Consider the following 413,191-nt stretch of genomic DNA (forward strand, 5'->3'; position numbering starts at 1 on the left):
GCCGGCTACGTGCCGAACGACTACCAGGTCGGCCAGACCGGCAAGATCGTCGCGCCGCAGTTGTACATCGCCGTCGGCATCTCGGGTGCGATCCAGCATCTGGCCGGCATGAAGGATTCGAAGGTGATCGTCGCGATCAACAAGGATCCGGAAGCGCCGATCTTCAGCGTGGCCGACTACGGCCTCGTCGGCGATCTGTTCGAACGGGTTCCGGAGGTGGTCGATGCCGTCTGATGCCGCGATGCGCGCCGGCGGTGGCCGCGTGGCGCCGGCCCAGTCGTATCTGTTCGTGCCGGGGAGCAAGCCGGAGCGCTTCGACAAGGCGCTCGCAAGCGGCGCCGATGCGATCATCATCGACCTCGAGGATGCCGTCGAGCCGGAGGCGAAAGTGGCGGCGCGCGATGCGATAGCGGCGTGGGTTTCGCCCGAGCATCCGGTGCTCGTGCGGATCAACGCGCGGAACACGCGATGGTTCGAGGCCGATGCCGCGCTCGGCGCGTTGAAGGGCGTGGCCGGTATCGTGCTGCCGAAGGCCGAGCGTGCCGACGACGTGTGCGCTGCCGTTGCGCTCGCGCGTCGGCGTGTGCCGGTCTATCCGTTGATCGAAAGCGCACACGGCATGTGGAACGCGCTCGATGTCGCGAAAGCGCCGTACGTCGAGCGGTTGATGTTCGGCACGCTCGATTTCATCGCGGACATGGGCATGTCGGACGATGGCGTTTCGCTCAATCACTTCCGCTCGCAACTCGTGCTGATCTCGCGGGTGGCCGGGATCGAATCGCCGGTCGACGGCGTGACGCCGGATATCGATGACGGCGAGCGTATCGCGCGCGATGCATTCAACGGCATGCAGTTGGGATTCGGCGCGAAGCTGTGCATCCATCCGAAGCAGATCGGCTTCGTGCACCGATGCTTTCGACCGAGCGACGACGAAGCGCGCTGGGCCCGGCGGGTGCTCGATGCGATGCGCGATTCGAATGGCGGCGTGGTGACGGTCGACGGGAAGATGGTCGATCGGCCGGTGCTGTTGCGCGCCGAGCGGATCGCCGCGCTGGCTGCAGCCGTCAACGCCGGATCGAACGCCGCCGGCGAATGATCGGCGGCGTGAGTCGGGGTGGCCACGGCTGTCCGCTATCGTCGGATCAATGAACGGGTGCGTGCATGCCTCGGCGGCTTGCATCAGGCGGCGTTGCTTCTGTATTCGGTCGACCGAAGGAAGATGGTGGAGATGCAAAAGTCTGGGCGCCGGGAAGATGCTCGTCGACGACGGTGATCGGCGTGGTCTTCATCTGGTCGACTCGCCACGGCGAAAGCGTTTCGACGAACGAGGGCACGGCGGCATGGGGTGAGCCGCGATCACGGCGCGACAACGCACTTCGTCATCTGCCTCGTTGCGGTCGAAATAAGATGGACACCCGATCGACGATGCGCGTATGATGGTTTCGTTCGAGCCTCCGTTTGCTGTTCGACCGCTCGCCCTCCACCTGCCACCGTGTTGCGTCGCGCATTGCCTCGCGCGCAACGTTTGTCCCTTTCACCACGACCCGTCGCGCCATGCATCAGGCGATGCTGGCTGCCTACGCTCGTCCTTGCGAGTCGCCGAGAAGCGATCGTCAGGAGTTCATGATGAGCATGCATATCTACCGTGGATTCGAGATCTATCCACTGATTTACCCGCACGTGCCTGCGCTGGATGGCTTGCCGCACAACTACGAGGCCGGCTTCGATGCAGCGGTCAAGATTTGTCTTCGCGGCACCACCGACACGCTGACGCAGAGCCAGACTTTCAGGCTCGTCGGCGACGGCCCGTTCGACACGGCCGGTGACGCACGGCGTGCGTCGCTGCGCTATGCCGAGCGCGTCATTGACGACGATCGCGAAAAGCTGGCCTTCTTTTCGGACGCCCTCTGACACGACTCGCATGGCAGCGTGACTTGCCATCAATTTGGAGGGCGAAATGATCGTCGACGAGCTTCTCGATCTGGTCCAGCGGTGCAAGCTCACTCGGAGCGATGCTGTCCTGCCCGCTGGAATGACCCATTCTGCGCGGTGCCATCAACAAGAGCTGCAGATGTTCGCGGCGGTGCGCGCATTTTCGATCGGAGCCGGGTATTCGGAGTTCGAATCCGACGCGATAGCGAGCACCGTCATGACACGACTCGGCTAGTTTTATTCGAACGTTTTCCAACAGGCATTACATGACAACCATCACACTGAAGATCAACGAACCCATCGATGTCGCGCTGCGGCGCTTCCGGCGCGGTATCGAGAAGACCGGGCTGATTCGCGAGTTGCGCAGTCGCACCAGCTACGAAAAGCCCACGACGGAGCGCAAGCGGAAAAAAGCCAGTGCAGTTGCCCGGCAGCGCTTGCGGGCGAAGCGCATGTTGCCGCCCCGCAAGATGTACTAGAAGAACGGCGGGAACAGCGTGCCGGCCGAGGGGGGCTTACGTCGCCGTACCGATCCCCGGCATGCGGTACCGCGGCCGGACGACGCAGGCAGCATGCCGGTCGGCCGCCGCGCAGCGGCAGGAAGAAATGATCGGTACGCGCGTCGCGCCATGCAGCAACCAGGATGAAAATCATGATCGGAAGGCGGCAAACATGAGTTGGTACTGCGACGCGGAACGCGAGTTGGCCCATATCAGACGATCGGTCGGGCTGCTCGAGCAAGCGCAACACGCCTTCATCAACCGATCGTCCGTGAACGATCCCGCGTACTGGAGAGTCAAGCTCGACAAGCTCCGCACACGATCCGAGCGAAGCAAGGTCCTCGCACTGCAGGTGGACGAGCTTTTGGTCCGCCTCGAACGCATTCAGGATTCGCGCTGCCGAAAATAGGAAGCTGCTCCTTCGTTCTCGTCTTGTTCCGGGTGCACGCGCATGGCAGGGAGCAGCCCACGGGAGTCGCATTCGAATTTCGGAGCAACACATGATTGACGCTAACCCAGGCAACACGTTTCGACACCTTCCACTCTCGCCCGAGCAAGACGCGGAAATCCGGCACTATATAAAGAAGAAGGCGCAAAAGGGCGAACCATGGGACACCCCCGAGTTGGCCATGATGCTCGCAGACATGCTTTCCCCGCCGCCTGGCGACGACGAGCAGCCAGAGACTATCGTTGAAGAAGTGAAACTGGCCTGCGAATATGCATTGACTTCGATCGACGAAGCCATGGAATCCGTATCTGCGAGTGAAGAGCGGCTCGCCGCGATGGAAGCCGAGGAAATGAAGCATCCCAGGCGGTAACGCAGCCACGATGCCCGACGCTCGAGCCACAGCTGCGCCACCGCCTTCTTGCCTTCAGCCAAATTGAGCGGCCAGCCATCCCTGCGCCCATTGCGTCGCGTACGCAATCGCATCGTCGCGCGCATCGAAGCCGGCCAGATCGCCGCTGGAATGCACCTCTCTCTCACCTCCGTCCAGCAGCGTCGTGGTGATTCTCGCATGTGCGATGTACTCGCCATCGGCCCTGCGGGGCGTCGGATCGATCCGGAAGCGTGTCGTATTGAAGAGCATGGGCTCCTCCCTGTCTGGTTGTCGCGAGCGGGGCTGCCGTGCGGGGCCGCACGAGCAGAAGCGTCCGCCGTCAGGATGTGTCGCGATCCGGCCGGCTTCACCATCCGGCCGTGGCCGCGCACGCTTCGATCGGGTCGATAACTTCGTCTGCAATGCGAACCGTTGGACCTCGTCGCGATGAAAATGGAAGAAACAACTGTGCTCACGAGAATTGATCACCGTTCGGTACCCTGTTACCTGATCCTCCGCGGTGGCTGGTCGACCTGTGTGCTGAATGCGGACCGTGTCGTTCTGCGCCGTGAAGCCAGTCCGCTGTTGCGCGCCTTTGCACGAACCCGCGGAGAATGGGCAAGTATCGACGGCGTCGCATGGAACACCTTCTCCGATGCTGAAGGCCTTTCTGCGATCGAGCGACGGGAGACGCGATGTTATGCGCTGGTCAAGGGAACGGAAACCGAACACCAGTTGCGATTGTTGATGACCCTCTGACGTCAAGGTGCGGGCGAGTCTCGTGCGGTCCGACGCACGGGAAAGCTGAAGTTCGGTGGCGTGTGCGGGATGGTCGTCGCGGTCTCAAGTATGCTCGTCGACAGTCGGGCAAATTCGCCTATAAACACCACGTTTCCGGTCGATTCATGGGCAATTCGTACTCCGTGAGTACCTTTGACTTTTGCGACTGCCATCCCCGCGGCATCGACTTGACCGGAGCGTGATTTCGCCGCGCTTCGTGCCAAATCGGCAACGTGTCGATGCTTTGACATTCAAGCGAAGTTCGGCGCATGGTAGCCAGCAAGCGGCCTTCGACTCATGGCGCAATCCATGACGACGATGCCGCGTGCCGCACAGCATCGTTGCAGCACATCGCGATATGCTGACGGGCTGGCAAGCTGGGCTCGCGCCGCGCCGAGGGCAGTCCGATTCGGCCTGATGGGCGACGAAGTCAGCCTGCGAGGCCGCAGGAACGCGAATTGCACGGTGCTGGGCGTAGCCGAATTCGCGGCCGCGGATTCAAGCTGAAGCTGCGTCACTGGAGAAGTCGGTGAGCACCGAGAGAGAGCTTTTTGAACAATGGTGGTTCCGCGACACGCCGGTGGAATATCGCGCCGACCTGGCCTATCGCGTTCGGGACCAGGGCGGCTACGTCAGGGGAACACGTGCGGCGGCCGCCTGGGATGGATGGCAGGGGGCACGTCAGGGCCAGAACTGGATTCCGGCGGATCAGCACTGCCCGACGCGTCAGGATGCGGACTCGGCGTCTAATGTGTTGGCGTGGGATTCACGAGGATTTGCGGTCGTCGCTCGATTCGACGACGTCGCGCTGCTGCAGTCGGCGTACACGCACTGGATTCCTCTGCCGCCCGCGCCGAAGGATTAGCTGCGGCGTCACGACGCGAGGTCGCCGGTTACGGCGCAGCTTGCAGGCGCCCCATGTCGGCGGCCCGGCCAACCGCATGAGCAGCCTCATCGGTTTCCCGGCCACGGGCCATGCCCCCCGAGCCGATCCGCCGCGCCGCCCTCAGTCGAAATACGGTTCCAGCACCCGCTCGATCCAGTCCATGAACGCCCGAACGCGCGGCGACAGATTGCGCCGATGGGCCACGACGAGCCACGCGGCCAGCGGCTCCGGGCGCAGATCGGGCAGCACCTCCACCAGCGCGCCGCTTTCGATGTGAGTCGCGACCCCTGAATATCCGGCCTGGATCAAGCCGATGCCGGCCAGCCCGGCAGCGTGATAGGTCTGCACGCTGTTGACCTGCATCGCGCTCGGCAACGGCAGCGATGCATAGCCGGTGCCGTCCGGGTACTCCCATCCCGGATGACGCGCGCCGAGTGTCAGCGTGTAGTGGACCATCCGGTGTCCCTGGCCGAGCAGATCGTCGAGCGTATGCGGTACGCCGTATCGCGCCAGGTAGCCGGGGCTCGCCGCATTGATCATGCGCAGCCGGCCCAGCGGTCGCGCGATCAGCGTCTCGTCCACGATCGGGCCCAGACGGATCACGCAATCGAAGCCTTCCTGGACGAGATCGACACGCCGATCAGTGCTCGACAGCTCCAGTTCCAGCTCCGGATGCGCGGCCATCAGTTGCGGGAGTGCGGGAACCACGACACTGCGGGCCAGTTCGGTCGGCATGTCGACGCGCAATCTTCCCCGCAGTCGCGTGCCGTTGCCGGAGAACATCGACTGCAATTCCTGGACTTCGGCCAGCAGGTCCCGTGCGCGCGAATAGAACGCGCGTCCGTCCTCGGTCAGCTGCACGCTCCGCGTCGTCCGATGCAACAGTGCAACGCCCACGTCGCGCTCGAGTCGACGGATCACCATCGAGACACGTCCCTTCTGGATGCCCAGGCTTTCGGCCGCCCGCGTGAAGCTCGTCATTTCGGCGACACGGGCAAAGATCAACAGCGCATCGAGGTTTTGCATTGTTCACTCGGCGAGTAACAGAACGTTCAATCGGCCGTCATTTATAACTCAATTGCGACTCAGTAGAGTGCTTTCCGATGTCGTCTCCCGACGACCACCTGAACGAAAGGGCGCAACCATGACACAACACATCGCACCGGTTAAGACGGCCGTCGTCTACCACTCCGGCTATGGGCATACCCGGCGTATGGCAACGGCTGTCGCCGAGGGCGCGGGCGCCGTCCTCGTCGCAATCGACGCCGACGGAAACATCGCACCGGACGCGTGGGACACGCTCGCGGGCGCCGACGCCATCCTGTTCGGCTCGCCGACCTACATGGGCGGCCCCAGCTGGCAGTTCAAGAAGTTCGCCGACGCATCGTCGAAGGCCTGGTTCGACGGCCGGTGGCGCAACAAGATCTTCGGCGGCTTCACCAATAGCGCGAGCGTCAACGGCGACAAGCTCAATACGCTCGAATACTTCGTGCTACTCGCCGGGCAGCACGGCGGTGTCTGGGTGAGCATGGACATCAAGCCGGCGAACCTGAAGGCGTCGATGCGCGACGACCTGAATCGCATGGGCTCCTATCTCGCGCCGATGGCGCAGACGCCGGCCGACGCGTCGCCCGACGAGATGTCGCCAGGGGATCTCGAGACGGCACGCCGCTATGGCGCACGCGTCGCAACGATCGCCGGACAGTTTCGGGCAGGGCACGCGCGAATCAGCTGACATCCCGGCGTGCGGGGCGCCTGACCGGACGCCACCGCACGCTTTCCAGCCGACCATGAGGAAACGGCCATGAAATACAAGCAACTAGGCCGCACGGGCCTGTATGTCTCCGAGCTGTGTCTCGGCACGATGACGCTGGGCGGCAATGCCGATGCCGGCATGTGGGCGTCGATCGGCGCGGTCGGCCAGGACGACGCGACCCGGCTGATTTCCCGCGCACTGGCCGAGGGCATCAACTTCATCGATACCGCCGACATCTACTCGTTCGGTCAGTCGGAACGCCTCGTCGGACAGGCGCTCCGGGACCTCGGCGTGCCGCGCGGCGAGATCGTGCTGGCGACGAAGACGGCGGGCGTGATGGGCCCGAAGCCCAACGATCAGGGGGCGTCGCGCGGCCACATCATGGATTCCGTGCAGCGAAGCCTGGAACGGCTCCAGGTCGACCACATCGACCTCTACCAGATACACGCGAACGACCCCGTCACGCCGATCGAAGAGACGCTGCGGGCGCTCGACGATCTGACGCGGCAGGGGCTGGTTCGCCATGTCGGCGTCTCGAACTGGCGCGCCGGAAAGATCGGCAAGGCGCTCGGGCTCAGCCAGGCGCTCCATGCGACGCGCTTCGAGACGCTGCAGGCCTACTATTCGATCGCCGGACGGGACGTCGAGCACGAACTGGTACCGCTCGCGATCGACGAGCAGATGAGCCTGCTCGTCTGGTCGCCGCTCGCCGGGGGACTGCTTTCGGGGAAGTTCGGCCCCGGGGCGCCGGCCGAAGCAGGGTCGCGGCGCAGCCATTTCGATTTTCCGCCGGTCGATCTCGAGCGGGCCTGGCCGTGCGTTGCCGCGATGCGCGCCATCGCCGACGCGCGCGGTGTGTCGGTCGCGCGGATCGCGCTCGCGTGGTTGCTCGCCAAGCCGCATGTCACGAGCGTCATCATCGGCGCCAAACGGGTCGAACAGCTCGAAGACAATCTCGGCGCGGCCGAGGTCGCGCTGACCGCGGACGAACTCGCGCATCTTGATGCGGTCAGTGCGGTGCCTGCCGGTTATCCCGGCTGGATGATCGATCGCCAGGCGGCGGGCAGGCGGCCGCAGCCGTTCACGCGCGGCGCGTCGAAACAGGACCGGTGACGCCGCATCGCGCGGCGCGGCGTTCGGCCCGCGCGATGCGGTCGCCGCGGCGGTAACGGCTAGAATTGCGGTTTTAGCCCGGAACACGTCCATGTCTTTTGCCTCGCTTGGCCTGATCGATCCCTTGCTGCGTAATCTGCAGGACCTCAATTACCAGACACCGACGCCGGTGCAGGCCAAGGCGATTCCCGCGGTGCTCGGCGGCAAGGACGTCATGGCCGCGGCGCAGACCGGCACCGGCAAGACGGCGGGTTTCGCGCTGCCGCTGTTGCAGCGGCTGGTGCAACACGGGCCGGCGGTGTCCAGCAACCGTGCGCGTGTCCTGGTGCTGGTGCCCACGCGTGAGCTGGCCGAACAGGTGCTGCAGAGCTTCGTCGCATACGGCAAGGGTCTCGACCTGCGGTTCCTGGCCGCCTACGGCGGTGTGAGCATCAACCCGCAGATGATGAAGCTGCGCAAGGGCGTGGATGTGCTCGTTGCCACGCCGGGCCGTCTGCTGGACCTCAACCGGCAGAACGCGGTGCAGTTCGACCAGGTGCAGGCGCTGGTGCTGGACGAAGCCGACCGGATGCTCGATCTGGGTTTTGCGCGCGAACTCAACGCCGTCTTTGCTGCGTTGCCCGCCCGGCGCCAGACGCTGCTGTTCTCCGCCACGTTTACCGACGATATTCGCGCGATGGCGGCGACCATTCTGCACAGCCCGGTCGATATCAGCGTCAGCCCGCCCAACGTCACGGCCAGCAAGATCAAGCAGTGGGTGGTGCCGGTGGACAAGCGCAACAAGCCCGACCTCTTTATGCACCTGGTGGCCGAGAACAACTGGGACCACGCGCTGGTGTTCGTCAAGACCCGCAATGGCGTGGACTACCTGGCGGCGATGCTGGATGAAGCGGGCTATGCGGTCGACACCATCCACGGCGACAAGCCGCAGCCCGCGCGCCTGCGTGCGCTGGAGCGCTTCAAGACGCGCGAAGTGCAGATGCTGGTCGCGACCGATGTGGCGGCGCGCGGGCTGGATATCGACGACCTGCCGCTGGTGATCAACGTGGATCTGCCGATCGTCGCGCAAGACTATGTGCACCGTATCGGCCGTACCGGCCGCGCGGGCGCCAGCGGCGTGGCGGTGTCGCTGGTGTGTGCCGATGAAGCACCGCAGCTGGCCGCGATCGAAGCGCTGATCCGGCAGACGCTGCGCCGTGAAGAGGAGCCGGGTTTCGAAGCCGAACACCGCGTGCCGGAAACCAGCGCGACGGGGCAGATCATCAAGAAGCCCAAAAAGCCGAAGAAGCCCAAGGTGCCGCAAGGTGGGGCGGGGGCCATGCCGGCGACCGGCAAGAAGCCGAAGCCGCAAGGTGGGGACGGCAAGCGCAAGGCCGCGGGGCAGCGTGCCGGCGCCGCGGGCAAGAGCGCGAGCGTGTTGAGCGGCAGTCCGTTCAGCGTGCAAAAGCCGCGCGGCAAACCCGCCGGCAAGGCGGCTGCGGGTTCACGCAAGCCGGCCGGGAAACCCGCCGGTGGTCGCGGCAAACGTCAACCCTGATCGACGGGGATGAGGCGTGCCGGCCGCCGCCGCTCGGCCGGAGCTTCCCGATCGTCGTCACGCGTTCTGCAACCGTCGACGTTCAAGGCGGTTGCGCAACAGGCCCGCGATCAACGCGCCGATGATCAGGCACACGTAGAGGGTGACGAGATAGTGACGCCACGCGTCAAGGGCGAGCTGGTGTGAAACCAGTTTCGGATCGGGGGGCAGATACAGCGAGCCCTTCGCCTCGACGACGCGCATCATATGAACAAAGCCGCCTGCGGAGAGCAACGGCAGCAGGGCGACGAATGCCAGCAGCGCGGGTTTGGCGCGGCACGCCCGCGGATGATGGCGCAACCGGAACCACAGTCCGAGACATCCGTGTATCCAGCCGGGTGCGAGCAGGGCCAGTTGCAGGCCCTGCGTGCCGCTGGTGAGCAGCACGGTGACGACACGCTCGTAGTCCGGCTCGAAGCCGTAGAGCGAGGACGCGAGCCGGGTTGTCACCGCGTGGCGGATCAGCAGCAGCGGCAGGCTGAGGCCTGCCCAGAGGCGGAGCCATTCGGCGGGCGGCAGTGCCCAGTGGCGGCGCCCGTATATCGTGTGCAACGCCAACGCAAAATGAAGCGAAGCCGCACCGTACAGCACGAACGTCCCCGGTGCGCTGCGCCAGAGCCGCAAGGCCAGCATGAGACCGCGTCCGGCGAGTTCGAGTGACCAGATTCCGAGTGCATGATTGATCAGGTGCAGAAAGAGATAGGTCAGCAGCACCACGCCCGATCCGAGCTGGAGACCGCGCAGCACGGATTGCATCCGGACTTTCGATTCACGGTGCGGTGTGCGCACCGCGGGCGATTCCTGTTTGGTATCCGTTGCATGGGCCGTGTCGATGATGTCCATAGGGGTCACCCGGTTCGTGTTTCCTGCAATACCGTGAGCACACGACGGTTATTCCCGGATTCGACGGGACTGCCGGGAGAAGGCAATCCGAGGGGCGACCGCGCTCGACGCGCACGAGCACGTTGCAGCGGCGTTTGGTGAACGCTCAAACCGACGCATGAGCGGCGCTTTGCGAATGAGGCTCGACTTCCTCAGCCGCCATCGACGAATCTCGATCCGGCGGGATTTCTCGGCCTTGATCGAAAGGTATTCGCAAGGCATGGTTTTGATTTCGGTTAATCAGGGTATTTTTGATTTTTGACGTCCGCGATTTTTACTTCCTGCCAGTCGTCAAAAATATTCTTTCGGCCGATCGCGCGATCTGCTTCGATTTATTGCGGAACCATACCCTAAAAAATTCGGGCCATCCGATTTTGGTCATGTCGACCCGGTCGGTGTCTCCGCCGTCACTGCCGGTTTGACGCTCAGCCCCGCCAGACGGCGTAATGCGAAGGAAGAGACGGGAGATCTCTCGGCAAACCGCGCAGATTTTCAGGCACTGATCGGTGCATCAACGCCCGATGCCGTTGGCGTTTCGTCTGACAAAATCAATGCTCGACAATATCCCGAATGACCGAGAATTTCCCTATTCAACATATGAAAGTTTCGCAATATGCACTGCGAACTGCGACCCCTTTACTATTTACCGCTCAAATGTAAAAAGACGTGACCCGTCAATCAGTTCCGGAATCCAGGTCAGAACAATTCCGCATACTCCGTATCAGCAGAAATTGCGCCCGGTCCGACCCTTCTCTCGGCGCATTCAGCGCTCGTTACGTCCTTTGCATTTCGTAACAACTCGGGTTGATTCGTCAGGGCTCGCTGTTTTAAATTTTGCCCGTCGCCCAGCAGCATCCGGCAGTCGGGCGACCTTTCAATCTGCAAGTCACGCATGCCGGATACCCGGATGGCCAGCCATCCGACACTACAAGTCTGCACGCCGTGCGGGCTTGATCAAGTGGTCGAACTCGCGATGGGTGTCGGTTCGACTGCATTCAGCCCGTTGCGACCAGACGCACCGGAATGGGCTCACCACGTTGTTCATGTCATGCCGAACTGGAGCCAGCTTGATAGCGGAATCCATGATCGAATTTTGATGTTTGCGTCGCAATCCTAAATATGTATCGACGGAATTCGCCCAGATTCACGACGGTACAACTTAACTTTGCGCACCGCGCCGATAAAGGACAGAAAATGGAATTCGTACGAATGGGAATCGTCTATGTTCATCTCATTGCCTGCTGTGTCGCGATTGGTCTCGTGCTGACCAGCGACATTGCGATGGTCAGGCAACTGCTGGATACCGACGCGCCTACCGATCCTGCCCAGGTTCATCTGGCCAGCCTGCAGCGCACCGTCACGTTGGCGCTGACGATTCTCTGGATCACCGGCATCGCGATTATTGCGTTCGACATGCGGACCCAGGGTCTCCGGTATCTCGGCAATCCCAAGCTGCAGGCCAAGATCGGCATCGTCGCGTTGCTGACCTTCAACGGTATCGCGCTGCACTCCGCGGTCCTGCCGGCATTGCGGAAAGCGGGATCCTTGCTGAAGCTTTCGTTCGAACGGCGCATGGTTGCCATTTTCGCGGGCGTGATTTCCGCCGTCTCGTGGTTCTATGCGGCAATGCTTGGCGTCGGGCGCCCGTTGAGCTGGAAGTATTCCCTGGTCCAGATCCTGGCCGCTTACCCGGCACTGATCGCCGGTGGCATCGCCACCATGTTGTTCATCACGGCAGTGGCGAAATCCAGGACGTCCGTGGAACGACGCAATACCGAAAAGGTGGCGGCCTACTGATCGCCGCCCTCCGGGAGGATGCTCGCTGCTCGCGGCAGTGCGCATCCTCTCGTCACACATGTCTGCGTGCTGGCCAGCGTCCAATTCCAAACGTTCGGCTGCATGCGGGCACGCGCCAGGCGCGCGTTGTTCCCATCCCCCTCCTCGAGCAGAGTCGGATCGTACGTGATCCGAAGCGTTCGCCGCCGGAAGAACGAACCGGCGACGCGATCAATGAAAGAAGAGCGCCCGCATGCCGAACGTGTGATGCGCTTCGGCCGCCATCAGCACCATGAGCACCAGCAGGCACAGCGGCGGTATCAGGATCGCGTACACCAGCGCCAGACGCTCCCACATCATGTGCATGAAGATCGACACGATCAGCCCGGCCTTCGCGATCATGAGCACGACGATCAGCACCCAGCGCACCACGCCTTGCACCTTGAAGTAGTCGACCAGGTACGACAACGTGCTCAGGACGAACAGCAGGCCCCAGATTTTCAGGTAGATGCCGATCGGGTGCTGCTGGCCGTGCGCGGCGTCGGGTCGATCGGCGGGATCGGTGTGGTCCATGGCCTGCCTCACCACAAATAGAACAGCGCGAAGATGAACACCCACACCAGGTCGACGAAGTGCCAGTACAGGCCGGCGATCTCGACGATCTGGAAGTTGCCGTGCTCGGTGAACCCCGGCTGCAGGATCTTGCGTGCGATCAGCAGCAGGTAGATCACGCCGCAGGTCACGTGAAAGCCGTGGAACCCGGTGATCATGAAGAAGCATGCGCCGAACTGCGTGGCGCCCAGCGGGTTGCCCCACGGGCGGATGCCTTCATGGACGATCAGCTTGGTCCATTCGAAGGCCTGCATCGACACGAAGGTCACGCCGAGCAGCGCGGTCGCCAGCAACAACGCGGCGGCGCGCCGGGCATTGCGCCGATAGCCGAAATTCACGGCCATCGCCATGGTGCCGCTGCTGGTGATCAGCGTGAACGTCATGATCGCGATCAGCAGCAAGGGCACCTCGACGCCGGCCACGGTGAGCCCGAACACCTTGGACGGGTCGGGCCACGGCGCGGTGGTCGACATGCGCACCGACATGTAGCCGATCAGGAAGCTGCTGAACACGAAGGTGTCCGACAGCAGGAAGATCCACATCATCGCCTTGCCCCACGGCACCTTGAAGGCTTCGCGGTCGGCCGACCAGTCCGTGACGATGCCGCGCCAGCCGTCGGGCCCGGCGTCGGCGGGCGGGGTGGTGGCGGATTCGGGCGGGAGCGGGGGCGAGGTCATGGCGCGGCTCCATACAGCGGTCCGCAGATGGCGGCGACAACCGCGGGGGTGAGCCACCACATTGCCGCCAGCAACACGAGCCAGACCGCCAGCAGGAAATGCCAGTAGAGCGCGCACAGCGAAATGGCGCGCTGGGCGCGGAACGGATCCGCACGCCGGCGCTGCGCGATCGTCACGGCCCAGGCCGCCAGCCCGCCCAGCACGTGCAGTCCGTGCAGGCCGGTGAGCAGGTAGAGGAAGCTGTTGGAAGGATTGGCGACGACGGTTTGCCCGGCCGCCGACAGCATGCGCCAGGCGATCAGTTGCCCGATCACGAACACGGCGGCCAGCAGGCCGCCGCCCACCAGCCACGCCACGCGATGCCCGGTCAGCTGCCGGGCACGCTGCATGGCGACGCTGGCCAGCGCGAGCGCGCCGGTGTTCCACCACAGCAGCGCCGGATGCGGGATCGGCTGCCAGTCGGGCTCGCGCATGCGCATGCCGTAGGCGAGCAGCAGCAATGAAAACAAGGCCGTCGCCACGGCCATGAACACGATCAGGCCGACGCGGCTCGCATTCGGCAAGACGGGCGGCGGCGTATCGGGAACGAAGGGGCGCGGCAGCGTGGTCATTTGCGTGCCTCGCCGGGTTGAACCGTCGGGCGGGCCGGTTCCGGCTCCGGCGCTGTTGCAGGCGGCTGGTTTTGCGGGACGAAGTCTTCCGCTTGTCCTGGCGGGCTGTATTCGTACGCCCAACGGTAGACGACCGGCAGCGCGGCGCCCCAGTTGCCGTGCACCGGCGGCGTTTGCGGCGTCTGCCATTCCAGCGTGGTGGCCCGCCACGGATTGCCGTCGGCACGCTTGCCGCGTACGAGGCTCCACGCCAGGTTGTACAGGAACAGCAACTGTCCGACCCCCACGATCAGCGCGGCGACGGTGATGAACGTGTTGAGCGTCTGCGCCGAATGCGGAATGAAGCTGTAGCCCTCGTACGCGTAATACCGCCGCGGCATGCCGAGGATGCCGAGATAGTGCATCGGGAAGTAGATCGCGTACGTGCCGAGGAAGGTGATCCAGAAGTGCGCGCGCCCGAGCCTGTCGTCGAGCATGCGGCCCGTCACCTTCGGATACCAGTGGTAGAGGCCGCCGAACACCACCAGGATCGGCGACACGGCCATCACCATATGGAAGTGCGCGACCACGAAGTACGTGTTCGACAGCGGAATGTCCACGCTCACGTTGCCGAGGTAGAGCCCGGTCAGCCCGCCCAGCACGAAGGTGCTGATGAAGCCGATGGCAAACAGCATCGGCACGGTCAGGTGGATATCGCCGCGCCACAGCGTCAGCACCCAGTTGTAGACCTTGAGGGCGGTCGGGATGGCGATGATGAGCGTGGTGGTGGCAAAGAAGAAACCGAAGTACGGATCCATGCCGGCGACGAACATGTGGTGCGCCCAGACCACGAAGCTCAGTGCGCCGATGACGACGATGGCCCACACCATCATCCGGTAGCCGAAGATGCTCTTGCGCGCGTGGGTGCTGATGAGGTCCGACGCGATGCCGAAGGCCGGCAGTGCGACGATGTAGACCTCCGGATGCCCGAAGAACCAGAACAGGTGCTGGAACAGCAGCGGGCTGCCGCCGGCATGCTTGAGCGACTGCCCCATCGACACCACGGCCGGTATGAAGAAACTGGTGCCGAGCGTCCGGTCGAGCAGCATCATCACGGCCGACACGAACAGCGCCGGAAACGCCAGCAGCGCCATGATGGTCGCGATGAAGATGCCCCACACCGTGAGCGGCATGCGCATCAGCGTCATGCCGCGCGTGCGCGCCTGCAGCGTGGTGGTGACGTAGTTCAGGCCGCCCATGGTTGCCGCGACGATGAAGATCGCCAGCGACACGAGCATCAGCACGATGCCCCATTCGACGCCCGGCGTGCCGGGCAGGATGGCCTGGGGCGGATACAGCGTCCAGCCCGCGCCGGTCGGCCCGCCCGGCACGAAGAAGCTCGCCACCAGCACCAGCACGGCCAGCAGGTAGACCCAGTAGCTCAGCATGTTGAGAAACGGGAACACCATGTCGCGCGCGCCCACCATCAGCGGGATCAGGTAGTTGCCGAAGCCGCCGAGGAACAGCGCGGTCAGCAGGTAGATCACCATGATCATCCCGTGCATGGTGACGAACTGGTAGTAGTGGTTGGCGTCGATGAAGCTGAACTTGCCGGGAAAGCCGAGCTGCAACCGCATCAGGTCCGACAGGACGAGGCCGACCAGGCCGATGGCGATGGCCGTCAGCGCATACTGCACGGCGATGACCTTGTGGTCCTGGCTCCAGACGTAGCGCGTCCAGAAGCTTTTCGGGGCGTGGTCGAGGTGCGCGTAGGGCATTGCGTCTGCTCCGCTAGGGCTGGCGGTTGGCCGTGCTGCCGGCAGCCGGGCCGCCTTGCGATTCGATGTAGGTCACCAGCGCGGTCAGCTCCTGATCGCTCAGGTCGAAATGCGGCATGATGGGCGAATAGCCCTTCACGACGCGGGCCGCCGGATCGCGGATGAAGGCGCGCAGATAGGCGTCGTCAACTTTCGCGGTGCTGCCGTCGGCCATCGTTTCGGTCTTGCCGTACAGGCCCTTCCAGGTCGGACCCACGCGCGGGCTGCCGTCCACGGTATGGCAGGCGAAACAGCCCTTGGCCGCGGCGAGCGCCTTGCCCTGGTCGGCAAGCGCCTGCGCGCTGCCGCCTGGCGTTGCCGCCGCGGCCTGAACCTTGGCCTGCTGCCGCTGCGCGAAGGTGGTCTGCTGCGCGAGCCAGCGCGAGAACGCTGCATCGTCTTCCACCACCACCACGCCGCGCATGCCCGCGTGCCCGACACCGCAAAGCTGCGCGCACAGGATGTCGTAACGGCCTGCCTTGGTCGGCGTGAACCAGAAGGTCGTCACCATGCCGGGCACCATGTTCATGCGCGCACGAAACGGCGGGACATAGAAGTCGTGCAGCACGTCGAGCGACCGTGTCAGGACCTGGATCGGCCGGTTCAGCGGCAGATGGACCTCGGGCGTCTCGATCAGGTAGTTGTCGCGGCCGTTGGGGTCGGCGGGGTTCAGGCCGAAGGGATTGTCGCTGCCGATATAGCGCACGTCCGTCGTGCCCAGCTTGCCGCCGGGGCCGGCGAAGCGGAAGCGCCATTGCCATTGGCGGCCGAGCACCTCCATCTGCAGCACGTTGCGCGGCGGCCGGATGTAGTCCGCATAGACGAACAGACCGGGGGCCAGCAACGCCGCGACACCGACGGCGGTCAGGCCGATCAGCCACCATTCCAGCCGCCTGTTGTGCGGCTCGTAGGCCGCGCGATGCCCGCCGCGGTGGCGGTAGCGCATCAGCGCGATCGCGATGAACAGGTTGATGGCGATGAAGAACGCGCCGGTGATGACGAGCGTGATCGTCAGCATGTCGTCCATGCGCACCCAGTTCGACGCGATCGGCGTGATCCACCAGGGACTGGCAAAGTGAAACCCCACCGCCAACGCGATGATCACGATCAGGGCAATCGCAAGCACCATGGGCCGCCTCGCCGCGCGTCACTCGCCGGAGCCGCCAACCGGCGCTCCGGGCATCGTCGTGCCGCCTTGCCGAATTTCGTACGATTGTTTGCCGGCAATCCACCAGGACCGATTCGCCAGGCGGCGTCGGCGGCTCTAAAGAAAAAGGTAGTCTGCTGCCTTGCATCGCGCAAGGCAGCGCAAGAGGAAGGAGGGAAGCACCCCATACCCGCGTCGCACCACGGACGGCGTCACCTGCCGCGACAACATGCAAAACGGCCGCCTCCGGCGTGAGTTGTCGAGGCAGCCGTCCCGCGCGGCGCGAAGCAACGGCATGTCAGTGCATCGCGTTCTGCTTGCGCCGTTCGAGCATGCCGTAGACGACGGCGGTGACCACGCCGAACAGCAGGTTGGCCAGCAACGGTCCGGATCCCCGCTCCGAGATGAACCACGGGAACACGGCGGTCATCACGTAGAAGTTCCATACGTACGCGACGATCCCGAAAGCCAGCCCGATGACGGCTTCCATGCCGACGCTCGAATCGAAGCGGAACGGCGCCATGATCGCGGCGAGGATCATCCCCATGATGGCGCCGAGCACGTAGTGCAACAGCAGTGCCATTCCCACGATGCTGAAGCTGAACACCGACATCTGTTCGAGCGCGCCACGGCCCATCACCATCGCCGCGATCTTGTGGGTCGGCTGCCACGGACTTTCATCGAGCACCATGGTCGACCAGAAGAATTCGAGCACGATCACCAGGGCGCCCCCGGCAAGCCCGGCCACGGCCGCGGCGAGCCAGTCCGGCATGCGCCGTTGCCAATGGTGCGATTGAATGTGCAGTTCCATACGACCTCCTTGCTGACGGTTCGCGCGTCGAAAATACGTCGGCTATTCGATTCAGAATGGCAGATATGGGGGGCAACGCAAGGTGCAAAAACCCTGCGCGTCGCATGGCAGTACGATGTTCTGTTCAGGATCGGCGTGCGGCGGGCGTCGGCGGCGCGACACGGGAGCGGAGGCCGTGACGTTGCGCGGTCACGCGCATCTCACCGGATGCAACGCCAAAAGGGCAGGGGGCCGTCACGGAATCGTCCTCGTGCCGGCGTGCCGGGGTAAATTAAGTACTCCGACAAATCGTCTGCGTGGACGGATGCCGGTTTCACCCTTGCCTGCTGCCGACCCGCTCGATGCGGGGCGGCCCCAGGCGCCGTGCATGCCGGGTTCCGCGTGTCAGGGAAAAACCGGTGACGTAGGCTCGCCGCCCTCCAGATCCGCCTTCGGGAAATGCTGGGCGATCATCTGCTCGATTTCCTGCTCTCGCAATGCCGGCACGTCGGCCATGATCAGAATCTGGCCTTCCTTGATCGCCTCCCGAAATCGCTCGAGTCGCGCGTTCGGTTCGGCGATGCCGATCATCCCGGCCGTCCACGCCCCGAAGCCCGCACCCGCCACCGTCAATGCGACGACGGCGCCGCCCGCGATCACGAGCTCGGCAGGCGGGTAGACGAGCGCGACGAGGCCGATGAGCGCGCCCGTTGCGCCGCCGAGCGCGACGCCGCGCTCGAGCGCGTGCACGACATCGCTGCTTTGCAGCAAGGACGCTTCGGGTAACTCTTCGAGCGTGACACTGTGATCCGCGAGGACATGGATATGGCGCCAGATGATGCGAGCGCGCAGCAAGTCATCCACGATGGCCTTCGCCATCTGCGTGTCGGGTACGAGGAAATAGAGGCGCCTCATGTCGGCCCCCTTTTTTCAGTCCGGAATACGTTCTATTTTATGTCAGCTCCGGCCGCGCGGTAGGCGGGTACGTACCGGATGGAACCACCGGCAATGTCGAGCTTTAACCTCCATACCAAACGAAATCGCAGGTAGGACGGCCTTCAAAAAATCTCCAATGCAGTATCAGATTCAATAATTGTCGCTGCCGGACAATTTGTCCGAGCGTGCGGTTCTCTACACTTTTCATCGTCGAAAGCCAAGGCATTCGATGTCGGCGAGGAGCCGACTTTCCCCGGCCGCGTCATTGCGCAAGTCGGTTAAGGACCACGCATCGCTTGACGTGACGGAAATCTTTTATCGTTCATTCGGAGTCCGATGTGATAGACGAACGCGCTCGATCGAGCCAGTATGGAAAGATTGTCTGCAAGCTTCTGCTGATGATCTGGATCTTCACTGCACCTGCAATCGGCCATGCGCAAACTGCAGCGCCCGCCCCCGTGCCGCTTCCGCATGTTGCCGTGCTGGCCACGGGTGGCACCATCGCCGGCACCGGTCTCAGCGAGACGCAAAGCACGGGCTACAAGTCCGGTGTGCTCACGGCGGATGCGCTGCTGAAATCCGTACCTTCGCTCGGGAAAGTGGCGCAGGTTTTCGGAGAGCAGGTGTCGAATGTCGGGAGCGAGAACATCACCAACGAAGTCTTGCTCAAGCTCGCGAAGCGCGTGAACCAGCTTCTTGGACAGCCCGACATCGCAGGTGTCGTCATCACGCACGGCACGGACACGCTCGAGGAAACCGCCTATTTCCTCAACCTCGTCGTGAAAAGCGACAAGCCCGTCGTGATTACCGGTTCGATGCGCCCGTCGACCGCGCTCAGCGCCGACGGCCCCGGCAACATCCTTCAAGCGGTGACGGTCGCGGCGTCGCCGGCGGCGCGCGGACGAGGCGTCATGGTCGTGCTCAACGATCGCATCGGCTCCGCCCGATATACGACGAAGACCAATGCGAACACGCTCGATACATTCAAAAGTCCCGACGACGGCCATCTGGGCACGCTGATCGACAACGTACCGCATTTCGAAACCGCCGTGACCAAACTGCAGACCACGCAGACACCGTTCGACATAGCGAAGCTGGATTCACTTCCCGAGGTCGATATTGTCTACGGGCACCAGAATGATGGCGGTTACCTGTACGACGCAGCGGTCGCGCACGGCGCCCGCGGGATCGTCGTCGCGGGCGTCGGCGCCGGCAGCGAATCCTTGCTTGCGCTTCCGTCCATCAAGAAAGCCGTCGACAAGGGTGTGATCGTCGTCCGGTCATCGAGGACCGGAAGCGGTTACATCCCTGATGATCCGGCGTATATCGGTCTGCTCGGCGACAACCTCAATCCGCAGAAAGCCCGCATCCTCTTGATGCTCGCGCTTACGGTGACGCATAACCCCGAGCAGATTCAACAGATGTTTCAGCGGTTCTAGGCGGCGCCCGAACGCACGACGCGGCTTTGCTGGCCGGACGGCAACAGCCGTCCGGCCTTTGCTTTTCGAGCGCGCCCAAAAGCCTCGGTTTCAGCCCTGATAGAAAGCAGTATCAGAGTTCGTAATACTGTCATGTGACCTGCTGTTTTCCTGAAGTCGTCGCTCTACACTGGTTTTCAACGCGCATCGGCATGGGCGCCATACCAGAGACAGGAGACAGACGTGAGCAAACAGGTACTACTGGAAGACTTGCCGCTTCGCCCATTCCATGTGGGCGTGGCGTTCAGCGGGACGGGCGGCCAATTCAGCGATGGCTTCGTGCTGGGCATCATCGGCATCGCGGTGAGCATGGCAGCCGGTCCGATGCACCTCGATGCGCTTTGGATGGGACTGCTCGGCGCGGCATCGCTCGCAGGGCTTTTCTTCGGCAGCATGTTCGCCGGCCCGATCGCTGACAGGTATGGTCGCCGAACGATATTCGCATGGGACATGCTGCTTTTCGCGCTCGTCTCGGCCGCCCAGTATTTCGTGACGTCGCCCGCGCAATTGCTGGTGTTGCGTCTCGTGCTCGGACTCATCCTCGGCGCCGACTACGTCGTGAGCAAATCGCTCGTGACCGAATATTCGCCACGCCGATACCGTGGCCGGCTGCTCAGCGTGCTCGCAGCCGCCTGGGCGGCGGGTTATGTCGGCGCCTACCTCGCAGGCTTCGCGATGCGCGATACAGGCCCCGATGCGTGGCGAATCATGCTGGCGGCGAGCGGCGTTCCCGCGTTGCTGATTCTCCCGTTCCGCCTGCTCGTGCCCGAATCGCCGATGTGGCTCATGAAACGCGGACGGGGAGACGAAGCCCTTGCCATTGTCCGTCGCAGATTCGGCCCGGAAGTCACGCTTGCGATGACGAAGGCGGCCGTGCCACAGCAAACGACGAGAGCCTGGTCGCAACTGTTCTCGCCGCGCTGGCGCAAGAACACGCTGGTCGGATGCGTGTTCTACACCTGCCAGGTCATTCCTTATTTTGCGTTGGGCACGTTTGCGCCAAAGGTGCTCGAGGCGCTGCACGTCAAGGACAAGTTCGTGGGCGGCCTCGTCTACAACATTCTGCTCCTCGCGGGCGCCGTGATAGGCCTGCTGTTGATCGACCGGATTTCGCGTCGCACGTTCCTGATCGGAACCTTCTATCTTGCGGCGTTAGGCCTCGCGGTGCTGACTTATGCGAACTTCGGTCCCATCGGAACGATGCTCGTCTTCGGTCTCTTCGCGTGCATTCTTTCGGCCGCCGCGAACCTCGAGTTCGTCTATCCGCCCGAACTCTTTCCAACACATCTTCGCGCGTCGGGCGTAGGCCTTGCGGTTGCTTCAAGCCGATTCGGTTCGGCCATCAGCACCTTCCTGCTGCCGATCGCCGTGCAGCAGGCCGGCATTCATGCGGCATTGAGCGTGTGCGTCGCGGTACTGGTCTTCGGCGGCGTGTTCTGCCACTTCATGGCGCCTGAAACCGGCAGCGAGCATCTTGCCGACGTGAAGTCCGACGGCGCGCCGGAAGATCTTGCCCATGCCGCGGGACACCATGATGCGACGCTCGCGATATCCGCATCGAATGGACGCACGACGCGTCCTTGACCTTCGGCGTGTCGTCGATGACGGCCGCTACAGGACGCCCACATGAGGACTCGACATGCCGTCTCACAAACCCATTGACATGCACGCGGTGCAGGTCTTCGTCGCCGTCGCGGAAGAGGGAAGCATGTCCGCCGCGGCAGCGCGGATGGGCATATCGCAATCGGGCGTATCCCAGATCATCCGGCAACTGGAAGACGAACTGGGTGTCGTGCTGGTGAATCGGACCACGCGGCCGATGGCGCTGACGCCCTTCGGCATCGCGCTCAGAAATCGCGGTGCGGTACTGAGCGAGGAAATCGCGAATCTCAAGGCGCAAGTCGTCGAAGCGGGGCGCGGGATCAAACCCGACTTGCGCATCGGGCTGGTCGATTCGTTCGCATCTACTTGCGGCTCGGTCTTCACGAAGAAGTTGATCGGCAAGGTGTCGCAGTTGTCGATCCGCACGGGCCTGAGCCCTCAACAAGGCGAGGCGCTGCTGCGCCGGGATCTGGATCTGATCGTCACGAGCGATCCGCTGATCGATGCCAACGATGTCGTGCGATACCGCCTGTTCTCCGAGCGCTATTTCGTGATCACACCGAAAGGCCTCGGCATCGCCGTGAAGACGCTCGACGACCTGCGCACACTGAGCGACAGCATGCCCATCGTGCGATTCAACCGGACGTCTCAGGTGGGCCTGCAGATCGAGAGATATCTTCGGCGTATCGAGATTCGCGCGCCCGCGCGGCTCGAACTCGACAACGCCGATGCCTTGACCTCGATGGTTGCGGAAGGCATCGGCTGGGCCATTACATCGCCGATGTGCCTGCTTCAGGGCGTGACGCATGCGGGCAACGTTGCTGTTCACGTGGTCGAACAACTGGGCCTGGAGCGCTCGTTATACCTCGTGGCGCGCCGGGACGAATACAACGCTTTCTTCGACGATGCCTGCGATACGGCACGCGAAGTCATCGAAACATCGTTTCTGCCGAGGCTGGCCGCGCTCGGCGGGGACATCGAAAAACTCATTACCGTTGGCGGAAGGAATCTCCATGAATAAGCCTGCTCAAAGCGACGCTCGCATCGAACGCGACTACGTCGGCGAAGTCGCCATTCCCGGCGGCAAACTGTATGGCGTGAACACGGTTCGAGGGGTCGATAACCTCACGGTGTCGCCGTTGAACATCGCCCACTATCCGGCGTTTCGCGACGCGTTTGCACAGGTCAAGTGGGCGGCGGCATTGGCTAATCGCGATAACGAAGTCATCACCGGCGAGCAGTGCGATGCGATCGTCGCGGCGTGCAGGGAAGTGATCGAAGGGAAGCTCGATGCTTCGCTCGTGGTCGATCTGATGGAAGGCTCGGGCGGCACGTCGACCAACATGAACTTCAACGAAGTCATTGCGAACCGGGCTCAGCAAATCCTCGGCCACGCGGCCGGAAACTACGAGGTCATCCACCCGAATGATCACGTCAACCGCTCGCAATCGACCAACGATGCGTATCCCGCCGCATTGAAGATCGCCACATACGCGATGCTCGGTTCGCTCATCGGGGAAGTCACGAAACTCGCAGGCCTGTTCAACGACAAGGCGAGCGAATTTGCCGATATCCTGCACCTGGGCCGCACCTGTCTGCAGGATGCCCAGCCGATGCGGCTCGGCCAGCTCTTCGGAGGCTACGCTTCATTGACGGCTCGCCTGGCCGACGAGCTTGCCGTGGTGCGTGACAAGCTGCGCACGCTGCCGCTCGGCGGCACGGCAATCGGAACCGGCTTCGGCGCGCCGGCGGGTTATCGCGCGGCGGCGTACGCGCATCTTTGCAGCATCACCGGCGTCGCTTATGAAGCGCCGGTCAATCCGTTCGACGCGATGCAGAACATGGACGTGTTCTCGCGCGTCTCGGCGGAATTGCGTACCTGCGCGGCGTCGCTTGCGAAGATCGCATCCGATCTGACCGTGTTGTCATCGGGTCCGGCCGGCGGGCTCGGAGAATTGAAACTGCCGGAAGCGCAGGCGGGTTCGTCGATCATGCCGGGCAAGGTGAATCCGGTCTTGCCGATGGCGATGATCCAGTTGAGCTTTGCGGTTGTCGGCAACGATGTCGCGGTCGCGCAGGCGGTTCAGTACGGCGAACTGGAGATCAATCATTTCGAGCCGGTGGTGGCTTCGCGCGTGTTCGACAGCATCGCCTTGCTCACCAACGGGATTCGACGCTTCGGCGAGAAGTGCGTGCGCGGAATGGAAGCCGACGTCGCGCGCAACGAGCAGCATGTGCTGGAATCCATGGCTGTCGCCACCGCGCTCGTGCCGAAGATTGGCTATGCTCGCGTGAGCAAGCTCGCGCGCCAATCCGTGGCTGAAGGCCGCTCGCTGGTGACGATTCTGGATGAATCGGGACTGCTCTCGAAGGATGACACGATCGCTGCGATCCGAACGGCGTCGTACCCGGTCTTCGATGCCTGACACTGAATGAAAGAGGGGCGACGCTGAAATGGGCGCAGGGTCGGCCCTCTTATGAACGAACATGAACGACACCATGCTGGGAAAAGACGAAGTTCTGAGGCTTCTTGAAGAAATCGGTATTCCGTTCTCGTGCGAGAGACACGACCCGGTACGCAACATGTCCGAGTCCGACATGCTGACGCTGTCCGTGGCGGGCGCCCGCTGCAAGAACCTGCTGCTGCAGGACCGGAAGGGCCACTATTTCCTCGTCGTCACGACGGCCGCGAAGTCGCTCGATCTTGCTGAACTCGCCGCGGCGCTCGGCAGCAAGCGTCTGTCGTTTGCGTCCGCGGACAAGCTCTTCGAGTTGCTGGGTATTCGTCCGGGGTCCTTGAGCCCGCTCGCGCTCGTCAATGACGAAACCGGACGTGTGCGTCTGATCATCGATGTCGAACTGCGCGGCGAGGAGCGTTTTCTGTTTCATCCGCTGGAGAACGATGCGAGCGTATCGCTCTCCGGAACCGGTCTCGACACGTTTCCATATCGACCATCCTGCCGACTGGCTGCCCGTCTGCGCGCGGCAAGCGTTCGCCGCGGCCGGCCCGCCGGCAATCAGGCTTGCCTGACGCCGGAGTGGACCGCGGCGTCTTCCGCGTCCTGCATCCCCGGCGCGACCTCCTCCAGCGCCTGCCGTCCGGTTTCGACGCGCAGCAGCCCGATCGCGACACACAGCACGCCGAGCGTCGCGCTGACCATCGCGATCACGCCCGATACGCCGAACGCCTGGTAAAGCGCGAGCGCCAGCGCAGGCGTGCCGATCGACGACATCCGTCCGCACATTCCCGCGACACCGGTGCCGCGCAGCCGCACTTCGGTCGGGAACAGTTCGGGAATGTAGCCGAACAGCCCGAGCGTCGTGATCGTGTAGATCGCGCTGACGAGACAGAAGCCGACCACGATGATCGCGGTGGTATCGCGTAGCGACACATACAGCCAGCCGAGCGCGATGCTGAGAATCGACGCGATCACGATGCCCTTGGCCCGCCCGATCCGATCCGCGATCAGATAGCCGATCAACCCGCCGACCGGCGAGCCGATCGACATCAGGAACACGAACCCGAGCGACTTGACGACGGACAACCCTTCCGTGACGAAGAACGTCGGCAGCCACGCAATGAAGCCGTAGAGCCCGACGTTCACACCGATCGCGGTCAACGCCGCGACGATCGTCCGGCCACGCATCCCCTTCGAAAACAGCACGCCGAGCGGCACCTTGCCGACATGCAGGTCGACGGTGCGTCGCACGGGCGGCAGCGTGCCGACCTGCCGGCCGACCTCCTGCTCGATCGCGGCAAGCGTCGCCTCGGCCTCGTCGAGCCGCCCGACCGATTCGAGCCAGCGCGGCGACTCCGGCATCCGTTTGCGCATGAACCAGACGACCAGCGCGCCGGCGCCAGCCAGCGCGAACATGTACCGCCAGCCGAGATAAGGAATGATCCAGTACCCCGCGGCGAGCGCCGCGAAGAGCCCGCTGTTGGTGATGATCGCGAGCAGCGACACCCACTTGCCGCGCGTCTCGGGCGGCACGAACTCGGCGAGCGTCCCGGCCGCGACGACCAGTTCGGCGCCCAGCCCGATCCCCATGATGAAACGCAACACGATCAGCCACGCGATATCGGGCGCGAAACACGCGGCGATCGAAGCCAGCCCGAACACGGCCAGATTGAGCTGATACGAATAGCGCCGCCCGAGCCGATCGCCGACGTAACCCGCGACGAACGCCCCGATCATCATCCCGACGAACGTCGACGACACGAACATCGCGCCATGCCGCAGGTCGGTGAATCCCTCCTTGACCATCGCCGCGACCGAGCCGTTGGCGAGATAGATATCGAACGCGTCGAGGAACGCGCCGCCGGCGATCAGGCCGAGTATCTTCCAGTGAAACCTTGAAATCGGCAGCCGGTCGAGCCGGCCGGCGGCATTGACGGTGTTCGCCATGATGTCTCCAGTCATGTGGCGCTCTCGCGCCCGTGACCGGACGCGGAGACGCTTCGAAACATGGGTGAGGGGCGCGCTTCGATCAGCGCGGCAAGGCCCGGTCAGACGGCACCGGATGCGTGCAACGTGTGAATCTGTTCATCGGCATAGCCGAGCTCGCGCAGCACGGCATCGGTATGCTGGCCGAGCGCCGGCACCGGGTCCATGCGCGGATCGTCGCCCGGCGCGACGCCGGGCGGCAGCAGGGCAGGAATCTCGCCGGCGGGCGTGTCGACCCGCGTCCAGCGATGCCGCGCGGCGAGTTGCGCATGCGTCCAGACGCCGTGCATGTCGTTCATCCGCGCGTTCGCGATGCCAGCCTGCTCGAGCCGGTCGATCACGTCGGCGGACGTCAGCGTCGAGAATGCATCGACGATGATGGCCGCGAGCGCGTCGCGATTCGCGACGCGGCGGCTGTTCGACCCGAAGCGCTCGTCGGCCGCCAGCTCGGGCATGCCGATCACGGTCTCGCAAAAGCGCTTCCATTCGCGCTCATTCTGCAGGCCCAGCATCACGGTGTTGCCGTCGCCGGCCCTGAACGGGCCGTACGGAAAGATCGTCGCGTGCGACGCGCCGGCCTGCCGCGGCGGCGACTGGCCGTCGATCGCGTAGTAGAGCGGATAGCTCATCCACTCGACCATGCTTTCGAGCATCGACACGTCGATGTGCCGGCCGCGCCCGGTGCGCCCGCGCTCGATCAGCGCGGCGAGGATGTTCGTATACGCATACATGCCGGCGGCGATATCGGCGATCGAGCAGCCGGCCTTGGCCGGCTCGCCGTTCGATCCGGTAATGCTCAGGAATCCGGATTCACTTTGAATCAGCAGGTCGTACGCCTTCTTGTCGCGGAACGGACCGTCGAGCCCGTAGCCGGAAATGTCGCAGACGATCAGCCGCGGATAGCGCTCGCGCAGCGCATCGTAATCGAGCCCCAGGCGCTGGGTCGCGCCGGGTGCGAGGTTCTGCACGAACACGTCGGCATCCGCGAGCAGCTTGTGCACGACGTCGAGCGCCGCGGGCTGCTTGACGTCGAGCGTGAGGCTTTCCTTCGAGCGGTTGGTCCACACGAAGTGCGACGCGAGCCCCGCCACGCGTTCGTCGTAGCCGCGCGCGAAATCGCCGACGCCCGGCCGTTCGACCTTGATCACGCGCGCGCCGAGATCGGCGAGCTGGCGCGTGCAGAACGGCGCGGCGATCGCATGCTCGAACGTGACGACCTTGATGCCTTCCAGTGGGCGCATGCTCGTCACTCCCGTCAGAACGAACGCGGCAGGCCGAGGATGTGCTCGGCGACGTACGACAGGATCAGGTTCGTCGAGATCGGCGCGACCTGGTACAGGCGCGTTTCACGGAACTTGCGTTCGACGTCGTATTCGCATGCGAAGCCGAAGCCGCCGTGGAACTGCAGGCACGCGTTCGCGGCTTCCCACGACGCATCGGCCGCGAGCAGCTTCGCCATGTTCGCCTGCGCGCCGCACGGCTCGTGCGCGTCGAACCGGCGCGCGGCCTCGAAGCGCATCAGGCTCGCGGCCTCGACGTTGACGAACGAGCGGGCGATCGGAAACTGCACGCCCTGGTTCTGGCCGATCGGGCGGCCGAACACGACACGATCCTTCACGTACTGCGACACCTTGTCGACGAACCAGTAGCCGTCGCCGATGCATTCGGCCGCGATCAGCGTGCGCTCGGCGTTCAGCCCGTCGAGGATGTACCTGAAGCCGCGACCTTCTTCGCCGATCAGGTTCTCGGCGGGAATCTCGAGGTTGTCGAAGAACAGCTCGTTGGTCTCGTGATTCACCATGTTCGGGATCGGGCGCACCGTCATCCCGTTGCCGATCGCGTGATGCAGGTCGACGATGAAGATCGACATCCCTTCGGACTTCTTCTGCACGTCCGACAGCGGCGTGGTGCGCGCGAGCAGGATCATCAGGTCGGAGTGCTGCACGCGCGAGATCCACACTTTCTGGCCGTTGATCACGTAGCGATCGCCCTTGCGTACCGCCGTCGTCTTGATTTTGGTCGTGTCGGTGCCGGTGGTCGGCTCGGTCACGCCCATCGACTGCAGGCGCAGCTCGCCACTCGCGATCTTCGGCAGATAGCGCTGCTTCTGCTCGGCCGAGCCGTGGCGCAGCAGCGTGCCCATGTTGTACATCTGGCCGTGACACGCGCCGGAGTTGCCGCCCGCGCGATTGATCTCCTCCATGATCACCGACGCCTCGGTCAGGCCGAGGCCCGAGCCGCCGTATTCCTGCGGAATCAGCGCGGCGAGCCAGCCGGCTTTCGTCAGCGCGTCGACGAACGCTTCGGGATAGCCGCGTTCCTCGTCGATCTTGCGGAAATACTCGGCGGAAAATTCGCCGCACAGGTCGCGAACGGCTTCGCGAATGTCTTGGTACGCGTCGGTAGGATTCATGTTTCGTATCGGGGAATGCTCGAAATGCGTCAGGCGAGGGTCGCGGTTGCGGACATGGTCAGCCAGCCGTCGTGATCTTTTGCCCAGAGCTCGATGGTCTTGCCGTCGTCGGCGAGGAGGCCGCACACGCTGAAGCTGTTGCCGAGGAAGGTCGGCCGTACCGCGCGATACGCGTATTCGACGATCGTCGCGCCGGGCAGCGAGCGCGTCACGAGGTCGAGCAGCAGCGTCGAGATCAGCGGGCCGTGCACGACGAGGTCCGGATAGCCTTCGACGTCGCGCACGTAGGTGCGGTCGTAGTGAATGCGATGGCCGTTGAAGGTCAGCGCGGAATAGCGGAACAGCATGACTTCGTCGGGCGTGATGTCGCGCTGCCATTGCGCGGCGTCGGGCGCGGCCTTCGGCGGGGGCGTGGCGGCGCCGGGCGCGGCCGCGCCGCGATAGACGATGTCGTGTTCCTCGCGGATCGCGACTTCACCCGCGGATTCGATCACGTGCTCGACGGTCACGAAGCCGAGCGTGCCGGTGCGGCCTTCCTTGCGTTCGACGGACAGGATGCGCGACGTGCGCGTCGCGATCGCGCCGATCGTCAGCGGGCGTTCGAACGTCAGCCGGCCGCCGGCCCACATGCGCCGCGGCAGCCCGAGATCCGGCAGGAAGCCGCCCTTTCGCGGATGGCCGTCCGGGCCGAGCTCGGCCTGCTGCGCGATCGACCAGAAATACAGCCAGTGCCAGGCGGGCAGCAACGCGTCGCCCACGGCGGGAACGACCGGATGGTCGAGCGTGGCCGCGAAGGCGATCGCACGTTCGGCGCTGATCAGGTCGGTCGCGACCTGTTGGACATCGTCGCTGGCATGCGACCGGGGAGCGTTCACTGTCACCTCCATCGCCGGGCGGGCCGGCTGTTCTGACTTGGCATGAAGTGACTTTAGGTGAAGCGCAGGCGCGGCGGAAATACCGTTTGGATGTGCCGGTCATAGGGGTATCCTATGGCTTTCGCATCGAACGAACCGCCATGGACATCCGCCAGCTCCGTTACTTCGTCAGCATCGTGGAATACGGGAGCCTCGGGAAGGCGGCCGAAAAGCTGTTCGTCGCGCAGCCGTCGCTGAGCCAGCAGATCGCGAAGCTCGAGGGCGACATCGGCGTCACGCTGCTGGTGCGCAGCCCGCAGGGCGTGAAGCCGACCGCGGCCGGGCAGGCGCTGTACCGCCATGCGCGGCTCGTGCTCCGGCAGATGGAGCAGCTGCGCCAGGAGGTGCGGGAAGGCGCGGGCAGCGAGTCGGGCACGGTCGCGGTGGGTTTCCCGACCACGATGACGTCGATCCTCGCGGTGCCGCTGTTCGAGCGCGTGAGGGCGCGTTATCCGGGCATCCGGCTGCAGTACCTCGAGAGCATGAGCGGCTTCATCAACGAGCTGCTGGCGAACGGGCGGCTCGACCTCGCGATCCTGTTCCGCGAATCCAACACGACCGGCATCACCGCGATGCCGCTGTTCGACGAGGTGCTGTATCTGCTCGGCGAGCCGGGCGGCGCGGTGCCGTCGCGCGCGCGAACCTGCCCGCTCGCGTCGCTCGCCGGCGTGCCGCTCGTCGCGCCGGGCGTGCAGAACGGGCTGCGCCTGCTGCTCGAACGCACGTTCGCGCGCGAGGAGGTGCCGCTCAACATCATCGCGGATATCGATTCGCTGCCGACCATGATCTCGCTCGCGCAGTCGGGCCTCGCGTGCACGATCCTGCCGGCGTCCGCGCTGGCGTCGCGCGAGCCGTCCAGCCGGCCGAAGATGCGCCGGATCGTCGAGCCGGAGATCCGCCGGCCCGCGAGCCTGTGCTGGTCGAACACGTCTCCCGTCAATTCCGCCGCGCTCGCCGTGCGGCAGACGATCGTCGAGCTGATCGGCGAACTGGCCGCAAGCGGCGCGTGGACGGGCATCACGCTGCGCGAGGGCGAATCCGCGCCGTCGTGACGGGCGTGACGAGCGTGACGAGCGGATTGCGCGGGATGAGCGTGACGAGCGGGATGAGCGGGATGAGCGGGATGAGCGGGATGAGCGGGATGAGCGGGATGAGCGGGATGAGCGGGATGAGCGGGATGCGCGGGATGCGCGGGATGCGCGGGATGCGCGGGATGCGCGGGATGCGCGGGTGCGCGGGTGCGCGTGACGCGCGGGCTCAGCCCGCGAGCCGGTGCGCGGACGGCCCATCGCCGCGCTCGCCCCCCGCGCGCGACCGCCTCGACCGCCGCTCGCGAAGTCCCTGCGCGTGCCGCGTGAACGATACGCATTCTCCAATGCCGCGCCCGGCCATTCGTTCGTGATGCTGATTGCGGACGATTCGATGAACGTGCATGAAATGACACATTCGCCATTGCGCCCGGGCATGCCCGAGTCGATCGATCCGCCCGCGCACCGGCGGCCGGCCGGTCGCGCGCAAACATTGGCCGTCCTCAGGTTGTACGAATCTCCATATTGAAACTACACTGGTTATCGGCCGGCGCCGTGACACGCGGCTCTCCATTCAACACGCATCACAGTACTAATTAAACGCGTGCCAACAATCGCCATCGAGGATGGTTGTCTTGTTCCTCAACATCCAGCGGGGGGAAGTGGCGATGAACATCGGGGCTGCGCATCATCCGTCAACGGTTCGCTAGCCGGGCGGCGCGCGCATGAGCACGACCGGAGGCATTGGCGCGACGTCACTCGGGCTGCACGGCTCGAGCCCGGCGATGACCGACCTGCGCCGCTATCTGGCGAAGGTCGCGCGCACCGATACGACGGTGCTCGTGACCGGCGAAACCGGCACCGGCAAGGAGCGCGTCGCCAGCGCCGTCCATCGGCTCAGCACCCGGACCGACAAGCCGTTCATCGCGGTGAACTGCGCCGCGGTGCCCGACAGCCTGTTCGAATCCGAGATGTTCGGCCACGAGCGCGGCGCGTTCACCAGCGCCCAGCAAGCGTTTCCCGGCCGCTTCGTCGAGGCCGACGGCGGCACGCTGTTCCTCGACGAAGTCAGCGAGATGCCGCTCGCCGTCCAGGCTAAGCTGCTGCGCCTGCTCGAGGACCGCACGGTGATGCCGGTCGGCTCGCAGCGCCGGCGCCCGGTCGACGTCCGGATCGTGGCGGCGAGCAACGAACGACTGGAGGATCTGGTCGAGGAACGCCGTTTCCGTGCCGACCTGTTCTATCGCCTGAACGTCGCGCGCATCGAGATACCGCCGCTGCGCGAACGGCCGGAGGACATCGCGCCGATCGTCGATCACTTCGTCGCCGAACACAACCTGCAGCGGGCGATGCGGGTGGGGCGGCCCGATCCCGCCCTGCTCGAGTGCATGCGGCATTACCGGTGGCCGGGCAACGTGCGTGAGTTGCGCAACCTGGTCGAAGCACTGTTCATCGATGCGCCGGAAGGGCGCCCGTTCGGGCTGGGCGACCTGCCGCCGGCGTTTCGCCGGCTGTTCCTGCAGGACTTTTCGGCCGGCGAGCATGAGCGCGAGCGGCTCGTCTCGGTACTGCGCCAGACCAACTGGAACAAGATGGAAGCCGCGCGCCAGATGAACTGGTCGCGCATGACGCTCTACCGCAAGCTGGCCAAGTACAACCTGGACGCCGGCAACACTGCATCGGTGTGACAGCCGGGCTGTCACATGGTACAGCCCGGCAGCGTTCCCGAATCCCACTCCGGCCGGGAAATTCCACGGCAAATCATGCGCTTGCGCCGGCGCACCCGCGTTGGCCCGCTCCTTGCGAAGCAGAACGGACAGACCGCCCGTCGCCATGCAAGGAGGCCGTCGTGCACGTCATCGAGCCAAGCCAGGACGCCCCGCCGGAGCCGGCCCAGCCGGCCGGCCAGCCACGGCCGCTGCTCGCCAGTTATGCGAACTATTTCGAGGTCGGGCACAACGCGTTCGAGTTCCTGATCGATGCCGGGCAGGTCGAGCCGCAGTCCGGCAACGTCCAGTTGATGAGCCGCGTCGCGATCAGCCCGGTGCACGCGAAGCTGCTCGCCCAACTGCTGGCGCGCGCGATCGCCCAGTTCGAAGCGACGCATCACGAAATCCCCGACATCGGCGACCCGGAACCGGATCTGGAGATGCTTTCCCCGCAGGAATTCGAACGGCGCGCGATCGATGCGCGCAGCAAGCCGATGCTCGGCGGCCGTCACGACGAGCCCGATCAAAACCAGAGCTGAGGACACGACATGGCAGCGCAACTCCATCCCAACCGCATGGTCCTGACCGACCGTTTCCCGATGCTGGGCTTCACGATTCGCGTCGGCCACGCGCCGTGCGTCGCGGAACTGGTGATCGCCACCGATCCCGCGCTGTTCACGCGCAAGGACGGGCGCACGTCGTCGACGTTCTATACCAGCCGCGAGGACGGCCTGCTGGCGATCCCGCGCGGCGAAGCGGTGTTCATGGTGCCGCCTGCCGTGCTGGCGCGCTTCGCGGGCGCGAGCCGGCTGTGGTTCGGCCTCGCCACCGCGGCGTCGCCCGCTGCCGATGCGTGGACGGTCGACGTCCTGCCGAATGCCGACAGTCCGTACGTGTCGCTGTCGGGGCTCAGCGACCGGGGATTGCGCCGGGTTCGCGTGTTCCCGACGCGCGGCACCGCCGCCGTCAGGAGTCCGCTGTTGAACTGGGCGGGCGACGCCACGCGGCCGGGCGCGACCGCCGTGCCGGCGCCGAGCGCACCGGGCGCCGCTCCCACCGCGGCGCAGCCGGCCGTCGAGCCCGTTGCGCCGCACCACGACGTTCATTACGACGACGGCTTCGGTCCGCTTCCGCCGCTCAATGCCGCAACGCCGGGCGCCGCGACGCCCGCCGCGCCGGCGTCGGCGTCGGCCGCGCGACCGGCACCCGCCGTCGCACCGGCACCCGCCATCGCACCGGCACCCGCCATCGCACCGGCACCCACCATAGCATCAGCACCCGCCATCGCGCCGGCACCCGTGTCGCAGGGGATGAGCGACGATGCCGGGTTCCGCCTCGCGGGCGAACGCCGCGGCTTCACCTGGCCGCGGCCGCGCAAGCTCTCGACCGTCGAGCGGGCCGCGCTGCGCGCGATTCTGAGCGCGAATCCGGCCACCGCGTCGCTGATGCTGCTGCTGCCGGTCGCGATGCGCAACGGCCTGTCGGTCTCGATCGGCGCGGGTGCGGGCGCCGGCCTGGAATCCGGGGGCGCGGGCGCGGTCGGCCTCATCTTCGACGCCAATGGCGACGACATCGGCGTCTTCGTGTCGGGCGAGCTCGACTTCGGCTACATCGTGTCGGCGAGCCTCACCGGCCAGATCAGCCTGCTGCGCGGCCATATCGACGATTTCGCGGGCACCGGCACGACGGTCGGCGTGATGGTCGGCGAAGCCCCGGCCGGCGGCATCTCGGCGCTGTTCAACGCCCGCGGCGAATTCGTCGGCGTCACGCTGTCGGCCGGCGTCAGCGTCGGCAGCCCGGTGAGCGTGTTCGTCGGCGTCTCGCGCGCCGCGGCGGGCACGATCGCCACCTCGTCGTCGTCGTCGCTCGCGTGGTCGCGCGGCCTGAGCGCCGATCCGGAGGCCTACGGCATCGATACGCCGCCGTACAGCGACGACGATGCGGCCGCCGAGCCTTCCGCGACGGCCAGTGCGCTGGCGCTGGGCGCGCGCGAGAACAGTCTCGTCACGCGTACCGCGGCCAGCCCGAATTTCGACGAGGGGCGCGGCAGCAAGACGATCGACCGCATCATCATCCACATCGCCGACGTACCGACCGTCCAGCAGGTGGTGAATACCTTCACCAATGCGTCGTCGAAGGTGAGTTCGCATTACCTGGTCGGGCAGGAGGGCGAAGTCGTCCAGTTCGTCTCCGAGGCCGACACGGCGTGGCACTGCAAGGGCTCGAACCAGCGCAGCATCGGCATCGAACACATCGCGGTGAAGCGCGGCGGCGCCGACTACCCGCGTCGCAACGGCACCGTCCAGCATTTCGATGCGCTGGCGCCGACCCAGCTCCAGTACGAAACCTCGGCGGCGCTGGTCGCGTCGCTGTGCGACAAGTATCAGCTGCCGATCAATCGCACGACGATCATGGGCCATCGCGAGGCCGACACCTCGACCGGCCATACCGCGTGCCCCGACGGCAACTGGGACTGGGACTACTTCATGCGGCTGGTCACCAGCCGCACCTGCCAGCCGCAGGCGGCCGGCCAGGCGCTGGGCCTCGCCGCGCGCGGCCTCGGCGACGACATTCCGCTCGATCCCGGCGTCGGCGGCCTGTCGATCGGCACCGACGCGCTGGAGATCGGCGACATCATTCTCAGCACCACCGGCAATCCGGGCTCCGGCGTCATTCGTGCGGGCTCGGGTGCGGAGGTCAGTCACGCGATGCTCTATGTCGGCCAGGGCGGGCAGGTGATCGAGGCGATTCCCGGCGGGGTCCAGCTGCGCCCGCTCGCGGACGCACTGGCCGACGCGCGCCTCGCGGTCGCGTTCCGGGTGCCGGGCCTGACGGATACGCAGCGGCAGCAGGTTGCCGATGCCGCCGCGCGCTACCTCGATCGCGGTTTCAACTACGTCGGGCTGGTCCGCTGCGGCAGCTACCTGATCGACCGCCACGCGTGCGACCTGCTGTCGGGCGACGCGGCGGAGCGCTGCCGCCGCTTCGTCGGCCGCATCGAGCTCGGCGAAGGCGCCGACACCGACAACTTCTTCTGCTCGCAACTGGTCGCCCAATCCTTCCAGGACGCGGGCAGGCCGATCGTCAGCGTGCCGCCGCACTGGGTGCCGCCGGGCGATCTCGCCAGCCTGTCGACCGGCACGATGGCCCCCGGAACGCTCGCGTATGTCGGCCATCTGAAGGCGCCGATCCCGAGCCGCGGCTTCTTCGGCACGAGCCAGGCGCTGTCGGTCGCCGCGGGCGCCGCGCGCACGCTGGGCGCCGACGACTGGTCGGTGAACTGGGACGAGGTGCAACTGACCCCGCAGCCCACCGACATGGGCTGCTGGGCGACGGCCGCGTCGATGGTGATCGGCTGGCGCGACAACCAGAGCGTCGACCCGACGCTGCTCGCGCGCTGCATCAGCCTCGAGCGCCAGATGCGCGATGGCCTGGCGCCGGCCGAGGTGGCGGGGTTCGCCGGGGTGTCGACGCTCACGGTCGAACCCAATGCGTGCTTCGCGCCCGAAGGCTTTCGGCGGCTGCTGGAGGCGAACGGGCCGATCTGGGTCGCCGAAGTCGTGCGCGCGCCGGTCAACTTCTTCCATGCGGTGGTGGTGACGGGCATGTATCGCAGCGGCGACGCGTATTTCGTGCGGATCACCGATCCGCTGGACCGCGTGGTCGGCACGCCGGGCCATCCCGGCGCGCGGACCGTGCCGCCGACCCACTCGACCGGCAGCCGCTACATCATGACCTACGAGGATTTCGTGTCGGAATACGAGGCGGCGGCCGGCATCGGCGTGATCCAGCTGATGCATTCGGGCGGCACGTTCGGCCACACGATCAATCGCGGCAGCGCGGCGGGCGCGGGCTATGCGCTCGGCGTCGAGCCGCCGGCCGCGGGCGGCGAGTTCGGCTTCGGCGTGAGCCTGACCCGACGCACCGAGAGCCGCGACGGGCGCAGCTACGATCTTGCGCAGCTGGCCGGGCTGGTCCAGCCGGCCAATGCGCTGGCGGGCGGCGCGGGGCAGCCGCGCATGGCAGGCCAGCGCATCACCCTCGACGACTGGCCGTACATCGACGGGCCGAGCGGCCGCACGTCGGCCCCGGTGTCGATCGACTGGGCGTGGCAGGGCGGCGCGGTCGGCGACGTGACGATTGCCGCGGACCACGGCCAGATGCTCGACGGCTGGAGCGCGTTCGTGCGCGCGGATATCGGCCGCGGTTCCGGCACCCCCGAACGGGCGAGCGTCAAGCTGCGCATCACCACCACGTTCCGGCATGCCGGCGAGGAGGACCAGGTCGGCGTGACGGAGGTGACGCTGAACGGCGACGGCCGCTTCCAGACCGTGCACGGCGTCGACGGCGCGCCGCCGCTTCCGGCCAGCGGCACGCAGCCGGCGCCGCGCGAACTGCAACCCGCCTGACCCCGAGGGACACGCGCGATGGCCCGCCACATTCCCCCTCCGCCACCCCGCGGCGCGATCACGCCCGCGGTGGCCCTTGCTCGCGACGCGTTCGGCCGCGAGATCGTCGACGGGTCCGGATCGGGCGACCCGGGCAGGCAGGACGGCGCATTGCCGCAAGCAATGCCGGCCGGCGGCGCGGCGCCCGCGGCCCCGGGCGGGTCGGCGCCCGCCAAGGAGAAGGCGACGGACGCCATCGGCCGGCGTGCGGCGGCGCTCGCCGATGCGATCGACTTTCCGACCTTCGTCGCGAGCCTCGTGCATGGCACGTACGACGCGATCGTCGACAGCTCGATCAAGCAGGTCGAGAGTTTCGCCGACCTGGTCGGCGCGGTGGCCAAGCCGCTGGACCAGTTCACGCAGGAGAACGTGACCGACGGGCAGGCGCGCGCATGGCTGGTCGAGCAGTATCCGCACGACGTGACGCTGACGCAGGACGGCGGCGATTACCGCCTCGCGCCGGTGGCCCGGCCCGGCGACGACGATGCGGCTCCCGCGCCCGCATGGCTCGCCGATTTCGGTGCGGCCGACAGCGCGTTCGATACCCAGACGCTCGAATCGGTGGTGCTGCCCCGCGCCCGCGAGCGCGTCGCGCAGCACCGGTTGTCGACGCTGTCGACGATGGTGCTGCTGGGCATGCAGCGGGTCGTGGTCAAGGACGGGACGATCGCGGCGAGCCTCAATTTCCAGGCCAAGGCGCGCGACCGCGCCGCGGTGCAGTATGCGACGTCGAACGACCCGTCGTCGGGGCAGACGACCTGGGGCGGACGGGGAACGTCGGGCGATGTCGTCACCACGGTCTCGACCGTCGCGGTCAACGCGCAAACCGACACCGATCTCAAGGCGACGCTGACCGGGAAGGTGAGCATCAATTTCGCATCGGAGACGCTGCCGCTCGACCGTTTCGTCGACGAGGCGTCGCGCAATCTGCTGGAGCGGCACAGCCGGCCGGCGGCGCGGATCGCGCCGCCGGCGGCGACGGCCGCCCAGCCCGCGGCGCCGGTGGCGGCGCCCGTTCCCGCCGCGACGCAGGCGCCCGCCGCCGCGCCTGCGCTGCCGGCCGCGTCCGCCGCCCCGTCGGCCGCGTCGGCTTCGTCGGCTTCGTCGGCGCCGGCGGCACCCGCACCCGCACCCGCACGAGGAGAACCCACATGATCGCGCCGCGGCCGCTGGGCGAGACGCTGGGCGCGTTCGCCGACGCTGCCGGACAGCTGGCCGCGGGCGCGGCGCAAGGGCTGCGGGTGCGCTCGATGGCGATGGAACTGCCGCTCGACCTGCGCATTGCATGGGGCGCCGACGGCATCGAGCTGGTCGGCGACCTGCCGCAGTTCCTGACCCGCACGGCCTTCGATGCGGAGCCGGCGCGGCTCGCGATCGTCCTCGAAGCCGTGCCGGTCGAAGGAGCGGTGCGATGAACAGCAACGCCAGCCTGCGCCTCGAGGATTTCATCCAGGCCGTGCAGAGCCAGCTCGACAACGCGCAGGCGGCGATGGCGATCAAGGCGCGCAACCTCAACCTGCCGCTGACCTTCGCGATCAAGGACGTCAACCTCGATCTGCGTGCCCATGTCGAATTCGTCGAAAGCGAGGTGTGGATTCGTCCCGCCGGCCCGGGCGACACCGACAGCAGCACGTTCCATCTCGTCTTCACGACCATCACGCGGCCGGCGATCGAGGAGAACGCGATCGCGCTGTCCGAGGACAGCAAGGACCAGCCGCTCGACGCGCTGGGCGACGAGCTCTCGGCCGAGGACCGCAAGCGGCTGGAATGGGCCGGCGTGCGCACGGTCCGGCAATTTCGGCAGGCCGAGCAGCGCGACATGGTGCATGCGATCGGCCGCGTCACCAACCTGTCCGTGGACCGGCTGCGCCGGGCGCTCGACCGGGCGTCTGCGCCGAGCGTCGAGCGGATCGAACCGGTGGCGCCCGCTACCGACGCGCAGCCCGATGCGGCGCCGCTGCTGCGCGTGATCGGGCGCAATCTCGTCAACGGCACGCACGCGCCGCTGGTGCGGATCGGCAATCGCCCGGTCGCGGTGCTGCAATCGGCGGACGACGAGCTGCTGCTCGCGCCCGGCCGCGACCAGTGGGCCGGCGAACTCGCCGTCTCGCCGACGAGCCGCCACGCCGCCGCGCTGGCGTTCGACCTGAGCGCATTCGCGCCGCCGCCGGCGCCCGCGGCCAGGCCCATGACCCTGGCTGCCGTGCCCGGCCAGGAGGAGGCGCGGCCATGACGATCCATGCACTCGGCACGCCGTGGGCATCGCCCGGCGAGCGTCAGTTCAGCCTGCCGACCAGCCTGCTCGTCAAGCTGGCGCTCGGCGAAGCGCCCGAGCACGTGCCGTCGATCCGCGACGTGACGCGCGGCGCGCTGGCCGCCGCGCAATGCATCGACGGCGGCCCGGTCGACCGCATCGTGGTTGCGTTCGCCGGCCGCTTTCTCGCGGTGCGCCCGTTCAGCGCGGCGGCCGGGCGCTGGGTGCCCGGGCACGCGCACCTCGGCTACGACGCGATCGAACAGACGACCGGCATGGCCCGCACGCTGCTGCTGCGCGTGCCGGCGGGCACGCCGATCGGTGCGCTGTGCGACTCGCTCGCCCAGCTCGCGACCGTGGAAAGCGTGACGCCCAACTACGTGGCGACGGTCCCGATGGACGCGCCCGGCCGCCTCGCGCCGGTGCCGCCGGCCGCGCGGGTTACTCAGGATGCGCGCGCGCTGGTGCGCATGGCCGACGCGCACGCGATCGAGCCGGGCGACAGCGGCGTCACGGTCGGTCTGATCGATAGCGGCATCGCGCGCCAGCATCCCGAATTCGCGCATGCCTTCCGCGCGGGCGCCGATACGGTGCGGCTCGAGCCCGGCGACTTGTCGCCCGGCGTGCAGCTGCTGAGCGGTCACGGCCATCGCGGCGATTTTCCCGAGGACCGCTTCGTCGGTCACGGCATGGGCTGCGCGGGCATCATCGCCGCCGAAGGCGTGGCGATGCCGCGCGGGCTCGGCGGCGACTGCCGCATCCTGCCGATGCGCGCGCTGGCGGCCGCCCGCCTGCCGGGCAAGGCGCATGCGATCGGGCTCGGCGCGATCGCCGACCTCGATCGCGCGCTCAAGCTCGCGGTCGACCTCGGCGCGAAGGTGATAAACATGAGCTTCGGCACCGACGACGCGACGATCGCCGCCAACCGCCCGAAACCGCATGCCGACACGGTCGCGTATGCCGCCGCGCGCGGCTGCATCCTCGTGGCCGCGAGCGGCAACAACGGCGCCGTGACCCGCTACTGGCCCGCCGCCTATCCGCAGGTGATCGCGGTCGGCGCCGTCGGCGACGACGGCCGGCCGACCCCGTTCTCGACGCGCGGCCCGCACGTCGCGCTGTGCGCCCCGGGCGAACGGGTGCTGACGAGCGCGATCGAGGCCTATCAGCTCGCGACCGGCACCAGTTTCGCCGCGCCGTTCGTCGCGGGCGCCGCGGCGCTGCTCGTCGCGTACGCGCAGCGCCGCGCCTATCCGCTCGACGGCGCGACGGTACGCGAGCTGGTCGTCGCCACCGCGCGCCCGTTCGCGCCCGGCGCGGCCGACGGCTGCGGCGCCGGCATTCTCGACGCGGCGGCGGCGCTGCAGGCGCTGTCCGGCCGCATCGACGCGTACGAAGCGGCGGGCGACGACGGTTGCACGGGCAAGGACGGCCGGGCCGACGACGGCTGACTGGCGCACGGGATCCCGCTCACTCCCCCGAACCGACCGGATTTCAAGGAGAAGTTAAATGTTTCATGTCAACAATCAAGTCCGCTTCCTCGACCTCGTCGACCTCGAGACCCGGGCACGCGACGGGCTGGTCGATATCGTCAACCGGCTCGAGTCGCTGAAGCGGCCGCCGGTCGCCGCCGAGCGGGAGCAGCTCGCGCTGTGCAAGGCCATCCTCGCGGTTGTCTACGACACGAAGCCGTCCGACGGCGTGCCGCAGGTGTGCGATCCGCTGTTCGTCGCCACCCGCGAACTGCTCGCCAGCAAGTCGCTGGTGAATCCGCCGTTGCTGTCCGAGGTCAACGGCCAGCTCGTGTTCGACGCGGGCGACGTGAGCGGCGCCAATGGTGCCAATGGCGCCAATGGCGCGAACGGCTCGGACCCGGAGGCCGTGTCGATCACGCTCGTCGCGCTGGTGCTGGGCATCCTCGCGGTGGACGGGGCCACGCCGCCGCCTGTGAAGGTCGACGGCGGCAAGACCGTGCCGGACGGCGACAACGTGCTGATGAACGCCTTTACCCGCCAGTTCTTCGCGGCGGTGGGCGAAGCCAATTCGTACGGTGGGCTCGCGCAGCGGGTGCTGGCGCTGCTGTGCATCGAGGGCGATCCCGACGGCCGCGGCGGCGAGCAGCCGGGCGTGGTCACCACCGAATTCGCGCGCGTGATGCGCGGCCTGCAGGCCCGCAAGATCCAGGCCGACGAGCCGCAATTGCGCCGCCGCATCAACGAGGAGCTGAACACCGTCCAGAACATCGGCGGCGAGGACGCGATCGCCGATCTCGGCATCGACCTGCCGAACCTCGAGGATCTGGAAGACGCGAACATCGTCGCCGACAACGTGCGCGTGATGGGCCCGATGATCGTCGCCGCGATGTTCGACGAACTCAAGGTGTTCCAGGTGGTCGACCGCATCGTCGAGCAGTTCCAGCACGGCACGCTGCCGATCGGCCCGGGCAATGCCGGCAAGCTGCTCTATCGCTACTGGCGCGAAACGCCGAACCGCATCTCCGAGCAGGAGCGCAAGAACTTCGCGGCCATCACGCTCGGCGTGCCGGGCGGCGATCCGAACACGGCCGGCAATCGCGAGTTCAACGACCTGTGGATCCGCTTCGTGTCGTCGGTGTCGTCGTTCGTGCGCCAGACCGAAGTCGACTCGCTGCTGCGCGCGAGCGTGCCGAACCCGATCAACCACCAGCAGGTGCGCAAGGCCGCCCGCGATCTCGCCGGCAACCTGTCGCTGCACGGCTACGGCATGGCGCATTACGCCGCGCGCGAGATCCAGTCGCAGGTCAAGTTCATGATCGACCTGCTGCAGGACCCCGAGATCCGCGGCTGCTACGGCGCGAAGGACATGTGGCAGGTGATCGACCAGGTCGCGACCTACGACCTGGGCGGCGCGCGCACCAGCTCGCGCTATCGCACGCTCGCGACCTGCGGCACGATCATCACCGCGTGGCTGGCCAACAACGTCGATCGCGTCAACAAGGCGACCGGCCCGCTGCTCAGCATCGACCAGATCGCCAATCCGGACGTCTCGTCGAACCACAAGTCGACCGTCGACCCGACGGACTACGACCTGGTCAATGCGTGCGAGCTGTGGCTGGCCGATACCGCGACCACCGATACGCAGATCGAGCAGTTCTCGCAGCCGCGCGAGGCGCCGCAGATGACCTCGAAGCCGGTGCCGATCCCGGCGATGGCGCGCGAGATGCTGGACGGCGTCGGCGACATCGGCGCCGGCATCGGCCTCGGCGCGGGCGTGCCGGTGAAGGCGGGCTACGGTGTCGGCACGCACAACGGCGCGAGCTACTACTCGAACCGTCCGCACTGAAGCGGCGTCGCGTGCGCTGCGCCATTTTCGAACCCTGCCGGAGCCGAGCCATGCCCCTGACCTCAATCCGCGAACCGGTCGTCGCCCGGGTCGAACGCCGCCTGAAAAGCGCCGCGCGAAGCCTCGGCACCGCCGATCCATTCGCGCCGTCGCGCGACCTGTTCCTGCGCACCTTCGGCGACGGCGCCGACGATCTGCGGTTCCGCGACAACGCGCTGATGCCGATGGCGGTGCCGTTCGAGCCCAGCTTCTCGGAAAGCCAGCCGGGCAAGCTGCGCTTCACGATCGAGCCGTTGCCGCCGGAGGCGTCGGCGATCGACCGGCGCGACGAGTCGACCCGGGAAATGCGCAAGCTGATCCGCGACTTCATCGGCCGCGAGGCGCTGCACTGGTTCGACCAGGCGAGCGAGCCGTTCCGGGGCTTCGCGCGGCCGGGCGGCAACCTCGACTACGGCGCGTTCTTCGGCTCCAGCTACGACCGCGACGGGCTCTATGCGTCCAAGGTGTACTACGAGCTGCCCGGCGACGCCGGCACGATCGAGAACCTGCCCCGCGACCTGGCCGGCATCGTCCAGGCCGCGCTGCAGATGGTGCCGGGGCTCAAGCCGCTCTTCACCACGATGGCGGCCCAGCGCGATCTCGGCGGCCAGCGGCTCACGTTCGCGTGCACCCGCGCGCTGCGGCTCGCCGATCTGCAGCCGGTCATGGATGCGCTCGGCATCGGCCATCGGCTGCCCGGCATCATGCAGCTCCTGGGGCTGGTGCTCGGCGGGCGCTTCGACCTGCCGCCGCACGGCGCGCTGCTCGCGTTCGGGCTCGGCCCGGACGGGCCGGATTTCGAGCTCTACGTGCTGCTGTCGGCGATCCCCGACGTGCCGCCCGCGTTCCTCAGCCTGCTGACGATGGGGCTCGCCGAGCGTCCGCGCGGATTGCAGGCGCTCGAGCGCTGGATGGGGGCGTTTACGCCGGAGGACGCGCACTGGCCGGGCCGCTTCTCGATCATCAGCCTGCGCACGGACGCGGCCTGCCCGGCACGCGTGAGTCTCTACCTGCGCCCCATCGAGTTCGAACTGCCGGCGGACGCGCCCGCCCAGGCCAACTGAATCTGAACCGCTTCGTCACGCGTTTCCCGCGAGGTCGCCATGTTCCCGCAAGCTGCCCGTTCCACGCCGATCGCGCCGCCGCCGCCGCGCGCCGCGGCGGCCGCTCCGCGGCACACGCCGCCGGTGCCCGCCGACGAAGTGCGCCACGGCGTCGCGCAGATGTTGACCCGGTCGCAGGCGTTCAACGCGATGCCCGACGCCGATCGCCGCGACATCGCGCGCAACACCGCGTTGATCGCCGATTACCTCGCGCGGCCAGAAGGGTTCGCCGGCCACGAGATTCCGGGCGGGGTGGGCACCGCGCCGGCGCGCGCGCTCGACGACAACACGGATCATTCCGCGCACGAGGCGGATTTCTCGACGCACAACCAGGCCGTCGACAGCATCGGCAAGTCCAAATTCACCGCGGCGGCCGCGCACGAGGGCGCGGCGGTCGCGGGCGAGCTGCTGAACCAGGTCAAGTTCCCGACCTTCGTCGCGAGCCTGATCAGCGGCGTGTTCCAGTCGATCACGCACAGCTCGATCGAGCAGATGAAGGCGTATCAGGAAATGATCGCGCAGGTGGCGAAATCGCTCGGCCAGTTCGCCGACGAACATGTGACGGAGAACCAGGCGCGCGATCATATGGTCGGCCAGTTTCCCGACCTGTTCGAGATCGGCATGGACGACAGCGGCGACACGCCGAGCCCGCGCGTGCAGGTGCGCGACGGGGTCGACCCGGACGAAGCGTCGAAGACCGTGCGCGCGCGCCTGCAGATGGGCGACGGCGATACCTTCGACCTGTCGGACGAGGCCTCCGAGCTGGCGATCGTCAACCGTTTCAAGATGCAGCTCGCCAAGCAGCGCCAGCAGATGCTGGCGTCGATCGTGCTGATGGGCATCAACCGCATCGTCGTCACCGACGGCAAGATCTCCGCGAAGATCATCTACGACGTGCGCGCGCAGGACACGCTTTCGAAGCAGCGCAGCGCCACCGCGGTCGACCTCGCCCGCGACAAGGACGGCAACGTCCAGTCGACCTACGCCGGCAAGGGCACCTACGATCGCGGCGGCAAGTACGACTCCAGCAACGACAAGGACAATGGTCGCCAGTACAGCGCCGACTACTACGCGAAGGGCGACTACGAATACGAGAACAAGCCGATCATCACCGCGTCGACGGCCGCGTCGGAAACCAGCAACGCGGCGATGCAGACGAAGATCCAGCTGTCCGGCGCGGTCGACGTCAATTTCAAGAGCGACTACCTGCCGCTCGACAAGATGGCGACGCCGCAGATGATCGCCACCATCACCGGCAACGCGACGCCCGCCGATCCGAACGTGCTGCCGAGTCCGAAAACGCCGCCGGCCGCGTCCGCCCCCGCGGCGGCTTCGGCCCCGGCGGCGGCGCCGGCCGCCGCGCCGGCACCGGCTGCGGCCAGGGGAAACTGAGCCATGCGCCTGCCCGCTCCCCCCGACGCGCTCCACCCGGTGCGGCCGCCCACGAGCGCCGCCGCGTTCGACGCGACGCGGCCCGAGGTGCGCCGCCTGCTGACCGCGATTCCGTCGTTCCTCGACCTGCCCGACGACGAGCGCCGCCGCATCGCCGCCGATACGGTGCGGGTGCTCGCCTACCTGGCCGACCCGAACGGCGTGCACGCCGAGATCGCCGAGCGCGAGGCGAACGGCGAACTGCCGCCCACCGGCCTCGCGCACCCGCTCGCGCAGCCGGGTCCGGCGCCGGCCGCCGCGGCGCTGGCCGACGATCCCGTCACCGCGACCAAGCGCCAGCTCGCGCAGGATCCCGGCTTCGCCGGCAAGGACTTCCAGGCCGGCGCGGTGAAGCAGGGCGTCGAGCAGTTCGGCCAGATGGTGCAGAAGGTCGATTTCCCGAAATTCGTAGGAGGCCTGATCAAGAACGTGTTCCAGGCGATCGTCGAAAGCTCGATCGAGCAGATGCGCGCGTATGGCGAGCTGATCGCCAATGTCGCCAAGACCACCGCCCAGTTCATGAGCGACAACATCAGCGAGGGCGCCGGCCGCGACTATCTCGCCGATTCGTTCCCCGACGTGCTGTCGGTGCAGGCGCAGGACGGCGCCGACGCGTTCGACGCGGACAGCGCCGGCGCGGCCGCGGCGGCGGCCCCGACGCGGCTGGTGGCGCAGGGCGACAACGCGCAGCAGCGGCTGGCCGAGATCAGCCGGAACTACAACCTCGATCCGCCCGTGACCGACCTGTCCGACGACAAGTCGGAACTGCGCCTCGTCACCGCGGCGCGGCTGCAGATGGCGAAGCAGCGCCAGCAGCTGCTGTCGTCGATGGTCATGCTCGGCATCAACCGCATCGTCGTCACCGACGGGTCGATCAACGCCAAGGTGGTGTTCGACATGCGCGCCAGCGACACGGCGAAACGCACCTACACCGCGTCGATGCACGACCGCGAGAGCCAGAAATACAAGGAATCGCTCAACGCCCATTACGGCAGCTGGTACACGCCGTATTCGGCCGACGCCGCGTTCGAGGGGCAGCAGGAACACGTGGCCACCGTCGGGTCGGCGCTCGACGACACGAGCGAATCGAAGGCCGAGGTGAAGGCGAAGCTGTCGGGCGAGGTCCGCGTCAACTTCAAGAGCGACTACCTGCCGCTCGACAAGATGGCGACGCCCGAGATGATGTCGGTGATCCAGGGCAACTCGACGCCGTACAACCCCAACAAGCCGGCCCCTGCCGCCGGCGTGCCGGCCGGGCAGCACTGAATCATGGCGCGCACGCTCATCGTCCCGCCGGCGGATGCCGGGCTCGCGGCGGCCATCCGGTCGGGGGAGCGGCTCGTCGAGCGCGCGACCGCGCACGGCCTCGCGTTCGCGCTCGACGAGCTCGGCGACATCGCGATTCCCGATCCCGTTGCCGCGCGCGTCGACAAGGCGCAGCTGCGGGCGCTCGCGTCGCTCTATCTGGCGGCCGACCTCGAGCCCGCGGGCGTGATCCCCGCGGTCGAGGCGCTCGCCGGCCTGTCGGCGAGCGGCGCCGTCGGCGTCGATCTCGGCGGCGCGGAGCCGCTGGTCGCCAACTGGTGGCGTCACCGCGCCGAGAAGCTCGCGGCCGGCGAGCGCGCGGCGTTCTATGCACGGTTGTTCGGCACCGCGTACGGCCCGGCGGCCGCGGATGCCGAGCGCAACGTCCAGTTCGAGGAATGCATGCTGGTGCTTTGCGAGGCGCTCTACAAGCTCGACGAGACGCCCGGTGCCGACCCGGGCGGGGATCCCGGGCGCCAGGCGCGAGTCCGCAACGCCGCGCGCGCGCTCGCGCAGAATCTCGGCGCCGCCTGTACCGGCGTGACCGCATTCATGGCCGGCGAGATCGTCGGCATGCTCAGGGACGCGTTCGCGATCCTCGGCCATGCCGACCTGCGTCACGGCTTCGCCGCGCGCGACATCTGGGGCGTGGTGGCCGGTATCGGCCGGCTTTCGCGGCAGTCGCCGCGCCAGCCTGCCTCCTATGTCCGGCGCGGCAAAGCCGGGATGACCGTGATCGCATGGCTGGCGGACGTCGCGGATGCGCTGGACGGCGCGTCGCCGCTGCTGCGCACCGACAATCCGGTGATCGCCTCCGCCGCCGACTGGATCGAGGCGACGCTCAGCCTCGGCGAGAAACCCGACGGCCCGGTGTCTTCCGTCCCGGACGACGGCCGCGCCGTGCTGCCGGCCGCGCGCCCGGCCGCGCCGTCGAACCCGTGGGCGGCGCTCGGAAGCTGACATGGAACCGCGTCGCTCAGGCCGTCGCGAGACGGGCGGCAGAACCCGGGTGCCGACGGCGGCGGACGTGCCGTCGCCCGTCCGGCCGTGCTTCACGTGTTGCGGGACGCGGAATGCGCGATGCGCGGCGGAGCCGCCGAGATGACGGCAACCGCCCACCTCGCGCGTTCGCCGGTGCCGCGGCCCGACGTTCGCCACCGTCTCCGTGAACTGCTGTCGGCGCAGCAGGGCTTCGGCGCACTCGATCCGGCCATGCGCCGCGATCTCGCGTCCGGACTGGCACGGATCGGCTCGCTCGCGGTCGATCATGACGAGCTCGCGGCGCGTCCCGGCACCGCGCTGGCCGTCGCGCAGGACGCGGGCTCGGCGTATTCGGGCACCGCCATCGACCGGATGGCCGGCACCACCCGGGCCGTGCTCAACGCGGTGTCGTTCCCGCGCTTCGTGACCGAGCTGATCACGGGCGTCTTCAAGGCGATGAACGATTCGAACCAGCAGCAGTTGACCGCGTTCGTCGACCTGATCCGCAATGTCGCGCAGACCACCGAAGGCTTCGCGGACAGCAACGTCGGCATCGCCGGCGCGCGGCAGTGGCTGGCCGAGCATTTCCCCACCGCCTACGAGGTCACCGGCGACGACGAGGCCGCCGACGACGCCGACGAACTGGCGGGCCTGCCGCCGGACGAGCGCCGCCAGCGCCAGCAGGAACTGCAGGCCGAGCGCGACGCGTCGACCCGGCTGGCGTTGCGCGCGGGCGCGACCCCGCCGGCGGAAGCGGCGCTGCGCACCGCGCTGGGATTGGGGCCGGGCGACGCGGTGACGGCCGCCGATCCCGAGCGCCTGGTGCCGCTCGCCCAGCAGGTGCTGGCCCGCAACCGCCAGCAGTTGCTCGCGACGATGGTGCAGATGGGTTTGCAGCGCATCGTCATCGAGAGCGGGCGGCTCAATGCCGCGATGAATTTCCATATCGACGCGAGCAGCGTCGCCGCCAACGACCGCGGCTCGCAGTTCGACACGCGCAACACGGTGGGCGTGAGCGGGGGCGCGCGCTTCGGGCCCTGGGGTGCGGAGGCCAATGTGCAGAGCACGATCGGCTACGTGTCGACCGACCGGACCCAGACGACCGAAAGCTCGCACGCCGACCTCAACCTGAGCAGCGGCGTCGAACTGGTGTTTCGTACGGATTACGTGCCGTTGAACCGGCTGGCGGGTGTGGGCGACGTCGAACGCATCCGCGTCAACACGATCAATCCGGATGCAGAAGCGGCGCGCCTGTCCGCCGATCGCGCCGCCCAGCGTAGTGCCGAACAGGCCGACATGGCCGCTCGCAGGACCGCGCTGGACGGTGGGCTGCGTGCGCCGCCGGCTGTTGGGTCGGCGGGTTCGGGCGGGGCGGGTTCGGGGGCAGCGGGTTCGGGAGCGGCGGGTTCAGGGGCAGTGGGTTCGGGGTCGGCAGGTTCGGGGTCGGCGGCGTCGGGATCAGCGGGCTCAGGACCAGCAGCTTCTGGATCAGCGGCGTCAGGCTCGGCAGGGAGTGCCCACACGAGCCAACCCGCCTCGTCGCCGCCGAATCCAGCGCCTGCTTCCGCTTCCGCTTCCGCGCCGCAGCCGCCGACCGGGCCGGGCGCCGCGGCGTCCCGCTCGCCCGCGCACCCCGCGACGGCAGCGCCTCGATCGCCCGCCGGCGCAACAGCAGCGGGACATCGCGCCGCATCATGAACGTGCGCACCGGCAGTCGTTCGCAAAACACCGTGCCGCGCCGAATCCCGCCGATGACGACGTTCAGCCACGCGAGCGAAGTGTCGAGCGCCAGGTGGCGCCGGGTTGTCGACGGCCCGCGCCGACCTGGCACGACGGCGTCGTCGGAAACACTTGACGGGTGTGCGAATCAGGCCAGCGGTGCGACCGACGCCCCGACGATGCCATGCCGCCGCAGCGACTCCGCGACGAAGCCCGACGCCTTCATTGCCTCGACGAATGCGCCGAGCACCGTCGCGGCCGCTTCGCCGCGGCTCTTCGGCACGCCCATCGCCTGGCGGATCACCATGAAACGCTCGCCGAGCAGGCGCAGGCCCGGCGTCTTCGCCGCATCGGCCTCGAGCTGCTGCTTCACGCCGGCCGCGACTTCGAGCTGCTGCTCGACGAAGGTCGGCACGACGGCCTGCGACGTCGGCGCACGCACGATCTGCGCGGCCTTCAGCTCACGCGTGAGGAACAGGTCGTACGCGCTGCCCTTGCCGACCGCCACGCGGTTGTGCGGCTGGTCGACGTCTGCGTTGCCGCGGATCGGCGAAGCGTCGCGCACGAGATAGAAGCCTTCGATCAGCACATAGGGCTCGGTGAACGCGACCGTTTCGCCGCGCAGCGGATCGACCGCGAAGAAGCCGAAATCGGCGCGCTCGTCGGTCAGCGCCTGCACCGACTTGGCGGCCGTATCGAACACGACGAGTTCGAGCTCGGCCGACAGCCGCTCGGCGAACGCGCGCGCGAGGTCGATCGACACGCCGAACGGCTCGCCCGTCGCCGGGTCGCGGTTCGCGAGGATCGGGTTGCCGAGATTGATCGACGCGCGCAGCTTGCCGGTCGGCGTGAACGCGGAGAGGACGGAAGGGTCGACGGTCATGAAAGGGCTCGTTGGGAAGGCGGGTGCGCTGGCGCGGCGGACGGTCAGGGCGCCAACGCAGCGTCATCCGCGATGGATCGGTTGGCTCGTTGCGGCGGTTGCTTCACCGTGCTTACTTCACCGCAACTTCCGTATGCACGACTTGCGGCGGGCTCTTGAAGAACGGGCCCGCCAGCTGACGCCACGCCTGGAAGTCGTCCGACTGCCGGAAATGCACCATGTGGTCGTCGACGCTGTCCCACTTGACGACGAGCAGGTAGCCGCCGCTGCGCTCGATCACGCGATGCAGCTCGGCGCCGCCGCAGCCGCGCGCGCGGGCGAACAGCGGGAGGGCCTGGCGAACCGCCGCCTCGAATGGCTCGGCCTGCGACGGATCGATTTCGAGCGATGCCATTTCCAGAATCATGAATGCTCCTGTGGGGTGAATGAGGCGAACGGATCGCGATGCGACGGGGCGCCGCGATCGACGCGTCCCGCAACGATACCGGAAGTCGGCATCACGCGTTCCGGATGACCGGCTCGCGCGCTGCCGGTCGTGCGTCGCATGCCGCTTCGGTTCATACGAATCAGCGTTTTCCCCAATACGGAATACGCGGCACGCGCCGATGTCACAGAGGTGGTGAAGATAAACAATCCGAGGCCTGCCATGACGACATCCGCGACAAACGGAACGAACGTTACACCACCCGAATCGATCACCGACGCCGCATCCGACACCCCCGCCGCCGCCCCATCGATCCTGCTGGTCGATGACGAGCCGAGCGTGCTGTCCGCGCTGCGGCGCGTGCTGCGGCCCGCGCACTACGAGGTCCTGACCGCCGAAAGCGGCGAAGCCGCGCTCGAGATCCTTGCGTCGACCGAAGTCGACCTGATCGTGTCCGACATGCGCATGCCGACCATGAGCGGCGCGGCGTTTCTCGCCCGCGCCCGCGCGCTGTATCCGGACACGATGCGCATCCTGCTGACCGGTTATTCCGACATCGCATCGATCGTGGCGGCCGTCAACGAAGGCGGCGTGTATCGCTACCTGAACAAGCCGTGGGACGATCACGATCTGCTGATGACTCTCGAGCAGGCGCTCGAGCAGCGGCGCCTGCGCGGCGAAGCAGCGCGACTGGCAGCACTGACCGAAGCGCAGAACGAGGTGCTGCGCCGCTTCAACACGGAACTCGAAACGCAGGTGCGCGCGCGCACCGAGGAACTCGGCCAAACCGTGATGTTTCTCGAAGCCGCGCAGCACGACCTGAAAAGCAGTTTCACCGCGATGGTCCAGGTGTGCGCGAGCATGATCGAAATGCGCTGCGGATCGGCGAGCGGCCATGCGATGCGCGTGGGTGAGATCGCGCGCCGTCTCGCGCTGTCGGCCGGGATGAGCAGCCTGCACGCGCAGGACGTGTATTACGCGGGACTGCTGCACGGCATCGGCAAGCTGTCGCTGCCCGACGAACTGCTGCACAAGCCGCTCGTCAAGATGACGACCGACGAACACAGCCTGTTCCAGCAGCATCCGCTGCGCGCGCAGATGGTGCTCACGCCGGTCGCGCAGCTGCACAAGGTCGCGTCGATCGTGCTGCACCAGTACGAGCGCTTCAACGGCCGCGGCACGCCCGACGGGCTGGCGGGCGACGCGATCCCGCTCGGCTCGCGGATCGTCGCGATCGCGCGCGATTTCGAGGGGTTGCGAAACGGCGAGATCGGCTCGCCGCATTCGGTCGAACAGGCGATCGACGTGCTGCATTCGCAGGCCGGCGTGCGTTACGACCCGCTGCTCGTCGCGCGCTTCATCGAGCTGGTGCGGGATCCGGCGAGCCTGCGCATCGCCGCGTCCGTCGCGGAGATCCGGTCCGAACAACTGCGCGAAGGGATGCAGCTCGCCGACGATCTGCGCACGCATCGCGGCGTGCTGCTGATGACGAAGGGCAGCGTGATGTCGGCGCACCAGATCGAGCTCGTGCGGCGCTTCGAAGCACGCGAGGGCACGTCGTTCGACATTCTCGTGCAGACCGGCGCGGCCGCGTCGACGCAGGCGAGCGCCGCCGCGCCGCCCGCGTGACGCTGCACGGGGCCGCACCGCCGCAGCACCGCGTTCATTTCGACCGGGACGCCGATCATGCATGGCACCTATAATCTGCTGCTGGTCCTGCTGTCGCTCGTCATCGCGACGCTGGCCTCCTATACGGCGCTCGACCTGGCGGCGTTCATCTCGCTGCTCGACGACCCGCGGCTCAAGCGCGCGTGGCTGGCCGGCGGCGCGGCCGCGATGGGCACCGGGATCTGGTCGATGCACTTCGTCGGCATGCTGGCGCTGTCGCTGCCGATTCCGCTCGGTTATGCGCTGCCGGATACCGGCGCGTCGCTCGCGATCGCGGTGCTCGTGTCGTATTTCGCGCTGAACGTCGTCACGCGTGCGCGGCTGAGCCGCCGGCACCTGCTCGCGGGCGGCGCGCTGATGGGCGCCGGGATCGTCGGGATGCATTACACGGGCATGGCCGCGATGCGCATGGTGCCGGGCATTCGCTACGAACCCGCGCTGTTCGCGGCATCGATCGGCGTGGCCGTGATCGCATCGACCGCCGCGCTCTGGATGGCGCAGACGTTGCGCGCGCAACAGGCGCGCCATGCGACCGCGCAACGCATCGGCGCCGCGCTGATCATGGGCATCGCGATCACGGGCATGCACTACACGGCGATGGCGGCCGCGCATTTCGCGCCGGACGCGCGCTGCGGCGCCGCGAACGGCATCGACGGGCCGTGGCTTGCGACGACCATCGCGCTGTTCACGACGGCGACGCTGATCGTCACGCTGCTCGTCTGCCGCTTCGATGCGCGCACAACCTTTCTGCGCGGCATGACGGACACGCTCGAACGGCTGGTGCGATTGCGTACCGCCGAACTCGAAACGGCGTTGCGGCGCTACGAGCAGACGACGGCGATGCTGCAACGCACGCGCGAGAACATGGCGAGCGAGATCGACGAGCGCCGCGCGGCGCAGAGTCGGCTCGAACAGGAGAAGGACGAACAGCGGCGCCTACTGCGCGCGCTCGAGGAAACCCACGTGCAGTTGCTTCAATCGGAAAAACTCGCATCGATCGGCCAGCTCGCGGCCGGCGTCGCGCACGAGATCAACAATCCGATCGGCTTCATCAGCGCGAACCTCAATACGCTGAGGACGTGGGTGCGCAGCCTGCTGGACGTGATCGCCGCGCACGAAGCCGCGCTGCCGCAGCTCGAACCCGCGGCGCGCGACGCGCTGACGGCGCTGCGCGGCGCGGCCGATCTCGACTACGTGCGCGACGAGATCGTGACGCTGATCGACGAATCGATCGACGGCGCGGTGCGCGTGCGCCGGATCGTGCAGGACTTGCGCGATTTCTCGCGGCCGGGCAGCGGCGAGTGGAGCGTGGCCGATATCCACGCGGGCCTCGAGAGCACGCTCAACGTCGTCCACAACGAACTCAAGTACAAGGCCGACATCGTGCGCGAGTACGGCGACCTGCCGCTGGTCGAATGTCTTCCGTCGCAGCTGAACCAGGTGTTCATGAACCTGCTCGTCAACGCGGCACACGCGATGCCGACGCGCGGCGTGATCACGATCCGCACGTCGAGCGACGGCGAGCAGGTGTCGATCGCGATCAGCGATACCGGAACCGGCATGACGCCCGATATCGTCCGGCGGATCTTCGATCCGTTCTTCACGACGAAGCCGGTCGGGCAGGGAACGGGGCTCGGGTTGTCGGTGTCGCACGGGATCGTCGAGCGTCATCGCGGCACAATCGACGTGACGAGCGAGCCGGGGCGCGGCACGACGTTCCGCGTTCGACTGCCGATCCGGCGCGCGCAGGGCCACGCGGGCGCGGCGGCGGCAGTCGGGCAACGCGTGTGAATGACAGGTGACGCGTCGCTCCGCTACCGCTTGCGCCGCCGCCTTCGAAAGAAATTCCAGAACATCGCGGTCGCGTCCGGCCCGGTCGCGGAGTGGAATGCTTCGCGCGGATCGCCGCCGCTCCACGCGTGCGCCAGGCGGCGCACGATGCAGACCCGCACGACCAGCGTGCCGCCGCGCAGATAGTCGGTGTAATCCGCATCGTCGTGCGCGTACGTATGTTGCTCGCCGACGCGCAGCTCACCCTGTGCGTCGACGAGCCGATTGATCCGCGCGAACGCGACTCCCAGCTGCAGCGCATTCTGCTCGGCGACGACCGTATCGAGCCCGCCGTGCACGACGAGTGCCGGCATGCCCGGATAAGCGCGCCCGTCGACGCAGGCATCGACGACGCGTATCGGATCGTCGCGCAGACCGCGGCGCATCAGGCTCATCGCGGCCATCGTCGACAACGGCGGCGCGATGGCCGGCCCGGAGTGCAGGCCGACGGCCGCGAAGTGATCGGGAAAGTCGAGCGCCAGACGCGCGGCCAGCCCGGCGCCGGCCGAGATGCCGGCCAGATAGACACGGTCGCGATCGAACCCGCGCTCCCGCACGATCGCGTCGACGAGCGATGCGATCGCCGGGGCCTCCGACTGCGACGCATCGCCATGCCAGTTCCAGCAGCGATGAGCGTGGGCGGTCTTCGCCTGTTCGGGAAACAGCACGGCAAATCCGGCGCGCTCGGCGACACGGCAAATACGGGTGCCAGCGGCGAACGACTCGGCGGTCTGCTTGCAGCCGTGCAGCATGACGACGACGGGCAGGCCGTCGGTCGTCGCCGGTGCGGCGGGCAGGTACAGCGCGTACGCAAGATGGTTGACGAGCTGGCCGGCGGCGGGGCGCGCGGAATGAAACGAGCGCAGCCACGTGCCGGGTGCCTGGCGCGGCGATGTGCGGGCGGCGGGCGCCGGTGCGCGGGCGGGACGCGTGGTGCGTGCGGTGGCGGGGCGCTTCGCCGATGGCGCCGGCTTGGCGGTCTTCCTTTTGGGCCGCGCGCGCGTCGCGGCGGTCAACAGGTCGAAAGGCCGTAGCCAGAGGCTGGATTTTTTCCTGGGCATGGACGGATCTCGTGCCGGCGGCGCGCGCGACAGCATGCGGCGAAGCCGGCCGTCGGGTGGAAGGCGAATGATGGCGGCGCACGATGCGTGCCGCGGGAAGCGTCCGCGTCGACGTGCTCCGGCATGACCGATACGGAAGCGACGGCGCGACCCGCACCGCCGCGCGACATGTTGCCGGCAGCCTCGCGATTCGGACAGGCCACGCGCCATGCTAGCAGGCATCGCTCGTCTCGGGTGCGATGGTTCCGTGACGGATCGATGAATGCTTCGACCCTACCGCGGGCCGTCCCGAACGCGATGCTCGACATCGTCCATGCGCATCCGGCGACCGGCTTCGCGATGAAACCGGCCTGCTCCCCGACGACGCAATCCGATGCGGATGCGTTCGTCGCGATGCGTGGAATGGCTCGGCGATGCCACGACGGCATGCCGCCGGCCGCGCCGGCGGACCTTGTATCGATTGCTTGTATGCCATCGCCGGAATCGCATGTCGCGATGCCGGCGTGCCAAGGATTCACCGATAAGTCCACACCCGGTGCAGCACGAACATCGTCGGCGGGATCAGCAGCGCGATCGCGACGATGGCCCAGCCGCGCGGTACGTCGAGCAGTTCGGCGGCGCGCGCGAGCGCCATCGTTTCGGCGAAGCCGGCCAGCGCCACGGTCAGATAGCGCACCAGGTTGCGCGAGTGCACCGTCGACGAGAAGCTCCACAGCGTGTTCGCGAGATACGAGAACGCCGTCGCGCCGACGAACGCGACGGCGTTCGCGATCACTTGCGTCGCATCGAACAGCGCGTACAGCGCGGACGCGATCAGCACGTGCAGCGCGGTCGAGCAGAGCCCGGACAGGCCGAAGCGCGCCAGCCGCACGCGCTCGGCGTAGAGCAGTGCGAACATCGCCGGCTGCACCGATTCAGCGGGCGCCGACCCGCATGCGGGCCGGCTGGACGCGGCGGCGTGCGGCCGCGCGGCGCGTATCGCGCGCGACCGGCAGCTCGACCACCTTGCCTTGCGTCTGGTAGCGGCGGCGGATCAGATAGACGGGACGCTGCTTCGATTCGTCGTAGATGCGTCCGATATATTCGCCGACCACGCCGATGCCGATGAGCTCGATGCCGCCGATGAACAGCACGACCGACAGCAGCGACGCGTAGCCGTGCACCGGATTGCCGAACAGCAGCGTGCGCCCCACGATGAACGCGCCGTACAGGAACGCGAGCGCGGCGATGCCGACGCCGATATAGGTCCAGCTGCGCAGCGGCACGGTGCTGAAGCTCGTGATCCCTTCGATCGCGAAATTCCACAGCTTCCATCCGGAGAACTTCGAATGCCCGGCGCTGCGCGCGTCGCGCTGGTACTCGACGATCACGGTCCGGTAGCCGACCCATGCGAACAGCCCCTTCATGAAGCGATGGCGCTCGGGCAGGCTGCGCAGCGCGTTCACGACCTTGCGGTCCATCAGCCGGAAGTCGCCGACGTTCTCCGGCAGCTTCACGTCCGACAGCACGTTGTGCACGCGATAGTAGATCGCGGCGGCGGTGCGCTTCGCGAACGAATCGCACGCGCGGTTGCTGCGCTTCGCGGCGACGACTTCCGCGCCGTCGCGCCAGTGCTCGAGCATCACCGGAATCAGGCTCGGCGGATCCTGCAGGTCGGCGTCGAGCGGGATCACCGCGTCGCCGGCCGCTTCGTCGAGGCCGGCGGTCAGCGCCGCTTCCTTGCCGAAGTTGCGCGTGAGATCGATCACGCGCACGCGGCGGTCGCCCATGCTGACCCGGATCAGGCGCTCGAGCGTGTCGTCGCGGCTGCCGTCGTTCACGCAGACGATCTCGAAGCGGATCGCGTCGAGGCTGGCCATCAGCGGGATTACGACGTCGAAGAAGCGTTCGACGGCTTCGCCTTCGTTGTAGAACGGTACGACCAGCGAGACGAGCGGTGTGTAGAGCGGTTCGCGCATGATGGGTCCCCTGTGATGACGTGTCAGCGGCCGACGCCGAAGGTCGGGCGGCCGCTGCGGCGCAGTCCGTGCGCCGGGCGGTGGTGTGAGCGGACCGGATGCGGGAAGCCGGTCTCGGTCGAGTTGTCGCGTGCGTCGGGCATCGACGGCACGTCGTGCCTTTCTTGTGCAATCCGGCTGACGAGCAGTGCCAGCGAGGCCAGCGTGACCAGCGGCATGAACTGGAACGACAGATGCGGCACCAGCACGAGGCCGGCGAGTGGCATCACCCACATCAGCAGCAGCCATTCGCGATCGAAGCGCCGCCAGCCGTGCGTCCACGCATAGCGTGCGTACCATGCGATCACGAGCCCGTACCAGGTCAGGTCGTAGTCGTACAGATAGGGGCTGACGATCAGGCACGCGCAGGCGAGCGTCGCGGCACGCAGCGCGTACGAACACGCGCCGCGCCATGCGTACACCACGGCGATCGCGGCGGCCGCGGCCGACAGCAGCTGCAGGCCGCGCGCGACGTAGGCGGGCCAGCCGGCGAGGGTGGCGAGAGCGAAGACGGTCGGCATGCGCGCGAGCCGTGCGTGGCCGGCGCCGACGAGCTGCGCTGCGTCGTGAATTCCGTGTGCGAATGCGAACCACGCGCCGAGGCCGAACGCGAGCGTCGACAGCGCGAAGCCGCCGGCGATCGTTACCGCCCACGCTGCCAGCGCGCGCCATTGAGCGGCGCACAGCAGCGCGAGCGGGAACAGGATCGCCATTTGCGGCTTCATCGTCAGCAATCCGAAGCAGATGCCGGAGATGACGGGACGACGATTCAGCATCAGAAGCCCGCAACCGGCGAGCGTCGCGCTCAGGAGGCTTGTCTGCCCGACGATCACCGTGAGAAACGCGCCGGGGAAGGCGAGCGCGCAGAGCAGCGCCGCATCGCGCTGCACGGTCGCGCGGATCGTCACCGCGAACAGCGCGTAGGTGACGCCGATCCACAGCACGAGCGCGAACATGTACGGCAGCCAGCCGAGCGGCAGCACGAACAGCAGCATGGTGGGCGGGTAGAGCCACGGCAGCGAGCCGTCCGCGGCATTCATCGTCGGAATCGCGAGTTTCTCGATCGCGAAGAGCGACGGGAAATGCCACGCGTCGATCGCGTGGCCGTGCGCGGCGAGCCGTGCAGCGCTCCAGATCGGCGCGAGATCCTGCGCGAGCGGCCCGGGCACGGACGTATGCGACCCGTGCACGCGTGCGAGGTACACGCAGAGGAACAGCAACTCGGTCAGCAGTACCGCTGCCGCATAGAGGCGTACCCGATCGCGATTGAGCCAATGCGGGAACCGGCGCGGGCCGGCGATCGGCAGTTCCGGGTGTGCATCGAGCACCGAATCGACGTGCAGAAGGGAGCGCGGTGATCTCATCACGTATTCCCCGATGCAAGGGTCGAGCGCCGCACGACGACGAACAGGACGGCGAGCAGCACGACCGGGCCGATCTGCGGCAGCTTCGTGATCCGGTTGAATATCTCGAATATGGGCAGCAGCCACGCGAGCACGATCACGATCTGGTCTCCCGGCAGCCAGCCTTCGTCGAGCCCGTGGGCGAGCACGCAGAAGAACGCGATGCCGAGCCAGGCGAGTTCGTAATGCCACAGATAGGGGGTCGTCAACAGCGTGGCGATCACCAGCGCCGCGCCGCGCAGCCGAATGTCGGCCGTGCGACGCCAGACCTGGACGGCGGCGGCGATTGCGAGCAGCCCCACGGCGGCCTGGGCGGCGAGCGAGACCGGAATCGATGCGCCCGCGAGCCGCAGCGCCGCGAACGTCGTGGGCGAAACGAACCAGTAGGCGGGAAGGGTGAAATGCATGCCGCGCACGATCGACATCGCCTGAGCTAGGCCGTGCAGGGAGCTGGTGCCGGTCAGCGCAATGCCGGCCAGGGTGAACAGCACCGTGGTGATCGCTGCCGACGCGAAGGTGCGCCACGAGCGGGTCGCGACCAGCACGAACGGAAACACCACCGCAAGCTGCGGCTTGATGGCGAGCAGCCCGATCAGCACGCCGGCGACGATCGGGCGTCGGCCGAGGAAATGCAGCGCGAATGCGGCGATGCCGGCGGTCAGGATGCTGTTCTGCCCGTACAGGACGGACGCGAACACGCCCGAGTAGGCGAGCACGACGAGCGCGGCGGCGCGCGGAGCGGGCAGGTGCGCACGCAGACCCGACAGTCGCAGGACTGCGTACGCATAGCATAAAAGACTGCCCGCAAAAAAGAGGAAATACGCGGGCAGGAAAGGCACGAGGGCGACCGGCGCGATGAACAGCAGCATCGTCGGCGGATAAAGCCATGGCAGCGACTGGTGGCCAATGTAGGCACCGAATTGCGCGACCTCGGCATGTGAGAAGAGGACCGGATCGTAGATCGCGGCGGCATGGCCTTGCAGCACGAGCTGCGACGCGGTCCAGAAGACGGAGAAGTCGACACCCGGCCGTGCGGTGGTCTGTGACGTGAAGGCATCCGTCACGAAGCCCCATGTGATCAGGAATCCAACACACAGCATCAGCATGATGCAGCTGTACGGAATGATCCGGTCGGCTGTCAGCCATTGAGCACAGCGTTTGGCGCGATAGCGCACTCCACGATTGGCTGTGTACATGATGCCCCGTTTGCGGTGAAGGCTGCTTCTCTGCCGCAGCCTTTTTGTGTTGCTGTGTATCCGGATCGAATCGCGTTCGATGGCGCTGTCCGGTGAATGCATTGTTGGAGAAAAAATCGCGTGACGCAAACCGCGGGCTGAATCGCGAGATATCGATTCGGCAGCGACAGCGCGGAAAACCGGGTTTTCACGTCTGAGAAAACCGTAGCGGCGCAAATGATGTTTCTCGCTTGAAACATTCCGGGTTTTTCGCCGGTCCGGCGGTGTGCGGAATTCGTGTCCGGCGACGGGCTGCATGGATTCGGGAAAATCCCGAGAAAATTTTTGGGTGCCCTTGCACAGCACGGCGGCGCCCCGTCGGCATCCCGGGCCGGCCTGCGTGCGTATATCAAATCTGAAACATTTTGTGCAGCGCGCCGAAACACGACTGACGGGGGGATCGCCGGAACCCTTGCTGCGTCTGGATTTCCTTCTGGCTGGCCTGCTCTTTGCGTCAAGGTCCGCACGAAAGTCGACGACGTGATGAACGACCGGTTGAAGCAACAGGCTGACAAGACCGGACTCAATCACCTGCGGAAAGCAACGGATCGAGGGCGCTTCGGGGAATACGCCGCCCAGGCCGTGAAAACCGCCGGAAACGTCGACCGAGCGAATAGGCGACGGCATCGTCCGCGCAACAAGAATCACATGACAGCATTTGGGGAATAAAAATGAAAGACCAGAGCACGTCGCGGCTCGCATGCCGCGAAGCATATCCGCAGCAGCATCGACGCGCTTGCGTCATCCGTTCAATCCGTATCCATGCACGGGGCGGTCGTTGCGCCGTTCTCGCTCTGCTCGATCGCGCCATTCGCCAGATCGCAGCGCGCATGGATATCGCACGCATCAGCCCACCGACAATCGTTCGCCCGGCCAGGCTCGTACCCTGCCGTGTCCGTCGCTGAGCGCCGCATCCGAATCCATTTGTTGTGCCGTTGTGCCGTTGTGCCGTTGTGCCGTTGTGCCGTTGTGCCGTTGTGCCGGTAGTGCCAGCTCCCCGCGTCGATACCCGACAACGGGATTTCAATAGTAGTGCGAAAGGAGATTAGCCATGTCCACGTTCATCCAGAAAGTCCGCGGTTTCGTCCAAGACGAGCAAGGTGTGACGGCCATCGAATACGGCCTGATCGCCGCGCTGATCGCAGTCGGCCTCGTTGCAGCATTGACGCTGGTCGGAAACGATCTCAAGACCGTGTTCAACACGATCGCAGACGACCTCAACGCGGCCATCTGAATGGCGGGGCGGCGAACGGTGAGTCCGGCCCGTTCGTCGTCATCCCGTCGCTCGATCAGGGCCGGACACCCAACCAACGGATGTCGAATGAACCGAACGGCGGATGACTCGGCCGGTGCACTGCTCGAGTCTCCCCCGCTCTCTTGATCAACCGAATCGGAGGTCGTCATGCGGACCAGGGGATGTGCGGTAGCGGTATCGCGATGGATCGCCGACGAGCAGGGGGTGACGTCGATCGAATATGCGCTGATCGCGGCGGTATTCGCCACCATCGTGCTGGGAAGCGTGGTCGTACTGAAGGGTTCGCTTGAAGACATGTACAACGCGATCGCGTCGATCGTGACCGCGGCGGTCAATACCGCACTGGGTCAGTGATCCTGATCATTACATCCCGTCGAGGTTCGCCATGTTGCCTGCTGCGCTGCCTTACCCGGTCCCGTTGTGCGTGACGCTGCTCGTCGTCGTCGCGGCCAGCACGGACATCACGAGCCGACGCATCCCGAACCGGCTCGTCGTGATCGGGCTGGCCGGTGCGCTGATTGCCCAGTGCGCGCTGCACGGCGTCCAGGCGGGTGCGCTCGCATGGCTTGCCGGCGCCGCGACCGGCTTCGGCCTGCTGCTGCCGTTCTATCTGTTGCGCGGGATGGCTGCAGGCGACGTGAAGCTGATGCTCGCGATCGGCGCGTGGGTCGGCGCCCAGATGACGTTCTACATCGTGCTGGCCGCCTTTCTGGCCGGCGGGATCGGCGCGATCGGTTTCGCGCTGCTGCGCGGACGCGTGCGCGAGATGTGGGCGAACGTCGTGGCGCTGATCGCGCGTCGCGCGTCCGGGGCGCGTGCAGGGGCAACCGACGGCCCCGTGGAGTTCGCGTCGGTCGGTGCGTTGCCGTATGGCGTGGCGATTGCCGCCGGCACGCTGGGCATGCTGTTCGTATCGTGCGCGTAGCGCGCCGAACCTGCAACGAGGATGGACCGAACATGAACACGAACCCCACCGAACCGAGACGCGACGCGCAGGTTGCACACCTGCCGCTTCCGTCGCCCATGCGGGAGGCGCACGCGAAGCCGGGCGCGCAACTGCCGGCGGCGCCGCGCTCGCTCGAGGAAACCGGACTGAGCCAGGCGTTCATCGCAGGGCTCGTGCTGAAGTCGACGCTGGTGCTCGGCCGCCCGTCCTACGGCGACCTGATCGAGCGTCACTGTCTCCCGCTCGCCGTGCTCGACGACATCTTCGCGTTCCTGGTGCGCGAGCATCTGGTCGAACTGACCCATCGCGGCAAGACGGACCTCGACGTGACGTTCCGCCTGACCGAGGCAGGCCGCCTGGCCGCGCTCGAAGAGCGCGCGCGCAGCAGCTACAGCGGCCCTGCGCCGGTGACGCTCGACGCGTATCTCGACTGCGTGTCCACCCATTCGGTGCGCAAGCTGCGCGTGGCCCAGAACGACGTGTGGGCCGTCTTCGACGGCGTCGTCATGGATACGGCGATCCTCGATTCGGCGGCCGCCGCGCTGAACTCCGGCCGTCCGCTTCTGATCTACGGCCCGGCCGGCAGCGGCAAGACGTTCCTCGCGGAGCGGCTCGGCGCGCTGATGGGCGGCCACGTGCCGGTGCCGTACGCCATTTGCGCCGCCGGCGAAGTTATCCAGATCTACGACCCGCTCGTGCATGTCGATGCGGCAGCGCAAGCGGACGGCCAATCGGTCGATCGCCGCTGGCGCCTGTGCGAGCGGCCGGTCGTGATGTCCGGCGGCGAGCTGACGCTCGACGAGCTCGACCTGCGCCGCGATGACGCGGCGGGGTTTTACCAGGCGCCGCCCCACATGAAGGCGAACATGGGCATGTACATCGTCGACGATCTCGGCCGCCAGCGTGTCGAGCCGCGCGACCTGCTCAACCGCTGGCTGCGCCCGCTCGATCGCGGCGTCGATTTCCTGACGCTCGAGTCAGGCAACCGCTTCGTGCTGCCGTTCGACGTCTGGCCGGTGTTCTCGAGCAACCTGGCGCCGGAGCAGTTCGCCGACGACGCGTTCCTGCGCCGGCTCGGTTCCAAGCTTCACGTCGGCGCGTTGTCGATCGACCACTATCGCGCGGTGTTCGACGCCGCATGTGCGTCGCTCGGCCTGGTATCGACGCAGGACGCATTCGACTATCTGCTGCACCGGCTGCACCTGCCGACCGGCAAGGCCTATCTCGCATGCTTCCCGATGGATCTGCTGCGCCTCGTCGCCGCCGGCGCGCGGTATCGCGGCGATCCGCTCGAAGTGACGCACGACGCGCTGCACGACGCATGGGCCAGCTATTTCGGCACGGCGCCCGAGCGCGACGGCGTGTATCTGCCGCCTGCCGACCACGGCGGTCGCACGCACGTAACCGGTTGAGCCGTTTCTTTCACGATTCGTTGAGGAGCATTGCCATGAAAAACAGTCGAGCGCTCATGATGCTGATCGTCGCGATGGTCGCGGGGCTTGCCGCGGTCGTGTTCGCGTCCCGCTGGTTGATGAATACCTCCAGCAGCTCGATCACGTCGGTCGCGGTGGCGACCACCGACCTGAACCTGGGCGAGCCGCTCGGGCCGAACCAGATCCACATGGTGAGCTGGCCGTCGGGCAGCGTGCCGACCGGCGCGTTCACCGACACGAAGGAACTCGAAGGGCGCGTCGTGCGCACGAGCCTCGCCCGCGGCGAGCCGGTGATCGAGTCGAAGCTCGCGCCGGTCGGCACGAAGGGCGGGCTGTCCGCGGTGATCGCCGACGGCAGCCGCGCGATCACCGTGCGGGTGAACGATGTGGTCGGCGTCGCGGGCTTCGCGCTGCCGGGCAACTACGTCGACGTGATCGTCAACACGCAGGAACAGCAAGGCAAGACCGACGGGCAGAGCATCTCCAAGATCGTGCTCGAGCACATCCTCGTGCTGGCCGTCGCGCAGCAGGTCAGCCGCGACGACACCGCACCGAAGGTCGTCAACGCGGTGACGCTCGAAGTCACGCCCGACCAGGCCGAGCGCCTCGACCTCGCGCGTAGCGTCGGCACGCTGTCGCTCGTGCTGCGCAACCAGGTCGACCAGAAGACGCTGACCACCGACGGCGCGACCAAGCTCACGCTGCTCGGCAAGGCACCGGTACCCGAAGCGCCCGCACCCGCGCCGGTGAAGACCGTGCGCGTGCGTGTCGCATCCCATGCGGCACCGGGAGCACGCCGCGATTGCGTCGGCGTGCTGACCGGGGTACACGGCAGCGTCGAATGTTTCTGAATTCGTAGAACACGTGCAAATAACCACATTAACCAGATCGGCCGCCGTCAGGGCACGGCGGCCTTGAAAGTCGACAACCGGCGCCTCGCCGGTCACTCGGGGGATCAGACGAAATGAAGACCAATCCGCAACATTCAGGTACCGGCCCGGTGCGCACGCGTATCGCACGGGGCGCGATGATGGCCGCGATCCTCTGTGCCGGAACGCTGACCGTATACAGCGCACTGGCCCAGGAAGCCGCCGAATCGGCCGCGCTGATGAAGGGCGGTGCAGCCGCGCCGGCGGCGGCCGCCAAGGGGCCGATGCAGATGACGATCAGCATGACGCCGACTCCGGCCGCCGCGCCCGCCGCGGCGCCGGGGCCGCTGCGCGGGCCGAACTGCGTGGGCGCGGTACGCGAGTCGACCAGCGTCAGCGTGCCGCTCGGCAAGTCGCTGCTGGTGCCGATGCCGGAGCCGGTGCGCAACCGGACCATCGGCAACCCGGCCGTCGCGCAGGCGACGATGGTGTCGCCGCAGACGCTGTACATCCTCGGGCTGTCGGTCGGCACGACCAACATGATCGTGCAGGGGCGCAGCGGTGCGTGCCGCGTGATCGACGTGGCGGTCGGCGCGGACGCCGGCGGCCTGCAGGCGTCGCTGATGCAGCTGATGCCGAACGAACACGACATCCACGTATCGACCGCCGCCGGCACGATCGTGCTGGCAGGCAACGTATCGAACTCGCAGGCCGCGCAGCAGGCGGTGCAGATCGCCCGTGCATACAGCGACAGCGCCGGCGACGGCGGCGGCAAGGGCGCCGGCGTGCTGAACATGCTGGCCGTCACGTCGCCGCAGCAGGTGATGCTCGAGGTGAAGGTCGCCGAAGTGTCGAAGACGCTGATCAACCAGATGGGCAGCGCGTTCAACATCCAGGGCGGCTTCGGCTCGTGGAGCGGCGCGCTCGTCAGCAACCTGCTCGCGGGCGTCGCAAGCGGCGCGGTGTTCAACAAGGCGAACAACAGGCCGTTCAGCATCGCGGCCGATGTGCAGAACACCGACAACCTCGTCAAGATCCTCGCGGAACCGAATCTCGTGACGATCAGCGGCCAGGAGGCGACGTTCCTCGCCGGCGGCAGGATCTTCATCCCGGTGCCGCAAAGCAGCGGCAATGGCACGTCGTCGATCACGCTGCAGGAGGAGGAATTCGGCGTCGCGCTGAAGTTCACGCCGACGGTGCTCGGGAACGGCAGGATCAGCCTGAAGGTCGCGCCGGAAGTGTCCGAACTGTCGCAGACGGGCGTGACGCTGAGCGCGTCCAACATCGGCGGCACGTCGATCCTGCCTCTGATCACGACGCGGCGCGCGTCGACGACGGTCCAGATGGGCGACGGCGAGTCGTTCGCGATCGGCGGGCTGATCAAGGACAACGGGACCGGTGCGCTGAAGGCGATCCCGGGTGTCGGTGAAGTACCGGTGCTCGGCGCGTTGTTCCGCAGCACGTCGTTCCAGCAGGATCGCACCGAACTGATCTTCGTGATCACGCCGCACCTGGTGAGGCCGCTGCAGACCGCCGACGTGCCGCTGCCGACCGACAGCTTCTCGAAGCCGAACGAGGCCGACGTGTATGCGACCGGCAACATGGAAGGCCGCAAGGGTGTCCGCCGGGCGGGCGCACAACCGGCGAGCGGCGCGATGGATGCACCGCAGACGCCGGCTCCCGCACCTGCTCCGGCGCCGCAATCGGCTGAGCCGGCCGCACCGGCCGCCGCATTGCCCGCACCGCGTGCGCCGCAGCCCGCCGATGCACCGGCGCCGGTGCCGGCGGAGCCGCAGAAGGCCGCGGCTGCCGACGCGGCTGGGACGGTGAGCGCCGAACCGGCGCCGGCCGCGCAGCCGCAAGAGCAACCGCAGTCGCAGCCGCAACAGCAGTCGCAGCCGCAGGCCGATGCGGCCGCCGCGGCCACCGCGGCGCGGATCGCGCGCATCGAAGCGGCTGCCGCGCGTCTCGCGGCCGCTGGCTCCGCCGCGCCGGCAAAACCTGCGCCGCGTTCGACGCACAGCTTGCCGGCCGCCGCGCACGCGCAGATCGCGCGGGCGGGCACGGAACCCCAGTCCACCGATCGTTGAAGCCATTCAAGGGGAAGCTCATGAAATCCGCCTACCTCGTATTCGTGCGCCGCGCGGCGCTCGCCGTCCCGCTCGCGTTCGCGCTCGCCGGCTGCATGTCGTCGACGCCGGTGTGGGACACCCGCTTCGGCGATTCGGTCCGCGCCGTCACGCAAGCCCAGATCATCGATCCGCATGCCGCCGAACACGCGGCATCGAACCCGGGGGTCAACGGCAGCGCCGCCGCGTCCGCACTCGACAACTACGAAAAGTCGTTCAAGCAGCCCGAGCCGAAAGCCAATGCATTCGTGATCGGGATCGGCAAGTCGGCGCAGTAACACGCAGGCAAGCTCAGGGAGAACGCCATGTCCAGCGCAGCTCGTCATCCGAATCTCACGCGTCGCGGTATGCATCGCCAGCGAGGCGCCGTCGCGATCATCGTTGGTCTCGCACTGGCGGTGATGATCGGGTTCGTCGGTCTCGCGCTGGACCTCGGCAAGCTGTACGTCACGCGCAGCGAACTGCAGAACAGCGCCGACGCATGCGCGCTGTCCGCTGCGCGCGACCTTACATCGGCCATCAGCCTGCAGGTCTCGGAAGCGGACGGCATCGCAGCCGGCCACTCGAATTTCGCGTTCTTTCAGCAGAACGCGGTACAGATGCAGACGGATTCGAACGTCACGTTCAGCGATTCGCTGACCAATCCGTTCCTGACCAAGACGGCGGTTACCACGCCGGCGAACATCAAGTACGTGAAGTGCACCGCGCAGTTGAGCAACATCGCGCACTGGTTCATCGAGGTGCTCAACACGATTCCCGGCGTGCGGGTCGCGAACGCGGCCCAGGTCGCGGCGAGCGCGATCGCGACGGTCGGCGCCGGGCAGACGGCCTGCGCGATTCCGGTGTTCGTGTGCCGTGCGGCTGCCGCCGCGCCCTACAAGGTCGGCGACTGGATCTCGTCGCCGTCCGGCTCGTCGTCGACTTACGGGCCCGGCAACTTCGGCTGGGCGGCGCTCGACGGATCGACGAACGAGCCGACCATCGCCAGCGAACTGTCGGGCAACACCTGCAACATCACGTCGCCGCCCGACCTCGGATCGACGGGCCTGAAGTCCGCGTCGCTGCGTGCCTGGAACACCCGCTTCGGGATCTACACGAACGGCGCCAACGGCTCGAGCGGCCAGCCGGACTTCACCGGCTACGCGTACGTCGGCCCCAAGTACGGGCCGCCGGGAACCGCGGGCATCGTCGGCGACGCATACACGCAGTTCGTGCTCGACCGCGCCAGCTTCAAGTCCTACCAGGGCGACGGCGCACCGCCCACCGGCAGCGGCATCTCGACCAACGGGACGGCGACGGCGAGCAATTACCAGACGTTCGGCGGCGACCGCCGGCTCGCGCTCGCCCCCGAAGGCGACTGCTCGACGTTGTCGGGCAGCAGCAGCAAGCTTCACGTCACGCAGTGGGACTGCGTGCTGATGCTCGATCCGCTGCCGTTCAGCCCGGGCAGCGGCGGCGTGACGGCACACCTCGAATACCTCGGCACGACGGCATCCGGCACGACGCCCTGCGCGACGCACGGCTTGCCGGGTACCGGAAGTTCGGCCGGCATCAAGGTGCCGATGCTCGTTCAATAGTGGAGACGCGATCATGAAAAGGCTCCCGATTCGCCGGTCATGCATGCGCGGTGTCGCCGCGGTCGAATTCGCGCTCGTGCTGATGCCGATGATCGTGCTCGCGACCGGCGTGGCCGAGTTCGGCCGCGCGATCTACCAGTACGAGACCCTCACCAAGGCGACGCGCAACGCGGCGCGCTACCTGTCGGTCTTTCTGCCGACCGACAGCGCGTATCCGCTCGCGGAGGCGCAGTGCCTGGTCGTGTACGGCAGCACCACGTGCGGCTCCGCCGGCACCGAGCTGGTGCCGGGGCTCACGACGTCGATGGTGATCGTCTGCGACGCCGCGCATTCGACCGATTGCGCCGATGCGTCCGACCCGCCGCAGTTCGCGAACCTGCCGACGTACGACTCGACCAACAACGCGGCAAGCGGCACGGCCACCGGCAGCATCAACGTCGTCGAGGTGAAGGTGAAGGGCTACCAGTACCAGCCGATTCCGGCCTACCCGGGGCTGTCCTCGATCACCTTCGGCAACATCGTCACCGTGATGAGGCAAGTGTCATGAACGCGCGCCCCTTTCCGCTGTTGCGCCGGCGCACTCAACGCGGCGCGACGATCGTCGAGTTCGCGCTGATCGCATCGATCCTGATCATGCTGCTGATCGGCGTGTTCGAATTCGGGCGCGTGCTGTTCTACTGGAACACCGCGACCGAGGCGATCCGGCTCGGCGCACGCACGGCGATCGTTTGCGACGTGAACGCCGCCGGCGTCGTGAAGCGCGTGAAGTCGCTGATGCCGATGCTGTCGAACGCGAACGTGTCGGTGAGCTACACGCCGTCGGGCTGCGACGTGAGCTCCTGCTCGTTCGTGACGGTCAGCATCACCAACGTGACGGTCAGAACGATGATTCCGATCGCGAACGTCTCGATCACGATGCCGTCGTTCACCACGACGCTGTCGCGGGAAAGCCTGAATTCGTCGACGGGCGGCACGGCCTGTCAATAATCGAACCGACGAGGCACAGTCATGATCAATATCCTCGTAGCTGCCGACGATACCGCCCGGCTCACGCAGATCGCGCGCCTGGTCACCGAGAGCGGACACTATCGCGTGACGCGCGCGCACGGACGGCCGTCCCAGATCGAGCATCGAACCGACGGGCTCGATTCGTTCGACATCCTGCTGATCGACGGCGCGACGACAGACGCGGCCGAGCTGTCGGCGCTCGAGCGGATCTGCCGGCTGCACCCGGGCCTGACCGGTATCCTGGTGACCGCGGATGCGGCGCCGCACGTGCTGCTGGACGCGATGCGCGCCGGCGCGCGCGACGTACTGCAGTGGCCGATCGACCCCGCGGCGCTCGCCCGCGCGCTCGAACGCGCGGCCGCGCAAAGCACGCGGCGCGACAGCGACGACACGCGCTTCGTGTCGTTCATGTCGTGCAAGGGCGGCGCGGGCACGAGCTTCGCCGCGAGCAACGTCGCGTACGAGATCGCCGAAGGCCACAAGCGCCGCGTGCTGCTGGTCGATCTGAACCAGCAGTTCGCGGATGCCGCGTTCCTCGTCAGCGACGAGACGCCGCCGTCGACGCTGCCGCAGCTGTGCGCGCAGATCGAACGGCTCGACGGCGCGTTTCTCGACGCGAGCGTCGCGCACGTGACGTCGACGTTTCACGTGCTCGCCGGCGCGGGCGACCCGGTCAAGGCCGCGGAGATGCGCGAGGACGCGCTCGAATGGATCCTCGGCGTCGCGGCGCCGCGTTACGACTTCGTGATCTTCGACATCGGCGTCAGCATCAATCCGCTGTCGATGATCGCGCTGGATCGAAGCGACCAGATCCAGCTCGTGCTGCAGCCCACGATGCCGCACGTGCGCGCGGGCCGCCGGTTGCTGGAGATTCTCGTGTCGCTCGGCTACCCGACCGACCAGTTGCGGCTGGTGGTGAACCGGATGACGCGAGCGAGCGAGCGGTCTCGTGCCGCGCTCGAGGAAGTGCTCGGGCTGCACGCCAGCAGCACGATACCCGACGACGCCGACACCGTGCGCGAAGCGCTCGACCAGCGGCATCCGGCCTCGCGCGTCGCGCGCGGCGCGGCGGTCACGCGTGCGTTGCAGGCCTGTGCGAAGCAGATCGTCGAAGGGGACGTGCGCACCAGGCACGGCACGTCCAGCAGCGAACCGTTGATGTCCCGGCTGTTCGGCCGCAAGGCCACGCCGAAGCTCAAGTCCATGTGAATCTTGCGGGGAAACCATCATGTCATTGCGCGAACAGATGTCCTTGTACCGGACGCAGCCGCAGGCTGCGGGCACCGAACCGGCAGGTGCGATGCATTCGTCGGTACGCAACGCCTACCAGAAGCTGCGCCGCGAAATTCACCTGGCAGTGCTCGAACGCGTCGAGCTGGAGCGTCTGTCGCGCCTGCCGCAGGAACAGGTCCGGCAGGAAATCTCGGCGCTGATCTCGCGCATCCTCGACGAGGAGCGCCTGCTCGCGAACGACATCGAGCGGCGCCAGCTCGCGATCGACGTGTACGACGAGATGTTCGGTTTCGGCCCGCTCGAGGCGCTGCTGCGCGACCCCGGCATCTCCGACATCCTCGTGAACACGTACCGGCAGGTCTACGTCGAGCGTGCCGGCCAGCTCGAGCTGACCGACGTGACGTTCTACGACGACGCGCACCTGATGAAGGTGATCGAGAAGATCGTGTCGCGGGTCGGGCGCCGCATCGACGAATCGACTCCGATGGTCGATGCGCGTCTGCCGGACGGCTCGCGCGTGAACGCGATCATTCCGCCGTCGGCGATCGACGGGCCGCTGATGTCGATCCGGCGCTTCGCGGTCAACCCGCTGAAGATGGACGACCTCGTGAGTTACCAGAGCCTCACGCCGCCGATGGCGGAACTGCTCGATGCGCTGGCCCAGGCGAAAGTGAACGTGCTCGTGTCGGGCGGCACCGGCAGCGGCAAGACGACGCTGCTCAACATCCTGTCGGGCTTCATTCCGCGATCCGAACGGATCGTGACGATCGAGGACGCGGCCGAGCTGCAACTGCAGCAGCCGCACGTGCTGCGGCTCGAAACGCGGCCGCCGAACATCGAGGGCAAGGGCGAGATCACGCAACGCACGCTCGTGCGCAATGCGCTGCGGATGCGGCCGGACCGGATCATTCTCGGCGAAGTGCGCGGCGCGGAAGCGCTCGACATGCTCAATGCGATGAACACCGGCCACGAAGGCTCGCTCGCGACGATCCACGCCAACACGCCGCGCGATGCGCTCACGCGGCTCGAGAACATGATCAGCGTCGGCGGCCTGACGCTGCCGCCGAAGACGATGCGCCAGCAGATCGCGTCGGCGATCTCGGTGGTGGTTCAGGCCACCCGGCTCACCGACGGCAAGCGCAAGATCGTCAGCATCCAGGAGCTGACCGGGATGGAGGGCGACATCATCAACATGCAGGAGATCTTCACGTTCAAGCGCACCGGCATGGATCGCGACGGCACGGTGCGCGGACACTTCTGCGCGACCGGCGTGCGGCCGAAGTTCGCCGAGCGGCTGCAGGCGTTCGGCATCAACCTGCCGGATTCGCTGTACGACCCGGCGCAGCGTTACGAGACGAAGTGACGACGCGCGGTCGTCTGATTCCGGGGAGGCCTCATGGACTCGATCTTTTACGGTTTTGTGATTCTCACCTTCGTCGCGGTCGTGCTCGCGATCGAGGGCGTCTATCAATGGTGGAACACGCGCCACGGTGCCGCGGCGCGCCGGATCGAATCGCGCCTGCGCGCAATGTCGGCCGGCGGCAGCGTGCAGCAGGAGCGGCTGTCGATTCTCAAGAAGCGGATGCTCGACGAGTCGAAGCCGTTCGACCGGCTGTTGTTGCGCATGCCGCGCGTGCAGTCGCTGGACCTCCTGCTGCAGCAGTCCGGGCTCGACTGGACGGTCGCGAAACTGGTCACGCTCTGCGCCGCATTCCCGGTGGCGACGATGCTGGCCCTGACCCTGACCGTGTTGCCGCTGATCATCGTGGTGCCGATTGCGCTGCTGACCGCATGCATCCCGGCAATGTACGTGATGCGGCACCGCAACCGGCGGATGCTCAAGCTCGAGCGCCAGCTGCCGGATGTCTGCGACATGATCGCGCGCGCGCTACGCTCCGGCCACTCGTTCACGAGCGCGCTCGGGATGGTCGGCGAGGAGTTTCCCGATCCGATGGGCGGTGAATTCAGGATCACGTTCGACGAGATCAATTACGGCGTATCGCTGCACGATGCGCTGGTGAACCTCGCCACGCGCGTGCCGGCCCATGACCTGCGCTACTTCGTGATCGCGGTGCTGATCCAGCGCGAGACCGGCGGCAACCTGGCCGAACTGCTCGACAGCATCGCGTCGCTGGTGCGCGAACGCTTCAAGCTGTTCGACAAGGTCCGCGTGCTGTCCGCGGAAGGGCGGTTGTCGGCCTGGATCCTCGGCCTGCTGCCGTTCGGTACCGCGGGCATGATGGCGGTGTTGAACCGCGAGTTCCTGTCGGTGCTCTGGGAGGATCCGGCCGGCATCAAGATGGTTGGCGTGATGCTCGGGTCGATGGCATTCGGCCTGCTGTGGATTCGCCGCATCATCCGCATTCGCGTCTGACGCGTGTCCCGGGCTTCACGAACCGAATCGAGGCTGTCATGCAAAACCTGAGCGTAGTACATACCGTGATGCTGGCCGGCTTGTTCCTTTTCGTCGCCGGCGGCGTGCTGGTCGCGATGCTGCTGTTCGCGCCGCGCAACATGGAGCGCCGGATCCAGCAGGCGAGCGGAGCGAGCGTGGGCATCGGCACCGGTGCGAACGACGGCGGCGGGCAAACATCGCACTGGGTCGCGAAACTCGTCGAACTGTCGAAACCGATTTCCCGGCTGTCGCTGCCGCAGGAGGGCTGGGAGAACTCGCCGCTGCGGATCCGGCTGATGAATGCCGGCTGGCGCGATGCGAACGCGGGCGCGCTTTACTTCGCGGCGAAGACGGTACTCGCGCTGGCGCTGCCGGGCGCTGCGCTGCTGGCGCTCGCCACGACCCGCCTCGCGGGTCAACGCATGCTGCTGTCGTTCCTCCTCGTGGCGCTCGCCGGGATCGGCTACTACGTGCCGAACGTGATCCTCCGGCGCCGGATCGCGAAGCGTCAGCAGGTGATCTTCGAGGACTTCCCGGATGCGCTCGACTTGCTGACCGTATGCGTCGAAGCAGGGCTCGGGCTCGATGCGGCGCTGATGAGGGTGAGCGAGGAGCTGCGCTTTCGCAGCGAAGTGGTCGCGGGCGAACTCGACTTGCTGCTGCTCGAGATGCGTTCCGGGTTCACGAAGGATACCGCGCTGCGCAACCTGGCGCTGCGGACCGGCGTCGAGGACATCGAATCGTTCTGTGCGATGCTGATCCAGGCCGATCGCTTCGGCACGAGCATCGCGGAATCGCTGCGCGTGCTCTCGGACATGCTGCGCACGCGGCGGCGGATGCGCGCCGAGGAGCGGGCCGCGAAGATCGCGCTGAAGCTGCTGTTTCCGCTCATCTTCTTCATCTTCCCGGCGCTGATGTGCGTGTTGCTCGGGCCGGCGATGATTCACGTGTATCGCGTGCTGCTGCCGACCTTCACCAGCATCGGGCAGTAAGCGGCGGCGGGGGCCGCGCGAACCGGATGTGCGTGCCGGCCCGGCATCGCCGGCCGGCACGGTCACCGTCTTCATGGGAGGCTCCTTCTCCCCCCGGGCGGCGCCGCGAGACAGGTCGATCATAGCGGCGTCAACGCAACTCGGACCCATGGTCGGCCATGGACGCAGCCGTAGTCCACTGCCCGCGCGGGTGGCCCCCTACGGTTATCGATCGAATCCGGCCGCGCACGAACCCCGCGCGCGCTACCGGCCGGAGTCGCCGTCGGTAGAAAGCCGCTGCCGCTCGCCGCATGCATCGTCGCGACAAGCCACGTGCATGGCGACAGCCGGATGCGCCCGACGATAGTCGGTCGGCGTCGTTCCGAAGCGCCGTCGAAACAAGTGCGCGAGGTAATCGCCGCTTCCAAGCCCGCAGCGCCTCGCGATCGAATCGACCGGCAGCGCGGTGCGCTCCAGCATCGTGCATACCTGGGCGAGCCGTACCTCGGTCAGATAGGTGCTCGGCGCCATGCCGATCTCGCGCGTGAAGTGGCGCAGCAGCGATCGCTCGCTCATCGCGACGAGGTCCGCGGCTTGCCGCATCCGCACCGGGTTTGCGAAACGGGACGCGAGCCATTCGGCGACGTGGCGCATCTTGTCGGACATCGGCCACTCGTTCAATGGAATCCGGATCGTCGCGGATTCGATGTTGCCGCCAGCGCGCGTGGCGCCGTCGTTCGTCGCGTGAAGCTGCATCGTGGTGTGACACCGGACGGGTGCGTTCTCCCTGTCGTGTTTGCGTGGGCAGTTGCAGGCAAGGCACGGCGAGCGTGGAGCGTCCGGGATGAATGGCATCAAGAAGCGTGTCCTGTCGTTGTCGAGTGAAGATTGTCGATGCCGGTTCGGACATGCGGTGTCCGAATGTCGAAAACGGGTTGTGTTGTCCGCGGCATCGTCGTGATCGGACTGTTCGCATCGAGTCGCCCCGCGCAGACTTCGCGTCGACATGTCGAGCGCGTCGATGCCGGAACGGCGATCCGGTATCCGGCGATCAGTTCGCGCCCGGCGATGCGTCCATCGCATCGAGTCGCGCGGCGATCAGCGCAAGGAGGTCGTGCCGCACGACGAGCCGTCCGTCGGACAGGTGTGCGGCCGACGCTTGCAGCGAACGCGCAAGCGCGTGGAGCGCCGTGCGGGTATCCAGCGTCCCGGCGAGTGTCCAGAGGCCCGCATGACGGTGCGGCAATGCATGGGCGTCGCCGGCGAGCAACGCGACCTCGGTGCGCGCGCGATCGAGCGGCCGGGCCAGTGCGCCATTCGCGCCGATGCAGTTCCAGCAGAATCCGTCGGACGGACGTGCCGCCGGATTGACGACGTGCACGACGATGTCGGCACCGGCGGCCGCACGGTCGCGGGCGATCCGCCATGCCAGTTGCGGATGTTGCGATCGCAGGCCCGGAAGCCAGGCTTGTGCGTCGCGCTCGTCGATTCCCCACAACCGCAACGCAATGCGAAGCGCACGCCGGCCGCCGTGGGGGACGCGCGCATTCGATGCAAGGTCGCGATTCGGGTGATCGATGGGTTGGGTCATAGGATGCAGGCACGAGTGAAGGAGCGCCGATGGTCGGCTTTCATCGGGACAAAATGTGTCCGGTTTCGCGTCCGGATGCGAATTGCGTGTCGCGCCGATGTCGGGACACGGTTTGTCCCGATGCGCGGTTAAGGTGGCGGCACGCACGACCGACGATGCCGCGTGCCGACGTTCAACGCGCGGCGCCGGACGAGGTCGATGCCCGTACAACCTTTTTCAAGGAACCGATATGAACGGCTACCCGTCACCGCTCGAAAGTCTTGCAGCGTTTGCGATTGCGTTTGCCGCCGGCGTGTTGTCGACGGCCGTGCTCGCCCGATACGTCGACAAGGTGCATGCCGACGCACGGCGGACGGTCGCCGAAGCCGGTTGATCGCCCGACCGGCTGTTGGCGATCGGCGATCGCGGCGCCGCGCCGGCGTTTCCGTCCCGGCGTCACTGCCGAACCTGCTGCACGGGGCGCCGGATGCGCGGGTTCGACGATGAACGCGCAGGACGGCGGATTCAGCGAGCGTGATGTTCAAGAAATCGGGTCAGTTGCCGTTAACCCAAGACGTTCCTTCTTCACGCCCCGGATTCACGCCCATGCCAGACCTCGACCGCGACATCATGCGCTTGCTGCCCGACGCCGGCGCGCAGGCCGACTACGTGAGCACGCCGGACCTGTACGAGCGCATGCAGGAAACCGTGCCCGACGTTCCGTCGATCAAGACCGTGCTGCGCCGTCTTGCGGCCCTGGAAGAGCGCGGCCTCGTCGAGACCGACCGGCGCGGCACGGCCTCGGTGTGGCGTCGCAAGGACGGTGCGAGCGGCATGGCGGCGAAGGCCGGCTCGATCATGAGCTTCGACGAGGCGCTCGCATTGCAGACGTTGCGGCGCTTCTCGTCGCGGCAAATCCCGGGGCTCGTCGCCGACTCGATTTCCGCGCTGTTCAAGATCGCCGATGCGCGGCTCGAACGGCCCGTCAGCGAGTCGGAACGCAAGTACGCGCGCTGGACCGGCAAGGTCGCGGTCGAGAGCGGCGGCTTTTCGCTGCACTATCCGCCCATCGACCGGAAGATCTTCGCGGCGGTGTCGCGCGCGCTGTTCGAGGAGCGCAAATTGCGGATCGTCTACCGGCCGCGCCACAACGCGGACAACGAGACGCCGAAGATCCTGCTGCCGCTCGGCCTCGTCGAAGTCGGCGGGCTGGTGTACATGGTCGGCGTCTCCGAAGGCAAGCCGGATCCGGTGCTGTACCGGATGGACCGGCTCTCCCGCGCCGAAGCGATGCTCGAATCGTTCGACTATCCGGCTTCGTTCTCGCTGGAGGTCTACGTGAAGCAGCAGCGCCGCTTCGACTTCATGGTCGACAAGGAAGTGAAGCTGTCGCTCAGGTTCGTCAACCAGGCCGGTGACCATCTGCTCGAGGCGCCGCTGTCGCTCGACCAGACGACGCGCCGCAGCGGCGATGCGCTGTTCGTGCAGGGCACCACGATGCTGAGCCAGCGGTTGCGCTGGTGGCTCCGGTCGTTCGGGCCGAACGTCGAGGTGCTGGGGCCGGCGAGCCTGCGTGCCGAGCTGGCGGCCGAGGCGGCCGCGCTCGCGCGGATTTACGGCGGTTGACGGGAGTCGCATGGCACAGGTCTTTCCGAACGGCTGGGACGCGCTCGCCGTCAGCGGTGCGGCGCAACGCGAGATCGAGACGCTGGAGATGCTGCGGCGTGACTTGCCGGACAGCTACGCCGTCTATCACGGCGTGCACTGGACCCAGCTCCACAAGGGTTTCGCCATTTTCGGGGAAGCCGACTTCGTCGTGGTCGGGCCGTCCGGCCGCGTGCTCGTGATCGAGCAGAAATCCGGGCTGCTCGAGGAAACGCCCGACGGGCTCGCGAAGGCGTACGGGACGACGCGCAAGAGCGTGTCGGTCCAGCTGGCAAGGACGATTGCCGGGATGCACGGACGCTTCAAGACGGCGTTCGGGACGATGCGCTATCGGCTCGAGGAGCTGCTGTACTGCCCGGACTACCGCGTGAAGCAGCCGGAAATCGCCGGCGTGAATCCGGCGCGGATCGTCGACTCGGAACGCCGTGCCGCGCTGCCGTCGATCATCCAGGCGATCCTTCCGGCCGACGAGGCGCGGCTGGCGTGCGCGGACCGCATTCATGCGTTCCTGGGCGACGAGCTGTCGCTGACGCCGGATGTCGGCGCGACCATCGGCGAGGCCGCGCGCCTCGTGACGCGAATCTCGGGCGGCCTCGCGACATGGGCGCGTGCGATCGAATGCCGGCCGTTTCGCCTGCGCGTGATCGGCACGGCCGGCTCCGGCAAGACGCAGCTCGCGTTGCGGGTGCTCGAAGACGCGTCGAAGGCCGGCCAGCGCGCGCTCTATCTGTGCTTCAACCGGCCGCTCGCCGATCATCTGTGCCGGATTGCGCCGCCCGGTGCCACCGTGCTCACCTATCACAAGCTCTGTCAGCAGGCCGCGGCGCGCGACGGCGAAACGATCGACTTCGCCGGCGACGGCGTGTTCGAGAAGCTCGAGCGGGCGCTTGCCGACTGGCAGCCGGACGACGCCGAGCGCTTCGACACGATCGTCGTCGACGAAGGCCAGGACTTCCTGCAGGCCTGGGTCGCGCCGATCGGGCGGCTGCTTCGTGACGGCGGCAAGTGGTGGTGGCTCGAGGACCCGATGCAGAACCTGTATCTGCGCGACGGCGTCGACCTGCCGGGCTGGGTCGAAGTGCGGGCGACGTCGAACTATCGCAGCCCGCGGGACATCGTGCGTTTCGTCGGTGCGCTCGCCGGCGCGCCGATGGGATTCGAAGCCGCCAGCCCGTTCGACGGTTCGGACGTGGGTCTCATGACGTATGCCGGCGCGAATGCCGCGCACACGACACGGCAGGCGATCGACGCGGCGCTGGCTGCCGGCTTCGCGCTGTCCGACATTGCGCTGCTGAGTTTTCACGGTCGGGAGAAGTCGCTGTTTACGGTGCTGGACCGGCTGGGCAGACATGCGTTGCGCAGCTTCACCGGCGCATACGATGCGCACGGCGCACCGATATACCGGGACGGTGAACTGCGGTTCGATTCGGTGTTCCGGTTCAAGGGGCAAAGCGCGCCGTGCGTGATCCTGACGGAGGTGGATTTCGAGCACTTCGACGAGATTGCGCTGCGGCGGCTGTTCGTCGGCGCGACGCGGGCGACGGTCAAGCTGATCGTCGTGATGTCCGATCGCGCGGCGGGGATGTTGATGGAGCGGGTCGGGTAGGTGAACGGCGCTTGCGTGGCCCTTTTCGTCGAGCCGCTGGAGACGCACCGCGTTCGCGACGTCGAATGCGCTGCCATGCACATTGCGATCATCACCCGCAGGCTTCGGACATGAATTGTCCGAAGCCCGTCTTATCTTTCGCTCCATGCGCCTCACAGCCTCGCTACACCCCTAAAGATCGGCAGGCGGATGCCGTTAGATCCGTAGCGGCCGTCCGCTCCCCACGCCCTTGCGGCGCCCGGAGCGCACGATGCCGGCAGGCTCACTTCATCACGTCACTGGATTTACATGCAAAGCGCGCGGGCGGGACACGCTGAACTCGGCAAGCTGATCGATCGGATCCGGACCATCCTCTCGAGCGACGATGCGGTCGGCAACTACTTCGAAGACGAACACCGCTGGTTGAACGACCGGGAGCGCATCTGGCGGAACGATGCGTTCCGCATCGGCCTGATGGGCGTCACCAGTTCCGGCAAGTCGACGCTCGTCAACGCGCTGCTCGGTGCGGAGCTGCTGCCCCGCGCGGTGCGGCCGAGTTCCAACAGCCTGGTCGTGTGCGAATGGGGCGAGCAGCTCGAATGCACGATTCATTTCGATACGCCCGGCGCGAAGCCGAAGTCGCTGACCGGCAGCGCGATTGCGAAGCGGCTCAAATACTACGCGGACGAAGAGACCAATCCGGGCAACCGCGAAGGCGTTGCGGAGATCCGGCTGCGCTCGCCGGATTTCCGCTTCCGGCGCGGCGTGGCGCTGATCGATACGCCGGGGCTCGACGCGGCCGGCCACGACGACCACGAGCGGCTGACGCTGGAGGTGCTGCTGCCGACGGTGGACGTCGTCGTGTTCGTCACCACCTGCAAGGCCAATTCCGACGAGAAGATGCGCGATTACGTGTGCATGGCGGACGACCTGGGAAAGCCGATCGTCGTCGTGCAGAACATGATCGACAGCGTGGTCGCGAAGCTGGGACCGAACGGCGACGAACTGAAGAGCCGGACCGAGGTGCTCGCCGAGCATCGCCGGCGCGTCGAAGGCGTGCTCGCAAAGGCCGGCGTGCGGTCCGTGGCGCTCTGCCAGGTGTCGGCCCGGATGGCGCTCGAGCAGTGGGACGACCGCTGCGGGATGCCCGACTGCGTCGCGCTGATTCAGCAACGGCTCGATGCGCTGGCCCCCGCGATCGCGGACGGACGTCGCCAGCAGCTGGACGACTGGTTGAACAAGGTGATCAAGCGCGAGCTGGAGCCGGGCGATCAGGCGGCCGTGCTGCGGCGTCTGTGCAAGGAGGCGGAGCGGCTGGCGGCACTCGACAACGCGCTTGCGGCGCGCTATGCGTGGATGCGCGAGGAGGCCGAGCGCGTGCCGGTCGAGCGGTCGGGCGAAGCCGACACGCTGCGTCACGAAGCGGCAGCGCTGACCGCCACCGGCATCGATGCCGCCCATACGCTGAAGACTCGCGTCGAGAAATGGCAGAAGCGATCGGCGAACGTCCTCAGCGATCTGAACAAGCGCCTGAATGCGCAGATCGCGGACGATTGCGCGACGCTGAACCTGCGCACGGAGGACATCGACCTGGCCGCGAAGCTCGCGCGGCCCGCCAGCACGCTCAAGTTCGAAACCACCGAATGCACGCGGAAGATCCGCACCGAGCAATCGAGCGGTTGGGGCTGGTTGAAGCGCAAGGTCGACTTCTTCGATCAGAACTGGGGCTACGACGAACGGACCGAGAGCTGGACGGAGATCCGCGACATCGATGCGTTCCGCAAGGCCGTCGCACGCGCGGTGGACAAGGAACTCGACTTCGTCGGCGCGTTCGTCGAAGCGACCATCAAGCGCATCAAGCAGATCGGCCGGCAGTTCAAGGGTGAAGTCGCGGCGCAGGAGCAAGGCGTGCGCGCGAAGATGTCGGCCGCGAGCGCGATCGTGCAGCGCAAGGCGATCGCGCAGCAGCTCGGCGCGCTGGTCGTCGCGCCGCCGCAATCCACCCGCGCCGCGCATGCGGACGCAGGCGTCGCAGCGACGACGGCGCCCGCGGTCGAGCCGGAATGGCATGACATCGACGTGCCGTCGGCGGCCGTGTTGCTGGCACGACTTGCGAAACGGATCTCGCGCCGGCGCTTTCCCGATGTGCGGGACCAGGTGCTGGCCGGCGCGACCGCCCGGCGTTCGCGCGACGGCCGGCGCGTCCTGATGCTCGGCTACGACGCGGACAGCCTCGGCGACTTCGTGAACCGTTTCTGGTTCGACGCGCTGACGGTCGAGGCCGGCAGGGCTGCGGGCTTCACGTCACGCAGCTTCGACAGCGGCCGCTTCGACGAGATCGCGGTGGCGGTGCCGGAGGCCGGCACGCTCGACGCGGTGCGCGAGTTCCTGACGTCGCCGTGCGTGATCTTTCTGATGCTCGACATCCAGCAGATCGGCGCGACGAAGAGCGCGCTGGATCGCTCGGGCATTCGATTCGGTGCGCTCAAGCGTCCGATCGTCGCCGTCGTGCAATCGATCCGCGAGCTCGAGCGATCCGGCTCGATCGCCGAAGCGCTGCGCGAGCTGAAGCTGCTGTGCGACGAGCGCGGCTATCCGCTGGCGGGCGTGCTGGTCAACGACGAGAAGCACGTTTATTCGCAGCTCGCGAACCGCCTGCTCGTTCCGGACACCCCGTTCGAAACGATCGCGGAGGAAAAGGAGTTCATCGGCGGGCTTCCCGAATACCACCGACAAGATGCCGCCGCGATCATCCGCTCGTGGAAAGCGGTCGCGGCCTGATATCCGTTCCAAGGACAACCATGAACCATCACACGCGTATCACCGTCGACGACGAGACTCGGCGCGTACTCGACGAACTCAGCGGGCACCTCGCGCAGACGCCCTCGTGGGCCGGCGGGCTCACGAATGAAATTCGAGCGGAAATCCGCAATGCGACGCGCGACACGCTGGCTGCGCCGATCAAATCGATCGGGCAGCTCGACGCACAGTTCGCCGCGCTTCAGGTAAGGATGGCAGCGGCGACCGATACGCTCGCCGGACTGACGGCCGCGACGCAGGCCCTCGACGGCCGCGTCGCCGCGCAGGTGGAGGTGCTCGACCGGCAGGTGCGCGCGGTCGACGCGGCGGGCGAAGTGGCGGCCGGCCAGACGCGCGCGATCGTCGCGCTGCAGCAGCACGCGCAGGCGACGAACGACAAGGTGGACGCGTTGCGTGCGATCGCCGACGCGCATGAACGTCAGCTCGCGGTGCTGATCGACCACGCGCAGAAGCTGGGTGCGGCGACCGATGCGCTGCTCGGCACGCACGCGATGCTGCACGACCTGCAGACGGTCCAGGCCGCCCAGCGCGACGTCCTGCAAACCGTGCTGCGACGCGTCGATCATCTGTCGAAACCGTGGTGGAAGCGCCTGTTCGGCGCAGCGGGAGACGCACGATGACGAACCGCACCGCGATGTTCGATCTGCTGGGTGCGCCGCAATGGCCGACGCTCGGCGAACGCTACGATCCGCAGGAGCCGGACGACGCGCAGCCCGGCCTGGTCGAGCGCTTGCGCGCCTACCGCGGCCAGCTGTCGGCCGAGCGCTTCGTGTTGCCGATCGCCGGCATCCAGGGCAGCGGCAAGAGCACGTTGCTGAATGCGCTCGCGTTCGACGCGCCCGTGCTGCCGATCGATGCGGACGAAACCACCTGTGTGCCGGTGGAGATTGCGTGGGCAGCCGAACAGAGTCCGCACGCGCAGGTTCATTTCGCCGACGGCCGCGTCGACACGTTGCCGTGCACCGAGGACGCGCTGCGCTCGGTCGTCCACAACGAACAGAATCCCGGCAACGTCAAGCAGGTCACGCGCGTCGTGCTCACGTCGAACCGCGCGCTGTTCCGGCACGGACTGGTGCTCGTCGACCTGCCTGGCGTCGGCAGCCTGACGCAGGCCAACCGCGACACCACGCAGCGCTACCTCGCCGAAGCGGTCGGCGTGATCTTCATGCTGCGCACGGTGCCGCCGCTGACCCGTTCCGAAGCGGTTTTCGTCCGGCTCCAGTGGGCATCGCTGCGCACGGCGATCTTCGTGCAGAACCGCTGGAACGACGAATCCGACGACGAAGCGCAGGCCGGCCGCGAGCATAACGAGAAGGTGTTGCGGCAGATTGCGGAACAGGCCGGGATTCCGTTCGACGCGCCGCCCGCGATTCATGTCGTGAACGGGTTCGACGCGCTGCGCGGCGCGCTGAGCCGCAACGCCGGACTCGTCGATGCGTCGGGCCTGGCCGCGCTGGACGCCGAACTCGGCCGCTTCGGGGCGGACTGGACTGCGCGCGTGGCCGACGCCGTCGCGACGGCGCTGGACGCGGACCTCGCGCGCGTGGCCGCGGTCATCGACGGCCGCCTGGAGGAAACCCGGCTCGACCGCAGCGCGCACGCGGCCCGCATGGCCGACGACGCACGGCTGCATATCGAGCGCCTGCAGGCGCTCGACGAGCGCGGTGCGCGCATGCGTGACGATGCGGACGCATTTCGTCGAACCGTGCGCCAGCAGCTGCGGACCTGGGCCGACGACAAGGGCGCGGAACTGCGCAATCGCATGCGCACCAAGATGCGCGCGGGCATCGTCGACGGGCCGCGCCTGTCGCGCGCGCTGCGCGACGAGCAGTCGGAGGCCACCGACGACATCTTCAATCAGGTGCAGGAAGACGCGCTAGCGATGCAGGAGCGCCTGCGCATGGATCTCGACGGGCTCGACGCCTGGTCTGCCGACGTGCCGAACATCACGTTCACGGTCGACAAGGCCGAAGCGATGCGGTTCGAGAACCTGATCGCGCGGGCCGGCGCGGCCGCGGGCGGCGTGTGGGCTGCGGTGGAAGCCGGCGCACTGGTCGGCGGTCTGGGCGGTGGCCCGATCGGTGCGCTGGTCGGGGGCGCCGTCGGCGGCTTGTTGGGCGCGATGGCGGGCCAGTGGCTCGGCGGCAAGGCGAAGGAAGGCGTGACCGAGCTTCGCGCGCGGGCCGTGGAGCCCGAGGTGTTCGCCGCGATCGACCGGTACGTGGCGGAGACGGCAGCCGCGCTCAACGGGATCGCCGACACGTTCGTCGACCATCTCGACGCGGTGCTCGAACACTGGCGTGCGGCGAAATCGGCGGCATTCGAGCAGGAGCGGCAAGGTTCGCTATCGATGATGAACATGTCGGCCGACGAAAAGGCGCGCGCCGCGGACGTGCTGAGCGCCGATCGTGAGGCCGTCGATACGCTGCGCGGCAAACTGAAGGAGGCACGTGCATGACGATGCAATCGCACCACTGGATCGACGGGGCAGGCGAGCTCGTCGACCTGCTCGAACAAGGCGGCGATGACGCGCGGGCGAGCGTCGCGCGGCTGCTGCTGAGCCGCCTGACGCTGCCGCAGGCCTATGTGACCGTGGTCGGCGAGACCAGCACCGGCAAGTCGTCGCTGATCAACGCGCTGCTCGGGCAGGATGTGCTGCCTGCGAGCGCGTGCCCGACGACCGGCGTGGTCACGCATGTCGCGTGTCGCGACGAATCCGCGTCGCGCTACTTCGCGATCTATCGCGATGCAACGCAGGAGGCGATCGACTACGAACGCTTCCGCGCGCTGTGCGAGATGCCGGATGAAGACATGCTGCGTCTGCAGGTCCGCACGAGACCGAAGGCGGCCGGCAACGTCGGCTTGCACGTGTTCGACACGCCGGGCTACAACGCGGTGCTGAGCACGCACGAGGAAGTGCTGATGCGCTTCCTGCCGAACAGCGACGTGATCGTGTTCGTCGTCGGCTATCGCACCGGCTTCGGCCAGTCCGACCAGGACCTGCTCGAGGCGATCGCGGCTGCGACCGCGCACGACACCACGATTCCGCTGGTGCTGGCGATCAACCGCGTGCCGGAAGGCTGCGGCCTCGACGACAAGCGCGTGGCCGAGATCAGGCGGCTCGCCGCGGACGGGCTGCGGCGGCCGCTGACGCTGCAGCTCGTCGGGTCGGCGAACCGGCCGGCGAACGGCGCCCCGGTCGCGCAGGCGTCGCTCGCGGCCGACGCGTTGTGGGAAGAAGTGCGTCGCCATGCGTTCGATCCCGCGGTGCTCGAGACCGTGCACGAACGACTGCAGGCGAGCGTGCTCGCGGTGCTCGACGATGCCGACGCGGTGCTCGAGCGCGACGAGGCCGCGTTGTCTGCGAGTGCGGAGGAAGCCGACGCGATCGCGCGCGCACTCGACATCACGCGCGCCGCACGGGCCGAGTCGCTGCGTGAGATCGAGCGGACGATGGCCAGCCTCGCCACCGCGCTGCCGCATCTGCTGGATACCCTCGTTGCCGCGTCGATGCAGCAGATCGAGGCCGAAGTCATGGGCGCGGACAAATGGCTCGGTTATCCCGACTGCGCGGAATGGGTCGCGGGCCATTGTCTGCCGTTCGAGGTACGGCGCATCGGTCGGCAGCTCGAGGCGCACATGGAAGTCGAGATGGTCGCGCTGAACCGGCGGCTCGAGGAAATCGCGAACACCGCGATCGGCGAGCTCGACAAGACCGTGTCGTTGCGCCCCGACGATCCGGTGCGACGCTTCACGCTGAACGTGTCGCGCACGATCGCTCAGCGTCTCGCCGGCAATGCCGTGAACGCGATGCTGAGCGGGATCGGCGGCGTCGGCGGCGCGGCCGCGGGGGCCGGCAACCTCGCGAAGATGGCGGTCAAGCGGCTGGGCGAGCTGTTCGGCCAGCGCTTCGGACGCGAGGTGTACGACGCGATCGGCCGCATGTTCACGAAGCGCATGCTCGAGCGGCTGAACGTCGCGGTGACGGTGATCGTCGAGCTCGGTTCGTTCGTCTACGAGGCGCAGGTCTGGCAGCGCAAGCTGATCGAGCAAAGCCGCGACGCGGTCGGCAAGTGGCGCGCCGACATCGACACGGTGCTGCGCGACGAGCACCTGCCGTCGCTGCGCGCGTCCAACGAGGCGATCATCGACGCGCTGTACGGCGAATTCGAAAGCAGCCCGGTGCCGGCACCCGAGCGCGCGGCGCGCCTCGCCGCTGTGCAGCACACGCGCCGACTGCTCGCGGGCCTGCGCACGCGGCTGACGCAGACGGTCAATCCCTGAACACGAAAGGAACACATCATGAGCGATGATTCGATGGATCTGCCGGCCCGCCGGCCGGCAACGGTGCCTGCCGAACGTCCCGGCACGCCGCCGGCGCGCCGTGGCGGGCTGACGGAGCAACAGGTCGACGTGCTGATCGCCGGCGGCACGCAGGCGGCCGCCAACGTGGTCACGATCGTGGCCAACCTGTCCGAGATCGCGAAAATCCGCGCGAATTCGGAAGCGCAGGTCGAGCAGATCGAGGCGCGCACCCGTCAGGTACGTGAGGCGTTTCGAGCCGAGATCGAGCGTTTGTCGGTGATGCGCGACACGATCGTCACGCGCGGCGACACCGCGGTCAAGCTGATCCGCGAAGTGCTGGCCGGCATTCCGGAATCCGACCCGCAGTCGCGTCAGCAGGCGCTCGACATGCTGACGAAGATGGTCGAGGTGGTCGTCGCGGATCCCGGCGCAGCGTCCGTGCCGCGGCCGTGATTGCCGATTTTTCCGCGCTCGCCGTCGATCTCGTCGAGCTGATCCGCGCGCTGGAGCTCGAGCGCGCGGCGCAGCTCGCGCATGCGGCGCGGCGCGATGCGCAGCGCGCGCATTTCGAGGATCGCCAGCAGACCGTCCACGCGCTGACGCTGGCCATCGCGGCGGCGAAGATGCAGCGCACGAAGCTGTTCGACGCGGTGGCCGCGTTGCCGCCGGCCGAGCAGTCGCGTGCGCGTCACGCGGTCGACGACATCTGCCGCGTGCTGTTCGACGAACAGATCGCGTCGATGGTGACGCGCAAGCGGCAGTTGTCGCGGCCGGCGCGCTAGACGCGGGCGATGGCGACGTGGCGGCCGCTTCCCCTCAAGGCCGCCCCTCGCTCGGCACATCGGCCGCCTTGCTGAGCTCGCCCATGATGATCCGTGCGATCTCGTTGGCCGGTGCGCGTCCGTCCGGGCCGGACGCCGTGTTCGCCCACGTGACGATCGTCGTCTTCGTTGCCGGATCGTAGCCCGCGAACGTATTGAAACCCGGTATTTCCCCGGTGTGCCCGTAGAACGTGCCGAACTTCGCGAGCCCCATGCAGTAGCTCGCCGACGCCGGATTCGACGGATCGATCGGCGTGCAGCTCGCGAGGCGTTGCGCCTGCAGGTCCGCATTCAGGTAGCCGCCGCCGACCATCCGCTGCACGTACGCACCCAGTTCGGCCGCGGTCGAGATGCCGGAGCCGGCCGTCCATGCCCACGACGTATTGACCGTCGTCACGTCGGCCGGCTGCAGCGTGCCGTTCTTCGCGGCGGCCTGGCGCGTGGGAGACAGCGCGTCGCCGTCGATCGTCTCCACGTTGGTGCCCCATTGATAACCGCGCGGCGCCGGCGCGGGCAGCGCCGTGTTGTCCTGCGGCGGCGGCGATGTCTCGGTCAGCCCGAGCGGCGCGAACAGCCGCGTCCGGATCGCATCGGCGGCGCTCATGCCGGTGCGCTGCTCGATGATCAGGCCGAGCAGCACCGTATTCGTGTTCGAGTAGCGAAAATCCGCGCCCGGCGCGAAATAGACGGGCTGGTTCTCCGCGATACCCAGCAGTTCGTCGATGGTCCACACCCTGTCCGGCTGCGCGTCGAGCGACTGGTTGAACGCAAGGCTGGTCGAGTAGTTGTAGAGACCGCTGCGCATCGTCAGCAACTGCTCGATCGTGATCGTGTCGCCGTTCGGCACGTTCGCGACGTACTGGCTGACATGATCGGTCAGGCGCAGCCTGCCTTCCTGCACGAGTTGCAGGATCACGGTGCCCGTCCACGTCTTCGTCACGCTGCCGATGCGAAAGTGCGCGTTCGTCGGGATCGGCGAGTTCGTGCCGCGCACGGCCGTGCCGAACGACGCGAGCCAGTTGCCTTGCGGCGACTGCACGTAGACGACCGCGCCGGGCGTCATCGTGCTCGCGAGCAGCGCATTGATCTGCGGGCGCGCCTGGGTGGCGTAGGCAGGCTCGTCGCTGTTCAGCGAGCTGTCGCCGCCGCAGGCGGAAACGGCGATGCCGACGGCCAGCGCCGGTGCAACCGTCGCCAGGTGATGCACCAGCCGCTGCGCGGCGCGCGGGTGAAGCCGGGGAGGAGCAGAGGTCGCCATCGCGTGTTCCCTTCCTTGTCGTGTTTAAGTGGTCTCCTTGCATCCCCGAAACTATAGGACACGCATCCGCGCTCCGAAGGTGCGCGATGCATTCGTCATACGATATCGGCCGGCAGCGCCGGCCGGGTTTGCGCGTCACTGAAAATGATGCACGTACCGCAACACCATCCGCGAACCCTGCGGCCGATTGCGCGCAAGGACCTCGAAGTACGCGTTGAACATCAGGTGATCCTGCGGCGAGAAACTGACCATCGCGCCGGGCCCGATCGCGAGCACGGCTTCCCGTGTGCCGGTCACATCCTGCCCGTTCACTTTCATGTCGGTGGTCTGGCGCAGCCAGTAGCCGTTGAGCCCAAACCGCAGCCCGGGCCGCACTTCGTACTCGGTCGCGAAGTTCGCATGAACGGCCTGGCCGGCCTGCGTCGACGTCACGTCGGGGCCGAGCGCGGTCGCCGGCTCGTGATTGGTCGCATTCCACAGATAGTGCAGGCGCCACGACACGGTCCACTTCGGCGTGACCCAGAACGTCGCGGCCCAGTACGGATCGAACGACCAGAAATGGCTGCCCGGATTGATTGCCCGCGCCGGGTCGTATGCGCCGGTCGGCGCGATGAACTGGAATTCCACCCGCTGCGCGAAGCGCGGCCCTTGCGGGCCCATCACCGGATCGAACTGGATGAACGGGCCTATCAGCAGGTCGCCGAACCCGGCCCGCGAATTCAGCGCGACGTTGCCGATTCCGTCGTTCGTGTGCACCGACGCCACCCACGGCAGGATCACGTCGAGCCCCGGATGCATGCCGCCGAACGCCAGCGGCGACTGGTAGACGAGCTGACTCAGCCCCGCGAACAGGTCGATGTCCTGCTTCGGCAGCCCGACCTTGTTGCCGGCATTGTCGTTGACGCGTCCGGCCGTGTAGTACTCGAGATACTGCGTGCCGTACCAGCCGGCACCGGCCGGCGGCATCCCGTCGAGGAAGCTGGTCATCCCCAGGTTGACCGATGGCAGGTCGGTCGCATGCGCCGGCACGTGCCCGGTCAGGCCGAAGCACACGAGGCCTGCGATCGCAAGCAGGCGAGAGCCGCAATTCATCATCACCACCTCCTGAATATTTGTTTGTATAACTAATCAAGCGGCACGAGAAAGATCGGGGTGTGCCGAGATCGCGCGATACTGGCCCGCATGGAACACGAGCGGTGCATGGCCGAACGCATCGAATGCCTCGATCTGGCCGATGAACAGCAGGTGGTCGCCGCCTTCGTAATGGCCGACATGGCGGCACACGAAACGTGCGCTTGCGCCGTCGAGACAGGGCACACCGCCCGCATCGGCATCCACGTGCGGCACGCCGTCGAACTTGTCGGCGCTCGGCGTCGCGAAACGGCGCGACAGTTCGATCTGGTCGTGCGCGAGGATATTGATCGCGAAGTGCGTGGCCGCGACGAAATCCGGACGGCTCGGCGCGACCTTGCGCAGGCTCCACAGCACGAGCGGCGGGTCGAGCGACAGCGACGAGAACGAATTGGCGGTGAGGCCGACCTTGCGCCCGTCCGGCGCGCGCGTGGTGATCACGGTGACGCCGGTCGGAAACTGCCCGAATGCGGCGCGCAATTGCTGCGGGTCGAGGCCCGGATTGCCGGAAGCGGTGGCGTTCATGTCGCTTACTCCGAACGTGCGGCGTGTTCGCGGATCAGCGCGGCGCAGGCCGTCGGCTCGAACCACCACGGCGCGAACCGGCGCGGATCGTCGAAGCCGTCGACGATCGTCGCGGCGAGCGACGGCAGCTGGCCGGCGGCGCCGAGCAGCTCGAGGATGTGCGGCGGCGGCGGCGTGAGCAGCGAGTTGGTCCAGCGCACGACGTGCTGTGCGTAGGCCCAGTAGCGTTCGAACGTGTCGTGCATCCAGGCTTCGTCGAACGGCTCGGCTTCGCGTGCGAGGATCGCGTCGCCGTACACCTTCGCGCATTTCGCCGCATTGTTCGAACCCTGGCCGGTGATCGGATCGTTGACGACCACCGCATCGGCCATGCCGAACACGGTGCGGCCCGACGGCAGGCGGAAGAACGGCTTGCGCACGGTCGGCGTGAAGCGCCCGGACAGCGTGCCGTTCGGATCGGTCAGCGCAACGTCGCGGCAGCGCTCGAATTCCCACGGCACGTACTGCTGCAGGAACGACAGGCTGCGGTCGAGATGCTGCTCGGGCGTCTTCACGTCGGCCCAGCAGTCGAGCGGGCCGCCGGGGATCCCTTCGAACACCATGATTTCGCACGGGCCCGTCGTGGTCAGCGCCGGAAACACGAAGTATTCGCCGATCCCGGGCAGCAGGTTGAAGCGCACGCGCGAATACGGCTCGCTAGGCGTCATGCCCGTCACGTAGGTGAGGGCCAGCGCGCGTTGCGGGCGCTCGAACGCGCTGCGTGCGTCGTCGCGGCCGAGCAGGTTCACGATTTCGCCCTTGCCGGCCGCGAGCAGCACGAGATCGTGGCTGCGTGCGAGCGCCTCGAGCTCCGGCACGCCGACGTCGCAGATGCGCACGTCGGCACCGCGGCGCCGGATCACGTCGAGCCAGTCGGCCATCTTCACGCGCTGGTCGACCGATTGCGCGTAGCGGGTCAGCCGCGACGACCAGTCGATCGCCTTGCGACCGTTGCCTTGCGGATGCGGCACCGCGATGCCGATGCCGTCGATGGACGGGCACGCTTCTTCCCAGGCGTTCAGGCCGAGATCGCGTTCGATCTGCAGTGCGGTATGGAACATGCACTGGCTCGACATGACCTTGCCGGCGCGAATCTGTTGCGCGTCGCGATTGGTCGCGAGCGTGACGTGATAGCCGTGGTCGAGCAGCGTGAAGGCGAGTTGCAGGCCGGCCTGGCCGGCGCCGACGATAGCGATGCGTTTCATGATGCAATCCTTTGCATGACGAATTAAATGGAGTGGAATGTGGGCGGGAAGGAACGGCCGGCGGTTATTCGGCCAGCCGCGGAATCGCCGGCACCGCCTGCTCGGGGCCCATCGCGGAGTAGCCGCCGTCCACCGCGTAGTCGGCGCCCGTCACGAAGCTCGCCGCATCGCTGCACAGGAACGTGACGACCTGCGCGACTTCCGACGGATCGCCCACGCGCCCGAGCAGATGAAATGGCGCGGCCACGCGATCGGTTTTCGCGCGGTCGCCGTGCGTGAGCTCGTCCATCACGCGCGACCACGTCCATCCCGGCGACACCGAGTTGACGCGAATCCGGTCGGCGGCGAGATCCATCGCCATGCTGCGCGTGAGCTGGCGCATCGCGGCCTTGGATGTCGGATAGAGCCAGCGGCCGGTCTGCGCGCATTGCGCGGAGATCGAGCTGAAGTTCACGATCGCGCCGCCGCCGCGCCGGGTCAGGTAAGGGTGCACGGCCTTCACGAGCATCGCGGCCGAGACGACGTTGACGTCCATCGCCGCGAGCCAGTCGTTGCGCGTGGCCTGGATGCCGTTGTCGACGTAGCTGCACGCGAGGTTGATCAGCAGGTCGATCGAGCCGAAGCGTTCGGCGACGGCCGATACCGCGCGTTCGATCGCGCGGTCGTCGGTGATGTCGGTCGCGATGAACGTGCCGCGTTCGCCGAGCGTGTCGGCGACGCGCGCGCCGTTCTCCGCGTCGAGATCGAGGATCGCGACGCACGCGCCGGCGTGGCTCAGGTCCTGCGCGACGGCGGCGCCGATCAGCGTGGCGCCGCCGGTGACGATCGCGACTTTGCCAGCAAGGGCAGTCATGGGGAGTCTCCTGGAATGATTGAGCGCAGGCGGCGCGCGTTCGACGTGCCGCCCGGGTATCCGTCGATTACGCGCTGTCGCGCCAGCGCTGCATCAGGCCGTTGGACGGCAAGGTTTCGTCGAGCAGCTTGCGCGCCGTTTCGACACCGGCGACGGGCAGCCCGGCCGCGTCGAGCAGGCCGATCTGCACGAGCACGCTCGCCTGGTCCCAATAGATGTGCTCGTGATACAGCTTGTCACCGCGGAACTTGACGATCGCGACGAGCGGGATCTCGACGCGCTTGCCGGTCGGCGCGACGCCGGGCAGCATCCAGTCGATCTCGGTCGTGTGCGTGAAGCAGAACAGCAGTTCGTCGACGATCTGGCTCGCGCCGATCGTGCGCGAGATCGGCGTGATCGTGGTGTCCGGCGGGTTCGCATGCACGAAGTGATGCGTGTAGAAGCGCTTGAGTTCGTCGTAGCCGACGCCGCCCGTCAGTGTCGGAATATGGTTCACGTAAGGCTGCGCGACCATCGTGTCCATCGTCGCGTCGACGTTGCGCGTGTCGAATTCGTGCCGGAGATGTTCTTCCCACAGCGCGGACAGGTCGTAGCGCGGGCCGAGCGCCGCGCGGAACGCGGCGATCGCGCGCTGATGCGCCATCACCGCGGCCGCCTTGTCGAAATGATCGCCGCCGACGCGTGCAAACGCATGATCGACGTCCGGGTAGACATACACTTCCACGCCGTCGCGCCCCGCGAGCGCCGCGGCGATGCGTTGCTGCGCGTCGGGCGGACAGAAGCGGTCCTGCGCGGGAATCTGCAGCACGAGCCGGCCGCGCAGACGAGCGGCCTCGTCGAGCGCGTGTTCGATGCCCACGCCGTAATAGCTGACCGCGGCGGCCACCTCCGGCAGGCGGCACGCGGCGAGATACGCGAGCTTGCCGCCGAGGCAGTAGCCGAGCACGCCGGCCTGGCCCGTGCATTCCGGCCGTTGCGTGAGCACGGCCAGCGCGGCGGCGATGTCCTCGACGCCCTTGTTTTCGTCGTATTCGCGGTACAGCGCCATCGCACGCTCGAAGTCGGCGGCGGTGTAACCGAGTTCGATGCCGGGCGCCTGGCGCCAGAACAGGTCCGGCACGAGCACCGTGTAGCCTTCTTCGGCGTAGTAATCGGCCACGTCGCGCATCGTCGCGTTCGCGCCGAAGATCTCGTGGCACAGCACGATGCCCGGCCCCGTGCCGCCGGCCGGCGTGCTCAGGTACGCGCGAAACGCTCCGCCGTCCGGCGACGGGATCTCGATGTGTCGTCCTTGCATGTGTCTCTCCATTCTGTTCGTGACTGGCATGGGCCGAGTATTGGCGGACGAAACGCGCGCTTCTATCCGCTTTCTTCGACCGGTATCCGCGAATTCCGGAAACCTGCGGACCGGCCCGCCGCAGCGGGGCCGGGCACGGCGCTCTGCGGGTTTGTGCGGATGCGGAAGCGCCGCACAGTTTTCTACGATGCGCGAACGGTCCGCTTCTTGCATCGGGTGCGCAGGGCTTGCGTAGTGTAGCGAGGCGGACTGTCCGGATACTCCGGCCGCTATCCGGATCGTGCGACGGGATTCCCCGGAATCGGGAACGCGTGCACAGCGCAAGTGCGATCGAGCACGACGGGAGAACTTCGATGGGGCAATTTTCCGGAGCGGGCTGGCTGGGTGACGCCGCCTGTTTCAATCACGACACGCTGCTGCTGCAGTCGGATGACCTCGACGAGGTGCGCGCGCGGGTAGCGGACGTGTTCAAGCCGCATCGGCTCACGCTGACCGGCGATTCGCGCGCGCTGCACAGCCGCATGCACCATGCTCGCTGGGGCAACCTGTCGCTGAATCTGCTCGACTACGGTGGCGAGGTGTCCATCGAACCGGGGCCGCTCGAGCACTTCTATCTGTTGCAGATGCCGCTGCGCGGCGACGCCGAGATCGAGTGCGGCGCGACGCGCTTCGTGTCGTCGCCCGACACCGCGTCGCTGCTGTCGCCGACGCTGTCGCTCAGGATGCGGTGGGGCGAGGCGTGCCCGCAAGTGATCCTGCGGATCGAGCGCGAGGTGATGGAGCGGCATGCGCAGCGGCATTTCGGCGACGAGCGGCGCGCGCCGGTGGAGTTCGAGCCGGAATTCAGCCTGTCGTCGCAGCAGGGCGCGTGCCTCGCGCAGATGCTGCCGATGCTGGCCGACGCGATCGCGACGGACGGGCATCCGCTGCGCCATCCGCTCGCGTTCGAGCAACTCGAATCGACGCTGCTCAACCTGTTGCTGTACGGCCACCCGAACACCGCGCGCAACGGCACGCGCCACGCGCCGGCGCCGCTCGCGCCGTTCTACGTGCGGCGCGTCGAGGAATACATCCGCGCGCATCTCGACGAGCCGCTGACGATCGAACGGCTCGCCGAACTCGCGGGCGTCAGCCCGAGCACGCTGTTCGCCGGCTTCCGCAATCGCCACGGCATCACGCCGATGGCATTCGTGCGCCAGTTGCGGATGCAACGTGTGCGCGATGAACTGCTCGACGATGCGACGCCCGGGCTCGCGTCGGTGACGGACATCGCGCTGAAATGGGGCTTCGCGCACCTCGGACGGTTCGCGATCGACTACAAGCGCGCGTTCGGGGAATCGCCGTCGGCTACGCTCCGGATGCGGCGCGTGCGGTGCTGACGGGGCAGCCGCGACACAGGCTCGCGGTCGAAAGCCGAGTCGCGCGCCGGGCGACGGATCACGCAACGGTGATCGTTACCGGCTGGACGGAGGATGGGGTTCGGAGCATGCGTCGCGCCGGCCAAGCGACGTGGCTTGCCGGCGCACGCGCGCAACGGGCCGGTTGCGGCAACCGGCCTCCTCGCGTGTGGTTCAGAAATGCACGACGGTCCGGATGGACTTGCCTTCGTGCATCAGGTCGAACGCTTCGTTGATGCCGGTGAGCGGCTTCGTGTGCGTGACGAACGGTGCCAGCTGGATCGTGCCGGCCATCGCTTCCTCGACCATGCCCGGCAGTTCGGAGCGGCCCTTGACGCCGCCGAATGCCGTGCCCAGCCAGCGGCGACCGGTGACGAGCTGGAACGGGCGCGTCGAGATTTCCTGGCCGGCGCCGGCGACGCCGATGACCACCGACTGGCCCCAGCCGCGGTGCGCGCATTCGAGCGCGGCGCGCATCACGTTGACGTTGCCGATGCACTCGAAGCTGTGGTCGACGCCCCAGCCGGTCATTTCGACGATCACCTGCTGGATGGGCTTTTCGTGATCCTTCGGGTTCACGCAGTCGGTCGCGCCGAACACGCGCGCGAGGTCGAACTTGCCGGGGTTGGTGTCGATCGCGATGATGCGGCCGGCCTTCGCGAGCTTCGCGCCCTGGATCACCGCGAGGCCGATGCCGCCGAGGCCGAACACGGCCACGGTGTCGCCTTCCTGCACCTTCGCCGTGTTCTTCACCGCGCCGAGGCCCGTCGTGACGCCGCAGCCCAGCAGGCAGACCTGCTCGGGGTTCGCGTCCGGGTTGATCTTCGCGAGCGACACTTCGGCGACGACGGTGTATTCGCTGAACGTCGAGCAGCCCATGTAGTGATAGACCGGCTGGCCGTTGTAGCTGAACCGCGTGGTGCCGTCGGGCATCACGCCCTTGCCCTGGGTGGCGCGCACCGACACGCACAGGTTGGTCTTGCCGCTCTTGCAGAACAGGCACTCGCCGCATTCGGCGGTGTAGAGCGGAATGACGTGGTCGCCGGGTTTGACGCTGGTCACGCCTTCGCCGACTTCCACCACGATGCCGGCGCCTTCATGACCCAGCACGGCGGGGAAGAGGCCTTCGGGGTCGTCGCCCGACAGCGTGAACGCGTCGGTGTGACAGACACCGGTATGGGTGATCTTGACGAGCACTTCGCCCTTGCGGGGCGGTTCGACGTCGATTTCGACGATCTGGAGCGGCTTACCGGCTTCAAACGCAACTGCGGCACGTGATTTCATGACAATCCTGTTGAAAAAATCATCGAATGGAGCGGAGCGTCGACGATCCTGCGCCGGTCAACGCAGGTAGGACCGGACGAGGGTCACGATATCGTCGATCGATTCGGAAGCAGGCCGCGGGGCATCCGCGAGCTGGGTGAATTCCTCGCGCAGGTGGCTTTCGAGCACGCCGGCCATCACGCCGTTGATCGCGCCGCGGATCGCCGCCAGCTGCTGCAGTACCGGACCACAGTCGGCGCCTTCCTCGAGCGCCTGCTCGAGCGCATTCAGCTGCCCGCGGACACGGCGCACGCGGGTCAGGACGCGTTTTTTCTCTGCGGGGGAATGCGGCATGGGATCGTGGTTTCCGGATACTGGGGGGCAGTATAGAACAATGCGGTGCCGGAGGTATACCCGGTCGTGCCCGGATGTCGCAGGGCCTCCGCAGGCGGGGTTCCCGATGCCGGCGCGCGATCGGCGTCAGATCAACAGCGAGAGCGTGCGGAACAGCGCGAGATCGTCCTTGCGCGCCGAGCGCGCATGCCGCCGGATCACCTGCAGCAGGCAATCGATGAAGCAGCGCGCGGCATCGCTCAGCGTGCTGCTGCGGCGCGTGACGACGCCGAGTTCGCTCGGCTCGAAGGTCTCCTTCAGCGACAGCACGCGCATCCGCTCGCCGAATGGCGGCACCGCCGCGAGGATCGTCGGGCACCACGTGCACATGCCGGCCTGTTCGAGCATCGTCTGCAGCATCGCGACCGACTGCGCGCGCACGATGCGCCGCTCGTCGATCTGCGCGCCGTGCCGCGTGAACAGGTAGTCGACGAGCGCGGCCTGGCCGTCGGCCGACGAATTCAGCACCCAGTCGCAATCGAGCAGGTCGTGCACCGACGTCGCGCGTTCGCGCGGATGCCCGGCGCGCACCATCACCGACGTCTCGTAGCGCAGCAGCGGCTCGAACGCGAACTCCTGCGCGCCGCTGCCGGCCTGCACGTGGCCGAGCGCGAAATCCATGCTGCCGTCGCGCAGCAGCGGTTGCGCGACGGCCATCAGCGCTTCGTACAGTTCGAGGCGCACGTCGGGCATCCGCTCGCGAAACTGCAGCACGGTTTCCGCGAGGAAGGTCATCGTCAGCCACGGCGTGACGCCGACGCTCAGCCGCCCCTCGACGCGCCCGCGCATACGTTCGAGATCGCTTTGCGCGTGCTCGAGCTGCTTGAGCACGAGTTTCGCGTGCGTGAGCAGGGTCTTCCCGTATTCGGTGAAGCCGATGCCTTCCGGCGCGCGCACCAGCAGCGGCAGGCGCTCGCTGGCCTCCAGCTCGCGCAACGCACGCGTGACGGCCGCCTGCGACAGCCCGAGCGTGCGTGCCGCGCCGCGGATGCTCCCGGCCTCCGCGCTCGCGACGAGCGCCTGCAACTGATGCAGCTTGATCGTGCTCATGGTGTGAAAGGGTGCAAAAGGGTGTGATAGCCGACAACGAAAGGTTGTCATCATAACGAAACTGCGGCTGTTCGCCGGCTTTTTCGCTGCCTACGATCTCGCTCACGACCTGCCACTCCGGCAGTCGCCACGCGGCACCTGGAAAGGAGTAACGGGGTTGGATCGAGTACGCATTCCGCCTGAAATGACGGCCATCGAGACGGAGATGATCGCGCTGCGCCGCCGGCTGCATGCCCATCCGGAACTCGGTTTCGACGAACACGCGACGAGCGGGCTCGTCGCCGATTGCCTGACAACATGGGGTTATCGGGTCACGCGCGGCCTCGGCGGCACCGGCGTGGTCGGCACGCTCACGCGCGGCGCCGGGAAGCGGCTCGGGCTGCGTGCGGACATGGATGCGCTGCCGATCCGCGAGACGACCGGGCTGCCGCATGCGAGCCGGCACGACGGCGTGATGCACGCGTGCGGCCACGACGGCCATACGGCGATGCTGCTCGCCGCCGCCCGTTGCATCGCGCAGCGCGGGCGCTTCAGCGGCACGCTGAACCTGATTTTCCAGCCGGCGGAGGAAGGGCTGGGCGGCGCGAAGCGGATGCTCGACGACGGGCTGTTTACGCAGTTTCCGTGCGATGCCGTGTTCGCGATGCACAACGTGCCGGGCCTGCCGGCCGGCGTGCTCGGCTTCTGCGACGGCCCGGCGATGGCGTCGGCCGACGAGGTGCGCGTTCGCGTGACCGGGCGCGGCGGCCACGGCGCGGCGCCGCACACGACGATCGATCCGGTGGTCGTCTGCGCGTCGATCGTGATGGCGCTGCAGACGGTCGTGTCGCGCAACGTCAATCCGCAGGAACTGGCGATCGTCACGACCGGCTCAATCCACGCGGGCACCGCATCGAACGTGATTCCGCCGCATGCGGATCTCGAACTGAGCGTGCGGGCGCTGTCGCCGGACGTGCGCGCGCTGCTCGAACGGCGCATTCGCGCGATCGTGCACGGCCAGGCAGACAGCTATGGCGCGACGGCCGAGATCGACTATCGCCACGGTTATCCGGTGCTCGTGAATCACGCGGCGGAAACGGCGTTCGCGCGCGATGTCGCGCGCGAATGGGGCGGCGACGATGCGCTGATTCCGCATCTGCGGCCGATCGCGGCGAGCGAGGATTTCGCGTTCATGCTCGACGCGTGCCCGGGCAGCTACCTGTCGATCGGCAACGGCGACGGCGCGGCAGGCTGCGGGCTGCACAACCCCGGCTACGATTTCAACGACGCGTGCCTCGCGACGGGCGCGAGCTACTGGATCGCGCTCGCCGAGCGCTACCTCGCGTGACGCGCGGCCGGACCGATCCGATTTACCTTCAACGACGGCAACAAGGAGACTGGCAATGAAACAATGGATGGCGGCGCTCGCGGTGGCGCTGACGGCAACGACGGTGGCAGGCGCCGCGCATGCGGGCGACTGGACGGGCAAGGAGATCCGCCTCGCGGTCGATCCCACCTATCCGCCGCTCGAATACAAGCAGCCCGACGGCACGCTGACCGGCTTCGGGATCGACATCACGAACGCGTTGTGCGCGGAGCTGCGCGCGCGCTGCGTGTGGGTCGAGTCGAGTTTCGACGGGATGATTCCGGGGCTGCTCGCGCGCAAGTTCGACGTGATCGCGTCGTCGATGACGATCACGCCGAAGCGCATGCAGCAGATCGCGTTCACGAACCGGATCTCGAACGCGCCGGCGCGGCTGGTCGCGCGCAAGGGTTCGCCGCTGCTGCCGACGGCCGCGTCGCTGAAGGGCAAGCGGGTCGGCGTCGAGCAGGGTTCCGCGCAGGCCGACTATGCGATCGCGAACTGGCAGCCGGCCGGCGTGCAGATCGAGTCGTACCAGAACCAGGACCAGGTCTATGCCGATCTCGTGAGCGGGCGGCTCGACGCGGCGTTCCAGGCGTCGATCGCGGCCAGCGACGGCTTCCTGAAGAAGCCGCAGGGCAAGGATTTCATGTTCGTCGGCGCGGCGATCGACGATGCGAAGTACTTCGGACAGGGCGACGGCCTCGGGCTGCGCAAGCAGGACACCGAGCTGCGCGATGCATTCAACCGCGCGCTGGCGACGATTCTCGCGAACGGTACGTATCAGCGGATCAACCGCAAGTACTTCGACTTCGACATCTACGGCACGAAGTAAGCAGCGCCGACCCGTATCGCAAGGGTTGGGATAACGATATCAATAAGGAAAACGAATTAACTGGAGATTGTTTTTCGTCGCGATGCCGACACTGTGCGCGGCACCGGCGTTCGCGCAAAGCAGCGTCACGTTGTACGGGTTGATCGATGCGGGCATCGACTATACGAACAACGTCGGCGGCCACGGTGATTGGCAGATGGCGAGCGGCTTCGCGCAGGGCAGCCGCTGGGGGCTGAAGGGCACCGAGGATCTCGGCGGCGGCTACAACGCGCTGTTCCAGATCGAGAGCGGCTTCAACGTGAACAGCGGCACGCTCGCGCAGGGCGGCCGCATGTTCGGGCGGCAGGCTTACGTCGGGCTCGGCAGCACGCGCTTCGGCACGCTCACGCTCGGCCGGCAATACGACTCGGTCGTCGACTATCTCGCGCCGACGACCGCGAACGGCAGTTGGGGCACTTATCCGTTCTCGCATCCGCTCGACAACGACAACACCGGCAACACGTTCCGCGTGAACAACACGGTCAAGTACGCGAGCCCGGATTTTGCCGGCTTCTCGTTCGGCGGCACGTACAGCTTCAGCAACGACACCGGGTTCGCGAACAACCGGCAGTGGAGTGTCGGTGCGCAGTACGAGCAGGGCGGCCTGCTCGTCGGCGCGGCGTTCCTGAACGCGGACAACCCGGGCGCGACGGCCGGCGGTGCGATCGCGGGCTCGGGGTCGGTCGGCGCGGATGCGAACTTCGCGTCGGCGCGGCTGCGGATTTTCGGGGCGGGCGTCAATTACACGGCAGGGCCCGCGACGATCGGGTTCGCGTATACCAACAGCAACGTCACGCGGCCGACCGCGAACGTCGGCTACCTGTTCGGCGACGAGACGATCGAACCCGTCACCGGGCCGCTCGCGGGCGGCACGGTCACGGCGATCAAGTATCAGAACTTCGAAGTGAACGGTAAATACCAGTTCACGCCGGCGTTCTTCGTGGGCGCGCAGTATGTGTATACGACCGTGCGTTATGAAGCGACCACCGGCAGTGCGAAACCGAAGATCCATTCGATCGGGCTGATGGCCGACTACAACCTGTCGAAGCGCACCGACGTCTACCTGATGGGCGCGTACCAGCGGGTTGCCGGCGACGCGACGGGGTCGTCGCTCGACCAGGCGTATGTCCCGGGGGCGGCCGATCTTTCGTCGACGTCGAAGCAGTTGATGGTGCATGCGGGGATCCGGCATAAGTTCTGACCGGATCGGGGTCGAGGGATCGAAGGGCGGGGTGGGCGGCCGGCCTGGCGTCGCCCGCCCGCACAAGCGGCGCATTCCGGCAAGGACCCGCCGCAGGCACGTCAGCAGCATTTCCGAGTTGCCTGTAGTAGTTTGCGTCGGCTTCAGCGGGCGGAATGGAGCCGAGCGGCTCCATCAGCCGATGATGGTTGTACCAGGCCACCCATTCCAGCGTCGCCAGTTCAACGGATTCTCGCGTTTTCCATGGGGCGCGCCGATGAATCCGTTCCGTCTTGTACAAACCGCTGATCGTTTCGGCCAGCGCGTTATCGAAGCTGCCGCCACGCGCCAGCCAACGATGCGACGGGCGAGCACGTCGATCGCCAATGCCACGGTCGTTATTCACCGACCTTCGTTTCCGACTCGGCGCGTTTCGCTAGATGTTCGACCATTCTTTGTGCTGCGGGCTGGATAGTGTCAAAGGTCTTGAAACAGACGACGAAGCGGCGCCGGGCCCATGAATCGGTGAGGGGGATGACCCGTACGCCGAGCGACTGCCGGTAAGCGGCCGCAACTTCGACAGGGATGACGCTGATCCCCAAACCGGCGGCCACGACGCGAAAGGCTGCGTCGAAACTCGACACGATCACGCGATACGACACGGTCCGGCCCCGATCCGCGGCTGCTCGCCTGAGCATCGTGTGAACGGCCGTGGCGGGCGGCAGTCCGACGTGATCGAAGTCGAGCGTGTCGTCGAAACCGACCGATTGAAGCCCGGCAAGCGGATGCTCCGGGTGCACGGCGAGCGCCAGCCGATCATGCCGATATGAACGCGCCTGCAGTCCTTGCAAGTCGACGTTGTCCCAGCACACGCCGACCGCAGATGCTCCTTCGCGTACCTGCCGGACGAGGTCGCGCGACAGGCGCTCTTCGACGTCGACCGTGATGTTCCGGTTGGCGGGGTCGCGCATGAACGATGCGATGTCGTCCAGTAACACTTCCGCGATCGCGGACGCCGACGCGCAGATGCTCACGCGCCCCTGCAGCCCGTCGCCGATCGCGATGACGTCGGCCGCGATCCGGTCCATCGTGAACAGCATGCTGCGCGCATGCTCGAGCAGCGCGACGCCGGCCGGCGTGGGCGTAACGCCGCGTCGCGACCGTGTCAGCGCCGGCGCGCCGAGGTCGCTCTCGAGCTGCGCGATGCGCTTGCTGATCGCCGAAGGCTCGATATGCGCTTCCTTCGCGGCTCGCGCGATGTTGCCGTGATCACACACGGCCACGAACAGTCGTAGTGTCTTGAGGTCGAGGTCGCGCATCGGTGCTGTCTCCATGAGTCGATACGTTCCGGGTCGGAAGTTTTCTGCCCGTTTCGGCCGGTATCCGTGTTCTTCGGGAACGTCGGAAATTACCACGACGACGTCCCGCCGGCGCGCCGTGCGGGTTTTCTTCAGAAGATTTCGTGACGACGGCCGGCCCGTTCGCAACGCGGACGCGGCCACATTTCTGAGATTCCGTTTCGGAACGTTATAGCTTCCAGATCGATACTTTACGTCGCTTTTGGAATCTATAGAGTAAGGGCTATCGCCGGCGTGCAATGACCGGCCACAGATTGCGGAGACAGCAACCCCATGCCTTCTTTTCCCTCCCATGTCGTGATTCGCGAGGTCGGATTGCGTGACGGCCTGCAGAGCATCCAGACCGTTCTGCCGACCGAGCGCAAGATCGAATGGATTGCCGATGCGTACGCAGCCGGCCAGCGCGAGATCGAAGTCGGTTCCTTCGTGCCGGCACGGCTTCTGCCGCAACTTGCGGATACGGCCGAGCTCGTCGCCTACGCGAAAACGCTACCGGGCCTCACCGTGTCGGTGCTGGTGCCCAACCTGAAAGGCGCGCAGCGCGCCATCGAGACTTGCGCCGACTTGTTGCTCGTGCCGGTGTCCGCGAGCCGCGAACACAGCCTCGCGAACCTGCGCAAGACGCCCGACGAAGTGATCGCCGAGGTTGCGCATATCCGCGCCGAGCGCGACGCCGCCGGATCGACGACGCTGATCGAAGGCGGCATCGGCACGGCATTCGGCTGCACGATCAAAGGGCGCGTCGAACCGGACGAAGTCTTGCGTTGCATGCAGGCGCTGCTCGATGCGGGCGCGGATCGCGTCAGCATCGCCGATACGGTCGGCTATGCGGGGCCAGCGGCCGTTCGTGACCTGTTCGAGCGTGCGCGTCGCATTGCAGGCGAGCGCTTCTATTGCGGCCACTTTCATGACACGCGCGGCCTCGCGCTCGCCAACATCTATGCCGCGCTGGAAACCGGTGTCGCGCGTTTCGACGCGACGCTCGCAGGAATCGGCGGGTGTCCTCATGCACCGGGCGCAAGCGGCAATGCGTCGAGCGAGGACCTCGCGTTCATGCTGGACGAGATGGGCATCGACACCGGTATCGACCTGACGGCGCTGCTGGTGCTGCGCGCCAAGGTCGCGCGCTGGCTCGACGGCGAAACGCTGCATGGCGCGCTGTGGCGTGCCGGTCTGCCGAAAACGCATCTTGCATCGACAGCGCTCAATGCCTGAGGACCTCATGGAAACCAACGCAAGACTTCCGCTCGACGGTGTGCGCGTGATCGAGTTTACGCACATGGTCATGGGGCCGACGTGCGGGATGATCCTCGCGGATCTCGGCGCGGAGGTCATCAAGATCGAGCCGCCCGGCGGCGACAAGACGCGCAAGCTGCCGGGCCTCGGCATCGGCTTCTTCCGCACCTTCAACCGCAACAAGAAGAGCGTCGTTCTCGACATCAACACACCGGAGGGCAGGGACGCCGCGCTCGCGCTGATCGGCACGTGCGACGTGATGCTCGAGAACTTCCGCCCGGGCTTGATGACGAAGCTCGGTCTCGACTACGACACGCTTTCGAGTGCGTTTCCACGGCTCGTCTACGTGTCGCACAAGGGATTCCTGCCCGGCCCCTACGAGAAGCGTCTCGCGCTCGACGAAGTCGTGCAAATGATGGGTGGACTGTCGTACATGACGGGGCCGGTGGGCCGGCCGTTGCGTGCGGGAACATCGGTCAACGACATCATGGGTGGCATGTTCGGCGCGATCGGCGTGCTGGCCGCGTTGCGCGAACGGGATGTCACCGGACGCGGACAGGAGGTACAAAGCGCGCTCTTCGAAAACTGCGTGTTCCTCTCCGCGCAGCACATGCAGCAGTATGCAATGACGCATGAAGCGCCGCCGCCGATGCCCGCGCGCGTGTCCGCATGGAGCGTGTATGACGTGTTCACGCTTGCCGACGGCGAACAGCTGTTCATCGGCGCCGTTAGCGACAAGCAGTTCGTCACGCTGTGCGACGTCCTCGGCCGCCCGGATCTGCCGGCGGAGCCGCGCTTCGCGAGCAACGCATTGCGTGTGGCGGTTCGGCCCGAATTGCTCGAAGCGCTCGGCGCCGTGCTCAAGGACCATCGTGTCGACGAACTGATGCCGAAGCTCGAGGCCGCGGGCATTCCGTACGCGCCGATCGTGCGACCGGAGCAGCTGTTCGACGACCCGCATCTGAAGGCCAGCGGCGGACTCGTGCCGATGGAGACCGACGACGGCACGATGACCGATGTTGTCTTGTTGCCGCTGACGATGGGAGGTCGGCGGCCGGGCGTACGGCAGGCGCTCGCTCGGGTCGGCGAACACACGCACGAGATTCTTTCGCGACTGCGCGGACGAGCGAGCGCATGACCTTCCAGGCGCACTCGCGAAAGCGGTGAGGGAACCGACGGACGAACAGGTTGCGAACCTGCTCGAGGACAGATCCGCCGAGGTGTCGTAGGGAAACACAGTTGAACAACGCGCTCCACGCATGACGTGCGCGGAGCGCGATACACCGGCAGACGGACCACGATCCAACAACAAGGCCGTCGACATTTGCCGTATCCAGGAGACATACATGCATTCCACCGCAACCGCGGATTCCCGTCCGCACGATCAACTCGTCGTCAACGTCGACAACTCGCCGGGTGCCGCAATCGCCGCGCGTATGGATCGTCTTCCGATCACCCGCCATCTATGGATGCTGGTGCTGCTGATCTCATTGGGTGGCTTTTTCGAAGTCTACGACCTGATCTTCACCGGCTACATCGCGCCGGGCATGACGAAGAGCGGGGTGCTGCAAACGACCACGCACGCGTTTTTCGGCTTCACCGGGATCGCCGGCTTCATCGCCGCGACGTTCGCCGGCCTGTTCGTCGGGACGTTCGGACTGGGCTGGCTGCCCGATCGATACGGCCGGCGCTCGGTGTTCACGGTCTCGCTGCTCTGGTATTCGGTCGGTTCAGTGATCATGGCCTTCCAGACCACCCCGGAGGGGATGATTTTCTGGCGCTTCATCACCGGCATCGGCGTCGGGGTCGAAATCATCACGATTGACAGCTATGTGACGGAGGTTGTGCCACAACACATGCGAGGCCGCGCGATGGCGTTCAACCAGAGTGTGATGTTCGCGGCGGCTCCAGTCGCCGCGATCCTGTCGTACTGGCTCGTACCGACCACGGTGTTCGGTATCGAAGGGTGGCGCATCGTGGTGCTCGCAGGCGCGGCCGGCGCATTGCTGGTGTGGTTCATCCGGCGCGGTGTGCCTGAGAGCCCGCGGTGGCTCGCCATACGCGGAAAACTCGACGAGAGCGACGCGATCGTGCGGAACATCGAGGCGATCGTCGAGCGTCAGTCGGGGCGGTCGCTGCCGCCCCCGTCGCAGGTCGTGGTGCAGCCGAAGCATCGACGTGCATCGCTTGCGGAGTTGTGGCAGCAACCGTATCGATCACGCATGGTGATTCTGATTGTCTTCAACTTCTGCCAGGCGATCGGCTACTACGGTTTTGCGAGCTGGGTGCCGACGCTGTTGATCAGCCAGGGCATCACGGTCACGAAAAGCCTGCTCTATTCGTTCATCATCGCGTTCGCGTTGCCGATCGGGCCGCTGCTGGCGATGGCGGTCGCCGACAGGATCCAGCGCAAATACCTGATCGTTGGCGGTGCGTTGATCGTGATCGTATCCGGGATGGCGTTCGCACATGCCAGGACGATGGCACCGCTGATCATCCTCGGTGTGTTGATCAGCTTCGCCGGCCAGATCATCTCGGTCTGCTATCACGCGTACCAGGCAGAGTTGTTCCCGACAGCGATACGGGGCCGGGCCAACGGCATCGTGTATTCGGCCAGCCGGGTCGGTGCGATGATGTCGGGCTTTCTGATCGCATTCCTTCTCCGTGATTTCGGCGTGCCAGGGGTATTTGCCGGCATCACGGCATGCATGCTGATGGTCGCGGTGTCAATCGGCCTCTTTGGACCGAAGACCAATGGTGTGCGGCTCGAGGAACTGAACCACTGACCAGTCACGATTATCTCGACAACCGCGACGCGTACAAGGGCACGTTGCGGTTTGATGGATCGAAGATCGGTCCGGCATGGGGATCTTGCCATCGCCAGGCCGACGATGCCAAGGCCGTCAAGTGGCAGCCGGTGTTCGGCGACGATTGGCCGGCGAACCGATAGTTCCGGCGTCCGAATCGAACCCTCACCCCCGCGCCACCCCCGTCGACTCCCGCACGACGAGCTCCGGCGCCCCGATCGTATGCACGGCGGCAGCCGGTTCGATCCCGTCGATCATGTCGAGCGTCAGCGCGATCGCCCGCGCGGCGATCTGCGACGTCGGAAACCGCACCGTCGTCAGCGCGGGGCGGAACTGGTGCGCGAGCTGGATATCGGTCATGCCGATCACCGACAGATCGGCCGGCACGCGCAGGCCGAGATCGGCGGCCGCCTGCATCGCGCCGATCGCCATCAGGTCGTTGGTCGCGAACAGCGCGGTGAGGCCGGGCTGCGCCCTCAGTAACGCAGCAGCCGCTTCGTAGCCGCCTTCGATCGAATCGTGCGCCGACACGGTCGTCAACGCGTCCGCCGGATGGCCGTGTGCCGCGAGTTCGTCGGCGAAGCCGCGCAGCCGCACCGACTGCGGGCCGCCCGATCCCCTGCCGACGAGCGCGCCGAACGCGCGATGCCGCAGCCCGGACAGGTGCGTGGCCGCCAGCGCCCCCGCCGCCGCGAAATCGACTGTCACGCACGGCAGCGTGCGCGACGCATGCACGTGCTCCCACATGCACAGCACGATCGACGCACCGTGGCGTGCGATGTCGGCCAGCTCGGCTTCGGCGAGGTCGGTGTTCATCACGATCGCGCCGGCGGCGAGCGTCCCCGCGATCCGCTCGAGGTAGTTGCGCGTGATGGCCGGATCGTCGTCGGTATTCGACACCAGCAGGTAATGGCCGCGCTTGCGCGCCTCGCGCTCCGCGGCCAGCACGAACTCCGGATAGAACGGGTTCGTGATGTTCGACAGCATCAGCGCGAGCGTCGACGTGCGGCCCTCGGCCAGCGCGCGCGCGGTCAGGTTCGGCCGATAGCCGAGTTCGCGGATCGCGGCCATCACGCGTTCGACGGTCGCCGGCTTCACCTTCTGCGGATTGCGCAGCACGTTCGAGACGGTCGCAGCAGTGACGTTCGCGCGCTGCGCGACTTGCGCGAGCGTCACCATGCGCGGCCTGCAGGTGGTCGGGAGAAGAGGCGCGGCGGAAGCGAAGCGGGGGAGTGTCTGCTCATATTCTGGGAGTGCGTCCCACTAGTTGCACAAGGACAGGCGATACGCTAATTTCTCGGCACATCAGATCAAGGAGACGACATGGTACGGCGAACCGGGCGAATTGCACCACTGAAATTTAAGCGATTAAATTTCTCGATCCGTAGCGCCTGACCGGAAGAGGAGAGCGCGATGACCGCCATTTCATTGAAGGACGTCTCGAAGCGCTACGGCGACCATGCGCCGGTGCTGCGCGACGTGAACCTCGAGATCGCGTCGCACGAGTTCTGCGTGTTTCTCGGTCCGTCGGGGTGCGGCAAGTCCACGCTGTTGCGAATGATCGCCGGGCTCGAGGACGTGACCGAAGGCGAACTGCGGATCGGCGGTGCGCGCATGAACGACACGCCGCCCGCCGAGCGCGGTGTAGCGATGGTGTTCCAGAGCTATGCGCTGTTTCCGCACATGACCGTGTTCGACAACATCGGCTTCGGCCTGCGCATCGCCGGCACGCCGAAGGACGAGGTCCGCCGCCGCGTGACCGAAGCCGCGCGCGTGCTGCAGCTCGACGCGCTGCTCGATCGCAAGCCGAAGGCGTTGTCGGGCGGCCAGCGGCAGCGCGTCGCGATCGGCCGCGCGATCGTGCGCGAGCCGCGCGTGTTCCTGTTCGACGAGCCGCTGTCGAATCTCGACGCGACGCTGCGCGGCCAGACACGCGTCGAGATTGCCCGCCTGCACGCACGCTTCACGCAATCGAGTTCCGTCTACGTGACGCACGACCAGATCGAGGCGATGACGCTGGCCGACCGGATCGTGCTGCTGCACGCGGGCGACGACGTCGCGCGCTTCGGCAGCATCGCACAGGCCGGTGCGCCGCTCGAGCTGTATCACCGGCCGGCCAACCGCTTCGTCGCGGGCTTCATCGGCTCGCCGCGGATGAACTTCCTGCCGGCGGTCGTCGAAGCGGGCGATGCGCATGGCTGCCGGCTGCGCCTGGATGGAACCGGCGAAACGCTGACGCTGCACGATCGGCCGTTGCCGCGCCACGTCGGCAGCGGCGCGCGCGTGACGCTCGGGATTCGTCCCGAGCATCTGACGGTCGCCACGGCGGGCGATGCCGACCTGCCGGCGATCGTGCGTGACGTCGTACTCGTCGAGCAGCTCGGCGAAGCCGCGTACGTGCATCTGGACCAGCCCGGCGGCGTGCCGCTGCTCGCGAAACTGCCGGGCCAGGCCGCGTTGCGGCGCGGCGAACGGCATGCGTTCCGCGTGTCGCCATCGTGCTGCCACCTGTTCGACGAGGCCGGCATCGCGTTGCCGGCCGTCCACGCCGAAGCGGCGTTCGCGTAGCGGCGCACTGCCGACCCGCCGCGCGCGACGCGGCACCCATCACACCAATACCAGGAGACAACGATGAGACTTCGTGCGAGCCGATTGCTGCTTGCCTTGACGACTGCCGCCGCGCTTGCCGCGGGGGCGGCCGACGCGGGCACGCTGAAGGTGAACGTCGCCGCGCGCGGCAACCAGCGCGCGACGTGGCAAGCCGTGTTCGACCAGTTCCGCAAGGCGAATCCGGACATCGACCTGAAGGTCAGCTACGTGGGCGAGGAGGCGTACAAGGTGCAGATGTCCGGCTGGCTCGCGACCGATCCGCCCGACGTGCTGAGCTGGAACAACGGCGAACGGCTCGCGTACTTCGCGAAGCGCGGGCTGCTCGAGGACCTGAGTTCCGACTGGCAGAAGAACGGCTGGAACGACACGTATGCGGCCGTGAAGCAGTCGTCGACCTACGGCGGCAAGCTCTATAGTTTGCCGCTCGGCTACGACGCGTATGGGTTGTTCTACCGCAAGGACCTGTTCGAGAAGGCCGGCATTCACGGCGAGCCGGCCGACTGGGCGCAGTTTCTCGACGCGTGCCGCAAGCTGAAGGCGGCGGGCATCGCGCCGGTCGCGGTGGCCGCGCGCGATGCGTGGACGCTGGCCGCGTGGTTCGACTACCTCGACCTGCGGATCAACGGCTACGCATTTCACCAGAAACTGATGGCCGGCGACGTCGCGTATACCGATCCGCGCGTGCGCGCCGAATACGCGGCCTGGAAGAAGCTGATCGACGACAAGTATTTCATCGACAACGCGCTGTCCTACGACGTCGATTCGCTGAGCCCGCTGATCGTCAACGGCCAGGCCGCGATGACGCTGATGGGCACCTGGTATTCGGCGGGCCTGCTGAGTGCGGCGCGCAATCCGATCGGCTTCTTCCGCTTCCCGGTGATCGATGCGTCAGTGCCGCTTGCGGAGGACGGCCCGGTCAACGTGCTGATCGTGCCGGCGAAGGCGCACAACAAGACGGACGCGCGCCGCTTCCTCGCGTTCATGGGGCAACCGGCCGTCAGCGGCGAGTTCGCGAAGGGAATGGGGCAACTGCCGTCGAACAACAAGGCGCCCGAGCCGCAGGACCCGATCTCGAAGATCGGCTTCCGCACGCTCGCGACGACGCCCGGCGGCATCGCGCAGTTCTACGACCGCGACATGACGAAGGAAATGGCGGACGAGGGGATGAAGGCGATGCAGCAGTTCCTGTCGGACCCGACGCAGCTCGACGCGATCCTGCAGCGCCTCGATCAGGCCCGCAAGCGGATCTACCGGAAGTAGCGCGCCATGCGGCCGGGCCGGCGCATGCCGGTCCGGTCCTTCGTTGCCACCGTTCGCAGAAGGTCACCTCATGTCAACCAGCCTGTCCGAAAGCGCCGCGCGCCGCGAAGCCGGCCCGCAGCGGCATGCGCGCGCGTCGCTCGCGCGCCGGCGCAACCGCGCAGCCCTGTGGTTCGTGCTGCCGGGATTCGCGCTCTTCACCGTGTTCGTGCTGTATCCGATCGTCAGCAGCATCTGGCTGAGCGTCCATCACTGGGACGGGATGACGCCGATGACGTATGCCGGGCTCGACAACTATCGCGAGCTGCTGCAGTCCGATACGTTCTACGTCGCGCTGAAGAACAACGTGCTGTGGCTCGCGCTGTTCCTCGCCGCGCCGCCGCTCGGCCTCGCGCTCGCGCTGTACCTGAACCAGGACGTGTTCGGCATCCGGCTCGTGAAGTCGCTGTTCTTCGCACCGTTCGTGTTGCCGGGCGTCGTCGTCGGCCTGGTGTTCTCATGGTTCTACGATCCGACGTTCGGGCTGCTGAAGCTGATCGTCGGACACGGGATCCCGGTGCTCGGCGATCCGCGCTATGCGACCTACGGCGTGATCGTCGCCGCGCTCTGGCCGCAGATTCCGTTCTGCATGATCCTCTACCTGACCGGGCTCACCGGCATCAACGGCGAGATCGTCGAAGCGGCGCGGATGGAAGGCGCGCGCGGCTTCACGCTGCTGTGGCACGTGATCCTGCCGCAATTGCGGCCGGCGACCTTCATGGCGGTGGTGCTGACCGTGATCGGCGCGCTGCGCAGCTTCGACCTGATCTCCGTGATGACGGGAGGCGGCCCGTTCGACAGCTCGACCGTGCTCGCGTACTTCATGGTCGACCAGGCGATCAAGTACTACCGCGAAGGCTATTCGGCCGCGATCGCGGTCGTGCTGTTCGCGATCATGCTCGTCTATATCGTGTGGCAGCTGCGCAAGCTGGTGCGCGTCGAATCCTAAGGATCACCAACATGTATCCGATGCCCGTGTCCCGCTGGGGACGTCCCGCTCGCCTGCTGTACCGCCTGTCGCTGCCGTGCGCGCTCGCGCTGTGGCTCGTGCCGCTGCTCGCGGTGCTCGTCACGTCGATCCGCTCGACCGACGAGATCACGGCCGGCCATTACTGGGACTGGCCGAAGCAGTTCGCGCTGCTCGACAACTACGGCACCGCGCTCACGCAGACGCCGATGCTGCATTACTTCGCGAACAGCATCCTGATCACGGTGCCGTCGGTCGCGGCATCGATCCTGCTCGCGTCGCTCGCGGGGCACGCGCTCGCGAACTACCGGTTCCGCGGCAATCTCCTGCTGCTCGGGCTGTTCGTGGCCGGCAACTTCGTGCCGATCCAGATCCTGATGATCCCGGTGCGGCAGATCATGCTCGGCGTCGGCCTGTACAACACCGTGTGGGCGCTCGTGCTGTTCCATACCGCGTTCCAGACCGGCTTCTGCACGCTGTTCCTGCGCAACTTCATCCGCGAGTTGCCGTTCGAGCTGATCGAGGCCGCGCGCGTCGAAGGCGCGTCCGAATGGGCGATCTACTGGCACGTTGTGCTGCCGCTGGTGCGCCCGGCGCTCGCGGCACTCGCGATCCTCGTATTTACGTTCGTGTGGAACGACTACTTCTGGGCGCTGTGCCTCACGCAAGGCGACGACGCGGCGCCGATCACCGTCGGCGTCGCCGCGCTCAAGGGGCAGTGGACGACCGCCTGGAACATCGTGTCGGCCGGCTCGGTGCTCGCGGCGCTGCCGTCGGTCCTGATGTTCTTCGCGATGCAGAAGCACTTCGTCACCGGGCTCACGTTCGGCGCGACCAAGGGCTGACCCGTCCCATCCTCTTTCATCTGCAAGGAATCCACGATGCATCTCGGCGTTTGCTATTACCCCGAACACTGGCCGCGCGAACAATGGGAGCGCGATGCGCGGCGGATGGCCGAACTGGGCCTGACCCGCGTGCGGATCGCCGAATTCGCGTGGAGCCGGATGGAGCCGGAACCCGGCCGCTACGACTGGGTGTGGCTCGACGAGGCGATCGACACGCTCGCCGGCCAGCAGCTGAAGATCGTGCTCGGCACGCCGACCGCCGCGCCGCCGAAATGGCTCGTCGATCGCCATCCGGAGATCCTGCCGATCGGCGCGGACGGCGCGGTGTGGCAGTTCGGCTCGCGTCGCCACTACGATATCGCGAGCCCCGTGTATCGCGAGCACTGCGTGCGCATCGTGGACGCGATGGCGCGGCGCTACGGCGCGCATCCGGCGGTGATCGCATGGCAGACCGACAACGAGATCGGCTGCCACAACACGCTGCCGAGCTATACGCGTGCGGCGCTCGAAGGTTTTCGCGCGTGGCTCGCGGTGCGCTACGGCGATATCGGCGCGCTGAACCGCGCGTGGGGCAACGTGTTCTGGAGCATGGAGTATCGCGGCTTCGACGAGATCGAACTGCCGCGCCATACGCCGACCGATGCGAATCCCGCCCATCTGCTCGACTTCCGCCGCTATCAGTCGGATGAGGTCGCGCGGTTCCATGCCGTGCAGGTCGATGCGATCCGCCCGCACGCACCGGGCCGCGACGTGCTGCACAACTTCATGGGCTTTTTCACCGAGTTCGATCACTATGCGTTCGCGCGCGGCGGCCTCGACGTGGCCGCGTGGGACAGCTACCCGGTGCCGCGCACCGAAGTGCTGCCGCTCGACGAATCCGACAAGCGGCGCTGGGCCCGCACCGGGCACCCGGACGTGTCGGCGTTCTCGCACGACCTGTATCGCGGCGTCGGCAACGGCCGGATGTGGGTGATGGAGCAGCAGGCGGGGCCCGTCAACTGGGGGCCGTACAACCCGGTGCCGCACGCCGGCGCCGTGCGGCTATGGACGTGGGAAGCGTTCGCGCATGGCGCGGAGCTCGTATCGTATTTCCGCTGGCGGCAGTATCCGCATGCGCAGGAGCAACTGCATTCGGGGCTCAACGCGCCGGACGACCGGCTGTCGCCGGGCGGCCACGAAGTGGCGCGCGTCGCGCGTGAACTGGCTGCGCTGGATCCCGGGTGCTTCGCGGATTCGGAACCTCCGGCGCGCGTCGCGCTGCTGTTCGACTACGAGGCGGACTGGATGATCCGGATTCAGCCGCATGGCGCCGACTTCGACTATCAGCAACATGCGTTCGACTGGTATCGCGCGCTGCGCGAACTCGGGATCGACGTCGATATCGTCGCGGCCGGTGCGGACGTGTCGCGTTATGCGTTCGTCGTCGCGCCGACGCTGCCGGTCGTCACGGATCGCATCGTCGAGCAGGCCGCGCGTGGCGATGCGCAGTGGCTGTTCGGGCCGCGCACGGGTTCGCGTACGGCGGCATTCGCCATCGCTCCGGGCCTCGCACCCGGCAAGCTGCGTGACGTGCTGCCGGTGCGGATCGGCCAGGTCGAATCGCTGCGGCCGTCGCTCGCCCCGCGCGTCGCGTTCGACGGCATCGACGGCCACGCGCTGAAATGGCGCGATCACGTCGATATGGAATCGATCACCGGTGTCGACGTGCTCGCGGTCTGCGACGACGGCGTGCCCGCACTTGTGCGGCGCGGCCGCGTGACGATGGCGACCGCCTGCTTCGATCGCACGCTGTTGCGTGCGATCGTCGGCCGCTGCGCGCGCGACGCCGGACTGCCGGTGCGTGCATTGCCGGACGGCGTGCGCTTGCGCCGGCGCGGGCGCGTCGTATTCGCGTTCAACTACGGCGACGCAACGTGCACGCTGCCCGCGCCGGACGGTGCGCGTTTCGTGCTCGGCGGCCGCGAACTCGGCGCGGTCGACGTCGCCGCATGGGTCGAGCCGGACTGACGCGATGCAGTCGTTGCGGCCGCTGCGATTGCAGTTCGCGCGCCTCGCCGGGATCGCGCATTTCGTGCCGCTGTCCGCGGCGGCGCTGATGCTCGGCGTCGCGATGTCGTTTACGGCGCCGTACCTGTCGCTGTTCGGCGTGCAGGCGGCAGCAATGTCGCCGTCACTGGCCGGCGTATTCATGACGCTGATTGCGGCGAGCGGTGTCGTCGCCAGCACGTGGGCCGGACGCTGGTCCGATCGCCGCGACCGCCACCGGCCGTTGCTCGTCGTATCGCTCGCCGCTGCCGCGCTCGGCTTCGCGCTGCTGTGCGTGCTGCGCGCGCACGGGCCGGTGATCGCGGCCGGCACGATCCTGCTCGGCGCGGGGGCCGTGTCGTTGTCGCAGATCTTCTCGTTCGCGCGCGCGGTGCTGCCGGTCGATGACGACGCACAGCGCGAGCTCGCGTCGGCCGCGCTGCGCACGATGCTGTCGGTCGCGTGGGTGTTCGGGCCCGCGCTCGGCGCACTGATCCTCGCGCAGACGGGTTTCACCGGGCTCTTTCTCGCGGCTTCGGCGGGCTTCGTCGCGTGCGCGGCGATCGTCGCTCGGATTCCGGAGCCTGCGCGGCGTCCGGCCGCCGTTCACGTGCGCGCGGTCGACCACGCTCCGGCGCCGTCGGGCGATGCTGCGTCGGTCGTCGTCACGCCGCGCGCGCGCGTGCTGCGGACCCTCGTCGCGCTGACGCTAATGGGGCTCGCCGCGAACGCGACGATGATCGTGCTGCCGCTGTACATCGTGCGCGGCCTTGGCGGCACGCCGGCGAACGTGTCGGCTGCGCTGGGCCTGGCCGCGTTGCTCGAGATTCCGATGATGCTGTGGCTCGGCATCCGCTCGACGCGGCTCGACAAGGCACGCTGGCTGACCGCATGCGCGGTCGTGCATGCGGCGTATTTCATCGGGCTCGCGACAGTGACGCGAGTCGACCTGATCCTGCCGCTGCAGTTGTTGAGCGCTTGCGTGGTCGCGATCACGTCGTGCCTCGGGATGACGCGCGTATGCGACCTGATGCCCACGCGCCCCGGCACCGCGACCGCGATGTTCTTCAGCACCGCGCGCGTCGGCTCGATCGCGTCGGGTGTGCTGTCGGGGGCGTGCGTCGACCTGTTCGGCTATCGCGCGACGTTCGCGGGGTGCTGCGGGCTCGCACTCGTGGCGTGCGTGCTGCTCGCGCTGGATGCGCGCGGCGAGCGGGGCGGTGTGAGCGGAACGGCGCAGCGAGCGGTATGAGCGACGCAAGCGACACAAGCGACACAAGCGACACAAGCGACACAAGCGACACAAGCGACACAAGCGACACAAGCGACACAAGCGACACCACACCGCCCGCACGACACCGCTTCAACCTACCGCACTGACGCACGATGCGCCGGTGCGGTGAATCGGCGATGCCGTGAAGCGTCAACGCTTGCGATACGCGTCGAGCGACGCCAGCGCATTGCCGTGGAAGTCGAACAGCGTATTGTTGTCCCACTGATCGCCCGCGCCCAGCTTCCAGCCGACACCCGGCGTCGGGATCCATTCCGGCTCCCACCAGAACACGCCCTTGCCGCGATTGCCCGGCACGCCCTTTACGATATCGACGACCGCCGCGAGGAACTGCGCCTGGCCGGCCGGCGACGGCGGGAACGCGGTCGAGCCGGTGTTCGTCATCGCATTCGGCTCCGAGTCGCCGTCGCTGGTGGTCCACGGATACGCGGTCTCGACGACGATCAGCTCCTTGTCGTAGCGCACGGCGAGATCGTTCGCGTTGGTGCGCAAGTCGTCGAGCGCGCCTTGCCACTGCGGGTAATACGACAGGCCGATCACGTCGAACGCGACACCGCGTTGCGTCGCGCTGTCGAACCACCAGCGGCTTTTCGCGTTGTCGCCGCCGCTGTCGATGTGCAGCATCACCTTGATGCGCGGATCGACGGCCTTCACCGCATCGTGGCCCGTCCTCAGCAGTTGCGCGAGGTTATCCCACTGGTCGTAGCGGCCGAGCGGCCACAGCATGCCGCCCGTGATCTCGTTGCCGATCTGCACCCACTCGGGCCGCACGCCGGCGCGCTGAAGCTGGCGCAGCACGTCGGTCGTATAGGCGGACAGCAGCGCGCACGTATCGGCGAGATTCTTGCCGGCCCATGCATGCGGCGGGTATTGCTTGCCGGGGTCGGCCCACCAGTCGCTGTAGTGGAAGTCGATCAGGATGCGCATGCCGAGCGCGGCCGCGCGCTTCGCGAGCGCCACGACATGGGCCGCGTCGTTGTAGCCTACCGCATCGCTCTGGTTCGCGGGGAAGAAATCCGGATTGCCGGGATCGTTCCATACCTTGATGCGGATCGAATCGACGCCATGCGCATGCAGGATCTTCAGGCAGTCGCGCGGCTGCCCGCGGTCGAAGTACCGTGCACCGTGCGCCTCGAGTTCCGGCAGCGTCGACACGTCGGCGCCCATCGCGAACGGGATACCCGCGCTGCCTGCGGCGCGCGCGACGCCTTGCGCGACGGCCGGCAACGCGCCGGCCAGGTCGACGCATGCGAGCGCCGCGGTCGAGACACTCCAGCGCAACATCGATCGTCTGTTCATCGTCATCCTCCAGTATCGGGCCCGGTCGATCGATCGCAGGATCGCGGGCTTCGTTGGTTTAAGCGCTTAAATTTCAACCTCGAAACGAGGCCGGATCGAGCGTAGCGCAGACGCCGATGCCAACGCAAAGAACGCGTGCGTTGCCTACTATCTGGCGACAGGCGTGGGGACGGAGAGGAGAGACAGGCGGGGCAATCTTGCGCCCGGTGCAGAGTGTGCTTTTTCTCAGGTGCCGTTCGTGGCGAATCCTGAGCCGTCTGACTGCATGAAGCCACGCTGGCCACGGCGATGATCGCCGCGCCGGGAGCACGTTGGGCCCGATGCGCGCGTGGCTTCACGTAGGCAACACGGCGTGGTCGGGATATGACCGGACTGCGACGGCCTCGCCGTCAATCAAACCCCGAAGAAAGCCAACCCCGCGATCACGATGCCAATCGCGGCCACGCCGATCGACAGGCCCTGCATCCATGAACGGCGCGTGAGGATCGTGATCGCCGCCAGCGCGATCGAGATCTGGATGACGGTCGTCGCCTGCGACCACCGATGGTGTCGGTGCATCCGCGCCTCGCTGGCCGCGTTGTTCTTCTCGACTTCCTTTTCGAGCGCCTCGGCTTGCGCCCGGATCGGTTCCTTGTCGGCGCGGTATCGTGCGGCGTCCGCCTCGAACCGCTTTCGCTGCGGCGACGATTCCGGGCTCAACGCCGCGCCGAGTTCGGCGAGGTTCTGCTTGTTGCCCTTCGCCTGATAGTAGGCCCACTGGTTCGCAGCCTCGGTTTTCCGGATCGCGGCGTCATTCTTGTAGAGCAGCGCGAGGCTTTCGTCGGCACCGCTCTGGTAGGCCGATATCGCACCGAAGCAGGCAAGCACGGCCGTCAGCACGGCGATGCGCGACGTACCTTGATCGCCGCCGTGAGCCGCATGATGTTCCACCGCATGGTCGTGAGGGCCATGAACTTCGTATTCTTCAGACATCCGTAAGGAACCCGCAAGAGTTGAATGAAATCCGGCGCCGGCCGACTGCGCACGGACGCTCGATCGCACATGGGAGTCTGACACAGGTTTGCGTGCTGGCGATGCTTTCGCGCGACGCGCCAGCCGGCGAGTCTCGCGCCATGTTCAGCGACGGATCCGGATCCTCTGGGACCGCATCGCGGCGGATAAACGATAAACCTCAGGCGGCCGCTGCCTGGACGGATTCGGTATCCCGGTTGACGTGATTGACCCAGTGGTTTCGGAGGGGGCATGCCGACCGGTGTACATGGCAGTTTGCGGACTGGCGCGTTCGCATGCGACCCGACCCGGCCCGACGTGTCCGCTACCGCTACCCGCGAACGCCGACCCGATACCGCGTCGTCTGGCGATAGGTCCGGCCCGGACGAAGGATGGTTTCGTCGCGCAACGCGTCCATGTTGACCTGGTTCGGAAAGCACCCGGCTTCGACGCACAGCGCCGCGTGCCGCCGGCACGCCACGCCGCCGCTCACGCGCACGCCGTCCAGATAGTTGCCCGTATAGAGCTGCAGCCCGCGCTGGTCCGTCGACACGGCAAGCTCCCGGCCGCTTTCCGGATCGTAGATCGATGCGACGGGCCGCACGCCGCGCCCAGGCTCGCGCAGCACATAACAATGGTCGAAGCCGCGCCCGCGCGTGAGCTGCGCATGCGGCCAGTCGAGGCGCGCGCCGATCGGCGCGCTCTGCCGGAAATCGAACGCGCTACCCGTCACGTCGGCGGTGCCGGTCGGGATCAGCGCATCGTCCACTTCGACGAACGCGTCGGCGTCGATCTGCAGCAGATGGCCGCGCACGTCGCTGCCCGCGCGCCCGCTCAGGTTGAAGTAGCTGTGATTGGTCAGGTTCAGCGGCGTCGGCGCATCGGTCACGCCCGCGTAGTCGATCGTCAGCGTGCCGTCGTCGTCGAGCGTATAACGCACCTGCACCGTCACGTTGCCTGGAAATCCCGCATCGCCTTCCGGCGAATCGAGCCGCAGCGTCAGCCCGCCACGGTCGTCGACCACGTCCCAGCGCGCGCGGTGAAAGCCGCTCGCGCCGCCGTGCAGCAGGTTGCCGTTTTCGTTGCGGTCGAGTGTGTGGTCGACGCCGTCGAGCGCGAAGCGCGCATTCGCGATCCGGTTCGCCCAGCGGCCGACCGTCGCGCCGAGGTAGGCGCCCGATTCGACGTAGTCGGCCGGCGTGTCGTGCGCCAGCACGATATCGGCGAAGCGCCCGGTGCGGTCGGGGGCGAGCCACGACACGACGGTCGCGCCGAGATCGCTGACGACGACGCGCATCCCGTGCGCGTTGCGCAGCGTGTAGCGCCGCACCGGATCGCCGCCGGGCAGCGTGCCCCACGGTTCGGACGGAATGCGGCCCGCGTCGGATGCCGGGCGGGGAGAGTCGGTGTCGATATGCATGAGTGGGTTCGCTCGTGAGCGGTGAATTCAGTGGGCGGGCGCGGTGCGCTCCTGGTATTCGCGCGGGGTGCAGCCGAGTTCGCGGCGGAATACCGCGTACATGTATTGCAACGACGTGAAGCCGCAGCGGATCGCGACTTCCGCGCTCGACGCGTTGCGGCTCGCGAGCAGCGCCTGCGCGGCCTCGAGCTTGTGACGCAGGATTTCCTGGTGCACGGTGCGCTGCAGTTCGCGCCGGAAGTGCTCTTCGAGCAGCGAGCGCGACACGCCGACATAGTCGGCGACCTGTTCGGTCTTGATCCCCTGGCACGCGTACTGCCGGATGAAATGCCGCGCGCGCATCACGTGCGGGCTCGCGAGCGGCTGGTGGCGTGTCGATTCGAGCACGTTGATGCCGACCGGCGGCACGAGGATGCGCTGTCCGGGAAAACGCGCGCCGCGCAGCATCCGGTGCAGCAGGTGCGCGGCGGTGCGGCCCATTTCCTCGGTGCCCTGGATCACCGACGACAGCGGAATGCGCGTCAGCGTGCGCGTGAGCGGATCGTTGTCGATGCCGATGATCGCGACCTGTTCCGGCACCGCGATGCCGGCGAGCAGGCACGCCTGCAGCAGATGCCGCGCGCGCGCATCGGTGACCGCGATCACGCCGACCGGCTTCGGCAGCGCATGCAGCCAGCCGATCAGCTGCTCGATCGCGTGATTCCAGCCCGACGCGCTCGTCGACAGGCCGCGGTAGATCGGCGCGTCGAGCCCGTCGGCGCGCGCGAGGCGATCGAACGCGAGCTCGCGCTGCTGCGCCCAGCGGTTCTCCTGCGCGACCGGCAGGCTGTACATCGCGAAATGCGCGAGCCCCGCGCCGATCAGGTGCGTATAGGCGAGCGACACGAGCTTCGGGTTGTCGGTCGCAATATATGGGACGCCGTGCGGATACTGCGCGGGATCCTCGTACGACGAGCCGACCGCGACGATCGGCAGCGGCGAGCCGGCGAGCGCGTCGGCGACTGCCGGATCGTCGAAGTCCGCGATGAGGCCGTCGCCGTCGAAGCGTTCGATGCCGGCGAGCCGGCAGCGGAAGTCGTCCTCGAGGAACAGGTCCCACACGACGCGCGTCGTGTGCAGGTACTGGCCGATGCCGCTGATGATCTCGCGGTCGTAGACCTTGTTCGCGTTGAACAGCAGCGCGATGCGGTGCGGTGTCTGGGCGGAAGAGGCGCGGGTCATGTCGGTCTCGGGGCGGGCGCCGCTCGGGCGTCTTGCCGTTGTCTCCGGGGCGCGCGGACGGTGCCGCGCGATGCTCTGGTGTCCGGCGATTGTAGGCCGGAACGCGCACCGCGCGCAGCGGCTGGCAAGAAACGTTAAGCATGCTGCGCAATTTCGCAATTGCCGGCCGGCAGGCGCGCGGGCACGATCCAGCCAACCGGATTCGGCCGCGTCCGTCGTCGTCACGACGCGCGTTGCGCCGCAACAAGACCCTGCACGGAGACGCCATGTCGTATTTCGAACACATTCCCGCGATTCGCTACGAAGGCCCGCAGTCGGACAACCCGCTGGCTTACCACCATTACGACCCCGAGAAGCGCGTGCTCGGCAAGACGCTCGCCGAGCATCTGCGGATTGCCGTCTGCTACTGGCATACGTTCGTGTGGCCGGGGCACGACATCTTCGGGCAGGGCGCGTTCCAGCGGCCGTGGCAGCAGCCGGGCGACGCGCTCGAACGTGCGCGCATGAAGGCGGACGCGGCATTCGAGTTCTTCACGAAGCTCGGCACGCCTTTCTATACGTTCCACGACACCGACGTCGCGCCGGAAGGCGACACCCTGCGCGAATACGCGGCCAACTTCGCGCGGATGGTCGACTATCTCGGCGAGCGCCAGCAGGCGAGCGGCGTGCGGCTGCTGTGGGGCACCGCGAACCTGTTCTCGCACCCGCGCTTCGCGGCGGGCGCCGCGACGAACCCGAACCCGGACGTATTCGCGTGGGCCGCGACCCAGGTGTGCCATGCGCTCGACGCGACGCACCGGCTCGGCGGCGAGAACTACGTGCTGTGGGGCGGCCGGGAAGGCTACGAGACGCTGCTCAATACCGACCTGAAGCGCGAGCGCGAGCAGTTCGCGCGCTTCCTGTCGATGGTGGTCGAGCACAAGCACCGGATCGGCTTCACGGGCGCGCTGCTGATCGAGCCGAAGCCGCAGGAGCCGACCAAGCACCAGTACGACTACGACGTCGCGACCGTGCACGGCTTTCTCGTGCAGTATGGACTGCAGAACGAGATCCGCGTGAACATCGAGGCGAACCACGCGACGCTCGCCGGTCATTCGTTCCATCATGAGATCGCGAATGCGTTCGCGCTCGGCGTGTTCGGCAGCGTCGACGCGAACCGCGGCGATCCGCAGAACGGCTGGGACACCGACCAGTTCCCGAACAGCGTCGAGGAGCTGACGCTCGCGTTCTACGAGATCCTGCGCCACGGCGGCTTCACGACCGGCGGGATGAACTTCGACGCGAAGGTGCGGCGCCAGAGCGTCGATCCGGAAGACCTGTTCTACGGCCATGTCGGCGCGATCGACGTGCTCGCGCTCGCGCTCGAGCGCGCGGCGGTGCTGGTCGAGAACGACCGGCTCGACGCGCTGCGCCGGCAGCGCTACGCGCAGTGGGACGACGCGTTCGGCCGCAAGATCCTGTCGGGCGGTTACACGCTGCAGTCGCTCGCGGACGACGCGCTCGCGCGCGGCGTGGACCCGCGGCACGCGAGCGGCGCGCAGGAGCGGCTCGAGAACATCGTGAACCAGGCCATCTACGGGCTGCGCTGACGCCATGTATCTCGGACTCGATCTCGGCACGTCGGGCGTGAAGGCGGTGCTGCTCGACCGCGACGGTGCGGTGCGGGCGAGCGCGAGCCACCCGTTGACGGTGAGCCGGCCGCGGCCGCGCTGGTCGGAACAGGCGCCGCACGACTGGTGGGACGCCGCCTGCGGCGCGCTCGCCGCGGTCGTCGCCGACGCCCGCGCGGGCGGCATCGATCCGCGCGGCATCGCCGCACTCGGGCTCACTGGCCAGATGCACGGCGCGACGCTGCTCGACGCGCATGGCGACGTACTGCGCCCCGCGATCCTGTGGAACGACGGCCGCGCCGATGCGGAGTGCGCGGAACTCGAGCGGCTCGCGCCCGCGCTGCGCACGGTGGCAGGCAACGTCGCGATGCCGGGCTTCACCGCACCGAAGCTGATGTGGGTGCGCCGGCACGAGCCCGATGTGTTCGCACGCATCGCGCACGTGCTGCTGCCGAAGGATTATCTGCGCTACCGGCTGACCGGTGCGTTCGCAACCGATCCGTCGGATGCCGCCGGCACGCTGTGGCTCGACGTCGCGAAGCGCGACTACGACGACACGCTGCTCGGCGCGTGCGGGCTGTCGCGTGCGCAGATGCCGGCGGTGTTCGAGGGCAACCGCGTGACGGGCACGCTGCTGCCGGCCGTCGCGCGCGCACTCGGGCTGCGCGAGATCCCGGTGGTGGCCGGCGGCGGCGACAACGCGGCCGGCGCGGTCGGCGTGGGGATCGTGCGGCCCGGCGATGCACTGCTGTCGCTCGGCACGTCGGGCGTGTATTTCGCGGTGTCGGACGGGTTTCGCGCCAACCCCGAATCGGCGGTGCACAGCTTCTGTCATGCGCTGCCCGATACGTGGCACCTGATGTCGGTGATGCTGAACGCGGCCGGCTGCATCGACTTCACCGCGCAACTGACCGGTTACGACGGCGTCGCGGCGCTGCTCGCCGATGCCGAGGCGAACGCGCGCGCGAGCCGCCCGTGGTTCCTGCCTTACCTGAGCGGCGAGCGCACGCCGCACAACGACGTGAATGCGAAGGGCGTCTTTTACGGGCTGACACCCGATACACGGCGCGCGGATCTCGCGAACGCGACGCTCGAAGGCGTCGGCTTCGCGCTGCTCGACGGCATCGACGCGCTGCATGCGGCCGGGCTCGAGCCCGCCGGCATCACGGTGATCGGCGGCGGCTCGCGCAGTGCTTACTGGACGCAGATGCTCGCCGACCTGAGCGGACGGGCGCTGACGCTGCGCGCGGGTGGCGAGGTCGGTCCGGCGCTCGGTGCCGCGCGCCTTGCTCGCCTCGCGCTCGAACCGGATACGCCGCTCGGCGACGTGTGCCCGCAACCGCCGGTCGTCGCGGTGCGCGAGCCCGATCTCGCGCGGCACGCGTGGTATCGCGACATGCGGCGGCCGACGTTTCGTGGGCTTTATCGCGCGCTCGAACCGGTGTTCGCGACGGGTGCGTGACGCGCGGATGGCGAGCGCGGTTCGCATCGCACGATGCCGCGCGTTGCGAGGACTCGATGCGGGCGGCGCATGGCTGCGCCGGCCCGATGTTCGTGAGGTTGTTCGACAAGTTCGATAACAAGGAGTGGAGACAATGAAATCCGTGACGCGTCGTACCGTATTGAGTTCGCTTGCCGGCGCCGCTGCGCTGGCGATGTTCGCGCTGGGCGCGCCGCTCGCGCATGCGAGCAAGGACAAGCCCGAGATCGGCTTCTGCATCGACGACCTGCGCGTCGAGCGCTGGTCGCGCGATCGCGACTATTTCGTCGCGGCCGCGACGAAGCTCGGCGCCAAGGTATCCGTACAGTCGGCCGACGCGAGCGAGGCGCGGCAGATCTCGCAGATCGAGAACCTGATCTCGCGCGGCGTCGACGTGATCGTGATCGTGCCGTTCAATTCGAAGACGCTCGGCAACGTCGTCGCCGAAGCGCGCAAGGCCGGCATCAAGGTCGTGTCGTACGACCGCCTGATCCTCGACGCGGACGTCGACGCGTACATCTCGTTCGACAACCAGAAGGTCGGCGAACTGCAGGCGCAGGGCGTGTTCGACGCGAAGCCGAAGGGCAATTATTTCCTGCTCGGCGGCGCGCCGACCGACAACAACGCGAAGATGCTGCGTGAGGGCCAGCTGAAGGTGCTGAAGCCGGCGATCGACCGCGGCGACATCAAGGTCGTCGGCCAGCAGTGGGTGCCGGAGTGGAGCGCATCGACCGCGCTGCGGATCGTCGAGGATGCGCTGACCGCGAACAACAACAAGATCGATGCGATCGTCGCGTCGAACGACGGCACCGCGGGTGGCGCGATCCAGGCGCTCGCCGCGCAGCATCTGGCCGGCAAGGTGCCCGTGTCCGGGCAGGATGCGGACCTCGCGGCCGTCAAGCGCGTGATCGCCGGCACGCAGACGATGACCGTCTACAAGCCGCTGAAGCTGATCGCGAGCGAAGCCGCGAAGCTCGCGGTCGATCTCGCGAAGGGTACGAAGCCCGCGTTCAACGCGCAATACGACAACGGCAAGATGAAGGTCGACACGGTGCTGCTGCAGCCGACGCTCCTGACCAGGCGCAACGTCGACGTCGTCGTGAAGGACGGCTTCTACACCCAGGCCCAGCTCGCGAGCCAGTAACCGCTCGATGGGCATGATGCACGCGGCCGGCGAGGTGCGGCCGCACATGGTCCGGCCGCGTGCGCACTGCGAGGCAATGAACGTATGACCGAACCCTTGCTGACGATGCGCGGCATCGTCAAGGCATTCGACGGCGTGAAGGCGCTCGACGGCATCGACCTGACCGTGCGCCCCGGCGAGTGCGTTGGCCTGTGCGGCGAGAACGGCGCCGGCAAGTCGACGCTGATGAAAGTGCTGTCGGGCGTCTACCCGCACGGCACGTGGGACGGCGAGATCCGCTGGGAAGGCGCGCCGCTCGTTGCGTCCGGCGTGCGTGACACCGAACGCGCGGGCATCGTGATCATCCACCAGGAACTGATGCTGGTGCCCGAGCTGTCGGTCGCCGAGAACATCTTCCTCGGCAACGAGATCACGCTGCCCGGCGGGCGCATGCACTATGCGGAGATGGTGCGGCGTTCGGAAGCGCTGCTGCGCGAACTGCGGATCGACGCGATCAACGTCGCGCAGCCGGTGATGAACTACGGCGGCGGCCATCAGCAGCTGATCGAGATCGCGAAGGCGCTGAACAAGCGCGCGAAGCTGCTGATCCTCGACGAGCCGTCGTCGTCGCTGAGTGCCGCCGAGACGCGCATCCTGCTCGACATCGTGCGCGACCTGAAGCGCCGCGGCGTCGCGTGCGTATACATCTCGCACAAGCTCGACGAAGTCGACGCAGTGTGCGACACGGTGACCGTGATCCGCGACGGCCGCCATGTCGCGACCGAGCCGATGCGTGCGCTGACCACCGACCGGATCATCGCGATGATGGTAGGCCGCGAGATCCGCAACCTGTATCCGCGCGAGCCGCACGAGATCGGCGACGTCGTGCTGGAGGCACGCAACGTGACCTGTCACGACGTGGCGAACCCGCGCCGCAAGCGCGTGGACGACGTGTCGTTCAGCGTGCGGCGCGGCGAGATCCTCGGCGTCGCCGGGCTCGTCGGCGCGGGTCGCACCGAGTTGATGCAGGCGATCTTCGGCGCGTATCCGGGGGCGAGCACGGCGACCGTGCGGATGAACGGCCAGCCGCTCGCGATCCGCTCGCCGGCCGATGCGATCCGCGCGGGCATCGCGATGGTGCCGGAGGATCGCAAGCGCCACGGGATCGTGCCGCAACTCGGTGTCGGCCACAACATCACGCTGTCGGTGCTGCGCCGTTTCGCCGCGCGCGGGCGGATCGACGCGGCCGCCGAGCTCGATGCGATCCGCACCGAGATGCAGCGGCTGTCGGTGCGCGCGGCACACCCGTTCCTGCCGATCGCGAGCCTGTCCGGCGGCAACCAGCAGAAGGCCGTGCTCGCGCGGATGCTGCTGGCCGACCCGCAGGTGCTGATCCTCGACGAACCGACGCGCGGCGTCGACGTCGGCGCGAAGGCCGAGATCTACCGGCTGATCTTCGCGCTCGCGAAACGCGGCGTCGCGCTGATCGTCGTGTCGTCGGAGCTGCCGGAAGTACTCGGGCTCGCCGATCGTGTGCTGGTGATCGGCGAAGGCGAGCTGCGCGGCGATTTCGTCAACGACGGTCTCACGCAGGAACAGATCCTCGGCGCCGCGCTGAAGCCCGCGCGGCAGCCGTCCGAACCCATTGCAGCGAGTGCGTCATGAATACCGAACTTTCTTCTTCCCCCGCCGTGCCGCCGGGCGCCGACGCGCGTCGCACGCACGGCCATCCGCTGCGCCAGGTGTTCGTGCGCTACAAGGTCCTCGCGCTGCTGTTCGCGGTCGCGGCGATCTGGGTGTTCTTCTCGGTGCTGACCGACGGCGCGTTCGTCACGCCGCGCAACGTGTCGAACCTGCTGCGGCAGATGTCGATCACCGGGATGCTCGCGTGCGGCATGGTGTTCGTGATCATCGCGGGCGAGATCGACCTGTCGGTCGGCTCGCTGCTCGGGCTGCTCGGCGGTGTCGCGGCGATCCTCGACGTCAATCGGCACTGGCCGGTCGCCGTGACGGTGCCGGCGGTGCTCGCGCTCGGCGTGCTGGTCGGGCTGTTCAACGGCTGGTGGTCGACCTACCGGCGCGTGCCGTCGTTCATCGTCGGGCTGGGCGGGATGCTCGCGTTCCGCGGGATCCTGCTCGGCGTGATGGGCGGCTCGACGATCGCGCCGGTGTCCGACGGCTTCGTGTTCATCGGCCAGGGCTATCTGCCGCGCGCGGCCGGCGACGGCCTCGCGGTGCTGCTGTTCGCGCTCGTCGCGCTGCTGGTGCTGCGGCAGCGCGCCACGCGGCACCGCTACCGGCTCGCCGTCGCGCCGCTGTGGCAGGACGTCGCGAAGGTCGTCGGCGCCGGGGCCGTGCTGTTCGCGTTCGTCGCGACGCTCGACCGCTACGGCGGCATCCCGGTGCCGGTGCTGCTGCTGCTCGCGCTGCTCGGCGCGTTCTCGTGGATCGCGACGCAGACCGTGTTCGGCCGGCGCATCTATGCAGTGGGTTCGAACCTGGAGGCGACGCGGCTGTCGGGCGTCGACACCGATCGCGTGAAGCTCGCGATCTTCGCGCTGATGGGGCTGATGTGCGCGTTCGCGGGCATCGTCAACACCGCGCGGCTCGCGGCCGGCTCGCCGTCGGCCGGCACGATGGGCGAGCTCGACGCGATCGCCGCATGCTTCATCGGCGGCACGTCGATGCGCGGCGGGTCGGGCACCGTCTACGGCGCGCTGATCGGCGCGCTCGTGATGGCGAGCCTCGACAACGGGATGTCGATGCTCGACGTCGACGCGTACTGGCAGATGATCGTCAAGGGCGCGGTGCTGGTGCTGGCCGTGTGGATCGACGTGGTGTCGCGCTCGAACCGGCGCTGAGGCGGCGTTCTACCGCGCCTGCGCCTCGATGAAATCGACGCACGCCCGCGGCGGCGCCGGCACGACGCGCCGCCTCGGGTAGTACGGATAACCCGCGCGGGCGTCCGGCGACGGGCCGTTGACCTGCGCGACGCCTGAATGCAGCGAAATCCGGCGCCCGTTCCGCGACTACGTGCGGTCGCGATGGCGCGCGCGCGTCGCGCCCGTGATCACCGCGATGCCGAACAGAATGACGGCGACGATCTCGATGATGTGCTGCGACACATGCAGCGTCATCAGGCCCCATGCCACGCCGGCGATGAAAACGATCCATCCGAGCAGGTAGATAAGCAGGGTCATCACTTTTCTCCTGTAATTGTGGGTCATGACGCCGGTTGCCTGCGTTGCAACATTTGCCGGGCAACCGGCAATCCGGGATGTGCGCATATTTCGTACCCGGTGCGGCCGCGTCGTGCCCGGGCCGCGGGCGAGGCTGCCTGCGCAGCGGTCGCGTCGCGTGATGACGTTGCCGCGACGTCGGCCGGCGCCAGCCGGATTCGGCGCTCATGCATGCGATCCTCGACGTCGTTCTGGCCCGCGCGGCGGACATGGAAGGCGACGAAACGGGAAGTCCGAGGCGCCTTTTTTGAAAATCCGGTGAGGGGCCAACGGCAATTTGCGCACACGCCTGTCCACGGGGCAGTGGCACAGCGTCCCGGATCTCACCGGATCGATCGTGCGCAGCCGTCTACGTCGGACACGAACATCAGGATCGCGCGGCGAGCCAGTTCCGAACGAGTCGCGCAACCTGCTTCCGGCGCTCGATCATCACCATGTGCCCTTCGCCTGGCAGCGCATGATGGGTCACCGACGGCACCCACGCGGAAGTTTCGAGCGCCGCGTCGGCGAAGATCGGGTCGTCGGCGCCGCCGACGATCAACGTATCCGCGCGGATCCGCCGCGGCCACGGCGAATCGTCGCGCGCATCGTCACGCAAGGCGCGCAGGGTGCGGACAATGACGTGTCGTTCGTTGACCGATGACGCGACGTGGCGGCGTCGACTGAACAGCGCCGCGCGCAGGAGCATGTTGCGCCAGCTGGCGCGGAAGCATCCGGACATCGTTTCGAGCAGGCGGACGAAATCGGAGCGGGTCGTATGCACGATTTGCTGCTCGATGAGCCGGCAGCCGTTCGGGGCGAGGCGATGCGCGCTCGAAACCAGCCCGAGTCGCGAGACGCGTTCCGGGTGGGCGGCCGCGAGGCGCGCCGCCACGACGCCGCCGAACGAGATGCCGATGAGCGTCGTGCACTGCCAATGCGCGGCGATGCCGCGCGCGAGATGCTCGACGATGTCGGCGATCCGGTATTGCGCACCGGGCTTGTCAGGATACCCGAGCAGGACGAATGGCGTGTCGGGCGGCAAGATGCCGGCGACGCGGAGCAGGTCGCGCCGCAGCCGGCGCGAAGTCGTCTTCGAGACGAAGGCTTGTCCGCCGTTCAGTACGATGACCGCGGGCGGTTCGCTACCCACCTGTGCGGCCAGGATGCCGCCGTCCAGCTGCATCGTTCGAACGCGGCGAGCACCGATCCGGAACGCGGTCGATTCGTCCGGTATGCGGTTCATGCGCTACCTCCTGATGAAAAGGTGCCGGCATCAACGCCGGGCAAGCGTGCCGACGGTTAATGGCTTATAGGCTCCGTCGGCAATTCAAAATATGACGGATGTCCGTCGTACGCACTGAAACAGAAAATGCCCGATGCGGCGCAGCGGGCGTTCTGGCGTCCGGCTACCGTCGACCTGTTCCTTGGCTTGATAACGGACTATTGATCAAAGACCGCGCTTTAAACGCCCTGCATAATCACTGGCTGCTTCATTCAGCGAATAGCAGGTGTCGATTGTCGCGATCAGTTCCTCCACGAACCACGGAAGGACGAGCGTCGTTTCTGCGCTCGACAAACCGACTTTCACGCGCTGCGAAGCGTAATCCGGTTGAGGTAGCGTCACGGGCAGAGCGCCATTGGATTGCGGCGTGTCAACCGCAATGGCTTGCGCGTTCGAAAGCTGCGCATTTATCAAAAGCGCAAATGCGATGATTGCGCGTCGGACAGGTTTCTTCATTTTTCGCCATTCCTTGCGAGAAAATATGAATCGGAAAAGCAGGGAAATGATCCTAGCGAATCTGCTGCGCGAAAAGTATGTGAAATTTGTCATTATCTGTGCGAAAGCTCATGCTGAGTGTCCGCGTGGACACATGCACTCGGACCCAGACGACCGAGAAACGAGACCTTCGAAGCAGAACGGCGGTTGGCCGCCGACGGGAAACCGAATCGAACTGGAACGCGTAGGCGATCGACGCAAACAGGCTACGCGGTGCGCCCGGCGTGACCCACGGGCCGTCGCAGGAGCTGACGGATATGGCGCGATCGAACAGGTCGTTCAGCGCGCGCGCTCGAATGGGTAATGAAGCGTCGCGTCCGCACCGATGTCCGACGTGAACGACGGTGCGAACGGATCGCGTTTGCCCGGCACCGTATCGCGGACGCTGCCGTTGTTCCCGGTCATCGCGACGAAGCGGTACCCGCCGACGCCGCCCACGGGCGGCGCCGTCGCAAGGATCGATGGCCCATGCCGGTTACGATGCCGACAACCTGACCGACACCCCCGTCGCCGTATAAACCGGCGTCGCCTTGAACCCGTCGACCGTCACCGTCGAGAACTTCGCGGAAGCCGCCGCGCCGTCGATCAGCGCGATCGTGTCGCCGGCCTTCGGCGCATAGCCGTTCACGAACTTCACGTGCAGCGTGCCGCCGGCGATGGTGAGCGGGCCGCCCACGCGCAGGCGTCCGCCGCCGTTGCCGTCGATGTCGAGTTCGAGCGTCGTGTTGTCGAGCTGGGTGTAGCGCGTCGCGATCGTGACGGGTGCGCTTGCCGCGATCTTCACGCTGCCGCCGGCGCCGACGTACACGTCGCCGGTGCCGAACGCGCTTGCCGATGCCGCGGCGAGCGTGCCGCCGCTGACCTGCGTGCCGCCCGTATAGCGGTTGTCGCCCGCCAGCGTCAGCGTGCCGGTGCCTTGCAGCGTCAGCTTGCCCGCGCCCGCGATGTCGTTGCGCCACTGGTCGGCCGCATTGAGCCCGCCCTGCGACGCATCCATCGACACGATCACGTTGCCGTTGAACGCGCCGTAGCCGTCGCCCGCGGCGAACAGGTTCAGGCGGCCCCAGCCTTCCGCATCGTCCATCACCGGATAGCCGGACTGCACTTCGGTGGTCTTCAGCACGACGCGCCGCTGGTCGGCGCTCAGGTAGGGAAAGCGCGTCTGCAGCAGAACCTCCGCGCCCTTCGGCACGACGGCCGGTGCATCGGTCGATTCGATCGCGCCGAAGCCGAACGTCATGCGGCGCGTGAAAGCGGCCTTGTTGGTCGCGTAATCGGCGAAGCGGTCGGTGGCCGTCGTGCCCGAATGCGCGAACGCGGCGAAGGTCGCGCCGGTCGTCCCCGTGAGTTGCTGAAGCGCCTGGTGAGCCTGACCGTACGCGGCCTGCGCGTCGCTCGCGTACGCGGTGAGGTTCGCCGCGCTGATGGCCAGCGCGAGCATGCGGCCGCCGATCACGTCGAGCGGCGAGTGCATGCCGGCGAGGATCCGGTTCTCGCCCAGTTCGAGGCCGCGGCTGACCATCTCCTGGAAGCGCTCCGGCACGAGCCACGCCATCGTCATCGCGTCGCGCATCGCTTCGGCCGTGTGGCCGCTGATGAAGCCGCCGTCGGTCGCGGGCGTCGTGCTTTCCGCCGGCACGAGCGTCGGCGCGACGACCACGCTCGCGCTCCAGCGGTACGGCCGTGCGTACTTGTAGAAGCGCTTCGACGGTTCGGTCGACGCGTTGTTGCCCATTTCGTTGAGCAGGTCGACGACTTTCCCGAAGTTCGCGTTGGCGCTGCTGCCGACGCCGACGTTGTTGCCGCTGTCGTTGTACAGCACCGTGGTGGCGTCGGCGGGCACGCTGGTGATGCTGGTCGTCTGCTGTGCGGCCGTGCGCCACGCGTCGGTGAGCGGGCCCATGCCGTCGGTCACGCTGTAGCCCTTGCCGCGCCGGTCGTCGAAGTAGGCGGCATCGGCCTGCTGTTGCGTGCGCGCGGTCGTTGCGTTGACCACGTATTGAACATTGGCCGCGAGCACCGTGTCGTTCAGGATCGTGCCGCACGGCGCGCCGCTGCCGGGCAGGCCCGAGCAGGTCGACGGCGAGATCGCCGGAAACGCGCCGTTCGCGGCCGCGGTCACGCCCGCGTCGACGAGCATCGTCGACGGCTGCCACAGGTCGAGGAAGCGGCTCACCACGCGTACCGCGGCGTTGGTCGACAGCGTCGCATAGCGCGCGTCGCCGCGCTGGTTGGTCGCGATGTTGTCGACGAAGGCCGGCACGCTCGGCACGGGCGCGCTGTCGACGAAGCCGGGGTCGGCCGGCGGCGCCGGCATGGCCGCGCTGGTCGGGGTGGTCGACGCGACATCGTCGCCGCCGCCGCACGCGGCGAGAACGATCGCACTCGACAGCGCTGCGACGTGCAGCGGGAAACGGCTTCGTGACGCAAACATGCAAAACTCCATCCGGTGTGTTGAAGATGGCGGATTGTCGTGGGCGATCGTGACGCAGCCGTTAAGGATTTGTTGCGGGGCGCGGTCGAAGCGCGCGAATGCTCACTATTTGGTGAATTCGTGATACTGAACGTGATGGACGAGGCGAGCGGGCCATCGGCGGCGCATCGCAACGCGCCGGCCATGCGTGCGTCCGGCCGGACTGGTGTTCCCCGGAACGACGACGATAACCGGCGCGATCACGCCGCCTCGGCGGCCGAATCCGCGTCGGCGCGGCACACGCGGTTTCTGCCGTGCCGCTTGGCCGCATAGAGCGCGAGGTCCGCCTGATGCGACAGCGCATGCACGGTCCGCGGGTGCGCGCGATGGCCGGTCGCGCAGCCGATGCTGACCGTGAACGGCGGAATCGTTGCATCGAAGCCGTCGAGCCGGCTGTGTTCGACGGCGCACCGGATCGCTTCCGCGACTTCCGCGGCGCCGCTTTCGTCCGTATCGGGCAGCACCGCGACGAATTCCTCGCCGCCGTAGCGTGCAGCGATGTCGCCGCGCCGCCGCACGTTCGCGCGGATGCATTCGGCGAGAAAGCGCAGCGCCGTGTCGCCTTGCGCATGGCCGTAGCGGTCGTTGTATTGCTTGAAGTGGTCGGCGTCGATGAACAGCACCGACAGGCTGCCGCCGCTGCCGCGCTGCAGCCGCTCCCATTCGTCGGCGAGCGCCGCATCGAGCGCGCGCCGGTTGTGCAGGCCCGTCAGCGGATCGGTGCGCGTCTGGTCGGTGAGCAGCGTCTGCTTGCGCAGGTTGTCGCGCAGCGCGAACGCGAGCAGCCACACCACCGCGCAGAACAGCGCGCCGATGACGGACGCCGACACGCCGACCGTCCACGTCAGGCGCGTGATGCCGGCCAGCACGTCGCCCTCGGCCGGGGCCACGACCGCGATCAACGGCGTGCCGGGCACGTGCTGGTACGTATAGAGCCGCGCGACGCCGTCGATGCTCGAGCGCGCCGCATAGAAGCCCGAGTCGCGGCTCAGCATCTGCACGAACGACTTCGTGCGGCGCAGCCGGCTGATCTGCTGATCGCTCAACGGCGGGTTTCTCGCGAGGATCGTGCCGTCCGCGCGCAGGATCGCGCTGACGCCGTGCGGTCCGACGTTCAGGCGCGACAGCAGGTGATCGAAGTAGGCGAGGTCGATCGCGACCACCACGATTCCGTCGAACGAGTGATCCGGCCGTTCGATGCGCCGCGACAGCGCGATGGATCTCGTGCCGCCGCGCGAACGCGCGCTATACGCCTCGGACACGTAGAGGCCGACGTTGTGCGCATCGCGATGGACCTTGAAGTAGTCGCGATCGCTGAAATCCCAGTTGTGGTGCGGGCCGCAGCATCCGTCGATCTGCCGGCCGTCGCGGTTCGTCACGCCCATGCCGGTCATGTATTGCGCGGTCGTGCGCTCGAACAGCACGTCGTGACGCAGCCCGGTGTCGATGCGCGCGACCGCGGGGTTGCGGAGGTTGGCGGCGAGTGCGACGAGCGCATTGTTGGACGTTTCGACGGTGCGCCCGATCTCGCTGACCAGGACGGCGGCGACGTTGCGCGACGTCTCGTGCGCATGTTCGACCACTTCGCTGCGTGCGGCCCACAGCGTGGCCGCGCTGATGCCGAGCGCCGCCAGCGACATCAGCGTGCCCAGCACGCCGACGATCAAGTAATTGCGGCCGGCCCAGTCGGCAATTTTCTCGATCGAAGTGGGTGCAGGCATGGCTGGCGCTCGTGCGGGAAGCTCGCTGCATCTGCAGCGGCGCGGGTCAAATCCGGGTTAACGGCAAGTATGCCCGGAAATCGAGGCCGATTCGCGCCGCGATCGCCGCACCCGGCGCCGCAAACGTGTGCGGCAGCGGCGCACCGCGCAACGGGCATGCAGCCGCGGCGACGCCGGGCGGCTGCACGCGCCGGCGCGGGATCAGTCGAGCCCGCCCTGGCACAGGTACTTGATCGACAGGTAGTCGTCGAGGCCGTAGCGCGAACCTTCGCGGCCGTAGCCCGATTCCTTCACGCCGCCGAACGGTGCGGCCTCGCTCGCGAGCGCGCCTTCGTTGATCCCGACGATGCCGGTTTCGAGCCGCGCCGACACGCGCGCGATGCGCCGCACGTCCTGCGTGTAGAAATACGCGGCAAGCCCGAACGGCGTGTCGTTCGCGGCATCGACGGCCTCGTCCTCGGTATCGAACCGGAACAGCGCGGCGACCGGGCCGAAGGTTTCCTCGCAGGTCAGCTGCATGTCGGCGGTGGCGTCGGCGAGCACCGTCGGCGCGTAGTAGTGCGGCCCGAGTTCGGTCAGGCGCGTGCCGCCCGTCAGCACGCGCGCGCCGCGCTCGATCGCGTCGCCGACATGGCGCGCGATCTTGTCGACCGCGCGCGCGTTGATCATCGGGCCGATCTGTGCGGCCGGGTCGGTTGCAGGCGCAACCTTCAGCGCGGCAACGCGCGCGGCGAGCTTCGCGGCGAAGGCCTCGTAGGCGCCGGCCTGCACGTACACGCGGTTCGGCGACACGCAGGTCTGGCCGCCGTTGCGGAACTTGGCGGCCATCAGCCCGTCGACCGCGGCGTCGAGCTCGGCATCGTCGAACACGATGAACGGCGCATTGCCGCCGAGCTCCAGCGACAGCTTCTTCAGCGTCGCGGCCGACTCGCGCGCGAGCAGCTTGCCGACGGGCGTCGAGCCGGTGAACGTGATCTTGCGCACGCGGCCGTCGGCGAGCCAGTCGGCCACCGCGTCGATGCCGCGTTCTCGCGACGCGGCGATCAGGTTCAGCACGCCGGGCGGCACGCCGGCTTCCTGCGCGAGGAAGGCCAGCGCGAGCGCGGTGAGCGGCGTGTCCTCCGCCGGCTTCGCGACGACCGTGCAGCCGGCCGCGAGCGCGGGCGCGATCTTGCGCGCGATCATCGCGAGCGGGAAATTCCACGGCGTGATCGCGGCGACGATGCCGATCGGCTCCTTCACCGCACTCAACCGCTTGCCGCGCTGCTGCTGCGGAATCAGGTCGCCATACGTGCGCGTCGCTTCCTCGGCGAACCACTGCACGTACGACGCGCCATAGGCGACTTCGCCGCGCGCTTCGGCGAGCGGCTTGCCCTGTTCGCGCGACATCAGCTTCGCGAGATCGTCGGTGTGCGCGACGATCGCCGCGTGCCACGCACGCAGGATCGCGGCGCGTTCGCGCGCGGGCGTCGCGCGCCAGCCGGGCAGCGCGCGTGCGGCCGCGTCGGTCGCGGCGCGCGCGTCGGCGGCGCCGCTGTCGGGTGCGTGGGCAACGAGGTCGAGCGTCGCCGGATCGGTGACGTCGAAGCGACGACCGTCGAGCGCGTCGCGCCAGGCGCCGTCGATCAGGTTGGCGGTGCGAACGAGTTCGGTGCGGGACAGCGTAAGCGGCATGACAGGTCCTTGGGTGAGGCGGTTCGGCGGCGACGCCGGCGCGCGACGACCCCGCGCGGACAGCGGGCTGCCGCGTTCAAGGGTGCCGCGTGCCGCGGTCAGTGCCGTTCGCCGAACAGCGATTCGAGCGGGTAGTGCCGTTTGACGAACGGCGACTTGATGATCACGTAACTGAAATACTTCTCGATGCCGATGTTCTGCTCGAGCAGCCCTTCGACGATCGTCTGGTAATGGCTCACGCTGCGCGTGATGAACTTCAGCAGATAGTCGTAGCCGCCGCTCGCGAGGTGGCATTCGACGATCTCGTCGACGTTGCGGATCGCCGCGACGAAGCGGTCGAAGTCCTCGCGCCGGTGGTCGGCCAGCGTGACCTCGGTGAACACGACCTGCACGTCGCCGAGCTTCTCGAGCTGGATGTGCGCGCCGTAGCCGCCGATGTAGCCGGCCTTCTCGAGCCGCTTCACGCGGATCAGGCACGGGCTCGGCGACAGCCCGACCGCATCGGCCAGCTCGACGTTGGTCATGCGGCCGCGCTTCTGCAACTGGGAGAGGATGCGCAGGTCGATGCGATCCAGCTTGCTGTCCGTCATGGTTACGTGAGAGGGGAAAAAATGGAATGTCCGGTTACTTTAGAGTCGAACGATGGCCGCCACAAGCCCGGCTTTCCCTCGGCCCGTCAGGCCGGCTGCGCGTGCGCGACGTCGAGCGCGCGCTGCACGCCCGGGTCGGCCAGCACGTCGTCGAGCGTCTTGCGCACGCGTTCGAACATCAGGTCGAACTCGCCCGCGGTGAAGCTCAGCGCCGGCGCGAAACCGAGCACGCCGTCGCCGAACGCGCGAAACACCACGCCGTTCGCGTACGCGGCCGCCGCGATCTTGTCCGGCACGTTCAGCGCCGGGTCGAAGCGCGTCTTGTGCGCCTTGTCGGCCACCAGCTCGAGCGCGCCGAGCAGGCCGGCCGAACGCGCGTCGCCGACGAGCGGATGCGCGCGCAGCGCATCGAGCCCCGCCGCGAAGCGCGGCGCCAGCGCCTGGCCGTTCGCGAGCAGCCCGCCTTCGTGATAGAGCTTCAGCACCTCGAGGCCGATCGCCGCGCTGACCGGATGCGCGGAATACGTATGCCCGTGACCGACCGCGGCCGACTCCGCGCGGCTGCCCGCGATGCCTTCGTAGATTTCGTCGGACATCAGCACCGCGCCCATCGGCGCGTAGCCGGCGGTCAGGCCCTTCGCGACGGTCATCAGGTCCGGGTCGACCTGTTCGGTCTCGCACGCGAACAGCGGGCCCGTGCGGCCGAAGCCGGTGATCACCTCGTCGGCGACGAACAGGATGCCGAGGCGCCGGCACGCGTCGCGCATTGCCTTCAGCCAGCCGGCCGGCGGCACGATCACGCCGCCGGAACCCTGCACCGGTTCGCAGAAGAACGCGGCGACGTTGTCCGCGCCGAGTTCGGCGACTTTCGCTTCCAGCGCGGCGACCGACGCGGCGATCAGCGCCTGCGGATCGTCGCCGAGCGGATGGCGGTACGGGTAGGGCGACGGGATGTGGTGTTGGTCCGCGCGCGGCAGGTCGAAATGACGGTGGAACGCCGGCAGCGCGGTCAGGCCGGCGCCGATCGACGACGAGCCGTGATAGCCGCGTTCGAGCGCGATCATGTGCTTCTTCGACGGGCGGCCGGTCGCGTTGAAATAGTGCGTGATGAAGCGCACCGCGGAGTCGACCGCGTCCGAGCCGCCGAGCGTGAAGTACACGCGGTTCAGCGAAGGCGGCGCGAGCGCGGCGAGCCGCTCGGCAAGCTCGATCGCCGGTTGCGAGCCGAAATGGAAATAGCCGGTCGCGTAGGGCAGCTTCGCCATCTGGTCGGCGGCGGCCTTCACGATGCTGTCGCGGCCGTAGCCGACGTTCACGCACCACAGGCCCGAGAACGCATCGAGCAGCGTATGGCCGTCGGCGTCGCGCAGGAACACGCCGCTCGCGGAGTCGAGCACGGTGACGCCGCGCGCCTCGTGCACGCGGTAGTTGACGACGGGGTGGATCAGGTGTTGACGATCGGCTTCGATCAGCGCGGCTTGGTTCATGGCGGGGAGGGACTCTCGTCGGGTGTCAGCGTGAGTTCATGCTACCGGGCGAGAAATCCGCACGTGTCTTCAATTTGCGCCCTGAAACGTATGAAAACGGTGTTTGCACGGGACGCTTCGGCATTTTCTGCTGCGCGCCCCGCCGGGCCGGGCGCGCGCGTCAGTAGCCGCGCGCGCGATCGACGACGCCGATCATCGGCTGGCCCGCGCGGTGGCGCGCGAGGTTCGCGAGCACGGCGTCGACCGCGGTATCGGGCCGCGTCGCGCTCGCGATGTGCGGCGTGATCCGGATACGCGCGTGCGTCCAGAACGGGTGGCCGGCCGGCAACGGCTCGGGGTCCGTCACGTCGAGGATCGCGCTGTCGAGCCGGCCGCTCGCGAGCGCCGCGAGCAACGCGGCCTCGTCGAGCTGCGGGCCGCGCCCGACCTGCACGAGCGACGCGCCGGCCGGCAGCGCGTCGAACACGCGTGCGCCGAGCAGCTCGCGCGTGCCGTCGGTGAGCGGGAGCAGGCAGATCAGGATGTCGGTGCGGGCGAGGAACGCGTCGAGTGCCGCGTCGCCCGCGTAGCAGTCGATGCCGTCGAGCGTGCGCGGCGTGCGGCTCCAGCCGGCGCACGGGAAGCCGAAGCGCCGCAGCGTGTCGAGCACGGCCTGGCCGAGCGTGCCGAGCCCGAGCACGCCGACGCGCCGCGACGCGGCCGCGCGCACCGGCCGCTCGCGCCACACCTGCGCGCGCTGCTGCGCCGCGTAGTCGAACAGGTCGCGGTGGATCGTCAGCACCGCCTGCGTTACGTACTCGACCATCCCTTCGACGATGCCCGGCTCGATCATCCGCACGACCGGGATGCGCGCGGGCACGCGCGACAGGTCGAACTGGTCGATGCCGGCGCCGACGGAGAACACGACCTCGAGATTCGGCAGCAGCGCGGCCGGATCGTCGGGCGGCTGCCAGGCGGCGAGATAGCGGACGGTTTCAGGGTCGCCGAGGTCCGGCCAGATCCGGAACGGGAGGTCGGGCGCCTGTTGCGCGAAGCGCTGCGCCCATTGCGCGCCGCGCACCGGGTCGGCCTTGTAGAGAAAGCTCATCGCGCGTGCCGCTCAGCCGAGCGCCTGGTTCACGATCGCGAACGTGCGCAGCGCCGGGTCGCGCGCGGGCGCCGCGCCGCGCGCCATCGCGACGACCGTGTCGACGCGCGGCAGCCCGAGCCCCTGCAGCCAGTCCGACAGCCCGCTGTCGCCCGGCACGTCGAGCCGCACGAACATCCCTTCGTGCAGCGCGAGCCAGTGGCTGATCAGCGCCTGCGCGCGCAGCGCGTCGGGCGCGACCACCGGGCCGATCACATGGCCGCGGCCGAAGCGGCGGAACAGCGCGAAGCCGAGCAGTTCGCCGTCGCGATCGAGCGCGATCCCGTTCGCGACGCCGAGCAGCGCATCGATCACCGCGTCGCGCGGATAGCCTGCCGCGCGCGAGGCGAGCGCCGCGAGGCGCGGGCCGTCGTTGGTGCCGAGCGGGCGCAGGCGCTCGCCCGGCGGCAGCGAGATCAGCGGCGGCTGGAACGCGGCGCCCTGGTGCTGGTCGATCGTGCCGATCGCCTCGAAGCCGAATTTCACGTAGAGCGGTTCGCCGGACGGCGTCGCATGCAGGAAGATCGTGCGTGCGCCGAGGCTGTCGACGACGCGCGCGAGCAGTTCTCGGCCGATGCCGCGGCTCTGGCGCTCGGGCGACACGATCACCATGCCGAGCGATGCGTGCGCGTCGCCGAATCGCCAGCCGAGCGCGGTGCCGACGATGCCGCCTTCGTCTTCGGCGACGAAGCCGTGGCCGAGCTGGAGCGCGAAGCGCCAGTCGTCGAGACGGTGCGGCCACTTGACCGCTTCCGACAGACGATGCGCGGCGGGCAGGTCGGTGTCGGTAAACGGACGATAGATGAGCGTGCTGGAAGGGTTGAGATCGGACACGCCGGACTCCGGATGGGTAGGAATGACATATCGACTCTGCCAGCGACATCGCGGCGCGGATAGGACGATTCGCCTGTTTTCCGGCGACGGCGGGCGGCCGGGCGAGATCGACGCAAACCGGCGCGATCGGCGCGCGCGAACGCGCGCTTCGTGCCGGCGCGGCACGCCAATCCGACAGCTTCTGCTGTGGGAATGACACTACGATGGAACTGCAGCGGCGCCGCCCGGGCGAGCCGCGCCGGGCCCGCCGGGCGGTTGGCGCGCCGCGGTCGCGCGAAGCCTGCCGGGGTGGCCCGCGGCGCCGCGCGCGACCGTGCCGCAGATCGTGCTGCCCGCGGCCCGCAACACGCGGCGAATCTGCGTTTCGACCGGCGTCGAACGATGCGCGACGGATTTTTTGCCCTGATTCAATTGCGTTGAACCCAGCCCGTCCCCGGCCCTGCCGGGGTTTCATACCGACAGGACCTCACCATGATCCAATTTGAACCGAAGTTCATCACGTTCGACTGCTACGGCACGCTGACCCGCTTCCAGATGGCGGACCTGGCGCGCGAGATCTACGCGGACCGGCTGTCGCCGGTCGCGATGGAGGATTTCGTGCGCGCGTTCGCCGCCTATCGGCTCGACGAGGTGCTCGGGGCGTGGAAGCCGTACCGCGACGTCGTCGTCAACGCGATCCGGCGCACCTGCGCGCGCATCGGCACGCCGTTCGACGAAGCCGAGGCCGAGCGCTTCTATCATGCGGTGCCGACGTGGGGCCCGCATCCGGACGTGCCGGCCGGCCTGTCGCGGCTCGCGCAGAAGTACAAGCTCGTGATCCTGTCGAACGCCATGGACGAGCAGATCATGAGCAACGTCGACAAGCTCGGCGCGCCGTTCCATGCGGTGTTCACCGCGCAGCAGGCGCAGTCGTACAAGCCGCGCATGCAGGGCTTCGAATACATGTTCGGCAAGCTCGGCTGCAAGCCCGAGGACGTGCTGCACGTGTCGTCGAGCCTGCGCTACGACCTGATGACGGCCGAGGATCTCGGCATCAAGCACAAGGCGTTCGTCAATCGCGGGCACGAGCCGGGCACGCCGTTCTACAACTATTACGAGGTGTCGGACATCGGCCACCTCGCGACGCAGCTCGGGCTGTAAGCGTCGCCGCCGCGCCGGCGGGCGGCTGCGCGCCCTGCGCGCGCGGCCGTGCCGGCAGGCCTGTCAGGACCGGCCAAGAGGGGCGCGACGGCCTTGCCGCTTCACGCGTCCGCTCACCGCACGAACCGAGGGTAATTACCGATACGGCGCCATTCAAGGCGGGGCCGTCCGAGCCGATATATGTACCGAACGGTTAATATCGCGAGGCCCCCCGCATGAAGTTGTCCACGAAACTGCTGATGCTCGTCGTCGCGGCGCTGCTCGGCGTTGCATTGCTCGCCGCGATGTCGCTGCACACGCTGCGCGACGCGCTGATCGACAGCCGTCGTGACGAGATCGTCATTCTGCTCACCAAAGCCGAGCATCTGGTCGACTCGTATCGCGCGATGCAGGCGAGCGGAACGCTCACCCGGGAGCAGGCCCAGCAGCAGGCCAAGGCCGCGTTGTCCGCGCTCAATGCGAATTCGAAGAGCTACTACTGGGTGACGACGTCCGACGGCGTCAACCTCGTGCATCCGAACGCGAAGTTCATCGGCACCCGCGCGAAGGGCAACCGCACGACCAGCGGCCTGACCGACAGCGAGGCGTACCGCGCCGGAATGGCCCAGGCGCATTTCGCGCTCGTCGACGTGCTGATCAAGCGCAGCCCGGACGCGGACGTGGAGCCGAAACTGCAGGGCGTGGTCGCCGTTCCGGACTGGGACTGGTGGATCGGCACCGGATTCTTCTACGACGACATCAACGCGGCGTTTGCGCGGCTCGCGCAGGTGCTCGGCGCCATCACGCTCGTCATCGCCGCGGCGCTCGCGGCGATCGCGTGGGGGGTGTTGCGCAGCGTCCGGCGGACGCTGGGCGGCGAGCCCGCGCAGGCGGCCGGGATCGCGGCCCGCATCGCCGCCGGCGAACTGGACGTGCAGTTCGATACGGCGCACGCCGCGCCGGGCAGCCTGCTCGTCGCGCTCGGCGACATGAAGGCGCGACTCACCGAAACCATCGCCGACATCCAGACCACGACCCGCTCGATCGCCGTCGGCACCGGCGAGATCGCGCAAGGCAACCTGGACCTGTCCCAGCGCACGGAGGAACAGGCCGCGTCGCTGCAGCAAACGGCCGCCAGCATGGAGCAGATCACGTCGACGGTCAAACAGAATGCCGACAATGCACGTCAGGCGAACGCGCTCGTGACCCACGCGAAGGAGGCGACCGAACTCGGCGGCGCCGCCGTGCGGGAAGTCGTCGAAACGATGCGGCAGATTTCGGACGGATCGGTGCGGATCGCCGACATTACCGTCGTGATCGAGAGCATCGCGTTCCAGACCAACATTCTCGCGCTCAATGCCGCGGTCGAAGCCGCGAGGGCGGGTGAGGAAGGGCGCGGGTTCGCGGTCGTGGCCGCGGAGGTCCGCTCGCTCGCGCAACGCAGCGCGGCGGCCGCGAAAGACATCAAGGGATTGATCGAGGCGTCGGTCGAGCGGGTCGGCAGCGGCAGCCGGCTCGTCGAGACGGCCGGCGCGCGCATGACGGAGATCGTCCGGTCGATCGACCGGGTCGCCGACATCATGGGCGAGATTACCGCGGCATCCGCCGAGCAAAGTACCGGCATCGAACAGATCGGCCTGGCGGTCGCGCAGATGGATGAAGTGACCCAGCAAAATGCCGCGCTGGTGGAGCAGGCCGCCGCGGCCGCGTCCTCGCTGGATGAACAGGCGGCACGGTTGAGGGCCGCCGTGTCGGTGTTCAGGCTGACGGCTTGATTGCTCGACTGTCTGACTGCGTGACTGTCTGACTGCGTGACTGCGTGACTGCGTGACTGCGTGACCGCCCGACTGCCCGACTGCCCGACTGCCCGACTGGCCGACTGGCCGACTGGCCGACTGGCCGACTGGCCGACTGGCCGACTGCCCGACTGCCTGACTGCCCGCCGTCCCTCCTGCCCTATTTCCTGACTGCCTTCGTGCGGTCCTGCCCGGCTGCCTGATTGCTCGACGTCTGACTGCCTGACCGCCTGATCGCCCGACTGCTGGCCGCCGCGTGCGCACCCGCCGGCAACGCCGTCACCTCGTTTTCCTGACGCCACGCCGGCAAGTGTTCGGCGTGGTGCTCACCAACCTGCCGGCTCCGACCGCGTCGCAGCGGGGAGTCGCGGCTTGACGGCCCGTCACGGGTTCGCGCCCGGCGTCGGATCATCCGGACGCATCCCTGTTGTCCGCCCGTCGTCCGGCAAAGCCGCTTCGACGTCGCGGCAATCTCCTGACCTTTCATGCGCCCGCCGTCCGATGCGCGCGCGACGTTCCGGTCGTACCGGGCGCCGCGGGCCGCGAGCGCGCATTCCACACAAACATGCGGTTTGCGAGTGTCGAACGCGTTTCGGATGCCGCGCGGCCAATTTTGTCGGCGCAATCTGCCGCGCGTATCACTTTACGATTTCCTTCGTCGCGCACGTATTGCGCAGTGGTCGCGACGCGGCATCGAGCCGATGGCGGTACGCGTGGTCACGCAGCAAATCATGCTGCGCGGGCGGTCCAAAACGGTCGAATCGTATCGTGCAGCCGCCCCGAATCGCGATAACCCGCATTTTGGCGATGCTTAAATGAACTCAATGCGCACGACGTCGCGCCCGCGACCAGCACACGGGCACGACGGGATTCTCGAACCACGCTGGACCCCAGGACCCACTTTCCACAGTCAGGAGCAGTTCGGATGAGCGACGATATCGACAACGGCAGCAAGGGCGGCTTCACGCGCCGCGACATGATGCGGGTCATGGCGGCGAGCGGCATGATGGCCGCCGGCGCCGGCGGGCTGCTGATGCAACCCGGGACTGCGTTTGCGGCACCCGCGCCCAAGCGCGGCGGCAAGATTCGGGTTGCGAACGAATCGGGCTCGACGGCCGATACGCTCGACCCGGCCAAGGGTTCGACGGGCGCCGACTACATCCGTTTCTTCATGTTCTACAGCGGCCTCACGCAGCTCGATGCGAGCCTGACGCCGCAGATGAATCTCGCCCAGTCGTTGCAGACGACCGACGCGAAGACGTGGATCATCAAGCTGCGCAAGGGCGTCACGTTCCACGACGGGAAACCGGTCACGCCGGCCGACGTGGTGTACTCGCTGATGCGCCACAAGAATGCGGCCACCGCGTCGAAGGTCAAGCCGCTCGCCGATCAGTTCGCCGACGCGAAGGCGAGCGGCCCGGACGAGGTCACGCTCGTGCTCGCGAGCGCGAATGCCGATCTGCCGGTGATCCTCGCGACGCCGCAACTCGTGATCGTCAAGGACGGCACGACCGATTTCAGCACCGGCATCGGTTGCGGCCCGTACAAGCTGAAGTCGTTCAAGCCGGGCGTGTCGACCGTCGGCGTGCGCAACGACAGCTACTTCAAGCCGGGGATGCCGTACCTCGACGAGATCGAGCTGATCGGCATCAGCGACAGCGCCGCGCGCCTGAACGCGCTGCTGTCGGGCGACGTGCACCTGATCAACGCGATCGATCCGCGCTCGACGCAGCGGGTCGCGTCGACGCCGGGCTATGCGCTGCAGGAAACCAAGTCGGGGCTCTATACCGACCTGATCATGCGCAGCGACAACCCGATCGTCGCGAACCCCGATTTCGTCGAAGGGATGAAGTACCTGTTCAATCGCGAGCAGATCCGCTCGGCGGTGTTCCGCGGCTACGCGGTGATCGGCAACGACCAGCCGATCCCGCCGGGGCATCGCTACTTCAACGCGTCGCTGCCGCAGCGGCCGTACGATCCGGACAAGGCGAAGTTCCTGTTCCAGAAGGCGGGCGCGCTGGGCGCCGCGCTGCCGCCGATCTATGCGACCTCCGACGCGAACGGGTCGATCGAGATGGCCGTGCTGCTGCAGCAGGCCGGCCAGAAGATCGGGCTGAACCTGCAGGTGAACCGCGTGTCGGCGGACGGCTACTGGTCGAATCACTGGATGAAGCATCCGCTCGGCTTCGGCAACATCAACCCGCGTTCGAGCGCCGACGTGCTGTTCACGCAGTTCTTCAAGTCGGACGCGCCGTGGAACGAGTCGGGCTGGAAGAACCCGAAGTTCGACCAGCTGCTGCTCGCCGCGCGCTCGGAAACCGACGACGCGAAGCGCAAGCAGATGTACGGCGACATGCAGGTGCTCGTCGCGCAGCAGTGCAGGGTCGGCATCCCGGCCTTCATCAGCTTCCTCGACGGCTACGACAAGCGGCTCGCGGGCCTCGGCTCGATCCCGACCGGCGGGATGATGGGCTTCATGTTCGCCGAGCACGTGTGGTGGAACGCCTGACGCCGGCGCGTGCCGCCGCCGTGCGGCCGGTGCGGATTGCCGCGCCGGCCGCACGCGGCCTCTACGGGAGTGAAGTTTCATGAATCGAATCCTGCTTGGACTGATCGGCCGGCGCATCGCGGTCACCGCGCTGACGCTGCTGATCGTGTCCGCGATCATCTTCACGATCACGAACCTGCTGCCGGGCGATGCCGCGCAGGCCGCGCTCGGCCAGTCGGCGACGCCCGAGACGGTCGCCGCGCTGCGCCAGCAGTTCGGCCTCGACATGCCGGCCCACGTGCGCTACCTGAACTGGCTCACCGGGCTGCTGCACGGCGATTTCGGCCGTTCGCTGTCCGGCGACATGCCGGTGTCGGCGATGATCGGCGGGCGCCTGCCGAAGTCGCTCGCGCTCGCGGCGATCACGACCGCCGTGTCGGTGCCGATCGCGCTGCTGCTCGGCATCCTCGCGGCGGTCAAGCGCGAGTCGGTGGTCGACCGCGTGATCAGCCTCGGCACGCTGGCGCTCGTCGCGACGCCTGAGTTCCTGATCGCGACGGTCGCCGTGCTCGTGCTCGCCGTGAAGCTGCACTGGCTGTCCGCGCTGTCGTACAGCGGCCCGATCGAAAGCCTGCACGATTTCCTGCGCGCGTACGCGATGCCGGTGCTGACGCTGTGCGCGGTCGTGATCGCGCAGATGGCGCGGATGACGCGCGCCGCGGTGATCGAGCAGTTGAGCGCGTCGTATGTCGAGATGGCCGTGCTCAAGGGCGCGAGCCCCGCGCGCGTCGTGCTGCGCCATGCGCTGCCGAACGCGATCGGGCCGATCGCCAATGCGATCGCGCTGAGCCTGTCGTACCTGCTCGGCGGCGTGATCGTCGTCGAGACGATCTTCAACTATCCGGGCCTCGCGAGCCTGATGGTCGATGCGGTCGGCAATCGCGATTTCCCGCTGGTCCAGGCCTGCACGCTGATCTTCTGCGTCGCCTACCTGACGCTCGTGCTGTTCGCCGACCTCTGCTCGATCGTGTCGAACCCGAGATTGCGGACCTGAGCGTCCCGCCCACCTTCCGAGATGCCGACCATGCACCCGACCGAACCCGTTCATCGCAGCACCGCGCTGCCGCCGTCAGGCGAACCGCGCTCGCCGTCGGGAGGCGCGACGCCGCCCGCCGCGCCGTCCCCCGACCAGCCGCGCAAGCGCCGCGCCGCGCGCATCAGACTGACGACCGGCGGCCGCATCGGCCTGTCGATGGTCGGCCTGATGCTGTTCATCGCGGTGTTCGCGCCGCTGCTCGCGCCGCACGACGTCGGCGCGATCGTCACGCCGGACGTGTTCGCGCCGTTCAGCGCGAAGCTGCCGTTCGGCGCCGACTTCCTCGGCCGCGACATGCTGAGCCGGATCCTGTACGGCACGCGGCTGACCGTGCTGCTCGCGCTCGCGGCCGTGCTGCTCGCCGCGCTGACCGGCACGACGCTCGGGCTGCTCGCGACCGTGTCGGGCCGCGCGGTCGACGAGACGATGAGCCGGCTGCTCGATGCGCTCACGTCGATTCCTTCGAAGATGTTCGCGCTGATGTTCGTCGCGGCCTTCGGCTCGTCGCTGCCGCTGCTGGTCCTCACCGCCGCGGTCAGCTACATGCCGGGCTCGTACCGGATCGCGCGCGCGCTGGCGGTCAACATCAGCACGCTCGAATTCGTGCAGGTGGCGCGGGCGCGCGGCGAGAGCGCGCTGTACATCGCGTGCGTCGAGATGCTGCCGAACATGATCCATCCGATGCTCGCCGATACCGGGCTGCGCTTCACGTTCGTCGTGCTGCTGCTGAGCGGCCTGAGCTTTCTCGGGCTCGGCGTGCAGCCGCCGTACGCGGACCTCGGCTCGCTCGTGCGCGAGAACATCGCGAGCCTCGGCGACGGCTCGGCCGTCGCGATCATGCCTGCGGTCGCGATCGCGATCCTGACGGTGGGCGTCAACCTGTTGATCGACGGCCTGCCGCATCGCGGCCGCCGCAAGGGCGCGGCCGCGGCCGCGGGAGAACACTGATGCGAGATGAATCGACTCCGCTCGTCGAGGTGCGCGGGCTGCGCGTGGTCGGCGGCCGGCCGGGCGGCGAGGAAACGACGATCGTCCACGGCGTCGACTTCGAGATCGGGCGCGGCGAGGTGCTCGCGCTGATCGGCGAATCGGGCTCCGGCAAGACGACGATCGCGCTGTCGCTGATGGGCCATGCGCGCACCGGCTGCCGGATCGCCGGCGGCTCGGTGAAGATCGGCGGCACGGACGTCTGCACGCTGTCCGCGCAAGGCCTGACCGCGCTGCGCGGTCGGAAGGTCGCGTACATCGCACAGAGCGCGGCCGCCGCGTTCAATCCGTCGCGCACGATTCTCGACCAGGTGATCGAGAGCGCGCTGATCCACAAGACGATGACGAAGCGCGACGCGCAGGCGAAGGCGGTCGAGCTGTTCCGCGCGCTCGCGCTGCCGGAGCCCGAGACGATCGGCAAGCGTTATCCGCACCAGGTGTCGGGCGGCCAGTTGCAGCGGCTGATGGCCGCGATGGCGCTGATCACCGATCCGAAGCTCGTGATCCTCGACGAGCCGACCACCGCGCTCGACGTGACCACGCAGATCGACGTGCTGCAGGCGTTCAAGAGCGTGATCCGGCGCTGCGGGATGAGCGCGGTGTACGTGTCGCACGATCTGGCGGTGGTCGCGCAGATGGCCGACCGGATCGTCGTGCTGAGCGACGGCGTGATCCGCGAGGCGGGCGCGACCGAGCAGATCCTGCATGCGCCGGTGCACCCGTACACGCAGAGCCTGATCGCGGCCGTCACGCCGAACGATGCGCAACGCGACGAGAAACCGGCGCCGGCCGAACCGGCGCCGCTGCTCGACGTGCGCGGTGCGGTCGCCGGTTACGGCGGCCGGACGGCAAAGGGCTGGCCCGCGAAGCTGATCCTGCACGAAGTCGACCTGCGCATCGGGCGCGGGCAGACGGTCGGCGTGATCGGCGAATCGGGCTCGGGCAAGACGACGCTCGCCAAGGTGATCGCGGGCCTGGTCCCGGCGGCGGCCGGGAAGATTCTGCTCGACGGCGAGCCGCTCGCGCTCGATATCGCCAGGCGCACGAAGGAGCAGCACCGCCGCGTGCAGATCGTGTTCCAGAACGCCGATACCGCGCTCAACCCGGTGCATACCGTCGAGCGCACGCTCGCGCGGCCGCTCGCGTTTTACCACGGGATCAAGGGCGCGCGTGCGCGGCAGCGCGTCGCCGAGCTGCTCGAACTCGTGCGGCTGCCGCCCGCGGTGGCCTCGCGGCGTACCGGCGAGCTGTCCGGCGGGCAGAAGCAGCGCGTGAACCTCGCGCGCGCGCTCGCGGCCGAGCCCGACCTGATCCTGTGCGACGAAGTCACGTCGGCACTCGATACGGTCGTCGGTGCCGCGATCATGGATCTGCTGCGCGACCTGCAGGCGAAGCTCGGCGTGTCGTACGTGTTCATCACGCACGACATCGCGAAGGTGCGCGCGATCAGCGACGACATCGTCGTGCTGTACGCGGGCCGCCGTGTCGAAACCGGTAGCCGCGACGCGCTGTGCGCGCCGCCTTATCACCCGTATTCGCATCTGCTGGTGTCGTCCGCGCCGGAGCTGCGCGCGGGCTGGCTCGACGATGCGGCCGAGCGTTGCCACCGGCCGCTGGTGCCGATCGGCGAACGCGAGAACGAGGCCGAGCTGTGTCCGTTCCTGTCGCGCTGCGCGATGCGCGTGGACGGCGTCTGCAACCGGACGGCACCGGCGCTGCGCACGCTCGGCAACGGCGCGCAGGTGCTGTGCCATCGCAGCGAGGAAGACCTCGCGCGCTTCCAGGCGGAACCGGCGCCGGAGGGTGCCGCGCCCGAGCAGCCGGTGCAGCTGTAGCGCGCGACACGCCGGAAGTTCGCCGCGCACGACGTGGCAAGTGAAGCGGCGAACGGCGCACCGCATAGTCTGCTGCGGCGGTCGCGCAAAACGGCGCTTTGTGCGCGTGCCGCGCGCGAATACGCGGCAACTGCGGTTTTTGATGGTGATTAAATGATTTCCCATGAACGGCCGCCGATCGTCGTCGCCGACATGCTCGAGAAGAATCCGATGAAATTCGAATCGTACTGGCTGGATACCCGCCCCGCGTTTCGCGCCGGCTGCGAAGGGCCCGTCGAAGGGCGGGCCGACGTGGTCGTGATCGGCGGCGGCTTCACCGGCCTGTCGGCGGCGCTGGCGCTCGCGCAGCGCGGCGTATCGGTGGTCGTGCTCGAAGCCGCGCAGGTCGCGGGCGAAGCGTCCGGCCGCAACGGCGGCCAGTGCAACACGGGCGTCGCGCAGGATTACGCGTCGCTGGCCGCGCGCATCGGCGCGGAGCCGGCGAAGCAGTTCTATCGCGCGTACGAAAGCGCGGTGAAGAGCGTCGAGACGATCGTCGTCGAGCACGCGATCGACTGCGATTTCCGGCGGGCGGGCAAGCTGAAGCTCGCCGCGAAGCCACAGCATTTCGCGGGGCTCGAAAAGACCTTCGACGCGTTGCGCCGCGATGTCGATCCGGACATCGAACTGATCGAGCCGGCGCGGATTCGCGACGAAGTCGCTTCCGACGGTTTCTACGGCGGACTCCTGCAGCGCAACGGCGCGCAGATGCACATGGGCAAGTTCGGCGTCGGGCTTGCGCAGGCGGCCGTGCGCGCCGGCGCACGCGTTTACGAGCATGCGGCCGTCACGCAGCTCGAGCGGCTCGACGGCGAGCGCCACGCGATCACCTGCACGCGCGGCAGGATCGTCGCCGATCGCGTGCTGGTCGCGACCGGCGCATCGCAGCACGGCCCGTTCGGCTGGTTCCGGCGGCGTATCGCGCCGGTCGGCAGCTTCATCGTCGTGACCGAGCCGCTGCCCGACGCACAGTTGAACCGGCTGTTCCCGCAGCGCCGCGCCTACGTGACGTCGCGCCAGATCGGCAACTACTTCCGCGTGACGCCCGACAACCGGCTGCTGTTCGGCGGCCGCGCGCGCTTCGCGATGTCGAGCCCGCGCTCCGACGCGAAAAGCGGCGACATCCTGCGCGCCGGCATGGCCGGGTATTTCCCGGAACTGGCCAAGGTGCGGCTCGATTACTGCTGGGGCGGGCTGGTGGACATCACCGCCGACCGGCTGCCGCGCGCGGGCCAGCACGACGGGCTCTATTACTCGATGGGCTACAGCGGCCACGGCGTGCAGATGTCGGTGCACATGGGCCGCGTGATGGCCGACGTGCTGTACGGCGCCGCCGCGTCGAATCCGTGGCGCGACCTCGAATGGCCGGCGATGCCCGGCCATTTCGGGCACGCGTGGTTTCTGCCGATCGTCGGCGCGTATTACCGGATCCAGGATTTCCTGCACTGAAGCGACTGCCCCCGGAGGATTGGATATGACCGCACGATTCGTTTGCCCGCCCGCCGCCGGCAACGGCCGCCGCGACGGGACCGGCGGCGACACGATGGCCGGGCCGGGCGCGCCCGGCGCCGCGCCGCGCGCTGACGCGCAGGCGGCCGCATGAGGACGGCGAGCATGGTCACTCCGTTCCACGACGCGGACGAAGGCGCGACGCCTCGCGCACCGCGTGTTCCGCAGCCCGTATCGCCGGCGATCGGCGACGTGCTGCGCACGATCGATGCGTCGTTCGCGCAGCCGCTGAACCTCGACACGCTCGCGGCGGTGGCCGGATTGAGCGTGTCGCGTTTCACCGCACGCTTTCGCGGCGAAGTCGGGTTGTCGCCGCACCGGTATCTGTGCCTCGTGCGCGTGCGGCGTGCGCAGGACTTGCTGCGCTCCGGCCTCGCGCCTTCGGTCGTCGCGACCGAGGTCGGCTTCTTCGATCAGAGCCACCTGTGCCGGCATTTCCGGCGGGTACTCGGGATCACGCCGCGCGATTACGTGGTCGCGCGGCCGGGCACGCCTGCGCGACCGTCTTCGATGCGCCCGCACACCGAGCGCCGCGCAGCGTCGTGTCACGCCGCGTAGGCGCAACGGCGACGGGCACGCCTGACGGATGGCCGGCGAGCGCGCCGGCGAACGACCATTTCCGATATCGCGCGACGGTTTTCAAACCGGCCGCCGCGCACTGCACAGGAGCAGAAATGACCGCAGCTTTCGTGTTGCACCGTGCCGACGGCGCACCTTCGTCAACCGCGTTTCGCCAGCAGGCGTTCGGCGCGAACGATCCGTTCGCGCGACATCGGGAGATCGCCTGGGAAGGGCCCGACGCGATGGCCGCCGGACGTATCGCCTTCGCCGGCGAACTCGACGTGGCGAGCTTTCCGCACATCGAAACCATCGCGATCATCGAAGGCGAGCTGACGCTCGAAGCGGCCGGCGCCGCACCGCTCGTGCTGGGCCCGGGAGAAGGGGCCGTGATCGGCGGCGGCACGGCGCTGCGCGTCACCGCGGCATCGCGCGTGCTGTTCACGTTCTGCGCGGCCGCGTGCGCGACACCGACGAAGCGCGGCGTGTTCGCGCTGCGCGCCGACGCCGACTTCAAGCCGTCCGCGACGCTGCCGCCGGAGGTCCTGCTCGGCCCCGCGCCGCAATGCCGCAGCGACAACGTGTTCGTCGACGACGGCGCCGCGTACTGCGCGGGCACGTGGGATTCGACGCCGTATCACCGGATCGTTCGCCCGCATCGCGTGAACGAGTTCATGCTCCTGCTGGCCGGCAGCGTCCGGTTCGCGGCGCCCGACGGCAGCGTGCTGTCGCTCGGCGCCGGCGACGCGCTGTTCGTGCCGCGCGGCGCGTCGATCGGGTGGGAAAGCAGCGAGCGCGTGGCGAAATTCTACGTCGTGCAGAACGTCCACGTATCCACCGAACGAGACTGACCATGTCCCCTCCGCTGCGCCTTATCGAAACCTCGCCCACGCTGCCGGCCTCGGCCGACGTCGTCGTGATCGGCGGCGGCATCATCGGCGTCTTTACCGCGTACTACCTCGCCCGGCGCGGCATGTCGGTCGCGCTGGTCGAGAAGGGCCGCATCGGCGCCGAGCAGTCGAGCCGCAACTGGGGCTGGTGCCGGCAGCAGAACCGCGACGCGCGCGAATTGCCGATGGCGAGCAAGAGCATCGACCTGTGGGAACGATTCGCCGCCGAATCCGGCGAAGACACGGGCTTTCATCGCTGCGGGCTGCTGTATCTGAGCAATGACGAGGCCGAGCTGTCCCGCTGGGCCAGCTGGGGCGACTTCGCGAAGACCGCGGGCGTGACGACGTACATGCTCGACAGCAAGCAGGCCGGCGAGCGCGGGCGCGTGACGGGCCGGCAGTGGAAGGGCGGCGTGTTCTCGCCGACCGACGGCACGGCCGACCCGGGCAAGGCCGCGCCGGCCGTGGCGGCAGCACTGATGAAGCTGGGCGGCAGCGTCCACCAGCACTGTGCTGCGCGCGGGATCGAACTCGAGGGCGGGCGCGTCGGCGGCGTGGTCACCGAGGCCGGCGTCATCAGGACGAAGACGGTCGTGCTCGCCGGCGGCGCGTGGGCGTCGTCGTTCTGCCGCCAGCTCGGCATCCGCTTTCCGCAGGCGTCGATCCGTCAGTCGATCCTGAGCGTGTCGCCCGTCGAACAGCGCTTGCCGGATGCGCTGTACACCTCCGGCGTGTCCGTCACGCGCCGCGACGACGGACGCTACGCACTCGCCATCAGCGGCCGCGCGCGCGTGGACGTGACGCCGCAGTTCCTGCGGTTCGCCCCGCAGTTCGTGCCGATGTTCGCGAAGCGCTGGCGCAATCTGCTGCCGGGCGGCCTCGAGGGCATGCGCGGCGGCCACGAAACGCTCAAGCGGTGGCGGCTCGATGCGCCGACCCCGATGGAGGCGGTGCGCATCCTCGATCCGAAGCCCGACATGCCGACCGTCACCGAAACCTATCGTCGTGCCGTCGAACTGCTGCCCGAACTGCGCGAAGCCACGATCACGCACGCATGGGCCGGGTACGTCGACAGCACGCCGGACGGCGTCCCGGGTATCGGCGAAGTGCCGGGCGTGCCGGGATTGATCCTGGCGGCGGGCTTTTCCGGACACGGTTTCGGCATCGGCCCCGGCGCCGGTCACCTGATCGCGGATCTCGCCACCGGGGCGCCGCCGATCGTGGACCCGGTACCGTATCAGCCGGGCCGGTTCGCCGATTCCGCCTGGGGCAAGGTTGCCGATTTCTAGTGTGAGGCCGTCTCGCGGACGACGGTGGCGGCCTCCGGGCTTCCGCCGTTCGCCGGCGCATGGTATCGATTCAAGGACACCCCGCAATGCATTCACCCATCGATTCACCGGTTCGTCACCTGATGGAAGCCGGCAGGCTGGAGCGCTTCTTCATCGACGGCGACTGGGTCTTGCCTGACGGCGGCGACCGGTTCGCGGTCGTCAGCCCGTCCACCGAAGACACGCTGTGCGAGATCCCGCTCGGCAATGCACGCGACGCCGACCGCGCGGTGCAGGCCGCGCGCAACGCTTTCGAGCGCTGGGCCGCGACATCGCCGCAGCAACGCGCCGCACTGCTCGACCGCGTTCACGCGTTGATGCTGGAGCGTGCCGAACGGTTCGCGCTCGCGCTCGCGATGGAAATGGGCGCGCCGATCAATTACGCGCGCGGCGCCCATGTGCCGCTCGCGGCCGAACATATCCGGGTCGCGCGCGACAATCTGGCCAGTTATCCGTTCCGGACACTGCGCGGGACGACCGCGATCGTGCGCGAGCCGATCGGCGTCTGCGCGCTGATCACACCGTGGAACTGGCCGATCTATCAAATCACGGCGAAGGTCGGCCCGGCGCTCGCGGCAGGCTGCACGGTGGTGTTGAAACCCAGCGAGCTGTCGCCGCTCAGCGCGTTGCTGTTTGCCGAAGTGATCGCCGATGCGGGCGTGCCCGCCGGCGTGTTCAACCTGGTGAGCGGCAGCGGAACCGAAGTGGGCGCGGCGCTCGCGTCGCACCCGGAGGTCGACATGGTATCGATCACCGGCTCGACGCGTGCCGGCGTGCTGGTCGCGCAGGCCGCGGCGCCGACCGTCAAGCGCGTCGCGCAGGAGCTTGGCGGCAAGTCGCCGAACATCGTATTGCCCGATGCGGACCTGGCGCGCGCCATCGCGCCGGGCGTTGCCGCCGCCTTCCGCAACATGGGCCAGTCGTGCAGCGCGCCGACCCGGATGATCGTGCCGCGCAGCGTGCTGGGCCGCGTCGAGGCGCTGGCCGTCGCGGCAACGCAGCAGCTGGTCGTCGGCGATCCGTTCGCCGACACGACGACGCATGGTCCGCTGGCCAATCGCGCGCAGTTCGGCCGGGTCGCGCAGATGATCGACGCGGGCCTCGACGAACGGGCGAAACTGATCGCCGGCGGCCCCGGGCGGCCGGCGGGATTCGACCGCGGCTTTTATGCGCGGCCAACCGTGTTTTCCGACGTCCACACCGACATGACGATCGCGCAGCAGGAGATCTTCGGTCCGGTCCTCGCGATCCTGCCTTACGATACCGTCGACGAGGCCGTCGCCATCGCGAACGACACGGTCTATGGGCTCGGCGCACATGTGCAGGGCACCGACAAGGAACGCGTGCGCGCGGTGGCCGCGCGCCTGCGCTCGGGTCAGGTCCATCTGAACTACCCGGCGTGGGATCCTCAGGCACCGTTCGGCGGGTACAAGCAGTCGGGCAACGGCCGCGAGTACGGGATCGAAGGGATGGAGGAGTACATGGAGGTCAAGTCGATCGTGGGTTTTGGCGATTGACGCAGCCGCTGCGCGCGAGCGCGGCCGCAGTACAGAATGGAAGCCGTCTACTTTCCGAAGGTGCCGACATTGGATAACCCCGACCTCCCCGAGACGTCCCTGAAAGCCCATTGCGCACACTGGGCGACCTTGCGTCGCGACCTGCATGCGCATCCCGAGTTGCGGTTCGAGGAATACAGGACGGCCGACGTCGTCGCCCGCGAGCTTGAAGATCTCGGCTATGCGGTGTCGCGCGGGCTGGGCGGCACGGGCGTCGTCGCGAGCCTGCCGGGTGCGGACCCGGGCCGCGGAATCGTGCTCCGCGCGGACCTGGATGCGTTGCCGATCCAGGAGGCCAACGACTTCGCCCACGCATCGGGCGCGCAAGGCATCATGCATGCGTGCGGGCATGACGGGCATACCGTCATGCTGCTCGGCGCCGCGCGCATCCTGAAAGACCTGCCGCAGTTGCCGGGCACCGTGCATTTCGTGTTTCAGCCCGGGGAAGAGGGCGGCGCGGGCGCGCGCAAGATGATCGACGACGGGCTGTTCGAGCAATGTCCGACGCAAGCCGTGTTCGGCATGCACAACTGGCCCGGTTTGCCGGCCGGGCAGTTCGGGTTGCGCACCGGCGCCATCATGGCGGCCGGCTGCCGATTCAGGATCACGGTGACGGGCAAGGGCGCGCATGCGGCGCAGCCGCACCTGGGCATCGACCCCGTGCCGCTCGCCTGTTCGATGGTGCTGCAGTGTCAGACCATTGCAGCGCGGCACAAGGATCCGGTGGACCCCGCCGTCATTTCCGTCTGCATGTTCCATGCGGGCACGACGGACAACGTCATTCCGGACAGCGCCGAGTTGCGCGGGACGATCCGCACGCTGTCGTCGGCACTGCAGCAACAGTTGCAGCGCGACGTCCGGCTCGTGTGCGAAGGGCTGGCCGCGGCTTATGGTGCGCACGTCGACATCGAGTTCTTTCAGTACTATCCGGCGACGGTCAACACGCCGGCCGAGACCGCACTCTGCGAAGCTGTGATTCGCGACACGTTCGGCGACGAGCGGCTTCACCCCGACGTGCCGCCGAACATGACGTCCGAAGACTTCGGCTTCATGCTGGAGGAGCGCCCGGGCGCGTACGTGCTGATCGGCAACGCGCCGGCGGGAGCGGCCGCGCCGGCGCTGCATCACCCGACGTACGATTTCAACGACGACATCATTCCGGCCGGCGTTCGCTACTGGGTCGCCCTGGCACAGCGTTACTTCACGCGATCGTCGTGAGTGTGTGCCGCAATGGCGGGCGACGTCGGATCCAATCCGGCTGATACCGCGCGATTCGCAGGCGCTCGTGCCGCGGAGACTCGAATATCGTCGGTCCGAGGTTGCCGCGAAACGCGCGAGACAGGCACTTTCGTGCATGCCGACCACGCGCGCCACTTGCTCGACCTTCGGCAGGTCGTTCAGCGAACGCGATGGACGACGAATCGCCGTGCGCACGAACCAGAACTGAAATGGTCCGAAGCGATCAGGCAAGTCCGTGCGCAAGCAACGAGCGTGTCAAGCCGGAGAGGTCTCCGCAGTTTCCGGTGGCCCGTCTTCACTATTCACGATATTCGTGTTCGTGCATGTGTTCATGCTCGTGCTCGTGTTCGCGCCACGGATCACGTTCACGTGGATGACGATGCATCCACGCCTCGTGCTCCCAGTAACGATGGCCGTCCCAGTAGCGGTCGCCGTGCATGCCAATCGTGACCGACACACCCGGCGCCGGGGCGGGCTCCTCGTACCTCGGTGGCGGTACGACGTAGGTTTGCGCGAAGGCCGTGCCGGCCGCGACGAGCGCGCCGCCTGCCACGAGTGTCGCCAGAATTCGGCGGTTTGCAATGGTCATGGGCTTCATAGCGCTGTCCTCCATTCAATACCCGAGACCGCGCACGATTCGTTCCCAAACGGAGCGGCGGCGCTTCGTTGCTATGTCAACCACGCCACCCGCGTCGCTTCGCAGCCAGCACCCATCCGGCGGCACGCACGACGTCATCGTCGCTGCGGATTTGACATGCAATCGCTTCGAGGCACAGTGCGACACTTAAAGGGAAGGAGTGCAGAGCATGATGACGCGAAGCGTACGCACACGCGGACAAGGTATACGGCGCACTCGTCATTTCGGTTCCGATCCGACAAAGGAACACTTACATCGGATTGAAACGAAATGGAGGGAAACGGGGAAAAGTCTGACCAGGGGGAATCGAATTTGCGATCGAGGGGCGTGAAAATCCCCCGTTCCTGCCATGCCGATGTCGGGTCGAATTCGCTTCGATCCGAAGGGCCGGCCCTGCGCGGCCTTGCGGGAAGACGTGCGCACTTGTCGGCATCACGGTTCTCCGCACCAGGCCGCCGGCGCAGAGGCGGCGAATCATAGCATCGAGGAAGGACGCGCGATTCGTCGTTCTCCCGCTCACTCATCCATATGCAGACGGCATAGGTGTTGCTCATTGCGCTGGCGGTGTTCGCAGCCGCGGACCGACGCATGGCGTCACGATGGAGCTGATGCGCGTCCGTAACCGGCTATCTCGTGCTCATGTCAATTCAATGGATACGTCCGCCGAACAGACCGAGCAGCCCGATGATGATCAGGTAGAGCGCAACGATGTAATTCAGCAGGCGCGGTACCACGAGGATGAGAATGCCGGCGATCAGCGAAACCAGCGGGCCGGCGCTAGTGACGATATTCATGCTTCCTCCGCAAGATTGGCAACGAGTGGCCACAGCCTGCCTTGCCTCCGGCACCCGTTACAGACGCGCGAGCCTGGCGAGCGTCCAGCCTTCGACCGTCAACTCGCTGGTCACAAGCGCGAACGCTTCAGGCGACGCAAGCGCCGTGCCTGCACCGACGTTTCCATCGCGATTCGCTCAGCGTGCCGGACGGGCATTCGCAGTTCCCGCATCCGTCAGTTTCAAGGAGCAACTCATGAACAAAGATCAGGTAAAGGGCCGCCTCAGGGAAGCAAAGGGCAAACTGAAGGAGCTGGTTGGCAAGGTCGTGGGAAATCCAACGGACAGATTGACGGGCAAGGCCGAACAGATCGTCGGCAAGACACAGGCATCATTCGGCGATGCGAAGGAGCGACTCAAGAAGCGGCAATAGAGCCTGACGTGGGAGACATCGAACTGGAAGCCATAGGCACTGGCTTCGCTCAATGCAGGTCAGGCGGTAAGTAATGAACCCCGAATTGCTCCGCCAGTTGGGCGAGCCGCCGATCGCGCGTCCAGAGCCACGTGCTCGGGGTCAACAGCACCGACGCCAGCAGCGTGCAATCCACTGCGCCGCATCCGCGCCCATACAGCCGTTCCCGCTCGATCCAGTCCGCTACTTCGGCTGGCGTCGCGAGCCGCGTTTGGCGCAATAACGCGAGATCTCCCAGCGTTCGGGCCCGCGGTTCGGGGGGCGTCCCGCACGTCAGCTCGAGTATCACCAATGGATGCGTCAAGACGTCATCGACACGCAGCAGCTGGACAAGCGCTGGTAGCGGTCGCCGGAAATGCTCGACCCAGACCGATGTGTCGATCAGAACGCTCATCGGGTAGCCGCCTCCGGGTTACGGCGTGGCACATCCGGCATGTCCGGGGCGCGACCGCCAAGCGCGGCTAGGCGTTGTCCGGCCTGAACACGCACGAACGTTTCGAGTGCAGCCCGGAACAGCTCGGCCGGCGGCATGCCCGGCTCGGCGAGTTCGAGGGCGCGCGCATAGAGCGCGTCGTCGACGGTAACAGTAGTACGCATGATGACTCCTTTGATGCCTTTATGCATCAATTTTAGCATCAATTCGGCAGCGGTCCAGTCGTTGATAAAAACGCCATGCCAGAATTTTTCACTTTCAACCGCGGCAGTTTTGTGGGCCCGGGCCCGGGTCAGTCCGCCGAAAACTCGCTCACACGACGGCAGTGTTAACCGGGAGCCGCTCATCGGAGCGAACTCGTCGACCTCCGTTCAAGCAACGCTGAATACGCGATATCGAAAGCTCGAATACTTGGTTGGGCACGCAAGGATGCTTCGCTAGTATCCAACGCTCCCATGCGAGCAGGAACCGGAAGGTTCCCGGTTGCGCCGCCCGTTGCGGCATTTCGCGACTTTCCAACGGCTGACATGTCTCCCCACTTGAATCCCGACGGCACGGCCGGCGACGTCTCGCGCCGGCTGGCCGCAGCGATCGCGTGCGCCGAGCCCGCGCGCAATCCGCCCGCCATCGCTGCCGCGCGGCGCGGCCTGCTCGACTTCGTTGCCGCCGCGTTCGCCGGCGCTCGCGACAACGGTTACCGCAAGCTGCTGGCGGCGTGCGGTCGGGATTCGACCGGCGCCGCAGCGGTGATCGGCAGCGCGATACCGGCGTCGCCGCAACATGCCGCGCTGCTCAACGGCTATGCAGGCCATGCGCTCGATTACGACGACGTGCACAGCAGCGTGCGCGGCCATCCCGGCACCGTACTGCTGCCGGCGTTGCTCGCGCTCGCGCAGGTGCGCGCACGCAGCGCGCTCGAACTGCTCGACGCCTACGTCGTCGGCGTCGAGACGATGGCGCGGGTCGGTCTCGCGCTCGGCAGCCGCCACTACGAACTCGGTTTCCACAACACCGCGACGCTCGGCACGCTCGGCGCGGCCGCCGCCGCGGCGCGTCTGGCCGGGCTCGATGCGGCGGCCACCGAAAACGCGCTCGGCATCGCCGCGACGCAATCGGCCGGGCTGCGCCTGCAGTTCGGCAGCGAGATCAAGCCGTTGCACGCGGGCCTTGCCGCGCGCGCGGGGCTGTTCGCCGTGGCGCTCGCCGAGGCCGGATTGACCGGCGCACCGGGCGCACTCGACGGCCCGGAAGGATTCTTCGCCGTGTTCGGCGGCGGCGCGTCGCAGCCGGCGCGCGTGCTGGCCGACTGGGGCGCGCCGTGGCAGATCGTGTCGCCCGGCCTGTACTTCAAGCCGTGGCCGTGCTGCACGGCAACCCATTACGCCGTGCAGGCCGCGCTCGATCTGCGCGAGCGCCACCGCATCGCGCCGGCGGACATCGAGGGCATCGTGATCACGTTCCCGCCGGGCGGCGACACGCCGCTGTCGGACCGACTGCCGGCCACCGGCCTCGAAGCGCGCTTCAGCGTGGAATACGCGGTGGCCGCCGCACTGACGGACGGGCCGCCCGGCGTCGCGACGTTCGCCGACGTGCCCGTGCGCGACGACCTGATCGCGCTCGCCGCACGCGTGACGCGGCGCCACGATGCCGCGGCGCCGCGCGCGTCGACCGATCCCGCCACGCGCTTCTCGGTCGTCGAGATTGCGCTGCGCAACGGCGACACGCTTCGGCAACGCACCGAACGCCTCGTCGGTGCCGACGACCTTGCCGCGAAGTTCGCGGACGCGACCGCCCACGATCCCGCACTCGCGTTCGTCCCGGAACTGATCGATACGATGCGAAGCACGGCCGATCTTGCCCGACTTTTCCACACCTTTACGTCGCTTCAATCATGAGCACCGAACGCAGCACACCTTCCCGCCGCCAGATGCGCCTCGGGTTGTTCCTCCAGGGCGCAGGACACCACGTCGCCGGCTGGCGCCATCCCGATGCCGAATCCGGCAGCGAGAACTTCGATCTGCTGCGCCGCGTCGTGCAGACCGCCGAGCGCGCGAAGTTCGACATGGTCTTCCTGGCCGACGGCTTGACGAGCGGCCCCGACGCGCATCCGTCGATGGCGATGCGCTTCGAGCCGCTGAGCCTGCTGTCGGCGCTCGCGATGCATACGCGGCACATCGGCCTTGCGGCGACCGCGTCCACGACGTACAGCGAGCCTTACCATATCGCGCGCGCGTTCGCATCGCTCGACCACCTGAGCGGCGGCCGCGCGGCATGGAACGTCGTGACGACTTCGTATGACCGCACCGCCGCGAATTTCACGCGCGGCAATCATCCGGATCACGCGCAGCGCTACGAGATGGCCGGCGAATTCGTCGATGTCGTGAAGGGGCTGTGGGACAGCTGGGACGACGACGCGCTCGTCAGGGACAAGGCGCGCGGCGTGTATTTCGACCCGGCGAAGGTGCACACGCTCGATCACGCCGGACGCTTCTTCAACGTGAGGGGGCCGCTCAACGCGTCGCGCTCGCCGCAGGGCCATCCGGTCGTGATTCAGGCCGGCTCGTCGGGCCCCGGCCAGGAGCTTGCCGCGCGTACCGCGGAAGTCGTGTTCACCGCGCAGCAGACGCTCGAGGAAGCGCAGGCCTTCTATCGCGACCTGAAGGGTCGGCTCGCGGCATACGGCCGCGCCGAGGACGCGCTTGCCGTGATGCCGGGCGTATTTCCGGTGATCGGCCGCACCGAGCAGGAGGCCAAGGACAAGTATGCGCAGCTCCAGCAATGGACGGATACGTCGGGCGCGCTGACGCTGCTGTCCGACCGTCTCGGCCACGACGTGTCGAAGTATCCGCTCGACGGCCCGCTGCCCGACCTGCCCGAATCCGATCAGCTGAAGAGCCGCGCGAAGCTGCTTACCGATCTCGCGCGCCGCGAGAACCTTACGCTGCGCGAACTCTACTATCTCGTCGCCGGCGCGCGCGGGCACCGGATCGTGTGGGGCACGCCGACGCAGGTCGCCGACGCGCTCGAGGAATGGTTCGACGGCGGCGCCGCGGACGGCTTCAACATCATGCCGCCGTATTTCCCGGGCGGACTCGACGATTTCGTCGCGCATGTCGTGCCGGAACTGCAACGGCGCGGCCTGTTCCGCACCGAATACGAAGGCACGACGCTGCGCGACCATCTCGGGCTCGCGCGCCCGCCGAGCCGCTACGCAGCGCGCTGAGTCAGACCGCGAAGCGCGTCAGGTCGAGTGCGATCGGCGCGCTGTCGCGGCTTGCGTGCGGGCTGCCGGCCGGACCGAGCGTATGCGCGAGGAAGGCCCGCGTGCGCGGGCTTTGCGGCGCGCGGAACAGCTGCGTGGCCGACCCGTGCTCGACGATCACGCCCGCCTCGGTGAAATAGACGACGTCGCTGATTTCCTCGGCGAAGCGCATCTCGTGCGTGACGAGCACGCAGGTCATGCCGTCGCGCACGAGATCGCGAATCACCGACAGCACGTCGCCGACGGTTTCCGGATCGAGCGCGGACGTCACTTCGTCGAACAGGATCAGGTCGGGCTGCATCGCGAGCGCGCGGGCGATCGCGACGCGCTGCTGCTGGCCGCCCGACAGCTCGCCGGGGTAGGCGTGCGCCTTGTCCGCGAGACGCACGCGTTCGAGCAGCGCGTGTGCGGTGCGCACCGCATCGTTGCGATCGCGGCCGAGAATCCGGACCGGGGCGACCACGAGGTTGTCGAGCACGCTCAGGTGCGGAAACAGGTTGTATTGCTGGAACACGAAGCCGACCCGCTTGCGCAGCGCGATTTCGTCGCGCTCCGATGCGAGCAGGTCGACGCGCGTGCCGTCGACCTCGATCAGGCCGCGCTGCGGCCGCAACAGCCCGGTGATGCAACGCAGGATCGTCGATTTGCCGGAGCCGGACGGGCCGATGATGGACACCGCCTGGCCGCGGTGCACGTCGAGATCGATGCCGCGCAGCACGGGCGTCGTGCCGTAGGACAGGTGCACGTCGCGCAGGCGGACGAGCGGCTCGTCCGCGCCGCGCGGAGTTTCAGTGGAATGCATGACGTCTTTCGAGAAGGCGGGTGAAACGGGCGATCGGGTAGCAGTACGCGAAAAACAGGCCGAGTACCGTGAAATAGACGACGACGGTGAAGTCGGCTCGCGCGACGGTGTTGCTCGCGACCTGCGCGGTGTCGAGCAGGTCGTGCACGCCGACCAGCGACGCGAGCGCGGTGGCCATCGCGATGCTCGCATACAGGTTCATCCACGGCGGCAGCATGCGGCGTACGCATTGCGGCAGGATGATCCAGCGGAACACTTGCGCGCGGCTGAACGCGAGCGAGCGTGCGGCGTCCCACTGCGCGTGCGGAATCGACTGGATCGCGCCGCGGAAGATTTCCGCGAAGTTCGCGCTCGCGGGCAGCGCGAGGCCGAGCGTTACCTTGAACCAGTCCGGAAACGGCAGCGACGCATGGCCGAACCTGATTTCGAACGGGAACACGTAGGTCGAAAAATAGATCAGCACGAGCAGCGGCGCGTTGCGGAACAACTGCACGTACGCGCGCGCCAGCACGCGCGCGATGCCGAGCCGCGACAGCGTCAGCGGGCCGAGTACGAGGCCGGCGAGCGTGCCGATCGGGATCGCGATCGCGCTGATGCCGATGTTGACCAGCATCGCCTTGCCGAGCGCCGGCAGCCATGTGGCGAGCGCGACGAGGGTCGGGTGACGGCGGCCCGCGACGGCCAGCGCGACGACGGCCAGCGCGGCCAGGGTTGCCGCGACGGCGCGCCATCGCACGAGGCGCGCGGGCTGCGCGTGCATGTCAATGGCCATAGCCGGGTATCCTCAGGCGGTGTTCCAGCCAACGTCCCGCGAGGTTGACCGTGAACGTGAGCGCGCCGAAGAAAAGCAGGATCAGGATCATCAACTCGAGCACATTGTCGCGTTGCGTCCAGATCATGATCGACGCATAGGTGACGTCGCCGACGGCGATCGCCGAGGCGACCGTCGTCATCTTCACGAGGTCGACCAGGTTGTTGACGAGCGCGGGCAGCGCGAAGCGTATCGCGAGCGGCAGCTGCACGTGCCAGAGCCGCTGGCGGCGGCTGTAGCCGAGCGACTGCGCGGCCTCGAGCGTTGCGCGCGGTACCGCTTCGAGGCCGGCGCGCAGCGCTTCCGCATGGAACGCGCCCTTGTGCAGCGAGATCACGATGACGCTCCAGATGAACGGCGTCAGCGGATTGCCGCCCAGATTGCGCAGTGCGGCGCTGATCAGCATGTTGACGACGAGGAATGCACAGAACAATTGCACGAGCGTCGGCGTGTTGCGGGTGACCTCGACGAATGCGCGCGCGGGGCGCGCGAGCGCCCCGCTCGGCGACACCAGCAGCGCGGCGAGCACGACGCCGCAGGCGAGGCTGCCGACCGCGGTCGCGATCGACAGTTCGAGCGTCACGCCCATCCCGTGTACGAACGACGCGCGTTCGTCCGCGGCGAGCACGAAGCTGTAATCGAGGCCGAGCTTGCGGAGCGCATCGACGGCGGCGGCCACCGTCATGTGCGCTGCGCCTTGAGCTTCGTGTGCAGGTCGAGCACGGCTTGCGACGGCGTCATGCCGTTCTTGCGCTCGACGTCGAGCAACCAGCCGCTGCGGTGCCAATCCTGAACGATCCGGTCGAGCGCGCCCTGCGTGTCGGTCTCGCCCTTGCGGATCCAGATCACCGCCGGCGACGGAATCAGGTCGGTCGACAGCGGCGTCGTGTAGTCCTTCCAGTCGGGGTTGCGCGCGACGAGCATGCGCAACGTCGGCGCGACGTGCACGGCGGCCACGCAGTTGTTGCCGCGAAGTGCGAGCAGCGATTCCGGCTGGCCGCGGAAGGCCTTCACCTGCGCGCCGTATTCCGTCGCGAGCGGCTTCGTGTAGTTGCTGCCTTGCGACACGCAGACCGGCTTGCCGCGCAAGTCGGCCCAGGACTTGATACCGCTGTCCTTGCGCGCGATCAGCGCGCCGCCGATGGATTCGAACGGCGTCGGCGCATACGACAGTATCTCCGCGCGCTCCGTCGTCAGCTCCATGTTGGCGATCAGCGCGTCGACCTTGCCCTGCTGCAGGAACTGCACGCGGTTCGACGGCTGAACCGGTGTCAGCTCGACGTCGACACCGAGTCGTTTCGCGACGTCGTTCGCCAGATCGACGTTGAAGCCGACCGGCTTTTGCGTCGCGGGATCGAGCGAGCCGAACGGCGGGCCCGACAGGATCACGCCGATCGTGATCGTGTGACGTTGATGGATGCGATCGAGCGTGCTGTCCGCGCGGGCGACGCCGGAAAAAACGGAAAGGAGGGCGGCGACGCACAGCGCGTGGCCCGACGTAGTGCGAAACGATCTGCTGAACATGGGAAAGAGGAACGTTGTTTGAGCGACGCGGGGCGGCGCATCGCGCGCCCGGTTGTCGGGAGCTGGTATTTTCGGGATGTGGAACGCATCCAAGAACCAAGAAATTCTCATACCGTTATCTGGTCCTTAGATTTACGCAGAGGAAGGCGACGCTCTAGCGCCTGGAATGGCGATGTGGCGGAGGGTTTATGCAGGTTACCCACTCCGCCGTGCACGGCTTCGCAACCGCACGCTACGCTGACCGCCCGATTACCGTTTTGTAATCAAAGGCGTTTGCGCCCGCACGCAGCGATCCCTTGTCGCCGTTTGCCGGTAACATCGCCGGATGTCATCACGAAAGCGACGGAGCCGGCCATGCGTATCCTGATAGTCGAAGACGAACCAAAGACGGGTGCGTACCTGAAGAAGGGGCTCGAGGAATCGGGCTTCAGCGTCGATCTCGCGAAGGACGGCGGCGAAGGGCTGACGCTCGCGCAGGAAGAGCGTTACGACGTGATCGTGCTCGACGTGATGCTGCCCGTGCTCGACGGTTGGGGCGTGCTCAAGCGGCTGCGCGACACGCATACGACGCCGGTGCTGTTCCTGACCGCGCGCGACGACGTGCAGGATCGCGTGCACGGCCTCGAACTCGGCGCCGACGACTACCTCGTGAAGCCGTTCGCGTTCGTCGAGCTGCTTGCCCGTATCCGCACGCTCGCGCGTCGTGGGCCGCCGCGCGAGACCGAACATCTGGCGGTCGGCGATCTGGAAATCGACGTGGTGCGCCGCCGCGTGAAGCGCGGCGCCACGCGCATCGACCTCACGCCGCGCGAATTCTCGCTGCTGCAGCTGCTCGCGCGCCGGCAGGGCGAGGTGCTGAGCCGCACGCAGATCGCATCGTACGTATGGGACATGAATTTCGACAGCGACACCAACGTCGTCGAGGTCGCGATCCGGCGCCTGCGCGCGAAGATCGACGACGCGTTTCCGGTCAAGCTGATCCATACCGTGCGCGGCGTCGGCTACGTGCTCGAACCGAAGGACGACGCATGACGCGGCCACGCTCGCTTGCCGCGACGCTCGCGCTCGCGTTCGCCGCGACCACGCTCGCCGCGTTCGCGCTGGTCGGCGCGTACGTGTATGCGGGCCTCGAACGGCAGGTGAACACGCAGGACGACCTCGACATCGTGCTGGCCGCGCGCCACACGCGCCGGCTCGCGGGCGAGCTCGAGTCGCTCGATGCAGTCCGCACGCATGCCGAGCGCTTGACGAGCCAGGTGCTCGGCAACGAGGCGCTGTCGATGGCCGCCGTCGATGCGCGCGGCGACGTGCTCGCGCGCCACAACGTGCGGCTCGCCGCGCTCGACGATGCGCCTGCCGCCGCGTCGGTTCCGCTGGCCGACGCGCAGCTGTTCGCGCCGCATGCGGCGCCGGTTCCGGCGGACGAGCGGATCACGGCCGACCGGCTGGTCACGTGGACGGCCGACAACGGCACGCCGATGCGCGGCGTCGTGATCGAGGCTGCGCTCGGCGACCGCACGCCGATCCGCATCGCGATCGCGCGCAACATGCACGACCGCGCCGACCTGCTCGACGGCTACCGCGACCGGCTCGAGATCGCCGGTGGGCTCGGCGCGCTGTTCGCGCTGCTGCTCGGCTACTGGCTGATCCGCACGGCGCTCGCGCCGCTGCGCGAGATCGTCGACAACACCGGCCGGATCACCGTCGACAAGCTCGACACGCGGCTCGACGCGTCGCGTGCACCGAGCGAGCTGCGCGCGCTCGTCGATGCGCAGAACGCGATGCTCGGCCGCCTGCAGCAGGCATTCGCGCACCTGTCGCAATTCAGCGCCGATCTCGCGCACGACCTGCGCACGCCGTTGAACAACATGCGCGGCGCCACTGAAGTCGCGCTCGCGCGGCCGCGTGCGGCCGACGAGTATCAGGCACTGCTCGAATCGAATCTCGAGGAATACGATCGTCTCGCGCGGATGATCGAGAACGTGCTGTTTCTCGCGCGCGCCGAGCATCCGAGCTTCGTCACGCGACAGCGCGCGTTCGACGTGCACGACGAACTCGAGCGCATCGCGGAGTATTTCGAGGGGCTCGCGGACGAAGCGGGCTCGACGTTGCGCGTCGAAGGGCAGGGGCAACTGACCGCCGACGTCGAGCTGTTTCGTCGCGCCGTCGGCAACCTGCTCGCGAACGCGCTGCGTTACACGCCCGCCGGCGGCGTCATTACGCTGAGTGTCGATGACGCCGCCGACGCGGTGCGCGTCGTCGTCGCGAATCCGGGCGAGCCGATCGATTCCGCGCTGCTGCCGCGGATCTTCGACCGGTTCGTGCGCGGCGATCCCGCCCGCAGCGGCGGGGCGCCGGGCGGCACGGCCGGGCTGGGCCTCGCGATCGTGCGCTCGGTGATGGAGCTGCACGGCGGCACCGCGCAGGTCGAAAGCGACGCGCGCGGCACGCGCTTCGTGCTCACGTTCAACCGGCCGTCGGCTGCGTGACCGCGGAGTCGGGTAACGCGGCGACCGGGCGTTCGTGCGTGCCGGTGTTCGATTCCTCATCCGCGCTCGCTTGCCAGCCGCCGCCCAGCGCCTTCAACAACCCGACCGCGGCCTCCATCCGGCGCGCGTCGATCTGATCGGCCGTGCGCCGGTTCGTCAGCGCGATCGTCTGCGCGGTCACCACGTCCAGATAGCTGACGGCACCGGCGTTGAAGCGATTCGTCGTCAGCCGCAGCGACAGGTCGGCCGCGTCGGTCGCGCGCTGCTGGCTGCCGGCTTCGGACGCGAGCGCATCGAGCGTCGACAACTGATCCTCGACCTGCTGGAACGCGACGAGTACGGTCTGCCGGTAATCTGCGACCGCGCCGTCGTACTGCGCATGCGCGCCGCGCAGCGACGCGCTGCGGCGACCGCCGTCGAACAGCGTGCCGGCGAGTTGCGGGCCGAGCGACCAGAACAGGCTCGGCGCGGCGAGCCACGGCGCGAAGAACGAACTCTCGAGCCCTGCGCTCGCCGACAGCACGAGATCGGGAAAGAACGCGGCGCGCGCCTCGCCGATCTGTGCGTTCGCGGCCGCGACACGGCGCTCGGCCGCCGCGATGTCGGGCCGCCGTTCGAGCAGTTCCGACGGCACGCCGGCCGGAATGGCCGGCACATGGAACGCCTGCACACGCGGCGGCAGCGCGAACGTCGACGCGCTTTCGCCGACGAGCGTCGCGATCGCGTGCTGCAACTGCGCACGCGACGCGTCGATGTCGGTGTCCTGCGTGCGCGTCGATTCGAGTTGCGTCTCGGCTTGCGCGACCGCCGACGCATCGATCGCACCGGCCGCGAGCTGCTGCCTGAGCAGCGTCAGCGCGTTCGCGTATGCACGCACCGTGTCATCGAGCAACTGCTTCTGCGTGTCGAGCGAGCGCAGCGCGAAATAATCGGTCGCGAGTTCGGCCGTGACCGACAGCTTCACGGCCTGCAGGTCGGCCGTGCTCGCGGCGGCGTTCGCCTGCGCGCCCGTCACCGCGTCGCGCACGCGGCCGAACACGTCGGGTTCCCAGCTCGCGGCGACGCCGGCCTGATAGTCGGGCGTCGTCTTGCCGGCGAGCGACGAGCCGAGCCGGTTCTGCGACACGCGCGCGCGGCTCTGCGCGGCGCCCGCCGTGATCGTCGGCAGAAACCCGGCGTGCTGGTAGTCGACCATCGCGCGTGCCTGTTGCAGATCGGCGACGGCTTTTTTCACTGTCTGGTTCGACACGTCGACGCGCGCTTCGAGCGCGTTCAGGTCGGTGTCGCCGAACACGGTCCACCACGCACCGCGCGCGGCCGCATCGGCCGGCATCGCGACGTGCCAGCCGGCCTGCGCGGCCGGTGCGCCCGCGTAGTGCGCGGGCACCGCGACGGCAGGCGGTGAATAGGGTGGCAACGTCGAGCACGCGGTCAACGTGGCCAATGCCGCGACGGCGCCGAGCGCGACGGCGTGGCGGGCGAACGGGAGCGGGTGAGGAAGGCGCATGGCAGGTATCTCGTGAGTCGTCATCGATGGGTCAGCCGCGGGCGGGCGCCGGAGCGGGCGTCGACGCGGCCGGCGCGGTGCCGGCCGCGCGCAGCGGCGGCGCGTCGCTGGCAATGGCCGCCACCCCTGTTTGCGCGACCTGCGCGACCTGCGCGGACGAAGGGGACGAAGGGGACGAAGCGGCCACCGGAGCCGCGGCGCGCACGGTCGACACGATCTTCACGGCTTCGCCGGCCGTAATCGCATCGCCCGGGTTGTCGATCACGCGATCGGTCGCCGCGAGCCCCGCGACGATCTCCACGCGCGTGCCGAAATCGCGCCCGATCTGCACGGTCTTCAGCACGGTTCGCCCGTTCGTACCGACGGTGGCGACCGTCACGCCGTTCGGGCGGAACAACAGCGCACTGACCGGCAGGTCGAGCGCCGGCGCCGCGCTCGGCACGACGAGATGCGCCTGCGCATACGCACCGGGCATCAGCGCGCCGTCGCGGTTGTCGACGTCGATCTCGACGCGCAGCGTGCGCGTGACGGGATCGATCGCGCCCGCGGTGCGCGCGACACGCGCGGCAAAGCGTCGCCCCGGATACTGCTGCGTCGTCAGGTAGACGGAGGTGCCGGTCGATACGCCGGTCGCGCTGTCCTGCGGCACGTCGACGAACACGCGCAGCGTGTCCGTCTGTTCGAGATGGAACAGTTCCCCGGACAGGCCCGGGCTGCCCGGTGTGCCGCCCGCGGTGACCAGCGTGCCGACGTCGACGCTGCGCGCGGTGATCACGCCGTCGAACGGTGCGGTGACGGACTCGTACGACACGAGTTCGGCAAGGTGCGCGACGTTCGCCTGCGCGGACGCGAGCATCGCGCGCTTCGCGTTCATGTCCGCGACCTTCGTGTCGGTGTCCTGCTGCGAGACCGACTGCGTTTTCAGCATGTCCTGCCAGCGCTGCGCGGTCGATTTCGCGTAGTCGTAGTTCGCCTGCGCGCTCGCTTCGTCGGCGCGCGCCTGGCGCAATTGCGCGTCGAGATCGGGCGCCGAGATCTGCGCGAGCGTCTGGCCGGCCTTCACGTGCGTGCCGAGATCGACGCTCCAGTGCGCGATGTAGCCACTCGTGCGCGCGTAGATCGATGCGTCCGCATAGGGCGCCACCGAACCGGGCAACGTCAGCGTCTGGTCGGCCGGCGCCGTGCCGGGCACGATGACCGACACCGGCAGCGCCTGTTGCGCGGCAACCTGTGCACGCTGCGCGGCGCGTGCATCGATACGCGGCACGATGCCGAGCGCGAGCAGCGCGGCGGCCAGCGCGACGGCCGCGACGGGCACGGCCAGCTTGCGGCCGCGGCGGGCCGGCGGGGTGTCGGGCGCGGCGCCGCGCGCGGCGGACGTCACGGCGGTGGCTGCTGTGGCCGCCTCGGCGGCGGGCGGCGGGGCGACGGGTTCGATCGAGTCGTTCATGATGGGTCCGGGGTCGGGCGAATCGAAGGATGATGAGAAGGGGCGGCCGTCCGAGCTCAACGCAGCGCCGGCGTGTCGGGCGCGTGCTGCGTGCGCCGCGTGGCCAAGGCGTCGCGGCGCCGCGCGAGCCATGCGTGGACGAAGCCGAACAGCACCGGGACGAACAGCAGCGTCGAGAACGTGCCGAACGCGAGGCCGCCGATCACCGCGCGGCCGAGCGGCGCGTTCTGCTCGCCGCCGTCGCCGAGGCCGAGCGCCATCGGCAACATGCCGATCAGCATCGCGAGCGCGGTCATCACGACGGGCCGGAAGCGGCTGAAGCCGGCGTCGAGCGCCGCCTGCCACGGCGACGCGCCGCCCGCGAGCAGCTCGCGCGCCGCGTTCACGACGAGAATGCTGTTCGCGGTCGCGATGCCGATGCACAGGATCGTGCCGGTCAGCGCGGGCACCGACAGCGTGGTGCGCGTGACGAACAGCATCCACGCGATGCCGGCGAGCGATGCCGGCAGCCCGCCGACGATCACGAGCGGATCGAGCCACGACTGGAAATTGACGACCATCAGCAGGTAGACCAGCGAGATCGCGAGTACCAGGCCGCCGAGCAGGCCCGCGAACGACTCGTGCATCGCCTGCACCTGGCCGCGCAGCACGATCGACGAGCCGGGCGGCAGCTGCGCGCGCGCGGCGTCGACGAGCTTCGTCACGTCGGCCGTGACGCCGCCGAGATCGCGTCCCTGCACCGACGCGAAGATATCGAGCACCGGCTGCACGTTGTAGTGCGACACCACGGCCTGCTGCGTCGAGCGCGAGAACGTGCCGAGCGCGCCGAGCAGGTTCTGCGCGGGCGCACCCGCGGCCGGGCCGCCGGCCGGCGTCTGCGGCGGGCGCGCGGTGCCGGCGGGCAGCGGCACGTTCGCGAGCGACTGCAGCGAATTCACCGTGTATTGCGGCGTCTGCACGAGCACCGGGTAGCTGACGCCGTTGTGCGGATCGAGCCAGAAGTTCGGCGTCGTCTGCGAACTGCCGGACAGCGCGATCAGCAGATTTTGCGCGACGTCACGCTGTTCGAGGCCGGCCTGGATCGCCTTCGTGCGGTCGACGTTCACGTCGATCGCCGGTTCGTCGCCGGGTTGCTGGATACGCGCGTCGACGAGCCCGCGCACGCCGCGCAGCTTCGCGAGCAGCGTATTCGCGACCGCGCGGTTCTGGCCGAGCTTGTTGCCGACGATCTGGATGTCGATTGGCGCGGGCAGCCCGAAGTTGAGGATCTGGCTGACGATGTCGGCCGGCAGGAACGCGAACGTCACGCCGGGGAACGACTGAGCGAGCACGTTGCGCAGCCTGGCGACGTATGCGGCGGTCGACGCGTGATTCGGCTTCAGCGTCACCAGCACGTCGGCATCCTCGGTGCCGATCGGATCCGATGAATCGTACGTGAGGTTGATCCCGCTCACCGGCACGCCGATGTTGTCGAGCACGCCAGCGAGTTCGCCCGCCGGAATCACGCTGCGGATCTTCGCTTCGACCTCGTCGGTCAGCCGCGCGGTTTCCTCGATCCGCGTGCCGGTCGGCGCGCGCAGGTGCAGGCGGATCTCGCCGGTGTCGACCGACGGGAAGAAGTCCTGCCCGGCGAACGCGTAGAGGCCCGTCGACGCGACGCATGCGAGCAGGAACGCGGCCGCGAAGCGGCGACGCCGCGCGATCGCCGCCGAGAGCAGCGCGCGATAGCGCAGCCGCACGGCCTCGAAGCGATGCTCGAACGCAGCCTGGAAACGCGCCAAATGCACGAGCGGCGCGAATACGCCGCGCGGCGGCCGGCCGCTGCCTTTGGCGCGCATCAGCGCCATCGCGAGCGTCGGCACCAGCGTGCGCGAGAAGAAGTACGACGCGATCATCGCGAAGATCACGGCCTCGGCCAGCGGCACGAACAGATAGCGCGCGACGCCCGTGAGCAGGAACATCGGCACGAACACGATGCAGATCGACAGCGTCGACACGAAGGTCGGCACCGCGATTTCTCCCGAACCGGTCAGGATCGCGTCCTCGAGCGGCGCGCCGAGCTCGAGATGATGCGTGATGTTCTCGATCGCGACGGTCGCGTCGTCGACGAGGATCCCGACCGCGAGCGCGAGCCCGCCGAGCGTCATGATGTTGATGGTCTGGCCGAGCGCGGACAGCGCGAGCAGCGACGTGAGCACCGCGAGCGGGATCGTGATCGCGATGATCAGCGTCGCGCGCCAGCTGCCGAGGAACAGCAGGATCATCAGCGCGGTCAGGCACGCGGCGATCAGCGCCTCGCGCACGACGCCCTGGACCGCCGCCTTCACGAACACCGACTGATCATCGAGCGACGAAATGTGCAGCGCCTTCGGCAGCCCGGCCGCGATCTTCGGCAACATCGCCTTCACCTGGTCGATGATCGTCAGCGTCGACGCGCTGCCGGTCTTCTCGACCGTCAGCAGCGCCGCGCGCTTGCCGTCCACCCGCACGATGTTGGTCTGCGGCGCGTAGCCGTCGCGAACGTGCGCGACGTCGCGCACGTACACGACGTTGCCGCCGATCGTCTTCACCGGCAGGTCGTTCAGCGCGGCGACCGTCTGCGTGCTGCCGTTCATCTGCACGTTGTATTCGTGCGTGCCGATCTTCGCGGTGCCGCCGGGCAGGATCAGGTTCTGCGCGTTGATCGCGTTCACGACGTCGATCGGCGCGAGTCCCTTCGCCTGCAGCGCGCGCGTATCGAGGTCGACGACGATCTGGCGGATCTTGCCGCCGAACGGCAGCGGCACCGCCGCGCCCTGGACGGTCGCGAGCTGCGTGCGGATGAAGCTGTTGCCGAGGTCGTACAGCTGCTGCTCGGCGAGCGTGTCGCTCGACAGCCCGAGCTGCAGGATCGGCACCGTCGACGCGTTGTACGTGATGATGTTCGGCGGCAACGTGCCGGGCGGCAGGATGCGCAGGATCGACGCGGCATTGCTCGCGGCTTCCGCGATCGCGCGATTGATGTCGGCGCCCGGGTGGAAGAAGATCTTCACGACCGACACGCCGTTCAGCGACTGCGACTCGATGTGCTCGATGTCGTCGACGTCGGACGTGAGCGCGCGCTCGTAGTTCGACGTGATCCGCTTGGCCATGTCCTCCGCGGAGAAGCCGTTGTATGACCAGACGATGCTGACGACCGGAATGTCGATGCTCGGGAAGATGTCGGTTGGCGTGCGCAGCAGCGCAAGCGGTCCCGCGATGAAGATCAGCAGTGCGAGTACGACGAACGTGTAGGGCCTGCGTAACGCCAGCCGGACGATCCACATGATGGTGCTCCTCGAAGCAGGGCATGGATGCCGCGTGCGATGCGGCGAGCATGCAGTCTGCCGGCGCGGCGTTGACCCGACCCTGACCCGAGGATTACGAAACCGTTATCTGTGCTGGCGCGCAGGTGCGCAGTGTCCGACCGGACGGGCCGGTCCGTGACCGACATGCGGCCGCGACCAGATGACAAGACCGTAATCGAAGCCTCACCTTCCGGAAAGCGCGCGAATCGCAGAATGGACACAACTCTTCATCACATCGATGCGGAGCGGATGTCCGGCCTGATCTGCGGACGCGAACATGCCATCTTGAGAGGTGAACATCATGAACAACCTGATTCGTGCGGTCCTGCTGTCCTGTGCGCTGAGCGCACCGGTCTTCGCATTTGCGCAAACCACCGACCATGCGGTCACGCGGGCCGACGTGCGCGCCGATCTCGTGCGGGTCGAGAAGGCCGGCTATAAGCCGGTCGGTAGCGATCCTTACTATCCCGCCGACATCCAGGCCGCGGAAGCGAAGATCGCCGCGCAGCCATCGCAATCGGTGGCTGCACGGCCGAGCGTCGCCGCAGAGACGACCGCGCAATCGCTCGCGTCGCTCGATACGGAGCAGCCGTACGAGCATCACTGAGCCCGATTTTCAACTGCCATCCGCGGCCCGAAGGAAGCGGCCGCGGATTTCGAATGCGTCGTGTGCCGGTCGGCGCCGTGCGCGCCGCGATCGTGAGAATGAACGTGTCGGGCAGTACATCGCACGTGCGGGCGTGCCGGCGGCGCACCTTCGGTGCGCCCTCATCGAGTCTTTCCCGGGAGTTTCATCATGCATCCGACGCGCGCGAGGAAGAGCGACGGCAGCCGGTGCGGTGAATCAGCTTCCGGTTTAGCGGTGTGTCATCCAGCAAGTAAAGCACTCGATCGCGCAGCACTGCCGGCGATTTTGATACCCGGCGTATTTCACGCCAGGTCAACACTGTGTCCAGATGCTCGTCATCCCGCAACGGCCGATGCGCATTTGAAATCGTTCTTCGGCGGCTTCGCGAAGCCTGTGTGGTAAGCAGCGGTGAAGGAGGGCGCATAAGCGTTGGCGCGGGTCCCACTCCACGCATGTGTATCCGAAAGCGTGCAGTGAATAGTCGGACCCGGCCCCGGAACAGCAGTCACTCTCCCGTCGACTTCCGGTCGCACCACCGTTTACGCGTCGTTCAACCAGGGCATTTCCACGGGCGACACGACCAGTTGCCGGAATTCTCGCTTCAGATCGAAGATGAACCCGACCAGGATCATGGAGTCGGCGTAGGGAATCGGAAAGACCTGCGGATTCTCCGGCGTCCGCAGGGGCCGCTCGGGCGTGTCCGCTGTCGCTGCGGCGTTCTCGCGAACGCTTTCCAGGTCGTCAGCCATGGCCGGGCCACCGGCTTTCAGCACACGGCTACGCAGCTCGCTGAAGGGTTCGATGCGCGCAGCGTCTTCGTGGTATTCGGGCACTTCATAAACGAACCAGGACATTGTCGTCTCCCATGAGAAGGGGCGCTATTCTAACGCTGCGCAAGGATCCACCAAACATCGACAGTCGGCTTGCGAGGCGTCTCCGCGTCTCAACTTTCAAGAACGCCTTGCGGGCGGTATCATTTGCGCTGCAATGAAGTATCAAATGATACTGAATGGGAGTCGCCATGTTACTCGTTACCCCTGAGGCCGTGGCTGCGGTCATGGGGCTGCGGCCGCTCCCGCATACGCTGGCGGAGCTGGAAGCGCTTGTGCGCGGCGGTCTGCCGAAGTCCGCGCTGCGCGCGGGCGTCGAACACGCGACGCAAGGCGCCGATGCTCGGCGCGCGCTGCTCGCCCGCATCATCCCCGAAGCGACCTACAAGCGCCGCCGCGATCGACTAACGCAAGACGAATCGGAGAAGACGGAGCGTCTGGCCCGGATCGTTGCAACGACCACCTACGTCTGGAACGACGAAGAGGACGCGCGGGAATTTTTGTCGACGCCACATCCTGAACTTGAGGGGCGGGCGCCGCTCGACGTCGCGCTGACCGAGCTCGGTGCGCGCAGGGTTGAAGAGTTGCTCTGGAAACTGTTCTACGGGCTACCGGCATGAAGTTGTTTCGCATCGGTGACACGCGACACACGATCTGGAGCGGCACCGGCGCGATGCTGGTCGGTGGCCGCTTTGATAGTCCGGGCCGGCCTGTCATCTACGCGGCGTCGACCTTCGCGGGTGCGATGCTCGAGGTGCTCGTGCATGCACGCATCGGCAAGGTGCCGAAAACCTACGGATGGGTCGAAGCAATCGTTCCCGACGACGTCAGCGTCGAACGCCATACGGCAGAAACGTTGCCGAGAGGATGGGATGCGGCGGCACTGCAGGCAGCACGGCAGTTCGGCGACGAATGGATGGCAGAATCGCGTACAGCACTCCTGATCGTCCCTTCCGTCGTCGTCCGTGCAGAGTTCAACGTGCTCGTGAATCTGGCGCATCCTGACACCGCGCGGATCATCGTGACGGATCCACAACCGGTCGTGTGGGACGAGCGACTTTTTGCCATACCGCCAGTTGGCCGATCATAAATGCTTGATGGTGGTCTGCTAACCAACCTTCGAGGCGTCGGTTGCTCGCTCGTACCGCGACGCACGGTTGGAAGCCGATGTGGGAACCCATTCCTAAGCTTAAGCGAGTCGACATCGAAGCGTATGGCTTCGGGCTCACGATTGACGGTGTCGGCGTACCGCTAATTGCACGAATGCGTAGAGCCGCGAAAGATGTGCTGTCGGTCAAGATGCCGGAGCGGGATCCTCGGCAGATGAGTTTTCTCTAAACGTCAATTTCAACCTCGCCATCGACGTATGGCCGCTTATCCTTGCAGGGGCAAGGTGACCGAACTCGTTCCTGTGCAGGGGCGGTTGGGGAGGCGACTGCTACCCCCTTAATCGCAGCTAGAGCGGGCTACACCGGTAAAGTGCATGGAAATCCAAGGGCCCCGTGTTGTGCCGCACAATACTTTCCGGTATCATTCACGCCCCCCACAAGCTGCGCATACGGATTTCGAGCGAGGCGTCCCGGCCTCGACCATCTTTGCGTATCACGATTCCGTTCGCATCCCGGCAGGCAACCCATTCTGGCGTCATGCTCGCGACGATCGTCGGCTCATCTGTCGAGGAGCATGTATTGGCAATTTCTGATCGGAACGATTCCACATCCCCTGAAATCATGGCCACGGCAAAAGCCGGCCGCCGTGTGTCAAAGGGAAAGCCCCAGGCCCTGACGCCGACGGACATCGCGTCACTGGCACGCCAGAATGAGGAGCGCCAGCACCAGATGCGCGCGTTGATCGCGCTCGGTCGCGAGCGCGGCTATCTCACCCACGCGGACATCAACGATCACCTGCCCGACAACTTTGCTCAAACGGCGGCGATGGACACCATCGTCAGCACGTTCAGCGACATGGGCGTGGCCGTGTACGAACAAGCGCCGGACGCCGAAGCGCTCCTGCTCACCGACGCTGCGCCGGCCGTGGCATCCGACGATCAGGCGGACGAGGAGGCGGAAGCTGCGCTATCGACCGTCGATTCCGAATTCGGCCGCACCACGGATCCGGTTCGGATGTACATGCGTGAGATGGGGGCCAGCGAACTGCTGACCCGCGCCGGTGAAATCGAGGTCGCGAAACGGATCGAAGATGGTCTACAGGACATGATTCAAGCGATTGCCGCGTGTCCGTCGATCGTGTCCACGATTCTTGCCGATGTCGACCGCATCGTGGCAGGCGAACTCCGCATCGACGAACTGGTCGATGGCATCAGTGTCGACGCCGATGAAAGCGAAATGACGCCGGAGTCCCAAGAAGAGGATGCGGAAGCACTCGCCGCTGACGATGATTCGGACGAAGACGACGTCGAAACGGATGCCGGGGATTCGGAGAAGGCGAACGCGGCGCGCCTCGAAGAACTCACGAACGACAGTCTTGCGATTTTCGCACGCGTGCGTGCACTGTTCGAGCAGTTGCCGGATGTGCCTGTCACTGGCGGTGCCCGTTCCGCAGCCGCTGCGCAAGTGCGCATGGCGATCCAGTGTGAGCTCGCGCCGATCCGCTTTACCGCCAAGACCATCGACCGCCTGTGCGCGATCGTCCATGGGCAAGTGACTGAGGTTCGCGCGATCGAGCGCAGTATCCTGGCGATTGCTGTCGACCGTTGCGGCATGCCGCGCGACGCGTTTGTCGACTCGTTCCCGGGCCACGAGACCGATCTTGAATGGACGACCCGAGCGGCGGCGACCTCGCAGCAGTTTGGCGCGGCGCTCGAGCGGCATCAGCCGGCGATTCAGGCGGCGCAGCAGAAACTCGTCGACATCGAGTCCCGGGTCTCGTTGCCGCTCCAGCAGCTCAAGCAGATCAACCGCCAGATGAGTGCCGCGGAACTGAAAATGCGGCAGGCCAAGCGCGAGATGATCGAGGCGAACCTTCGTCTTGTCATTTCAATCGCCAAGAAATACGTGAACCGCGGCATGCAGTTCCTGGATTTGATCCAGGAGGGCAATATCGGCCTGATGAAGGCCGTGGACAAGTTCGAATACCGGCGCGGCTGGAAGTTCTCGACCTACGCGACCTGGTGGGTCCGGCAGGCTGTCACGCGTGCGCTCGCCGATCAGGCGCGGACCATTCGCGTGCCGGTCCACATGATCGAGACGATCAACAAGCTGAATCGGATATCGCGCGAAATCTTGCAACAGACAGGGCAGGAAGCGCATCCCGCAGTGCTGGCAAAGCGCATGGAGATGTCCGAGGAGAAAGTGCTCGGTATCCTCAAGATCGCCAAGCAACCTGTCTCGCTCGAAACCCCGGTGGGTGACGACGCCGATGCAACACTCGGCGACATGATCGAGGATGTCTCGGCGAGTTCACCGGCCGAGGCGGCGATTCACGCGAACATGCGCGCGGCGATCGACGAAGCACTCGCCGGGTTGTCGCCGCGCGAGGCCAAGGTTCTGCGGATGCGATTCGGGCTCGACACAAACTCCGATCACACGCTTGAAGAGGTCGGCAAGCAGTTCGACGTGACCCGCGAGCGGATCCGTCAGATTGAGAGCAAGGCGATGCGCAAGCTGATGCATCCCAGCCGTGCAGACAAGCTCAGGCCCTTTCTTGAGCGCTGAGGCAATTTCGTCTTTCACCCTCGAACTCACTTCGCTGGCCGGAACAAGTCGGCAGGCGGCATGCCCGGCGAGATTTGCTGCTACGTCGCCCTCGGGAAATTCAGGCAACGTGCCTTCGAAAACTGAAAAAACGAACCCGATTGACACGGGGCGTCATATCAGCCGCCAAGGCACGGTTGCCCCGGCGCGCACGTTCGACATCGAACCGCGTGGCGGGCAACGCGCCGGGTGTGAATCCGCGCGCACGGCGCCGCGCGCGGCTTCGCTCGCCGTTACGCCGGGTTGCCGCTGCCGCCGGTGCCGCCGGTGGGCTTGCCAGCTGCCTTGCCGGCGTCACCCACCTTGCCGAGCAACGTCGCAGACGGCTGGCCGTTTCCTCCGAGCGCGCCCTTCGATTTCAGCGCTTCGAGGTCCGAATCCTGGCCGGCCTGGCCGGGCTTGAACGGCGTCGTCAGGAACGCGGACGTCGACAGCGTGACGCCGGTTTCGTTCTTGATGGTCTGGGCAACCCCATTCGCCGCAGCCGCAACGACAGCGGGGTTCGTCAACGCGCTTTGATACGTCGGATTGGACGCGAGGCCCGACAGCAGCCCGTTCAGGTCCGTGCCCAGTTGCCCCGCCAGATAGGCCAGCAGCAGTTCGGTCAACGGCGTCACGTTGAACGTGCCGCCGCCGCTCGCGAACGAGTGCAGCGTGGTCGTCCCGTTCGTGCCGGTGATCGCGCACGGCCCCGCGAGCACAAACGTGACCGAGAAAGCGCCGTTCGCGTCGGCCGTGCCCGAACCGTTGCCGGTCGCGCACACGATCGTGATCGCCGCGTTCGCCATCGCTGCGCCGGTCGCGGCCGTGCCGTTGATCGTGGCCGACGACGCATTCGAAGGCGTCGTGCTCGGACTGTCGTCACCTCCGCCACAGGCCGCGAGCGTACCCGCGAGCGCAAACGTGCCGACTTGCAATGCCCTCAGTGCCGCTTTCTTCATGGTCTTCATTGATTTTCTCCGTTAGATCAACCCGATTTTCCCGAGGACTCTCCGGTCCCTCGATCATTGAATGCTTGCCTCGCGCGCGGTCGACGGCTGCACGCCGTCAGCCGGCAGCGCCGCCTCCGTCGCGGGCGGCGCCACGCCGGCGGAATGCGCGTAGCGCTTGTAGGCATCGCGCATCCGGTAAAGCTGCGTCGCGAAGTACTCGGCGCTGAAGCGCCCCTGGTTGAGCAGGAACTGTTGCGCGTTGTAGGCAAAGTCGAGATTCTCGGCGCCGTCTTGCGCGAGATAGTTCGACGATCCGACACGCGTGCGGAAATTGAGCGAGAACTGCTCGGGCCCGTTGATCTGCACGATCCCCGGCTTCATGCCCTGGCGCGGCGTCAACGGGAAACTGACCGACGCGCCGACGAACGAGCCGTGGCCGCTATGCCATCCCTGCACGCTGAACGACACGTCGTCGAACCAGCGCGTCAACGTGATCAGCGGGCCCTTGTCGCCACCGACATAGCGCGCGACGCCTGCCTCGATCCACATCTTCCATGCGGGCTCGACCCACCGGTACGTGAGCAGCGCGTTCTTCTCCGCCGGCAGCGCATCCTTGCCCGGTTCGTGATGCAGATAGGCGAGCTTCAGCCGCACCACGTCGGGACGGCCCGGTACGAACGCGGTCGTCTCGTTCTCGACGCCCAGGTACTGGAGGTCGAACTTGCCGAGCGCGGTCACGTTGAAAACGCGCGGCGCAATCCAGAAGCTCTGCACGAGCGCAACGGTCGACAGCCCGCCGCGCAAGCGGTATTGGTCGTAGACGCGGCCGTTGTCCATGTTCTTGCTGTTCGCAATCGGCACGATCACGCTCGAATACAGTTCCGCGCCGCGCCACAGCGGCACGAAGCCCTGGATTTTCGCGCCCACGGAGTAGTCGAAGTTGCCGTACTCAGTGCCGTAGAGGTAGTGCGTGACCGGCGCGATCTGGATCCGTACGAGCCCGTGCGCGCGGGCGTTGCCTACCCACGCAATCGAATCAGCGTCGTGCGTCGGCCGCGTGCGCATCGACAGCGACGCGCCGGCGGCGGTCGACGCGCCACCCGCGACGAAGCGCGCATAGTCCGCCCGATCGACGCTCAACTCGCCCACCGGCTCGTTCGCCTTCTTGATTACGATGCGCACGGTCTCGACGCCCTTCGGCGCGTACTCCGCCGCCGCGCCGAGCGCGATGCCCAGCGCGTCCGCCTCGTTCTGGTTGTAGCGGTGGTTTTCATATTCGACGACGAGATCCGCGCCCGCCATGCCGGCGCGCACGCGCTCGAGTCCGGCGTCCGTCAGCGCGCGCACGATCCTGTCGAGCGCCGCCGGGTCCGGCGCCGCGTCGACTGCCGGCGCGGCGGTCCGAACGAGATCCGGCGGCGTGTGAAGCGACGGCATGACTCGATCGTCGCGTGACGCATCCGCCGCCGCAGGCGTGGCAGGCTCGATCCGCGTGAATGCGCTGAGCGGCGCGAGCGCGGCCGCAGGGCGCAGCGTGTCGTCCGGCGCCGATGTGCCTGCCGCGACAACCGGCGCGTCGCTACACAAGCCGTCGCCGCAGCGCGCGGCATCGAACCGCCGACCGAGCGGAATCTGCACGCCGATCGAGAACGACGTGCGCGGCGCGATCCCGTCCGTATGCCTGAGGGAGCGCATCACGGTGCCCACGAGGCTCGCGTCGGCCAGCCACTTGATCGGCGGCGATTGGAAGCGGATGCCCGCATAGGGCGTTTTCGAATCGTGCTCCGCCAGCAGCGACAGGCCCGTGTGCCACAGTCGAAGCTCGGCGCCGCCGAACGCCCCGTCGAGCCGGTCGCCGTGCCCGTAGCCGACCGTCAGCGTAGCGGGCCCGAGCACTTGCGATACGACACCGTAGGTGGACCGGAAGTAATGCGTTTGCCCGCCAACGTCATTGATGCCGATCGCGATGTCCGGCTGGTATGTGAAGAACTTCGGAATCGAGACCTTTGCGTTCGCCATCAGATGTCGAAGCACGATGTGGTCGTAGCCCGGCACCGTCGTGCGTACGTCGCCTGGATAGTTCGCCAGACCGCCGGATATCTCCACGTGCGGAAACAGGCCGATCGCGCCCCAGACGATGTCCGAACTCGTCGTCTGCTTCCCGAACCGTGGATCGATGTAGTTGTTGTATTGCCCCTCGAATGTTCCTTCAGGCAGCGTGAATCCGTATGGAATCAATAGCCCGCCGGACTGCCCCAGCGATGTCAGCACGGGCGTGCCCGCCGCACCAGCCGGCAGGGAAAATGCCACCGCTGCCCCCAGGGCAATGGCCGCCGGCTTGTTCGTGGTCGCGTTCGCACGTAGCTTGATCGTCATCGGTCGTGTACTTGGTTGTTCGTATCGTGTGTGGCATCCGACATCGCCGAACGTCGACATGCACCGCCGCGGCACTGGCATCGCTCGTGGCCGTGAACGCTCATGCGGCGACGATGCGATCGAAGATCCCTCTCGATCCTCTACCCAACCCCGTCCCGCGGAACGGCGAAGTGCCCGCATCACCCGCGACGCACCGGTATGCATAACTCCGATCGCTGTCGCGCGCCGATCACATGGGACCGTGATCGACACATGGCACCGTGATCGACACATGGCAACGCCCCCCCAACATCGCGCGCCCGTTAGCGATTTGGCGCGCCCACCGCGTCCTGCCGCGTGGACCGTTCCCCGAAGCGACTCGCTCGCGCAATCAAGCCCGGCGACCGCAATCGGCACCGGGTGTCGTCAATATCATTTCATTCGTATAACTTATAATTAGACCGACTTTCACCCCATGCTCATGCGATCCGGCGATCGGGCCGACGCCGTGCGGTACACGTCCGCGGGCAATCGTTTCATTCAGACGTGCGCTTCCCATGGGTTCGCATGTCTCGCTGCTGTATTACGGATCGTTACCTATATGCGAGTAAGTCTAGTGGAAACCGGAAGCGCAATCGGCGCCGGATTCTTGATCAAATCCGACAACTTGAGTCGACGGAAATAAGCATGCCCGGGCGCGCGAACGGGATCGCCTTTCGCTTGAACACCGGATAAACCAGTATTGAATCAATCGCTTGATGCGTGCTTGCGCACCTTGGAGCGGCTCGAACAGTACCTCGACGTGCTCGCGCGATTTGGCTATGGCGATCGCGCTTCAATCGTGGCTTTTCATCCGGGTTATGCCGCCGTGACGACCTGGTCACTGGTCAAACTGTTGACCGTGGCAGGACCGTTAAATGACCGGGCCGCCGCACCGGACGTGGCGAGCCGGGCGGTGCGCGTCTACCGGCGCGCAAACGCGGAGTCGCTGGAGTACCTCGTCGACAGAATGCCGGCAAGGATCATGGACGCGTTGAATCAGAGGCTGTTCGTCATGGACATGTGTCTGACGCTCGTGCGCTATGTCGTCGAAGGGCAGAGACTGAACGATATCCGGTCACTGTATGACTGGGACTACGCTGAAGCCTGGGGCGATAAAGATTACGCGGGCTTCCGGACAATCGACGACGCCGAACGCGCGCTGATCGAAGATGCGTTTCGGCGTAAGAATCTCGCGGTGCTGGAGGGCAATCCTTCTTATCACTACAGCATGATTAGCGTCCCAAACTGGCCGGACGGAAAATGCGCCTGGCCTCGGCACCGTCCGCCGAACCCAACGATTTCTCTGCCGCCGCGGCGGTCACGATGCGGCTCGCCGTACCGGCTGGCTCGATCGTTCGCAGATCAGCCGAACGTGATCTGCCGAATTACGTCAGGGCCGAGTGGTCGGCGCACGGTATCAGGGACGGCATCTGCCGCCGCCTCATGCAGATTGCGCGGCGGGCCGGTCGGCTGGATCTGATCGACGTGCTCGCCCATCCGGACGGTGAGCGTTTTCGGGAGGTGAGGGCGGTCGCCGATGCGATCACCGGCCTTAATACATGTGTGCAGGTACCGGTGCTTCATGATCGCGCCACGCAGTTCACGACGACCGCAGGGCGGAAGTTTTCCGTGCCCCATAGTTTTGCGACGCGCTACACCCGCGGCAGGCGCGTCTGGCTGCCGCGCGGGACGGCGTCAGGCTCGGGGGAGTGACCTCGAATGGACCTTGTAGCGCTCGCTCAGTCTTGGCGTAAACGGACGGAAGCAGGGCGCGCGGCGATAGTTCCGCTCATCACGATTGGTTCGAGACCGCGGCGTGCTGCGGGTGTTTGCGGGCGTCGACATGAGAAAGCGCAACCGGTTACCACTGTTGCCCGACGAGTCTCTCGCGCAGTTGCGGGCACGGCTGCGGCGTTTCGTGCTTGGCACCCGCGACGATGCACCCCGGTCCGACGTGCCCCCTTTTCCCGAGCACGCGACCGTGCTTACCGGCCCCTCTTGCCTTTCGTGGGGGGGGGCGCCATAGCGGGTGCGGCGATGCGCACTAAAAATCAAGGCATTGCGCGCAGCCGCGCCAGAAGTGCGTGGACAGGCGCATCAAGTCCGTATATCTCGCCTACATTCGCGCCAGAGTAGTAGCATACAGTTTCGAAGAAATCGAGGTTGCCGCGAAGCATTGGCATGACTTGATGTCATTCTGGATCACGTGCTGATTGGACAATGAATGAATTGGGGGAGATATGGCCAAAAGCAAAGAGGAACTGCTTGATAGTTGCATCGATCAAGCATTCCAATCAAACCCGGAATTCACAAACTGGTTTCTCGCTCGAACCAAGTTCGCCAATGATGGAGGTGTATACCAGTGGTCTCGTAGTAATAACCCTTGGGGTACTCATCCACACAAGACCATAGACCCCGCAACTGGCGAGCAGATGACCAAGTACGTGCAAAGTGAAACGGACATATTGGTCGTGTTCTCGCGCCGGAATAATTGTCCATTTGCCCTGCATATCGAGAATAAACTCGAAGATGGTTCGTTTGAGCCGGAGCAGCCAGAACGATACCAGTCACGGGCAACGTATTGGCTCAAAAATCCAAAGTATGGGGAATATGTTGATTTCGAGACAGTCCTGATCGCGCCTCAACTTTTCTTCGAAACGCACCGCGTCGACGCCGAAAAATTTGACCGGTATGTTTCTCACGAGGACATCGCCCATTATCTGCCGGAATTCCGGGCAAACGGCGAGGAAACGAAGGACGATCCAGTAGATATCAGGATCGTCGCACAGACCATTCTGCGTGCGGGCATCTGGTTAATCCGACATGGCTACGGTCGATTGATGATCCTGCCATATGCAGCCCCATCTGGAATGCACTGGCGCTGTACCTTTCATCCGCCAGAGGGATTCGACGAGGATGTCTACCGGTACACGACCGGCAACGAACGAGCGATTATTCAGGGTGAACCGGATATCTTGATGTCATCCACCATGACGCCTCAGGCACTTTCTGAACTAATTGTTGCACGAGCGCCTCGCGATGCACTGGCTTTGTGTGAAGGAGAAGCGAGCCAAGCGATACTCGATTGGCTTCAACGGTTCGAGAAGGTGCTGGATGAAGGTTACATTCCTGAAGCGTTCAATAACGACGATCCTATCACCGAGCGATGGGTATTGTTAGGCGCTGGCGGCTCAAGCGACATGGATCCTCAGCCCGGGTACCGTGTCCCGTCGTAGCGTGTGACCCAAGAAAGTGGCTTGTGCTTGATATCGGATTGCATGTGCTTTCGGAGCGTCAGATGGTCGCTATCCGGAAATTGCAAGACAAACAGAGTGGGAGTCATAGCCACTATGGCCTACTACATCGACCTTTTCTCTCCCGAGACCTATGATGCGTTTGCTCAGTCACCTCGTGACGTCTCTGGATTTCGTCGTCGGCAGATGAGCATGGCGGAGCGAGTCAAACCCGGTGATGTGCTTGTTTGTTATCTGACGAAACTCTCCCGCTGGGTAGGCTTGCTGGAAGTCGTTGACGGACCGTTCATCGATGAGCAGCCAAGATTCCTTTCCGAAAACGATCCCTTCGTCGTGCGGTTCCGGGTGCGTCCCACTGTCTGGCTCGACATCGACAAAGGCATTCCGATTCGTGACCGATCGGTCTGGGACGGACTGTCATTTACGCACGGCCTGAAGCAAGGAAGCACCGCTTGGACCGGCAAAGTCCGAAGCAGCCTCGTGCATCTCGGTGACCACGACGGAGCTTTCCTCGCGGAACGACTGACAGCCCAGGCTAGCGAAGACAAGCAGTATCCGCTAGACGAGCAGGACAAACGCAACCTTGCGACGCACACGGTAAATCGGCCCGACAAGGTCGTCGCAGTTAGCATCCCCGAGGACGCAAGTGCAATCGAGCCGACCGAACGGATTTTGGAGACGGAAGCCCGCGAATCCATCCGCATGCAGGCGCAACTCGCCGATATCGGCGCCAAGATGGGAATGAAAATCTGGATTCCACGCGCTGACCGACGCGGAGTACTTCGAGAATGGGCCAATGACGGGGGCGCGCTGCTCGATCGACTGCCGCTCAACTACGACGACACAACCCTGCGGACGATCGAGCAGATTGACGTTTTGTGGCTCAGGGGGCGATCGATTGTTCGCGCCTTTGAGGTCGAGCACACGACATCTGTCTATTCCGGCATTCTGCGCATGGCCGATCTTGTGGCGCTTCAGCCCAACATGAGCATCAAGCTTCATATCGTCGCACCCGAAACAAGGCGGGACAAAGTTTTTCAGGAGATCCGGCGGCCGGTGTTTTCTCTTCTCGAAAAAGGTCCCCTCGCGGAATATTGCACATACCTGTCATATGCCAGTCTTCACAAGTTGGCCGAGCAAGAACATCTTTCGCACATGTCGGATACCGTGCTTGACGAATACGAGGAGGAAGCGGAGTAAGTGTGCTGGCTTACTGTCGATAGCAGGGCGACAGCCGCGCTAGAGCCCGCCGCATCAGTCGCGAAGGGGCAGCAGGCGACTGCGGATTCAACCCGTCGATGCAACACATTTGAAGCTGCATAGCAGCAAGGAGTGTTGCATCGACGGGTTGAATCCGCAGGACGCAACGGCCGTTCGGTCACCATCACCGTCACCCGCAATGGGGTCGAGGTGTGGAACTGCAATACTTGAGACGAGGCCGCTCATGTCGACGTTCAGGCGGCACAGCAAAAGCGAATGGAAGCGCGAAATAGCCTAGACCTGCGATCACGAAAGTTGCAATCGCTGGCGACGCGGCCGGGGAAAGGGTGTTCGTGGGTAGCGGGCGTGCGTGGCAGCTACGACGTGTACGTGGATGCGCATGGTCTGAATTTTCTTGGTGTTTGTACACGGTGACCTGCCCCCTGCAAACAGGGCCAGCTGGAGTCTAGTAAAGTTTGTTTTCGGAGAAGAAGACGAACATGAAGAAGCGCTTTACGGAACAGCAAATTAGCGTCAATTTTGACTGTAGTAGCTTTTTAGAAATGTCGTGTTCTGGGGTGCGGCGGAATACATGGACTATCAGGAGCTAGTCCATGTATTCGTACGAAGACCGTATCCGAGCGGTCAAGCTCTACTTGAAGCTTGGAAAGCGCCTTACCGCGACCGTTCGTCAATTGGGCTATCCCACAACGGAAACTCTCGAACGTTGGTATCACACGTACCAGCGAGGCCTCGATCTGCCGAGGGAACGTATTTGCTTGAGGCCGCGCTATTCGGCAGAACAAAAAACGGCGGCCACTGACCACTATCTAAGCCATGGTCAGTGTCTGGCAGCAACGACAAGGGCCTTGGGATATCCGGGACGCGGGACGCTCGTCGCGTGGCTCGACGAACTGCATCCTGAACGGAGGAAACGCGCTCTCGGGAAGACTTCGGGTATTCGGTACGCACCAGAGTTCAGGCAGACAGCGGTCATCGATCTGTGTACTCGACGAGAAAGCGCTGAGGAAGTCGCTAAAAAGATTGGCGTGAGCCGTCCAACGTTGTACAACTGGAGAAATCGGTTACTCGGTCACGAGGCTGTTTCAACCATGACACGCCGCAACGATCCGCCGCAGACCTCCGAGCAGGCGACGCTGGAGCAGCAGGTCGAATCACTCCGACGAGACATTCGGAAGCTCCAGATCGAGCATGACATCCTGAAGAAGGCCAATGAAATATTAAAAAAAGGCCTGGGCGTCGACCCGCAACTCCTGACGAATCGGGAGAAGACGGAGCTGGTTGATGCCCTGAAACAGACTTACACGCTGCCGGAGCTTTTTGCTGAATTGGGGCTCGCCCGTAGCTCCTACTTCTATCACCGGGCGCGGATACGGGCTGCCGACAAGTACGCTGATGTGCGCCTTGCCATTGCAGATATCTTTGAACTGAATCACCGCTGCTACGGATATCGCCGAGTGCGTGCGGCACTTGGCAGGCAGAAAGTCTTCATCTCGGAGAAGGTCGTTCGGCGCTTGATGAAGCAGGAGGATCTAAGCGCGGCCACGACGAGGCGACGTCGATATGGCTCCTACGCTGGAGAAATCGGACCGGCCCCGGAGAACCTCATCAATCGGAATTTTCAGGCCGCGGCACCGAATGAAAAGTGGCTCACGGACATCACGGAGTTCCAGATTCCTGCTGGCAAAGTCTATCTGTCCCCGATCATTGACTGCTTCGATGGGCTTGTGATCAGTTGGTCGATCGGTACGCGACCAGACGCCGAGCTTGTGAACACGATGCTCGATGCCGCCATTGAAGCAATGGGCAGTAGCAACAGCCGACCTGTGATCCATTCAGATCGCGGTGCGCACTATCGCTGGCCAGGCTGGCTTACCCGGATACGGGAGGCCAATCTGATCCGTTCAATGTCGCGCAAGGGCTGCTCGCCCGATAACGCGGCGTGCGAAGGCTTCTTTGGACGGCTGAAAACGGAACTGTTTTACTCTCGGGACTGGCAGACCATCAGCACCGATCAATTCATCGAGGTCGTCGACTCGTACATTCGCTGGTACAACGAGAAACGGATCAAGATCTCGCTTGGCGCGCTCAGTCCGATTGAGTACCGGGAGAGTCTCGGGCTGACGACATAACCCAGTCCAAGAATTCCGCCGCACCCCCGAACACGACATTTCTAAAAAGCTACTACAATCAAAAAGTTCGATCATCGGCATTATGTAAAATCCCCGAGGCTAACTTGAAGTGGTTGTAAGGCTGGCGTACGTTTTCGTAATAATACTTACAATTTGTAACAAAACGAAACACACGCTACTCCAATGAATGCCGATGCACCGCGTCATGGCGCGCTGGCCGACTTCCTCGCCCTGACTGACGGCCTGTCCACCGCCAAAGTCGCCACAATCCTACGCTGCTGCACAAGAACGATCCGAAACTATGTTGCGGGGCGTTCTCCGATCCCCTGGCACCGCCTAGAGCTTTTACGCCTGCTTGCCCGCGAAACAAGCGCGCCTGCTGCGCCGATTTCCTGCGCCGTGGCCGAAACTCAGCCCGCGAGCGACATCGCAGCCAACATCGAGCCCGATCCTAGCGCGCCGGACGTTCCGCCGGCCGAAATGCTGGCATGGGTCGGTGTCCACGCACCGCATTACCTCTCCAGTCAACGCAGCTTCAGATATTACGTGCGCGGCTGGAGCGTGGTCGACAAGATCCGCCGCGCAAAGCGAGACGGAACGTTCGCGGCGGTCCTGGCTCGCTGGCGTCTCCTCACGCTTGACTTGCCTCGTGCGTGGCGGTCTGGCCCGATGTGGTCAGCCATTGGCCCGCCGGCATACACGCGCGCCGAGCCGGGCGAGTAGCCCGCTCGGCTCCCATCGTTTGACATTCTCGAGCGCGACGCAAATACTGTATATATATACAGTATTGTCAATCATCATGAGCGGTCCCGATGATGACTCCGTTTGGGAGTTCTTCAACGAGCGCGCAGCGATCATGTGCTTCGACGCCGGCTTGCCACGCTACGATGCGGATTTCCGCGCGTATGCACGCACACGCCTGTTCTTCGAGGCCCGGCATATCGCGCTGCCGCTGACCGGCTATTTTTCCGCTTTCCGCTCGACTAAGGTTGGATGGGACGACGACACCGGCCACGTCGTCGTCTTCCCGAGCGCGGCCACGTTGGCCATGCTGGCGTCTCAAGCGTTCGATGAGGCGATCCGCACCGGCCGTCCCTATTCCGCCTTGATCCGGAAATGACGGCTTCGCGACACGCGTGGAAACGCCAGCTTTTCGCGGGCCATTCTACTGGCGCACCTTCCGGAAGTGTGATCGATGCTTGTCCGTCGCCGGATCGTCGCGTACTTCGAGCGACAGGACGCTCATGAAACCTCCGTCAGCGATCGTGTGGCGCACCGTGCGCACGAGCCACGGCGTTGCGTCGATATCCGGTTTGAAACCGCTAACCGTCACCGGCACTTCCGGAAACACATCCTCACGCCCGTGCGCAAGCGTGTAGTCCATCGTCGCTTGAGCGCGCTGCGTGCGTGCATATTCGGCCAGGGCTGCTGCCCGCGCTTCGGTCTCGCTCGCGTAGTCTTCTGGCAGCACCTTCACGTTCCGATTGTTGTCGCCGCCGATGACGACCGATTTTCGCTTGCCCTTGCTGTTCGAATGCCAGTGCGCGCGCACCGCCGTGTAGCTCTCGCGCTGCGACACGTGGTATCGATGCTGGTCCCCATCCCGACGTTTCAGGTTCAGCACGGGTAGAGCCTTGCCGCTCGCCGTTGCGCCGGTGCCGATCGGCATGAACAACAGATTACCGTCCTTCACGTTCATCACAGCGTCGTATCGACGCGCGAGGCGCGTCAAGAACGACATATCGCTTTCGTGCGTCTGGTCGATGTGCTCGATCAGCACGCCGGTGACCTTGCCGCCGACGACCGGTTTCAGCGAATGCCGCGCGGCGATGGTGCGGACGATCGCCCCGATCGTCTGCCCGTGCCAGCTTTTCTCACGTCGCTCGTGCATCGTGTTTGTCATTGACACGGAGCGGGCGCGAACCGTGATTATGTCCGGCGTCCCGCTGTGCTCGATTTCGTCGACGGTGAATGTACCCTTGTCGACGAGCGGTTTTCCGACCCATCCGATCGAAACCTTGATGCTCGCGCCACGTTTCGGAATTGCGAACGTTCCCTTCGAATCGTCGATGACCAGATCGATCGTGTCGGCTTGATCCGAACGCGACTCGGACAGCGACAGGCTGATCAGGTTCGGTGCGATCAGGCGTGAGAGATCGCGACCGTCGAGCGTGATCCGGTAGTCGGCCTGGGGCTGGTTGCGTGCGCTTTCGGTCATTTTCCGACCGCCCTGTTTAACACGTCGATGACGATCGAGCCGACCGGTTTTCCGCTCAGTGCGGCGATGTCTTTCGCGGCTGAAATCGCCGCGCTCAACGAAATCCCGCTCGCGGTGCTCAACCCTTTCACGCCGGCGGCCGCCGCAATCGAATCGATCCCGCCGACGATCGTCGTCGCGGCCGTGAGCGCACTCGACGTGTTGACGTTTCGAACGGCCGTATAGACCGCCCGACCGACTTCAAGAACCTTCTTGGCATCAGACACCACGCCGGCCGCCTTGTCCGACAGCACCTTGCCAGCCTCTTTCGCGGCGGCTTCGTCCGCAGCCGCCTTCGACATGGCGGTGTCGTCGACGCGCGTGATCGTCAGGTTGAAGTCGATCTTGCGCGGTACGCCCTCCGGCGTGTGGTACGTCTCCGTTTCGTTCAGGCTTTCGATTACGAATGCGCCATACACGACGCCGGTTCCGTCGACGAGCACGTACGCTTCGCCTGCGTCAGCCATCTTTGCCAGTTCATCGAGCGACGCGGCCGTGCCGATCGAATTGTCTTCGGCGACCATACCGTTCAACGTGATCGAGTCGCTGCCGGCGCCGGTGAACTGGCTCGCGTCCCGCGTGCCGACGCGCGAGGTCGTGCGGTGCTTCCAGTTTCGCTGACGCTGCAGTTCCTTGAACGGCGCGGTTGACAGGCTGAAAACGAACTGGTCGAGCGACATCATCATGGTTCGTGCCCCTTACTCGTGGTCCGACAGGCTCGACGTCCGGCGCGCACGCTGCTCGCGCTCGCGCCGATCCAGTTCGGCCGTGACAGCGCGCGCGATGGCCTGCGGGTCCATCCCCGGCGCGGCGTAGATATGAATCGGGTACGTCGCCGGTGCGGTTGCGGCTGCCTGCGCACCGGCCGGTGCGGCGGACAGCGGTGCGCGCGAGTCGAACGGAACGGTCGGTCGCACGATCGGCGCGGCCGACACCGGCGGCGCTGCAAACGATGTTGCCGCGACCGTCGCGAGGCTGATCGCGGCGCGCGCGACACGACCGCCCTCGCCCTCGATCCCCATCGCGGCGCCCTGCCCGATGAAGCCGCCGAGTTCACCGAAAACGCGGCTCGGGCTATGGATGCCAAGCTTTTCCTTGAACCAGCCGACCGTCGAATCCGCGACGTTCACGATCGCGTCTTTCACCGTCCCTAGCCCGCTCGTGATGCCGTCCACGAGGCCCGTCATCAGATTCGAGCCGAATGTCGAAAACTTCGCGGGCAGCTCGATACCGAACCACGACATCACAGCCGCGAACGCCTGGTAGAACAGGCCGATCGGCGACCAGTTCAGGATGAGCGCACCGATTCCGGACAGCCCGCCGTCGAATGCTGCACGCACCTGCCCCCATAGGTCGCCGAAAAACGCCTTGATCGGCTCCCAGTATTCGTAGATCAGGAATGCCGCGAGCGCAATGCCCGTGATCGCGAGGCCGATCGGGTTCAGTAGCAGAGCACGGCCGACGAACGCGATCGACGCACCTACCAGTCGAATCGCCGCCCCGGTAAAACCGAGCACGCGCGACAGGATGCCGCCCTGCATGCCGAGCATCGTCATGCTGAAGCGCAACACCGCGAGCGGGCCGAGCATGCCAGCGAGGGCAATCGTGAACGTCCCCATCACAACGAGCAGCGCGGCAATTGCGGCGAGAACGGACAGAATCACTTTCGCGGCGGCGCCGTGACGCTGGATCAGTCCGATCAACCCGGTCAGAACTTCCCGCGTTTTGTCCAATGCCGCGTTGTACAGCGGCGCGATCCGCTCGCCAATCTCGCGACGCAGGTCGCGGGCCTTGGCAAGCGCATCGTTTTCCTTGCCTTGGGTCTGCAACGCGCCGAGCCGCGCGCTTTCGTCAATGCCGTATGCGCCCCGGTTCAACCGCTCGTTTTTGTGGATCTGCTGACCCTGCATGTACATCGTCGTGAACAGGTTCGCGGCCGTCCGGTTCGTGATGATCGTCGAGATCATGTCCTTGATCTTTTCCGGATCCTTGATGCCCTTCGCCGCGAACTTAGGCAACAGCACCTGCTCGATCCATTCGAGCGGAGAGGCCTTCAGCAGGTCGCCGCCGGCGAGCGCGCCGGGCCGGATCTGCTTGATCATGCCGATCTTGTTGTACTCGACCTTCTTCCCATCGAGCAAGCCGAGGGCCATCATCTGTTTCGCCGCGCGAACGGTCGTTTTGCCTTGATAGAGGTTGCTGTATGCGGACATAAGACCTGTGCCGACCGCGTGCCCGCCCATTTCCTGAATCAGCGGCTCCATCTGGTAATAGAACGCGTCCTGCCGCATCTGCTTGGCAGCGACACCGCCGGTCTGGATGAAGTTGCGCCACTCGTCGCCACCGACACGGCCGCCGGTCGCTGACAGCACCTTTTGCACCATGTTCGCTTCGTTCTTAAACGTCGCTTCGTCTTTCGTGCCGCCGCGCAGCTCGATCACCTTCAGCATGTTCATGAACTTCTCTTCGTTCGCGTGCGCGTCTTCGGCACCGAACAGCGCTTCGTTCGCGAACTTCATTTTCGCGAGCGTTGGCATCACCATTTGCGCATGGTGCTCGTCTGCAAAGATCGACAGCGCGTCGCGCATCAACGTCATGTTGTCGCTCGTGCTGACGCCCATCATCTTCATTGCGCGGACGTACTTTTCAGCGTCGGCCGTCGCGTGGTCACCGAGGCCAAGCGCAGTAATGCGCGCGCGCTCGTTCGTCATTTTCTTCGCTTCGTCGAGCGTGCCGAACAGGCCGCCGAGCACACGCTCGCCGGAGCTGCGCGCGGCATAGCCGGTGACGGCCATGTTCGCGCCCGCCGATTGCAGCCGGTTCATGCTCGCGCGCGCTGCATTCACGCGCTTCTCGCGCTGGCTGATCTGGTCGAGCTTGGCCGCCTGTGCGTTCATCGCTGCGGTCGTCGACGTGATGCTGGTCCGCAGGTCGCGTTCGTGCCTCGACAGGTTCTGCGTGTCGACGCCGGCCGTCTGCAACCGCGTGCGCAGTTCGTTAACGGCGGCGGTCTGCTGTTTGTGCTGCTGCGAGAGCTTGCGAGAAGCCTCGCGGGCCGCGTTCAGGTCGGCAACCATTTTCTCGGTCGGCTGGTCTGTCGACCGCACCGCTGCCGCCAGTTCCTTGACGCGCGTGCGCGCCTCCGCCAGCTTCTTCCCGGTCGCATCAAGACCGGTGCGCATCTGGCGAAACGACGCGACATCCTTCTGCGCCTTCTGCATTTCTGCGAGCTCGCGCCGCGTGTCCTTCAACGCGCTCGCCAGCCCCTTGCTGCCGGCGAGCATCGTTTTCATCGGTTTCGTGATGTTGTCGATCATGTCGAACATCACGCGGAGCTGTAGGGCCTTGTCCATCACTCTTTCCGTTCGTATCGCACGCGTGCGCGCTCGCGCCAGTCCATCAGCTCCGACAGGCTGAACTCGTCCATCACCACCGGTGTCCAGCCACCGAACACGAGCGCGATGTCCGCCATCGCATCTTCTACGCGGTCTGGAAGTCCAGCTTCGATTTCACGGCCTTCGGCATCAAAAAACCGGCGAAGATGCCTCCCAGCATCACGAGGTCAGCCGGGTCCATGTTGTACACGTCCTGTTCCGTGAGCGTCGGCGAGCTGATACGCGGCAGCACCTTCGACATCGCGGCGACGTCGAGATTGACGAGATCGGACAGCGAAGCGCCGCGCAGTTCGCCCGACTTCGGCTTGCGCAGCGTGATTCTCGTGATGGTCTGCTCGCCGCGCACGAGCGGCGTGTCGAGCGTGTGCGAGTTCGGATCGTCGGCCGCCACGATCGGGCCTTGTTCGGTGTTCGTCTTCATTTTCGTTCCTAGGTGTGGTGATGGGGAAATTGCCGGCCGCCGTCATCCGCGGCCGCCGCGTATCTTCTGCGTTACAGGCCGATCGCCGTGCGCAGTTGTGCCCAGAGGTCCGAGCCGTCGACGTTCTGGATCATGTTGACGAAATCCAGTTCGATGATCGTCTCGCCGTTGATCGTCAGCTTGTAGTAGCTCGCCGAGGTCGTAACCTTGAATGCGGTGTCTTCCTTCGCCTTGGCGGTGCCCATATCGATTTCGGTGTGGCGCCCCTTGATGACGATTTCGATCGAATCGAACGTTTCTTCGTCTTCGCGCTGGTAACCGCCGGCGAAACGCAGCAGCACGCCGTCGTGCTTGAGCACGCCATACTGTTTCAGCACCGATTTCATGATGCCGCCGGCGGTCCACTCCATTTGGATCGCATCGTTGCCGAAATCGATCTTGATCGGGCCACCCATGCCGCCACCGCGCCAATCTTCCGTTGCGCGCGTGAGCTTCGGCAGCGTGATTTCGCCGACCTGTCCGACGAAGTTTTCGCCGTTCTGGAAGAGGTTGAACCCCTTCAGTTTGCTCGGCATACCCATGTTTCCGACTCCTTTTCCGTTGATCTAGTGACGGTGGCCGCCCTGCCCGGCGCGGCCGACCTGACGTGTTACGCGTTCACGCGCGCCGCGAAGTCGGCGAGATACTGGTCCGTGATGCGCTGTTGCAGCACGAGGTTTTCGAGCGGCGGCACCGGCGTGTAGTCGTAGTCGATGTACGTCTTTCCCGACGACAGCACCTGCGTCGTGTTCGGATCCGGGTCGTACCAGGCCGAGCCACCGATCAAGTAGCCCTGCGATACCCACTCGCGGAACTTGCCGTTGATCGACTCGATGATGTCGCGTGCGAGCGACGGATTGAGCGGCCCGTCGACGTCCGGCATCTGCGCTTCGGCCATCGTGTCCGCGAGCACCTGCGCCGTGCGCGTGTAGTTCTCGAACACGAAGCGATCGTCGTCGGCGCACGTGCGCGAGCCCCAAAATCGATAGCCGTTCTTGTTGATCAGCGTCGTCACGTCCAGCTCGTTCAGATAGCCGGCATCGGTGTTCGGATCCTGAAGATCCCACGACACATCGGCGGAAATTCCGACGACGCCGTTCACGCCGACGTTCGACAGCGTCTTGTGCCAGCCGGTATCGTTGTCGATCTTCGAGCGCAGGCCGAGCGCGTATGCGACGGCCGGCACTTCGACGTTCGCATTGGTCGTGTCGTCCCACGCGAGGAAATTCGGCCAGATGACCATCACTTCGCGCTGGCTGAACTGCGCGCGGTACGTCGTCGCTTCTTCCTTCGTCTTCGCGCCGTATGCCGAGGCATAGAGGAACCCACGCAGCGACTGCGCGATCGCGGCGAACGCCGTCGTCACCGCCTGGGTGTCGAGGCCCGGTGCGCCGAGAATGCGCGGCTTGACGCCGAGCTTGGCTTGCGCCGCAAGCAGCGCCTTCATGCCGGTGTATTTCCCGTCTGCGGTCGTGGTGCCGATCACGTTGGTCGTCGTCGCGGCGTCGTCGAAGCCTTCGGCCACGCGAACGACGACGGTCATCGCCTTCGCCTGCTTGCCGATCGCATCAAGCGTCTTGCGCAGCGTGCCCTTCGTGCCGGCCTTGCCGAGCGCTGCGACGACGTTCGTCAGCAGCACGGGCGTGTCGAGCGGGAACGTGGTCGCGTCGGCGTCTTCGGCGGTGCAGACGACGCCGATCACCGACGTCGACACCGTGCGGATCGGGCGCGAACCCGAATTGATTTCGACGACGCGTACGCCGTGGTGGTAGTCCTGGGGCATGCTATGCGCTCCGATAGGTGAGTGAATACAGGAAAGTCGCGGCCGAGCCGCTTACATGCCGATCAGCTCGGCAACATCGGGATTCGATTGCAGGAAAGCGCGCAGCTTCGCCGTCGCGTCGACTGGCGGTGCAGCAATGGCCGGGTTCGTGACAAGGTCCCACGCCACGCCGTTCCAACGCGGCCACTTGTCGTCGGGCCACGACTCGGGCGGCGCCGTCTCGATGGCGCGTGCCGGCATCAGGAATACGCCGGGCTCGAGCGGGCTTTCATCCGCGTCGACGGGGCCGAGGTAGAGGCCGGCGCGATCAGTCTGGAAAACGGTCTTCGTGTTCATGGTCAGAACTTGATGCACGCGAGCAGCGCGACGTTACGCGGCCGCGCTTCACTGCCGCCGCTCGTGTTGATCGAAATGGTGTGGTCGTGTTTGCCCGCCGGATTGACAGTGATGTTGTGTCCGTGCTTTCCCGCAGACCTGATATTGATGTTGACGCCGGAAACGTCGGTTCCGTACGTGTCCTGCCGGTCCCAGTTGTACGGTCCGTTGCCCTGGCCGTACGATGTCGCGACGACGCCGACCCGACCGATGCGCACGTTATGTGCGTGGCCCTGATCGTCGTAACCGTGCGTGTGTTCGCCTTGCAAGTCGGTACTCGCCCCGTGCGAGTGGTCCGGGGCGGTCGAAGCCGACGCGCCGTGGACGTGTGCGAGATTCTGGGACGCTTGCTGCGAACCTAGCGCGCGGCTGTTGTCGACGCCGCGACCATCATCCCAGCCACGCGGAAACTCGCCTCGCATGTCAGGCACGTTGAAGGTATTGAAGCCGTCGCCCTGCCCGTACATCGTGCCGATCGCGGCAAACAGCCCAGCGTATGCGGTCCGACTCACGGCCGCGCCGTTCGCCTTCAACCATCCGGCCGGCGCCTTCGAACATGCGAAGAATGCGATCTGCGACGGCGGTGCCTTCTGGTCAGTTTCTTCCTTGCTATACACGCCAAGATTTGACCGTGCCGTCGCAGCCGACTCGATATCGGCGAGGTTGCGGCTGCGAAGAAGCGCACGATCCGCACCGGGTTCGTTCTGGACGAAATCGACCTTGGTGCCGTCCGGATACGATGCCGCGAGCGTGAGTTTTCGCACGTCGACGGGATCGGGTGTCCAGGCCGTCGGCAGCAGACGATCGCCGGCGACATACACGGCGAGCCCTTCCGTCGTGCATTCGGTGAGCAAAACGGCGGTCTGGCCTGCGGCGAGCGTTTGCACCTCCTCGACGATTGACACGATCGCATCCGCGATGCTCGGATCGGCCCATTCCGTATCGCCGTCTGCATTCGACTTTTTCTTCAGCACCTGACCGGTTGTGCCGCCCGGCAGCAGATACGGCACGGTGATCGTGTTCTTGATCCACTGCTGCGTCGCGACGACGACATTCGGGTCGATCATCAACGTGACGACGTCCGCGTTCGTCACGAGGAATTGCAGCCGGAGCGCTGTATCACTGAACGCGCCTTCGCTACCGTCGCCGACCGGCTTGTATGCGCTCGGCACGTTCGCAACAACAAACATGCCGCCCTGGTCATCGAATGCGGCCGCCTCGCGAATCGTGAAGCCGCCAACCGATGCGGGAATCAACAGTTCGACCGTGAACAGATTACTGTTATCCGGATCCTGAAACACACGATTCGGCGCCCCGCGAAAGATTTCGCGAACGAGTTGCGTCTGTTCCGGGTCCGGCGTGGTCGGGTTTCCGCCGCCGTCGCCAACAGAGATTGCCGTCAGATTGATCTGGACACCTGATGCCTCGGCCTGCGCCATGCGGCGCTCGCCGTAGTTCGTGTGGATAGTTTTGTATGCCATATCGCGATCAGATACCGTAGTTCAGCCATGCGACCCAGTTGACGGTCAGCGCCGAAGGGGCAGCAGAGGTCAATGAAACCGTGACGTATTGGTTGTCTGCCGTGACATATGCGTCGACTCCGCCCGCCGACTTCGCGCCCGGAAATGCGTAATCGGGCGTGCGCGGCATCCCATGTGCTGCGCTCCCGCTCGTCGCGCCTGCCGCGATCGTGACCGTTCCTGCGTTCATGGTCACCAGCCCGCGAACGCCCGTTGCGCGGTTCGGTTGCGTATTGAAGACTTGCGTTGCGCCGCTCGTGACCACCGAGCCATGCTTAAGGCGTGTTCCGTTGCTCGGTTGCAGCTTGTACAGATAGTCAACGTCACCGGACGATGCCAGAAAGTCCTCGAAGAAAATTGGATTCAGCGAATTGTTTTCAATGAGTGCGATCCCGGCCGCACCATTCGCATTCCCGTTCGTGGCCGACCCTTTGAATCGAACCTGCCCTGACACTTCGGCATCGATGACGATGTTCTGTTTCTTCGATTGCGTGCTGCGGAAATGAAGGATGCCGTCGCTACATGCGCCCATCAGCCGGAGATTCACACCATCGGCGTATTGGTTCGTCCCAACCTCAAACTTCTTGCAATTGTTCAGCGTGATCCCGATGTTTCGATTCAGGCGGGTCGTGATCTTTCCTGCAGTCATGCCCTGTCCGGACGTGTTGCCGACGTTTTCTGCATAGAGGCCGTCATTTCCGCCGACCAGAAACAGTTCGTCGATACTGACGTTTTGGCAGTCGACGCCGTCTTTCGACAGGATTCGCAGCAATTGCATAGTGCCGGTCGGCAGCTCGCTACCGAGATTGATCTTTCCGCCCCAGAAACTCAGGCATGCGCGGATTTCCATACCTGTAAGGCCACGCCACAGCGTCTCCATGTCGTGCAGTTTCACGTCGGTCGTCTTTTCGAGAACCGGACCGTACAGATCCCATGCCAGCGTCACCGTATTGATTGAACCGAACGCGTTCGTCCCGGTGTCGATAAAGAATGCTTGCCCGACGCCCTGCGCGAGTCGCGTCGGCTCCGGGTCCGTGATCTTCGCGGTCGAATTGCACTTCACGCCTTCGACCAACACCCACTGCGTCTTAAAGCAGTCCGGGCCGATATTCGCGGCGTCGCTCGTGATGCGCATCATGCGGCCGGCATAGTTTCCGCCCTCAACGTGAATCTTGGTTCCGTACACATTGACGAATCGATATGCCTCATCCGCGCCGACCGGGTCTGCCTGCGTGTAGTCCGCAGTCTGTCCGCCGCCATAGACGCGACCGTGCACGCGACCGCCGCGCATATTCAGGAAAGTGATGGCGTGACCGATACCGGGGTCGGGCTGGATCGCGCCGTGCACCATGAGTTCACCGGCACGCGCGAGACCGGTGAAATCTGCAACCACCGGCGCATCGATACGCACGACAAACCCGCCTTTGATGAAAAGGCGCCGTTCATTGCCAGCGGTCAACCAGTTCAAGGCCCGTTGCAATGCGGCAGAATCGGCCGCGACACCATCGCCGACAACGCCGAAGTTCTCGACGTCGATCGGGTGATCGAGCATCAAGGCGCGCAGCGTCCGTGCGACACCAACGACTCCCGTCACCCATGCGATCTCGCAGATTGTCAGCACGAAAATCGCGACAGTGGAAAGCTTGGCTTTAGCCCACCCGCCTGCGTTCTTAAACGACCACGATTCATCACCATCGAGCGCGATGGGTTCTTCCTGGGTGTCGGGGTTCAGCGTTTCGGTACGGTTCAGCAGCGCTTGCGCCTGCCAATTCATTGGACCGTCAGGCCCGCCCAGCGCCTTTGTCTTCTTCTCGAGTTGCGGGACATCGTCCCAGCCAGCGTTCGGAGTAAGGTTCGTCATACTTTCAGTCCGCTCATGCTGATCGTTCCATCCAGTTCCCACGACCCGTCCAGCACGCAGTCAGACGGCAGCATGCCTTCGTACATGACGGTGATTTCGTTCCCCGTGGTCAATGCGTTGGCTACGGTGGGGCCGCCGCGCGTGGTGATGCTCGGGCGTATCGATCGAAGGTGCGAACGCAGGTTCTTGAACGTGTCGATGATGCGCATGATCCGCGCGAGCCCGGCCTCATCGATTCCAACCTGGCTGCTGTCGATCAACACATCGAACGTGTACGGCTCACCGGCCGGGATCTGGTTAAACCACTCCTGCACTACGATGTCGTACCCGAGCGCGGCGAGCGCGCGGCGAACGGCACCGATGGTTCCCTTGTGACGTTGTACGTACAGTGCGCTCGCAATCGCCTCGCGCTTTTGCGCTTCCGACCACCCGCTGTCCCATTGGTCGACACCGAACCCCCATGCCATCCACGGCAGGAGCGAGACGGGGCACGTCGCCGGATCCCACACGTCGCGAACGGGGATCGACACGTCACTGATACCCGCGTTTGCCCGCGCGACCCGCTTTTCGAGCGTCGTCGCATTCGGTGGCAGGAGTTGAGCGGCTTCAGGCATTGGGCTTCGTCCGCGTCGTGATGGTGATGCCGGTGCAATATGCAGTTTGCCCCTCGGCAACCTCGATATCGGCGGGCGGCTGAGCAATTTCGGCTTTCGCCACGCCGGATTGATGAAGCGCCTTGAAGTACCCGGACAGAGCGACATCGAGCCCGATGTAATGAACGCTTTCGGCATACGCTTGCGCGCTCTTCGTCGCGGCATCGACGACCGTCTGCTCGTCCGGCCCTTCGAACAGTTCCAGTTCCGCGACGAGCTGGTACGTGATCACCGATGCCGACAGCACGTCAACCTGATCATTCATCGGCCGCACATCATCGACGTTCAGCGCAGCTTTGACCTTGTTGATCAGCTCATCGCTCGCCGTGCCGTCGCCGGTACGGGACATCACGTAGACCGTGATTTTTCCGGGCGCCGGGCTCGTCGGATATGCATCCTTCACCTGCCCGTCAGCGGACAGTGCGTGAAACTGGTATGCGCCGCGCGGACCTGCGGTCGAGTAACCCTGAAACGACAACTGACAGCGGGTCCGCAAGTCGCTGTCCTCTTCCATCACCGCAGGTGTTGGCGGGTTCGTCGTGTTGTCGGCCGGCGTGACGGTCAGCCGCTCGACGTTGAGGTTCGCCGCCACGTTTTCGAGGTCTTTGCCTTGCGCCCATGCAAGCATCACAGCGCGGACAGCGTCATTGACGCGTTGCCGCCACACGAGTTCGCGATAGCTGCTCTCTTGCAGCAGTCGTACAACCGGCTCGGATTCGAGTTCGAGCGTCGCCGCGACTTCCTCCTGCTCGTCGTCCGGATACATTGCGATGAAGTCTGACTTGCGTGTGGCGAAAATCGTCTCGAAGTCGAGTACCTCGACAGCGTCGGGAATCGGCAAGCCCGCGAGGTCGATAACGGTAGTGCTCATGCGGTTTTCCCCGTTGTGAGGTCGACGCGCGTACCGACCGCAGAGCCGGTCTCGGTCGTGTATCCCTCGATGTCGATGATCTGCGCACCAGCGGCCGTTGTTTCATCCGTGACGAGCTGAACGCGCGTCAGCGTCAGGCGAGGTTCGTATCGCATCAGCGCGGTTGCGATGGCAGCGTAGAGCCGCGTTCGCTCCGCCCCGTTGTTCGGCGCATCGACCTGCTCGAAGAGATCCGAACCGAACGCTCGGCGCTTGATGCACGTCGCAAGCGGGGTAGTCAGAATTTTCGCAATGGACTGGTACAGGTGATCGCGCCCGGACACCGCGCGGCCGGTTTCGGCATTCATCCCCTTCATGGTGCGGTGTCCTCGATGTTCAGCGGCGGGCTGACAAGATTGCCGTCGCCCTGCTCTCGGTGCGAGTGGCCGGGCAGGCTGACGCCGGACGACGTCACAACACCCGAGAAATCCGCGGCGCCTTCGATCTGCATCGTGGCGCCTTCGCCGTCACCGTGACCCGTCATACCGGATTCGAACGTGAATGGCCCCTTTACCGTCATCGAACGCGTCACCTCGACGTCTGCATCGAGTGTGACCTTGTCGGCCTGGACCGTGGCCGCCTGAGTCTGGACCATCACCGAGCCCGGCGCGATCACCGTCACCGTCGCGCCGGCCGGCAATGCTGCCGTCAGCGCGTGCTGTTCATGGTCGTACGCGAGCAGCGCGCCATCCGGAAAACGACGCAAGTTCGCAACGCCCGAATGGCTGGGCGCCGGGAAGGCGTCGGAATAGAAGCCGCACAGCGCGACGCCCTGCGCGGGGTCGCCCATCGGGCAAAGCAACATGACCTGTTCGCCAATCGACGGCGCACGCCAATCGATGATTGCGCCGGCGGCGATCGAGAACCACGGAATCCAGTTCGTGACGAGCCCTTCGTCGGCATCGTCATCACCGCCGCCGACTGCGACGCGGCACAAAGCCCTGTCGAGGTCGATCGCGGTGATCGAACCTTTTCGGACGGCGTTGCGCGCTTGGCGCTGGATTTCATTTGCGTTCATGCCGCCCATGTTGCCGCTCGTGCGCGCGTGGAGCGAGCGAGCAGCTTACGGGGCGGTCTGGGTACAAAAGGACGCGCGCGGCGCTATTTCGTGACGTGTGCGAGCAGCTTGTCGCGGATCAGCTCACGATCTTCGGCCGTGATACCTAGCAGTTCCCGGACGGGATATTTGTATTCGACGCCGCGCGGCGCGACGCGGTCAATCTCGCCGAACTGATGCACGCGTGCGACGCGTGCAACACGTCCGGCAAAGCCGATCGTCAGGCCGGCCGCATCAGACTGCATTTTCAGATAGGTCGCGGTGCGCAGCTTCATGAACATCGCCGTGCGCTTGATGCGGCCGCGCTTGTCGCGCAGCGTCTTGCCGCCCGGCTTCACACGATGCTTACGCGACTCATACGTGCTGCCGTCCGTGTTGCGCTGCGCTGCGATGCGCGTCTGCTGGCTGCGGCGTAGTACCTGGGCGATATCGCGCGACGCCACGCGGCGGCCGCGCTCGTCGAGCTTGCCAAGCAGGCCGCCAACGAACGATTCGAGAAGGTTCAGGTTGTCTTGGGCCACGGCTGCGCTACCCACGTGATGTCGTCAGGCTGCACCGAATCGTCGACATGCGTGACGATGCGCCTGCCGTCTTCATCGGTGCGCACGACGACGCTTTCGGTCAACTGCAGTTTGATCGATACATCGGCCGTCACGTTGTTCAAGATGTCGATTTCATACGTGATGCCGGTGGAGCGCTGATCCCAGTTCGTGACCAGATCGGGCTGATTCTTCCGTGCCCACTCCAAAACCGCGATGAATACGTCGTCCGGGTCGCCGCCGAAGTCGAGCAACAGCACATTGCACACGTACCGGTATTCGAACGACAACGACTTCGTTCCCTTTGCCGCGATTGATCCTTGGTCTACGAACACGGTCAACTTGTCGGCGTTGGTCGCGAGATCCGGGATTGCTGCAACAAGTGCCGAGCGCAGGCTCGCCGACTTAATCATGTGGCACCGCGCCCGCCTCAGCGTCGATACGTGCCTGCGCCTTCGTCTGGCAGTCGACGATCATGTCGACCTTGGCTGCGCACTTCCCCCACGCGCCCTCGACCGTGACGAGCGCGTTCATCAGCTCGCCGTTAGTCCGCGGCGACAGCGCCGGCAGCGTGCACGGCGACAGCGTCTGGCATTGCTGCACCAAAATTTGCGGTGCCGGTGCGGGCGGAACGTGCTGACAGGCGGGCAACGTCGTCAGGCAAAGGAGTGTCAGCCCAAGCACGGGCAGCGGCATTTTCATTGACGGCCTTCCGGATCTGTTGGCGAATGGTAGACGTAACGGTTTCGACGGCGGCGGTCGACGAGTCGAGCTGCGTTTGCTGGCGGCCCTTCTCGACTGCATCGGACTTCAAGCCACTGATCGTCGCGTCACGCGCTGCGATGCTCGCCTTCGCCTGGCCGAGCTTATCCGTCAGGTCGTCGTTCTCCGCACGCAGCGCCCGAACGTAAAGGGCGCCGCCGGCGAGCGCCCCGAGCAGCGCCGCGCCCAAGAGTAACTTGATCACGAGCGAACTCATGCTTCCTCCTGAGCGTCCGGCACGTACCGTTGATACGCGCGCTCAAGCTTTATGTCGTACAAATTCGCCCGGTAATTAGGACCGTTGTAGCCGGCCGCGAATTTCGCCCACTGTCGGGCCTTCAGCGCGGCGAGCAGCTTCGCGTCGGCCGCGACATATCGAACGAACGCGTCGAGCTGATCGGCTTCGCTCGCTTCCATCCGCGCGACGAAGTCGTCGGCGCCGGCGTAACCGAGGCGTTCCCAGTTTTCGCCCATGACCTGAAACGCGCCCCAGCTCGCAGCCTCCCACGCTGCGTGCGGGTCGATCAGCTCGGCGGCCGCGAGCCGCGTGTATTCGGCCGCCCCGCCCTTATAGCCTCCGGGCGTCTGCGACAGGATGTCCGGATAGCGTGCCGCGATCGGCGCCGGATCGAGGCCGCGCGCTTTCAGCCGTCGCCAGAAGACGTGTCGCTCGAACAGAATCACCGACCGCCCGTCCGTCAGGAAACCCGAGCCGCGTGACTCGACTTCGTTGACGGCGCGCACGCATGCGAGCGGCACGTCGAGCTTCGCGGCTGCCGCGACCAGCTCAGCATCGGCGAGGTGCTTCGGTGCGCGCTGGCCGGTTGCGAGTGCCGATTGCGTTTTCGGGCCGGCGATGCCGTCGACCACGAGCCCGGTTTTCGTTTGCAGCGCCTGCACCGCGCGCTCGGTCGCATCGTCGAACACATGCGTCACGGTCAGCGGATAGCCGGCGCGAATCAGGCGGCGTTGCAGCAGGCCGACATCGTCGCCGATCGCATTTAGCCGTAGGGTTTTCATGCTTGATCGCTCCGCAGCAAGCGCGCCACGTTGCCGCGCGCGCCGAACACAAACAGAGTAAGCAGGACCGCCGTCGCCGCTTCGAAGAAGCCGACGTGACGGGCGTGCAATGCGAGTTCTATCGACGAGCCGCCCGAGACGGCAACCAGCGCCCATGCGATCCACGAAACGTGGTTCCGGTGCCGCGCGCCGTTGCGGCGGTACGCGAGGATGCGCAGCATCGCCGCGATGTGGGCGGCCAGTGCGATGACGGCAAACGAGATGTGCATGTCAGCCACCCCGCTTGAAGAAGGCGAGCAGGTCGGCATTCTTCAGCCGCTCGATCAACTGCAGCGTGACGGTGATCACAAGAGCGGCCGACAGGAATCCGGCGACGCCGGTCGAGCGAATCGGCGTCAGGTTCACCAGCTCCGGTGCAGCGATGTAGCCCATCACGAGCGAAATCAGCATGTACGCGATGCGCTTGAACATGCCGAGCTCCTTCGATGTCACCACGACCAGCGCGGCGCCGGTGAACGCACCGATCAGCGCGTTCCCGTCGATGCCGGGCGCGAGGCCTGCCAGACCGATCACGGTCGACAGCGCGGCGGCGGTAGTGGTGTTCGGTTCAGCCATCACGCAAACTCCCTTGTCAGTCGAATAGTTGCAGCAGCGGCGCCGTACTCTCGATCGTCGTCAGGTCGGGCATTTCGACGACGGTGCCAAGCGGCAACACCGTGCCGAGGTCCGCGAGGCCGGCATTCGCTTCGAGTACGGCTTCGACCGTTCCATCGGTGCGCCCGTAGTGGCGCCAGCACAACAGGTCGACCGTGTCGCCTTGGATCGTCCGGACGTTCATCACACCAGCTCGACGGTTGATCGCGGAATGCCGCGCAGATCGTTCAGCGCCCAACGCGCATTTCGGCGCGACGTGCAAATCGTCCCTTCGAGGTCTTCAGCCTTCTGACCGCCAGATTTCGTCGTGTCGAGATCGCGATATCGCTCGGTCAGGTCCGCGTGCGCGAGGTTGTAGACTGCGCGGCGATACAGCGACACCAGCTCACTGACACCGCCGACCTTCTCGGCCGGCACGTCGGCCAGCGTCGCGTAGCCGGCGCTGATCTGTGCGCGCCACGTCTTCAGTTCGGCGTTCACGCTGCGGATCGCGTCGATCGTCGCCTCGCGCACACGCTCGTGAGTCACGGTGCCGTCAAGACGCGTCGCGCCGCGCAGCTCGGAAATCGAGATATCGGGGAAAAATCCGTTGTTCTCGATCACGTCCGACTCGGTTGTCGGCGGTGCAGCGTCGGCAGGCGCAATAAAACTCGGCATGTCGTGACTCGGAATAGATGGCGGTGGACCGGGGTCGGAGACGCGTAGCTGTCAGCCGTTGCGCTCGTCACCCGGTGCCGCCATTGCCAGGGGGGGCTCAGTTCGTGCGGCCGGCTTTTGCCGCCGCACTCCTCAACTCGGCTTCGAGTCGAGTGATGTCCTTTTTCACGCCGATGCGGTCGTTCAACTCGACCGCGCGGCGCAGCATTTCCAGCGCGCCGGACTTGTCCGACGTCTCCATCGCGAGGCCGACTGCCTTGTGCAGTTTGGCGCGGATCTGGTCGTGCATGTCGATGCCACGCGTCAGCGCCTCGACCTCGACCAGCAGCGCAAGCGGGAACTGCTCGCCGGCCGCCTGCGAGCGGATGCCAGCTTCCGCGAATTCTTCGGCGACGGCCGCCGGCAGCGATCGTTCGTACTGGTCCGGCAGCGTCATGCGGTGCGCAAGCGCATATCGGGCGATTTCCAGCGCGCCGACGTAGTCGCCGACGTCGACGCGCCAGATCAGCACCGTCGTCAGCACGTCGTCTTGCACGCCTTTGCCGCCGGCGAGCGCGCCGTCGACGTAGTCGGCGTAATCCGGCAACACTTCCCGTTTCACTTCGATCTTTCGTGCGACGGACTGGAATTCCTTCAGTCGTCGGCGATCCGTCGCCAGCTTCGCGAGCATGAGGTCGTACTGACGGTGTCCGGCCAGCGTGTGACCGGGCGTCGCGGTCGCGGCGGCCATTGCCGCGCGCACGCGCATCTGGTGTCGGCGGGCCGGAGTCGTCATGATCAGGCCGCCGGTTGGATTTCGATGTTCTGCACCATCGCCGCGCAGCCGTAGTCCTCGACGACATAGGCTTCGTTGCTCGACTCGTAGTTCTCGATGCGGTCGCGCTTCGCGTTGTCGACGATCGTGCGCCGGCGCGCGCCGTTCTGGTAGTACAGCGACAGGTTGTCCAGGCGCGTGATCAGCACCGAGTTCGCGGGGAAATACGGCGCCGTGACGGCTTGCTTGCCGCCGAGACGCTTCGCGCTCACGACGAGATCGAGCGCATTCGCGTTCACGGCGTCGTTCGAGCCGTTCACGAACGGGAAGAACTTGTCGTGCAACAGGCCGCTGCCGACCACGGCCACGACGGCAGGATCCTCGCGATACCAGTCGTCGAGCATCTGCACCGCATCGAACACCAGTGCGTCGAGGTTCTTGTAATCGGCGCCGGCACCGGTGCCGACCTTGATCGCGCCGGCCGTCGCGCCCTCGCTCATCACCCTATCCGGTGCCGCCGTCTGGATTTTCTTCAGCCAGCCCACGTTGACATCCTGCAACAGCGGGTTCGCCGCACGATCGGACGTCGCGGCACGGGCCGTGCCGTTGAAGCCGATGCAAATGCGGTCGAGCGCCTGACGCTGAACGATCGCGTCACGCAGCATCGTCTGGAACTCCGGAAACTTCGCCCACGCGTCGAGGCGCGCATACGGAATCGCCGTGTCGAAGTTCGTCTGCGTGCACATGTAGCCGAGTTCGTCGAGCGTCGACGGGTCGATCGGCGCGCGATCCTTCGTCGACGTGTCGGTCGTGCTTGCGATCGGTTGCCCGATGCCGAGGCCGATTTTCGCGCCCGACTGCTCGTCGACACCGATCATGTTGATGCGCTTCAGGAACTCGCTGGATGCCTGAATCTTCTGTTCCAGCTTCTGCTGCACCGAGGGATCGACGTTGAACTTCTTCGTCGCATCCAGTACGTGACTCAGCTTCGCGATCGCGGCGAGGTACGCATCGAAGGCGATGCGGGTGTCGTTACGCATGGGTGATTCTCCGAATCGTTGGTAGGTGGCGGGCGCTACGTGGTGCGCAGCAATCAGCAGTCGGTCGTGACGGCGGCAGCTTGGCCGGTCGCCGGCGGACGCGGTGCACTCCCCGGTTGCGCCGACAACGTTTCTTTCAGCGCGTGCAGCTCGTCGGCGGTCGCCTTGTGCGCATCGCGCTCTTTCGTCAGGTCGGACGACAGCGTGTCGACGCGGCCCGTCAGCTTCGCGAGTGCTTCGGACTGTTCCTTGCCGAACGTGGCAAGTGCCTCGATTGCCTGGGCAGCGTCGGTGAAGCGCTTCTCGTCGGTCTCGCTCTTGTTGCGGAACACGCCCAGCAGCTCGGCGACGCGGCCGAACAACGACGGCGTTGCCGTTTCGAACTCGATCACGGTTTCTTCGGCGGCCGTGAACAGGTTGTCACGGTGTTGCTTGCGGCCGGCGAACGGGCTGTTTTCGCCCTGGCCCGCCGCGAATGCGAGAATTTCGGTGCCGAGGCTCGCCGGGCTGTCGGTGACAGCGAGGCCGATGAGGTATGCCTGTTTGGTGTCGGCGAACGACGGCGCGACCTCGATCGACGTGTAGATTTTCTGGGATTGCTTCGTCAGCTCGACGAGCGTGGGCGTCGGTTGGATCTGCGCATACAGCGCGAGCTTGCCTTTCAGCGGGCCGTCGCTGATCACTTCGGCGCGCAGCGCGATCACGTCGCCATACGAGCCGAACGGGTTCGGATTCGATCCGGACATCGGCGAGTAGCCGCGAATATGCTCGCAGTTCACGCGCGCGCCGTACATATCGCGGTTGTACGTGGCCGCCATCTGCGTGATCCAGTCACGCTCGATGGTGCGGCCGTCCGTCGTTGCGCCCTCGACTGCGACGCGGAACCATTTCGACGTGGTGGCGTGATTGCCCGTGCCCGCCACGCTGCCGATCGCGAGCGATACGAGGCCGAGACCGCCAACAACAGAGCCGTGACCTGCGATGGTAGCGAGCATGTCGGTATGGCCGACCAGTGCGCGAACCTGCTCGCCGACGACAGCCGCGTGTGCGTACATCGGTGTGAGCATCGCGGCGATCGCCGCGCTGAGCGCAGACGCGCCCACAATCATGATCCGTTTCGCCGATCGCTTCATCGAAATCCTCTCAGGTTCCGTTCTGATGTGACGTCGCTTGTTACAACGTGCGACTTGTGTAACTGAATGTTGCCGGGTTGCTCGTCCATGAACAACGATAGGGTTCCGTAATCTGTCGGAGTACAAACGGTCATGCGCCGCGCGCGCGCGCGTGGCCGTTACGCTTCGGGCATGATCGAAACAGCCGAAACCACTGCGACCGATATCGAACCGAGGCGGATCGCGCGCGACCTGTATTGGAAGGGTTGGCGCATCTCGTCGATTGCGCGTTCGCTGAACGAATCCCGCTCGACCGTCGAATCGTGGAAACAGCGCGACCAGTGGGACAAGGCGACGCCGGTCGAGCGCGTAGAGTCAGCACTCGAAGCGCGGATGATGTTGCTGATCGCGAAGGATCCGAAAGATCCGGTCGACTTCAAGGAAATCGACCTGCTCGGCCGCGAGATGGAGCGGATGCACCGCTGTCGCAAGTACAGCGAGACGGGCAAGGAATCCGACTTGAATCCGGCCATCAAAACGCGGAACGAAGGTCCGAAGAAGCGCCACGCGCGCAACGTCATCACGCCCGAGCAAGCGGCGAAGCTGCATGACGCATTCCTTGAATCGCAGTTCGACTACCAGAAGGTCTGGTATCGAAATGGCGACAACCGCACGCGTAACCTGCTGAAGTCGCGGCAGATCGGTGCGACGTTCTATTTCGCGCGCGAAGCGCTCGACGACGCGCTGCAAACCGGCCGGAACCAGATTTTTCTGTCGGCCAGCAAGGCGCAGGTCCACGTGTTCCGGCAGTACATCTGCGCGTTCGCGCGCGAGGTCATCGAGGTCGAGCTGACTGGCGACACGATCCTGTTGCCGAGCACGGGCGCCGAGCTGATTTTCTTGAGCACCAACTCGAAGACCGCGCAGAGCTATCACGGCAACTTCTATTTCGACGAGTATTTCTGGGTCCACGGCTTCAAGACGCTGAACAAGGTCGCCAGTGGCATGGCGATGCACAAGCACTGGCGCAAGACGTACTTCTCTACACCATCGAGCATCACGCACGAGGCGTATTCGTTCTGGACTGGCGCGCACTACAACCGCGGCCGCGCGAAGGCCGACCACATCAATATCGACGTCTCGCACGCCGCGCTGTCGTTCGGACGGATCTGCGAAGACCGTCAGTGGCGGCAGATCGTGACCGTCGAAGATGCGGTCGCCGGCGGCTGCAACCTGTTCGACATGGACGAGCTGCGTCTCGAGTACAGCGCGGACGAGTTCGCGAACCTGCTGATGTGCCAGTTCATCGACGATAGCCAGTCGGTGTTTCCATTCGCCGAACTGCAGCGTTGCATGGTCGATACCTGGGACGTATGGGAAGACGTCGAACACCTGATGATTCGCCCGTATGGCCACCGTCCGGTCTGGCTCGGCTACGACCCGTCGCTCACTGGCGACTCGGCCGGCTGCGTGATTCTCGCTCCGCCTTCCGTACCGGGCGGGAAATTCCGCGTGCTCGAAGCGTTGCAGTGGCACAAGATGGATTTCGAGGCGCAGGCCAACGCGATTCGCCAGCTCACGCAGCGATACAACATCACCTACATGGCGATCGACACGACCGGCATGGGGCAAGGCGTGTATCAGCACGTGATCCAGTTCTTCCCGGCCGCCGTCGCGCTGAACTATTCGCCGGAGGTGAAGGGGCGGCTCGTGCTGAAGGGACAGTCGGTCATCAGCAAAGGCCGCCTCGAATTTGACGCCGGCCGCACGGACATTGCCCAGGCGTTCATGGCGATCAAGAAGACCCTCACGGCCAGCGGCCGCCAAGTCACCTACTACGCCGGTCGCAGCGAGGACATTGGGCACGCCGACCTTGCGTGGGCCTGCCTGCACGCGCTCGGTAACGAGCCGCTGGAAGGCATGACCGCCAACAACACCAGTTTCATGGAGATGTCGTGATGAAGAAGAATCAACGCCTGCCGCGTGCACGTGCGGCGCGCCCCACTCCGGCACCGGCCGCGCCTTCCGGCGAGGCGTTCACGTTCGGCGATCCGATGCCCGTGCTATCGCGCGCGGACATCCTCGACTATTGCGAGGTGCTGTCGAACGGCGAGTGGTACGAGCCGCCCGTGAGCTTCATCGGACTCGCGAAATCGTTCCGCGCCGGCACGCATCACGCGTCCGCGATCTTCTTCAAGCGCAACGTGCTCGCGTCGACGTTCATTCCGCACCCGAAACTGTCGCGCGAAGCGTTCAGCCGATGGGCGCTCGATTTCCTGATCTTCGGTAACGGGATCATCGAGCGGAAAAAGAACCGGCTCGGCAGCACGATCGAGTACGCGCCGGCGCCGGCGAAATACGTTCGCAGCAAGGTCAATCTTGTCGACTACGTTCAGACCGACGGGTTTCGGACGAAATACGAGTTCCCGACCGGCTCGGTTTTCCACCTGATGGAAGCCGACATCAATCAGGAGGTGTACGGCCTGCCCGAATACCTCGGTGCCCTGCACGCGGCCTGGCTGAACGAGTCGTCGACGCTGTTCCGCCGCCGCTACTACGAAAACGGCAGTCATGCCGGCTTCATCATGTACCTGACGGACGCGCAATCGAACCAGGCCGACGTCGACAACCTGCGCAACGCACTGAAAAACGCGAAGGGACCGGGCAATTTCCGCAACCTGTTCGTGTATGCGCCAAACGGCAAGAAAGACGGCCTGCAACTGATCCCGGTGTCGGAGGTCGCGGCGAAGGATGAGTTTTTCAACATCAAGAACGTGACGCGCGACGACCTGCTCGCCGCGCATCGCGTGCCGCCGCAGCTGCTCGGCATCGTGCCGAGCAATACGGGCGGCTTCGGGGCGGCTGACACTGCTGCGCGCGTGTTCGCGCGCAACGAAATTTCGCCCTTGCAGACGCGGTTCCTCGCGCTGAACGACTGGGCCGGTGAGGAAGTCGTTCGATTTGACGACTACGCCCTTCCGGCGGTCGAAATGCCGCCCAAATCGACCTGAATTTTGGTTCTTCGTGGATTTTCGGGGGGAACGCCGGGGAGGAGCGTCGGCGTTCGGGCCAAAAGCGGACGCCCAGCGATCTGCTTGCAGGTGCCGAGTTTTCGGCAGTGGGACTCGCTTTCCGACCCGTAGGCCTCGTTATCGGATGTTGATAGCAGCTAAAATCAGGCGTAAGAATTAGCAGAGTCGATGAGGAAAAAATGGGGAACGAAAAAAGTAAGTTCACGAACAAACGGGGTGCCGAATTGCGGCCAACGCCGCAAACGCCGGTTGCGCCACGTGTCCCGGCTGGATCGAAGTTGCAATGGACAGCCATGATTCGGTGGTGGGGCATGTTTTGGGGTATTGCTGGTCCGCTCTCTACCGCCATTTCACTCTGGACTTATTTTGGACCGAGCGTTGCAATTTCACCGGGGGTCAATCTCGATCCCAGTCAAGAATTCCAAACGCAGTTTGTTGTGGCCAATAAGGGAAACTTCCCTTTATACAATGTTCATTTCTCTTGTGAGATTATGGGCTCCTCTGCGGACATTAAAGACCTGGAAATCAATGGTAGAACGCTGAGACGAATTGAGAAGTTTCAATCTGGCGGAGTTGCATCGAGAGGGTGTTTCACGCAAAGTCGGATACCCACGGGTGGTCGCCTAAAAGTTGACGTTTATTACACTTGGAGGATGGGCTTCGGTAGAGAAGAGGTTCAGTCAGCATATTTCAGAGTCGAAAGTGGGGCATCAGGGAATTACCTTGTGCCTGATGATAGTGCTGATTCTTCAAATCACCATTCACTTATCAGGTTTTCTGGATAAATGTGAATGGCAAAGAGGCGGAAATTGAGGTTGTCCTGCAGAGTGTTGAGGAGACACCGCAGACGGCCATGCATGGTCTCGACGATTTACTCAGGGTGCAGCGAGAGCGGCGCGTGAGTGGGCTGCGCAATCTCATAGTTATCGGTAGTTCGGTGACGTTCGTGTTGCAAAATCTACGATCAGTGGTCGATGCCGGTGATTTCGACGCTTGGTATAGTTCAGACCGACCATCTGCTCGTCGTCGTGTCCAAGGGAGGTGCCGAGTAGGTCGCACGGCCGGTCCCGATAAGGGCGCGCGTAGGTCTTTGCTTTGGCTGCGCGAGTTTACTAGCGGCCCGCTCGGGACCGCTCGAAGTTCACCGTTCGGTCAGTTGCCGCTCGGGCGGCTAAATGGTACCTGCCCGCGCTACGGTTCTAATCTCTCTACGCAGACGATATATGCCTGCCAGCAGTGACATTAGAAGGGGATTTCCTCTTCTGACACCGAGGATGGCATCCACGGGTAGCGAGATGTAGACGAAATGAAGTCGGTCGTGTAATGCGATCTTTGCCCCCAGTATTCGACTTCGTCTATATCTACTACCGATGCGGTCAGGGACTCGGTGTTGAAGCTCCAGTAAGAATTTCCCGAAGTGCTATCGCGAAGTACAGCCGAAATATTTTTGGCCTCAACAAGATCCCCGCGAGCAAGGCCGTCTTGCTGGATTAGCTCGGTCTCAGCCTCGACCTTGAGCGCCATTGCCTTTAGCGCGGTCCCAATTTCATTGAGGCTGGATTCAAGTGTGGATTTTGAAAACACGATGCTTACGGTCTTCGTTGCTTGTAGTGCTTGGTTATCGCTCATTCTCGCGAGGGCAGCACTCTCACTCAGGTAGATGCAAGTTTCTCTTATCTCTGGATAAAGGCGAAGTATTTGAGGGGTTCGCAGCGCTCCAACTTTGTAGTTGATGTATTTGGAAAATCCGCTCTTTTGCAAGACTGGAATGGTGTAAGTAAGTTGGGCTCTGATCCATTGTTGATCGAGGCTCGAAAGTAGATTTGTACGCCAATGGTCATTTTCTATTGGCTTCAATTCTTTGTACCATGCGTCACCGGAATTTGTCGGTACCACGTCACTTATCGAGGTTAGCCGTACGAGACAATTTTCGATCTCGATCAGCAAATGTTTGGAGTTTTGCTTAATGAGGTCGATGTCGTCTTGCTTAATTGGTCGGAAATGAGCCAGCGAATTGCGGACGGTTCCAATTTCCTGAAGCTTAGTAAGTACGATAGCTTTGCTTGCCCGAAAAAAAGGTGCAAAGTACTTCCAGTAAACTTCAGAAGTGATTATTTGCGTAAGTTCGCCACTATTCAAAAAGAGCATTGGCGATGAAACTTCATATCCGAGATATCCATGCTCACGGGTCTGATGAATTCGCTTCTTTGTTTCGGTTCTAATTGTAATGCCGTCCCCTAGGGATGCCAAATCCCAGTTTTTCCCGAGTTGGCGCTTAAGAACCACGTAGACAAATAGCCGAAGGGCATTTTCGAACCGAAAAAGGATATTGAAGGCCTCATAGTAATATATATGCAGCCATCGTTCCGGTATCTTGAAGTTGCGGTTATCACCTGCCTCTGCGGGACGCCATTCCATAACTATTTTCCCCGATGTGTTTGTTTGCCGAACGCCTGTGAATGTCGCTCTATTTCTGTTCGTCTATGGTGAATATAGCGCAGTTCAAACTTTACTACAGCAGGTAAGAATTTGGGGAAACTTGCGACTTCCTTAAACTTCCTTCAACGCTTTCCTGGACGCGAGCACTAAGCTTTGTTAGCTGCATGGAGTTTCTCGGAGTGACCGACTACCTGCCGCGCGACGCTGATTGTTGTTCGCGGCGCATCAATTGCCCCGCTTTTCGCGTCAAATTGCGCCATTCTTGCAACGTCAAAATCGGCCGGAGACAGCCAGCCGGCGCGGCTGGCCGGCTGGTTGCCCAGTGCGTCAAAAGTAGGGAGACAAGAACCGGGCAGGCGGGGAGGGGGGACCGCGTTTCAGGGATCGTGATCGATGTATGCGAACCGCGATCCGCCCTCGCGCCGGGCCCCCTTCTCGGCCGCTGCCAGCCTCGCCACCGGCCTCCAGCACTCGCGGCAATGACGCAGCCACCCTTGCACCCGCCGACCGCTTGCTGGCGCTCTGCGCGCGCTGACTCGCGTTGGCTTGGGAGTCTTCGGTATATCCGGACAGTGTTTCGCCAAACCATGCGACACTGCCTGGAAAGCCGTCTGACCGGGTCAGTTCTGCTTACGTTGGTATTCATTAGTCAGCAATTGCACATAGCGCAACCCGAACAGCGATGCAGTAAGTAAATCGGCAACTGTGTCTTTCGTCAGAGGCTTTTCAGTACGGCCATGGTGCGCAATCTCATTACGCAGCCCTCGCAGCGTGTTGAGACGTCCTCGAATGTCATCCGACAGCTTGGGCAGCCCGGTGAGACTGGTAACAAGTGGGAGCAAAACGTTAAGCTGATGGCTATAGGTAGCGGCGTCCGATAGAAACGACTCTGTGCGCTTCCGTGCGATACCTTGGCAAGTAAGGAATTCGTACATAAACTTGGACAGGTTTGCTTCTACTGCGACGTTTGCTGGAACAATTGCCGCGTCATAGTCATCGTTTACGTAGGCTTCGAATGCATTTACCAATCCCTCCCAAACGGCGTCACCTCGCGCATCGGGTATCCAAGTAACCATAACGCAAACCGTCACTTCATCCGGTGGAATCTCGCCAATCGGCTGAGGATAAAAACTCACCTCATCGCGAGGGCGAACGCGTGTCGGTACGTTTCCGTGTACCTCGATAGGCATCAGGGCGCCCGTTGGTGTCCCTTCAGGCGTGTAATTTGTATACAGCACACGTGCGCCATCCGGGACATTGAAATCACTCAGGCGATAATGTCCGCTTTGACCATTTTTGATATTTAACTTAAACAGGGTTGTTTTCGCGCCGATTGGGGAAAACGCCTCATTAAACATGAAATTTTCGAAAATTATAGTGCGAACCATTCCCCACCAATCAATGGGCTCTTCGCAATTTGGGCATTTAATTTTGTTTCCAACCAAATAATCAAATATGGAATTTTCTAGGATTGGATTTAATGAGTCGCAGCTTGGGCACCTATAAGTTTTTTGCGAATCGAATGATTTGCTTTCCGAAGCCATTGTCTTTATTGCCTTTAAAATAGAATTATCTCGTAATATATAATCGAATCGTTCCAATAGTGACCCGCTGAAATCACTAGCCCTGTGGCACGTAATGATCCAAAGCGCCGGTGAATTTATTCCATAAAAAGCAACAGCGCCCAGTCTGCCTATTGACAACGAATTTAAAACTCATTACGTCTCTTGCGCGCCAATGTGTTGGCACTTCCGTCCGAAGTGCCCCAAATCGGTGATCTGACGCGACGGCGCCCAAGCCGCCGCGTGGTAAATCCACCGTGCGCCCGATCTATCATGCACCCTCCGCTTCGACGAACCGCGATGCCGCCATCGCGAATGCGGCCGCCCTGCTGACGCCCAGACGTGCGGCCACCGTGTCGACGCGCGCGAGCAGCGTCGGATCGATCCCGAGGCTGATCGTCTCCTTTTTCTGACGCCGGTGCGCATGAGCCTTCGCGACGGTCGACTGTTCTGGCGCGGCCGCGTCCGGCGCACTGCCGATGAATTGCTCGATCGCCGCCGCTTTGCGTGCGTCCGGCCGTTTCGTGATCGTCATGCTAACCCTCTTTCGATATTAAACCTATATCGCTTTGATACCGGTTCGGTATTGCTTCAATAGCGTTACGCGGCCAGAACGGCATCGAGCAGGCGCTCGGCTTCCGCGCACGCGGCCGGATCCCGGCGCGGCATTTCTTCGACGTGCAGCCCGGCGGCGGCCGCGTTCGCGAAGGCCTTCCGGCGTGTGAGCCGGCAGTCGAGCAGTTCGAACGTGGAGAACTCGCACAGCGCCGCCGCCGCGTCGCGATTGTCCGGTCCGCTCACATCGGCGAGGTTCATGAACGCTAGCGCCTTCAGGTCGTGCACGGCGCGTGCTTCGTCGATCAGCTCGGCGATGTCCTTCACCGCCCACACTTCGAACGAGCGCGGCACGAAGGGGATCAGCGCCACGTCAGCGACCGTCAGAGCGGCGCGCAACGCGGTCGAATCGCCCACGCCTGCATCGATGACGACGTGATCGAATGCGCCGGCCTGCGCCGTCACCTGGGCGCGCAGCGTGGCGCCATTCGAATAGGCTGACGCCGCCAGCGGCGGCCGGCCGCTTTCGGCGCGGATCGTGATCGCGCTGATCGCGGTTTCCTGTCGATCGCCGTCGACGAGCCAGACGCGCGCGCCGGTGAGCGACAGGCCGATTGCGAGCTGCAATGCGGTCGTCGATTTGCCGACGCCGCCCTTGGTATTCACGACTGCTATTTTCATTTTGCCCCCCCCGAGCAGTGATCTATATATAAAACAATATCGAGTCGATATCTATCTGATACTGATTCGCAATTTTTCCGATATCGCCTAGATACCGTTCGGCCGATGTCCGCACCATTTGCACTGAGCAATCAGCTGATCCCATCCGATTCCAACGTCGGGCGGCACCGCTTCGAATATGTGTTGACAGTGTGTGTGTTCCATGACTATAGGGCGCCCAACTCCTTTAAACTGGTGATGACTCGTGATCCCGTCGACGCCGTTGCAAACGCAGTTCGTGGCGAGGCACCGATATTCCCGCTGTTCGGTTGCCTGCCGTTTATCCTGTACCGGTGCGATCTCGAGCAGACTCGGTAAAACGCAGCGTTCGAGGAGCATGACGCTTGCGTCATGCGGCTCCCCGACCACACTTTTATCCCCGTATCGCGATGCGATACTTCCCACATCGGGTTGTTTCCACCCTTAAGCCATTTGGCGTGGGCCTTTGTCGTTTGCATAGTCTCTCCAATTAAACTTCGAATTCGAACTCTTGCGTCGTGCGGCGCGGCCGCTTCGGAATCGGCAGCTCGGGCGGCTCCATCTGCACGCGCGTGCGGTACGTATGTCCGCACGTCACCTCATCGCATTGGAAGTCGATCAGCCACTCGGTCTCGGAAACCTTCTCCATCGCGCGCGCGATGCCGCGCGTGTCGCAATGCGGGCATGCGATCGTGAACCTCATGCTCGTGCGTCCTGGCGCATTGTCGTGCGTGCGTTGACCGCTCCGCGCAGTGGCGTCGACGGCATGACGTCGAGCTGGACGCCGGCACGTGGCCGTGCCGACGCCGACAGCGAAAACAGAATCTCGAAGCCGGCCGGCGTGCGATAGCCGCAGTCCTCGCAGACGAAGTACATGCGGCGGAACGTCGTCGACAGCCCCTCTGTGTGACGCGCGTCGATTTCGCCGCCGCAGCACGGGCAATCAATTTTCATAGTCATATGGCCTCCATTCGCGCTCGTTTCGGCCGCCCCCGGCCCCTTCGTTGGTCTGTTCCGGCCGATCGTCGTGCGTCCAGCCGCTGTTTTCGTACTCGCTGACGCCGCCTTCAAGCGGCGGCGTACAGTTATTGACACGAGTCCAAGGCGCACGCTGCGCGTGCTCCAAACCCAACTCCCAATCTGCGGCCGCCGCCGGATGCTCGGCCGCCCACTGCGCGTATTCGTCGCCCTTCAGGATCAGGTCCGGAATCTCGATGCCGTCGACGCCGCGCTCGGCGTATCCGCCGCGCGTGATCGCGACATCGAATGTCCCCGTGACCTTCGCGGCCGCCGAGCGCGATGCGCGCGTGATCTCCCACGTGTACCGCTTGGACGGCACCGTGACCGTGCGCGGCATCACGTCGATCCAGTTGCCGAGCACATCGCGCACCTTCGCCACCTCGTGGTACTCGATGCCGACAATGCGCGGTGCGCCGTCTTCACCGTACTGGTTCGGCTGGTCGTTCTCGATTTTCGCGATGCGCACACGGTAGTCACGGCCACACGCGACGCCGCCTTGCGCCTGCACGTAGTGATCCCATGCGACGGACGCGTTCTCGCGCCCCTCATAAACGGCTACCTTGTTTACGGCGTTGTGTGCGAGCTGTACGAACTTCGGCGCATCGCTCGGCACGGCCTCAACGCGGCGCAGCTCACGCCAGACCGACACCGGCGGGCCGCCGATCTGCTGAAACTGGCGGATTCGCCAGCGCGTCGCCCAGGCTTCGACACGTTCCGACGTTTCGAACGAATCGTTGCCGTGCAGATCCTTTTCGAGTCGATAGCCGTCGATGTTCTTCGCTACGTACTTTGCGATGTAGCCTGCCGCCGTTCCCTTGTCTGGGTCCATGCGCCTGAGTTCGACGCGACGTTCCTGCGCGCCGCGCTCGTCGCCGTCGACGGCGAGCGCATAGCGGCGGATCGTCGCGCGCACCGTCGCGTCATGCTGCTTCGGATAGAACAGCAGGCAGTGCCAATGCGGCGTGCCGTCATGGTTCGGTTCTGCAATCCGGAAGCCGTACATGCAGATGTCTTTGCGCGCGAGCGCTGCGCGGATGCGCGCCCACGTTTTGCGCAGATGAGCTTGCGCCTCGCGGGGAGACGTGCCGTCCCACTTCGTATTGGCGCGTGCTCGCCCGTACACCGTCGTCATGCGATGCATGCGCGACGGGCACGTGATCGTGGCAAACATCCCTGTATCGCCGGCTGCGATTGCGATGCGCTCGAACCCGTTGATGCGCGTCATCAGCTCTGCTCGGCGGATCGACTTGTTGGCTGTACCCTTCGCGGCGAGTTGCGCGAGCGTGAATTCCTGATCGGTTTCGATGTTGCGGGCGATCGTCGCATCGAGCGCGGCCGCGTTGCGGTCGTTCTGCTCTTGACGATCGCGCACCGAGACGTTCGACACGTAACACTCGCGGTCTTGCGACACGAGCCCCAGCAAGATCGCGGCCGATTCCTTCGCCATACCATGAGCTTTCCGGAGCCGGCCCTTCCACCACTTCGCGGCGACCATCCGGCGCACCGCCGGGCCGTCTTCGTACGTTTCGTCCGGCGCGTCGATGTTGTATCCGGCGCAGATCGCCGACAGTGCGACACGCTGCTCGAACACGTCGGCACCTTTCGCCTGCGCTTCCGTCAGCCCTGCGGAGCGCAGCACGCCAGCATCGAACATGCCACGACGCTGCTCGCGCTCGATGTGGAGCAACTTCACACGGCATGCCTCGGCAGCGCTCCAAGCGAGATCGCACACATCATGGTCGTTTGCTCCGAGCGGCAATTGCGGGCACGCAGGGAGCAATGGCGCAACGCTGTCGCGCAGCGCTTCGTTTGCCGCCCGCCGCGCGGTGCCCTCTGCGGTGACTTTCGAGCGGTTGAACGACGACCGGCGGCGCTCCCACTGCGACAGGAGACGCATTGCCCACGGGCGCGGAAGATCCGCGACCTGCGCGTTAGCCCATTCGTGGTCGTTGTTCCGGACGTTCATGCAGCGACGCTGTCCAACAATACGAGTTCGCCGAGGGGCAGGCGGATTACGCATTCGTCGCCGGCGAGATAGCATTCGATCGTCGCGATGCCGTTATCGACGCTCGCGATCCGACCGCGCATGCCATCCGCCGATTCCGTTTCTTCCGACTTCGACGACACCATGACGGTGCGGCCAATGCTGAACGTCCGGCCCCGCGTCATACGAATCCCCGCGCGATGCGGCAGATGGCTGCCCAATATCGATCAGGCGTTACCGCGTTACGCTCTGCGCGCGATTCGTGTGCAGCTGGGAAGCGATGATGAAGATGGTCGACGAGCGCGGCACAGGCAGCGCTGCCGGTCGGCGTAGGATTGATATGCGCGACGCTCGGCGTCGGCCGAGCAGTGAACGAAATGTGCGAATCGCCGAGATAACCAATGTCGCCGTCGTCCAGGCGGTATCCGAGGTCAGAGAAAGCGGTCGAGGCGGTCATTGCGGGAATGCCTCCTCGTAGTCCGGGCAGCGGTCGTCATCGTTGTAGGCGTCGCACCATCCCGCGTCCCAATCGTGCCAGTCGCACGACAGCATCGGATACGGGTTGTCGGTCTGGTCGCAGCCGCGCGCATCATCGGCCTGTCCTGCCTGATATGCCATCGAGCCTTCCATGATCACGCCCCCAGCCAATAGAAGAAGCGATCGAGCGCGCGAGCGACGCGCCAACCACGGCGGAAATACGGGCCCTCCAGCGTAAAACCGCCGAGGCTCGACGGATGGATTCGGGCGTGCTTCAGGTGCAATTGCGACATGTTCGACTCCATTCGGTTAGTAGTCCGATTTTCGTAAGCCAATGCCTAGTCGATAGCCGATGGACTGCTGCTCAGGCGTGCAACCTCTCCGCGCTATACTCCCCGAGCCCTACAAACTACTTTTTACCAATCGGGGGATTTATGAACGATGAGGTCGACCTGAACAAGCCCGCCACCATAGGCAACGTGATCGACTTATCCAGCACCCTGGCACTCGCCACCGGCGCCGTCATTGCGCGGGTGGTTCCTTTGCTTGTTCAGCATCCGGTGACCGATGCCGATAGCCTTGATGGGCTGCTTGCCGCTTTGGAAGATTTGGCCGTAGAGATTGAGCAGGTTTCGCCGGCTTTTGGCCCGTCCGTGATAGACGCTGTCATTGCCTCCATTGAGGCGAGCTACAGCCATCTTTACTGACGCAACGACGCGAGCTTCGAACTCTTTTGCCCGCGCGTGCTGAGTCGCTCGGCGCGCAGCGCGGCTACCCGGCGCCCCACTCCCTTCCCCACTATCTACTCCGAGCAAATGCGATTCAGTGGCTGCGCAAGCCTTGACCATCGCAGCCATCCGGATAGCGCGTTCCGGATTTCGTGAAGCTGCCGCGAGCGCGGCGAGCGTGAACTGATGATCGGCTGCGGCGTCGACGGCGCCAGCAGTGCTGCTCTGGCGCGAATCCCGGCCGACAACCAGTTTCGAAGTCGTGAGATTTGTAACGGTCTGTTGCGACGAAGTCTGCATGTTGCTGCCCCTTTTTCAACCCCATAACGATGTTTTCGTGAAGCACCGCCCCGGCGGCCGGGTAGCAAATCCAGCACTGGCGGGGTTGAGGACCAGTTGCCGAGGCGATAGGTCGGAGGATAGTTCGAGGTCTAAAACTATGTCAAGGTCTCGAACGATTCGTAACCCTCGATCGTTGCATGTTCTCGAATATCGAACTACCCTACGCCGCAGGGTTGATCTTCATTTTCAAGGGGTTACAAATGAAAGGAACCGTCGACTATCTCGACGATGCGAAGCGGTCGCTTCGTGTTGAATCGGACTACGCGCTCGCGAAGGCACTCAACATCCGCGCTTCGACGATCAGCGGTTACCGCGCTGGCCGTAGCCATTTCGATGAAACCACTGCCCTCAAGATCGCAGAGGCCTGTGGTATCGATCCGATGGAAGTGATCGCCGCCGCTGCCTACGAGCGTGCGAAAACGCAAGACGTCCGGACGATCTGGCTGGGTGCTTGGGAAAAATTTTCCAAGGGTTTTCGGTGGCTGGCGCTACCCGCTAACGCTTGTGGGGCCTTGTTCCCGCAGGTGTAACGCCAGCATAAGTTAGCTTTGGGGCCGTACCAGTTTCGGCATTATGTCAACTACACTTCCGACTGTACCCGAGCAGTCAAGACAATTGCGCACCCGTCAGTCTTCCGTAGCGGCAGTCGCGGAAGACGCCCGTATCCGCATGACGGTTTGACGCGAGGTGCCGAATTTACGTGCGACCTCGCTGACCGACAGGCCTTTGTCGAGCGAACGCATGACGCGCTCCTGATCGTGGCGCGACAGCGAGGCTGGGCGGCCAGTATGCTGTCCGCGTTCCTGCGCGAACTTCAGGCCGTTCTGGCTGCGTTGGCTTCTCGTCGCGATTTCCATTTGGACGATCGCGCGCAGCGTTTTGACCGCTTGCCGTTCGGGACGGCCTGCGAGGTCCACGTTGCCGAGTTCGACGCACAGGACGGAAATTCCTTTGTCGCGACATGCCATCAACGTCGAAAGTACATCGCGCGCGCTGCACCCGAGCGCGGAAAGTTCGAGTACCACCAGAGAATCGCCGGGAGCAACACGCCGCAAGAGCCCCTTCAGTTCCGGCCGACCGGCTGCCGCGACGTACGGATGCACATGTTCGATCGTGGTGCGGCTGAGCACGACGGTGTAACCGGCCTTGTCGAGCTCGAACAACTCCTTTTCCGGATCCTGACCATCGACGGGTTTGTTGAGGTAGAAATAAGTGCGAGCCACGACGGTGTCCTGGAGCGGCCATCAACGACGCGAGCGCGCAAGAACGGACAGCAAGTCGTCCAGTGCCACCGGTTTCAGCAGATGCGCATCGAAGCCGGCATTCGTGGCCTCCTTCACGTCGGCCTCCTGGCCAAAGCCGCTGAGCGCGATACAGGTCACCGATCTGAGCGCCGGCGCTTCGCGTAGTTTCGCGATGAACGCCAACCCACCCATGCCCGGCATGCCGATATCGGACAGGACGAGGTCCGGTATCTGGCCGTCGAGCAGGGACAACGCCTCTTCTCCGCTGGTCGCCGTCTGAACGATCGCGCCATCGCTTTCCAGCAGGACCTTGAAGGTTTCGACGGTTGTAGCGTCGTCATCGACCATCAGGATATGCAGACCGTGCAACGATTCCGCCACGGGTCCGCTGGCAGGACTCGTAATTGCGACAGCGCGATGGGTCGGGAGCGTGATAGTGAATGTCGCGCCGCGGCCGACACCTTCCGATTCCGCCCGTACCGCGCCGCCATGCAGGCTCACGAGATCCCTGACCAGCGCAAGGCCGATGCCGAGGCCGGCACGGCGTGCGTTCGAGTCCCGGCTTTGCTGGAACATGTCGAAGATGTGCGGCAACAGCGACGGCTCGATGCCGCTGCCGGTATCTGCCACACGCAGCACGGCCTCGGCATGTTCGTTGACCTGCAGCGAGACATCCACCGAACTGATGTTGTGAAGGTCGTCGTTCGCCTTTGCCGTGTCCTCGATGCGCGCCTGCATTTCGGCGTTCGCCGTGGTCAGCTCTTCGTTGACCGACTGCAGTTCTTCCTTGCTGCTTTCGAGCTCCTCGCTCGTCGAGCGCAGTTCCTCGTTGATCGCCTGCAACTCCTCGTTCGACGCCTTCAGCTCCTCGACCGACGTTTCATACTGCTCGATGATCGTCGCCAGTTGCTCGCGGCTGTGCTGCAACTCCTGTTCGAGCTGCGCGAGCACCGGATCCTGTCCGCTCGCTTCCGCCTGATCCTCCTCGGTCATGCGGCCGGCCACCTCGTCGAACACGATCAGCAGGAATTCCGAATTGGCGACCTTGTCGTGAAACGGCCTGACCGTCATGTTGATCCACGACACGCGGGCCTCGTGCGTCCACTTGACGCGCCGCGCCTCGACGCTCGTGCCCGTTTGCAGCGCGCGGAAAATGGCCGTGCGCAAGTCGAGCCGCAGGTCCGGCAGCACCAGCGTCATGATGTTGCTGGACAGCTCCCCGCCGACATGCCGCAGGAATCGCCCGGCGTTGTCCGACAGGTGAACCACGTTGGATTCCTTGTCGATGATGACGCTCGGCGGTGAATAGGTTTCCAGCGCACGCTGATGAAGCTCCGAATAGGAGAAGTTGCGCTGGGCCGGGCTGGCCGGAACCCGCATCGGCGGTTGAGGCGCGGAGCGCTCGTCCCCGCCGGATTCGACCTGGAAAAGCGGCGGGAAGCCCGTGACCGGTTTCGCGCGATGCGTGACGACGCGCGCCTGGTAGATCCGCCGCTTCTTGTCGACGACCGTAAACAGATCGTCGGCTGCGTCGGCCGATTCCGCGGTGCCGAGGAACAGATAGCCGTTCGGACGCAACGCGAAATGAAACAACTCGAGGATCTGCCGCTGCACCGCGCGCTCCAGGTAGATCAGCACGTTGCGGCACGAGATCAGGTCGAGGTGCGAGAACGGCGGATCGCGCAGCAGGCTGTGGGCGGCGAACAGGATGCGCTCGCGCACGGCCTTGGCAATCACGTAGTGCGCGCCCTCGCGCGTGAAGTAGCGCTGCAGCAGCGGCGCAGGCACGTCCGTCGCGATCGACAGCGGGTAGGAGCCCGTGCGTGCGCGGACGATCGCGGCTTCGTCGATATCGGTCGCAAATACCTGGATCGCCTGGCTCGACATCGACGCCTCGCGTGCCCGCGCGAGCAGCAGCGAGATCGAATACGCCTCTTCCCCCGTCGCGCATCCGGCCACCCAGACCCGCACCTGCTCCTCGGCGGATTCCGGCGCGAACAACTGGGCGATCACCTCGCGTTCGAGGAAGTCGAAGGCCTCGCGATCGCGGAAAAACTGGGTCACGCCGATCAGCATGTCGGCCAGCAGCGCGTTGGCCTCGTCCGGCGCGGTCCGCAGGAAGTCGCGGTACGCGAGCATGTCGCGCTGGCCGTTCACCTGCATGCGCCGCTCGATACGTCGCAGCACCGTCGCCCGCTTGTACAGCCTGAAATCGTGGCCGGTGCGTACCCGCAGGTGCATCAGGATGTCCGACAGCGCCCGTTCGGGATCATTGGCGCCGGGCCGATCGCCGATTTGCTGCATCTGCGTGAGTTCGAGGGTCTGTTGCTCGATGCGTCGCGCATTCGCCCAGAGGTCCAGCAATTTTTGCGGCATCTCGGCTGCCGGCAGCACGATATCGACGCGCGCCGTCGAGATCGCATGCTGCGGCATCTCCGCGTACTCCGCATCGTCCGGCGTCTGGGCGAGCGTGATGCCGCCCGCCTCCTTGATACGGCTCAAGCCCGCCGCGCCGTCCGAGCCGGTACCGGACAGCACGATGCCGATCGCGCGCGAGTCGTGAGCGTCCGCCAACGTCCGGAAAAAGTGGTCGATCGAGAGCGCGGCGCCTTCGGCGGAGCTCAGCGGGCTACAGCGAAGGCAACCGTCGGACATCTCCAGCTGCATGCCGGGCGCGATCACGTAGATATGGTTTTTTTCGATCGCTACCGTGGTCGTGACCTGATGCACCGGCATACCCGTCGTGTGCTGCAGGACGTTGTCCATATGGCTGACTTGTGCCGGTGCCAGATGGACGATGACCACGAACGCCATGTCCATGCCCGTCGGCGCGCTCTCGAAGAAGGTCTGCAAGGCCGTCGTGCCGCCAGCGGATGCCCCGATGCCCACAACCGGAAACGGCAGATCGCTCTTCACCGGGGTGGACGAGTGTGGCTGCTCCTGATGGGTCGGCTCTTGCCGTGACATTGATTTTCTCCTGATGCTGTAGCTGGACGTCGCCTGTCGGGCGCCAACCGCTGGGGCGTCACATGGATCGGGGCGCAGTTCCGCAACGGGCCGGGCCTGTTCGTGGCCATGCACTCTATCAGGTTGGCAGCCGGCTATCGGAAGCGCGCTCGAAGGCGACCGCACGGGCTCGCGATATCGACCGGTGAAGCCGGTTTCGTCCAAGCGCCTGATGGATATTCGGCAGCCTATTCGTGCTCGCGAGACCTTGCACGGGCGCTCGTGCGTATTGTACGCGGCGATCGAGCCATGAGCCGGCACCCTGGCCCCGAATTCATTCGCCGGTCGTTCCGTTGCGCCGCTGCGCCGCGATACGCTATTGCCGACAGGCGCACCGGCCCGCGCATGGGCATGCGTCTCGATTCGCATCGCGGGAACGTCGAGGCGCCACCCGTGCTCGAGCGCGCTGCCCGTGCCGCCGTACCGCTCGCTGACCGCCGGGTTCTTTGCCTTGTCGAGCAACGCTCTGTGAACAGAATGCGCCTGCGCTTGAAAACAAGCGCTAGAAATTGCGTGCCACGCCGACCATGAACATGTCCTGATCCTTGTCGTTGCCGGTTGCGACGCGATTGAAGCGCAAGCTGGCCGCCCAATCGGGCGTGACCTGATACGTCACCTGTGCGCTGAGCAACGCGTTGAGCCTCGTTGTGCTCGAGGCCTCGTCCCGATCACGCGACAGGTACGGACCTACGCCTGCCGAAAGCGTCCATTTGCTCCTGATCGGCGCGACGTACCAGATTTGCGCTGCCACGCCTCTGCGGCCGGCGACGCCGTTGTTGCCCTCGTAGATGAAGCTCGCCGAATAGGCCCACGCATTGCCGAGCGGCCGCTTGACTTCGACCATGTAGCCCTTTTCGATCGGCACTTGCGGACGGTTCGTCTGCGACGTCCCGGCCCACACGCCGACCTGCGTCTTGCCGTCCGAAAACGCCGGTCCCGGATCGCCGCCAAAATCCGAGCCGATGCCGAAGAGCACCGCGTCGGAGTTGAATCCGCCGATCATCTGCACGTGGTTGTACTGCACCTTGAGGAAGAAGCGGTCGGGAACGACGTAATACCGCACCGCTGCAGACGCACGCACCCCCCATCGCTTGTCGTTGCGCGGCTCATTGTCGACGTGTGTCGTGTCCATGCTGAAATACGGCCCGGCCGACAATTCGAGCGCGAAGCGATTGCCGAGCGGCCAACGGAACGAACCCAGCGCGGCGAAGCCATCGCGGTGGTGATTCAGCGGATGGCCCTCGTTCAGGTACGCGAGATAGACGGAGAAGTAGTCGTTCAGGACGTCGCCGAAGCCGACTTCGTACGCACGCCAATGCATGTCGCCACCCTCGGTCGCGCGTCCGTCGCCATACACCGCATAGACGTCGATCTTTCTTTCCGCTGGCTTGAAGCCGGCCGGCGAGTTCGCAGGATTGTCCTCGGCGTGCGCGTGGCCCGCGCCTGCCAGAATGACCAGACCGGCGATCGAGCTGGTGACGACGAAGCGCGCATAGTTGCGACGGCACTGTCCCATTTGGACTCTCCCTGACCTTGGTAACCGCGACCTGGTTCGACACAACGCCATTTGTCGCATCGCCCTTGATGCCGGGCGCTTGAGCATCGGTTCTCCTGCCTGCAGACGATCAAACGCAATCTCCGCCTCGCAGTAGCCACCGTGCAGGGCAGATTTACCCGGTTGCTCGTGATGAAGCAATATCGCTCCGTCCTGCAACGAACAATAGGTGTTTGCCTCCTGCAATACCTGCCGTTTCGCAAAGGCAGGACCGCCCAACAGTACGCGCGTGGAAATCATATCGATATTCGGTCCGATCCCGATGCGTTCGGCGCGCGTTTCCACGCTATCCATTGTGACGATCAGGATGCCACGTCAACCGTTGCCGATCCGGAACACCTTCGCTTAACGCCGGCCAAGCAACACGGCGACGTTGCGCTCGGCCAATGCGGCGATCGTGCGCGACGGATTCAGCCCGAGCGCACGCGGGATCGTCGCACCGTCCATCACGTAGAGCCCGTCGTAACCGAATACTTTTCCGTCCGCGTTTACCACGCCATCCGCGTGCGTGAGCCCCATGTTGCAACCACCGAGCGGATGCGGGGTGATCAGCCTGTGGAAGTCGCTCCACGTCGGAGGGACGAAGGGTTCGCCGCCTGTGGCGGCCGACAGGCGCCGGTGCGTGTCGACCATCGCATCGACCACCGCCTGCGATCGCGTGTACGACCAGTCGAGCCGCAACACGCGACGCCACGGCGCAAACCAGCAGCGACCGAGACGCATGCGCCCGTCTCCCGGATCGATCGCCTGGCCGAACCAGGGCATCATGTTCTCGACCGGGTCGTCGCAATCGAAATGGCGCGCGAAGGCTCGCCAGAACGTGCGCATCGCCCTGCCGTGCGAACGCTGCAGGTGGCGGCGCACGAAATCATGCGCAAGATTGGGCACGCCGCCATCCTCGACGAACAAGGGCTGACCTTCGTCGGCAGCCCCGTCGAGCAGGTCGATCGCGGCGGAAATGGTGACGCCGTGCGACGGCGAGATCTTCCGGCTGCCGTAGAAGGCCGGCGTCACGAAGTCGCCGTTGAAGGCCCAGCCCCAGCCGAGCCGCGGCGATAGATTCGGCAGCGTGCGATGCGCGTCGCGACAGCGCAGCAGCAGCTCGGTGCTGCCGATCGATCCGGCGCTGACGATCACCCTGGTCGCCGTGACGGATCCGGGCATGAAACTGCCCGCGGCCGGATCGATGACGTTGAAATGCACGCGCCATCCCTGGCCGAGCGGCTCGAGCTTGTGCACGACGTGCAGCGGCAGGATCGTTGCGCCATGGCGCTCGGCCACGGCCAGATAGTTGAGATCGAGCGTATTCTTCGCCGACACCTGGCATCCGATGTCGCAATTGCCGCAGTGTACGCACGTGCCTTGCGATACCCCGTGCACGTTGACGTGCCTGACGGAATGCCGGTCGTCGCGCGCGTCGGGCAAGGACGGATCGTAAGTCGACGAAAACGACACGGCGAGCGGCAACTTGCGATACCGATCGCCCCAGCCGCAGGCGTCGGCCGCATCGCGCAACAAGCGGGTGCGTTCGCTGATCTGGTTGTCGGGCACCTCCTGGACCGACAGCATCCAGCCCACGCGCTGGTAATAAGGCTCGAGCGCCTCGTACGTGATCTCCGGCGGCCAGCCATGCTCGAAGGCGTCGGGTTTGGCCTCGACCGAGACGTTGGCGTAGATCAGCGACCCGCCGCCGACGCCCGCGGCAGTCACCACTGACATGTCGGAAAAAACACGCAGGTCGGCCCAGCCGTGGAAGCGTTGCGGGTTCTGCTGGTTCCAGAGCCACGGGTCGGTCTCGTCGCGCGGATACGTTTTCGGCGTCCAGCGCCGGCCACGCTCCAGCACCAGCACCCTCCATCCCGCTTCCGCGAGGCGGCAGGCCGCCACCGCGCCCCCGAAGCCACTGCCGACCACGATGACATCGTATTCAAGCGTGCTCATGACGACGATCTCCTGACGCAGGTGCGCCACGGTTCCGATACAAACGACCCGCAGCATCCGCGGATTTCCGGCGGCATCGCGATGCCGGACGGAGCGAAGCCGATGCGGGCAGCCAGGCCGCCTTCGTGTTGGATGACGCGAAACAGTTGCCCGGCAAATTGTTTGGCAACACCCGACATCGTCTTTCCTCGAGCTTGCCCGGCGCACGCGGCGAATTATCGGAAGCCGGATGGAATGTCCTTTGTTTTCATTGGGTTAAGCGCCAATTGCGCAGGCGTGATGCGGGCTGGCACGCCCCATGCATTTGTAGCTGCGAGCGCAACGAAAACGTGCTCTCTTCCAAAACCGCAGCAAACTTAGGAGATTTATCATGTCCGCACTGATGATCAGCGACCTGTCCCGCGCCCACGAACTCAGCCGCAAGGAAATGGCTTCCGTCCGCGGTGGTAGCGTGTTCCAGAACTACGGAATCAACAACATCGCAACCGGCGGCGGCTTCTCGTTCGCGAGCCCCAATACCATCACGGCCCCGGTCACCCAGGTCGATGCATCGACCCACCTGGATCTCACCAGCGTGACCAACTCGATCAACAACCTCGGCGGCCTGGTCGTCGGCAAGCTGGGCCTCTAAGCCGCGCCGGATGTCCGCTCAGCGGCAACCGTGTCCGACAGCGTCGACCGAAACGCTCCAGCCCGCCGCGGGGTTGTCCCGCGGCGTTCAAAGCCCGCCAGGCCGTGTTCCCTGGCGGGCTTCCCTGCATGATAAAAACGAAGCCGGCATGAACGGGCAGACGGGCCGACGCACCGTCGGCAGCACCGCCCGCGTCCATCAGCGGCCGGGCTGATCCCGCCGCGCCTTCGACCTCCCTTCCCTGCACGCGGATCCGCTTCGCCTCATCGAGGCGGATGGCGCCGCGGCGCCAGTCATGGTGCCGCGTGGTCGCATCGATGCCCCGTTGGCCGTCGGCGCGGCTGTCCCGATGCGTTGTGCCATTCCGGATGGTACGCGTTAAATTCAGTGATCCGAAGTACCTCGTGACGATCGTTGCGTCAATGCCGGTTGCTGCCGACCGCCGGCGCAGCATCGCGTCGCTGGCTTTCCTGCGCGGGCGCTCACACGCTGCGGCTGCCCGTCGATGCTTTCGACGCGAATCGCCAGCGCCACGTCCCGTTCCTGTTGGCCGGGATAGAACAGCAGACGCGGAAACCGTCTGGAAGAACCCGACACCGCCGTGCTCCGATCTTGCCCGGCGAACCCGGTGAAATGGCGTCGAGCCAATTGAATTGCGTTTGTTTTCATGAGGTTGGATGTGTTTCCCGCGCGCACGAGCAGAGCCTGGCACGCGCCGTGCATTGGTAGCTGCGAGCGCAACGAAACGTGCTCTTTCCAAACCGCAGCACACTCAAGGAGATTGACCATGTCCGCACTGATGATCAACGATCTGTCCCACGCCCACGAACTCAGCCGCAAGGAAATGGCTTCCGTCAGCGGGGGTAGCGTGTTCCAGAACGCAGGTATCAACAACATCGTGACCGGCGGCGGATTCTCGTTCGCCAGCGCCAATACCATCACGGCGCCGGTGACGCAGGTCGATGCATCGACCCACCAGGATCTCACCAGCGTGACCAACTCGATCAACAACCTCGGCGGCCAGGTCATCGCGAAGCTGGGCTTGTAAGTTTCGCGATGCTTGCTTGCAGTCGCAGCAGTGTTTCGATCGAGTCGTACCGAAGTTCCTCAGCCCGCCGCGGGTTCGTCCCGCGGCGTTTCAAGCCCGCCAGGTCCCGCTGGCGGGCTTCTTTGCATGGTCGAAAGCGCAACCGGCCTTCATGCCGCATCCACTGCCGCGCAGCGGACTGCGTCGCGCCATCCGAGATCGAGCCCCGCACGCGCGTAACTCCGTGCCAACACGGCTCTGCTGCGCTCGTAGCTGTCTGTCACCCAGTCGCAGTACAGCGCGGCCAGCACGCTTGCCCCACCGGGATGACGCGAAACGTCGACGGCCATTGCGCCCGCGCGCAGGCCGGAAGCGATGGCGAAACGCAAACCGTCTCCTGTCGCGGGGTCGAGATAACCCGCCGCATCGCCGCACACGATATAGCCCGGGCCCGCGGTCCGGCGCACGCACTGCCAGCGCCTGCCCTCGCGCCACACCGGTCCGACGGGTGTCGTGTCCGCCGGCCACGCGATCTCGCCATCGCGCAGCATCGATAGCGACGTCCAGATCCGGAACGTGGACGTCGCCCTCATCCACAGCCAGCCGCCGCGCGCGATGTTCCAGTATGTGCCGGGGTGCGTGCCTGGCCCGCGCGCGTAGCCGCGGCGAAGCCAGAACAGCGAAGAGTCGGTCGTCACATCGAGCCGCATCGCGCGACGCAGCCACCCGTTGACGCCGGTTGCATCGATCACGGTGCTTGCGCCGACATCGCCGTCGCCGTGCGTGATGCCCACGACCGCGCCGTGTTCGACACGCGCGAGAAGCCCGCCGGCGGGCGTACGTGAATAGCGAACGCCGGCAGCCAGCGCTTCGGCACGCAGGCCGTCGTCGAGACGGCTGCGGATGACCGCACGTCCCCGCTGCGCATCGGCCACATCATCGAGCCATGTATGCGGTTGCCGGGCGAGACTCGGCGCCAGTCGATCGAGCAGCGCGAGCGCGGCGCCGGACACGCATTCCGGCGCCGCCCGCGAACGCCCGCGGCCCAGCATCCACACGTTGCCGCCCGCTCTTGCTGCCGCGATCGCGGCAGCGCATCCGGCAGGCCCGTCGCCGACCACGAGCACGTCGATCGCATTCATCGCGGTTCCCTTCAGTAAAGCCCGAGCGCGTCCGGCCCCGGTGCGCAGCGCAGCACGGGGCCGATCACCCGGGCCTCGGTCGCATCGCAACGGATCGCCTCACCGTAGCGCACGCGCAGCCGTCCCGGCATGTGCTGCGCCGGCGTCGCATCGGCGGCAGGCAGAACGAAAAGAAAGCGATAGCGCGCGGCAACGCCCGGCGCGTCCGCAGCGTCGGCTTCGCGAAGTGCCCGCGCGGATACCAGCCACAGCTTCGTATGCGACGGCGTTTGCCCGTGGTCGCATGCGGCGACGGCATGGCGCAATGCACCGATGCGCCGGACCAGCTCGACCGAATCGACATGCTCGAACGCGCCGTACAGCATCTCGCCGTGCAGCGCGTTGGCGACGTAGTCCGAGCGTTCGATGTCCGCGTAATCCACGCTGCCGTCGGGCGTCAGGTACGGGCCGTATTCGCCGTCCCATCCGCGCCGCGTGTTCGACTCGTCGCCGCGCGTGACCAGCGGATGACACGGATGAAGGCCGAGTTCATGGTCGAGCATCGGGATCGCGGTCGGCGCGTCGCTCCGGTTGAAGGTTCTGGACGCGTCAGGACTCACGGCGGGCCAGAAGCTGTTGGAGGCCGCGCACAGCTTGATATCTTCGGCGAACGGGCTGCCCAGCCCGAAGGTGGCGAGGAAGATGCCGCGCCGGTTGCCCGCATAGGTGACGTCCCAGCCGGGCGCAAACACGCCCGAAGACGCGTCCGACAGAAACGAGGTCATGCGCGGCATCTGCACTTCCCGGTCCCGCCGCCGCGCCGAGCGTGCCTCCCGGCTGAACGCGACGGCGACCGTCTCGTCACGCGGCGAAAACGCCTGCGTATGGCTGAACGGATCGATGTGATAGGGATTGGCCGGCAGGCGCTCGGCGCTGAGCGATATCGGCGAGCCGCTCCTGAACTGCGACTTCGGATCGATCCGACGGTCCTTGAACCAGCGCTGCAATTCCGCCTGGTCGGCATACGGGTAGAAGTCCGGCGCGGCAACGACCGAATAGGCCGGGTGTACCGCGTGTCCCGCCAGTTCGGCGATACGGATCGTCACGACGCCTTCGCTGCAGTGATCCAGAAACAGCTGCGCGCGATAGCCGCCTTTGCCGACTTCCCCGAGGAATGCCTGTCGGTCGACGGGATGCGCGCGCATATCCGTGCAGGAGCCGTCCTCATGCGCCTTGTGCCGGATGTTGATGAACTCCGGTGCATTGCGCGGTTCGGGAAATCGAAGCCAGGCGGGCGCGAAATGCGGAAAATAGTGCTGCCGCAGGTCGTCGACGGCGGCCAGCACCAGCTTCCACAGATTCGTGATGATTCTCATCGTCGTGAAGCGCCGGTTGGCGAGCGGGGCCAGCCGCCATCGAGCCGGCACGCCGAAGCCGTGCACGCCGAAGTTGGCGGCGTTCACCGGCTCGATCAGCGGCCGCGCGGCCGGGATCAGGAGTACGGCCGCGCCCGAACGCTTCAGTGCGACTGCCGGGGTGCTCGCGCCGGCAGGCGGTGCCGTGCCGGCGTCCTCGGAGCAGATCGCATACGGTGCGCCGCCCAGATCGCCGGATGGCGACGGCCGCACGCCCCAGCGCGCCTCGACGGCCCGCTTCAGCTTCTCACCGCGATGGCAGTGGCCATATTGCATCGTCAACCGGCGTCCGGGCAGGCATTCATCGGGAAACAGCTTGCGCACCGGTTCGATGAAGGTGCGCCGATCGTCGCCCGCTTGCCTGCCCTCGATCAGCGCGAGCGTGCCGGGGCCGGTGACCCGGCGCACGAGAAACGCGCCATAGCGCGCCGGCATCGCGCGGACATGCTCGATCCCGTCCGGCACGTGCGGCACGAAGCTGCGGGTCTGCTCGTCGTAGCTTGCGTCGACGTCGCCGTTGCGCGCAATGCCGAGTCGCGAAAACACGAGGTCCGCATGCTGCTGATGTCCGGTACGGCGCGCGGGCCGGTACTGGTAAGCCAGCACCGCGATGTCCAGCGTCTGCCAGTCGGGCGGCAACGGCGCCAGCGAATCGATGTAGTTCTCCAGCAAGTCGATTGCCTCGAGGCGCACGCCGGCATCCGGCGCCGGGCACGTGGACAGTGCGAGCATGTGATAGACGAGACTGCGTGCCGGGTCGCCGGGCTCGATCGCCCGCGTGGTGTCCGGGCAGAGATCGTGAATGCGCGGATCGTCCCAGTCGATCGGCAGCGGCCGGCTCAGTCGCTTCGCCGTCTCCTCGGGCGTGCCCGAATCGGACAGGTCGAGACCGTGACGTTCGAACGCTGCTCGCCATGGCGCCGGCAACCCGAGCAGCAACGCGTGAACCTCATCGACGAGCATCGACGGCCTCCGGCGGTGGTGCGTTCGAAGCGGCCGGCTCGATGCGCTTCGCGTCCCGGAACCCCACGCATGTCGATCCGGTCGCTGCAGGCCGCCTCTTCAGCGCTTGTTTCAAACGAACCTCACATTCAGGTTCTCGGTTGCCGAGATCAGTGACTAATATAGGTGATTGCAGCTGTAATGAAATGTCGGATTGTGTTCGAAACATTGAATGCCGGAGGCGCGTGGCGTGATTCGCCGGCGGCGCCGTGACTCGATCAACACATGTCGGCGGCCACCTCATGTTGACGCGCAGAACCTTCGTGCTGGGCAGTGCGGGCGTGGCGGGCACGCTGGTGATCGGCTGGGCGTGGTGGCGCCGCGACGACCGGCTGGCCATACCCGCGCAGCTGGCGATGTCGCGCGTCGATGTGCCGCTGAACGGCTGGGTGATGATCAGTTCCGCTAACGACGTGACGATCGTCATGAGCAAATCCGAAATGGGCCAGGGGATACATACCGGCGCGGCCATGTTGCTGGCCGAAGAGCTGGATGCGGACTGGTCGCGGGTGCGCATCGTCATGTCCCCGCTCGACACGATCTACAAGGACCGCGAATCACTGGCCGACGGCCTGCCGTTTCGTCCCGATGACGACAGCCTGCTCGCGCGCGGCGCGGCGGCCGTGGTGCGCCACGGCGCACGCTATCTGGGTTCGATGGTGACGGGCGGATCGACGAGCATGATCGATCTGTGGGGGCCCATGCGCGAAGCGGGCGCCACGGCCCGCATCATGTTGCGCAGCGCCGCGGCGCAGCTTTGGCAGGTGCCCGTCGCCGAATGCGAGACGAAAGCCGGCGCGGTGCTGCATCGGTCGGGGCGCTCGGCGACGTACGGCGAACTTGTCGAGCGCGCGCGGGACGTGCCGCGCCCGGCACATGTCGCTCTGAAGGACCCGAAGACTTTCATGCTGGTCGGGAAACGGCTGGGCCGCATCGAGGCGCACGCGAAGCTCGACGGCAGCGCGCGCTATGGCATCGACGTGCTTCCGGACAAGCTCCTGTATGCGAGCGTCACGATGTGCCCGACGCTCGGCGGAACGGTGCTGGCCGTCGACCGGTCCACGGTCGGCGGCCTGAAGGGCGTGACCGGTGTCTTCACGATCGCGCCATACCACGGCGGAACGGGAGGCGTTGCCGTCATTGCCGACAATCCCTTCATCGCCATGCGGACGTTGTGCGGGTTGCCGGTCACATGGGATCACGGGCCGGCTGCGGGCGTGAATACCGCGGACGTCCGCGCGGCATTGACGCGCGCCCTCGACGGCGACGACGGGCGCCACGTGTTCTACGCCGCCGGCGACGCCGATGCAGCGCTGGGCCACGCGAAGCCGTTCGTCGCGCAGTACGAAGTGCCGTACCTGGCTCACGGGCCGCTGGAACCGATGAATTGCACGGTGCGGGTCGACGACGACGCGGCAACGATCTGGTGCGGCACGCAGGTTCCGATGGTGGCACGCCGGGCAGTCGCGGCGCTGCTGGGCCTGGACGAAGACAAGGTGGTCGTGAACCAGCAATTGATCGGCGGGGCCTTCGGCAGGCGGCTCGAAGTCGACTTCATCACGCAGGCGGCCGCCATCGCGCTTCATGCGAAGGGGCGGCCCGTCCAGACGATCTGGTCGCGCCCGCAGGACATGACGCACGACTTCTACCGCCCGGCCTGCGTGGCGAGATACAGCGGCGCCGTCGATGCGAGCGGCAGGCTGGTTGCCTGGAAAGGCGTGTCGGCGAGCCAGTCGATCAGCGCGCAGGCAATGCCGCGCACCTTCGGCATGCCGGGCCTCGCCGCGAAATGGCTGCCCGACGCCACCACGGCGGAAGGCGCATTCGACCTGCCCTATGAATGCGCGAACATTCTCGTCCAGCACAATACGGTGACGCTCCCGGTTCCGGTTGGCTATTGGCGCTCCGTCGGACACTCGCATCAGGCATTCTTCGTCGAGAGCTTCATCGACGAGATGGCGGCGCTGGCTCGCAAGGACCCGATCCAGTTTCGGCTCGACATGCTGAAGCAGCCGGCGCACCAGCGCCACGTGGCCGTGTTGCGGGCGCTCGTCGCGCTATCCGGCTGGCGTTCGCCGCTGGCGTGGCGCGACGAGACCGGCGCGCGGCGCGCACGCGGCGTCGCGATGCACGAATCGTTCGGCAGCGTGGTCGCGCAAGTCGCCGAAGTCCGGCAAGACGGTGACGGCTTTCGCGTGACGCGCGTGTTCTGCGTGATCGACTGCGGGCTGGCCGTGAATCCGAACCTGATCGAGCAGCAGATGGAGAGCGGGATCATCTTCGGATTGTCGGCCGCGCTGGAGCAGGCGATCACGATCGAGAACGGGCAAGTCGCGCAGCAGTATTTCGACAGCTATCCGCTGGTCAACATGGAGACTTGCCCCGAGATCGTCACGCAAGTCCTGGCCGGCGGGACCGAGCCGCACGGCGTCGGCGAAGCGGGCACGCCGCCGATCGCGGCGGCCGTGGCGAATGCGCTGTATGCGCTCACGGGTGTGCGTCATCGCACCCTGCCGCTCATCAAGCCGAGCCCGCCCGGGCAAGGAGACGACCGATGGTGTCAGTCCGTATCAACGGGGAAACCGCTGACCTCGATACCGAGCCCGACACGCCGCTGCTCTGGGTGATTCGGTGCGAACGGAAGCTGACCGGCACGAAGTTCGGCTGCGGTGTCGGCGTCTGCGGTGCGTGCACGGTGCTCCTGAACGATCAGGCCGTGCCCGCCTGCCAGTTGCCGGTCGGTACGCTGAACGGCGCGCGCATCACCACCATCGAAGGGCTGGACGGCGTCGAAGCGCGGGCGCTGAAGAACGCGTGGATTGCCGTCGACGTCGTGCAATGCGGCTATTGCCAGAGCGCCCAGCTGATTGCCGCCACCGCGCTGCTGATGCGCTGCCCTCGTCCCGACGACCACCAGATCGACGAAGCCATGAAGAACATCGCATGCCGGTGCGGCACGTTTCCCCGCATCCGCCGCGCCATTCACCAGGCGGCGCAAGCGCTGGGCCGCTGACCGGCGCATCGGCCCGCTCAGTGGCCGTTGGCATGCGTCGTGATCTGGATGAAATCGGCGGCAATGCGCCCCTCGCCGTATTTGGCCTCGAACAGCTTCAATTGCCGCCCGATTGCCGCGAGATAGGCGGCGCGCGGCTCGGATGAAGGCCGTAATCCGTCGAACAGCGGCGCGGGCGTGACGAGGAGCACGATCATCTCGGTGCCGAACGGCGGCCCGATCACCCACTCGCCCATGCTGCCGATCGTCGCGGCGTAATTCGGCGGCGCCTGGTTGTCGCGTTCGCGGCTGCTCGGCACGAGATGCACGACGCTCCCGTTCAGCACGTAGTAATCGACGTTCACATACGACTCGTAAGCGAGTGTCGTGATGTCGATGACCAGCGGGCTGCCTTCCGCGAGATGCGCGTCCGGCGCTCGCGTACGGAGCGACGCGGCGTGTGACGATGCCTGATTCGATCGCCAGTACGGCGCCAGCGCGCTCACGACCTCGCAATCGCGGGCGTCGACGGGACGCACGTCGAGCTTGGCCGCCTGCCCGCCCGCCAGACCGCCGAGTGCACTGCGCACGCGGCCGATGCCGACACCGGCTTCCGTATAACCGCGCACCTGCAGCACGCGATCCTGCACCGACGCAACCAGCGCCGAACACGGTACGCGCGCCAGCGCAGCCGTCACGGCCGCCAGCGAGATCGCCGGTGCGGGTGTCGGTGCCGGTGCCGGTGCTGCTGGCGGCGGCGCGCTGGCAGCAGCGGGCACGGCGTTCGCGGCGGCCGCCGGCGCGCTGCCGGCACCGGCGCTCGCCGTCGCGCCATTCCCGCCGCCCGCAGTCGCGTGCGCAACCGTATCCGTTGCGGAGCGCCCGTCACCGCTGCGCGAAAGCGCCTGGTAGCCGTACCAGAGCACGGCGACCGCCGCCGCCGTGCAAGCGCCCACGGCCACCCCCACGCGTACGCCCGATGCCCGGGCGGGCGGCTTGAGCACGCCCATGCCTTCCAGGAACTGGTTGACGCTGGGCGTGCGCGCCGCGCGGTCGAACGACAACGCGGCGCTCAAGGTTCGCCATTGCGTGCGATCGAGACCGGGATGACGCTCGGGCCGCAAGTGGTCGTGACGCGCCTGGGTGGCCGACAGCCGATTGAACGGATGGTGCCCGGTCAGCAATTCGTAGGTGACGCAGGCGAGCGCGTAAACGTCGTCGCGCGGATCCGGCTCGAGATGCTCGAACATCTCCGGGCTCGCATAGGCCGGCGTGATGCCGCCGAGGCTCGCCGGGTCGAACACGGTCACGTCGGGATCCTCGTCGCGCCGCTGGAATGCGCGCGCAATCCCGAAGTCGATCACCTTCACCTCACCGCGGTCGGTCAGGAACACGTTGGCGGGCTTGAAATCGCAGTGAACGAAGCCGCGCTCGTGCGCGTAGGCGAGCGCCTGGCCCATGCCGGCGATGATCGGCAACGCGGCATCGAGCGGCATGCCCTTGAAGTCCGGCGCGCGCAGCACCTTGCTGAGCGGCCGGCCCGACAGATACTCCATCGTGAGGTAGACGAGCGGACCGTCGCGATCGAAGTCGTAGACGGTGACGATGTTGCGATGGGCGAGCGTCTGCGCCTTGCGGGCCTCACGCTGAAGCGCGATCAGCGAGGTCGGCTGGCCGCGAAACTGCACATTGAGCACCTTGATCGCGATATGCGGCTTGCGATCCGACGCCTCCAGCTTGCGCAGGTCGAGCGCCTTGTACACGGTACCCATGCCGCCGACGCCCAGGCACTCCTCCAGCACGAAGCGCCCGTTCAGCGTATCGCCGATGCCTTTCACGCGCTCGCCGTCGACGGACAGTGCGTCACCCGACGGCCCGGGCGCGATGCCCGGACGCGCGTCCGGCCGAAGCGGGCTCTCCTGGATCCGGGTCGCGTCGCCCGCGGATGCCGTTCTGTCGCGACACCGCTCGAGTCGTTTCAGCACTTCCGCATAGATATCGTCCGACAACGGCTGCGTGGTTTGCGTCTGGTCGAGCACTTCGCGCAACCGCGCGCAATCGACCTGATCGGTCGCCAGCACACGGTCGATCTCCGAGAAGAACGCTTCCTGCGACAGCGTCCCACTCTGGAATGTCTGAATCAGCTGCGCAAAGCTCATCATTCGTATGCCGTCTACTCAGCTTCAGCTTGCCGACCCGCTTCGGCGTTCCGCGGCGCCGCCAGGGCAAGGACCGTCCACGACGTACCCGTGCAGCGCGACATGTCGTTGATGCACCGGACACCATCGAACCTGCGCACGCTGCCACGTCATCATCAGACGAATTCGGTTGCGCGCCGCACCGGCCGCAGGCCTTCTGACAGGACGTCTAACAAATCATACTAGTCTGCGGTCACGCCCTGTGCAATCGGTGCCGGAACTAGAATTCACGTCGATCGATCGCGAACCGGCTTCAGGTTTTTCGCCGTCCACGCGCGCCCGCGCTGCCCGGTCGATTTTCCAGCGCGCGCGGTCGTGCGGCGAACCTATACTGGACAGATTCCCGGTACGTCGGCACATCGCGCGATGCTGCATGGCTGCCCCTCTTCCATCCGATTTCGCGGAGTCAACCATGGGCGTGCTCGTCATCAACGATCTTCCCGAAAGCGTCGACCTCGACCGCCAGGCGATGGCCGCCATCAGCGGTGGCGCGCGGGTCCGTGCGCATCAGACGATGCTCGCGCCGCAGCCTTTCCCCTATCTGCACACCGACGCCCGCGGGGCTGCGTTGAAGCATGCACCGGCGGCCGAAACGGTGGCGTCCCCGGCGCGCCCGACCCTGTTGCGCTGACGGCACACCACCCGGCCGCGCACGCACGGTCAGGCCGCCTGCGACATCATCGCGGGCCGCCGATCGGCCGGCGGGAACACGCACCACGAGCCGTCGTCGTGACGAAAGAAGAAGATCGCGATCGTGCCGGCCGGATGCACGGCCTCGACGCAGACGAAGCGCCGCCGTTGCGCGGGCAGGCGGCTGAAGCGCACGATGCGCGCCGGCACGCGCGCGCTTGGCGCGAGCCACTTGTCGACCTGCATGCGCAGCGAGGATTCGGTTCCGTTCATTTGAGCCCCCTGATGACGATGTCGAACGCGCCGGGACGTCGCTCATGCGGCGGCGATGGCGGCCGCGGCGCCTCGTCCGCCCGCGCGCCGCGCCGCGAGCAGCGCGCGGCAGACGGACAGCGCGAACCGGACGGCCGTCCGCGGATGCATGACGCAGGTGCGAACCTGCTCGCTGTGGCCCGTCCCTTCCACGCACCACGTGCAGAAGTGCTCGCAGTTGTTCGTGAGCAGGCGATAGCGGTTTTCGCCCAGACGCGAACGCGCGCGCAGCACTGCGGTGCGTCCCGCATAGGCGGCGTACGGATGCGGCACGACGCGCACCGCGTGACCGGCGGCGAAGCGTTCGAGCGAGACTTCCTCGATCGGGCCGCGATGCAGCGACGTGCACAGCCCCGCGTAGTGGACGACGCGCCCGTCGCCGACGTAGATGCCGTGATGGCTGTAGGCGCCGCGATCGGAAACCAGGTGCGCGCCGAGCGGCAGTGCATCGACGCCGCCGGACAGCGAAGCTGCCTGCGCGCTTGCGTCCGCAATGCTGTTCACTGGTTGAAGGTCGCGTTCCATGACGGGCTCCGTCTGCAGGTTGGCGGCCGCCCGTGTTGCTCATGGGTCAGCCGGTTGCCAACTAACCTGCATCAAGCGTGCCACTCTTCGCGGCGCCCGCCGTGCAAGGCCTGGCGGGAAGCGCCCGGCGAACCGCGCACCGCGCTGTCGCCGCGCGGCCAACCGTTTGCCGGGGATTTTGTTGGTGCGGCAGCACCAGTCGGCGCGCCCGACCGCCGTCTGCATGTGCCGGAGCACGTGTCGGTTTCGCGACCACGTTCGTGGCCCCGACTGTTGGCTCGCGTACAACCATTGCGGGACGAGGCCGCGACGCACGAGGATGCAAGCAACGCGTGTCGATCGCGCCTTGCCTTGCCGCGCGTGGCGCCCGGGCGGATCGACGCCCGCGCCGGGCCACGCACGCGGGTCGTGTCACGCATGGCACGAGGTTTGCACGTATCGGGTACCCGGTTCGTCGGCAAGCCCCATTCGGAGACGCATCATGACCACGCTCGCAATTACCGACCTTCACATGCAGCGCGACATCGACCGCAAGACGATGTCGTTCATCCGCGGCGCAGGCGCGCCGTGGGTATTCGGCTGGATCCAGCCCTACACGCCGCCGGCGCCTGCGTTCGGGCCGGTCGTCAACCTCTATCAGACGTACAACACGTTCTACGCGAACCAGGTTCTCAACCAGATCCAGAACATCGACGTCGCGAACTCGGCGCCTGGCGCGAACATCGTGGTCGGGGTCGGCGCGGACGGCAGGAACCGGCTCGTCTAGCGCCGGTTTCAAGCCGGCCGGCAACGCGCGTTCACAAGCCCTGATCGGCATGAACCCGCCCTGAACGAAAAGGAATGGCGCGCCGTGAGCGCAGAACTGCAATGGACTTCGGCGTCACGCACCGACGTGGGCCGGGTTCGCGAGATCAACGAAGACGATTGCCTCGCGTTGCCGCACCGTGGCCTGTGGGCCGTTGCGGACGGCATGGGCGGACATTCGGCCGGCGACCTCGCGAGCCGGATGATCGTGCAGGCGCTGGATCGGCTGGCCGCCTCGGCCACGCTGGCGGACTTCATCGCGGCGGCGCGTACCGCGCTCGATGCCGTCAACGCGCAATTGCGCGAATCGGCCGCCCGGCGCGGCGTGCGCATGATCGGCAGCACGGTGGCGGTGCTGCTCGCGAGCGGCCGCCAATGCGGCTGGCTGTGGGCCGGCGACAGCCGGATCTACCTGTACCGCGACGCGCGCCTGACGCAGCTCACGCTCGATCACAGCCACGTCGCGGAACTGCAGGCGCAGGGCCACCTGAGCGCACAGCAGGCGCGCCATCACCCGTCGCAGCACGTGATCACGCGCGCGGTCGGCGCCGCCGAGCAGCTGCATCTCGACGAACGACGCATCGACGTATGCGACGGCGACATGTTTCTGCTGTGCAGCGACGGCCTGAGCAACGAGCTCGACGAAGCCGACATCTCGGCCGCCCTCGCCTGCGGCGACTGCGCGCGCGCAACAGACGAGCTCGTCGCCCTCGCGTTGCGCGCGGGCGGCCGGGACAACGTCACCGCGGTCGTGATCCGCGCGTCCGATCCCGATGCGTCGGACCGGACGCTCGCCAATCCTTCCGTGCAACGCTGAACGATCACGCGACGCCTACGCGTCCTTGTCGGGCGTCACGGGGTCCTGATGACGGAACGCTTTCGAACGGATGCCGTGCTTCTTGAGCAGCATCTGCAGGTGCGACCGGTTCATCTCGCAACGGCGCGCCAGTTCGGCCACGGTGCCGCCGGTCTCCTGCAACCCGCGTTCGAGAAACGCACGCTCCGCCTCGTCGCTTGCCGCACGCTTCGCGTCGCTGAGCGACATCGGCCTGCCTGACGCGCCGTCGTCGGTCGCGCGAACGGCGGCCGACCCGGTTTTCGGCCGGATGTCCTCGGGCAGGTGCTCGATATCCGCGACCTCGCCGGCGAGGCACGACAGACGGTAGACGAGGTTGCGCAGTTCGCGGATGTTGCCCGGATACGCGTACGTCAGCAGGAAGTCGCGCAGCTTCGGCGTCGTTTTCAGGGGCCTGCGCTTCAGTGCACCTGCCGCCTCGTCGCCGAAGTAGGCGAGCAAGAGCGGGATTTCGTCGCGACGCTCGCGCAGCGCGGGCAAGGTCAGATGAATGACGCTCAGGCGATAGAACAGGTCCTCGCGAAAGAGCCCCTGCTCGCTCAATTGCCGCAAGTTCTTGTTGGTGGCCGCGACGATGCGCGTGTCGACGCTGATCGGCTCGTCCGAGCCGACCCGCTGGATCTCGTGCGATTCCAGCACGCGCAGCAGCTTGACCTGGCCCGACAGCGGCAATTCGCCGATTTCGTCGAGGAAGATCGTGCCGGTGTGCGCGCTCTCGAACTTGCCCTTGCGATCGTTCGACGCGCCGGTAAACGCGCCGCGCCGGTGCCCGAACAGCTCGGATTCGAGCAGGTTGTCGGGAATCGCGCCGCAGTTCACCGAGATGTAGGGCCGGTCGGCGCGCGCCCCGTTCGCGTGGATGACTTTCGCCATCAGCTCCTTGCCGGTCCCGCTCTCGCCGTCGATCAGCACCGGCAGATCGGTCGGCGCGGCCTTCTCGGCGATTTCGAGCGCGGCGAGCAGCTTCGGGTTGTCGCCGAAAATGCCCTCGAAGATGAAGCTGCGCTCGATCAGCGCCTGCCGCCGTCGTTGCACCGCGGGCGCGGGCGCCTCCGGCGCGTCGGCCGAATCGGCTGCGTCGGGCGCCTGCGGCGCGGCCACGGCGGCCTCGACGAAGCGCTCCTTGCGCGACATCTGCATGACTTCGTCGCGCAGCACGTTCGCCTGATTGAGCAGCTTCTCGATGTCGACACGCTCGAGCTTGGGCGCCCAGCGCAGCATCGAGCGCAGGATCTCGATCTTCTCGAGCAGGCCGGCATACGAGACCGCGGAGTTGCCGAATCCGTGCGGGTCGAAGAGTTTCATGATGCGCCCAGCTGTTTCTGCACGAGCTGGTAATACATGCCCTGAAGGGCGACCAGCTCGTCGTGCGAGCCCTGTTCGACGATCGCGCCTTCGTACAGCACGAGGATCTTGTCGGCCCGCATGATGGTGCTGAGCCGGTGCGCGATGATCACCGCCGTGCGCCCTTGCAGGATCTCGTGCATGTTCGCGAGGATGTTGCTCTCCGACTGCGTGTCGAGCGACGACGTCGCCTCGTCGAACACGAGCAGGCGCGGGTCGTGATACAGCGCGCGCGCGATGCAGAGCCGCTGGATCTGGCCGCCCGACAGGCCCACGCCGCGCTCGCCCACAACTTGCTCGTAGCCGAGCGGCAATTTGCTGATGAAGGCGTGCGCGTCGGCCATCCGGGCGACCTCCTCCATGCGGCGCCAGTCGGGGCTCGTGTCGCCGCAGGCGATGTTCTCGGCAATCGAGCCGGAAAACACCAGGTTGGACTGCATCACATAGCCGATCTGCTGGCGGTAGTACGCCTTGTCGATCGCGCTCATGTCGTATCCGTCGACCACGATCTTGCCGTCCGTGGGCGCATAGAATCCCACCAGCAGCTTCGCCAGCGTGGTCTTCCCCGAACCGCTGCGCCCGACGATGGCCACCATCTCGCCGCGCTTGATCGTGCAGTTGATGTTCTCGAGCACGTAAGGCGTTTCGTTGCCGCCGTAGCGGAAATACACGCCCTCGAAGCCGATGTCGCCCTGCAGGTCGGGCAGCAGCACGCGCGAGGCCAGTCCGGACGGCTGCTGCTCGGGCTCGAGGTCGAGGACGTCGCCGAGCCGTTCCATCGCCACCGCCGCGTCGTTCATCAGGCTCCACATGCCGACGAGCCCCATCAGCGGCGCCAGCACGCTGCCCATGAACGCATTGAAGGCGATCAGTTGCCCGATGCTGAGTTCATGGGCGAGCACGAGGTTCGCACCGACCCACAGGATCACGATGGTGGTCGCCGCATTCAGCAACTGGCTGCCCAGCGCCACCAGGATGTTGAATGCCTGCGCGCGGTACTGGACGTCGAGCGCCTTCGCATACTTGCGCTCCCACTTCAGCCGTACCGAGCGCTCGATGCCCATGCCCTTCACGGTCTCGACGCCGCCGAGCGTCTCCATCAGCAGCGACTTCGCATCGGTGGACGCGGCGAACACCTCGCGCGCATAGCCTTTCAGCTTCGGCGTCGCGAGCGCCGTGAGCGCCATGATCGGGATCACGAACGCGATCAGCACCAGCGTCATCTTCACGTTGTAGAGGAACATGATCGTGAAGTAGATGAAGATCATCAGCAGATTGAGCGCGGTGGTCACGGTGGACTCCGTCAGGAACGCACGGATCGTCTGGTTCTCCTGGAAGCGCGCGAACACGTCCCCGCTCTTGCGGCGCGCGAAGAACGAATACGGCAGCGACATCGTGTGTTTGTAGAACTGCGACATCATCGCGAAGTCAAGACTGCGCACCATGAAGTTGGAGAGATGCGCGCGGATCGTGGTCATCAATTGCGTGAACACGTGCGAAACGACGAGCCCGGCGATCAGCAGGTGCAGCAGGCTCACGTTCTGGTGCACGACGACCCCGTCGAGGATGTTCTGGATGATGAGCGGCGGTATGACGCCCAGCATCTGGATCACGAACGTCGCGAGGAACAGGTGCGCGAGGATCTTCCGGTAAGGGCGCAGATAGCCGATGAAGCGCACCCAGGGCGAGCGTGACTCGACCGGCGCCGCGGCCGGCCCGCTCGCGGTAAACAGCAGGCAGGTGCCGCTCCAGCCGCGCTCGAACGCCTCGACGCTCAGCTTCCTGAAGCCGAGCGCCGGATCGGCGATCCGCACCCACGACTTCGACACGCCGTACACGACGACGTAGTGGTAGCCCTCCCAGTGCACGATGAACGGCAGGTCGAACCCGAGCAGCGCCTCGTACGTGCACTGCACGCCGCGCGTCGCGAAGCCGACCGCCTCGCCGGTGCGCGCGAGACTGTCGAGCGTCGCGCCCTGGGTCGTCACGTTCGCCAGATCGCGCAGCTTGCCGAGCGTCATCGCGACGCCGTAGTGACGGCAGATCATCGCGAGGCACGCGGCCCCGCAATCCATTTCCTCCGCCTGCTCGACCAGCACGAAACGCTTGATCATGCGCTCGCCGAACGCGGCGTCGGCGCCGATGTCGATCTGCAGCGGATGGCGGCGCCGTTCGGCGAGCTTCTTCTGCCGCTGGAGCTCCTGGTCGACGAAGCGGATGCGCTCCTCGAGCACCTCGCGCAATTTCGGGTTGCGCTCGAGCATGAAGTGCACGGTCTTTTCCGGAATGACGAGCAGGCGCGTGTCGGTGACGGCGGTGACGGTCGCCGCCTGCTCCTGCCGCAGCAGGCACGCGCGCTCGCCGAATATCTCGCCCGCGCCGAGCGTCGCGAGCGGATAGTCGTTGCCGTCCTCGCGGCACGAGACGCTGACCTCGCCCTGGCGCACGACGTACAGCCGCAGGTCGCCGCCCGGGCCCTGCCGGACGATCTCCTTGCCGGCCGGCACGCGCTTCACGCCGACGCTCGACACGTATTCCTCGAGCTCGGCGCGCGTCAGCTTGCCGCGCAGGTCGAACAGCCGCGTCACGAAACCGCCGGCCGAGCTGATCGCGACATAGCTCGTCACGAACGCCTGCGCGGCCGGATTGTCGCGCACGATCGGCTCGATCGCGCTGCGCGGGATGCACAGCACCTCGGTCTTCGTCGACGCGCGCACCGACACCTCGTGCCAGTACTCGCGCAGCATCGCCATTTCACCGAACACCTCGCGTTCCTTGCGCACGCCGACGCTGGTTTCCTTGCCGCGCTCGTCGGCGATCAGGCGCACGGACCCGCTGCGCAGCACATACAGGCCCTCGGCGAGGTCGCCGCGATTGCAGACGGTGTCGCCGAACCCATAGGTGCGCACCTGCGCTTGGGCGGCCATGCGATCGAGTTCGTCGTGCGAGAAGAGCGACAGCGGCTCCACCGACGCGAGAAACGCCGCGAGCGACGGGGTGCTGGCCGGGGCGGGGGCTTGTGCGTCCATCGATGCGGTTCTCCGTGATCAGCGTGCCTCGATGATGTGTTCCTGCGCGCGCTCGGCGAGCCACTCCTCGCGCAGCAGGCGGCGCACCTCCGACGCGACGTCGGCGTCGAGCGCGGCCGGGTGTTTCGCGGTCACCGAGAAGATCTCGAAGAACGCGCCGTCCGGCGCCGCGAACGGCCCGAGCAGGTCGCCCACGTGCGCGTTGAACACCTTGGCCTCGATATCCGTCTTCAGCGAGCCGCGCAGCACCTTGCCGATCACGCCGCCGCGCTCGCTCGTGTCGGCGATCGAATGCTCGCGCGCCATGTCGCCGAAGCAGCTCGGGTCGTCCTCGAGGATCGCCATCATCTCGCGCGCCTTGCCTTCCGAATCGAGCACGATGTGGCTGACCTCGATGCTGTCGAACTTCGGCGAATTGAGCTTGAAGTACGCGTCGACGGCCGCATCGCTGCACACCGTGTCGAGCGTCTTTTCCTGGTACAGCGTATCGGTGATGAATCGCTCGAACTCGTCGAGACTGACGCCGAACACGTCCAGGTAGCGGTTCATGTCCGCGGCGCGGTGCAGCCCGCGCACGCGGCGAAACTGGTCGGCACGCTCCTGGATTTCTTCCGGCGTGACCTGCATGCCCATCTTCCTTGCCGCGATCACCGTCAGCCGGTCGCGAACCTGCTGTTCGACGAGGCCCTCGAACTGCCCGCTGAGCTTCAGCACGCGGATGAAGTCGTCGGTGCCGATCACCTCGTCGTCGATACGCACTATTGCCGTCATCTCGTTCCCCTTGATCCCTGTCAGCGGCGGTTCGCCCTGATGCGCCGCCGGTGCCTCGCCTCACCGCTTGCCTGCGTTCCACTACGCCGTGGGGGCGCCCGTCAGCCCGCGATCTGCCTGAACGGGTCCAGCGCGAACCCGATCAGGCGGCGCTCGCGCACCACGATTTCCGCCGTGGCCGTCATGCCGTAGCGCAGCGGGTAGGTCGTGCCGGCAATCGTGTACGCGTTGCGCACGAGCGCCACCCGGCCCTCGTAGACGGGTTCCTTCGTCTGCGCCTGCGGCTTCGTCGCCGGCGAAATGTATTCGAGCGTGCCGTCGATCACGCCATAGCGTTGATACGGAAACGCATTGAACTTGAGCTTCACGGGCAGGCCCTCGTGAAGGAACGCGCGGTCCTGCTCCGCGATCGCGACCTTCACCACCGGCCGCGCATCCGACGGCGCGATGCTGCCGAGCGGCGTGTTGGCGAGGATCTTGTCGCCGGGCTGCGTCGTGGTCACATCGGTGATCACGCCGGAGACGGGCGCCAGCACGAGCAGGAAATTGTCCTTGTCGATGTTCTCGAAGCGGATCCGCGCGGCGGCATCCGCGGCGAGGCGCGCCGTCTGCACCTGCAGACGCAGCTTCTCTTCGGTGTTCGCGATGTCGCGCACGGTCGCGTCGTACTGGATGCGCAGCCCGGCGAGCGTCTCGCCGCTGCCTTCGAGTTGCGCCTTCGCCTGCGCGAACTCGTGGCTCTGCTGCGCCTCGAGCTGCGTGAGCCGCGCCTGCGCGACGCGGTAGCTGTCCTGGGCCTGCAGGTAGGCGCTGCGCTTCTGTTCCACCTGGCTCTGCGACACGCCGCCGCCGCCCGGCAGCGCGAACAGGCGCGCGTACTTGTCCTGTTCGTCGTTCGCGAGATCGAGTGCGTGGCGGGCGTTGTCGATATTGCTGCGCGCTTCGTCGATCTGCGCGTGCTGCGATTGCGCGAGCTTGCTGGTGCCTTCGGCAATGCGGTTCTGGTGCAGGTGCTCCTCGACCTCGATCTGTTGCTTCAATGCGTCGGCCTTGCGCTCCATCAGCTGCTTCTTGTCCGGAAACTGCTTCCATTCGCGCTCCGCGTCGTCGAGCTTGAGGCGCGCATCGAGCGCGTTGGTCGCCGCCTCGATCGCGCCGCGCGCGTTGATCCGGCCGATCACGTCGTTCTTTTCGACCGGCTGGCCTTCGGCGATGTAGATGTCCACCAGCTCGCCGTCGACGGGCGCGTAGATGCGGCGCACCTCGGACTCCGGCGCGAGCGCGCCCGGCGCAGTCACGATGACGTCGGCGCGGCCGACGAACGACCACAGCAGCGCGCACACGACGAGCCCGACCATCGCGATGATGGTCGCCTGCGTGAGCCGCCACGGCCGCGCCGTCAGGATCGCGATCCCTTCGACGCTGTGATCCTCCAGCGCCTCGCCCAGCGAGCGTGGCGGCTCCGGCGGCGGCGCCTGGCGCGCGCGCTTGAGCAGACTATCGAGCTTCACTGCGCCCTCCCGACGAAGCGAGCCGCTCCAGCGTCGCGACATGGGCGGCGAATTGCGGCGTCGCGAAGCGGAACTGCCTGAGGCGATCCAGTACGGCCGGCCCGTGGCCGGCCCGCGCGTCGCTCTCGAACTGCAGGTACTGCTGCAGGTCCGCCCGCACGGCGTCGAGGCCGCCGAGGCGCGGATAGCGCTGTTCGTCGTCGGCGAGCAGCGCCGGGAGACCGTCGAGCCGGTCGTCGTCGAGCGCCGACGCGATCGCGCGCTGCAGCCGCTCGAGCGCGGCCACGTAGACGGAGTTGTCGCTTTGCAGCCGGCGCAGCTGACTGAGCGCGTCGGCATACAGCACGCCGAACGCGGGAACGTATGACGAAATCCGGTCGAGCAGCCGCTGATGCGCACCCGGGTCGTCGTTCCAGCGGCCGGTCAGCGCCTTGATCGGCGCTTCGTCGCGATAGATGCGGATCGGCGCTTCCGCCCCGCCGCGCCCGGCAACGAACGCCTGCAGCTCGCCGATCCACGCGACTTCGTCGACGAGCGGCCGCGCGTCGGCGTTGTGGCGCGCCAGCGTGCGCATGTCCTGCACGACGGCACGGGCGCGGTCGAAGGCGCGCGCGTTCATCGCGGCGATCCAGTCCGGCACTTTGGACCGGACGAGCGCCTCGGTGCCCAGCGCGACGAACGCCGGGTCGTCGGGATGGCTCGCCAGATGACGGTCGGCGAGTTGCGCCGCCTGTGCGGCGTCGCCGCGCGCCAGCAGCGCATGCATCTCGCGCAGCGGCGCGTCCTGGAAATACAGCGTCGCGACCAGCAGGCCGACCGCCGCGAGCAGTGCGCCGCTCCACCCGCCGAGCCGGCGCAGGTTGACGTGCCCGCTGCCGCCGAACGCCTCGCTCAGCTCCGACAGGAAGACTTCGATCCTGCCGCGCCGGCGGCGCGCGTCATGCGCGGTTTCGGCGGCGCCATGCGCGGCGTGCGGGTTGACCTCGTCGTCCGGCTGAACGGCCGGCACCGTGCAGAAGATGTCGAGAAACGAATGCGCGGTATCGACGAAGGTGGTCCGGTCGGGGTCCGCGGCGGCCGCATGCGCGGCGGCGCCGGGCGACGATGCGGCCGTCACGGTGGAGTCCGGCCCCGGCTCGCGCTGCACCCCGACGCGATAGACGAAATGATCGCCGCCGAACGCGAGCAGCGCGCCGTCGCCAAGCGGCACCGCATGCTCGTCGAGGCGCCGGCCGTCGACGAACGTGCCGTTCGTGCTGCCGAGGTCTTCCACGAAGACCTCGCCGTCCTGCACGTAGATGTGCGCATGACGCCGCGACAGGTAGTTGACCTGATGCGGATACGCGTTCCGGTAGCAGGCGAACGTGTCGTCGGTCTTGCTCACGAGGAACGGGAACGCGGTAATGATGACCGGTTGCAGGCCGAGATCGCCGCGCTCCGGCGCCAGCGTGACGACGGCCGGTCGCGGCGGCCGATGCGTCGCGCGCGGCACGAACGCGGCGCGGTACGCGAGCGCGCCGGCGAAGCGCAGTTCGTCGCCGTCGCGCAGCAGGTGCGGCTTGTCGCCGACCTCGACACCGTTGACGGCCGTACCGTTCTTGCTGCCGAGATCGGCGACGTAGGCCGCGCTGCCTTCGAAGAAAATGCGCGCATGGCGGCGCGACAGGTCGGCCACCAGTTCGGGCCTGGCGGACGCGAATGGCGTGTTGGTGCGCCCGACGGCGAACAGCGCGTGGTCGATCCGGATCTCGCTCAGCTCCGGATGCGAAACCGGCTTGAGCACGATGTCGAACTGCCGGTCGAGCGCGGCGCGTTGCTCGGCAATCGAAGCGGCGTCTGGAACCATGATTCGGCCAACGATCGACATGCGCCCGCCAATGGAGACGCGGCGCAGGCAACGCGACGCGCTTTCGAACCACCTGAGTGAAGCCGCACCGCCAACGCACGTGGCGGCACGATCGTGAAAAAAGTTTAGGCGACGGATGGCGGTAGTCAATCGGCTGGCGCCGATCGCGCGGCTGCGCAGGGCTGGCGTGTTCATTGCAGCGCGTGGCCGGCCGGCTCGCTGCCCGCATTCGAGATTTCGACCGCGCGCCAGCCGCCGCCGATCGCCTTGTAGAGCGTGACCGTGTCGCTCAGAATCTGCTGATGATTGGCGAGCAGCGCGAGTTCCGCGGATGCCACCGAACGCTCCGATTCGAGCACCTCGAGTTGCGAGACGAGCCCTTCCTTGAGCTGCGCCTCGACCTGCGCTGCGACGGTGCGCAGACGCGCGCTCTGCTGCTGAAGCTGTATGCGCTGCTGCTTGTGCGCGTCGAGATCGACGAGTGCATTTTCCACCTCCTTGAACGCGGTAAACACGGTCTGCCGGTACTGCTGCTCGGCGACCTTGGTCTGCGCCTCGGTCGTCTTGATGTGCGCGCGCACGCCCGGGTCGAACATCGGCAGGTTGATGCTCGGCAGGAAGCTGAACGTGAAGGCCTTGAAGAGATCGGACAGCGCGAACGCCGCGGTGCCGCCACGCCCGGTCAGGCTGATCGACGGCAGCTGCGCGAGCTTCGCCGCACCCACTTCGTCATACGATTCGAGCACGCGGTACTGCGCGGCGACGACATCCGGCCGGCGCGCCAGCAGTTGCGCGGGCAGCCCCATCGGCACGTCCGGCAGCTTGACGCGCTGCCGGAGATGGCCGGCGGGCATCCTGAATTCGCCGGCCGGCACGCCCAGCAGTGTCGCGAGCGCGTTCTCGGCCGTGTCGCGCTCGCGGTGCAGTTCGATCAGTTCGTTCGCCAGCCCGTTGATCTCCGCGCTCTGCCGCAGCACTTCGGTCTGCGGCGCGATGCCGTTCGCCAGCATCGACTGGTAGATCGCGAGGATCTTCCGGTTCTTGTCGAGCGTGCGCTGTTCCTGCTCGATCTGGTCGTCGAACTGGAGGATCCGGAAATACGTGCTCGACACGTCGGCGACGAGCGTCAGGTAGCCGGCGCGCCAGTCGGCCTCGGTCGCGCGGTATTCGGCCTTCTGCGCCTGCACGCCTTTCTCGACCTTGCCCCAGATGTCGATCTCCCAGTTCACCTGGCTGCCGAGGTTGTAGGACTTCGACAGCGTCTGATGCGTGTTCTTCTCGAAGTCCACGCCCGCGCCGAGGTCGGCGCTCGGCAGCGCGCCCGCCCGCACTTCGCCGACCTGCGCGCCGGCGACCCCGATGCGCGCCGCCAGCACCTTGATATCGACGTTGCCCGCGATGGCCTTGTCGATGAGCGCGTCGAGCGTCGGATCGTCGAAGCTCTTCCACCACTCGGCGTTGACCGTGTCCGACGCGGATACCGGCCCGTGCGCATGCGCCCAGGTGGTCTTTGCCGGCATCTCGGGGCGCTGGTAGACGGGCACGTTCAGGTCCATGCAGCCGGACAGCAACGCCGCGCATGCGCCGGCGGAACCGGCGATGCGGGCCAGCGAACGCATGAGACCGCGGCAGTTGCGCGTGGCAGTCGGCGACAGGCAGGTGTTCACGATCGACTCCTTGGGCGGAACGCGGCGACGATGCGGGATCGGCGGAAGTGTTGGTGTCGATGCTGCAGCGTGGCACGCTCGCGTCTCGTCTTGCATGGGGCGTGCCAACCGCTCGCGGGGGCGGCGGCAATCGTGCCGGCAGGCCTGCCGGCGCGGGTCCGGGTCACGAAGACGGGAATTGGAGCGACGTGTGCGCGGTACCGGGATCAACGGTGCGTGACGGGACGTCGCAGACAGTTCGGGCTCGGGGTGTCGGGTGTGCGCCGACACTTGGTGCATCGAGCGACCGCGCTGCCGTCCGGCGCTCACCTGCTCGCGTGAGCGTGAGCGCGAGCGCGCGTACGTCGGCGATCGCCGATCGGCGTGCGCGACGTCACTTCACGTAGATCGTGATTTTCTTCGAATAGACGGGGGGATTGTGCGGCACGTGGTTGGCGTCGCCCATCAGGAGCTGCAGCGTGTGCTTGCCCGGCGGAAGCTCAAGCGTGGTCTCGGTCTCGCCCGCGCCGAAATGCAGGTGATTGCGGTCGGACGGAATCGGCTGGTCCATCGGCGGCAGGTCCGTATCGACCAGCAGGTGATGGTGGCCCGTGTTCGGAAACTGCACGTGCGACGGCGCGACACCCATGTCGCGCAAGCCGAACCACACGCGGAACGGACGTCCGGCCGGCATCACCTGGCCATCGTTGGGCCAGCCGATGTAGACGACGGCCTTCGGGGGATGCGTGCCGGTCTCTGCGGTCGCCGCTCCCGTCCATAGCAGCGTCACGGCAACGGCGAAGAGGATGAGCTTGTTCATGGCGGCAATTCCCGGTTCGTGCGGCAGGCGCGGCATGGCGCGCTACTTGACCGTGATCGTGATCTTCTTCGAGTACACCGGCGGATCGTGCGGCACGTGGTCGTGGTCGCCCATCAGCAGCTGCAGCGTGTGCTTGCCGGGTGGCAGCTCGATGCGCGCCTCGGTTTGACCGGCACCGTAATGGAGGTGATTCCGGTCCGACGGTATCGGCTGGTCCAGCGGCGGGAGATCGGTATCGATGAGCAGATGATGGTGGCCCACGTTGGGCCGCTCGATGCCTTTCGGGCAGATGCCCATGTTGCGCAGGCCCATGCGCACCCAGAACTTGCCGCCCGTGATCGTTGCACCGTCGGACGGCCAGATGATGTAGGCCTCGGCGCCGGGCGGCGAAGTCGTACGCCCGGCGGCGAACGCGATCCTCGGCGCCAGGACGGTGGCGGCCAAAGCCAACAAGGTAGCCCTTCTTCGCATCGTGTTGCTCCTCGCGTGGATGGCGGCGCGCGGCGTCGGACAGTGGAGCGTGTCTAACAGCTTAGGACGTAATCGACAGGAAGGCACATAACGATGTTCCAGGGTAACGGGCCGGCCGCGATGCGCGGATCCGTATGTCCGTTTTTTGCAAGACCCGCGGGTGGATCCGGTGATCGCCGCCAGGCGCACGTGCTATCTTGAATGTGTCCCGGCCGCGCCCGTGCCTGCCGCAAGCCGGCATTGCGCTCGCCGCGACCGAACACCCGGCAATGGCTGCGCTCCGCCTTCGGCATCGGGTCCGACGGCGCACCCTGGGGGGCTCAACATGTGGCGAATACTCCTGCCCGCATGCCTGTTTGCGTCGATCTCGGTTGCATCGAGCACGTGCTCCGGCGAGGACATGCATGTTTTTCCCGCACCGCCGTCGGCGTCCGCGCGCGCCCCGTCAGCCGAACCGCGGCGCGTCGCGCTCGTGATCGGCAACGGCGCCTATCGCGATCATCCGCTCGCCAATCCCGTCCATGACGCCGATGCAATGAGCGACGCGCTGCGCGCGCTCGGCTTCGACGTCATCACGTTGCGCAATGCGACCCGGCAGCAGATGCTCGACGGGCTTGCCGCGTTCGAACGCCACGGCTCGGCCGGCGGCACCGGGGTGGTCTATTTCACGGGCCACGGCGCCAGCGTCGGCGGAGCGACATGGCTCGCGCCGGTCGATGCCGACGTCGGCGCGCCGGCCAGCCTGTCTCGAACGGGTATCGACCTGCAAACCGTGTTCGCCGCGACGTCGCGGCCGCGCGGCGACCGGATTGATCTGATCATTCTGGATTCCTGTCTGATCGCGCCTCCCGGTGCCGGCCACGTGGCGCCCCCCGAGCCGCCGCCGCATACGCTCGTCGCATACGCGGCAGCGCCGGGCGCAGGTGCGGCCGATGGTACCGCGCATGGTGTCTACACGGCAGCGCTGCTGCAGACGCTCGCGGTGCCGGGGCTCGGGATCGCACAGGTCTTCGACCGTGCCGGCGCGATGGTCGAACGCGCCACCGGGCATCGGCAGACGCCGTGGATCGCGTCTTCCCTGTCCGGTGCGGCAGCGACGTTGGCGTTCACCGGGGCGCGTCGCGCTGGAACCGGCGACGCGCATGCCGGCGGCGGCACGGCGCAACGATCCGACGTGCTGGCGGACGTCGGCGTCGTGGCGCTCGATAGCCGCGGCGTGATGCCGAAAGACAGCGCCGAACAGTACGAAATCACGTTCTGGGAGTCGATCAAGGACAGCAAGGAGGCGGGCGACTACGAAGCCTATCTGAAGACCTACCCGAACGGCCGCTTCGCGCAGTTGGCGCAGGCTCGTCTCGCGCGACTGCGCGCGGCCGCGCCCAAGGCGCCAGCGGCGTCCGCGCCCGCGCAGACGGCGAGCGCCGCGCCGGCCCCCGCCGCCGTTTCGGCTCCGGCTCCGGCGCAGCCCGCGCACACGTCCGGCTCGACGCCGAAAGCGCCGCCGCCCGCTGCCGCGGCGGCTCCGTCGGCACCGCCGCAGAAAGGCGGCGCGACGACCGCCAATGAAATCCACGATTGCCCTGCCTGCCCCGCCATGCTGGCGGTCAGTCCGGGGGCTTTCACGATGGGCAGCAATTCGGGCGATCCGTCGGAAAAGCCTGCGCATCGCGTGACGCTCGATCACGCCTTTGCGCTGGCGAAGTACGGCGTGACCGTTGCGCAGTGGAACGCATGCCGCGACGCGGGCGCCTGCCCGCGCCTGCCCAACGACAGCAACACGGCGGCGAACGCGCCGGTGCGCGACCTGAGTTGGGACGATGCGCAACAGTACGTCAAGTGGCTGTCGAAAATCAGCGGCAAGTCTTACCGGCTGCCGACCGAGGCCGAATGGGAATTCGCGGCCCGTGGCGGCACCGCGACGCGCTACTGGTGGGGCAACGAGATGCGCCCGGGCAACGCCAACTGCAAGGACTGCGGTCAGCCTTGGCATGCCGACGCACCGGACAACGTCGGCTCGTTCGCGGCCAATCCGCTCGGCTTCTACGACATGGGCGGCAGCGTATGGGAATGGGTCAGCGACTGCTGGCACAACTCGTACAGGAATGCGCCTGCCGACGGCCGCTCATGGGACGAACCGAATTGCCAGGTCCGCGTCATCCGCGGCGGCTCGTGGCGGGATGGTGCAGGCTACATGCCCGTTTCGACACGCTTCAAGTACGACAGCAGCGTACGTTATTCGGCAAACGGGTTTCGTGTGGCGCGGGACTTGAAGTAGGCGGATCTCGGTTCGAGAACGGCCGGCCGCCGCGTGCCGGTCATGCAGATCGATTCGGCCGCCCGGGTTCACGAATCGGCGTGCGAGGAACCGATCCGAAACACCGAGACAGTCGCCTCCAGCTGCCCCGCCTGCTCCCTCAGCGACAGCGCGGCCGCCGACGCCTGCTGAACCAGCGCCGCGTTCTGCTGAGTGACCTGATCCATTTGCGTCACCGCCTGATTCACCTGTTCGATGCCCCTGGACTGCTCGTCGGACGCGGCGGCAATCTCGCCCATCAGCACCTGCACCCGTTGCACCGACGTCAGGATCTCCGACATCGTCCCGGTCGCGCGATCGACCTGTCGCGCACCGGTCTCGACGCGTCTCAGCGAATCCGTAATGAGTTCCTTGATCTCCCGCGACGCCGTGGCGCTGCGCTGGGCGAGCGAGCGCACTTCGCCTGCGACGACCGCGAATCCGCGCCCCTGCTCGCCAGCCCGCGCTGCTTCGACCGCCGCATTCAGCGACAGGATGTTGGTCTGGAATGCAATGCCTTCGATGACGGAGATGATTTCGGCGATCTTGCCAGACGCTTCCGACAGGCCGCGCATCGTGTTCACGACTTCCTGCGCCGCCTGATTGCCCTCTTCGGTCAGCTGCGCCGCGCCTTGCACCACCTGATTCGCCTGCTTCGCGTTCTCGGCATTCTGGCGAACCGTCGAAGTCAGTTGTTCCATCGAGGCGGCCGTTTCTTCCAGCGACGCGGCCTGCTCTTCGGTCCGTTGCGACAGGTCCGTGTTGCCGGCCGTGATCTCGCGCGCGGCCGTCTCGATCGAGTGCGCGCCATCCTGCACCACGCGAATCGTCTGCAGCAGCTTGTGTTGCATCGCCTGCAGGCCGGTCATCAGTTGCCCCATCTCGTCGGTCGAATGGACGTCGATCCGCGTCGTCAGGTCGCCGCCGGCAATCGAGCTGAAATGATCGAGTGCGTGCGCGAGCGGCGCACCGATCGCGCGCTGAAGCGACCACCACGTGAGTACGGCTGCGCCGAGCGTGACCAGAATGCCGGCGATCGCGATCCCGACGAACCAGTGGAAACGCGCCTGCGCGGCATCGAACGTCACGCGCGAGGCCGTCATCTGGATCCGGCCGAGCGCGTCCATCGCGTCGGAGACGTCGATGAACAGCGACGGCGGAATGTGCCGCCAGACGTCGGGGATTTTCGCGGGATCGTGCGCGGCAATGGCGCTGAACATCGGTTCGAGGCCGTTCTCGACGAGCGCGTTGAACTTCGTGTTCGCGTCGGCCGCGAGGCGTGCTTCTTCCGGGCCGGAGAGCCGCAGCGCGCGATACGCGTCCCACGCCTTTTTCGACGCGGCGAGCAGTTCGCGGGACGACGCGGTTTCCTGCGGCACGTCGGGGCCGTCCGGATCGAGCGCGATGCGATACAGCCATAGACGGGTTCTCGACAGCGCGACATTCGCTTGCCCCAGCGCCTCCGATGATGCGAGCCGTTCGGAATAAAGCGTCCTCACGTCGTCGTTGCTGATCGCCACGCCAATCACACCGATGATGCCGCCGATGACGAGCAGTACGCCGAGAAAACCCATCGCCAGCGCCAGCCGGGCGCGAATGCTGAAATTCCTGATCATGATGAGGGAAGCGTTGAGCACGAAGCCGTTGCATGCGACGCATGCGTGTCAAGCCGATCGAAGGCGGCACGTGCGAGACCGATGCCTCGATAACGACCTGAGCGGCGCGTGAATTAGTGCGAAATCGACAAGGAACGCTTCCGGAAACGATGCGTTATGCGCCGAATTTCGGCGTGGTAGGTGAATCGCCGCCCGTCCGGCGTGTGCGGCCGCTTCGTCTGCGAACCGTCGTGAATGAAGCCCCGCCGGCTGCCCGCGAAACCCGCCGCATGGCTTCATGCGAAACCGTGCCGTCACGCCATGCGTACTATCTCGTCGCGCGTCACGAGATGACCGAGGCGCCGCTCGTGACCGCGTTCACGGCGTGGCTGCGCGCGCGCGTCGCGTGATGCGCGCACGTATTTGCGACGAGGCGGGAAGTCAGGAAACGAGACTCGCGAAATCGTCCCACACCATCACGATGTTCCGCGATCGCCAGATCGGCCCCGCATCGACGTACTCGCCGGCCAGCCGGCCGTTCAACGACGCGTAAAAGGCGATCGCGGCGTCGTTTCCCTTGACGACGCTCAACGCCGCGCCCCGGTACCGCATCGTTTGCAGATGCGTTGCTAGCCGGGCGAGCAGCGTGCGGCCGATGCCGCGACGCTTGAACCCGGGATCGACGTACAGGAACTTGATCTCGCCACGGCCGCCGAAGATCGGCTCCGACGGCGCGCCGGCCGCGCCGATGCCGACGATCGTGCCGTCGGTTTCCGCCACGAGCACCAATTGGTCGCCCGCGTTCGACGCCAGCTTTTCCCGCCATGTCCTGCCGCGATGGCGCTCGTCGAGGACGGCGTGCGCCTGCGCCGGCGCGAGATCGCGATAAGTATGCCGCCAGACCTTGACGTGAAAATCGGCGATCGCCTGCGCATCGTCGAGGTGGGCGGTCCTGACGGATATTACGGACATGGAAGACTCTCTCGGCTGGCTTGGCACACGCAGGCGCGGCGCACGAGCCGGATTGTCGACGATCGGGGCGACTGTGTCAGCACCCCGCGGGCGTCGCGAATCAGCGCGCAACCGCTTCCGTGTTCCGGACGCTGCCCAGAAACCGCGTCAGCTCCACCGTCTGCGGCCGCTCGAAAATCTCTTCGGCCGTCCCGCTCTCCCACACCCTGCCCTGATGCATGAACACGATCCGGTCGCTCACCGCACGCGCGAAGTTCATCTCGTGCGTGACCATGATCAACGTCATGTCCTCGCGTGCAAGCTGCGCGACGACGCCCAGCACCTCGCCGACGAGCTCGGGATCGAGCGCGGACGTGATTTCGTCGCACAGCAGCACGCTCGGCTTCATCGCGAGCGCACGCGCGATCGCGACGCGTTGCTGCTGGCCGCCGGACAGTTGTTCCGGAAACGCGTCGAACTTGTCGCCGAGGCCGACGCGCTCGAGCATCAGTTCCGCGATCGCGCGCGCCTGCTGGCGATGCGACTTTTTCACGACCGACTGCGCGAGCATCACGTTCTGCCCGGCGCTCAGGTGCGGAAACAGGTTGTACTGCTGGAACACCATGCCGACCTTCAGCCGCAGCGCACGCAGGTCCGCGTGCCGCGCATCGACGCGTTCGCCGTCGATCGAGATCGTGCCCGCGTCGATGCTCTCGAGTCCGTTGAGCGTGCGCAGCAGCGTGCTCTTGCCCGAGCCGCTGCGGCCGATGATCGAGACGACCTGCCCGCGCTCGACGGAGAAATCGATGCCCTTGAGCACATGATGGGTGCCGAAGTTCTTTTCGAGACCACGGGTTTCAACGAGCGGCATGCCATCTCCTTTGCAACGTGCGCGCATAACGGGTAAGCGGATAACAGAGCGCGAAATAGATCAGCGCGACGAGGCCGTACACGACGAACGGCCGGAACGTCGCGTTCGAGATCGCGATGCCGACCTTCGTCAGCTCGGTGAAGCCGATGATCGACACCAGCGCCGTATCCTTCACGGCCTGCACGCCGAAGCCGACCGTCGGTGCGATCGCGATGCGCGCGGCCTGCGGCAGGATCACGTGACGCAACTGCTCGACGTAGCTCATGGCCAGGCTCGCCGACGCCTCCCACTGCCCTTTCGGCACCGCCTCGACGCAGCCGCGCCAGATTTCGGCGAGATACGCGCTGGTGAAGAACGTGAGCCCTGCGGTGGCCGCGATCCACGGCGGCACGTCGAGCCCGACGAGCGGCAGGCCGAAGAACACGATGAACAGTTGCATCAGCAACGGCGTGCCCTGGAATATCTCGATGTACAGCTTCGCGACGCCGCGCAGCAGCGTCGAGCTCGACACGCGCATCACGAGCAGCCCGAGGCCGACGAGGCCGCCGGACAGGAACGACACGATCGACAGCACGATCGTCCAGCGGGCCGCGAGCAGCAGGTTCGCGAGAATCTGCCCGAACGTGAAGTCGATCATCGCGCACCTCGCACACGGCGGGAGAACAGGCGGCGCCCCATCGAGCCCAGCGTGGCACGCAGCAGCAGCGCCATCGCCAGATACGCGAGCGCGATGACGAAGTACGTCTCGAACGCACGGAAGTTGCGCGACTGAATGTAGCCGGCCGCATACGTCAGGTCGGCCACCGAGATCTGCGACACGACCGCCGAGCCGAGCATCGTGATCACGATCTGGCTCGACAGCGCCGGAAACACCTTGGCGAGCGCCTGCGGCAGCACGACGTGGCGCAGCATCTGCGCGCGCGACATCGCAAGCGCGGACGCCGCCTCCAGATGCCCTTTCGGAACGGCGGCGACGCCCGCGCGCACGATCTCGACCGAGTACGCGCCGAGATTGAGCGTCATCGCGAGGATCGCGGCCGTGTATTCGTCGATGTGCACGCCGAGCGCGGGCAAGCCGAAGAAGATGAAGAACAGCTGGACGACGAACGGCGTGTTGCGGATCGCCTCGACGTACGCGCCGATCAGCGGGCGCAGCCGCACGGCCGCGCGCGCGTCGGCGCTGTACGCGGCCGCGCCGAGCACGCCGAGCGCCACGCCGAGTACGGTCGCGACCGCGGTGAGCGCGAGCGTGATCGCCGCGCCGCTCGCGAACACGCCGGCGTATTCGGCGAGCTCGCCGAATTGAAGCTGGTAGCTCATGACGATGGAGTAAATTCGGGTTCGGACAACGACACCCGCCGCGCCGGCGGTGCCGGCCGCGGCGATGTATCAGGCGACACTGCGATTCGTCACAGTCCGGCCGGCAACGGCTGGCCGAGCCACTTCTTCGACATCGCGCCCAGCGTGCCGTCCTGCTTCGCATGGGCGATCGTGTCGTCGATCTTTGCGAGCAGGCGCGGTTCGTTCTTGTTGACGCCGACGAAGCACGGCGAATTCTTGATCACGAACTTGACCTCGGGCCGGCGCGGCGGATTCTTCGCGAGAATCGCCGCCGCGACGATGTTGCCGGCCGCGATCAGCTGCACCTGCCCCGACAGGAACGCCTGGATCGTCGCGTTGTTGTCCTCGAAGCGCTTGATCGTCGCGTTCGGTGCGAGCTGCGACAGCGCGATCTCCTCGAGCGCGCCGCGGGTGGCGCCGACCGTCTTGCCGGTCAGGTCGGCGGGCGCGCTCACCTTCACGTCGGCCGGCCCGAACACGCCCTGGAAATACGGTGCGTACGCGCTCGAGAAGTCGATGACCTTCTCGCGCTCCGGCGTCTTGCCGAGCGACGAGATCACCATGTCGACCTTGTTGGTCGTCAGGTACGGAATCCGGTTCGCACTGTTCACGGGCACCAGCTTCAGCTTCACGCCGAGCGACTTGGCGAGGAGTTCGGCCATGTCGATGTCGTAGCCCTGCGGCTGCATGTCCGTGCCGACCGAGCCGAACGGCGGATAGTCTTCGGGCACCGCGACGCGCAGCGCGCCGTTTTTCGCGATGGTGTCGAGCGCGTCGGCATGCGCCGGCGCAGCGGCGAACAGCGCCATCACGGGGGCGGCGATCAGCGCAGCCAGCCAGGTGCGTCGGGGGAACGGTCGAGTCGTCGGGCTCACGGTGAATCTTCCTTGTCTGGTATGTCGTCGGGCAGCGCGCAACCGTTGCGCGGCCGCGGGTACTCCAGCAAAAACCGGGCCACCGCCGTAAAACGCTTGCCGTACCGGCACTCGACGGAAATTCCGGCGCACCGCATTCCCCATTTCGGTGCATGGGCCGGCACCGGCGCCAGCCGCTGCCCTCGCAGCGCGCGCCGGCGCACCAAATTACCTAACTGGTTCACCCCGCGAATCGGAAGTCCTGCATTGGGCGCACGCCGGCACCGGTGCATCGATCCGGGGCGCGCGGAATGAGGACATCGAAACGAAGTTCGAATTCACGCGATGCACGGCATCGCCGACGCCGTGCAGGTTGCTCGCTTTTCGCTGCGAGGCGTCATGGCCGAGGCCCGTATGCACGGATTCGAACAGGCCCGGTCCAAATTTGCATTCTGTTTGTGGTGGGAATTACAGCTGAATACGTTCGCGACGTACCGTGCCTTTCGCCGCACTCGGCGAATCGCAATCAGGACGGGTGCGCTTGATTCCGCGCACCGATCCGCCGGTACCGGTGGTTCCCGGTCGCCTCGCGATCGGGATGAATCCAATCACATCCGCGCGCGAGGATACCGTCATGGCATCGATTCCGAACCGTCGACAAGCGGCGAAACCGACAAACGCAGCTGGCTCGAATCGCACGAAGCCGGCTACCACAAGACCCTCGGCAATCGACAGGTGCAGATGATCGCGATCGGCGGGGCGATCGGCACCGGTCTGTTCCTCGGCGCGGGCGGCCGTCTGCAGGCCGCCGGACCGTCGCAAGTGGTTCGCCGAGATGGAATTCTGGTTCGCGCTGATCAAGGTCGCCGCGATCGTGCTGTTTCTCGTGATCGGCTCGGTGATCCTCGGCACGGGCGTGCAGGTCGCCGGCCACGACACCGGCATGCATCTGATCACCGACCACGGCGGCTTCTTTCCGCACGGCATGATGCCGGCGCTGGTGCTGGTGCAGGGCGTGGTGTTCGCGTTCGCGGGCGTCGAGCTGGTGGCCACCGCCGCCGGCGAATGCAAGGACGCGCGCAAGGTGCTGCCGCGCGCGATCAACAACGTGATCTGGCGCATCGCGATCTTCTACGTCGCGTCGGTGGTGCTGCTGGTCTGCCTGCTGCCGTGGAGCGCGTACAAGGCTGGCCAGAGTCCGTTCGTCACGTTCTTCGGCGCGCTCGGCGTGCTGCTCAACTATCTCGTGCCGTCGAGCGTGTTCGAGATCGTGCTGAACATCGCGTCGCTCGGCATCATCAGCACGTGGGGCTTCATCGTCGTGTGCCAGATGAAGTTCCGCGCGGCGGTCGGGCGCGGCGAAGTGGACGACGTGCCGTTCAGGATGCCGGGCGCGCCCGTCACGTCGTGGCTCACACTGCTGTTCCTGCTCGGCGTGCAGGTGCTGATGGCGTTCGACTACCCGAACGGGACGTGGACGATCGCGTCGATCCCGCTGGTCGCACTGCTGCTCGTGGGCGGCTGGAAGTGGTTGAGCAGCCGCGCGCACCGTGCGTCGCTGAAGCCGACGATTCCGTCGGTCACGCTCACGCAGAACGTGCTCGAGAAGGGCAACGACTGAAACCGCGCGCAACGACGGGGGCGGTATCCGGCCCGGGCCCGGCGAAAGCCGCCGCCCGGCTCATATCACATGCGCGCTCGAGTCGGCGATCGTTGCCGGCAAATCATCGTGAGCGTAGCCCCCGACGCTCGCATGCATGGCATCAATGATGCGTATACAAACGAGGCGCCGCGGCATGACTCTGGATCACGCCCCCCGAGTCGCCCGCTGCGTTGTATTCAGGCCCATAGCCCGACGTATCGGCCTGCGGGGCCGATGCGGTCGCCTGGATGCGCGCCTCGGCCCGCTGGATCGATTGCGGATAGTGAATGTCCTTTCGGGCCGGGTTGTAACCGGCCTGCTCGGCCTGCGTGATCTGCGCGCGGACTTCCGCCCGGGTCAGGCCGTTGCTCGATTGAGCGGCCGCTGCGAATGCGGGGATGATGGCCGCCGCCAGCATGATGGTACGGATAGCGAATTTCATGATCTCGACCTCCAGTGAACAGGGTCGGCATCCGAGAACATCTCTTCTGCCGTAAGAACAGCATGCGCCGTTCAGCTGAAGGCAATGTTAACTGCGCGTCTTCGAACGCCTCGCCCGCGAAAGACAGGGGCGGACCCGGAATCGCCGCGGCGGTCAGGCCGACGACGGCAACCTCACGCGCACGCCGAACCCGTTGCCGTTCAACCCGTCGACGTACGTCAGACTCCCGCCGAGTTTGGCCACGATGCGCGCGACGATGGACAGCCCCAGGCCACTGCCGCTTTCGTCGTGATCGGCGCCGCGAAAGAAGCGATCCTGCAGTCGGGACAGGTCCTCACCCGAGACGCCCGGTCCGTCGTCTCGTACCTGAAGGCTGATCGCGCCGGCATCCTGCCACGATGCGATTTCGACGCGCCCCTGTTCGCGACCGTACTTGATCGCGTTATCGACGAGATTGTCGAGCAGGACGCGCACCAGCGTCGACGGGACATGTGCGACAACCGGACCGTCGACGCGTGAAATCAGTGCGATCCGCTTGCGACTCGCGCGCGCCTGATGGTCGTCGATGCAGGTCTGCACCACGCGTGCGAGATCGACCTCCTCGCCGCGCATCGGTACGGTCTCGTCAAGTCGCGCCAGTGCAAGCAGCTGGTCCGCCAGATGCGTGCTTCGGTCCACGCCCTCGACGACCCGTTGCATCGCGCGCCGCTGCCGGTCCGGATCGCGTGCGGTGAGCGCGACTTGCGCTTGCACCTTGAGTGCGGCGAGCGGGGTCTTGAGCTCGTGTGCGGCATCGCTGGTGAATGCGCGCTCGCGATCGAGCGAGCCGCGCAGACGTTGCAGCAACGTGTTCAGTGCGGCAACCAGCGGCCGCACTTCGTCGGGAATGCCCTTCGTGCCGATTGCGTCGAGGTTGTCGGGCGAACGCGCCTCGATTGCCTCGGACAGCGTCCGCAGCGGCGTCAGGCTGCGTCCGATCGCCAGCCAGATCAGCACGGCCAGCACGGGCAACGCGAAGGCGAGCGGCCGGGCGACCCGGCGCGCGACCTCCGCGGACAAGTCGGAACGCTGCGTGCGTTGCTCGAAGATCCGCACGGTACGCCCGCGCGCGGCATCGGTCAGCACGTACGCGTGCCACTTCGGATTGCCGAACCGGATCGGGCTCGATGCGGCGGCGGGAAACACCGGCAGATCGAGCGCGTCAAGCCCCGGGCTGGCGGCCAGGATGCGTCCGCCCGCGTCCCTGATCTGATACAGCATGCGCGGTGATGCGTCGTTGTCGCCATCGTTGTCTTCCCCCGAGCCGAGGACGATATCCGCGAAGACCGGCAGGTCGGACGCATCGAGCGCGACGAACGCTCGTGCGATCTGCTCGATGCGGGTTTCGTCCCACTCCTCCGCTTCGTGAATCGCCTGGCGATAGCTCGACACCAGCGAATAGGCCCACACCACCACGACACCCGACAGCACCAGCAAGGTCAGCCGTTGCCGGATCGAGCGCATCACGACGCTTTCTCCACCACGTAGCCGACACCTCGAATCGTGCGGATCAATTCGGCCCCCAGTTTCTTGCGCAGATTCGACACATGCACTTCGATCGCATTGCTTTCGATTTCTTCGTTCCAGCCATAGAGGCTGTCCTGGAGCTGCGTGCGCGAGAGCGGACGGCCCTGATTCGCCAGCAATTCGACCAGCAACGCGCATTCGCGCGACGTCAGCGCAATCCGTTCGGTGCCGCGCGTCACCGTCATCAGCGCGGGATCGACCGACAGGTCGCCGTATTCGATCGTCTCGGTGCCGCGGCCCTGCGAGCGCCGCACGAGCGCACGGCATCGGGCGATCAATTCGGTCAGGTCGAACGGCTTGCCGATGTAGTCGTCGGCGCCCGCGCTCAGGCCGCTCACGCGATCGGCGACGGTGTCGCGCGCGGTCATGACGAGCACCGGCGTATGGTCGCGGCGCTTGCGAAGCCAGTCGAGCACTTCAACGCCCGACATGCGGGGCAGGCCGAGATCGAGCACGACGAGGTCATACGGCGTGGTTTCGAGCGCGAGCCGTGCATGCCTGCCGTCGTGCGCCCAGTCGACCGTCATGCCGGCCTCGATCAGGCCATCCTCCACCCCGCTGCCGATCAGCTTGTCGTCTTCCACCAGTAACACCCGCATGGTGTCGCGTTCCTTTTGGTGCGGACATGGCGTCCATGGGCGCACGATAACCGCAGGCACCGGCCGGCATCAAGCACGGCGCGGAAAAATCCGGTCCTTAAGAATCCGTTAACGTCGGCGCCCTATGGTCGCGGTCACCGACACCCGCAATCGAATCGACGACCATGAACAGGCTACCGTTCCGACTCCGTTTTTGCGCAACGCTGGGCGCGCTGCTGTTCGTGGCTGCCGCGCCGGCGTCCGCAGGTGAGATCAAGACGCTGATGCGAGACATGAAGCACGCGATGCAGGGTGCCATGAACAGCCGGACGATTCCGGAAATGAACGGCTACGTGGCCCGGCTCGAAAGCGATGTGCAGCAGGCGAGCCGCCAGCGGTATCGCAATGATCAGCCGACCTACGATGAAGGCATGCGCACGTTGCACGACGAATTGACCGAAGTCGATCGTGCCATCCAGGCCAATGATCTGCCGGCCGCCAAACAGGCGTTACGGCGAATCGACGGATCGAAAAAGCACTATCACGACCTGCTTGGATAACCCGGGCCGGACACGCTTTCGCCATTGAACAGGCATTCCCGCCATGAAAACCATAACCCGCTACCCCCTGTCGATCAGTTTGCTGCACTGGCTGCTCGCCGCCGCGCTGATCGGCAATCTGATCGTCGGCTTGTTGCTGGACGACAATGAAGACCTCGTCGGCCTGCACAAATCGATCGGCACCGCGATTCTCGGATTCGTGGCGGTTCGCATCGTGAATCGGTTACGCATGGGACGCAGGCTCCCGCCGTCGGTCAATCCGGCAGGCACGCTCAATCATTTTGCGGAACGCAGCGTTCATGGGCTGCTCTATGTGCTGATGCTCGCCATTCCCGTCCTCGGGTGGATGAAGACCAATGCGGCCGGCCACACGGCCAGCTGCTTCGGGCTCTTCTCGCTGCCGCCCCTGGTGCCCAGGAGTCGCGAGCTGTCGCACTGGCTGGGAGAACTGCACGCGCTGACGGCTTACGGGCTGGCCGCGCTGGTGGGCCTGCACGTGCTCGGCGCGGTGGCGCACAAGCTGTTCAAGTCGGAGAACGTGTTGCCGCGCATTCTGCCGTTGCCGACGCGTGTCGTTCGGCAGAGGGCTCCATCCGGTGACCGGAATTGAGCGCCGGGCACGGCGTCGCGCGGAGTGCTACCGGGGCTACCGGGCGACGCCATCAAGTCGGACAAATGGCGCGTGGGTGCGGCAGGCCATGAGGTCGCGGAAGCGGGCTCCGTGATCGGACTGGAAAGGAACCGCGACGAAGACAAGACGAAGACAAACGCGCTTGACGAAAGTCAAACCCGCGGAGACGACAGGTGCAAAAAATTGCGTATGCAGGATCGCCGATTGCCACCGGGAGACATTCATGAGCGCCAGCACTTCGACCTTCCAGGCGGCACCCGCGCTCCAGCGGGTGCTGATCGCCATCGACGGTTCCACCGCATCCGATCAGGCGCTGGCGTATGCCAGGGCGTTCGTTCCACCGAATGCATCGGTACGCATCGTCAGCGTTGCGGATAGTCCGCGCACACTCGTCCCGCGCGGGTCGAGATCCGCGGCGTTTCTCGAATCGGCCCGCGACGAATTGCTGCGAGACGCATCCGACGTGCTGTCGCGCGCCCGAAGCGCAATGGCGCGCGACGACATCGCGCTCGACACGGAAGTCGTCGACCTGTCCACGCACGGCGGGGATATCGCGCATGCGCTGGCCGACAGTGCGCAAGCCTGGCAGGCCGAACTCGTGATCGTCGGGGCACGCCAGCATCATGGCCTGCGCGCGTGGATCGAAGGAACGGTTTCCGGCCCGCTCGGCACGCTCGTCGGCTGCCCGCTGCTCATCGTGCCGGAAGGTTTCGGGTCGGTGGCCGAGCGCCTGCCGCGGCGGATGCTGTTCGCCGTCGACGGGAGCCCGATTGCGCTTCACGCATTGCGAACGGGATTGAAATTCTCGTGGCCCGACACCGAATTCCGGGCGATATACGTGCTCGATCGCGCCACGCAGCTGGGTGATTTCGTCCCCGTCGAGACGCTGGAAAAGGCGTTGCTTGGCGAAGGCAATCACGCACTGCAAAAAGCCATGGCCCTGCTCGATGGCATCCCCGCCGGGCGCTCGCAGTCGCAGCTGATCGAAACGGATCGAACGGGCGAAGACGTGCCTCACCTGATCGTGCACGACGCGATCGAATGGAATGCGGACTTGATCGTCATGGGTACGCATGGGCGGCGCGGCGCCACGCGCTGGCTGGTCGGCAGCGTGGCCGGACGCGTTGCGCGCATCACGAAAACGCCGGTCCTGCTCGTGAGTGCGCCGCGTGCATGACGCGCTTCGTCGTCACGCATCCGCTCCGACGGCGTGGAACAGTTCCTCCTCCTGAGCGCAATGCAGGCGTACGATCGCTTCCAGCCCGTACAGCAGGCGTTGTATCGCCTGCACCTGCGTGGCGTTCGCCGCATCGCCCGGCAGGTCCGCGACCATCTGCCGGAGCGATCGAACCATCTTGAAGATCTCCCGGTGCGCGCTGCTCATCGCCGCCAGCGGGTCCTCGCCACCGAGCATCGGCGCGAGGCGCGCGTAGACGTCCCGATCGTCGGCGCGTTCGTGCGGCAGCAGCCGTTCGTCGAGCGAGTCGATCAGGCGGACAAGCTCGCTGGCGATGGCGGCCCCGGACAGGTGCGGCAGGCGATCCGCGAGATCCCTGATCTGGTCCAGCAACGGTGACAATGCCGTGTGCTCGCGCTTGAGTTGCTCGACGTCGACATCCGCGAGCCGGGCGTCCGTCAGCCTCGGGCGAACCAGCAACACGCGCAACGCATTGACGATGACGGCGACGTCGATGACTTCCTGAATCACCGCGCCGGCAATCGGCGGCAGGAATCCGGCCGCCGCAATCGTCATCGCGACGATCGACAGCGACATGCCGGCCACCACGCTCTCGAGCGCGATCCGGCGCGAGCGTCGGGCGATTCGCATCGCATCCACGAGCCGATCGAGCCGATCCACCAGCAGAACCACGTCGGCCGCTTCGGATGACGCGGCCGCGCCCCGCGCGCCCATCGCGATACCGACGTCGGCCGCCGCCAGCGCCGGCGCGTCGTTCACGCCGTCGCCGACCATGATCGTCACGCCTTCCTTGCGCGCGGCCTGGATGGCGGCGAGCTTGTCAGTCGGCGTCTGCTCGGCGCGCACGTCGGTGACGCCCAGCAACTCGCCGACGGCCTGGGCGATGTCGCGCCGGTCGCCGGTCAGCATGACGAGGCGCGCGACGCCTTCGCGTTTCAGCAGCCGCAGCGCCCGCGGCGTTTCCAGCCGCACCTGGTCGGCCATCTGGATCGCGCCGATCATCACACCGTCGATACCGACGAACACGGCAGCCCCGCCCTCGTTGCCGACCCGTTTCAGGAACGCGTCGCTCCACGGGGCGGCCGTCGAGCAGGCGCGGACGTACCCGAACTTGCCGATCGCGACGGCCCGGCCGTCGACCCGGCCCGTCACGCCCTCGCCCGCCGTTTCCACGACGACCGACGGCGGCGACAGCGTGATCCGGCGCTCCCGCGCGGCGACCGTCAGCGCATCCGAAATGACGTGCCCCGAAGCCTGGGCCAACGACGCGGCGAAATGCAGCACATCGTCCGTGCCGACGTCCGCGCCGCATTCGATCGCAACGATGCGGGCGCGCCCTCCCGTCAGCGTCCCGGTCTTGTCGAAGAACAGGATCGTCGCTTGCGCGAGTCGTTCCAGCGCGCCCCCGCCCTTGACCAGGATGCCGCGTTTCGAACAGCGCGACATGCCGGACACGATGGCGACCGGGACGGCGAGGATCAACGGACACGGCGTGGCCACGACGAGCACGGCGAGCGCGCGTGCGACATCCCCGGCCAGCAGCCAGGCGATGCCCGCGACGAGCAGCGAAGCGAGTACGAAGAACGCGGCATAGCGATCCGCGAGACGCACGGACGGGCTGCGCTCGCGCTGCGCGCGTGCGACCAGGCGGACGATACCGGCAAACGTGCTGTCACCCGCCGTCGTGCGGGCCACCATTTCGAACGGCGCGCCGGCGTTGACCACGCCGCTGCAGGCGCTTTCTCCGGAGCGTCGCCGCTGCGTGGACGACTCGCCCGTCAACATGGATTCGTCGAGTTCCGCATCGTCGGTCAAGGTGCCGTCGACCGGCACGAATTCGCCGCTTCGCACGAGCAGCCTGTCACCGGGAACGAGCGTTTCCACGCCAACGGAACGCCACTCACCGCTCTCGAACCGGGTTGCCTGCCGAGGGGCACGGCCGAGCAGCGCGGTCATCTCGCGTTGCGCGCGGTCTTGCGCATACCGCTCCAGCGTCCGCCCGCTGGCCAGCATCAACGCAATGACCGCGGCGGTCAGCGTCTCGTCGAGCGCGATCGCCAGGCCGATCGCCAGCCATGCGAGCACATCGATGCCGGCTTGCCGTCTCGCCACGGCCCTGGCAAGCGATACCGTCAACGCGAGCAGGACCGGCAGTGCACCGACCAGCCAGACGACGCGCGCGAACGAAGGCAGGCCGAACGCAACGCACACGCCTCCTGCGGCGAGCGTGACCGCCGCCAGAACCAGCAACACGAGATCGATCGACCAGCGGATTCGCGACATGACGATTGTTCCGATCGCCGCGCATGGCGGCGTTCGCCGCATCCGGTTCGGGTTGCGGTTGCGGACGGCGTGGCACCAGTCTAGGAAACGCCGCGGCTCGACCGTTGACATGGGTCAGCACGACGCGCGTCCCGCGACATGCCGGCGCGGCGCGCGGCTTGACGTGAATCAAGCCGTCAGCCACTTTCCTCAGCAAAATTGAATCGTGAAACCGGATGGCCCGGAGTCGATATCGTGCTGACGCTGGCGGTACTCTTTCTGCTGATTCTGCTGCTGAATCTCATGCCGGCATTCGCCCCGCCCACCTGGATGGCGATGTCGTGGGTCGGCTTCAACCTGCCGGACGGCAATCCGTTCATCTTTGCCGTCGTGGCGGCCGGCGCGGCCACGACCGGCCGCGTGATCCTGGCGACCTTCGCACGATCGCTCGTCCGCTCCCGCTGGATACGCGAATCGGATCGCGAGAATATCGACGTCGCCACACGCTGGCTGCGAAAGCACCGAACGCTCACCGCCGGCGCGTTCTTCTTTTATGCATTGAGCCCGCTTCCGTCGAACTATCTGTTCATCGCGTACGGACTGTCCGGGTTGCCGCTCAGAATCATCGCGGCGGCCTTCTTCATCGGCCGCGCAGCCACCTATGCGATCTGGGCGCATCTCGGCCGCTTCGCGTCGAACCGGCTGGACCTGGAATCCGAACTCGAAGGCACTTATCTCGGCGGATACTTCATCGTCACGCAACTGGTGTTGCTCGGCCTCGTGTTCGTGTTGATGAAGCTCGACTGGCGCGCGCTCGTCAACGAACGTCGGTTGACGTTCCGGCGCGGCCATCATCCGCGCAGCTCCGATTGACGTCGGTATGCGCGAAGTGCGAAACGGCTGCGGCGGCCGGCCGTTGCGTCCTATCGGTCGCGAATTCCGGGCATCACTTCGGTAACGCTTTCCCGCATGCGCGGATCGACGTGCGTCATCACGTTCAGGACGCGGTGATGCCTCATCACGCGCGCACGCGCGTCCACGGCGATGTCGTGCCCTTGCGCAACGCTGAGCTCGGCGTCGATGTCGAGATGCACGTCGACGAGGATCAGATCGCCGGTCTTGCGCGTGCGCAGGTCGTGTACGTCGAGCACGCCCGGCGTCGCGAGCAGCGTCGCGCGGATCGCCCGAACGTCTTCGGCGTCGGCCGCGCGGTCCATCAAGTCGTGCAACGCGTTCCAGCCGAACGTGGCGCCCATTTTCACGATCATCCCGCCGACGATCAGCGCGGCGACGGGATCGAGCAGCGGATAGCCGAACAGGTTGCCGACGATGCCGCAGGCGACCACCAGCGACGATGCGGCATCCGAACGCGCATGCCATGCGTTGGCAACCAGCATGCTCGATTTCACCCGTGTTGCCACGGCAAGCATGTAACGGAACAGGCTTTCCTTCGCGACGAGCGCGATGACCGCCACCCAGAGCGCGGCGACGTGGACGCGCGCGATCGTTTCCGGATGCTCGAGTTTACCGATCGCGGACCACAGCATCCCGCCGCCGACCAGCAGCAGGATCGCCGCAAGCGCGAGCGAAGCGCCGGTTTCGAAGCGCTGATGTCCGTAAGGATGCTGTTCGTCGCCAGGCTTGCGGCTATGGTGTCCGGCCAGCAGCACGACGAAATCCGCGATCAGATCGGATAACGAATGAATGCCGTCCGCCACGAGCCCCTGCGATCGGGACAGGATGCCGATCGCCACCTGTCCGGTGCTCAGCGCGAGGTTGACCGCCACGCTCACCCAGGTGCTTCGGGTCGCGGCCGCGGCCATCGCGGGCGTCGCTTCCGCGATGGTTTCAGGAACAACGTCGAGGTTGGTTGGCATCACGATTCAGGTTACGTACCAGGATTGAAGGATCGATCGGATTCGGGAAGTCGCGGGCAACCGGGGCCGCCCACGTGGCACGCCTGCGCCCGACGCGTTGGTACTGCGACGTGGAATGATGCGTTGCACGTCTGACAGACGTCTGACAGCTGCGTGTCTGCGGCATGGATTCGATGGTATTGGCGGTCACTCCGGGGTACTTGATCTGAGGCAAAGGATCGCCCCCCGTTTTGCGTACCGTTGAATCCATGCAAGCGACCTGGAGACCGTCATGTCCAGAGCAAACAGGTTCACCGTTTCGTGCCTGCTCGGCGTCGCGATCGCGATCGCGTCCGGTCTGGCCGATGCCCAGCCACGTCAACCGGCTAGCGATCCCGCCGTCGAGTGGCGCGGCATGATGTACGGCAGCCAGCTGATGACGCCTGCCGAGCGGAACGCATACCGCACCCGCATGCTCGCCGCGAAATCGGATGCCGAGCGCGAGAAAATTCGCGCCCAGCACCACGCCGAGATGCAAAAACGTGCGAAGGCGCGCGGCATCACGCTGCCTGACGCTCCCCCCATGAGGGGCATGCACGGCGGGCAAGGCATGGGCATGGGTATGGGCTACATGCACGGCCAGCCTGGCGGCCCTGCAAGCGGCGCTACCGGCCAGTGATCGCGCGGTTCGGCGTGTTCGGTGACGAACACGCCATTCCGGCCGCGACCGACCGCTCCCGTGACCTCCGGCCGTGCATCGAACGCGTGCAGTCTGATCCGCGACGTGCATGATCGACTAGCGCCCGGCCGCAGCGGCAGCATCGGCAGGCGGCCACGAAACGGCCACGCGCAGTCCGCCGAACGCGGGCGATCGATCCACCTGGATGTCGGCCTCGTGCGCCGCTGCGATTCGCCGCAGGATCGACCAGCCGAGGCCGCTCCCGCCCGGCCGGGTTCCCGCCGGCCGAAAGAACCGTTCGCCCAGCCTGCGCAAATCGGCGTCGCCGATGCCCGGGCCGCTGTCCTCGACCCGCAGCACGGTGCGCCGGTCTCGCTGGCCGACGGAAACGGTGATGCGCGCCAGCGGCGGGCTGTAGCGGATCGCGTTGTCGACCAGATTGCGCACCATCGCCGCGAGCAAGGCTTCGTTGCCGGCGACGATACATGGCGATGGCGCATCGAACTCCAGCTTCTGCTGCTTCCCGATCGACTGTGGCGCGGCCTCCGCGACCACCGCTTTCGCCAGGACCGAAACATCGACCGGTGCGCGCTCCGCCAGTGCGCCCGCATCGAGACGGGAAAGCAGCAGGAGCTGGTCGACCAGACGTGCCGCGCGGTCGCACCCTTCGAGCACGCCCCGCAATGCATGGCGGCGCCGCTCGTCATGGCGCTCCGCCAATGCAACCTGCGCCTGCGCCTTGACGGCCGCGATCGGCGTGCGCAACTCGTGCGCGGCATCGGCGGTGAAGCGGCGCTCCGCGTCCATCACCGCACGAATCCGCTCGAACAGGCCGTTCAGCGCATCCAGCATCGGCCGCATCTCGAGCGGCGTCCGGTCCAGCCGGATCGTGTCGAGCGCCTGCGGATTGCGCTTCGCCAGCGTTCGCCCGAACTCGCGCAGCGGTGCCGTGCCGCGACGAACCGCCCAGCCGATGGCCAGCACCAGCAACGGCAAGGCAGCCGCCATCGGCCAGAATGCGCTGCGCATGACGGCGCCCAGGATCGCCTTGCGTGATTCGATTCGTTCGCCCACGAACACCTGAACGTCGCCGCGCACGCCGTGCACGACGAATACCCGCCATGCATTCCCGTCGATCGCGACAGTCCAGAATCCGGAGGCCCGATCGCGCGCGGTCAGCTCGGGCGCCACCATCGGCCGCGACGGCGCGTTTTCGGAATGCAGGCCGAGCCGGCCTTCATGAAACACCTGAAAGGCGACACGGGGGCCGTATGGATGAAGGATCGGCGCGTCGATCGCATGGTCGTCGTCGTCCGGCCCGCGCGCCTGTTGCGCGACGAGCAGTGCCGCCGCCTGCGCGAGGTGGCCGTCGAGCAGCCGGTCGATCTCGCGCCGCGCATCGAGCCAGGTCAGCAGCAGCGTCGACAGCCAGACAGCCAGGACCACGGCCGGCACGAGCGTCAGCAGCCGGCCGTGCAGCGAGCGCGCGGGCAGCAAGGCTTTCATGCAGCGTCCCGCATGAGCACGTAACCCACGCCGCGAACCGTCCGGATCAGCTGGCTGCCGAGCTTCGCACGCAGGCGATGGATGTGCACCTCGACGGCGTTGCTTTCCACCTCCTGCCCCCAGCTGTACAGATACTGCTCGATCTGCTCGCGCGACAGGACCCGGCCGGCATTCAGCATCAGGATGTGCAGCAGGTCGAACTCGCGCGTGGACAGCGCAACGGCCACGCCGGCGCGGCGGGCGGTTCGCGACGCGGGCTCCAGCTCGACGTCCCGCGCATGGAGCCGCTCCGTCGGCCGGCCGTGGGCGCGCCGGACCAGCGCTCTCAGGCGCGCGCCGAGTTCGTACAGGTCGACGGGCTTGACCACGTAGTCGTCGGCGCCCCCGTCGAGCGCCCTGATGCGGTCGGGCACGGCATCGCGCGCGGTCAGGATCAGGATCGGCAACGCTATGCCGTCGCGACGAATGCGCTGCAGGACGTCCATGCCGTCCACGAGCGGCAACCCGAGATCGAGGACCGCCGCGGCATGCGCATGCGCGCGCAGTTCGCGCTGGGCCGCGTCGCCGTCGCGTACCCAGTCGACCCGGAACCCTTGCTGGCGCAATCCGGCACGGATCCCGTCACCGAGCAGGACATCGTCTTCCACTAGCAGGATGCGCACGATCGAGCACTCCGCCTGCGGCCGTCAATCGTCGTCCCGGCCCGCCCCGTGCGCGGGGCGGCCGGTGTCCGTCGCGACGGGCCGGCCGGCTTGCACGGGCTGCGGCGCCGCGTGCCATTGCGTCCACCACCAGCCGAGCACCGCCGCCGTCATGACGACGGCAATCCCCCACCCGGCACGCCGGATGCCGTCGATCGGCGCGCCGCGCTTGTAGCCCGTCACCATCGCCCGGGCCAGATTCTCCCGATGCACGACGCTGCTGACGAGTACGGCAGCGACGTGCACCGTAACGAGCGCGAGCATCGCGTTCGCCGCGCCTTCATGAAGATCGCCGAACGATGCGCCGCTGCCGGTGTAGGCCGCCCAGCCGGCGACGCCGGTGACGACCGTCATCGCCAGCATGGCGACGATCGCGACCGCGCCGGCCGGATTGTGGCCGACATGGTGTTCCGGCCGGCCTTTCGCCACGCTCAGCGCGTAGCGGAAAACGGCCGCCGGCGAACGGACGAACGACGAGAACCGCGCATGACGCGTGCCGGCCACGCCCCACACGACGCGAAACGCGACGAGCGCCAGCATCGTGTACCCGAACGCGACGTGCATCAGCCGCCACCGCTCGCTCTCTGCGGTCAGCCACGCACCGGCAAAGGAGACGGCCGTCAGCCAGTGGAATACGCGCAGCGGAGCGTCCCAGACCAGTATCCGCGCGGGACGCGAGCGCTCCGGTTCATCGTGTGCCGGGGATGCGGACGAATCGTTCATCGAAATTTCCTTTGTCTGCCTGCGTATGACATGCGGCGCAATTCGACGGCCGCTTCACGGCGGGGCTGCGCCACACGGACGCGGGAACCTCGTCGTGGGTGGCGGCGAACCATGCCGACCGGGTAATCCGGTCTTCCGGCGGACGGCGTGCCGCGGCACCCGTCGCCGCGTGCGCCGTCAGCCAGGTTTCCAGTTGCCCGATGGTCGCCGGGTCCAGCGTCGCATCGGTGCCGAAGTGGCGATCGAGACCGTTCACGATGCGGCGCCACGACTCGGCGGGCAGCGCCCCGGGCGGATAGGCGACATGGCAGGTCGCGCACTCCTGCTGGTACCTGGGCAGCAACGGAGTCGCGACGCTCCGCATCTCGTCTTCCGCCAGTGCCGCGCGCGGCAGCAGCGACGTCATCAGCATCGCGAGCAGGCTTGCCCGCACATGTCGCAGCGGGGCGATCCTGCCCGGAACAGTGGTCGAGTCGACGTGGTTCATGATCGTTCGCCGTCAGGGTTTCAGGCTCATGAGCCAGCTCAGGACATCTGCCTTCTCGGCTGCCGAGCATTCGCGCCCGACGACGTCCTTGCAGTTTCTGCGGAACCATTTTTCGGTCCGCGCCTCGTCCGTGAACCGCGCGGGATTGAACGCGGGCGCGAGCGGCTCGATGGTCTTGCCGGTGACGACGTGCCGGCCCGGGCCGGTCGGCGTGCTTCCGTGACAAGTCGCGCAACTCCAGTCGCGCCCATGCCGGGACGTGAAGAACTGCTGTCCCCGCGATGGCGCGGCGCTCGTGCCGGCCTGCGCCGCATAGCCGTCCAGCAGCCGGGCAGGCGTTTCGGCATGGGCGCAAGCCACGACGGCGAACAGCATCGATACGGCAAGGCGCGGGTGACACAGCGTGCGAACGCAACGGGATATCCGCATCGTGATTCTCCTGGGCGATGCGTTCATGTTCGGGCCGGCTCCTTACCGCATTCTTAAGGTTCGGACGCGCGGCTGCCGGCGTGCCATTGCATCAGCGCGACGACACGTGAAGCGACCATGAATCGACCGTGGAGACATCGTGCACGCGTCCCGTCGCGCTCGCGATCAGGATCCCGCCGCCGGCTCGTTCACGCTTGACCCAAATCAAGCCTGTCGGGAAAGCAGGATGCATCGGACCGGTGAATCGGGCGCCCGTCGGCGCGCGGCACGGACTCAGTACAGTAAGAACGCCGCCCGTTCGCGCGCGAACGCGGCATTTTGCGCATCGACGACACGTTCGATCTCGTCGAGCGAGCGCCCCGCCTCCAGCATGTCCGCCACCTCGCGCGAGCCGATCGATGCACGGATCGCATCGATCCGGAACTGCGCCGGATAACGCCGGTGCAGCGCCAGCGCGAGTGCCAACCCGATCTCGCCCGGCCGCGTCGCGCCGGGCGGCCGTTCGATGCGCACCCCTTCGCACATCCTGCCGCGATACGGCCCCTCCGCCGGCACGAAGCGAACCGGCGAGAACGTCGCGTCCAGCCGCATCGCGCGAAGATCGTCGGCGAGGATGCGCCCGTCGATCCACGGCGCGCCGACCACGCCGAACGGTGTCGCGGTGCCGCGCCCGACACTGACCGCCGCCCCTTCGATCAGCCCCGTCTCCGGGTAGAGCGACAGCGCGGCACCATCGCGCAGGTTCGGCGATGGCGGCACCTGGCCGAGCCCGGTGTCGCCGAAGCGCATCGCGCGCGCGTAATGCGCCATCGGCACCACGGTCAGCGCCGCGCCGACGTGCAGGCGGTCGTTGAACAGCCGCGCGAGCTCGCCGAGCGTCATGCCGGGCTGGAGCGGCAACGGGTAATAACCGGTGAACGTGGCCGGCCCGGCATCGGCCACGGGGCCGCCGAACGCATCGCCGCCCAGCGGGTCCGGGCGGTCGAGCACGAGCACCGGGCGCTGGGCGGCGGCGCCGGCTTCGAGCGCGTAACCGAGCGTGGCCAGGTAGGTGAAGAAGCGTACGCCTGCATCCTGCAGGTCGAGCACCAGCACGTCGACGTCGGCGAGCAGCGCGGGCGCGATCCGGCGGCGGTCGCCGTAGAGGCTGTGAACCACCACACCGGTCGCGGCGTCGACCGTGTCGCCGAACGTCTCGTCGACGTCGGTGCCGAGCCCGTGCTCGGGTGCGAACAGCGCGACGAGCCGCGCGCCCGGCGCCTGTGCGAGCAGGTCGGCCGTGCGCCGGCCGAACCGGTCGAAGCCGCTACGGTTCGTGACGAGCGCGATGCGCTTGCCCGCGACGGCCGCGAAGCCGTTCGCCGCGAGCACGTCGATGCCGGCCAGTACCGGCCCGCGCGATACCGGCAACCGGGCGGCCTGCGCGACGGCCGCCGCCATCGCGGGCACGCGCGTCGCGATCCGCGCCGGCGTCACGGGAGCGGCTTCGCTCGATACGATGCCGAGCACGAGCGAGCGCAACGGCAGCGCCGTGCCGGTTTCGTCGGGATACAGCCGGCTCGTGAGCACGACCGCGAAGCGGCGCGTCACGGGATCGATCCACAGCGCCGTGCCCGTATAGCCGAGGTGTTGCAGCGCGCCGACCGGCGGCAACCGGTAGCGGTTCGCGACGAGCGGCGGCCCGACCGCCCAGCCGGGTGTGTGCAGGTCGCCTTCGGCGTCGAGCGTGGCCGGTGTCTCGAGCGTGGCGACGCTGCGGCGCGCCAGCACGCGCGCCGGGCCGAGCGCACCGCCGTTCAGCAGCATGCGCGCGAAGCGCGCCAGATCGTCCGCACTCGCGAACAGGCCCGCATTGCCGGCCACGCCGCCCAACGCGGCCGCGACGGGATCGTGCACGCTCCCGCGGAGCGGATGGCCATCGCGCACGGCGGTGGGCGCCACGCGCGCGAGCAGGGGTGCCGACGACCGGAACGCGGTGCTCGCCATCCCGAGCGGCGCGAACACGTGTGCGGCGCACCACGCGTCGAGCGGCCGGTGCGACACGCGCTCGACGATCTCGCCAAGTGTCACGTAGTTGACGTCGCTGTAGCGCACCCGTGTGCCGGCCGGCGCACCGGGCGTCATCGCGACGATGTCGGCCAGCACGGCGGCACGGCTGCGCAGCGCGCGGGACGACGACACGCCGGCCGGCAGCCCCGACACATGCGCGAGCAACTGGCGGATCGTGATGCCGGCCTTGCCGTGCGCACCGAACGCGGGCCAGTAGCGCGCGGCCGGCGCGTCGAGGCTCAGCATGCCGCGCTCCGCGAGCTGCATGACCGCAACCGCCGTCGCCACCGGCTTGGTCAGCGACGCGAGATCGAAGACGGTATCGGCCGTCATCGCCTCCGCGTGCTCGCCCGCCACGCGCAGGCCGCGCGCGACGCGTACCCGCACGCCGTCCGCATCGCCCGTCACGACCACCGCGCCAGCAAGATGGCCGTCGGCGATCTCGGCGGCGATCGCCTCGTCGATCGCGGCGGCCTGCTGCTGCGCGGCGGCCGTGCCGGATTCCGCGTGCGCACCGGCCGATGCAAGCGCGAACAGCAGCGCGCCGGTCAGCGCGGCAGCGCAGCGGGAGCGTCGCGATCGAGCCTGTTCCACTGCATTCATTCCTTCGTGCCGGCCGCATCGGCGGAGTCGAGCCGCGCGCGGAGGACCGCCGCGCCGATGGCGCGAGCGCCGCGCATCGCCGCCTCGCCGGTCCTGATCGAAAGCGCGACTGGCGTGCCGGTTATTGCGGCGATGCGGAACAATCCGCACACAGACGCATAGCGCCTTGCCGTTCGGGGTCGTGCCAGTAGAAGCGCACATCGACGGCGCCGCGCGCCGGTACGACGACGTGCCGGACTTCCTGGACGGCCCTGTCGTGCGCGGACACGGTATATCGCCCCGGCGGCACGCGGGCGAACAGGAACGGCCCGTTCGTGTGCGCGTCGAGAAGCGTCGCCTTGCCGGACGACAGCGTGACGTCGACATCGGAAAGATAATGGCCCCGCTTCGACGCGAACGTGATCCGCAGGTTGTAGCGAGGCGCGACATCGCGAAACGCGGTGACCTCGTCCTGGCCGATTCCGCCGGTGATATACGCGACACCGTTGCGCATGATCGGCTCGGTCGACGTTTCAGCCAGCGCGTTCGTACCGATGTTCAGCAGGCAGGCTGCCAGCAGCAGCATCTTCACGGTTCCGGTCCACATCTTCACTCTCCTGATCGAGCACGCATGGCTGCGATACCGCCCGTCCGGTCGCGGAACGTGTCGCGTGCGGTGACGTCGCTCGTTCGAGTCGACGACGCTGTCAGCGTCGCGCGGAACGCCGATTTCCCGTTGACTCAAGTCAAGTGCGCGCCTGTCGACGCCGAACGAGGCCGGACGGCCCCCGCGAGACAGTCATCGCGCCCCATCTGCCCGGGTGCCGCGGCACGCCCGAAAACACGGGGGAGCGGCATCCGGACGGCGCAATCGTCCGTGACGGCTGTCAGCCGATATTGCACGGCCCGTCGGAAATTTCCGACACGGCGGCCCGACGTCGGACAGCAAGCTCAGGCCACGCTGATTGTTCCGCGCGGCGCCGCTGTCAATACTGGAGACGTGACAGGAAGCAACGTGTTTCGCGGCCGGCGCGCGGCTCTTCCGCCCCGCCGCCGCAGGACCGAGGAGCTGGCGATGATTGATCCGACCGCAGTGCACGCCGACGACGCCATGCCGGATGGCGAACCGCCGGTCGGTGCGCACCTCGTGACCCGCCGCCCCGGTTATCTGCATCACGGGATCTACATCGGCGACGGCAACGTGATTCACTACGCGGGATGGTCACGCCATGCGAGCGGCGGTCCGGTCGAGGTCGTCACGCTGGACGGCTTCCGTGCCGGTTTCGGGCTCGCGGTCATCCGCCACGCGCGCACGCTGTACGACGGCACGGAAGCCGCGCGCCGCGCGGCATCGCGCCTGGGCGAATGCCGATACCGGCTGCTCACGAACAACTGCGAGCACTTCTGCCTGTGGTGCCTTTTCGGTGTGGCGAGGAGCGAGCAGGTCGCGTCGTGCCTGCGCAACCCGGCGCATGGCATCGCGGTCGCCGTCATGCTCGTCGCGTGCGTTCTGGCCGCGCGACTGCATCCGGCGATGACCGGGCGCGAATGCACGGCACGGTGTATGGCGTAGTATCGACGGCAGGGCCGTCGTTCGGTCATTCATCGACTCGACCGTCACCCGCGGCCACGAAAGACGGCATGCGCACGCCCCCACCGTTTCGCCTGCGCGATCGCGATGCGGATCGCGCTGCCCTCGGAACGCCCCTGCCGCAGCAGCGCGTTGGCAATCCCGATCGCCTTGCCGCGAACCGGCGGCGGCAGATTCCGCATCGAAGGCGGATAACGTTCGTCATTCCACGGCATGATCGATTCGCGTCCTGCGCGTTCGCGCCGGTCTGCACGCGCCGCTCAGCGCGGCAACGCGGCAGGATCGTAGCGATTGCGCGGATTCCACAGCATCCAGCCGTCCGTGCCCGCCGCATCGGCCGCGTCGACCTGCGCGCGGATCTCGTCGGCATCGAACGGCCGGCGATCGAACGCATAGTCGCGAAACGCCTGGAGCCACGGCCGAAACCGGACACCGTCCAGTCCGGTCCGGCGCTTCGCCTCGGCCAGCGACCGCGACACGATCTCGCCCGGATGCTCGGTCGGCTTGCGGCAACCGGGCAGGCCCCACGTGAAGCCGGACGGATACAGCATCGGCGACACATAGTCGACGACCGGTCCGAGCGCGTCGAGCCGCTGCCCGATCGCGGTGTCGTCGGCATTCCAGCAGACGTACCCGAAGATGTCGGCCGACATGTACAGGTTGTACGGCCGCAGCCGTTCGCGCGCGCCGGTCAGGAATCCGGTGATCGCCGCGACCCGGTTGGCCTCGGTATTGGGCTCGCCGAACCGGAGGCCGTTGGCGTCGGGAAAACGCAGGTAGTCGAACTGGATTTCGTCGAAACCCATGCGGGCAGCCTCTTCGGCGACATCGTAATTGTGTTGCCAGGCCGCGCGCGACGTCGGGTCGATCCAGCGCTGATGCTCGCGGTCCTGCCAGATCTCGCCGGCCGCGTCGCGCACGGCCCACTCGGGATGAGCGCGCGCCAGCGCGTCGTCCTTGAACACGACGATGCGGCCAATCACGTAAAGACCGCGCGCGTGGAACGTCCGCAGCAGGTCCTGCAGATCGGGCGGATGCACGACGGCACCGGCGGCATGGTTCGCGGCACCCGAGATTTCACGCGCCAGGCTGCGATACGGCGTCACGCCGCTGTCGCCCTTCACGTCGATGACGAGCGCGTTGATCGCCGTCTTGTCCTGGAGGGACAGCGCCGCCTCGCGCAGCGTGCGATCGGCGACGCCATAGGCGGACAGATAGACCGCCTTCGGACGCACGGGCGTCATCCGGATCGTCTGCGCGACCCCGGCCGGCGCGAGCGTGACTTCGGTTCGCGCGTAGCCCGGCGCACGCACGCTCAGGCGCGTGCCCGCCGCGTCGATCTCCAGTGAAAACGCGCCGTCGCGATCCGCGGTCCGGTTCACGCCCGACGCATGCCCGATCGCGCCGGCGAGCGGGTGCCCGTTCGTGGCGTCGACGACGTTGATCGTGACGGGCGCCGCCCGGGCAGCGAAGCCGGCGAGCGACACGAGCAGGCAGATGATCAGGCGTTTCATCACGGCTGACTCCCGGCGGTTCTCAGCAATCCGTTCATGCATCGTGTGTCGCAATCGTCCGTCATCAGATAGCGCGGCAGTGCCATGGCCGGGTCGGTGACACGAACGGGGCGCGCGTCGAGCGTGAATGCCGCTACGTAGCCTTCGCGTGCGGCCAACTGGTCGGTCTGTTCATCATGGACGCCGAACGGCCAGGCCAGCAGCCTGACCGGCTCACCGGTTTCGGCCTCGAGCCGTTCGCGGGACCGGCCCAGCTGGAACGACACGAAGCGCCGGTAGTCGTCCGGCGTGAGCCGGGCGCGCTCGGTGCGGAAATTCGGATGCCAGTACGTATGGGACTCGATGTCGAACCCGCCGACGCGCCCGAGCGTGCGCAGCTGGTCCCATGTCATCGCATAGTCGGCGTTGGAGATGGCGGACGGATAGATGAACAGCGTGACCGGCATCGGATGGGCGCCCAGCAACGGGCGCAGCACGTCGTAGACGGAGCGATGACCGTCATCGACGGTGATCGCGACCGCCCGCGCCGGCACGGCATCGGCCTGGCCGTCGTGCCAGCGCACGACGTCGGCGAGCGGCACGATGCGGTAGCCGTTCGCCTCGATCGCCTGCAGCTGGTGCCGGAAGGTTTCGGTACGCACCGTCATCGAATCCAGGCGCGCGGTGGCGAACCGGTGATAGACCAGGATCAGCACACGCGGCGGGGGCGAATCGACGGTCGCGACGTCGGCGGACGAAACCGGCGACGCGGCCGACAGCAGGAGCAGGCTGGCGATCAAGGCGGTCAGGCGAACGGCCATGGCGGACCTCGTGGAATGGCTGCCCCATTTTTCGCGATGGCGGCGCGCAATCCGCTGAGCCAGATCAACGATCGATCGCGCGTCGACGCGATCGTGCACGCGTCGGGCCGCCTGGACGTCAGCTTGCCTGCGCAACCAGTTCGGCATGAATCCGCTCGACGTCGTCGCGCGTGCAGAGCGCCGTGCCCGGATGCTCGACCGAGGCGGCCGATGCCGCCAGCGCATAGCGGCACGCATCGTCGAACGGCACGCCGCGCGCCAGCGCCCAGACCATGCCGCCGACGAAACTGTCGCCGGCGCCGACCGTGCTGCATACCGCCGCCGGCCTGCCGGGCAGGCGCAGCGCGCGATCGCGCGTGACGACCCAGGCGCCGCGCGCACCGAGCGTCAACGCGACGATGTCGGCCTGCCCGCGCGCCACGAGTTCGCTCGCCTTGCGGCAGGCCGCCGTGTCGTCGAGCGGTTCGCCGGCCAGCGCACTCAGTTCGCCGAGGCTGGGCTTCACGAGATGAACGCCGGCCTCGAGGGCCGCTTGCAGCGCCCGGCCCGCCGCATCGACGACCACCCGGCTTCCTCTTGCCCTGGCCGTGCGCGCGAGCGTCGCATACAGGTCGTCGGGCGCGCCGGGCGGCAGGCTGCCGCTCAGCACGAGATAGCGCGGCGCCGGCTGCATGGCGTCGATGCGGGCCGCGCAGTCGCGCCACTCGGCCTGCGTGACCAGCGGCCCCGGCATCAGGAAGCGGTACTCGCGCCCGGTCGCGGTCTCGCTCACGCAGACGTTCTCGCGCGTCTCGCCGGCGATCCGGACGCACACCGCCGGCAGGCGCTCGGCTTCGAGCAGCAGCGTCAACACGTCGCCGGTCGGCCCGCCGGCCAGGTACAGCGCGACGCAGTCGCCCCCGAGCCGGTGAATGGTTCGGGCGACGTTGATCCCGCCGCCGCCGGGGTCGCGCCGTGGCCGTGTACAGCGCAGCTTGTGGGTATCGACGATGTGCTCGACCGAGGTCGAGACATCGACGGCCGGATTCAACGTGACGGTAACGATATCGGTCATGGTGCGTCGCTCGCAGTCGATGGCAGGCGCGCCGGGTGCCCGCGTGGCGATTTCCGGCCCACCGCGGCGTGCCGGCCGTGGCTACACGTTACGTTCGACGCCGGCCGCGGCGTTGACCGCCATCAAGCGGTGCCGCGAAAGCGCCCGGTTGCGTTCGATCAACGACACGTTCGGGCAGGCGCCTACATTGAGTCATTCGTCGTCGCCGAGCCCCGCCATGGACGAGCAGCCGCTTTGCAGCACCGTGTTCGCCGAGCGCTATGCGCAGCCCGGCGACACGTCTCGCGCGGCCGTCTTCCATCGCGTCGCCCGTGCGCTGTCGCTCGCCGAGCCGGCCGAGCGCCGTGCGCAGGTGGAGCGCGTGTTCTACCTGAACCTGCAGCGCGGTGCGATCGGCGCGGGCCGCATTCTCGCGAACGCCGGCGCGGACCACGGCGGAACGATGGTCAACTGCTTCGTCCATCCGCTCGCGATTCCGGCCGACGCCCCCGTGCAGGCCCTCGACACGGCGCTCGCGCATGCGCTCGACGACGCCCGGGTCACGCTGCTGATGGGCGGCGGAATCGGCTACGACTTCTCGCCGGTGCCGCCCGCCGACGCGTACGAACGGCGCCTGTCGTCCGGACGCGGCGTATGCGCGGCGATCGACCGCTTCGATGCGATGTGCCGGGCGCTGCCGTTCACCGGCCCGCGCCGCGGCGCGCAGATGGGCGTGCTGCGCTGCGATCATCCGGACCTCGTCGCGTTCGTCGCGGCCAAGCGCGGACGCGCGCGCTGGCCGACGTTCAACCTGTCGGTCGGCGTCACGAACGCATTCATGGAGGCCGTCCGGCACGACCTGCCGTGGGCGCTCTTCCACCACGCGCCACCCGCCTGCACGTCCGGCGCATCGCCCCGGCTGCCCGACGGACGCTACCTTTACACAACGGTGCCGGCCCGTACGCTCTGGCACGCGATCGTCACTGCCGCGCGCGACAGCGCCGAACCGGGGCTGCTGTTTCTCGACACGATCCGCGCCGCAAATCCGCTGCGCGAGCACGAGCGGATCGACGCGACGAACCCGTGCGGCGAGCAACCGCTGCCGCCCTACGGCAGCTGCGTGCTCGGACCGATCGACCTGTCGCGGTTCGTTCTGCACCCGTTCGGTATCGACGGCGAGCCGCGCTTCGATTTCGCGACGTTCGCCGATGCGGTGCGCATCCAGGTCCGCATGCTCGACAACGTGCTCGATCTGACCGAGTGGCCGCTCGCCGCGCACGAGCACGAAGCGCGCCGCACGCGCCGCATCGGGGTCGGCGTCACCGGGCTGGGCGACGCGCTGACGATGCTGAGGCTGCGCTACGACAGCGCGGAAGCACGCGCGCTTGCACGCAGGATCGCGCTCGCGATGCGCGAGCATGCGTTCGCCGCGTCGGCCGCGCTTGCCGCCGAGCGCGGCGTGTTTCCGGCCTACGACCCGGCCGCCTATCTGAGCGGCCCCGCGTATCGAACGCTGTTGCCGCTGAAGGTGCATCACGCGATCGCGCGGCACGGGCTGCGCAACAGCCACCTGCTGTCGTTCGCGCCGGCCGGCAGCGTGAGCCTCGCGTTCTGCGACAACTGTTCGAACGGAATCGAGCCGGCCGTCGGCTGGACGCAGCGCCGCATGGTCCGCACCGCGGACGGGCAGGTCCGGCCGTTTCGTGTGGAGAATCACGCTTACCGGCTGTTTCGCGCACTGCATGGCGACACCGTCAGGCTGCCGGGCTATTTCGTCACGGCGGCGGATATCGCGCCTGCCGACCACGTCGCGATGCTCGCGGCGCTGCAGCCGTGCGTCGACGCCGGTATCTCCAAGACGGTGACGATGCCCGGCCAGTGTTCGCTCGCGGCGGTCGACGCGCTGTTCTTCCAGGCGTGGCGCGAAGGGCTCAAGGGCATCACGATTTTCCGGCCCGATCCGCGGCTCGCGTCGGTCGTGACCGATGACGCGTCGCACGCGCGGCGCGACGGCCCCGTCTGCATCGGCTGTTGAACGACACGATGAGCGGCGGCGAGCGTCCGGGCAAGCATCCGGGGCGATAGCGGGCGCCGATCGCTCCTTCAGGCGGAGACGCCCGTGGTCGTTTCCGTGTCGGCTTCCGGCGCCCGGGGCGGCTCGCCGTCATCGTCCGGCGGCGTGATGAGTGCCACCAGCATGTCGTGATCGATTGATTCGTGCTGCAGCAAACTGCGCGCGATCCGTTCGAGCGCATCGCGATGCGCGCCGAGCGTTGCCGTGACCCGCGCGTGCGCGTCCTCTAGCAGCGCGCGCACCTCTTCGTCGATCAGTTGCGCCGTGTGCTCGCTGCAGTGGCCGTCGCCCGGCGTCCACACGCCCGGCGCCCCGCCCTGGCGTGCGCCATCGTCGAGTGTCGCCAGGCCGATCTTCTCGCTCATCCCGTACTGCATCACCATATGGCGCGCCAGCGCGGTCGCGCGTTCGAGATCGTTCTGCGCGCCGGTCGACACGTCGCCGAACGCGATTTCCTCGGCCACGCGTCCGCCGAGCAACACGTCGAGCCGGTCGAGCAACTCGCTCCTGCGCAGCACGTAGCGATCCTCCGTCGGCACCTGCTGCGTGTAGCCGAGCGCCGCGATCCCGCGCGGGATGATCGACACCTTCTTCACCGGATCGCAGTGCGCGCGGCTTTGCGCGACGAGCGCATGCCCCGATTCGTGGTACGCGATGGTCCGCTTCTCCTGTTCGTTCATCACGCGGCTCTTGCGCTCCATGCCGGTCATCGCGCGGTCGATGGCTTCGTCGAAATCGGCCATCCCGATCGCGGGCTTGCCCAGTTCCGCCGCATGCAGCGCGGCTTCGTTGACGACGTTCGCGAGATCGGCGCCGACGAAGCCCGGCGTGCGCTGCGCCAGTTCGGCCAGGTCGACTTCCGGCGCGAGCTTCACGCGCTTCGTGTGCACGGCCAGGATCTGCTTGCGTCCGGTCAGGTCCGGCCGGTCGATCGCGATGTGCCGGTCGAAACGCCCGGGGCGCAGCAGCGCGGGATCGAGGATCTCCGGCCGGTTGGTCGCGGCCATGATGATGACGCCCGAATTGGCCTGAAAGCCGTCCATCTCGACGAGCAGCTGGTTCAGCGTCTGCTCGCGCTCGTCGTTGCCCGACATCAGGCCGACGCCGCGCGCCTTGCCGAGCGCATCGAGCTCGTCGATGAACACGATGCACGGCGCGCTCTGCTGGGCCTGCTCGAACAGATCGCGCACGCGCGCCGCGCCCACGCCGACGAACATCTCGACGAACGCCGAGCCGCTGATCGTGAAGAACGGCACCGCCGCCTCGCCGGCGACCGCGCGGGCGAGCAGCGTCTTGCCGGTGCCGGGCGCGCCGACGACGAGCACGCCCTTCGGAATCTTGCCGCCGAGCCGCTGGTAGCGTTCGGGGTTGCGCAGGAACGCGACGATCTGCTGCAGCTCGGCCTTCGCCTCGTCGATGCCCGCGATATCGTCGAACGTGATGCCGGTTTCCTTCTGCATGTAGACGCGGGCGCGGCTTTTGCCCATGCCGCTCAGATCCCGCATCCCGCCCGGCCTTCGCATCATGAAATTCCAGATCAGGACGAAGCCGATCAACGGGAAGATCCAGGTCGCCAGCGTGCCGATCCAGCCCGTATCCGTCGCGCCGCGGTAGCGAATCCCGGCAGTCGTCAGCGCGGCGACCAGCCCTTCGTCGCTCACCCGGTTCGTCGTGAAGCGCCACGGCGCGCCGGCCTCCTTCACGCCGGCCGCATCGGACGCGGGCAGCGCGGCGCCGGCTTGCGGCATGCGCAGCGTGCCCGAGATCGTCGCCGTGCCGATCTCGAGATCGTCGACGAGCCGTGCGTCCACCAGGCGGTGAAAATCGCTGTAGGAAATCGACGTCGACGCCGGCTGGCGCGCGAGCAGTTGAACCGCGACCAGCACGGCGAACGCGACCGGAATCAGCAGCCCGGAGTAGTCGAATGATTTTTTCACGGGGTCGAACCTCTCCGGCAGGCCAGCATCCGCTCACGCATCGTCGCGCTTCCAGTGCGCACGCAGCACATCCTCGCCGTCGCGATAGTCGAGCGCGAGATCGCCGTGATGCGCATGCAGCAATGCTTCGCCGAGGCGCCGGACCATGTGCACGCCCGTCGTGCGAACGATGAGCGAATCGGCGGATGTGTCGATGTCCATGATGCGTTCGAGCGCGTGCTCGCTCGTCTCCAGATCGGCCTGATGCCGCAGCAGTTCGAGAATCGTCGAACGGTGCGCGCTCAGGTAGGCACCCTGCAACACCAGTTCGCCCGCCGGCACGTTTTCCCGCATGCGCTTGCAGGCCGGGCATTCGAGCTGGCGCCGGTCGAGCGGGGTCGCGTACCAGGTCCAGCGGCCCGCGTCGCAGACGGCGCCGCAGCCTTCGCAGATGCGGTCGCCCGCGGGCCGCTTCGGTTCGCGATAACTGTCCTTCGTATGCGGCTGCATGCGCTTGTCGCGGCGCAGATAGTTTCGGCCGGGGCCGGTATGCGAACGGTTCATCGCAGCTTCTCCTGGTAGTAGACGGCACGTGCAAGCCGGTCAGGCGACGCTCAGTCGGTCGACGACCTGCCGGACACCCCTCACCGACCCGGCCGCACCACACGCGGCGCGCCTTTCGGCCAGCGACGCGACCGTGCCCGTCAGCGTGACGATGCCGTCGGTTGCGTCGATCGAGATTCCCGCGGTTTCGCGCTGCGCGCGGCGCGCAAGCGCCTCGGCGATCCGGGCGCCGACGTCGGGCACCGTATGGTCGGCACGCACCCGGATGCGGTTGGCCACGCCGACGACGCCGATCATCCGGCTCACCATCGCTTCCGCCGCGCGGCTCTGATACGCATGATCGACTTCGCCGTCGAGCGTCACGCAGCCGTGATCGACCTCGACGCTGATCTTGTGATCGCGCAACGCCTCCTGCCAGCCGAGCGCGAACGTGATCGCGATCGCCAGTTCCTGGTCCGCGCACGCGTTCTCCGGCGGGGTGACGTTCAGTTCGAGCACCAGCGCGCGCGCGTCGGCGACGTGCAGTGCCGTCTTCTGCGCCTCGAGCTTCTGGGCCCAACTGTCGACCGTGCCGCGCAACGTGACGATCCGGTCGTGAACCTCGACGTCGATCCGGCGCGCCTCGATCGCCGGATTCCAGAACAACGCCTGCTCGACATCCTGCTTGAGTACTGCATCGGACTTCATGTCGGTCTCCCGTCGGTCCGTGCCGGCCGCATGCCTGCGAGCGAATGCGTGCCGCACCGTGTTCAGCATCGCGCACGGCCGCGCCGGCGGCTTGACGAGGATCAATCAACTGCGGGCTCGCGACGGACGTTGCCGCACCGGGCGTGCCGCCCGTGACAGGCATTGCGCGGCCCGGCCCGGCTCGCCGTCGCGAAAGCGTCCGATGCATGCTCCGGCACGCGCGTCAAGCGAGCGGCCCCTCGAAACGCATCCCCGCCCGAGTGACACAGATCAAGGGGAAACCCGGTAATCGTCGGATATAAGTGAATCCGAAGCGGCGACGCCCCGCGGGCGGCGCCATCCCGAATTCCCGCATTTCCGTATTCGACGAGGCATTCCATGCGCGCTGCCGCGCTTCCCGTTCGCTGTCATCCTGCCGTCGTGCGGCGCATGCGTGCCATTGCGCTGGCGGCGGGCATGGGGCTGCTGTCGGGCTGCCTGTCGCTTGCGCCACCGGACGAGCGTCCCGCCGCACCGATTCCCGCGTCCTTTCCGGAGCCGTCCGCCGACGCGACACCCGCCGCGCCCGTGCCCGACTGGCAGGCTTACTTCGTCGACCCGCGCCTGCGCGCACTGATCGGCCAGGCGCTCGCCGACAACCGGGATCTGCGCGCGGCGGTTGCCCGCGTCGAGCAGGCGCGCGCGGTGTACGGCATCCGCGGCGCGGATCAATGGCCGACGATCGCTGCGGGCGCGGCCTACGCGCGGTTTCGCACGCCGGGCGGCTTTCTCACTCCGGTGCCCGTCATCGGGCAGGTCTATCAAGTCCAGCTGGCCGAGACGCAATGGGAGATCGATTTCTGGGGCCGCGTGCGCAACCTGAAGGAAGCAGCGCTTCAGCGCTACCTCGCGAGCGACGCAGCCAGGCAGGCGGTGACGCTGAGCGTCGTCACCGGTGTCGCGGACGCGTATCTGACCCTGTGCGAGATCGACGAACGCATCGCGCTGACCCGCGCGACGATCGACACCCGCCGCGAATCGCTGCGGATTTTCCGGCTTCGTCACGCGGCCGGCGCGATCTCGCGCCTCGATCTCACGCAATCGGAGATCCTGCTGCAGCAGGCGGAATCGCTCGGCGTGCAGTTGCAGCAGGCCCGCGCGACGGCGGCCGATGCGCTGGCGTTGCTCGTCGGTGCGCCGCCGGCGCTGGGCGCCACGCCGCTCGCGCTCGACGACGGCGCGGTGCTGCCGTCGCTCGCCCCCGGCCTGCCTTCATCACTGCTGACCCGGCGCCCGGACGTGATCGCGGCGGAGCGCGAACTGCAGGCGAGCCGCGCGAACATCGGCGCGGCGCGCGCGGCATTCTTTCCGCGCATCGCGTTGACGAGTGCGATCGGTTCGGGAAGCAGCGCGCTGCACGACCTGCTGTCGTCGGGGTCCGGCGTGTGGTCGGTGATTCCCAACGTCACGCTGCCGCTCGTCGACGGCGGCCGCAACCGGTCGAATCTCGCACTGGCGCGCGCGCAACGCGAAGAAGCGCTCGCCCGCTACGAACAGACGCTGCAGCGCGCGTTCCGCGACGTGTCCGATGCGCTCGCCGCGCGCCATTGGCTCGCCGACCAGGTCGCCATCGAGCGCGCCACGCTGGCGTCGCAGGCCGAGCGGGCGCGCCTCGCGAAGCTGCGCTACGACAGCGGGGCAACCCGCTTCCTCGAGGTGCTCGATGCGCAGCGGGACCTGATGAACGCCGAGCAGCAGCTGGTCACGACCCGTCGTGCGCTGCTGTCGAGCCGCGTCGCGCTGTACGGCGCGCTCGGCGGCGGCGTGATCGACACCGGCAAGACTGCCGCGGCAACGGCGCCCCTTTCGACCGACTCGGACAACACACCATGAAAACCATCCCGCGCCCTCTTCTGATCGGTATCGGTGCGGCCGTGCTTGCGATCGGCCTCGCGTACTACGGATGGACGCGCTGGCACGACGGCCAGGCGGATGCGGGGCTCGTCAGCGGCAACGGCCGCATCGAGGCGACCGAAATCGACGTCGCGACCAAGCTGCCGGGGCGCGTCACCGCGATGCTCGTCGACGAAGGCGACTTCGTGACGGCCGGCCAGCCGCTCGCACGCATGGACGTCGTCGTCCTGCAGGCGCAGCTCGACGAGGCACGGGCGCGCGAGCAGCAGGCGGTGAACACCGCGGCGAGCATCGACGCGCAGGTCGCGCAGCGCCGCAGCGACAAGGCCGCGGCCGCGGCCGTCGTCGTGCAGCGGGAAAGCGAGCTGGACGCGGCCACGCGGCGGCTCGCGCGGTCCGAAACGCTGTCGCGCGACGGCGCGTCGTCGATGCAGGAACTGGACGACGATCGCGCGCGCGCCGGCAGCCTGCGCGCGACCGTGAATGCCGCGCGGGCCCAGGTGCAAGCCGCTCAGGCCGCGATCGACGCCACGCAGGCCCAGCTCGTCGCGGCGCGCTCGGCCGTGACGGCCGCGCAGGCGACCGTGGCGCGCGTGCGGGCCGACCTCTCGGACAGCGAACTGACCTCGCCGCGCGACGGGCGCGTCCAGTACCGGATTGCCGAGTCGGGCGAAGTCCTGCCGGCAGGCGGCAAGGTGCTCAACGTCGTCGACCTGTCCGACGTGTACATGACGTTCTTCCTGCCCGAAGCGGTCGTCGGCCGGGTCCCGCTCGGCGCCGACGTGCGGATCGTGCTCGATGCGGCACCGGAATACGTGATTCCGGCACGCGTGTCCTATGTGTCGAGCACCGCGCAGTTCACGCCGAAGACGGTCGAAACGGCCACCGAGCGGCAGAAGCTGATGTTCCGGGTGAAGGCACGCATCGATCGCGACCTGTTGCAGCGCCACCTGAAGCTCGTCAAGACCGGCTTGCCGGGCGTGGCGTGGCTGAAGACCGACCCGCACGCGGGCTGGCCGGATCGCCTCGCGATCAGGGTGCCGCAATGAAAGCGGCGCCGCCCGTCGAGACGGATGCCGGGGCGACCGGCGCTGCGCCGGTGTCGGCCGATCCGGGCTGGGTCGCACGGCTGTCCGGCGTCTCGCTGCGCTACGGCGACAAGGCCGCGCTCGACGACGTGACGCTCGATATCCCGGCCGGCCGCATGATCGGGCTGATCGGGCCGGACGGCGTCGGCAAGTCGAGCCTGCTCGCGCTCGTTTCCGGCGCGCGCGCGATCCAGCAGGGCCGCGTATGGACGCTCGACGGCGACCTGTCGTCGCGCCGCCATCGCGCGCGCGTGTGCCGGCGCATCGCCTACATGCCGCAAGGCCTCGGCCGGAACCTGTACGCGACGCTGTCGGTCGAGGAGAACCTGCAGTTCTTCGCGAGACTGTTCGGCCACGATGCGGCGGAGCGGCGCCGACGGATCGACGCGCTGACGCGCAGCACCGGGCTGCAGCCGTTCCTGGACCGCCCGGCCGGCAAGCTGTCCGGCGGCATGAAGCAGAAGCTCGGCCTGTGCTGCGCGTTGATCCACGATCCCGACCTGCTGATCCTGGACGAGCCGACGACCGGCGTCGATCCGCTGTCGCGCGCGCAGTTCTGGGAGCTGATCGGCCGCATTCGCGCCGCCCGCCCGGCGATGAGCGTGCTGGTCGCCACCGCTTACATGGACGAGGCCCGCCGTCTCGACCGGCTGATCGCGATGGACGCCGGCCGCGTGCTGGCAACCGGCAGCCCCGGCGAGCTGCTCGAGCGCACCGGTTGCGACACGCTGGAAGCCGCGTTCATCGCACTGCTCCCGGAGGCGCGCCGGCACGGACACCAGCCGGTCGTGATCGCGCCGTTCCAGGCCGATCGGGCGGCCGGCTACGCGATCGAGGCGGACGGGCTGACGATGCGGTTCGGCGATTTCGTCGCGGTCGACCACGTGAGCCTGCAGATCCGCCGCGGCGAAATCTTCGGCTTTCTCGGCTCCAACGGCTGCGGCAAGTCGACGACCATGAAGATGCTCACCGGCCTGCTGCCCGCGTCGGACGGCACGGCAACGCTGTTCGGCCGGCCGGTCGCCGCGAACGACATCGACACGCGCCGGCGCGTCGGCTACATGTCGCAAGGGTTTTCGCTCTACGGCGAACTGACCGTCCGGCAGAACCTCGTGCTGCACGCGCGCCTGTTCGGCGTGCCGGAGGCGGACGTGCCCGCGCGCGTGACCGAAATGGTCGCGCGCTTCGGGCTGGCCGACGCCCTCGACGCGCTGCCCGAGCGCCTGCCGCTCGGCATGCGGCAGCGGCTCTCGCTCGCGGTGGCGATGGTGCACAAGCCCGAGCTGCTGATCCTGGACGAACCGACGTCGGGCGTGGATCCGGTCGCGCGGGACGACTTCTGGCGGCTGATGATCGAGCTCGCGCGCAACGATCGCGTCACCATCTTCATTTCGACGCACTTCATGAACGAGGCCGCGCGCTGCGACCGCATCTCGCTGATGCATGCGGGCCGCGTGCTCGCGAGCGCCGCGCCCGAGGAACTGGTGCGCCTGCGCGGCGCCGCCACGCTCGAGGACGCGTTCATCGGCTACCTGAGCGACGCGCAGAAAGCGGATGGCGCGGACGGTGCGCCGGCCGATGCGCCGGCCGACGCCGCCTGGCTCGCCGCGCCGCCCGCGGCGGCCGGCGCCGGTCGTGCGGCGGCATGGTTCAGCCCGGCGCGCACCGGCAGCTATCTGTGGCGCGAAGTGCTGGAGCTGCGACGCGACCCGTTGCGCGCGACGCTGGCGCTGTTCGGCTCGCTCGTGCTGATGTGCGTGATCAGCATCGGGATCAGTCTCGACGTCGACAACCTGACGTTCGCGGTGCTCGACCGCGATCAGTCGATCCTGAGCCAGGACTATGCGCAGAACCTCGCCGGTTCCCGCTACTTCGTGCCGCGCGCGCCGCTCGCCGACGACCGCGACATCGAGCGCCGCATGCGCAACGGCCGGCTGTCGCTCGCGCTCGAGATCCCGCCCGGTTTCGCGCGCGACGTCGCGCGCGGCCGCCGCGTGGAGATCGGCGCATGGGTCGACGGCGCGATGCCGATGCGCGCGGAGACGATCCGCGGCTACGTGGCCGGCATGCACGAAAACTGGCTGCGCGACCAGGCGAAGCGCCGGCTCGGCGTGTCGCTCGCGCCGGCCGTCGACATCGCGATCCGCTATCGCTACAACCCGGACGTCAAGAGCCTGCCGGCCATGATTCCCGCGATCATGCCGATGCTGCTGCTGATGCTGCCCGCGATGCTGACGGCGCTCGCCGTCGTGCGGGAACGCGAGCTCGGGTCGATCGTCAATCTGTACGTGACGCCCGTCACGCGGGCCGAATTCCTGCTCGGCAAGCAGGCGCCGTACGTGATGCTGGCCATGCTGAACTTCCTGCTGATGGTCGTGCTGGCCGACCTCGTGTTCGGCGTGCGGATCAAGGGCAGTTTCGCGACGCTGGCGGCCGCGGTGCTGATCTTCAACGTCGTGGCCACCGGCATCGGGCTGTTCGCCTCGACGTTTACCCGCAGCCAGATCGCCGCGATCTTCATGACGATCGTCGGCACGCTGATTCCCGTCGTGCAGTTCTCGGGCCTGCTCACGCCGCTGTCGTCGCTCGAGGGCAGCGGCAAGTGGGTCGGCACCGTCTATCCGGCCACCTACATGCTCGCGATCAGCCGCGGCGTCTACAACAAGGCGCTCGGGCTGGCCGACCTGTCGTCCCAGTTCTGGCCGATGCTCGCGGCCGTGCCGGTCATCCTGGTCATGACCGGCGTGCTGCTGCGCAAGCAGGAGCGCTGACCATGTCGCGCCTGCTCGTCATTTTCCGGCTCGGGGTCAAGGAACTGTGGAGCCTCGCCCGCGACCCGATCCTGCTCGCGCTGATCGTCTATACGTTCAGCGCGTCGATCTACGTCGCGGCCACCGCGCGCCCGGAAACGCTGCACAAGGTGCCGATCGCGATCGTCGACGAGGATGCGTCGCCGCTGTCGGCGCGCATCGCGGCGGCGTTCTTCCCGCCGCAGTTCGCGCCGCCCCCGCTCGTCGACGCCGGCGCGGCCGATCGCGGGCTGGACAACGGCGACTACACGTTCTCGCTCGACATTCCGCCCGACTTCCAGCGCGACGTGCTCGCCGGCCGTCACGCGACGGTCCAGCTCAACGTCGATGCGACCCGCATGACGCAGGCGTTCACCGGCGGCGGTTACGTCCAGCAGATCGTGTCGGGCGAGATCGATGCGTTCGTGCGGCGCCATCGCGGCACGCCCTTGCCGCCCGTCGATCTCGCGATGCGGATGCGCTTCAACCCGAATCTCGACGAAGTCTGGTTCGGCGCGCTGATGGAACTGATCAACAACGTGACGATGCTATCGATGATCCTCACCGGCGCCGCGCTGATTCGCGAGCGCGAGCACGGCACGATCGAGCATCTGCTCGTCATGCCGGTGACCGCGGCGGAAATCATGCTCGCGAAGGTCTGGTCGATGGGGCTCGTCGTCGCGGCGGCGGCCGTCGCGTCGCTGACGTTCGTCGTGGGCGGCGCGCTGCACGTGCCGATTCCGGGATCGGTGCCGCTGTTCGTGGCCGGCATGGCGCTGCACCTGTTCGCGACGACGTCGATGGGGATCTTTCTCGCGACGCTCGTGCGCAGCATGCCGCAGTTCGGCATGCTGCTCGTCCTCGTGCTGCTGCCGCTGCAACTGCTGTCGGGCGGCCTGACGCCGCGCGAAAGCATGCCGCCCGTCGTGCAGGACATCATGCTGGCCGCGCCGACCACGCATTTCGTCGAACTCGCGCAGCGGATCCTGTATCGCGGTGCCAGGTTCGATGCGGTGTGGGCCCAGTTCGCGGCGCTGTTCGCGATCGGCTGCGTGCTGTTCCTGCTGTCGCTGACGCGGTTCCGCAAGACGATTGGTCAGATGACTTGAGCGGGGCGTCGATTCCGTGATGCCGGGATTCGTCCGTTGATACAGATCAATCGTGCCGGCGCGCGGCACGCGATCATGGCGCCATGTCTTGCGCAACCAGTGGCAGCTATGTCCACGGCGGCCGCTTCCCGGGAGAACGTCATGATGGGTCTGCGATACCGAAACGCGCTTGCGACGCTCTGCGTATTCATCGCGCTCGCGTCGCTGCTGGGCGTCGTGCATGCGATGCTGATCGACGAGCGGGTCGTCCCGTACGCGATCGTCGCGCTCGTGTCGGGCATCGTGGCGTTCGTCGCGCAGCTGGATCCGGCGCCGTCCGGGCGCTAGGCGCACGGCCGGACGCGTCGGATTCGCCATCATGAACGGCATCCTGCGTCTCGCGTTCAAGCTGCTCGTCAACGACAGCGCGAAATTCACCGCGCTGATCGTCGGCATCACGTTTTCGGTGCTGCTGATGATCGAGATGACGTCGCTGTTCGCCGGCATCCTGAACAAGTCGTCGGCGTCGGTCATCAATATCGGCGCGAAGGTATGGGTGATGGACCCGGCCGTGAAGACGATCGCGAACAGCATCGGCATGCCCGACTACGTGCTCGACGCGGTGCGCAGCATCGACGGCGTCAAGTATGCGGTGCCGCTCTATTCCGGCGGCGCGCTCGTCAAGCTGCGCTCCGGCACCTACCAGGCCGTGACGGTCGTCGGCCTCGACGACGCCAGCCTGCTCGGCCGCCCGACGATGCTGCAGGGCCGCATCGAGGACATCTACGCGGAAAACGGCTTCATCGCGATTCAGGATCCCGAGTTCCGGAAACTCGAGAATCCGTCCGTCGGCACCGATTTCGAGTTGAACGATCATCGCGGCGTGATCGTCGGCATCGCGAAGGTCGCCGCGAGCGGCCTGTTCGGCACGCCGACGCTTTACACCACCTACGCCCGCGCGATCCGCTACATTCCGTCGCCACGCTTCACGACCTCCTACATCCTCGTCGAGCCCAAGTCGGATGCCGACATCGCCCACATCAAGGCCGTCGTGCAAGCGCTCGGCTATCGCGCGTACACACGCGACGAATTCATCGCGCAGATCGCGCGCTTCTACAAGTACGAGACCGGGCTCGGCACCAACATCATGCTGATGACGATCATCAGCTTCATCATCGGCCTGTCGATTTCCGGGCAGACGTTCTATGCGTTCATCCTCGAGAACCTGGACAAATTCGGCGCGCTGAAGGCGATCGGCGCGAAAAGCCGCGAGCTGGTCGCGATGATCCTGTTCCAGGCGACGTTCACCGCGCTGACCGGTTACGGTATCGGCGTCGGGCTGTGCGTGCTGATGATCAGTCTCGCGAAACTGCGGATTCCCGACTATGCGGCGCTCATCACGTACGGCAACCTGTCGCTCGCGTTCGGGATGGTGGTCGTGATCGCGACGATTTCGAGCTATCTCGGCGTGCGGCGCGTGCTGCGCATCGAGCCGTTCGACATCTTCCGGGGCTGACGATGGCCGGCATCGCGATCGACGCGCGCGGCGTCGGCAAATGGTTCGGCGAAGGCGACGCGCGCACGCAGGCACTGCGCGACGTGTCGATGCAGGCGAACTTCGGCGAGATGCTGCTGATCGTCGGGCCGTCCGGCAGCGGCAAGACGACGCTGCTCAGCGTGATCTCCGGCATCCTGCGGCCGGACGGCGGTTCGGTGTCGATCGACGGCGTCGACCTGTGGGCGCAGCCGAACGACGCGATCGCCGATTTCCGGCTGAACCGGATCGGTTTCGTGTTTCAGGATTACCACCTGTTCCCGCGGCTCACGACCGCGGAGAACGTCGCGATCCCGCTGATCCTGAGGCGCCGGCCGTGGGACGACGCGCTCAAGGAAGCGCACGCGTATCTGGACGTGGTCGGGCTCGCAAACCGCGCGCAACTGCCGCCCGTGAAGCTGTCCGGCGGCGAACAGCAGCGCGTCGCGATCGCGCGCGCGATCGTCAGCCAGCCCGACCTGCTGATCCTCGACGAGCCGACCGCGTCGCTCGATGGCGACACGGGCCGCATGATCATCGACTTCGTCAAGCACAAGGTGCTCGACGACACGCGCTGCATCGTGATCGTCACGCACGACGCGCGGATCTTCGAGTACGCGGATCGCGTCCTGCGGATGGAAGACGGCAAGCTGAACGGCATCGAGCGCGGAGGTGCACGATGAAACACCGGCTCGTGTTCGTGGCGGCCCTGCTCGGCTTCCTGGCAAGCGTCCTCGCCGCGTGGGTCTACAGCCGCCAGGAGCCGCCGCAGCCGCCGGTATTCAAGCCGGCCGCCAATCCGTACGCGCGCGGCGTCTATGCGAACGGCATCGTCGAGAGCGAGCAGCCGGCCGGCGCGAACGTGAACGTCTATCCGGACGTCTCGGGCGCGGTGACGCGCATCCTCGTGCACGACGGCGATCCGGTGAAGGCCGGCGACGCGCTGCTGACGATCGACGACTCGGTGCAACGCGCGACCGCCGCCCAGCTCGCGGCGCAGGCCGACGCGGCCGCCGCGCTGCTCGACGAGCTGAAGGCGCAGCCGCGCCGCGAGGTGCTCGACGTGGCCAGTGCGCAAACGGCGGCCGCGCAGGCGAGCCTGAAGCTCGCGCAGGACCAGTACGACAAGCAGCGGCACGCGTACGACATCGATCCGAAGGCGGTCAGCCGCGACGCGCTCGACACGGCCGCGAACGCGGTGCGCGTCGCGGCGGCCAACCTGGACGTCGTGACGCGGCAGTATCGTCTGACCAAGGCCGGCGCATGGAGCTACGACGTGCGCAACCAGGAAGCGCAGGCCATCGCGCTGCGGCGCGCGGCCGACGCTGCGGCCGCACTGCTCGCCCGCTACACGCTGCGTGCGCCGGCGGACGGGACCGTCCTGGCGATGAACGCGGCCGTGGGGGCCTACCTGACCTCGCAGGGGCTCTACGACACCTATACGCGGGGCAGCACGCCGGTCGTGGTGCTCGGCACGCCGGTCGACCGGCTGCAGGTCCGCTGCTACATCGACGAGATCCTGATCCACCAGTTACCCGACCTGCATGCGTTGAAGGCGCACATGTTCGTGCGCGGCACATCGGTCGAGGCCGATCTCCAGTTCGTGCGCGTGCAGCCATACGTCACGCCGAAGATCGAGCTGTCCGACCAGCGCACCGAGCGCGTCGACGTGCGCGTGCTGCCGGTCATTTTCCGTATCTTGCCGAACAGGAATGTGCGGCTGTTTCCCGGGCAGATCGTCGATGTCTACGTCGCAGGCAAATAACGGGGCCCGCCGCGCGCGCGCGCTGCGCCGCGGCACCGGCGCGCTGGCCGTCGCCGTGCTGCTCGCGGGGTGCACGGTCGGGCCGAATTTCGTCCCGCCCCCCGCGCCGCGCGTCGCGCGCTTCGTGCCGCCCGACGATCCGGGCGCGGCGTCCGGCTCCTGGAGCGGCGGCGGCCGGACGCAGGCATTGTCGGCGGACGCGGCGCTCACGCGCGACTGGTGGACACGCTTCGGCAGCCGCGCGATCGACTCGACCGTCGCCGAAGCATTGACCGGCAGCCCGACGCTCGATCTCGCCGAAGCGACGCTGCGGCGCAGCGAGCACGCGCTGCGGGCCGGCCAGGGGATCTTCTTTCCGCAGGTGGATGCACAGGCCGGCGCGTCGCGCCAGCGCGCTGTGCCGCTGCGCACCGGCCAGGCGTTGCCGGCGTCGATCTTCAACCTGTTCACGCTGTCGGCCACGGTCAGCTACACGCTCGACCTGTGGGGCGGCGAACGGCGCCAGGTCGAAGCGCTCGCGGCCGACGTCGATGCGCAACGGCAGGCGCTGGCGGGCGCCTACCTGATGCTGACCGCGAACGTCGTCAATACGATGGTCGCGCGCGCGGCCTATCGCGACGAAGCCGCGGCGACGCGCGAAATGATCGGCCTGCTCGACGAGCAGGTTCGTCTGACGCGCGCGCAGGTGACGGCCGGCGCGGCAGCCTACGTCGCGGTGCTGACGCTGGAATCGCAGCGGGCGTCGTTCGAGGCGACGCTGCCCGCGCTCGACCAGAAACGCGCGCAGGCCGACGATCTGCTCGCGCTGCTGGCCGGCCGCTACCCGGCCGACTGGCGGACGCCGGACCTGTCGCTCGACGGGATCGAGCCGCCCGCCAGCCTGCCCGACACGGCGCCGTCGTCGCTGGTGCGCCGCCGCCCCGACATCCTGCAGGCGGAAGCCCAGTTGCACGTGGCCAGCGCGCGGGTCGGCGTCGCGACGGCCGCGCTTTACCCGAACCTCTCGCTGTCCGCATCGGGCGGGTTCGACAGCGTCGTCGCCGGCAAGCTGTTCTCGCCCGCCGGCCGCGTGTGGAGTGCCGGTGCCGCACTCACCGCGCCGATCTTTCATGGCGGCTCGCTGCTGAACCAGCGGCGCGCCGCGCAGGATGCGTACGACGAAGCCGATGCGACCTATCGGCAGGTCGTCCTGTCGGCGTTCTCGCAGGTGGCCGACACGTTGCGCGCGCTCGCCAACGACGCGGCGGCGCTCGATGCGCAGGCGCGCGCGATGGCCGCGGCTCGTGACGCGCTGAAGCTCACGCAGGCCGGCTACGACGCGGGGATTGCCGGCTACGTCCAGTTGCTGGTCGCCGACTTGCAATACCATCAGGCGCGGATTGCGTGGCTGCAGACGGTCGCGCAGCGCCTGCAGGATACGGTTGCGTTCTACGTCGCGCTCGGCGGCGGCTGGGGCGATGCGGGCTGACGCGCGCCGACAAGCGCGCCGCACCGGCATTCAGTCCCGCTCAGCCCCATTCAGCCCGTCTGCGCCACCACGTCGGGCCGCTGCCACGGCGGCAATTCCGCCCAGCCGAGCGGCCCGTAGACGGTGCCGCCGGCGGCCTCGATCCGTTCGACGAACGTGGCGAGCGTGACCCCGGCCGGCACGGTCAGCGTCAGCGCGTCGACGAAATCCTCGCTGCGCAGCCATGGCGCCGCGCCGTGGTTGATCTGCTGGACGCTCCACGCATGCCCGTGCCGCCCGGCCTCGGGCGGTAACAGACCCGGCGCGTCGAACGCGACCCGGAGCAATTGCACGCGCGAATCGCTGTACGGCGGTTTCGCGGCATTCTGGTACGGCACGTCCGCCCAGCGCTCGCCGCATTGCTCGTCGAGCGGCAAGCAGGTAAACCACGCCCAGGGCGCGCGGACGAAGCACAGTCGGTAAAGGTGCCCGGCACCATCCAGATTGGCGATCAACGTCATGATGGGTTCATCCCGAAAGACTCGTGAGGCGACGCGTGATGCCGAACGCATCGCGCGCATGGCATGCGCGGATAACGGGGTCCCGACACCGCATGCACGCACCAACTCACTATCCTGCCGCCGCCGGGGCCCATGCTTGATCGTCGTCAAACCGCGCGCCGGCCGGGAATCTCGCCCGGCCGGCATGGGGATCCCGCAATTCCTGATTTCGGTCAACCGCCGCCCGCGCGTTCGGGATGTAATCGATTTACTGTTCCGTCGACTCCCGCAGAGGCACCCCATGAAACTGACTTTTCTCGGTGCGACCGAAACCGTGACCGGCTCGAAGTACCTGCTCGAGCACGGCGGCCGGCGCGTCCTGGTCGATTGCGGCCTGTTCCAGGGGACCAAGAACCTGCGGCTGCGCAACTGGCGCGCGCTGCCGTTCGCGCCCGACACGCTGGACGCGGTCGTGCTCACGCACGCGCACATCGATCACACCGGCTATCTCCCGGTGCTGGCCCGCGAAGGCTATCGCGGGCCGGTGTACTGCACGGCGGCCACGGCCGAACTCTGCGACATCATGCTGCGCGACAGCGCGCGGCTGCAGGAGGAGGAAGCCGACTTCGCGAACCGGCACGGTTATTCGAAGCATCATCCCGCGCAACCGCTCTACACGCTGGACGACGCGCAGCGCGCGCTGCGCCTGCTGCAACCCGTCGCCTTCGACGAATGCACCGCGCTGGGCGGCAGCCTGTCGTTCCGCCTGCTGCCGGCCGGGCACATCCTCGGCGCGGCGAGCGTCGTGATGCACTGGGACCACAAGGTGCTCGCGTTCTCCGGCGATCTCGGCCGGTATCACGACCCGATCATGCAACCGCCGCGCCCGCCCGCGCATGCCGACTACCTGGTGGTCGAATCGACGTACGGCGACCGGCTGCATCCGGCGTCGGATCCCGAAAACGAGCTGGCCGGGATGTTCGACAAGACCTTCGCGCGCGGCGGGGTCGTCGTGATGCCCTGCTTCACCGTCGGCCGCGCGCAGGAGATCCTGCACTACATCGCGCGGCTGAAGGCGGCCGGCCGCATGGCGCGCGTCCCGGTGTTCGTCGACAGCCCGATGGCGACGGACGTGACCGAGATCTATCGCCACCATATCCTCGAACACCGGCTGACGGCCTCCGAAGCGAATGCGCTCGGCCACGTGGCCACGATGATCCGCTCGGTCGAGCAGTCCAAGGCGATCGCCGAACACCACGGCCCGATGGTCATCATCGCCGGCAGCGGGATGGCGACCGGCGGGCGCGTGCTGCATCACCTGAGCCGCCATGCGCCCGACGCGCGCAACACGATCGCGCTGGTCGGCTACCAGGCCGCCGGCACGCGCGGCGCGGCACTGGCCGCGCACGAGCCGACGCTGAAGATTCACGGCGAGTACGTGCGCGTGCGCGCGCAGGTCGAGTCGATCACGACGCTGTCGGCCCATGCCGACTACGAAGAGATCCTGAAGTGGCTCGGCACGATGCAGGGCGCGCCCGTGCGGACCTTCGTCACGCATGGAGAACCCGCTGCCGCGGATGCGATGCGCCGGCGCATCTCGGAGCGCCTGCATTGGCCGTGCGAGGTGCCGACCTACGAGCAGTGCGTCGATCTGGACGCGATTGAATCAAACAACACGCAGGAGCCCGCCGCGCTGTCGTCCTGACTGCCGGCGCAACGCCGGCCGCGCGTGACGGGCGGCGGAAGCACCCGGTTTCCGCCACGCGCGGCCCGGCATTCAGCCGATTTCGATGATGACCTTCAGCGCGTGGGTCTGCGCGGCGCGCCCGAACGTGTCGTACGCGCTTTCCACGTCGTCGAGCGAGAACCGGTGCGTGATCAGGCGCGCCGGATCGAGGCGCCCGGCGCCTACCGTCTTCAGCAGCATCGGCGTGCTGACCGTGTCGACGAGCCGCGTCGTGATCGAGATGTTGCGATCCCACAGCTTCTCGAGGTGCAGATCGGCCTTGACGCCGTGCACGCCGACGTTCGCGACGACCCCGCCAGGCGCCACGAGCGACGTGCACATCTCGAACGTCGCCGGAATGCCGACCGCTTCGATCGCGCAATCCACGCCGACGCCGTCGGTCAGCTTCATCACTTCCGCGACCGGGTCGCCGCCGTGGCCGTCGATGCAGTCGGTCGCGCCGAAGCGCCGCGCGACCTCGAGCCGGTTGCCGTCCGGGTCGATCATGATGATCCGCGCGGGCGAATAGAACTGCGCGGTCAGCAACGCGGCCAGCCCGATCGGCCCCGCGCCGACGATCGCGACCGAGCAGCCCGGCTGCACCTTGCCGTTCAGCACGCCGCATTCGAAGCCGGTCGGCAGGATGTCGGACAGCATCACGAGCGCGTCCTCGTCCGCGCCGGCCGGGATTCGGTACAGGCTGGTCGGCGCATGCGGGATGCGCACGAACTCGGCCTGCGTGCCGTCGATCCGGTTGCCGAGGATCCAGCCGCCGGTCGTGCAATGCGAATACAGTCCGCGGCGGCAGTACTCGCAGCGGCCGCACGACGAGATGCACGAAATCAGCACGTGGTCGCCCGGCTTCAGCGAATCGACCGCCGCGCCGACCTGCTCGACGATGCCCACGCCTTCATGGCCGAGGACGCGGCCCGGCTCGCACGTCGGCACGTCGCCCTTGAGGATGTGCAGATCGGTGCCGCAGATCGTCGTGCGCGTCACGCGGACGATCGCGTCGGTGGGCGACTGCAGTTCCGGTTTGGGCCGCCGTTCGAGCGCCTTGCGCCCGGGGCCGTGATACACGAGTGCTTTCATCGCAATTCCTCCATCGAAAGGGGGGCCTGTTCAGGCATCGGGGCGGCGTCATGCCGGACCTGTGCCAGCAACACCGCGAGCGCGCAGGATGCGACCCGGACGGCGACGCCGTCGGCGCGGCTCGTCAGCACGATCGGCACGCGCGCGCCCACGACGACGCCCGCGTTCGCGGCGCCGCCCAGGTATTCGAGCTGTTTCGCGAGCATGTTGCCCGCTTCGATATCGGGCACGACGAGGATGTCCGCACGGCCGGCAACCGGCGAGTCGATCCCCTTCTCGCGCGCGGCCCGCTGCGATATCGCGTTGTCGAACGCGAGCGGGCCGTCGACGACCGCCCCCGTGATCTGCCCGCGCTCGGCCATCTTCGCGAGGGCCGCCGCGTCGAGCGTCGAACGCATCGCCGGATTGACGGTCTCGACCGCGCACAGCACCGCGACGCGCGGGCGCGCGACGCCCAGCGCATGCGCGACGTCGATCGCGTTCTGCGTGATGGCCGCCTTCTGCGCGAGATCCGGTGCGATGTTCACCGCGGCGTCGGTCAGGATGAACGGCCGCGGATACGCCGGCGCCTCGATCAGGAAGCAGTGGGACATGCGCTTGTCGGTGCGCAGGCCCGATTCCGCGGCGACGACGGCCCCCATCAGCTCGTCCGTGTGCAGGCTGCCCTTCATCAGCGCGCCGGCGCGGCCCGACGCCGCGAGTGCCACCGCGCGGGCCGCCGCGGCGTGGCTGTGGGGAACGTCCTCGATCGTCCATTTCGCGAGATCGACGCCCGCCTCGCTCGCCACGCGCAACACCTTCGCGCGCGGCGCGACGATCAGCGGTTCGATCGATGCGCCCAGCGGCGACGCGTTGAGCGCGGCAAGCGCGACGAGGCTGGCCGTGTCGCACGGATGCACGACGGCCACCGTCAGCGGCGGCGCATGGCGCGCACGCGCGATCAGGGCGGGCAGTTCGCCGTCCGCGCGCGGCAACAGGCCGGGCAGGCACGCGCCGGCGGACGGATCCGGATGCAGGTTCAGGTTCATGTTCAGGTCTCCAGCACGTAGCTGCCGGGCGCTGCGCCGAAGCCGGCGGCCGGAACGCGTGCGGGCACCTCGCCCGACGAATGCGCATGCAGCCAGTCGCGCCAGCACGTCCACCACGATCCGTCGAGCGCGGGCGTTTCGCTCACGAAGTCGCGCCGGTTGCGGTAAGGCGCGCCGGGCTCGCGCGTCGCGCAGCGATAGTGGCGTCCCGGATGGCCGGGTTCGGACACGATCCCGGCATTGTGGCCGCCGGAGGTCAGCACGAACGTCAGCGCGTGGTGCGTGAGCAGATGGAGCTTGTAGACGGAACGCCAGGGCGACACGTGATCGCGCTCGGTCCCGACCACGAACGTCGGCACGTCGATATCCGACAGCGCGACCGGCCGCCCGTCGACGCAGTAGCGGCCGGCCGCGAGATCGTTGTCGAGAAAGAGGCGCGTCAGGTATTCCGTATGCATCCGGTACGGCATGCGCGTGGTGTCCTCGTTCCACGACATCAGGTCGTTCGGCTTCGTGCGCGTGCCGAGCAGGTATTCGCTCATCATGCGCGACCAGATCAGGTCGCGCGCGTTCAGCAACTGGAACGCGGCGGACATCTGCGCGCCGTCCAGGTAGCCCTGCCGCCACATCAGCGCATCGAGCGCGGACAGTTCGCTCGCGTCGATGAAGAGGCCGAGTTCGCCGGGTTCGCTGAAATCGGTCTGGGCCGCGAGCAACGTGACGGAGCGCAACGCCTCGTGTTGGCGGCCGTCGCGCGCGAGCGCCGCCGCGCCGATCGCCAGCAGCGTGCCGCCGAGGCAGTAGCCGACCGCGTGGACCGCTTCGCCGCAGATCGAGCGGGCGGCGTCGAGCGCCGCCATGCACCCGTCGCGCAGATAATCGTCGAGCCCGAGCTCGCGCGCCTCCGCGCCCGGATTGCGCCACGACACGGCAAACACCGTGTAGCCGGCATCGACCAGGAAGCGGATCAGCGAATCGTGCGGCTGCAGGTCGAGGATGTAGTACTTCATGATCCACGACGGCACGATCAGGATCGGCTCGCGCGCCACGCCGGCCGTCGTCGGGTCGTATTGCAGCAGCTCGCACAACGCGTTGCGCCAGACGACGCGGCCCGGCGTGATCGCCACGTCGCGTCCCGGCAGATAGGCGCGCGTATCGCGGGCCCGCGTGCCGTGCGTGCGCTCGAGCAGCGCGTGCGCGTCTTCCAGCCAGTGCCGCCAGCCTGCCGCGAGATTCGCGCCGCCGCTGCGCATCGTCGCGTCGAGCACGACCGGGTTGGTCGCAAGGAAATTGCCCGGCGAGCATGCGTCGAGCCACTGTCGCGCGACGAATCCGACCAGTTCCTCGTGATGCCGTTCGACGCCCGGCACGCCGCGCGTCGCGTCGCGCCACCAGCGCTGGATCGACAGGAAGCCGTCGCGGTACGTGCGAAACGGCCATCCGGACCACGCGGGCGCGGCGAAGCGCGCATCGGCCTGCCCGGCGTGCACGGCCAGGCCGCCCGCGCCGCCATCGTCGGCCTCGCCCTTGCCCTCGCCTTCCCGGTTGGCCGCGGGTGCCACGGCAGCCAGCCACGCCTGCGTCGCAAGCTCGAAGCATTTTCCCGGCGACACGGCCAGATGCGCGCCCCAGTCGAGCGTGGCCAGCGCGAGCGACACGGGCGACAGCCCGAAGGTCATCGCGGCCACGTTCGCATGCGCGGCGCGGTTCCATTCGTCGGCGGGCGACGGCCGGGCCGGCGTGCATCCGGCCGGGTGCGACGCCGGTACGTTCGTAGCCGTTGGCCGCATCGACTCGTGCTCGATCGGCATGCGCATGACGGATGCGTTCATCGCATGTGCATGCCGCCGTTGACATCGAATTCCGCGCCGGTCGCGAAAGCCCCCGCGTCGGAACACAGGAACGCGACGAGCTCGGCGATCTCGCCGGGATTGCCGAGGCGGCCGACCGGGATCTGCGGCAGGATCTTCGTGTCGAGCACTTCCTTCGGCACCGTCTCGAGCATCGCGGTCGCCAGATAGCCCGGGGCCACCGTGTTGACCGTCACGCCGTGGCGCGCGAGCTCGAGCGCCAGCGCCTTCGTGAAGCCGTGGATGCCGGCCTTCGCGGCCGCGTAGTTCGCCTGCCCGTATGCGCCGCGCGAACCGTTCACCGAGCCGATGTTCACGATCCGCCCGAAGCCCGCCTCGATCATGCCCGGCACGAACGGCTTCGTCATGTTGAACATGCCGTCGAGGTTGGTGCGCAGCACCGCGTCCCACATGCTCTTGGTCATCTTCACGAAGGTGGCGTCCTGCGTGACGCCGGCGTTGTTGACGAGCACGTCGACGCGCCCGAACTCGGCCAGCACGCGTGCCGCGCAGTGCTGGCACGAATCGTAGTCGGCGACGTCGACCTCGAACGCGTGGAACGTCCTGCCCGCCTCGCGTTCGTGCGTGAGCCACGTCGCGACGTGGTCGTTGCGCTCCGTATGCGACACCGCCACCGTCATGCCCGCATCGTGCAGGCGACGGCTGATCGCGGCGCCGAGGCCCCCCATGCCGCCCGTGACGAACGCGACCCGATCAGCGCACATGGTCGTTCTCCTGCGCGCCGGTCGTGCCGTTCAGGCGGCGCACGGCAACCGGCGCCCCGTCGTTCGCGTCCTCGATCCCGCGCTCCAGCGCCGTCATCCAGTCGGCCCACGGCATGCTGGCTTCGTTGACCACCGCCAGCCGCCCCAGGTCGGGCAGCCAGTCGGTCTGATAACGCGACATCGCGCCCGCGCCGTATTCGCGCAACCAGGTACGCCATGCGCCGGCGTTCTCGTATTGCGCACGCATGCACAGCTCGGCGGCATCCTGCCAGATCGCGACGCTCGCGATCGCGTAGTCGCGCATCACCTGCCGGGTCGCCTCGCCGAAGGCCGTCCACTCTTTCGTGTCCGCCAGCGCCTGCTGCAGGAGGCGCACCGCGGCGCGGTCCCGCTCGATGCGCCGCCCTGCCAGCGCGTGCCATTCGTGCTGCCAGTCGCGGTTCTGCGCGACCATGCGCAGCGCGAGATCGCAGCCCGCGCGGCAAGCGTCGTTCGGTGTCGTCAAAGCGTACGTACTCATCGGCGTCCCTCGTTCGATCCGGTCAATGGGTTGGCATCGCGCCTCGTGCCGCCTGCCCGGGATCGGGATCGGCATCGCGACCGCTTCACTGTGCGGGCATCGCGCAACGGAGCCGTTGATCTGAGTCAAGTACGCGGAAACCCTGCTCCGTAGACTGGATTGCACTGGCGGTTCCCCCGTCGATGGAGCGATTCCGATGAGCTACAAGAGCATAGTCGTGCACCTCGATACGAGCGCCCGCGCGCATTCGCGCCTCGAGTTCGCGCTGCGCCTCGCCCGGCGCTTCGGTGCGCACCTGACCGGCCTGTTCGCGGTCTACACGCCGGAACCGCATTCGTTCTACGTGATGGCCGGGTCCGCCGATTACTTCCGCGAGCAACGCGCACAGCGCGACGAGCGGCTCGCCGCGCTGGAACGCCTGTTCCACGCCGAGACGGCCCGCGCGAAAGTGCCGGCCGCGTGGGTGCGTGCCGACGACCGCGCGAACCTGGCCGTGCCGCGCGCCGCACGCCTGGCCGACCTCGTGATCGCCGGCCAGAGCGACCCGAACGATCCCGAGACCTACATCGACGACCAGTTTCCGGAGAACCTCGTGTTGTCCGCCGGTCGCCCGGTGCTGCTCGTGCCGTACACGGGCGAATTCCCGTCGATCGGCGAGCGGGTGTTCATCGCGTGGGACGGCAGCCGGGAGGCGGCCCGCGCCGCGCACGACGCGCTGCCCTTTCTCGAACACGCGAAGCGCGCGACGGTCGCCGCCGTGGTCGATGGCGCTTCGGAAGCGGCGGCCACGCGCATTCCGGCCGCCGACGCCGCGCTGATGCTGGCGCGCCACGCACGCGACGTGAACGTGCTCGAAATCGATACCGGTGCCGGCCCGACGGTCGGCGATACGTTGCTGTCGCGCGCGTATGAAACGGGTTCCGACCTCCTCGTGATGGGCGCCTATGGCCATCCGCGCTGGCGCGAGCTGGTGATGGGCGGCGCCACCCGCACGGTGCTGGCGTCGATGACGCTGCCGGTCCTGATGTCGCACTGAGCCGGCCGATGCGTACGCTCGCCCTGCTCGTCGTCAATGCCGGTTCGTCGAGCGTGAAGTTCGCGCTCTTTGCCTGCCCGCCGCACGGCGACCCCGCGCGGCGGCCGCTGCACGAGGGCGAAGCGGTCGCGGCCGGCAACAGCGTGTCGATCCGCTTCGACGCCGAGCCGGACGGTTCGCTGCCGCTCGGCACGGCGGACGATCCCTACCGCGCCGTGCTCGCGCGGATCGCGGCGTGGATCCGCGTGAAGTTGCCGCATGTCGCGCTGGGCGCGATCGCGCATCGCGTCGTGCACGGCGGCGCACGCTACGTGGAGCCGATGCTCGTCGACGACGACGTGCTGGACGCGCTGCGCACGCTGACGCCGCTCGCGCCGCTGCATCAGCCGCACAGCCTCGATGCGATCGACGTGCTGCGCGACGCGTTTCCGGACGTCCCGCAGATCGCCGTGTTCGACACGGCGTTTCATCGCACGCTGCCGCGCGTCGAGCAGCTGCTGCCGCTGCCGCATGCGTGGTTCGACCAGGGCGTGCGCCGCTACGGATTCCACGGGCTGTCGTACGAATACCTGTCCGTCGCGCTCGACGAGTCGTTCGGCGCCCGTGCGTACGGCCGCGTGATCGCCGCCCATCTCGGCAGCGGCGCGAGCCTGTGCGCGCTGCGCGACTGCCGCAGCGTCGCGACGACCATGGGCTTCTCGGCGCTCGACGGATTGATGATGGGCACGCGCAGCGGAACGCTCGATCCCGGTGTCGTCCTGCACCTGCTCGAGGCCGGCAAGCTGTCCGGCGACGAGCTGGGACACATGCTGTATCACGAATCGGGGCTCAAGGGCGTGTCGGGCGCGTCGGGCGACCCGCGCGTGCTGCTCGCGCGCGAGGCGGCCGGGGACGAAGCTGCCCGCGATGCGCTGGCGCTGTACGTCCATCGCATCGTGCGCGAGACCGGCGCGCTGACCGCGCTGCTCGGCGGCCTCGACATGCTGGTGTTCACGGCCGGCATCGGCGAACACTCGGCGGTGTTGCGCGAGCGGATCTGCGCGTCGCTCGGCTGGCTCGGCATCGTGCTCGACGCGCGCGCGAATGCCGATCATGCGCATGTCGTGTCGTGCGCGTCGAGTGCGGTCACGGTGGTCGTCGAGCCGACCAACGAGGCGTGGGTCGCGGCGCGCGCCGCGGTGCGCGTGCTGCGCGCCAATCGCGACGCTTGATCCAGATCAGCGCGAGCGGCGCATACGCGCCGATGATGATTCCATCGGCATCCGTTGAAGGGAAACGTCATGTACTCGAACATTCTGGTCGCGCTCGACGGCAGCGATACGTCGTCCCGCGCACTCGACGCCGCGCTGAACCTCGCGGCGGAGACGGGTGCGCGGCTGACCCCGGTCTACGTCGTCGACTTCCTGGTGCCGGCCTACGACACGTACGGATACGATCCGTCGATCCTGATCGATGCATTTCGCGAGGAAGGACTGCGTGTCACGGAGGATGCGGCACGCCGCATGAAAGCGCGCGACGTGGCCGGCACGTCGCAGATCTACAACGTCGCGCCGGCCGGCGAAGACGTTGCGCACCGGATCGTCGGTCTCGCCGGCGAGACCGGCGCCGACCTGATCGTGATGGGCACGCATGGCCGGCGCGGTTTCCGGCGCCTGTTCCTCGGCAGCGTCGCCGAGCGCGTGCTGCGTCAGGCCACGTGCCCGGTCCTGATGATACCGGCAAGCTGCGCCGCGCAGGCGCCCGCCGAAACCACCGCGGCATCAACCGAAAAGGAGCCGTCATGAGCTACAAGACCCTGCTCGTCCATCTCGACGACAGCGAGCGCTGTGCGACGCGCGTCGACCTCGCGCTCGAACTCGCGGGACGCTGGAACGCCCATCTGATCGGCCTCTACGTGGTCTGCCAGGACCTCCTCGAGCCGTTGCGGCGGCCGGACGAACCGCTGAAGCTGGCCGTCTACGAACGCCTGTGCGAACAGCGGCGCAAGGAAGCGGAAGAAAAATTCCTGAGCGCCGCCGAACGCGCCGGACGCAGCGTCGAATGGCGGGCGCCGACCGGCAACGCGACAGAGGCCGCGGTCCTGCACGCGCGCCACGCCGATCTGCTGGTGCTCGGCCAGGAAAACCCCGACGACCGCCTGACCTACGTCGCACGTCACTTCGTCGAGGACGTCGTGATGGGCAGCGGACGCCCGGCGCTCGTCGTGCCGTACGCGGGCGACGTGCGCACGCTCGGCGAGAACGTGCTGATCGGCTGGGACGGCGGGCGCGAAGCCGCCCGCGCGATGGCCGACGCGCTGCCGCTGCTCGCCCGCGCGCGTTTCGTCAACGTCGAGACGGTCGCCCGCGGGCAACCCGATCCGGACAAGACGCCGGCAGGCGTCGACGTCGCCGCGTATCTCGAACGGCACGGCATTCGCGCGTCGTTCTCGAGCACGCCGCGCGAACGGCCTGTGAGCGTGGGCGCGACGCTGCTGAACCGGGTGACCGACCTGCATGCGGATCTGCTGGTGATGGGCCTGTACAGCCATGCGCGCATGCATGAACGCGTGCTGGGCGGCGCGACGCGCACGATCCTCGAAACGATGACGGTGCCGGTCCTGCTGTCTCACTGAGCGAACGAAAACGGGGCAGCCGCTCGCGGCTGCCCTCGTCCCGTCACGACCGTCACAACATGCCGGCACACGCGCCCGGCCCCTCCCGTACGACCAGCACCGGCCGGTCCGCGATACGCACCAGCGATTCGGCGACGCTGCCGAGCAACGCGCGGCGCACGCCGCGCCGGCCATGCGTGCCCATCACGATCAGGTCCGCGTCGCATTCGGCGGCGGCACGCGCCAGCACGTCCGATACGTTCTCTCCGCACGCGTCGATCGTTTGCGCGATGCCGCGTACACCCGACAACCGGAACGCGGTTTCCGCATCCGCGAGCGCGATCGCGGCCTTGTCCGCATCCAGTCCGGCCGGGTCGCGCCGGTCGATATAACCGCTGTCGACGTCGGCCAGCCGCGGCCCATCCGACACCACGCACATGGCGATCACCAGACTGCCCGACTCGCGGGCGAGCGAGATCGCCTCGTCGAGCGCGAGGCGCGCGCCACGGCTGCCGTCGAGTGCCGCAAAGATCCTTTGGTACATGACGCCTCCCAATTGTCGTCAGGGGTCGACCGGTTCGTGAAACCAGTCTGATCCTCGCAGGCGGCGCTCCGTTGACGCGGGTCAAACACGCGCGGCGCCGCCCCCTTGCGCATCGGTCCCGATTGGCGAACGTCGGCAAAACGCGCACAATTCCGTGCGATATCGCAGTTGCGTCCCGCTCCGCCTTTCGTGCCCCCCGTCCGGCCCGCCGCCAGCCAGCCGTCGACGAAATCCGTCAGGATGAACGGCAATGACAGTGAATGCGCCTCCCCCCCAGGCCGGACCGGCTTCACACCGGATTCGGCCCGCCCGATATGCAGCCGCGGCCGCGCTGCTGACGCTGGCGCTTGGCCTGGCTGCAACGTTCGCGGCATCCCGCGTACTGCAGAACGGGGCGCAGCACGCCGCCCAGGCGAGGTTCGCGCAAACCGCGACCCTCGCGACGGCCGACCTCCGGCGCAGCCTCCTCGGTGCGGCTGCCGTATTGCGCGGCGCGCGCGGCTTCGCGTCGACCCTGCCCGCGCCGCAATCCGGAGCGGCGTGGCGCCGCTATCTCGACAGTCTGAATCCGGACGAATTGCAGTCGCCGGTCCGCAGCCTCGGGAGAATCGAGCCGAGCGCGGCGGAGGACGATCAGGCGACCCGGCAGGCGCTGCAGCGCGCGGCGGAAACCGGCAAGGTCGCGCTCGCCGCGAACGCGATCCAGGACGCCACCGATGCCGCGCTCGCGCGGACGGAGCTGACGCTGTACCTGCCGATTTATGCGAACGCTGAAAACCTCGCTTCGTCCGGGACGCGGCACGCCACGGCGACCGGATACGTTTATGCCGCGCTGAATCCGGCTCGTCTCGTCGATTCGTCCGTGCTCGATCGGCTGCGCGTGGAAATCATGGCCGACAATCCGGCCGCGCCGGTGTATGCCGGCGGCTTCGGCGCCGGCGACTCGAACGCCGCCGGCGACCTGTTCCGGCGCACCGATTCCGTGACGTTCGGCGGCACGCCGCTCGCGCTGCGCTACAGCGCGCCGCGCGCCGACACGTCCGGTCCGACGACGGCCGTCCTGCTGGCCGGCACCGTGCTCTCGCTGACGCTGGCCGCGCTCGTGCGGCAGGTCGTCGCGAAACGAGCGCTTGCCCCCGCCGGCGACAGCCAACCCACCGAGGCCCGGATGATGGGCATCATCCGGTCGTCGATGGAGGCCGTCATCACGGTCGACGAGCGTCAGACGATCGTGATCTTCAACCCGGCCGCCGAACACGTGTTCGGCGTCAGCGCGATGGAGGCGATCGGCGCGCCTCTGTCCCGCTTCATCCCCGAGCGCTTTCGCGCCGCGCATGCGCGACACGTCGAGCAGTTCGGCGTGACGGGCGTGTCGGAGCGCCAGATGGGGCGGCAACGCGTGCTGTTCGGCTTGCGCGCCGACGGCACCGAGTTTCCGATCGAGGCGTCGATCTCGCAGATTCGCGACGGCACCGGCAAGCTGTACACGGTCATGCTGCGCGACGTGACCGAGCGGGTGCGCGCGGAAAATGCGCTCAAGCGGTCGCGCGAGGAACTGCGCGAGCTGTCCGCCAACCTGCAGAACGTGCGGGAGGAAGAGAAAACGCGGATCGCGCGCGAATTGCACGACGACCTCGGCCAGCAACTCACCGCGCTCAAGATGGATCTGTCGGCCGTCGAGCTGGGGCTCGCGGGCATCGTCGCCCCCAACACCGGCGTGCGCGAGCAGCTGAGCGGCATGCACCGCCTGATCGATTCGATCGTTGCGTCGGTCCGGCGCATCGCGGCCGATCTGCGGCCGGTGATGCTCGACGACCTCGGCCTCGTTCCGGCGATCGAATGGCTTGCAAACGATTTCACGCGCCGCAACAGGATCACGGTCGAGCGGGACATCGCCCCCGTCGATACCGCGTTCACCGGCGCCGGTGCGACGACGCTGTTCCGCATCGTGCAGGAGGCGCTGACCAACGTCGCGCGACACTCGGACGCGACGAACGTGACGCTGGCATTGAAAGTGGAAGACGGTTATTGCATGCTGCGCATCGCGGACAACGGTCACGGCGCGCCGGAGCCCACCCGCAACGGGCAGGATCGCCCGTCGTTCGGCCTGATCGGGATCCGCGAGCGCGCGCACATGCTCGACGGGACGGTGACGATCGACAACCGGCCGGGTGCGGGATTCACGATCACCGTGGCGCTGCCGCTTCACGCCATCCAGCAAGGAGATGTGCTGTCATGATCAGGGTACTCATCGCCGACGACCACGCACTCGTCAGGGACGGTCTTCGGCACATCCTGCAGAGCGCGAGCGGTTTCGAGGTCGTCGGCGAAGCGCAGGACAGTGCCTCGACGATCGCGCTCATGCGCGACACGGATGCCAGCGTGCTGGTGCTCGACCTGTCGATGCCCGGCCGCAACGGTGTCGAACTCATCAAGCAGATCAAGGACGAGAAGCCGGGATTGCATATCCTCGTGCTGACGATGCATGCCGAACAGCAGTACGCGGTGCGCGCATTCCGCGCGGGCGCCTCGGGCTACATGACCAAGGAAAGCGCCAGCGCCGAACTGGTCGCCGCGTTGACCAAGATCGCGGCCGGCGGCGTCTACGTCAGCCTGACCATGGCCGAGCAGTTCGCGCAGAGCCTGAACGAGCCGACCGATCTCCTGCCGCACCAGCGCCTGTCCGACCGCGAATTCGACGTGTTCCGGCGCGTCACCACCGGCGAGTCGATTTCCGAGATCGCGCAGGCGCTCTGCGTCAGCGTCAAGACCGTCAGCACGTACAAGACGCGCATCCTCGAGAAGATGCAGATGCCGAACGACACGGCACTCGTGCGCTACGCGATGCGCCACAAGCTGTTCGAGGACCCGGACGAACTCTGACGGCGGCATCGGGCGCGGGCGGCGCCCCGCCCGGCTGTCCCGACGGCATCGGTGACGGCGGCCGGGCCCGCGCGGGCCGCGCCCCGCCCTTCATCAGCGTCCCGCACCCGCCCGCGACGCTCGCGACAAGTTGCCGCGCCCCTGTAGGAAACCTCCTACAAGACTTCCATCTCACCTACTGCAACTTCAATTCCGGCTGATTTTCTTGACGTTGCGCAACATCCATACTGCACATCAAGAAAAACGCACAAACGTGCCTCCCGGAGCCCAAGGCAGCATCATCGACGAGACCGGTGTATCGGTCTCCCGGCGCGTCCGGTGGGGCTTTCCCGACAGGAAGGCGGCAGAGACCAAAGCCGCCGGTACAACGGCCAGCGCGACCCCGCCCGACGGCGAGCCGCCGCTGCCCCCGAACTGGAGCCGATCATGCACAGCAGTGCCGAAGTTTCGACGACCATGCCGTTACGCCCGTTCATCCCGCTGCATCCCGTCGAACCGACGGATCAGCCCAAGCGCGCCGCGTCCCGCTGTTCGACGTGCGCATTGCGTACCGTCTGCATGCCGTCCGATCTGTCGCCCGACGATTTCGCGCGCGTCGACGCGATGATCTGCACGACGCGCCACGTCAAGCGCGGCGAAACGCTGTTTCGCGCGGGCGATGCGTTCAACAGCATCTACGCAGTGAGAACCGGGTCGTTCAAGACGATCGTGATGCATCGCGACGGCGACGAGCAGATCACCGGCTTCCAGATCGTCGGCGAGTCGCTCGGGCTTGACGGCGTGTACACCGGGCACCACAACGGCGACGCGATCGCGCTCGAGGACAGCACGGTCTGCATCATCCCGTTCGGCCAGCTCGAGCAGATGTGCCGCGAAGTGCGGCCGATGCAGCACCACGTGTACCAGATGATGGGCGGCGAGATCGTGCGCGAATCCTCGCAGATGCTGCTGCTCGGCACGATGAGCGCCGAACAGCGGGTGGCCGCGTTCCTGCTGAATCTGTCCGCGCGCTTCAAGGCACGCGGCTACTCGGCCGCGGAATTCGTGCTGCGAATGACGCGCGACGAGATCGGCGAATATCTCGGCATGAAGCTCGAAACCGTCAGCCGCATGCTGTCGAAGTTCCAGCACAAGGGGCTCGTCGCAGCGCAAGGCAAGCAGATCCGGATCGTCGATTCGGAAGGCCTGCGGCAAATCTGAGCGCGCCGCGGCGCCGTCGAGCCGATCAACCGCGCATGCCCAGCACGGCGGCGCCCGATACGCGCCCGCCGCGCAGGTCGTCGAGTGCGCGGTTCGCGTCGGTCAGCGCATAGCGCACCGCCTCGACCCGCAGCGGCATCGCGGCCGCGATCCGCATGAATTCGACCGCGTCCGCACGCGTCAGGTTGGCCACCGATGCGATGCGGCGCTCGCCCCACAGCCACGCGTACGGAAAGCCCGGGATGTCGCTCATGTGAATGCCGCCGCACACGACGATCCCGCCCTTGTCGAGCGCGCGCAGCGCGGCCGGCACCAGCGCCCCCACCGGCGCGAAGATCAGCGCGGCATCGAGCGGCTCCGGCGGCGCTTCGTCGCTGCCGCCCGCCCACGCCGCACCCAGCGACAGCGCGAGCTGCTGCGCGGCCGTGTCGCCGGGCCTCGTCAGCGCGAACACCTCGCGTCCTTCGCAATGCGCGACCTGCGCGACGAGATGGGCCGCCGCACCGAAGCCGTAGATGCCGATGCGGCGCGCGTCGCCCGCCATGCGCAGGGTGCGATAACCGATCAGGCCCGCGCACAGGAGCGGCGCGGCTTCCAGATCGGAATAGCGTTGCGGCAGATGCACGCAATAGCGGTGATCGGCGACCACGCGCTCGGCGTAGCCGCCGTCGATCGTATAGCCGGTGAATCCGGGGCTGTCGCACAGATTCTCGCGGCCGGACCTGCAATACGCGCAATGCCCGCACGTCGAGCCCAGCCACGGCACGCCCACCCGGTCGCCGACGGCGAAGCCCGTCGCGCCTTCGCCCAGCCTGCGCACCGTCCCGACGATTTCGTGACCCGGAATCAGCGGCAGCTTCGGGTGCGCGAGGTCGCCGTCGACGACGTGGAGATCAGTCCGGCAGACGCCGCATGCGTGTACGTCGATCAGCAGCTGGCCCGCCGCGGGCGACGGCTCCGGCACGCGCGCTTCGCGCAAATGCGGGGTCGTGCCGTCAAACATCATCGCAAGCATGCTCGCCTCCCTGCGCGACCGGTTTCGCGCGCTTCGCTTTCCAGGCTAGTCGTCCGCCACCGCGTGCGTTTGCCCCGATGACAGGCGCTTGACGTGGGTCAACGGCCGCCGGACGGTTGCTGACACGATGAAGTGGCGAAACGCCGCCCGCGCGGCAACCTGGAGATGATCGATGATATCCGTTCCCCCGCTTGCTGCAAGCGCCCATCCCGACCAGCAGCTGAGGGAGCTGCTGGGCTACGCGGTGCTGGCGCCGTCCAGTCACAATTCCCAGCCGTGGCGCTTCCTGGTCAACGGCGCCACGATTTCCGTGTGCGCGGACCGCGTCCGCGCGTTGCCGGTGGTCGATCCGTTCGATCGCGAGCTGATCATCAGCTGCGGCGCGGCGTTGCTCAACCTGCGGGTCGCGCTCGATCACGCCGGGCTCGCCCACACGATCACCACGTTTCCTTCCGAAGTCGACCCCGATCTCCTTGCGGTGGTCCGGGTCTGCGACGACGGCTATTCCGATGCGTCCGTCGGCTCGCTGTTCGATGCGATTCCTGACCGCGTCACGACGCGCGCCCCCTTCGAATCGACGCCCGTGCCGGACGAGATCCAGCAAGAGTTGATCGCGGCCGGCGTCGCGGAAGGCGCCGACGTCGCGTGCGTCGACGCGCTCGCGCACCGTGCGCGCGTGGCCGAACTGGTTGCCGAGGCCGACCGCCAGCAGTTCTCGGACCCGCGCTTCCGGCGCGAGCTGGCGAGCTGGATCGACCCGCGCCGGCACGTGGACGGCATGCCCGCTTTCGCGGCCGGCGTGCCGACGTTGCTGGACTTCGCCGCGCCCGTCGTGACGATGGCGGTACGGACCTTCGATCTCGGCGACGGGCTGGCCGCGCTGCATCACCAGCTCGTCGGCGCGTCGCCGTTGATCGTGTGCATCGCGACCGTGCGCGACGATCGCGAAGCGTGGCTCGCTGCCGGGCAGGCGCTCGAGCGGATCCTGCTCGTCGCGACGCGCGCCGGTTATACCGCGTCGTACCTGAACCAGCCGATCGAGACGGCCGGGTTGCGCGCCCACCTGCGCCACATGCTCGGGCTGCGCGGCGAGCCGCAGTTGCTGCTGCGCGTCGGGCGCGGCCCGCATACGCCGCATTCGCCGCGTCGCCCGCTCGACGAAGTGATCTCCTTCTCCTGATCTCGACAAGGAAACGAACATGAGCATCATGCGTTGCGCCGCCCTCTGCGCGATTGCGCTGATAGCCGGCACGGCCGCCGCGCAGACGACCGTGCCCGAGCCGACCGAACTCGTCAACGCGCAGCACTGCATGTTCTGCCATACGACCGACATGACGTTCCTCGGGCCGTCGTTTCACGAGATCGCCGAGCGCTATCGCGGCGATCCGCATGCCGCTGCGCAGCTGGAACGCAAGCTGCGCGTCGGCGGCCGTGTGCATTGGGGCGACACGCCGATGCCGTCCGCCATCGATCGCGGCGGCCCGCTGTCTCGCGACGACGCGCATCGGCTCGTGCAATGGGTGTTGAGCCAGTGACCGTCGCGGGGCGCTTCCGTTCATGTCGACCCTCGTCAAACGCGCGCCCGCCGGCATGACACGCGGCCACGCACGCCGCCGCCCAGCCCCCGCCGCGACGATCGCGAAGATGCGCGGCAAACGGCTACGCGCGAGGCCCGATGCCGTCGTCGGCAAGGACGCCACCCCGCGCATCCCGCGCCGCGCGCGGCGCGTCGTCCCATCCCCGAACCGCGCCTCGGCCGAAGCGGACGCGACCCTTCTGCGGGGTTCCGGCATGCGCGGCATCCGGCTGCAACTCGATTACTGGAAAGCCGAGGAGCGCCTGCAGAACGAACGGATCGGCCATGCGGTCGTGATCTACGGCAGCACGCGTATCGTCGCGCCGTCGGTCGCGAAGGCGCGGCTGGACGAAGCGAATCGCCTGCTCGCGGAGCGTCCGTACGACGCGAGCAGGCGGCGCGCCGTCACGATCGCCAGCCGGCTCGTCGAATACAGCGTGTATTACCGCGTCGCGCGCGCGTTCGGGCGCATCGTCGCCCATGCCGACCGGTGCACGCGCACCGCGCGGCTCGCGATCGTCACCGGCGGCGGCCCCGGCATCATGGAGGCCGCCAACCGCGGGGCGTACGAGCGCGGCGCGCCGAGCATCGGCTTCAATATCGAGCTGCCGCGTGAACAGGCGCCCAATCCGTACATCACGCGGGCGCTCTGCTTCCGGTTCCACTATTTCGCGATCCGCAAGCTGCACCTGCTCGAGCGCGCGAAAGCGGCGGTCTTCTTCCCCGGCGGCTACGGCACGTTCGACGAGCTGTTCGAAGTGCTGACCCTGCTGCAGACGCGCAAGATCGCGCCGCTGCCGGTCGTCCTCGTCGGCGAGGCGTACTGGCGCCGCGCGGTCGACCTGGCGTTTCTCGCGGACGAAGGGATGATCGACCGCCGCGACCTGGAACTGTTCACGTATTGCGAATCCGCCGAGGCGATCTGGGACGCGATAGGCAGCTGGTATGCGCGGCGTCGCGAACGCGCGCCGGCACGCTGCAACGGGTCTTCGAAGCCACGCGCCGTGTAGGAATCCGCCGACGAGACGGGTGCGATTCCTACCTCGACTTCGGGGCACGCTGATTGAATCGGGGGCGCGCGGCAACGATACTGAAATCACGGATACCGGCCGACCGGCAAGCCGATCGCACAACAACCAGGAGAGCCGTCATGTCACACGCCGACTATCGTTCCGATTCGGGGATGCGGGCCGCCGCATCCGACACGTCCGACGCATCCGGCACGGCCGCGCTCGACACGCTGGCACTCGTCGCGCTCGCCCGGGACGCCGGCATGCTGGTGACACTCGACGGACAGATCGGGCGCGAGCGCTACGAAAGCGTGACGGGATCGATCGCCACACTGGCCCGCTTCGCCCAGGCCCTGCAGCTTTCCGCGCTCAAGGTGGAGTGATACCCGGCGTCGTGGCGTCGCGCCTCGGTATCGGTCGCCGGTGCGACGGCCCCCGTCGCTGCGCGGCTGCGCGCAGCGCGCGACGTGACCGACGCCTTCGTCGACCCGCCCCGCCCACCGGTTCAGACCGTGAAGGTATTCGACTTCTTCATCTCGATCCACGTCATCCCGGCGCGCAGCGCGTCGATCGCGGCTTCGCGCTCGGTCGCATGCGTCCTGCAGTGCGCGAACGTCCGCTCGCACATGCCGTCCGGCGATTCGAGCGTGACGTGGATCCGGCAGCGGAAGCCGCCCGTTTCGGCCGCGACCGTCTCGATCGCGACCGACCAGTCCGTTTCGTGAAGTTCGCCTGAAAGTGTCATCCGGCCGCCCTCCTGGATCGCCGCGGATCGCGCCTGCGCCTGCCTGACTTACTCGACCACCAGGTCGTCGACGACGGCACGCACGCCGCGCGCGGACCACGCGGCACCGCGCACGGCCTTGCGTTCGGAGAACGAGCCGACCTTGCCGGATAGCCGCACGGTGCCGTCGTGCACGTCGATCGCGATATGCTTCGCCTCGCGCTCCGCGTGACGCATGATCGCGCGCTTGATGTTCCCGCCGATGTCGTCCGCACCGACCGTCCCCTGTACCGCGATGTGGTCGGTCACGCCCGTCACGCTGCGCATCTGCGAGATCGCGCGCACGGCCAGATGGCTCTGGTATGCCCAGTCGACCTTGCCGGACAACGTGATCCAGCCGCGCTCGACCTGCACCTTGACCGCGTCGTCATGCAGCCCGACCGTCCAGTGCAGCACCGATCGCACCGCTTTCGCGATGTCCTCGTCGGTGCGCACGTCGTCGTCCGGCAGATGCACGGTCATGTCGACGACGAGCGCCTTGACGCCGGCCACGCGGTTCGCCGCGCGCTCGATCGCCAGCTTCTCCGCGTAGCTCGGCGGGTGCCCCGAAAGCGTCACGATCCGGTCGGTCACCTCGACGCCGATGCGTGTCGAATCGATCGACGGGTCGGACTCCAGTTCGTCCTGGACATCCTGCTTCAACTGCTTGTCGGTTTTCATCGTCTGCTCTCCTGTGAGCCGCGGCGTGCCTGTCCGCCGCACGTAGCCAGATTTGCACACGTGCGGCGCCCGATCGCTGATGCAGGTCAACGTATGCCGCGCGCCGCACGTCGTGGCCGGCGGGTGCGCCGCTTGACGGAAGTCAAGCCGCTACGGCCCGGCCGTCTTATCGTGAAATCGCCGAGGCGCGACGTTCCAGGCACGCGCAATCACGCTTCAAGGAGACTCGCATGACCGAACAGCAGCTGTTGGCCTATTCGCCGGCGCCCGTGATGCAGCCGGCATCGCCCGAGGGCGAGTCGCCGGCGATCGTCGACCTGCCGCGCCCGATGCTCGACAGCGACGTGCCGCTGATGGCGGCGCTCGCGACCCGAATGAGCTCCCGCGAATTCGCCGCCACACCGCTCCCGCCGATGACGCTCGGCACGATGCTGTGGGCGGCCGACGGCATCAACCGCCCGGCGAGCGGCGGTCGTACGGCACCGTCCGCGCACGCATTCAATGAAATCGACATCTACGTCGCGCTGCCTTACGGCGTCTATCGCTACGATGCGCCCGCGCATCGGCTCGTGCTGAAACACGCGGTCGATGCGCGCAACCTCACGGGCTATCAGGACTTCGTCGGCCGCGCGCCGCTGGATCTCGTCTACGTCGTCCGGACGGCCGCGATACTCGACATGCCGCTGCAGCAGCGCGACGTGTTCTCGGCGATCGCGGCCGGCGCCATCGCACAGAACGTCTCGCTGTACTGCGCGGCGGCCGGCCTCGGAACGGTCGTGCGCGGCTGGATCAATCACCGCACGCTCGCCGACGCGTTGCGGCTGAACGAGGACGAGCTGCCGATCCTCGCGCAGACGGTCGGCTACCGGCCCGGCAGTACGCCATCGCATGCGTGAGGGCAGATTCGGTCGCACCAACGAAGCGGCGCGCGGATCGCTCCGCGCGCCGGATCCACCCGATGGGCGACGCGTGCCCGCATCGCCCGTTGCCCGTCGTCCGTCGTCCGATCAGCTGATCGTGAGTTTCTTCTGCCCGACCGGCGCCTTCTTCGGCAGCGTCAGCGACAGCACGCCATCCTGATACGTCGCCGTCGCGCTGGCATCGTCGATGTCGCCCGACAGCGAGAACGAGCGGCTGATCGCACCGCTGTAGCGCTCGCGACGGATCACGCGCTCGCCGTCCTTCTGCTCGTTATTGCGCTCGACCTTCGCATGGATCGATACGGTATTGCCCGTCACCTGGACGTCGATATCGTCCTTGGCGACGCCGGGCAGCTCCGCGTTGACGGTATACGCCTTGTCGTTTTCGGTGACGTCGATCTTCATCGATGCAAGATCGGGCTGGTCTGCCAGCGCCATGCCGCGCAGCGGCCTGAACAGCCCCTGGAACAGGTCGGATACGGGTTCGATCGAAAACGGATCGTAACGCGTCATGTTGCTCATGGTTCGTACTCCTGATGCGGTGACATACGGCCGGCGCTCTCGTCCCGACAGCAGCGGCCGCAATGAAGATCGGGGGGCGCGACAGCACATGCCGCGCATGGGACGAATGATCTTTCGAAATCCAGCGTACCCTCCCGCCCCGGCACGCGCTTGATGCGCGTCAAGGGCGGCGGCCGATTACGTACAGAAGCGGAAATAGCCGCTGTGAAGCAGGATCGGCCGTCCGCCGATTTCTTCGAGCAGGCAGCGGGCAGCGCGCTCGATGGCGGGACGATGGCGCGCAAAGGCGTCGACGAGATCCTGCTCGCGAGGCGACGCCGCGCGGAAGTGATCTTCCAGCGCGGCCGAGGTGATCGCGCAGCGCACGCGGCGGCCTTCGACGAGTGCCGGAAAGCTCAGCGCGGAATCGAGGTCGCAATACGTCGGATGTTCGGAAGGAAACGATATCTGCATGATGATCACCTGTGCAGCTAGCACACTGGCCGACAGCAACACTAGGCCGCCACAACCGTCGCGGGCGCGGCATCCTCACCGCGCACGAGCAGGACCGGGCAACTCGATGCGCGGAGGAAAGTTTCGGCGACGCTGCCGAGTACCAGCCGCCGGACCCCGCGCCGACCGTGCGTGCCGATCACGGCCAGATCGATCGAATGATCGACGACGTAGCGCTGCAGGCGCGCCGCGACGTCCTCGCCGAAATCGGTCTCGATGATGTCCGTCTCGCCGTTGACTGCCGCGCGCGAGATCGTCCGGTCGGCGTCTCGCAGGATCGCGGCGCCGTGGCTACGGATTTCGTCGAGCAAGGCTTCCGGCTCCATGCGGCCGCCGTAGGCGAACAGCGTGGACTTGTCGACGGCGAACACGGCGAACAGGCGGGCGCCGCACAACCCGGCCATCCTGAGACCTTCTTCGAGCGCCCGATGCGCCGAAGGACTGCCGTCCGTGGCGACCATGATATTCGTGTACATGCGAACCTCGCTGATGAACCGACACGCCGGCGGCGTTCGGATTCGCTTCCATCATCGGTGCTCGCCGCGAGCAGGCGTTGACCGAGGTCAACGGTTTGGAGCCGTTGCGAAACCGGCACGAGAAGAAACTGGCGGCCGCTGGCCGGCATCCGGCCGACCGGGAGGCGAGGCGCCGCATTGCCGAGGACCGACGGCATCCGCCGCTAGCCCGGCGGGTTTTCGTCCGACCGGAAGCCTTGCTCGATTTCAAGGATCTTCCTGGCGCACGCATCGTATTGCCATCCCGGGCCGCCGTTGCTGTCATACATGCCCTTGCACATCGCCTTGAGCCGGATCACCGAGACACCGCCACCCGATTCCGCGCGCGACGCCCAGAGATAGACTTCTCCGGCGACATACGGTTGCGCCGTCTCGATCCGGTCCGCACTGAATCGCGTGATTCGGGTCGACGAATGATCCTGGACGTAGCGCCGCGTGCGGCTCCACGCCCGGTCGCACTCGGACGGCGTCGAACACTGCAGCGAGGCGGCCTGACGCATCGCAAGCAGTCGTGTTTCCATCGTCCTGAATGTCCCGGTTCGCTCCGCCCCGGCACACGCACCCAGCGCGAGGAGCACACTCATCGCCAATGCCCGTCGTTTCATCGTCAATGCCTCGTCCGGCCATGAATTCCGCATACGGTCACGCACCGCTTTGCGCGGGCGCTGGAACCGACTGTATTGCCGCCCCGGCGAATGCGGTTGACCTGCGTCAAGCGCCCTCTCGCGCGGCTGGCTTGACTGGCATCAACCCGGAAAGCGCCGTGGTCGGTTGCAATAGGGTTCGTCGAGTCGGCAGTTCCCGGCCTGCCAGCCGGATCAGGCGACATCGGGCAGACGAGAGCGTGCGTGCCCGTTTCGAATCCATCCCGCCGGGTGCGGCAACGCGTACGTACGCGCGCCCCGTATAACCGATCCGTTCATCATGTCCCGAGCGCCGCATATTCCATTCGCGCTGAGTCGCGCAAATGCACGACGAAAGTCGAGACAATTCGATCGCGCGTTGAGCCGGCCAAACACCTATCCCCACCCCGCGGGCCGGATCGAGCGGATCGAAACCCATCTGTCCGTCGTTTATCTGGCCGGGCGCTATGCGTACAAGCGCATCAAGCCGGTGCACTTCACCTTCGTCGATCTCACGCGGCCTGCACAGCGGCGCCGCTGCGCGCTCGCGGAGTGCACGCTCAATCGGCCGTTCGCCGGCCCGCTGTACCTGGGTGTCTGGCCGCTCGTCCCGCACGGCCGGCGATGCGCGTTCGCCGCACCGGTGCCGACCGGCGGGCGCCGGCGCCGGCAGCAGACAGTGCCGGGCGAGTACGTGGTGCGCATGCGCCGGTTCGACGCGCAGGCGATGTTGTCGGTTCGCAGCGCATCGCGCGACGACGGTCTGGCGGATGCGGAGGCCCTCGCGGATACGCTGGCCCACCATCATCTGCACGCGCCGCGCCGTGCGCCGCGCGGCCATCCCGGCAGCGCGGCGAGCGTCGCGGCCCAATGCCGGCCGTTGCTCGACACGCTCGACGTCACGGTACCGGACGAAGCCGCGCTGCGCGCCTGGTACGAAGCCGAACTGGCCCGCATCGCACCGCGGCTCGCCGATCGGCATGCGTGCGGTTTCGTGCGCGCGTGCCACGGCGACCTGCATCTCGAGAACATCGTGCGCTGGCGGAACCGGATCCTGATGTTCGACTGCGTCGAATTCGACGACGCGCTGCGCTGGATCGACGTGGCGAGCGATCTCGCGTTCGCGCTGATGGATTTCTCCGCCCACGGACGCGAGGATTGCGCCCACCGCCTCCTTTCCGGCTGGCTGGCCCGCACGGGCGACCACGCGGCACTGGGCGTGCTGCCGTGCTACTTCGTCTACCGTGCGCTGGTGCGCGCGCTGACCGCCCGGCTGCGCGGCGACGCGGCGGCACGCGCCCGCTATCTGCGCATTGCGTCGGCGATGGCCGGTGCGCGACGCGATGCGCAACCTGCGCTGCTCCTGTGTCACGGGGTTTCCGGTTCGGGCAAGTCGCTGGCGAGCCGTGCGCTGGCCGAGCGGCTCGGCGCCATCCGCTTGTCCAGCGACATCGAGCGCAAGCGCCTGGCCGGGGCATCGGCCGGCACCCGCCTGCCCGCCGTTGCCTATTCGGACACGGCGATCGACGAGATCTACGATCGCCTGCTTTCGGAGGCGCGCGTGGTCATCGACAGCGGCTACACGGCAATCGTCGACGCGACGTTCCTGCGCCGGTGCAACCGGACGGCGTTCATCGCGCTCGCCGCACGGCTCGGCGTGCGCGTCGCGATGCTCGATTTCACCGCGAGCCGGGCGACGCTCGCCGCGCGCGTCGCTGCCCGGGCGGCACGCGGACGCGATGCCTCCGATGCCGATGCCGCCGTGCTGGCCCGGCAGATCGAGCATGCCGATCCGCTGACCGAAGCCGAAGCAGCGATCGCGATTCGTTTCGACACCGATTGCGATGCCGTCGCGTATGAAAGCGGCGCGTTCTGGGCGCCGTTGCTCGCCGCGCTGCACGCGTAGGCGCGCGGCGCGAATCCCTCGGACAAGCGGCCCGGCACGCGCCGGGCGCCGGCCCCGCGGCGTCACGCGCGGAAACGCTGCTCCTCGATCTGCTGCAGCTTGCCGACTTCCGCGACGCTGCCGAGCAGCCCCGCGAGATGCCCGACGATATCGTCGAGCGTCACGATGCCGACGAGGCGGCCTGCATCGTCGACGACCGGCAGTCTCCGAATGCCCGACCGGCGCATCTCATCGAGCGCGACGCCGATCTCGTCCGTGTCGGACACGACGACGAGACCCCGCGACATGATCTGGCCGGCCGTCACGTCGCCCGGATCGTCGCCGCGGGCCATCACCTCGATCACCAGGTCGCGGTCGGTGACCAGGCCGATCGGAATGGCTTCGCCATCACGGTACTCGATCACGACGATGTCGCCGACATGCGCGTGCCGCATGCGATCGGCCAGTTCGAACGCACTGCATTCGACCGTGCACGATTCGACCGGTCGGGTACTGATTCTTCCAATGTGCATGATGAAGCTCCCGTTGCCCTTTGCGTGGACGATACGCATGCGCGCCGCCTCGCGGCGACGCATGTTTCCCGAGTTCAGGGTAAGCGCGGCGCCCTGGGCGGGCTTGACGCACGTCAATGTGCCGTACGCCGTCGGGCCGACGAGGCGCGGACGGCGAGGCGGCGGCCATCCATGATCTGCCTCAACGGCCGCGCATGTGCCACCGCTAACGTGACGGTATGTCGTGACGTTCGATGCCGGCCGCACCGCTGGCCGCCAACGCCACCTCCGTCCCGCGGATTCCGTCGCCATGACCTACGCATTGATTCTGGTGAACTTCGCCGTGTTCATCGCCGAGGCGAGCGGCTGGCCGGTGCTCATCGACCTGTTCGCGCTATGGCCGCCCGCCCGATCGGGCGCGCCGGCGACACCGGATTTCCACGTCTGGCAGTTGCTGACCTATAGCGTGCTGCATGCCAGTCTCGCCCATGTCGCGTTCAACATGTTCGGGCTCTACATGTTCGGACGCGATGTCGAACGCGTGCTCGGGCGCGCACGCTTTCTCGCGCTCTATCTGGCGAGCGTGCTGGCCGGCGCGATCGCGCAGCTCGGGGTGATGCGTGCCCTGCCGCCGGCCGACGCACCGACCGTCGGTGCGTCGGCCGGCGTTTTCGGCGCGCTGATCGCCTACGCCGTGCTGTTTCCGAAACGGCGCGTCGTGCTGCTGTTCCCGCCGGTACCGATGCCCGCCTGGCTCTTCGCGGCCGGCTATGCACTGACCGAATTGCTGTCCGGCCTCAGCGGCGACACGAGCGGCGTCGCGCATTTCGCCCACCTCGGCGGGATGCTCGGCGCGCTCGTGTGCCTCGCCTTCTGGCGAAAACGCGCGGGCATGCGTGCGTGACGCCTGTTCCCGCCGATGGCGGGAGCGAGCCCTAGATGCTGAGATATCCCTGGAACAGCCACGGCGGGCCGGTTCTCTCGCCTGTCGCGCGACCGCTCGCGGCGGGCACGCAGATGCCCGAGAAACCGGGCGACCCGTCCTGCCAGAACGACGGCACGAACGAAAATTCGCCGTTGACCGTCACCACGAAGTCGCGATTGAACTGCGACGGCCCGAAAATCGTCACCTCGCGGAAGAACGACGCGGCCTCGTCGCGCGCCGTGCTGCGCGCGGCAAGCAGCCCCCTGACGTCATAACGCGCCGGCAGCGTGTAGACCTTCCCGCCGCGCTCGACCGCTTCCGCCGCCGTGAAAACGAGTTCCACACCCGGGTACGGCAACCGGTAAGGCTCCCGACAGATCGGGCCGTCCGGCCCGAGCGCGAGCGGCGGATGAGCCCAGAGCGAAAGCGACAGCGGGCTCGTGCGCTGGGCGAAGTATTCCGAAAGCCAGTTCATGGTCAGTCCTCCCGTGAACGGTCATTGACGTCGGGTTGCGGAGCTTGTCTGCCGGATCGACGCGGTCGCGTCGACGGTTCGTCCAGCGTCGCACGCCCCGCCGCGCGACGCTTGATGCCGATCAAGCACGCGCCCGACATGCGGCCCGAGCGGTCAGCGGCCGAACGTGCGGGTATGGTCGTCGTAGTCGAACAGTCCCGCGTAGCGCCCCCAGTCGATCACGACCCTCAGCGCCTGGTCGGCGCTGCGCGGATCGAGATGATCCTCGAGTTCGAGCTCGAAACGCTCGCGCGGCGCGCGGTGCCCCTCGCGTTCGCCCAGCACTTCGTCGATATGCCCGGCGAGCGGCACGAACCGGACGACATGCTCGCGAAACAGACGCCGTCGGGCGTCGTCGTCGCTTTGCGCGAACACGTGACCCGCGGCACTCAGCCGGATGCTCCGGTCGTGCCATTCGGCAAACGCGAGCAGATGGAGCGCGGCCGCCGTCGAATACAGCGCGTCGACCCGGAGCGCAAGCGCCGATGCGATCGTGCCGAGCTCGGCATGCCCCTCGTACGGCGCGGCAGCGAGCGTGTCGACGAATCCGGCGAGATGGTGGCTCGACACGTCGGGCAGCTTCATGGCCAGCGCGCTGCCCGTCGCTTCCCGGCCTGCCGTCGCGTCGGTGATGCGTGCCGTCAGCGTCGCATAGATCTTGCCGGCGATCGCCTGAACGGCCGGATCGTGCCGACTGCGCGGACGCGGCAGCGGCACGTTCAGCGTTGCCTCGATGCGCGCCGGACCGGCGCCGAGCACCAGGATGCGATCGCACATGAGCACGGCTTCCTCGATGTTGTGCGTCACCATCAGCACCGACCGGGTCGACAGCTGGTGCGCGTCCCACAGGTCGAGAAAATCCGTGCGCAGCGTTTCCGCGGTCAGCACGTCGAGCGCCGAGAACGGTTCGTCCATCAACATCAGCGCGGGCTCGCTGACGAGCGCGCGGGCGAAACCGACCCGCTGGCGCATGCCGCCCGACAGTTCGCGGGGAAACGCCGATTCGAACCCGTCGAGCCCGATCAGCTCGATCGCGGCGGCCGCGCGTGCGCGCGCGTCCCCCGGTGCGAGGCCCAGCGCGTCGAGGCCGAGCTCGACGTTTTCGATGACGGTCAGCCACGGGTACAGCGCAAAGGTCTGGAACACCACCGCGATGCCGTCGGTCGGGCCGGCGAGCGGCGCATCGCGATACGCGACCGTGCCGGACGAGGGCTTGACGAGCCCGCCGGCGATCCTCAGCAGCGTGGACTTGCCCGAGCCGGAGCGGCCCAGCAGCCCGAGGATCTCGCCTTCATGCAGCGCGAGATCGATATCGGCCAGCACGTGCAGCGGCTCGCCGGACGGCTTCGTGAACGATTTGCATACGGCCCGCATCTCGAGCACGACCGCCGCCGGGTCCGAAGCCGGCGCGGCCGCGCTCGCGACGTTCCCTTCCGTGTATTCGCTGAGGTTCGGCACACGGGTCTCCCGTGAATAAATGATCGGTCGGGGGCTCAATCGAGCCGCGTGCGGCGCTCCGCGAACGCGTACATCGGGCGCCACACGAGCCGATTGGTCGCGATCACGAGCAACGACATCGCGGCCACGCCGAGCGCGATGCGCGGATAGTCGCCGGCGTCGGTCATCCGCGCGATATAGGCGCCGAGTCCGCCGGCATCCAGGCGTGTGCCGCCCCAGCTCACCGCTTCGGCGACGATGCTCGCGTTCCATGCGCCGCCCGACGCGGTAATCGCGCCGGTCACGAAGTACGGCAGGACGCCCGGCAGCATGACGTGACGCCACCAGGTCGGCGGCCGCACCCGGAAGCAGGCGGCCGCTTCGCGCAGGTCGGCCGGGAACGCGCTCGCACCGGCGATCACGTTGAACAGGACGTACCATTGCGCGCCCAATATCATCAGCGGGCACAGCCAGATGTCGGGTTCGAGCCGCAGGCGCACGATCGCGAACACCGCGACCGGAAACAGCAGGTTGGCCGGAAACGCGGCGAGGAACTGCGTGACCGGCTGGATGCGGGCGGCCACGCCCGGGCGGAGGCCGATCGCGATGCCGATCGGCACCCAGATCGCCGACGCGAGGGTGACCAGCACGGTCACGCGGACGAACGTGAGCCCGCCTTCGCTTGCGACGGTGCGCAGGTCCGTCCAGGTCAGCGTCGCGCGTCCGAGCCGGAACAGTTCGTACGCCGCATACGCGCATCCCGCGCCGCACGCCGCGAACCAGAGCACGTCGCCCGTGTGTCGCGGCAGCGCGATCCGGCCGCGCCATGCCGGCATGAACCCGCGCAGCCGCGCGCGCGCCGCCCGACGCAGCACCGCCCGGACCGGGCCGACCGCACGGCCGATCCATCGCGATCGGTGGAACAGGTCGAGCATCCAGCTGCGCGACCCGACCGTGGGCGCGGCATCGCCATAGCGGAACCGTTCCGACCATGCGACCAGCGGCCTGAACAGCAACTGGTCGTACAGGACGATCGCGACGCTCATCGCGACGATCGCCCAGCCCACGGCGGCGAGGTCGCGGCTCGCGATCGCCTGCGCGACGTAGGCGCCGACGCCCGGCAGGTCGACGTGCAGGTTGCCGACCGCGATCGCCTCGGACGCGACCACGAAAAACCAGCCGCCCGACATCGACATCATCGCGTTCCAGACGAGTCCCGGCATCGCGAACGGCACGTCGAGGCGCCAGAAACGCTGCCACGCGGACAGCCGGAAGCTGCGGCTCGCTTCGTCGAGATCGAGCGGCACCGTGCGCAGCGCCTGATAGAAGCTGAACGTCATGTTCCAGGCCTGGCTCGTGAAGATCGCGAAGATCGCCGCGCACTCGGCGCCGAGGATCCGCCCCGGAAACAGCGACAGGAAGAACAGCACCGTAAACGACAGGTAGCCGAGGATCGGCACCGACTGCAGCACGTCGAGCAGCGGGATCAACACGCGCTCGGCGCGACGGCTGCGCGCGGCCGCGGTCGCGTAGGCGAACGTGAAGACGATCGACGCAAGCAGTGCCGCGAACATGCGCGCGACCGTGCGCAGCGTGTAGCCCGGCAGTGCCGCGGGCGACAGCGAAATCGCCGGGGGCTGCGCCACCGCCAGCGGGCCGGCCATCTGGTGCGCCGCGATGCCGGCCAGCAACAGGAAACCGACCACGATCAGCGTCGCGACGATGTCCCGCCAGCCCGGCACGGGCAGCGTCCAGCGCCCGCCCCGCAATACCTCAGCATGGTGCTCCACGACGCCTCTCCCGCCGATGATGGCGGTTCATCTTCCCGGGTGGGGCGGCCGGCGGGCTTGACCTGCGTCAACCGCCCTGCATTGCCCGGCGCCACGATCGCAGCGAGTCCTGCCGCGCAACGGCCACCGGTCAGGAGCATCCCGATGACACCCGTTCCGGCCACGCCGTACCACACCGACGAGCGCGCCTGCGTCGGCTCACGCGGCGGGGTATGCGTTCGCGAGCGCCTCGACGAACGCGTCGAGGCGCTCCGGCGCGAGCCGGTTGATGCCGGCCGCCCCTTCCCGGCCGCCGCCCTCCGGAAATGCGCGACAAAGACGATCTGCGCCGTACGGTGCGGCGACCGGCGCGCGAACGCTGACGGTGTACCCACCCGAGGCCGACAACGTCAGCACCGCGTGAGCGCGTGCCGCGTCACCACGCGCGAGCCGATTGGCGAAAACGCCGCGCACGCGACGCGCCCAGCGCGTGTCGGGGAGGATATAGACGTCCGCCCCCGGCAGCGCGATGTTCGCGCGCTGTCGCTCCGCAAGCGCGATATCGCGTCGCCGGTTGGCGTCGAGCCGCCGCGCGAGGGGCGACCTCGCGAACTCGAGCGGGTTCGCATATTGCCGCACCGCCGCATACACGGCCGGCGGCGGCATGAAGAGGTCGTCCGGGCAATCGCCGTAGCCGTTGTAGTTGACGGATTCGCCGAGCACCTGCAGACGGTAGGCATCGGCATCCGTCAGGCCGCAGGCGGCGGCGAGCCTGCCGGCCACGCCGACGAGATTGTCGCCATAGGCACCGACCACCGCCCAGAGTCGCTGCCGGCCCGCCAGGTATCGGTCGACGATGACGCTCGTACAGGTGTCCGGCGCCGTGTCGATATGCGTGCGAAGGTGCGGATGAGCGGGCACGGCGGCGGCCATGTGGTGATCGAAATAGTCGATGTCGACCCCGCGCGCCAGCAGCGCGTCGAGTGCCGCGCGGTTCACGTCGAGAGAAATGTCCAGGACGGTGACGATGTCGCCTCGGGCGGCCGGCACGCGCGCGAGCAGCGCGATGTCGCGCTTGGGACCCGTCACGAGCACCGACTCGGCCGGCATCTCGAGCCGCAGCTGCTGAAGCGAACAGATGCCGTCCGCATCACCGTTGAACACGTCAAAGCGCGTCATGATTCGCGACGCGCGATAACTGCATGAATCGAGGTAGCCATGCCATGGAACGACTCCCTTTCAGCCCGTTTGCCTTCGCCTCGTGTCGCGCCTTCGGCGAACGGATCGCGGCCCGTCTCGGCGTCACGCCCGCCGCGCACGAGGAACGTCCGTTCGAGGACGGCGAACACGAGACGCGCGCGCACCTCCTCGCAACAGAAGCGATGGCGCGCGGCCGGCCGGGATGCGTGCACCGTTCATGCCGCTTGCCGCCCCGCGTGCGTGTCCGGCCGGGCATTCTCCTGCGCGACCAGTGCCGCCAGCGCCGGAGAAATCGCCGGCTGCAGCGGCATGACGGGCGCCAGTGCACGCATCGGATCGGGCAGCGTGGACAGTTCGCGCATTGCGTGAATGCGGCTCTCGCCGAGCGTGGGGGCCGCGAGTCGCGCCCCTCCGATCATGACGGGCCGCAACAGCGGCGTTCCGTCGATGCGCTCGCCGTCGAGTCCGAGGCTGTCGGCGGCGATTCGCCCATCCGGGCCGTATTGCCGGAACACCTGCTTGCGGCCGGGCAGCGTGGCCTTGCCCTCCGAACGTTTGCAGCGCGCCCGGCCCGCATACTCGACGAGCTTGTACGCGCAGTCGAGACACGGTGCGTCCGCCGACGTGCTCATCCGCGTGCCGATTCCGAAACCGTCGATCGGCGCGTGCTGCCGGACGAGTTCCCGCAGCCGGATTTCATCGAGATTGCCGCTCGCGAAGATCGTCGCTTCCGTCAGGCCGCCATGGTCGAAAATCGCGCGCACGTTGCGCGCGTGCGCCGCCAGATCGCCGCTGTCGATCCGGACGCCCTTGATGCGCACGTTGTCGAGCGCAAGCCGCCGCGCCAGTTCGACGACCTTGTGCGCCGCGTGCTCGGTATCGTACGTATCGATCAGCAGCACCGCGTTATCCGGCTGCGATCGGGCGAAATGCTCGAACGCGAGCGCTTCGTCGTCGTGCGCCTGGACGTATGAATGCGCCATCGTGCCGTACACGGGAATGTCGTAGCGCAAGCCGGCGAGCAGGGTCGCCGTGCCGGAGAATCCTGCCAGGTAGCTGGCCCGCGCGGACAGCATCGCCGCCTCCGCGCCATGCGCGCGCCGCAGGCCGAAATCGACCAGCAACCTGCCATGCGCGACGAGCGTGGCGCGTGCGGCCTTGCTTGCAACCAGCGTCGCGTAATGGAGCAGGTTCATCACGCGGCTCTCGACGAACTGCGCCTCGCGAAGCGGCGCCGTGATCCGCAGGATCGGTTCGTCGGCGAAAAACACCGTGCCTTCCGGCATCGCGTCGACCGTACCGGTAAAGCGCAAGCCGGCGAGCGACGCGAGGAAATCCGCTCGCAAGCGCCCGGTCGCGGCCAGTCGCTCAAGGCCGGCGGCCGTAAAGCGCAGGCCCTCCAGATAGTCGAGGACGAGCTCCAGTCCCGCCGCCATCAGGAATGCCCGCTGCTCGGGCAGCGCCCGTACGAAGAACTCGAAGCTGGCCATGTCGTTCATTCCGGCATCGAACGCGGCCTGCATCATCGTCAGTTCATACCAATCCGTCAGCAGCGCGTCGTCGATGCCAGCGTCCGGCCAGGATCCGTTCATCATGCGCCCTCCCGCGTCGCTCGCGCGCAATCGTGCAACCGGTACCCGGCCGCTGCGATCTGGAGCAGCGTCGCTTCCGTCATTGCGGCGCGGGTCCCGGACTCGCCGGGACCGCGGTCCACACGCCATTGCACGACGCGACATACGGATAGTATCCGCGCGGGTCCTCGACCGCGCTGTCACCGCGTACGCTCCCTCGGCGCGAAATGGCGAAAGTCCCGCCCGTGGAAATCCTGGCGGGGAACATGGCGTGCATGCTGCGCATGTGCCGGCTGCGTCGGCACGCAACATGCGGCCGCGCACGGCACAAGCACGCGGCTTGCGCGTCTGAGCCTGTTCATGGTCGTCATTCTTCGCGGAGATGCGATCCATCGTATTGAGGCCGTGCCCCGCGGCCTTGACCGGGATCAACGCATGCCCGCGGCCCGGCGGGACGCCGGCGACGCGGCATTCGCAGGCGCCAGGTCATGCCGCGCGCGCAGGTTTCGTGTCGCCGTGCTTGCCGATGCGCATGCGGTGCAGACGACGGTGAGCAGCACCGTCCGTCAGTACGTGAACGTGTCCGATTTCTTCATTTCGACCCATGTCATTCCGCTTCGCAGTCCCTCCAGCGCTGCCTCGCGCTCGGTCGCGAATACCCGGTGATGCGGGAAGACATGCTCGCACTTGCAGTCGGGTGAGCGAACCGTCACGTGGACACGGCAGCGGTACCCGCCGGACTCGACGCCAACCGTTTCGATCTCCACGGTCCAGTCCGCTTCGTTCAATTCACCGGAAATCGTCATGATTACCCCCTTACCTTGCCGTGCGAGCGCAAGCTGCTTCCCTCATCGGTCGCGCCACGCCGCGAGCCGCGATGGCGTTCGCGCGCGCCCGAAGGGCGCATCGCACCGGCATCGAGACCGCCGCTGCGCGATGCGCGGCGCGACGGAAGCCGGAACCGGCCGGATCAGCCACGCTGCTTCTCCTCGAAATACGGCTGGCGGGCCGCCACGAGCCGCAACTCGTCGAGCAGCGCCGCGGCCGCGCGCAGCAGATCGTCAAGCGAGACAATGCCGACCAGTTCGCCGTCTCCGCCGACGACCGGCAATCGACGGACGCCATGCTGGCGCATCCGCTTCGCGAGCAGCCAGATGTCGTCGTCGACGTTCGCGGTCGCGACGGGCGCCGACATGATGTCACCGACGAACAGCGAGCCGGCCTGCGCATCGGGGCTGACGACCGTCAGCACGATGTCGCGATCGGTCACGACACCGACCGGCACGCATCGCCCCTCCTGTTCGCGCACGACGATCAGATCGCCGGCGTGCGCGCCGCGCATCATTTCCGCCGCCTCGACGACGGTTGCTCGTGCCGAACACATGGCAACATCGCGGGTACAGAGCATCGCGGCATTCATGTTCGTTCTCCCGGCCGGGGCGAGGCGGACCATCGATCGATGTCCGCCGCCGCCCGAACCATCATGCAACCGTAAGTTGATCGACCACGTTGCGCACGCCCGGCGCCGACCACGCGGCATGGAAGGCAAGCCGCCGTTCGCCCAGCGAGCCCACCTGGCCCGTCAACGTCACGCAACCGTCCTGGACGGTAATGCCGACGTGTGCGGCCTCTTCCGTTGCATGCCGAATCAAGGCCGCCTGGATCTTGCCCGCGATGTCGGATTGCGTCGGATGCGGCCGGACGTGGATCTCGTTGATGATCCGGGTGACGCCGCGCAGCCGCTCGACGGCCCGCTCCGCCTCCTGCATCTGGTAGCTCCACATCACCTCGCCCGACAGCGTCACGCACCCGTTCTCGACCGTCACGTGCACGGCCTGCTCGCCAAGCCCCGCATCCCACATCAGGAGCGAGCGCGCTGCAATGGCGACGTCCTCGTCCGAGCGATGCTTGCCGTCGTCCGTTTGCACCTCGAGTTCCAGCACGATGCCGCGCACGCCTTCGATACGCTCGATGGCCTTGCGCACCGCGACCTTTTCCAGATAGCTGGCGACGTGCCCAGTCAACGTCACGATGCGTTCGTGCACTTCGACGCCGATGCGCACCGCATCGATCGACGGGTCCCACTCGAGTTCCTGCTCGACGTCCTTCTTCAGCGCGCTGTCGCTTTTCATGGCCATCGACTCCTGTCCGCAATCGATGAAAACAACGGTAATTCCCGCTGCACCGCGTGGAATTGATACAGGTCAGCGCGCGGCGTGGTGAGCGATCGCGACCGATGTCTCCGCTGCGATCGCGCGAAACCCGGTCCTTACGTCGACATTGCGCCCCTGCCAGGCGCGATCGCGCCTGGCGAGTCGCGATACCATCCGGCGCCCGTCGGGCGACAGGCGGGCGGGCGCCTCGGCAAGCGATGCCGCATCCAGTCGAACGAGACCGCGATCGGCGAGGCAGCGCAGGTCGGCGGGGTCGCCCTGCTGGCGCCGCGGCTCGCTGGCGAGCACCATCAGGATCGCGATTTCGTGGGGACTCAGCAGCCAGTCGCCGCCGGCGTCGATCGGGTGATGCTGGCGATGCGCGGCAGCCGACACGCGCAGCGCCGATGCTTCGGAACGGGAAATGATCTGGCGATTCGACGTGTTCGTAAACAAGGCGGGCATGATGGTGTCCGGATCATGAACGTGAAGACGCTGAAGGCACGGGACATGTCGATCGCGGTCGACATGCTAGAACGTCAATATCCGCTCCTGCCGGGCAAGCGTTCTTGATGCAGGTCATCCGGAAGACGCGAGCGATCGAAACGTTCCCCGCCGTGGAGTGGGAAGCGTTCAAGGCGTTGGTGGCCTCGCTCGACCAGGCCGGCCGGCTGCGCCCCCGAGCGGTTCCGCCGCGTTGGACGCGAGCACTGCGAGCGCCGCGCGGCGGCCGAGTTCGAACAGCGCTGCAATCGATGTATCGGAAAAATCGAAGTCGCGCGCGAAAGTGTCCGTGGCTCCGGCGTGGCCATTCAGCGCGATCCTGAAGACCCGTACGGGCGCACGACTCCCCATGAGTCGGATGTATTCCGGGAGTTGTCGCATGCGGGCCGCCGTTTCGGGATCAAGCTGGCAGGTTATACGTTCGACGAGATCGCGAAAGTCGTTCTCGTTTTCCTCGAACCGCAGGTCGTTACGAACCCGATCGGCATAGACGATCTCGTCGCGCCGCAGCATGACCTCGATCAGGTTCGATGGCAACGGGCGCGACCCTGAAAACAAATCGACAACAAACACGCGCCCTGCTATCCGCCCGCACCGTTCGATCACGAGATCGAGCGGCGAGTTGCTGATGATGCCGCCGTCCCAGTAAGCGCGGCCGTCGATGCGCGTCCACGGCATCGCGGGCGGCAGGCTACCGCTGGCGAGCAGGTGCTCGGGCGTGATGCGATCGACATAGCTGTCGAAGATGCGCCGCTCCCCGCTTTCCACGTCCACGGCTCCAAGCAGCAGGCGCGTCGCGCTGCCCGCCAGGGCGTCGAAATCGACATGGCGGCGCAGTAGCGCGAGCATCGGCTGCGTGTCGTAGCAGCTCGTCCACCACGTAGCAAAGCCGGACGGCGGAATCCCGTCAGGCCACCAGTGCGGCCGAAGGAAATTCGGAACGCCGAACAGCGCGATATGCCACGCGAGCAACGCATGTCCCGCATAGGCGGACGACGGCACGCCCACCGGACTCCTGATCGACAGCTCGCGCCAGAATGCGTCGAGTGCTTCGGCCGCATGCCCCGGATGGCTCGCTGCGATCGCGCCGTTGAACGCGCCGATCGACACGGCCGCGATCACGTCCGGACGGACGCCCCGCGACTCGAGTGCGGCGATCGCTCCGCTTTCGAATGCGCCGAGCGCACCGCCACCCTGCAGGATCAAGACCGTTTGCGCGGGGAGTTCGCACAGCCGCGATACGTCGTGCGTCACAGCCTCGACTTGCGCGCCGAGATTGACCCGATGGCGTATCGTCTCCTCGGCGGCGGTCATTTCATCCGCGCGGACACCGATCGAGAACATCGCACGCAGGACATGATGTCTCAGATAGAGCAACGAGTACGGAGCACGCGGGAATCGGCCCTGCTCGACGACTTCGGTCGCATCAGCAGCGTTGCCGAGGAAGTTGTACGGTACGTCGAATACGCTTCCGTAGAAAATCGATACATCCCGATAGGGCAAGCGCGCACCGCGCATGTTCCTGGCGGCCAGGCGCCCCTGACGCACCGCGTTGTCCCAGTGCTCGATACGCCTCTGCACGCCGAATACCGGATCGCGAAACCGCGCGACGTCGCCGGCCGCATGGACGTCCGGATCCGACGATTGCAGGCATTCGTCGACAAGCACGCCATCCACTGTCGCGATGCCACTGCCCGCGAGAAACCCGCAGTTTGGCTCGACGCCCACGGCAATCACGACGAGGTCGCATTCGATGACGCTGCCGTCGGTGAGCACGGCCGCCTCGATCGAATGCTCTCCGATGAAGCGCTCCACCGTCGTTCCGGTTCGAACGTCGACGCCGCGCGTCGCACACAACCCGGCAAAGTGATCGGATAGCCGAACGGAATTCAGCTGCGGCAACAGCCGCTCGCAGCGCTCGACGAGCGTGACCTCCAGACCGCGCCCGCGCAGCGTGGCCGCCGCCTCGAAACCCGTGAAGCCTCCGCCCACGACGAGCAGGCGTCGTCGCCGGGCGGCGTTGTCGCGAAGCACGAGCGCGTCGTCGAGGTCGTGAAGGTGACCGATGCCCGCCAGCGTCGCCCCCGGCACCGCCAGACGGCGTGGCGACGCACCGGTCGCGATCAGCAGCTTGCCGTAGTGTATCGCGGTGCCATCCTCCAGCCTGACGACATGCGCGCCGCAGTCGACCGACGCGCCCCTCGCCCCTAGGAGCAGATCGATCCTGCGCATCTCGTAGAACCCCGCCGGGTGTATCGCGATTGCCGCCGGGGTGAGGTTTCCTGCGAGAAATTCCTTTGTCAGCGGCTGTCTCTGATACGGCAGCACGTGTTCGCCGCACAGGATCGCGATGCGCGCGGACGGATCTTCGCGCCGCAACGTATGCGCCGCGGACACGCTGGCAATGCCGCCGCCGACCAGCACATGATCGTAGTCGCGCCTGGCCCCGGACTGCGCCGTCACGTTGCCCGCTCCGCGCGCATGTGCCGTTCGCCGGAGGCAAGCCGGCGGGCGATCGAACGCGCAAAACGGGCGAGCTTCCGAGCGGCCAGGCCGCGACCGATATCGCGCCCCGAAATCGCGCACGTCGCGATCGGCCTTTGCCGCGCCAGCGCCTGCATCTGCCCGAATGCAGTGATGTCGCCGCGCAGGCCCATCGTGCAAAAGAATGCGGTCGCGCGCAGTTCGCTCCCGTGCCGCGCGAGCCAGGTCGAAATCGGCGTCGATGCACGGCCCGCCCAGACCGGCGTACCTAGCACGACCACATCGTATGCGGACGGCGAACAGGCTGTTGGCCGAAGGTCCGCGGCACGATCGCGGATCACGTCCGCGAGCGAACGCAGGAAGCCGACGGCCCCCGTCCGCCGCCGATCGTCGGCTTCCCGCAGCCGTTCGCAATCCGCGCCAAGCTCGGCGGCAAGCCGGTGCGCAACCGCCGCCGTCGTTTCACTGCGCGAGTAGAAGACGACGAGCATGCGTCGAGACGTGTCCATGGCCCACTCCGTGCATCCGTCCGGGATCCATGGACCAGCTTATGCACCGGCGATCGGGGCGACACTGATGCAGGTCAACCCGTCGCGGCACAATCCGGCGACAGTAGGCTTGTCCAGATTTCCCGCGATTTTCCGCCCATCCGCCATGTGGTATGACCTGATCGAACGGCAACGGCAATGGTTGCGAACGTGGGGCGCGGCGGCGCGGTTCACGTGCGGTCTTTGGCCCGATGCCGCGGCGGCGTGCTACGCCGACCTTTTCGAACCCCTGCTCGACCTGCATGCCGAGGCACCACGGTTCGCCATCGATTCGATCGACGTGGACGGCCGTCGCATCGACGTCGACGAAACGATCGTCTCGCACACGCCGTTTTGCACGCTGCGCCGCTTCTCGCACGCCGGTGCACAACGCGTGATCCTGCTCTGCGTGCCGCTGGCCGGCCATGCGGCCGTGATGATGCGCGAGACGGTCGAGACCCTGCTGGCCGACGGCGACGTCTGCATCACCGACTGGATCGATGCGCGCGACGTGCCGTGCGACGCGGGCCGATTCGGCCTCGACGAGTACGTGTCGATGCTCGACCGCTTCGTCGATACCCTGCTTGCGGACGCCCGGCCGGTGCACGTCGTCGCCGTCTGTCAGGCGACGTTTCCGTCGCTCGGTGCCATCGCGCTGCGCGCGCAACGCGACGCCGCGCTGCCGGCGAGCCTGACGTTGATCGGCGGCCCGCTCGATGCCCGCATCAATCCGAGTGCGCTCGGCACCGCGGCCCGGTCGCATTCTCTCGACTGGTGTCGCGCCACGCTGATCGATACGGTGCCGCACGGCTTCGCCGGATACGGGCGGCAGGTATTTCCGGCCTATCTGCAGCGCGCCGAGATCGCGGTCACCTACCCGCAACGCTACATGGCGCTGGTCGATCGCTATCGACGAGCGGTGTCGAGCGACGACGCCGACGCACTCGCAACCGCACGCCGCGCACTGCGCGAGTACCTGACGCTCCTCGACATGCCCGCCGAGTATTTCCTCGATACAGTCGACATCGTGTTCCAGCGGGCTTGCCTGGCAAACCGGACGTGGCACGTTCACGGCCAGCGGGTCGAGCCCGCCGCGCTGCGCTCGATCGTGTTGCTGACCGTCGAAGGCAAGTGCGATGCCGTCACCGGTGCCGGCCAGACCCATGCCGCGCTGGCCATGTGCAGCGGCCTCGCGGCGGATGCCCGGCAACGCGTCGACATCGACGATTGCGACCACTACGGGCTCTTTACCGGCGATCACTGGCACGCCGACGTGCATCCGGTACTGCAAGCGGCGTTCGTCCGGGCCGAACGCGGCTGGCCGCGCTCGTGCGCGGCGTGATGCGCCTTCAACCCGGTGCGGGACCGTCGTGTGCCCATCCGACCCCGTTCATTCCGGCGCCGCACGCTCGCCGGGCGCAGCGCGCTCCGCAGCGGCCACGCGACGCTTGACCGCGATGAAGCTGTCGGGGCTGACGGAAACCGAGTCGATGCCGCACGCCACGAGAAAATCGGCGAACGCCGGATGATCGCTCGGCGCCTGGCCGCACAGGCCGACCTTCGCTCCCGCGTTGCGGGCCGACTCGATCACGCGGGCGATCATCCACTTCACGGCGGCGTTCTGTTCGTCGAACAACCCGGCCAGTTCCGCCGAATCGCGGTCCACGCCAAGCGTCAGTTGGGTCAGATCGTTGCTTCCGATCGAAAAGCCGTCGAAGCGCTGCGCAAACTGGCTCGCGAGGATGACGTTCGACGGGATTTCGCACATCACATAGATCTGCAATCCGTCATCGCCACGCTTCAGGCCGTTGGCGGCCATCACCTCGAGCACGCGGTCCGCCTCGTCGAGCGTCCGGCAGAACGGGATCATCACGACCACGTTCCTGAATCCCATGTCGTTTCGCAGCCGCGCGATGGCCCGGCATTCGAGCGCGAATCCGGCACGATAGCGCGGCGAATAGTAGCGCGACGCACCGCGAAAGCCGAGCATCGGGTTTTCTTCCCGCGGTTCGAACTGCGCGCCGCCGACCAGATGAGCGTACTCATTCGTCTTGAAGTCGCTCATGCGGACGATCACCGGCGCGGGATGACAGGCCGCCGCGATACGCGCAAGGCCATGCGCCAGCCGGTCGACGAAATAGTTCGACGGGTCGTCATAGCCCGCCGTCAGGGCAGCGATCGCGCGCTTCGCATGCGCGTCCGTCAGCGCATCGTAGTGGGCCAGCGCCATCGGGTGAACCTTGATATGGTTGCTGATCACGAACTCCATGCGCGCGAGCCCGACGCCGTCGGCAGGCAGTCGCCACCACCTGAACGCCGCGGCCGGATTCGCGAGGTTCAGCATGACCTGCGTACGGGTAGCCGGCAGGTCGGTCAGGTCGATCGCCTCCACGTCGTATTGCGCGATGCCTTCGTACAGGAACCCGGCCTCGCCCTCCGCGCACGATACCGTCACTTCCTGCTGATCGTGCAGCATGCGGGTCGCATTGCCGGTGCCGACGATGGCCGGCAATCCCAGTTCGCGGCTCACGATCGCGGCATGCGACGTGCGGCCGCCATGATCGGTGACGATCGCCGCGGCGCGGCGCATCACCGGCACCCAGTCCGGATCCGTCGTGCGCGTCACCAGTACCGCGCCATCGACGAATCGCCCCATGTCGCGCGGACTGTCGATCACACATACGCTGCCGACCGCGATCGCCTCGCCGACACTGACGCCGGTGAGCAGCTTGCGGCCGGCCCGACCAAGTCGATAGGTCTTGATGGCGCTGGCCTCGCGCCGGGACTGCACCGTTTCGGGACGTGCCTGCACGACGAACAGTTCTCCGCTTACGCCGTCCTTTGCCCACTCGATGTCCATCGGCTGGCCATAGTGCGCCTCGATCGCGCAGGCCCAGTTCGCAAGCGCCAGGATGTCGCGGTCCGCCAGCACGAAGGTGGCACGCTCGGCTTTCGAGGTCGGCACGTTGCGGGTCGGTGCATGCTCGTCGCGCGCATAGATCAGCTTGCGTGCCTTGCCGCCGAGCGTCTTGCCGATGACGGGCGTGCACGCCGGATCGCCGAGCAACGGCTTGAACACCTCATATTCGTCGGGATCCACGGTGCCCTGCACGACATTCTCGCCAAGCCCCCACGCCGCGTTGATCAGCACCACCTTGTCGAATCCTGTTTCCGTGTCGAGCGAAAACATCACGCCGGCCGCGCCGAGGTCCGAACGCACCATCCGCTGCACGCCGATCGACAGCGCGACGCGCAAATGATCGAAACCCTTTTCTTCGCGGTAGGCGATCGCCCGGTCGGTAAACAGCGACGCATAGCACCGTCGGCAAGCCGCGAGCAACGCATGCTCGCCGCGCACGTTCAGGTAGGTTTCCTGCTGACCCGCGAAGCTCGCGTCGGGAAGATCCTCGGCGGTCGCGCTCGACCGGACGGCGACATCGACGTCGTCGCTGCCGGCCTCGCGGCACAGTTGCCGATACGCGTCCCGGATCGCGTCGGCGATGTCGTCGGGCCAGTCTCCGTGGAGGATCGCCTGCCGGATCGACGCACCGGCCTCGGCAAGCGACATCTTGCGTGCGCCGAACGCTTCGAGCGTGCTGCCGATGGCCTGCCTCAACCCGTTCGCATCGATGAAGCGCCAGTACGCATCCGCGGTCGAAGCGAACCCGGGTGGCACGCTCACGCCCCGTGCGGACAGGTTGGCGATCAGTTCGCCCAACGATGCATTCTTGCCGCCGACGCGCGCCACGTCGCCGCGTCGCAGATCGTCGAACCAGACGATGTGTGATTTTCCGTGATCCATGACGAGCCCTCCGATGGTCGCGGCCGAGCCGCGAGCGACAGGCGCGGGCCGGCAGTGGCCGGCGCGGTCGGCCGAACACGTTCATCGTGGCTCGGCGCGTCGGCGTCTCCCGTGACCTGCATCAAGAACGGCGCTGCATCGCACCCGGCTTCGCCCGGGGCGGCTTTCCCGCTGCGGTTCGTTCGCTTGCTGCAAGAAATCGACGGGTTTCCGATCGATCGCCCGTCGCACCAATCTGCAACACACTTTCAACCAATCGAACAAGAATCGACGAAAAAATGGGCGAGCAAAATCTCCGGTTCGCCATTAAAATGCACCGCTTGGTTAATTTCTACAGCTAACCAGGCTGCACGATCAGGACCTGCGAAGCCCGCGCATGCATGCCGTGCGGCGCCTTCTCCACGTGTTCGAACGGGGCCACCCACGGCGCCCTCTTCCCGCCTGTCGATGCAGCCCGGCGCAAACGGATAAGAAGACACTCATGTCCAAGCAATCCCCTGCAGAGCCGATTCGTGCTTCCGCCCGCATCGGCCTGACCGCCGCGGGCGCGGTCTCGCTGCTCCTCGGCCTTTATTTCGTCATCGGCGGCGGCATGCTCGTCGCCCGTGGCGGGAGCCCGTACTACCTGCTGGCCGGGCTCGCCCTGTGCGCGACCGGCGTCCAGTTCGCCCGGCGCCGCGCCAGTGCGGTCGCGATCTACCTCGTGATGCTGATCGCCACGGCGCTGTGGGCCGTGTGGGAAGTCGGCTTCGCGTTCTGGCCGCTCAACGCGCGGATCTTCATGTTCTCGATGATCGGCATGCTGCTCGCGCCGGCCTGGCCGCTGCTGCGCCGTGCCGAAGGCAAGGCACCCGCACGCGGCATGGCATGGGGCATTGCCGCACTCCTGCTCGCCTGCAACGGCGCATTCGTCTACGGCATGTTCGTGCCGCACGGCACGTTCGGCACCGAGACGCCCGTGCCGGCGGCCGGCAATGCAGGCACCGACGACTGGACGGCCTACGGTCACTCGGACGGCGGCGACCGCTTCACGCGCTACGCGCAGATCGATCGCGACACGGTGAAGCACCTGCAGGTCGCGTGGACGTTCCGCACCGGCGACACGCCGCTCAGCCCGGACGGCGGCGGCTCGGAGGATCAGCAAACCCCGCTGCAGGTCGGCAAGACGCTGTTCCTGTGCTCGCCGCACAACACCGTGATCGCCGTGGATGCGGCGACGGGCACGGAGAAGTGGCGCCATGCGTTCCCGACCAAGACGACGGTCTGGGTGCGCTGCCGCGGCCTCGCGTACTTCGATGCGGACAAGCCGCTCGTGCAGCCGACCGTCGCCGGATCGACGCCGGTCCTGCCGGTCGCCGCGTCCGGGGATCCGGCCGTGTGCCGCCGCCGCATTTTCATGAACACGATCGACGCGAAGCTCGTCGCGCTCGATGCGGACACCGGCAAGCCGTGCGACGGCTTCGGCGATCACGGCATCGTCGACCTGAAGGCCGGCCTCGGTAACGCGAAGAGCCCGTTGTACCAGCTCACATCCCCGCCGACGGTCGCGGGCACGACGGTGGTCACGGGCGGCCGTGTCGCCGACAACGTGTCGCTCGACATGCCCGGCGGCGTGATCCGCGGCTTCGACGTGATGACCGGCAAGATGAAGTGGGCATTCGATCCGGGCAATCCGGACGATCACGCGCAGCCGGCGCAAGGCAAGACCTTCGTGCGCTCGACGCCGAACGTGTGGGCGCCGATGACCTACGATGCGACGTCGAACACGATCTACATGCCGGTGGGCAACGCGGCGATCGACCTGTGGGGCGTGAAGCGCACCGCGCTCGACGAGAAATACGGCGCGTCCCTCCTCGCGCTCGACGCCACGACGGGCGCGGAAAAGTGGCACTTCCAGACGGTCCACCACGACCTCTGGGACTACGACGTGCCGATGCAGCCGACGCTGATCGAGTTCCCCGCGGAAGGCGGCAAGCGCGTGCCGGCGCTGATCGTCGGCACCAAGATGGGCCAGCTGTTCGTGCTCGACCGCGTGACCGGCAAGCCGCTGACGCAGGTCGTCGAACATCCGGTCAAGACCGCGTCGATTCCGAACGAGCCGTATTCGAAGACCCAGCCGCTGTCCGTCGGCATGCCGCAGATCGGCGCCGACGTGCTCAAGGATTCGGACATGTGGGGCGTCACGCCGATCGACCAGCTGATGTGCCGCGTGATCTTTCGCGGCATGCGCTACGACGGCCTCTTCACCGCGCCGGACACCGATCGCTCGCTCAGCTTCCCGGGTTCGCTCGGCGGCATGAACTGGGGCGGCCTGTCGTACGATCCGAACGCGGACATGATCTACGTGAACGACATGCGGCTGGGCCTCTGGGTCCACCTGGAGCAGGAGAAGAACCGCGGCGGCGCCTCCGACGGCAACGAATCGGTGAACGCGGGCATGGGTGCCGTGCCGCTCGGCGGCACGCCGTACTCGGTGCTGAAGGACCGCTTCCTCTCGCCGATCGGCATCCCGTGCCAGAAGCCGCCGTTCGGCAGCCTCACCGCGGTCGACCTGAAGACCCGCCGCATCGCATGGCAAGTCCCGCTCGGTACCGTGAAGGACACGCGCCTTCACGGCGTGCAGATGAACATGCCGTCACCGATCGGCATGCCCACCATCGGCGGCTCGCTGACGACCGGCGGCGGTCTCGTGTTCTTCGCCGCAACGCAGGACTACTACCTGCGCGCGTTCGACAGCTCGACGGGCAAGGAACTGTGGAAGGCACGGCTGCCGGTCGGGAGCCAGGGCACGCCGATGAGCTATACAATCGGCGGCAAGCAGTACATCGTCATCTCTGCAGGCGGCGCGCGCCAGTCGCCCGATCGGGGCGACTACGTAGTGGCTTACGCCCTGCCCGACAGCAAGTAAGCGCCGGAATCGACCGGATCGCGTGCGGGATGGTGCGGCGAGGGTTGCCGCACCATCCCGCATTCAGCGTGTCACCTCACTGTCTTGACTGCATGCTACCGTTGTCCATGAATCGTTCCTTTCCCGCTTCCCGCATCCGAAATCACGACCTCACGCCGGGACGCCGCCGATCGCGCCGGCCGGCGGCCGTCACACGTTTCGCACTGCGCATCGGTGCGGCCGCAACGGCCATTGCCGCACACGCGTCGGCGGCCCATGCGCAAAGCAGCGTGACGCTGTACGGCACGATCGACACGAGCATCGAGATCACGAATCCCGGTGCGGGTTACGTCGCCCGGATGGATTCCGGCGCGTATCGCGGCTCGCGCATCGGCGTGCGCGGCGCGGAGGATATCGGCAACGGCGTGAAGATCCTGTTCGATCTCGAGAACGGCTTCGGCTCGGCGGACGGCACCCTGGCCGCCGCCAACACGTTGTTCAACCGCCAGGCCTGGATCGGCGTGAGCTCACGCTACGGCACGGTGCGGGTCGGCCGTCAGTATTCGCCGATCTACATCCCGTTCAAGGGGCAGCTCGATGCGTTCGGGGCCGGCACGATCGCGTCGGGGCTGAACAATCTGTCGAAAATCACGCCGTACGAAAGCAATGCGATCACGTACCTGTCCCCCGAGGTGCACGGCTTTTCGACCACGATCATGGCGTCGTTGCGCGACGCGAAGGACGGCGACGGCAACGGGCTGGCAGGCCACATCGAGACGTTCGCCTGGCATGACGGCCCGCTGCGCATTTCGTACGCGCACCAGCAAACCCACGGCAGCGGCGCACTGCGCGCCAACCTCGGCGGCGTGTCCTATGCGTTCGGCCCGGTGACGGCCTTCCTGTCGTACTTCAATGGCGACGGCGGAACGCCGCGATATCACAGCGACGGCGTGTCGGCTTCCGCACGCTACGCGGTGAACGCGCGTTTTCGCGCGTCGCTGGGTTATACGTGGCTGCGCGACCGGTCGGGCCGCAACAACGATGCCGACCAGTTCAGCGCGGCGTGTGAATACGATGTGTCGAAGCGGGTGCTGGTCTATGCGAGTGGCGCGTGGCTTCACAACCGCGGCCAGGCCACCTACACGCTGAGAGGCGTGAACGTGACCGGCCTCACGCCTTCGTGGCCAGGTGCGTCGGTGCGCGGTATCCAGTTCGGCGTGATCGATCGTTTCTAGACGAAGCGCACGTCCGCGGCCGATGTCGCGATCGACGCGACGCGCCCCTTTCACTAAAAGAATTTCGCAAGCCACCCCGGCGCCGCCGCGCGATCGAACACCACGTGCAGCTCCGGGCTGAACGAGCCGAATTTAAGCCCGTGCCGCGTCGCCAGCAGCGTCAGCGCCTGGCTCGTATAAAACGAAATATGCCCGTTGCGCGGCACGCAGTACCACCATTGCTCGATCCCGCGCGCCAGGATCTCCGGCGTGATCAGGGACGTCTGGAACAGCAGTGCGCCGGCAGGCGCCCGGTAGCGGATGATGTCGGCGAACAGGCTTCGAGGATCCGGATGATGCTCGAAGACCTCGAACGACAGGATCGAATCGAACTGCCCCTGCGGCGCGACGGGATGGCTGAATGGATCATACGAAGTCACGTCCGCGAAGCCGCGCGCGGACAACTTCTTTTCCAGCAGCCCGAGCCCCGAGCCGAAATCGAGAATGCGGGTCTCGCGCATCGACGGAAAGCTCGTGCAGATCAGGTCGGCGTGCTGCTGCGGACGATGCTCGAGATACTCCGGATCGTGGCGCGCGTAGTCGTCGTTGTACACGTGACGCGCAAAATCGTCGTGCGTCCAGCGGTCGAAGGCCGGCGTACACGTGAATCCGCATTGCCGGCACGCGTAGTAGTAGATCGGCACGCCCACGAACGGATCGACCTTTTTTCCGGCGATCATGTCGGCGCCGCAGCGCGAAAAATCGACCACGCCGCAGATGTCCGCGTCAGCACCGCACACCTTGCAGGCGATCGTCGCCGGATGGTTGGCCGGAATGTCAGTCATGTTGCAGTCCCCTGGTTGGCTTCAGGCGTACGCGCCACCCGCTCGGTCACGTCGCCCCGGCGCCCCGGCGCCGTCTGCCGGAACGGCGTGGCCGACGGCTACCGCGGCGAATCGTCCCGATCCGCGCACGATACCCGGTTTCCGGCGAACATTTGTTAAATAGCTTGAATAGCCGACAACCGGTCGACAATTTGCCTTAACATCCGGCCACACGATCGACCACGGGCTTCAGCAAGGACCGCGGTCACCATTTTCAACGGCGCGAAAACGGGCGCGGCTTTCATTCGAACGGACGGACCGACCATGTTCCAATCACCAGGAGACTCCTTCGTCGGCGGCTCGCTGCTCGGCCTGTGCGTCGAGGTGCCGCTCGCCGTGCTCGTTTCGCTGATGATGCATGGCGTCGACTGGACCGGGCCGCGCATCGCGATGCTCGTCGCGACGCCGGTGCTGATCGCGTGCACCGTGCTGCTGACCCGCCCGGTGGCATTCAGCACCGTATGGAAGCACAAGCGCTCGCCGTTCGAGCTGGACGACAATGTGCGCGCGTCGATCTACGGCCGGCTGACCGGCATCGCGCTCGGCCTGGTGTTCGGCATCATGGTCGCGACGACGTTCGCCTGAGCGACGTTCGCCCGATCGACGTTCTCCTGATTCGGTCCGCGCGACTGAATTCGCGCCGGGCGCGCCCGCTTCGGCGCCTGCGCGTCCCTGTCGCGGCACGAGCGTCGGGATCCGCCAGCCGCGCAACCGCACGCACGACGACTGGCCGTTCGCCGCGCAGGCGGCCGACCATGCGATCTCACGCCACGGCGAATTCGCCCTTGCCGCGCCCGCGCATCACCTACCGGCGTTTGAAGCGCCGCTCGCGCATCACGCCGACGCCACCAGCGCGTTGAACGACGTATCCCAGAACGGCGCGACGTTCGCCGGCCCATCCAGCACGCCGATTCGCGCGAATACGTCCGCGACTCGTTGATGCTGCGCGATCACGTCGGGCGTGACGGGCAGCAGTGCGTAGTCGTCGCTGCGCTGCGCGAACATCGCCTCGAGATCGGCAATCGGCACGCGCGTTTCGCCGTTCTGCGCGCGCGCATAGGCGCCGAAATGCCCGTTCGCCCACGCATACGCGCGCTGGAACCGCAGCAGCAGATCGCCGGTCGCCGCGCGCCGGCGCGGGTCGTCCAGCGTGCGCGGGTTCGCATAGATCGGGAAATTGCCGGACAGATAGCCCTTGCCCGTCTTCAGCACGCGCGCCCCGTAACGGTTGCGCGCGAGCTGGCCGTTGTAGCCGTAGATCGCCCACGCGTCGAGGTCGCCGCGGTCGTACGCGGACAACCCGTCGGTCGGCGACAGGTTGATCGGATGGATGTCGTCGAAACCGAGGCCGGCCTCCGCGAGCTGCCGGTACAGGAAATAGTGCGACGTCGTCGCGCGCACGTAGCCGACGCGCTTGCCCTTCAGGTCCGCGATGCCAAGGATCGGCGTGTCCTTGCGCGCGAGCGTGACCTGGTTGTTCAGATCCTCCCGCGTACGCGAGATGAACCGGACGCTGGCCTTCTGGCGTGCGGCGAACACCGCGGGAATCTCGCTGCCCGAGCCGATGTCGAGCGCATCCGCGTTCAGCGCCTCGATGTGCAGCACGCCGTTGTTGAGCTCGCGCCACTCGATCCGGTACGGCGTGTCGCCCAGGCCGGCCGCCTGCAGCAGCGCGCGCCAGCCGCCCTTGTAGGTCGCGACGCGCAGCGTGGTGCCGGCAAGATCGGCGTTGACGGTCGGCGCGGCGAACGCGACCCGCGCGACCACGGGGCCCGCCGCGATCGCGGCGCCGGCGAGCAGCAGGCGGCGGCGCGCCGCCGAAGTTGACGCCATCGGATACTCCTGTCGATTGAACGGTAAAGGGAAAAAGGAAGCCGCCGTGCGCGACGGCCGACGTGCGTCAATGCAGCGAAGGAAAACCGTGGCGCTCGGCCAGCAGATCGAGGATGCGGCGCGGGTCGGTGACGAAGCGCGTCGTGCCGAGCGCTTGCGCGTCGTCCGGCGCCGGTTGCGCGCTACCGAGCACGAGCACCGGCAGGCCTTGATGCGCGTCGTCGAGCACGTCGATCACCGCGTGCCGCGGCCGTTCGAAACCGACCCGGCGCACGTCGAGGCGGCCGGCCCGCTCGGGCGCGCTCGCAAGCAGGCCTTCGATCGCCAGTCCGTGAGGACAGACGAAGTGTCGGCCCGGATACTTCGGATCGGCAAAGCCCGGTTCCAGCAGAAACAACACATCCCGACTCATTTCACACGGCTCCCATATTCGTGGTTCGACCGGGCTGCACGCTGCGTGCGCTGCGCCCGGCGCTGGCCGGCTCGCGGCCGGATGCCCGACTCTACTGCCTTGCATCGCGCGGCCCTACCAACGTTTTGCGGAATCGATATGCAGGTGTGCCTACCGCATCGGCCGCGCGTCTCACAGAGCCGCGTTGCATAAAAACATCGTCATCCGAACGGATCTCGTCGCGATATCCAACGATTTCATCGATCGATATGCGCACGACCGCGCATGGCCGTCGCGCGATGTTCGCCATCCATGCCGATACGTCCGCTGCAGCACGCGCGCCGGACGCGATCGCGGCGCACGCGTCGAGCGTGCAGCGGCACGCATTGCAATTCGCTCGCGCAGCGAATTGCAAACCACGGATCGAACGTTCGTCGACCGGACCGACGTCAATAGCATCGTGATCCTCGCAGATTCACCCATAAAAAAGAGGTTACTCATGATCAAGAATTCGGTAGTCCTGGGTTTGGTTTCGATCGGTTCCATCGGCGCGCATGCGCAGAGTTCCGTCACGCTGTACGGCGTCGTCGACGCCGGCTTTGCCTATACGAACAGCCAGGGCGGCGCGAGCAACATCCAGCAGACGAGCGGCAAGCTGAGCGGCAGCCGCTGGGGCCTGAAAGGCAACGAGGATCTCGGCGGCGGCCTGGCGGCCGTGTTCACGCTCGAAAGCGGCTTCCGGCCGAGCGACGGCGGGCTCGGCCAGGGCGGCCGCCTGTTCGGCCGCTCCGCGTACGTGGGCCTGAGCAAGGCCGACCTCGGCACGCTGACGTTCGGCCGCCAGTACGAGCCGATCACCGATCTCGTCGCGCAGTACGCGGGGTCCGGATTCTGGTCGCCGGCCACCCATGTCGGCGACAACGACAACCTGAACCAGAGCTTCCGGATCAACAACGCGGTGAAGTTCCGCAGCGCGACGATCGCCGGTTTCACCGCCGACGCGCTGTACGCGTTCAGCAACCAGGCCAACGGCGGCGCGGGCACCGGCTTCTCGAACAACAACGCGTGGGGCGTGTCGGCGAACTACGTGAACGGCCCGCTGTCGGCGGGCGCCGGCTATGTGCGGCTCAACCACCCGAACGCGACGTCGAACACGAGCGGCGCGGTGGGCGGCGCGACCACGACGACCGGCAACGACTACAGCGGCGCGTTCTTCTACGGGCTGAACGGCGGCGTGCGCAAGCAGCAGATCGGCGTCGCGGGCGCGAACTACGCGCTCGGCCGCGCGACCCTCGGCTTCGCGTGGAGCCACACGCAGCTCGACTATGTCGACGGCTCGTCGCGCAAGTTCAACAACTACGACGTGAACGGGCGCTACCAGATCACGCCGGCGGCGACGCTGATCGGCGTCTACACGTTCACCGACGGACGCGCGAGCGGCTTGCCGGGCACCGGCGGCCAGACGCTGAAGCCGCGCTGGCACCAGTTCACGCTCGGGTTCGACTATGCGTTGTCGAAGCGCACCGACATTTACCTGTCCGGTATCTACCAGCTGGCCGCGGGCGATGCGAGCACCGCGACGTCCGGTGGCTATCGCCGGATCGCGGCGATCTCGAACATCGGCAGCGCATCGTCGACGAATCGGCAGCTCGCGTTCGTCAGCGGGCTGCGCGTGAAGTTCTGAGCGTTCGCGCAGCCGGCGCGGCGCGATAAGCAAAGCGGGAATCGTTGTTTGCCGCGTCGCGCCCGGTTGCCGAGAATGTCCGTTTTTCCGGATGCTGCCGCGCCCGCGCGCGGCACGGCTTCTCTCATGACCGACTCTCCTTCCCGCCCACGCCGCGCCGGCCGACGCGCGGCGCTGCGCCAGCTCGCCGGCGGCTGGGCCGCCGCGATGCTGCCGGCCGGCGGCGCGCTCGCGGGCCAGCCGCTCGCACCGCTGGACGTGCCGCCGTGGACGCGCACGCCGGGCGCACCGCTGCTGTCGCCACCGTATGGCGTGCCGGGCGCGCACGAACGCGACGTCATCCGTCGCAGCGCGCGCACGCCGGCGCTGCCCGGCTCCGGCTCGTCGATGACGCCGCTCGGCGACCTGTTCGGCGACATCACGCCGAACGGCCTCGTCTACGAGCGCCATCACGCGGGCGTGCCCGAGATCGATGCACAACGCCACCGCGTCGTCGTGCACGGCCTCGTGCGCGAGCCGCGCAGCTTCACGCTCGACGACCTGCTGCGCTTTCCGTCCGAATCGCGGATCCACTTCCTCGAATGCTCGGGCAATACCGGCAGCGAATGGAACGGCCCGAGCGGCCTGCCCGTCCAGTTCACGCACGGATTGCTGTCGTGCTGCGAATGGACGGGCGTGCGGCTGTCGACACTGCTCGACGAAACGGGCGTCGATCCGGCCGCGCAGTGGCTGCTCGCCGAAGGCGCGGACGGCGCGGCGATGACGCGCAGCCTGCCGCTCGACCGGATTCTCGAGCGTGCGCTCGTCGTCTATGCGCAGAACGGCGAGCGGCTGCGCCCCGAGAACGGCTACCCGGTGCGGCTGATCGTGCCGGGCTTCGAAGGCAACACCAACATCAAGTGGTTGCGGCGGCTGAAGCTCGTGCGCGCGCCGGAGATGACGCGCGAGGAAACGTCGAAATACACGAGCCTGCTGCCGAACGGCTGCGCCCGCCAGTTCGTGTTCGAGATGGACGCGAAATCGGTGATCACGCGCCCGTCGGCCGGCCACCGGCTCGCATCGCACGGCTACTACCCGATCAGCGGCTATGCGTGGTCGGGGCGCGGCCGGGTGCGCGCGGTCGACGTCTCGACCGACGGCGGCCGCACCTGGCGCGCCGCGCGGCTCGCGGGCGACGTGCGCGATCGCGCGCTGACGCGCTTCGAAGCCGACTGGGTCTGGAACGGCGAGCCCGCCGACCTGCAAAGCCGCGCGACCGACGAAACGGGCTACGTGCAGCCGACCCGCGACGCGCTCGTCGCCGCACGCGGCGTCAATTCGCAATACCACTACAACGGCATCCAGAACTGGCGCGTCAGCGCGGACGGGGAGGTGCGCAATGCGTAACACGATCGTGCGTCGGCTCGCGTCGTGCGCGGTCGTGTCGGGCACGTTCGGCGCGCTCGCGTTGTCTGCGCTACCCGCGTTCGGTGCAGGCTTCGGCCTCGGTCAGCCGGTCGACCGCGCGGCGCTCGCCGCATGGGACATCGACGTCGCGCCCGACGGCAGCGGCCTGCCGCCCGGCGCGGGCACGGTCGCGCGCGGCGCGCACGTGTTCGCCGACAAGTGCGCGATGTGCCACGGCGCCGGCGGCCAGGGCGGCGTCGGCGATCCGCTCGTCGGCGGCCTCGGCTCGCTGGCCGGCGCGAAGCCGAAAAAGACGGTCGGCAGCTACTGGCCGTATGCGACGACGCTGTTCGACTACATCCGCCGCGCGATGCCGTACAACGCGCCGCAGTCGCTGAGCGCGGACGAAGTCTATGCGGTCACGGCCTACGTGCTGCACCTGAACGGCATCGTGCCGGACGACACGACGCTCGACGCGCACACGCTGCCGCGCATCAGGATGCCGAACCGCGACGGCTTCGTGCCCGACCCGCGGCCGGGACGACTGTGACGCGACGCGATCCACCGGCCGGCACGACGCAGAACGGCCCGGCAAGACTGCCGGCATCGCGTGCCGGATTTTTTCGTTCGGTGCCAGCGCGCCGCGCAGGGAGGAGCCTACCTTGACCGACACATCCGCCGCCGCTCGGGCCGACGCGCCGCTCGTGGCGTCGCCGTTCGTCGACGTCCGTTCGCCGGCCGATTTCCCCGACAGCCCCGCGTCGCGCGTGCTCGCGCAGCCGCTGATGCTCGGGCTGTTCCTGCCGATCCAGGCCGGCGGCTGGAGCGCCTCGACGCTGCCGCGCTCGACCGACTGGACGTTCGACTACAACGCCGACCTGGTCGCGCGCGCCGAGGCGCTCGGCTTCGATCTCGTGTTCGCGCTGTCGCAGTGGTTGCCGAAAGGCGGCTACGGCGGCGTGTTCGACGGCCAGGCGCTCGACTCGTTCATGACGCTCGCGGCGCTCACCGCGCGCACCGAACGGATCATCCTCGTCGCGACGAGCCACGTGCTCTACGGGCCGTGGCATCCGCTGCATTTCGCGAAGTTCACGGCAACGCTCGATCACATCTCGCGCGGACGCTGGGGCATCAACGTCGTGACCGGCCACCGCGCGATCGAACACGAGATGTTCGGCTGGAACCGGATCGAGCACGACCGTCGTTACGAGATGGCCGCCGAGTTCGTCGACGCGGTCAGCCAGCTGTGGGCCCAGCCGGACAACTTCAGCTATGCGCCCGCGCTGTCGAGCTGGCGGCTCTCCGGCGCGTTCGTCACGCCGAAGCCGCGCTACGGCCGCCCGCTGCTGATCAACGCGACCGGCTCCGACGCCGGCATCGATTTCGCGGCCCGCTATTCGGACATCGTGTTCGTCACGAGCCCGGCCGGCCCGGACGTCGATCTCGCGCTGGACGCGCTGCCCGCGCATACGGCCCGCGTGAAGGCGGCCGCCGCCGCGCGCGGCAGGACGATCCGCACGCTGCTCAATCCGCTCGTGATCTGCCGCGAGACGGCGGCCGAGGCGCGCGCGTACCGCGACGCGATCGTCGCGCATGCGGACGAAGGCAGCTTCCACCGCTTCGACAGCGACGCCCATGCGTGGCGCGGCGGCTTCGAACAACGCGCGCAGGCGGCCGCGCGTGCGATCGGCGGCAACATCTCGATCACGGGCTCGCCCGAGGAAGTCGCCGACTACATCTTGCGGCTGCATCGCGCGGGCATCGACGGCATCCAGTTGAGCTTCTACGACTTCAGGCCGGATCTCGACTTCTTCGGCGCACGCGTGCTGCCGCTGCTGCGCGACGCCGGCCTGCGGCGCTGAACTCAGGCCGCCGCGGCGCCGGGCACGGCCGACGCGCGCCGCGCCGCGGGGCGCCGCAATCCGAGGTGATCGCGCAGCGTGCTGCCGGCGTAGTCGCTGCGGAACAGCCCGCGACGACGCAATTCGGGCAGCACGAGCGCGATGAAATCGTCGAGGCCGCCAGGCAGGGTCGGCGCCATCACGTTGTAGCCGTCCGCGCCGTAATGCACGAACCGTTCCTCGAGCGCATCGACGATCTGCTCCGGCGTGCCGACGAGCTGCCAGTGACCGCGCGCGCCCGCGATGCGCAGGTACAGCTCGCGGATCGTCAGGTTCTCGCGGCGCGCGAGCTCGAGCGTCAGCGTCTGCCGGCTCTTGCTCGCATTCGTTTCCGGCAGCGGCGGGATCGGGCCGTCGAGCGGATAGGCGGACAGGTCGACGCCGCCGGTCAGGCCCGACACCAGCGCGAGCCCGACCTTCGGGTCGATCAGCGCCTGCAGCGCGTCGAACTTCTCCTTCGCCTCGCTCTCGGTGCGACCGACCACCGGAAAGACGCCGGGCATGATCTTCAGCGTGTCGGGGTCGCGGCCGAACGCGGCGAGCTGCCCCTTCACGTCCGCGTAGAACGCGACCGCGTCGTCGAGCGTCTGCTGCGCGGTGAAGATCACCTCGGCCGTGCGCGCGGCCAGCCGCGTGCCGGCCGCCGACGAGCCGGCCTGCACGATCACCGGCTGCCCCTGCGGCGCGCGCGGCACGTTCAGCGGCCCGTCCACCCGGAAGAAGCGGCCGCGATGAGCGAGCACGTGGCGCTTGTCGGGGTCGAAGAAGCGGCCGCTGGCACGGTCGCGCACGAACGCGTCGTCGTCCCAGCTGTCCCACAGTCCGCGCACGACGTCGGCGAATTCCTCCGCGCGCGCATAGCGTTCGCCGTGATCGAAATGCGCATCGCGGTTGAAGTTGCGCGCTTCGTGCGCGCTCGACGACGTGACGAGATTCCATCCGGCGCGGCCGCCGCTGATGTGGTCGAGCGACGCGAACTTGCGTGCGATGTGGAACGGCTCGTTGAAGCTCGTCGACGCGGTGCCGACGAGGCCGATGCGTTCGGTGACGGCCGCGAGCGCCGACAGCAGCGTCAGCGGCTCGAACTGCGCGACGTAGCTGTGCGCGGTGCGGCTCAGGAATTCGACGTCGTCGCCGCGCGTGCCGACGCCGTCCGCGAGGAACACGAGGTCGAACTTCGCGGCCTCGGCCGCCTGCGCGAGCCGCACGTAATGACGAAAGTCGACACCGGCGTCCGCCTGCGAGCCGGGATGGCGCCACGCGGCGATGTGATGGCCGGTCGGATACAGGAACGCGCCGAGGTGCAGGTGGCCGGTGCGGGTCGTCATCGGGGAGCTCCCGGAAAGTGGGCTGCGGGTGCAGCGGAATCAGAACACGCGTCCTTCGGTCAGGTGCGTGGTCACGCCGTTCAGGTCGTAGTCGCCGATCACCCGCGCCTTGTGCAGCAGCGGGTTGTGGCTGAAGATCGTGCGCAGGTTGCGCCAGTGCCGGTCGAGGTTGTGCACGCGCGCGGTCGCCGACGCGCCGCCCACTTCGAACAGCCGTTCGGCCGCGTACAGCGCGAGCTTGCCGACGATCAGCTGCGTGCGCGCGGTCGCGAGCGCGCTGTCGAGCACGCGTTCGTGCGCGTCCGCCGCGCCGGCCTCGATCGCGTCCGCGGAGCGGTCGAGCGCACGCGCGTTGTCGCGCACGAGCGCGTCGATCGCGTGGCTGTGCGCCGACAGCTCGCCGACGATCTGCTGGATGAAATGATCGTCGCGCGCGCTCGCCGCCGGGCTGTGCAGCACCGGCCGGCCATGCTCGAGCACGTAGCGGCGCGCGTCGGCCACCACGTTGCGCACGATGCCCGCGCCCGTCGCGACGAGATGAAGCTGCCGCAGCGCGCCGCAATGGCGGCCGACGAGCGTCGAGCCGTCGCGGGCCGCGACTTCGTCCGCGAATACCTGCACGTCGTGCAGCAACAGGCTGCCGCTCGCGGTCATGCGCTGGCCCATGCCGTCCCAGTCGTCGAGCACCTGCACGCCGTCGCGCGCGACCGGGATGATCACGGCGAGCGCGTCGCCCTGCTCGTTCTCCACGTTGATGCGCGCGAAATCGGCAAACGCGGTGCCGGTCGAATAGTATTTGCGGCCCGTCACGCGATGGTGCGCGCCGTCGCGGCGCAGCACGGTCGTGTTCTCGCCCGGCCGCGACGTGCCGCGCTCGGTCGACGCGCCGCCGAAGATCGCGCCGGCCAGCGCGCGCTCGAGCTGCACGTCGTTGAACGGCGTGCGCGGCGACAGCCGCAGCGTCTCGGTCAGGTCGTAGTGGATGCGCAGCGCGTGCGCGAGATTCGAATCGGCGGCCGCGAGCGTCGCGATCGTCTCGAACAGGTCGACCAGCGTGCCGCCCAGGCCGCCGCGTTCGACCGGAATCCTCAGCACGCCGAGCGCGGAACGGCGAAAGAGTGCGAAGCCTTCGAACGGCAGTTCGCGACGCGCCTCGCGTTGCGCGGCGTCGCGCCCGATCGCCGTCGCGAGTTCGGGCAGTGCGGCGAGCGCGGCGCGCAACGCGTCGTGCGGTTCGGCACCATGACGGGCATTCATGCAGCGGTTCCTCATCGTCGAAAAGCGACGGCCCGCCGCACGATTGCGCAGGCCGTCGCCGCAGCCCGCAGGCAGCACCGAAAAGTATAGGGACGCATCCGGTGCGCGTGAAAAACCGATTTCAGCTTTGGTTATGCGTGCGCCGGGAATGCGGCGCGCACGCGCATCGATACGATCAGTGCGGGATGCCCCAGCGGCGCACCGTCACGCGTTCGAGCGTATCGAACACGAGATGCTCGACGAGCAGGCCGATCACGATGACGGCCGCGAGGCCCGCGAACACGCGGTCGGTATACAGCTCGTTGCGGTTCTGGAAGATGTACCAGCCGAGCCCGCCCTGCCCCGCGCTCGCGCCGAACACGAGTTCGGCCGCGATCAGCGTACGCCACGCGAACGCCCAGCCGACGCGCAGCCCCGACAGGATCGACGGCAGCGCGGCCGGCACGAGAATCAGCGCGATCTGGCGCAGGCCGGTGAGGCCGTAGTTGCGCCCGGCCATCTTCAGCGTGGCCGGCACGCCGGCGAACCCCGTGTACATGCTGAGCGCGAGCGGCCAGAGCACCGCGTGCACGAGCACGAACAGCAGGCTGCCGGTGCCGAGCCCGAACCACAGGAGCGCGATCGGCAGCAACGCGATCGACGGCAGCGGATTGAACATCGACGTGAGCATCGACAGCACGTCGCGGCCGATGCGCGTCGACACCGCGAGCGAGGTCAGCACGAACGCGAGCAATACGCCGAGCGCATAGCCGCGCAGCAGCACCGACATCGAGATGCCCGTCTTCACCAGCAGTTCGCCCGACGCGATGCCCTGCACGAACGCGGCCAGCGTCGCGCCGAAGGTCGGCACGAGCAGGTCGTTCGCGACGATGCGCGCGATGATTTCCCATGCGGCGATCAGCACGAGTGCGATGACCGCGCGGCGAAACCCGCTCGCGCCGACGATGCGGCGCCACAGCGGTGCGGGCGCCGCACGTTCGGCGTCGGGCGGCGGGTCGAGCGGGCGTACGTATTCGGCGCGCACGGGCGGCAGCGGCGGCAGGACCGGATCGATCGTGCTCATGATGCGATGCCCTCCGTGGCCGGTGCGGCCCGCGTTTCGTCCGCGACGTCGGTATCGAACAGCAGATGATGAATGCGCGCGACGCGCTCGCGGAAGTCGCCACTGCCGACGCTGTCGAGCGAATGGTCGTGACTGTTGAGCTCCGCGCGCACGCGGCCCGGATGCGGCGACAGCAGCAGGATCCGGTTGCCGACGACGAGCGCCTCCTCGATCGAATGCGTGACGAACAGCAGCGTGAAGCGGAACTCGTCCCACAGCCGCAGCAGTTCCTCCTGCATCTTGCGGCGCGTGAGCGCGTCGAGCGCGGCGAACGGTTCGTCCATTAGCAGCACGCGCGGCTGCATCGCCAGCGCGCGCGCGATCGCGACGCGCTGCTTCATGCCGCCGGACAGCGTGTGCGGATAGGCATCGGCGAACGCACCGAGGCCGACCTTGTCGAGATAGTGCAGCGCGCGCTCGCGTGCTTCGGCGCGCGACAGCTTCGCGGCCGCGCGCAACGGAAACGCGACGTTCTCGACGACCGTCTTCCACGGCGGCAACTGGTCGAATTCCTGGAATACGACGATGCGGTCGGGGCCCGGCCCTTGCACGGGCCGGCCGTCGAGCGCGATCGAGCCCGACACGGGCTCGATGAAGCCGGCGATCGCCTTCAGCAACGTGGACTTGCCGCACCCCGACGGGCCGAGCAGCACGAAACGGTCGCTGCCATACACGTCGAAGCTGACCTGATGGGTCGCGCGCACGATCCGCGCGCCGCTCCGGTATTCGAGGCTCACGCGATCGATCGCCAGCAGGCGCTCGCTGTGCGCGCCGGCCGGCGCGGACGCGGATGCCGGCCTGCTCGCCGCGTCGGTGTCGGTGACGGGTTGGGCGGGCGGTGCGGCGGCGCCGCGCGCCGCGTACGGCGGCAGCCCGATTCGGGGAGAAGTGGCGTTCACGATCGAAACTCTTGCGGGTAAAGCATCAACATACGGCGGCACCGCGCGCGGCCCAACCAACGATTGCACATATCGAAACCGCGTCGACGCATAAGCGTCGATCGCGGCGCCGCAGCGCCACGCCCGCTCAGCTACCGCCGGCCGTCGCCGGATCGTCGAAGAAGTAGTCGCGCCACGACTTCGGCTCGTTGCGGATCGCGCCGGTGCGATACATGAACTGCGCGAGCTTCAGCGTGTTCTCCGGGGCCGTCTTGAACTGCACCTGCGGATTGCGCAGGATCTTCAGCAGCAACGCGCGATCGATCTTCGAGCCGTTCACGCGGATATAGGTATCGACCGCGCGCTCGGGATCGGCCGCGATCTGGTGCGCGGCGTCGGCGAGCGCGGCGACGAACGCGCGGTACGTCTTCGGGTTCTCGTCGCGGAATTTCTCCGTCGCGTACAGCACCGTCGCGGAACTCGGGCCGCCGAGCACGTCGTAGGAATTCAGCACGATGTGTGCGTTCGGATTGCCCGCGAGTTCCTGCTCCTGGAACGGCGGATTGCCGAAGTGGCCCGTGATCACGTTGCTGTTCGCGAGAATCGCGGCCGTCGCGTCGGGATGCGGGATCGCCTGCGTGAGCGGATCGAGCTTGTCGAACTGCTTGTCGCCCCACTGCTTCGCGGCCGCGTACTGCAGCACGCGCGACTGCACCGACACGCCGACGGCCGGCACCGCGATGCGGTCCTTCGCGCCCAGGTCGGCGATCGTCTTCACGTTCGGGTTGCTGCTGACGAGGTAGTACGGAAAATTGCCGAGCGACGCGACGCCCTTCACGTTCTGCCGGCCGCGCGTGCGATCCCACACGGTCAGCAGCGGCCCGACGCCCGCGCCGGCGACGTCGACCGCGCCCGACAGCAGCGCGTCGTTCACGGCCGCGCCGCCCGACAAGCGCACCCAGTCGACCTTGATGTCGAGGCCGGCCTTGCGCCCTTCCTTCTCGATCAGTTGCTGGTCGCGCGCGACGTTCAGCATCAGGTAGACCACGCCGAACTGCTCGGCGATGCGGATGCGGCCTTCCGCGTGCGCGGCTTGCGGCGTGCCGGCGGCCGCCAGTGCGAGCGCCGCGGTGAGCGTGGCGGCCAGTGCGCGGCGCGCGGCCAGGGTCGTGCGGCGCACGGCCGGCGAAAGCGGAAACGACATCGGAACTCCAGTGAGAATGAGGCGGCGAACCGGGACGTGCCGTTCAGAACGGCGCGTCACCTTCGATCGTGGTGCGGTACAGCTTGCGGCGCAGATGGTCGGGCGTGCCGGCCGCGAGATGCATCAGCGAGCGGTTGTCCCAGAACACGAGGTCGTGCTCGCGCCAGTGGTGCCGATACAGATGCTCGGCACGCACGCTGTGCGCGAACAGTTCGTCGAGCAGCGCGCGGCTTTCGTCTTCGGGCAGATCGACGATGCGCGTCGTGAAATGCTCGCTGACGAACAACGCCTTGCGGCCCGTTTCAGGATGCGTGCGCACGACCGGATGCACCACCGCCTCGACCTGCGCGATCTGCTCGGCCGACAGGTTCGGCCGCCACGGGCTGCGCGCCTGCAGCTCCGCATAGCGGGCGAGATACGTGTGCTCGGCACGCCGCCCTTCGACCGCGCGGCGCAGGTGCGCGGGCAGCGTGTCCCACGCGAGATGCATGTTCGCGAACAACGTGTCGCCGCCCTCGGCCGGCAGCTCCTGCGCATGCAGCAGCGAGCCGAGGCTCGGCTTTTCCTTGTACGACAGGTCGGAGTGCCAGAAATGGCCGGCGTCGCCGAGCCCGATCGGCTTGCCGTTCTCGACGATGTTCGACACGATCAGCACTTCCGGATGCGCGGGCAGCGCGAACTGGTGCAGCACGTGGATCTGCAGCGGGCCGAAACGGCGGCTGAACGCGATGTGCTCGTCCGGCGTGATGCGCTGGTCGCGAAACACCAGCACGTGATGGTCGAGATGCGCGCGATGGATGCGCGCGAAATCGGCGGCGCCGAGCGGTTGCGACAGGTCGATGCCGACGACTTCGGCGCCGAGCGGCGCATCGAACGGGAGGATGTCGAATCGCTGCGTGCCGGCCTCCGGCGGCAAGGCGGGCGTCGATATTGCGGCGCGGATGGCGGAAGTCGTCACGGTACAGCCCTTGATTCGGTAAAGATGCGAATCTACGAGCGCGTGCCGCAGTGCGTCAACGAAGCGATTCGGATACGTTTATCTGCTGCAGCGATAAAGATCGCTGCTCGGACGGCGGGGCCGGCAGGCGGGCGTCCGCCACCCGACGCGGGCTTTCTGCAGTATTTACAAATGCAGCGCCATCCGGCACCGCCCGCGTGGGCCGGGCCGATGCCGCGGCGTCGCCGGGCATCGGCGCCGCTCCGGCACGCAGCTTGCGCGCGCCGGACCGGATATGGCCGCGGCACGGAATCGCCGGCCGCCAACGGCATTGCCTGGTCGTGAGCGATGAAAACAGTCCCTCCCCTGCTGGAATCGGCGCCAATGCGGGCCGATCACTTCGTCCAGTTCTACGAGTCCGACGCGCAGCTCATGTCGGAAGTCGCCGTGTTCGCGGCCCAGGCGCTGCGCGCCGGCGGCAGCGCGATCGTGATCGCGCGGCCCGCCTGCCTCGCGGCGGTGCACGAACGCCTGCACACGCTCGGTGCATCGGCCGGCGGCGCGGCTCGCGGCCGCATCTTCATGTCGAGCGCGCATGCGCTGCTCGACAGCTTCATGAATGGCGACCTGCCCGACCCCGCGCGCTTTCGCCGCTCGATCGGCACGATCGTCGAAGCGGCGATCCGCGCCGGCCGGCCCGTGCATGCGTTCGGCGAAATGGTCGCGCTGCTGTGCGCGCGCAACCGGTACGCCGCGGCGCTGCGGGTGGAAGCGCTATGGAACGCGCTGATCGAGCGGTACCGCTTCTCGCTCTACTGCGGCTATCCGCACGACGCGTTTGCGAGCGCCGAGCAGTCGGAGACGTTCCGCCACGTATGCGCGCTGCACCGCCGCATCCTGCCCGTCGCATCGCTGCGCGACGACGAAGGCGGGCTGTACCCGACGCTGGCGCTGGCGCAGCAGCGCTCGCGCGCGCTGAGCGACGAGATCCGCCGCCGCGAGGATGCCGAACAGCAACGCAACGGCGTCCTGATGCACGCGCCGTTGCCGATCGCGCTGCTGTCGGGCCCCGCGCACCGGATCGTGCTCGCGAATCACCGCTTCTCGGCCTTGTGCGGCCGGACCGACATCGTCGACCAGCCGCTGACGGCGGTGCTGCCCGGCGGCGATGCGCCCGAGATCGTGCGTGCACTGGAAGCCGCCCGCGCGCAGGGCTGCTCGACGACGATCGGCGAGCACCGCGACCGGCCCGAGCCGGACGGCGCCCGCGTGTACCGGCTGCATTTCAATCCGCAGCCGCTCGCGGACGGGCTGGGCGTGATCGTCAGTGCGGTCGAGGTGACCGAGCACGTCGCCGCGCGCGAGAAGCTCGTCGCCGCGAACGCGGAGCGCGACCGGCTGCTGGGCGAGCTGCGCGACGCGAATCAGGCCAAGGACCAGTTTCTCGCGGTGCTCGGCCATGAGCTGCGCAATCCGCTGACACCGATCTCGCTCGCGCTGGAGCTGATCCGCAACCGCGACGGCCACGCGACGCCGAACGAGATCGCGATCATCCAGCGCCAGCTCGATCACATGGTCCGGCTGATCGACGACCTGCTCGACGTGTCGCGCATCACGCGCGGCAAGATCACGCTGAAGAAGGAAGCCGTGCGGCTCGCCGACATCGCCGACCGCGCGGTCGAGATTGCGAGCCCGCTGCTCGAGCAGCGCCGCCACCGCCTGCAGGTCGACGCCGATCCGGACGCGCGCTGCCACGGCGACCCGGTGCGGCTGTCGCAGGCCGTCGCGAACCTGCTGACCAACGCGGCGAAATACACGCTGCCGGGCGGCGACATCACGCTGCGCGCGGCGCGCGGCGCGGACGACACCGCGATCGTCGAGGTGTGCGACAACGGCGCCGGCATTCCGCGCGATCGTCTCGACAGCATCTTCGAGCCGTTCTACCGGCTCGACGGTGAAGCGAAACAGGCGCATGGCGGCCTCGGCATCGGCCTTGCGCTCGTGCGCAGCCTCGTGACGCTGCACGGCGGCACGGTGCGCGCGGACAGCGCCGGCCCCGGCTGCGGCAGCACGTTTACGATCACGCTGCCCGAATACCGGCCGAAAACGGTGGCGGTCACCGTGCCGCAGCCGCCGCCCGGCATCCGCGACCTGGCGCCGGGCCGCACCGGCCGGCGCGTGATGCTGGTCGACGACAACGAGGATGCCGCGTCGACGCTCGCGCAATGGCTGCGCGAGGCCGGTCACGAGGTCGCCGTCGTGCACGACCCGGTCACCGCGCTGGCCGCGTACCGCGCCTATCGCCCCGACGTCGCGATCCTCGACATCGGGCTGCCGGTGATGGACGGCTACGAGCTGCTGCGGCGGCTGAAGGCGATCACCGAGGTCACGCCGTGCATCTTTCTCGCGCTGACCGGTTATGGCCGCAACGCGGATCGCGAACGCTGTCTCGCGACCGGGTTTCTGCAGCATTTCGTGAAACCGGTCGACCCGGCCGCGCTCCATCTCGCGATGAGCCGGCCGGGGACGGACGGCGATGCGCACGACGGCGCCGGTGCGGAAGCCGGACGCTGAACGCTGCCGGATCCTGAATGCCGAATGCGGCACGAGGCATGGAACCAGCCGACGTTCCGGCAAGCGCCGTGCGGCTCAGTTCTCCTCGGAACAGCGGATCGACGTCAGGCCGGCCGATTCGACGATCCGGATCAGTTGACGCAGCATCGCATCGGCGTCGGCCGGTTCGCGCCACTTCACGAGCAGTTCTTCCTCGCGCGACGCACGCGCGGCCGTTTCGCGAAAACCGCGCGTGCGGCACGCGAAGCCCGCATCGTGCAGCCCGGTCGTCAGGCGCTCGCGCGCCGTCGAGCCCAGTTCGTACTCGACCGTGACCAGCGCAGTCCTGACGCTGCGCACGCGCTGCTCGACCAACCGCAGCGGCCATACGACCAGGAGGGCGAGCGCGAGCCCGAGCGCGCCGAGCGACAGCTGGCCGCCGCCGATGCACAGTCCGACGACGGTGACGAACCACAGCGTCGCAGCCGTGGTCACGCCGGATACGAGGCCGTCGCGATGCAGGATCGCGCCGCCGCCGATGAAGCCCATCCCGGTCAGGATGCCGAGCGGCAGGCGCATCGGGTCGAGCACCGAGAACCCGTCCTGCGGCTTGCCGGCCTGCAGCAGCAGCGCATTGACCTGCAGCATCGCCAGGCACGCGGCGAGACAGACGAAGATCGTCGTGCGCAGCCCTGCCGTCTTGCCGGATTCGCTGCGATCGAGGCCGATCAGCCCGCCCGCGACGAGCGCCAGGACGATCCTGACGAGGACCGCATCCCACTGAAGTACGACCGGCATCGGCTCCATGCGCGCCTCCCTGCAAATCTTCTTGCGTGATGCGTCGCGGCGTGGCCGCGGACGACGCTTGCGGCGCGCAAGGTTCGGGCCCGGCTCGCGCGCGTGTCGCAGTGTCGGCGTGTCGCCGCCCGCACGGCTAGCGCCCTGACCGCTCAGTCGTCGCGCGCGCATGCGACCGGGCCGCCGTCACGGTCCCGCCCTTCTCCGCATCCGTTCGGATACGAAAATCGCCTGCGTCACGATTTCGCGCCTCCCGGTATCCGACCGGGTACGAAACGGCGCACCGGCTCCCCGGTTCGCCGCTCCGTTCCTGTACGGATACGAAATGATGCCCCGGCCGGCGAGTTGTGCAATACTGTTCCCGATCAGATACGAAGCACGGAGAACGTCATGTCGGAGTCCCAGTCCGTCGACACGATCGGCGCGCTCGCCCACCTCATCCGCGCGGCGCGGCTCCAGCAGGGGTTCACGCGCGACGAACTCGCGAACGCGACCGGGTTGTCGCCGAAATTCATCAGCCAGGTGGAAGGCGGAAAGCCGACCGCGCAAATCGGCAAGGTCATGCTGCTGCTCGGCGAACTGGGCGTGCGCCTGTACGCCGAGTCGTCGGTCGAGATTTCGGAAGCCACCGCGCTGAAGGCCGCGCAACGCCGCAGGAGCAGCCATGGCGGCTAGAACGCTGATCGCGTCCGCCAACGGCGTGCGCATGGGCACGCTGACCGACGACAAGGGCATCTGGTCGTTCGCGTACGACCCGCAATGGCTCGCGTCCCCGGCTGCCTATCCGCTGTCCCCGGCGTTCGCGCTGCGCGCCGGCCCCTTCACCGACACGTCGACCGATCGCCCGGTCCAGTGGTTCTTCGACAACCTGCTGCCCGAGGAAGGCATGCGCACCTCGCTCGCGCGCGAGGCGAAGGTCGACGCCGCCGACGCGTGGGGCCTGCTCGCGTACTTCGGGCGCGAATCGGCCGGCGCGCTGACGCTGCTGGCCGACGGCGAACGGGAAGCGCCCGGCAGCCTGCAGCCGCTGCCGCTCGACGAGCTCGAGCGCCGCATCCAGGCGATGCCCGAGCGCGCGCTGACGGCCACCGCGCCCAAGCGCATGTCGGCGGCCGGCGCGCAGCAGAAGCTGCTGCTGGTGCTGCGCGGCGATGCACCCGACTACGCGCTGTACGAGCCGGTCGGCAGCGAGCCGTCGATGCACCTGCTCAAGCCGGACATGCGCGCGGCCGGCTACCCGCACTCGGCGATCAACGAATTCTTCTGCATGAAGCTCGCGAAGAAGATGGGGCTCGACGTGCCCGACGTGCACTTCCTGCGCGCGCCGTCCGCGTGCTACGTGATCGACCGGTTCGACCGCGACGTCGCGTCGGCGCCGGCCGCACGCGTGCATACGATCGACGCGATGCAGTTGCTCAACTACGACCGCGGCTTCAAGTACCAGCGCGCGAACGCGCAGGAGCTCGCCCGCGCGATCGAGCGCACCAGCACGCGCGCGCTGGCGCGCCTGTCGGTGTTCCGCTGGACCGTGTTCAACGTGGTGGTCGGCAATGCCGACGCGCACCTGAAGAACCTGTCGTTCTTCGTCGACGCGCGCGGCTACCGGCTCGCGCCGTTCTACGACATCGTCAGCACGGTCGTGTATCACACGCCGACGCACCGCCCCGACCATCGCGGCGATCACTGGCCGCACTGCGAATTGACGATGCCGCTCGGCAACGCGACGCGCTTTGTCGAAATCGATGCGGCCGCGCTGATCGCGTTCGGTCAGGCGCTCGGGCTCAGGGAGAAAGCGGCGGCAAGCGAACTGCAGCGCTTTCTCGAACCGCTCGATCGCCATGTCGCGCAGACGCTCGACGAAGTGCGGGCAATCGCGCGCCCGGACGCCGGCGAGACGCGGCTGCTGAATTCGATCGCGGCGATGCCAATCGCGGAGATGGGGCGCGCGCTTCGGCCGACGCACGGTTGAGGACGGACACGAAGCATGCACCTGGGCGCGCCGGTCCAGGTGGATCGCCAATCCGACGTCCTGCGTCGGTCGGGTGCCCCATTCCGCGATCGTTGCCGCCGTGCCCGCCCCGCGCCGGCATGTCGGCAGACGCGAACCTGCGCCCGCCGTACGGCCGGGCGCCGAACCGATCGGTCAGCGGATCGGCGGCGTCGAACTCAGCTTCTCCGACAGCATCCGCTCGTACACGCCGAAGTGCAGATCGACCTCCTTTTGCGTGACCGGGGTGACCGTGATGTTGATCTGCTCGGGCAACAGGCCCAGCACGACCGCAACCGCGGCTTCAAGTTGCGGTGCACAAGCCTTGTCCTCCGCCATCGTCGTGCCGACCAGCACGTCGTAGGTCTTTTCCTGCCGGCAGACGATCTCGACGAGTCGCGCCCGCGCGCTCATGTTGTTGTCGATCGCCAGCCTGACGACCTCGGTCACGGTGCGCATCGTCTCGGTCGGAAAGCCCTTCGTCGAGCGCAGCCGGATACGATGCCTGCCCAGCGTAAGCCAGTCCGTATCGAATTCCATGGCGTCCTCCGCATGCAGTTCCAAGCCGCTGCGATGATAGGTTCCAGCACCGGAATTTCAAGTGCAAAAATCTGCCGCCGCCCCTTGAAATTTTCCGCAGAGTGCCTATCTTGAGTTTCGCTCAGGCAGACGCGCGAACCGTTTCATCCCGCGCGCTGCGTGTTTCGATTTGTTTGCCGGCAGTCCGGCAGGCGAACTGGAGCGCGTAGGCCCGTTCGCCTCCCGATTGCCATCAAGGAGGATACGATCATGAGCGATCTTTACTTCGGAACCGATTTCTTCAGCGAGTTCGACCGCCTGCAGCAGCAGATGGCGCAACTCTTCGGCGGCTTCCCGTCCAGCATCCGCGCGAGCCGGCTCGGCGCGTTTCCTCAGATCAACATCGGCGCGACGGACGAGTCGATCGAGATCGTCGCCTTCGCCCCGGGCATCAATGCCGCCGAACTCGACGTATCGATCGACAAGGGCTTGCTGACCCTCAGCGGCGAACGCAAATCGACGCAACCCGACACTGAAAGCGAGACGCGTACGTATGCGCAGGAGCGCTTCGTCGGCGCCTTCCGGCGCGTCATCGAGCTGCCCGACACCGCCGATCCCGACAAGGTCCAGGCGCGCTACGAAAATGGCTGCCTGTCGATCAGTATCGGCAAGCGCGAGTCGTCCAAGCCACGCGCCATCACTGTCCAGTAACTCGAGGAGCCGATCATGAACGACATGACCAAACTGGCTGAACGCGACCCATCCGCAGTCACGCGTCGCGACGCGGAACAGGCCACGCGCCGGATCACCCTCACCCCGGCCGTCGACATCTACGAGAGCAACCACGGCGTCACACTGTGGGCAGATCTGCCCGGCGTGACGAAGGACAAGCTGGACGTCAAGGTTCACGACAGCAGCCTCTCGATCGAGGCCGAGGCGGTGGTGCCGACGCCGGCAAATCTGCGCCTGCAGCATGCCGAGGTCCGGGAGCCGCACTTCGCGAGGACGTTCACGCTGTCACCGGACTTCGATACGTCGAAGATCGAGGCAAGCCTCCAGGACGGGGTGTTGAAGCTGACGATCCCGCGTCGCGACGAGGCTCGCCCACGGCGCATCGAAGTCAGGACCGGCTGACCCTGCGGCCACGGCGGGTCGGGAGCATGGGCGGCGGGAAAAGCGCCGCCGCCCGTCGCGAACCAGGAGCGGGAGGCACCGGTGTCCGATGTCGCTCAGGAGTCCTGGAAAGGGCATGCGGTCCTTGTCCGCACCGTGCCCATGCGACGATCGCGACACGCACGTCCGCACCGGATGGCCACATCGCCATCGTCCGGATCGAACGGAACGACGAGGTGTCGGCCGACCGGCATCCGCCGCGTTTCGGCCGGCGCTGGACAAGCGCGGCCGAAGCGCAGCGCGATGCGCTCGAGTACGCGGTGAAACTGATCGATCGCGACGTGCCCGGCGCAGTCGAGGCTCGGGGCACGCTTGCTGCCTGGGGGCCGGCCGCCACGCTCGAAACGGATTGAAGCTGAATCGGAGGACGCCATGAATACCGATCCGAAGAAGTGGAACCCCTTCAAGTTCCTTCGCGGAACTGCCCGCAAGTCCGACGCGGAAGGCCCGGACAACCCGCCGTCAAGCGAACAGTGGCGGGCCGCGTGGCCCGACATTCCGCGACTGTTCTCACGTGAGCCGTGGCGTGCGGTGGAGGAATTCCTTCATGACCCGCTCGCAGGCCGTGGCGCGCTCGAACGATGGTTCGGCGACTTCAGTTCATCGCGCTTCCAGCCGCGCATCGACGTCGTCGATGAAGGACCGGTGCTGCGCGTCACCGCCGAACTGCCCGGAATGGCGCGCGAAGATCTGAAGGTGAGCGTCGAGGACGGGGCAATCGTGCTGCGCGGAGAGAAAAAGCAGGACGTACGCAGCGAGGAAAACGGCTGTTACCGGCTGGAGCGCGCCCACGGAAGCTTCATCCGCACGATCCCGATGCCGGACTACGCCGACCCCGATCGCACGTTGGCAAAGTTCGATAACGGTGTACTCACGTTGACCGTGCCAAAGTCGGAGCCGACACAGACCGTGAGTCGCACGATCGAAATCCGCTAGGGCAAACACGAAAAGTGCCGTGGTGGCGGGCGGATATCGGACGAACCGGGCCGTTGGCTCAGTTGGTGGAGCGGCCGACTTTTTTGTCCGTTGGTCGCTGGTTCGAATCCGGTACGGCCCGCATGAAACCGAACATCCGCTGCCACCCGACAAACGCGGCTTGCGATGGGCGACGAACGCACCGAAGCCATGGATGACGGTCAGCCAGCCGCTGTGGAAGTGTCGTGGCAGACGTGCCCGAAGCGGGACACTCGCGACGCATATCGCACGGCGTCGTCCTTTGGACCCGGCTCGATCTCGCACCAGAATTCCTGATGACGGGCACCGAGACGGCGGGCCGCCTCGTAGCGATGAAAGTGACTGGCGAGCCAGAACCGGCACCCGTCGAAGAAGACCTTCATGGCCGGCCGCGCCGCGCGCATCGAACCACGGCGGATAGCGGTCATGGCTTCCTCCAGCGCTTCGTCGGCGAATGTTTGCGCGCCGCGCAGTGCATCATCGACCGAGAGTTGCAAGAACTTGAGGTAGTCCCTCCCGAGCACGCCGGCAGGAAGGCCCATCGACGAGCGGACAGGCGAACGCGGTTCATTGGCCATGACCATGTCCGATTCAGCGGGTTGGCAAGACGATCGGGACGCGGGTTGATGTCGCCGCATCCCGAGCCGGCCGGTCGGGCAAGTTCATTCGTCGGCCATGAGATGGCGGATGACCAGCGCCGGATCGGCGATATCCAGAATCAGCCGGCGCAGTATGCGCCTGCGCATGTGCTCTTCGTCGAGACTCCAGGGCGCGCCCTTTGCGCTGAGATAACGCGCGAGCGCGTCCCGGTTGTCTGCGCCTGCGGGCAAGTCGAGCCGGACGGCCAGCAGTCCCGCCACCACGTCGTCGAGCTCGATGTCGAGCGGCTTCGAGTCGATGCAAAGTTCGAGTTTCATGTCGGTCACCCGCAAAAAGCGGCGCCGCTTCAGCGGGGCAGCGCGCGGCGCCGAACGTGTTGCGCCGGCCGCGACTGTTGGCCGGCGCGTACGAGACCCGCTGCCCGGGTCAGTACTCGAGCGCCGGTTCGGCGGACTGCGCCGGCTTTTCGTCCTTCGGCGCGTCCGCAACCGTCGCGTCGGTCGTCAGGATCAGCCCGGCGATCGATGCGGCGTTCTGCAGCGCCGTACGCGTAACCTTGGTGGGATCGACCACACCCGCCTCGACCAGATCGCCATATTCTCCGGTGGCCGCGTTGTAGCCGAAGTTGCCCTTGCCTTCGAGCACCTTCGCGATGACCACCGAAGGCTCGTCCCCCGCGTTCGCGGCGATTACGCGCAGCGGCGCTTCGAGCGCGCGCAGCACGATCTGGACACCGGCGTCCTGGTCGCCGTTGGCGCCTGTCAGGCTCGCCACCATCGAACGGGCGCGCAGGAGCGCTACGCCACCGCCCGGCACGATGCCTTCCTCGACCGCCGCGCGCGTGGCATGCAGCGCGTCGTCCACCCGGTCCTTCTTCTCCTTCATCTCGAGCTCGGTCGCCGCCCCGACCTTGATGACGGCCACCCCGCCCGCGAGTTTCGCGACGCGCTCCTGCAGTTTCTCGCGATCGTAGTCGCTCGTGGCTTCCTCGATTTGCGTGCGAATGGACTTCACGCGCGCTTCGATGCGCTTCTCGTCGCCCGCGCCGTCGATGATGATCGTGTCGTCCTTGCGCACCTCGACGCGCTTGGCACGGCCGAGATCCTCGAGTGCCGCCTTCTGCAGCTGCTTGCCGGTTTCTTCCGAGATGACGGTCGCGCCAGTCAGGATGGCGATGTCCTCGAGCATGGCCTTGCGCCGGTCGCCGAAACCGGGCGCCTTGACCGCCACCACCTTCAGGATGCCTCGCATCGCGTTGACCACGAGCGTGGCCAACGCTTCGCCGTCGACGTCTTCCGCAACGATCAGCAGGGGCTTGCCTGCCTTGGAGGCGACCTCGAGGATCGGCAGCAGATCCCGGATGTTCGAGATCTTCTTGTCGTGCAACAGGATCAGCGCGTCGTCCAGGTACGCGGCCTGCCGTTCCGGATCGTTGATGAAGTAGGGGCTGACGTAGCCGCGGTCGAACTGCATCCCTTCAACCACATCCAGCTCGTTCTCGAGCGACTTGCCATCCTCGACCGTGATGACGCCTTCCTTGCCGACCTTCTCCATGGCGTCGGCGATGATCTTGCCGATGGTCTCGTCGGCGTTCGCCGAGACCGCCGCCACCTGTGCGATCTCCCTGTTGGTGGAAATCGGCTTCGACAGCTTGCGCAGTTCGTCGAGCACGGCGGCCACGGCCTTGTCGATGCCGCGCTTGAGATCCATCGGATTCATGCCGGCGGCGACGTGCTTCATGCCTTCCTGCACGATCGCCTGGGCGAGCACGGTGGCCGTGGTGGTACCGTCGCCGGCCACATCGGCGGTCTTCGACGCGACTTGCTTGACGATCTGCGCCCCCATGTTTTCGAAGCGGTCCTTCAGTTCGATTTCCTTCGCGACCGACACGCCGTCCTTCGTGAGGGCAGGCGCGCCGAAGCCGCGCTCGATCAGCACATTGCGGCCTTTCGGCCCCAGCGTGACCTTCACGGCATCGGCGAGAACGTTTACGCCCTTGACGATACGGGCACGGGCGCTGTCGTGGAATTGGACGTCTTTTGCACTCATGTTGCTGCTCCGGATAGTAGTCGTTGACTCGACCGACCCGTCGCGAACCGCCAGTCGGGTGTTCGCGACCGGCTCGGGATGTCAGGCGGCCTCACGCGAGGCGCCGACGTCGGCTTCGAGGAGGCCCATGACGTCTTCCTCGCGCATGACGAGCAGTTCCTCGCCATCGACCTTGACGGTCTGGCCTGCGTATTTGCCGAAGAGAACCTGGTCACCGACTTTCAACTGGAGCGCGCGCAGCGTTCCATCCTGCAGCAGCCGGCCGCTGCCGACTGCGACGACTTCGCCTTGTTCTGGTTTTTCTGCCGCGGAATCGGGTATCACGATGCCCGAAGCCGTCGTCCGCTGCGTCTCGATTCGCTTGACGATAACCCGGTCGTAGAGGGGACGAATCTGCATTTCCATCTCCTGAGCGATTAAAGGATCACCAATAAGGGAATCCGGCCGCGCGTACCGGGGCGCGTGGAACGCCGCCGTGCAGCCGAGCCAATGTCTGGCGGATTGCGAAATAGAGGCGGCCGTCGCGCGCTTCAAGGGGGTGTGAAAACGGCTATTTGTAACAAGTTGTTTCGGAGCGGCGTTGAATGGGACTGCCCTGCCGAGGCGACGTACGGTGCGGCCACGTCCGCATTGCCGGGCTCGCTCCGGGCGCTGCGAGGTCCGGCCAGTGGTGACCAGCGAACGAACGCGACAAGCGGGGGAATGGGCGATGCTGAATAGATAAGACAGGATAAGTATTCTTATCACAATGCATCTGTTTTTATTAAAAACTCGAACACGAACAAATACGCCGGGTCAATCGATCCCCTGCCCGCTCGCCCGTGTTTGCCTCACACGGCGTGACGAAACGCGAAGGCACACGAAGACACGGGAACACGGCAGACGTACGCGGCGAATCACGCGAACGAAGCGCCGCTGCGGCGCGTCGCCCGCGCGCATGCCGCAATCGATTGGCCGTCGATATTCCGCGGCGGCCTCACCCGGCCGAAGATCGGGGCAGACCGCGCCGCACGCCCGATGCAACGCACGCGAAATTCAGCCGTGAAAGGCACCCCGCCTCACCCGGCAGTCGACTGAAGCGGCAATTCAGGGCCTTTGCAGGATGTCTGTCGCCTGCTCGGCGTCGGCCAGCGAGTCGAGCGCTAGATAGGCAATGAACTGCGAGCCGAGCACGGCGGCGGATATGCCGCGGAGATTGATCCCGCCGTCCGACAGTTTCTGGGTCAGCTCCGCGATGATCCCCATCTGGTCCAGCCCCATCACACGGATCGAGTGCAGGCTCGAGCTAGGACTGAATCCCGCCTGCGTGGCAGCACGGGTCTCCCGATCTCCCTGCAGCGGCGCGACGAATACCACCCCTTTGCCGGGTGCTTCCTGGGTGCGCCGGGCGACGATGAATTGCAAATCCACGCCGGCATCCCGCAACGCGTTCAGCACGCGTGCAAGACCGCCCGGCTTGTCCTCGATGGTGGCCGCCCATACGTCGACGCGTTCCACGAGCAGTTCCATGGCCCCTCCAGAAAGTCGGACCTCGATGAAGACAATCTATGTCGCGCATGACCGGCGAGCAAGGCCGCTTGCGCGAACGGCGGCATGCAGGTTCGCCTAGGAATCCGATGATTTCGCCGACGGGGAACGCAAGCCGAGCATGACCGCCTGCCGATGCCGCCATTGAAGCAGCGCGTCGCGGAACTCGTCGGATGATTGTCCGGACGTAACGCGCCATGCTCCGGATTGAAAGGATCTCGCGGCGCGCCAGAACGACCGGGCCTCGGGCCCGTCGTCGATGGGAGTAATGGGCAACTGGTACGTTCGATGCAGATACGACAGGAAGGCGAGACCGTAGCCGCGGCGCCTCATCGTCGGGAGAATTTCCAGTCGATGGACATATACCCGATCGGTTCGCGGCGCCAGGCTGTATGTCGCCGCGCCGACGATACCGCCGGATGCCGCGAGGATCGCGACTTCCCACCCCGAATGCGGCACACCGTCGATGCCCAGATCGATCGGCGTCGATTGAAAACGAATCACGGGAAGCCGGCGAAATTTGTGCCGCGCAAAAAGTAACCGCAGGTAGGAAAGCACGTTCAGCCTTTCGTCATGTCCGCAGCGGCACGCTTGCTCCTCTTCGCGCGCCACCGCAATTCGCAGCCGCACCCTGGCGCGTTGACGCTTCCCCTGTCGAACGCAAGCGCCCATGACATGAACGACCCGGCATGGATGTCCGGATCGACGCGACCGTGCGATTCGCGAGCGACGCCGGCCAGAACTATTTCCGGTTCTTCAGGAACGTCTGTCCGGCTGCCGTAATCGAGACGCTTCCGCGGCCGTTCGTCGGATAGCGCACGAACCCTGCGCCGATGAGCTCGCGGGTGATGGACCAGCCAAGTGCGGGTGTATCGCGACCGTAACGAATATCGGCAAGGCGCTCCAGGGCCCAGATCGCGGATGCCGAGATGGTCGGAACGGTCGAAGCTTGGTTATCGCTCATGGCGTCTCCAGGTGTTTGATCATGATCAAGGGTGCCGCATGTATCGGACTCAATCGGCAAGGCACGCACTCAGGCGCGTCCAGTCGTAACGGGCGCCGACCTCGATGCGTACGGCGGCATCGACGAGGTCGATGCCGTGGCGGCCGCAGTGCCGATCCGCACGTTCGATGAGTGCCTCGAGCGACGGCAGCGGTGCGTCGCTCTTCCAGGCGAAGGCGATCACGTTGCCCGCACCGTCTTCAGCCGGTGCGATTGCGACGGACGGGCCGAACGTCTCACGCAGCCTCGCGAGACACTCACCGAGTCGCGGATCGTCGCCGAACAGATTGACGACGAGCACGCCGTCGTCGTTCAGTCGCGCGCGACAGGTGTCGTAGAAGGCTGCACTGCAGAGCTCGGACGGCGCGCCATCCGCATTGAAACCATCCTGCAACAGCGCATCGAATGTGTGCGCGGTCGTCGACAGGTGCCGCGCCGCGTCCGCGCAGATGATCGCCAGTCGCGCGTCGTCGGGTGGAACGTGGAACCGGTCGCGAAGCGCGATCACTTCCGGATTGATTTCGATTGCGGTGAGACGGGTGTTCGGCAGGTTCCGATAGCAATACTTCACGAGCGAACCGCCGCCGAGCCCGATCAAGCCAACATGCGCGGGTTCCGGCTGAAACAGCAGGAACCCCATCATCGTGCGCGTATAGCCGAGTGCGAGCGCGTCCGGGGCCTCCCGCAGCATCGTGCTTTGCATGCCACGGCCGTCGAAGCACAGCGAGACGAGGTGCTCGTTTTCCACGACGATCGGCTTGTCGGCGATCTCGGCCGGGGAAGCCGCGCGCAGGCCCAGGAACGGAAAATCGACAGGCGGCACGTCGGTCAGCCCTCTTGAAGCAAGGGCAGGAGCGCACGAAGCGCCGCCTCTTCGTCCGGACCGCTTGCAAGGACTTGCGCGGATGCGCCGCGACGCACCTGCAGCGATGACATGGCCATGCCGTCCTTGGCATTCCCGCGCCGCCCATTGGCGATCAGCAGGATGTCGCTGTCGAAACGGCGCGCCGTGACCACGAGCGCATCGCGCACGGCGGTCGCACCGTTCCGGCTCCAGGCGGGACCTGCTTCGAAATAAACGACGGTTGCCATGTTCCTCGCGTGTGGCGTGAGAGGGATGCCGGCATTCAGTGGGACGGGCCGATCCGGCAGGCCATCAGGAACGCCTGGAACTCGGTTTCCCATCCCGCGTCGCGCATGTCGATTTCGAAACCGACGAGACGCTGCATTGCGCCGCTCAGATACACGACACGGAGCACTCGAGGCGGCACGCCCTGCGCGAAACAGCAGCCATCCGCATCGAGCAGCAGGCGCGGATGGTGCCGCAAGCGCGCACTGGCCACCGAGATGGGATCCATCACATGCCGAGCCGATTCCCGCGGATAGACGAACGCCAGATGAATACCGGCGGCCGCGAGCCGCTCGCCCACATCATGGAAGCGGTGGACCATCTGGAAGCCGCGCTCGCCGCCGCGCCCGACGCCCACCACGACAAGCCCCCGGCTCCCGGCGACCTCCGGCAGGGATATGGGCCGCCGATCGGGCAACAGCAGCATCCCATCCAGATCGAACATGTCGGCTACCTCCGCGAATCCGCCCTCAATTCCGGCGATCGGCGGCAAGACTGGATTATAAGACAGCATTCATAGAATGTGTATTTCATTATAATGTTGTGTGCGCCCACCCCGAGGTCGGCCCGCCTGCGAGCCGACGGCACGGCGCCCGTTCCGGCGAGGCAGGTATCCGCCCGCTTTTGCCGCCGACCGGTTCGAATCCGTCCGATGGAAGCCGCGAACGGTGCCCCCGCCTGCCCGCAATGCGCAATGGAAAACACCTGCCCAAACGGCACACTGCATCTGTGCGCGGACTGAGGTCATGAATGGTCGGCGGGCGCCGGCATCGAATCCGCTGACGAATCGGCCAGGCGAGTCGTCAAGGACGCGAACGGCAATGTGCTGTCGGACGGGGGGCGCGGTCGCGCCGATCAAGGATCCGCGCGTGAAGGGTTCATCGATCACGCTGAGAATGGGCGCCAAGGTAAAAAGCATCCGGATCGTCGGCGGCGATCACGAGATCGACGGCAAGACCGACGCGGGCAGCTTCGTGCTCGCGGCGTGCCTTCGCCGGGAAGCGTGACGCCGCGCGCTTACCTACGGCGAACCCGCTTGTCGTTGCAGTTCGCTGCACGCGCTCCCCACCGACAACATATCTACCCGGATCGATCGGGCATGGAGCGCGGTTATCGGAATCTGCCCGGCGTGACCATCGACGCGATTGCGCTACGCGATGTATTCAGGATTCCTGCAGACGATGCCCGGTTCAAGATGGCCCGTGCGGATGGCACGAAGTACGTGACGCGGAAGGATGCCCATACGGACCCTGGCATGCGCACGGCATGCGCACCGGGAAATCGACGTCCAGGCGGCTCGCGAACTCAGTCCGCGCTTCGCTTCACCCGTTTGCCGAGCGCGCTTTTCGTCTTGTAGCTCACGCCGTGTTGTTCGAGATACTCGCGAATCAACTGCCGCACGACTTGCGACGGCGTCAGGTCCTGCTCCGCGCAGAGCATGTCGAACGCCTCTTTCTTGGCGGGATCGATCAGGATGGTCAAGCGTGCGGTTTTCGTTTCCATTGCAGGGCAGAGTCGGCGATATGCTAATTTAATTATAATGCATCGGCCCTTGCGTACCGCGCCCGAAAGCATTCGGCACGCGCGTGTGGCCCACGCTCGGCGAAAGCGCCCCAAGCAGGATCCGCCGCCGGCAACGCGCAGTCGGGTTTCGTTTCACCTTGTGCAGGCTCACGACCGGCGGTCAAGCCGATAGAGATAGTCGAGCACGTCGTCGACGACGGGCACGATCGCCAGCGTGACGAGTGCCGCGGCCAGCGGCACGGTCGACACGTAGCCGACATGCTTGAAGCCGATTGCGCCGGCCAGCCCCCCGACGAAGAACGACGCCAGCATCGTCGCGTGAATCCTGAGCTTCGCGCGGTTCGCGATCACCGTCTGCGCGTGCACGTCGGCACTCGAACGATTCCAGTAAAAGAGCTTGCCGAGTTCGATGCCGAGGTCCGTCACGATGCCCGTCATGTGCGTCGTGCGGATTTCCGCCCCCGACAGCTTGGTGATCATCGCGTTTTGCAGCCCCATGATGAAGCACAGCAGGATCACCGTGACCGGCATGAAGAACGCTTCCCACAGCGCGAGATGGCTGCCGAGCAGCCCGAACAGGAGCAGCAGCGCCGCTTCGACCAGCAGCGGCAGCACATACTGACTCTGCAGCCCGCGGCGCCGCCCCCAGTTGACGAGCACGGCCGAGCAGCCGGCACCCACCAGAAACGACGCGAGCGAACCCACCCCGGCCAGCACGAGCCGGATGTCGCCGAGCGCGGTCTGATCCGCGATCGCCGACACGATCCCGCTCATGTGCGACGTGTATTGCTTGACCGCGAGGAAACCGCCGGCATTGGTTGCGCCGGCGACGAAGGCAAGCGAAAAACCGAGCTGGCGGTTCGCGGCCGCGCTGCGGTGTTTTCCCGTCAGGCTTCGGAAGTACTGCGCTGGCATAGGATCTTCCCTCATTCGCCCGGATCGGGAGACAACGACGCCCCGAGCGGAACCCGGCGCGCCGCGGCACACCGCCACGGTCGCCCGTTCCAGCCAGGGAGTCATGAGACTTTCATGATAACGGCATTATCATACCTTGTTATCCTGATTCGTCTTTCGGTGTCATAATGCGGGCAGGAACAGGCTGCGGAAGAAGCGGTCTTTCCATCACCTCGTCCAACCCGAGCGTACTGGAGACATTCCGGATGGCACCCGTGCCGGTCGTCCATTTCGTCCTGCTGGCCGTGGCCGCGTGGCTCGCGGTCGGCACGCTGGGGCTCGGGGCGCTGCGCCGCACGCGACTGGTTGCCCACGGCCTCTTTCCGCTCGGCGCGCTGGTCGGGCTGCTCGTCGGCGCGGCGGGCCTCGCCGGCATCCTTGCCGAGCCGTCTGCCGCGGTGCTGCCGATCGGGCTTCCCGGCCTGCCCTTTCATCTGCGTCTCGATCGCCTGTCCGGCTATTTCCTGTTCGTGCTCGGCCTCGTCGGCACGGGGATCGGCGCCTTTTCAGCCGGATATTTCCGCAAGGGCGAAGGATCCGCGCCCGGGCTGATCTGCTTCGAATACCACGTCTGCGTCGCAAGCATCGCGCTGGTGTTGATCGCCGACGACGCCTATGTATTCATGGTCGCCTGGGAGACGCTGACGCTGTCCGCGACGTTTCTCGTCATGACCAACCACCGGATCGGCGAGATCCGCCGGGCCGGTTACCTGTATTTCCTGATCTCGCACGTCGGCGCGCTGGCGCTGCTGCTCTGCTTCGGCATTCTGCAGGCGCGCACCGGCGACTACACCTTCGCCAACCTGCGCGCGCAGTCGCTGGATGCCCTGCCCGCGTCGTTCGCCTTCCTGTTCGCGCTCGTCGGGTTCGGCGCAAAGGCGGGGATCTTCCCGCTGCATGTGTGGCTGCCGGAGGCGCACCCCGCGGCGCCGTCGCCGGTCTCTGCGCTCCTCAGCGGATTCGTGCTGAAAGTCGGCCTGTACGGCCTGCTGCGCGTGCTGTTCGACCTGTTGCACGTGCAGATTGCGTGGTGGGGCGTGCTGCTGCTCATGCTGGGGCTCGGCACCGCGCTGCTCGGCGTGGTGTTCAGCACCATCCAGGTCGACATGAAGCGCCTGCTCGCCTATTCGTCGATCGACAACGTCGGCCTGATGCTCGTCGCGCTGGGTCTCGCGGTGCTGTTCCGCGCGTACGGGATGACGAGCCTGTCGGCGCTCGCGCTGACCGCGATGCTCTACCAGATCGTTGCGCATGCGGCGTTCAAGAGCCTGCTGTTCCTGGGCACGGGCGCCGTGCTCCACGCCACCGGCGAGCGCAACCTCGGCAGGCTCGGCGGACTGATCCGCTTCATGCCGTGGACCGCGTGGGCCGTCCTCGCGGGCGTCGCGGCCAGCGCGGGCCTGCCGCCGCTAAGCGGTTTCGTGGCCGAGTGGCTGCTGTTGCAGGGCTTTCTGTTCGCGCCGCGGTTGCCGGATTCGGTGCTCGCGATGACGGTGCCGATCGCCGCCGCGCTGATCGCCATGTCGGCCGCGCTGGCCGGCTACACGATGGTCAAGTTCTTCGGCATCGTGTTCCTCGGGCAGCCGAGAGAAGCGAAGCTGAACCGCGCCCGCGACGCGAACGCGTGGGAACGGCTCGCGTTCTGCTGGTTCGCGGCCGCCAGCGTGCTGCTCGGGCTGATGCCCGCCCAGTTCGTCAAGCTGCTGGATCGCGTCACGCACACGCTGGTCGGCGCCGGCGTCGGCGCGGACAATCATGGCTGGCTGCTGTTCGCGCCCGTGTCGGCCGCTCGCGCGAGCTACATGCCGGCGGCGTTCATGCTGTTCTTCATCGCCTGCTGCGGGCTCGCGTGGGTGCTGGTGCGGCGTTTCTATCACGGCCGGCTGCGCCGCGCGGCCCCCTGGGGCTGCGGCTTCCCGTTCACGACCGCGCGCATGCAGGATACGGCGGAAGGATTCGGGCAGCCGATCCGCGAAATCTTCGCACCGCTGCTGCACATCGAGCGGCAATTGCCGTCGCCGTTCGACACCCAGCCGGCCTACCGGGTGTCGGTGACCGATCGCACCTGGTCCGCGCTCTACGCGCGCATCGCGGCGCTCACGCAACGCGCCGCCGACTGGGCAGGCCGCCTGCAGACGGGCAAGATCGCGGTTTACCTGACCTACAGTTTCGTCGTGCTGATCGTGCTGCTGATGTTGGTGAGACGATGGTAACCCTGTCCGGCGTCATCTCGCAGACTCTCGAAATCGTGATAGCGATCGCGGCCGCGCCATTGCTCACGGGGTGGGTCAACCAATGCCGCGCCTGGCTTCAGAACCGGCGCGCGCCGTCCATCTGGCAGCCGTACCGGATGCTCCACAAGCTGTTCAACAAGGAATCGGTCATCGCGCACGGCGCGAGCCCCGTGTTCCGCGGCGCGCCCTATGTCGTCTGGGCCGCCATGACGCTCGCGTGCGCAATCGTGCCGACCCTGTCGACCGAGTTGCCGCTGTCGCCCGCCGCCGATGCGATCGCGCTCGTCGGCCTGTTCGCGCTCGCGCGCGTCGCGCTGTCGCTCGCGGCGATGGACGTCGGCACGGCGTTCGGCACGCTCGGCGCGCGCCGCGAAATGCTGATCGGCTTCCTCGCGGAGCCGGCATTGCTGATGGTGCTCCTGTCGGCCTCGCTGATTACGCAGTCGACGCTGCTGACGAGCATCGTCGCGACGCTCGGCCGCGGCGAGCTCACGATCTATCCGAGCCTGGCGTTCGCCGGCATCGCGTTCACGCTGGTCGCGCTGGCCGAAAATGCGCGGCTGCCGGTCGACAATCCGACCACCCACCTCGAGCTCACGATGATCCACGAGGCGCTGATCCTCGAATATTCGGGGCGGCACCTTGCGTTGATGGAATGGGCGGCAAGCCTCAAGCTGTTCGCGTATTCGTGCATCGGTCTCGCGTTGTTCGTGCCCTGGGGCATCGCGAATGCGGGCGATCCGGTCGCGCTGCTGCTGGCGGTGCCGGTGCTCTTCATCAAGCTGACGGCAGGCGGTGTCGCGCTCGCCGTGGTCGAAACGGCCAACGCGAAGATGCGCATCTTCCGGGTACCGGAATTCCTGGCCACGGCCTTCCTGCTGGCCGTGATCGGCATGCTCGTCCACCTGCTGCTGGGGGCATGAATGCACGCCTACGCGACACAACTGATCAACTTCCTCGCGGCCGTGCTGCTGATGCTGTCGTTCGCGATGCTGAGCCAGCGCCGGATCCTGTCCCTGATCCATCTCTATACGCTGCAGGGCGTCGCGCTCGTGTCGGCGAACCTGATCCTCGGCTTCGTCACGGCCGACGTGCACCTGTATGTGTCCGCCGGGCTGACGCTCGTGCTGAAGGTCGGCGTGATTCCGTGGTTCCTGTATCGGCTCGTGCGCAGGCTCGACGTCAAGACCGACGTCGAACCGCTCATCAACATCCCGACCACGCTGCTGATCGGCATCGTCCTCGTGATCGTCGCGTTCAACGTCGCCGCGCCGATCAGCCAGCTCGCGACCTCGGTCGCGCGCGGCACGCTCGGCATTGCGCTCGCGTGCGTGCTGCTGTCGTTCATGGCGATGATCACGCGCGCCAAGGCCATTCCACAGGTGATCGGCTTCCTGTCGATGGAAAACGGGCTGTTCTTCGCGGCGGCGGCCGCGACCAACGGCATGCCGATGATCGTCGAGCTCGGCATCGGGCTCGACGTGCTGATCGGCATCCTGATTCTGGGCGTCTTCATGTTCCAGATTCGCGAGCAGTTCGACAGCCTGGACATCCATCACCTCGAGAAACTCAAAGATGAATGACGCCCACGTCGTGCTCGCCGTGCTCGGGCTGCCGCTCGCGGGCGCCGCGTGCCTCGCCTGCGTGCGGCCGAGCCGGGTCGCGCGCCAGCTGAACGTCGGCTTCAGCTTCCTGACCTTCGCGGCGACGCTGGTGCTGGCCGCGCGCACCGTCGAGCACGGCCCGTCGTTCGCATTCGGACGCGCGTTTTTCGTCGATCCGCTGAATGTCTATCTCGTTGCGCTCACGGCGTTCGTCGGCTGGACGACGTCGCTGTTTTCCCGGCCCTACATGCAGATCGAGGAAGCCCGCGGCCGGATGACGGCCGCACGGATGCGGCTCTATCACAGCATGTATCAGCTCTTCATGTTCGCGATGCTGCTCGCGCTGCTGACCGACAACGTCGGCGTGCTGTGGGTCGCCATGGAAGCCGCCACGCTCGCCACCGTATTGCTCGTCAGCGTCTACCGAACCGCCGCCAGCCTCGAAGCCGCATGGAAGTACTTCATCCTGTGCGGCGTGGGCATCGCCCAGGCGCTGTTCGGCACGATCCTGCTGTACCTCGCCGCGAGCCGGCAGCTGACCGACGGCGACGCGCTGCTGTGGACGAGCCTGGCCGCCGTCCGCACGCAGCTCGACCCGACGATCGTGTCGATCGCCTTCGTGTTCCTGCTGGTCGGCTACGGGACCAAGGTCGGCCTCGTGCCGATGCACAGCTGGCTGCCGGACGCGCACGCCGAAGGTCCGACGCCGATTTCGGCGGTGCTGTCCGGCCTGCTGCTGAACGTTGCGCTGTACGCGGTGCTGCGCTGCAAGGTCCTGGCCGACGGCGCGCTCGGCAATGGCCTGCCGGGGCGGCTGCTGGTCGGGTTCGGGCTCGTGTCGGTCCTGATCGCGTCGTTCTCGCTGTTCCGGCAGAAGGACGTGAAGCGCCTGTTCTCGTACTCGTCGATCGAGCATATGGGCTTGATGACGTTCGCATTCGGGCTCGGCGGCCCGATCGCGACGTTCGCCGGGCTGCTGCACATGACGGTCCATTCCCTCGTCAAGTCGGCGATCTTCTTCGCGGTCGGCCATGCCGCGCAGAAGGCCGGCACGCAGGCGATCGACGGCATTCGCGGGCTGCTGCAGGTCAGCCCGACGGTCGGCTGGGCCATGATGCTCGGCACGCTTGCGATTCTCGGCCTGCCGCCGTTCGGTGTGTTCGCGAGCGAATTCCTGATCCTGACGACGGCCATGAACACGCTCCCGTGGACCGCGCCGTTGCTGCTGCTCGGGCTCGCCGTCGCGTTCGCGGCGATCTTCGCGCGCGTGCAGCGGATGGTGTTCGGCGAAACGACGACGGCGACGCCGCTCGAACACCGGCCGGCGCTGCTGCCGGTGTTCGTGCATCTGGGACTCGGCCTGATGCTGGGCCTGTACGTGCCGCCTTACCTGGCCATGTGGTACCGCCAGGCGGCGACGATGCTGGCAGGGTGAACGATGCGACTCGACTTGATTCAGGCGGACGGCTCGACGCGCCTGCGGCACGCGGCAGGCCAGGTTCCGGCTGCCGTGGTTGACGTGGACGAACCGCGCTGGCTCGACATCGCGCATGCCGCGCGGAGGGAGCAAAGCCGGCTCGTCGCGATGTGGGGCGGCGAAACGCGCGCGCGCGCATTTTCGGTCAATGCGGCGTACGAATGCGACGACGGCGTCCTGTGGGTGCGTCTCGCGACAGGGCACGAACCGCGGGCCGACGGCGACTATCCCGATCTCGCGGGCGTGTTTCCCGCCGCGACGCGGATGCAGCGCGCCATTTTCGACCTGACCGGCCTGCGCGCGCGCTATGCGCGCGACACGCGCCCGTGGCTCAATCACGGCAACTGGCCCGACGACTACTTTCCGCTGCAGAAGCAGGCAACCGGCATCGAGCGATTCGAATCGAACGAAGCGGATTATCCGTTCGTGCAGGTTGCCGGCGACGGCGTGCACGAAATCGCGGTCGGGCCGATTCACGCCGGCATCATCGAGCCGGGCCATTTCCGGTTTTCCGTCGTCGGCGAGAAGGTGCTGCGGCTCGAGGAACGGCTCGGCTATGTACATCGCGGCGTCGAACGGCTGTTCGAACGGACGGCCGCATCGAACGGCCATCGCGTTGCGGGCCGGATCGCCGGCGATTCGACCGTCGCGTTCTCGTGGGCATATTGCATGGCGCTCGAACAGGCATGCGGCACAGCCGTGCCGGCGCGTGCGCTGGTGCTGCGCGCCCTCCTGCTCGAGCGCGAGCGCATCGCCAATCACCTCGGCGACCTCGGCGCGCTCGGCAACGATGCCGGATTCGCGTTCGGTCTCGCGCAGTTCTCGCGGCTCAAGGAGAACTGGATCCGGACCAACGGCGGCGTCATCGGGCATCGCTACCTGATGGACCGGATCGTGCCGGGCGGGCTGGCCGTCGACATCGATCCGGAAGACGCGGCGATCCTCACCGAACAGTGCGAACGCATTGCACGCGACGTGCACGTGATGCGCAAGATCTACGAGGACCAGTCCGGGCTGCAGGACCGGTTTCTCGGCACCGGCCGCCTGAATGCCGACGTCGTCGCGCATTTCGGCGTGCGCGGCATGGCCGCCCGCGCCAGCGGCCAGACCTTCGACGTGCGCGCGAACCTGCGGCCGGCCCCGTACCACGACCTGGCCGTCCAGGCGGCCAGCGATGCGCGCGGCGACGTTGCGGCGCGGGTCGCCGTGCGGTTTGCCGAAATCGACGAATCGCTGCGCCTGATGACCGACCTGCTCGCGAATCTTCCGGAGGGGCCGATCGCCGCCGCCGTCATGCCCGCGGCGGCGCCATCCGCGGGCATCGGCTGGGTGGAGGGCTGGCGCGGCGACGTGTTCGTCGCGCTCGAGACGGCATCGGGCGATGCCATCGCGCGCTGCCATTGCCACGATCCGTCCTGGCAGAACTGGCCGGCGCTCGAGCACGCGATCATCGGCAACATCGTTCCCGATTTCCCGCTGATCAACAAGTCGTTCAACCTGAACTACGCGGGGCACGATCTCTGATGTGGCAACTCATCCGTCAATTCGCGCGCACCGACTTTCCCGACGAACCCGTGCCGGCCACCGAAGCCGCGTGGCGACACGAGGCGCAGCAGATTCGTCAGGACATACTCGACCTCCTCGGCCGCGCCTTGTGCATCCGGCAGATCGACGCGGGTTCGTGCAATGGTTGCGAGCTGGAGATCCACGCGCTGAACAACCCGTACTACAACATCGAAGGGCTCGGGATCAAATTCGTCGCCAGCCCGCGCCATGCGGATCTGCTGCTCGTGACCGGCCCCGTCACGCTGAACATGAAGGCCGCCGTGCTTGCCGCGTACGACGCCACGCCGGCGCCGAAACTCGTCGTCGCGGCCGGCGAGTGCGCATGCACGGGCGGCATCTTTGCCGACAGCTATGCGGTGTGCGGCCCCGTTTCGTCGGTCCTGCCCGTCGACGTGACCATCCCCGGATGCCCGCCCCCTCCGGTCGATTTGCTGCGCGGCATCCTGACCGCCTGCCGATCACGCGGAGCCTGAAGCGGATGCCCGCGGCAATCCTTCAGGCGGCCGATGAGGGGTGGATATCCGGATCCATGACGTCGTCTCGTTCGAACGCAAGCCGGCCCCGGCGCACAGCCACCGAACGATCCGCGTGCAAACGGAAACGCGATGCTCACGCGCGTCGCGACGCGCGGTATCGGTATCCCTGCAACTTTTATTGAGGCGAAGGAAAACTGTATGACTGAAAAAGGTAAAGACCAGATCGTGCGTGCGTTCCGCGCGGTCTTCCTGGCGTTTCTCGGCGTCAACAAACGAAAGAATCTCGAAGCGGATGCCACGCAACTCAACCCGTTCGCGGTAGTCATTGCCGCGTTCGTTGCGCTTGGCGCATTCATTGCGCTGCTGCTGATCGTCGTTCATCTGGTCGTGGGTTGACGGTTCGCCGCCACGAATGCGCGAGCTCGCCACGGCAACGCACCGGCCAGGTCGCGCGCATGCCCGATCGCTACGGCGTGAAGATCGGCAGGCCCGGTGCGATCGGGTCGCCCGGGTCGATCGGCCGGTTCTCCCTTCTCCCGTATCGGATCGGCGATCCAGATCACCGGCGCCCGGCGCGCCGGTCGACGCGCGACCGAATGCCGCCCATCACCGCCCGATCGGCAGCCCCGTCGGTTCGATCCACCCGAGCCGGTATGCGATCAGCAGCGACAGGAACAGCGTGATCGACAACCCGACGCGCGCCGCCAGCGACCACGCCATCCGCTTGCTTCCGCCGCGGTCGTGATTCATGAAATACAACGCGAAAACCAGGCTTCCGATAATCATCACGAAAGCCGCCGAAACCAGCGCAATCTTCATTGTTTGTGTTCCTCCAGACCCGAATCGGTCTTCAGCAGTTCGGCCAGCCTTTGCCGCTCGGCAGCGACGTCGGCGACGCCCGACGCCGGCCAGTCCAGCGCCACGCCATTACCCAGCGAATCGCGCACGAGCGTCTGGTAATGGCGGTCGCTGATCCGGCCCTGCTCCATCGCTTCCGATATCTCATGCCGAAACGGTAGCGGAAAGCTCGCGTATCCGCGCGACAGCGCGGCATATTGCCGCGCGTCGATCTCTTTCGACGACGGCACGACGGCCCACACCACGACGGCCACGATGGCTGCAAACGGAATCGCCGTATAGCGGAGAACGAACTTGATCGGGGTCATGAGGCGGATATCGGAGTGGCGTGTAGCGGAGTGGCGTGTAGTAATGGCGAAGCAACGGCCAGGCAGCGCCGCGGTGACGGCCCGCACGGGCCGCATGGAAACGGAAGCGGCCGGCGCCCATCGCGCAAACGCCGGCGCCGCTTGGGCAGCCCGGCTGCCGGCAGCCACGTCCGACATTGTACTTAAAGCCCCATACGGCCAACAGGGCATGATAATCCGGTTATCATGTTTGCCGCGCGATCGACGATCCGTTCTCAGCGCGCGAATGCCGGCGTCGCGAGTTCGTGCGCACACCACAATCGCGCATTCGGACAGAGCAGCGAAAACGGATGGATTATAATTTGATTAACATATCGACCGCGCCCGCCTCACGATGGAAACGAAAACCGCCCGCCTGACCGTCCTGATCGACCCCGCGAAGAAAGAAGCGTTCGACCTGCTCTGCGCGGAGCAGGATCTCACGCCGTCGCAAGTCGTGCGTCAGTTGATCCGCGAGTATCTCGACAAACACGGCGTCACGTACAAGACGAAGAGCACGCTCGGCAAGCGGGTGAAGTAAGCCCGGCCGAACCCGGCGCCGTCACGCGCAGATCTCCCACCGTGCATGTTCACGCGCGCGCCACACGAGCCGCGCGGGATCGATGCCCTCCCCGGCCTTCATGCGCCGGGCGGTGGACGACAGCTTGAGCGCGCCGGCCGAACCGAACCCGAGCGCGCGTTCGAGCAGGATCCGCAGCGACGGCAACGGGTTGCCGTTCTTCCACGCGAACGCGATGAAGTTGTTGTCGTCGCCGCACGGCACCAGCGCATACGAATCGTCGAACACCGCGCGCAGTTGCTCGAGATGCCGCGGCAACGCCGGATCGTCGTCCATGAAGTTGATCGCGAGCACGCCCGTTTCGCTCAGCCGCGCACGGCACGCGTCGAGAAAGGCCACGCCCGTGCAACTGCCCGGCATGCCGTCGGCAACGAACGCGTCGTGCAGGATCACGTCCGCCCGGACCTCGGGCCTTGCCACGTAGTCGGCGCCGTCCGCGCAGACCACCGCGAAGCGCGCGTCGTCCTGCGGAATCCGGAACACCTCGCGCAGCGCGATCACGTCCGGGTTGATCTCGACCGCGTCGATCGCCGTGTCGGGCAGGTGCCGATAGCAGTATTTCGCGAGCGATCCGCCGCCGAGCCCGATCATGCAGATGCGCGCCGGCACCGGCTGCAGCAGCAGGAAACCCATCATCACGCGCGTATAACCGAGTTCGAGCCTGACCGGATCCTGCAGCGACATGAAGCTCTGCGTGCCGAAGTGGTCGAAGTGCAGCGACACCGCGTGCTTCGTCTCGAGCACGAACGGCCGGCCGTCGTTCAACGGCATCGCCAGGAACTGCAGGAATGCGTCATAGGACGCTCGATCCTCGCTCATGCTCGGCAGGCCCGGTTGATCGGAGCGTCGGTCGCGCCGCGTGCGGTCATACCTTCTTCAGGTAGCAGGCCTTCAGCATGAAGCCGCCCATGTCGGTCTTGCAATCGACTTCGTGATCGCCGCCGACGAGACGGATGCTCTTCACCTTGGTGCCCATCTTCAGCGTGATCGACGAGCCCTTCACGCGCAAATCCTTGATCAGCACGACGGAATCGCCGTCCGACAGCACGTTGCCGTTCGCGTCCTTGACGACGTCGCCCGCCGGTTCGTCGCCCGCTTCGGCGCCGGCGCCGGCCGACCATTCATGGCCGCAGTCCGCGCACACGTAAAGCGTGCCGTCCGGGTAGGTGTTTTCCATCGCGCATTGCGGGCAGGCGGGGGCGGCGTTCATTGCAGCTTCCATTCGGTGGGGGTTCAGGTCAATCGAAAAAAAATACCGGGCACGCAAGCACGTGGCCCGGACCGCGCGCGCACCGCTGCGATCCACGGATCGGCAGGGCAGCGCAACGCGCACACGACATTATAATGCAATACACATAATCCAGTTGTCGTATTATAATCGTCAGCTTTCGATCATTCGCCGGACTTGATGGCGGTTTCGCTGAGGATGTCGACATGTTCGAGATGAATGCCGCACCGGCACGCGATGCACGGCGCGCGGCGCTCCGTCGGGAAGCCGCGCGCCGCGCGTTCCCGCCGTGTTGCCGGCCGGCCATTGCACGCCGTTCCGGCGATTTTCCCCGAGGCTGATCCGCACGTGGCAACCGTCGTCTACGTTGAAATCGGCCCCGCATGGAACCGCGGCCGTGCGGCCGCGTCCCGCGACGCGATCGTCGCGGCGGCGCACCGCTTCCAAAGCGAGATCCTGCTGCTCGCCAACGGGCTCAGCGGCAGCGCGAAGGACGCAACGGCCATCGCCGCGCTGCAGATGCATGGCGGCACGTCGGCGCAGATGCTTGCCACCGGCCCCGACGAGGAAGCCGCGCTCCAGGCGCTGCTGCCGTTGCTGCAGGCGGGCTGACGCCGCCGCGCGCCGCGTCGCCCGATCCCACGGCCTCGTGCCGTTCACCCTGAATCACCCGTCCCCTGAGGAAGCGATGAACGACAACGTCACGTCCAATACCCCCAACCTGTCCGCGTCCGCGCTCTGGGCGCTCGAGCGCCTCGCCGACGTGCGCTACGGCCGCGATGCGCCGGCGCTCGGCTGGTCGGTCGAGCAGGAACTCGTCGGCGCGGGCTTCGTCAGCCATGCCGCGCATGGCCGTTCCGGAGCATCGATCACCGCGCACGGCCGCAACTTCCTGAAAAGCCGGAAGTAGGAAACAGGAAACGGCCGGCACGGGCGCGCTGCCGCCACGCGGCCGCCATCCCGTGCCGGCCCCGTCGGGCGACGGCTATCCCAGCGATGCGATTCGCATGCCCCGCTGCCGGCGGGGATTTGCGGCCGCGCCGCGGTTTCCGCGGTATCGTACGGGACCCAAGCGCGGCGCACCGTGCCGCCTTCGCCTTCCTTTCCTCATGGAACGCCCGATGACCTCCCGCGCCCTGCCGCCCGTCACGTCCCCGCCGGTTCTCGACACGCCACGCCTGATCCTCGAAGGCCATCCGCTCGGCGACTTCGACGCGCTCGCCGCGATGTGGACCGAGCCGACCGTCGTCGAGCACATCTTCAACGGCAAGCCGTCGGCGCCGCGCGACTCGTGGATGCGGCTGCTCGCGTATCGCGGGCTGTGGCCGCTGCTCGGCTACGGCTACTGGGCGATCCGCGAGAAGGCAACGGGCCGCTATGTCGGCGATCTCGGCTTCGCCGACTTCCACCGCGCGGTCGAGCCGCCGATTCGCGGCGTGCCGGAAGCCGGCTGGGCGCTCGCGAGCTGGGCGCACGGCAAGGGCTATGCGACCGAGGCGCTGGTGCATGCGCTCGGCTGGCTCGATGCGCAGAACCGGTTCGAACGCAGCGTGTGCCTGATCGCACCGACCAACGTCGCGTCGATCCGCGTCGCGCAGAAGGCCGGGTATGCCGATCCGGTGCGGATCCGCTTCAACGACGCCGATTCGCTGCTGTTTTCGCGCGCGTGCCGCTAGGCACGATGCCGCTGTCGCCGCCGACGACGGAACGCGCAGCGATCGCGAGCCAGCACAACCCTTGCATGCCGCGGGTCGGTGCGCCCGCCGCCGTCACGTGTCCGCCGGCTTGTCGCTGAGCGCGGACGACGCCGGATTCTCCGGCTCGCGCGCGAGGCCTTGCGCGAACACCTTCAACCCTTCGAGCAGCGGCGTCAGCGCATCCCACAGCGCTTCGTCGTGCAACAGCCGGTACGCGCCGCGCACGCCGGGCGCGACGTGCTCGTGCTCGGCCGGCTGCCACGCGCCGATGTGATGCAGCGCGTCGGCTGCCGCGAACACGGCCTTGCCGAACTGCTCCGGCGGAATCCGCGACAGCGCCGTCACGAGTGCCGCGAGGTTCTGCATGCCGCTTTGCATGCCGGGCTTGTCGAACGCGCCGACGAAAGTCTCGGCCATCTGCGCATTCGCACTGACGACCTCGTTCGCGAAGCGCAGGAAGCCATGGCGGTGGAGGCTGCCGAGCAGGCTTTCGAGCGCGTGGTGCGCGTCGGGCTCCGGTGCCGGGGGCGTCGTGGCGGGATAGGGACGATCGGTCATCAGCGGTTCTCAGGATGAGGCGCGGCGTGACGGACGTTGCGGCCGCCACGCGTGCGCCGGATTCGTGTCGTGCTTCGTTCACCGCGCCCGCCGGCGCGCAGCCGATGTCGCCGTCAGTGCGTCGGGCCGCCGGGCGGCGCCTTGTATTCGCTGCGTGCGCCCATCGCGTCCTCGACGGTCTGCACGCCGCGCAGCGCGGCCACGCCGTCGACGACGGCATGCCGTTCCGCTTCTTCCACCTGCCCGCTCAGGCGCACGTGCCCGTGCTCGACGGTCACGTCGACGTCGCGCGGACGCCCGACCAGATGGCCCAGCGCGGCACGCACGCGTTCGGTGACCAGTGCGTCGTCCGCGTCGCCGGCGAGCCAGTCGGCGCGCAGCCCCGCGATCGCGCCGCGCGCATGGTCGGCCGCGCGCTTCGCCTGCGTATTCGCGTAGTCGACCACGCCGTGGCGGCCCGCGGCGGCCTTGTCGCGCACGTACGCGCGCCGCCGCCGGCCCGACGCCGGATCGAGGAAATACATCGCCGCCGCGCCGCACGCGACGGCCACCGCGAGATTCAACAACGGGTTGTTCGAGCGTGTTCTGGAAGTCATGGGAGCACCGTGGTCGATACCCGGGACAGCCGGGCTTCGCCGACACGTGCAGCATGTGCCGTTCCTCGCCGCAACGCCGCCGCCGCGGCGGCGTTGCGCGCACGCCGGTGCGGCATCCGGGCCGCGTGGCTTACTCTGCGGCGGGGCGATCGAAATGACAAGCGCTTGAAAATTCCGCGACCGGCGAGCACCGCCGGCCATGGACGGTGCCGGGCGCGAAAACCGCGGCATGCGTCGTTGACGCGCGTCGAATGGCGCGGTACACGAGCCGGCCGCGGCCTGCGAGCCGGTTCATGCGCGAGCGTCCGGCGACGTGCGTTGCCGCCGCGCGTGCGTATCCGTGCCGCGGGCGGGCATGCGACTGACCGTTAGTTGCAATTTCAGGATCACCCGCCTGGGTGCTGGCCGCGGGCATGCGGCATCCGCCGTCGGTCATGCCCCCGCCCCCTGCTCGGATGCGGCCCGCCGCGACACGACCGACCGCGCCCGCTCAACCGCGTGATGGCCGGCGCTCACGGCGTCGCGCCGTGCATCTTCTGCCAGCGCTCCATCAACACGATCTCGTCGCGCTGCGCGGCGACGATGCGGCTCGCGAGCTGCCGCAGCGTCGGGTCCTTGCCGTACTTCAGCTCGACCCGTGCCATGTCGATCGCACCCTGGTGATGCGGCGCCATCTGCGACACGAAATCGCGATCGGCGTCGCCGGAATAACGCGCGCCCTCCATCGCATCCATCATCCTGCGGTCGGCGCGCTTGTACGCCTGGGTCGAGGTGTCGGGAACGGTCACGGTGTCGGGCGGGCGCAATTGGCCCCCGGCCGGCGATACGGCTGCCGCGGCGGCGACCAGCAGTGCGCAGGCGGCGCAGTGCCGGGCCGCGCGCACCGGGCGGCGGGTGAATGCATCCATGTCACGGCTCCTCGGGAATTGAACGGTCGGTTGCCTGCTCTTCGCGTGCAACGCTTGCCTGCAACGCCCGTACCCGACGCAGCCGGCACGCCCGCACGGCACGCGCATTGCGCGACGCACCGGCAACGCCGCGCACGGCGATCGCCCGCGCCCGGCGCACCGGCTCATCCCGAACCAAGGAGAAACGGCATGGCGACAGTGGCGGATTTCATCGTCGAACGGCTGTATGACTGGGGCGTGCGCCGCATCTACGGCTACCCGGGCGACGGCATCAACGGCTTCTTCGGCGCGCTCGGCCGGGCCGAGGGCAAGATCGCGTTCATCCAGGCGCGCCACGAGGAGATGGCCGCCTTCATGGCGTCCGCGCATGCAAAATTTACAGGCGAGCTCGGCGTGTGCGTCGCGACCTCGGGCCCCGGCGCGACGCACCTCGTGACCGGCCTGTACGACGCGCGGCTCGACCACATGCCGGTGCTCGCGATCGTCGGCCAGCAGGCGCGCGCGGCGCTCGGCGGCCACTACCAGCAGGAAGTCGACCTGCCGGCGCTGTTCAAGGACGTTGCGGGCGCATTCGTCCAGCTTGCCGTCGTGCCGGGCCAGGTGCGCCACCTGGTCGACCGCGCGGTGCGCATCGCGCTCGGTGCGCGCACGGTCACCGCGCTGGTGCTGCCGAACGACCTCCAGACGCTCGACTACGCGCCGCCGAAGCGCGCGCACGGCACCGTGCATTCGGGGATCGGCTACACGCCGCCGAAGGTGGTGCCCTATCCCGACGACCTGCAGCGCGCGGCCGACGTGCTCAATGCCGGCAAGCGGGTCGCGATGCTGGTCGGCGCGGGCGCGCTGCGTGCGACCGACGAGGTGATCGCGGTGGCCGACCGCCTCGGCGCGGGCGCGGCGAAGGCGCTGCTCGGCAAGGCGGCGCTGCCCGACGACCTGCCGTGGGTGACCGGCGCGATCGGGCTGCTCGGCACCCGGCCGAGCTACGAGCTGATGAGCGAATGCGACACGCTGCTCGTCGTGGGCTCCGGTTTCCCTTATTCGGAATTCCTGCCGAAGGAAGGCGAGGCACGCGGCGTGCAGATCGACCTGAAGGCCGACATGCTGAGCCTGCGCTACCCGATGGAGGTCAACCTCGTCGGCGACAGCGCCGAGACGTTGCGCGCGCTGCTGCCCCTGCTGAAGGAACGGGACGACACCGGCTGGCGCGACCGGATCGCGAAATGGAATGCGGACTGGCGCGACACGCTCGCGGCACGCGCGGCCGCGCAGGCGAGCCCCGGTCGCGGCGTGAATCCGCAACGCGCGTTCACCGAACTGTCGCCACGGCTGCCCGGCGACGTGATCCTGACGAGCGATTCGGGCTCCTGCGCAAACTGGTATGCGCGCGACCTGATGATGCGGCGCGGGATGATGGGCTCGCTGTCCGGCGGCCTCGCGTCGATGGGCGCCGCCGTGCCGTATGCGATCGCCGCCAAGTTCGCGCACCCGGCGCGCCCCGTGATCGCGATGGTCGGCGACGGCGCGATGCAGATGAACAACATGGCCGAGCTGATCACCGTCGCGAAGTACTGGCGGCAATGGCCCGATCCGCGCTGGATCTGCATGGTGCTGAACAACGAGGACCTGAACCAGGTCACGTGGGAGCAGCGCGTGATGGAAGGCGACCCGAAGTTCGACGCATCGCAGCAGATTCCGGATGTGCCGTACTACCGCTTCGCGACGCTGCTCGGGTTGAAGGGCATCTACGTCGACGACCCGGAGCAGCTCGGCGCCGCGTGGGACGAGGCGCTCGCGTCCGACCGTCCGGTCGTGCTCGAGGTCAAGAGCGATCCGGAAGTGCCGCCGCTGCCGCCGCACGTGACGCTGCAGCAGGCGAAGCACTTCGCGCAAACGCTGGTGAAGGGCGACGCACGCGAGGCGAACGTGATCGTCGAGACCGCGCGGCAGGTTCTGTCGGCCGTGCTGCCGGGCAACGGCGAACACGGTGGCAAGGGCGGGACAAGCCGGTCGTAGCGCATCACGGGCGGGACGGCGCGGTGCGCGTGTCGTGCCGCCCCGTCGCGCGCGGCGCGGCGCAGCGCGGTGGGTCAGCCGATGTCGACGTCGTCGCCGCCGTCCTGCAGCGCGAGCGCCGCGTTGACCAGGCCGACCTGCGCGAGCGCGAACGGGAAATTCCCGCACATGCGCCGCGCCTTCACGTCGTACTCCTCGGCCAGCAGACCGACGTCGTTGCGCAGGCGCAGCAGCCGCTCGAACAGCGCGTGCGCGTCGGCGTCGCGTCCCTGCATCCGGTACACCTGCACCAGCCAGAAGCCGGCCGCGACGAACGCCCCCTCGTTGCCCTCGCAACCATCGTCGAAGCGCGGCGGGCGATAACGGAACGGCAGGCCGTCCTCGACCAGCTCGCGCTCGATCGCGGCGACCGTCGCCGCGACGCGCGGGTCGGACGCGTCGAGCATCCCCGTCAGCGGAATCAGCAGCAGGCTCACGTCGAGCCCGTCACCGTCGTAGCGGTCGACGAAGCGACCGAGTTTCGCGTGGTAGCCGCGCGCGAGGACGTCCGCATGCACGGTGTCGGCCCAGCGCCGCCACGCATCGAGCGGCGCGTGATGATCGAACGCGTGCGCGGAGCGGCACGCGCTTTCGACGGCCGCCCATACCATCACCTTCGACGACGTGAACGGGTGCCGGCCGCTGCGCACTTCCCAGATCCCTTCGTCCGGCTCGCGCCAGATCGTCGCGAGATGCTCGAGCAGTCGCCGCTCGAGCATCCATGCGTCGTCGTCGGGCGGCAGCCCGTGCCGGCGCGCCTGGTACAGCGCGGCCAGCACTTCGCCGTACACGTCGAGCTGCAGTTGTTCGGCCGCCGCGTTGCCGAAGCGCACCGGCCGCGCGCCTTCGTAACCGGCCAGGTGCGCGGCTTCCCATTCGTCCGCCCGCCGGCCGCCGTCGGCCGCGTACAGCACCTGCAATTGCGCCGGATGATCGGCGATCGCGCGCACCAGCCAGTCGCGCCAGCGCGCCGCCTCGTCGCGGTAGCCGCAGCGCACCAGCGCGCGCAGCGTGAAGCTCGCGTCGCGCAGCCAGCAGTACCGGTAGTCCCAGTTGCGCATGCCGCCGAAGGATTCGGGCAGCGAGCTCGTCGGCGCCGCGACGATGCCGCCCGTGCGCACGCTCGACAGCAGCTTCACCGTGATCAGCGCGCGCTCGATCGCGTCGCGATACGGGCCTTGCGCCGTATTGCACATCGACCAGGCGCGCCACGACGCCAGCGTGTCGCGCAGCGACGCGTACGCATCCGGCAAGGGCGGCGGCCGGTCATATGAACGCGCATAGCTGATGCAGAAATCCGCGCGCTCGCCCGCGGCGATCCGCTGCGTGCCGACGAGCCGGTCGTCCCGCACGTCGAGGTGCGCGTCGGTATCGAGCCACATCGCGTCGCCGCCCGTCATCATTCGCCAGCGCCGGCCGAGCCGCCGGCACCACGGCAACGCGTGGCCGTAGTCGAAGCGCACGCCGAGATCGACGTCGAGTTCGACCGTGCCGCGCTCGCCGCGCACGCTGCGGATCAGGCACGGGTCGGGCGCCGCCCAGTTCATCCAGTCGATCACGACGACGCAGCCAGACGACGTCTCGAACGTCGTTTCGAGCACCGCGCTGCCGGGCAGGTAGCGGCGTGTCGCGCGGGCTCCCGGCTCGCGCGGCCCGATGCGGAAGCGGCCGTTGTCCGGCGTGCCGACGAGTGCGGCAAAGCATGGCGGCGAATCGAAGTCCGGCCAGCACAGCCAGTCGATGCTGCCGTCGAGCGCGACGAGCGCGGCACTGCGGCCGTCGCCGATCAGCGCGTAGTCCTCGATTAGCATCGCGCTCACCGGTTCAGCTTGCGCGCGGCGGCGTCGCCGACGTCGACGGCGATCGGCAGCGCTTCGACGCCATGCGCGCGCACTTCGCACGCGACGTCGTGCAGCGCGCGCGGATCGCCGGCAGGCAGCGCGACCTTGGCAGCGCGTCGCGCGAACGCGTGAGTGGCGGCCCGGCCGCCCCCGGCACTCGCACTCGTGATCGCGACGGTCCTCACGGTCGATTCCTCCTTTCGTTCGCGGTGGCCGGCACGCCGCCGAGACATTCCCGGAGTTGCCGGCCGTAACACGATCGGCGTAGCAAACTGCGTGCCGGATATCGCACGAGCCGCGGCACCCTGCCCCCGAATGATGAACCGTCGCCCGATTTACAAGCCGGCTGTAACGCGCTGCACGTTGCGTGCACAACGCCGGGCGCCTCGCCTACGCGCCGTCCGCGCACGGAACTTGCTCCGCCGCGAACGGTTTGTCGTCACGCCGCCGGATCCGGCAAGGAGTCGCCTTTGCTCGTCCCGCCGTTCATGAATGCGTGCCGTATTGCCGATACCGCCGATATCGCCGGCATTGCCGGCATCGCCGCGGCCGCGTGCATCGTCGCGCCGCGGGCAGCGCGTGCGGCCGGCGCTTCTGCGTCACCCGCCGGCCCGCTGCCGCTCGCGTACGTCGCGCATGCTGCCGGCCCCGCTGCAGACCCGGTGCTCGTGCTCGGCTGGGCCTTGCTCGCGCTGTGCACGTTCGTCTGCGCGACGATCGCGGTGCTGCTGCTGATCGCGATGTTTCGCCGCCGCGCACAGGCGGGCGGCGGTCACGGCAGCGGGCTGGCGATCGTGACGGTCGGCTCCGCGATCTCGGTCGTCCTGCTGTTCGGTGCGCTGGTCTACATGCTGCGCGTGCTCGGCGCGGTCGCGGCGCCGCCGCGTCCGCCCACGTTCACGATCGTCGTCACCGCGCGCGACTGGTGGTGGGCCGTGCGCTATCCGGACGACGCGGGCGGCGCCGCGTTCGTCACCGCGAACGAGATCCACATCCCGGTCGGCGAACCCGTCGCGGTCGAACTGAAGAGTGCGGACGTGATCCATGCGTTCTGGGTCCCGCAACTGGCCGGCAAGACGCAGACGATCCCGGGCCAGACGAATCACCAGTGGCTGCAGGCCGACCGGCCGGGCGTCTATCGCGGACAGTGCTCGCAATACTGCGGCGCGCAGCACGCGCACATGGCGTTCGAGGTCGTGGCCGAGCCGCCCGATGCGTTTCGCGCGTGGCTCGCCGCGCAGCGGCAGCCGGCACCTGCCCCGGCGGCCGGCGCCGAGCAGCGCGGCCGACATCTGTTCGACGCGCGCTGCGCGGGGTGCCACACGGTACGCGGCAGCGGCGCGGCTGGCGACGCGGGCCCCGACCTGTCGCATCTCGGATCGCGCCGGCTGCTCGCGGCCGGCACGCTGGACAACACGCCCGACAACCTGCGGCGCTGGCTCGCGCAAGCGCAGCAGATCAAGCCGCAGACGCTGATGCCGTCGTTCGCGCTCGCGCCGCGCGACGCCGACGATCTCGCCGCGTATCTCGCGACGCTGCACTGAACGGAGGATGACGATGGCCGTTGTCCGCGACCCGCCCGCCCCGCTCAGCCGCGTGCCGGACCTCGGCGAAGCGCCGCCCGGCTCCGCGCACGAGCGCGAACTGGCCGGCCTGTGGGAATCGGAACCCGGCTGGCGCGGCTGGCTCGGCACGGTCGACCACAAGCGCATCGGGCTGCGCTACATCGTCACCGCGTTCGCATTCCTGCTGCTCGGCGGCGTCGAGGCGCTCGTGATGCGCATCCAGCTCGCGCGGCCGGATGCGACGGTGCTCACGCCTGCGCAATACGACGCGCTGTTCACGATGCACGGCGTCACGATGATCTTCCTGTACGCGCTGCCGGTGCTGTCCGGCTTCGCGAACTATCTGTGGCCGCTGATGCTCGGCTCGCGCGACATGGCGTTCCCGCGCCTGAACGCATTCTCGTACTGGGCGTTCCTGTTCGCCGGGCTGTTCCTGTATGCGAGCTTCCCGCTCGGCGCGGTGCCGGACGGCGGCTGGTTCAATTACGTGCCGCTCACGTCGCTCGACTACAGCGCCGGCGCGAACATCGACGTCTATGCGCTCGGCATGATCCTGCTCGGCGTCTCGACGACCGGCGGCGCCGCGAACTTCGTCGTCACGCTGCTGCGGATGCGCGCGCACGGGATGTCGATCGACCGGCTGCCGATCATCGTGTGGGGCACGCTCACCGCATCGGTCGCGAACCTCGTCGCGGTGCCGTCCGTGAGCCTCGCGTTCCTGCTGCTGTGGCTCGACCGCAATGCCGGCACGCACTTCTTCGATGTCGCGAACGGCGGGCGGCCGCTGTTGTGGCAGCACCTGTTCTGGATGTTCGCGCACCCGTGGGTGTACGTGGTCGTGCTGCCCGCGATGGGAATCGTGTCGGACGCGCTGCCGACCTTCTGCCGCCGGCCGCTCGTCGCGTACGAGGCCGTCGCGGTATCGACGGTGGCGACGATGCTGATCGGCTTCGAGGTGTGGGTCCACCACATGTTCGCGACCGGCATCGCGCCGCTCGCGCTCGCGTTCTTCGGCGCGGCGAGCATGCTGATCTCGATCCCGAGCGCGGTCGCGGTGTTCGCGTGGCTCGCGACGATCTGGACCGGCCGCCCGGTGTTCCGCACGCCGTTCCTGTATTTCGCGGGCTTCGTGCTGATGTTCGTGATCGGCGGCGTGTCCGGCGTGATGACGGCCGCGGTGCCGCTCGACTGGCAGCTGACCGACACGTATTTCGTCGTCGCGCACCTGCATTACGTGCTGCTCGGCATCAACGTGTTCCCGGTGCTCGGCGGGCTCACGTACTGGTTCCCGAAATTCACCGGGCGGATGATGAACGAGCGCTTCGGACGCCTGACGTTCTGGGTCGTGCTGGCCGGCTTCAACCTCGGCTTCTTCCCGATGCACGTCTCCGGGCTGCTCGGGATGCCGCGCCGCATCTATACCTATCCGTCCGGAATGGGCTGGGACACGTCGAACCTGCTGACGACGATCGGCTCGTTCGTGTTCGGCATCGGGATCGTGATGTTCATCGTCAACGCGCTGGTCAGCGCGCGGCGCGGCGCGCGCGCCGGCGGGAATCCGTGGGGCGCGGCCGGGCTCGAATGGTCGGTCGCGTCGCCCGCGCCCGTGTACAACTTCGCGGTTCTGCCGCTCGTGGCGTCGCGGCACCCGCTGTGGGAAACGCGCGACGACGCGAAGCGCACCAGCGTGCAGGTCGGCTACCGGCTCGCGGACGGGCGCGAGGCGCTCGCGGTCACGCCGCTCGCGGCGACGCCGAGCGCGATCCTGAAGATGCCCGAAGACAGCAGCGTGCCGTTCGTGCTCGCGCTGCTCGCGACCGCGGTGTGCGCTGCGCTGCTGGCGCGCTCGCCGACGCTCGTGTGCGCGGCCGTCGCCGGCTGCGCGATCGGGACCGCCGTGTGGCTGTGGCCGCGCCGCACGCTCGGGCAGCGCGCACGCCTCGCGGCCCGCGATACCACGCAGGCGCCGTCGGCGGCCGCCGGGCTGGATCCGGAACGGCCGCCGTCGGCCGCGGTGCCGCCCGGCGCGCCGGCCGCGTGCGTCGAGCCGTTGCCGGTCGGCAGTTACGGCGAACGCGCGGGCGGCTGGTGGGGCGTCATCACGCTGATCGTGACCGAGGCCGGACTGTTCGGCTATCTGCTGTTCTGCTATTTCTACCTGCAGTCGCAAGCGGCCGCGCCGTGGCCACCCGAAGGGATGCCGAAGCTCGGGCTCGCGGCCGGGAATACGGTCGTGCTGCTGTCGAGCAGCGGGTTCGTGTGGCTCGCCGAGCGCGCGGTGCGGGCCGGCAGGCAGGCCCGCGCGGTGGCCGCGCTCGCCGTCGCGCTCTTGCTCGGCGTCGCGTTCGCGCTCGTGCAACTGCACGAGTGGCGCGACCATCCGTACGGCCCGACCGCGCATCTGTACGGCAGCCTGTACTTCACGATCACCGGCTTCCACCTCGCACACGTGGTGGCCGGCCTCGTGATCCTCGCGCTGCTCGCCGGGTGGACCGCCGCCGGCTTCTTCGGCCGCGAGCGACGCGTCGCGCTGACGGTCGGCGGGCTCTACTGGCACTTCGTCGACATCGTGTGGCTGTTCATCTTCACCGCGCTGTACGTGTCGCCGTACTGGCTCAGGAGCCCGGGATGAACGGCGCGCGACGCTCGTGGACGCCCTTGCTCGCGATCGCGGCCGGCCTGGTCGGCGCGCCCGCGCTGTGGTTCGCGCAGATGCTCGCGTCCGAAACGCTCGCGTCGACCGCCTGCTATCCGCTCGGCGTCGCGCAGGCGGTGCCGCGCTGGGCGCACGTCGGCGTGTGGCTCGCGCTGATCGCCGCGTGCGCGTTCGCGCTGGCGGCCGTCTTCGCCACGTGGGTCGTGCGCACCTGGCAACGCCGGCATGACGCCGATGTGCAGGCCGCGACGCACGACGACAGCACGCGATTCCTCGCGCGCTGCGGGATGCTCGCCGCGCTCGGGTTCGTGATCGGTCTCGTGTTCACGGGGATCGTCACCGCTTTCCTGGGGCCGTGCAGTCCATGGCGCTGATCTCGTTCGCTGCGCTCGCTTCGATCGTTTCGCGCCCGGCGCGTCTCGTTCCGGGGCGCGGCGTCGGCGTCGGCGTCGGCGTCGGCGTCGGCGTCGCGCTCGCCGCGTGCGCCGCGCTCGCCGCATGCGACATGCAGCGCGACGACCACGCGATGTCCGCCGGCGATACGGCCGATGCCGCGTCGGCGGCCGAAGCGGCCGAGCCCGCATCGGGCTGGCGGTTCGTGAAGATTCGCGCGGCAGCCGATGCCGGGGCGTCGATGTCGGCGCGGGTGGAAAGCGATCGCCGGCTGTCGCGGTCGCGCGATGCGACGGCGTCGGATTCGGCATCGTCGGGGGCGTCCGCCACGCTGCGCGATGCGGCGTCCGCGGCGGCCGCGTCCCGTCGCCCGGTGGTCGCCGCCGCCGCCGCGAGCGCCGATGCCGCCACCCTCGCGCGCGGCCGCTATCTCGCGTTCGCCGGCGACTGCGCGGCCTGCCACGACGCGGCCGACCACACGCCGTACGCGGGCGGCCAGCCGGTGAATTCCCCGTTCGGACCGATCTATGCGCCGAACATCACGCCGGACACGGCGCACGGCATCGGCGACTACACGCTGCGGCAGTTCGACGACGCGTTGCGGCGCGGCGTGCGCGCGGACGGCAGCCGGCTCTATCCGGCGATGCCGTACCCGTCGTTCGCGCGCATGACCGACGATGACGTGCGCGCGCTGTATGCGTATTTCATGCGCGGCGTGGCGCCGTCCGCGAACGCTGCGAAGCTCACGCAACTGCCGTTTCCGTTCAACCAGCGCTGGGCGCTCGCGCTGTGGAGCCTCGCGTTCGCGAACCACGACCGTTTCGCGCCGCAGCCGTCGCAATCGTCGGAATGGAATCGCGGCGCGTATCTCGTGCAGGGGCTCGGCCACTGCGGCGCATGCCATACGCCGCGCGGCCCGGCCTACAACGAGCGCGGCTACGACGAACGCAGTCCCGCGTTCCTGACGGGCGGCATCAACGATCACTGGTTCGCGCCGAACCTGACCGGCGCGGATGCGGAGGGCCTCGGGCGCTGGAGCACCGACGACCTCGCCGCGTTCCTGCGCAGCGGCCACGCGGTGCGCGGTGCCGTGTTCGGCGCGATGGCACCGGTCGTCGCCGAGAGCACCGCGCGGCTGACGGATGCGGACCGCCACGCGATCGCCGTGTACCTGAAGTCGTTGCCCGCGCAACCGACCGCCGCGACGAATCCGCTCGGCGTCGGCGTCCCGCGGCTGACGGCCGCCGGGCCGCGGCCGGAAGGCGGCCAGCAGGCGCCGGGAGCCGGCGTGTATGCAGCATTCTGTGCGCGTTGCCACGGCGCCGACGGCGCGGGCGTGCCCGAGCGCGGGCCGCCGCTCGCCGGCAATTCCGCCGTGCTCGCGGCCGATCCGACCAGCGCGATCCGGATCGTCGTGGAAGGCGCACGGCCGGCGCCCGGCACGCACGGGCCCGTGCAGCGGATGCCGGCGATGCGCGGTGCGCTGACCAGCAGCGAGATCGCCGCAGTGGTCAGCTATGTGCGCGGCGCGTGGGGCAATCGCGCCGCACCGGTGTCGGAGCAGGATGTGAGACGGTTGCGGGCGGCGATCCACCGCTGAACCCCGGTCGCGATCGACATGTATGACTAATCGAACCGTACGAACCGGACCGGCCGGTTCACGCGCTCAGTGCGGCATCGCCGGCGCCGCTTCGACGTCGGACCGGCCCGGGCGCAGGCAGAGCGTGGCAAGCGCGGCGCCCGCGAGCGGCACGGCCAGCGCGAGGAAGAATCCGGACGGCCCGCCCCACGCCAGGAACGTGCCGCCGACGGCCGAGCCGGCGATCGCGCCCGCGCGGCCCATCCCGATCGCCCAGCCGGTCGCGGTCGCGCGCAGCGCGGTCGGATACGCGCCGACGATCAGGTAGTTCAGCGCGATCTGCTGCCCGCCGATGCCGAACCCGGCCGCACCGACGAGCGCGAACACCAGCGCCCAGTTCGTGCCGGCGTAGCCGAGGGCGAGCGCGATCGCGATGCCGGACGCGAACATCGCGCCGAGCAGGTTTCGCGTATTCACGCGCGGCAGCACGATCGACAGCGGGATCGCGCAGACGATGAACACCGCATTGACGATCACGGTGCCGACCGGCGCCTGCTGTGCGGTCAGGCCGGCCGCCTTCAGCACCGTCGGCAGCCACGACAGCAGCATGAACCATGCGACCCAGTTCAGCAGGTAGATCGCCCAGATGCCGAGCGTGTTGCCCGCGTGGCCGTCGCGGAACAGCGCGGCGACGCTCGCTTTCGTCGTCGCCTCTTCGGGCACGGACAGGCGCGCGTCGGACGGCAGCGCCTGCGCGACGATCTTCGACAGCGTCGCCCGCACCCGCTGCTGCGCGCGTGCGTCGTCACGCGACGCCAGATAAAACAGCGACTCCGGCAGCAGCAGCGCGACGAGGCCGAGCACCGCGAGCGGCGCCGCGCCGCCCACGACGAAGATCCCCGGCCAGCCGATCACCGGCAGCATGCGCGCGGCGAGCAGCCCGCCGAGCATCGCGCCGGCGGGCAGGCCGAGCAGCACGCCCGTCATCACCGCGCCGCGCAGCCGGGCCGGACAGTATTCGGCCGCGAGCGCGAGCAGCACCGGTGTGCAGCCGCCCATCCCGAGCCCCGCGACGAAGCGCAGCGCGAGGATGTGGCGCGGGTCGCCGGCCCATGCGGTCGCGAGCGTCGCGGTGCCGAACAGCGCGAGGCCGATCATGATCGCCGGCCGGCGGCCGATGCGGTCGCCGACGAGGCCGAGCGTCATCGCGCCGATCGTCATGCCGACGATCCCCGCGGTCAGGATCGGGGCGAGCGCGCCGGCCGGCAGCCGGAACGACGCGAGGATCGCCGGGCCGGTAAACGCGATCGCCTGCGTGTCGAAGCCGTCGAGCAGCGCGATCAGCACGCACAGCGCGAGCACGCGAATCTGCAACGCGCCGAGCGGCGCGTCGTCGATCAGCGCGGGAATCGAGCGAACGGAAGCAGCAGTCATGAAAGCGTCTCCAGGATCGCCCCGTCGTTGCGGGGCGATCCGTTTATCGTTTTTGAATTACGGCGTGAAGGGGTCGCGTATCAGTCCGCCTGCACCGCGACGGCCTTGATCTCGACGATGTAACCGGGCGAGCCGCCGAGCATGTGCGCGCCGACCGCGGTCCACGCGGGCCGCGGATGCGCATGCAGATAGCGGTCGCGTACCTCCATGAACAGCGGCAGGTCGCGCATGTCGGTGTGGAAGGTCGTCAGGTCGACCACGTCGTCGAGCGATGCGCCGGCCGCCTCGAGCACCCGCTTCAGGTTCTCGAACGCCTGCACGATCTGCGCCTCGCGGCCTTCGACGAGCTGCATCGCGGCATCGCGGCCGATCTGGCCGGATACATAGACGGTATCTCCGACCTTGACCGCCGGCGCGTAGCCGATTTTCTCGTACACGGCTTCCATTCCGGCGGGGATGATCGCTTCGCGTTTGGGCATGAGTGTCTCCGGGGCCGGCGTGTCGGCGCCGGCCGGTTGTTGGATGGTTGTTGGATGGTCGTTCGCGTGCACGCCGGACTGCGGCGCGCACGTGTCGGAAGAAGCGCGCCCCTCAACCCGTATCGCCACCCGCGACCGGCAGCACCGTGCCGGTGATGTAGCTCGCCTCGTCCGACGCGAGGAACAGGATCGGCGCGATCTGCTCGTCGAGGCTGCCGTAGCGCTTGAAGAACGTCGAATCGGTCACCTGCCGCACCGCTTCGGCCATCCACGCCTGCTCCTGCGCGTTGTCGCCGGCCGCATTGCGCGGCACGCGGCGCGGCGGCGCCGTGGTGCCGCCCGGCGCGGTCGCGACCACGCGGACGTTGTGCTCCGCGTATTCCATCGCGAGCGCCGCCGTCAGCGCATTGACGCCGCCTTTCGCCGCCGAGTACGGCACGCGGCGAATCCCGCGCGTCGCATTCGACGATACGTTGACGATCGTGCCGCCGCCCGCGGCCAGCAAGTGCGGCAGCACCGCGTGGCAGCTGTAGAGCGTCGGCATCAGCGAGCGGCGGATCTCCGCGTCGATCTGCTCGGGCTCGAACTCGGCGAACGGCCGCATCCGGATCGCGCCGCCGACGCCGTTGATCAGCACGTCGATCCGGCCGAACGTCGCGACCGCGCACGCCATCGCCGCGCGCGCGCCGTCGTAGGTCTCGAGATCGGCGATGAAGCCGGCCGTGTTGCCGCCAGGTGCTTCGGCGGCCACCTCGGCCACGAAGTCCGCGCGGTCGACGAACAGCACCTGGCCGCCCTCGGCCGCCGCGCGCAGCGCGACGCCGCGGCCGATGCCCTGCGCCGCGCCGGTGACGACGACGACCTTTCCGGAGAATCGTTGCATGGTCATGCCGCCTTTGCCGTCACGTTCGGGGTGAACTTCTCGTAGTGGAAGCTGTTGGGCTTCACGCCCGCGTCGTCGAAGTACTGGCGCACCGCGTCGACCATCGGCGGCGGGCCGCACAGATAGACGTCCACGTCGCCGTCGTTCAGCGCATCGGCCGGAATGTGCTGCGTGACCCAGCCCTTGCGTTCGTGGCTCGACGCCGCATCGGCGACGACCGTCGCAAAGCTGAAGTTCGGCAGCTTCGCCGCATACGCTTCGATCGCGTCGACCAGCACGAGGTCGAGATCGCGCGTCACGCCGTAGATCAGGTGCACCTTCTGCTGCGAACCGCTGCGCGCGAGCACCTCGAGCATCGACAGGAACGGCGCGAGACCCGTGCCGCCCGCGAGGAACAGCAGCGGCCGCGCGACGTCGCGCAGGTAGAAGCTGCCGAGCGGCCCGTTCAGTTCGAGCGTGTCGCCGGGTTTGGCCGATTCGAGCCACGTGCTCATCACGCCGCCCGGAATCTTCTTGATCAGGAATCCGACCTTCGTGTCGCCCGGCGCGGACGAGAACGAGTACGAGCGGTGCTGGCCGCTGCCCGGCACGCCGATGTTCACGTACTGGCCCGGCAGGAACACCGGTGCGGCCGTGTCGACGTCTAGTTCGAGCACGATCGCCGCGTCGTTGTGCTGGTCGACCTTCGTCACGGTCGCGGCGAACGCGCTGTGGCCCGTCTTGCATGCGACCGACGAGCTCGGCACCGCGATCACGCAATCGCTGTGCGGCACCATCTGGCACGTCAGCACGAGGCCGCCGTCCTTCTCGTCCTCGGTGAGCGCGTCGTCGATGTAATCGTCGCCGAGGTCGTAGCTGCCGCTTTCGGCGCGGCACTTGCAGGTGCCGCACACGCCGTCGGAGCAGTCCATCGGGAGGTTGATCTTCGCGCGGAACGCGGCGTCGAGCACCTTCTCGCCGGCCTTGCAGTCGATGAAGCGGGTGACCCCGTCCTCGAAGTTCAGTGCAATCTTGTAGGTGGACATGACCTCGTCTCCCTGTGTTACTGGTCGAAACAATCGGCGTCAGACGTGGTACACGTCGAGCACCTGCCGGATGTAGTCGTTCTTCAGCACGATCTTCTTGTTCGAGATCAGCAGCGCGTCGCCCACCTGGCGCAACGTGACGAACATCGTGCCGAAGAAGTGATCGGTCACGCGGTAGCGGTGGTTCAGCGTGTGGAAGTTGTAGCGCACGTCCACCTCGCCGTCGCGCTCGGCCAGCACCTCGACGTTCGTCACGTTGTGGCTGGTGCGCGGCTCTGGCGTCGACGCGCCGCTGCGCTCGGTCTTGATCCGGAACACGCGATCCTCGAGGCCGCCGCGATCCGCGTAGTACATCAGCGAGATCTGGCTGTGCGGATCGTCGGTCGGCCGGTCGTCGTCGTCCCACGCGGGCATCCAGTACGTGACGTCTTCCGTGTAGCAGGTGAGCCACGCGTCCCACTCGCGGTCGTCGAGCAGGCGCGCTTCGCGATACAGCGCCGCGCAGATGGTCCGGTAATCGATGTTCATGCTTCCACCTCCCCGCGTTCCTGCTTCAGTGCATCGCGCATCACGTGCACCCAGTGTTCGTGCTGGCACACGAACAGCCCTTCGTCCTCGCTGCGCTCGCCCGACATGCGCGGGTTCAGCCCCATCCGTTTCGCGTTCTCGTCCGGCCCGTCGATCCACAGCGGCGCGCCGCGCGACAGGTCGTTCCACATCGCCGTGATGCCCGCGTAGCCGGCCTGGCACGCGCGGAACTCCTCGAGGTCGTCGGCCGTGCCCATGCCGCTCACATTGAAGAAGTCCTCGTACTGGCGGATCCGCGTCTCGCGGTCGGCGTCGCTCTCGCCCTTCGGCGCGAAGCAGAAGATGCTGACTTCGGTCTTGTCGACGCCGAGCGGGCGCACCACGCGGATCTGCGTGCTGAACTGGTCCATCAGGAACACGTTCGGGTACACGCACAGGTTGCGCGTCTGGTTCACGATGAAGTCGGCCTGCACTTCGCCCACGCGCGCCTTGATCTCGTCGCGGTGCTGGTACACGGGCCGCACTTCGGGGTTCATCGTCTTCGTCCACAGCAGGATGTGGCCGTGGTCGAATCCGTACACGCCCGCGACCGACTTGCTCCAGCTGTTCGCGTCGACGGCCTTGGTGCCGTCCTCCTTGCGGCGGCCCATCGTCGCCGCGTAGTTCCAGTGCACGGTGCTCACGTGATAGCCGTCGCAGCCGTTCTCCATCTGCATCTTCCAGTTGCCTTCGTAGATGTAGGAGGAGTTGCCGCGCAGCACTTCGAGGCCGTTCGGCGCCTGGTCGACGATCTGGTCGATGATCACGCGCGCCTCGCCGAGGTAGTCCTCGAGCGGCAGCACGTCGTCGCTGAGGCTGCCGAACAGGAAGCCGCGATAGTTCTGGAAGCGCGCGACCTTCTTCAGGTCGTGCGAGCCGTGCGTGTTGAACTGCACCGGATACTCGGTCGTCTTCTCGTCCTTCACCTTCAGCAGCTTGCCGGTGTTCGAGAAGGTCCAGCCGTGGAACGGGCACGTGAAGCTGCCCTTGTTGCCGTGCTTGCGCCGGCACAGCATCGCGCCCTTGTGTGCGCATGCATTGATCACCGCATGCAGCTCGCCGGTCTTGTCGCGCGTGATGACGACCGGCTGGCGGCCGATCCATGTCGTGTAGTAATCGTTGTTGTTCGGGATCTGGCTTTCGTGCGCGAGGTACACCCAGTTGCGCTCGAAGATGTGCTTCATCTCGAGCTCGTACAGCGCCTCGTTCGTGAAGATGTCGCGGCGGCAGCGGAAGATGCCGGCCTCCTTGTCGTCCTGCACGGCGGTGGCGAGCAGGTGGTCCAGTTCGGTGGTGGGGTCGATCGTGGCGGACATGTTGGTTCCTCCTGTGCGCGTGCCGGGTCCTGCAAGCACGCTCGCATCGGTATCGATTGAATCTCGCGGGAGCCCGGCCGGCGGCGGCGCCTGCGCGCCGCCGGGCCGTCGGGCGGTTATGCCGTGGCGGAAGCGCGCAGGCGTTCGACGATCTGGTTGTCCTTGCCCTCGACGCGCGGCGTCAGGACGAAGTTGAACTCGATGTCCTGGTACGCGTCGGCCTTCAACCCGAGCGCGGCGCCGCCGGTCTTGCCGGTGACGGGCGGGATCAGCTCCTCGCGGGTCGCATACGCGAAGTCGTCCCAGATCAGCGGGTCGCCGTCGATGTTGAACTGGGTCGTCAGCTTGCGGTGGCCGTCGCTCGTCACGAAGAAGTGCACGTGCGCCGGTCGGTTGCCGTGGCGGCCGAGGCGGTCGAGCAGCTGCTGCGTCGCGCCCTGCGGCGGGCAGCCGTAGCCGACCGGCATCAGCGTGCGGAACTCGTACTTGCCGTCCGCGCCCGTCTTCACCGCGCCGCGCAGGTTGAAGTCGCTCTGCGCGCCGGTCGGGTCGAAGTGCGAATAGAAGCCGTGCGAGTTCGCGTGCCAGCATTCGACCAGCGCGCCGGCCACCGGCTTGCCGTCGAGATCCTTCACGGTGCCGTGGATCACGAGCGGGCCCGCGCCTGCGTCCGCGTCGAGGTCGATCTTCGCGACGCCGTCGCGCACCGGCGCGCCGGCGACGTACAGCGGGCCTTCGATCGTGCGCGGCGTGCCGCCGTCGAGGCCGATCGCCTCGTCCTCGGCGTCCATCCGGATGTCGAGATACTTCTCGAGGCCGAGGCCGGCCGCGAGCAGCGCCGCTTCGCCGTCCTGGCCGAGCTTGTTCAGGTAGTTCACGCCGGCCCACACTTCGTCGGGCGTGATGTCGAGATCGTCGATCGCCTTGAACAGGTCGCCGAGCAACCGCAGCACGATCTGCTGCGTGCGCGCGTCGCCGCCGTTCGCGCCGTTCGCGCCGTTTGCGCCCGCGTTCGACGCGGCCTTCAGCAGATCCTGCACTTCCTTGGTTTCGAAAACTTTGACGCTCATGATGGTGTCTCCACGTGTATTTGGGGAAAGGTGACCCGGGGTGCTCGCCGTTGCAGAAGCGGCGGCTCCGTGGCTCAAACGTCGCCGTCGTGTATCGACGACGGGTGGCGACACAACGGCGTCACCGAAATCTTCATGTACGGGAACAGCGGCAGGCCGGTCAGGATCTCGTGCAGCTCGGCGTTGCCCGACACGTCGAACACGCTGTAGTTCGCGTATTCGCCGGCGATGCGCCAGATGTGGCGCCACTTGCCGCTGCGTTGCAGCTCCTGCGAGTACGCCTTCTCGCGGGTCTTGATCTCGTCGGCCACCGCGGCCGGCAGGTCGGCCGGGAGGTTGACGTCCATGCGTACGTGGAAAAGCATCGTGATGTCCTGGTACGTGAGCGGGTTGTCGCGGGTATTAGCGGGTCAGCGGGCGACTTTCGTCAGCCCGTCGCGGGTGAAGCGCGCGACCTTCGCTTCGTCGAGTTCGATGCCAAGGCCCGGGCCGCTCGGCACGGTCAGCTCGAAATCGCTGTAGTCGAGCGGGGTCGCGAGAATCTCTTCGGTGATCAGTAGCGGTCCGAACAGTTCGGTGCCCCACTGCAGGTTCGCGAAGCTCGCGAACAGATGCGCGGACGCGACCGTGCTGAACGCGCCTTCGAGCATCGTGCCGCCGTACAGCTCGATGCCGGCCGCGTCCGCGATCGCCGCGACGCGTTGCGCCGCGAACAGGCCGCCGCTTTGCTCGATCTTGATCGCGAACACGTCCGCGCCGTGCTGCTTCGCGATCTCGAACGCGCTGTCCGGGCCCTGCAGGATTTCGTCGGCCATCAGCGCGACGGGGAAGCGGCGCATCAGCCGTGCGAGCGCCGCGGCCGACGCGACCGGCTGCTCGACCAGTTCGCAGCCGGCATCGGCGAGCGCCGGAATCGCGCGCGCGGCCTGCGTTTCGCTCCATGCCATGTTCACGTCGACGCGCACCGAGGCACGCTCGCCCACTGCCCGCTTGATCTCGGCCACGTGCCGGATGTCCGCGTCGAGCGCCTTCGCGCCGATCTTCAGCTTGAACACGTTGTGGCGGCGCAGGTCGAGCATCCGTTCGGCTTCGGCGATATCGGTCGCGGTGTTGCCCGATGCGAGCGTCCACGCGACCGGCAGGCGATCGCGCCGGCGGCCGCCGAGCAGTTCGCTGACCGGCACGCCGAGGCGCTTGCCGTGCGCGTCGAGCAGCGCGGTTTCGAGCGCGCTCTTCGCGAAATGATTGACCTTCGCGAGCTTGCCGAGGAACGCCATCAGCGTCTGGATGCGCGTCGCGTCGCGGCCGATGATCGCGGGTGCGAGATACGCGTCGATCGCGAGCTTCATCGCCTCCGGGCTTTCCGGGCCGTAGGCCATCCCGGCGATCGTCGTGCCTTCGCCGAGGCCCGTCACGCCGTCGCTGCAGGTCACCTTCACCAGCATCAGCGTCTGGCCGTGCATCGTGGCGACCGACAGCTTGTGCGGACGGATCGTCGGCAGGTCGACGAGGCGGGTTTCAATGCGTTCGATGGTGACTGGGGACATGGGGCACGCTGCGTGTGGGGAGTTCATGGGACGGATTTATACGCGGCGGGGAAATGGAGCGTCCAATACTTTTGGTTTCGTTTTTTGATACCTGGTAGGTATTGAAAATCGCCTGAAGATGCGTGATATTGCGGTGCGCCATACCTTTTTTGGCTAGGTATACGGGCTGAGAGGCTTGCTGGAGCGCGGTCTTGCGGGTCCGGGGTGTTGCTTGGGCGGGGGTGCGGTGCGGCTGCTTTCGGTGGGGGGAAAATCGGCTGAAAACCGGTGGACTGTCTGAGCCGATCAGGGTTTTCCTGAGGGGAAACACGCGGGTTTGGCCGTCCGGTCTTCGGCTTCGGCGTTGGGTTCTGCGGACGAACGAAAAACATCGGTACGCGGATATCGACGCCCGACGCAGAGGCTCCTCATCCACCAGAAGCTGACAGTACACGCCGTAGCTGCTGCAGGAGGCGCGATGCCGCGGCATTCAGGTGTTGCGTTGCCTATGGACGTCAGCATGAGCACGTGGGGTTGCGCGACCTGGTGGCCCGGCTTGCTCCAGAGGTTCCAGAAGGACTGCTCGACACCCACCAGTTCACTGTTTTCGGCGTGTGGCAAGCCGAAGGCGAGGTACATTGAGTGACCGCTTTCCGGGATCACCGTGGGGCCGTTCCGGGTCGGGCGCGGGCATCCGCATCGGACAGCAGCCGGCCAAGAAGGGTCATTCGGTGTCAGATCGTAGATCGTCGACAACGAAACAACATCTCTCCCGACGTTCACCGCAGGTAGCATGGTGAAATCCACGATATGCAAATCGACAGTAAGCACTCGAT

The 413,191-nt window shown here is 67.0% G+C and carries 393 protein-coding genes, 1 tRNA gene and 7 pseudogenes; 185 read left to right on the plus strand and 216 right to left on the minus strand.

Annotated elements, in window-relative coordinates:
- From DIE12_RS02345 to DIE12_RS02375, 7 genes are all read left to right on the plus strand, one after another.
- On the plus strand, positions 1-234 hold a 234-nt coding region (locus DIE12_RS02345; protein WP_221623839.1), incomplete at its 5' end, for an FAD-binding protein.
- A complete protein-coding gene (locus DIE12_RS02350) occupies positions 224-1,096 on the plus strand; it encodes a CoA ester lyase (protein WP_124519926.1) in 873 nt (290 codons plus the stop codon). The genes DIE12_RS02345 and DIE12_RS02350, both read left to right, overlap by 11 nt.
- A gap of 530 nt (positions 1,097-1,626) precedes the next feature.
- A complete protein-coding gene (locus tag DIE12_RS02355; protein ID WP_124519976.1) occupies positions 1,627-1,911 on the plus strand; it encodes a hypothetical protein in 285 nt (94 codons plus the stop codon).
- A gap of 46 nt (positions 1,912-1,957) precedes the next feature.
- Entirely contained in the window at positions 1,958-2,167 is a 210-nt protein-coding gene (locus DIE12_RS02360; protein WP_044846941.1) for a hypothetical protein, read from the plus strand.
- A gap of 31 nt (positions 2,168-2,198) precedes the next feature.
- On the plus strand, positions 2,199-2,411 hold the full coding sequence (gene rpsU, locus DIE12_RS02365; RefSeq protein ID WP_124487370.1) for a 30S ribosomal protein S21: 213 nt from the start codon (positions 2,199-2,201) through the stop codon (positions 2,409-2,411).
- A 61-nt stretch (positions 2,412-2,472) separates the two neighbouring features.
- Positions 2,473-2,841, plus strand: a complete 369-nt coding sequence (locus DIE12_RS38455; protein WP_260427914.1) for a hypothetical protein — start codon at positions 2,473-2,475, stop codon at positions 2,839-2,841.
- Positions 2,842-2,932: 91 nt separating this feature from the next.
- The gene (locus DIE12_RS02375; RefSeq protein ID WP_124487368.1) at positions 2,933-3,250 is read left to right on the plus strand and encodes a hypothetical protein; all 318 of its coding nucleotides are present in this window, start codon (positions 2,933-2,935) and stop codon (positions 3,248-3,250) included.
- A 54-nt stretch (positions 3,251-3,304) separates the two neighbouring features.
- Here the strand turns inward: DIE12_RS02375 and DIE12_RS02380 are convergent, their stop codons facing one another.
- Positions 3,305-3,520, minus strand: coding sequence for a hypothetical protein (locus DIE12_RS02380; protein ID WP_044846937.1), 216 nt, complete (start codon positions 3,518-3,520; stop codon positions 3,305-3,307).
- Between the two features lie 177 nt (positions 3,521-3,697).
- On the opposite strand from DIE12_RS02380, the gene DIE12_RS02385 reads away from it, so the two are divergent.
- Both DIE12_RS02385 and DIE12_RS02390 read left to right on the plus strand, forming a co-directional pair.
- Positions 3,698-4,009 (plus strand): hypothetical protein, encoded by a 312-nt coding sequence (locus DIE12_RS02385; RefSeq protein WP_260426231.1) that lies wholly within the window; start codon positions 3,698-3,700, stop codon positions 4,007-4,009.
- Positions 4,010-4,559: 550 nt separating this feature from the next.
- Positions 4,560-4,895 carry a hypothetical protein gene (locus tag DIE12_RS02390; RefSeq protein WP_124487367.1) on the plus strand — a complete coding sequence of 112 codons (336 nt, stop codon included), beginning with the start codon at positions 4,560-4,562 and terminating at the stop codon, positions 4,893-4,895.
- Positions 4,896-5,036: 141 nt separating this feature from the next.
- Here DIE12_RS02390 and DIE12_RS02395 read toward each other — a convergent pair whose 3' ends face one another.
- Positions 5,037-5,942 (minus strand): LysR family transcriptional regulator, encoded by a 906-nt coding sequence (locus DIE12_RS02395; RefSeq protein WP_124519924.1) that lies wholly within the window; start codon positions 5,940-5,942, stop codon positions 5,037-5,039.
- A 118-nt stretch (positions 5,943-6,060) separates the two neighbouring features.
- Here DIE12_RS02395 and DIE12_RS02400 point away from each other — a divergent pair, with 118 nt between their 5' ends.
- The 3 genes from DIE12_RS02400 to DIE12_RS02410 all read left to right on the plus strand — a co-directional run bounded on the left by DIE12_RS02400 (position 6,061) and on the right by DIE12_RS02410 (position 9,322).
- Positions 6,061-6,651: a flavodoxin family protein gene (locus DIE12_RS02400; protein ID WP_124519974.1), complete on the plus strand. Its 591-nt coding sequence runs from the start codon at positions 6,061-6,063 to the stop codon at positions 6,649-6,651.
- Between the two features lie 69 nt (positions 6,652-6,720).
- Positions 6,721-7,785, plus strand: coding sequence for an aldo/keto reductase (locus DIE12_RS02405; RefSeq protein ID WP_124519922.1), 1,065 nt, complete (start codon positions 6,721-6,723; stop codon positions 7,783-7,785).
- A gap of 91 nt (positions 7,786-7,876) precedes the next feature.
- A complete protein-coding gene (locus DIE12_RS02410; RefSeq protein WP_185640950.1) occupies positions 7,877-9,322 on the plus strand; it encodes a DEAD/DEAH box helicase in 1,446 nt (481 codons plus the stop codon).
- Positions 9,323-9,379: 57 nt separating this feature from the next.
- Here DIE12_RS02410 and DIE12_RS02415 read toward each other — a convergent pair whose 3' ends face one another.
- Entirely contained in the window at positions 9,380-10,117 is a 738-nt protein-coding gene (locus DIE12_RS02415) for a hypothetical protein (RefSeq protein ID WP_124487379.1), read from the minus strand.
- Positions 10,118-11,437: 1,320 nt separating this feature from the next.
- Here DIE12_RS02415 and DIE12_RS02420 point away from each other — a divergent pair.
- The gene (locus DIE12_RS02420) at positions 11,438-12,040 is read left to right on the plus strand and encodes a hypothetical protein (RefSeq protein WP_124487363.1); all 603 of its coding nucleotides are present in this window, start codon (positions 11,438-11,440) and stop codon (positions 12,038-12,040) included.
- Positions 12,041-12,250: 210 nt separating this feature from the next.
- Here the strand turns inward: DIE12_RS02420 and DIE12_RS02425 are convergent, their stop codons facing one another.
- The 7 genes from DIE12_RS02425 to DIE12_RS02455 form a co-directional block, all read right to left on the minus strand.
- On the minus strand, positions 12,251-12,592 hold the full coding sequence (locus tag DIE12_RS02425; protein WP_044846931.1) for a cytochrome C oxidase subunit IV family protein: 342 nt from the start codon (positions 12,590-12,592) through the stop codon (positions 12,251-12,253).
- An 8-nt stretch (positions 12,593-12,600) separates the two neighbouring features.
- The gene (locus tag DIE12_RS02430) at positions 12,601-13,308 is read right to left on the minus strand and encodes a heme-copper oxidase subunit III family protein (protein WP_044846930.1); all 708 of its coding nucleotides are present in this window, start codon (positions 13,306-13,308) and stop codon (positions 12,601-12,603) included.
- Complete coding sequence (locus DIE12_RS02435; RefSeq protein ID WP_124487362.1) at positions 13,305-13,919, minus strand: cytochrome c oxidase subunit 3; 615 nt, start codon at positions 13,917-13,919, stop codon at positions 13,305-13,307. Before DIE12_RS02435 ends, DIE12_RS02430 begins: the two co-directional genes overlap by 4 nt.
- Positions 13,916-15,676 carry a cytochrome c oxidase subunit I gene (gene ctaD, locus DIE12_RS02440; protein ID WP_124487361.1) on the minus strand — a complete coding sequence of 587 codons (1,761 nt, stop codon included), beginning with the start codon at positions 15,674-15,676 and terminating at the stop codon, positions 13,916-13,918. Before ctaD (DIE12_RS02440) ends, DIE12_RS02435 begins: the two co-directional genes overlap by 4 nt.
- A 13-nt stretch (positions 15,677-15,689) precedes the next feature.
- On the minus strand, positions 15,690-16,844 hold the full coding sequence (locus tag DIE12_RS02445; protein WP_124487360.1) for a c-type cytochrome: 1,155 nt from the start codon (positions 16,842-16,844) through the stop codon (positions 15,690-15,692).
- 316 nt (positions 16,845-17,160) lie between these two features.
- Positions 17,161-17,673: a hypothetical protein gene (locus DIE12_RS02450; RefSeq protein WP_044846926.1), complete on the minus strand. Its 513-nt coding sequence runs from the start codon at positions 17,671-17,673 to the stop codon at positions 17,161-17,163.
- 384 nt (positions 17,674-18,057) lie between these two features.
- Complete coding sequence (locus DIE12_RS02455) at positions 18,058-18,567, minus strand: hypothetical protein (RefSeq protein WP_044846925.1); 510 nt, start codon at positions 18,565-18,567, stop codon at positions 18,058-18,060.
- 359 nt (positions 18,568-18,926) lie between these two features.
- Between DIE12_RS02455 and DIE12_RS02460 the strand changes: the two genes are divergently transcribed.
- The 5 genes and pseudogenes from DIE12_RS02460 to DIE12_RS38460 all read left to right on the plus strand — a co-directional run.
- Positions 18,927-20,027: a type II asparaginase gene (locus DIE12_RS02460; protein ID WP_311767573.1), complete on the plus strand. Its 1,101-nt coding sequence runs from the start codon at positions 18,927-18,929 to the stop codon at positions 20,025-20,027.
- Positions 20,028-20,249: 222 nt separating this feature from the next.
- The gene (locus DIE12_RS02465) at positions 20,250-21,650 is read left to right on the plus strand and encodes an MFS transporter (protein ID WP_124487359.1); all 1,401 of its coding nucleotides are present in this window, start codon (positions 20,250-20,252) and stop codon (positions 21,648-21,650) included.
- Between the two features lie 55 nt (positions 21,651-21,705).
- Positions 21,706-22,689 (plus strand): LysR family transcriptional regulator, encoded by a 984-nt coding sequence (locus tag DIE12_RS02470; protein ID WP_124487358.1) that lies wholly within the window; start codon positions 21,706-21,708, stop codon positions 22,687-22,689.
- Positions 22,682-24,094, plus strand: coding sequence for an aspartate ammonia-lyase (locus DIE12_RS02475; RefSeq protein WP_124487357.1), 1,413 nt, complete (start codon positions 22,682-22,684; stop codon positions 24,092-24,094). The genes DIE12_RS02470 and DIE12_RS02475 overlap by 8 nt, the downstream gene beginning before the upstream one ends.
- Before the next feature lie 172 nt (positions 24,095-24,266).
- A pseudogene (locus DIE12_RS38460) lies at positions 24,267-24,593 on the plus strand (YbaK/EbsC family protein); the annotation flags it as partial.
- Positions 24,594-24,685: 92 nt separating this feature from the next.
- Here the strand turns inward: DIE12_RS38460 and DIE12_RS02485 are convergent.
- The 4 genes from DIE12_RS02485 to DIE12_RS02500 all read right to left on the minus strand — a co-directional run bounded on the left by DIE12_RS02485 (position 24,686) and on the right by DIE12_RS02500 (position 29,413).
- The gene (locus tag DIE12_RS02485) at positions 24,686-26,074 is read right to left on the minus strand and encodes an MFS transporter (protein WP_124519970.1); all 1,389 of its coding nucleotides are present in this window, start codon (positions 26,072-26,074) and stop codon (positions 24,686-24,688) included.
- A 101-nt stretch (positions 26,075-26,175) separates the two neighbouring features.
- Positions 26,176-27,354, minus strand: coding sequence for a CaiB/BaiF CoA-transferase family protein (locus DIE12_RS02490; protein ID WP_124519918.1), 1,179 nt, complete (start codon positions 27,352-27,354; stop codon positions 26,176-26,178).
- Between the two features lie 14 nt (positions 27,355-27,368).
- The gene (locus DIE12_RS02495; RefSeq protein ID WP_124487353.1) at positions 27,369-28,526 is read right to left on the minus strand and encodes an acyl-CoA dehydrogenase family protein; all 1,158 of its coding nucleotides are present in this window, start codon (positions 28,524-28,526) and stop codon (positions 27,369-27,371) included.
- Positions 28,527-28,555: 29 nt separating this feature from the next.
- Positions 28,556-29,413 carry a MaoC family dehydratase N-terminal domain-containing protein gene (locus DIE12_RS02500; RefSeq protein WP_185640949.1) on the minus strand — a complete coding sequence of 286 codons (858 nt, stop codon included), beginning with the start codon at positions 29,411-29,413 and terminating at the stop codon, positions 28,556-28,558.
- Positions 29,414-29,541: 128 nt separating this feature from the next.
- Between DIE12_RS02500 and DIE12_RS02505 the strand changes: the two genes are divergently transcribed.
- From DIE12_RS02505 to DIE12_RS02580, 15 genes are all read left to right on the plus strand, one after another.
- Positions 29,542-30,492: a LysR substrate-binding domain-containing protein gene (locus DIE12_RS02505; protein ID WP_124487351.1), complete on the plus strand. Its 951-nt coding sequence runs from the start codon at positions 29,542-29,544 to the stop codon at positions 30,490-30,492.
- Positions 30,493-30,497: 5 nt separating this feature from the next.
- On the plus strand, positions 30,498-30,842 hold the full coding sequence (locus tag DIE12_RS37920; RefSeq protein ID WP_185641219.1) for a hypothetical protein: 345 nt from the start codon (positions 30,498-30,500) through the stop codon (positions 30,840-30,842).
- A gap of 351 nt (positions 30,843-31,193) precedes the next feature.
- A complete protein-coding gene (locus DIE12_RS02515; protein WP_124519914.1) occupies positions 31,194-32,156 on the plus strand; it encodes a sigma-54-dependent Fis family transcriptional regulator in 963 nt (320 codons plus the stop codon).
- A gap of 161 nt (positions 32,157-32,317) precedes the next feature.
- Complete coding sequence (locus tag DIE12_RS02520; RefSeq protein ID WP_124519912.1) at positions 32,318-32,716, plus strand: DUF3467 domain-containing protein; 399 nt, start codon at positions 32,318-32,320, stop codon at positions 32,714-32,716.
- Positions 32,717-32,725: 9 nt separating this feature from the next.
- On the plus strand, positions 32,726-36,586 hold the full coding sequence (locus tag DIE12_RS02530) for an N-acetylmuramoyl-L-alanine amidase (RefSeq protein WP_260427893.1): 3,861 nt from the start codon (positions 32,726-32,728) through the stop codon (positions 36,584-36,586).
- A gap of 69 nt (positions 36,587-36,655) precedes the next feature.
- Complete coding sequence (locus DIE12_RS37925; RefSeq protein ID WP_185640947.1) at positions 36,656-37,780, plus strand: hypothetical protein; 1,125 nt, start codon at positions 36,656-36,658, stop codon at positions 37,778-37,780.
- The gene (locus DIE12_RS02540) at positions 37,777-38,040 is read left to right on the plus strand and encodes a hypothetical protein (protein WP_124519909.1); all 264 of its coding nucleotides are present in this window, start codon (positions 37,777-37,779) and stop codon (positions 38,038-38,040) included. The genes DIE12_RS37925 and DIE12_RS02540 overlap by 4 nt, the downstream gene beginning before the upstream one ends.
- Positions 38,037-38,858, plus strand: coding sequence for a hypothetical protein (locus DIE12_RS02545; protein ID WP_044844334.1), 822 nt, complete (start codon positions 38,037-38,039; stop codon positions 38,856-38,858). The genes DIE12_RS02540 and DIE12_RS02545 overlap by 4 nt, the downstream gene beginning before the upstream one ends.
- On the plus strand, positions 38,855-40,327 hold the full coding sequence (locus DIE12_RS02550) for a S8 family serine peptidase (protein ID WP_124519908.1): 1,473 nt from the start codon (positions 38,855-38,857) through the stop codon (positions 40,325-40,327). The genes DIE12_RS02545 and DIE12_RS02550 overlap by 4 nt, the downstream gene beginning before the upstream one ends.
- A gap of 58 nt (positions 40,328-40,385) precedes the next feature.
- Positions 40,386-42,197: a hypothetical protein gene (locus DIE12_RS02555; protein ID WP_124519907.1), complete on the plus strand. Its 1,812-nt coding sequence runs from the start codon at positions 40,386-40,388 to the stop codon at positions 42,195-42,197.
- Between the two features lie 50 nt (positions 42,198-42,247).
- The gene (locus tag DIE12_RS02560; RefSeq protein ID WP_044844331.1) at positions 42,248-43,300 is read left to right on the plus strand and encodes a hypothetical protein; all 1,053 of its coding nucleotides are present in this window, start codon (positions 42,248-42,250) and stop codon (positions 43,298-43,300) included.
- 39 nt (positions 43,301-43,339) lie between these two features.
- Entirely contained in the window at positions 43,340-44,731 is a 1,392-nt protein-coding gene (locus tag DIE12_RS02565; protein ID WP_124487343.1) for a hypothetical protein, read from the plus strand.
- A 3-nt stretch (positions 44,732-44,734) separates the two neighbouring features.
- Positions 44,735-46,036, plus strand: a complete 1,302-nt coding sequence (locus DIE12_RS02570; RefSeq protein ID WP_124487342.1) for a hypothetical protein — start codon at positions 44,735-44,737, stop codon at positions 46,034-46,036.
- A gap of 3 nt (positions 46,037-46,039) precedes the next feature.
- Positions 46,040-47,035 carry a hypothetical protein gene (locus DIE12_RS02575; RefSeq protein ID WP_124519906.1) on the plus strand — a complete coding sequence of 332 codons (996 nt, stop codon included), beginning with the start codon at positions 46,040-46,042 and terminating at the stop codon, positions 47,033-47,035.
- Between the two features lie 141 nt (positions 47,036-47,176).
- Complete coding sequence (locus DIE12_RS02580) at positions 47,177-48,754, plus strand: hypothetical protein (RefSeq protein ID WP_124551065.1); 1,578 nt, start codon at positions 47,177-47,179, stop codon at positions 48,752-48,754.
- 169 nt (positions 48,755-48,923) lie between these two features.
- Here DIE12_RS02580 and DIE12_RS02585 read toward each other — a convergent pair whose 3' ends face one another.
- The 3 genes from DIE12_RS02585 to DIE12_RS02595 all read right to left on the minus strand — a co-directional run bounded on the left by DIE12_RS02585 (position 48,924) and on the right by DIE12_RS02595 (position 50,306).
- Positions 48,924-49,658, minus strand: coding sequence for an ABC transporter substrate-binding protein (locus tag DIE12_RS02585; RefSeq protein WP_124487339.1), 735 nt, complete (start codon positions 49,656-49,658; stop codon positions 48,924-48,926).
- 112 nt (positions 49,659-49,770) lie between these two features.
- Positions 49,771-50,064, minus strand: coding sequence for an antibiotic biosynthesis monooxygenase (locus DIE12_RS02590; RefSeq protein WP_044844322.1), 294 nt, complete (start codon positions 50,062-50,064; stop codon positions 49,771-49,773).
- Entirely contained in the window at positions 50,061-50,306 is a 246-nt protein-coding gene (locus DIE12_RS02595; RefSeq protein WP_124487338.1) for a hypothetical protein, read from the minus strand. The genes DIE12_RS02590 and DIE12_RS02595 overlap by 4 nt, the downstream gene beginning before the upstream one ends.
- Between DIE12_RS02595 and DIE12_RS02600 the strand changes: the two genes are divergently transcribed.
- Both DIE12_RS02600 and DIE12_RS02605 read left to right on the plus strand, forming a co-directional pair.
- Positions 50,305-51,711, plus strand: coding sequence for an HD domain-containing phosphohydrolase (locus tag DIE12_RS02600; protein WP_124519902.1), 1,407 nt, complete (start codon positions 50,305-50,307; stop codon positions 51,709-51,711). The two genes, DIE12_RS02595 and DIE12_RS02600, sit on opposite strands and share 2 nt — an antisense overlap.
- A 57-nt stretch (positions 51,712-51,768) precedes the next feature.
- A complete protein-coding gene (locus tag DIE12_RS02605) occupies positions 51,769-53,541 on the plus strand; it encodes a histidine kinase (protein WP_124487336.1) in 1,773 nt (590 codons plus the stop codon).
- A gap of 23 nt (positions 53,542-53,564) precedes the next feature.
- On the opposite strand, the gene DIE12_RS02610 is transcribed toward DIE12_RS02605, so the two are convergent.
- The 5 genes from DIE12_RS02610 to DIE12_RS02630 all read right to left on the minus strand — a co-directional run bounded on the left by DIE12_RS02610 (position 53,565) and on the right by DIE12_RS02630 (position 59,237).
- A complete protein-coding gene (locus tag DIE12_RS02610) occupies positions 53,565-54,641 on the minus strand; it encodes a PHB depolymerase family esterase (protein ID WP_124519966.1) in 1,077 nt (358 codons plus the stop codon).
- A 514-nt stretch (positions 54,642-55,155) separates the two neighbouring features.
- Positions 55,156-55,539, minus strand: a complete 384-nt coding sequence (locus tag DIE12_RS02615; RefSeq protein WP_124519900.1) for a GtrA family protein — start codon at positions 55,537-55,539, stop codon at positions 55,156-55,158.
- 16 nt (positions 55,540-55,555) lie between these two features.
- Positions 55,556-56,599 carry a glycosyltransferase family 2 protein gene (locus DIE12_RS02620; RefSeq protein ID WP_124487334.1) on the minus strand — a complete coding sequence of 348 codons (1,044 nt, stop codon included), beginning with the start codon at positions 56,597-56,599 and terminating at the stop codon, positions 55,556-55,558.
- 23 nt (positions 56,600-56,622) lie between these two features.
- Positions 56,623-58,002, minus strand: coding sequence for a glycosyltransferase family 87 protein (locus DIE12_RS02625; protein ID WP_124551066.1), 1,380 nt, complete (start codon positions 58,000-58,002; stop codon positions 56,623-56,625).
- Positions 58,002-59,237 carry a glycosyltransferase family 87 protein gene (locus DIE12_RS02630; RefSeq protein ID WP_124519964.1) on the minus strand — a complete coding sequence of 412 codons (1,236 nt, stop codon included), beginning with the start codon at positions 59,235-59,237 and terminating at the stop codon, positions 58,002-58,004. Before DIE12_RS02630 ends, DIE12_RS02625 begins: the two co-directional genes overlap by 1 nt.
- A 1,090-nt stretch (positions 59,238-60,327) precedes the next feature.
- On the opposite strand from DIE12_RS02630, the gene DIE12_RS02635 reads away from it, so the two are divergent.
- The 14 genes from DIE12_RS02635 to DIE12_RS02700 all read left to right on the plus strand — a co-directional run bounded on the left by DIE12_RS02635 (position 60,328) and on the right by DIE12_RS02700 (position 73,113).
- The gene (locus DIE12_RS02635; protein ID WP_011880534.1) at positions 60,328-60,510 is read left to right on the plus strand and encodes a Flp family type IVb pilin; all 183 of its coding nucleotides are present in this window, start codon (positions 60,328-60,330) and stop codon (positions 60,508-60,510) included.
- 168 nt (positions 60,511-60,678) lie between these two features.
- Positions 60,679-60,885, plus strand: a complete 207-nt coding sequence (locus DIE12_RS02640; protein WP_044844309.1) for a Flp family type IVb pilin — start codon at positions 60,679-60,681, stop codon at positions 60,883-60,885.
- 31 nt (positions 60,886-60,916) lie between these two features.
- On the plus strand, positions 60,917-61,456 hold the full coding sequence (locus tag DIE12_RS02645; RefSeq protein WP_124519896.1) for a prepilin peptidase: 540 nt from the start codon (positions 60,917-60,919) through the stop codon (positions 61,454-61,456).
- A 32-nt stretch (positions 61,457-61,488) separates the two neighbouring features.
- Positions 61,489-62,889: an ATP-binding protein gene (locus tag DIE12_RS02650; protein ID WP_124487331.1), complete on the plus strand. Its 1,401-nt coding sequence runs from the start codon at positions 61,489-61,491 to the stop codon at positions 62,887-62,889.
- 35 nt (positions 62,890-62,924) lie between these two features.
- Positions 62,925-63,761: a Flp pilus assembly protein CpaB gene (cpaB, locus tag DIE12_RS02655; RefSeq protein ID WP_044844306.1), complete on the plus strand. Its 837-nt coding sequence runs from the start codon at positions 62,925-62,927 to the stop codon at positions 63,759-63,761.
- A 113-nt stretch (positions 63,762-63,874) separates the two neighbouring features.
- Complete coding sequence (locus tag DIE12_RS02660) at positions 63,875-65,869, plus strand: type II and III secretion system protein family protein (RefSeq protein ID WP_124519894.1); 1,995 nt, start codon at positions 63,875-63,877, stop codon at positions 65,867-65,869.
- Positions 65,870-65,889: 20 nt separating this feature from the next.
- On the plus strand, positions 65,890-66,186 hold the full coding sequence (locus DIE12_RS02665) for a hypothetical protein (RefSeq protein WP_044844304.1): 297 nt from the start codon (positions 65,890-65,892) through the stop codon (positions 66,184-66,186).
- Between the two features lie 27 nt (positions 66,187-66,213).
- Positions 66,214-67,485 carry a pilus assembly protein TadG-related protein gene (locus tag DIE12_RS02670; protein ID WP_124519893.1) on the plus strand — a complete coding sequence of 424 codons (1,272 nt, stop codon included), beginning with the start codon at positions 66,214-66,216 and terminating at the stop codon, positions 67,483-67,485.
- Positions 67,486-67,498: 13 nt separating this feature from the next.
- The gene (locus DIE12_RS02675; protein WP_124519892.1) at positions 67,499-68,032 is read left to right on the plus strand and encodes a TadE/TadG family type IV pilus assembly protein; all 534 of its coding nucleotides are present in this window, start codon (positions 67,499-67,501) and stop codon (positions 68,030-68,032) included.
- Positions 68,029-68,472, plus strand: a complete 444-nt coding sequence (locus DIE12_RS02680; RefSeq protein WP_124487326.1) for a TadE/TadG family type IV pilus assembly protein — start codon at positions 68,029-68,031, stop codon at positions 68,470-68,472. The genes DIE12_RS02675 and DIE12_RS02680 overlap by 4 nt, the downstream gene beginning before the upstream one ends.
- A gap of 21 nt (positions 68,473-68,493) precedes the next feature.
- Complete coding sequence (locus tag DIE12_RS02685; RefSeq protein ID WP_124551067.1) at positions 68,494-69,702, plus strand: AAA family ATPase; 1,209 nt, start codon at positions 68,494-68,496, stop codon at positions 69,700-69,702.
- A gap of 19 nt (positions 69,703-69,721) precedes the next feature.
- Entirely contained in the window at positions 69,722-71,089 is a 1,368-nt protein-coding gene (locus DIE12_RS02690; RefSeq protein ID WP_124519891.1) for a CpaF family protein, read from the plus strand.
- 33 nt (positions 71,090-71,122) lie between these two features.
- Complete coding sequence (locus tag DIE12_RS02695; protein WP_124487323.1) at positions 71,123-72,100, plus strand: type II secretion system F family protein; 978 nt, start codon at positions 71,123-71,125, stop codon at positions 72,098-72,100.
- A gap of 38 nt (positions 72,101-72,138) precedes the next feature.
- Positions 72,139-73,113: a type II secretion system F family protein gene (locus DIE12_RS02700; protein ID WP_124487322.1), complete on the plus strand. Its 975-nt coding sequence runs from the start codon at positions 72,139-72,141 to the stop codon at positions 73,111-73,113.
- 243 nt (positions 73,114-73,356) lie between these two features.
- Here DIE12_RS02700 and DIE12_RS02705 read toward each other — a convergent pair whose 3' ends face one another.
- Positions 73,357-73,947 (minus strand): helix-turn-helix domain-containing protein, encoded by a 591-nt coding sequence (locus DIE12_RS02705; protein ID WP_185641220.1) that lies wholly within the window; start codon positions 73,945-73,947, stop codon positions 73,357-73,359.
- 196 nt (positions 73,948-74,143) lie between these two features.
- Positions 74,144-74,893 carry a hypothetical protein gene (locus tag DIE12_RS02710; RefSeq protein WP_124487320.1) on the minus strand — a complete coding sequence of 250 codons (750 nt, stop codon included), beginning with the start codon at positions 74,891-74,893 and terminating at the stop codon, positions 74,144-74,146.
- A 19-nt stretch (positions 74,894-74,912) separates the two neighbouring features.
- Between DIE12_RS02710 and DIE12_RS37930 the strand changes: the two genes are divergently transcribed.
- The 9 genes from DIE12_RS37930 to DIE12_RS02750 all read left to right on the plus strand — a co-directional run bounded on the left by DIE12_RS37930 (position 74,913) and on the right by DIE12_RS02750 (position 85,819).
- Positions 74,913-75,056 (plus strand): hypothetical protein, encoded by a 144-nt coding sequence (locus DIE12_RS37930; protein ID WP_185640946.1) that lies wholly within the window; start codon positions 74,913-74,915, stop codon positions 75,054-75,056.
- Between the two features lie 212 nt (positions 75,057-75,268).
- The gene (locus tag DIE12_RS02715) at positions 75,269-76,288 is read left to right on the plus strand and encodes a YafY family protein (protein ID WP_124487319.1); all 1,020 of its coding nucleotides are present in this window, start codon (positions 75,269-75,271) and stop codon (positions 76,286-76,288) included.
- A 10-nt stretch (positions 76,289-76,298) separates the two neighbouring features.
- Complete coding sequence (locus tag DIE12_RS02720; protein ID WP_124487318.1) at positions 76,299-77,933, plus strand: ATP-binding domain-containing protein; 1,635 nt, start codon at positions 76,299-76,301, stop codon at positions 77,931-77,933.
- 288 nt (positions 77,934-78,221) lie between these two features.
- The gene (locus DIE12_RS02725; RefSeq protein WP_124487317.1) at positions 78,222-80,693 is read left to right on the plus strand and encodes a dynamin family protein; all 2,472 of its coding nucleotides are present in this window, start codon (positions 78,222-78,224) and stop codon (positions 80,691-80,693) included.
- 20 nt (positions 80,694-80,713) lie between these two features.
- Positions 80,714-81,352, plus strand: coding sequence for a hypothetical protein (locus DIE12_RS02730; protein WP_124487316.1), 639 nt, complete (start codon positions 80,714-80,716; stop codon positions 81,350-81,352).
- On the plus strand, positions 81,349-83,190 hold the full coding sequence (locus DIE12_RS02735; protein ID WP_124487315.1) for a dynamin family protein: 1,842 nt from the start codon (positions 81,349-81,351) through the stop codon (positions 83,188-83,190). The genes DIE12_RS02730 and DIE12_RS02735 overlap by 4 nt, the downstream gene beginning before the upstream one ends.
- A complete protein-coding gene (locus DIE12_RS02740; RefSeq protein ID WP_124487314.1) occupies positions 83,187-85,016 on the plus strand; it encodes a dynamin family protein in 1,830 nt (609 codons plus the stop codon). The genes DIE12_RS02735 and DIE12_RS02740 overlap by 4 nt, the downstream gene beginning before the upstream one ends.
- A gap of 18 nt (positions 85,017-85,034) precedes the next feature.
- Positions 85,035-85,490, plus strand: a complete 456-nt coding sequence (locus tag DIE12_RS02745; protein ID WP_124487313.1) for a hypothetical protein — start codon at positions 85,035-85,037, stop codon at positions 85,488-85,490.
- On the plus strand, positions 85,487-85,819 hold the full coding sequence (locus DIE12_RS02750; protein ID WP_124487312.1) for a hypothetical protein: 333 nt from the start codon (positions 85,487-85,489) through the stop codon (positions 85,817-85,819). Before DIE12_RS02745 ends, DIE12_RS02750 begins: the two co-directional genes overlap by 4 nt.
- A gap of 34 nt (positions 85,820-85,853) precedes the next feature.
- Here DIE12_RS02750 and DIE12_RS02755 read toward each other — a convergent pair whose 3' ends face one another.
- The 6 genes from DIE12_RS02755 to DIE12_RS02780 form a co-directional block, all read right to left on the minus strand.
- The gene (locus DIE12_RS02755; RefSeq protein ID WP_124519888.1) at positions 85,854-87,116 is read right to left on the minus strand and encodes a serine hydrolase; all 1,263 of its coding nucleotides are present in this window, start codon (positions 87,114-87,116) and stop codon (positions 85,854-85,856) included.
- A gap of 135 nt (positions 87,117-87,251) precedes the next feature.
- Positions 87,252-88,211, minus strand: coding sequence for a transporter (locus tag DIE12_RS02760; protein ID WP_124487310.1), 960 nt, complete (start codon positions 88,209-88,211; stop codon positions 87,252-87,254).
- A 33-nt stretch (positions 88,212-88,244) separates the two neighbouring features.
- Positions 88,245-88,772 carry a flavin reductase family protein gene (locus DIE12_RS02765; RefSeq protein WP_124487309.1) on the minus strand — a complete coding sequence of 176 codons (528 nt, stop codon included), beginning with the start codon at positions 88,770-88,772 and terminating at the stop codon, positions 88,245-88,247.
- A 5-nt stretch (positions 88,773-88,777) separates the two neighbouring features.
- Complete coding sequence (locus DIE12_RS02770; protein WP_124519887.1) at positions 88,778-90,016, minus strand: styrene monooxygenase/indole monooxygenase family protein; 1,239 nt, start codon at positions 90,014-90,016, stop codon at positions 88,778-88,780.
- 64 nt (positions 90,017-90,080) lie between these two features.
- Positions 90,081-90,869: an SDR family oxidoreductase gene (locus tag DIE12_RS02775; protein ID WP_124487307.1), complete on the minus strand. Its 789-nt coding sequence runs from the start codon at positions 90,867-90,869 to the stop codon at positions 90,081-90,083.
- A 67-nt stretch (positions 90,870-90,936) separates the two neighbouring features.
- Positions 90,937-92,166: a dienelactone hydrolase family protein gene (locus DIE12_RS02780; protein WP_124487306.1), complete on the minus strand. Its 1,230-nt coding sequence runs from the start codon at positions 92,164-92,166 to the stop codon at positions 90,937-90,939.
- A 353-nt stretch (positions 92,167-92,519) separates the two neighbouring features.
- On the opposite strand from DIE12_RS02780, the gene DIE12_RS02785 reads away from it, so the two are divergent.
- Positions 92,520-93,545: an AraC family transcriptional regulator gene (locus DIE12_RS02785; RefSeq protein ID WP_124487305.1), complete on the plus strand. Its 1,026-nt coding sequence runs from the start codon at positions 92,520-92,522 to the stop codon at positions 93,543-93,545.
- A 192-nt stretch (positions 93,546-93,737) separates the two neighbouring features.
- On the opposite strand, the gene DIE12_RS02790 is transcribed toward DIE12_RS02785, so the two are convergent.
- The 3 genes from DIE12_RS02790 to DIE12_RS02800 all read right to left on the minus strand — a co-directional run bounded on the left by DIE12_RS02790 (position 93,738) and on the right by DIE12_RS02800 (position 96,269).
- Positions 93,738-94,847, minus strand: a complete 1,110-nt coding sequence (locus tag DIE12_RS02790) for an S-(hydroxymethyl)glutathione dehydrogenase/class III alcohol dehydrogenase (RefSeq protein WP_124487304.1) — start codon at positions 94,845-94,847, stop codon at positions 93,738-93,740.
- A 57-nt stretch (positions 94,848-94,904) separates the two neighbouring features.
- The gene (frmR, locus tag DIE12_RS02795) at positions 94,905-95,180 is read right to left on the minus strand and encodes a formaldehyde-responsive transcriptional repressor FrmR (RefSeq protein ID WP_124519886.1); all 276 of its coding nucleotides are present in this window, start codon (positions 95,178-95,180) and stop codon (positions 94,905-94,907) included.
- A gap of 126 nt (positions 95,181-95,306) precedes the next feature.
- A complete protein-coding gene (locus tag DIE12_RS02800) occupies positions 95,307-96,269 on the minus strand; it encodes a LysR substrate-binding domain-containing protein (protein WP_124487303.1) in 963 nt (320 codons plus the stop codon).
- A gap of 157 nt (positions 96,270-96,426) precedes the next feature.
- On the opposite strand from DIE12_RS02800, the gene DIE12_RS02805 reads away from it, so the two are divergent.
- From DIE12_RS02805 to DIE12_RS02815, 3 genes are read left to right on the plus strand one after another with little or no spacing between them, the layout of a single operon-like run.
- Positions 96,427-97,596 carry a M20 aminoacylase family protein gene (locus DIE12_RS02805; protein ID WP_124519885.1) on the plus strand — a complete coding sequence of 390 codons (1,170 nt, stop codon included), beginning with the start codon at positions 96,427-96,429 and terminating at the stop codon, positions 97,594-97,596.
- Positions 97,597-97,651: 55 nt separating this feature from the next.
- Entirely contained in the window at positions 97,652-98,446 is a 795-nt protein-coding gene (locus DIE12_RS02810) for an ABC transporter substrate-binding protein (RefSeq protein WP_124519884.1), read from the plus strand.
- A gap of 55 nt (positions 98,447-98,501) precedes the next feature.
- Complete coding sequence (locus tag DIE12_RS02815; RefSeq protein WP_124519883.1) at positions 98,502-99,686, plus strand: porin; 1,185 nt, start codon at positions 98,502-98,504, stop codon at positions 99,684-99,686.
- Positions 99,687-99,789: 103 nt separating this feature from the next.
- On the opposite strand, the pseudogene DIE12_RS02820 reads toward DIE12_RS02815, so the two are convergent.
- Positions 99,790-100,014: pseudogene (locus DIE12_RS02820) on the minus strand (integrase core domain-containing protein); the annotation flags it as partial.
- A gap of 49 nt (positions 100,015-100,063) precedes the next feature.
- Positions 100,064-100,984 (minus strand): LysR family transcriptional regulator, encoded by a 921-nt coding sequence (locus tag DIE12_RS02825; RefSeq protein ID WP_124519962.1) that lies wholly within the window; start codon positions 100,982-100,984, stop codon positions 100,064-100,066.
- Between the two features lie 312 nt (positions 100,985-101,296).
- On the opposite strand from DIE12_RS02825, the gene DIE12_RS02830 reads away from it, so the two are divergent.
- The 3 genes from DIE12_RS02830 (at position 101,297) to DIE12_RS02840 (ending at position 105,045) form a co-directional block, all read left to right on the plus strand.
- Entirely contained in the window at positions 101,297-102,238 is a 942-nt protein-coding gene (locus DIE12_RS02830; RefSeq protein WP_124519882.1) for a hydroxymethylglutaryl-CoA lyase, read from the plus strand.
- Positions 102,239-102,245: 7 nt separating this feature from the next.
- Entirely contained in the window at positions 102,246-103,397 is a 1,152-nt protein-coding gene (locus DIE12_RS02835) for a CaiB/BaiF CoA-transferase family protein (protein ID WP_124519960.1), read from the plus strand.
- Positions 103,398-103,605: 208 nt separating this feature from the next.
- Entirely contained in the window at positions 103,606-105,045 is a 1,440-nt protein-coding gene (locus tag DIE12_RS02840; protein WP_124519881.1) for an MFS transporter, read from the plus strand.
- Positions 105,046-105,231: 186 nt separating this feature from the next.
- Here the strand turns inward: DIE12_RS02840 and DIE12_RS02845 are convergent, their stop codons facing one another.
- The gene (locus tag DIE12_RS02845; protein ID WP_124519880.1) at positions 105,232-106,245 is read right to left on the minus strand and encodes a LacI family DNA-binding transcriptional regulator; all 1,014 of its coding nucleotides are present in this window, start codon (positions 106,243-106,245) and stop codon (positions 105,232-105,234) included.
- A gap of 234 nt (positions 106,246-106,479) precedes the next feature.
- Between DIE12_RS02845 and DIE12_RS02850 the strand changes: the two genes are divergently transcribed.
- From DIE12_RS02850 to DIE12_RS02875, 6 genes are all read left to right on the plus strand, one after another.
- The gene (locus DIE12_RS02850; protein WP_124519879.1) at positions 106,480-107,634 is read left to right on the plus strand and encodes an ABC transporter ATP-binding protein; all 1,155 of its coding nucleotides are present in this window, start codon (positions 106,480-106,482) and stop codon (positions 107,632-107,634) included.
- 63 nt (positions 107,635-107,697) lie between these two features.
- On the plus strand, positions 107,698-108,936 hold the full coding sequence (locus DIE12_RS02855; protein WP_124519878.1) for an ABC transporter substrate-binding protein: 1,239 nt from the start codon (positions 107,698-107,700) through the stop codon (positions 108,934-108,936).
- A 70-nt stretch (positions 108,937-109,006) separates the two neighbouring features.
- Entirely contained in the window at positions 109,007-109,924 is a 918-nt protein-coding gene (locus DIE12_RS02860; RefSeq protein ID WP_124519877.1) for a carbohydrate ABC transporter permease, read from the plus strand.
- A gap of 11 nt (positions 109,925-109,935) precedes the next feature.
- Positions 109,936-110,787 carry a carbohydrate ABC transporter permease gene (locus DIE12_RS02865; RefSeq protein ID WP_124519876.1) on the plus strand — a complete coding sequence of 284 codons (852 nt, stop codon included), beginning with the start codon at positions 109,936-109,938 and terminating at the stop codon, positions 110,785-110,787.
- Positions 110,788-110,823: 36 nt separating this feature from the next.
- Positions 110,824-112,794: a beta-galactosidase gene (locus DIE12_RS02870; protein WP_124519875.1), complete on the plus strand. Its 1,971-nt coding sequence runs from the start codon at positions 110,824-110,826 to the stop codon at positions 112,792-112,794.
- 4 nt (positions 112,795-112,798) lie between these two features.
- Entirely contained in the window at positions 112,799-114,064 is a 1,266-nt protein-coding gene (locus tag DIE12_RS02875) for a sugar efflux transporter (RefSeq protein WP_124519874.1), read from the plus strand.
- A 171-nt stretch (positions 114,065-114,235) separates the two neighbouring features.
- On the opposite strand, the gene DIE12_RS02880 is transcribed toward DIE12_RS02875, so the two are convergent.
- From DIE12_RS02880 to DIE12_RS02895, 4 genes are all read right to left on the minus strand, one after another.
- Positions 114,236-115,402, minus strand: coding sequence for an arabinogalactan endo-1,4-beta-galactosidase (locus tag DIE12_RS02880; RefSeq protein WP_124519873.1), 1,167 nt, complete (start codon positions 115,400-115,402; stop codon positions 114,236-114,238).
- Between the two features lie 393 nt (positions 115,403-115,795).
- Positions 115,796-116,374 (minus strand): DUF4337 domain-containing protein, encoded by a 579-nt coding sequence (locus DIE12_RS02885; protein WP_124487374.1) that lies wholly within the window; start codon positions 116,372-116,374, stop codon positions 115,796-115,798.
- A gap of 349 nt (positions 116,375-116,723) precedes the next feature.
- The gene (locus DIE12_RS02890) at positions 116,724-117,812 is read right to left on the minus strand and encodes an aldose epimerase family protein (protein ID WP_124487288.1); all 1,089 of its coding nucleotides are present in this window, start codon (positions 117,810-117,812) and stop codon (positions 116,724-116,726) included.
- 27 nt (positions 117,813-117,839) lie between these two features.
- Positions 117,840-119,033, minus strand: a complete 1,194-nt coding sequence (locus tag DIE12_RS02895) for a DNA-binding transcriptional regulator (protein WP_124519872.1) — start codon at positions 119,031-119,033, stop codon at positions 117,840-117,842.
- A gap of 266 nt (positions 119,034-119,299) precedes the next feature.
- Between DIE12_RS02895 and xylA the strand changes: the two genes are divergently transcribed.
- From xylA to DIE12_RS02920, 5 genes are all read left to right on the plus strand, one after another.
- Positions 119,300-120,622, plus strand: coding sequence for a xylose isomerase (xylA, locus tag DIE12_RS02900; protein ID WP_124519871.1), 1,323 nt, complete (start codon positions 119,300-119,302; stop codon positions 120,620-120,622).
- A 4-nt stretch (positions 120,623-120,626) separates the two neighbouring features.
- Entirely contained in the window at positions 120,627-122,105 is a 1,479-nt protein-coding gene (gene xylB / locus DIE12_RS02905; protein ID WP_124519870.1) for a xylulokinase, read from the plus strand.
- 133 nt (positions 122,106-122,238) lie between these two features.
- Positions 122,239-123,267 (plus strand): D-xylose ABC transporter substrate-binding protein, encoded by a 1,029-nt coding sequence (gene xylF / locus DIE12_RS02910; protein WP_124519869.1) that lies wholly within the window; start codon positions 122,239-122,241, stop codon positions 123,265-123,267.
- Between the two features lie 84 nt (positions 123,268-123,351).
- Positions 123,352-124,911 carry a D-xylose ABC transporter ATP-binding protein gene (gene xylG / locus DIE12_RS02915; protein ID WP_124519868.1) on the plus strand — a complete coding sequence of 520 codons (1,560 nt, stop codon included), beginning with the start codon at positions 123,352-123,354 and terminating at the stop codon, positions 124,909-124,911.
- Positions 124,908-126,107 (plus strand): sugar ABC transporter permease, encoded by a 1,200-nt coding sequence (locus DIE12_RS02920; protein WP_124519867.1) that lies wholly within the window; start codon positions 124,908-124,910, stop codon positions 126,105-126,107. Before xylG ends, DIE12_RS02920 begins: the two co-directional genes overlap by 4 nt.
- A 168-nt stretch (positions 126,108-126,275) precedes the next feature.
- Here DIE12_RS02920 and DIE12_RS37935 read toward each other — a convergent pair whose 3' ends face one another.
- The 11 genes from DIE12_RS37935 to DIE12_RS02970 all read right to left on the minus strand — a co-directional run bounded on the left by DIE12_RS37935 (position 126,276) and on the right by DIE12_RS02970 (position 138,149).
- A complete protein-coding gene (locus DIE12_RS37935) occupies positions 126,276-126,446 on the minus strand; it encodes a hypothetical protein (RefSeq protein WP_185640854.1) in 171 nt (56 codons plus the stop codon).
- Positions 126,447-126,852: 406 nt separating this feature from the next.
- The gene (locus DIE12_RS02925) at positions 126,853-127,650 is read right to left on the minus strand and encodes an alpha/beta fold hydrolase (protein WP_185640945.1); all 798 of its coding nucleotides are present in this window, start codon (positions 127,648-127,650) and stop codon (positions 126,853-126,855) included.
- Between the two features lie 264 nt (positions 127,651-127,914).
- Positions 127,915-128,205: a hypothetical protein gene (locus DIE12_RS02930; RefSeq protein WP_124519866.1), complete on the minus strand. Its 291-nt coding sequence runs from the start codon at positions 128,203-128,205 to the stop codon at positions 127,915-127,917.
- A gap of 318 nt (positions 128,206-128,523) precedes the next feature.
- Complete coding sequence (locus tag DIE12_RS37940; protein ID WP_185640944.1) at positions 128,524-128,682, minus strand: hypothetical protein; 159 nt, start codon at positions 128,680-128,682, stop codon at positions 128,524-128,526.
- A 37-nt stretch (positions 128,683-128,719) separates the two neighbouring features.
- A complete protein-coding gene (locus DIE12_RS02940; protein ID WP_124519865.1) occupies positions 128,720-130,678 on the minus strand; it encodes a phosphatase PAP2 family protein in 1,959 nt (652 codons plus the stop codon).
- Between the two features lie 239 nt (positions 130,679-130,917).
- A complete protein-coding gene (locus tag DIE12_RS02945; protein ID WP_124519864.1) occupies positions 130,918-132,438 on the minus strand; it encodes a GGDEF domain-containing protein in 1,521 nt (506 codons plus the stop codon).
- Between the two features lie 201 nt (positions 132,439-132,639).
- Positions 132,640-134,112, minus strand: coding sequence for an NAD-dependent succinate-semialdehyde dehydrogenase (locus DIE12_RS02950; RefSeq protein WP_124519863.1), 1,473 nt, complete (start codon positions 134,110-134,112; stop codon positions 132,640-132,642).
- A gap of 98 nt (positions 134,113-134,210) precedes the next feature.
- Positions 134,211-134,702 (minus strand): Lrp/AsnC family transcriptional regulator, encoded by a 492-nt coding sequence (locus DIE12_RS02955; protein WP_006749694.1) that lies wholly within the window; start codon positions 134,700-134,702, stop codon positions 134,211-134,213.
- Positions 134,703-134,788: 86 nt separating this feature from the next.
- Complete coding sequence (locus DIE12_RS02960; protein WP_044844275.1) at positions 134,789-136,189, minus strand: aspartate aminotransferase family protein; 1,401 nt, start codon at positions 136,187-136,189, stop codon at positions 134,789-134,791.
- Positions 136,190-136,349: 160 nt separating this feature from the next.
- A complete protein-coding gene (locus DIE12_RS02965) occupies positions 136,350-137,276 on the minus strand; it encodes a glyoxylate/hydroxypyruvate reductase A (protein ID WP_124519862.1) in 927 nt (308 codons plus the stop codon).
- Between the two features lie 12 nt (positions 137,277-137,288).
- Positions 137,289-138,149 carry a GNAT family N-acetyltransferase gene (locus DIE12_RS02970; RefSeq protein ID WP_044844273.1) on the minus strand — a complete coding sequence of 287 codons (861 nt, stop codon included), beginning with the start codon at positions 138,147-138,149 and terminating at the stop codon, positions 137,289-137,291.
- 471 nt (positions 138,150-138,620) lie between these two features.
- Between DIE12_RS02970 and DIE12_RS02975 the strand changes: the two genes are divergently transcribed.
- The 13 genes from DIE12_RS02975 (at position 138,621) to DIE12_RS03035 (ending at position 154,568) form a co-directional block, all read left to right on the plus strand.
- Positions 138,621-139,289 (plus strand): haloacid dehalogenase type II, encoded by a 669-nt coding sequence (locus DIE12_RS02975; RefSeq protein WP_044844272.1) that lies wholly within the window; start codon positions 138,621-138,623, stop codon positions 139,287-139,289.
- 215 nt (positions 139,290-139,504) lie between these two features.
- Positions 139,505-141,043 (plus strand): methyl-accepting chemotaxis protein, encoded by a 1,539-nt coding sequence (locus DIE12_RS02980; protein ID WP_124487277.1) that lies wholly within the window; start codon positions 139,505-139,507, stop codon positions 141,041-141,043.
- A 946-nt stretch (positions 141,044-141,989) separates the two neighbouring features.
- Positions 141,990-143,573, plus strand: coding sequence for an ABC transporter substrate-binding protein (locus tag DIE12_RS02990; protein WP_124487275.1), 1,584 nt, complete (start codon positions 141,990-141,992; stop codon positions 143,571-143,573).
- Positions 143,574-143,652: 79 nt separating this feature from the next.
- Positions 143,653-144,606, plus strand: a complete 954-nt coding sequence (locus tag DIE12_RS02995; RefSeq protein WP_044844269.1) for an ABC transporter permease — start codon at positions 143,653-143,655, stop codon at positions 144,604-144,606.
- Positions 144,607-144,636: 30 nt separating this feature from the next.
- Positions 144,637-145,596, plus strand: coding sequence for an ABC transporter permease (locus tag DIE12_RS03000; RefSeq protein WP_124519861.1), 960 nt, complete (start codon positions 144,637-144,639; stop codon positions 145,594-145,596).
- Positions 145,596-147,470 carry an ABC transporter ATP-binding protein gene (locus tag DIE12_RS03005; protein ID WP_124519860.1) on the plus strand — a complete coding sequence of 625 codons (1,875 nt, stop codon included), beginning with the start codon at positions 145,596-145,598 and terminating at the stop codon, positions 147,468-147,470. Before DIE12_RS03000 ends, DIE12_RS03005 begins: the two co-directional genes overlap by 1 nt.
- A 153-nt stretch (positions 147,471-147,623) precedes the next feature.
- Entirely contained in the window at positions 147,624-148,958 is a 1,335-nt protein-coding gene (locus DIE12_RS03010; RefSeq protein ID WP_185640852.1) for an FAD-binding oxidoreductase, read from the plus strand.
- A 25-nt stretch (positions 148,959-148,983) separates the two neighbouring features.
- Positions 148,984-149,112: a hypothetical protein gene (locus DIE12_RS38465; protein ID WP_260428994.1), complete on the plus strand. Its 129-nt coding sequence runs from the start codon at positions 148,984-148,986 to the stop codon at positions 149,110-149,112.
- Positions 149,113-149,123: 11 nt separating this feature from the next.
- Entirely contained in the window at positions 149,124-149,576 is a 453-nt protein-coding gene (locus DIE12_RS03015) for a helix-turn-helix domain-containing protein (protein ID WP_124519859.1), read from the plus strand.
- Between the two features lie 116 nt (positions 149,577-149,692).
- Complete coding sequence (locus tag DIE12_RS03020; protein WP_124519858.1) at positions 149,693-150,427, plus strand: cupin domain-containing protein; 735 nt, start codon at positions 149,693-149,695, stop codon at positions 150,425-150,427.
- A gap of 2 nt (positions 150,428-150,429) precedes the next feature.
- Positions 150,430-151,755 (plus strand): FAD-binding oxidoreductase, encoded by a 1,326-nt coding sequence (locus tag DIE12_RS03025; RefSeq protein ID WP_124487269.1) that lies wholly within the window; start codon positions 150,430-150,432, stop codon positions 151,753-151,755.
- Positions 151,756-151,841: 86 nt separating this feature from the next.
- Complete coding sequence (locus DIE12_RS03030) at positions 151,842-153,311, plus strand: aldehyde dehydrogenase family protein (RefSeq protein WP_124519857.1); 1,470 nt, start codon at positions 151,842-151,844, stop codon at positions 153,309-153,311.
- A 36-nt stretch (positions 153,312-153,347) separates the two neighbouring features.
- A complete protein-coding gene (locus DIE12_RS03035) occupies positions 153,348-154,568 on the plus strand; it encodes a M20 aminoacylase family protein (RefSeq protein WP_409364381.1) in 1,221 nt (406 codons plus the stop codon).
- Positions 154,569-154,887: 319 nt separating this feature from the next.
- Here the strand turns inward: DIE12_RS03035 and DIE12_RS03040 are convergent, their stop codons facing one another.
- Together DIE12_RS03040 and DIE12_RS03045 are read right to left on the minus strand one after the other, a co-directional pair.
- Positions 154,888-155,187 carry a hypothetical protein gene (locus DIE12_RS03040; RefSeq protein WP_044844263.1) on the minus strand — a complete coding sequence of 100 codons (300 nt, stop codon included), beginning with the start codon at positions 155,185-155,187 and terminating at the stop codon, positions 154,888-154,890.
- A 686-nt stretch (positions 155,188-155,873) separates the two neighbouring features.
- Positions 155,874-156,020: a DUF3096 domain-containing protein gene (locus DIE12_RS03045; protein ID WP_082088472.1), complete on the minus strand. Its 147-nt coding sequence runs from the start codon at positions 156,018-156,020 to the stop codon at positions 155,874-155,876.
- A 235-nt stretch (positions 156,021-156,255) separates the two neighbouring features.
- Between DIE12_RS03045 and DIE12_RS03050 the strand changes: the two genes are divergently transcribed.
- Entirely contained in the window at positions 156,256-156,432 is a 177-nt protein-coding gene (locus DIE12_RS03050) for a CsbD family protein (protein WP_124519856.1), read from the plus strand.
- 49 nt (positions 156,433-156,481) lie between these two features.
- On the opposite strand, the gene DIE12_RS03055 is transcribed toward DIE12_RS03050, so the two are convergent.
- Positions 156,482-156,865, minus strand: a complete 384-nt coding sequence (locus tag DIE12_RS03055) for a type II toxin-antitoxin system VapC family toxin (protein WP_124519855.1) — start codon at positions 156,863-156,865, stop codon at positions 156,482-156,484.
- Positions 156,862-157,068: a type II toxin-antitoxin system VapB family antitoxin gene (locus DIE12_RS03060; protein ID WP_124519954.1), complete on the minus strand. Its 207-nt coding sequence runs from the start codon at positions 157,066-157,068 to the stop codon at positions 156,862-156,864. The genes DIE12_RS03055 and DIE12_RS03060 overlap by 4 nt, the downstream gene beginning before the upstream one ends.
- A 363-nt stretch (positions 157,069-157,431) precedes the next feature.
- On the opposite strand from DIE12_RS03060, the gene DIE12_RS03065 reads away from it, so the two are divergent.
- Both DIE12_RS03065 and DIE12_RS03070 read left to right on the plus strand, forming a co-directional pair.
- Complete coding sequence (locus tag DIE12_RS03065) at positions 157,432-158,799, plus strand: MmgE/PrpD family protein (RefSeq protein WP_124519854.1); 1,368 nt, start codon at positions 157,432-157,434, stop codon at positions 158,797-158,799.
- Positions 158,796-160,127 carry an LLM class flavin-dependent oxidoreductase gene (locus DIE12_RS03070; RefSeq protein WP_124519853.1) on the plus strand — a complete coding sequence of 444 codons (1,332 nt, stop codon included), beginning with the start codon at positions 158,796-158,798 and terminating at the stop codon, positions 160,125-160,127. The genes DIE12_RS03065 and DIE12_RS03070 overlap by 4 nt, the downstream gene beginning before the upstream one ends.
- 1 nt (position 160,128) lies before the next feature.
- Here DIE12_RS03070 and DIE12_RS03075 read toward each other — a convergent pair whose 3' ends face one another.
- From DIE12_RS03075 to DIE12_RS03090, 4 genes are read right to left on the minus strand one after another with little or no spacing between them, the layout of a single operon-like run.
- Positions 160,129-160,968, minus strand: a complete 840-nt coding sequence (locus tag DIE12_RS03075; protein ID WP_124519852.1) for an amino acid ABC transporter ATP-binding protein — start codon at positions 160,966-160,968, stop codon at positions 160,129-160,131.
- Positions 160,955-161,740, minus strand: a complete 786-nt coding sequence (locus DIE12_RS03080; protein WP_124551068.1) for an amino acid ABC transporter permease — start codon at positions 161,738-161,740, stop codon at positions 160,955-160,957. The genes DIE12_RS03075 and DIE12_RS03080 overlap by 14 nt, the downstream gene beginning before the upstream one ends.
- Positions 161,730-162,464 carry an amino acid ABC transporter permease gene (locus tag DIE12_RS03085; protein WP_124519851.1) on the minus strand — a complete coding sequence of 245 codons (735 nt, stop codon included), beginning with the start codon at positions 162,462-162,464 and terminating at the stop codon, positions 161,730-161,732. Before DIE12_RS03085 ends, DIE12_RS03080 begins: the two co-directional genes overlap by 11 nt.
- Complete coding sequence (locus DIE12_RS03090) at positions 162,461-163,303, minus strand: transporter substrate-binding domain-containing protein (protein ID WP_124519850.1); 843 nt, start codon at positions 163,301-163,303, stop codon at positions 162,461-162,463. The genes DIE12_RS03085 and DIE12_RS03090 overlap by 4 nt, the downstream gene beginning before the upstream one ends.
- Positions 163,304-163,657: 354 nt before the next feature.
- On the opposite strand from DIE12_RS03090, the gene DIE12_RS03095 reads away from it, so the two are divergent.
- The gene (locus DIE12_RS03095; protein ID WP_027786146.1) at positions 163,658-164,335 is read left to right on the plus strand and encodes a heavy metal response regulator transcription factor; all 678 of its coding nucleotides are present in this window, start codon (positions 163,658-163,660) and stop codon (positions 164,333-164,335) included.
- The gene (locus DIE12_RS03100) at positions 164,332-165,792 is read left to right on the plus strand and encodes a heavy metal sensor histidine kinase (protein WP_124519849.1); all 1,461 of its coding nucleotides are present in this window, start codon (positions 164,332-164,334) and stop codon (positions 165,790-165,792) included. The genes DIE12_RS03095 and DIE12_RS03100 overlap by 4 nt, the downstream gene beginning before the upstream one ends.
- On the opposite strand, the gene DIE12_RS03105 is transcribed toward DIE12_RS03100, so the two are convergent.
- From DIE12_RS03105 to DIE12_RS03115, 3 genes are read right to left on the minus strand one after another with little or no spacing between them, the layout of a single operon-like run.
- Positions 165,770-167,299 (minus strand): efflux transporter outer membrane subunit, encoded by a 1,530-nt coding sequence (locus tag DIE12_RS03105; RefSeq protein WP_124519848.1) that lies wholly within the window; start codon positions 167,297-167,299, stop codon positions 165,770-165,772. The two genes, DIE12_RS03100 and DIE12_RS03105, sit on opposite strands and share 23 nt — an antisense overlap.
- 31 nt (positions 167,300-167,330) lie before the next feature.
- Complete coding sequence (locus DIE12_RS03110; RefSeq protein WP_124519847.1) at positions 167,331-168,749, minus strand: efflux RND transporter periplasmic adaptor subunit; 1,419 nt, start codon at positions 168,747-168,749, stop codon at positions 167,331-167,333.
- Between the two features lie 56 nt (positions 168,750-168,805).
- On the minus strand, positions 168,806-172,054 hold the full coding sequence (locus tag DIE12_RS03115; protein WP_124519846.1) for an efflux RND transporter permease subunit: 3,249 nt from the start codon (positions 172,052-172,054) through the stop codon (positions 168,806-168,808).
- 322 nt (positions 172,055-172,376) lie between these two features.
- On the opposite strand from DIE12_RS03115, the gene DIE12_RS03120 reads away from it, so the two are divergent.
- On the plus strand, positions 172,377-172,682 hold the full coding sequence (locus DIE12_RS03120; RefSeq protein ID WP_124519845.1) for a DUF4148 domain-containing protein: 306 nt from the start codon (positions 172,377-172,379) through the stop codon (positions 172,680-172,682).
- A gap of 229 nt (positions 172,683-172,911) precedes the next feature.
- Here the strand turns inward: DIE12_RS03120 and DIE12_RS38475 are convergent.
- A pseudogene (locus DIE12_RS38475) lies at positions 172,912-173,137 on the minus strand (ISNCY family transposase); the annotation flags it as partial.
- A 105-nt stretch (positions 173,138-173,242) separates the two neighbouring features.
- Positions 173,243-173,557, minus strand: a complete 315-nt coding sequence (locus DIE12_RS03130) for a helicase (RefSeq protein ID WP_124487255.1) — start codon at positions 173,555-173,557, stop codon at positions 173,243-173,245.
- A 167-nt stretch (positions 173,558-173,724) separates the two neighbouring features.
- Here DIE12_RS03130 and DIE12_RS03135 point away from each other — a divergent pair, with 167 nt between their 5' ends.
- The 3 genes from DIE12_RS03135 to rpoD all read left to right on the plus strand — a co-directional run bounded on the left by DIE12_RS03135 (position 173,725) and on the right by rpoD (position 177,207).
- The gene (locus DIE12_RS03135) at positions 173,725-174,153 is read left to right on the plus strand and encodes an antitoxin Xre/MbcA/ParS toxin-binding domain-containing protein (RefSeq protein WP_124519844.1); all 429 of its coding nucleotides are present in this window, start codon (positions 173,725-173,727) and stop codon (positions 174,151-174,153) included.
- Positions 174,150-174,623 carry an RES family NAD+ phosphorylase gene (locus tag DIE12_RS03140; RefSeq protein ID WP_124519843.1) on the plus strand — a complete coding sequence of 158 codons (474 nt, stop codon included), beginning with the start codon at positions 174,150-174,152 and terminating at the stop codon, positions 174,621-174,623. The genes DIE12_RS03135 and DIE12_RS03140 overlap by 4 nt, the downstream gene beginning before the upstream one ends.
- Before the next feature lie 556 nt (positions 174,624-175,179).
- Positions 175,180-177,207 (plus strand): RNA polymerase sigma factor RpoD, encoded by a 2,028-nt coding sequence (gene rpoD, locus DIE12_RS03145; protein ID WP_185640943.1) that lies wholly within the window; start codon positions 175,180-175,182, stop codon positions 177,205-177,207.
- Between the two features lie 272 nt (positions 177,208-177,479).
- On the opposite strand, the gene DIE12_RS03150 is transcribed toward rpoD, so the two are convergent.
- Entirely contained in the window at positions 177,480-178,196 is a 717-nt protein-coding gene (locus DIE12_RS03150) for a carboxypeptidase regulatory-like domain-containing protein (protein WP_124519842.1), read from the minus strand.
- Between the two features lie 54 nt (positions 178,197-178,250).
- Entirely contained in the window at positions 178,251-180,806 is a 2,556-nt protein-coding gene (locus DIE12_RS03155; RefSeq protein ID WP_311768007.1) for a YjbH domain-containing protein, read from the minus strand.
- Positions 180,807-181,275: 469 nt separating this feature from the next.
- Here DIE12_RS03155 and DIE12_RS03160 point away from each other — a divergent pair, with 469 nt between their 5' ends.
- The 6 genes from DIE12_RS03160 (at position 181,276) to DIE12_RS03190 (ending at position 188,302) form a co-directional block, all read left to right on the plus strand.
- Positions 181,276-182,055 (plus strand): hypothetical protein, encoded by a 780-nt coding sequence (locus DIE12_RS03160; RefSeq protein WP_124519841.1) that lies wholly within the window; start codon positions 181,276-181,278, stop codon positions 182,053-182,055.
- 760 nt (positions 182,056-182,815) lie between these two features.
- On the plus strand, positions 182,816-183,811 hold the full coding sequence (locus DIE12_RS03170) for a hypothetical protein (protein WP_124519839.1): 996 nt from the start codon (positions 182,816-182,818) through the stop codon (positions 183,809-183,811).
- Positions 183,812-183,925: 114 nt separating this feature from the next.
- A complete protein-coding gene (locus DIE12_RS03175) occupies positions 183,926-185,029 on the plus strand; it encodes a hypothetical protein (RefSeq protein WP_124519838.1) in 1,104 nt (367 codons plus the stop codon).
- A gap of 614 nt (positions 185,030-185,643) precedes the next feature.
- The gene (locus DIE12_RS03180; protein ID WP_124519837.1) at positions 185,644-187,182 is read left to right on the plus strand and encodes an IS3 family transposase; all 1,539 of its coding nucleotides are present in this window, start codon (positions 185,644-185,646) and stop codon (positions 187,180-187,182) included.
- 183 nt (positions 187,183-187,365) lie between these two features.
- On the plus strand, positions 187,366-187,905 hold the full coding sequence (locus DIE12_RS03185) for an IS21 family transposase (protein ID WP_124551069.1): 540 nt from the start codon (positions 187,366-187,368) through the stop codon (positions 187,903-187,905).
- A gap of 76 nt (positions 187,906-187,981) precedes the next feature.
- Positions 187,982-188,302: a hypothetical protein gene (locus tag DIE12_RS03190; RefSeq protein WP_124551070.1), complete on the plus strand. Its 321-nt coding sequence runs from the start codon at positions 187,982-187,984 to the stop codon at positions 188,300-188,302.
- A 45-nt stretch (positions 188,303-188,347) separates the two neighbouring features.
- On the opposite strand, the gene DIE12_RS03195 is transcribed toward DIE12_RS03190, so the two are convergent.
- From DIE12_RS03195 to DIE12_RS03320, 26 genes and pseudogenes are all read right to left on the minus strand, one after another.
- Positions 188,348-189,400 carry a phage late control D family protein gene (locus DIE12_RS03195; RefSeq protein WP_124551071.1) on the minus strand — a complete coding sequence of 351 codons (1,053 nt, stop codon included), beginning with the start codon at positions 189,398-189,400 and terminating at the stop codon, positions 188,348-188,350.
- Between the two features lie 338 nt (positions 189,401-189,738).
- Positions 189,739-190,125 (minus strand): annotated as a pseudogene (locus tag DIE12_RS38915) (phage tail protein); the annotation flags it as partial.
- A gap of 12 nt (positions 190,126-190,137) precedes the next feature.
- Positions 190,138-192,792, minus strand: coding sequence for a phage tail tape measure protein (locus DIE12_RS03205; RefSeq protein ID WP_124551073.1), 2,655 nt, complete (start codon positions 192,790-192,792; stop codon positions 190,138-190,140).
- Positions 192,792-192,911: a GpE family phage tail protein gene (locus tag DIE12_RS03210; protein WP_124551074.1), complete on the minus strand. Its 120-nt coding sequence runs from the start codon at positions 192,909-192,911 to the stop codon at positions 192,792-192,794. Before DIE12_RS03210 ends, DIE12_RS03205 begins: the two co-directional genes overlap by 1 nt.
- Positions 192,912-192,919: 8 nt before the next feature.
- Positions 192,920-193,255, minus strand: coding sequence for a phage tail assembly protein (locus DIE12_RS03215; RefSeq protein WP_124551075.1), 336 nt, complete (start codon positions 193,253-193,255; stop codon positions 192,920-192,922).
- 71 nt (positions 193,256-193,326) lie between these two features.
- Positions 193,327-193,836 (minus strand): phage major tail tube protein, encoded by a 510-nt coding sequence (locus tag DIE12_RS03220; RefSeq protein WP_124551076.1) that lies wholly within the window; start codon positions 193,834-193,836, stop codon positions 193,327-193,329.
- 68 nt (positions 193,837-193,904) lie between these two features.
- On the minus strand, positions 193,905-195,077 hold the full coding sequence (locus DIE12_RS03225; RefSeq protein WP_124551077.1) for a phage tail sheath protein: 1,173 nt from the start codon (positions 195,075-195,077) through the stop codon (positions 193,905-193,907).
- A 51-nt stretch (positions 195,078-195,128) separates the two neighbouring features.
- Positions 195,129-195,413, minus strand: coding sequence for a phage tail protein (locus DIE12_RS03230; RefSeq protein ID WP_124551078.1), 285 nt, complete (start codon positions 195,411-195,413; stop codon positions 195,129-195,131).
- 2 nt (positions 195,414-195,415) lie between these two features.
- A complete protein-coding gene (locus DIE12_RS03235) occupies positions 195,416-196,933 on the minus strand; it encodes a phage tail protein (protein ID WP_124551079.1) in 1,518 nt (505 codons plus the stop codon).
- Between the two features lie 7 nt (positions 196,934-196,940).
- Positions 196,941-198,833 carry a hypothetical protein gene (locus tag DIE12_RS03240; protein WP_124551080.1) on the minus strand — a complete coding sequence of 631 codons (1,893 nt, stop codon included), beginning with the start codon at positions 198,831-198,833 and terminating at the stop codon, positions 196,941-196,943.
- Positions 198,830-199,447, minus strand: a complete 618-nt coding sequence (locus tag DIE12_RS03245; RefSeq protein ID WP_124551081.1) for a phage tail protein I — start codon at positions 199,445-199,447, stop codon at positions 198,830-198,832. Before DIE12_RS03245 ends, DIE12_RS03240 begins: the two co-directional genes overlap by 4 nt.
- Positions 199,440-200,357 carry a baseplate J/gp47 family protein gene (locus tag DIE12_RS03250; RefSeq protein ID WP_124551082.1) on the minus strand — a complete coding sequence of 306 codons (918 nt, stop codon included), beginning with the start codon at positions 200,355-200,357 and terminating at the stop codon, positions 199,440-199,442. The genes DIE12_RS03245 and DIE12_RS03250 overlap by 8 nt, the downstream gene beginning before the upstream one ends.
- Complete coding sequence (locus DIE12_RS03255; RefSeq protein WP_124551083.1) at positions 200,354-200,713, minus strand: GPW/gp25 family protein; 360 nt, start codon at positions 200,711-200,713, stop codon at positions 200,354-200,356. Before DIE12_RS03255 ends, DIE12_RS03250 begins: the two co-directional genes overlap by 4 nt.
- Complete coding sequence (locus tag DIE12_RS03260) at positions 200,710-201,414, minus strand: phage baseplate assembly protein V (protein WP_124551106.1); 705 nt, start codon at positions 201,412-201,414, stop codon at positions 200,710-200,712. Before DIE12_RS03260 ends, DIE12_RS03255 begins: the two co-directional genes overlap by 4 nt.
- Before the next feature lie 83 nt (positions 201,415-201,497).
- Positions 201,498-201,974, minus strand: a complete 477-nt coding sequence (locus tag DIE12_RS03265) for a phage virion morphogenesis protein (protein WP_124551084.1) — start codon at positions 201,972-201,974, stop codon at positions 201,498-201,500.
- Positions 201,956-202,405: a phage tail protein gene (locus DIE12_RS03270; protein ID WP_124551085.1), complete on the minus strand. Its 450-nt coding sequence runs from the start codon at positions 202,403-202,405 to the stop codon at positions 201,956-201,958. The genes DIE12_RS03265 and DIE12_RS03270 overlap by 19 nt, the downstream gene beginning before the upstream one ends.
- Entirely contained in the window at positions 202,398-202,643 is a 246-nt protein-coding gene (lysC, locus tag DIE12_RS37945) for an Rz1-like lysis system protein LysC (protein ID WP_260428995.1), read from the minus strand. The genes DIE12_RS03270 and lysC overlap by 8 nt, the downstream gene beginning before the upstream one ends.
- Positions 202,537-202,971, minus strand: a complete 435-nt coding sequence (locus tag DIE12_RS38480) for a protein lysB (RefSeq protein ID WP_124551086.1) — start codon at positions 202,969-202,971, stop codon at positions 202,537-202,539. Before DIE12_RS38480 ends, lysC begins: the two co-directional genes overlap by 107 nt.
- Positions 202,968-203,774 carry an N-acetylmuramidase family protein gene (locus tag DIE12_RS03285; protein WP_124551087.1) on the minus strand — a complete coding sequence of 269 codons (807 nt, stop codon included), beginning with the start codon at positions 203,772-203,774 and terminating at the stop codon, positions 202,968-202,970. The genes DIE12_RS38480 and DIE12_RS03285 overlap by 4 nt, the downstream gene beginning before the upstream one ends.
- Positions 203,771-204,043: a phage holin family protein gene (locus DIE12_RS03290; protein ID WP_124551088.1), complete on the minus strand. Its 273-nt coding sequence runs from the start codon at positions 204,041-204,043 to the stop codon at positions 203,771-203,773. The genes DIE12_RS03285 and DIE12_RS03290 overlap by 4 nt, the downstream gene beginning before the upstream one ends.
- A 1-nt stretch (position 204,044) precedes the next feature.
- Entirely contained in the window at positions 204,045-204,389 is a 345-nt protein-coding gene (locus DIE12_RS03295; RefSeq protein WP_124551089.1) for a putative holin, read from the minus strand.
- Positions 204,390-204,405: 16 nt separating this feature from the next.
- Positions 204,406-204,612, minus strand: a complete 207-nt coding sequence (locus DIE12_RS03300; protein ID WP_124551090.1) for a tail protein X — start codon at positions 204,610-204,612, stop codon at positions 204,406-204,408.
- Positions 204,612-205,085 (minus strand): head completion/stabilization protein, encoded by a 474-nt coding sequence (locus DIE12_RS03305; protein WP_124551091.1) that lies wholly within the window; start codon positions 205,083-205,085, stop codon positions 204,612-204,614. Before DIE12_RS03305 ends, DIE12_RS03300 begins: the two co-directional genes overlap by 1 nt.
- 97 nt (positions 205,086-205,182) lie before the next feature.
- The gene (gene gpM, locus DIE12_RS03310) at positions 205,183-205,866 is read right to left on the minus strand and encodes a phage terminase small subunit (protein ID WP_185641228.1); all 684 of its coding nucleotides are present in this window, start codon (positions 205,864-205,866) and stop codon (positions 205,183-205,185) included.
- Positions 205,863-206,879 carry a phage major capsid protein, P2 family gene (locus tag DIE12_RS03315; protein ID WP_124551092.1) on the minus strand — a complete coding sequence of 339 codons (1,017 nt, stop codon included), beginning with the start codon at positions 206,877-206,879 and terminating at the stop codon, positions 205,863-205,865. Before DIE12_RS03315 ends, gpM begins: the two co-directional genes overlap by 4 nt.
- A 53-nt stretch (positions 206,880-206,932) precedes the next feature.
- Complete coding sequence (locus DIE12_RS03320) at positions 206,933-207,946, minus strand: GPO family capsid scaffolding protein (protein ID WP_260428996.1); 1,014 nt, start codon at positions 207,944-207,946, stop codon at positions 206,933-206,935.
- 237 nt (positions 207,947-208,183) lie between these two features.
- On the opposite strand from DIE12_RS03320, the gene DIE12_RS03325 reads away from it, so the two are divergent.
- The 3 genes from DIE12_RS03325 to DIE12_RS03335 all read left to right on the plus strand — a co-directional run bounded on the left by DIE12_RS03325 (position 208,184) and on the right by DIE12_RS03335 (position 211,808).
- Entirely contained in the window at positions 208,184-209,950 is a 1,767-nt protein-coding gene (locus tag DIE12_RS03325; RefSeq protein ID WP_124551094.1) for a terminase ATPase subunit family protein, read from the plus strand.
- Positions 209,947-211,002 carry a phage portal protein gene (locus DIE12_RS03330; RefSeq protein ID WP_124551095.1) on the plus strand — a complete coding sequence of 352 codons (1,056 nt, stop codon included), beginning with the start codon at positions 209,947-209,949 and terminating at the stop codon, positions 211,000-211,002. The genes DIE12_RS03325 and DIE12_RS03330 overlap by 4 nt, the downstream gene beginning before the upstream one ends.
- 200 nt (positions 211,003-211,202) lie before the next feature.
- Positions 211,203-211,808 (plus strand): hypothetical protein, encoded by a 606-nt coding sequence (locus DIE12_RS03335; RefSeq protein WP_124551096.1) that lies wholly within the window; start codon positions 211,203-211,205, stop codon positions 211,806-211,808.
- 457 nt (positions 211,809-212,265) lie between these two features.
- Here DIE12_RS03335 and DIE12_RS03340 read toward each other — a convergent pair whose 3' ends face one another.
- The 11 genes from DIE12_RS03340 to DIE12_RS37955 form a co-directional block, all read right to left on the minus strand.
- Positions 212,266-213,441, minus strand: a complete 1,176-nt coding sequence (locus DIE12_RS03340; protein ID WP_124551097.1) for a hypothetical protein — start codon at positions 213,439-213,441, stop codon at positions 212,266-212,268.
- A 641-nt stretch (positions 213,442-214,082) separates the two neighbouring features.
- Positions 214,083-215,006, minus strand: coding sequence for a hypothetical protein (locus DIE12_RS03345; protein ID WP_124551098.1), 924 nt, complete (start codon positions 215,004-215,006; stop codon positions 214,083-214,085).
- Between the two features lie 289 nt (positions 215,007-215,295).
- A complete protein-coding gene (locus DIE12_RS38485; protein WP_124551099.1) occupies positions 215,296-215,559 on the minus strand; it encodes a hypothetical protein in 264 nt (87 codons plus the stop codon).
- A 65-nt stretch (positions 215,560-215,624) separates the two neighbouring features.
- Positions 215,625-216,260, minus strand: coding sequence for an AAA family ATPase (locus tag DIE12_RS03355; RefSeq protein WP_124551100.1), 636 nt, complete (start codon positions 216,258-216,260; stop codon positions 215,625-215,627).
- Between the two features lie 508 nt (positions 216,261-216,768).
- Positions 216,769-216,981, minus strand: coding sequence for an ogr/Delta-like zinc finger family protein (locus DIE12_RS03360; RefSeq protein ID WP_124551101.1), 213 nt, complete (start codon positions 216,979-216,981; stop codon positions 216,769-216,771).
- Positions 216,978-217,238 carry an ogr/Delta-like zinc finger family protein gene (locus DIE12_RS03365; protein WP_185641222.1) on the minus strand — a complete coding sequence of 87 codons (261 nt, stop codon included), beginning with the start codon at positions 217,236-217,238 and terminating at the stop codon, positions 216,978-216,980. Before DIE12_RS03365 ends, DIE12_RS03360 begins: the two co-directional genes overlap by 4 nt.
- On the minus strand, positions 217,222-218,991 hold the full coding sequence (locus DIE12_RS03370; RefSeq protein ID WP_260428997.1) for a replication endonuclease: 1,770 nt from the start codon (positions 218,989-218,991) through the stop codon (positions 217,222-217,224). The genes DIE12_RS03365 and DIE12_RS03370 overlap by 17 nt, the downstream gene beginning before the upstream one ends.
- A gap of 269 nt (positions 218,992-219,260) precedes the next feature.
- Positions 219,261-219,467, minus strand: a complete 207-nt coding sequence (locus DIE12_RS03375) for a hypothetical protein (protein WP_185641223.1) — start codon at positions 219,465-219,467, stop codon at positions 219,261-219,263.
- On the minus strand, positions 219,464-219,739 hold the full coding sequence (locus DIE12_RS03380) for a hypothetical protein (protein ID WP_124551104.1): 276 nt from the start codon (positions 219,737-219,739) through the stop codon (positions 219,464-219,466). The genes DIE12_RS03375 and DIE12_RS03380 overlap by 4 nt, the downstream gene beginning before the upstream one ends.
- Positions 219,736-219,900: a hypothetical protein gene (locus tag DIE12_RS37950; protein ID WP_185641224.1), complete on the minus strand. Its 165-nt coding sequence runs from the start codon at positions 219,898-219,900 to the stop codon at positions 219,736-219,738. Before DIE12_RS37950 ends, DIE12_RS03380 begins: the two co-directional genes overlap by 4 nt.
- Positions 219,901-219,914: 14 nt before the next feature.
- Complete coding sequence (locus tag DIE12_RS37955; RefSeq protein ID WP_185641225.1) at positions 219,915-220,052, minus strand: hypothetical protein; 138 nt, start codon at positions 220,050-220,052, stop codon at positions 219,915-219,917.
- 141 nt (positions 220,053-220,193) lie between these two features.
- Here DIE12_RS37955 and DIE12_RS03385 point away from each other — a divergent pair, with 141 nt between their 5' ends.
- Both DIE12_RS03385 and DIE12_RS03390 read left to right on the plus strand, forming a co-directional pair.
- Positions 220,194-220,466, plus strand: coding sequence for a hypothetical protein (locus DIE12_RS03385; protein WP_124551105.1), 273 nt, complete (start codon positions 220,194-220,196; stop codon positions 220,464-220,466).
- A 563-nt stretch (positions 220,467-221,029) separates the two neighbouring features.
- Complete coding sequence (locus tag DIE12_RS03390; protein ID WP_124551110.1) at positions 221,030-221,359, plus strand: helix-turn-helix domain-containing protein; 330 nt, start codon at positions 221,030-221,032, stop codon at positions 221,357-221,359.
- A 96-nt stretch (positions 221,360-221,455) separates the two neighbouring features.
- Here DIE12_RS03390 and DIE12_RS03395 read toward each other — a convergent pair whose 3' ends face one another.
- The 4 genes from DIE12_RS03395 to DIE12_RS03415 form a co-directional block, all read right to left on the minus strand.
- Positions 221,456-222,052 carry a recombinase family protein gene (locus tag DIE12_RS03395; RefSeq protein WP_124519836.1) on the minus strand — a complete coding sequence of 199 codons (597 nt, stop codon included), beginning with the start codon at positions 222,050-222,052 and terminating at the stop codon, positions 221,456-221,458.
- Between the two features lie 21 nt (positions 222,053-222,073).
- Positions 222,074-225,040 carry a CheR family methyltransferase gene (locus DIE12_RS03400; protein ID WP_124519835.1) on the minus strand — a complete coding sequence of 989 codons (2,967 nt, stop codon included), beginning with the start codon at positions 225,038-225,040 and terminating at the stop codon, positions 222,074-222,076.
- 541 nt (positions 225,041-225,581) lie between these two features.
- Positions 225,582-226,595 (minus strand): hypothetical protein, encoded by a 1,014-nt coding sequence (locus DIE12_RS03405; protein ID WP_124519948.1) that lies wholly within the window; start codon positions 226,593-226,595, stop codon positions 225,582-225,584.
- 384 nt (positions 226,596-226,979) lie between these two features.
- Positions 226,980-228,575, minus strand: coding sequence for a GMC oxidoreductase (locus DIE12_RS03415; protein ID WP_124519946.1), 1,596 nt, complete (start codon positions 228,573-228,575; stop codon positions 226,980-226,982).
- Positions 228,576-228,945: 370 nt separating this feature from the next.
- Here DIE12_RS03415 and DIE12_RS03420 point away from each other — a divergent pair, with 370 nt between their 5' ends.
- Positions 228,946-229,206, plus strand: coding sequence for a hypothetical protein (locus DIE12_RS03420; protein ID WP_044848681.1), 261 nt, complete (start codon positions 228,946-228,948; stop codon positions 229,204-229,206).
- Positions 229,207-229,993: 787 nt separating this feature from the next.
- A complete protein-coding gene (locus DIE12_RS03425; RefSeq protein WP_044848682.1) occupies positions 229,994-230,254 on the plus strand; it encodes a hypothetical protein in 261 nt (86 codons plus the stop codon).
- A gap of 149 nt (positions 230,255-230,403) precedes the next feature.
- On the opposite strand, the gene DIE12_RS03430 is transcribed toward DIE12_RS03425, so the two are convergent.
- Complete coding sequence (locus DIE12_RS03430; protein ID WP_124519834.1) at positions 230,404-231,360, minus strand: NAD(P)/FAD-dependent oxidoreductase; 957 nt, start codon at positions 231,358-231,360, stop codon at positions 230,404-230,406.
- A 26-nt stretch (positions 231,361-231,386) separates the two neighbouring features.
- On the minus strand, positions 231,387-233,732 hold the full coding sequence (locus tag DIE12_RS03435; protein ID WP_124519833.1) for a hypothetical protein: 2,346 nt from the start codon (positions 233,730-233,732) through the stop codon (positions 231,387-231,389).
- Positions 233,733-234,013: 281 nt separating this feature from the next.
- Here DIE12_RS03435 and DIE12_RS03440 point away from each other — a divergent pair, with 281 nt between their 5' ends.
- Both DIE12_RS03440 and DIE12_RS03445 read left to right on the plus strand, forming a co-directional pair.
- Entirely contained in the window at positions 234,014-236,398 is a 2,385-nt protein-coding gene (locus DIE12_RS03440; RefSeq protein ID WP_124519832.1) for a molybdopterin cofactor-binding domain-containing protein, read from the plus strand.
- Complete coding sequence (locus tag DIE12_RS03445; protein WP_044848690.1) at positions 236,326-236,784, plus strand: (2Fe-2S)-binding protein; 459 nt, start codon at positions 236,326-236,328, stop codon at positions 236,782-236,784. Before DIE12_RS03440 ends, DIE12_RS03445 begins: the two co-directional genes overlap by 73 nt.
- Positions 236,785-236,801: 17 nt before the next feature.
- Here the strand turns inward: DIE12_RS03445 and DIE12_RS03450 are convergent, their stop codons facing one another.
- On the minus strand, positions 236,802-238,925 hold the full coding sequence (locus DIE12_RS03450; protein WP_124519831.1) for a serine/threonine protein kinase: 2,124 nt from the start codon (positions 238,923-238,925) through the stop codon (positions 236,802-236,804).
- 448 nt (positions 238,926-239,373) lie between these two features.
- On the opposite strand from DIE12_RS03450, the gene DIE12_RS03455 reads away from it, so the two are divergent.
- The gene (locus tag DIE12_RS03455) at positions 239,374-239,592 is read left to right on the plus strand and encodes a hypothetical protein (RefSeq protein WP_124485927.1); all 219 of its coding nucleotides are present in this window, start codon (positions 239,374-239,376) and stop codon (positions 239,590-239,592) included.
- Between the two features lie 29 nt (positions 239,593-239,621).
- Here the strand turns inward: DIE12_RS03455 and DIE12_RS03460 are convergent, their stop codons facing one another.
- Both DIE12_RS03460 and DIE12_RS03465 read right to left on the minus strand, forming a co-directional pair.
- Positions 239,622-239,864, minus strand: coding sequence for a hypothetical protein (locus DIE12_RS03460; RefSeq protein WP_044846567.1), 243 nt, complete (start codon positions 239,862-239,864; stop codon positions 239,622-239,624).
- A gap of 42 nt (positions 239,865-239,906) precedes the next feature.
- On the minus strand, positions 239,907-240,428 hold the full coding sequence (locus DIE12_RS03465; protein ID WP_124519830.1) for a lecithin retinol acyltransferase family protein: 522 nt from the start codon (positions 240,426-240,428) through the stop codon (positions 239,907-239,909).
- Between the two features lie 481 nt (positions 240,429-240,909).
- Between DIE12_RS03465 and DIE12_RS03470 the strand changes: the two genes are divergently transcribed.
- Together DIE12_RS03470 and DIE12_RS03475 are read left to right on the plus strand one after the other, a co-directional pair.
- Positions 240,910-241,194: a hypothetical protein gene (locus DIE12_RS03470; RefSeq protein ID WP_044846565.1), complete on the plus strand. Its 285-nt coding sequence runs from the start codon at positions 240,910-240,912 to the stop codon at positions 241,192-241,194.
- Between the two features lie 84 nt (positions 241,195-241,278).
- Positions 241,279-242,049, plus strand: a complete 771-nt coding sequence (locus DIE12_RS03475) for a PP2C family serine/threonine-protein phosphatase (RefSeq protein ID WP_124519829.1) — start codon at positions 241,279-241,281, stop codon at positions 242,047-242,049.
- A gap of 15 nt (positions 242,050-242,064) precedes the next feature.
- On the opposite strand, the gene DIE12_RS03480 is transcribed toward DIE12_RS03475, so the two are convergent.
- The 8 genes from DIE12_RS03480 to DIE12_RS03515 form a co-directional block, all read right to left on the minus strand.
- Positions 242,065-243,393 carry a sigma-54-dependent Fis family transcriptional regulator gene (locus DIE12_RS03480; protein ID WP_124519828.1) on the minus strand — a complete coding sequence of 443 codons (1,329 nt, stop codon included), beginning with the start codon at positions 243,391-243,393 and terminating at the stop codon, positions 242,065-242,067.
- Positions 243,390-246,461, minus strand: coding sequence for a peptidase domain-containing ABC transporter (locus tag DIE12_RS03485; protein WP_124519827.1), 3,072 nt, complete (start codon positions 246,459-246,461; stop codon positions 243,390-243,392). The genes DIE12_RS03480 and DIE12_RS03485 overlap by 4 nt, the downstream gene beginning before the upstream one ends.
- An 18-nt stretch (positions 246,462-246,479) precedes the next feature.
- Positions 246,480-247,232 carry a peptidylprolyl isomerase gene (locus DIE12_RS03490; protein ID WP_044846561.1) on the minus strand — a complete coding sequence of 251 codons (753 nt, stop codon included), beginning with the start codon at positions 247,230-247,232 and terminating at the stop codon, positions 246,480-246,482.
- Positions 247,233-247,333: 101 nt separating this feature from the next.
- On the minus strand, positions 247,334-248,743 hold the full coding sequence (locus tag DIE12_RS03495) for an HlyD family efflux transporter periplasmic adaptor subunit (RefSeq protein WP_124519826.1): 1,410 nt from the start codon (positions 248,741-248,743) through the stop codon (positions 247,334-247,336).
- The gene (locus DIE12_RS38920; protein WP_124519825.1) at positions 248,730-250,589 is read right to left on the minus strand and encodes an FHA domain-containing protein; all 1,860 of its coding nucleotides are present in this window, start codon (positions 250,587-250,589) and stop codon (positions 248,730-248,732) included. Before DIE12_RS38920 ends, DIE12_RS03495 begins: the two co-directional genes overlap by 14 nt.
- A gap of 191 nt (positions 250,590-250,780) precedes the next feature.
- Positions 250,781-252,208 carry an efflux transporter outer membrane subunit gene (locus DIE12_RS03505; protein WP_124519944.1) on the minus strand — a complete coding sequence of 476 codons (1,428 nt, stop codon included), beginning with the start codon at positions 252,206-252,208 and terminating at the stop codon, positions 250,781-250,783.
- Positions 252,209-252,629: 421 nt separating this feature from the next.
- The gene (locus tag DIE12_RS03510) at positions 252,630-253,055 is read right to left on the minus strand and encodes a DUF4399 domain-containing protein (RefSeq protein WP_124485920.1); all 426 of its coding nucleotides are present in this window, start codon (positions 253,053-253,055) and stop codon (positions 252,630-252,632) included.
- 42 nt (positions 253,056-253,097) lie between these two features.
- Positions 253,098-253,526 (minus strand): DUF4399 domain-containing protein, encoded by a 429-nt coding sequence (locus DIE12_RS03515; protein WP_124485919.1) that lies wholly within the window; start codon positions 253,524-253,526, stop codon positions 253,098-253,100.
- A gap of 400 nt (positions 253,527-253,926) precedes the next feature.
- On the opposite strand from DIE12_RS03515, the pseudogene DIE12_RS38995 reads away from it, so the two are divergent.
- Both DIE12_RS38995 and DIE12_RS03520 read left to right on the plus strand, forming a co-directional pair.
- A pseudogene (locus tag DIE12_RS38995) lies at positions 253,927-254,550 on the plus strand (caspase domain-containing protein); the annotation flags it as partial.
- A 3-nt stretch (positions 254,551-254,553) separates the two neighbouring features.
- Positions 254,554-255,801 carry a formylglycine-generating enzyme family protein gene (locus DIE12_RS03520; RefSeq protein ID WP_409364197.1) on the plus strand — a complete coding sequence of 416 codons (1,248 nt, stop codon included), beginning with the start codon at positions 254,554-254,556 and terminating at the stop codon, positions 255,799-255,801.
- 68 nt (positions 255,802-255,869) lie between these two features.
- On the opposite strand, the gene DIE12_RS03525 is transcribed toward DIE12_RS03520, so the two are convergent.
- The 7 genes from DIE12_RS03525 to DIE12_RS03560 all read right to left on the minus strand — a co-directional run bounded on the left by DIE12_RS03525 (position 255,870) and on the right by DIE12_RS03560 (position 261,676).
- Positions 255,870-257,456, minus strand: a complete 1,587-nt coding sequence (locus DIE12_RS03525) for a methyl-accepting chemotaxis protein (RefSeq protein WP_311767560.1) — start codon at positions 257,454-257,456, stop codon at positions 255,870-255,872.
- Positions 257,457-257,855: 399 nt separating this feature from the next.
- The gene (locus tag DIE12_RS03535; protein WP_260427847.1) at positions 257,856-258,497 is read right to left on the minus strand and encodes a GNAT family N-acetyltransferase; all 642 of its coding nucleotides are present in this window, start codon (positions 258,495-258,497) and stop codon (positions 257,856-257,858) included.
- Positions 258,487-259,236 (minus strand): amino acid ABC transporter ATP-binding protein, encoded by a 750-nt coding sequence (locus DIE12_RS03540; RefSeq protein ID WP_044846549.1) that lies wholly within the window; start codon positions 259,234-259,236, stop codon positions 258,487-258,489. Before DIE12_RS03540 ends, DIE12_RS03535 begins: the two co-directional genes overlap by 11 nt.
- Positions 259,223-259,873: an amino acid ABC transporter permease gene (locus DIE12_RS03545; RefSeq protein ID WP_124519822.1), complete on the minus strand. Its 651-nt coding sequence runs from the start codon at positions 259,871-259,873 to the stop codon at positions 259,223-259,225. Before DIE12_RS03545 ends, DIE12_RS03540 begins: the two co-directional genes overlap by 14 nt.
- Entirely contained in the window at positions 259,870-260,556 is a 687-nt protein-coding gene (locus DIE12_RS03550; RefSeq protein WP_044846547.1) for an amino acid ABC transporter permease, read from the minus strand. The genes DIE12_RS03545 and DIE12_RS03550 overlap by 4 nt, the downstream gene beginning before the upstream one ends.
- A gap of 89 nt (positions 260,557-260,645) precedes the next feature.
- Positions 260,646-261,452, minus strand: coding sequence for a transporter substrate-binding domain-containing protein (locus DIE12_RS03555; RefSeq protein WP_124519821.1), 807 nt, complete (start codon positions 261,450-261,452; stop codon positions 260,646-260,648).
- Positions 261,449-261,676, minus strand: coding sequence for a hypothetical protein (locus DIE12_RS03560; RefSeq protein ID WP_124519820.1), 228 nt, complete (start codon positions 261,674-261,676; stop codon positions 261,449-261,451). The genes DIE12_RS03555 and DIE12_RS03560 overlap by 4 nt, the downstream gene beginning before the upstream one ends.
- 394 nt (positions 261,677-262,070) lie before the next feature.
- Here DIE12_RS03560 and DIE12_RS03565 point away from each other — a divergent pair.
- Positions 262,071-263,052 (plus strand): annotated as a pseudogene (locus DIE12_RS03565) (hypothetical protein).
- Between the two features lie 142 nt (positions 263,053-263,194).
- Here the strand turns inward: DIE12_RS03565 and DIE12_RS03570 are convergent.
- The 3 genes from DIE12_RS03570 to DIE12_RS03580 all read right to left on the minus strand — a co-directional run bounded on the left by DIE12_RS03570 (position 263,195) and on the right by DIE12_RS03580 (position 265,680).
- Positions 263,195-263,515: a DUF4148 domain-containing protein gene (locus DIE12_RS03570; protein ID WP_124519819.1), complete on the minus strand. Its 321-nt coding sequence runs from the start codon at positions 263,513-263,515 to the stop codon at positions 263,195-263,197.
- A 153-nt stretch (positions 263,516-263,668) separates the two neighbouring features.
- Positions 263,669-265,018, minus strand: a complete 1,350-nt coding sequence (locus DIE12_RS03575) for an ATP-binding protein (RefSeq protein ID WP_185640956.1) — start codon at positions 265,016-265,018, stop codon at positions 263,669-263,671.
- Positions 265,018-265,680 (minus strand): response regulator transcription factor, encoded by a 663-nt coding sequence (locus DIE12_RS03580; RefSeq protein ID WP_124519817.1) that lies wholly within the window; start codon positions 265,678-265,680, stop codon positions 265,018-265,020. The genes DIE12_RS03575 and DIE12_RS03580 overlap by 1 nt, the downstream gene beginning before the upstream one ends.
- A 164-nt stretch (positions 265,681-265,844) precedes the next feature.
- Here DIE12_RS03580 and DIE12_RS03585 point away from each other — a divergent pair, with 164 nt between their 5' ends.
- The 3 genes from DIE12_RS03585 to DIE12_RS03595 all read left to right on the plus strand — a co-directional run bounded on the left by DIE12_RS03585 (position 265,845) and on the right by DIE12_RS03595 (position 268,027).
- Positions 265,845-266,219, plus strand: a complete 375-nt coding sequence (locus tag DIE12_RS03585) for a cytochrome b562 (RefSeq protein ID WP_124519816.1) — start codon at positions 265,845-265,847, stop codon at positions 266,217-266,219.
- A 43-nt stretch (positions 266,220-266,262) separates the two neighbouring features.
- Positions 266,263-266,829 (plus strand): cytochrome b, encoded by a 567-nt coding sequence (locus DIE12_RS03590; RefSeq protein ID WP_124519815.1) that lies wholly within the window; start codon positions 266,263-266,265, stop codon positions 266,827-266,829.
- 244 nt (positions 266,830-267,073) lie between these two features.
- Complete coding sequence (locus DIE12_RS03595) at positions 267,074-268,027, plus strand: universal stress protein (RefSeq protein ID WP_124519814.1); 954 nt, start codon at positions 267,074-267,076, stop codon at positions 268,025-268,027.
- Positions 268,028-268,039: 12 nt separating this feature from the next.
- Here DIE12_RS03595 and DIE12_RS03600 read toward each other — a convergent pair whose 3' ends face one another.
- A complete protein-coding gene (locus DIE12_RS03600) occupies positions 268,040-270,331 on the minus strand; it encodes a heavy metal translocating P-type ATPase (RefSeq protein ID WP_124519813.1) in 2,292 nt (763 codons plus the stop codon).
- On the opposite strand from DIE12_RS03600, the gene DIE12_RS03605 reads away from it, so the two are divergent.
- Both DIE12_RS03605 and DIE12_RS03610 read left to right on the plus strand, forming a co-directional pair.
- Positions 270,330-270,533, plus strand: coding sequence for a hypothetical protein (locus DIE12_RS03605; RefSeq protein WP_124519812.1), 204 nt, complete (start codon positions 270,330-270,332; stop codon positions 270,531-270,533). The two genes, DIE12_RS03600 and DIE12_RS03605, sit on opposite strands and share 2 nt — an antisense overlap.
- Before the next feature lie 32 nt (positions 270,534-270,565).
- Positions 270,566-271,183, plus strand: a complete 618-nt coding sequence (locus tag DIE12_RS03610; protein WP_124519811.1) for a VTT domain-containing protein — start codon at positions 270,566-270,568, stop codon at positions 271,181-271,183.
- 50 nt (positions 271,184-271,233) lie between these two features.
- Here the strand turns inward: DIE12_RS03610 and DIE12_RS03615 are convergent, their stop codons facing one another.
- On the minus strand, positions 271,234-272,187 hold the full coding sequence (locus tag DIE12_RS03615; RefSeq protein ID WP_124519810.1) for a cation diffusion facilitator family transporter: 954 nt from the start codon (positions 272,185-272,187) through the stop codon (positions 271,234-271,236).
- 271 nt (positions 272,188-272,458) lie between these two features.
- Between DIE12_RS03615 and DIE12_RS03620 the strand changes: the two genes are divergently transcribed.
- Positions 272,459-272,845: a hypothetical protein gene (locus DIE12_RS03620; RefSeq protein WP_124519809.1), complete on the plus strand. Its 387-nt coding sequence runs from the start codon at positions 272,459-272,461 to the stop codon at positions 272,843-272,845.
- Positions 272,846-272,962: 117 nt separating this feature from the next.
- Here the strand turns inward: DIE12_RS03620 and DIE12_RS03625 are convergent, their stop codons facing one another.
- The 8 genes from DIE12_RS03625 to DIE12_RS03655 form a co-directional block, all read right to left on the minus strand.
- Positions 272,963-274,351 (minus strand): ATP-binding protein, encoded by a 1,389-nt coding sequence (locus DIE12_RS03625; RefSeq protein WP_124519808.1) that lies wholly within the window; start codon positions 274,349-274,351, stop codon positions 272,963-272,965.
- Complete coding sequence (locus tag DIE12_RS03630; RefSeq protein WP_124519807.1) at positions 274,348-275,013, minus strand: response regulator; 666 nt, start codon at positions 275,011-275,013, stop codon at positions 274,348-274,350. The genes DIE12_RS03625 and DIE12_RS03630 overlap by 4 nt, the downstream gene beginning before the upstream one ends.
- A gap of 24 nt (positions 275,014-275,037) precedes the next feature.
- Positions 275,038-275,775, minus strand: coding sequence for a cytochrome b/b6 domain-containing protein (locus DIE12_RS03635; protein ID WP_124519806.1), 738 nt, complete (start codon positions 275,773-275,775; stop codon positions 275,038-275,040).
- Positions 275,741-276,262: a diheme cytochrome c gene (locus DIE12_RS03640; protein ID WP_124519805.1), complete on the minus strand. Its 522-nt coding sequence runs from the start codon at positions 276,260-276,262 to the stop codon at positions 275,741-275,743. The genes DIE12_RS03635 and DIE12_RS03640 overlap by 35 nt, the downstream gene beginning before the upstream one ends.
- Positions 276,263-276,274: 12 nt before the next feature.
- The gene (locus DIE12_RS03645) at positions 276,275-276,637 is read right to left on the minus strand and encodes a DUF1924 domain-containing protein (RefSeq protein WP_260426165.1); all 363 of its coding nucleotides are present in this window, start codon (positions 276,635-276,637) and stop codon (positions 276,275-276,277) included.
- A gap of 327 nt (positions 276,638-276,964) precedes the next feature.
- Positions 276,965-279,343 carry a serine hydrolase gene (locus DIE12_RS03650; RefSeq protein WP_124519804.1) on the minus strand — a complete coding sequence of 793 codons (2,379 nt, stop codon included), beginning with the start codon at positions 279,341-279,343 and terminating at the stop codon, positions 276,965-276,967.
- Positions 279,340-279,486 carry a hypothetical protein gene (locus tag DIE12_RS37960; protein ID WP_185640827.1) on the minus strand — a complete coding sequence of 49 codons (147 nt, stop codon included), beginning with the start codon at positions 279,484-279,486 and terminating at the stop codon, positions 279,340-279,342. Before DIE12_RS37960 ends, DIE12_RS03650 begins: the two co-directional genes overlap by 4 nt.
- Positions 279,465-279,929 carry a carboxypeptidase regulatory-like domain-containing protein gene (locus DIE12_RS03655; RefSeq protein ID WP_124519803.1) on the minus strand — a complete coding sequence of 155 codons (465 nt, stop codon included), beginning with the start codon at positions 279,927-279,929 and terminating at the stop codon, positions 279,465-279,467. The genes DIE12_RS37960 and DIE12_RS03655 overlap by 22 nt, the downstream gene beginning before the upstream one ends.
- 468 nt (positions 279,930-280,397) lie before the next feature.
- Between DIE12_RS03655 and DIE12_RS03660 the strand changes: the two genes are divergently transcribed.
- Positions 280,398-280,895: a lecithin retinol acyltransferase family protein gene (locus tag DIE12_RS03660; RefSeq protein ID WP_124519938.1), complete on the plus strand. Its 498-nt coding sequence runs from the start codon at positions 280,398-280,400 to the stop codon at positions 280,893-280,895.
- Positions 280,896-281,173: 278 nt separating this feature from the next.
- Here DIE12_RS03660 and DIE12_RS03670 read toward each other — a convergent pair whose 3' ends face one another.
- The 3 genes from DIE12_RS03670 to DIE12_RS03680 all read right to left on the minus strand — a co-directional run bounded on the left by DIE12_RS03670 (position 281,174) and on the right by DIE12_RS03680 (position 284,281).
- Positions 281,174-282,430 carry a putative glycoside hydrolase gene (locus DIE12_RS03670; RefSeq protein ID WP_124519801.1) on the minus strand — a complete coding sequence of 419 codons (1,257 nt, stop codon included), beginning with the start codon at positions 282,428-282,430 and terminating at the stop codon, positions 281,174-281,176.
- The gene (locus tag DIE12_RS03675; protein ID WP_124519936.1) at positions 282,427-283,227 is read right to left on the minus strand and encodes a polysaccharide deacetylase family protein; all 801 of its coding nucleotides are present in this window, start codon (positions 283,225-283,227) and stop codon (positions 282,427-282,429) included. Before DIE12_RS03675 ends, DIE12_RS03670 begins: the two co-directional genes overlap by 4 nt.
- Before the next feature lie 118 nt (positions 283,228-283,345).
- Positions 283,346-284,281 carry a 1-phosphofructokinase family hexose kinase gene (locus DIE12_RS03680; protein ID WP_124519800.1) on the minus strand — a complete coding sequence of 312 codons (936 nt, stop codon included), beginning with the start codon at positions 284,279-284,281 and terminating at the stop codon, positions 283,346-283,348.
- Positions 284,282-284,498: 217 nt separating this feature from the next.
- Here DIE12_RS03680 and DIE12_RS03685 point away from each other — a divergent pair, with 217 nt between their 5' ends.
- Entirely contained in the window at positions 284,499-286,295 is a 1,797-nt protein-coding gene (locus DIE12_RS03685; RefSeq protein WP_124519799.1) for an adenosylcobalamin-dependent ribonucleoside-diphosphate reductase, read from the plus strand.
- Positions 286,296-286,363: 68 nt separating this feature from the next.
- Here the strand turns inward: DIE12_RS03685 and ftsH are convergent, their stop codons facing one another.
- The 3 genes from ftsH to DIE12_RS03700 are packed head-to-tail and all read right to left on the minus strand — an operon-like array spanning position 286,364 to position 289,501.
- Positions 286,364-288,271 (minus strand): ATP-dependent zinc metalloprotease FtsH, encoded by a 1,908-nt coding sequence (gene ftsH / locus DIE12_RS03690; RefSeq protein ID WP_124519798.1) that lies wholly within the window; start codon positions 288,269-288,271, stop codon positions 286,364-286,366.
- Positions 288,272-288,304: 33 nt separating this feature from the next.
- Entirely contained in the window at positions 288,305-288,814 is a 510-nt protein-coding gene (locus DIE12_RS03695) for a BCAM0308 family protein (RefSeq protein WP_124519797.1), read from the minus strand.
- Between the two features lie 39 nt (positions 288,815-288,853).
- Positions 288,854-289,501: a BON domain-containing protein gene (locus tag DIE12_RS03700; RefSeq protein WP_124519796.1), complete on the minus strand. Its 648-nt coding sequence runs from the start codon at positions 289,499-289,501 to the stop codon at positions 288,854-288,856.
- Between the two features lie 378 nt (positions 289,502-289,879).
- Between DIE12_RS03700 and DIE12_RS03705 the strand changes: the two genes are divergently transcribed.
- From DIE12_RS03705 to DIE12_RS03745, 9 genes are all read left to right on the plus strand, one after another.
- Positions 289,880-291,373: an efflux transporter outer membrane subunit gene (locus tag DIE12_RS03705; protein WP_124519795.1), complete on the plus strand. Its 1,494-nt coding sequence runs from the start codon at positions 289,880-289,882 to the stop codon at positions 291,371-291,373.
- Entirely contained in the window at positions 291,370-292,443 is a 1,074-nt protein-coding gene (locus DIE12_RS03710) for an HlyD family secretion protein (protein WP_124519794.1), read from the plus strand. The genes DIE12_RS03705 and DIE12_RS03710 overlap by 4 nt, the downstream gene beginning before the upstream one ends.
- Positions 292,440-295,253 (plus strand): ribosome-associated ATPase/putative transporter RbbA, encoded by a 2,814-nt coding sequence (gene rbbA / locus DIE12_RS03715; RefSeq protein WP_124519793.1) that lies wholly within the window; start codon positions 292,440-292,442, stop codon positions 295,251-295,253. The genes DIE12_RS03710 and rbbA overlap by 4 nt, the downstream gene beginning before the upstream one ends.
- A gap of 2 nt (positions 295,254-295,255) precedes the next feature.
- A complete protein-coding gene (locus tag DIE12_RS03720; protein ID WP_124519792.1) occupies positions 295,256-296,380 on the plus strand; it encodes an ABC transporter permease in 1,125 nt (374 codons plus the stop codon).
- A 141-nt stretch (positions 296,381-296,521) separates the two neighbouring features.
- Positions 296,522-296,707 carry a DUF2964 family protein gene (locus DIE12_RS03725; RefSeq protein ID WP_124519791.1) on the plus strand — a complete coding sequence of 62 codons (186 nt, stop codon included), beginning with the start codon at positions 296,522-296,524 and terminating at the stop codon, positions 296,705-296,707.
- Positions 296,708-296,738: 31 nt separating this feature from the next.
- Entirely contained in the window at positions 296,739-297,875 is a 1,137-nt protein-coding gene (locus DIE12_RS03730) for an ABC transporter permease (protein WP_124519790.1), read from the plus strand.
- Positions 297,872-298,576, plus strand: a complete 705-nt coding sequence (locus DIE12_RS03735) for an ABC transporter ATP-binding protein (protein WP_185640954.1) — start codon at positions 297,872-297,874, stop codon at positions 298,574-298,576. Before DIE12_RS03730 ends, DIE12_RS03735 begins: the two co-directional genes overlap by 4 nt.
- Positions 298,573-299,658: an HlyD family secretion protein gene (locus tag DIE12_RS03740; protein ID WP_124519788.1), complete on the plus strand. Its 1,086-nt coding sequence runs from the start codon at positions 298,573-298,575 to the stop codon at positions 299,656-299,658. The genes DIE12_RS03735 and DIE12_RS03740 overlap by 4 nt, the downstream gene beginning before the upstream one ends.
- The gene (locus tag DIE12_RS03745; RefSeq protein WP_124519787.1) at positions 299,636-301,126 is read left to right on the plus strand and encodes an efflux transporter outer membrane subunit; all 1,491 of its coding nucleotides are present in this window, start codon (positions 299,636-299,638) and stop codon (positions 301,124-301,126) included. Before DIE12_RS03740 ends, DIE12_RS03745 begins: the two co-directional genes overlap by 23 nt.
- Positions 301,127-301,176: 50 nt before the next feature.
- On the opposite strand, the gene DIE12_RS03750 is transcribed toward DIE12_RS03745, so the two are convergent.
- Positions 301,177-301,626, minus strand: a complete 450-nt coding sequence (locus DIE12_RS03750) for a hypothetical protein (RefSeq protein ID WP_124519786.1) — start codon at positions 301,624-301,626, stop codon at positions 301,177-301,179.
- A gap of 280 nt (positions 301,627-301,906) precedes the next feature.
- Between DIE12_RS03750 and DIE12_RS03755 the strand changes: the two genes are divergently transcribed.
- On the plus strand, positions 301,907-303,310 hold the full coding sequence (locus tag DIE12_RS03755) for an MBL fold metallo-hydrolase RNA specificity domain-containing protein (RefSeq protein ID WP_124519785.1): 1,404 nt from the start codon (positions 301,907-301,909) through the stop codon (positions 303,308-303,310).
- A 72-nt stretch (positions 303,311-303,382) separates the two neighbouring features.
- Here DIE12_RS03755 and DIE12_RS03760 read toward each other — a convergent pair whose 3' ends face one another.
- Genes DIE12_RS03760 through DIE12_RS03780 form a run of 5 tightly spaced genes read right to left on the minus strand, consistent with a single transcriptional unit; the run spans position 303,383 to position 308,546 of the window.
- Positions 303,383-304,423 (minus strand): zinc-dependent alcohol dehydrogenase family protein, encoded by a 1,041-nt coding sequence (locus DIE12_RS03760; protein ID WP_124519784.1) that lies wholly within the window; start codon positions 304,421-304,423, stop codon positions 303,383-303,385.
- Positions 304,420-305,451: a bifunctional enoyl-CoA hydratase/phosphate acetyltransferase gene (locus DIE12_RS03765; RefSeq protein WP_124485950.1), complete on the minus strand. Its 1,032-nt coding sequence runs from the start codon at positions 305,449-305,451 to the stop codon at positions 304,420-304,422. Before DIE12_RS03765 ends, DIE12_RS03760 begins: the two co-directional genes overlap by 4 nt.
- Positions 305,452-305,453: 2 nt before the next feature.
- Positions 305,454-307,283: an alpha/beta hydrolase gene (locus DIE12_RS03770; protein ID WP_124519783.1), complete on the minus strand. Its 1,830-nt coding sequence runs from the start codon at positions 307,281-307,283 to the stop codon at positions 305,454-305,456.
- Positions 307,280-308,026, minus strand: coding sequence for a beta-ketoacyl-ACP reductase (locus DIE12_RS03775; protein WP_044846537.1), 747 nt, complete (start codon positions 308,024-308,026; stop codon positions 307,280-307,282). The genes DIE12_RS03770 and DIE12_RS03775 overlap by 4 nt, the downstream gene beginning before the upstream one ends.
- Complete coding sequence (locus DIE12_RS03780) at positions 308,016-308,546, minus strand: hypothetical protein (protein ID WP_124519782.1); 531 nt, start codon at positions 308,544-308,546, stop codon at positions 308,016-308,018. The genes DIE12_RS03775 and DIE12_RS03780 overlap by 11 nt, the downstream gene beginning before the upstream one ends.
- Before the next feature lie 196 nt (positions 308,547-308,742).
- Between DIE12_RS03780 and DIE12_RS03785 the strand changes: the two genes are divergently transcribed.
- The 4 genes from DIE12_RS03785 (at position 308,743) to DIE12_RS03800 (ending at position 312,196) form a co-directional block, all read left to right on the plus strand.
- Positions 308,743-309,582, plus strand: coding sequence for a universal stress protein (locus tag DIE12_RS03785; protein WP_124519781.1), 840 nt, complete (start codon positions 308,743-308,745; stop codon positions 309,580-309,582).
- Between the two features lie 8 nt (positions 309,583-309,590).
- A complete protein-coding gene (locus tag DIE12_RS03790; protein ID WP_124519780.1) occupies positions 309,591-310,793 on the plus strand; it encodes an acetate/propionate family kinase in 1,203 nt (400 codons plus the stop codon).
- Between the two features lie 69 nt (positions 310,794-310,862).
- Positions 310,863-311,366, plus strand: a complete 504-nt coding sequence (locus tag DIE12_RS03795) for a universal stress protein (protein ID WP_124519779.1) — start codon at positions 310,863-310,865, stop codon at positions 311,364-311,366.
- Positions 311,363-312,196 (plus strand): universal stress protein, encoded by an 834-nt coding sequence (locus DIE12_RS03800; RefSeq protein ID WP_124519778.1) that lies wholly within the window; start codon positions 311,363-311,365, stop codon positions 312,194-312,196. The genes DIE12_RS03795 and DIE12_RS03800 overlap by 4 nt, the downstream gene beginning before the upstream one ends.
- Before the next feature lie 52 nt (positions 312,197-312,248).
- Here DIE12_RS03800 and DIE12_RS03805 read toward each other — a convergent pair whose 3' ends face one another.
- Positions 312,249-312,719, minus strand: a complete 471-nt coding sequence (locus DIE12_RS03805; RefSeq protein WP_124519777.1) for a universal stress protein — start codon at positions 312,717-312,719, stop codon at positions 312,249-312,251.
- A 250-nt stretch (positions 312,720-312,969) separates the two neighbouring features.
- Between DIE12_RS03805 and DIE12_RS03810 the strand changes: the two genes are divergently transcribed.
- From DIE12_RS03810 to fnr, 3 genes are all read left to right on the plus strand, one after another.
- Positions 312,970-314,958 carry a PAS domain S-box protein gene (locus DIE12_RS03810; RefSeq protein ID WP_124519776.1) on the plus strand — a complete coding sequence of 663 codons (1,989 nt, stop codon included), beginning with the start codon at positions 312,970-312,972 and terminating at the stop codon, positions 314,956-314,958.
- Entirely contained in the window at positions 314,955-315,602 is a 648-nt protein-coding gene (locus DIE12_RS03815) for a response regulator transcription factor (RefSeq protein ID WP_124519775.1), read from the plus strand. Before DIE12_RS03810 ends, DIE12_RS03815 begins: the two co-directional genes overlap by 4 nt.
- 426 nt (positions 315,603-316,028) lie before the next feature.
- Positions 316,029-316,802 carry a fumarate/nitrate reduction transcriptional regulator Fnr gene (gene fnr / locus DIE12_RS03820; RefSeq protein ID WP_124519774.1) on the plus strand — a complete coding sequence of 258 codons (774 nt, stop codon included), beginning with the start codon at positions 316,029-316,031 and terminating at the stop codon, positions 316,800-316,802.
- Between the two features lie 25 nt (positions 316,803-316,827).
- Here the strand turns inward: fnr and DIE12_RS03825 are convergent, their stop codons facing one another.
- On the minus strand, positions 316,828-317,817 hold the full coding sequence (locus DIE12_RS03825) for a zinc-dependent alcohol dehydrogenase family protein (RefSeq protein ID WP_124519773.1): 990 nt from the start codon (positions 317,815-317,817) through the stop codon (positions 316,828-316,830).
- Between the two features lie 172 nt (positions 317,818-317,989).
- On the opposite strand from DIE12_RS03825, the gene DIE12_RS03830 reads away from it, so the two are divergent.
- From DIE12_RS03830 to DIE12_RS03845, 4 genes are all read left to right on the plus strand, one after another.
- Positions 317,990-318,997 carry an Acg family FMN-binding oxidoreductase gene (locus DIE12_RS03830; RefSeq protein ID WP_124519772.1) on the plus strand — a complete coding sequence of 336 codons (1,008 nt, stop codon included), beginning with the start codon at positions 317,990-317,992 and terminating at the stop codon, positions 318,995-318,997.
- A gap of 19 nt (positions 318,998-319,016) precedes the next feature.
- Positions 319,017-319,352 (plus strand): c-type cytochrome, encoded by a 336-nt coding sequence (locus DIE12_RS03835; protein WP_124519771.1) that lies wholly within the window; start codon positions 319,017-319,019, stop codon positions 319,350-319,352.
- Positions 319,353-319,374: 22 nt separating this feature from the next.
- A complete protein-coding gene (locus DIE12_RS03840; RefSeq protein ID WP_124519770.1) occupies positions 319,375-320,403 on the plus strand; it encodes an LOG family protein in 1,029 nt (342 codons plus the stop codon).
- A 140-nt stretch (positions 320,404-320,543) separates the two neighbouring features.
- The gene (locus DIE12_RS03845) at positions 320,544-320,786 is read left to right on the plus strand and encodes a hypothetical protein (RefSeq protein WP_124519769.1); all 243 of its coding nucleotides are present in this window, start codon (positions 320,544-320,546) and stop codon (positions 320,784-320,786) included.
- A gap of 122 nt (positions 320,787-320,908) precedes the next feature.
- Here DIE12_RS03845 and DIE12_RS03850 read toward each other — a convergent pair whose 3' ends face one another.
- A complete protein-coding gene (locus tag DIE12_RS03850; protein WP_124519768.1) occupies positions 320,909-321,148 on the minus strand; it encodes a hypothetical protein in 240 nt (79 codons plus the stop codon).
- 48 nt (positions 321,149-321,196) lie between these two features.
- Positions 321,197-321,847, minus strand: a complete 651-nt coding sequence (locus DIE12_RS03855; protein ID WP_059452433.1) for a BON domain-containing protein — start codon at positions 321,845-321,847, stop codon at positions 321,197-321,199.
- A 230-nt stretch (positions 321,848-322,077) separates the two neighbouring features.
- On the opposite strand from DIE12_RS03855, the gene DIE12_RS03860 reads away from it, so the two are divergent.
- Complete coding sequence (locus tag DIE12_RS03860) at positions 322,078-322,743, plus strand: nitroreductase family protein (protein WP_124519767.1); 666 nt, start codon at positions 322,078-322,080, stop codon at positions 322,741-322,743.
- 111 nt (positions 322,744-322,854) lie between these two features.
- Here DIE12_RS03860 and DIE12_RS03865 read toward each other — a convergent pair whose 3' ends face one another.
- The 4 genes from DIE12_RS03865 to DIE12_RS03880 all read right to left on the minus strand — a co-directional run bounded on the left by DIE12_RS03865 (position 322,855) and on the right by DIE12_RS03880 (position 324,901).
- The gene (locus tag DIE12_RS03865) at positions 322,855-323,289 is read right to left on the minus strand and encodes an Hsp20/alpha crystallin family protein (RefSeq protein ID WP_124519766.1); all 435 of its coding nucleotides are present in this window, start codon (positions 323,287-323,289) and stop codon (positions 322,855-322,857) included.
- Positions 323,290-323,466: 177 nt separating this feature from the next.
- Positions 323,467-323,742: a DUF1488 domain-containing protein gene (locus DIE12_RS03870; protein ID WP_124519765.1), complete on the minus strand. Its 276-nt coding sequence runs from the start codon at positions 323,740-323,742 to the stop codon at positions 323,467-323,469.
- Positions 323,743-323,783: 41 nt separating this feature from the next.
- Positions 323,784-324,257 (minus strand): universal stress protein, encoded by a 474-nt coding sequence (locus tag DIE12_RS03875; protein ID WP_124519764.1) that lies wholly within the window; start codon positions 324,255-324,257, stop codon positions 323,784-323,786.
- Positions 324,258-324,460: 203 nt separating this feature from the next.
- Entirely contained in the window at positions 324,461-324,901 is a 441-nt protein-coding gene (locus DIE12_RS03880; RefSeq protein ID WP_124519763.1) for a hypothetical protein, read from the minus strand.
- 319 nt (positions 324,902-325,220) lie between these two features.
- Between DIE12_RS03880 and DIE12_RS03885 the strand changes: the two genes are divergently transcribed.
- Positions 325,221-326,825 (plus strand): bifunctional aminoglycoside phosphotransferase/ATP-binding protein, encoded by a 1,605-nt coding sequence (locus DIE12_RS03885; RefSeq protein WP_124519762.1) that lies wholly within the window; start codon positions 325,221-325,223, stop codon positions 326,823-326,825.
- Positions 326,826-326,887: 62 nt separating this feature from the next.
- Here the strand turns inward: DIE12_RS03885 and DIE12_RS03890 are convergent, their stop codons facing one another.
- Positions 326,888-327,337, minus strand: coding sequence for a CBS domain-containing protein (locus tag DIE12_RS03890; protein ID WP_124519761.1), 450 nt, complete (start codon positions 327,335-327,337; stop codon positions 326,888-326,890).
- Between the two features lie 289 nt (positions 327,338-327,626).
- Between DIE12_RS03890 and DIE12_RS03895 the strand changes: the two genes are divergently transcribed.
- Entirely contained in the window at positions 327,627-328,220 is a 594-nt protein-coding gene (locus tag DIE12_RS03895) for a rhomboid family intramembrane serine protease (RefSeq protein WP_124519760.1), read from the plus strand.
- 31 nt (positions 328,221-328,251) lie between these two features.
- On the opposite strand, the gene DIE12_RS03900 is transcribed toward DIE12_RS03895, so the two are convergent.
- From DIE12_RS03900 to DIE12_RS03925, 6 genes are all read right to left on the minus strand, one after another.
- Entirely contained in the window at positions 328,252-328,716 is a 465-nt protein-coding gene (locus DIE12_RS03900; protein WP_124519759.1) for a hypothetical protein, read from the minus strand.
- A gap of 153 nt (positions 328,717-328,869) precedes the next feature.
- Positions 328,870-330,129 (minus strand): nitrate/sulfonate/bicarbonate ABC transporter ATP-binding protein, encoded by a 1,260-nt coding sequence (locus DIE12_RS03905; RefSeq protein WP_185640952.1) that lies wholly within the window; start codon positions 330,127-330,129, stop codon positions 328,870-328,872.
- Positions 330,130-330,248: 119 nt separating this feature from the next.
- On the minus strand, positions 330,249-331,982 hold the full coding sequence (locus DIE12_RS03910) for an ABC transporter permease subunit (RefSeq protein ID WP_124519757.1): 1,734 nt from the start codon (positions 331,980-331,982) through the stop codon (positions 330,249-330,251).
- A gap of 198 nt (positions 331,983-332,180) precedes the next feature.
- On the minus strand, positions 332,181-333,140 hold the full coding sequence (locus DIE12_RS03915) for an acetyltransferase (RefSeq protein ID WP_124519756.1): 960 nt from the start codon (positions 333,138-333,140) through the stop codon (positions 332,181-332,183).
- On the minus strand, positions 333,137-333,310 hold the full coding sequence (locus DIE12_RS37965; protein ID WP_185641226.1) for a hypothetical protein: 174 nt from the start codon (positions 333,308-333,310) through the stop codon (positions 333,137-333,139). Before DIE12_RS37965 ends, DIE12_RS03915 begins: the two co-directional genes overlap by 4 nt.
- A 66-nt stretch (positions 333,311-333,376) precedes the next feature.
- Positions 333,377-334,753, minus strand: a complete 1,377-nt coding sequence (locus DIE12_RS03925) for a nicotinate phosphoribosyltransferase (protein WP_124519934.1) — start codon at positions 334,751-334,753, stop codon at positions 333,377-333,379.
- Between the two features lie 339 nt (positions 334,754-335,092).
- Here DIE12_RS03925 and DIE12_RS37970 point away from each other — a divergent pair, with 339 nt between their 5' ends.
- Entirely contained in the window at positions 335,093-335,398 is a 306-nt protein-coding gene (locus tag DIE12_RS37970; RefSeq protein ID WP_185640942.1) for a hypothetical protein, read from the plus strand.
- Here DIE12_RS37970 and DIE12_RS38505 read toward each other — a convergent pair.
- From DIE12_RS38505 to DIE12_RS03960, 6 genes are all read right to left on the minus strand, one after another.
- Positions 335,299-335,538 carry a hypothetical protein gene (locus DIE12_RS38505; RefSeq protein WP_124519755.1) on the minus strand — a complete coding sequence of 80 codons (240 nt, stop codon included), beginning with the start codon at positions 335,536-335,538 and terminating at the stop codon, positions 335,299-335,301. The genes DIE12_RS37970 and DIE12_RS38505 overlap by 100 nt on opposite strands.
- Positions 335,539-335,702: 164 nt before the next feature.
- Positions 335,703-336,152: a CBS domain-containing protein gene (locus DIE12_RS03940; protein WP_124519754.1), complete on the minus strand. Its 450-nt coding sequence runs from the start codon at positions 336,150-336,152 to the stop codon at positions 335,703-335,705.
- A 61-nt stretch (positions 336,153-336,213) separates the two neighbouring features.
- Positions 336,214-336,864 (minus strand): BON domain-containing protein, encoded by a 651-nt coding sequence (locus DIE12_RS03945; RefSeq protein ID WP_124519753.1) that lies wholly within the window; start codon positions 336,862-336,864, stop codon positions 336,214-336,216.
- Positions 336,865-336,936: 72 nt separating this feature from the next.
- On the minus strand, positions 336,937-337,350 hold the full coding sequence (locus tag DIE12_RS03950) for a hypothetical protein (RefSeq protein ID WP_124519752.1): 414 nt from the start codon (positions 337,348-337,350) through the stop codon (positions 336,937-336,939).
- Between the two features lie 168 nt (positions 337,351-337,518).
- The gene (locus tag DIE12_RS03955) at positions 337,519-339,852 is read right to left on the minus strand and encodes an FAD-dependent oxidoreductase (protein ID WP_124519751.1); all 2,334 of its coding nucleotides are present in this window, start codon (positions 339,850-339,852) and stop codon (positions 337,519-337,521) included.
- Positions 339,849-340,382: a flavodoxin gene (locus DIE12_RS03960; protein WP_124519750.1), complete on the minus strand. Its 534-nt coding sequence runs from the start codon at positions 340,380-340,382 to the stop codon at positions 339,849-339,851. Before DIE12_RS03960 ends, DIE12_RS03955 begins: the two co-directional genes overlap by 4 nt.
- A gap of 145 nt (positions 340,383-340,527) precedes the next feature.
- Here DIE12_RS03960 and phaZ point away from each other — a divergent pair, with 145 nt between their 5' ends.
- Positions 340,528-341,742 carry a polyhydroxyalkanoate depolymerase gene (phaZ, locus tag DIE12_RS03965; RefSeq protein WP_124519749.1) on the plus strand — a complete coding sequence of 405 codons (1,215 nt, stop codon included), beginning with the start codon at positions 340,528-340,530 and terminating at the stop codon, positions 341,740-341,742.
- 48 nt (positions 341,743-341,790) lie between these two features.
- Here phaZ and ppsA read toward each other — a convergent pair whose 3' ends face one another.
- Positions 341,791-344,202: a phosphoenolpyruvate synthase gene (gene ppsA, locus DIE12_RS03970; RefSeq protein WP_124519748.1), complete on the minus strand. Its 2,412-nt coding sequence runs from the start codon at positions 344,200-344,202 to the stop codon at positions 341,791-341,793.
- Positions 344,203-344,683: 481 nt separating this feature from the next.
- Between ppsA and DIE12_RS03975 the strand changes: the two genes are divergently transcribed.
- Together DIE12_RS03975 and DIE12_RS03980 are read left to right on the plus strand one after the other, a co-directional pair.
- On the plus strand, positions 344,684-347,110 hold the full coding sequence (locus DIE12_RS03975) for a membrane-bound PQQ-dependent dehydrogenase, glucose/quinate/shikimate family (RefSeq protein WP_124519747.1): 2,427 nt from the start codon (positions 344,684-344,686) through the stop codon (positions 347,108-347,110).
- Between the two features lie 107 nt (positions 347,111-347,217).
- Positions 347,218-348,324, plus strand: a complete 1,107-nt coding sequence (locus DIE12_RS03980) for a porin (RefSeq protein WP_260427851.1) — start codon at positions 347,218-347,220, stop codon at positions 348,322-348,324.
- Between the two features lie 53 nt (positions 348,325-348,377).
- Here DIE12_RS03980 and DIE12_RS03985 read toward each other — a convergent pair whose 3' ends face one another.
- Complete coding sequence (locus DIE12_RS03985; RefSeq protein ID WP_124519745.1) at positions 348,378-349,148, minus strand: class I SAM-dependent methyltransferase; 771 nt, start codon at positions 349,146-349,148, stop codon at positions 348,378-348,380.
- A 303-nt stretch (positions 349,149-349,451) separates the two neighbouring features.
- Here DIE12_RS03985 and DIE12_RS03990 point away from each other — a divergent pair, with 303 nt between their 5' ends.
- Positions 349,452-349,772, plus strand: a complete 321-nt coding sequence (locus tag DIE12_RS03990; protein WP_044846518.1) for a hypothetical protein — start codon at positions 349,452-349,454, stop codon at positions 349,770-349,772.
- Between the two features lie 249 nt (positions 349,773-350,021).
- Here the strand turns inward: DIE12_RS03990 and DIE12_RS03995 are convergent, their stop codons facing one another.
- Together DIE12_RS03995 and DIE12_RS04000 are read right to left on the minus strand one after the other, a co-directional pair.
- Entirely contained in the window at positions 350,022-351,020 is a 999-nt protein-coding gene (locus DIE12_RS03995) for an ABC transporter substrate-binding protein (RefSeq protein WP_124519744.1), read from the minus strand.
- A gap of 67 nt (positions 351,021-351,087) precedes the next feature.
- Complete coding sequence (locus DIE12_RS04000; RefSeq protein WP_044846516.1) at positions 351,088-351,432, minus strand: DUF3088 domain-containing protein; 345 nt, start codon at positions 351,430-351,432, stop codon at positions 351,088-351,090.
- 478 nt (positions 351,433-351,910) lie between these two features.
- On the opposite strand from DIE12_RS04000, the gene DIE12_RS04005 reads away from it, so the two are divergent.
- From DIE12_RS04005 to DIE12_RS04020, 4 genes are all read left to right on the plus strand, one after another.
- Positions 351,911-353,095: a porin gene (locus DIE12_RS04005; protein WP_124519743.1), complete on the plus strand. Its 1,185-nt coding sequence runs from the start codon at positions 351,911-351,913 to the stop codon at positions 353,093-353,095.
- Between the two features lie 126 nt (positions 353,096-353,221).
- Entirely contained in the window at positions 353,222-354,481 is a 1,260-nt protein-coding gene (gene soxC / locus DIE12_RS04010; RefSeq protein WP_124519742.1) for a sulfite dehydrogenase, read from the plus strand.
- Positions 354,474-355,031, plus strand: a complete 558-nt coding sequence (locus tag DIE12_RS04015; protein ID WP_124519741.1) for a c-type cytochrome — start codon at positions 354,474-354,476, stop codon at positions 355,029-355,031. The genes soxC and DIE12_RS04015 overlap by 8 nt, the downstream gene beginning before the upstream one ends.
- 112 nt (positions 355,032-355,143) lie before the next feature.
- Positions 355,144-356,343 carry an LLM class flavin-dependent oxidoreductase gene (locus DIE12_RS04020; RefSeq protein WP_124519740.1) on the plus strand — a complete coding sequence of 400 codons (1,200 nt, stop codon included), beginning with the start codon at positions 355,144-355,146 and terminating at the stop codon, positions 356,341-356,343.
- A gap of 2 nt (positions 356,344-356,345) precedes the next feature.
- Here the strand turns inward: DIE12_RS04020 and DIE12_RS04025 are convergent, their stop codons facing one another.
- The 6 genes from DIE12_RS04025 to DIE12_RS04050 all read right to left on the minus strand — a co-directional run bounded on the left by DIE12_RS04025 (position 356,346) and on the right by DIE12_RS04050 (position 363,109).
- Entirely contained in the window at positions 356,346-357,710 is a 1,365-nt protein-coding gene (locus tag DIE12_RS04025; protein ID WP_044843485.1) for an LLM class flavin-dependent oxidoreductase, read from the minus strand.
- A 39-nt stretch (positions 357,711-357,749) separates the two neighbouring features.
- Positions 357,750-358,967, minus strand: coding sequence for an acyl-CoA dehydrogenase family protein (locus DIE12_RS04030; protein WP_124519739.1), 1,218 nt, complete (start codon positions 358,965-358,967; stop codon positions 357,750-357,752).
- A 175-nt stretch (positions 358,968-359,142) separates the two neighbouring features.
- Entirely contained in the window at positions 359,143-360,030 is an 888-nt protein-coding gene (locus tag DIE12_RS04035; protein WP_124519738.1) for an ABC transporter permease, read from the minus strand.
- Positions 360,027-360,968: an ABC transporter ATP-binding protein gene (locus DIE12_RS04040; RefSeq protein ID WP_260426155.1), complete on the minus strand. Its 942-nt coding sequence runs from the start codon at positions 360,966-360,968 to the stop codon at positions 360,027-360,029. The genes DIE12_RS04035 and DIE12_RS04040 overlap by 4 nt, the downstream gene beginning before the upstream one ends.
- A gap of 127 nt (positions 360,969-361,095) precedes the next feature.
- Entirely contained in the window at positions 361,096-362,151 is a 1,056-nt protein-coding gene (locus DIE12_RS04045; RefSeq protein ID WP_124519737.1) for an ABC transporter substrate-binding protein, read from the minus strand.
- 43 nt (positions 362,152-362,194) lie between these two features.
- Complete coding sequence (locus DIE12_RS04050; protein WP_124519736.1) at positions 362,195-363,109, minus strand: TauD/TfdA family dioxygenase; 915 nt, start codon at positions 363,107-363,109, stop codon at positions 362,195-362,197.
- A 363-nt stretch (positions 363,110-363,472) separates the two neighbouring features.
- On the opposite strand from DIE12_RS04050, the gene DIE12_RS04055 reads away from it, so the two are divergent.
- Entirely contained in the window at positions 363,473-365,662 is a 2,190-nt protein-coding gene (locus DIE12_RS04055; protein ID WP_124519735.1) for an ATP-binding protein, read from the plus strand.
- A 75-nt stretch (positions 365,663-365,737) separates the two neighbouring features.
- On the opposite strand, the gene DIE12_RS04060 is transcribed toward DIE12_RS04055, so the two are convergent.
- Positions 365,738-366,448, minus strand: a complete 711-nt coding sequence (locus DIE12_RS04060; protein ID WP_124519734.1) for an MgtC/SapB family protein — start codon at positions 366,446-366,448, stop codon at positions 365,738-365,740.
- Positions 366,449-366,829: 381 nt separating this feature from the next.
- On the opposite strand from DIE12_RS04060, the gene DIE12_RS04065 reads away from it, so the two are divergent.
- Together DIE12_RS04065 and DIE12_RS04070 are read left to right on the plus strand one after the other, a co-directional pair.
- Positions 366,830-367,114 carry a helix-turn-helix domain-containing protein gene (locus DIE12_RS04065; protein ID WP_044843467.1) on the plus strand — a complete coding sequence of 95 codons (285 nt, stop codon included), beginning with the start codon at positions 366,830-366,832 and terminating at the stop codon, positions 367,112-367,114.
- A complete protein-coding gene (locus tag DIE12_RS04070) occupies positions 367,104-368,408 on the plus strand; it encodes a HipA domain-containing protein (protein ID WP_124519733.1) in 1,305 nt (434 codons plus the stop codon). The genes DIE12_RS04065 and DIE12_RS04070 overlap by 11 nt, the downstream gene beginning before the upstream one ends.
- A 174-nt stretch (positions 368,409-368,582) precedes the next feature.
- Here DIE12_RS04070 and DIE12_RS04075 read toward each other — a convergent pair whose 3' ends face one another.
- Positions 368,583-368,966 (minus strand): hypothetical protein, encoded by a 384-nt coding sequence (locus DIE12_RS04075; RefSeq protein WP_124519732.1) that lies wholly within the window; start codon positions 368,964-368,966, stop codon positions 368,583-368,585.
- A gap of 249 nt (positions 368,967-369,215) precedes the next feature.
- On the opposite strand from DIE12_RS04075, the gene DIE12_RS04080 reads away from it, so the two are divergent.
- The 5 genes from DIE12_RS04080 to DIE12_RS04100 all read left to right on the plus strand — a co-directional run bounded on the left by DIE12_RS04080 (position 369,216) and on the right by DIE12_RS04100 (position 371,175).
- Positions 369,216-369,656, plus strand: coding sequence for an Hsp20/alpha crystallin family protein (locus DIE12_RS04080; RefSeq protein ID WP_124519731.1), 441 nt, complete (start codon positions 369,216-369,218; stop codon positions 369,654-369,656).
- A gap of 15 nt (positions 369,657-369,671) precedes the next feature.
- Entirely contained in the window at positions 369,672-370,079 is a 408-nt protein-coding gene (locus DIE12_RS04085) for an Hsp20/alpha crystallin family protein (RefSeq protein WP_124519730.1), read from the plus strand.
- Positions 370,080-370,294: 215 nt separating this feature from the next.
- Positions 370,295-370,471 (plus strand): hypothetical protein, encoded by a 177-nt coding sequence (locus DIE12_RS39000; RefSeq protein WP_260427852.1) that lies wholly within the window; start codon positions 370,295-370,297, stop codon positions 370,469-370,471.
- A 19-nt stretch (positions 370,472-370,490) separates the two neighbouring features.
- Entirely contained in the window at positions 370,491-371,054 is a 564-nt protein-coding gene (locus DIE12_RS04095; RefSeq protein WP_124519729.1) for an Hsp20/alpha crystallin family protein, read from the plus strand.
- Positions 371,055-371,101: 47 nt separating this feature from the next.
- Positions 371,102-371,175: transfer RNA gene (locus DIE12_RS04100), tRNA-OTHER, on the plus strand.
- Between the two features lie 79 nt (positions 371,176-371,254).
- Here DIE12_RS04100 and DIE12_RS04105 read toward each other — a convergent pair.
- From DIE12_RS04105 to DIE12_RS04150, 10 genes are all read right to left on the minus strand, one after another.
- Positions 371,255-371,650 carry a hypothetical protein gene (locus DIE12_RS04105; RefSeq protein WP_124519728.1) on the minus strand — a complete coding sequence of 132 codons (396 nt, stop codon included), beginning with the start codon at positions 371,648-371,650 and terminating at the stop codon, positions 371,255-371,257.
- Positions 371,651-371,734: 84 nt separating this feature from the next.
- On the minus strand, positions 371,735-371,989 hold the full coding sequence (locus tag DIE12_RS04110; protein ID WP_124485851.1) for a hypothetical protein: 255 nt from the start codon (positions 371,987-371,989) through the stop codon (positions 371,735-371,737).
- 109 nt (positions 371,990-372,098) lie between these two features.
- On the minus strand, positions 372,099-373,721 hold the full coding sequence (gene groL / locus DIE12_RS04115) for a chaperonin GroEL (RefSeq protein ID WP_124519727.1): 1,623 nt from the start codon (positions 373,719-373,721) through the stop codon (positions 372,099-372,101).
- Positions 373,722-373,802: 81 nt separating this feature from the next.
- The gene (gene groES, locus DIE12_RS04120; RefSeq protein ID WP_124485849.1) at positions 373,803-374,120 is read right to left on the minus strand and encodes a co-chaperone GroES; all 318 of its coding nucleotides are present in this window, start codon (positions 374,118-374,120) and stop codon (positions 373,803-373,805) included.
- A gap of 687 nt (positions 374,121-374,807) precedes the next feature.
- Positions 374,808-375,230 (minus strand): ACT domain-containing protein, encoded by a 423-nt coding sequence (locus DIE12_RS04125; protein WP_124519726.1) that lies wholly within the window; start codon positions 375,228-375,230, stop codon positions 374,808-374,810.
- Between the two features lie 96 nt (positions 375,231-375,326).
- Positions 375,327-375,806: a hypothetical protein gene (locus DIE12_RS38510; protein ID WP_260427853.1), complete on the minus strand. Its 480-nt coding sequence runs from the start codon at positions 375,804-375,806 to the stop codon at positions 375,327-375,329.
- Positions 375,807-375,990: 184 nt separating this feature from the next.
- Positions 375,991-376,212, minus strand: coding sequence for a hypothetical protein (locus tag DIE12_RS04135; protein WP_124485847.1), 222 nt, complete (start codon positions 376,210-376,212; stop codon positions 375,991-375,993).
- Positions 376,213-376,261: 49 nt separating this feature from the next.
- A complete protein-coding gene (locus DIE12_RS04140; RefSeq protein WP_124519725.1) occupies positions 376,262-377,074 on the minus strand; it encodes a fused MFS/spermidine synthase in 813 nt (270 codons plus the stop codon).
- Positions 377,075-377,079: 5 nt separating this feature from the next.
- Positions 377,080-377,343 carry an HPr family phosphocarrier protein gene (locus DIE12_RS04145; protein ID WP_044843459.1) on the minus strand — a complete coding sequence of 88 codons (264 nt, stop codon included), beginning with the start codon at positions 377,341-377,343 and terminating at the stop codon, positions 377,080-377,082.
- A 35-nt stretch (positions 377,344-377,378) separates the two neighbouring features.
- On the minus strand, positions 377,379-377,825 hold the full coding sequence (locus tag DIE12_RS04150; RefSeq protein ID WP_124519724.1) for a hypothetical protein: 447 nt from the start codon (positions 377,823-377,825) through the stop codon (positions 377,379-377,381).
- 207 nt (positions 377,826-378,032) lie between these two features.
- Between DIE12_RS04150 and DIE12_RS04155 the strand changes: the two are divergent.
- Positions 378,033-378,387, plus strand: a pseudogene (locus tag DIE12_RS04155) (zinc ribbon domain-containing protein YjdM).
- Between the two features lie 298 nt (positions 378,388-378,685).
- On the opposite strand, the gene DIE12_RS04165 reads toward DIE12_RS04155, so the two are convergent.
- Entirely contained in the window at positions 378,686-378,883 is a 198-nt protein-coding gene (locus DIE12_RS04165; protein ID WP_044843458.1) for a ribbon-helix-helix protein, CopG family, read from the minus strand.
- Positions 378,884-379,051: 168 nt separating this feature from the next.
- A complete protein-coding gene (locus DIE12_RS04170; RefSeq protein ID WP_044843457.1) occupies positions 379,052-379,819 on the minus strand; it encodes a YoaK family protein in 768 nt (255 codons plus the stop codon).
- A 245-nt stretch (positions 379,820-380,064) separates the two neighbouring features.
- Between DIE12_RS04170 and hyfB the strand changes: the two genes are divergently transcribed.
- From hyfB to DIE12_RS04205, 7 genes are all read left to right on the plus strand, one after another.
- A complete protein-coding gene (gene hyfB, locus DIE12_RS04175; RefSeq protein ID WP_124519723.1) occupies positions 380,065-382,071 on the plus strand; it encodes a hydrogenase 4 subunit B in 2,007 nt (668 codons plus the stop codon).
- Positions 382,065-383,015, plus strand: coding sequence for a respiratory chain complex I subunit 1 family protein (locus DIE12_RS04180; RefSeq protein WP_044843455.1), 951 nt, complete (start codon positions 382,065-382,067; stop codon positions 383,013-383,015). The genes hyfB and DIE12_RS04180 overlap by 7 nt, the downstream gene beginning before the upstream one ends.
- Entirely contained in the window at positions 383,016-383,675 is a 660-nt protein-coding gene (locus tag DIE12_RS04185) for a formate hydrogenlyase (protein WP_044843454.1), read from the plus strand.
- Positions 383,668-385,131 carry a hydrogenase 4 subunit F gene (locus tag DIE12_RS04190; protein WP_124519722.1) on the plus strand — a complete coding sequence of 488 codons (1,464 nt, stop codon included), beginning with the start codon at positions 383,668-383,670 and terminating at the stop codon, positions 385,129-385,131. The genes DIE12_RS04185 and DIE12_RS04190 overlap by 8 nt, the downstream gene beginning before the upstream one ends.
- A 3-nt stretch (positions 385,132-385,134) precedes the next feature.
- The gene (locus DIE12_RS04195; RefSeq protein ID WP_124519721.1) at positions 385,135-386,697 is read left to right on the plus strand and encodes an NADH-quinone oxidoreductase subunit C; all 1,563 of its coding nucleotides are present in this window, start codon (positions 385,135-385,137) and stop codon (positions 386,695-386,697) included.
- Positions 386,697-387,212 carry an NADH-quinone oxidoreductase subunit B family protein gene (locus DIE12_RS04200; RefSeq protein ID WP_044843451.1) on the plus strand — a complete coding sequence of 172 codons (516 nt, stop codon included), beginning with the start codon at positions 386,697-386,699 and terminating at the stop codon, positions 387,210-387,212. The genes DIE12_RS04195 and DIE12_RS04200 overlap by 1 nt, the downstream gene beginning before the upstream one ends.
- A gap of 201 nt (positions 387,213-387,413) precedes the next feature.
- On the plus strand, positions 387,414-387,611 hold the full coding sequence (locus DIE12_RS04205; RefSeq protein WP_044843450.1) for a DUF2970 domain-containing protein: 198 nt from the start codon (positions 387,414-387,416) through the stop codon (positions 387,609-387,611).
- 210 nt (positions 387,612-387,821) lie between these two features.
- Here the strand turns inward: DIE12_RS04205 and DIE12_RS04210 are convergent, their stop codons facing one another.
- On the minus strand, positions 387,822-388,034 hold the full coding sequence (locus DIE12_RS04210; RefSeq protein ID WP_044843449.1) for a DUF2909 domain-containing protein: 213 nt from the start codon (positions 388,032-388,034) through the stop codon (positions 387,822-387,824).
- Positions 388,031-388,381 (minus strand): hypothetical protein, encoded by a 351-nt coding sequence (locus DIE12_RS04215; RefSeq protein WP_044843448.1) that lies wholly within the window; start codon positions 388,379-388,381, stop codon positions 388,031-388,033. Before DIE12_RS04215 ends, DIE12_RS04210 begins: the two co-directional genes overlap by 4 nt.
- 373 nt (positions 388,382-388,754) lie before the next feature.
- Between DIE12_RS04215 and DIE12_RS04220 the strand changes: the two genes are divergently transcribed.
- Positions 388,755-388,940, plus strand: coding sequence for a ribbon-helix-helix protein, CopG family (locus tag DIE12_RS04220; protein ID WP_044843447.1), 186 nt, complete (start codon positions 388,755-388,757; stop codon positions 388,938-388,940).
- A 21-nt stretch (positions 388,941-388,961) separates the two neighbouring features.
- Here DIE12_RS04220 and DIE12_RS04225 read toward each other — a convergent pair whose 3' ends face one another.
- Both DIE12_RS04225 and DIE12_RS04230 read right to left on the minus strand, forming a co-directional pair.
- The gene (locus DIE12_RS04225) at positions 388,962-389,798 is read right to left on the minus strand and encodes a spermidine synthase (RefSeq protein WP_124485840.1); all 837 of its coding nucleotides are present in this window, start codon (positions 389,796-389,798) and stop codon (positions 388,962-388,964) included.
- Between the two features lie 46 nt (positions 389,799-389,844).
- On the minus strand, positions 389,845-390,189 hold the full coding sequence (locus DIE12_RS04230) for a zinc ribbon domain-containing protein YjdM (protein ID WP_044843445.1): 345 nt from the start codon (positions 390,187-390,189) through the stop codon (positions 389,845-389,847).
- Positions 390,190-390,555: 366 nt separating this feature from the next.
- On the opposite strand from DIE12_RS04230, the gene DIE12_RS04235 reads away from it, so the two are divergent.
- From DIE12_RS04235 to DIE12_RS04245, 3 genes are all read left to right on the plus strand, one after another.
- Complete coding sequence (locus DIE12_RS04235; protein ID WP_044843495.1) at positions 390,556-390,819, plus strand: HPr family phosphocarrier protein; 264 nt, start codon at positions 390,556-390,558, stop codon at positions 390,817-390,819.
- Between the two features lie 76 nt (positions 390,820-390,895).
- Positions 390,896-391,117 carry a hypothetical protein gene (locus tag DIE12_RS04240; RefSeq protein ID WP_044843444.1) on the plus strand — a complete coding sequence of 74 codons (222 nt, stop codon included), beginning with the start codon at positions 390,896-390,898 and terminating at the stop codon, positions 391,115-391,117.
- Positions 391,118-391,328: 211 nt separating this feature from the next.
- Positions 391,329-391,883 carry a GNAT family N-acetyltransferase gene (locus tag DIE12_RS04245; RefSeq protein WP_260427855.1) on the plus strand — a complete coding sequence of 185 codons (555 nt, stop codon included), beginning with the start codon at positions 391,329-391,331 and terminating at the stop codon, positions 391,881-391,883.
- Positions 391,884-391,976: 93 nt separating this feature from the next.
- On the opposite strand, the gene DIE12_RS04250 is transcribed toward DIE12_RS04245, so the two are convergent.
- From DIE12_RS04250 to DIE12_RS04260, 3 genes are all read right to left on the minus strand, one after another.
- Positions 391,977-392,462 carry a DUF1641 domain-containing protein gene (locus tag DIE12_RS04250; protein ID WP_124485837.1) on the minus strand — a complete coding sequence of 162 codons (486 nt, stop codon included), beginning with the start codon at positions 392,460-392,462 and terminating at the stop codon, positions 391,977-391,979.
- Positions 392,463-392,575: 113 nt separating this feature from the next.
- Positions 392,576-393,058 carry a BON domain-containing protein gene (locus DIE12_RS04255; RefSeq protein WP_044843441.1) on the minus strand — a complete coding sequence of 161 codons (483 nt, stop codon included), beginning with the start codon at positions 393,056-393,058 and terminating at the stop codon, positions 392,576-392,578.
- Between the two features lie 512 nt (positions 393,059-393,570).
- A complete protein-coding gene (locus DIE12_RS04260) occupies positions 393,571-393,966 on the minus strand; it encodes a DUF305 domain-containing protein (protein WP_124519719.1) in 396 nt (131 codons plus the stop codon).
- 189 nt (positions 393,967-394,155) lie between these two features.
- On the opposite strand from DIE12_RS04260, the gene DIE12_RS04265 reads away from it, so the two are divergent.
- On the plus strand, positions 394,156-395,982 hold the full coding sequence (locus DIE12_RS04265; protein WP_124519718.1) for a thiamine pyrophosphate-requiring protein: 1,827 nt from the start codon (positions 394,156-394,158) through the stop codon (positions 395,980-395,982).
- A 74-nt stretch (positions 395,983-396,056) separates the two neighbouring features.
- Here the strand turns inward: DIE12_RS04265 and DIE12_RS04270 are convergent, their stop codons facing one another.
- Complete coding sequence (locus tag DIE12_RS04270) at positions 396,057-397,832, minus strand: glycoside hydrolase family 15 protein (RefSeq protein ID WP_124519717.1); 1,776 nt, start codon at positions 397,830-397,832, stop codon at positions 396,057-396,059.
- A gap of 5 nt (positions 397,833-397,837) precedes the next feature.
- The gene (locus DIE12_RS04275; protein WP_260427856.1) at positions 397,838-398,047 is read right to left on the minus strand and encodes an SDR family NAD(P)-dependent oxidoreductase; all 210 of its coding nucleotides are present in this window, start codon (positions 398,045-398,047) and stop codon (positions 397,838-397,840) included.
- A 285-nt stretch (positions 398,048-398,332) separates the two neighbouring features.
- Between DIE12_RS04275 and coxB the strand changes: the two genes are divergently transcribed.
- From coxB to DIE12_RS04295, 4 genes are read left to right on the plus strand one after another with little or no spacing between them, the layout of a single operon-like run.
- Positions 398,333-399,406 carry a cytochrome c oxidase subunit II gene (gene coxB, locus DIE12_RS04280; RefSeq protein ID WP_409364196.1) on the plus strand — a complete coding sequence of 358 codons (1,074 nt, stop codon included), beginning with the start codon at positions 398,333-398,335 and terminating at the stop codon, positions 399,404-399,406.
- A 13-nt stretch (positions 399,407-399,419) separates the two neighbouring features.
- Positions 399,420-402,059, plus strand: coding sequence for a cytochrome c oxidase subunit I (gene ctaD, locus DIE12_RS04285; RefSeq protein ID WP_124519716.1), 2,640 nt, complete (start codon positions 399,420-399,422; stop codon positions 402,057-402,059).
- A complete protein-coding gene (locus tag DIE12_RS04290; protein ID WP_124519715.1) occupies positions 402,056-402,457 on the plus strand; it encodes a cytochrome C oxidase subunit I in 402 nt (133 codons plus the stop codon). The genes ctaD (DIE12_RS04285) and DIE12_RS04290 overlap by 4 nt, the downstream gene beginning before the upstream one ends.
- Positions 402,448-404,076, plus strand: coding sequence for a cytochrome c (locus DIE12_RS04295; protein WP_124519714.1), 1,629 nt, complete (start codon positions 402,448-402,450; stop codon positions 404,074-404,076). Before DIE12_RS04290 ends, DIE12_RS04295 begins: the two co-directional genes overlap by 10 nt.
- A gap of 66 nt (positions 404,077-404,142) precedes the next feature.
- Here the strand turns inward: DIE12_RS04295 and DIE12_RS04300 are convergent, their stop codons facing one another.
- The 10 genes from DIE12_RS04300 to DIE12_RS37975 form a co-directional block, all read right to left on the minus strand.
- On the minus strand, positions 404,143-405,489 hold the full coding sequence (locus DIE12_RS04300; protein WP_124519713.1) for an MFS transporter: 1,347 nt from the start codon (positions 405,487-405,489) through the stop codon (positions 404,143-404,145).
- A gap of 80 nt (positions 405,490-405,569) precedes the next feature.
- Positions 405,570-405,968: a RidA family protein gene (locus DIE12_RS04305; RefSeq protein ID WP_044843433.1), complete on the minus strand. Its 399-nt coding sequence runs from the start codon at positions 405,966-405,968 to the stop codon at positions 405,570-405,572.
- A gap of 112 nt (positions 405,969-406,080) precedes the next feature.
- Positions 406,081-406,857, minus strand: coding sequence for a benzoate diol dehydrogenase BenD (benD, locus tag DIE12_RS04310; RefSeq protein WP_124521064.1), 777 nt, complete (start codon positions 406,855-406,857; stop codon positions 406,081-406,083).
- Positions 406,854-407,876: a benzoate 1,2-dioxygenase electron transfer component BenC gene (benC, locus tag DIE12_RS04315; RefSeq protein WP_124519711.1), complete on the minus strand. Its 1,023-nt coding sequence runs from the start codon at positions 407,874-407,876 to the stop codon at positions 406,854-406,856. Before benC ends, benD begins: the two co-directional genes overlap by 4 nt.
- A gap of 39 nt (positions 407,877-407,915) precedes the next feature.
- Positions 407,916-408,404 carry a benzoate 1,2-dioxygenase small subunit gene (benB, locus tag DIE12_RS04320; protein ID WP_044843430.1) on the minus strand — a complete coding sequence of 163 codons (489 nt, stop codon included), beginning with the start codon at positions 408,402-408,404 and terminating at the stop codon, positions 407,916-407,918.
- Complete coding sequence (locus DIE12_RS04325; protein ID WP_124519710.1) at positions 408,401-409,759, minus strand: Rieske 2Fe-2S domain-containing protein; 1,359 nt, start codon at positions 409,757-409,759, stop codon at positions 408,401-408,403. The genes benB and DIE12_RS04325 overlap by 4 nt, the downstream gene beginning before the upstream one ends.
- 116 nt (positions 409,760-409,875) lie before the next feature.
- Entirely contained in the window at positions 409,876-410,829 is a 954-nt protein-coding gene (catA, locus tag DIE12_RS04330) for a catechol 1,2-dioxygenase (RefSeq protein ID WP_124519709.1), read from the minus strand.
- Positions 410,830-410,903: 74 nt separating this feature from the next.
- A complete protein-coding gene (gene catC / locus DIE12_RS04335) occupies positions 410,904-411,194 on the minus strand; it encodes a muconolactone Delta-isomerase (protein WP_044843427.1) in 291 nt (96 codons plus the stop codon).
- Between the two features lie 45 nt (positions 411,195-411,239).
- Positions 411,240-412,376 (minus strand): muconate/chloromuconate family cycloisomerase, encoded by a 1,137-nt coding sequence (locus tag DIE12_RS04340; protein WP_124485828.1) that lies wholly within the window; start codon positions 412,374-412,376, stop codon positions 411,240-411,242.
- A 285-nt stretch (positions 412,377-412,661) separates the two neighbouring features.
- Positions 412,662-413,191, minus strand: a 530-nt coding sequence (locus DIE12_RS37975) for a hypothetical protein (protein WP_185641227.1), incomplete at its 5' end; no start/stop codon positions are given.

The sequence above is a fragment of the Burkholderia sp. Bp9015 genome (assembly GCF_003853505.1).
GTDB lineage: Bacteria > Pseudomonadota > Gammaproteobacteria > Burkholderiales > Burkholderiaceae > Burkholderia.

What these genes read in the sequence shown, in the direction of transcription:
- DIE12_RS02350 (WP_124519926.1), top strand. Translation starts at nt 224, where the DNA reads ATGCCGTCTGATGCCGCGATGCGCGCCGGCGGTGGCCGCGTGGCGCCG.
- DIE12_RS02355 (WP_124519976.1), top strand. Translation starts at nt 1,627, where the DNA reads ATGAGCATGCATATCTACCGTGGATTCGAGATCTATCCACTGATTTAC.
- DIE12_RS02360 (WP_044846941.1), top strand. Translation starts at nt 1,958, where the DNA reads ATGATCGTCGACGAGCTTCTCGATCTGGTCCAGCGGTGCAAGCTCACT.
- rpsU (WP_124487370.1), top strand. Translation starts at nt 2,199, where the DNA reads ATGACAACCATCACACTGAAGATCAACGAACCCATCGATGTCGCGCTG.
- DIE12_RS38455 (WP_260427914.1), top strand. Translation starts at nt 2,473, where the DNA reads ATGCGGTACCGCGGCCGGACGACGCAGGCAGCATGCCGGTCGGCCGCC.
- DIE12_RS02375 (WP_124487368.1), top strand. Translation starts at nt 2,933, where the DNA reads ATGATTGACGCTAACCCAGGCAACACGTTTCGACACCTTCCACTCTCG.
- DIE12_RS02380 (WP_044846937.1), bottom strand. Translation starts at nt 3,520, where the DNA reads ATGCTCTTCAATACGACACGCTTCCGGATCGATCCGACGCCCCGCAGG.
- DIE12_RS02385 (WP_260426231.1), top strand. Translation starts at nt 3,698, where the DNA reads ATGAAAATGGAAGAAACAACTGTGCTCACGAGAATTGATCACCGTTCG.
- DIE12_RS02395 (WP_124519924.1), bottom strand. Translation starts at nt 5,942, where the DNA reads ATGCAAAACCTCGATGCGCTGTTGATCTTTGCCCGTGTCGCCGAAATG.
- DIE12_RS02400 (WP_124519974.1), top strand. Translation starts at nt 6,061, where the DNA reads ATGACACAACACATCGCACCGGTTAAGACGGCCGTCGTCTACCACTCC.
- DIE12_RS02405 (WP_124519922.1), top strand. Translation starts at nt 6,721, where the DNA reads ATGAAATACAAGCAACTAGGCCGCACGGGCCTGTATGTCTCCGAGCTG.
- DIE12_RS02410 (WP_185640950.1), top strand. Translation starts at nt 7,877, where the DNA reads ATGTCTTTTGCCTCGCTTGGCCTGATCGATCCCTTGCTGCGTAATCTG.
- DIE12_RS02415 (WP_124487379.1), bottom strand. Translation starts at nt 10,117, where the DNA reads ATGCAATCCGTGCTGCGCGGTCTCCAGCTCGGATCGGGCGTGGTGCTG.
- DIE12_RS02420 (WP_124487363.1), top strand. Translation starts at nt 11,438, where the DNA reads ATGGAATTCGTACGAATGGGAATCGTCTATGTTCATCTCATTGCCTGC.
- DIE12_RS02425 (WP_044846931.1), bottom strand. Translation starts at nt 12,592, where the DNA reads ATGGACCACACCGATCCCGCCGATCGACCCGACGCCGCGCACGGCCAG.
- DIE12_RS02430 (WP_044846930.1), bottom strand. Translation starts at nt 13,308, where the DNA reads ATGACCTCGCCCCCGCTCCCGCCCGAATCCGCCACCACCCCGCCCGCC.
- DIE12_RS02435 (WP_124487362.1), bottom strand. Translation starts at nt 13,919, where the DNA reads ATGACCACGCTGCCGCGCCCCTTCGTTCCCGATACGCCGCCGCCCGTC.
- ctaD (WP_124487361.1), bottom strand. Translation starts at nt 15,676, where the DNA reads ATGCCCTACGCGCACCTCGACCACGCCCCGAAAAGCTTCTGGACGCGC.
- DIE12_RS02445 (WP_124487360.1), bottom strand. Translation starts at nt 16,844, where the DNA reads ATGGTGCTTGCGATTGCCCTGATCGTGATCATCGCGTTGGCGGTGGGG.
- DIE12_RS02450 (WP_044846926.1), bottom strand. Translation starts at nt 17,673, where the DNA reads ATGGAACTGCACATTCAATCGCACCATTGGCAACGGCGCATGCCGGAC.
- DIE12_RS02455 (WP_044846925.1), bottom strand. Translation starts at nt 18,567, where the DNA reads ATGAGGCGCCTCTATTTCCTCGTACCCGACACGCAGATGGCGAAGGCC.
- DIE12_RS02470 (WP_124487358.1), top strand. Translation starts at nt 21,706, where the DNA reads ATGCCGTCTCACAAACCCATTGACATGCACGCGGTGCAGGTCTTCGTC.
- DIE12_RS02475 (WP_124487357.1), top strand. Translation starts at nt 22,682, where the DNA reads ATGAATAAGCCTGCTCAAAGCGACGCTCGCATCGAACGCGACTACGTC.
- DIE12_RS02485 (WP_124519970.1), bottom strand. Translation starts at nt 26,074, where the DNA reads ATGGCGAACACCGTCAATGCCGCCGGCCGGCTCGACCGGCTGCCGATT.
- DIE12_RS02490 (WP_124519918.1), bottom strand. Translation starts at nt 27,354, where the DNA reads ATGCGCCCACTGGAAGGCATCAAGGTCGTCACGTTCGAGCATGCGATC.
- DIE12_RS02495 (WP_124487353.1), bottom strand. Translation starts at nt 28,526, where the DNA reads ATGAATCCTACCGACGCGTACCAAGACATTCGCGAAGCCGTTCGCGAC.
- DIE12_RS02500 (WP_185640949.1), bottom strand. Translation starts at nt 29,413, where the DNA reads ATGGAGGTGACAGTGAACGCTCCCCGGTCGCATGCCAGCGACGATGTC.
- DIE12_RS02505 (WP_124487351.1), top strand. Translation starts at nt 29,542, where the DNA reads ATGGACATCCGCCAGCTCCGTTACTTCGTCAGCATCGTGGAATACGGG.
- DIE12_RS02515 (WP_124519914.1), top strand. Translation starts at nt 31,194, where the DNA reads ATGAGCACGACCGGAGGCATTGGCGCGACGTCACTCGGGCTGCACGGC.
- DIE12_RS02530 (WP_260427893.1), top strand. Translation starts at nt 32,726, where the DNA reads ATGGCAGCGCAACTCCATCCCAACCGCATGGTCCTGACCGACCGTTTC.
- DIE12_RS02540 (WP_124519909.1), top strand. Translation starts at nt 37,777, where the DNA reads ATGATCGCGCCGCGGCCGCTGGGCGAGACGCTGGGCGCGTTCGCCGAC.
- DIE12_RS02545 (WP_044844334.1), top strand. Translation starts at nt 38,037, where the DNA reads ATGAACAGCAACGCCAGCCTGCGCCTCGAGGATTTCATCCAGGCCGTG.
- DIE12_RS02550 (WP_124519908.1), top strand. Translation starts at nt 38,855, where the DNA reads ATGACGATCCATGCACTCGGCACGCCGTGGGCATCGCCCGGCGAGCGT.
- DIE12_RS02555 (WP_124519907.1), top strand. Translation starts at nt 40,386, where the DNA reads ATGTTTCATGTCAACAATCAAGTCCGCTTCCTCGACCTCGTCGACCTC.
- DIE12_RS02560 (WP_044844331.1), top strand. Translation starts at nt 42,248, where the DNA reads ATGCCCCTGACCTCAATCCGCGAACCGGTCGTCGCCCGGGTCGAACGC.
- DIE12_RS02565 (WP_124487343.1), top strand. Translation starts at nt 43,340, where the DNA reads ATGTTCCCGCAAGCTGCCCGTTCCACGCCGATCGCGCCGCCGCCGCCG.
- DIE12_RS02570 (WP_124487342.1), top strand. Translation starts at nt 44,735, where the DNA reads ATGCGCCTGCCCGCTCCCCCCGACGCGCTCCACCCGGTGCGGCCGCCC.
- DIE12_RS02575 (WP_124519906.1), top strand. Translation starts at nt 46,040, where the DNA reads ATGGCGCGCACGCTCATCGTCCCGCCGGCGGATGCCGGGCTCGCGGCG.
- DIE12_RS02580 (WP_124551065.1), top strand. Translation starts at nt 47,177, where the DNA reads ATGACGGCAACCGCCCACCTCGCGCGTTCGCCGGTGCCGCGGCCCGAC.
- DIE12_RS02585 (WP_124487339.1), bottom strand. Translation starts at nt 49,658, where the DNA reads ATGACCGTCGACCCTTCCGTCCTCTCCGCGTTCACGCCGACCGGCAAG.
- DIE12_RS02590 (WP_044844322.1), bottom strand. Translation starts at nt 50,064, where the DNA reads ATGATTCTGGAAATGGCATCGCTCGAAATCGATCCGTCGCAGGCCGAG.
- DIE12_RS02600 (WP_124519902.1), top strand. Translation starts at nt 50,305, where the DNA reads ATGACGACATCCGCGACAAACGGAACGAACGTTACACCACCCGAATCG.
- DIE12_RS02595 (WP_124487338.1), bottom strand. Translation starts at nt 50,306, where the DNA reads ATGGCAGGCCTCGGATTGTTTATCTTCACCACCTCTGTGACATCGGCG.
- DIE12_RS02605 (WP_124487336.1), top strand. Translation starts at nt 51,769, where the DNA reads ATGCATGGCACCTATAATCTGCTGCTGGTCCTGCTGTCGCTCGTCATC.
- DIE12_RS02610 (WP_124519966.1), bottom strand. Translation starts at nt 54,641, where the DNA reads ATGCCCAGGAAAAAATCCAGCCTCTGGCTACGGCCTTTCGACCTGTTG.
- DIE12_RS02615 (WP_124519900.1), bottom strand. Translation starts at nt 55,539, where the DNA reads ATGTTCGCACTGCTCTACGCCGAGCGCGTGCGGCTGGCGCGCTTCGGC.
- DIE12_RS02620 (WP_124487334.1), bottom strand. Translation starts at nt 56,599, where the DNA reads ATGCGCGAACCGCTCTACACACCGCTCGTCTCGCTGGTCGTACCGTTC.
- DIE12_RS02625 (WP_124551066.1), bottom strand. Translation starts at nt 58,002, where the DNA reads ATGAGATCACCGCGCTCCCTTCTGCACGTCGATTCGGTGCTCGATGCA.
- DIE12_RS02630 (WP_124519964.1), bottom strand. Translation starts at nt 59,237, where the DNA reads ATGTACACAGCCAATCGTGGAGTGCGCTATCGCGCCAAACGCTGTGCT.
- DIE12_RS02635 (WP_011880534.1), top strand. Translation starts at nt 60,328, where the DNA reads ATGTCCACGTTCATCCAGAAAGTCCGCGGTTTCGTCCAAGACGAGCAA.
- DIE12_RS02640 (WP_044844309.1), top strand. Translation starts at nt 60,679, where the DNA reads ATGCGGACCAGGGGATGTGCGGTAGCGGTATCGCGATGGATCGCCGAC.
- DIE12_RS02645 (WP_124519896.1), top strand. Translation starts at nt 60,917, where the DNA reads ATGTTGCCTGCTGCGCTGCCTTACCCGGTCCCGTTGTGCGTGACGCTG.
- DIE12_RS02650 (WP_124487331.1), top strand. Translation starts at nt 61,489, where the DNA reads ATGAACACGAACCCCACCGAACCGAGACGCGACGCGCAGGTTGCACAC.
- cpaB (WP_044844306.1), top strand. Translation starts at nt 62,925, where the DNA reads ATGAAAAACAGTCGAGCGCTCATGATGCTGATCGTCGCGATGGTCGCG.
- DIE12_RS02660 (WP_124519894.1), top strand. Translation starts at nt 63,875, where the DNA reads ATGAAGACCAATCCGCAACATTCAGGTACCGGCCCGGTGCGCACGCGT.
- DIE12_RS02665 (WP_044844304.1), top strand. Translation starts at nt 65,890, where the DNA reads ATGAAATCCGCCTACCTCGTATTCGTGCGCCGCGCGGCGCTCGCCGTC.
- DIE12_RS02670 (WP_124519893.1), top strand. Translation starts at nt 66,214, where the DNA reads ATGTCCAGCGCAGCTCGTCATCCGAATCTCACGCGTCGCGGTATGCAT.
- DIE12_RS02675 (WP_124519892.1), top strand. Translation starts at nt 67,499, where the DNA reads ATGAAAAGGCTCCCGATTCGCCGGTCATGCATGCGCGGTGTCGCCGCG.
- DIE12_RS02680 (WP_124487326.1), top strand. Translation starts at nt 68,029, where the DNA reads ATGAACGCGCGCCCCTTTCCGCTGTTGCGCCGGCGCACTCAACGCGGC.
- DIE12_RS02685 (WP_124551067.1), top strand. Translation starts at nt 68,494, where the DNA reads ATGATCAATATCCTCGTAGCTGCCGACGATACCGCCCGGCTCACGCAG.
- DIE12_RS02690 (WP_124519891.1), top strand. Translation starts at nt 69,722, where the DNA reads ATGTCATTGCGCGAACAGATGTCCTTGTACCGGACGCAGCCGCAGGCT.
- DIE12_RS02695 (WP_124487323.1), top strand. Translation starts at nt 71,123, where the DNA reads ATGGACTCGATCTTTTACGGTTTTGTGATTCTCACCTTCGTCGCGGTC.
- DIE12_RS02700 (WP_124487322.1), top strand. Translation starts at nt 72,139, where the DNA reads ATGCAAAACCTGAGCGTAGTACATACCGTGATGCTGGCCGGCTTGTTC.
- DIE12_RS02705 (WP_185641220.1), bottom strand. Translation starts at nt 73,947, where the DNA reads ATGCCATTCATCCCGGACGCTCCACGCTCGCCGTGCCTTGCCTGCAAC.
- DIE12_RS37930 (WP_185640946.1), top strand. Translation starts at nt 74,913, where the DNA reads ATGAACGGCTACCCGTCACCGCTCGAAAGTCTTGCAGCGTTTGCGATT.
- DIE12_RS02715 (WP_124487319.1), top strand. Translation starts at nt 75,269, where the DNA reads ATGCCAGACCTCGACCGCGACATCATGCGCTTGCTGCCCGACGCCGGC.
- DIE12_RS02720 (WP_124487318.1), top strand. Translation starts at nt 76,299, where the DNA reads ATGGCACAGGTCTTTCCGAACGGCTGGGACGCGCTCGCCGTCAGCGGT.
- DIE12_RS02725 (WP_124487317.1), top strand. Translation starts at nt 78,222, where the DNA reads ATGCAAAGCGCGCGGGCGGGACACGCTGAACTCGGCAAGCTGATCGAT.
- DIE12_RS02730 (WP_124487316.1), top strand. Translation starts at nt 80,714, where the DNA reads ATGAACCATCACACGCGTATCACCGTCGACGACGAGACTCGGCGCGTA.
- DIE12_RS02735 (WP_124487315.1), top strand. Translation starts at nt 81,349, where the DNA reads ATGACGAACCGCACCGCGATGTTCGATCTGCTGGGTGCGCCGCAATGG.
- DIE12_RS02740 (WP_124487314.1), top strand. Translation starts at nt 83,187, where the DNA reads ATGACGATGCAATCGCACCACTGGATCGACGGGGCAGGCGAGCTCGTC.
- DIE12_RS02745 (WP_124487313.1), top strand. Translation starts at nt 85,035, where the DNA reads ATGAGCGATGATTCGATGGATCTGCCGGCCCGCCGGCCGGCAACGGTG.
- DIE12_RS02755 (WP_124519888.1), bottom strand. Translation starts at nt 87,116, where the DNA reads ATGGCGACCTCTGCTCCTCCCCGGCTTCACCCGCGCGCCGCGCAGCGG.
- DIE12_RS02760 (WP_124487310.1), bottom strand. Translation starts at nt 88,211, where the DNA reads ATGATGAATTGCGGCTCTCGCCTGCTTGCGATCGCAGGCCTCGTGTGC.
- DIE12_RS02765 (WP_124487309.1), bottom strand. Translation starts at nt 88,772, where the DNA reads ATGAACGCCACCGCTTCCGGCAATCCGGGCCTCGACCCGCAGCAATTG.
- DIE12_RS02770 (WP_124519887.1), bottom strand. Translation starts at nt 90,016, where the DNA reads ATGAAACGCATCGCTATCGTCGGCGCCGGCCAGGCCGGCCTGCAACTC.
- DIE12_RS02775 (WP_124487307.1), bottom strand. Translation starts at nt 90,869, where the DNA reads ATGACTGCCCTTGCTGGCAAAGTCGCGATCGTCACCGGCGGCGCCACG.
- DIE12_RS02780 (WP_124487306.1), bottom strand. Translation starts at nt 92,166, where the DNA reads ATGCAAGGACGACACATCGAGATCCCGTCGCCGGACGGCGGAGCGTTT.
- DIE12_RS02785 (WP_124487305.1), top strand. Translation starts at nt 92,520, where the DNA reads ATGGGGCAATTTTCCGGAGCGGGCTGGCTGGGTGACGCCGCCTGTTTC.
- DIE12_RS02790 (WP_124487304.1), bottom strand. Translation starts at nt 94,847, where the DNA reads ATGAAATCACGTGCCGCAGTTGCGTTTGAAGCCGGTAAGCCGCTCCAG.
- frmR (WP_124519886.1), bottom strand. Translation starts at nt 95,180, where the DNA reads ATGCCGCATTCCCCCGCAGAGAAAAAACGCGTCCTGACCCGCGTGCGC.
- DIE12_RS02800 (WP_124487303.1), bottom strand. Translation starts at nt 96,269, where the DNA reads ATGAGCACGATCAAGCTGCATCAGTTGCAGGCGCTCGTCGCGAGCGCG.
- DIE12_RS02810 (WP_124519884.1), top strand. Translation starts at nt 97,652, where the DNA reads ATGAAACAATGGATGGCGGCGCTCGCGGTGGCGCTGACGGCAACGACG.
- DIE12_RS02825 (WP_124519962.1), bottom strand. Translation starts at nt 100,984, where the DNA reads ATGCGCGACCTCGACCTCAAGACACTACGACTGTTCGTGGCCGTGTGT.
- DIE12_RS02830 (WP_124519882.1), top strand. Translation starts at nt 101,297, where the DNA reads ATGCCTTCTTTTCCCTCCCATGTCGTGATTCGCGAGGTCGGATTGCGT.
- DIE12_RS02835 (WP_124519960.1), top strand. Translation starts at nt 102,246, where the DNA reads ATGGAAACCAACGCAAGACTTCCGCTCGACGGTGTGCGCGTGATCGAG.
- DIE12_RS02840 (WP_124519881.1), top strand. Translation starts at nt 103,606, where the DNA reads ATGCATTCCACCGCAACCGCGGATTCCCGTCCGCACGATCAACTCGTC.
- DIE12_RS02845 (WP_124519880.1), bottom strand. Translation starts at nt 106,245, where the DNA reads ATGGTGACGCTCGCGCAAGTCGCGCAGCGCGCGAACGTCACTGCTGCG.
- DIE12_RS02850 (WP_124519879.1), top strand. Translation starts at nt 106,480, where the DNA reads ATGACCGCCATTTCATTGAAGGACGTCTCGAAGCGCTACGGCGACCAT.
- DIE12_RS02855 (WP_124519878.1), top strand. Translation starts at nt 107,698, where the DNA reads ATGAGACTTCGTGCGAGCCGATTGCTGCTTGCCTTGACGACTGCCGCC.
- DIE12_RS02860 (WP_124519877.1), top strand. Translation starts at nt 109,007, where the DNA reads ATGTCAACCAGCCTGTCCGAAAGCGCCGCGCGCCGCGAAGCCGGCCCG.
- DIE12_RS02865 (WP_124519876.1), top strand. Translation starts at nt 109,936, where the DNA reads ATGTATCCGATGCCCGTGTCCCGCTGGGGACGTCCCGCTCGCCTGCTG.
- DIE12_RS02870 (WP_124519875.1), top strand. Translation starts at nt 110,824, where the DNA reads ATGCATCTCGGCGTTTGCTATTACCCCGAACACTGGCCGCGCGAACAA.
- DIE12_RS02875 (WP_124519874.1), top strand. Translation starts at nt 112,799, where the DNA reads ATGCAGTCGTTGCGGCCGCTGCGATTGCAGTTCGCGCGCCTCGCCGGG.
- DIE12_RS02880 (WP_124519873.1), bottom strand. Translation starts at nt 115,402, where the DNA reads ATGAACAGACGATCGATGTTGCGCTGGAGTGTCTCGACCGCGGCGCTC.
- DIE12_RS02885 (WP_124487374.1), bottom strand. Translation starts at nt 116,374, where the DNA reads ATGTCTGAAGAATACGAAGTTCATGGCCCTCACGACCATGCGGTGGAA.
- DIE12_RS02890 (WP_124487288.1), bottom strand. Translation starts at nt 117,812, where the DNA reads ATGCATATCGACACCGACTCTCCCCGCCCGGCATCCGACGCGGGCCGC.
- DIE12_RS02895 (WP_124519872.1), bottom strand. Translation starts at nt 119,033, where the DNA reads ATGACCCGCGCCTCTTCCGCCCAGACACCGCACCGCATCGCGCTGCTG.
- xylA (WP_124519871.1), top strand. Translation starts at nt 119,300, where the DNA reads ATGTCGTATTTCGAACACATTCCCGCGATTCGCTACGAAGGCCCGCAG.
- xylB (WP_124519870.1), top strand. Translation starts at nt 120,627, where the DNA reads ATGTATCTCGGACTCGATCTCGGCACGTCGGGCGTGAAGGCGGTGCTG.
- xylF (WP_124519869.1), top strand. Translation starts at nt 122,239, where the DNA reads ATGAAATCCGTGACGCGTCGTACCGTATTGAGTTCGCTTGCCGGCGCC.
- xylG (WP_124519868.1), top strand. Translation starts at nt 123,352, where the DNA reads ATGACCGAACCCTTGCTGACGATGCGCGGCATCGTCAAGGCATTCGAC.
- DIE12_RS02920 (WP_124519867.1), top strand. Translation starts at nt 124,908, where the DNA reads ATGAATACCGAACTTTCTTCTTCCCCCGCCGTGCCGCCGGGCGCCGAC.
- DIE12_RS37935 (WP_185640854.1), bottom strand. Translation starts at nt 126,446, where the DNA reads ATGACCCTGCTTATCTACCTGCTCGGATGGATCGTTTTCATCGCCGGC.
- DIE12_RS02925 (WP_185640945.1), bottom strand. Translation starts at nt 127,650, where the DNA reads ATGCAGCTGGACGGCGGCATCCTGGCCGCACAGGTGGGTAGCGAACCG.
- DIE12_RS02930 (WP_124519866.1), bottom strand. Translation starts at nt 128,205, where the DNA reads ATGAAGAAACCTGTCCGACGCGCAATCATCGCATTTGCGCTTTTGATA.
- DIE12_RS02940 (WP_124519865.1), bottom strand. Translation starts at nt 130,678, where the DNA reads ATGTTTGCGTCACGAAGCCGTTTCCCGCTGCACGTCGCAGCGCTGTCG.
- DIE12_RS02945 (WP_124519864.1), bottom strand. Translation starts at nt 132,438, where the DNA reads ATGCCTGCACCCACTTCGATCGAGAAAATTGCCGACTGGGCCGGCCGC.
- DIE12_RS02950 (WP_124519863.1), bottom strand. Translation starts at nt 134,112, where the DNA reads ATGCCGCTTACGCTGTCCCGCACCGAACTCGTTCGCACCGCCAACCTG.
- DIE12_RS02955 (WP_006749694.1), bottom strand. Translation starts at nt 134,702, where the DNA reads ATGACGGACAGCAAGCTGGATCGCATCGACCTGCGCATCCTCTCCCAG.
- DIE12_RS02960 (WP_044844275.1), bottom strand. Translation starts at nt 136,189, where the DNA reads ATGAACCAAGCCGCGCTGATCGAAGCCGATCGTCAACACCTGATCCAC.
- DIE12_RS02965 (WP_124519862.1), bottom strand. Translation starts at nt 137,276, where the DNA reads ATGAGCTTTCTCTACAAGGCCGACCCGGTGCGCGGCGCGCAATGGGCG.
- DIE12_RS02975 (WP_044844272.1), top strand. Translation starts at nt 138,621, where the DNA reads ATGATCCAATTTGAACCGAAGTTCATCACGTTCGACTGCTACGGCACG.
- DIE12_RS02980 (WP_124487277.1), top strand. Translation starts at nt 139,505, where the DNA reads ATGAAGTTGTCCACGAAACTGCTGATGCTCGTCGTCGCGGCGCTGCTC.
- DIE12_RS02990 (WP_124487275.1), top strand. Translation starts at nt 141,990, where the DNA reads ATGAGCGACGATATCGACAACGGCAGCAAGGGCGGCTTCACGCGCCGC.
- DIE12_RS02995 (WP_044844269.1), top strand. Translation starts at nt 143,653, where the DNA reads ATGAATCGAATCCTGCTTGGACTGATCGGCCGGCGCATCGCGGTCACC.
- DIE12_RS03000 (WP_124519861.1), top strand. Translation starts at nt 144,637, where the DNA reads ATGCACCCGACCGAACCCGTTCATCGCAGCACCGCGCTGCCGCCGTCA.
- DIE12_RS03005 (WP_124519860.1), top strand. Translation starts at nt 145,596, where the DNA reads ATGCGAGATGAATCGACTCCGCTCGTCGAGGTGCGCGGGCTGCGCGTG.
- DIE12_RS03010 (WP_185640852.1), top strand. Translation starts at nt 147,624, where the DNA reads ATGATTTCCCATGAACGGCCGCCGATCGTCGTCGCCGACATGCTCGAG.
- DIE12_RS38465 (WP_260428994.1), top strand. Translation starts at nt 148,984, where the DNA reads ATGACCGCACGATTCGTTTGCCCGCCCGCCGCCGGCAACGGCCGCCGC.
- DIE12_RS03015 (WP_124519859.1), top strand. Translation starts at nt 149,124, where the DNA reads ATGGTCACTCCGTTCCACGACGCGGACGAAGGCGCGACGCCTCGCGCA.
- DIE12_RS03020 (WP_124519858.1), top strand. Translation starts at nt 149,693, where the DNA reads ATGACCGCAGCTTTCGTGTTGCACCGTGCCGACGGCGCACCTTCGTCA.
- DIE12_RS03025 (WP_124487269.1), top strand. Translation starts at nt 150,430, where the DNA reads ATGTCCCCTCCGCTGCGCCTTATCGAAACCTCGCCCACGCTGCCGGCC.
- DIE12_RS03030 (WP_124519857.1), top strand. Translation starts at nt 151,842, where the DNA reads ATGCATTCACCCATCGATTCACCGGTTCGTCACCTGATGGAAGCCGGC.
- DIE12_RS03035 (WP_409364381.1), top strand. Translation starts at nt 153,348, where the DNA reads ATGGAAGCCGTCTACTTTCCGAAGGTGCCGACATTGGATAACCCCGAC.
- DIE12_RS03040 (WP_044844263.1), bottom strand. Translation starts at nt 155,187, where the DNA reads ATGAAGCCCATGACCATTGCAAACCGCCGAATTCTGGCGACACTCGTG.
- DIE12_RS03045 (WP_082088472.1), bottom strand. Translation starts at nt 156,020, where the DNA reads ATGAATATCGTCACTAGCGCCGGCCCGCTGGTTTCGCTGATCGCCGGC.
- DIE12_RS03050 (WP_124519856.1), top strand. Translation starts at nt 156,256, where the DNA reads ATGAACAAAGATCAGGTAAAGGGCCGCCTCAGGGAAGCAAAGGGCAAA.
- DIE12_RS03055 (WP_124519855.1), bottom strand. Translation starts at nt 156,865, where the DNA reads ATGAGCGTTCTGATCGACACATCGGTCTGGGTCGAGCATTTCCGGCGA.
- DIE12_RS03060 (WP_124519954.1), bottom strand. Translation starts at nt 157,068, where the DNA reads ATGCGTACTACTGTTACCGTCGACGACGCGCTCTATGCGCGCGCCCTC.
- DIE12_RS03065 (WP_124519854.1), top strand. Translation starts at nt 157,432, where the DNA reads ATGTCTCCCCACTTGAATCCCGACGGCACGGCCGGCGACGTCTCGCGC.
- DIE12_RS03070 (WP_124519853.1), top strand. Translation starts at nt 158,796, where the DNA reads ATGAGCACCGAACGCAGCACACCTTCCCGCCGCCAGATGCGCCTCGGG.
- DIE12_RS03075 (WP_124519852.1), bottom strand. Translation starts at nt 160,968, where the DNA reads ATGCATTCCACTGAAACTCCGCGCGGCGCGGACGAGCCGCTCGTCCGC.
- DIE12_RS03080 (WP_124551068.1), bottom strand. Translation starts at nt 161,740, where the DNA reads ATGGCCATTGACATGCACGCGCAGCCCGCGCGCCTCGTGCGATGGCGC.
- DIE12_RS03085 (WP_124519851.1), bottom strand. Translation starts at nt 162,464, where the DNA reads ATGACGGTGGCCGCCGCCGTCGATGCGCTCCGCAAGCTCGGCCTCGAT.
- DIE12_RS03090 (WP_124519850.1), bottom strand. Translation starts at nt 163,303, where the DNA reads ATGTTCAGCAGATCGTTTCGCACTACGTCGGGCCACGCGCTGTGCGTC.
- DIE12_RS03095 (WP_027786146.1), top strand. Translation starts at nt 163,658, where the DNA reads ATGCGTATCCTGATAGTCGAAGACGAACCAAAGACGGGTGCGTACCTG.
- DIE12_RS03100 (WP_124519849.1), top strand. Translation starts at nt 164,332, where the DNA reads ATGACGCGGCCACGCTCGCTTGCCGCGACGCTCGCGCTCGCGTTCGCC.
- DIE12_RS03105 (WP_124519848.1), bottom strand. Translation starts at nt 167,299, where the DNA reads ATGCGCCTTCCTCACCCGCTCCCGTTCGCCCGCCACGCCGTCGCGCTC.
- DIE12_RS03110 (WP_124519847.1), bottom strand. Translation starts at nt 168,749, where the DNA reads ATGAACGACTCGATCGAACCCGTCGCCCCGCCGCCCGCCGCCGAGGCG.
- DIE12_RS03115 (WP_124519846.1), bottom strand. Translation starts at nt 172,054, where the DNA reads ATGTGGATCGTCCGGCTGGCGTTACGCAGGCCCTACACGTTCGTCGTA.
- DIE12_RS03120 (WP_124519845.1), top strand. Translation starts at nt 172,377, where the DNA reads ATGAACAACCTGATTCGTGCGGTCCTGCTGTCCTGTGCGCTGAGCGCA.
- DIE12_RS03130 (WP_124487255.1), bottom strand. Translation starts at nt 173,557, where the DNA reads ATGTCCTGGTTCGTTTATGAAGTGCCCGAATACCACGAAGACGCTGCG.
- DIE12_RS03135 (WP_124519844.1), top strand. Translation starts at nt 173,725, where the DNA reads ATGTTACTCGTTACCCCTGAGGCCGTGGCTGCGGTCATGGGGCTGCGG.
- DIE12_RS03140 (WP_124519843.1), top strand. Translation starts at nt 174,150, where the DNA reads ATGAAGTTGTTTCGCATCGGTGACACGCGACACACGATCTGGAGCGGC.
- rpoD (WP_185640943.1), top strand. Translation starts at nt 175,180, where the DNA reads ATGCTCGCGACGATCGTCGGCTCATCTGTCGAGGAGCATGTATTGGCA.
- DIE12_RS03150 (WP_124519842.1), bottom strand. Translation starts at nt 178,196, where the DNA reads ATGAAGACCATGAAGAAAGCGGCACTGAGGGCATTGCAAGTCGGCACG.
- DIE12_RS03170 (WP_124519839.1), top strand. Translation starts at nt 182,816, where the DNA reads ATGGCCAAAAGCAAAGAGGAACTGCTTGATAGTTGCATCGATCAAGCA.
- DIE12_RS03175 (WP_124519838.1), top strand. Translation starts at nt 183,926, where the DNA reads ATGGCCTACTACATCGACCTTTTCTCTCCCGAGACCTATGATGCGTTT.
- DIE12_RS03180 (WP_124519837.1), top strand. Translation starts at nt 185,644, where the DNA reads ATGTATTCGTACGAAGACCGTATCCGAGCGGTCAAGCTCTACTTGAAG.
- DIE12_RS03185 (WP_124551069.1), top strand. Translation starts at nt 187,366, where the DNA reads ATGAATGCCGATGCACCGCGTCATGGCGCGCTGGCCGACTTCCTCGCC.
- DIE12_RS03190 (WP_124551070.1), top strand. Translation starts at nt 187,982, where the DNA reads ATGAGCGGTCCCGATGATGACTCCGTTTGGGAGTTCTTCAACGAGCGC.
- DIE12_RS03195 (WP_124551071.1), bottom strand. Translation starts at nt 189,400, where the DNA reads ATGACCGAAAGCGCACGCAACCAGCCCCAGGCCGACTACCGGATCACG.
- DIE12_RS03205 (WP_124551073.1), bottom strand. Translation starts at nt 192,792, where the DNA reads ATGGACAAGGCCCTACAGCTCCGCGTGATGTTCGACATGATCGACAAC.
- DIE12_RS03210 (WP_124551074.1), bottom strand. Translation starts at nt 192,911, where the DNA reads ATGGCGGACATCGCGCTCGTGTTCGGTGGCTGGACACCGGTGGTGATG.
- DIE12_RS03215 (WP_124551075.1), bottom strand. Translation starts at nt 193,255, where the DNA reads ATGAAGACGAACACCGAACAAGGCCCGATCGTGGCGGCCGACGATCCG.
- DIE12_RS03220 (WP_124551076.1), bottom strand. Translation starts at nt 193,836, where the DNA reads ATGGGTATGCCGAGCAAACTGAAGGGGTTCAACCTCTTCCAGAACGGC.
- DIE12_RS03225 (WP_124551077.1), bottom strand. Translation starts at nt 195,077, where the DNA reads ATGCCCCAGGACTACCACCACGGCGTACGCGTCGTCGAAATCAATTCG.
- DIE12_RS03230 (WP_124551078.1), bottom strand. Translation starts at nt 195,413, where the DNA reads ATGAACACGAAGACCGTTTTCCAGACTGATCGCGCCGGCCTCTACCTC.
- DIE12_RS03235 (WP_124551079.1), bottom strand. Translation starts at nt 196,933, where the DNA reads ATGGCATACAAAACTATCCACACGAACTACGGCGAGCGCCGCATGGCG.
- DIE12_RS03240 (WP_124551080.1), bottom strand. Translation starts at nt 198,833, where the DNA reads ATGACGAACCTTACTCCGAACGCTGGCTGGGACGATGTCCCGCAACTC.
- DIE12_RS03245 (WP_124551081.1), bottom strand. Translation starts at nt 199,447, where the DNA reads ATGCCTGAAGCCGCTCAACTCCTGCCACCGAATGCGACGACGCTCGAA.
- DIE12_RS03250 (WP_124551082.1), bottom strand. Translation starts at nt 200,357, where the DNA reads ATGAGCACTACCGTTATCGACCTCGCGGGCTTGCCGATTCCCGACGCT.
- DIE12_RS03255 (WP_124551083.1), bottom strand. Translation starts at nt 200,713, where the DNA reads ATGAAGGGGATGAATGCCGAAACCGGCCGCGCGGTGTCCGGGCGCGAT.
- DIE12_RS03260 (WP_124551106.1), bottom strand. Translation starts at nt 201,414, where the DNA reads ATGAACGCAAATGAAATCCAGCGCCAAGCGCGCAACGCCGTCCGAAAA.
- DIE12_RS03270 (WP_124551085.1), bottom strand. Translation starts at nt 202,405, where the DNA reads ATGATTAAGTCGGCGAGCCTGCGCTCGGCACTTGTTGCAGCAATCCCG.
- DIE12_RS38480 (WP_124551086.1), bottom strand. Translation starts at nt 202,971, where the DNA reads ATGAGTTCGCTCGTGATCAAGTTACTCTTGGGCGCGGCGCTGCTCGGG.
- DIE12_RS03285 (WP_124551087.1), bottom strand. Translation starts at nt 203,774, where the DNA reads ATGAAAACCCTACGGCTAAATGCGATCGGCGACGATGTCGGCCTGCTG.
- DIE12_RS03290 (WP_124551088.1), bottom strand. Translation starts at nt 204,043, where the DNA reads ATGCACATCTCGTTTGCCGTCATCGCACTGGCCGCCCACATCGCGGCG.
- DIE12_RS03295 (WP_124551089.1), bottom strand. Translation starts at nt 204,389, where the DNA reads ATGGCTGAACCGAACACCACTACCGCCGCCGCGCTGTCGACCGTGATC.
- DIE12_RS03300 (WP_124551090.1), bottom strand. Translation starts at nt 204,612, where the DNA reads ATGAACGTCCGGACGATCCAAGGCGACACGGTCGACCTGTTGTGCTGG.
- DIE12_RS03305 (WP_124551091.1), bottom strand. Translation starts at nt 205,085, where the DNA reads ATGCCGAGTTTTATTGCGCCTGCCGACGCTGCACCGCCGACAACCGAG.
- DIE12_RS03315 (WP_124551092.1), bottom strand. Translation starts at nt 206,879, where the DNA reads ATGCGTAACGACACCCGCATCGCCTTCGATGCGTACCTCGCCGCGATC.
- DIE12_RS03320 (WP_260428996.1), bottom strand. Translation starts at nt 207,946, where the DNA reads ATGCTCACACCGATGTACGCACACGCGGCTGTCGTCGGCGAGCAGGTT.
- DIE12_RS03325 (WP_124551094.1), top strand. Translation starts at nt 208,184, where the DNA reads ATGATCGAAACAGCCGAAACCACTGCGACCGATATCGAACCGAGGCGG.
- DIE12_RS03335 (WP_124551096.1), top strand. Translation starts at nt 211,203, where the DNA reads ATGGGGAACGAAAAAAGTAAGTTCACGAACAAACGGGGTGCCGAATTG.
- DIE12_RS03340 (WP_124551097.1), bottom strand. Translation starts at nt 213,441, where the DNA reads ATGGAATGGCGTCCCGCAGAGGCAGGTGATAACCGCAACTTCAAGATA.
- DIE12_RS03345 (WP_124551098.1), bottom strand. Translation starts at nt 215,006, where the DNA reads ATGGCTTCGGAAAGCAAATCATTCGATTCGCAAAAAACTTATAGGTGC.
- DIE12_RS38485 (WP_124551099.1), bottom strand. Translation starts at nt 215,559, where the DNA reads ATGACGATCACGAAACGGCCGGACGCACGCAAAGCGGCGGCGATCGAG.
- DIE12_RS03355 (WP_124551100.1), bottom strand. Translation starts at nt 216,260, where the DNA reads ATGAAAATAGCAGTCGTGAATACCAAGGGCGGCGTCGGCAAATCGACG.
- DIE12_RS03360 (WP_124551101.1), bottom strand. Translation starts at nt 216,981, where the DNA reads ATGAGGTTCACGATCGCATGCCCGCATTGCGACACGCGCGGCATCGCG.
- DIE12_RS03365 (WP_185641222.1), bottom strand. Translation starts at nt 217,238, where the DNA reads ATGACTATGAAAATTGATTGCCCGTGCTGCGGCGGCGAAATCGACGCG.
- DIE12_RS03375 (WP_185641223.1), bottom strand. Translation starts at nt 219,467, where the DNA reads ATGACGCGGGGCCGGACGTTCAGCATTGGCCGCACCGTCATGGTGTCG.
- DIE12_RS03380 (WP_124551104.1), bottom strand. Translation starts at nt 219,739, where the DNA reads ATGACCGCCTCGACCGCTTTCTCTGACCTCGGATACCGCCTGGACGAC.
- DIE12_RS37950 (WP_185641224.1), bottom strand. Translation starts at nt 219,900, where the DNA reads ATGGCATATCAGGCAGGACAGGCCGATGATGCGCGCGGCTGCGACCAG.
- DIE12_RS37955 (WP_185641225.1), bottom strand. Translation starts at nt 220,052, where the DNA reads ATGTCGCAATTGCACCTGAAGCACGCCCGAATCCATCCGTCGAGCCTC.
- DIE12_RS03385 (WP_124551105.1), top strand. Translation starts at nt 220,194, where the DNA reads ATGAACGATGAGGTCGACCTGAACAAGCCCGCCACCATAGGCAACGTG.
- DIE12_RS03390 (WP_124551110.1), top strand. Translation starts at nt 221,030, where the DNA reads ATGAAAGGAACCGTCGACTATCTCGACGATGCGAAGCGGTCGCTTCGT.
- DIE12_RS03400 (WP_124519835.1), bottom strand. Translation starts at nt 225,040, where the DNA reads ATGTCACGGCAAGAGCCGACCCATCAGGAGCAGCCACACTCGTCCACC.
- DIE12_RS03405 (WP_124519948.1), bottom strand. Translation starts at nt 226,595, where the DNA reads ATGGGACAGTGCCGTCGCAACTATGCGCGCTTCGTCGTCACCAGCTCG.
- DIE12_RS03415 (WP_124519946.1), bottom strand. Translation starts at nt 228,575, where the DNA reads ATGAGCACGCTTGAATACGATGTCATCGTGGTCGGCAGTGGCTTCGGG.
- DIE12_RS03420 (WP_044848681.1), top strand. Translation starts at nt 228,946, where the DNA reads ATGTCCGCACTGATGATCAGCGACCTGTCCCGCGCCCACGAACTCAGC.
- DIE12_RS03425 (WP_044848682.1), top strand. Translation starts at nt 229,994, where the DNA reads ATGTCCGCACTGATGATCAACGATCTGTCCCACGCCCACGAACTCAGC.
- DIE12_RS03435 (WP_124519833.1), bottom strand. Translation starts at nt 233,732, where the DNA reads ATGCTCGTCGATGAGGTTCACGCGTTGCTGCTCGGGTTGCCGGCGCCA.
- DIE12_RS03440 (WP_124519832.1), top strand. Translation starts at nt 234,014, where the DNA reads ATGTTGACGCGCAGAACCTTCGTGCTGGGCAGTGCGGGCGTGGCGGGC.
- DIE12_RS03445 (WP_044848690.1), top strand. Translation starts at nt 236,326, where the DNA reads ATGGTGTCAGTCCGTATCAACGGGGAAACCGCTGACCTCGATACCGAG.
- DIE12_RS03450 (WP_124519831.1), bottom strand. Translation starts at nt 238,925, where the DNA reads ATGATGAGCTTTGCGCAGCTGATTCAGACATTCCAGAGTGGGACGCTG.
- DIE12_RS03455 (WP_124485927.1), top strand. Translation starts at nt 239,374, where the DNA reads ATGGGCGTGCTCGTCATCAACGATCTTCCCGAAAGCGTCGACCTCGAC.
- DIE12_RS03460 (WP_044846567.1), bottom strand. Translation starts at nt 239,864, where the DNA reads ATGAACGGAACCGAATCCTCGCTGCGCATGCAGGTCGACAAGTGGCTC.
- DIE12_RS03465 (WP_124519830.1), bottom strand. Translation starts at nt 240,428, where the DNA reads ATGGAACGCGACCTTCAACCAGTGAACAGCATTGCGGACGCAAGCGCG.
- DIE12_RS03470 (WP_044846565.1), top strand. Translation starts at nt 240,910, where the DNA reads ATGACCACGCTCGCAATTACCGACCTTCACATGCAGCGCGACATCGAC.
- DIE12_RS03480 (WP_124519828.1), bottom strand. Translation starts at nt 243,393, where the DNA reads ATGAAACTCTTCGACCCGCACGGATTCGGCAACTCCGCGGTCTCGTAT.
- DIE12_RS03485 (WP_124519827.1), bottom strand. Translation starts at nt 246,461, where the DNA reads ATGGACGCACAAGCCCCCGCCCCGGCCAGCACCCCGTCGCTCGCGGCG.
- DIE12_RS03490 (WP_044846561.1), bottom strand. Translation starts at nt 247,232, where the DNA reads ATGACGGCAATAGTGCGTATCGACGACGAGGTGATCGGCACCGACGAC.
- DIE12_RS38920 (WP_124519825.1), bottom strand. Translation starts at nt 250,589, where the DNA reads ATGGTTCCAGACGCCGCTTCGATTGCCGAGCAACGCGCCGCGCTCGAC.
- DIE12_RS03505 (WP_124519944.1), bottom strand. Translation starts at nt 252,208, where the DNA reads ATGCGTTCGCTGGCCCGCATCGCCGGTTCCGCCGGCGCATGCGCGGCG.
- DIE12_RS03510 (WP_124485920.1), bottom strand. Translation starts at nt 253,055, where the DNA reads ATGAACAAGCTCATCCTCTTCGCCGTTGCCGTGACGCTGCTATGGACG.
- DIE12_RS03515 (WP_124485919.1), bottom strand. Translation starts at nt 253,526, where the DNA reads ATGCGAAGAAGGGCTACCTTGTTGGCTTTGGCCGCCACCGTCCTGGCG.
- DIE12_RS03520 (WP_409364197.1), top strand. Translation starts at nt 254,554, where the DNA reads ATGGTCGAACGCGCCACCGGGCATCGGCAGACGCCGTGGATCGCGTCT.
- DIE12_RS03540 (WP_044846549.1), bottom strand. Translation starts at nt 259,236, where the DNA reads ATGCCGCTCGTTGAAACCCGTGGTCTCGAAAAGAACTTCGGCACCCAT.
- DIE12_RS03545 (WP_124519822.1), bottom strand. Translation starts at nt 259,873, where the DNA reads ATGATCGACTTCACGTTCGGGCAGATTCTCGCGAACCTGCTGCTCGCG.
- DIE12_RS03550 (WP_044846547.1), bottom strand. Translation starts at nt 260,556, where the DNA reads ATGAGCTACCAGCTTCAATTCGGCGAGCTCGCCGAATACGCCGGCGTG.
- DIE12_RS03570 (WP_124519819.1), bottom strand. Translation starts at nt 263,515, where the DNA reads ATGAAATTCGCTATCCGTACCATCATGCTGGCGGCGGCCATCATCCCC.
- DIE12_RS03575 (WP_185640956.1), bottom strand. Translation starts at nt 265,018, where the DNA reads ATGCGCTCGATCCGGCAACGGCTGACCTTGCTGGTGCTGTCGGGTGTC.
- DIE12_RS03580 (WP_124519817.1), bottom strand. Translation starts at nt 265,680, where the DNA reads ATGCGGGTGTTACTGGTGGAAGACGACAAGCTGATCGGCAGCGGGGTG.
- DIE12_RS03585 (WP_124519816.1), top strand. Translation starts at nt 265,845, where the DNA reads ATGAACAGGCTACCGTTCCGACTCCGTTTTTGCGCAACGCTGGGCGCG.
- DIE12_RS03590 (WP_124519815.1), top strand. Translation starts at nt 266,263, where the DNA reads ATGAAAACCATAACCCGCTACCCCCTGTCGATCAGTTTGCTGCACTGG.
- DIE12_RS03595 (WP_124519814.1), top strand. Translation starts at nt 267,074, where the DNA reads ATGAGCGCCAGCACTTCGACCTTCCAGGCGGCACCCGCGCTCCAGCGG.
- DIE12_RS03605 (WP_124519812.1), top strand. Translation starts at nt 270,330, where the DNA reads ATGACGATTGTTCCGATCGCCGCGCATGGCGGCGTTCGCCGCATCCGG.
- DIE12_RS03600 (WP_124519813.1), bottom strand. Translation starts at nt 270,331, where the DNA reads ATGTCGCGAATCCGCTGGTCGATCGATCTCGTGTTGCTGGTTCTGGCG.
- DIE12_RS03615 (WP_124519810.1), bottom strand. Translation starts at nt 272,187, where the DNA reads ATGCCAACCAACCTCGACGTTGTTCCTGAAACCATCGCGGAAGCGACG.
- DIE12_RS03620 (WP_124519809.1), top strand. Translation starts at nt 272,459, where the DNA reads ATGTCCAGAGCAAACAGGTTCACCGTTTCGTGCCTGCTCGGCGTCGCG.
- DIE12_RS03625 (WP_124519808.1), bottom strand. Translation starts at nt 274,351, where the DNA reads ATGAAAGCCTTGCTGCCCGCGCGCTCGCTGCACGGCCGGCTGCTGACG.
- DIE12_RS03635 (WP_124519806.1), bottom strand. Translation starts at nt 275,775, where the DNA reads ATGAACGATTCGTCCGCATCCCCGGCACACGATGAACCGGAGCGCTCG.
- DIE12_RS03640 (WP_124519805.1), bottom strand. Translation starts at nt 276,262, where the DNA reads ATGAACCACGTCGACTCGACCACTGTTCCGGGCAGGATCGCCCCGCTG.
- DIE12_RS03645 (WP_260426165.1), bottom strand. Translation starts at nt 276,637, where the DNA reads ATGCTGTTCGCCGTCGTGGCTTGCGCCCATGCCGAAACGCCTGCCCGG.
- DIE12_RS03650 (WP_124519804.1), bottom strand. Translation starts at nt 279,343, where the DNA reads ATGAATGCAGTGGAACAGGCTCGATCGCGACGCTCCCGCTGCGCTGCC.
- DIE12_RS03655 (WP_124519803.1), bottom strand. Translation starts at nt 279,929, where the DNA reads ATGTGGACCGGAACCGTGAAGATGCTGCTGCTGGCAGCCTGCCTGCTG.
- DIE12_RS03660 (WP_124519938.1), top strand. Translation starts at nt 280,398, where the DNA reads ATGATTGATCCGACCGCAGTGCACGCCGACGACGCCATGCCGGATGGC.
- DIE12_RS03675 (WP_124519936.1), bottom strand. Translation starts at nt 283,227, where the DNA reads ATGGCCGTTCGCCTGACCGCCTTGATCGCCAGCCTGCTCCTGCTGTCG.
- DIE12_RS03680 (WP_124519800.1), bottom strand. Translation starts at nt 284,281, where the DNA reads ATGACCGATATCGTTACCGTCACGTTGAATCCGGCCGTCGATGTCTCG.
- DIE12_RS03685 (WP_124519799.1), top strand. Translation starts at nt 284,499, where the DNA reads ATGGACGAGCAGCCGCTTTGCAGCACCGTGTTCGCCGAGCGCTATGCG.
- DIE12_RS03695 (WP_124519797.1), bottom strand. Translation starts at nt 288,814, where the DNA reads ATGAACCGTTCGCATACCGGCCCCGGCCGAAACTATCTGCGCCGCGAC.
- DIE12_RS03700 (WP_124519796.1), bottom strand. Translation starts at nt 289,501, where the DNA reads ATGAAGTCCGATGCAGTACTCAAGCAGGATGTCGAGCAGGCGTTGTTC.
- DIE12_RS03705 (WP_124519795.1), top strand. Translation starts at nt 289,880, where the DNA reads ATGCGCGCTGCCGCGCTTCCCGTTCGCTGTCATCCTGCCGTCGTGCGG.
- DIE12_RS03710 (WP_124519794.1), top strand. Translation starts at nt 291,370, where the DNA reads ATGAAAACCATCCCGCGCCCTCTTCTGATCGGTATCGGTGCGGCCGTG.
- rbbA (WP_124519793.1), top strand. Translation starts at nt 292,440, where the DNA reads ATGAAAGCGGCGCCGCCCGTCGAGACGGATGCCGGGGCGACCGGCGCT.
- DIE12_RS03720 (WP_124519792.1), top strand. Translation starts at nt 295,256, where the DNA reads ATGTCGCGCCTGCTCGTCATTTTCCGGCTCGGGGTCAAGGAACTGTGG.
- DIE12_RS03725 (WP_124519791.1), top strand. Translation starts at nt 296,522, where the DNA reads ATGATGGGTCTGCGATACCGAAACGCGCTTGCGACGCTCTGCGTATTC.
- DIE12_RS03730 (WP_124519790.1), top strand. Translation starts at nt 296,739, where the DNA reads ATGAACGGCATCCTGCGTCTCGCGTTCAAGCTGCTCGTCAACGACAGC.
- DIE12_RS03740 (WP_124519788.1), top strand. Translation starts at nt 298,573, where the DNA reads ATGAAACACCGGCTCGTGTTCGTGGCGGCCCTGCTCGGCTTCCTGGCA.
- DIE12_RS03745 (WP_124519787.1), top strand. Translation starts at nt 299,636, where the DNA reads ATGTCTACGTCGCAGGCAAATAACGGGGCCCGCCGCGCGCGCGCGCTG.
- DIE12_RS03750 (WP_124519786.1), bottom strand. Translation starts at nt 301,626, where the DNA reads ATGACGTTGATCGCCAATCTGGATGGTGCCGGGCACCTTTACCGACTG.
- DIE12_RS03755 (WP_124519785.1), top strand. Translation starts at nt 301,907, where the DNA reads ATGAAACTGACTTTTCTCGGTGCGACCGAAACCGTGACCGGCTCGAAG.
- DIE12_RS03760 (WP_124519784.1), bottom strand. Translation starts at nt 304,423, where the DNA reads ATGAAAGCACTCGTGTATCACGGCCCCGGGCGCAAGGCGCTCGAACGG.
- DIE12_RS03765 (WP_124485950.1), bottom strand. Translation starts at nt 305,451, where the DNA reads ATGAACCTGAACCTGCATCCGGATCCGTCCGCCGGCGCGTGCCTGCCC.
- DIE12_RS03770 (WP_124519783.1), bottom strand. Translation starts at nt 307,283, where the DNA reads ATGAACGCATCCGTCATGCGCATGCCGATCGAGCACGAGTCGATGCGG.
- DIE12_RS03775 (WP_044846537.1), bottom strand. Translation starts at nt 308,026, where the DNA reads ATGTGCGCTGATCGGGTCGCGTTCGTCACGGGCGGCATGGGGGGCCTC.
- DIE12_RS03780 (WP_124519782.1), bottom strand. Translation starts at nt 308,546, where the DNA reads ATGAGTACGTACGCTTTGACGACACCGAACGACGCTTGCCGCGCGGGC.
- DIE12_RS03785 (WP_124519781.1), top strand. Translation starts at nt 308,743, where the DNA reads ATGAGCTACAAGAGCATAGTCGTGCACCTCGATACGAGCGCCCGCGCG.
- DIE12_RS03790 (WP_124519780.1), top strand. Translation starts at nt 309,591, where the DNA reads ATGCGTACGCTCGCCCTGCTCGTCGTCAATGCCGGTTCGTCGAGCGTG.
- DIE12_RS03795 (WP_124519779.1), top strand. Translation starts at nt 310,863, where the DNA reads ATGTACTCGAACATTCTGGTCGCGCTCGACGGCAGCGATACGTCGTCC.
- DIE12_RS03800 (WP_124519778.1), top strand. Translation starts at nt 311,363, where the DNA reads ATGAGCTACAAGACCCTGCTCGTCCATCTCGACGACAGCGAGCGCTGT.
- DIE12_RS03805 (WP_124519777.1), bottom strand. Translation starts at nt 312,719, where the DNA reads ATGTACCAAAGGATCTTTGCGGCACTCGACGGCAGCCGTGGCGCGCGC.
- DIE12_RS03810 (WP_124519776.1), top strand. Translation starts at nt 312,970, where the DNA reads ATGACAGTGAATGCGCCTCCCCCCCAGGCCGGACCGGCTTCACACCGG.
- DIE12_RS03815 (WP_124519775.1), top strand. Translation starts at nt 314,955, where the DNA reads ATGATCAGGGTACTCATCGCCGACGACCACGCACTCGTCAGGGACGGT.
- fnr (WP_124519774.1), top strand. Translation starts at nt 316,029, where the DNA reads ATGCACAGCAGTGCCGAAGTTTCGACGACCATGCCGTTACGCCCGTTC.
- DIE12_RS03825 (WP_124519773.1), bottom strand. Translation starts at nt 317,817, where the DNA reads ATGCTTGCGATGATGTTTGACGGCACGACCCCGCATTTGCGCGAAGCG.
- DIE12_RS03830 (WP_124519772.1), top strand. Translation starts at nt 317,990, where the DNA reads ATGATATCCGTTCCCCCGCTTGCTGCAAGCGCCCATCCCGACCAGCAG.
- DIE12_RS03835 (WP_124519771.1), top strand. Translation starts at nt 319,017, where the DNA reads ATGAGCATCATGCGTTGCGCCGCCCTCTGCGCGATTGCGCTGATAGCC.
- DIE12_RS03840 (WP_124519770.1), top strand. Translation starts at nt 319,375, where the DNA reads ATGTCGACCCTCGTCAAACGCGCGCCCGCCGGCATGACACGCGGCCAC.
- DIE12_RS03845 (WP_124519769.1), top strand. Translation starts at nt 320,544, where the DNA reads ATGTCACACGCCGACTATCGTTCCGATTCGGGGATGCGGGCCGCCGCA.
- DIE12_RS03850 (WP_124519768.1), bottom strand. Translation starts at nt 321,148, where the DNA reads ATGACACTTTCAGGCGAACTTCACGAAACGGACTGGTCGGTCGCGATC.
- DIE12_RS03855 (WP_059452433.1), bottom strand. Translation starts at nt 321,847, where the DNA reads ATGAAAACCGACAAGCAGTTGAAGCAGGATGTCCAGGACGAACTGGAG.
- DIE12_RS03860 (WP_124519767.1), top strand. Translation starts at nt 322,078, where the DNA reads ATGACCGAACAGCAGCTGTTGGCCTATTCGCCGGCGCCCGTGATGCAG.
- DIE12_RS03865 (WP_124519766.1), bottom strand. Translation starts at nt 323,289, where the DNA reads ATGAGCAACATGACGCGTTACGATCCGTTTTCGATCGAACCCGTATCC.
- DIE12_RS03870 (WP_124519765.1), bottom strand. Translation starts at nt 323,742, where the DNA reads ATGCAGATATCGTTTCCTTCCGAACATCCGACGTATTGCGACCTCGAT.
- DIE12_RS03875 (WP_124519764.1), bottom strand. Translation starts at nt 324,257, where the DNA reads ATGTACACGAATATCATGGTCGCCACGGACGGCAGTCCTTCGGCGCAT.
- DIE12_RS03880 (WP_124519763.1), bottom strand. Translation starts at nt 324,901, where the DNA reads ATGAAACGACGGGCATTGGCGATGAGTGTGCTCCTCGCGCTGGGTGCG.
- DIE12_RS03885 (WP_124519762.1), top strand. Translation starts at nt 325,221, where the DNA reads ATGTCCCGAGCGCCGCATATTCCATTCGCGCTGAGTCGCGCAAATGCA.
- DIE12_RS03890 (WP_124519761.1), bottom strand. Translation starts at nt 327,337, where the DNA reads ATGCACATTGGAAGAATCAGTACCCGACCGGTCGAATCGTGCACGGTC.
- DIE12_RS03895 (WP_124519760.1), top strand. Translation starts at nt 327,627, where the DNA reads ATGACCTACGCATTGATTCTGGTGAACTTCGCCGTGTTCATCGCCGAG.
- DIE12_RS03900 (WP_124519759.1), bottom strand. Translation starts at nt 328,716, where the DNA reads ATGAACTGGCTTTCGGAATACTTCGCCCAGCGCACGAGCCCGCTGTCG.
- DIE12_RS03905 (WP_185640952.1), bottom strand. Translation starts at nt 330,129, where the DNA reads ATGCGGGCCGTATGCAAATCGTTCACGAAGCCGTCCGGCGAGCCGCTG.
- DIE12_RS03915 (WP_124519756.1), bottom strand. Translation starts at nt 333,140, where the DNA reads ATGACGCGCTTTGACGTGTTCAACGGTGATGCGGACGGCATCTGTTCG.
- DIE12_RS03925 (WP_124519934.1), bottom strand. Translation starts at nt 334,753, where the DNA reads ATGAACGGATCCTGGCCGGACGCTGGCATCGACGACGCGCTGCTGACG.
- DIE12_RS37970 (WP_185640942.1), top strand. Translation starts at nt 335,093, where the DNA reads ATGGTCGTCATTCTTCGCGGAGATGCGATCCATCGTATTGAGGCCGTG.
- DIE12_RS38505 (WP_124519755.1), bottom strand. Translation starts at nt 335,538, where the DNA reads ATGACGATTTCCGGTGAATTGAACGAAGCGGACTGGACCGTGGAGATC.
- DIE12_RS03940 (WP_124519754.1), bottom strand. Translation starts at nt 336,152, where the DNA reads ATGAATGCCGCGATGCTCTGTACCCGCGATGTTGCCATGTGTTCGGCA.
- DIE12_RS03945 (WP_124519753.1), bottom strand. Translation starts at nt 336,864, where the DNA reads ATGAAAAGCGACAGCGCGCTGAAGAAGGACGTCGAGCAGGAACTCGAG.
- DIE12_RS03950 (WP_124519752.1), bottom strand. Translation starts at nt 337,350, where the DNA reads ATGCCCGCCTTGTTTACGAACACGTCGAATCGCCAGATCATTTCCCGT.
- DIE12_RS03960 (WP_124519750.1), bottom strand. Translation starts at nt 340,382, where the DNA reads ATGGACACGTCTCGACGCATGCTCGTCGTCTTCTACTCGCGCAGTGAA.
- phaZ (WP_124519749.1), top strand. Translation starts at nt 340,528, where the DNA reads ATGTGGTATGACCTGATCGAACGGCAACGGCAATGGTTGCGAACGTGG.
- ppsA (WP_124519748.1), bottom strand. Translation starts at nt 344,202, where the DNA reads ATGGATCACGGAAAATCACACATCGTCTGGTTCGACGATCTGCGACGC.
- DIE12_RS03975 (WP_124519747.1), top strand. Translation starts at nt 344,684, where the DNA reads ATGTCCAAGCAATCCCCTGCAGAGCCGATTCGTGCTTCCGCCCGCATC.
- DIE12_RS03980 (WP_260427851.1), top strand. Translation starts at nt 347,218, where the DNA reads ATGAATCGTTCCTTTCCCGCTTCCCGCATCCGAAATCACGACCTCACG.
- DIE12_RS03985 (WP_124519745.1), bottom strand. Translation starts at nt 349,148, where the DNA reads ATGACTGACATTCCGGCCAACCATCCGGCGACGATCGCCTGCAAGGTG.
- DIE12_RS03990 (WP_044846518.1), top strand. Translation starts at nt 349,452, where the DNA reads ATGTTCCAATCACCAGGAGACTCCTTCGTCGGCGGCTCGCTGCTCGGC.
- DIE12_RS03995 (WP_124519744.1), bottom strand. Translation starts at nt 351,020, where the DNA reads ATGGCGTCAACTTCGGCGGCGCGCCGCCGCCTGCTGCTCGCCGGCGCC.
- DIE12_RS04000 (WP_044846516.1), bottom strand. Translation starts at nt 351,432, where the DNA reads ATGAGTCGGGATGTGTTGTTTCTGCTGGAACCGGGCTTTGCCGATCCG.
- DIE12_RS04005 (WP_124519743.1), top strand. Translation starts at nt 351,911, where the DNA reads ATGATCAAGAATTCGGTAGTCCTGGGTTTGGTTTCGATCGGTTCCATC.
- soxC (WP_124519742.1), top strand. Translation starts at nt 353,222, where the DNA reads ATGACCGACTCTCCTTCCCGCCCACGCCGCGCCGGCCGACGCGCGGCG.
- DIE12_RS04015 (WP_124519741.1), top strand. Translation starts at nt 354,474, where the DNA reads ATGCGTAACACGATCGTGCGTCGGCTCGCGTCGTGCGCGGTCGTGTCG.
- DIE12_RS04025 (WP_044843485.1), bottom strand. Translation starts at nt 357,710, where the DNA reads ATGACGACCCGCACCGGCCACCTGCACCTCGGCGCGTTCCTGTATCCG.
- DIE12_RS04030 (WP_124519739.1), bottom strand. Translation starts at nt 358,967, where the DNA reads ATGAATGCCCGTCATGGTGCCGAACCGCACGACGCGTTGCGCGCCGCG.
- DIE12_RS04035 (WP_124519738.1), bottom strand. Translation starts at nt 360,030, where the DNA reads ATGAGCACGATCGATCCGGTCCTGCCGCCGCTGCCGCCCGTGCGCGCC.
- DIE12_RS04045 (WP_124519737.1), bottom strand. Translation starts at nt 362,151, where the DNA reads ATGTCGTTTCCGCTTTCGCCGGCCGTGCGCCGCACGACCCTGGCCGCG.
- DIE12_RS04055 (WP_124519735.1), top strand. Translation starts at nt 363,473, where the DNA reads ATGCGGGCCGATCACTTCGTCCAGTTCTACGAGTCCGACGCGCAGCTC.
- DIE12_RS04060 (WP_124519734.1), bottom strand. Translation starts at nt 366,448, where the DNA reads ATGGAGCCGATGCCGGTCGTACTTCAGTGGGATGCGGTCCTCGTCAGG.
- DIE12_RS04065 (WP_044843467.1), top strand. Translation starts at nt 366,830, where the DNA reads ATGTCGGAGTCCCAGTCCGTCGACACGATCGGCGCGCTCGCCCACCTC.
- DIE12_RS04070 (WP_124519733.1), top strand. Translation starts at nt 367,104, where the DNA reads ATGGCGGCTAGAACGCTGATCGCGTCCGCCAACGGCGTGCGCATGGGC.
- DIE12_RS04075 (WP_124519732.1), bottom strand. Translation starts at nt 368,966, where the DNA reads ATGGAATTCGATACGGACTGGCTTACGCTGGGCAGGCATCGTATCCGG.
- DIE12_RS04080 (WP_124519731.1), top strand. Translation starts at nt 369,216, where the DNA reads ATGAGCGATCTTTACTTCGGAACCGATTTCTTCAGCGAGTTCGACCGC.
- DIE12_RS04085 (WP_124519730.1), top strand. Translation starts at nt 369,672, where the DNA reads ATGAACGACATGACCAAACTGGCTGAACGCGACCCATCCGCAGTCACG.
- DIE12_RS04095 (WP_124519729.1), top strand. Translation starts at nt 370,491, where the DNA reads ATGAATACCGATCCGAAGAAGTGGAACCCCTTCAAGTTCCTTCGCGGA.
- DIE12_RS04105 (WP_124519728.1), bottom strand. Translation starts at nt 371,650, where the DNA reads ATGGCCAATGAACCGCGTTCGCCTGTCCGCTCGTCGATGGGCCTTCCT.
- DIE12_RS04110 (WP_124485851.1), bottom strand. Translation starts at nt 371,989, where the DNA reads ATGAAACTCGAACTTTGCATCGACTCGAAGCCGCTCGACATCGAGCTC.
- groL (WP_124519727.1), bottom strand. Translation starts at nt 373,721, where the DNA reads ATGAGTGCAAAAGACGTCCAATTCCACGACAGCGCCCGTGCCCGTATC.
- groES (WP_124485849.1), bottom strand. Translation starts at nt 374,120, where the DNA reads ATGCAGATTCGTCCCCTCTACGACCGGGTTATCGTCAAGCGAATCGAG.
- DIE12_RS04125 (WP_124519726.1), bottom strand. Translation starts at nt 375,230, where the DNA reads ATGGAACTGCTCGTGGAACGCGTCGACGTATGGGCGGCCACCATCGAG.
- DIE12_RS04135 (WP_124485847.1), bottom strand. Translation starts at nt 376,212, where the DNA reads ATGAGCGATAACCAAGCTTCGACCGTTCCGACCATCTCGGCATCCGCG.
- DIE12_RS04145 (WP_044843459.1), bottom strand. Translation starts at nt 377,343, where the DNA reads ATGGCAACCGTCGTTTATTTCGAAGCAGGTCCCGCCTGGAGCCGGAAC.
- DIE12_RS04150 (WP_124519724.1), bottom strand. Translation starts at nt 377,825, where the DNA reads ATGTTCGATCTGGATGGGATGCTGCTGTTGCCCGATCGGCGGCCCATA.
- DIE12_RS04165 (WP_044843458.1), bottom strand. Translation starts at nt 378,883, where the DNA reads ATGGAAACGAAAACCGCACGCTTGACCATCCTGATCGATCCCGCCAAG.
- DIE12_RS04170 (WP_044843457.1), bottom strand. Translation starts at nt 379,819, where the DNA reads ATGCCAGCGCAGTACTTCCGAAGCCTGACGGGAAAACACCGCAGCGCG.
- hyfB (WP_124519723.1), top strand. Translation starts at nt 380,065, where the DNA reads ATGGCACCCGTGCCGGTCGTCCATTTCGTCCTGCTGGCCGTGGCCGCG.
- DIE12_RS04180 (WP_044843455.1), top strand. Translation starts at nt 382,065, where the DNA reads ATGGTAACCCTGTCCGGCGTCATCTCGCAGACTCTCGAAATCGTGATA.
- DIE12_RS04185 (WP_044843454.1), top strand. Translation starts at nt 383,016, where the DNA reads ATGCACGCCTACGCGACACAACTGATCAACTTCCTCGCGGCCGTGCTG.
- DIE12_RS04190 (WP_124519722.1), top strand. Translation starts at nt 383,668, where the DNA reads ATGAATGACGCCCACGTCGTGCTCGCCGTGCTCGGGCTGCCGCTCGCG.
- DIE12_RS04195 (WP_124519721.1), top strand. Translation starts at nt 385,135, where the DNA reads ATGCGACTCGACTTGATTCAGGCGGACGGCTCGACGCGCCTGCGGCAC.
- DIE12_RS04200 (WP_044843451.1), top strand. Translation starts at nt 386,697, where the DNA reads ATGTGGCAACTCATCCGTCAATTCGCGCGCACCGACTTTCCCGACGAA.
- DIE12_RS04205 (WP_044843450.1), top strand. Translation starts at nt 387,414, where the DNA reads ATGACTGAAAAAGGTAAAGACCAGATCGTGCGTGCGTTCCGCGCGGTC.
- DIE12_RS04210 (WP_044843449.1), bottom strand. Translation starts at nt 388,034, where the DNA reads ATGAAGATTGCGCTGGTTTCGGCGGCTTTCGTGATGATTATCGGAAGC.
- DIE12_RS04215 (WP_044843448.1), bottom strand. Translation starts at nt 388,381, where the DNA reads ATGACCCCGATCAAGTTCGTTCTCCGCTATACGGCGATTCCGTTTGCA.
- DIE12_RS04220 (WP_044843447.1), top strand. Translation starts at nt 388,755, where the DNA reads ATGGAAACGAAAACCGCCCGCCTGACCGTCCTGATCGACCCCGCGAAG.
- DIE12_RS04225 (WP_124485840.1), bottom strand. Translation starts at nt 389,798, where the DNA reads ATGAGCGAGGATCGAGCGTCCTATGACGCATTCCTGCAGTTCCTGGCG.
- DIE12_RS04230 (WP_044843445.1), bottom strand. Translation starts at nt 390,189, where the DNA reads ATGAACGCCGCCCCCGCCTGCCCGCAATGCGCGATGGAAAACACCTAC.
- DIE12_RS04240 (WP_044843444.1), top strand. Translation starts at nt 390,896, where the DNA reads ATGAACGACAACGTCACGTCCAATACCCCCAACCTGTCCGCGTCCGCG.
- DIE12_RS04245 (WP_260427855.1), top strand. Translation starts at nt 391,329, where the DNA reads ATGACCTCCCGCGCCCTGCCGCCCGTCACGTCCCCGCCGGTTCTCGAC.
- DIE12_RS04250 (WP_124485837.1), bottom strand. Translation starts at nt 392,462, where the DNA reads ATGACCGATCGTCCCTATCCCGCCACGACGCCCCCGGCACCGGAGCCC.
- DIE12_RS04255 (WP_044843441.1), bottom strand. Translation starts at nt 393,058, where the DNA reads ATGACTTCCAGAACACGCTCGAACAACCCGTTGTTGAATCTCGCGGTG.
- DIE12_RS04260 (WP_124519719.1), bottom strand. Translation starts at nt 393,966, where the DNA reads ATGGATGCATTCACCCGCCGCCCGGTGCGCGCGGCCCGGCACTGCGCC.
- DIE12_RS04265 (WP_124519718.1), top strand. Translation starts at nt 394,156, where the DNA reads ATGGCGACAGTGGCGGATTTCATCGTCGAACGGCTGTATGACTGGGGC.
- DIE12_RS04270 (WP_124519717.1), bottom strand. Translation starts at nt 397,832, where the DNA reads ATGCTAATCGAGGACTACGCGCTGATCGGCGACGGCCGCAGTGCCGCG.
- ctaD (WP_124519716.1), top strand. Translation starts at nt 399,420, where the DNA reads ATGGCCGTTGTCCGCGACCCGCCCGCCCCGCTCAGCCGCGTGCCGGAC.
- DIE12_RS04290 (WP_124519715.1), top strand. Translation starts at nt 402,056, where the DNA reads ATGAACGGCGCGCGACGCTCGTGGACGCCCTTGCTCGCGATCGCGGCC.
- DIE12_RS04295 (WP_124519714.1), top strand. Translation starts at nt 402,448, where the DNA reads ATGGCGCTGATCTCGTTCGCTGCGCTCGCTTCGATCGTTTCGCGCCCG.
- DIE12_RS04300 (WP_124519713.1), bottom strand. Translation starts at nt 405,489, where the DNA reads ATGACTGCTGCTTCCGTTCGCTCGATTCCCGCGCTGATCGACGACGCG.
- DIE12_RS04305 (WP_044843433.1), bottom strand. Translation starts at nt 405,968, where the DNA reads ATGCCCAAACGCGAAGCGATCATCCCCGCCGGAATGGAAGCCGTGTAC.
- benD (WP_124521064.1), bottom strand. Translation starts at nt 406,857, where the DNA reads ATGACCATGCAACGATTCTCCGGAAAGGTCGTCGTCGTCACCGGCGCG.
- benC (WP_124519711.1), bottom strand. Translation starts at nt 407,876, where the DNA reads ATGTCCACCTACAAGATTGCACTGAACTTCGAGGACGGGGTCACCCGC.
- benB (WP_044843430.1), bottom strand. Translation starts at nt 408,404, where the DNA reads ATGAACATCGATTACCGGACCATCTGCGCGGCGCTGTATCGCGAAGCG.
- DIE12_RS04325 (WP_124519710.1), bottom strand. Translation starts at nt 409,759, where the DNA reads ATGTCCGCCACGATCGACCCCACCACCGAACTGGACCACCTGCTCGCC.
- catA (WP_124519709.1), bottom strand. Translation starts at nt 410,829, where the DNA reads ATGAGCGTCAAAGTTTTCGAAACCAAGGAAGTGCAGGATCTGCTGAAG.
- catC (WP_044843427.1), bottom strand. Translation starts at nt 411,194, where the DNA reads ATGCTTTTCCACGTACGCATGGACGTCAACCTCCCGGCCGACCTGCCG.
- DIE12_RS04340 (WP_124485828.1), bottom strand. Translation starts at nt 412,376, where the DNA reads ATGTCCCCAGTCACCATCGAACGCATTGAAACCCGCCTCGTCGACCTG.